General features: G+C 53.1%; 391 protein-coding genes, 7 tRNA genes, 1 other RNA gene and 7 pseudogenes (2 of these 406 running past the window's edge). 237 read left to right on the top strand and 169 right to left on the bottom strand.

Annotated features, from left to right (window positions below):
• The 3 genes from proC to AC0VXT_RS16635 form a co-directional block, all read right to left on the bottom strand.
• Positions 1-712, bottom strand: partial view of a pyrroline-5-carboxylate reductase gene (proC, locus tag AC0VXT_RS16645; protein ID WP_475546313.1) — the 5' portion only. The gene continues 104 nt to the left of window position 1, outside the view; the window shows 712 of its 816 coding nt (coding positions 1-712); it begins with the start codon at positions 710-712; its stop codon lies beyond the left edge, outside the window.
• A 360-nt stretch (positions 713-1,072) separates the two neighbouring features.
• Entirely contained in the window at positions 1,073-1,579 is a 507-nt protein-coding gene (locus AC0VXT_RS16640; RefSeq protein WP_101299427.1) for a type III secretion system chaperone family protein, read from the bottom strand.
• Positions 1,580-1,780: 201 nt separating this feature from the next.
• Entirely contained in the window at positions 1,781-2,095 is a 315-nt protein-coding gene (locus AC0VXT_RS16635; protein ID WP_475546312.1) for an accessory factor UbiK family protein, read from the bottom strand.
• Between the two features lie 202 nt (positions 2,096-2,297).
• Between AC0VXT_RS16635 and rfaD the strand changes: the two genes are divergently transcribed.
• The 10 genes from rfaD (at position 2,298) to AC0VXT_RS16585 (ending at position 12,176) form a co-directional block, all read left to right on the top strand.
• A complete protein-coding gene (gene rfaD, locus AC0VXT_RS16630) occupies positions 2,298-3,284 on the top strand; it encodes an ADP-glyceromanno-heptose 6-epimerase (protein ID WP_475546311.1) in 987 nt (328 codons plus the stop codon).
• 106 nt (positions 3,285-3,390) lie between these two features.
• The gene (gene lgt / locus AC0VXT_RS16625) at positions 3,391-4,245 is read left to right on the top strand and encodes a prolipoprotein diacylglyceryl transferase (protein WP_475546310.1); all 855 of its coding nucleotides are present in this window, start codon (positions 3,391-3,393) and stop codon (positions 4,243-4,245) included.
• Positions 4,242-5,369, top strand: a complete 1,128-nt coding sequence (locus tag AC0VXT_RS16620; protein WP_475546309.1) for a class I SAM-dependent methyltransferase — start codon at positions 4,242-4,244, stop codon at positions 5,367-5,369. Before lgt ends, AC0VXT_RS16620 begins: the two co-directional genes overlap by 4 nt.
• Positions 5,370-5,425: 56 nt before the next feature.
• Positions 5,426-6,247, top strand: a complete 822-nt coding sequence (gene pgeF, locus AC0VXT_RS16615) for a peptidoglycan editing factor PgeF (protein WP_475546308.1) — start codon at positions 5,426-5,428, stop codon at positions 6,245-6,247.
• Between the two features lie 98 nt (positions 6,248-6,345).
• Entirely contained in the window at positions 6,346-7,362 is a 1,017-nt protein-coding gene (locus AC0VXT_RS16610) for a hypothetical protein (RefSeq protein ID WP_475546307.1), read from the top strand.
• Positions 7,363-7,652: 290 nt separating this feature from the next.
• The gene (locus AC0VXT_RS16605; protein ID WP_022731249.1) at positions 7,653-8,585 is read left to right on the top strand and encodes a ribose-phosphate pyrophosphokinase; all 933 of its coding nucleotides are present in this window, start codon (positions 7,653-7,655) and stop codon (positions 8,583-8,585) included.
• Between the two features lie 121 nt (positions 8,586-8,706).
• A complete protein-coding gene (locus tag AC0VXT_RS16600) occupies positions 8,707-9,342 on the top strand; it encodes a 50S ribosomal protein L25/general stress protein Ctc (RefSeq protein WP_022731250.1) in 636 nt (211 codons plus the stop codon).
• Positions 9,343-9,357: 15 nt separating this feature from the next.
• Positions 9,358-10,131, top strand: a complete 774-nt coding sequence (pth, locus tag AC0VXT_RS16595; RefSeq protein WP_430469423.1) for an aminoacyl-tRNA hydrolase — start codon at positions 9,358-9,360, stop codon at positions 10,129-10,131.
• 66 nt (positions 10,132-10,197) lie between these two features.
• The gene (gene ychF / locus AC0VXT_RS16590) at positions 10,198-11,301 is read left to right on the top strand and encodes a redox-regulated ATPase YchF (RefSeq protein ID WP_475546306.1); all 1,104 of its coding nucleotides are present in this window, start codon (positions 10,198-10,200) and stop codon (positions 11,299-11,301) included.
• Positions 11,302-11,444: 143 nt separating this feature from the next.
• Positions 11,445-12,176, top strand: coding sequence for a glutamine amidotransferase-related protein (locus AC0VXT_RS16585; RefSeq protein ID WP_475546305.1), 732 nt, complete (start codon positions 11,445-11,447; stop codon positions 12,174-12,176).
• A gap of 30 nt (positions 12,177-12,206) precedes the next feature.
• On the opposite strand, the gene AC0VXT_RS16580 is transcribed toward AC0VXT_RS16585, so the two are convergent.
• The 11 genes from AC0VXT_RS16580 to AC0VXT_RS16530 form a co-directional block, all read right to left on the bottom strand.
• Entirely contained in the window at positions 12,207-13,214 is a 1,008-nt protein-coding gene (locus AC0VXT_RS16580; RefSeq protein WP_475546304.1) for a Vgb family protein, read from the bottom strand.
• 91 nt (positions 13,215-13,305) lie between these two features.
• Complete coding sequence (locus AC0VXT_RS16575; protein ID WP_475546303.1) at positions 13,306-13,839, bottom strand: DUF2478 domain-containing protein; 534 nt, start codon at positions 13,837-13,839, stop codon at positions 13,306-13,308.
• A 21-nt stretch (positions 13,840-13,860) separates the two neighbouring features.
• On the bottom strand, positions 13,861-14,451 hold the full coding sequence (locus AC0VXT_RS16570; protein ID WP_022731256.1) for a cytochrome c3 family protein: 591 nt from the start codon (positions 14,449-14,451) through the stop codon (positions 13,861-13,863).
• A gap of 11 nt (positions 14,452-14,462) precedes the next feature.
• A complete protein-coding gene (locus AC0VXT_RS16565) occupies positions 14,463-14,927 on the bottom strand; it encodes a nitrate reductase cytochrome c-type subunit (RefSeq protein ID WP_475546302.1) in 465 nt (154 codons plus the stop codon).
• Between the two features lie 11 nt (positions 14,928-14,938).
• Positions 14,939-17,443 (bottom strand): nitrate reductase catalytic subunit NapA, encoded by a 2,505-nt coding sequence (gene napA / locus AC0VXT_RS16560; protein WP_475546301.1) that lies wholly within the window; start codon positions 17,441-17,443, stop codon positions 14,939-14,941.
• Between the two features lie 62 nt (positions 17,444-17,505).
• Entirely contained in the window at positions 17,506-17,757 is a 252-nt protein-coding gene (locus tag AC0VXT_RS16555) for a chaperone NapD (protein ID WP_022731259.1), read from the bottom strand.
• On the bottom strand, positions 17,750-18,274 hold the full coding sequence (gene napF / locus AC0VXT_RS16550) for a ferredoxin-type protein NapF (RefSeq protein WP_475546300.1): 525 nt from the start codon (positions 18,272-18,274) through the stop codon (positions 17,750-17,752). The genes AC0VXT_RS16555 and napF overlap by 8 nt, the downstream gene beginning before the upstream one ends.
• Before the next feature lie 16 nt (positions 18,275-18,290).
• A complete protein-coding gene (gene napE / locus AC0VXT_RS16545; protein ID WP_102783960.1) occupies positions 18,291-18,464 on the bottom strand; it encodes a periplasmic nitrate reductase, NapE protein in 174 nt (57 codons plus the stop codon).
• Between the two features lie 241 nt (positions 18,465-18,705).
• A complete protein-coding gene (locus AC0VXT_RS16540; RefSeq protein WP_475546299.1) occupies positions 18,706-19,746 on the bottom strand; it encodes a zinc-dependent alcohol dehydrogenase family protein in 1,041 nt (346 codons plus the stop codon).
• Between the two features lie 38 nt (positions 19,747-19,784).
• The gene (locus AC0VXT_RS16535) at positions 19,785-20,780 is read right to left on the bottom strand and encodes a rhomboid family intramembrane serine protease (RefSeq protein ID WP_475546298.1); all 996 of its coding nucleotides are present in this window, start codon (positions 20,778-20,780) and stop codon (positions 19,785-19,787) included.
• An 80-nt stretch (positions 20,781-20,860) separates the two neighbouring features.
• A complete protein-coding gene (locus AC0VXT_RS16530; protein WP_412778236.1) occupies positions 20,861-21,784 on the bottom strand; it encodes a LysR substrate-binding domain-containing protein in 924 nt (307 codons plus the stop codon).
• 163 nt (positions 21,785-21,947) lie between these two features.
• Between AC0VXT_RS16530 and AC0VXT_RS16525 the strand changes: the two genes are divergently transcribed.
• Positions 21,948-22,475 (top strand): peroxiredoxin, encoded by a 528-nt coding sequence (locus tag AC0VXT_RS16525; RefSeq protein WP_475546297.1) that lies wholly within the window; start codon positions 21,948-21,950, stop codon positions 22,473-22,475.
• A 165-nt stretch (positions 22,476-22,640) separates the two neighbouring features.
• Entirely contained in the window at positions 22,641-23,177 is a 537-nt protein-coding gene (gene ahpD / locus AC0VXT_RS16520; protein WP_475546296.1) for an alkylhydroperoxidase, AhpD family, read from the top strand.
• Between the two features lie 117 nt (positions 23,178-23,294).
• Here ahpD and AC0VXT_RS16515 read toward each other — a convergent pair whose 3' ends face one another.
• Positions 23,295-24,029 carry an SDR family oxidoreductase gene (locus AC0VXT_RS16515; RefSeq protein ID WP_475546295.1) on the bottom strand — a complete coding sequence of 245 codons (735 nt, stop codon included), beginning with the start codon at positions 24,027-24,029 and terminating at the stop codon, positions 23,295-23,297.
• An 88-nt stretch (positions 24,030-24,117) separates the two neighbouring features.
• On the opposite strand from AC0VXT_RS16515, the gene AC0VXT_RS16510 reads away from it, so the two are divergent.
• The gene (locus tag AC0VXT_RS16510) at positions 24,118-25,014 is read left to right on the top strand and encodes an AraC family transcriptional regulator (RefSeq protein ID WP_475546294.1); all 897 of its coding nucleotides are present in this window, start codon (positions 24,118-24,120) and stop codon (positions 25,012-25,014) included.
• 78 nt (positions 25,015-25,092) lie between these two features.
• Here AC0VXT_RS16510 and AC0VXT_RS16505 read toward each other — a convergent pair whose 3' ends face one another.
• Both AC0VXT_RS16505 and AC0VXT_RS16500 read right to left on the bottom strand, forming a co-directional pair.
• Complete coding sequence (locus AC0VXT_RS16505; protein WP_475546293.1) at positions 25,093-25,902, bottom strand: alpha/beta fold hydrolase; 810 nt, start codon at positions 25,900-25,902, stop codon at positions 25,093-25,095.
• A 128-nt stretch (positions 25,903-26,030) separates the two neighbouring features.
• A complete protein-coding gene (locus AC0VXT_RS16500) occupies positions 26,031-27,233 on the bottom strand; it encodes an aspartate transaminase (protein ID WP_276651962.1) in 1,203 nt (400 codons plus the stop codon).
• A 318-nt stretch (positions 27,234-27,551) separates the two neighbouring features.
• Here AC0VXT_RS16500 and uvrB point away from each other — a divergent pair, with 318 nt between their 5' ends.
• From uvrB to AC0VXT_RS16485, 3 genes are all read left to right on the top strand, one after another.
• Complete coding sequence (uvrB, locus tag AC0VXT_RS16495; RefSeq protein ID WP_475546292.1) at positions 27,552-29,687, top strand: excinuclease ABC subunit UvrB; 2,136 nt, start codon at positions 27,552-27,554, stop codon at positions 29,685-29,687.
• 180 nt (positions 29,688-29,867) lie between these two features.
• Positions 29,868-31,226 (top strand): Nramp family divalent metal transporter, encoded by a 1,359-nt coding sequence (locus AC0VXT_RS16490; RefSeq protein ID WP_475546291.1) that lies wholly within the window; start codon positions 29,868-29,870, stop codon positions 31,224-31,226.
• A gap of 22 nt (positions 31,227-31,248) precedes the next feature.
• Positions 31,249-31,980: a class I SAM-dependent methyltransferase gene (locus AC0VXT_RS16485; protein ID WP_475546290.1), complete on the top strand. Its 732-nt coding sequence runs from the start codon at positions 31,249-31,251 to the stop codon at positions 31,978-31,980.
• 53 nt (positions 31,981-32,033) lie between these two features.
• Here the strand turns inward: AC0VXT_RS16485 and msrP are convergent, their stop codons facing one another.
• Positions 32,034-33,002 (bottom strand): protein-methionine-sulfoxide reductase catalytic subunit MsrP, encoded by a 969-nt coding sequence (msrP, locus tag AC0VXT_RS16480; RefSeq protein ID WP_475546289.1) that lies wholly within the window; start codon positions 33,000-33,002, stop codon positions 32,034-32,036.
• A 224-nt stretch (positions 33,003-33,226) separates the two neighbouring features.
• On the opposite strand from msrP, the gene AC0VXT_RS16475 reads away from it, so the two are divergent.
• The 7 genes from AC0VXT_RS16475 (at position 33,227) to AC0VXT_RS16445 (ending at position 40,152) form a co-directional block, all read left to right on the top strand.
• On the top strand, positions 33,227-34,120 hold the full coding sequence (locus AC0VXT_RS16475; protein ID WP_475546288.1) for a LysR family transcriptional regulator: 894 nt from the start codon (positions 33,227-33,229) through the stop codon (positions 34,118-34,120).
• An 88-nt stretch (positions 34,121-34,208) separates the two neighbouring features.
• Positions 34,209-35,072 (top strand): putative hydro-lyase, encoded by an 864-nt coding sequence (locus AC0VXT_RS16470; RefSeq protein ID WP_475546287.1) that lies wholly within the window; start codon positions 34,209-34,211, stop codon positions 35,070-35,072.
• Positions 35,073-35,097: 25 nt separating this feature from the next.
• Positions 35,098-36,150, top strand: a complete 1,053-nt coding sequence (locus tag AC0VXT_RS16465) for a TRAP transporter substrate-binding protein (RefSeq protein ID WP_475546286.1) — start codon at positions 35,098-35,100, stop codon at positions 36,148-36,150.
• A gap of 30 nt (positions 36,151-36,180) precedes the next feature.
• Entirely contained in the window at positions 36,181-36,729 is a 549-nt protein-coding gene (locus tag AC0VXT_RS16460; RefSeq protein WP_475546285.1) for a TRAP transporter small permease subunit, read from the top strand.
• Positions 36,726-38,006, top strand: a complete 1,281-nt coding sequence (locus tag AC0VXT_RS16455; protein WP_475546284.1) for a TRAP transporter large permease — start codon at positions 36,726-36,728, stop codon at positions 38,004-38,006. Before AC0VXT_RS16460 ends, AC0VXT_RS16455 begins: the two co-directional genes overlap by 4 nt.
• A gap of 126 nt (positions 38,007-38,132) precedes the next feature.
• Positions 38,133-38,816: a DUF2848 domain-containing protein gene (locus AC0VXT_RS16450; RefSeq protein WP_475546283.1), complete on the top strand. Its 684-nt coding sequence runs from the start codon at positions 38,133-38,135 to the stop codon at positions 38,814-38,816.
• Between the two features lie 61 nt (positions 38,817-38,877).
• On the top strand, positions 38,878-40,152 hold the full coding sequence (locus tag AC0VXT_RS16445; RefSeq protein WP_475546282.1) for an amidase: 1,275 nt from the start codon (positions 38,878-38,880) through the stop codon (positions 40,150-40,152).
• Between the two features lie 83 nt (positions 40,153-40,235).
• Here AC0VXT_RS16445 and AC0VXT_RS16440 read toward each other — a convergent pair whose 3' ends face one another.
• Together AC0VXT_RS16440 and AC0VXT_RS16435 are read right to left on the bottom strand one after the other, a co-directional pair.
• Positions 40,236-40,706, bottom strand: a complete 471-nt coding sequence (locus AC0VXT_RS16440; RefSeq protein WP_475546281.1) for a Dps family protein — start codon at positions 40,704-40,706, stop codon at positions 40,236-40,238.
• A gap of 861 nt (positions 40,707-41,567) precedes the next feature.
• On the bottom strand, positions 41,568-42,902 hold the full coding sequence (locus tag AC0VXT_RS16435) for an adenylate/guanylate cyclase domain-containing protein (RefSeq protein ID WP_475546280.1): 1,335 nt from the start codon (positions 42,900-42,902) through the stop codon (positions 41,568-41,570).
• Positions 42,903-43,536: 634 nt separating this feature from the next.
• On the opposite strand from AC0VXT_RS16435, the gene AC0VXT_RS16430 reads away from it, so the two are divergent.
• Positions 43,537-43,719, top strand: a complete 183-nt coding sequence (locus AC0VXT_RS16430; RefSeq protein WP_147250352.1) for a hypothetical protein — start codon at positions 43,537-43,539, stop codon at positions 43,717-43,719.
• A 382-nt stretch (positions 43,720-44,101) separates the two neighbouring features.
• Here the strand turns inward: AC0VXT_RS16430 and AC0VXT_RS16425 are convergent.
• The 3 genes and pseudogenes from AC0VXT_RS16425 to trxB all read right to left on the bottom strand — a co-directional run bounded on the left by AC0VXT_RS16425 (position 44,102) and on the right by trxB (position 47,191).
• A pseudogene (locus AC0VXT_RS16425) lies at positions 44,102-44,873 on the bottom strand (IS5 family transposase).
• A 75-nt stretch (positions 44,874-44,948) separates the two neighbouring features.
• A complete protein-coding gene (locus AC0VXT_RS16420) occupies positions 44,949-45,887 on the bottom strand; it encodes a LysR family transcriptional regulator (protein ID WP_022731293.1) in 939 nt (312 codons plus the stop codon).
• Between the two features lie 353 nt (positions 45,888-46,240).
• Positions 46,241-47,191, bottom strand: a complete 951-nt coding sequence (trxB, locus tag AC0VXT_RS16415; RefSeq protein ID WP_475546279.1) for a thioredoxin-disulfide reductase — start codon at positions 47,189-47,191, stop codon at positions 46,241-46,243.
• A gap of 334 nt (positions 47,192-47,525) precedes the next feature.
• On the opposite strand from trxB, the gene AC0VXT_RS16410 reads away from it, so the two are divergent.
• The 3 genes from AC0VXT_RS16410 to AC0VXT_RS16400 all read left to right on the top strand — a co-directional run bounded on the left by AC0VXT_RS16410 (position 47,526) and on the right by AC0VXT_RS16400 (position 50,333).
• Complete coding sequence (locus AC0VXT_RS16410; RefSeq protein WP_022731296.1) at positions 47,526-48,011, top strand: Lrp/AsnC family transcriptional regulator; 486 nt, start codon at positions 47,526-47,528, stop codon at positions 48,009-48,011.
• Positions 48,012-48,473: 462 nt separating this feature from the next.
• Complete coding sequence (locus AC0VXT_RS16405; RefSeq protein ID WP_475546278.1) at positions 48,474-48,851, top strand: hypothetical protein; 378 nt, start codon at positions 48,474-48,476, stop codon at positions 48,849-48,851.
• An 18-nt stretch (positions 48,852-48,869) separates the two neighbouring features.
• Positions 48,870-50,333, top strand: a complete 1,464-nt coding sequence (locus AC0VXT_RS16400) for a methyl-accepting chemotaxis protein (protein WP_475546277.1) — start codon at positions 48,870-48,872, stop codon at positions 50,331-50,333.
• An 88-nt stretch (positions 50,334-50,421) separates the two neighbouring features.
• Here the strand turns inward: AC0VXT_RS16400 and AC0VXT_RS16395 are convergent, their stop codons facing one another.
• From AC0VXT_RS16395 to carA, 4 genes and pseudogenes are all read right to left on the bottom strand, one after another.
• Complete coding sequence (locus tag AC0VXT_RS16395) at positions 50,422-50,898, bottom strand: N-acetyltransferase family protein (protein WP_475546276.1); 477 nt, start codon at positions 50,896-50,898, stop codon at positions 50,422-50,424.
• A 97-nt stretch (positions 50,899-50,995) separates the two neighbouring features.
• A pseudogene (gene greA / locus AC0VXT_RS16390) lies at positions 50,996-51,470 on the bottom strand (transcription elongation factor GreA).
• A gap of 104 nt (positions 51,471-51,574) precedes the next feature.
• Positions 51,575-54,817: a carbamoyl-phosphate synthase large subunit gene (gene carB, locus AC0VXT_RS16385; RefSeq protein WP_475546275.1), complete on the bottom strand. Its 3,243-nt coding sequence runs from the start codon at positions 54,815-54,817 to the stop codon at positions 51,575-51,577.
• Positions 54,818-54,904: 87 nt separating this feature from the next.
• Positions 54,905-56,074: a glutamine-hydrolyzing carbamoyl-phosphate synthase small subunit gene (gene carA / locus AC0VXT_RS16380; protein ID WP_475546274.1), complete on the bottom strand. Its 1,170-nt coding sequence runs from the start codon at positions 56,072-56,074 to the stop codon at positions 54,905-54,907.
• 368 nt (positions 56,075-56,442) lie between these two features.
• Between carA and AC0VXT_RS16375 the strand changes: the two genes are divergently transcribed.
• From AC0VXT_RS16375 to AC0VXT_RS16340, 8 genes are all read left to right on the top strand, one after another.
• On the top strand, positions 56,443-56,898 hold the full coding sequence (locus AC0VXT_RS16375; protein ID WP_022731302.1) for a GatB/YqeY domain-containing protein: 456 nt from the start codon (positions 56,443-56,445) through the stop codon (positions 56,896-56,898).
• Between the two features lie 157 nt (positions 56,899-57,055).
• Positions 57,056-58,969: a DNA primase gene (gene dnaG, locus AC0VXT_RS16370; RefSeq protein WP_475546273.1), complete on the top strand. Its 1,914-nt coding sequence runs from the start codon at positions 57,056-57,058 to the stop codon at positions 58,967-58,969.
• Between the two features lie 117 nt (positions 58,970-59,086).
• Positions 59,087-61,180: an RNA polymerase sigma factor RpoD gene (rpoD, locus tag AC0VXT_RS16365; RefSeq protein WP_022731304.1), complete on the top strand. Its 2,094-nt coding sequence runs from the start codon at positions 59,087-59,089 to the stop codon at positions 61,178-61,180.
• A gap of 106 nt (positions 61,181-61,286) precedes the next feature.
• A tRNA-Ile gene (locus AC0VXT_RS16360) sits at positions 61,287-61,363 on the top strand.
• Between the two features lie 1,001 nt (positions 61,364-62,364).
• Positions 62,365-62,868, top strand: coding sequence for a TnsA endonuclease N-terminal domain-containing protein (locus tag AC0VXT_RS16355; RefSeq protein ID WP_475546272.1), 504 nt, complete (start codon positions 62,365-62,367; stop codon positions 62,866-62,868).
• A complete protein-coding gene (locus tag AC0VXT_RS16350; protein ID WP_475546271.1) occupies positions 62,865-64,649 on the top strand; it encodes a Mu transposase C-terminal domain-containing protein in 1,785 nt (594 codons plus the stop codon). Before AC0VXT_RS16355 ends, AC0VXT_RS16350 begins: the two co-directional genes overlap by 4 nt.
• A 257-nt stretch (positions 64,650-64,906) precedes the next feature.
• On the top strand, positions 64,907-65,869 hold the full coding sequence (locus tag AC0VXT_RS16345) for a TniB family NTP-binding protein (RefSeq protein ID WP_475546270.1): 963 nt from the start codon (positions 64,907-64,909) through the stop codon (positions 65,867-65,869).
• Positions 65,853-66,842 (top strand): TniQ family protein, encoded by a 990-nt coding sequence (locus tag AC0VXT_RS16340; RefSeq protein ID WP_475546269.1) that lies wholly within the window; start codon positions 65,853-65,855, stop codon positions 66,840-66,842. Before AC0VXT_RS16345 ends, AC0VXT_RS16340 begins: the two co-directional genes overlap by 17 nt.
• Here AC0VXT_RS16340 and AC0VXT_RS16335 read toward each other — a convergent pair.
• Positions 66,834-67,594 (bottom strand): IS5 family transposase gene (locus AC0VXT_RS16335; protein ID WP_475548551.1). Its coding sequence is split into 2 segments (ribosomal slippage): positions 66,834-67,285 and positions 67,285-67,594, totalling 762 coding nucleotides; the frame shifts between segments, so codons are not numbered across the junction. The genes AC0VXT_RS16340 and AC0VXT_RS16335 overlap by 9 nt on opposite strands.
• Positions 67,595-67,665: 71 nt before the next feature.
• On the opposite strand from AC0VXT_RS16335, the gene AC0VXT_RS16330 reads away from it, so the two are divergent.
• The 4 genes and pseudogenes from AC0VXT_RS16330 to AC0VXT_RS16315 all read left to right on the top strand — a co-directional run bounded on the left by AC0VXT_RS16330 (position 67,666) and on the right by AC0VXT_RS16315 (position 71,079).
• Positions 67,666-68,298 carry a hypothetical protein gene (locus tag AC0VXT_RS16330; RefSeq protein WP_475546268.1) on the top strand — a complete coding sequence of 211 codons (633 nt, stop codon included), beginning with the start codon at positions 67,666-67,668 and terminating at the stop codon, positions 68,296-68,298.
• Position 68,299: 1 nt separating this feature from the next.
• Positions 68,300-69,247, top strand: a complete 948-nt coding sequence (locus AC0VXT_RS16325) for a hypothetical protein (RefSeq protein ID WP_475546267.1) — start codon at positions 68,300-68,302, stop codon at positions 69,245-69,247.
• Between the two features lie 220 nt (positions 69,248-69,467).
• Positions 69,468-70,240, top strand: a pseudogene (locus AC0VXT_RS16320) (IS5 family transposase).
• An 81-nt stretch (positions 70,241-70,321) separates the two neighbouring features.
• Positions 70,322-71,079 (top strand): IS5 family transposase gene (locus tag AC0VXT_RS16315; protein WP_475546266.1). Its coding sequence is split into 2 segments (ribosomal slippage): positions 70,322-70,654 and positions 70,657-71,079, totalling 756 coding nucleotides; the frame shifts between segments, so codons are not numbered across the junction.
• Between the two features lie 608 nt (positions 71,080-71,687).
• Here the strand turns inward: AC0VXT_RS16315 and AC0VXT_RS16310 are convergent.
• From AC0VXT_RS16310 to AC0VXT_RS16285, 6 genes are all read right to left on the bottom strand, one after another.
• Positions 71,688-72,161 carry a carboxymuconolactone decarboxylase family protein gene (locus AC0VXT_RS16310; RefSeq protein WP_475546265.1) on the bottom strand — a complete coding sequence of 158 codons (474 nt, stop codon included), beginning with the start codon at positions 72,159-72,161 and terminating at the stop codon, positions 71,688-71,690.
• A gap of 55 nt (positions 72,162-72,216) precedes the next feature.
• Positions 72,217-72,675, bottom strand: coding sequence for a hypothetical protein (locus AC0VXT_RS16305; RefSeq protein WP_475546264.1), 459 nt, complete (start codon positions 72,673-72,675; stop codon positions 72,217-72,219).
• A 41-nt stretch (positions 72,676-72,716) separates the two neighbouring features.
• Complete coding sequence (locus tag AC0VXT_RS16300) at positions 72,717-73,499, bottom strand: 3-hydroxybutyrate dehydrogenase (RefSeq protein ID WP_475546263.1); 783 nt, start codon at positions 73,497-73,499, stop codon at positions 72,717-72,719.
• A gap of 33 nt (positions 73,500-73,532) precedes the next feature.
• Positions 73,533-74,717 carry a DUF3734 domain-containing protein gene (locus AC0VXT_RS16295; protein ID WP_475546262.1) on the bottom strand — a complete coding sequence of 395 codons (1,185 nt, stop codon included), beginning with the start codon at positions 74,715-74,717 and terminating at the stop codon, positions 73,533-73,535.
• 37 nt (positions 74,718-74,754) lie between these two features.
• Positions 74,755-75,492, bottom strand: a complete 738-nt coding sequence (locus AC0VXT_RS16290) for an acetoacetate decarboxylase (protein ID WP_475546261.1) — start codon at positions 75,490-75,492, stop codon at positions 74,755-74,757.
• A 112-nt stretch (positions 75,493-75,604) separates the two neighbouring features.
• Positions 75,605-76,381 (bottom strand): SDR family oxidoreductase, encoded by a 777-nt coding sequence (locus tag AC0VXT_RS16285; protein ID WP_475546260.1) that lies wholly within the window; start codon positions 76,379-76,381, stop codon positions 75,605-75,607.
• Between the two features lie 484 nt (positions 76,382-76,865).
• Here AC0VXT_RS16285 and AC0VXT_RS16280 point away from each other — a divergent pair, with 484 nt between their 5' ends.
• The 5 genes from AC0VXT_RS16280 (at position 76,866) to AC0VXT_RS16260 (ending at position 83,010) form a co-directional block, all read left to right on the top strand.
• Positions 76,866-79,766, top strand: a complete 2,901-nt coding sequence (locus AC0VXT_RS16280) for a PAS domain-containing protein (protein ID WP_475546259.1) — start codon at positions 76,866-76,868, stop codon at positions 79,764-79,766.
• The gene (locus AC0VXT_RS16275) at positions 79,763-80,404 is read left to right on the top strand and encodes a response regulator transcription factor (protein WP_475546258.1); all 642 of its coding nucleotides are present in this window, start codon (positions 79,763-79,765) and stop codon (positions 80,402-80,404) included. The genes AC0VXT_RS16280 and AC0VXT_RS16275 overlap by 4 nt, the downstream gene beginning before the upstream one ends.
• A 1-nt stretch (position 80,405) precedes the next feature.
• Entirely contained in the window at positions 80,406-80,798 is a 393-nt protein-coding gene (locus AC0VXT_RS16270) for a response regulator (protein ID WP_475546257.1), read from the top strand.
• Positions 80,752-81,489 (top strand): response regulator transcription factor, encoded by a 738-nt coding sequence (locus tag AC0VXT_RS16265; RefSeq protein WP_475546256.1) that lies wholly within the window; start codon positions 80,752-80,754, stop codon positions 81,487-81,489. The genes AC0VXT_RS16270 and AC0VXT_RS16265 overlap by 47 nt, the downstream gene beginning before the upstream one ends.
• 309 nt (positions 81,490-81,798) lie before the next feature.
• Positions 81,799-83,010: an NAD(P)/FAD-dependent oxidoreductase gene (locus AC0VXT_RS16260; RefSeq protein ID WP_475546255.1), complete on the top strand. Its 1,212-nt coding sequence runs from the start codon at positions 81,799-81,801 to the stop codon at positions 83,008-83,010.
• A 263-nt stretch (positions 83,011-83,273) separates the two neighbouring features.
• Here AC0VXT_RS16260 and AC0VXT_RS16255 read toward each other — a convergent pair.
• Positions 83,274-84,034, bottom strand: a protein-coding gene (locus AC0VXT_RS16255; protein WP_475548551.1) for an IS5 family transposase whose coding sequence is annotated in 2 segments (ribosomal slippage) — positions 83,274-83,725 and positions 83,725-84,034 — 762 coding nt in all. Because the reading frame shifts where the segments join, the coding sequence is not laid out codon by codon here.
• A 342-nt stretch (positions 84,035-84,376) separates the two neighbouring features.
• Here AC0VXT_RS16255 and AC0VXT_RS16250 point away from each other — a divergent pair.
• From AC0VXT_RS16250 to AC0VXT_RS16210, 9 genes are all read left to right on the top strand, one after another.
• Positions 84,377-84,739 (top strand): hypothetical protein, encoded by a 363-nt coding sequence (locus AC0VXT_RS16250; protein ID WP_475546254.1) that lies wholly within the window; start codon positions 84,377-84,379, stop codon positions 84,737-84,739.
• Between the two features lie 279 nt (positions 84,740-85,018).
• Positions 85,019-85,531 (top strand): hypothetical protein, encoded by a 513-nt coding sequence (locus AC0VXT_RS16245; RefSeq protein ID WP_475546253.1) that lies wholly within the window; start codon positions 85,019-85,021, stop codon positions 85,529-85,531.
• Positions 85,532-85,657: 126 nt separating this feature from the next.
• A tRNA-Ile gene (locus AC0VXT_RS16240) sits at positions 85,658-85,735 on the top strand.
• A gap of 903 nt (positions 85,736-86,638) precedes the next feature.
• Entirely contained in the window at positions 86,639-86,788 is a 150-nt protein-coding gene (locus AC0VXT_RS16235; protein ID WP_475546252.1) for a hypothetical protein, read from the top strand.
• A gap of 1,176 nt (positions 86,789-87,964) precedes the next feature.
• Entirely contained in the window at positions 87,965-88,477 is a 513-nt protein-coding gene (locus AC0VXT_RS16230; RefSeq protein ID WP_475546251.1) for a TnsA endonuclease N-terminal domain-containing protein, read from the top strand.
• On the top strand, positions 88,474-90,243 hold the full coding sequence (locus AC0VXT_RS16225) for a transposase family protein (protein ID WP_475546250.1): 1,770 nt from the start codon (positions 88,474-88,476) through the stop codon (positions 90,241-90,243). Before AC0VXT_RS16230 ends, AC0VXT_RS16225 begins: the two co-directional genes overlap by 4 nt.
• Entirely contained in the window at positions 90,218-90,565 is a 348-nt protein-coding gene (locus AC0VXT_RS16220) for a hypothetical protein (protein ID WP_475546249.1), read from the top strand. The genes AC0VXT_RS16225 and AC0VXT_RS16220 overlap by 26 nt, the downstream gene beginning before the upstream one ends.
• Positions 90,558-91,508, top strand: a complete 951-nt coding sequence (locus AC0VXT_RS16215) for a TniB family NTP-binding protein (RefSeq protein ID WP_475546248.1) — start codon at positions 90,558-90,560, stop codon at positions 91,506-91,508. The genes AC0VXT_RS16220 and AC0VXT_RS16215 overlap by 8 nt, the downstream gene beginning before the upstream one ends.
• A complete protein-coding gene (locus tag AC0VXT_RS16210) occupies positions 91,474-93,048 on the top strand; it encodes a TniQ family protein (protein ID WP_475546247.1) in 1,575 nt (524 codons plus the stop codon). The genes AC0VXT_RS16215 and AC0VXT_RS16210 overlap by 35 nt, the downstream gene beginning before the upstream one ends.
• Positions 93,049-93,096: 48 nt before the next feature.
• Here the strand turns inward: AC0VXT_RS16210 and AC0VXT_RS16205 are convergent, their stop codons facing one another.
• Both AC0VXT_RS16205 and AC0VXT_RS16200 read right to left on the bottom strand, forming a co-directional pair.
• Complete coding sequence (locus tag AC0VXT_RS16205) at positions 93,097-93,507, bottom strand: IS5 family transposase (RefSeq protein WP_475548592.1); 411 nt, start codon at positions 93,505-93,507, stop codon at positions 93,097-93,099.
• Complete coding sequence (locus AC0VXT_RS16200) at positions 93,459-93,845, bottom strand: IS5 family transposase (RefSeq protein WP_475546246.1); 387 nt, start codon at positions 93,843-93,845, stop codon at positions 93,459-93,461. The genes AC0VXT_RS16205 and AC0VXT_RS16200 overlap by 49 nt, the downstream gene beginning before the upstream one ends.
• 221 nt (positions 93,846-94,066) lie before the next feature.
• On the opposite strand from AC0VXT_RS16200, the gene AC0VXT_RS16195 reads away from it, so the two are divergent.
• Positions 94,067-95,545 (top strand): Fic family protein, encoded by a 1,479-nt coding sequence (locus AC0VXT_RS16195; RefSeq protein WP_475546245.1) that lies wholly within the window; start codon positions 94,067-94,069, stop codon positions 95,543-95,545.
• Between the two features lie 654 nt (positions 95,546-96,199).
• The gene (locus AC0VXT_RS16190; protein ID WP_475546244.1) at positions 96,200-96,571 is read left to right on the top strand and encodes a hypothetical protein; all 372 of its coding nucleotides are present in this window, start codon (positions 96,200-96,202) and stop codon (positions 96,569-96,571) included.
• 458 nt (positions 96,572-97,029) lie between these two features.
• Here AC0VXT_RS16190 and AC0VXT_RS16185 read toward each other — a convergent pair whose 3' ends face one another.
• A complete protein-coding gene (locus AC0VXT_RS16185) occupies positions 97,030-97,290 on the bottom strand; it encodes a type II toxin-antitoxin system prevent-host-death family antitoxin (RefSeq protein ID WP_475546243.1) in 261 nt (86 codons plus the stop codon).
• Between the two features lie 473 nt (positions 97,291-97,763).
• Here AC0VXT_RS16185 and AC0VXT_RS16180 point away from each other — a divergent pair, with 473 nt between their 5' ends.
• The 3 genes from AC0VXT_RS16180 (at position 97,764) to AC0VXT_RS16170 (ending at position 109,185) form a co-directional block, all read left to right on the top strand.
• Positions 97,764-105,344: a cadherin-like domain-containing protein gene (locus AC0VXT_RS16180; protein WP_475546242.1), complete on the top strand. Its 7,581-nt coding sequence runs from the start codon at positions 97,764-97,766 to the stop codon at positions 105,342-105,344.
• Positions 105,345-105,575: 231 nt separating this feature from the next.
• Positions 105,576-107,753 carry a type I secretion system permease/ATPase gene (locus AC0VXT_RS16175; protein ID WP_475546241.1) on the top strand — a complete coding sequence of 726 codons (2,178 nt, stop codon included), beginning with the start codon at positions 105,576-105,578 and terminating at the stop codon, positions 107,751-107,753.
• Positions 107,737-109,185 (top strand): HlyD family type I secretion periplasmic adaptor subunit, encoded by a 1,449-nt coding sequence (locus AC0VXT_RS16170; protein ID WP_475546240.1) that lies wholly within the window; start codon positions 107,737-107,739, stop codon positions 109,183-109,185. The genes AC0VXT_RS16175 and AC0VXT_RS16170 overlap by 17 nt, the downstream gene beginning before the upstream one ends.
• Positions 109,186-109,487: 302 nt before the next feature.
• On the opposite strand, the pseudogene AC0VXT_RS16165 reads toward AC0VXT_RS16170, so the two are convergent.
• Positions 109,488-110,457: pseudogene (locus tag AC0VXT_RS16165) on the bottom strand (IS481 family transposase).
• A gap of 167 nt (positions 110,458-110,624) precedes the next feature.
• Between AC0VXT_RS16165 and AC0VXT_RS16160 the strand changes: the two are divergent.
• The 3 genes from AC0VXT_RS16160 (at position 110,625) to AC0VXT_RS16150 (ending at position 112,379) form a co-directional block, all read left to right on the top strand.
• A complete protein-coding gene (locus AC0VXT_RS16160) occupies positions 110,625-110,927 on the top strand; it encodes an ArsR/SmtB family transcription factor (protein WP_475546239.1) in 303 nt (100 codons plus the stop codon).
• Positions 110,928-110,989: 62 nt separating this feature from the next.
• Complete coding sequence (locus AC0VXT_RS16155; protein WP_475546238.1) at positions 110,990-111,994, top strand: zinc-dependent alcohol dehydrogenase family protein; 1,005 nt, start codon at positions 110,990-110,992, stop codon at positions 111,992-111,994.
• Between the two features lie 28 nt (positions 111,995-112,022).
• The gene (locus AC0VXT_RS16150) at positions 112,023-112,379 is read left to right on the top strand and encodes an antibiotic biosynthesis monooxygenase family protein (RefSeq protein WP_475546237.1); all 357 of its coding nucleotides are present in this window, start codon (positions 112,023-112,025) and stop codon (positions 112,377-112,379) included.
• A 66-nt stretch (positions 112,380-112,445) separates the two neighbouring features.
• Here AC0VXT_RS16150 and AC0VXT_RS16145 read toward each other — a convergent pair whose 3' ends face one another.
• From AC0VXT_RS16145 to AC0VXT_RS16135, 3 genes are all read right to left on the bottom strand, one after another.
• Positions 112,446-113,429, bottom strand: coding sequence for an alpha/beta fold hydrolase (locus tag AC0VXT_RS16145; protein ID WP_475546236.1), 984 nt, complete (start codon positions 113,427-113,429; stop codon positions 112,446-112,448).
• 441 nt (positions 113,430-113,870) lie between these two features.
• Positions 113,871-115,493 carry a GMC family oxidoreductase gene (locus AC0VXT_RS16140; protein ID WP_475546235.1) on the bottom strand — a complete coding sequence of 541 codons (1,623 nt, stop codon included), beginning with the start codon at positions 115,491-115,493 and terminating at the stop codon, positions 113,871-113,873.
• Between the two features lie 317 nt (positions 115,494-115,810).
• The gene (locus AC0VXT_RS16135) at positions 115,811-116,719 is read right to left on the bottom strand and encodes a LysR family transcriptional regulator (RefSeq protein ID WP_475546234.1); all 909 of its coding nucleotides are present in this window, start codon (positions 116,717-116,719) and stop codon (positions 115,811-115,813) included.
• Positions 116,720-116,893: 174 nt separating this feature from the next.
• On the opposite strand from AC0VXT_RS16135, the gene AC0VXT_RS16130 reads away from it, so the two are divergent.
• A complete protein-coding gene (locus tag AC0VXT_RS16130; protein ID WP_475546233.1) occupies positions 116,894-117,208 on the top strand; it encodes a hypothetical protein in 315 nt (104 codons plus the stop codon).
• Between the two features lie 14 nt (positions 117,209-117,222).
• Positions 117,223-118,734: an aldehyde dehydrogenase family protein gene (locus AC0VXT_RS16125; protein WP_475546232.1), complete on the top strand. Its 1,512-nt coding sequence runs from the start codon at positions 117,223-117,225 to the stop codon at positions 118,732-118,734.
• A 222-nt stretch (positions 118,735-118,956) separates the two neighbouring features.
• Here AC0VXT_RS16125 and AC0VXT_RS16120 read toward each other — a convergent pair whose 3' ends face one another.
• From AC0VXT_RS16120 to AC0VXT_RS16085, 8 genes are all read right to left on the bottom strand, one after another.
• On the bottom strand, positions 118,957-119,733 hold the full coding sequence (locus AC0VXT_RS16120) for a substrate-binding periplasmic protein (RefSeq protein ID WP_475546231.1): 777 nt from the start codon (positions 119,731-119,733) through the stop codon (positions 118,957-118,959).
• An 85-nt stretch (positions 119,734-119,818) separates the two neighbouring features.
• Positions 119,819-121,408, bottom strand: a complete 1,590-nt coding sequence (locus AC0VXT_RS16115; RefSeq protein ID WP_475546230.1) for an MFS transporter — start codon at positions 121,406-121,408, stop codon at positions 119,819-119,821.
• Positions 121,409-121,469: 61 nt separating this feature from the next.
• Positions 121,470-121,883, bottom strand: a complete 414-nt coding sequence (locus AC0VXT_RS16110; protein WP_475546229.1) for a DoxX family protein — start codon at positions 121,881-121,883, stop codon at positions 121,470-121,472.
• Positions 121,884-121,988: 105 nt separating this feature from the next.
• On the bottom strand, positions 121,989-122,267 hold the full coding sequence (locus AC0VXT_RS16105; RefSeq protein WP_475546228.1) for a DUF1427 family protein: 279 nt from the start codon (positions 122,265-122,267) through the stop codon (positions 121,989-121,991).
• A 14-nt stretch (positions 122,268-122,281) separates the two neighbouring features.
• Positions 122,282-124,228, bottom strand: a complete 1,947-nt coding sequence (locus tag AC0VXT_RS16100) for an amidohydrolase (protein ID WP_475546227.1) — start codon at positions 124,226-124,228, stop codon at positions 122,282-122,284.
• Positions 124,229-124,369: 141 nt separating this feature from the next.
• The gene (locus tag AC0VXT_RS16095) at positions 124,370-125,047 is read right to left on the bottom strand and encodes a hydrolase (RefSeq protein WP_475546226.1); all 678 of its coding nucleotides are present in this window, start codon (positions 125,045-125,047) and stop codon (positions 124,370-124,372) included.
• 67 nt (positions 125,048-125,114) lie between these two features.
• Entirely contained in the window at positions 125,115-125,750 is a 636-nt protein-coding gene (locus AC0VXT_RS16090) for a LysE family translocator (RefSeq protein WP_475546225.1), read from the bottom strand.
• A 177-nt stretch (positions 125,751-125,927) separates the two neighbouring features.
• Positions 125,928-126,572 carry a hydrolase gene (locus AC0VXT_RS16085; protein ID WP_475546224.1) on the bottom strand — a complete coding sequence of 215 codons (645 nt, stop codon included), beginning with the start codon at positions 126,570-126,572 and terminating at the stop codon, positions 125,928-125,930.
• Between the two features lie 113 nt (positions 126,573-126,685).
• Between AC0VXT_RS16085 and AC0VXT_RS16080 the strand changes: the two genes are divergently transcribed.
• The 4 genes and pseudogenes from AC0VXT_RS16080 to AC0VXT_RS16065 all read left to right on the top strand — a co-directional run bounded on the left by AC0VXT_RS16080 (position 126,686) and on the right by AC0VXT_RS16065 (position 130,982).
• Positions 126,686-127,609 (top strand): LysR family transcriptional regulator, encoded by a 924-nt coding sequence (locus AC0VXT_RS16080; RefSeq protein ID WP_475546223.1) that lies wholly within the window; start codon positions 126,686-126,688, stop codon positions 127,607-127,609.
• Between the two features lie 197 nt (positions 127,610-127,806).
• Positions 127,807-128,742, top strand: coding sequence for a pirin family protein (locus AC0VXT_RS16075; RefSeq protein ID WP_475546222.1), 936 nt, complete (start codon positions 127,807-127,809; stop codon positions 128,740-128,742).
• A gap of 114 nt (positions 128,743-128,856) precedes the next feature.
• Positions 128,857-129,849 (top strand): LysR family transcriptional regulator, encoded by a 993-nt coding sequence (locus AC0VXT_RS16070; protein WP_475546221.1) that lies wholly within the window; start codon positions 128,857-128,859, stop codon positions 129,847-129,849.
• Positions 129,850-130,233: 384 nt separating this feature from the next.
• A pseudogene (locus tag AC0VXT_RS16065) lies at positions 130,234-130,982 on the top strand (IS5 family transposase).
• A 242-nt stretch (positions 130,983-131,224) separates the two neighbouring features.
• Here the strand turns inward: AC0VXT_RS16065 and AC0VXT_RS16060 are convergent.
• The 4 genes from AC0VXT_RS16060 to AC0VXT_RS16045 all read right to left on the bottom strand — a co-directional run bounded on the left by AC0VXT_RS16060 (position 131,225) and on the right by AC0VXT_RS16045 (position 146,558).
• A complete protein-coding gene (locus AC0VXT_RS16060) occupies positions 131,225-131,557 on the bottom strand; it encodes an Hpt domain-containing protein (RefSeq protein ID WP_475546220.1) in 333 nt (110 codons plus the stop codon).
• Positions 131,554-132,549 (bottom strand): response regulator, encoded by a 996-nt coding sequence (locus tag AC0VXT_RS16055; RefSeq protein ID WP_475546219.1) that lies wholly within the window; start codon positions 132,547-132,549, stop codon positions 131,554-131,556. Before AC0VXT_RS16055 ends, AC0VXT_RS16060 begins: the two co-directional genes overlap by 4 nt.
• Before the next feature lie 109 nt (positions 132,550-132,658).
• On the bottom strand, positions 132,659-141,052 hold the full coding sequence (locus tag AC0VXT_RS16050) for a beta strand repeat-containing protein (protein ID WP_475546218.1): 8,394 nt from the start codon (positions 141,050-141,052) through the stop codon (positions 132,659-132,661).
• Positions 140,985-146,558: a beta strand repeat-containing protein gene (locus AC0VXT_RS16045; protein WP_475546217.1), complete on the bottom strand. Its 5,574-nt coding sequence runs from the start codon at positions 146,556-146,558 to the stop codon at positions 140,985-140,987. Before AC0VXT_RS16045 ends, AC0VXT_RS16050 begins: the two co-directional genes overlap by 68 nt.
• Positions 146,559-146,715: 157 nt before the next feature.
• Here AC0VXT_RS16045 and AC0VXT_RS16040 point away from each other — a divergent pair, with 157 nt between their 5' ends.
• The 8 genes and pseudogenes from AC0VXT_RS16040 to AC0VXT_RS16005 all read left to right on the top strand — a co-directional run bounded on the left by AC0VXT_RS16040 (position 146,716) and on the right by AC0VXT_RS16005 (position 157,284).
• A complete protein-coding gene (locus AC0VXT_RS16040; protein ID WP_475546216.1) occupies positions 146,716-147,477 on the top strand; it encodes a response regulator in 762 nt (253 codons plus the stop codon).
• Positions 147,478-147,624: 147 nt separating this feature from the next.
• Positions 147,625-148,851: an ABC transporter transmembrane domain-containing protein gene (locus tag AC0VXT_RS16035; RefSeq protein WP_475546215.1), complete on the top strand. Its 1,227-nt coding sequence runs from the start codon at positions 147,625-147,627 to the stop codon at positions 148,849-148,851.
• 73 nt (positions 148,852-148,924) lie between these two features.
• Complete coding sequence (locus AC0VXT_RS16030; RefSeq protein ID WP_475546214.1) at positions 148,925-149,320, top strand: hypothetical protein; 396 nt, start codon at positions 148,925-148,927, stop codon at positions 149,318-149,320.
• Between the two features lie 71 nt (positions 149,321-149,391).
• Positions 149,392-151,455, top strand: coding sequence for an ATP-binding cassette domain-containing protein (locus tag AC0VXT_RS16025; protein ID WP_475548591.1), 2,064 nt, complete (start codon positions 149,392-149,394; stop codon positions 151,453-151,455).
• Positions 151,452-152,801, top strand: a complete 1,350-nt coding sequence (locus tag AC0VXT_RS16020; RefSeq protein ID WP_475546213.1) for an HlyD family type I secretion periplasmic adaptor subunit — start codon at positions 151,452-151,454, stop codon at positions 152,799-152,801. Before AC0VXT_RS16025 ends, AC0VXT_RS16020 begins: the two co-directional genes overlap by 4 nt.
• A gap of 277 nt (positions 152,802-153,078) precedes the next feature.
• On the top strand, positions 153,079-155,514 hold the full coding sequence (locus AC0VXT_RS16015; protein WP_475546212.1) for an ATP-binding protein: 2,436 nt from the start codon (positions 153,079-153,081) through the stop codon (positions 155,512-155,514).
• The gene (locus AC0VXT_RS16010; RefSeq protein ID WP_475546211.1) at positions 155,501-155,890 is read left to right on the top strand and encodes a response regulator; all 390 of its coding nucleotides are present in this window, start codon (positions 155,501-155,503) and stop codon (positions 155,888-155,890) included. The genes AC0VXT_RS16015 and AC0VXT_RS16010 overlap by 14 nt, the downstream gene beginning before the upstream one ends.
• A gap of 444 nt (positions 155,891-156,334) precedes the next feature.
• Positions 156,335-157,284 (top strand): annotated as a pseudogene (locus AC0VXT_RS16005) (IS630 family transposase).
• A 513-nt stretch (positions 157,285-157,797) separates the two neighbouring features.
• On the opposite strand, the gene AC0VXT_RS16000 reads toward AC0VXT_RS16005, so the two are convergent.
• From AC0VXT_RS16000 to AC0VXT_RS15975, 6 genes are all read right to left on the bottom strand, one after another.
• The gene (locus AC0VXT_RS16000) at positions 157,798-158,127 is read right to left on the bottom strand and encodes an NIPSNAP family protein (protein WP_475546210.1); all 330 of its coding nucleotides are present in this window, start codon (positions 158,125-158,127) and stop codon (positions 157,798-157,800) included.
• Positions 158,128-158,154: 27 nt separating this feature from the next.
• The gene (locus AC0VXT_RS15995; protein WP_475546209.1) at positions 158,155-158,658 is read right to left on the bottom strand and encodes a TRAP transporter small permease; all 504 of its coding nucleotides are present in this window, start codon (positions 158,656-158,658) and stop codon (positions 158,155-158,157) included.
• Positions 158,655-158,849 (bottom strand): TRAP transporter large permease subunit, encoded by a 195-nt coding sequence (locus tag AC0VXT_RS15990; RefSeq protein WP_475546208.1) that lies wholly within the window; start codon positions 158,847-158,849, stop codon positions 158,655-158,657. Before AC0VXT_RS15990 ends, AC0VXT_RS15995 begins: the two co-directional genes overlap by 4 nt.
• Positions 158,761-159,948, bottom strand: a complete 1,188-nt coding sequence (locus AC0VXT_RS15985) for a TRAP transporter large permease (protein WP_475546207.1) — start codon at positions 159,946-159,948, stop codon at positions 158,761-158,763. Before AC0VXT_RS15985 ends, AC0VXT_RS15990 begins: the two co-directional genes overlap by 89 nt.
• A 98-nt stretch (positions 159,949-160,046) precedes the next feature.
• Complete coding sequence (locus tag AC0VXT_RS15980) at positions 160,047-161,039, bottom strand: TRAP transporter substrate-binding protein (RefSeq protein WP_475546206.1); 993 nt, start codon at positions 161,037-161,039, stop codon at positions 160,047-160,049.
• A gap of 86 nt (positions 161,040-161,125) precedes the next feature.
• Positions 161,126-162,037 (bottom strand): NAD(P)-dependent oxidoreductase, encoded by a 912-nt coding sequence (locus AC0VXT_RS15975; protein ID WP_475546205.1) that lies wholly within the window; start codon positions 162,035-162,037, stop codon positions 161,126-161,128.
• 233 nt (positions 162,038-162,270) lie between these two features.
• Here AC0VXT_RS15975 and AC0VXT_RS15970 point away from each other — a divergent pair, with 233 nt between their 5' ends.
• The 3 genes from AC0VXT_RS15970 to AC0VXT_RS15960 all read left to right on the top strand — a co-directional run bounded on the left by AC0VXT_RS15970 (position 162,271) and on the right by AC0VXT_RS15960 (position 166,281).
• Positions 162,271-162,969 carry a FadR/GntR family transcriptional regulator gene (locus AC0VXT_RS15970; RefSeq protein ID WP_475546204.1) on the top strand — a complete coding sequence of 233 codons (699 nt, stop codon included), beginning with the start codon at positions 162,271-162,273 and terminating at the stop codon, positions 162,967-162,969.
• Between the two features lie 63 nt (positions 162,970-163,032).
• Positions 163,033-164,697, top strand: a complete 1,665-nt coding sequence (locus AC0VXT_RS15965) for a thiamine pyrophosphate-binding protein (RefSeq protein WP_475546203.1) — start codon at positions 163,033-163,035, stop codon at positions 164,695-164,697.
• Positions 164,698-164,766: 69 nt separating this feature from the next.
• Positions 164,767-166,281: an aldehyde dehydrogenase (NADP(+)) gene (locus AC0VXT_RS15960; RefSeq protein ID WP_475546202.1), complete on the top strand. Its 1,515-nt coding sequence runs from the start codon at positions 164,767-164,769 to the stop codon at positions 166,279-166,281.
• A gap of 155 nt (positions 166,282-166,436) precedes the next feature.
• On the opposite strand, the gene AC0VXT_RS15955 is transcribed toward AC0VXT_RS15960, so the two are convergent.
• The gene (locus AC0VXT_RS15955) at positions 166,437-167,192 is read right to left on the bottom strand and encodes a FadR/GntR family transcriptional regulator (protein WP_475546201.1); all 756 of its coding nucleotides are present in this window, start codon (positions 167,190-167,192) and stop codon (positions 166,437-166,439) included.
• A 243-nt stretch (positions 167,193-167,435) separates the two neighbouring features.
• Here AC0VXT_RS15955 and AC0VXT_RS15950 point away from each other — a divergent pair, with 243 nt between their 5' ends.
• From AC0VXT_RS15950 to AC0VXT_RS15915, 8 genes are all read left to right on the top strand, one after another.
• Positions 167,436-168,515, top strand: a complete 1,080-nt coding sequence (locus tag AC0VXT_RS15950) for a TRAP transporter substrate-binding protein (RefSeq protein ID WP_475546200.1) — start codon at positions 167,436-167,438, stop codon at positions 168,513-168,515.
• Positions 168,516-168,596: 81 nt separating this feature from the next.
• Positions 168,597-169,124, top strand: coding sequence for a TRAP transporter small permease (locus AC0VXT_RS15945; RefSeq protein ID WP_475546199.1), 528 nt, complete (start codon positions 168,597-168,599; stop codon positions 169,122-169,124).
• Between the two features lies 1 nt (position 169,125).
• On the top strand, positions 169,126-170,406 hold the full coding sequence (locus AC0VXT_RS15940) for a TRAP transporter large permease (protein ID WP_475546198.1): 1,281 nt from the start codon (positions 169,126-169,128) through the stop codon (positions 170,404-170,406).
• Between the two features lie 83 nt (positions 170,407-170,489).
• Complete coding sequence (locus AC0VXT_RS15935; RefSeq protein WP_475546197.1) at positions 170,490-171,200, top strand: ribonuclease activity regulator RraA; 711 nt, start codon at positions 170,490-170,492, stop codon at positions 171,198-171,200.
• A gap of 44 nt (positions 171,201-171,244) precedes the next feature.
• Complete coding sequence (locus tag AC0VXT_RS15930) at positions 171,245-172,006, top strand: SDR family NAD(P)-dependent oxidoreductase (protein ID WP_475546196.1); 762 nt, start codon at positions 171,245-171,247, stop codon at positions 172,004-172,006.
• Between the two features lie 141 nt (positions 172,007-172,147).
• Positions 172,148-172,471, top strand: coding sequence for a PfkB family carbohydrate kinase (locus AC0VXT_RS15925; protein WP_475546195.1), 324 nt, complete (start codon positions 172,148-172,150; stop codon positions 172,469-172,471).
• Positions 172,452-173,012 (top strand): PfkB family carbohydrate kinase, encoded by a 561-nt coding sequence (locus AC0VXT_RS15920; RefSeq protein WP_475546194.1) that lies wholly within the window; start codon positions 172,452-172,454, stop codon positions 173,010-173,012. Before AC0VXT_RS15925 ends, AC0VXT_RS15920 begins: the two co-directional genes overlap by 20 nt.
• A 175-nt stretch (positions 173,013-173,187) precedes the next feature.
• Positions 173,188-173,550 carry a cupin domain-containing protein gene (locus AC0VXT_RS15915; protein ID WP_475546193.1) on the top strand — a complete coding sequence of 121 codons (363 nt, stop codon included), beginning with the start codon at positions 173,188-173,190 and terminating at the stop codon, positions 173,548-173,550.
• 52 nt (positions 173,551-173,602) lie between these two features.
• On the opposite strand, the gene AC0VXT_RS15910 is transcribed toward AC0VXT_RS15915, so the two are convergent.
• Positions 173,603-174,337 carry a FadR/GntR family transcriptional regulator gene (locus AC0VXT_RS15910; RefSeq protein ID WP_475546192.1) on the bottom strand — a complete coding sequence of 245 codons (735 nt, stop codon included), beginning with the start codon at positions 174,335-174,337 and terminating at the stop codon, positions 173,603-173,605.
• 436 nt (positions 174,338-174,773) lie between these two features.
• Positions 174,774-175,901, bottom strand: a complete 1,128-nt coding sequence (locus tag AC0VXT_RS15905) for a Gfo/Idh/MocA family protein (RefSeq protein WP_475546191.1) — start codon at positions 175,899-175,901, stop codon at positions 174,774-174,776.
• Between the two features lie 107 nt (positions 175,902-176,008).
• On the opposite strand from AC0VXT_RS15905, the gene AC0VXT_RS15900 reads away from it, so the two are divergent.
• Both AC0VXT_RS15900 and iolG read left to right on the top strand, forming a co-directional pair.
• Positions 176,009-176,839 (top strand): MurR/RpiR family transcriptional regulator, encoded by an 831-nt coding sequence (locus AC0VXT_RS15900; protein WP_475546190.1) that lies wholly within the window; start codon positions 176,009-176,011, stop codon positions 176,837-176,839.
• Between the two features lie 132 nt (positions 176,840-176,971).
• Positions 176,972-177,976: an inositol 2-dehydrogenase gene (iolG, locus tag AC0VXT_RS15895; RefSeq protein ID WP_475546189.1), complete on the top strand. Its 1,005-nt coding sequence runs from the start codon at positions 176,972-176,974 to the stop codon at positions 177,974-177,976.
• Positions 177,977-178,277: 301 nt separating this feature from the next.
• On the opposite strand, the gene AC0VXT_RS15890 is transcribed toward iolG, so the two are convergent.
• Positions 178,278-178,403, bottom strand: coding sequence for a hypothetical protein (locus AC0VXT_RS15890; RefSeq protein WP_475546188.1), 126 nt, complete (start codon positions 178,401-178,403; stop codon positions 178,278-178,280).
• On the opposite strand from AC0VXT_RS15890, the gene AC0VXT_RS15885 reads away from it, so the two are divergent.
• The 11 genes from AC0VXT_RS15885 (at position 178,402) to AC0VXT_RS15835 (ending at position 192,916) form a co-directional block, all read left to right on the top strand.
• Positions 178,402-179,343, top strand: coding sequence for a sugar ABC transporter substrate-binding protein (locus AC0VXT_RS15885; protein WP_101299498.1), 942 nt, complete (start codon positions 178,402-178,404; stop codon positions 179,341-179,343). The genes AC0VXT_RS15890 and AC0VXT_RS15885 overlap by 2 nt on opposite strands.
• A 74-nt stretch (positions 179,344-179,417) precedes the next feature.
• Entirely contained in the window at positions 179,418-180,515 is a 1,098-nt protein-coding gene (locus AC0VXT_RS15880) for an ABC transporter permease (RefSeq protein WP_475546187.1), read from the top strand.
• Positions 180,515-181,294 (top strand): ATP-binding cassette domain-containing protein, encoded by a 780-nt coding sequence (locus AC0VXT_RS15875; protein ID WP_475546186.1) that lies wholly within the window; start codon positions 180,515-180,517, stop codon positions 181,292-181,294. Before AC0VXT_RS15880 ends, AC0VXT_RS15875 begins: the two co-directional genes overlap by 1 nt.
• Entirely contained in the window at positions 181,294-183,207 is a 1,914-nt protein-coding gene (locus AC0VXT_RS15870) for a bifunctional 5-dehydro-2-deoxygluconokinase/5-dehydro-2-deoxyphosphogluconate aldolase (RefSeq protein WP_475546185.1), read from the top strand. Before AC0VXT_RS15875 ends, AC0VXT_RS15870 begins: the two co-directional genes overlap by 1 nt.
• Positions 183,204-185,033 (top strand): 3D-(3,5/4)-trihydroxycyclohexane-1,2-dione acylhydrolase (decyclizing), encoded by a 1,830-nt coding sequence (iolD, locus tag AC0VXT_RS15865; RefSeq protein WP_475546184.1) that lies wholly within the window; start codon positions 183,204-183,206, stop codon positions 185,031-185,033. Before AC0VXT_RS15870 ends, iolD begins: the two co-directional genes overlap by 4 nt.
• Positions 185,034-185,037: 4 nt before the next feature.
• Positions 185,038-185,955 (top strand): myo-inosose-2 dehydratase, encoded by a 918-nt coding sequence (iolE, locus tag AC0VXT_RS15860; protein ID WP_475546183.1) that lies wholly within the window; start codon positions 185,038-185,040, stop codon positions 185,953-185,955.
• Positions 185,955-186,758 (top strand): 5-deoxy-glucuronate isomerase, encoded by an 804-nt coding sequence (gene iolB, locus AC0VXT_RS15855; protein WP_475546182.1) that lies wholly within the window; start codon positions 185,955-185,957, stop codon positions 186,756-186,758. The genes iolE and iolB overlap by 1 nt, the downstream gene beginning before the upstream one ends.
• 384 nt (positions 186,759-187,142) lie before the next feature.
• The gene (locus AC0VXT_RS15850; protein ID WP_475546181.1) at positions 187,143-187,922 is read left to right on the top strand and encodes an ImuA family protein; all 780 of its coding nucleotides are present in this window, start codon (positions 187,143-187,145) and stop codon (positions 187,920-187,922) included.
• Positions 187,909-189,435 carry a Y-family DNA polymerase gene (locus AC0VXT_RS15845; RefSeq protein ID WP_475546180.1) on the top strand — a complete coding sequence of 509 codons (1,527 nt, stop codon included), beginning with the start codon at positions 187,909-187,911 and terminating at the stop codon, positions 189,433-189,435. Before AC0VXT_RS15850 ends, AC0VXT_RS15845 begins: the two co-directional genes overlap by 14 nt.
• Positions 189,436-189,438: 3 nt before the next feature.
• Entirely contained in the window at positions 189,439-192,747 is a 3,309-nt protein-coding gene (locus AC0VXT_RS15840; RefSeq protein ID WP_475546179.1) for an error-prone DNA polymerase, read from the top strand.
• The gene (locus AC0VXT_RS15835; protein WP_475546178.1) at positions 192,734-192,916 is read left to right on the top strand and encodes a hypothetical protein; all 183 of its coding nucleotides are present in this window, start codon (positions 192,734-192,736) and stop codon (positions 192,914-192,916) included. The genes AC0VXT_RS15840 and AC0VXT_RS15835 overlap by 14 nt, the downstream gene beginning before the upstream one ends.
• A gap of 153 nt (positions 192,917-193,069) precedes the next feature.
• On the opposite strand, the gene AC0VXT_RS15830 is transcribed toward AC0VXT_RS15835, so the two are convergent.
• Complete coding sequence (locus tag AC0VXT_RS15830; RefSeq protein WP_475546177.1) at positions 193,070-193,900, bottom strand: amidohydrolase family protein; 831 nt, start codon at positions 193,898-193,900, stop codon at positions 193,070-193,072.
• A gap of 237 nt (positions 193,901-194,137) precedes the next feature.
• On the opposite strand from AC0VXT_RS15830, the gene AC0VXT_RS15825 reads away from it, so the two are divergent.
• The 12 genes from AC0VXT_RS15825 (at position 194,138) to AC0VXT_RS15770 (ending at position 204,494) form a co-directional block, all read left to right on the top strand.
• A complete protein-coding gene (locus tag AC0VXT_RS15825) occupies positions 194,138-195,466 on the top strand; it encodes an ABC transporter substrate-binding protein (RefSeq protein WP_475546176.1) in 1,329 nt (442 codons plus the stop codon).
• A 102-nt stretch (positions 195,467-195,568) separates the two neighbouring features.
• Positions 195,569-196,465, top strand: a complete 897-nt coding sequence (locus tag AC0VXT_RS15820) for a carbohydrate ABC transporter permease (protein ID WP_022734284.1) — start codon at positions 195,569-195,571, stop codon at positions 196,463-196,465.
• 3 nt (positions 196,466-196,468) lie between these two features.
• Entirely contained in the window at positions 196,469-197,335 is an 867-nt protein-coding gene (locus AC0VXT_RS15815; protein ID WP_022734285.1) for a carbohydrate ABC transporter permease, read from the top strand.
• A 4-nt stretch (positions 197,336-197,339) separates the two neighbouring features.
• Positions 197,340-198,425 carry an ABC transporter ATP-binding protein gene (locus AC0VXT_RS15810; RefSeq protein WP_475546175.1) on the top strand — a complete coding sequence of 362 codons (1,086 nt, stop codon included), beginning with the start codon at positions 197,340-197,342 and terminating at the stop codon, positions 198,423-198,425.
• A gap of 9 nt (positions 198,426-198,434) precedes the next feature.
• Positions 198,435-199,553 (top strand): mandelate racemase/muconate lactonizing enzyme family protein, encoded by a 1,119-nt coding sequence (locus tag AC0VXT_RS15805; protein WP_412775493.1) that lies wholly within the window; start codon positions 198,435-198,437, stop codon positions 199,551-199,553.
• Complete coding sequence (locus tag AC0VXT_RS15800; RefSeq protein ID WP_101299519.1) at positions 199,550-199,879, top strand: L-rhamnose mutarotase; 330 nt, start codon at positions 199,550-199,552, stop codon at positions 199,877-199,879. The genes AC0VXT_RS15805 and AC0VXT_RS15800 overlap by 4 nt, the downstream gene beginning before the upstream one ends.
• A complete protein-coding gene (locus AC0VXT_RS15795; protein WP_475546174.1) occupies positions 199,872-200,927 on the top strand; it encodes a Gfo/Idh/MocA family protein in 1,056 nt (351 codons plus the stop codon). The genes AC0VXT_RS15800 and AC0VXT_RS15795 overlap by 8 nt, the downstream gene beginning before the upstream one ends.
• Complete coding sequence (locus tag AC0VXT_RS15790) at positions 200,920-201,366, top strand: MaoC family dehydratase (protein WP_277276267.1); 447 nt, start codon at positions 200,920-200,922, stop codon at positions 201,364-201,366. The genes AC0VXT_RS15795 and AC0VXT_RS15790 overlap by 8 nt, the downstream gene beginning before the upstream one ends.
• A complete protein-coding gene (locus AC0VXT_RS15785; protein ID WP_475546173.1) occupies positions 201,363-201,677 on the top strand; it encodes a UxaA family hydrolase in 315 nt (104 codons plus the stop codon). Before AC0VXT_RS15790 ends, AC0VXT_RS15785 begins: the two co-directional genes overlap by 4 nt.
• A complete protein-coding gene (locus AC0VXT_RS15780) occupies positions 201,674-202,876 on the top strand; it encodes a UxaA family hydrolase (RefSeq protein ID WP_475546172.1) in 1,203 nt (400 codons plus the stop codon). The genes AC0VXT_RS15785 and AC0VXT_RS15780 overlap by 4 nt, the downstream gene beginning before the upstream one ends.
• 9 nt (positions 202,877-202,885) lie before the next feature.
• Complete coding sequence (locus tag AC0VXT_RS15775; RefSeq protein WP_475546171.1) at positions 202,886-203,623, top strand: SDR family oxidoreductase; 738 nt, start codon at positions 202,886-202,888, stop codon at positions 203,621-203,623.
• Between the two features lie 31 nt (positions 203,624-203,654).
• On the top strand, positions 203,655-204,494 hold the full coding sequence (locus AC0VXT_RS15770) for a fumarylacetoacetate hydrolase family protein (protein ID WP_412775498.1): 840 nt from the start codon (positions 203,655-203,657) through the stop codon (positions 204,492-204,494).
• An 82-nt stretch (positions 204,495-204,576) separates the two neighbouring features.
• Here AC0VXT_RS15770 and AC0VXT_RS15765 read toward each other — a convergent pair whose 3' ends face one another.
• Both AC0VXT_RS15765 and AC0VXT_RS15760 read right to left on the bottom strand, forming a co-directional pair.
• On the bottom strand, positions 204,577-205,710 hold the full coding sequence (locus AC0VXT_RS15765) for a CaiB/BaiF CoA transferase family protein (protein WP_475546170.1): 1,134 nt from the start codon (positions 205,708-205,710) through the stop codon (positions 204,577-204,579).
• Complete coding sequence (locus AC0VXT_RS15760) at positions 205,707-206,846, bottom strand: extracellular solute-binding protein (protein WP_475546169.1); 1,140 nt, start codon at positions 206,844-206,846, stop codon at positions 205,707-205,709. Before AC0VXT_RS15760 ends, AC0VXT_RS15765 begins: the two co-directional genes overlap by 4 nt.
• Before the next feature lie 169 nt (positions 206,847-207,015).
• Between AC0VXT_RS15760 and AC0VXT_RS15755 the strand changes: the two genes are divergently transcribed.
• The 7 genes from AC0VXT_RS15755 to AC0VXT_RS15725 all read left to right on the top strand — a co-directional run bounded on the left by AC0VXT_RS15755 (position 207,016) and on the right by AC0VXT_RS15725 (position 215,689).
• Positions 207,016-207,810: an IclR family transcriptional regulator gene (locus AC0VXT_RS15755; protein WP_276650877.1), complete on the top strand. Its 795-nt coding sequence runs from the start codon at positions 207,016-207,018 to the stop codon at positions 207,808-207,810.
• Positions 207,811-208,107: 297 nt separating this feature from the next.
• Positions 208,108-208,620: an RNA polymerase sigma factor gene (locus AC0VXT_RS15750; RefSeq protein ID WP_276650878.1), complete on the top strand. Its 513-nt coding sequence runs from the start codon at positions 208,108-208,110 to the stop codon at positions 208,618-208,620.
• Between the two features lie 130 nt (positions 208,621-208,750).
• The gene (locus tag AC0VXT_RS15745; RefSeq protein WP_475546168.1) at positions 208,751-209,710 is read left to right on the top strand and encodes a FecR family protein; all 960 of its coding nucleotides are present in this window, start codon (positions 208,751-208,753) and stop codon (positions 209,708-209,710) included.
• Between the two features lie 119 nt (positions 209,711-209,829).
• Positions 209,830-212,265: a TonB-dependent siderophore receptor gene (locus AC0VXT_RS15740; protein ID WP_475546167.1), complete on the top strand. Its 2,436-nt coding sequence runs from the start codon at positions 209,830-209,832 to the stop codon at positions 212,263-212,265.
• A gap of 1 nt (position 212,266) precedes the next feature.
• Entirely contained in the window at positions 212,267-213,493 is a 1,227-nt protein-coding gene (locus tag AC0VXT_RS15735) for an MFS transporter (protein WP_475546166.1), read from the top strand.
• A gap of 8 nt (positions 213,494-213,501) precedes the next feature.
• Entirely contained in the window at positions 213,502-214,635 is a 1,134-nt protein-coding gene (locus AC0VXT_RS15730; protein WP_475546165.1) for an ABC transporter substrate-binding protein, read from the top strand.
• A 115-nt stretch (positions 214,636-214,750) separates the two neighbouring features.
• Entirely contained in the window at positions 214,751-215,689 is a 939-nt protein-coding gene (locus AC0VXT_RS15725) for a 2-hydroxyacid dehydrogenase (RefSeq protein ID WP_475546164.1), read from the top strand.
• A gap of 19 nt (positions 215,690-215,708) precedes the next feature.
• Here AC0VXT_RS15725 and modC read toward each other — a convergent pair whose 3' ends face one another.
• From modC to AC0VXT_RS15685, 8 genes are all read right to left on the bottom strand, one after another.
• Positions 215,709-216,839: a molybdenum ABC transporter ATP-binding protein gene (gene modC, locus AC0VXT_RS15720; RefSeq protein ID WP_475546163.1), complete on the bottom strand. Its 1,131-nt coding sequence runs from the start codon at positions 216,837-216,839 to the stop codon at positions 215,709-215,711.
• Complete coding sequence (gene modB, locus AC0VXT_RS15715) at positions 216,836-217,528, bottom strand: molybdate ABC transporter permease subunit (protein ID WP_022734300.1); 693 nt, start codon at positions 217,526-217,528, stop codon at positions 216,836-216,838. Before modB ends, modC begins: the two co-directional genes overlap by 4 nt.
• Positions 217,525-218,346, bottom strand: a complete 822-nt coding sequence (gene modA, locus AC0VXT_RS15710; protein ID WP_475546162.1) for a molybdate ABC transporter substrate-binding protein — start codon at positions 218,344-218,346, stop codon at positions 217,525-217,527. Before modA ends, modB begins: the two co-directional genes overlap by 4 nt.
• A gap of 48 nt (positions 218,347-218,394) precedes the next feature.
• A complete protein-coding gene (locus AC0VXT_RS15705) occupies positions 218,395-218,913 on the bottom strand; it encodes a hypothetical protein (RefSeq protein ID WP_101299542.1) in 519 nt (172 codons plus the stop codon).
• A 62-nt stretch (positions 218,914-218,975) separates the two neighbouring features.
• Positions 218,976-219,665, bottom strand: coding sequence for an exonuclease domain-containing protein (locus AC0VXT_RS15700; RefSeq protein WP_475546161.1), 690 nt, complete (start codon positions 219,663-219,665; stop codon positions 218,976-218,978).
• 5 nt (positions 219,666-219,670) lie between these two features.
• On the bottom strand, positions 219,671-221,539 hold the full coding sequence (locus AC0VXT_RS15695) for a DUF294 nucleotidyltransferase-like domain-containing protein (RefSeq protein ID WP_475546160.1): 1,869 nt from the start codon (positions 221,537-221,539) through the stop codon (positions 219,671-219,673).
• Positions 221,540-221,680: 141 nt separating this feature from the next.
• Positions 221,681-223,447, bottom strand: a complete 1,767-nt coding sequence (locus AC0VXT_RS15690; RefSeq protein WP_022734305.1) for a sodium:solute symporter family protein — start codon at positions 223,445-223,447, stop codon at positions 221,681-221,683.
• 25 nt (positions 223,448-223,472) lie between these two features.
• Positions 223,473-223,733, bottom strand: coding sequence for a DUF4212 domain-containing protein (locus AC0VXT_RS15685; RefSeq protein WP_102783876.1), 261 nt, complete (start codon positions 223,731-223,733; stop codon positions 223,473-223,475).
• A gap of 612 nt (positions 223,734-224,345) precedes the next feature.
• Between AC0VXT_RS15685 and ettA the strand changes: the two genes are divergently transcribed.
• Positions 224,346-226,025 (top strand): energy-dependent translational throttle protein EttA, encoded by a 1,680-nt coding sequence (gene ettA / locus AC0VXT_RS15680; protein WP_101299551.1) that lies wholly within the window; start codon positions 224,346-224,348, stop codon positions 226,023-226,025.
• A gap of 181 nt (positions 226,026-226,206) precedes the next feature.
• Here the strand turns inward: ettA and AC0VXT_RS15675 are convergent, their stop codons facing one another.
• Positions 226,207-226,857 carry an MlaC/ttg2D family ABC transporter substrate-binding protein gene (locus tag AC0VXT_RS15675; protein WP_475546159.1) on the bottom strand — a complete coding sequence of 217 codons (651 nt, stop codon included), beginning with the start codon at positions 226,855-226,857 and terminating at the stop codon, positions 226,207-226,209.
• Positions 226,858-227,556 (bottom strand): MlaA family lipoprotein, encoded by a 699-nt coding sequence (locus AC0VXT_RS15670; protein ID WP_475546158.1) that lies wholly within the window; start codon positions 227,554-227,556, stop codon positions 226,858-226,860. It lies immediately after the preceding gene.
• Positions 227,557-227,951: 395 nt separating this feature from the next.
• Between AC0VXT_RS15670 and AC0VXT_RS15665 the strand changes: the two genes are divergently transcribed.
• The 4 genes from AC0VXT_RS15665 (at position 227,952) to metH (ending at position 233,688) form a co-directional block, all read left to right on the top strand.
• The gene (locus AC0VXT_RS15665) at positions 227,952-228,917 is read left to right on the top strand and encodes an ArsR/SmtB family transcription factor (protein WP_475546157.1); all 966 of its coding nucleotides are present in this window, start codon (positions 227,952-227,954) and stop codon (positions 228,915-228,917) included.
• An 83-nt stretch (positions 228,918-229,000) separates the two neighbouring features.
• Positions 229,001-229,891, top strand: coding sequence for a methylenetetrahydrofolate reductase (gene metF, locus AC0VXT_RS15660; RefSeq protein WP_028791863.1), 891 nt, complete (start codon positions 229,001-229,003; stop codon positions 229,889-229,891).
• Between the two features lie 46 nt (positions 229,892-229,937).
• Complete coding sequence (locus AC0VXT_RS15655) at positions 229,938-231,005, top strand: homocysteine S-methyltransferase family protein (RefSeq protein WP_475546156.1); 1,068 nt, start codon at positions 229,938-229,940, stop codon at positions 231,003-231,005.
• A 37-nt stretch (positions 231,006-231,042) separates the two neighbouring features.
• On the top strand, positions 231,043-233,688 hold the full coding sequence (gene metH, locus AC0VXT_RS15650) for a methionine synthase (protein ID WP_475546155.1): 2,646 nt from the start codon (positions 231,043-231,045) through the stop codon (positions 233,686-233,688).
• Positions 233,689-233,773: 85 nt separating this feature from the next.
• On the opposite strand, the gene AC0VXT_RS15645 is transcribed toward metH, so the two are convergent.
• Positions 233,774-235,018 (bottom strand): multidrug effflux MFS transporter, encoded by a 1,245-nt coding sequence (locus AC0VXT_RS15645; protein WP_475546154.1) that lies wholly within the window; start codon positions 235,016-235,018, stop codon positions 233,774-233,776.
• Positions 235,019-235,310: 292 nt separating this feature from the next.
• Here AC0VXT_RS15645 and AC0VXT_RS15640 point away from each other — a divergent pair, with 292 nt between their 5' ends.
• The 4 genes from AC0VXT_RS15640 (at position 235,311) to AC0VXT_RS15625 (ending at position 241,731) form a co-directional block, all read left to right on the top strand.
• On the top strand, positions 235,311-237,104 hold the full coding sequence (locus tag AC0VXT_RS15640; RefSeq protein ID WP_475546153.1) for a chloride channel protein: 1,794 nt from the start codon (positions 235,311-235,313) through the stop codon (positions 237,102-237,104).
• Positions 237,082-238,257 (top strand): non-hydrolyzing UDP-N-acetylglucosamine 2-epimerase, encoded by a 1,176-nt coding sequence (gene wecB / locus AC0VXT_RS15635; RefSeq protein WP_475546152.1) that lies wholly within the window; start codon positions 237,082-237,084, stop codon positions 238,255-238,257. The genes AC0VXT_RS15640 and wecB overlap by 23 nt, the downstream gene beginning before the upstream one ends.
• 166 nt (positions 238,258-238,423) lie before the next feature.
• Entirely contained in the window at positions 238,424-240,775 is a 2,352-nt protein-coding gene (locus tag AC0VXT_RS15630; protein ID WP_475548590.1) for an ATP-dependent helicase, read from the top strand.
• Positions 240,776-240,849: 74 nt separating this feature from the next.
• On the top strand, positions 240,850-241,731 hold the full coding sequence (locus AC0VXT_RS15625; protein ID WP_475546151.1) for a 50S ribosomal protein L11 methyltransferase: 882 nt from the start codon (positions 240,850-240,852) through the stop codon (positions 241,729-241,731).
• An 86-nt stretch (positions 241,732-241,817) separates the two neighbouring features.
• Here AC0VXT_RS15625 and AC0VXT_RS15620 read toward each other — a convergent pair whose 3' ends face one another.
• Positions 241,818-242,555, bottom strand: coding sequence for an SDR family oxidoreductase (locus AC0VXT_RS15620; protein ID WP_430469476.1), 738 nt, complete (start codon positions 242,553-242,555; stop codon positions 241,818-241,820).
• A 627-nt stretch (positions 242,556-243,182) separates the two neighbouring features.
• On the opposite strand from AC0VXT_RS15620, the gene AC0VXT_RS15615 reads away from it, so the two are divergent.
• Positions 243,183-245,207, top strand: a complete 2,025-nt coding sequence (locus AC0VXT_RS15615) for an aminopeptidase P family protein (RefSeq protein WP_475546150.1) — start codon at positions 243,183-243,185, stop codon at positions 245,205-245,207.
• A 167-nt stretch (positions 245,208-245,374) separates the two neighbouring features.
• Positions 245,375-246,430, top strand: a complete 1,056-nt coding sequence (gene mgrA, locus AC0VXT_RS15610; RefSeq protein WP_412775517.1) for an L-glyceraldehyde 3-phosphate reductase — start codon at positions 245,375-245,377, stop codon at positions 246,428-246,430.
• A 74-nt stretch (positions 246,431-246,504) separates the two neighbouring features.
• Here the strand turns inward: mgrA and AC0VXT_RS15605 are convergent, their stop codons facing one another.
• Positions 246,505-247,413 carry a LysR family transcriptional regulator gene (locus AC0VXT_RS15605; RefSeq protein ID WP_475546149.1) on the bottom strand — a complete coding sequence of 303 codons (909 nt, stop codon included), beginning with the start codon at positions 247,411-247,413 and terminating at the stop codon, positions 246,505-246,507.
• A 143-nt stretch (positions 247,414-247,556) separates the two neighbouring features.
• On the opposite strand from AC0VXT_RS15605, the gene AC0VXT_RS15600 reads away from it, so the two are divergent.
• Positions 247,557-248,522 (top strand): DMT family transporter, encoded by a 966-nt coding sequence (locus AC0VXT_RS15600; RefSeq protein WP_475546148.1) that lies wholly within the window; start codon positions 247,557-247,559, stop codon positions 248,520-248,522.
• Between the two features lie 88 nt (positions 248,523-248,610).
• Here AC0VXT_RS15600 and AC0VXT_RS15595 read toward each other — a convergent pair whose 3' ends face one another.
• On the bottom strand, positions 248,611-249,195 hold the full coding sequence (locus AC0VXT_RS15595) for a thermonuclease family protein (RefSeq protein WP_475546147.1): 585 nt from the start codon (positions 249,193-249,195) through the stop codon (positions 248,611-248,613).
• Positions 249,196-249,620: 425 nt separating this feature from the next.
• On the opposite strand from AC0VXT_RS15595, the gene AC0VXT_RS15590 reads away from it, so the two are divergent.
• Positions 249,621-250,853, top strand: a complete 1,233-nt coding sequence (locus AC0VXT_RS15590; RefSeq protein ID WP_475546146.1) for an EAL domain-containing protein — start codon at positions 249,621-249,623, stop codon at positions 250,851-250,853.
• A 57-nt stretch (positions 250,854-250,910) separates the two neighbouring features.
• Here AC0VXT_RS15590 and AC0VXT_RS15585 read toward each other — a convergent pair whose 3' ends face one another.
• From AC0VXT_RS15585 to ftsA, 8 genes are all read right to left on the bottom strand, one after another.
• Complete coding sequence (locus AC0VXT_RS15585) at positions 250,911-251,303, bottom strand: hypothetical protein (protein ID WP_475546145.1); 393 nt, start codon at positions 251,301-251,303, stop codon at positions 250,911-250,913.
• 32 nt (positions 251,304-251,335) lie between these two features.
• Positions 251,336-253,444, bottom strand: a complete 2,109-nt coding sequence (gene ligA, locus AC0VXT_RS15580; protein ID WP_475546144.1) for an NAD-dependent DNA ligase LigA — start codon at positions 253,442-253,444, stop codon at positions 251,336-251,338.
• A 61-nt stretch (positions 253,445-253,505) separates the two neighbouring features.
• Complete coding sequence (gene recN / locus AC0VXT_RS15575) at positions 253,506-255,176, bottom strand: DNA repair protein RecN (protein WP_475546143.1); 1,671 nt, start codon at positions 255,174-255,176, stop codon at positions 253,506-253,508.
• A 283-nt stretch (positions 255,177-255,459) separates the two neighbouring features.
• Positions 255,460-256,245, bottom strand: coding sequence for an outer membrane protein assembly factor BamD (locus AC0VXT_RS15570; RefSeq protein WP_475548589.1), 786 nt, complete (start codon positions 256,243-256,245; stop codon positions 255,460-255,462).
• Between the two features lie 234 nt (positions 256,246-256,479).
• Positions 256,480-257,708, bottom strand: a protein-coding gene (locus AC0VXT_RS15565) for an IS3 family transposase (protein ID WP_475546142.1) whose coding sequence is annotated in 2 segments (ribosomal slippage) — positions 256,480-257,360 and positions 257,360-257,708 — 1,230 coding nt in all. Because the reading frame shifts where the segments join, the coding sequence is not laid out codon by codon here.
• Between the two features lie 111 nt (positions 257,709-257,819).
• Positions 257,820-258,791 (bottom strand): UDP-3-O-acyl-N-acetylglucosamine deacetylase, encoded by a 972-nt coding sequence (gene lpxC / locus AC0VXT_RS15560; RefSeq protein ID WP_475546141.1) that lies wholly within the window; start codon positions 258,789-258,791, stop codon positions 257,820-257,822.
• A gap of 346 nt (positions 258,792-259,137) precedes the next feature.
• Complete coding sequence (gene ftsZ, locus AC0VXT_RS15555; protein ID WP_475546140.1) at positions 259,138-260,802, bottom strand: cell division protein FtsZ; 1,665 nt, start codon at positions 260,800-260,802, stop codon at positions 259,138-259,140.
• Between the two features lie 231 nt (positions 260,803-261,033).
• Positions 261,034-262,284, bottom strand: coding sequence for a cell division protein FtsA (ftsA, locus tag AC0VXT_RS15550; protein ID WP_022732895.1), 1,251 nt, complete (start codon positions 262,282-262,284; stop codon positions 261,034-261,036).
• 296 nt (positions 262,285-262,580) lie between these two features.
• On the opposite strand from ftsA, the gene AC0VXT_RS15545 reads away from it, so the two are divergent.
• The 5 genes from AC0VXT_RS15545 (at position 262,581) to AC0VXT_RS15525 (ending at position 267,925) form a co-directional block, all read left to right on the top strand.
• Positions 262,581-263,840, top strand: coding sequence for an ABC transporter substrate-binding protein (locus AC0VXT_RS15545; protein WP_475546139.1), 1,260 nt, complete (start codon positions 262,581-262,583; stop codon positions 263,838-263,840).
• Positions 263,841-263,905: 65 nt separating this feature from the next.
• On the top strand, positions 263,906-264,799 hold the full coding sequence (locus tag AC0VXT_RS15540) for a carbohydrate ABC transporter permease (protein ID WP_101299588.1): 894 nt from the start codon (positions 263,906-263,908) through the stop codon (positions 264,797-264,799).
• On the top strand, positions 264,799-265,677 hold the full coding sequence (locus AC0VXT_RS15535) for a carbohydrate ABC transporter permease (RefSeq protein ID WP_022732898.1): 879 nt from the start codon (positions 264,799-264,801) through the stop codon (positions 265,675-265,677). Before AC0VXT_RS15540 ends, AC0VXT_RS15535 begins: the two co-directional genes overlap by 1 nt.
• A gap of 54 nt (positions 265,678-265,731) precedes the next feature.
• Positions 265,732-266,838, top strand: a complete 1,107-nt coding sequence (locus AC0VXT_RS15530) for an ABC transporter ATP-binding protein (protein ID WP_475546138.1) — start codon at positions 265,732-265,734, stop codon at positions 266,836-266,838.
• Positions 266,839-266,905: 67 nt separating this feature from the next.
• Positions 266,906-267,925 (top strand): LacI family transcriptional regulator, encoded by a 1,020-nt coding sequence (locus tag AC0VXT_RS15525; protein ID WP_475546137.1) that lies wholly within the window; start codon positions 266,906-266,908, stop codon positions 267,923-267,925.
• Between the two features lie 536 nt (positions 267,926-268,461).
• On the opposite strand, the gene AC0VXT_RS15520 is transcribed toward AC0VXT_RS15525, so the two are convergent.
• From AC0VXT_RS15520 to AC0VXT_RS15450, 15 genes are all read right to left on the bottom strand, one after another.
• A complete protein-coding gene (locus tag AC0VXT_RS15520) occupies positions 268,462-269,343 on the bottom strand; it encodes a cell division protein FtsQ/DivIB (protein ID WP_475546136.1) in 882 nt (293 codons plus the stop codon).
• Positions 269,331-270,245, bottom strand: a complete 915-nt coding sequence (locus tag AC0VXT_RS15515) for a D-alanine--D-alanine ligase (RefSeq protein ID WP_475546135.1) — start codon at positions 270,243-270,245, stop codon at positions 269,331-269,333. The genes AC0VXT_RS15520 and AC0VXT_RS15515 overlap by 13 nt, the downstream gene beginning before the upstream one ends.
• Positions 270,242-271,186, bottom strand: a complete 945-nt coding sequence (murB, locus tag AC0VXT_RS15510; RefSeq protein ID WP_475546134.1) for a UDP-N-acetylmuramate dehydrogenase — start codon at positions 271,184-271,186, stop codon at positions 270,242-270,244. The genes AC0VXT_RS15515 and murB overlap by 4 nt, the downstream gene beginning before the upstream one ends.
• 7 nt (positions 271,187-271,193) lie before the next feature.
• Positions 271,194-272,603 carry a UDP-N-acetylmuramate--L-alanine ligase gene (murC, locus tag AC0VXT_RS15505; RefSeq protein WP_276650666.1) on the bottom strand — a complete coding sequence of 470 codons (1,410 nt, stop codon included), beginning with the start codon at positions 272,601-272,603 and terminating at the stop codon, positions 271,194-271,196.
• A complete protein-coding gene (gene murG, locus AC0VXT_RS15500) occupies positions 272,600-273,709 on the bottom strand; it encodes an undecaprenyldiphospho-muramoylpentapeptide beta-N-acetylglucosaminyltransferase (RefSeq protein WP_475548588.1) in 1,110 nt (369 codons plus the stop codon). Before murG ends, murC begins: the two co-directional genes overlap by 4 nt.
• A gap of 181 nt (positions 273,710-273,890) precedes the next feature.
• Entirely contained in the window at positions 273,891-274,952 is a 1,062-nt protein-coding gene (locus AC0VXT_RS15495; protein WP_475546133.1) for a DDE-type integrase/transposase/recombinase, read from the bottom strand.
• Positions 274,953-275,119: 167 nt separating this feature from the next.
• Positions 275,120-276,259 (bottom strand): putative lipid II flippase FtsW, encoded by a 1,140-nt coding sequence (gene ftsW / locus AC0VXT_RS15490; protein ID WP_475546132.1) that lies wholly within the window; start codon positions 276,257-276,259, stop codon positions 275,120-275,122.
• On the bottom strand, positions 276,256-277,650 hold the full coding sequence (gene murD / locus AC0VXT_RS15485; RefSeq protein WP_475546131.1) for a UDP-N-acetylmuramoyl-L-alanine--D-glutamate ligase: 1,395 nt from the start codon (positions 277,648-277,650) through the stop codon (positions 276,256-276,258). The genes ftsW and murD overlap by 4 nt, the downstream gene beginning before the upstream one ends.
• A gap of 11 nt (positions 277,651-277,661) precedes the next feature.
• On the bottom strand, positions 277,662-278,750 hold the full coding sequence (gene mraY / locus AC0VXT_RS15480; RefSeq protein ID WP_022732911.1) for a phospho-N-acetylmuramoyl-pentapeptide-transferase: 1,089 nt from the start codon (positions 278,748-278,750) through the stop codon (positions 277,662-277,664).
• A gap of 30 nt (positions 278,751-278,780) precedes the next feature.
• Complete coding sequence (locus tag AC0VXT_RS15475; protein ID WP_475546130.1) at positions 278,781-280,205, bottom strand: UDP-N-acetylmuramoyl-tripeptide--D-alanyl-D-alanine ligase; 1,425 nt, start codon at positions 280,203-280,205, stop codon at positions 278,781-278,783.
• A 60-nt stretch (positions 280,206-280,265) separates the two neighbouring features.
• Complete coding sequence (locus AC0VXT_RS15470; RefSeq protein WP_475546129.1) at positions 280,266-281,726, bottom strand: UDP-N-acetylmuramoyl-L-alanyl-D-glutamate--2,6-diaminopimelate ligase; 1,461 nt, start codon at positions 281,724-281,726, stop codon at positions 280,266-280,268.
• Positions 281,713-283,431, bottom strand: a complete 1,719-nt coding sequence (locus AC0VXT_RS15465) for a peptidoglycan D,D-transpeptidase FtsI family protein (protein ID WP_475546128.1) — start codon at positions 283,429-283,431, stop codon at positions 281,713-281,715. Before AC0VXT_RS15465 ends, AC0VXT_RS15470 begins: the two co-directional genes overlap by 14 nt.
• A complete protein-coding gene (gene ftsL / locus AC0VXT_RS15460) occupies positions 283,428-283,859 on the bottom strand; it encodes a cell division protein FtsL (protein ID WP_022732915.1) in 432 nt (143 codons plus the stop codon). The genes AC0VXT_RS15465 and ftsL overlap by 4 nt, the downstream gene beginning before the upstream one ends.
• The gene (rsmH, locus tag AC0VXT_RS15455; RefSeq protein WP_475546127.1) at positions 283,856-284,845 is read right to left on the bottom strand and encodes a 16S rRNA (cytosine(1402)-N(4))-methyltransferase RsmH; all 990 of its coding nucleotides are present in this window, start codon (positions 284,843-284,845) and stop codon (positions 283,856-283,858) included. Before rsmH ends, ftsL begins: the two co-directional genes overlap by 4 nt.
• Entirely contained in the window at positions 284,842-285,345 is a 504-nt protein-coding gene (locus AC0VXT_RS15450; RefSeq protein WP_412775539.1) for a division/cell wall cluster transcriptional repressor MraZ, read from the bottom strand. Before AC0VXT_RS15450 ends, rsmH begins: the two co-directional genes overlap by 4 nt.
• A 582-nt stretch (positions 285,346-285,927) precedes the next feature.
• Between AC0VXT_RS15450 and AC0VXT_RS15445 the strand changes: the two genes are divergently transcribed.
• From AC0VXT_RS15445 to AC0VXT_RS15430, 4 genes are all read left to right on the top strand, one after another.
• Positions 285,928-286,668, top strand: coding sequence for an EF-hand domain-containing protein (locus AC0VXT_RS15445; protein WP_475546126.1), 741 nt, complete (start codon positions 285,928-285,930; stop codon positions 286,666-286,668).
• A gap of 165 nt (positions 286,669-286,833) precedes the next feature.
• Positions 286,834-287,937, top strand: coding sequence for a magnesium/cobalt transporter CorA (corA, locus tag AC0VXT_RS15440; protein ID WP_475546125.1), 1,104 nt, complete (start codon positions 286,834-286,836; stop codon positions 287,935-287,937).
• Between the two features lie 98 nt (positions 287,938-288,035).
• On the top strand, positions 288,036-288,584 hold the full coding sequence (locus AC0VXT_RS15435; protein WP_475546124.1) for a cysteine hydrolase family protein: 549 nt from the start codon (positions 288,036-288,038) through the stop codon (positions 288,582-288,584).
• 65 nt (positions 288,585-288,649) lie between these two features.
• Complete coding sequence (locus tag AC0VXT_RS15430; protein ID WP_475546123.1) at positions 288,650-289,270, top strand: pyridoxamine 5'-phosphate oxidase family protein; 621 nt, start codon at positions 288,650-288,652, stop codon at positions 289,268-289,270.
• A gap of 87 nt (positions 289,271-289,357) precedes the next feature.
• On the opposite strand, the gene rnpB is transcribed toward AC0VXT_RS15430, so the two are convergent.
• Positions 289,358-289,753: RNase P RNA component class A (gene rnpB / locus AC0VXT_RS15425), an RNA gene on the bottom strand.
• A gap of 196 nt (positions 289,754-289,949) precedes the next feature.
• Here rnpB and AC0VXT_RS15420 point away from each other — a divergent pair.
• Entirely contained in the window at positions 289,950-290,759 is an 810-nt protein-coding gene (locus tag AC0VXT_RS15420) for a substrate-binding periplasmic protein (RefSeq protein WP_475546122.1), read from the top strand.
• 49 nt (positions 290,760-290,808) lie between these two features.
• On the opposite strand, the gene AC0VXT_RS15415 is transcribed toward AC0VXT_RS15420, so the two are convergent.
• The 5 genes from AC0VXT_RS15415 to AC0VXT_RS15395 all read right to left on the bottom strand — a co-directional run bounded on the left by AC0VXT_RS15415 (position 290,809) and on the right by AC0VXT_RS15395 (position 295,430).
• Positions 290,809-291,519 (bottom strand): N-acetylmuramoyl-L-alanine amidase, encoded by a 711-nt coding sequence (locus AC0VXT_RS15415; RefSeq protein WP_475546121.1) that lies wholly within the window; start codon positions 291,517-291,519, stop codon positions 290,809-290,811.
• Between the two features lie 21 nt (positions 291,520-291,540).
• Positions 291,541-292,431, bottom strand: coding sequence for a DMT family transporter (locus AC0VXT_RS15410; protein ID WP_277278032.1), 891 nt, complete (start codon positions 292,429-292,431; stop codon positions 291,541-291,543).
• Positions 292,432-292,637: 206 nt separating this feature from the next.
• Positions 292,638-294,464 carry an ATP-binding cassette domain-containing protein gene (locus tag AC0VXT_RS15405; protein ID WP_276652507.1) on the bottom strand — a complete coding sequence of 609 codons (1,827 nt, stop codon included), beginning with the start codon at positions 294,462-294,464 and terminating at the stop codon, positions 292,638-292,640.
• 116 nt (positions 294,465-294,580) lie between these two features.
• Complete coding sequence (locus tag AC0VXT_RS15400) at positions 294,581-295,291, bottom strand: TerB family tellurite resistance protein (protein ID WP_475546120.1); 711 nt, start codon at positions 295,289-295,291, stop codon at positions 294,581-294,583.
• The gene (locus AC0VXT_RS15395) at positions 295,254-295,430 is read right to left on the bottom strand and encodes a hypothetical protein (protein ID WP_475546119.1); all 177 of its coding nucleotides are present in this window, start codon (positions 295,428-295,430) and stop codon (positions 295,254-295,256) included. The genes AC0VXT_RS15400 and AC0VXT_RS15395 overlap by 38 nt, the downstream gene beginning before the upstream one ends.
• A gap of 462 nt (positions 295,431-295,892) precedes the next feature.
• Between AC0VXT_RS15395 and AC0VXT_RS15390 the strand changes: the two genes are divergently transcribed.
• Both AC0VXT_RS15390 and AC0VXT_RS15385 read left to right on the top strand, forming a co-directional pair.
• Entirely contained in the window at positions 295,893-297,887 is a 1,995-nt protein-coding gene (locus AC0VXT_RS15390) for a methyl-accepting chemotaxis protein (protein WP_475546118.1), read from the top strand.
• Positions 297,888-298,263: 376 nt separating this feature from the next.
• A complete protein-coding gene (locus AC0VXT_RS15385) occupies positions 298,264-298,773 on the top strand; it encodes a winged helix DNA-binding protein (RefSeq protein ID WP_101299631.1) in 510 nt (169 codons plus the stop codon).
• Between the two features lie 73 nt (positions 298,774-298,846).
• Here AC0VXT_RS15385 and AC0VXT_RS15380 read toward each other — a convergent pair whose 3' ends face one another.
• Complete coding sequence (locus AC0VXT_RS15380) at positions 298,847-299,596, bottom strand: SDR family oxidoreductase (RefSeq protein ID WP_475546117.1); 750 nt, start codon at positions 299,594-299,596, stop codon at positions 298,847-298,849.
• Positions 299,597-299,851: 255 nt separating this feature from the next.
• On the opposite strand from AC0VXT_RS15380, the gene AC0VXT_RS15375 reads away from it, so the two are divergent.
• From AC0VXT_RS15375 to AC0VXT_RS15340, 8 genes are all read left to right on the top strand, one after another.
• Entirely contained in the window at positions 299,852-300,826 is a 975-nt protein-coding gene (locus AC0VXT_RS15375; protein ID WP_022732932.1) for a TRAP transporter substrate-binding protein, read from the top strand.
• Positions 300,827-301,491: 665 nt separating this feature from the next.
• Positions 301,492-302,004, top strand: a complete 513-nt coding sequence (locus AC0VXT_RS15370; protein ID WP_475546116.1) for a TRAP transporter small permease — start codon at positions 301,492-301,494, stop codon at positions 302,002-302,004.
• Positions 302,005-302,013: 9 nt separating this feature from the next.
• Complete coding sequence (locus AC0VXT_RS15365; protein WP_475546115.1) at positions 302,014-303,315, top strand: TRAP transporter large permease; 1,302 nt, start codon at positions 302,014-302,016, stop codon at positions 303,313-303,315.
• A 65-nt stretch (positions 303,316-303,380) separates the two neighbouring features.
• On the top strand, positions 303,381-307,025 hold the full coding sequence (locus tag AC0VXT_RS15360; RefSeq protein WP_475546114.1) for a hydantoinase B/oxoprolinase family protein: 3,645 nt from the start codon (positions 303,381-303,383) through the stop codon (positions 307,023-307,025).
• A gap of 181 nt (positions 307,026-307,206) precedes the next feature.
• Positions 307,207-307,473 carry a toxin-antitoxin system TumE family protein gene (locus AC0VXT_RS15355; protein ID WP_475546113.1) on the top strand — a complete coding sequence of 89 codons (267 nt, stop codon included), beginning with the start codon at positions 307,207-307,209 and terminating at the stop codon, positions 307,471-307,473.
• On the top strand, positions 307,470-307,832 hold the full coding sequence (locus tag AC0VXT_RS15350) for an HVO_A0114 family putative DNA-binding protein (RefSeq protein WP_022732938.1): 363 nt from the start codon (positions 307,470-307,472) through the stop codon (positions 307,830-307,832). Before AC0VXT_RS15355 ends, AC0VXT_RS15350 begins: the two co-directional genes overlap by 4 nt.
• A gap of 71 nt (positions 307,833-307,903) precedes the next feature.
• Positions 307,904-309,580, top strand: a complete 1,677-nt coding sequence (locus AC0VXT_RS15345) for an FMN-binding glutamate synthase family protein (protein WP_475546112.1) — start codon at positions 307,904-307,906, stop codon at positions 309,578-309,580.
• Between the two features lie 12 nt (positions 309,581-309,592).
• A complete protein-coding gene (locus AC0VXT_RS15340; RefSeq protein ID WP_475546111.1) occupies positions 309,593-309,955 on the top strand; it encodes a VOC family protein in 363 nt (120 codons plus the stop codon).
• On the opposite strand, the gene AC0VXT_RS15335 is transcribed toward AC0VXT_RS15340, so the two are convergent.
• From AC0VXT_RS15335 to AC0VXT_RS15325, 3 genes are all read right to left on the bottom strand, one after another.
• Entirely contained in the window at positions 309,940-310,677 is a 738-nt protein-coding gene (locus AC0VXT_RS15335) for a hypothetical protein (RefSeq protein WP_475546110.1), read from the bottom strand. The genes AC0VXT_RS15340 and AC0VXT_RS15335 overlap by 16 nt on opposite strands.
• Positions 310,678-310,870: 193 nt before the next feature.
• Entirely contained in the window at positions 310,871-311,347 is a 477-nt protein-coding gene (locus AC0VXT_RS15330) for an N-acetyltransferase family protein (protein WP_475546109.1), read from the bottom strand.
• Positions 311,348-311,562: 215 nt separating this feature from the next.
• Positions 311,563-312,564, bottom strand: a complete 1,002-nt coding sequence (locus AC0VXT_RS15325; RefSeq protein WP_475546108.1) for a sensor domain-containing diguanylate cyclase — start codon at positions 312,562-312,564, stop codon at positions 311,563-311,565.
• Positions 312,565-312,865: 301 nt separating this feature from the next.
• Here AC0VXT_RS15325 and AC0VXT_RS15320 point away from each other — a divergent pair, with 301 nt between their 5' ends.
• Both AC0VXT_RS15320 and AC0VXT_RS15315 read left to right on the top strand, forming a co-directional pair.
• The gene (locus tag AC0VXT_RS15320) at positions 312,866-313,573 is read left to right on the top strand and encodes a TIGR00266 family protein (RefSeq protein WP_475546107.1); all 708 of its coding nucleotides are present in this window, start codon (positions 312,866-312,868) and stop codon (positions 313,571-313,573) included.
• Between the two features lie 245 nt (positions 313,574-313,818).
• On the top strand, positions 313,819-315,222 hold the full coding sequence (locus AC0VXT_RS15315; protein WP_475546106.1) for an FAD-linked oxidase C-terminal domain-containing protein: 1,404 nt from the start codon (positions 313,819-313,821) through the stop codon (positions 315,220-315,222).
• A gap of 24 nt (positions 315,223-315,246) precedes the next feature.
• On the opposite strand, the gene AC0VXT_RS15310 is transcribed toward AC0VXT_RS15315, so the two are convergent.
• Positions 315,247-316,368: a lipid A deacylase LpxR family protein gene (locus tag AC0VXT_RS15310; protein ID WP_475546105.1), complete on the bottom strand. Its 1,122-nt coding sequence runs from the start codon at positions 316,366-316,368 to the stop codon at positions 315,247-315,249.
• A 329-nt stretch (positions 316,369-316,697) separates the two neighbouring features.
• Positions 316,698-317,534, bottom strand: coding sequence for a DUF2189 domain-containing protein (locus AC0VXT_RS15305; protein ID WP_475546104.1), 837 nt, complete (start codon positions 317,532-317,534; stop codon positions 316,698-316,700).
• 516 nt (positions 317,535-318,050) lie between these two features.
• Here AC0VXT_RS15305 and AC0VXT_RS15300 point away from each other — a divergent pair.
• The 10 genes from AC0VXT_RS15300 (at position 318,051) to queG (ending at position 332,695) form a co-directional block, all read left to right on the top strand.
• Entirely contained in the window at positions 318,051-321,620 is a 3,570-nt protein-coding gene (locus tag AC0VXT_RS15300) for an AsmA family protein (RefSeq protein WP_475546103.1), read from the top strand.
• 171 nt (positions 321,621-321,791) lie between these two features.
• Positions 321,792-323,321, top strand: a complete 1,530-nt coding sequence (locus AC0VXT_RS15295) for an inorganic phosphate transporter (RefSeq protein ID WP_475546102.1) — start codon at positions 321,792-321,794, stop codon at positions 323,319-323,321.
• 233 nt (positions 323,322-323,554) lie between these two features.
• Positions 323,555-324,109 carry a VUT family protein gene (locus tag AC0VXT_RS15290; protein ID WP_475546101.1) on the top strand — a complete coding sequence of 185 codons (555 nt, stop codon included), beginning with the start codon at positions 323,555-323,557 and terminating at the stop codon, positions 324,107-324,109.
• A gap of 93 nt (positions 324,110-324,202) precedes the next feature.
• Positions 324,203-325,255: a tRNA preQ1(34) S-adenosylmethionine ribosyltransferase-isomerase QueA gene (queA, locus tag AC0VXT_RS15285; RefSeq protein ID WP_475546100.1), complete on the top strand. Its 1,053-nt coding sequence runs from the start codon at positions 324,203-324,205 to the stop codon at positions 325,253-325,255.
• A gap of 6 nt (positions 325,256-325,261) precedes the next feature.
• Positions 325,262-326,404 (top strand): tRNA guanosine(34) transglycosylase Tgt, encoded by a 1,143-nt coding sequence (gene tgt, locus AC0VXT_RS15280; RefSeq protein WP_475546099.1) that lies wholly within the window; start codon positions 325,262-325,264, stop codon positions 326,402-326,404.
• 11 nt (positions 326,405-326,415) lie between these two features.
• Complete coding sequence (gene queF, locus AC0VXT_RS15275) at positions 326,416-326,883, top strand: preQ(1) synthase (RefSeq protein ID WP_475546098.1); 468 nt, start codon at positions 326,416-326,418, stop codon at positions 326,881-326,883.
• 194 nt (positions 326,884-327,077) lie between these two features.
• Positions 327,078-327,602, top strand: coding sequence for an RNA polymerase sigma factor (locus AC0VXT_RS15270; protein WP_475546097.1), 525 nt, complete (start codon positions 327,078-327,080; stop codon positions 327,600-327,602).
• Between the two features lie 97 nt (positions 327,603-327,699).
• Entirely contained in the window at positions 327,700-328,749 is a 1,050-nt protein-coding gene (locus AC0VXT_RS15265; RefSeq protein ID WP_475546096.1) for a FecR family protein, read from the top strand.
• 148 nt (positions 328,750-328,897) lie between these two features.
• Positions 328,898-331,420 (top strand): TonB-dependent siderophore receptor, encoded by a 2,523-nt coding sequence (locus AC0VXT_RS15260; RefSeq protein WP_475546095.1) that lies wholly within the window; start codon positions 328,898-328,900, stop codon positions 331,418-331,420.
• Positions 331,421-331,534: 114 nt separating this feature from the next.
• Positions 331,535-332,695 carry a tRNA epoxyqueuosine(34) reductase QueG gene (gene queG / locus AC0VXT_RS15255; RefSeq protein ID WP_475546094.1) on the top strand — a complete coding sequence of 387 codons (1,161 nt, stop codon included), beginning with the start codon at positions 331,535-331,537 and terminating at the stop codon, positions 332,693-332,695.
• Between the two features lie 6 nt (positions 332,696-332,701).
• Here the strand turns inward: queG and AC0VXT_RS15250 are convergent, their stop codons facing one another.
• On the bottom strand, positions 332,702-333,481 hold the full coding sequence (locus tag AC0VXT_RS15250; protein WP_475546093.1) for a phosphodiesterase: 780 nt from the start codon (positions 333,479-333,481) through the stop codon (positions 332,702-332,704).
• Positions 333,482-333,816: 335 nt separating this feature from the next.
• Here AC0VXT_RS15250 and AC0VXT_RS15245 point away from each other — a divergent pair, with 335 nt between their 5' ends.
• Together AC0VXT_RS15245 and asnB (AC0VXT_RS15240) are read left to right on the top strand one after the other, a co-directional pair.
• The gene (locus AC0VXT_RS15245) at positions 333,817-334,083 is read left to right on the top strand and encodes a ribbon-helix-helix domain-containing protein (protein ID WP_475546092.1); all 267 of its coding nucleotides are present in this window, start codon (positions 333,817-333,819) and stop codon (positions 334,081-334,083) included.
• A gap of 30 nt (positions 334,084-334,113) precedes the next feature.
• Positions 334,114-336,048 carry an asparagine synthase (glutamine-hydrolyzing) gene (asnB, locus tag AC0VXT_RS15240; RefSeq protein WP_475546091.1) on the top strand — a complete coding sequence of 645 codons (1,935 nt, stop codon included), beginning with the start codon at positions 334,114-334,116 and terminating at the stop codon, positions 336,046-336,048.
• Here the strand turns inward: asnB (AC0VXT_RS15240) and AC0VXT_RS15235 are convergent.
• The gene (locus AC0VXT_RS15235; protein WP_475546090.1) at positions 336,016-337,110 is read right to left on the bottom strand and encodes a response regulator; all 1,095 of its coding nucleotides are present in this window, start codon (positions 337,108-337,110) and stop codon (positions 336,016-336,018) included. The two genes, asnB (AC0VXT_RS15240) and AC0VXT_RS15235, sit on opposite strands and share 33 nt — an antisense overlap.
• A gap of 275 nt (positions 337,111-337,385) precedes the next feature.
• Between AC0VXT_RS15235 and AC0VXT_RS15230 the strand changes: the two genes are divergently transcribed.
• The 9 genes from AC0VXT_RS15230 (at position 337,386) to AC0VXT_RS15190 (ending at position 347,547) form a co-directional block, all read left to right on the top strand.
• On the top strand, positions 337,386-338,282 hold the full coding sequence (locus AC0VXT_RS15230; RefSeq protein WP_475546089.1) for a MurR/RpiR family transcriptional regulator: 897 nt from the start codon (positions 337,386-337,388) through the stop codon (positions 338,280-338,282).
• A gap of 2 nt (positions 338,283-338,284) precedes the next feature.
• Entirely contained in the window at positions 338,285-339,661 is a 1,377-nt protein-coding gene (locus tag AC0VXT_RS15225) for an aspartate aminotransferase family protein (RefSeq protein ID WP_475546088.1), read from the top strand.
• Positions 339,661-340,491, top strand: coding sequence for a beta-keto acid cleavage family enzyme (locus AC0VXT_RS15220; protein WP_475546087.1), 831 nt, complete (start codon positions 339,661-339,663; stop codon positions 340,489-340,491). Before AC0VXT_RS15225 ends, AC0VXT_RS15220 begins: the two co-directional genes overlap by 1 nt.
• 205 nt (positions 340,492-340,696) lie before the next feature.
• The gene (locus AC0VXT_RS15215; RefSeq protein WP_475546086.1) at positions 340,697-341,674 is read left to right on the top strand and encodes a TAXI family TRAP transporter solute-binding subunit; all 978 of its coding nucleotides are present in this window, start codon (positions 340,697-340,699) and stop codon (positions 341,672-341,674) included.
• Between the two features lie 192 nt (positions 341,675-341,866).
• Positions 341,867-344,470 (top strand): TRAP transporter permease, encoded by a 2,604-nt coding sequence (locus tag AC0VXT_RS15210; protein ID WP_475546085.1) that lies wholly within the window; start codon positions 341,867-341,869, stop codon positions 344,468-344,470.
• A 14-nt stretch (positions 344,471-344,484) separates the two neighbouring features.
• Positions 344,485-344,913 (top strand): universal stress protein, encoded by a 429-nt coding sequence (locus AC0VXT_RS15205; protein WP_022732967.1) that lies wholly within the window; start codon positions 344,485-344,487, stop codon positions 344,911-344,913.
• Positions 344,914-344,956: 43 nt separating this feature from the next.
• Positions 344,957-345,451 carry a hypothetical protein gene (locus tag AC0VXT_RS15200; protein ID WP_475546084.1) on the top strand — a complete coding sequence of 165 codons (495 nt, stop codon included), beginning with the start codon at positions 344,957-344,959 and terminating at the stop codon, positions 345,449-345,451.
• 226 nt (positions 345,452-345,677) lie between these two features.
• A complete protein-coding gene (locus AC0VXT_RS15195; RefSeq protein WP_475546083.1) occupies positions 345,678-346,550 on the top strand; it encodes a formylglycine-generating enzyme family protein in 873 nt (290 codons plus the stop codon).
• Positions 346,551-346,806: 256 nt separating this feature from the next.
• The gene (locus AC0VXT_RS15190) at positions 346,807-347,547 is read left to right on the top strand and encodes a DUF6969 family protein (RefSeq protein ID WP_475546082.1); all 741 of its coding nucleotides are present in this window, start codon (positions 346,807-346,809) and stop codon (positions 347,545-347,547) included.
• 90 nt (positions 347,548-347,637) lie between these two features.
• On the opposite strand, the gene AC0VXT_RS15185 is transcribed toward AC0VXT_RS15190, so the two are convergent.
• Positions 347,638-348,036, bottom strand: coding sequence for a c-type cytochrome (locus tag AC0VXT_RS15185; RefSeq protein ID WP_475546081.1), 399 nt, complete (start codon positions 348,034-348,036; stop codon positions 347,638-347,640).
• Between the two features lie 462 nt (positions 348,037-348,498).
• On the opposite strand from AC0VXT_RS15185, the gene spbR reads away from it, so the two are divergent.
• Positions 348,499-349,635 carry a SpbR family protein gene (gene spbR / locus AC0VXT_RS15180; RefSeq protein WP_475546080.1) on the top strand — a complete coding sequence of 379 codons (1,137 nt, stop codon included), beginning with the start codon at positions 348,499-348,501 and terminating at the stop codon, positions 349,633-349,635.
• 193 nt (positions 349,636-349,828) lie between these two features.
• Here the strand turns inward: spbR and AC0VXT_RS15175 are convergent, their stop codons facing one another.
• From AC0VXT_RS15175 to AC0VXT_RS15160, 4 genes are all read right to left on the bottom strand, one after another.
• A complete protein-coding gene (locus AC0VXT_RS15175) occupies positions 349,829-351,220 on the bottom strand; it encodes a TRAP transporter large permease (protein ID WP_022732974.1) in 1,392 nt (463 codons plus the stop codon).
• Positions 351,221-351,240: 20 nt separating this feature from the next.
• Entirely contained in the window at positions 351,241-351,825 is a 585-nt protein-coding gene (locus AC0VXT_RS15170) for a TRAP transporter small permease subunit (protein ID WP_475546079.1), read from the bottom strand.
• Between the two features lie 109 nt (positions 351,826-351,934).
• Complete coding sequence (locus AC0VXT_RS15165) at positions 351,935-352,996, bottom strand: TRAP transporter substrate-binding protein (RefSeq protein WP_475546078.1); 1,062 nt, start codon at positions 352,994-352,996, stop codon at positions 351,935-351,937.
• A gap of 554 nt (positions 352,997-353,550) precedes the next feature.
• Positions 353,551-353,627 (bottom strand) — tRNA-Pro (locus AC0VXT_RS15160).
• A gap of 476 nt (positions 353,628-354,103) precedes the next feature.
• Between AC0VXT_RS15160 and AC0VXT_RS15155 the strand changes: the two genes are divergently transcribed.
• Together AC0VXT_RS15155 and AC0VXT_RS15150 are read left to right on the top strand one after the other, a co-directional pair.
• Complete coding sequence (locus AC0VXT_RS15155) at positions 354,104-355,384, top strand: diguanylate cyclase (protein ID WP_475546077.1); 1,281 nt, start codon at positions 354,104-354,106, stop codon at positions 355,382-355,384.
• A 5-nt stretch (positions 355,385-355,389) separates the two neighbouring features.
• On the top strand, positions 355,390-356,187 hold the full coding sequence (locus AC0VXT_RS15150) for a substrate-binding periplasmic protein (protein WP_475546076.1): 798 nt from the start codon (positions 355,390-355,392) through the stop codon (positions 356,185-356,187).
• Between the two features lie 143 nt (positions 356,188-356,330).
• Here the strand turns inward: AC0VXT_RS15150 and AC0VXT_RS15145 are convergent.
• Both AC0VXT_RS15145 and AC0VXT_RS15140 read right to left on the bottom strand, forming a co-directional pair.
• A tRNA-Pro gene (locus AC0VXT_RS15145) sits at positions 356,331-356,407 on the bottom strand.
• A gap of 111 nt (positions 356,408-356,518) precedes the next feature.
• The gene (locus tag AC0VXT_RS15140) at positions 356,519-357,529 is read right to left on the bottom strand and encodes a polyprenyl synthetase family protein (RefSeq protein ID WP_475546075.1); all 1,011 of its coding nucleotides are present in this window, start codon (positions 357,527-357,529) and stop codon (positions 356,519-356,521) included.
• 282 nt (positions 357,530-357,811) lie between these two features.
• Here AC0VXT_RS15140 and AC0VXT_RS15135 point away from each other — a divergent pair, with 282 nt between their 5' ends.
• The 6 genes from AC0VXT_RS15135 (at position 357,812) to ppdK (ending at position 365,270) form a co-directional block, all read left to right on the top strand.
• Positions 357,812-358,069 (top strand): putative signal transducing protein, encoded by a 258-nt coding sequence (locus tag AC0VXT_RS15135; protein ID WP_475546074.1) that lies wholly within the window; start codon positions 357,812-357,814, stop codon positions 358,067-358,069.
• A 110-nt stretch (positions 358,070-358,179) separates the two neighbouring features.
• The gene (locus AC0VXT_RS15130; RefSeq protein WP_475546073.1) at positions 358,180-358,965 is read left to right on the top strand and encodes a tRNA1(Val) (adenine(37)-N6)-methyltransferase; all 786 of its coding nucleotides are present in this window, start codon (positions 358,180-358,182) and stop codon (positions 358,963-358,965) included.
• A gap of 73 nt (positions 358,966-359,038) precedes the next feature.
• A complete protein-coding gene (locus AC0VXT_RS15125) occupies positions 359,039-359,257 on the top strand; it encodes a hypothetical protein (RefSeq protein WP_475546072.1) in 219 nt (72 codons plus the stop codon).
• Between the two features lie 305 nt (positions 359,258-359,562).
• Positions 359,563-360,453 (top strand): glycine--tRNA ligase subunit alpha, encoded by an 891-nt coding sequence (locus AC0VXT_RS15120; protein WP_475546071.1) that lies wholly within the window; start codon positions 359,563-359,565, stop codon positions 360,451-360,453.
• A 3-nt stretch (positions 360,454-360,456) separates the two neighbouring features.
• Entirely contained in the window at positions 360,457-362,520 is a 2,064-nt protein-coding gene (glyS, locus tag AC0VXT_RS15115; protein ID WP_475546070.1) for a glycine--tRNA ligase subunit beta, read from the top strand.
• A 77-nt stretch (positions 362,521-362,597) separates the two neighbouring features.
• Complete coding sequence (gene ppdK / locus AC0VXT_RS15110) at positions 362,598-365,270, top strand: pyruvate, phosphate dikinase (protein ID WP_475546069.1); 2,673 nt, start codon at positions 362,598-362,600, stop codon at positions 365,268-365,270.
• Positions 365,271-365,344: 74 nt separating this feature from the next.
• Here the strand turns inward: ppdK and ygfZ are convergent, their stop codons facing one another.
• Positions 365,345-366,259 (bottom strand): CAF17-like 4Fe-4S cluster assembly/insertion protein YgfZ, encoded by a 915-nt coding sequence (gene ygfZ, locus AC0VXT_RS15105; RefSeq protein WP_475546068.1) that lies wholly within the window; start codon positions 366,257-366,259, stop codon positions 365,345-365,347.
• A 159-nt stretch (positions 366,260-366,418) separates the two neighbouring features.
• Here ygfZ and AC0VXT_RS15100 point away from each other — a divergent pair, with 159 nt between their 5' ends.
• From AC0VXT_RS15100 to AC0VXT_RS15060, 9 genes are all read left to right on the top strand, one after another.
• A complete protein-coding gene (locus AC0VXT_RS15100; RefSeq protein WP_475546067.1) occupies positions 366,419-367,447 on the top strand; it encodes a glycosyltransferase in 1,029 nt (342 codons plus the stop codon).
• A 3-nt stretch (positions 367,448-367,450) separates the two neighbouring features.
• Complete coding sequence (locus AC0VXT_RS15095) at positions 367,451-368,413, top strand: glycosyltransferase family 9 protein (RefSeq protein ID WP_475546066.1); 963 nt, start codon at positions 367,451-367,453, stop codon at positions 368,411-368,413.
• Positions 368,410-369,174: a glycosyltransferase family 2 protein gene (locus AC0VXT_RS15090; protein ID WP_475546065.1), complete on the top strand. Its 765-nt coding sequence runs from the start codon at positions 368,410-368,412 to the stop codon at positions 369,172-369,174. Before AC0VXT_RS15095 ends, AC0VXT_RS15090 begins: the two co-directional genes overlap by 4 nt.
• 4 nt (positions 369,175-369,178) lie before the next feature.
• Positions 369,179-370,213 (top strand): glycosyltransferase family 4 protein, encoded by a 1,035-nt coding sequence (locus tag AC0VXT_RS15085; protein WP_475546064.1) that lies wholly within the window; start codon positions 369,179-369,181, stop codon positions 370,211-370,213.
• Entirely contained in the window at positions 370,210-371,235 is a 1,026-nt protein-coding gene (locus AC0VXT_RS15080; protein ID WP_475546063.1) for a glycosyltransferase, read from the top strand. The genes AC0VXT_RS15085 and AC0VXT_RS15080 overlap by 4 nt, the downstream gene beginning before the upstream one ends.
• Complete coding sequence (gene asnB / locus AC0VXT_RS15075) at positions 371,235-372,995, top strand: asparagine synthase (glutamine-hydrolyzing) (RefSeq protein WP_475546062.1); 1,761 nt, start codon at positions 371,235-371,237, stop codon at positions 372,993-372,995. Before AC0VXT_RS15080 ends, asnB (AC0VXT_RS15075) begins: the two co-directional genes overlap by 1 nt.
• 161 nt (positions 372,996-373,156) lie before the next feature.
• A complete protein-coding gene (locus AC0VXT_RS15070; protein ID WP_475546061.1) occupies positions 373,157-373,537 on the top strand; it encodes a YkvA family protein in 381 nt (126 codons plus the stop codon).
• Between the two features lie 95 nt (positions 373,538-373,632).
• Positions 373,633-374,631: an acrylyl-CoA reductase (NADPH) gene (gene acuI / locus AC0VXT_RS15065; protein ID WP_475546060.1), complete on the top strand. Its 999-nt coding sequence runs from the start codon at positions 373,633-373,635 to the stop codon at positions 374,629-374,631.
• 84 nt (positions 374,632-374,715) lie between these two features.
• A complete protein-coding gene (locus AC0VXT_RS15060) occupies positions 374,716-376,680 on the top strand; it encodes a hybrid sensor histidine kinase/response regulator (protein WP_475546059.1) in 1,965 nt (654 codons plus the stop codon).
• A 103-nt stretch (positions 376,681-376,783) separates the two neighbouring features.
• On the opposite strand, the gene AC0VXT_RS15055 is transcribed toward AC0VXT_RS15060, so the two are convergent.
• Together AC0VXT_RS15055 and AC0VXT_RS15050 are read right to left on the bottom strand one after the other, a co-directional pair.
• Entirely contained in the window at positions 376,784-377,437 is a 654-nt protein-coding gene (locus AC0VXT_RS15055) for a response regulator (protein WP_101299739.1), read from the bottom strand.
• A gap of 287 nt (positions 377,438-377,724) precedes the next feature.
• Positions 377,725-378,468, bottom strand: a complete 744-nt coding sequence (locus AC0VXT_RS15050; protein ID WP_475546058.1) for a putative metalloprotease CJM1_0395 family protein — start codon at positions 378,466-378,468, stop codon at positions 377,725-377,727.
• Positions 378,469-378,679: 211 nt separating this feature from the next.
• On the opposite strand from AC0VXT_RS15050, the gene AC0VXT_RS15045 reads away from it, so the two are divergent.
• Together AC0VXT_RS15045 and AC0VXT_RS15040 are read left to right on the top strand one after the other, a co-directional pair.
• Positions 378,680-379,711, top strand: coding sequence for an NAD-dependent epimerase (locus tag AC0VXT_RS15045; RefSeq protein WP_475546057.1), 1,032 nt, complete (start codon positions 378,680-378,682; stop codon positions 379,709-379,711).
• Between the two features lie 6 nt (positions 379,712-379,717).
• Positions 379,718-380,998: an oligosaccharide flippase family protein gene (locus AC0VXT_RS15040; protein WP_475546056.1), complete on the top strand. Its 1,281-nt coding sequence runs from the start codon at positions 379,718-379,720 to the stop codon at positions 380,996-380,998.
• Positions 380,999-381,118: 120 nt separating this feature from the next.
• On the opposite strand, the gene AC0VXT_RS15035 is transcribed toward AC0VXT_RS15040, so the two are convergent.
• The 3 genes from AC0VXT_RS15035 to AC0VXT_RS15025 all read right to left on the bottom strand — a co-directional run bounded on the left by AC0VXT_RS15035 (position 381,119) and on the right by AC0VXT_RS15025 (position 382,322).
• Positions 381,119-381,928, bottom strand: a complete 810-nt coding sequence (locus AC0VXT_RS15035; RefSeq protein ID WP_475546055.1) for a hypothetical protein — start codon at positions 381,926-381,928, stop codon at positions 381,119-381,121.
• Positions 381,929-382,147: 219 nt separating this feature from the next.
• A tRNA-Thr gene (locus AC0VXT_RS15030) sits at positions 382,148-382,222 on the bottom strand.
• A gap of 25 nt (positions 382,223-382,247) precedes the next feature.
• Positions 382,248-382,322 (bottom strand) — tRNA-Thr (locus AC0VXT_RS15025).
• Between the two features lie 200 nt (positions 382,323-382,522).
• Here AC0VXT_RS15025 and AC0VXT_RS15020 point away from each other — a divergent pair.
• The 7 genes and pseudogenes from AC0VXT_RS15020 to AC0VXT_RS14990 all read left to right on the top strand — a co-directional run bounded on the left by AC0VXT_RS15020 (position 382,523) and on the right by AC0VXT_RS14990 (position 387,728).
• Entirely contained in the window at positions 382,523-382,696 is a 174-nt protein-coding gene (locus AC0VXT_RS15020) for a hypothetical protein (protein ID WP_165792265.1), read from the top strand.
• Between the two features lie 114 nt (positions 382,697-382,810).
• A pseudogene (gene dcd, locus AC0VXT_RS15015) lies at positions 382,811-383,366 on the top strand (dCTP deaminase).
• Between the two features lie 82 nt (positions 383,367-383,448).
• Positions 383,449-384,741: a UDP-N-acetylglucosamine 1-carboxyvinyltransferase gene (gene murA, locus AC0VXT_RS15010; protein ID WP_417823097.1), complete on the top strand. Its 1,293-nt coding sequence runs from the start codon at positions 383,449-383,451 to the stop codon at positions 384,739-384,741.
• A gap of 59 nt (positions 384,742-384,800) precedes the next feature.
• Positions 384,801-385,460, top strand: coding sequence for an ATP phosphoribosyltransferase (hisG, locus tag AC0VXT_RS15005; RefSeq protein ID WP_022733003.1), 660 nt, complete (start codon positions 384,801-384,803; stop codon positions 385,458-385,460).
• Entirely contained in the window at positions 385,450-386,745 is a 1,296-nt protein-coding gene (gene hisD, locus AC0VXT_RS15000) for a histidinol dehydrogenase (RefSeq protein ID WP_475546054.1), read from the top strand. Before hisG ends, hisD begins: the two co-directional genes overlap by 11 nt.
• 53 nt (positions 386,746-386,798) lie before the next feature.
• Positions 386,799-387,275 carry a UPF0262 family protein gene (locus AC0VXT_RS14995; protein WP_022733005.1) on the top strand — a complete coding sequence of 159 codons (477 nt, stop codon included), beginning with the start codon at positions 386,799-386,801 and terminating at the stop codon, positions 387,273-387,275.
• A 6-nt stretch (positions 387,276-387,281) separates the two neighbouring features.
• Complete coding sequence (locus AC0VXT_RS14990; protein ID WP_101299756.1) at positions 387,282-387,728, top strand: arsenate reductase ArsC; 447 nt, start codon at positions 387,282-387,284, stop codon at positions 387,726-387,728.
• Here AC0VXT_RS14990 and AC0VXT_RS14985 read toward each other — a convergent pair whose 3' ends face one another.
• On the bottom strand, positions 387,729-388,235 hold the full coding sequence (locus tag AC0VXT_RS14985; RefSeq protein ID WP_475546053.1) for an N-acetyltransferase family protein: 507 nt from the start codon (positions 388,233-388,235) through the stop codon (positions 387,729-387,731).
• A gap of 267 nt (positions 388,236-388,502) precedes the next feature.
• Here AC0VXT_RS14985 and infA point away from each other — a divergent pair, with 267 nt between their 5' ends.
• From infA to AC0VXT_RS14960, 5 genes are all read left to right on the top strand, one after another.
• On the top strand, positions 388,503-388,721 hold the full coding sequence (gene infA / locus AC0VXT_RS14980; RefSeq protein WP_007092059.1) for a translation initiation factor IF-1: 219 nt from the start codon (positions 388,503-388,505) through the stop codon (positions 388,719-388,721).
• Positions 388,722-388,867: 146 nt separating this feature from the next.
• Positions 388,868-389,449: a Maf family protein gene (locus AC0VXT_RS14975; protein WP_475546052.1), complete on the top strand. Its 582-nt coding sequence runs from the start codon at positions 388,868-388,870 to the stop codon at positions 389,447-389,449.
• Positions 389,450-389,451: 2 nt separating this feature from the next.
• Positions 389,452-390,867, top strand: coding sequence for a ribonuclease E/G (locus tag AC0VXT_RS14970; protein WP_475546051.1), 1,416 nt, complete (start codon positions 389,452-389,454; stop codon positions 390,865-390,867).
• Positions 390,864-391,064: a DNA gyrase inhibitor YacG gene (locus tag AC0VXT_RS14965; RefSeq protein WP_475546050.1), complete on the top strand. Its 201-nt coding sequence runs from the start codon at positions 390,864-390,866 to the stop codon at positions 391,062-391,064. Before AC0VXT_RS14970 ends, AC0VXT_RS14965 begins: the two co-directional genes overlap by 4 nt.
• Positions 391,065-391,169: 105 nt before the next feature.
• Positions 391,170-391,245, top strand: a tRNA-Phe gene (locus AC0VXT_RS14960).
• Positions 391,246-391,307: 62 nt separating this feature from the next.
• On the opposite strand, the gene AC0VXT_RS14955 is transcribed toward AC0VXT_RS14960, so the two are convergent.
• Positions 391,308-392,315 (bottom strand): hypothetical protein, encoded by a 1,008-nt coding sequence (locus tag AC0VXT_RS14955; RefSeq protein ID WP_475546049.1) that lies wholly within the window; start codon positions 392,313-392,315, stop codon positions 391,308-391,310.
• 454 nt (positions 392,316-392,769) lie between these two features.
• On the opposite strand from AC0VXT_RS14955, the gene AC0VXT_RS14950 reads away from it, so the two are divergent.
• Positions 392,770-394,317, top strand: a complete 1,548-nt coding sequence (locus AC0VXT_RS14950; protein WP_475546048.1) for a CYTH and CHAD domain-containing protein — start codon at positions 392,770-392,772, stop codon at positions 394,315-394,317.
• 34 nt (positions 394,318-394,351) lie between these two features.
• Here AC0VXT_RS14950 and AC0VXT_RS14945 read toward each other — a convergent pair whose 3' ends face one another.
• Together AC0VXT_RS14945 and pdxR are read right to left on the bottom strand one after the other, a co-directional pair.
• The gene (locus tag AC0VXT_RS14945; protein ID WP_475546047.1) at positions 394,352-395,851 is read right to left on the bottom strand and encodes a cryptochrome/photolyase family protein; all 1,500 of its coding nucleotides are present in this window, start codon (positions 395,849-395,851) and stop codon (positions 394,352-394,354) included.
• Between the two features lie 109 nt (positions 395,852-395,960).
• The gene (gene pdxR / locus AC0VXT_RS14940) at positions 395,961-397,481 is read right to left on the bottom strand and encodes a MocR-like pyridoxine biosynthesis transcription factor PdxR (protein WP_475546046.1); all 1,521 of its coding nucleotides are present in this window, start codon (positions 397,479-397,481) and stop codon (positions 395,961-395,963) included.
• A 131-nt stretch (positions 397,482-397,612) separates the two neighbouring features.
• Here pdxR and AC0VXT_RS14935 point away from each other — a divergent pair, with 131 nt between their 5' ends.
• The gene (locus tag AC0VXT_RS14935) at positions 397,613-398,275 is read left to right on the top strand and encodes a pyridoxamine 5'-phosphate oxidase family protein (RefSeq protein ID WP_475546045.1); all 663 of its coding nucleotides are present in this window, start codon (positions 397,613-397,615) and stop codon (positions 398,273-398,275) included.
• 86 nt (positions 398,276-398,361) lie between these two features.
• On the opposite strand, the gene AC0VXT_RS14930 is transcribed toward AC0VXT_RS14935, so the two are convergent.
• Positions 398,362-399,270 carry a pseudouridine-5'-phosphate glycosidase gene (locus AC0VXT_RS14930; protein ID WP_417824511.1) on the bottom strand — a complete coding sequence of 303 codons (909 nt, stop codon included), beginning with the start codon at positions 399,268-399,270 and terminating at the stop codon, positions 398,362-398,364.
• Between the two features lie 206 nt (positions 399,271-399,476).
• On the opposite strand from AC0VXT_RS14930, the gene AC0VXT_RS14925 reads away from it, so the two are divergent.
• Positions 399,477-400,664, top strand: coding sequence for an MFS transporter (locus tag AC0VXT_RS14925; protein ID WP_475546044.1), 1,188 nt, complete (start codon positions 399,477-399,479; stop codon positions 400,662-400,664).
• An 86-nt stretch (positions 400,665-400,750) separates the two neighbouring features.
• Here AC0VXT_RS14925 and ilvC read toward each other — a convergent pair whose 3' ends face one another.
• The 6 genes from ilvC to AC0VXT_RS14895 all read right to left on the bottom strand — a co-directional run bounded on the left by ilvC (position 400,751) and on the right by AC0VXT_RS14895 (position 406,088).
• A complete protein-coding gene (ilvC, locus tag AC0VXT_RS14920; protein WP_475546043.1) occupies positions 400,751-401,770 on the bottom strand; it encodes a ketol-acid reductoisomerase in 1,020 nt (339 codons plus the stop codon).
• Between the two features lie 122 nt (positions 401,771-401,892).
• Positions 401,893-402,402: an acetolactate synthase small subunit gene (ilvN, locus tag AC0VXT_RS14915; RefSeq protein WP_022733020.1), complete on the bottom strand. Its 510-nt coding sequence runs from the start codon at positions 402,400-402,402 to the stop codon at positions 401,893-401,895.
• Positions 402,403-402,507: 105 nt separating this feature from the next.
• Positions 402,508-404,271, bottom strand: a complete 1,764-nt coding sequence (locus AC0VXT_RS14910) for an acetolactate synthase 3 large subunit (protein ID WP_101299782.1) — start codon at positions 404,269-404,271, stop codon at positions 402,508-402,510.
• A 152-nt stretch (positions 404,272-404,423) separates the two neighbouring features.
• The gene (miaA, locus tag AC0VXT_RS14905) at positions 404,424-405,389 is read right to left on the bottom strand and encodes a tRNA (adenosine(37)-N6)-dimethylallyltransferase MiaA (protein ID WP_475546042.1); all 966 of its coding nucleotides are present in this window, start codon (positions 405,387-405,389) and stop codon (positions 404,424-404,426) included.
• A 19-nt stretch (positions 405,390-405,408) separates the two neighbouring features.
• Positions 405,409-405,831 carry a type II toxin-antitoxin system VapC family toxin gene (locus tag AC0VXT_RS14900; RefSeq protein WP_022733023.1) on the bottom strand — a complete coding sequence of 141 codons (423 nt, stop codon included), beginning with the start codon at positions 405,829-405,831 and terminating at the stop codon, positions 405,409-405,411.
• A complete protein-coding gene (locus AC0VXT_RS14895) occupies positions 405,831-406,088 on the bottom strand; it encodes a type II toxin-antitoxin system Phd/YefM family antitoxin (protein WP_102784719.1) in 258 nt (85 codons plus the stop codon). Before AC0VXT_RS14895 ends, AC0VXT_RS14900 begins: the two co-directional genes overlap by 1 nt.
• A gap of 159 nt (positions 406,089-406,247) precedes the next feature.
• Here AC0VXT_RS14895 and serB point away from each other — a divergent pair, with 159 nt between their 5' ends.
• Positions 406,248-407,138: a phosphoserine phosphatase SerB gene (gene serB / locus AC0VXT_RS14890; protein WP_475546041.1), complete on the top strand. Its 891-nt coding sequence runs from the start codon at positions 406,248-406,250 to the stop codon at positions 407,136-407,138.
• Between the two features lie 84 nt (positions 407,139-407,222).
• On the opposite strand, the gene AC0VXT_RS14885 is transcribed toward serB, so the two are convergent.
• The 4 genes from AC0VXT_RS14885 to hflK all read right to left on the bottom strand — a co-directional run bounded on the left by AC0VXT_RS14885 (position 407,223) and on the right by hflK (position 411,239).
• On the bottom strand, positions 407,223-408,719 hold the full coding sequence (locus AC0VXT_RS14885; RefSeq protein ID WP_475546040.1) for a DegQ family serine endoprotease: 1,497 nt from the start codon (positions 408,717-408,719) through the stop codon (positions 407,223-407,225).
• Positions 408,720-408,926: 207 nt separating this feature from the next.
• Complete coding sequence (locus AC0VXT_RS14880; RefSeq protein ID WP_022733027.1) at positions 408,927-409,118, bottom strand: DUF2065 family protein; 192 nt, start codon at positions 409,116-409,118, stop codon at positions 408,927-408,929.
• A 115-nt stretch (positions 409,119-409,233) separates the two neighbouring features.
• The gene (gene hflC / locus AC0VXT_RS14875) at positions 409,234-410,106 is read right to left on the bottom strand and encodes a protease modulator HflC (protein WP_430469565.1); all 873 of its coding nucleotides are present in this window, start codon (positions 410,104-410,106) and stop codon (positions 409,234-409,236) included.
• Complete coding sequence (gene hflK / locus AC0VXT_RS14870; protein WP_102784723.1) at positions 410,106-411,239, bottom strand: FtsH protease activity modulator HflK; 1,134 nt, start codon at positions 411,237-411,239, stop codon at positions 410,106-410,108. The genes hflC and hflK overlap by 1 nt, the downstream gene beginning before the upstream one ends.
• Before the next feature lie 415 nt (positions 411,240-411,654).
• On the opposite strand from hflK, the gene AC0VXT_RS14865 reads away from it, so the two are divergent.
• Positions 411,655-412,854, top strand: coding sequence for an Mrp/NBP35 family ATP-binding protein (locus tag AC0VXT_RS14865; protein WP_475546039.1), 1,200 nt, complete (start codon positions 411,655-411,657; stop codon positions 412,852-412,854).
• Between the two features lie 124 nt (positions 412,855-412,978).
• On the opposite strand, the gene AC0VXT_RS14860 is transcribed toward AC0VXT_RS14865, so the two are convergent.
• The gene (locus AC0VXT_RS14860; RefSeq protein WP_475546038.1) at positions 412,979-413,383 is read right to left on the bottom strand and encodes a hypothetical protein; all 405 of its coding nucleotides are present in this window, start codon (positions 413,381-413,383) and stop codon (positions 412,979-412,981) included.
• Between the two features lie 132 nt (positions 413,384-413,515).
• Here AC0VXT_RS14860 and AC0VXT_RS14855 point away from each other — a divergent pair, with 132 nt between their 5' ends.
• Positions 413,516-414,334, top strand: coding sequence for a helix-turn-helix domain-containing protein (locus AC0VXT_RS14855; protein ID WP_475546037.1), 819 nt, complete (start codon positions 413,516-413,518; stop codon positions 414,332-414,334).
• 59 nt (positions 414,335-414,393) lie between these two features.
• Here AC0VXT_RS14855 and purL read toward each other — a convergent pair whose 3' ends face one another.
• The 5 genes from purL to AC0VXT_RS14830 form a co-directional block, all read right to left on the bottom strand.
• Entirely contained in the window at positions 414,394-416,604 is a 2,211-nt protein-coding gene (purL, locus tag AC0VXT_RS14850) for a phosphoribosylformylglycinamidine synthase subunit PurL (protein WP_475546036.1), read from the bottom strand.
• On the bottom strand, positions 416,601-417,290 hold the full coding sequence (gene purQ, locus AC0VXT_RS14845) for a phosphoribosylformylglycinamidine synthase subunit PurQ (RefSeq protein WP_475546035.1): 690 nt from the start codon (positions 417,288-417,290) through the stop codon (positions 416,601-416,603). Before purQ ends, purL begins: the two co-directional genes overlap by 4 nt.
• 80 nt (positions 417,291-417,370) lie before the next feature.
• Positions 417,371-417,610 (bottom strand): phosphoribosylformylglycinamidine synthase subunit PurS, encoded by a 240-nt coding sequence (purS, locus tag AC0VXT_RS14840; RefSeq protein WP_101300054.1) that lies wholly within the window; start codon positions 417,608-417,610, stop codon positions 417,371-417,373.
• Between the two features lie 126 nt (positions 417,611-417,736).
• The gene (purC, locus tag AC0VXT_RS14835) at positions 417,737-418,495 is read right to left on the bottom strand and encodes a phosphoribosylaminoimidazolesuccinocarboxamide synthase (RefSeq protein ID WP_022733036.1); all 759 of its coding nucleotides are present in this window, start codon (positions 418,493-418,495) and stop codon (positions 417,737-417,739) included.
• Positions 418,496-418,708: 213 nt separating this feature from the next.
• The gene (locus tag AC0VXT_RS14830) at positions 418,709-419,488 is read right to left on the bottom strand and encodes an NRDE family protein (protein ID WP_417824499.1); all 780 of its coding nucleotides are present in this window, start codon (positions 419,486-419,488) and stop codon (positions 418,709-418,711) included.
• Between the two features lie 160 nt (positions 419,489-419,648).
• Between AC0VXT_RS14830 and AC0VXT_RS14825 the strand changes: the two genes are divergently transcribed.
• From AC0VXT_RS14825 to AC0VXT_RS14815, 3 genes are all read left to right on the top strand, one after another.
• Positions 419,649-419,969 (top strand): DUF1476 domain-containing protein, encoded by a 321-nt coding sequence (locus tag AC0VXT_RS14825; RefSeq protein ID WP_022733038.1) that lies wholly within the window; start codon positions 419,649-419,651, stop codon positions 419,967-419,969.
• Between the two features lie 159 nt (positions 419,970-420,128).
• Entirely contained in the window at positions 420,129-420,806 is a 678-nt protein-coding gene (locus AC0VXT_RS14820; protein ID WP_475546034.1) for a response regulator, read from the top strand.
• 119 nt (positions 420,807-420,925) lie between these two features.
• Complete coding sequence (locus AC0VXT_RS14815) at positions 420,926-421,630, top strand: CTP synthase C-terminal region-related (seleno)protein (RefSeq protein WP_475546033.1); 705 nt, start codon at positions 420,926-420,928, stop codon at positions 421,628-421,630.
• Between the two features lie 65 nt (positions 421,631-421,695).
• Here AC0VXT_RS14815 and AC0VXT_RS14810 read toward each other — a convergent pair whose 3' ends face one another.
• Positions 421,696-422,658: a DMT family transporter gene (locus AC0VXT_RS14810; RefSeq protein WP_475546032.1), complete on the bottom strand. Its 963-nt coding sequence runs from the start codon at positions 422,656-422,658 to the stop codon at positions 421,696-421,698.
• A gap of 97 nt (positions 422,659-422,755) precedes the next feature.
• On the opposite strand from AC0VXT_RS14810, the gene AC0VXT_RS14805 reads away from it, so the two are divergent.
• The 7 genes from AC0VXT_RS14805 (at position 422,756) to AC0VXT_RS14775 (ending at position 430,762) form a co-directional block, all read left to right on the top strand.
• Positions 422,756-423,655 carry a LysR substrate-binding domain-containing protein gene (locus AC0VXT_RS14805; RefSeq protein ID WP_475546031.1) on the top strand — a complete coding sequence of 300 codons (900 nt, stop codon included), beginning with the start codon at positions 422,756-422,758 and terminating at the stop codon, positions 423,653-423,655.
• A 366-nt stretch (positions 423,656-424,021) separates the two neighbouring features.
• Positions 424,022-424,807: a DeoR/GlpR family DNA-binding transcription regulator gene (locus tag AC0VXT_RS14800; RefSeq protein ID WP_101299816.1), complete on the top strand. Its 786-nt coding sequence runs from the start codon at positions 424,022-424,024 to the stop codon at positions 424,805-424,807.
• Complete coding sequence (locus AC0VXT_RS14795; RefSeq protein WP_475546030.1) at positions 424,804-426,366, top strand: sugar ABC transporter ATP-binding protein; 1,563 nt, start codon at positions 424,804-424,806, stop codon at positions 426,364-426,366. The genes AC0VXT_RS14800 and AC0VXT_RS14795 overlap by 4 nt, the downstream gene beginning before the upstream one ends.
• Before the next feature lie 40 nt (positions 426,367-426,406).
• The gene (locus AC0VXT_RS14790; RefSeq protein WP_240626295.1) at positions 426,407-427,390 is read left to right on the top strand and encodes an ABC transporter permease subunit; all 984 of its coding nucleotides are present in this window, start codon (positions 426,407-426,409) and stop codon (positions 427,388-427,390) included.
• A 42-nt stretch (positions 427,391-427,432) separates the two neighbouring features.
• Positions 427,433-428,413: an ABC transporter substrate-binding protein gene (locus AC0VXT_RS14785; protein WP_475546029.1), complete on the top strand. Its 981-nt coding sequence runs from the start codon at positions 427,433-427,435 to the stop codon at positions 428,411-428,413.
• Between the two features lie 74 nt (positions 428,414-428,487).
• Positions 428,488-429,180 carry an L-ribulose-5-phosphate 4-epimerase AraD gene (gene araD, locus AC0VXT_RS14780; protein WP_101300060.1) on the top strand — a complete coding sequence of 231 codons (693 nt, stop codon included), beginning with the start codon at positions 428,488-428,490 and terminating at the stop codon, positions 429,178-429,180.
• A gap of 10 nt (positions 429,181-429,190) precedes the next feature.
• Positions 429,191-430,762 (top strand): ribulokinase, encoded by a 1,572-nt coding sequence (locus AC0VXT_RS14775; RefSeq protein ID WP_475546028.1) that lies wholly within the window; start codon positions 429,191-429,193, stop codon positions 430,760-430,762.
• Positions 430,763-430,872: 110 nt separating this feature from the next.
• Here AC0VXT_RS14775 and purB read toward each other — a convergent pair whose 3' ends face one another.
• Complete coding sequence (purB, locus tag AC0VXT_RS14770) at positions 430,873-432,183, bottom strand: adenylosuccinate lyase (RefSeq protein WP_475546027.1); 1,311 nt, start codon at positions 432,181-432,183, stop codon at positions 430,873-430,875.
• A 290-nt stretch (positions 432,184-432,473) separates the two neighbouring features.
• Between purB and AC0VXT_RS14765 the strand changes: the two genes are divergently transcribed.
• The 3 genes from AC0VXT_RS14765 to AC0VXT_RS14755 all read left to right on the top strand — a co-directional run bounded on the left by AC0VXT_RS14765 (position 432,474) and on the right by AC0VXT_RS14755 (position 436,600).
• Entirely contained in the window at positions 432,474-434,225 is a 1,752-nt protein-coding gene (locus tag AC0VXT_RS14765) for a GAF and HD-GYP domain-containing protein (RefSeq protein WP_475546026.1), read from the top strand.
• A gap of 179 nt (positions 434,226-434,404) precedes the next feature.
• Positions 434,405-435,622 (top strand): AraC family transcriptional regulator, encoded by a 1,218-nt coding sequence (locus tag AC0VXT_RS14760; protein WP_475546025.1) that lies wholly within the window; start codon positions 434,405-434,407, stop codon positions 435,620-435,622.
• Between the two features lie 126 nt (positions 435,623-435,748).
• The gene (locus AC0VXT_RS14755) at positions 435,749-436,600 is read left to right on the top strand and encodes a MipA/OmpV family protein (protein ID WP_430469580.1); all 852 of its coding nucleotides are present in this window, start codon (positions 435,749-435,751) and stop codon (positions 436,598-436,600) included.
• A 124-nt stretch (positions 436,601-436,724) separates the two neighbouring features.
• Here the strand turns inward: AC0VXT_RS14755 and AC0VXT_RS14750 are convergent, their stop codons facing one another.
• From AC0VXT_RS14750 to sfsA, 4 genes are all read right to left on the bottom strand, one after another.
• Positions 436,725-437,114 (bottom strand): VOC family protein, encoded by a 390-nt coding sequence (locus AC0VXT_RS14750; protein ID WP_475546024.1) that lies wholly within the window; start codon positions 437,112-437,114, stop codon positions 436,725-436,727.
• A gap of 46 nt (positions 437,115-437,160) precedes the next feature.
• A complete protein-coding gene (radC, locus tag AC0VXT_RS14745; protein WP_475546023.1) occupies positions 437,161-438,021 on the bottom strand; it encodes a RadC family protein in 861 nt (286 codons plus the stop codon).
• A 22-nt stretch (positions 438,022-438,043) separates the two neighbouring features.
• Positions 438,044-438,850 (bottom strand): type I methionyl aminopeptidase, encoded by an 807-nt coding sequence (map, locus tag AC0VXT_RS14740; protein WP_475546022.1) that lies wholly within the window; start codon positions 438,848-438,850, stop codon positions 438,044-438,046.
• A 110-nt stretch (positions 438,851-438,960) separates the two neighbouring features.
• On the bottom strand, positions 438,961-439,674 hold the full coding sequence (sfsA, locus tag AC0VXT_RS14735; protein WP_475546021.1) for a DNA/RNA nuclease SfsA: 714 nt from the start codon (positions 439,672-439,674) through the stop codon (positions 438,961-438,963).
• Positions 439,675-440,029: 355 nt separating this feature from the next.
• On the opposite strand from sfsA, the gene AC0VXT_RS14730 reads away from it, so the two are divergent.
• Complete coding sequence (locus tag AC0VXT_RS14730; protein ID WP_475546020.1) at positions 440,030-440,677, top strand: hypothetical protein; 648 nt, start codon at positions 440,030-440,032, stop codon at positions 440,675-440,677.
• A gap of 28 nt (positions 440,678-440,705) precedes the next feature.
• Positions 440,706-440,924, top strand: a complete 219-nt coding sequence (locus AC0VXT_RS14725) for a DUF6500 family protein (protein WP_475546019.1) — start codon at positions 440,706-440,708, stop codon at positions 440,922-440,924.
• A 3-nt stretch (positions 440,925-440,927) separates the two neighbouring features.
• On the opposite strand, the gene AC0VXT_RS14720 is transcribed toward AC0VXT_RS14725, so the two are convergent.
• From AC0VXT_RS14720 to AC0VXT_RS14710, 3 genes are all read right to left on the bottom strand, one after another.
• A complete protein-coding gene (locus AC0VXT_RS14720; RefSeq protein ID WP_475546018.1) occupies positions 440,928-441,839 on the bottom strand; it encodes a methyltransferase domain-containing protein in 912 nt (303 codons plus the stop codon).
• A gap of 84 nt (positions 441,840-441,923) precedes the next feature.
• Entirely contained in the window at positions 441,924-444,056 is a 2,133-nt protein-coding gene (locus AC0VXT_RS14715) for a 2Fe-2S iron-sulfur cluster-binding protein (protein ID WP_475546017.1), read from the bottom strand.
• Positions 444,057-444,154: 98 nt separating this feature from the next.
• Positions 444,155-444,772, bottom strand: coding sequence for a glutathione S-transferase family protein (locus AC0VXT_RS14710; protein ID WP_475546016.1), 618 nt, complete (start codon positions 444,770-444,772; stop codon positions 444,155-444,157).
• Between the two features lie 136 nt (positions 444,773-444,908).
• Between AC0VXT_RS14710 and AC0VXT_RS14705 the strand changes: the two genes are divergently transcribed.
• The 3 genes from AC0VXT_RS14705 (at position 444,909) to grxC (ending at position 447,058) form a co-directional block, all read left to right on the top strand.
• Positions 444,909-445,805 carry a LysR family transcriptional regulator gene (locus tag AC0VXT_RS14705; RefSeq protein ID WP_475546015.1) on the top strand — a complete coding sequence of 299 codons (897 nt, stop codon included), beginning with the start codon at positions 444,909-444,911 and terminating at the stop codon, positions 445,803-445,805.
• 78 nt (positions 445,806-445,883) lie between these two features.
• Positions 445,884-446,675: a double zinc ribbon domain-containing protein gene (locus tag AC0VXT_RS14700; RefSeq protein ID WP_475546014.1), complete on the top strand. Its 792-nt coding sequence runs from the start codon at positions 445,884-445,886 to the stop codon at positions 446,673-446,675.
• A 125-nt stretch (positions 446,676-446,800) separates the two neighbouring features.
• Positions 446,801-447,058: a glutaredoxin 3 gene (gene grxC, locus AC0VXT_RS14695; protein WP_022733069.1), complete on the top strand. Its 258-nt coding sequence runs from the start codon at positions 446,801-446,803 to the stop codon at positions 447,056-447,058.
• Positions 447,059-447,109: 51 nt separating this feature from the next.
• Here the strand turns inward: grxC and AC0VXT_RS14690 are convergent, their stop codons facing one another.
• On the bottom strand, positions 447,110-447,991 hold the full coding sequence (locus AC0VXT_RS14690) for a LysR family transcriptional regulator (protein WP_475546013.1): 882 nt from the start codon (positions 447,989-447,991) through the stop codon (positions 447,110-447,112).
• A 127-nt stretch (positions 447,992-448,118) separates the two neighbouring features.
• Here AC0VXT_RS14690 and AC0VXT_RS14685 point away from each other — a divergent pair, with 127 nt between their 5' ends.
• Positions 448,119-449,171: an NAD(P)H-dependent flavin oxidoreductase gene (locus AC0VXT_RS14685; protein ID WP_475546012.1), complete on the top strand. Its 1,053-nt coding sequence runs from the start codon at positions 448,119-448,121 to the stop codon at positions 449,169-449,171.
• Between the two features lie 73 nt (positions 449,172-449,244).
• On the opposite strand, the gene AC0VXT_RS14680 is transcribed toward AC0VXT_RS14685, so the two are convergent.
• From AC0VXT_RS14680 to AC0VXT_RS14670, 3 genes are all read right to left on the bottom strand, one after another.
• Positions 449,245-450,585: an NAD(P)H-dependent oxidoreductase gene (locus tag AC0VXT_RS14680; RefSeq protein ID WP_475546011.1), complete on the bottom strand. Its 1,341-nt coding sequence runs from the start codon at positions 450,583-450,585 to the stop codon at positions 449,245-449,247.
• Positions 450,586-450,609: 24 nt separating this feature from the next.
• Positions 450,610-451,404 carry a phytanoyl-CoA dioxygenase family protein gene (locus tag AC0VXT_RS14675; protein ID WP_022733073.1) on the bottom strand — a complete coding sequence of 265 codons (795 nt, stop codon included), beginning with the start codon at positions 451,402-451,404 and terminating at the stop codon, positions 450,610-450,612.
• Between the two features lie 79 nt (positions 451,405-451,483).
• Positions 451,484-452,155 carry a GntR family transcriptional regulator gene (locus tag AC0VXT_RS14670; protein WP_475546010.1) on the bottom strand — a complete coding sequence of 224 codons (672 nt, stop codon included), beginning with the start codon at positions 452,153-452,155 and terminating at the stop codon, positions 451,484-451,486.
• Positions 452,156-452,425: 270 nt separating this feature from the next.
• Between AC0VXT_RS14670 and AC0VXT_RS14665 the strand changes: the two genes are divergently transcribed.
• Complete coding sequence (locus tag AC0VXT_RS14665) at positions 452,426-453,250, top strand: carbon-nitrogen hydrolase family protein (protein WP_475546009.1); 825 nt, start codon at positions 452,426-452,428, stop codon at positions 453,248-453,250.
• Between the two features lie 30 nt (positions 453,251-453,280).
• Here AC0VXT_RS14665 and AC0VXT_RS14660 read toward each other — a convergent pair whose 3' ends face one another.
• On the bottom strand, positions 453,281-453,664 hold the full coding sequence (locus AC0VXT_RS14660; protein ID WP_475546008.1) for a VOC family protein: 384 nt from the start codon (positions 453,662-453,664) through the stop codon (positions 453,281-453,283).
• A gap of 238 nt (positions 453,665-453,902) precedes the next feature.
• On the opposite strand from AC0VXT_RS14660, the gene AC0VXT_RS14655 reads away from it, so the two are divergent.
• Positions 453,903-454,424, top strand: coding sequence for a YHS domain-containing (seleno)protein (locus tag AC0VXT_RS14655; protein ID WP_475546007.1), 522 nt, complete (start codon positions 453,903-453,905; stop codon positions 454,422-454,424).
• Between the two features lie 98 nt (positions 454,425-454,522).
• Here AC0VXT_RS14655 and AC0VXT_RS14650 read toward each other — a convergent pair whose 3' ends face one another.
• Both AC0VXT_RS14650 and AC0VXT_RS14645 read right to left on the bottom strand, forming a co-directional pair.
• Positions 454,523-456,436 carry a PhoX family protein gene (locus AC0VXT_RS14650; RefSeq protein WP_475546006.1) on the bottom strand — a complete coding sequence of 638 codons (1,914 nt, stop codon included), beginning with the start codon at positions 456,434-456,436 and terminating at the stop codon, positions 454,523-454,525.
• 144 nt (positions 456,437-456,580) lie between these two features.
• On the bottom strand, positions 456,581-457,102 hold the full coding sequence (locus AC0VXT_RS14645) for a class I SAM-dependent methyltransferase (protein WP_475546005.1): 522 nt from the start codon (positions 457,100-457,102) through the stop codon (positions 456,581-456,583).
• A 115-nt stretch (positions 457,103-457,217) separates the two neighbouring features.
• On the opposite strand from AC0VXT_RS14645, the gene AC0VXT_RS14640 reads away from it, so the two are divergent.
• The gene (locus AC0VXT_RS14640) at positions 457,218-457,652 is read left to right on the top strand and encodes a DUF1178 family protein (protein ID WP_022733080.1); all 435 of its coding nucleotides are present in this window, start codon (positions 457,218-457,220) and stop codon (positions 457,650-457,652) included.
• Positions 457,653-457,714: 62 nt separating this feature from the next.
• Here AC0VXT_RS14640 and ubiG read toward each other — a convergent pair whose 3' ends face one another.
• Complete coding sequence (ubiG, locus tag AC0VXT_RS14635; protein ID WP_475546004.1) at positions 457,715-458,476, bottom strand: bifunctional 2-polyprenyl-6-hydroxyphenol methylase/3-demethylubiquinol 3-O-methyltransferase UbiG; 762 nt, start codon at positions 458,474-458,476, stop codon at positions 457,715-457,717.
• Between the two features lie 463 nt (positions 458,477-458,939).
• Here ubiG and AC0VXT_RS14630 point away from each other — a divergent pair, with 463 nt between their 5' ends.
• From AC0VXT_RS14630 to ptsP, 3 genes are all read left to right on the top strand, one after another.
• Positions 458,940-460,160, top strand: a complete 1,221-nt coding sequence (locus AC0VXT_RS14630; RefSeq protein ID WP_475546003.1) for an aspartate kinase — start codon at positions 458,940-458,942, stop codon at positions 460,158-460,160.
• A 152-nt stretch (positions 460,161-460,312) separates the two neighbouring features.
• Positions 460,313-461,341 (top strand): NAD(P)H-dependent flavin oxidoreductase, encoded by a 1,029-nt coding sequence (locus tag AC0VXT_RS14625; protein ID WP_475546002.1) that lies wholly within the window; start codon positions 460,313-460,315, stop codon positions 461,339-461,341.
• A 5-nt stretch (positions 461,342-461,346) separates the two neighbouring features.
• Positions 461,347-461,373 carry the start of a phosphoenolpyruvate--protein phosphotransferase gene (gene ptsP / locus AC0VXT_RS14620; protein WP_101299878.1) on the top strand. It continues 2,256 nt past the right edge of the window, so only the first 27 of its 2,283 coding nucleotides appear in the window; its start codon is at positions 461,347-461,349; its stop codon lies off the right edge, out of view.

Genomic DNA, 461,373 nt, shown 5'->3' with positions numbered 1-461,373 from the left:
CCGTAGTGCCGCCGGGGCTTGTGACATTTGCGCGCAAGGTTTCGGCGGTTTCTTCGCTGCTATCAAGCAGGAAGCCCGCACCAACCACGGTCTGACGGGCAAGCAGCATTGCCTGTTCTGCGGGAAGGCCCGCGGTTTCACCCGCCTGTGCCATGGCTTCGACCAGATGGAAGATATAGGCCGGGCCGCTTCCTGAAAGGGCCGTGACCGCGTCCATCAGGCTTTCATCTTCGACCCAGGACACAAGGCCGACGGTTTTAAGCAGGGTTTCGCACATGTTGCACTGGGCGATGCTGACATTTTCAGTCGGGCACATCACGGTCATACCGCGCGAGACCGCAGCTGGTGTGTTGGGCATGGCGCGCACAATGCGGGCGTTTTCGCCAAGATGGCTGGCAAAGAATTCAATGGTTTTGCCCGCTGCGACCGACAGAAACACGGTTTCGGCGCGTGCAAGCGGTTTATAGGCATCAATCACATCGGGCAGGACCTGTGGCTTGACGGCGAACAGCACGACTTGCGGGCTAAAGTCCTTTGGCACGTCTTTGACATCGGTGATGCCATTGATGCCGTAGCTGGTTTGGAGTTTCTCGGCCGCTTCGGCCTGCTCAACAATATAGACATTGCTGGCAACAAGCCCTTGGGCAAGCCAGCCTTCGAGCATGGCACTGCCCATCTTTCCGCAACCGACCAGCAAAAGACGCGTATTCATAAAATTGCTCCGCTTTATCCATCCGATACTGTTGTGCGGGGTGCACTCAACAGTCGTGATCCAATGCCGTAGCGATCTTCTCAAGGTGGGTCAAGTCAGGCCATAGGGCAAGAGGTGGCAAAGCTGAGGGCACCAAAAATAGTTATGCACATCACAGCGGGGTGTTTGGCTGTGGTTGGTGGGTTTTGCCGGATTTTATTTTGTTCGGTGTTTGGCTTTGAGCGCGAAGGTGATGTTTGTTTTGTTTCACTGACCATATGGTGAAACCGAAAAAAAAGCGGTGCAATAGGCCGTTATATGCAAAAGGACGGCACTGTTGCCGTCCTGATAGCGTGATCGGTGGGGGATGGGTTTGGGTGGTTACGCCTGTCCGAGCGGTTCGAGCATGGAATGCATCAAAGCTTCGTCGGGTGATTTTCCCTGACCCAGTACGAAATTAAACGCCGGGAAAAACCGTTCACATTCCGACACCGCAATGTCGATCATTTCTTCGAACTGTTCGACCATTGGGGGCACGTCGCCGCCAAACAACAGTGTGTGACGAAACAGCGGCATGTTTTCTTCGAGCCACAGACCGAAATGCCCGATCCAGAGTTGCTCGTTACATTTGGTCACCAGTTCATACATGCGTGGGCGCAAGGGTTCGGGCACGAACAGGTCAAAGCAACATGCGATGTGTAATGCTTCTGCATCGTCACGCCAGGTGAAATAGACCAGATACGTGCACCAATGGCCCGGAATCTCGACCACCACTTCATCGGTGCTGCGTCGTTCCAGGTGCCATTGGTTGGTGCGGGCGATATCTTCGACAAGGAGCAACGGATTTTCGTCGTCCATATCGCCAATATCGTCGGGTTGGTCGTTCATATAAACCCAGCCTGTTTAAGCATATGCGAAAGGGCGCGCACTATATGCCGCGGCGTGCCGTGTTTCAACCGCCCTTAATCGCAGGACTGCAATGAGTTTCATGTCATTGTCGTCCTGCGTTCGTAATTGGTCGGGTAAGACGGGGCTTATCCGATCAAAGAACGACGGTTATCTGACCTTAATGTGGGGAGTGCAGCCCGGTTATACGTCTTTTTTCGCAGTTGTTTTTGCGCTGGTGCGTTTTGCTGCCGGTTTTTTGGGCGCATCGGCAACGGCAAGACGTTTTTCAAGATCGGTAATTTTGGCTTCGAGCGCGTCAATGCGTTCGGCTGCGCGAATGGCAACATCATGCACGACGTCGAATTCTTCGCGGGTGACCAGATCCATGTTCACCAGGATTTTCTCAAACTGCTGACGGATCATTGCGTTGACTTCGCCTTTGACGCCGGTCATGGTGCCCAGTGCAGAATTGGTGACACGGGTCAGGTCATCGAGAATGCGGTTATTGATTTGCATGTTCGTCTCCGGCTTTGCGATCAAATTGTTGATCGTAATATGGTTGGTTATGCGATGCGGGGCAAGTTGATCGTCCTTTCGGCGTGACAATATCCTCGTTTTCGATGGCTTTTCTTGCTCCAGATCAGGGGCGGTCCTATAAAGTGGTCAGATTAGAATTCATGGGACGGGCGCACGCCCCGATACCCGTCAGGAGAACGTCATGCTTATCGTTACCGGTGGTGCCGGATTTATCGGTTCCAATATTGTTGCCGCCCTTGAAGACCGCGGCGAAACCGACATTGTTGTCGTGGATCGTCTGCGCGATGGCATCAAATGGAAAAACATCGCCAAGCGTAATTTGCGTGACATCATTCATCCCGATGAACTGCCAGCATTTCTTGAACAGCATTCGGGCGATGTCGATGCGATTTTCCACATGGGCGCGATTTCCGCGACAACCGAAACCGACGCGGACAAGATCGTTGCCAACAACCTGAAACTGACCACATGGCTTTGGGAATGGTGTTCGCGCCATTCCGCGCGCCTGATCTATGCATCATCGGCGGCAACATATGGCGATGGCAAGCAGGGCTTTGACGACAGCTTTAACGAAGGCGACATGGCGAAACTGGCGCCACTTAATGCCTATGGCTGGTCGAAACACGCGACCGATCGCCGGTTCCGTCGCATTCTGGATCAGAACGGCTTCCGCCCCAAACAGTGGGCCGGGCTGAAGTTTTTCAACGTCTATGGCCCCAATGAATATCATAAGGGCGGGATGCGTTCGGTGGTTTCGCAGATGTTTGACAAACTGTCAGCCGGGGAAACCGCGACCCTGTTTAAATCGCACCATCCCGATTATGAAGATGGCGGGCAGTTGCGTGATTTTGTCTGGGTCGGTGATGTGGTCAATATCATCATGTGGCTTTATGACCACCCCGATGTCAGCGACTTGTTTAACGTTGGAACCGGCAAGGCACGCAGTTTCAAGGACCTGGCACTTTCGGTGTTTGATGCGATGGGCAAGGCGCCCGACATTAAATATGTGCCAACACCAGAATCGATCCGCGACAAGTACCAGTATTTCACCGAGGCCAACATGGCCAAGCTGCGTCAAGCAGGCTATGACGCGGAGATGACGTCGCTTGAAGAAGGTGTGCAGTGCTATGTGCAGGATTATCTGGCAACAGACGATCCTTTCCGCTGATCAAATGGGGGGGCGCCCGAAAGGTGACTGCCATGATGCTGCCCATATCCTTTGTGACATCCTGATACGCCATTTTGTTTAATCCCCGTTTCGGACCGGAGTTTTTTTGATGCTCAGCCTTGCCTTTCCGGCAATAGACCCGATTGCTATTTCCATCGGCCCGATTGCCATTCGCTGGTATGCGCTGGCCTATATCGCAGGCCTTCTGATCGGGTGGCAATACGTAGTGTATTACTGCACCAAAACCCCAAAGATCATGAGCAAAAACGATGTTGATGATTTGCTGTTTTGGGCCACGCTTGGGGTGATCCTTGGTGGGCGGATTGGTTATGTGCTGTTTTACAATTTCGATTACTACATCGATAACCCGGCCAATATCCTGAAGGTCTGGCAAGGCGGCATGGCGTTCCATGGCGGGTTCATGGGCGTGATTGTTGCGATCATTCTGTTTGCGCGCAAACGCGGAATTTCGATCCTTGCGGTTCTGGATGCTGCGGCGGTGGCGACACCGATTGGTTTGTTTTTTGGCCGGATTGCCAATTTCATCAATGGCGAGCTGTTTGGCCGTGCGACCGATGCGCCGTGGGGCATGGTGTTTCCCAATGGCGGACCAATGCCGCGCCATCCAAGCCAGCTGTATGAAGCAGCCCTTGAAGGGCTGATCCTGTTTATCGTTCTGTTTGTGTTGTCACGTAGTGCGTTCGTGCGCCACCGTCCGGGGATTCTCGGCGGGACGTTCGTTGCCGGGTATGGCATTTCGCGGATCATTATCGAGTTTTTCCGTCAGCCCGATGCGCAGCTTGGCTATCTGATGGGTGGGACGACGATGGGGCAGTTGCTGTCGATTCCGATGGTTCTGGCCGGGGCGGCTGTCATTGCATATGCCTTGAAGCGTGAGCCGATTGAAACCCGTGTCCATCCCAAGGATGACCCCAAAAGCAAAGATGGAAAGACCGCGTGACCGAACTGTCTGCGAACCCGCTACTTGAACATATCAAACGCCGGATTTCGTTGTCCGGGCCGATCACGATTGCCGATTTTATGAATGAGGCCCTCGCCCATCCTGAATTTGGCTATTACCGCAAACAGGACCCGTTTGGCCGGGCGGGGGATTTTATTACCGCGCCTGAAATCAGCCAGATGTTTGGCGAGTTGATTGGTCTTTGGGCGGCGGTGAGCTGGCAACAGATGGGTGGGCCATCGAAAATCGATCTGGTCGAACTGGGGCCGGGGCGCGGAACCTTGATGTCCGATGCCCTGCGCGCTGTTCGCAATGTACCGGGCTTTAGTGATGCGATCACGGTGCGGTTTGTTGAAACCAGCCCGGTTTTGCGCACCCATCAGCAAACATCAATCATGCCATATGGCATTCCCGCAACATGGCACGAAGCGTTTGACGATATCCCCGGTCGGGCCGGTGTGCCGACGATTGTGATCGGTAATGAGTTCTTTGACGCGCTGCCGATCCGTCAGTTTGAGCGTGGGGAAACCGGATGGGCCGAGCGGCTTGTCGGGGTTGATGCAGCGGGTGGTGAACTTGGGTTTGTGCGCGGGCGCGAAACGCCGGTGGCCGATGCGCTGGTGCCTGCGACCTTGCGCGGGACGGCGAAAAAGGGTGACATTTTTGAGTCCTGCGGCCCGGCGATTGCCATTGCCGATCAGATTGCACGCCGTTTAAATGACAACGGCGGGGCGGCATTGTTTATCGATTACGGCCATCCCCATAGTGCGTTTGGCGATACACTGCAGGCGGTAAAGGCCCATGAATATCATCCGGTTTTGAACCAGCCGGGCGATGTTGATTTGACAGCCCATGTTGATTTCGCCGCCATTTCGCGCGCGATGATTGAGGCGGGCGCGCGGACCGGGGCGGTATTAACCCAGGGGACGTTTTTGGCGATGTTGGGCATTGAACAGCGTGCCGAACTTTTAAAAACCGATGCCAGCGAAGAACAGGCAAAGGCGATTGATCAGGCACTTGCGCGGTTGATTGCGCCCGATCAGATGGGAACGCTTTTTAAAGTACTGATCGGCTATGGTGCGACGACGACACCGCCACCCTGTATCAGCGGGGCAGAAGGGTAAACCCGATAAACCCGTAAACGCCGACTGATGACGTAAGCACGGAGCACACCACACCAATGACCCATCCGATAACGCATGGTATCGCCCGCGCTGCAAACGGGCTTGAGTGGTTTGAGGCCGAAAACCTTGGCACCCCATCATCGCTGCGGCACGGATTTTTCAGTCGCAAGGGCGGGGTTAGCGACGGCATTCACGGTGGGCTTAATGTCGGGTTTGGCTCCGATGACGATAAGGACCGGGTCGCCGAAAACCGCGCACGTGCCGCCAAGTCATTTGCGGTGGCGCCCGATGACCTGACAACGGTGTATCAGGTGCATGGTACGGATGTTGCCGTGCTGGATCGGGCGCTGTCACGCGATGAGGCGCCGAAGGCCGATGCGATGGTGACAGACCGGCCGGGTATAATGCTGGGCATTCTGACCGCGGATTGCACGCCGGTTTTGTTTCACGATCCCAAGGCCGGTGTAATTGGCGCGTGCCATTCGGGATGGCGCGGGTCTTATGGCGGGGTTTCCGAAGCAACAGTGATGGCGATGGAAAAGCTGGGTGCGAGCCGCGAAAACATTATTGCCGCTGTTGGCCCGTGTATCGCGCGCGCATCTTATGAGGTGGACGCCGCATTCCGCGATACGATCCTTACTGGCCCCGAGGGCAACGAAGACCTTTTTGATGCGTCGTCGCGTGTCGGACACTATATGTTTGATTTGCCGGAATATGTGCATCGCCGCACGATTGCGACTGGCATTGCCAAGGTCGAACTTGTGGCGCGCGACACGTTGGCGCAAGAAGACCTGTTTTACAGTTACCGCCGGACGACGCTTCGCAAGGAGCCCGATTATGGCCGGCAGCTTTCCGCGATCATGTTGTCAGAAGCGTAAGGGGGATACGCCATGCCACATTTGATTATGCTGTTTTTCTTTATGATCATCGTATCCATGGTTGGGTGCGTTTTGATGTGATTTTCAAAGTGGCTTTGATGAAATCGTTCCTCCGTACTTTCCTTCTTTTTGTTGTCACGATCATCCCGCTTGGTGCCTGCGGTGATTTGCCGCGCCCGTTTCAGGGCGCGGGGCGTGAAGGTGATCCGTCGCTTCTGGAATTGCGTGATACCGACACCGTGCGGGTCGAAGGCGGCGAAGATTTGCCGGAAGGCGCATCGCAGCATTTGGCACGGGCGATGGCGCGCGCATTGCGATCACGTGATATCCCGGCCTATAGCGACAGTGACAAGGGCGGCGATTACATTCTGCGCCCCAATGTTCAGGCCAATCTGATTGATGCCGGTGCATCAGTTGATATTACGTGGGTTCTGATGCGCCCGGATGGTCTGGCGATTGATACGACATCGGCCAAGGGGCAACTGAGCCCGGATCAATGGTTTGCAGATGTTCCGACCGAGCCCGAGGAAAGTGATCTTGCTGTGCCGCAGGAACTGGTGGACAAGGTGCGCGATCTCGGCGGGATTACGCAGGACCCGCAAGCGGAAACCTATGATGCGCTGGTGACCCAATCGGCCGACAAGATTGCCTTTATGATCACCGGGGACCGGACCGCATTGCGCGCAGCCCCGGTCATGAAAGTCGCCCTGATTGATTTCGCAGGCGCACCGGGGGATGGCAATACCGCCTTGGCAAGGTCGGCCGGAGCCCTTTTGCAATCCAAAGGGATCGAGATCGATAATACCGACATTGGGGATCATAGCGTAATTCTGTCGGCGACCACCCAAGTCACCCCGATTGATAAAAGCAAATCGCGCACACCAGTGGACCGGGTGTTGATCGAATGGGTGATCATGGATGTCGATGGCACGGAACTGGGCCAGATGAAGCAAAACAATGTGGTTCCGCACGGTAGCCTTGATGAGCGTTGGGGCACAATCGCATCGATTGCGGCACAGGCGGCGGTTGAATCCCTTGAAGGTGTTTTGGGCCAGATCGCCAGCCGTAAGCAATGGCAGTTGCGTGCGCCTAAAAAGACTGCATCGGCGCGTTAGGGGGTGGTGTGGCGGGGGGATGCATGACTGCCTTGTCGTTATTCGCCATTGGGCCCATTTACAGACTGTTAACGGATGGGTATAAAGCCGCCGCGATCTGCCAAGATGCGGAGTAGCCAAACAGTGGTCTTTGAGTGTTGTGAATGTGTCGTTGTGCCGGATGGGGAAACCTTGAAAACCGGGGCTTTGAGCGGCAAGGGCATGCAGGGAACCATCCCGGCACTTCGTGCAGGGCGGAGTTGCAAATTCGTTTTTTCGCTTTCCCGGCACCCATTATCCGAGGCCCCGCTATGAAGATCCTCGCTGGTAACAGTAACCATCCCTTGGCTGAGGCAATTGCTGACCATCTGAACCTGCCGCTTACCCGCGCAGATGTTAAGCGATTTTCCGACGAAGAAATCTGGTGTGAAATTCAGGAAAACGTCCGCGGTGAGGACGTTTTTGTCATTCAGAGCACCTCTTATCCCGCAAACGACAATCTGATGGAACTTCTGGTGGTGATCGACGCACTGCGTCGTGGGTCTGCACGTCGCATCACGGCCGTCATGCCGTATTTCGGCTATGCCAGGCAAGATCGTAAATCGGGTCCCCGCACCCCGATTTCGGCCAAACTGGTTGCCAACCTGATTACGGTTGCCGGTGCAGACCGCGTTCTGACCATGGACCTTCATGCCGGTCAGATTCAGGGCTTCTTTGATATCCCGCTTGACAACCTGTTTGCGTCTCCGGTTCTGACCAGCGACATCCGCAACAAGTTCGAAGGCCAGAAACTGGTCATCGTTAGCCCGGATGTTGGCGGTGTTGCCCGTGCACGTTCGGTGGCAAAGCGTCTTGATGCCGAACTGGCGATCATTGATAAACGCCGCCCGCAGGCCGGTGTGTCGGAAGTCATGCATGTGATCGGTGATGTTAAGGATGCAGCCTGCATTCTGGTTGACGATATCGTGGACAGTGCCGGTACACTTTGCAATGCGGCAGGTGCATTGAAAGAACGCGGTGCGGCATCGGTTGCGGCCTATGTTTCGCATGGTGTTTTGTCGGGCCCGGCGGTTGAGCGTATTGCCAATTCGCCGATGTCTGAAGTGGTTACCACCGATTCGATCAAGGCATCGGATGCGGTGCGGACTTGCGCAAAAATCAGACAGCTTCCGATTGCGCCGCTGATGGCCGAGGCCATTCGTCGCATCTCGGAAGAAAAATCTGTTTCCGTTCTTTTCGATTGAGGGTATAAGGCCCTCGTCGCGCTGGCACCCCTGGAGGCCAGCGCGCTTGTTTTCGTGGGCTTTCAGCGGTGATTTACACCAACCTGCGTAAACAAATTTTATAGTTCAAGGAGATTTTCTGATGGCAAACTCTGTTATCACTGCGGAAATCCGTGAACGGGCCGGAAAGGGGGCCGCCCGTGCCGTGCGTCGTGCCGGTATGGTCCCTGGTGTTATTTATGGTGCAAAACAAGAACCTGTTATGTTCCAGATTGACCCGCGTCCGCTCGTTAAACTTCTGCATCAGCCTGGCTTCTTTTCTCACATTCTGACGGTTAACGTCGGCAAAGAGAAATACGAAGTCCTGCCACGCGACGTTCAGTTCGACAAAGTGACTGACGCACCGATCCATGTTGACTTCCTGCGCTTTGCAAAAGGCCAGACCATGAACGTGGAAGTTCCGGTTCGCTTCATCAACGAAGAGAAATCACCGGGTCTGAAACGCGGTGGCGTTCTCAATATCGTTCGTCACGACGTCGAAGTTAGCTGTGCGCCTGCTGCTATCCCGGAAGAACTGGTCTTCGACCTTACGGGTGTTGAAGTTGGTGACTCGATACACATCTCGGCAATCAAATTGCCAAAAGGTGTTGAGCTTACGATTACCGACCGTGACTTTACCGTTGCAACCGTTGCTGCTCCGTCCGCTCTGAAATCGGAAGATAATGCCGATGACGCAGAAGATGGCGAAGAAGACGCAGCGGAATCGACCGAAGAATAAGATTGAGGTCTTAAGATGTTTTTGGTGGTTGGATTGGGAAACCCGGGATCGGGATATGCCGCCAATCGCCACAATATCGGCTTCATGGCGGCGGACGAACTCGTCCGCCGCCATTCTTTTGGTCCCTGGCGCAAAAAGTTTCAGGGGCAATTGTCCGAAGGTGAATTGAACGGGCAGAAAGTTCTGGTTCTGAAACCGGAAACCTTCATGAACCTTTCGGGGCAAAGCGTTGGCGAAGTGCTGCGCTTTTACAAGATTCCGGTCGAAGACGTTATTGTCCTGCATGATGAGCTGGACCTGCCGCCGGGCAAGCTGCGTGTGAAACGCGGCGGGGGCCACGGCGGACATAACGGATTGCGATCCATCGACGCCCATTGTGGCAAAGAATACCGTCGTGTGCGGTTGGGCATTGGACATCCCGGTGAAAAGTCACGTGTCCATGGCCATGTTCTGGGGGATTTTTCCAAATCCGAACAGGATGGCTGGCTGATGACGTTGCTTGACGCGGTGGCAGCCGAGTTTGCCCGACTGACCAAGGGCGATGACGGCGGCTTTATGAGCAAGGTGTCAAACATTGTGTCACCGCCAAAGCCAAAGGCGCCGAAGAAAGACAAACCAGCGGCCAGCAAAGCCAAAGGTGAGGCCAGCGACCAAGAACCGGCTGGCGAAGATATGAACAATTTGTCGGGTGCAGCGCAGGTGCGCATTGAAAAGGCCGATACCCCGGTCAGCAATGCCGCAAATGCGATGGCGCAAGCCCTTGCCAAGGCGTTTGGCAAAAAGAAATAGTCTTTCGGCTTGATCATATTCGAGCCGATCCTGATAGAAACAAATCAAGTTACGGAGCCCGGAAAGATGGGATTCAAATGCGGTATCGTCGGTATGCCAAATGTTGGTAAATCGACCCTTTTTAACGCCCTGACCCAGACGGCTGCGGCCGAGGCGGCGAACTTCCCGTTCTGTACGATTGAGCCCAATACCGGGCGTGTCAGCGTCCCGGATGATCGTCTTGATAAAATTGCGGAGATTGGTAAATCGGCCACCATCATTCCGACCCAGCTTGAATTTGTCGATATTGCCGGTTTGGTGCGCGGTGCGTCCAAGGGCGAGGGGCTGGGCAACCAGTTTCTGGCCAACATTCGCGAAACCGATGCGATTGTCCATGTGCTGCGCTGTTTCGAAGATGGCGACATTACCCATGTTGACGGGTCGGTTGACCCGGTGCGCGATGCGGAAACTATCGAAACCGAATTGATGCTGGCCGATATGGAAAGCCTGGAAAAACGTATTCCGGGTCTGCAGAAAAAAGCCCGTCAGAACGAAAAAGAAGCCGTTCTGACGATGGAGTTGATTGAGCGTTCTTTGGTCGCGTTGCGCGAAGGCCAACCAGCCCGCACCGTCAAAATTGATGGTGAGGACGAAGAAAAAGCGTTCCGTATGCTGCAGCTTCTGACCAGCAAGCCGATCCTTTATGCGTGCAATGTTGACGAAGACAGTGCGGCCGAGGGCAACGCGCTTTCGGCCAAGGTTGCCGAAATGGCCGCCGCACAGGGGGCACGTTCGGTGGTGATTTCAGCGGCAATCGAGTCTGAGGTAGCGTTGCTTGACAGTGCCGAAGACAAAAAGGAATTCCTTGAAGGTCTTGGCCTTTCGGAAACCGGTCTGACGCGGTGTATCCGCGAAGGGTACAAGCTGCTTGATCTTTTGACCTTCTTTACCGTCGGCCCGAAAGAAGCACGTGCCTGGACGGTCTATAAAGGGGCGACTGCGCCGAATGCGGCGGGCGTCATTCATACCGATTTTGAACGCGGCTTCATCAAGGCTGAAACGATTGCCTATGACGATTTTATCGCATTCAACGGTGAGACCGGCGCGCGTGATAACGGTAAGCTGCGTCAGGAAGGCAAGACCTACATCGTTAAGGACGGCGATATCTTCCATTTCAAATTCAACGTTTAAGACGCATATTAAACGTAACGAATTCAAAGCCGTCGCAGATTTGCGGCGGCTTTTTCGTATCTGGCAGGGCTGGTTCGGGTGCGAAGGGGTTGTCAAAATGGCCGGAAAAGGTCACCCTTCGCGAACGCAGTAATGAGGTCACGATGAACGAACTAAGCCCGGCAAAACGCATTCTTCTGGTTTTCAACTCCGCCACCGGTCAACCGGGCCGGGTTGGGGATGTCATGCGTCGCTATGGCTATACGTTCGATATTCGTCGTCCGGGCGAAGGCGATGTCTTGCCCCATGATCTTGACGGCTACCACCTGGTTGTTGTTTTTGGTGGCCCGATGAGTGCCAACGAGGATGATCTGGGCAATGTCAGTGCGATCATGGACTGGTTGCCCAAGGTGGTTGCCAGTGATGTAATGTATCTTGGCATTTGTCTTGGCGCACAGATGATGGCGCGTCATCTTGGCGCATCGGTTGCCCCCCATCCCGACGGCCTGACGGAAATCGGCTATTACCCGGTTCAGGCGACAGAGGCCGGGCGCGATTTATTTCCCGATAATATGATGGTCTATCACTGGCACAGTGAAGGCTTCGGCTTGCCCGAGGGGGCGGAGCTGATGGCAACCGGGCCAACATTCCCCCATCAGGCCTATCACATTGATGGGCGCATCTGGGGCATTCAGTTCCACCCGGAAGTCGATGATGAAAGTCATGAGCGTTGGCTGTCACATGGTGCGGACAAGACAAACCGTCCCAACGGGCAAGGTCCCGATGAACAGCGTGCAGGCCGGGCCAAATATGACGCAGATTTTGGCGCATGGTTCGAACGGTTTGCTGCCAAGGTGCTGGTCGGGGGGCGTGTCTGCTCGGATATCGGTCGTTAATTTAGGTCCAGACCCTCGGCGACTGGTCCCTTAATTTCCGACCATCGCCTGACCAATGGTTCCCGCATCACTGCCAAACCAGACCGACTGCGTTTCGCGGTTGTAATCCATATGGCGAATGGTGATGCCGCCCGACGGGACTGGTGTGTTTGAAATGAATTTTTCTGCCGCCGGGTCAAAGCCGACAAACATCGCAGGTCTGCCACCTTCGACCGCCCAGACATGATTGGACGCATCAATTGCCATGCCATAGGGGCGGGAATTTTCGCCGCCGGGCATTGGCCATTCATCAATCATGCCCGATGCGGGATCAAGTCGGCCCAGAACACCGCGCGCATAACCCGTGTAAAAAACATGTCCCTGATCGCTTATGGCAATCCGGCGTGGGCGCGCACCATCGGGCAGGGCATGTTCACGCAGTTCAAGAGTTTGCGGATTAACCGAGGCCAGCTTGTTGGTGCCAAGAAGGGCAATCCACAAGGTGCCATCGGGAGCCTGTTTGATGCCATAGGGACGGGCACGCGGTGTCGGAACTTTGACCAAATCGACATCGTGGCTTTGCGGGTCAAGTCGGCCGATGAAATTACCATTTTGAACCGTGAACCAGATGAAACGGTTATCGGCATCGAACATCAGGGTATGAGGATCGCGCGCGGCATCGTTGGGCATGGCAATTTTGTTGACCTGATCGGTTTGCGGATCATAGCGCCCGATGTATCCCAACAGGTTTCCCGCGTACCAGACAATGCCGTCAGGCCCGACAATCAGGTTATGGGGGCCGGGTTCATCCTCAAGATCGCGTTTGAAAAATGCCCCGGTTTTGGGGTTAAGACGTCCGATGTAGTCGCCTACCTGCCCGACAAACCAGACTTCATCGTCCGATACCGCATCCGGGTCACGCGGCAATCCACCATATTCGACATTCCATTCGCGAATTTCGATTTCGCCAAAGGGATCGGCAGCATGGGCGGTGAACGGGACCATAGACGCCAGAATGGAAAAGGTTACGAGAAAGCCAAAAGGCATTTGCACACGCATGATGATATTCCTGCACCCGGAAGTTTCAGATATCGACGCGGTGCAATTATGCCCAATATTTGGCAAACCCCCAAAGGTCAGACGATCACAATCACGTGCTTGCCAAGGTGCGGGCGTTCATGTGCAGCCAGGCTTCGATTTTTGGGGCATCAAGGGGCAATGTATCGGCAATGCCACCGTGGAATTCGGCCCACGCATCGGCATATTCATCCCGCACTCCGACCAGTACAGGAATTTCAAGTTCCATCGCGCGTGAGATGACATCGCGCAACCCCCGTCCTTCGGCCTCGCTTCGACCAAAGCGTGCAACGATCAAAAGATCACTTCCGGCTTCGATATCTTGTGCGAGTTGTTCCGACAAGCTCGATAGCGCATCGCCGTCGAGCTTGCAGCCCTTTGCCATCGCACCCCGGTTTTTCGTGATCGACATTTCCGCGCCAGACCGCAGGTTGCGGACATAGACCAAGGTGCCGCAATCGCGGTCTTTATGGCGTTTTTGGACATAGCCAGAAATACGGTCGCACCGATAATGGGTCGTTATCTGGGTCAGTATGGCGTCAATTGGTTCCCTTGGCTGGAAACGTATTCCAGCCAGAAGGGGGTTAGATTGGGTGTCTTGTGTCACGCTGTCATATCCATCATCAGATTACTGCCATTCGGGAACACCCGACATGTCAGGTAGATGATGCGCGATCCCCTTGTGACAGTCGATACATGTCTTTTCACCGGTGAATAAAAATTTCTGATGGGCTTCGACGGCACGGGGGCTTTGACGGGTGATGTCCATTGATTCATCTGAATGGCAATTGCGGCATTCGAGCGAGTTATTTGCTTTAAGCCGCGCCCATTCATGCTGGGCCAGCTCAAGACGTTTATCGAGGAATTTATCGCGCGTGCTGATGGTGCCGAAAATCTTGCCCCAGACTTCTTTGGAAGCCTGCATTTTACGGGCGATCTTGTCTGTCCATTCATGGGGGACATGGCAGTCAGGGCAGGTGGCGCGCACACCTGACCGGTTTGAGTAGTGAATGGTTGATTTCAGTTCGGCATAGACGTTGTTTTCCATTTCATGGCATGAAATGCAGAATTGTTCGGTGTTGGTGGCTTCCAGTGCGGTATTGAAACCACCCCAGAAAATGACGCCGGCGATAAAGCCGCCCACGGTCAGGAATGCCAGACTGTAATGGACACTGGGTGTCGTCAGAACTTTCCAGTACCGTTTCAGAAGATTAATCATCGCCAATCCCCCTATTCCGCAATCCGTGTGCCGTTGTCAGGCAGAAGTTGATCAATATCGACAAAGTCATTGTCGACCAGAGGTTTGACTTCTTTCTGCGGGACGTGGCATTGGGTGCAGAAATAACGACGTGGACTGACGGCGGCCAAGAACTGGTTGTTGCGGTCCATGAAATGCGTGATCGAAACCATGGGTGCCCCGCTTTCGCCGGTGCGTGAACGAGCATGACACGACAGGCATTTATTGGCATTGCGGTCGATTTGATATCCTTCGATATCATGCGGAATGGTTGGCGGTTGCTCCGGATAGTTGCGCGGGCGTTTGACGCTGTTATCTTCGAAATTGGTAATGCGTGGTGCTGCGGATTCCTGATCCGGGGCGGTGCTGCGCAATGTTGTTATCGGTTCTGCGGCATATGCCATGCCAGCAATGCCGATGATGGCAAGCGACAGCAACCATTTTGGACTTATTTTCATGGCTTCCTCCCTCAGACTTTTTCAATGCGAATGGCGCATTTTTTGTAATCAGTCTGTTTTGACATTGGATCGGTAGCATCAAGTGTGACCTTGTTGATCAACTCGCTGGCATCGAACCAAGGAATGAAAACAAGTCCGCGAGGCGGCTTGTTACGACCGCGTGTTTCAACCCGTGTGCGCATGTCGCCACGACGTGAAATCACCCGGATTTCATCCCCCCGCCTAAGCCCCTGTTCAGCAGCATCATCGGGATGAAGGAAGCACAAGGCATCTGGAAATGACCGGTAAAGTTCCGGCACGCGCTGGGTCATGGATCCGGAATGCCAGTGTTCCAGTACACGTCCTGTGCAAAGCCAGAACGGATATTCTTCATCAGGGGTTTCAGGTGCTGGTTCATAGGGAAGGGCAAAAATACGTGCCTTGCCATCCTTATGACCATAAAACTCGACCCCGGCGCCGGGCGTGACATAGGGGTCATATCCTTCGCGGTACCGCCAAAGGGTTTCCTTGCCGTCAACCACCGGCCAGCGCAGGCCACGTTCCTTGTGATAGCGGTCGAACGGTGCCAGATCATGGCCATGACCGCGTCCGAAGGCCGCGTATTCTTCAAACAGGCCCTTTTGGACATAGAAGCCGTATTCTTCAGACTCGTTATTGTCGTAATCAGGGGCCGTTTCCTCAAGCGGGAACTTGTTGACGTTGCCGTTGCGATACAGAACGTCAAACATGGTTTTGCTGCGTAGTTCCGGTGCCTTGGCCAGAAGCTCTTCCGGCCAGACGTCCTCGATGGCAAAGCGTTTGGAAAATTCCATCAATTGCCAAAGGTCGGACTTGGCGTTCCCCGGAGCCTGAACAAGTTGATGCCACATATGCGTGCGGCGTTCGGCATTGCCATAGCAGCCTTCTTTTTCCACCCACATTGCGGTGGGCAAGACAAGATCGGCAGCCTCGCAGGTTACGGTTGGGTATGCATCAGAAACGGCAATGAAGTTTTCCGGATTGCGATACCCCGGCCACGCTTCCTCGTTGATGTTGGCAGCAGCCTGCATATTGTTATTACATTGCACCCAATAGGCATTGAGTTTGCCGTCCTTGAGCATGCGGTTTTGTTCTACTGCGTGATAGCCAACCTTGTCGGGAATGGTGCCTTCGGGCAGTTTCCAGATTTCTTCGGCATGCTTACGGTGTTCGGGATTGGTGACGACCATATCGGCAGGCAATCGATGGGAAAATGTACCAACTTCGCGCGCGGTGCCACAGGCGGACGGTTGCCCGGTGAGCGAAAACGGCGAATTGCCCGGCTCGGCAATCTTACCGGTCAGAAGATGGATATTGTAACACAGATTGTTGGCCCAGACACCGCGTGTATGCTGGTTGAAGCCCATGGTCCAGAACGATGTGACCTTGATTTTTGGATCGGCATAAAGTTCAGCCAGTGCTTCCAGACGTTCCTTGGGTACACCAGTCATTTCATGGGTTTTATCAAGCGTATATTCCGACACAAATTCGGCGTACTCGTCGAATGTCATATCGGTTGAACCACCGGCATCGGATGCGTGTTCAGCTGATTGTTGGCGCGGGTCTTCTGGGCGCAGGCCATAGCCGATATCGGTATTGCCCCGACGGAAAATGGTGTGTTTGTTGACAAAGTCAGTATTGACCCGGTCGGTCGATATGATGTGGTTGGCGATGTAATTGAGGATCACCAGATCGGTCTGGGGTTTGAACACCATCGGGATGTCGGCCAGATCAAAGCAGCGATGTTCATAGGTTGACAGCACAGCGACTTTGACATGCGGGGCCGACAAACGACGGTCCGTGACACGGGTCCATAGGATCGGGTGCATTTCAGCCATGTTCGACCCCCACAGAACAAAGGCGTCTGCGGCTTCCATATCGTCATAGCAGCCCATCGGTTCGTCCATGCCAAAGGTCCGCATGAAGCCGACAACAGCGGATGCCATGCAATGGCGGGCATTGGGATCAAGGTTGTTGGACCGGAAACCGGCTTTCATCAGTTTGGAGGCCGCGTACCCTTCAAAAACGGTCCATTGGCCTGAGCCGAACATGCCGACAGATGTCGGGCCTTTGGCCTTGAGGGCTGCTTTCCATTTCTCGGCCATGATATCGAATGCTTCGTCCCAGGACACCGGTTCGAAATTGCCATTCTTGTCATAGACGCCATTCTTTTTGCGCAGGAGCGGTTCGGTCAGGCGATCCTTGCCATACATGATTTTGGACAGGAAGTAGCCTTTGACGCAGTTAAGCCCCCGGTTCACCGGAGACAGAACATCGCCATGGGTTGCAACAACATGATTGTCCTTGGTTGCGACCATGACCGAACACCCGGTGCCGCAGAACCGGCAGGGGGCCTTGGACCATTTGAGTTTGGTGTGCTCTGTCTCTGTCACCAGATTTTGTGCAGATGCCGGAAGACTGATGCCAGCGGCTGCAGCGGCAATTGCTGCTGCTTTTGCCTTAAGGGCATCGCGGCGGGATATCTTTGTCTTGAACATCGTTTGTTTCCTTGGGCCAGATGTCAAATTCTTGATCGTTGGCTAGTACGCGGTGGCACTAGTTAATTGGCATTTTCGTTGTGGTGATAGACCAGGTTGACGCCAAGAACGCCTGAGAGGTCACCGATCTCTTTCATGGTGTCGGCCAGTTGCCGGTCATTCTTGGCTTCAAGTACGACAATGATTTTTCCCGAGACGTCACGTGCGGTGATTTCGATGCCGGGAAAGGCTTCAAGCTGTGTCGCGATCACGTCCAGATGTTCGGGACGGGCCTGAACAATCATGCTGGAGATCACCCCGATATTTTCATCCATGGGCGTTCTCCTTTTGGGGGGTAATGGATATGGCGTCGGCCGGGCAGGCCGAGAGACATGCGCCGCAACCGGTACATGCGTCTTCATTAACGATGACACGAGCCCGACCTCCCAGCTGTGGGGCGATACGGATGGCAGATTCCGGGCAGACATCCCCACAAGACCGACAGTAAATCCCGTTTTCCGCAAAACAGGTTTTGGCAACCGTAATGTCGAGGTTCCAAGGGGTGTCGGCTGTCGTGTCAAAAACATCTTCTGCACAGGCATCTGAACAGGCCCCGCAAAAGGTGCATTCACCTTTGGTGAAATCAATGACCGGATGGTTTCGGCCGTCAAATGCGATGATGCCTTCCGGGCAGGCGGGCGCACAATCGCCACATCCCGTGCAGCGGGCATCAAGATGCCGTGCCCATGGTGGCTGGATAACATCACCGGTCTGATCAGAATGCGTCGTCGATACAGCCCTGAAACGGGCAAGGAAGTCACGACGGCTTGTCTGTTTTGCGTTTGCAGGCATATCAGCCTCCTACCGCCTACATCGGAGGTCCGGGCGGTCCGGCAAACATCTGATAAATCCAGATTGAAAAGCCCAATCCACCAACGATTGCAACCGAAAGGGCGGGGGCCAGGAACACGGCCAAAAACAGAAAGCATCGCAATTCTGTTTTACGGCGGGGTGGGCCATCTAGGGTTTGGCTATCGCTCATGGTTTCGTTTCTCTCACTTCGAAGGAAGGAAACCGTTCCTTTCGCCACTATGTCCCAAGCGAAAGCCGGTGTTCTCTTTTTGGGGTTATCGGGCGGGGCCGATGAATACCCACTTCGAAGTTAAGGTCATTCCCGTGAGGATTTCAATCTTAAATATAATTAGTTACATAACTTTAAAATTATAAGTATTCTAAACAATGGCTGTCTGATAGAGAAACAGCGTCATTCTGATTTTTGCGGCCTAAAAACGATCAATCACGGTGACGCCGGTTCCGACGAAATTGTCCATATTCATAAGGGCAGTTGCGCCTTCGGCCAGTGTGACTCGGTCGCTGATGAGTTTTTGCGGGGTGAGTTTGCCGATCATGATCATGTCGAGCATGGCGTCATAGCGAAATGCCTGCATGCCGTGACTGCCGAGAATTTCCAGCTCATGAGCGACAACCCGGTCCATCGGGACTTTGGCGTGGGCGTGATCGCCGGTCATAAGGCCGATCTGAATGTGTTTGCCGCGTTTGCGTAAACTGGCGACCGAGTTAAAGCAGGTCTGTTCACTGCCAAGGGCATCAACCGACACATGCACACCGCCACGTGTGATGTCCTTAATCGCGGTTGGGATGTCGTCAATGGTGCGGGCGTTGAGTGTGGTGTTCGCGCCAAGTTCCTTGGCAAATTCAAGTTTGCTGTCATCAATATCAACTGCAATGACATAGGCACCGGCGGCAGCCGCAATCATGATCGCCGATAAGCCGACCCCGCCCGCACCATGCACGGCAACCATTTGTCCAGCGGATACTTTGCCCTGATCAATTACACCGCGGAAACTGGTGGCAAAGCGGCAGCCGAGGCTCGCGGCGGTGGCGAATTCCATATCGTCTGGAAGTGCAATAAGGTTGGTGTCGGCATAGTCGATGGCAACATATTGCGCAAAGCTGCCCCAATGGGTAAAGCCCGGCTGGAATTGGTTGTCGCAGACCTGATGGTTGCCACTGTGGCATTCCGGGCAATGCCCGCATCCCGATACGAACGGGACAGTGACCCGGTCGCCTTCCTTCCAGCGTTTGATGTCCTTGCCAACCCCGACAATGGTACCGGCAAATTCATGGCCCGGTACATGGGGCAACTGTACATCGGAATCATGGCCCATCCAGCCGTGCCAGTCACTGCGGCATAATCCGGTCGCGCCGACCTTGATCACAACGCCATCATTGGACGGGGTGGGATCATCAACGGTTTGAATATTGATCGGGCCTTGGTACTCGGTGAAATAGGCTGCGCGCATTTTGGGGCTCCCGGCGTGAACGAGCGGAACGTTATCTTCTAAGTATCGTCCTTGTCGCGGTCGGAATGCAACCGGACAACTTTGGGCACACCAATGCCCGGCTTGGGGGCCGGTTTTGGTTTTGGTGCGGTTGGTTGATAGCGGCCCCATGGGGATGTGTCGCGGTCTTCGCCGGTCGGGGTTTCCTTGCCCCATGGGCCGCGCCGGTCGCGCTTCATCGCAGCACGTTTGGCAGCACGTTCGGCCTCATAGGCCGCAGCCCATGGCGGGACGCCAGACCCGGAGGTACTTGCGCCGCGTGCCTTGCGCCCCGGTCGGCCCGGGCGATAAACGCCAAATGCCGGTGCGTGGGACCCATCATGCCACAGTGGTACGTTGCGGTGCTTGAACAGAGGGATCAGGACAAGCCCGGCAATGAAGCCCGCGATATGGGCGACCCACGCAATCCCGCCCCCGGCACCGCTTCCGAAATTAAAGACCTGTGTCACGAACCAGAAACCCAGAACAAAGACGGCCGGGACGTAGAAAATGAAGACCCAGAAGAACCAGACCAGAATGCGGGCCTTGGGATAGAGCAGGAAATACGCCCCCAAGACACCGGCCAGCGCCCCCGACGCACCAATCATCGGAATTTGCGACTGGGTGTCGAGCAACCCGTGCCCAAGGGCCGCGGCAACCCCGCATAGCAGATAGAAAATCAGAAAGCGGAAATGCCCCATGGCATCTTCGACGTTGTTCCCAAACACCCAGAGATACAGCATGTTGCCCGCGATATGCATCCATCCGCCATGCATGAACATGGAAGTGAAAATCGACAGGAATTCATATCCGGGCGGGAAAGCGGCAAGTTGCGGGGGCAGATCGGCATGGCCAAACAGGACAGCGGGAATGGCCCCGTATTGCAAGGTGGCCAGCGTGGCGCCCTTTGGACTAAGTGATATGGTCACAAGGAAGACAGCCACATTAAGCGCAATGATGGCATAGGTGACCCAAGGCGTTATCGTGGTCGGGTTGTCGTCCTTGATCGGGAGCATCGGCTCGGTACTAATCCTGTGGCACGTTTATGTAAGGTTGCGTTTTAGGCCCGAACCGTTTTGGCGTATGGACCAATAGATCAGGCGACATTCGTCTGTTTTTGTGCGGTCAGGCTATCACGAAGGTGGGCAGCCAACTGACGATATTCACGCTTTCGGGCTGAACTGCGGCGCCAGACCATGCCGATGCGCCGAATGGGGACCGGGTTTTCAAATGGAATGATCTTTAGCGAATCCGGGCGGCGGGCTTCGACTTCCAGCGACATTTCAGGCAAAAGCGTCGATCCGACACCGGCTGCAACCATTTGCACCAGTGTTGACAGGCTATTGGCCTGAAAATCGGCGGACTTGCTCCATCCGGCTTTCTGACAGACCTCAAGCGCCTGATCGCGCAGGCAATGGCCGTCTTCGAGCAGCAGCAGCTTTTCGTCCTTGATGTCGGCGATCTCGATATGGCGTTTTTTGGTCAGCGGGTTATCCGGGCTGCACGCAAAGACAAACCGGTCTTCAAACAGATCAAATTCTTCCAGCCAGTTTTCTTCGATCGGAAGCGCGATCAGAGCCAGATCAAGTTTGCCCGCCGCCAGAAGTGATACCAGCTTGGATGTCTGGTCTTCGCGCAGGAAGGGCTGCAGTTTGGGGAAGCCTGATTTTAACTGTGACATCACATCAGGCAGAAGATACGGACCAATTGTCGGGATCACCCCGATATGGATCGGACCTGAAAGCGGTTCGGTCGCGGCCTGTGCCATGGTGGTCAGTTCATCGACTTCATGGAGGATACTTCGCGCCCGCGAAACGACATCTTCGCCCAGCGGCGTGATGAGGACCTGGCGCTTGTTGCGTTCAACCAGCTGCGCCCCGAGCAGGTTTTCAAGCTCGTTAATGGCGGCCGAAAGGCTTGGCTGGGTGATGAAGCAGGCCTCGGCAGCGCGGCCAAAATGGCCACATTCGGCTAAAGCGACAAGATATTTGAGCTGCTTGATGCTGGGTTGGGCAGCCATTAATTTTTCCTATCAACAAGCGAAGTTTTATCTATTTGTCTTAGTTAGTGCATTTCACTACAAATCGCCAGCAGTGAGTGTTCATTTTGCACTTGCTCACAAGAATTGGCGGCCTGTCGGGGGCCGCAATTGGATTTTTTAACTAGGGTTAGGAGTAACCATAATGCTTACCGTTGGTGATACGCTTCCTGAATTTAATCTGACTGGTGTTTCGGGAAAATCCCCGGATAGCTTCGCACCGGTTACCGATAAGTCCTATGACGGCAAATGGAAGATTTTGTTCTTCTGGCCGAAAGATTTCACTTTTGTTTGCCCGACCGAAATTGTTGGTTACGGCGAACTGAACGGTGATTTCGAAGACCGTGATGCGGTTCTTCTGGGCTGCTCGACCGATACCGATTTCGTCCATGCTGCATGGCGCACCCACCACGAAGATCTGGGCGATAGCCCGTTCGTATGGCTGGCTGACGAGAAAAAAGAACTCTCGACCGCCCTTGGTGTTCTGGCCAAAGACGCTGGTGTTGCGCTGCGTGCGACCTTCATCGTTGATCCGGACAACATCATCCGTCACGTGCAGGTAAACGATCTTAACGTTGGTCGTAACCCGCATGAAGCACTTCGTATTCTTGATGCGCTTCAGACAGACGAGTTGTGCCCGTGCAACTGGAACCAGGGTGACGAAACCCTTTAAGTCTGGTTCAGACGATTTTGGGGCCGGGCAGATACCCGGTCCCGCTTTCAGCCCATCGGATATTTACTAATCCGCAAACCCGCCTGTGTCTCTGGCGGGGTGGTTTGGCTGATTTTGTTTAATGATTTTTGCTTTTAAGCATCACGGAATTCAGGGGATAAACCAATGACGTCGATCACCGAAATCAAAGACGCAATGCCAGCCTATGCCAAGGACCTGAAACTGAACCTGTCGAGCATGGCGAACAATCCGGGCATGACCGATCAACAGGTTTACGGCACCGCGCTGGCCTGTGCTTTCGCATCGCGCAACGCCAAATTGATCAAGGCAGTTGCCGCAGAAGCCAAAGCCAAGCTTTCAGAAGAAGCCCTTGAAGCCGCCAAGGGTGCGGCCGCAATCATGGGCATGAACAATATCTATTACCGGTTTGTGCATCTGGTTTCAGATGATGAATATGGTTCGATGCCTGCGCGCCTTCGGATGAACATCATCGGCAAGCCGGGCATTGATAAAGCCGATTTTGAGCTGTTTTCAATTGCGGTTTCGGCGATCAATGGTTGTGGCATGTGCATCGATAGCCATGACAAGGTGCTTAAAGGTGCTGGTATCAAAAAAGAAACCATCCAGAACGCGATCCGTATTGCGTCTGTGATCCATGCGGTCGCGGTTGTCATTGACGCCGAAGACGGATTGGCCGACTAAGCCAGCAGAATTTCCGGGTTAGGGCCCAAACGAAAAAGCCCCGGTTGTGTGATGCAGCCGGGGCTTTTGTTTGGGTTGCCGACAGGTGGCTATTTGCGGATCGACCGTTCGGAAATATCAGCCCTGTGCGGTTGGCCGGATGACGACGCTGCCAATCTCGACGTCGGCGGGTTGATCAATCGCATAAAGGATGCCGCGTGCGACCGCGTCGGGCGGTATCGCAATTGCGTCGAGGCGGTCTGCAATCATTTTTTTTGTAGGTTGATCCGTGATCTTGTCTGCGAAGCCCGTGGCTGTCATTCCCGGTGAAATTTCGGTTACACGAAGGTTTGGTCCGGCTTCCTGACGCAATACTTCAGTCACTGTGCGAACGGCATTCTTAGTCGCGGCATAAACACCCATGGTCGGTGCCATTTTCAAGCCCGCCGTTGAAATGACATTGATCACATGGCCGCTGTTCTGGCGTGTAAACACAGGAAGGGCGGCAGCGATCCCATAAAGCGTGCCGCGGAAATTTACGTCAATCATCGCATCCCAATCATCGACGCATAGCGCGTCAAAGCGGGAAATTGGCCCAACCCCTGCGTTGTTAATGATGACGTCAAATCGGCCGCTTTGTTCGATTGCAAAGGTGACAAGGTCTTTAAGGTCGCCCCGGTGTCGGACGTCTGTGCGTTTGAAAGCGGCAGTGCCGCCAGCCTTGATGATGCTGTTGGTGACTTCTTTTAGCGCATCTTCATTGCGCGCACCCAACACGACAAACGCGCCATGTTTTGCAAGTAATCTGGCGGTTGCACGACCGATGCCGCTGCTTGCGCCGGTGATTGCGATGGTTTTGCCTTCGATGTTCATTTCCAGTCTCCTTTGCAAAGAAGGTAGGCGAAGGCGGCAAGATTATCTATGCTGTGAAGTCGATAAAAATATCGAGATCGTCTAATTCATGGTTGATCCACTTTCAGATGTTCTGAATGTTATTGGTGCGAAGGTCTCCAGACGCACCCGCATGGAAGCGGCCGGGCAATGGGCCTTGGCATTTCCTGCCATCGGCAGGCTTAAATTCGTCGCCCTGCTGCGTGGGCGCCAGTGGATGCTGCTTCCGGACTGTGCGCCCCGATTGATGCAGGAAGGGGATGTTTGCCTGATCGGGCGCACGTCATATGTGGTGGCCAGTGATCCTGATATCACACCGGTTGATGGGGCAGCCTTTTTCGGTGACCCGGGCGGCGACGTCGTGCGGATTGGCGGCGATGACACCACCGGGATCGGCGGTACGGTCACTGTTGATGCCGGGAATGGGGATTTCCTACTTGAGATACTGCCCGATTTCATGATCATTCCTGGGGCTTCACCGGGTTCAGAGGCAATCGCCACAGTCTTGTCTCTTATGAATGACGAGGTTGGGCGCGATATGATCGGAAGCGAAATCGTCAGTGCGCGGCTTGCGGATGTGCTGTTGGTTGAGGCTATTCGGGCGTATGGGGCGCAGATTGAACCGTCGGCTATGGGGTGGCTTGGCGCGCTTGCGGATGTTCGGCTTGGCCGGGCACTTCGGGCGATGCATGAAGATATTGCGCAACAATGGACGGTGGCGCGGCTTGCCAGCATGGCCGGAATGTCACGGGCTGCATTTTCTGCTGCGTTCGCACGCAATGTTGGAAAACCGCCGCTTGCGTATTTGCGGATGTGGCGCCTTACGGTTGCCCGTGTGGCACTTATGCGCGGCGATGCAACTGTTGCCAGCGTTGCGCATGAGGTTGGCTATACATCGCAAAGCGCGTTCGGTCATGCTTTCCGGCGCGCCTTTGGGCATCCTCCGAAGGCCTTCGTGCGATCATAATGCGCCACGCTTTTGGCATAGGCGAACTTATTGGGCGTGACCTTAGGGTGGCCGTTCCGTCAATGCTGCCCGAGGCAGTCACGCAGTCATAACGGGTGTTGCAATGTCAAGATGCTTGAGCGTGCTGGCGATCACCTGATCGGGTTGATCAAAATGCGGGATGTGGCCGCATTCCTTGATCAGCATTTTGGTCACCGGGCCGCTGACATGTTTGCAGATGGTGTTGACCTGATCATCACTGCCAAACTGGTCATCATCTCCCTGTATCACCAAAAGTGGGCAGCTGATGGAGGGCAGTTCGTCAACCATGTTCCAGTCGCGAAATTCCGGCTGGCGCCATGTATCGACCCATGATTTGAACACTATGTCGGTCTGGAAAAAATGATGGCGTTCGAGTTTGGCTTTCCAGTCGGTCGTGGCATAGATCGCGGCCGCATCGTTGATCCCGGCAATGGTGACGTCTTCAACGAACACATGGGCGGCTTCGGATATGACAGCGCTAACATTGTCGGGAAAGCGGGCGGCATATTTAAGGGCAATGGTGGCCCCGTCGCTGTGCCCAAACAGGATCGGGCGGGTGAGACCAAGTTCGCTGATCAATCGATGCAGATAGACATCACTTTCGACATTGTGAAAATCAATCGGGCGCGGGACATCGCCGTCCCCATGTGGATCAGACCGTCCATGGCCGCGCCGTTCATAAATGATCACCGGATGTTTGGTGGCGGTGGCAAGCTTTGCCGGGAAATCGCGCCACATGCGAATGGTGCCCAGAGCCTCGTGCAGGAAAATGATGGTGGGGGCATCTTCCATCACATCCATAGGAATGATCCGTTGGCAGGACAGGCTGACCCCGTCGACGGTGACATAGAAATTCTCGTTTAACATGGTGTGTCCGATTTATCGGTAATTTGGTGCGCAATTGTTGAATTGGATAATGGACAAAAAAACAGGGCCCGGCAAGTGCCGGACCCTGTGAAATGTTTTTCAGCCCAAAACTGGCCGATGGATAACCCTTATTTCAGGGCAGCGCAGGCGCGTTTGATACGCGCACAGGCTTCGGTCAATGCGGCATCCGAGGTCGCATAGGAAATGCGAAAATACGGGGCCAGACCAAATGCCGAACCCGGAACCGCGGCAACACCTTCGGCCTCAAGCAGGTAGGTGATGAAATCGGTGTCGGTTTCGATCTTGGTGCCGTCCGGGGTGGTTTTTCCGATTACGCCCGCACAGGACGGATAAACGTAAAACGCACCTTCGGGTTTTTTGCACGACAGGCCTTCGCATTCGTTCAGGGCTGCGACAACCAGATCACGACGGCCTTTGAAAACTTCTGCGCGTTCGGCAAGGAAATCCTGCGGACCGTTCAGGGCCTCGACCGAAGCAGCCTGACTGATCGACGATGTATGCGTGCTGCTTTGGGACTGAACCTTGTTGATCGCCTTGATCAGCTCAACCGGACCTGCCGCATAGCCAAGACGCCAACCGGTCATGGCATAGGATTTCGACACACCGTTACAGGTCAACGTGCGGGCTTTGAGCTTTGGCTCAACCTGCGCGATGGTGGTGAATTCGAACCCGTCATAGACGAGGTGCTCATACATGTCGTCAGACATGATGTAGACGTTTTCGTGTTTGAGCAAAACGTCCGCAATCGCGCGCAACTCATCGCGCGAATAGGCCGCACCGGTCGGGTTGGACGGGGAGTTCAGAACCACCCATTTGGTTTTTGGCGTGATGGCGGCTTCAAGTTCGGCGGCGGTGATTTTAAAATCGTTTTCTTCCTGACATTCAACAATGACAGGGGTGCCTTCGGCCATCAGCGCCATATCCGGGTAGGAAACCCAATATGGTGCCGGGATGACAACTTCGTCGCCAGCGTTCAGCGTTGCAAAGAACGCATTGAACAGGGTTTGCTTGCCACCACAACCGACGGTGATTTCGTCGATGGTGTATTCCAGATCGTTTTCACGTTTGAACTTTTCGACAATTGCCTTGCGCAGCTCGGGTGTGCCGGCGACCGGAGTGTATTTGGTCTTGCCTGCATCGATGGCGGCTTTGGCAGCGGCTTTGATGTTGTCGGGGGTATCGAAATCCGGCTCACCTGCGCCAAGACCGATCACATCAACGCCAGCGGCTTTGAGCTCGGCGGCTTTGGTGGTGACGGCAATGGTGGGAGAAGGTTTGATACGGCTCAAACGGTCGGCAATAAACGCCATTGGTCTGTTTCCCTGGAATGAAAAAGAAGTGAAAAGAATCGCGTTCTTTCGGATCGGACCCTACGCCTGCCTTAATTTCAATTCAAGGCTCATTCGGCGCTTCTGCGGGTTCTTTGGGATGATTTGATCGTATTTTCGACCCTTGATCTGTCTGATCGGAAAGAACTTAACCCTTAACGCCATGAATTGGGCATTGTTCCCATTGAGTGGCGTCCTGACATCTGCTGACATTTCCTGACAGGATGTGTCAGGGCTGGGGCTTGCGGTTGGGCATATCTGTCTTATAACTACACATAGGATAAAACAGGGGCCTGCCCGATGAATGCGCTACCGGAATTTTTGACCAAACGCCGCCCGCCGGTTGACGGATCGCGGGAATTCAAGCTGGTGACCGAATATCAGCCAGCAGGCGATCAGCCCGCCGCGATTGCCGAGCTTATGGACGGCATCAATGATGATGAGCGTGATCAGGTTCTGCTGGGTGTGACCGGGTCGGGCAAGACTTTTACCATGGCCAACATCATTGCCCAGACTCAGCGCCCGGCATTGGTTCTAGCGCCCAATAAGACATTGGCAGCCCAGCTTTATGCCGAAATGAAGCATTTCTTCCCGGAGAATGCGGTCGAGTATTTCGTGTCGTACTACGACTATTATCAGCCGGAAGCCTATTTGCCGCGCTCTGATACCTATATCGAAAAAGATTCATCGATTAACGAACAGATCGACCGGATGCGCCACGCGGCAACCCGTGCGATTTTAGAGCGCAACGATTGTATCATCGTTGCATCGGTATCGTGCATTTACGGTATCGGGGCGGTGGAAACCTATCTTGAAATGACGCAGCGCATTTCGGTGGGTGATGAAATTGACCGTAACGACATCATGAAACGTCTGGTCGAATTGCAATATACCCGCAATGACGCGGCCTTTTCACGCGGGACATTCCGGGTGCGCGGCGATGTTTTGGAAATTTTCCCGGCCCACTCGGAAGACCGTGCATGGCGGGTGTCGATGTTTGGGGACGAGATCGAGGAACTGGCCGAGTTTGATCCGCTGACCGGGCATAAATTTGCCAGCATGGATTCGGTCACGGTCTATGCCAATTCGCACCACGTCACCCCGCGCCCGACCTTGGTGCAGGCCATGACGGGTATCAAGCAGGAGCTGAAAGACCGCCTTGCCCAGTTCCAGAACGAGGGAAAGCTTCTGGCAGCTGAGCGGATTGAGCAACGCACGACGTTTGATCTTGAGATGATGGAAACGGTTGGCCATTGCAAAGGGATCGAGAACTATTCGCGCTGGTTATCGGGGCGTAATCCCGGTGATCCGCCGCCGACCCTGTTTGAGTATTTGCCCGAAAACGCGTTGCTGTTTGTCGATGAAAGCCACGTTGCCGTGCCCCAAATCGGCGGCATGTTCAAGGGTGACTTTAACCGCAAATTCACGCTGGCCGAACATGGGTTCCGTCTGCCAAGCTGTGTTGATAACCGGCCGCTAAAATTCGAAGAATGGGAAGCGATGCGCCCGCAAAGCGTGTTTGTTTCGGCAACACCGGGCAAATGGGAAATGGAACGTACGGGCGGCGTGTTTACCGAACAGGTGATCCGACCAACCGGGTTGATTGATCCGGTGTGTATTATCCGTCCGGTCGAAACGCAGGTTGATGACCTGCTGGGGGAGGCCAAGGAATGTGCCGCCAAAGGCCAGCGCGTTCTGGTCACGACCCTGACCAAACGCATGGCCGAGGATTTGACCGAATATCTGCACGAACATGGCATCAGGGTGCGGTATCTGCATTCCGATATTGATACGCTGGAGCGGATCGAGATCATCCGCGATTTGCGTCTTGGCGTGTTTGATGTGCTGGTCGGGATTAACTTGCTGCGGGAAGGCTTGGACATTCCCGAATGTGCGCTGGTGGCGATTCTGGATGCGGACAAGGAAGGATTCCTGCGGTCGAAAACATCACTGGTGCAGACGATTGGCCGTGCGGCACGTAACGTTGATGGGCGTGTGTTGCTTTATGCTGATAAGATGACCGACAGCCTTGAATACGCGATTGATGAAACCAACCGTCGGCGCGAAAAGCAGGTTGCCTATAACGAGGCACATGGCATTACGCCCGAAAGTGTGCGATCGCGGATCAATGACGTCATCGAAAGTGTCGCCGAACAGGATTACGTCACGGTTGATACCGGTGTGTCGGGCGATACGCTGATTGGTCATAACCTGCGTGCCCATATCGAGGATCTTGAAAAACGGATGCGTGATGCCGCCGGGAACCTTGAGTTTGAGGAAGCCGCCCGTCTGCGTGACGAGATCAAGCGACTTGAAGATCAGGAACTTGGTCTGGCCGAAGCAGGGCCAATGGCGCGCACCATTGGTACTATCGGACCCGGTTCGAAATCAGCCAATAAATCAAAATACAAGGGGCGCCGCCGCAAGGGGCCTTAAGACATGAATTGATCTTGTGGTCTTTGGTTGCCAAGGTTCGGGGCGGGGTTCGGGGCGGAATTCCGACCTCTAGAATGTGTCGAATTTGCCATAAAGTTAGGTTTGACTAACTTTGGAAGCCGCGTCATAAATAGTGACCTTACAGACCGTAAGGGTATTTCACAGTCAGGCCGTTTTCAGATGTCCGAAGCCAAACAAGCCCCCGCACGTGATGCGGGATGGCGCAGTGATGCATCCGATCCATCCTTGGTCGAGGTGTTCCGATCCATTGCGGTATCCAACCAGTCGGGAAAATTCCGTAAGTTTCTGGCCTTTGCCGGACCGGGGTATCTGGTTGCGGTTGGTTATATGGATCCGGGCAACTGGGCGACATCACTGGCCGGTGGGTCGCAGTTTGGCTATGCGTTGCTGTTTGTCGCCTTGTTATCCAACGTCATGGCGATTGTTTTGCAATCACTGTGTGCGCGGTTGGCCATTGGATCGGGGCGCGATCTTGCGCAGGCGTGCCGGGATGCGTTTCCGAACTGGGTGTCATGGCCGCTTTGGGTTTTGGCGGAGCTGGCCATCTGTGCGACCGATCTGGCCGAAGTCATCGGGACGGCGATTGCGCTTAATCTGTTGTTTTCGATCCCGCTTGAATTGGGGGTTCTGATCACAGCAGCCGATGTTCTTTTGATCTTGTGGTTACAGGGGCGCGGGTTTCGCTGGGTCGAAGGATTCATCATCTCATTACTGGCGGTGATATCGGTCTGTTTTGGTGTGCAGATTGCCATGGCCAACCCCGATTGGCATGGCGTAATTATTGGTTTTGCCCCGACGGTCGATCTGATTGGCAATCAGAATATGCTGTATCTGGCACTTGGCATTATTGGTGCGACGGTGATGCCCCATAACCTGTATCTGCATTCGGGCATTGTGCAGACACGCGCTTATGAGTATACCCCCGAAGGCAAGCGCGAGGCGCTTAAATATGCCACGCTTGATTCCACCATTGCCCTGTCATTTGCACTTCTGATCAATGCATCGATCCTGATATTGGCGGCCGCCACGTTCCATGTCGCGGGACGCATGAATGTTGATGACATCGGGATTGCCCATGAGTTGCTGGCACCACTTTTGGGGGCATCGGTTGCCCCGGCATTGTTTGCCATTGCACTTTTATGTTGCGGGCTAAGTTCGACGGTGACCGCGACCATGGCCGGTCAGATCGTGATGGAAGGGTTTATCAACATTCGCCTGCCCAACTGGATGCGGCGTTTGGTGACACGCCTGATTGCGATTGTGCCGGCGATTGCCGTGACGGTGATTTATGGCGAAGGGCAAACCGCAAAGCTTTTGATCCTGTCGCAGGTGGTTTTGAGTTTCCAACTGCCGTTTGCTGTCGTGCCACTTGTGATGTTTACCGCGTCGCGTGAAAAGATGGGCGATTTGCGGGCCCCGATGTGGCTGACGATTGCCGCATCGCTGATTGCTGCGATCATCATCGCACTGAATATAAAGTTGCTTTATGATATGGCCTTTAACGGTGTGATGATCTAACTCTGTGAATAGCAAGGCAAGCATGGCCCAGAATATTTACGATAATCCCGACTTCTTTGAGGGATATAGCCAACTACCTCGGCAGGTGCATGGGCTGGACGGTGCACCGGAATGGCCGATGATCCGTTCGATGTTGCCCGCATTGACGGGTAAGCGCGTGGCCGATCTGGGATGCGGGTTTGGCTGGGTATCGCGCTGGATGCGTGAACAGGGGGCGGCCAGCGTTCTGGGTGTTGATCTGTCGGAAAATATGATTGTGCGAGCAAAGACAGATACGTCAGATCGCGCAATTACTTATCGCATTGCCGATATCGAAACGCTAGATTTGCCAGCGTCTTCATTCGATTTGGTCTATAGCGCGTTGACATTCCATTATGTCAAAGATTTTTGCCGTCTTGTGCGCTCCATCCATGATGCGCTCATATCTGGTGGTGATCTGGTGTTTACCATTGAACACCCCGTATTTATGGCAGCGCGACATCCGCATTGGATCGAAGATGAAGATGGACGTAAAACCTGGCCGGTGAATGGATATTCAGTTGAAGGAACACGTCGTACGGACTGGTTTGCCAAGGGGGTCGTAAAACAACACCGGACGATTGCCACAACGCTCAATTCCCTGATTGATGCTGGGTTCGAGCTGGTGCAGATTAACGAATTTGCACCAACTGCGGAGCAAATTCGGGACATACCCGAACTGGCCGAAGAAATGGAGCGCCCTATGATGCTGTTGGTTTCGGTACGCAAGAAATAAGGGCTGCGGTGTGGCAGCCCTTCTTCGTTGGGATGTCGTGGGTCGGGGTTGGACTACATAAACAGTTTTTCGTCTTCCATGCCCTTGTACATATCAGCCACATAATCGCCGTAGCCGTTGTAAATCTGGGTCGGGACGGTTTCGCCGTTATTGAGCAGGCGTTCATGTGCCTGACTCCAGCGTGGATGGGGGACTTTGGGGTTCACATTGGCCCAGAAGCCGTATTCATCCTTGTTGAGTTCTTCCCAGAAGCTGACCGGGCGTTTGTCGGTAAAGGTGATGCGGACAATCGACTTGATGTTTTTGAACCCGTATTTCCACGGGGTGACCAAACGCAGCGGTGCGCCGTTTTGCTTGGGCATTTCTTCGCCGTAGATGCCTGTGGCAATCATGGTCAGCTCGTTGGTGGCCTCGGCCATCGACAGGCCTTCGACGTAAGGCCACGGATACCAGAACTGGCGCAAGCCCGGCATGGTTTCCTTCTGACTGGCGGTTTCCATTTCGACATATTTTGCGCCCGATAGCGGCTTGGCAAAATCAACCAGTGCCTTCATCGGGAAGCCTGACCACGGGACGGTCATGGCCCATGCTTCGACACAGCGGAAACGATAGACCCGTTCTTCAAGCGGCATTTTGCGCACCAGGTCTTCGAAATCGATTTCAATCGGCTTTTCGACCATCCCGTCGATCTTGACCGTCCATGGACGCAGTTTAAGCGCCTGTGCGGCTGATGAGATGGATTTGTGCGATCCGAATTCATAGAAATTGTTATAGGTCAGCGCCTTGGCCTTTTCGGTCATTTCGCGATCAACGGTATAGGCCGGATTGCGGGTCACCGGATAAAGGTCGGCGGTGGGGCTTGTCCCTTGGGCTAGCGCACTGCCAAGTGGCATGGCTGCGGCGGAAGCACCGATTGAACCAGCAGCAATCCCTTTTAGAAACTGCCGGCGGTTTTTATAAACCGCTTCGGGGGTGGCTTCACGTTCCGGGATTTCCCAGCCTTTTTTGCGGCGTATCAGCATTGCTTCCTCCAAAATCGCACTGAACATAATGTCCGCGCAAAATGACATTCGGGCAAGTCACGCCTCGGTGAACAGCCAGTGAGACGTGTTTGATTTCAGTTTGTTGGTCCTTGTTGGTACGGCGACAAACCGCGAATTGATCAATTTTTCCATCAAATGATCGTGCGAAGTGATCGACGGATAGGTATTGTGATCGAAATCAGATCAAATCAGGGTGGCGATACGTGTTTGAGTTTAAAGATATCGAAATATTGCAAGATATCGTCAAGGCAGGAGGGTTTCGCGCAGCAGCGCAGAAATACAACCTGTCGCAATCAGCGATTTCAGCCCGCGTTTCCGCATTGGAAAAGAAGCTGGGCATGATGCTGTTTGACCGCAGCAACCGGCAGGTGCGCCTGACTGCAGCAGGGTTACGGTTTATCGAGGAAGCGCAGCGTTTATCGCGGGCACGGGATCGCATCTGGCAGGAGCTGACCCATCCCGGCGAGCTTAACGGGACGGTCAGGATCGGGGTGGCGGAAACCATCGTGCATACGTTGCTGACCGATATGCTTAACACGTTAAAAGATGATTTTCCCAAGGTCCGGTTTGAATTATCGGTTGATACATCTGGGCAGCTTAGCAAGGCGTTGAGTGACGATGACATGGATGTCGCGATCATGTTGCGCGAATCCGTGCCGCAAGGGGCCGTTGCCGCGCCGCTTAAGCCAGTTGAGCTTGGCTGGTACTGTGCCGAAGATCTGGAATTGGGCGACGCACCCTTGACGTTACGCGATCTGGCCGAGCACGCTATCGTGACTTTTCCCAAAGGAACGCCGCCGTTTCGCGAAGTCGAAAGTATCTTTGCCGCCCCCGATATTTCGCAACCGGCCCTGCATGGTTCGGCATCGCTTTCGACGGTTAAACATTTGGTGGCGGGGGGCTTTGGAATTGGGGTTTTACCAACACTTATGGTCAAGAATTCCGAGTGGGCCGACCATATCAAACCGATCCCTGTTTTGCCTGAAGCATCGCTGACAGCATTGCATTTTGTCATCACTTATTACGCCGAACGGAACGGTGAAATTGGCGCGGCTATTCAGGAGGCAGCGCGACTGTCAGATCAAATTGATCGTTGAAAACGATCATAAACCATTTAAAATGATTACTTGACAAGATCGGTTCCATTTCTCAATCTTTCGTCAGAGGCAGAGAATGGGACTGAAAATGACCGCATCAAAAAGCGCCACCCGTTCCGTTGACACCAATTCGGATGATATTTCGCGGATCACGCCATTGGCGTTGCGCACATCAATCCGACGTGGCGAGTACACAGGAACGACGACCGGTTTCTCATCAGGGTACCTTCAGGGGAACCTTGCGATTTTACCGGCGGACTATGCCGACGAGTTTTTGCAGTTCTGTTCAAAGAACCCCAAATCATGCCCACTGATCGGCATGTCCGAACCGGGATCGCCCCACATCCCGGAACTGGGCATTGATCTTGATATCCGAACCGATCTTGCGGGTTATCGCGTTTTCCGTGGTAGTGCCGAATACACCAGCGTCACGGACGTCTCCGATGTCTGGCGTGATGATCTGGTGACATTCGTTCTGGGATGTTCATTTTCATTCGAAGCGGCCATTACGCGCGGCGGTGTGCGGTTACGCCACATGGATGCGAACCGTAATGTGCCGATGTATGTGACAAATATCGCAACCACCCCGGCCGGGCGTTTTCACGGTCCCTTGGTGGTTTCGATGCGATCTTTTGCGCCCGGTGATGCGATCCGGGCGATCCTGTATTCCGACAGATATCGTCTGGCCCACGGCGCACCGGTTCATATCGGTGATCCATCGCAGATCGGTATTGCGGATATTATGAAACCGGATTTTGGCGATGAACCCGTCATCAACGAGGGGGACATCCCGGTTTTCTGGGCGTGCGGAGTCACGCCACAAATGGCAATTCGCAACGTGTTGCCGGATTTTGCCATCACGCACGAACCGGGCTTGATGCTTGTAACCGACGTTCTTGCAGAAGCCGCGGAATTTTCCCTTCAGACGAAGCCTGAAGTATATCAATCATAAACGACTTATCAGAGAGGACATTCTTATGAAAAAGATGGTTTCTTCGCTTTTGGCGGTATCCGCACTTGGTGCAGGTTTTGTTGCCACACCTGCAGTTGCCGAAGAACTTTCGGTTGTCGGCAGTTGGAGCAGCCTGCCGCTTTATAAACAGTATGAAAACACCTTCTGGACCGAAACGCTTCCGGCAGATTCAAACGGTGACATCACCGTTCAGATGACCACCCATGATCAGATGGGCATTGGCGGTGGTGACGTGTTTCGTTTGCTGAGCGACGGTGTTTTTGACGTTGCCATGACGGTTGGTGATTACGCGGTCGGTGATGCGCCAGAACTTGAAGGCCTTGATGTGCCGCTGGTGGCAAATACCGCCGCCGAGGCAAAGGCCATGGTCGAAGCCGCCCGCCCAATGGTTGATGACATCTTTGAAACCCGTTTCAATTCCAAGGTTCTTGCCATTGCACCTTATCCGCCGCAGGTGGTTTTCTGTGCGGGTGAAGTGACTTCAATCACCGATCTTAAAGACAAAAAAGTCCGTGGTTCGGGCCGTATGACCACCAAGTTCCTTGAAGCACTGGGTGCGAACGGTGTGAATGTGGCGTTTTCGGAAGTTCCGGGTGCGCTTGAACGTGGTGTGATCGATTGTGCCGTCACCGGTGCTGGTTCCGGGTACAGTGCAGGTTGGTGGGAAGTATCCGACCATCTGATGACCATTCCGCTGGGCGGATGGGATCCGGTTGTTACCGCGATGAACCTTGATAAGTGGAATTCATTGTCGGCGGAAACCCAGAAATTCATCACCGATGAAATCACGACCAAATTCGAAGCCCCGGCTTGGGCATCGGCGGCTGATGCGTTGAAAAACGATGTAGCGTGTCTGACCGGTAATGGTACCTGCCCGGCGGGTGATCCGGCGAATATGACGCTGGTTGATGTATCTGATGCCGATGTTGCACAGGCAAAATCCATCCTGACCGAGACGGTCCTGCCGGAATGGGCAGAACGTGCAGGTGATGACTGGGTTGCGCGCTGGAACGATAGCGTTGGCAAAACGGTCGGTGTTACCGTACCGCTGAACTAAATTTCAGCAATAGGCGGAGAGGCCGGAACAGTGACCAATACATTGATTGCGGCCATCCGCCGCACAAACCGCATTATCGCGTTGCTCGTCGGACTCGTTCTGGCGGGCACCGTGATCCTGATTATTGCAGAAATTGTGCTGCGCGAAGTCGGCATATCGCTTGGCGGTGCCGAAGAAATATCAGGATATGTTATGGCAGGCGTTGCCAGTTGGGGGATGTCATATGCTCTGACCGAGCTTGCCCATGTCCGCATTGATTTGATCCGGTTGCGTTTGCAGACACGCGGTCGGGCGTTGCTTGACCTGATTGCGATTGTGGCTTTGGCCGGGGTGGCATCACTTGTTGCGTTTCAATGCTGGCCGGTGCTTGAAAAAACCATCGAACGCGGATCGCGGGCCAATACTACGCTTGAAACGCCCCTTTGGATTCCACAGACGATCTGGCTTTCGGGCTGGATCTGGTTTGCGGTGTCGGCCTGCGTTCTTGTCATCCTGTCATTGGTATTGATGATGCGTCGCGATTTTGATCAGGCCGATGCGCTTGTCGGTGCGCGCTCCGAAGTGGAGCTTGAGACATGATTTTTGCTGTAACCGCATCCCTTTTGGGCTTTTTGGCCTTATCCATCCCGGTCGGGATTGTTCTGTTTCTGCTGGGCATTGGTGTTGACCAGTTCTTTACCCCGTTCCCGCTTTTGCGCGGGCTGGGTCAGGTTGTCTGGTCATCGTCAAACTCATCAACCCTGATCGCCATTCCATTCTTTGTTCTGTTGGGCGAAATTCTGGTGCGTGGCGGGATTGCCGAGAAAACCTATGAGGCGCTGGATAAATGGTTTTCCTGGCTTCCGGGTGGGTTGATCCACGCCAATATCGGCACGGCGACAATGTTTTCGGCAACGTCAGGATCATCGGTGGCCACGGCGGCCACGGTTGCAACGGTGGCGATGCCGCAGGCCGAAAAGCTTGGCTATGATCCAAAACTGTTTTCCGGGGCGATTGCGGCGGGCGGTACACTTGGCATCATGATCCCGCCGTCGATCAATCTGATCGTTTACGGGTTCCTGACCGAAACATCCATTCCACGCCTGTTTTTGGCGGGTTTGGTGCCGGGGCTTGTGATGGCGGTTGCTTTCATGCTGGTCACGGTTGTTCTGTGCAAGATCAAGCCGTCGCTTGGCGGGCAAAGCCGGTCATTTACATGGGCGGAACGTGTCGGAAGCCTGCGACATCTGATCCCGATCCTGATCCTGTTTATCGCGGTGATCGGATCAATCTATGCCGGGTGGGCGACACCGACCGAGTTTGCGGCCATCGGGGTTGTGATTGCCATGTTGATCGCCGCCTTTAACCGGGGTGTTTCCAATGACATGATCAAATTGTGTCTGGTCGGAACCGTTCGGATTACCGCCATGATCATGCTTGTGATCATCGGGGCGTATTTCCTGAACTTTACCCTAACGGCAGCGGGCATGGGACGTGAACTTAAAGACCTTTTGACCGGTCTTAACTTTAGCCCGATGGGCACCCTTATGGTCGTGGTTGCTCTTTATATCGTGCTGGGTTTCTTTATCGAAACCCTGTCACTGATGGTGGCGACCATTCCGATCATTGTGCCGATCATGACCGGCATGGGGTTCGATAAGGTCTGGTTTGGCATTCTTTTGATCGTTCTGATCGAGATGGCGTTGATCACCCCGCCGGTTGGCTTGAACCTTTACGTTGTACAGGGGGCGCGAAAATCCGGACGTCTTTCCGAGGTCATGCTGGGCACGATCCCGTTTGTTTTGGTGATGATGGCGATGATTGTCGGCCTAATCTTCCTGCCGCAACTGGCTTTGTTCCTGCCTGATTACCTTTAGAGGCCGGGCAGGTTCCTTCATCACACTATTTGGCTGACGGGCCGGGAATATCCCGGTCCGGGCCCCTTCATTGTGCCGGCGACCGAAACCGGCACCCCAAAAATTTAAGAATACTGGGACATCAACATGCAGATGACATTCACTCTTGCGGGCACAGAAATCAGTTTTGATATTGCCCATTGCACGGTTGCCGGTTGGACCGGGCGCGATGCGGCGGCCATTCAGCATCACATTGATGAACTGGCCGAAATTGGGGTGAAGCCGCCATCAAGTGTGCCGCTTTATTACCGCACGGCATCGGGCATGGTCACCCAACAGCCAAGCATTGAAGTGGTCGGCAAAGGCACATCGGGCGAGATCGAGCCGTTCCTGATTGCGAACGACGGTGTGCTTTATCTTGGTTTGGCGTCGGATCATACCGACCGTGAACTTGAAGCCCATTCTGTCGCGCTTTCCAAACAGATTTGTGAAAAGCCGGTGGCATCGGAAATCTGGCGGTTTGATGAGGTCAAAGACCATATCGAACAGATTGAAATGCGGTCTTGGGTACAGGAAAAAGATGGCGATGACTGGGTGCTATATCAGGAAGGTACGATTGCCTCGATCCGGCCTTTGACCGACCTTATCGATGGTTCCGGGCTGATGACCACATCAGGTACAGGCAAGGCATCGGTGATGCTGTGTGGCACTCTTGGTGCAAAGGGCGGGGTGCGTCCGGCCCGTCGTTTTAAAATGGCATTGTATGACCCGGTACTTGATCGCACCATCGAGCACGCCTATGACATTAAGGAACTGCCCGAAATCGCCTAAGTCCTTAACTTGGGGCAATTTGGTGAGCAGAGAAAAAACATAACAGGACGGAGGCTGCCTGATGGGGGCGATTATCGACAAGGTCACGGCTGCGCTTGACGTGGTTGATCAGTTGGGCGATCTGGCCGGTAAAATCTTTACCGAGTTTGATCGCGACCGGATTTTACGTGATGCCGAGCTTTGTGAAAAACAGATTTCTGATAATCCCAATTTGCCGCTTGCCGGTAAACTGGTGTCGATCAAGGATCTGTATGACGAAGCTGGTATTGCTACCACGGCGGCATCCGAACTGTTAAAAGGCCGCACCCCGGCAACGCAAGATTGCGATGTTGTCCGGCGGGTGAAGGAAGCCGGGGCGATACCATTTGGGCGCACCACATTAAGCGAATTTGCCTATTCCGGCGTCGGGTTGAACCCGCACTACGGAACACCGGGTAATGTGTTTGACGCCGATGGCATTCCCGGTGGGTCGACGTCGGGCGGTGGTTTGACCGTGGCCCATGGGATAGTTGATTTTGCATTGGGCACCGATACCGGCGGATCAATTCGCATTCCATCGGCAATAAATGGGCTTTACGGGTTTAAACCATCGCGCCTGTCGGTGTCGGGTGACGGCATCCATCCATTGGCAAAAAGCTTTGATACGCCGGGGCCGCTGGCATCGGACCTTGATACTGTGATCACGGTGTTTGAAGTGATGTCGGGTCAGACGGTGATTGATGCGCCGGCAAGTGCCGCAACGTTGCGCATCGGTGTACCGAGCAGTGGCTTTGTCGATGGTCTTGACGGGCGGGTGAAGGCTGATTTCGAGATGGTCTGTGCAAAGTTGCGCGCTGCCGGGCATGAGCTTGTGACACTTGATCTTGGCTTTATCGCCGAAAATGCGATCCTCAACAAAATGCTGGTTTCGGCCGAAGCACATGCCATTTATGGCAAGGACATCGACAAGCTCGAAACATGTGGTGATCCGCGCGTTTTAACACGGATTAAGTTTGCCGAGACGCTGTCAAAAGATGACCTGATTGCTGCCTATGCCAAGCGCACGGATGTAATCGCGCAGTTCGGATCGGCGATGGCAGAGGTCGATGTCATGATCGCCCCGACCTTGCCGATGATGGCACCCAAGATTGCCGAGGCCGAAGCCGACTTTGACAATCTGAATGCGATGATGTTGCGCAATACCGGGTATTTGAACCTTGTTGATGCCTGTGCGATTTCAATTCCGGTCAATGTTGTCGGGCAAACAGTTCCGGCGTCCTTAATGATCGGTGCGCCGCATGGTCATGATAAGGCAGTGTTGAGCGCCGCGCGCCAGATCGATCCGCTTTTTGGCTGATGGGTGCGGTTCTGTGAAACGCACAAAGGCCCGGAATTTCCCGGGCCTTTGTTGTTGGTATTCGTTGTTTGGAAGGCGTTCATTCAGCCTTCGAGCAGGGAGCGCAACATCCAGGCGGTTTTTTCGTGCACTTGAATGCGGGCGGTCAGAAGGTCGGCGGTTGCGTCATCATCCGCGCTGTCGCAAATCGGATAGAGCGAACGCGCAGTTTTGATCAGGGTTTCGTGCCCTGTGATCAGCTGTGCGATCATATCCTTGGCAGCAGGGACGCCTTTTTCTTCCTTGATCGAGGAGAGTTCGGCAAAGGCCGAGAAGCTGGCGGGTGCGAAAGCCCCAAGCGACCGGATACGTTCGGCAACTTCGTCAATTGCGGTTGCCAGTTCGGTGTATTGTCCTTCGAACATGGTGTGCAGGGTCTGGAACATCGGACCCGTTACATTCCAGTGGAAGTTATGGGTTTTCAGATACAGCCCATAGGAATCTGCCAGAACGCGGCCAAGGCCATCGGCGATTTCCGTGCGGTTCGTTTCATTAATACCGATATCAATCTGCATTTGTTATCTCCTTTTATTCGGGGTAGGGGCCCCAAAAAGGGTGGCGACCCGATTTCGTTAGACACAGTATCTGCCTAGTTAAAACTTTATGCCAATCAATCCTGTGATCATTTGTAATAGATCAATTCTATTACAGTATGTGGGGTTATTTGGGGCGGGGTTCGGTTATGTGCGATTGATGGGGTACAGAAATTTTGTATTGATATTTCCGTGCCAACCGTGCAGATGGCTTTTAGGGTTTGTAATGATATCAATAATTTAGTTGTTGGTTGCCCCGATTTGACCATAATTCGCCCCGAAATGGCCTAATGCGACCTATTTTCCCGCCTTGTTTATCGGCCAAATTCATAACTGTCAGCCGAGGACGCGGTCAGCAAAATCTGTCCCCCCTCATAATGCTGGATCGCTTATTTTTCAGGCTTTTCCCCCGTCTGAAAATTCCGCGGCTGATCGGTCTCCCCAAGACCATGATGACCCCGAATAAGTTGGGGCGGGTTTATCCCGCCCCCTTTTTTTGTGTTGGTCGCAAATTTGGCACTGGCAATGCCGTGCCGTAATTCGCCGTAATTCGCCCGAAAATGGTCACGGATGGCCGATTTTTGAGCCGCATTTCGCGGGCATATTCACAATTGTCAGATGCGTAAACATCGATGCGGTGCCCTCCCTCACTAGCATCGGACCCGTAAAAAGCTGTCCCCACAGCGATTGCACCCCACGGGTAAGGCAGCGCATCTGATCGGTCTCCCCAAGACCATCTGTCCCCAAGTCCGGGCGAGCTTAGGCTCCCCGGACTTTTATTTTGTCCGGGGCATGGTATTGCGGTTGCGGTAATGAGGTCTCAAGGGGGTGCAGGTTTTGGGGCTATGACGGGCTGGCGATGCTAAGCACAGGCGTTGGGGCTGCGCGGCCACGCACGATCACGTCGCCACAGGGCGTCCAGTCGGATCCTTCGCACAGATCACCACAGGCACGATGGGTTTCCCTGGTCGCAAGGACGTAGCTGCCATATTGCTTGTTGAGCTGTTCAAGGCGGGCGGCAATATTGACGTTGTCGCCATGCACGGTAAATGTCAGGTGGTTTTCGGCACCGATTGCCCCAACGATGATCTCGCCCGTGTTAATCCCGCATCTGGTTTTGATTTTTGCGCCGTGGCAGAAGGTATGTGATTGCGCAATTTCCTGAATGGCCAGAGCGGTGCGGACTGCGTTGGCGGCATGATCGGGATCGGATGTGATCGCGTTGAAGGTGATCAACATTGCATCGCCTTCAAACTGGGTAATGATCCCGCCGAACCTGTCGATGACCGCACTGGTCTGTGTGAAATACTCATTTAACAGTCTGGCGAGCTCCTTTGGGCTCAGTTGTTCTGATATGGTTGAAAAGCCTTCGATGTCGGTAAACATCACCGTTGCTGTGACAGCATCGCCTTCGCCGGGTTTGATTTGATGTTCCGCACGGGTGATGCGGTCGGCAATTTCAGGTGACACAAACCGTGAAAGATCCTTGGCGGCAATTTCATCGGTAATGGCCCGGATAAAAGACCGTTGGGCGCGCAGTACCGCAATGGCCAGCACCCCCGATACCAGAACAATGGCGATGATTTTATCGACCTCTGCCCCGATGAGAATCGAGTTTGATGTCAGGTAGGTCACATAATCGCGCGTGATCATGCTTTTTCCGCCCTCGCTCCAGATCACATAAAGGGCCAGGGTCAACCAGCCAAAGGCGGCCGCCCCACCGGCAATCAGGATGTAGCGTGGATCGAAACGCAGGCTGCGCAGGGTAATAAAGATGAAGACGTAAATCATTGTCGGCGCTTTGAGGTAAAAGCTGGCAGGTTGCATGTACTGGATATGGAAGCTCCAGATCAGGACCATCAAAAGCCCGATGTCGGCAATGACCGATACCGTCAAGAACCAGTGTGGCAGTGCGATGCGATATGACAGGATCAGGCGGGCAAAGGTAAACAGGAAATACAGCGACAAGGCCCATGGCACGGGATGAAAGCCCTTGTTCATGGCGCTGGTCGGGGCAAAGGCATAGAGGCTGGCGAATATCGTCACCAATAAAAGCTGTACCCAGCCGATCAGCTTTTCGCTGTCACGCTGCTGGTGTTCGATGGCGATCAGGACGCGTTCGGGCAGGTGCGCATTTACCGGTTTGCCAAACAGAAACGCCCAAAGTGTGCTTTTCATAACCAACTGTTTCCTGACACGCAGACGTCACTGTCAAACCGATTGCATATGCACGATAGCCGCCATGGACGGTCCGTTGTGATCATAGTGCGAGGTTGCGATGATTTTGCCAAGTCATCGGGTGATGACATCGGATCACGCTTGCGTGGCAGATGCGAGAGTATTTGGGAAAAAGACAAAAAAAAGCCGGGCATATTAAATGCCCGGCAAGTTTATCAGGGAGGCTTCACGTCTGGGAGACGTAGGACCCCTCTCGGGGCCCTGGGTATGCCGGGCAGGGCGCCCGGCAAAGACCGAAATTCGGTCAGGGAGAAAACTCTGTACCACGCTGCGGTGTGTACCGCTGTGGTTCGAGGAGCAAGATAGCGTTTTTGACGGGAATGACCACTGACAAATTGCTTTTCCAGCCATGCAAAATCTGCATAAATAGAAAATTGCTCGGTATTTCAGTGTAAGTTATTGTAAATATTGTAATATTAGGTGGATTTGAACTTCACGAGTTGTTTGTTTGCATAAACAGGCTGCAGATTTATTGTGCAGGAGCAAAAAAAATGCCGGTAGCAGGGGGGGCTACCGGCAAGATCAACAGGGAGGCTTGTGTCTGGGAGACACAAGGAATCTGGGGGAGATTCCTATGCCAGATATCGTTCTGGCAGACGGATCATCAAATGATCAGGATAAGGTCGGAGCAATTTCGCTTTTGCGTATGCTCACAACCTATGATGCAAATATAAGAATGCTTACCTGTGATTTAAAGTCTAATAATGTCAAACCAACCATGCGTCTAATGCATGGCGAAGAAACGTCAATAATTTGAAGGAATTATGACAAGTTAGAGGCGGTGAAGATTGTTAAAGGCCGCCTTGATTCCGGTTTAAATCGCCGCAATGGATGGATGAAGGGGAATGATATCTATGGTTGGGTGCTGATTGTCGCAGATCAATTGAACTATGCGGAAATGTGTGCTCGTGAACCGGTTTTTTTGACCGGAAAAATGGATCTATCGGGTGGCGAAAGATCAAGAAAATACGCCATTTCAATTAGATACGCTGGGGATAATCTAAGCTTATCGTACAGATGTGCTTTTAGGTGTGCCATGTTGATAGCGCATGGACAAACGGCCCGGCAAAGGTCGGGCCGTGACGATTGTACTGCGTTCAGTGAAGCTTACGGCAATATGCGCTAGGCGGTGTTTACATTCATTGACAACATTTGAGCGCGGCGACGAGGTTCAGGAAGCCCAGATAGTTTCTGGCGAGTTTGTCGTAGCGGGTTGCAATACGCCTGAAGTTTTTGATTTTGCTGAAGAAACGTTCAATCATGTTGCGCTCTTTGTAGAGTTCTCGGTCGAAAGGCCTCCATTGTGCTGTTGTGGTTCGACGGGGTACGACAGGTTTTGCTCCGGTCGTGGCGATAGCGTTCATGGCGCGTTGACCGTCATAACCTTTGTCCGCTAGCACATAATTTGCCTTGAAACCCTCAAGAAGACCTTCGGTCTGGGTGATGTCGTTACGCTCTCCTCCCGTCAGGATGAAGCGTACTGGATTGCCCAAGGCATCGGTGGCGGCATGGACTTTGGTACTCAGTCCGCCTTTGGACCGTCCCAGAGCGTGAGCTTCAAACCGACCTTCGGATTGATCGCTTTTTTTGGGGCACCTGCGCTGTGCTGGTGGGCGCGCACGATGGTGCTGTCGATGAGGATATACTCAAAGTCGGCGTCATCGCTCAACGCTTTGAAAAGGTTCTCCCAAACCCCTTTGCGACACCAGCGATTGAAACGCTGGTAGACCGTGTGCCAGCGGCCAAACTCCTTGGGCAGAACACGCCAATGGGCACCAGAGCGCGCCAGCCACAGGACCGCCTCCACGAACAGGCGATTATCCTGCCCCGTACGTCCGGGTCTGTTGCTTTGCCCGGTAACAGTGGAGCCATCCGATCCCAAAGCGCATCACTTAGTTCCTGTCGATCCATTCATGCTGACCTCCATACAGCCAGAATCTTGAATCATATTCTCGGCTAAATGGGAATCCTGAATGTAAACACCGCCTAGTCAGAAGATGCTTTGTTGGCCGCTGCCGCAGCAGCTGCCGCGGCCTTGACCTTGCCTTTGTTGATTTCTTCAATCAGGAAGTCACGGAACACCGCGATACGTTTGGAATGACGCAGTTCTTCGGGATAGACGAAGTAGGCGTCAAAACTTGGCCCTTCGAGTTCGGGCAAGATGCGCACCAGATTGCTGGTTGCGGGCAGCAGGTAGTCGGGCAGGGCCGAAATGCCAAGGCCAGACTCGGTCGCGCGGAAAATGCCGTAGATGTTGTTCAGCTTGAGTATAGGCCGCATGTCAGGCTTGAACTGTTGGGCGGTTGCCATCATCCAGTTCACATTTGACACCGGCGGGCGGGCGTCCGCACCATAAATGATCAGGCGGTGATCTTTAAGATCTTCGGGTGTTTTGGGGATGCCGTATTGTTTGATGTATTCGGGCGATGCAAACACATGGTAGCGCAACGTCATCAACTGGCGCTGTACAAGGTCGGCTTGCCGGGGCGGCTGCATGCGGATCGCGACGTCAGCTTCGCGCATGGCAAGGTCGAGTTCCTCGTCATTGAGCACAAGCGACAGTTCAATTTCTGGATAGCGTTCAAGAAATTCGTTAATGCGCGGTGTCAGCCAGGTCGAGCCAAAGGCAACCGTGGTGGTTACTTTCAGCGGGCCGCTTGGCCGTTCCTTGGATTCACGGATGCGGGCTTCTGCCATCGAAAGTTTGGCAAACACATCATGTGCCGTGCGATACAGAAGTTCACCCTGTTCCGTCAGGATAAGGCCACGTGCATGGCGATGGAACAATGGAACCTTTACGCTTTCTTCAAGCGCACTGATCTGTCGGCTGACAGCCGATTGGCTCAGATTAAGATTTTCCCCCGCATGGGTGAAGCTTCCAGCTTCCGCAACAGCGTGAAATACACGCAGCTTGTCCCAGTCCATAGACCTGCTCCTAGATGTCACTGCCGCACGGTCGCTGCGCCAGTCCCCTGATAATAGTTCTCTTCTTTTATGGGCAATTTGGTTTCAACACTGTTAAGTGCCTCACACAAACCGCCCAAGCACATGATTATTAATTCAATATGAGGCCTGTGACGTTTTCTGCAAGCAGGCATTTTCCAATACCGCTATTTTCAAACGGCGCGATTCTTGTGAAAAGTCAGGTAATTGGCGGGATCGGACCCGAAACAGGCACATGAAAAAGGGGATGCAAAAATGCATCCCCTTTGGTGTTTTCTGGATCATTTTGTTTATGACGGTGGCACAGGATGCCCATCACGCCAAAACCGAAAAGATCAGCTTTCTTGTTCAGCAATGAACTTTTCAGCTTCAAGGGCAGCCATGCAGCCCATGCCCGCAGCCGTCACGGCCTGACGGTAAACCTTGTCGGTGACGTCGCCTGCGGCAAAAACACCGGCAAGGTTGGTTGCCGTGCTGCCCGGATTGACGAGGATATAGTTTTCGTGATCCATGGTGACCTGCCCCTTAAAGACCGCCGTTGCCGGATCGTGACCGATGGCAACAAAGAAGCCGTCGGCCGGGATGTCGGTGGTTTCGTTGGTTTTGATGTTGCGGACACGCACCCCTTCAACACCATCCATCGGGCCATCGCCACCCAGAATGTCATCAACAACACTGTCCCAGACCACATCGATCTTTTCGTGTTTAAGCAAACGGTCCTGCAGCATTTTTTCTGCACGCAGTTCATCACGGCGGTGGATCAGGGTAACCTTCGAGCAGATGCCAGCAAGATACAGGGCTTCTTCGACCGCGGTGTTGCCCCCCCCGACAACCGTGACCGGCTTATTGCGATAGAAGAACCCATCACAGGTCGCACAGGCAGAAACGCCGCGCCCATTGAATTTTTCTTCGCCCGGCAGGCCCAGCCAGCGGGCCTGAGCCCCGGTTGAGATAATGATGGTTTCGGCAATGTAAACATCGCCAGAATCACCTTTGCAGACGAACGGGCGTTTGGAAAAATCGACTTCGGTGATCAGGTCGTGCGCCATTTTGGTGCCGACATGTTCAGCCTGTGCCTTCATCTGATCCATCAGCCACGGACCTTGAATAACATCGGCAAAGCCCGGATAGTTTTCAACGTCGGTTGTGATCGTCAACTGTCCACCGGGTTGCAGGCCCATCACCATCATGGGTTCAAGGTTGGCACGTGCAGCATAGATCGCCGCAGTGTATCCGGCAGGGCCGGAGCCAATGATAAGGACTTTGGTCTGATGTTCTTGGGCCATGTTCTTTGTATTCGTCCGAGCTGAATGAAAACTGGCCTCGAACATATTGACTGACCGCGCAAGACGCAACAGCTTCGCACAAAGTTTGCATGCTGTTGTCGCAGATTTTTAGGGCGTGAAATTTTACGTTTTTGACGGGGCGTTTGCCAAGCATGGCCAAGACCCTGAGACCTTAGGGCAAAAAGACAATAAAAATCGGAATCTACGGCATTTTCAGTTACGGCATCCAAGCACAAGATTGCATTCTTGATCGGAATATATTATTGCCAGCATCGGGCCTCGCTGTAATATTGTTTCGTACGAGGTCAGTTTAGCGCACAGAATCGAGGAATAAATGCAACGGGTCAAACTCGACAAGATCGACCGCAGAATTCTGCGCGATCTACAGGAAGATGGCCGCATGACCAATGTGGAACTTGCACGTCGCGCAGGTATCTCGGCCCCGCCCTGTTTACGTCGTGTACGTGCGCTGGAAGAAACTGGTTTCATTCAGGGCTATCACGCCGATGTTGATGCCCAGGCACTTGGCTATAATGTCACGGTGTTTGCGATGGTTGGTTTGGCAAGTCAGGCTGAACATGACTTGCGTGCGTTCGAAGCCCGTGCGGCTGCGTGGCCAGAAGTGCGTGAATGTCACATGGTTGCCGGTGAAATGGATTTCCTTCTTAAGATCGTTTCACACAGCTGGGACGAATATCAGAAATTCCTGACGACGCAGCTGACCGTTGCTGAGAACGTCAATCATGTCAAATCGGCTCTGTCGATTCGAACGGCCAAAAATATGCCCGGCGTGCCGATCGATATTGAAGCTGAAGACTGACACCTTTTCCAGCGTAAAGCCGACATTTGATCAAACCCTATGTGCCATGTGGCAGGTCGGGTTTTTCGCATGGTGTGTTGCGATCCGTCCTATCCGAGCGGTGAATTATCTACGCGGCCTGTCGATTTTCTTATCGCGTGTTATTTCAGTCGGAATTTTCATTGTCTCTTGCTGTCATCCTTTGGTCTCCTAGACGATTGAGCTATCCTTTAGAATGATATGCCTCAAAGTATCTGACCGCCATCCCATATAAAATTTGCGATGCATCGCGATCTCATGGTGCTCCAAACCGGATATCTCATCGTAAGGCTTATACCAATGGTGAGATGGCAATCCTATTTACGTGCATAAGCTTTAAAATATTAAACGCAGGGATGAATTATTACTTGTGTTGGCGCTTGTAGACGATTACATAAAACGTAACTATACAAAGGTGGTTATATTTATATTTAAGGATAGTAATTGAGCGCGTTCAAAGCCCATCAATATAAAGAAATCGCGCAAACGGCTGATGAAGATGGTTGGCAGGGATTTTGGCCGACCATGCTGTTTGCTCTTATGGGGGTGATTGCGCTGGTTGTTTTATCTTATCGACCGCCAACCAACGGCGAGGGGGTTGGAATGGTTTTTCCGCTTTCAATGTCTGAAGACGAAATCCTGGCGCAAGTCGGTGCCGCAGGTGGCCGGGTTGTGCGTTTTGGCGGGTTTGGCCATATGGCCGTTGTCTTTCGGGATGATGGCAAAACTGCCGAGGCCGATCAGTTCGGCGCGCTTTTTACACTTTCACCGCTGGTTCTATCTGCTTGTTTTGAAACAGACGACACCCCTGAACAATTCTGATTGGTGGATACCGAGAACATGGAAAAACTCCTCGAAATTCGTTCCCGTGCGCTTAAGGCCCTGTTTGTCATCCTTGTGATCCATATTCCGCTGAGTGGTGTCGCCGGATATTTTGCCAGTAATGATGCGATTTCGCCGCTGATCGCCAGTGCGGTATTTGCGATTGTAGCATATGGCGTTTATCGCTTTGCCGGGGCGCAGGCCCAGATTTCGCGCTTTATTGTGTCGTCTGCGATGATCTTGCAGGTTGGTGTGCTTGTATATGCGTTCCGCGGCCATTACTGGCAGATCGATGTTCACATGTATTTCTTTGCCGCTCTTGCCGTGCTTGGTGCGCTGGTGTGCTGGCGAACGATTGTGGTTGTGGCTGGCGTTATCGCGCTGCATCACCTGATCTTGAACTTCGCGGTTCCCTATTGGGTGTTCCCGGAAGGTGGGCAATTCTTACGTGTCATCTTGCATGCCGTGGTTGTGATTGTCGAAGCCGGGGTTCTGATTTGGTCCTGCCGTAGCCTGTATACGACACTGTCGCACGCCGAAACGGCGCGTCGCGAGGCGGTCGAGGCTGCTAATGCGGCTGAGGAACTCCTCAAACAGAATGAACAGTTGCGTCAGCAACGTGCTGTGGAGCGTGAACGGTTCACAAACGAACTTGCCGAGCAGATCCGTACCATGATTGGCAAATCAGCGTCGTCGGTTGATAACGAGTCTGTTCAACTACAAAAGCGTGCCCAGTATGTGAGTGACCGGGCAAACGTCGGGCGTGAGGCCTCAAAAGGGGCGGTTCACGCATCCGAGGAAACATCCCAAAATGTTCAGTCTGCAGCGTCTGCTGTTGAAGAAATCAACACATCCGCAGATGAGATTTCGCGTCAGATTGACCGTGCACGTGACATTACAACCAACGCGGTTGCCCGTTCGTTGACGGCAAGTGAACGGATCGAATGGCTGTCAAAAGCCGCCGAGAAAATTGGCGAAGTGGTCAGCCTGATTACCGATATCGCATCCCAGACCAACCTTCTGGCCCTGAATGCTACGATTGAGGCGGCCCGTGCGGGGGATGCCGGTAAAGGCTTTGCCGTTGTCGCCAATGAGGTCAAGAATCTTGCCAATCAAACGGCACGTGCAACCGATGAAATCGCGCAGCAGATTTCTGAAATTCAGGCCGCAACCGGTGATTCTGTTTCTGCAGTTCAGGGTGTTTCGGAATCCATTGGTGACATGGTTGAGGTGACGACAACCATTTCATCAACAATGGAACAACAACAAGCGGCAACGCTTGAGATTGCGCAAAGCCTTAATGTGACGGTTGATGCCACCCGTGATCTGGCCAATTTGATCCAGCAGCTTTCAGCGGTGTCTGAGGAAACCGGTGAAACAGCGACGGAACTTCTTGGCAGTGCCGATCATCTGGGCACGGAAGCCACCGAGCTTAATCGTAACCTCGAAACCCTGCTGGAACGTTTGGCCCGCAGCCAGTAAATCGACCGATATTTGGTATCTTCAAGTGACAAAAGCCGGGAAGTTTCCCGGCTTTTTTGAAGATATCAGAGCAAAACATCAAACAATACTAGCCCGCAAGACGAGTTAAGGCATCACCATCAATCTCATACTGCAATGCGCCGGAGTTACGTGCGCCCAGTCGTTCATAGAAACGAAGCGCCCCGTCATTGCGTTGAAGCACAGACCACCACATTGAAACATAGCCATGCTTGGTTGCGTGATTGCTCATGGTGGTCATGAGCTTATGCCCGACTTTTTCCGAGCGCATGTTCGGCGTGACATAAAGTTCGGTCATCCATAGGCCCAGTTTCGAGATGTCCGGGTTGTAGAAAGGTTGAAACACCGCCTGTCCGACCGGGGTTTGGCCGTGCCATGCGATCAGGCTTTTGATCAGCGCATGTTCACCAAACATCATGTCATGGATGCTGTCCGTGCTGTGGGGCGGATTGTCGTAATCCATTTCAACATGCAGGGCATTGGACATATCTGCGACATGGGCGCAATCGTCAGGGATTGCTAAGCGGATGGTGATCTGGGCTGTCATGGCATTCATCCGGAATTTCTGTGTTTGATGAAATGAAGGCATAAAAAAAACGGCCCGCTTTGATGACGGGCCGTTTTCGCATTGAAAGTTTTTTCAATCAGGCGAAGTTGACCTTCAAAATTTCATAGCTCTTGGTGCCGCCGGGAACGATCACCTCGACAGAATCACCAACCGACTTGCCAATCAGCGAACGCCCAATCGGGGACGTTGTTGAAATACGACCGGCATTGATGTCAGCCTCAATCGGGCCAACAATCTGATAGGTGGTTTCTTCGTCGGTGTTCTCGTTCAACAAGTTCAACCGTTGCCCCGAATTTAACGACGGAACCGGCAAGTGACGGTACATCGATAACTTCGGACCGGCTCAGGACATCTTCCAGCTCGGCAATACGACCTTCGCAGAAACTTTGGCGTTCGCGGGCAGCGTGATATTCGGCATTTTCCGAAAGATCACCATGCTCGCGCGCTTCCGCGATTGCCTTGATGATTTCAAGACGTTCAACGGATTTGCGGTGCTTCAGTTCTTCTTCGAGGCGCTGATGCCCTTGCGGGGTCATTGGTACTTTTTCCATCGCGCTCACAGCCTATTCTTAATTGCGGTCGATACTACAAAATCAACCGCCCGGCATTTACCGCCGGGCGGTCTAAACTCTTTGGTCGGATTCGGTTAAGAACCTCAGTATTTGTCCCCAAGATATTCCTGAAGCGCGCGAACATCAAGTGCTCCGCGTTTCAGGTTGTCGATGGCACGCAAAGTGGCGCGTGCACCGGCGACTGTGGTGTAGTACGGAATATCGTCAGTAAGAGCTGTGCGGCGGATCGAGAAACTGTTGACCACGGCCTGTTTACTCTCTGTGGTGTTGAATACCAAGTTGATATCACCGTTCTTCATCATGTCGACAACATGAGGACGTCCTTCCTGTACCTTATTGACCGGGGTGACGTCCAGCCCTTCTTTTTCAAGAGCTTCTGCTGTGCCATGGGTGGCAACCACACCAAAGCCAAGCGCAATCGCATCGCGTGCGAGTTGAACTGCGGCCGGTTTGTCATGGTTTTTGACCGAGATGAAAACGTTGCCTTTAAGCGGCAAGGTATGGCCCGCCGCCATTTGTGCCTTGGCAAAGGCGCGGCCAAAATCGGTATCAAGGCCCATGACCTCGCCGGTCGAACGCATTTCCGGGCCAAGCAAGGTATCAACGCCGGGGAAGCGGTTGAACGGAAGGACCGCTTCCTTGACCGCGATGTGTTTGAACGGACCCGGATCGATGTCAAAGTCGCCGAGTTTTTCACCGGCCATGATCCGTGCGCCGATTTTGGCAATCGGGTTGCCGGTGGCCTTGGCAACGAACGGAACCGTACGCGATGCACGCGGATTGACTTCGATCAGATAGATCTCGTCATCCTTGATCGCGAACTGAACATTCATCAGACCGACAACATCAAGCGCCTTGGCCAGTTGAACAGTCTGTGCTTTCAGGCGGTCGATCATGGCCTCATCAAGCGAATAGGGCGGCAGGGAACAGGCCGAGTCACCGGAATGAATACCGGCTTCTTCGATGTGTTGCATGATCCCGGCAACAAAGACGTTTTCGCCGTCCGATACCGCGTCGGCATCAATTTCAATCGCGTCTTGCAAGAAGCTATCGATCAAAACCGGGCTTTTGCCCGATACCTGAACCGCTTCGTGCATATAGCGCAGAAGGTCTTCGGTGGTATGAACGATTTCCATCGCACGACCGCCCAGCACATAAGACGGGCGGATCACAATCGGATAACCGATGCTTTCGGCAATTTTGACGGCTTCATCAACCGAACGGGCAATGCCGTTGGCCGGCTGTTTCAGGCCAAGTTTGTTGATCAGTTCCTGGAACCGGTCACGGTCTTCGGCAAGGTCGATGCTGTCCGGGCTGGTGCCAAGGATCGGAATGCCAGCCTTTTCAAGAGCAGCAGACAGTTTAAGCGGGGTCTGTCCGCCATACTGAACAATCACGCCAAGCAATTCGCCGTTGGTCTGTTCAAGCTGGCACAGCTCAATCACGTCTTCGGCGGTCAGTGGTTCGAAATACAGACGATCTGATGTGTCATAGTCGGTTGAAACCGTTTCCGGGTTGCAGTTGACCATGATCGCTTCGATCCCGGTTTCGCGCAGCGCATAGGCCGCATGAACACAGCAGTAATCAAACTCGATGCCCTGACCGATACGGTTCGGGCCACCACCAAGAATGATGACTTTCTTACGATCAGTGATTTCGGCTTCGTTTTCAGGTTCAAAGAACCCGTCACCTTCGTACATTGAGTACATGTAGGACGTGCGCGACGGGAATTCTGCCGCGCAGGTATCAATGCGTTTATACACCGGGCGCAGGCCAAGGGCCTGACGATCTGCGCGCACATCGTCTTCTTCGCGGCCGACCAGTTCGGCCAGACGCGCGTCCGAGAAACCAAGCTTTTTAAGACGCAGCAGGTTCTGTTTGTCTTTCGGGATGCCGTTGGCGCGAACGTTTTCTTCTTCGGTGACCAGCATTTCGATCTGACGCAGGTACCAAGGGTCAAACTTGGTCGCCGACTGAATTTCAGCCAAGGTCATGCCGTGACGGAACGCTTGTGCTGCGTAAAGGATACGGAACGGGATTGGCTGGGTCAGTTTGGCGCGGATCGCGGCTTTGTCCGGTGCATCTTCGATTTTGACTTCGTTCAGGCCGGTCAAGCCGGTTTCCATCGAACGAAGACCTTTCTGAAGGCTTTCGGCAAAGCTGCCACCGATTGACATGGCTTCGCCAACTGATTTCATCGCGGTCCCCAAAAGCGCCTGTGCGCCCGGGAATTTTTCAAACGTGAAGCGCGGGATTTTGGTGACGACATAATCGATGGTCGGCTCGAAGGATGCCGGGGTGACACCGGTAATATCGTTATCAAGCTCATCAAGGGTGTAGCCAACGGCAAGCTTGGCAGCAATTTTGGCAATCGGGAAACCAGTTGCCTTGGACGCCAATGCCGATGAACGCGACACACGCGGGTTCATTTCAATGACGATCAGACGGCCATCATCAGGATTAACCGCGAACTGAACGTTCGAGCCGCCGGTATCAACACCGATTTCACGCAGTACCGCCAAGGAGGCATCACGCATGATCTGGTATTCTTTGTCGGTCAGGGTCAATGCCGGGGCGACAGTGATCGAGTCTCCGGTGTGAATGCCCATCGGATCGACGTTTTCAATCGAACAGATGATGATGCAGTTATCCGCGTGGTCGCGCACAACTTCCATCTCATATTCTTTCCAGCCCAGAATGGACTCTTCGATCAGGACCGTATGGGTCGGCGAAATCGCCAGGCCGTTGCGCACGATCTGTTCGAACTCTTCGCGGTTATAGGCAATGCCGCCACCTTCACCGCCAAGGGTAAAGCTTGGACGAATGATCGCCGGAAGACCGGTGGTTTCAAGGGCTATGACCGCTTCTTCAAACGTACGAACCATGGCCGAACGCGCACTTTCAAGGCCGATCTTGTCCATGGCTTCGCGGAACAGCTGACGGTCTTCGGCCTTTTCAATGACGTGCTTTTTCGCACCGATCATTTCAACGCCGTATTTTTCAAGCGTGCCATCATCATGCAGGGCAAGTGCGGTGTTCAGGGCCGTCTGGCCACCCATGGTCGGCAAAAGAACGTCAGGGCGTTCTTTTGCAATGATCTTGGCGACCATGGCCGGGGTGATTGGCTCGATATATGTCGCATCGGCAAGGTTCGGGTCGGTCATGATGGTCGCAGGGTTCGAGTTGACCAGAATGACGCGATACCCTTCTTCCTTCAGCGCCTTACAGGCCTGAGCACCGGAATAGTCGAACTCGCAAGCCTGACCGATAACAATCGGGCCAGCACCGATGATGAGAATGGATTTAATGTCTGTACGTTTCGGCATGTCTTTTTCCGCTTTTCGCAGGGCGGGGCGCGTCTGCTGCACCGCCTCGTTTAAGTCCGTTAATCGGTTATCTTGGGGCGTATCCCGTCATCGGGATTTCGCGTCCTCGATCAGACCAACGAAACGTTTGAACAGGTAGTGGCTATCATGCGGTCCCGGGGATGCTTCGGGGTGGTACTGAACCGCAAAGATCGGTTTGTCTTTAACGCGCAAGCCCGCAAGCGATCCGTCAAACAGCGAGAAGTGCGTTGCTTCGACGTGGTCAGGCAGGCTGTCTTTATCAACAACAAAGCCGTGGTTCTGGGATGTGATTTCGACAACACCGGTGGTGGTGTCCTTGACCGGGTGGTTCGCACCACGATGGCCAACATCCATTTTTTGCGTCTTGGCGCCAAGGGCCAGCGCCATCATCTGATGACCAAGGCAGATGCCAAAGACCGGCTTGCCGCTGTCCATCAATTTTTGAATCGTCGGAACGGCATATGTACCGGTTGCGGCCGGATCACCCGGACCGTTTGACAGGAACACCCCATCGGGGTTCATTGCCAGAATGTCCTCGGCCGAGGTGTCTGCCGGAACGACCGATACCTTACAGTCAAGGGCGGCGAGGTTGCGCAGAATGTTACGCTTTACACCGTAATCAACGGCAACCACATGGTGCTTGGCATTGCCAAGTGCGCCGTAGCCGCCTTCGCGGGTCCAAAGGGTTTCATCCCATTCGTACCCAGCGTCACAGCTGTTGTCCTTGGCAAGGTCCATCCCCTCAAGGCCCGGCCACTCGTTGGCCATGGCGATCAGGGCCGGGATATCAAACGTGCCTTCGGGGTTGTGGCAAATCACCCCGTTGGGGGCACCTTCATTTCGGATGCGCTTGGTTAGGCGGCGCGTATCAACGCCAGCAATCCCGATCCGACCATGTTCGGTCAGCCAGTCGTTGAAATGTTTCTGTGCGCGATAGTTTGACGGTTCGGTGATGTCCTGGCGCAGGATGCAGCCAAGGGCAACCGGTGTGGCCTTTTCGATGTCTTCATCGTTGGTGCCGACATTACCGATGTGGGGGAAAGTAAAGGTGATCATCTGACCGGCATAAGACGGGTCGGTCATGATTTCCTGATAGCCCGTGATCGAGGTGTTGAAGCAGACTTCACCGACGACCTCTCCTCGGGCACCGACGCCGCGTCCCCAAAATACTGAACCATCTGCAAGAACCAGAACGGCGGAAGCACCAGGAGGCGGGGTGTGCGTGGGGGATGACATTGGCAAATGTCCTTTCGATCTTTCCACGGTGAGACACGGAGTCTTTATATATATAATAATTTCACGCAAGCCGACTCAAACGGCTGCTTTTAACCCGCATACCGGACATGCAGACGTGCCAAGTGTTTTCCAGCATGGATGACTACGCGTTTTGGTTGCGCCAGTCGGGTGTGCTGAAAGCGGGGCGAAGCTTAATCCCGGTAGGCAAATTGGCGGATGTCTACGGGAACGAGGCGGGCCTGTCAAGGACGCATCTAAACTTTTATTTCTCTAGGAAAATCAACGGTTTGAGGTGCGCGGTTTTCTTTGCCTCGGATGGTGTTTTGCGCTATGTTCGCTCCTTTGTTCCACAGAATCAGAGATGAGCCATGCTGCGATCGCAGCTTACTGACGCTTTGAAAAAGGCCGTCCTTGCGAAGGATGCCTGCTCCGTAACCACCGTGCGCCTTATTCTGGCAGCACTTAAGGAACGCGATATCGCAGCACGGGGCGAGGGGAATACCGATGGTATTTCCGACGATGATATCGTCATTCTGCTTCAGGCGATGGTAAAACAGCGCCGCGAAAGCATCGAAATGTACACCAAGGGCAATCGCCCGGAATTGGCAGAACAGGAAGCGTCCGAAATCGCAGTGATTGAAACGTTCCTGCCCAAACAGCTTTCCGATGAAGAAATCGAAGACGCTGTGCGCGGTGCCGTTTCCGATCTTGGCGCGACCTGCCTTAAGGACATGGGCCGGACCATGGCTGTTCTGCGTGAACAGTACAGCGGCACCATGGATTTCGGCAAAGCTGGTGGCGTTGCTAAAAAACTTCTGGGTTAACGCCAAGAAGCCTATTTAAATGGAAGCCGGGCGTGTAAAATCGTCCGGCTTTCGTCGTCTCAGGCCTGTCATTGGTACAACAATAAAAAGCAGTCTGGGCCAGGATTATCACCATTGGTGCGTATGATCGCACCAGCATCACGGGATCGGGACAATCATGAGCTTTCCCCAGTCGTTTCTGGACGACCTGCGGGCACGGGTCGATTTGGCGGATGTCGTCGGATCGTCTGTGAAGCTGATCAAGCGTGGCCGGGAATATTCCGGGCTATGTCCGTTCCATTCTGAAAAATCTCCCTCCTTTACGGTCAACGACCAAAAAGGTTTCTATCACTGCTTTGGCTGTGGCGCGCATGGCGATGTCATCAGCTTTGTGATGAATACCCGTGGTTTGACCTTTGTCGAGGCGGTCGAGGTGCTGGCCAATCAGGTTGGCATGGATGTGCCAAAACCATCACGCGAAGCCCAGGAACGCGAACAAAAAGCCAAAACCCTGTATGAGGTGATGGAAGTCGCCTGTGTGTTCTTTGAACGCATGTTGCGCATGCCCGAAGGCAAAGAAGGGCTGGAATATTTCCGCCGACGCGGTCTGGATGACAAAACCATTGCCGATTTCCGTCTGGGGTTTGCGCCCGATAATCGTGGGGCGCTGAAGGCAGCACTCAAGCGCGAAGAGATCGACGAAAAGCTGATGATCGAAGCTGGCCTTCTGATCGAACCCGAAGATAGCGGGCGACAAAGCTATGACCGGTTCCGTGGCCGGGTGATGTTTCCCATCCTGGATCGCCGGGGCCGTGTTGTGGCGTTTGGCGGACGGGTGATGGGGGATGGCAAGCCAAAATACCTTAACAGTCCGGATACGCCGCTGTTTCATAAGGGGCGGTTGTTGTATGGCCTGCCGCAGGCGCGCGAAGCATCGCAGAACGATGCACCCATTATCGTGACCGAAGGTTACATGGATGTCATTGCCCTGCACCGGGCGGGATATCGCGGGGCCGTCGCCCCACTCGGCACAGCGGTCACCGAAGAACAAATCGGCGAACTTTGGAAAATGACCAACGAGCCGGTGATGTGTCTTGACGGTGATGCGGCGGGCAAACGGGCGGCTGTGCGTGCCGCAGAACGCGCACTGCCGATCCTGCGCCCCGGTAAGTCACTGGTGTTTTCCATCCTGCCCGAAGGCGAAGATCCTGATACCATGATGGCAGCCCCCGACGGGTTTGCGACGTTCCAGAAAATTATTGATGCGGCAGTTCCCTTGGCCGAGTTGATCTGGCGCATGGAGTTGTCGGGCCGCAAGATTGATACCCCCGAACGGCGTGCCGCCCTTGAGGCCGACCTTCATCAGCGTATTTCCGTAATTGCCGATGACGCGGTTAAATCGCAGTACCGATCCATGTTTAATGATCGCACATGGAAATTGTTTAAGGGCGAGAAGCCCGGAAAACCCGCCGGTCGTGGTGGTTATGGCGGCGGATTTTCGGGCGGCTCGGCAGGCGGTTATCAAAATAAAAAACCGGGCCGGGCTGGCAAACGCGGGAAAAATGACCATTTCTGGGGTCCGGCCGGTAAAGCGGTGCCGGGGATGTCGCGTCCACCCATGCAAAAGAAGCGTGACCTGCAAGACTCGATCCTGCTGGTGACGCTGATCAACCATCCTCATCTGCATGATGAGGTCGGTGAACAGCTCGGAATCTATAGTTGTGCAAACTCCGAGCTTGACAATCTTCGTCGGGCCGTCTTAAAGCTGCTTGATGATGATCCTGGACTTGATTCTGATACGATCAAGGCCCAATTGAAGCGCGACGGGCTGTCAGAGACAGTTTTGCGGGTGGTTAGTGCGGATATTATAGCGCACGCTGCTTTCGCCAAGTCCGAAACGCCGCTTGAACGGGCCCGAACGGGTTGGAAACAGGTTTTTTCCATGGCTGTAAGCTCCCTGGAGGACGAAGAGGCAAAATACGCCGTCCGACAGTTGGCAGCAGATACCAGCGAGGAAGAATGGGAGAGGTTTTCTCACAGACGTGAGGATCTCGCTCGTCGCCGGGAGAAAGTGTTTAAGCTCGACGACTGATCTTTGGGTGCGGTGCACGCCGGATCAGCGATCGGGCTATTTGTGATTTGCGCTGAGAATACAGTGCTTGGGACAACAACGGTACAGAACATGTACCCAGCGGGAAACGGGGAATAGATGTCGTCTAAGACTTCGAACGCTGAAGAGAAAAAGAACTCTTCTGAAAACGCAGACGGACCTCTTCTCGATACATATAAGTCGGCCATCAAAAAGCTCATTGCCAAGGGCAAAGAGAAAGGCCACATCTCGGTCGATGAACTGAATGCGGCTTTGCCGTCAGAGCATTTCTCGTCGGAACAGATCGAAGACGTGATGAGCAATCTCAATGAGATGGGCATCAATGTCATCGATGGTGACGATTCAGATGATAACGACAGCGAGGAAGCAGAAGCTGATCCGCGTGGTAATATCTCTGAAGACGATGTGGGCCGTACCGATGATCCGGTGCGTATGTATCTGCGCGAGATGGGTAGTGTCGAATTGCTCTCGCGCGAAGGCGAAATCGCCATTGCCAAACGTATCGAGGCCGGTCGTGACATGATGATTGGCGGGATTTGCGAATCCCCGCTGACCATTCGTGCGATTGTCAATTGGCATGACCAGCTCCAGGCTGGTGAACTTTTGCTGCGTGACGTCATTGACCTTGAGACCACCTATGGCGGTGGCCCGGATGCGGAAATTGCCGCACAGGAAAGTGACGGCGAAGAAGCCGATGCCGAGGAAGTCGATCCGGAAGCAGATGTCGAAAGTTTCGACAGTGCCAATGACGACGACGATGATGAGGCCGAAACCGAAACCCCGCACACCATTGGTGAAGAGGAAGAGGAGGACGACGAAGACGAGTCCGAGACTTCTGAGAAATCCGATGATGATGACGAGGAAGAAGAACAGGCTCAGGGCCCGCGCGACAGCGATGAAGACGATGACGAGAACGAGCAGGTCAATGTCTCTCTTTCCAAAATGGAAGAAGAACTGACCGAGCAGGTTCTTGAGAAGTTTGAGCTGATTGCGAAGACCTACGAGAAACTCCATAAAGCCCAGGAACAGCGTCTTGTCGCGCACAATAAGGGCGAGGCCGTGCCGGCCGCGACCGAAAAGCGTTACAACAAGCTTAAGAACGAGATGGTCGATCTGATGGAAGATGTTCATCTGAACAACTTCCGGATTGAAGAGCTTCTTGATCACCTGACCGGATTGAATAACCGTTTGCTCGGCCTTGAAGGTAAGCTTCTGCGCTTTGCCGACCGCTGCAAAATCAAGCGTCCTGATTTCGTTAAACAGTATCAGGGCAACGAGCTTGACCCGAACTGGATGGAACGTGTTTCGGGCCTGCCGGGCAAGGGCTGGAAAGCTTTTATCGAACGCTATCCTGATGAAATTGCCAACCTGCGCGAAGGCATCGGTGGTGTTTCCGCCGAAGTTGGTTTGCCGATTGGTGAATTCCGCCGCGTTTATGGCGTGGTTAACAAGGGTGAACGCGAAGCAGGCCGTGCAAAGAAAGAGATGATCGAGGCCAACCTGCGTCTTGTGATCTCGATTGCCAAAAAATACACCAACCGTGGCCTTCAGTTCCTCGACCTTATTCAGGAAGGCAATATCGGCCTGATGAAGGCGGTCGATAAGTTTGAATACCGCCGTGGGTATAAATTCTCGACCTATGCGACCTGGTGGATCCGTCAGGCGATCACGCGCTCTATTGCTGATCAGGCCCGAACCATCCGTATTCCGGTACACATGATAGAGACCATCAACAAACTGGTTCGGACCTCGCGCCAGATGTTGCATGAAATCGGCCGTGAACCGACCCCCGAAGAGCTGGCTGAAAAACTTCAGATGCCGCTTGAAAAGGTTCGCAAGGTTCTGAAAATTGCCAAAGAACCGATCTCGCTCGAAACCCCGATCGGGGACGAGGAAGACAGCCACCTTGGCGATTTCATCGAGGACAAAAACGCTGTTCAACCGCTTGATGCGGCGATCCAGGCCAACCTGCGTGAAACCACCACGCGGGTTCTGGCGTCCCTCACCCCGCGTGAAGAACGTGTTCTGAGGATGCGTTTCGGGATTGGTATGAACACCGACCATACACTTGAAGAGGTTGGTCAGCAGTTCTCTGTGACCCGCGAACGTATTCGTCAGATCGAAGCAAAAGCGCTGCGGAAGCTCAAACATCCGTCACGCTCACGCAAATTGCGTTCGTTCCTCGATTATTAAGAAATAACACGACGTTCGGGCTTGACCTTGGCCCGAAAATCGCTAGTTTTCGGGACCGCACCAGTGATCTGGTGCGGTCTTTTCTATATCCCATCTTGTTTCTTGGGGGCCCGTAGCTCAATTGGTTAGAGCCGACCGCTCATAACGGTCTGGTTGGGGGTTCAAGTCCCTCCGGGCCTACCAGGGATAAATAATCATTGTCACGTGCCACATAAGTTGTCATTTGTGCCACAAAAGATGACATTCGTGCCAAGAAGTTGACAACGACTTCGCTGTGCGACAGCCCCGAAGCATTCTTAATGCTATCCTCCCGCCTTAGCGATACCGTTTCTTGAGATAGTGTTTGATGCGCTTCAAACCAGCTCGCACCTGCATGGAGTAATTCGATTTCATGCTCGCCTGAGCGTGAAATGCTGAACTTCTTCAGTTGCTTTCGCCCCTCTCCCGTCGAGTCCTTCTGTCTGCAAACCGGAATCGGTGGGTTCACGGTCTGCCTATCACACAAATTTCCAGTAGACGGAAAGGTATGGTTAGGTCGAGTAAAGCTCTAGGTTGAGCTGTAATTCAAAAAGAGTGCGATCCACAAAGTGGTCTTCTTTGAAAAGTAGATGCGCCCAAAGTCGGTATTTGAGTTTGTGAAGTGACACAGCATTAGAATTGTTCAGTAGAAATCCGCATGTTCCACAACTTTGTATTGAATTTGTATTTTGTATTTTTTTGTATAAGTGTGGTTATTTTTTTGTAATCGATTAATCAAAAACACATTTTTTGGATTTCTCTAAATTTTCAGTAAAAACCTATGGTTGAGTTTCGTGCCTTGGGTGTCGTTGACAAATTCTCGAATAAGGAGATTATAGACGCCGCAATAATTCAGTAACGGAGTTCCCAAAACGCAAAAAACCGATCCAGAGAACTGAACCGGCCAATTACGTCGCTAATGCGAGATGTCTTACAACTCCTCCTTTAGCACGTTGCCCAATTGAAGGCAAGCACTGCGTGTCAGCACGCCACGGGTGAGCTTTGCCTAATTCATGCGAAGGAGAGGATCATGATGAATCCCGTCCGCAAAGTCGTGTCTCGGAGTAAGGGACGCGTAAACGGTTATTACTACAGTCGCAAAGTGCGGCGTCTCTTGCCGTGGGAGTTCTCAACTTGAGCGAGACGCTCTCATTGTTGTTGATCTCATGCCGGAAGTTGACCAGGTCGCTGTTCAGCCCTTCAAGCTCGTTTATCAATGCGACGGTCGAGACCGGATCTATTTTCCGGACATTTTGATTCAGGGGAGTTTTGGCGAGACGGTCATTGAGGTTAAGGCCTCTGGCGAGCTACGGAAACCAGATAACCAAAAGCGGTTCCCATTGATCGAAGCTGCATTGGCTGAAAATGGCTATCGTTTCGAAATATGGACAGAACAAGACATTCGACGAGAGCCAAGACGGAAGAACTTGGGGCTTCTGAGTGCTTATCGTCTATGCGAGCCACCCGCTGTAGACAAGAAGCAACTGCAATCACTGTTCCTAGGATGTCCCCAGGTATCGATACAGGAGGTTGCTGACCTCATTGGCGGAGATGCTGATCTAGGCGATGTACTGCTGCTTGTTGCCAGTGGACAGCTGAAAATTGATCTAGATGCGCGAATTGGACTGAGCACTCCTGTTGAATTAGTTCGAGGAGGACTTGGCCAATGACCAGATTTCAACTTCCGGAAGGATCGCGTATCGCTCTCGATGGAGCGCAATACAAGGTCGTGGCGCGAACAGCTGGGGGCGAAATACACCTCAGCCATCTTGAGACAGGTGAGCCAATGATGGTTCCCACTCAGGACATTGTAAGAGCAATTTATGACGGTGAAGCAGAAATTATCAGAGCTTCAAGTGATGACGTCCGCCATAAGCTCGTCTCTTTCGATGCATTCAGTATACGAGATCGTGATGAAGCCAGAAGGAAACTCAGTTTTGTTCAAAAAGTCGATGGTGTTGCAAAGGTCGCTAACCTCAACCAGGCAGTAAATGACGTAATCAAGAGTTGCCATAGAGCTAAATTATCCGCGATCCCTTCGAAGAGAACGTTGGTTCGTTGGTATGATGCTTGGCAATCCAGTGGTCGTGATATTCGTTCTTTATTGCCCAGACATTGTCTTAAGGGACCTCAAGATGGTCGCGCTGATAGTCGCCTTAAAGCAATTATGTGGGAAACCACGCAAGAGGACTACCTCAAGCCTGCGAACGCAAGTGGTACTGATGTTTACAATAGCGTGCTGCGCCAGGTTGATAAGGAAAACCGTAGCCTCCCCGTTGGCATGAAGCTAAAGGCTCCCAGTCGAAGGACAATTTATCGTTGGCTTGGCAAATTAGATCCCTATGAGGTTCTAGCAGCTCAAAAAGGGACAAATATTGCCGATCAAACGTTTAGACCGGTTGGGTCTGGCATTCTAGCATCTCGTCCATTGGAGCGTGTAGAGATAGATCATCATCTGATTGATTTGCTCGTTGTCTATCCAAATGGGGATGTGCTGGGCCGTCTTTGGGTGACCTTAGCTTTGGATGTGTACAGCCGCATGGTGGTTGGTTTCGATATCAGCCCGGAGGCACCGTCTTATCGTTCGATTATGCGATGTCTCAGAAATGCAATAACACCTAAGGACGCTTTCCTTAAGCGTGTCGTTGAAGAATTCAACGCTCAAGTACTTCGGGACTTGCGTGTTGAGTTTGAGAACGAATGGGTTTGCTTTGGTTTGATTGATGTCTTGGTCGTTGACAACGGACTAGAGTTTCATTCTCAAAACCTACTTGATGCTGCGGGGCAGCTAGGAATTTCGGTTGAGTACAATCCAAAGAGGGCTCCACGCTATAAAGGGAAAGTTGAGCGGTTCTTTGAAACACTAAACTTGAAACTCATCCATAAGCTGGACGGCACTACGTTTTCAAACCCTCTGGAGCGTGGTGAATATCCAGCAGAGAAGAATGCAAAATTAACCATTCAGGATCTGATGCTCTTGATCACTAAGTTCGTGGTCGATGAGTATCATCATTCATATCACGAAGGTATTCGTGATTGCCCGATCCTAAAGTGGGAAAAGGGGACGAATGCTTATCCTGTACGTCTTCTGAGTAACCCTAAAGACCTCGAGGTTCTCACATCCTGCGTTGAGACATGTACATTGTCTCGCACTGGTGTGACGTTGCTAAATCTGCAATTTCAATCTGATGCTATTCAGATGCTGTATCGGCGACTGATGAGCGGAAGTATACGGTTGCCCAAGAACCCCAAAGTTAAAGTTAAGTTTGATCCAGAAAATCTTCTGACCGTGTATGTTGAGGACCCGGATAACCGAGTTTTCCTGCCGGCTAAATGTAGGTTTGAGACCTATGCAGATGGCCTATCTGTGTGGCGCCATAAAATGATCCGCAGTGTTGTTTCCAAGGAAACAAATGGCGCGCGAAAGCACTCGGAAGAGACTTCTCCTTAGCGCTCGCGTCACGACCTTCGAGCTTGCTCGGCAACTTAAGTCGAGTAAGCAGAAGGCTACACGCAAAAGAGCACATCGGTTCGCGAATGAGGAAGTCACTGCTGATGTTGTGACCAACTTGGAAGGCGTCTCAGGTGCCAAAGAGCTCAATGACACGCCTTTGGAGGGTTTTGACTTCTCAACTGACGAGATCGTAGCGGAGATCGAGCGCGCACAATGGAAGTCAACGTCTCCGTCCCGCGGAACGGGAGGCGACAATGCATGAAGTAGGTTTCCTTAATGACGAGCAAGCCAATGGATTGGCTACTTTTCAAAACCAGAGAATTCATCACAGTCAGTTCCAGCATGCAATCGCTCGGATAACCAACTTTCACAGGTCTGGTACACGTGCATATGCTCCGGGCATTATGACATTTGTTGGTGAAACAGGTGCGGGAAAATCCTCTATCATCGAGAGTTTTTGCACTACAGCCAACCGTGGAGAAGATACCAACCGAGTTCTGTCAATTATCATACCGCAAAGCTGTACAATCAAAAATCTGGCGTCCCGTATTCTGCACGCGTTAGGAGATCCTTGCGCGAGTATGGGGACACGAGAGTTGATGGAGCGACGGATCGCGCGGTTTGCGGACCATGCCAGTGTTAGCATGCTCATTTTCGACGAGTTCCAGCACCTGACTAATAAAGGCAGTCAAGCCCGTCGCTACGATGCGGCAGATTGGTTGAAAACTCAGCTTGAGATCTTGCGTAGGCCAGTGCTGTTCGTAGGACTTCCGGAAGTCAACGATATCTTTATGGTGAATTCTCAGCTTGAAACACGGAGGCGTGGGAGGGTTGAGCTGCGCCCGTTTGACCCCTCAACGAAGGGTGGTGCAAAAGAACTCTTGATGTTGTTCCATTTTTTGAACCAAGAGCTGCCCTTACCCGATCCGTCAACCTCAGTGCTCAAAAATACCGATGTTATGTTGAGGTTGGCCCGATCTTGCAAAGGGTTAATTGGCTACATCACAAAGGTCATCTATCGATCCGTTGAAATTGCACTGTTGAGCGGTAGTCGGACGCTTACTAAGCAGCATCTTGCGGCGGCTCTTTCTGAGTTAATGGAGGCTGCTGATGGGCTAGACACTAGGGCGGCGCGACCGCTGTTGCCGGAAGACAAAAAAGCAACTGGAAGAATTGTCCGTCGTCAACAGAAAGGACTTTATGATGGTCCGTTCTAAAGCAGTCCCCATTATTTCAGCGCCCCTTAAAGACGAGAGCTTAATCGGTTACCTAATCCGAATTGCAGGCATCAATGCATATGCGAGTTCGGCATGGACGTTAAAGCATGCAGGACTTAGCTATGCGAAAACAAAAGCTTCGACATGGAAAAGCGGGCTGCCAGAGCTGGCTTCGATCCTTGGGCAATCTGTCGAGGCAATTAGTACACTAGCGCCTTTGATTACGTTTGAAGGTAATCATTCGAAGGTGGAGTTGCCCAATGGAGAGGTGGTATCTCGATACTTTCTTAAATGGCCAACCAAAGCTATCTGTTCTCAATGTGCTCGGGAAAATGGCTATCTCTCAAGTCTTTGGGACCTGCGGTTAGTCACTCATTGCCCGAGACACGGCTACAAACTACGTGATGCATGCCCAGTATGTGGAAAGGTTGTAAGGTTTTACCGAACAAGCATCGATTTTTGTGAGTGTTCGAGTGTCAAAGCTGATGCTGATCAGTCAATATCCGAGCCTCACATCGGTTTGCTTCGATTGATTTCAAACAAGTACTCAGCAACGAATTTTGATCTTTCACAGTACGGGTTTCCGGAAAGTATACAGCGGGCATCGTGCCGTGAGGTTTTAGAGACGATTGAGTTGCTTAGGGCGTCTCTCCAGCATCGTGTAGATGCTAATGGTCGTGGGTATCATCGCGTGAATGAAGAAAACACAGTTCTTCATGTTTCTTCTGTTGCGGGAGCCCTTACAAACTGGCCCGATGGGTTCATTGGCTATATCGGGAAAATGATAGCTCCGCCGGATTGGTACTCTAAGAGCAATTTTTTCGCCTACGGTCTTGATATGCTGTACCGTACCTGCACAGCACGAAAAGATAGCTTTCCAACCATTTATGAGGGTTTCGAAGCCTATCTGAGTTCTGTAGCAAAGGGGTGTGCTTCATACGTCCAGAATGCTGTGGTTCCTAGGTCATGTTGACAAACTTCTGAGCCACAAGCGAACCGAACTTATGTGAATGAAGCCGAGATAGCTTTCTGCGGTTTTATCGTACCGGGTTGCCAAGCGTCGTGAGCATTTGAGCTTATTGAAGCAACGCTCAACGCGATTTCGCAAAGCATAGGTTATAGCATCGACCTCGATTGGCACTTTTCGATTGGTTTTACCTGGAATAACAGGGATGCCGCCCCGCAGATCGATCACGTTACGAATATGGTCGCTGTCATAGCCTCTATCAGCCAGAAAAACCTTGGCTTTCGGCAGGTCAGTATCCACTAGAATATCGAAGCCCTTGAAATCAGAAACTTCTCCGCCGGTTATTTCCGCCCTGACAGGCAGTCCGTGAGCGTTGGCAATGAGGTGGATCTTGGTCGTAAAGCCACCTTTTGAGCGGCCAAAACCTTCTTTTTGAGTCCCCCTTTTGCGCCTGCGGCCAAGTGATGAGCCCGGATCACAGTGCTATCGATCATTTGAACCTGATCTGGCATGGAGCCACTTTCATTAAGCGCTTCAAGCATCAACTCCCAAAGTCCCGCCAACGTCCACCTTCTGAATTGACGATAGACACTGGACCATTTGCCGAATTCTTCGGGCAGATCCCGCCACGGCGAACCAGTTCGCGCAATCCAGAAGATGGCGTCCAGAACGCGGCGATGATCTAAAGCTCGACGGCCACCACGCCCACGTATCGCCAAGAGAAAAGGCTCAAAAAACGCCCATTCCGCTTCTTCCATCAACAATCGCGCCAAGGAAACCTCCGTAAAAGTTACCTTGAATCACATTACAGATCTTTAGGGAATCCAGTTTGTCAACATTACCTAGTCCTGGGCGTCACAAGTGGCTTGTTAGTTCTTCCGATGCACGTGACGTGTTAAAGGCAAGCCGCGCAGGAATAGATAGGCTGATCGGAAAAGGCCTCCTCCATACAATAACGATACGAAGAGGTCGTCGTGTTGATCGCTTGGTTACTATCGAGAGTCTTGAAGCGTATAAAGACTTGAGAAAAAGGCTCATTAGCATCGGTGCTGCAGCTTATATGCTCTCAATATCTCTTTATACTTTGAAAGGACTCGTCAAAGCAGGCTTTGTAACACCGTTTCATTCACCAGACTTGGATGGGAGCCATTGTTGGCGATTTGACCAAGAAGTGCTTGCGGGGTTTCTTTATGAGTTGGAGAGGAACGCCGGTCTCGCAGAAGTTATGTCTGTGCAGTTAATTGCTGCGGTGCGGAAGTACAATAGGCAAGGACTCTCATACATAAAGCTTCTGGAAATGATCAGGGATGGTGAGGTTGAGTTGTTGATGTACTCCCAAACTGAGCGGGGATTTTTGAAGTTTGGAGTGGATCCCGAGACACTCAGAAAGCTTTTCAGTGACGAAGATCCACTGGCACAGGCTAAATCCGGTGCCGTTGCGTCATGTTTGAGAGGCGGGTGAAATGATTGAAAATCAGACGTATCCCTTTTTGCGTTCTCTTCTTTGGCAAGGTGACAGAGAACGGCATCTGAGCGATCAAGATATGCTCAGCGTATACGAGAGAGGTTGGCGCTTTCGTGATGTTCTATCTCTCTTAGGGTTTGACGAAATTGCGCATGTGAAGCAATTGGCATCGACCTATGGATCTTGGCTCGAACTTGAATGTGAAAGGCTTCTAGTTACGGCCACTAGAATGGGCGTCAACCAACATATTGGGATTGGCCATGCTGCCTCCGACGTAGTCTTCTTGATAGAGGCGCTCCGTGGAGAGTTCATGCTTGATCTGGGCTTGGGATTGTCAGGTCATGCAGCTCTGTTCTCCTCAATCACAGACATCGATGTTCCAGATGAAGTGTCGCTGACCTTAGTTAACTCCCATCAGAACCTGTGGGAGTTTCGAAGAATAGTTAGTGCAGATGGCCCTCAGGCTCTTTTTGATGAAGCGTTGAGTAAGTCATTTGTATTTGGGCAGTGTTGCTTTGATCAAGTTGGTATGTGGGTGAGCATACGTCCCAAGGCTCACGTACCTGCAATCAAGTTCGCTGTGTCTTACGATCCGAGGGACAAAACGCTTCGCGTCGCAGCTTCAAATGAAGGTCAGTCCAAAGGTTTGCCAATTGTTGCGCCGGAAGATGAATTATTATTCGCGGTAATTGATGCTGCAGAATACGGGGCCTCCTTTGAGACAAGTGATATCGATCTTGAGTTGCTTGTTTTGCTTTCGGGATATGTGGAGCAAATCGAGCCTGTTGCGGAAAAAGTTCTAAGTTCCGGGATCAGTCAAATAGAGCTGCAAAACACTCTGGCTCAGTTGTTGAGCATCTCACAGTCATCTCGAACTTCAGAGAAGCTATTTGCAAAAGGGGGAGACCGTTTGAGGGTATTGCTCGACCAAATATCGCTTAGCTGATTTCTAGTGTTGAATGAGCCATGAATTTGGCGCGCAAATATAGCTAAGATGTTGAGTTTGATTGGTTTTCCACTCTTGCGCCCTAAAACAGGTGCGTGAGTGGAAAAGAGCGTTATTTCAAGTGCTTAGTTGTTTTTCTCCCTAGGCGGTGTTTACATTCAGGATTCCCATTTAGCCGAGAATATGATTCAAGACTTTGGCTATATGGAGGTCAGCATGAATGGATCGACAGGAACTAAGTGATGCGCTTTGGGATCGGATGGCTCCACTGTTACCGGGCAAAGCAACAGACCCCGGACGCACGGGGCAGGATAACCGCCTGTTCGTGGAGGCGGTCCTGTGGCTAGCGCGCTCAGGAGCACATTGGCGTGTTCTACCCAAGGAGTTTGGCCGCTGGCACACGGTCTACCAGCGTTTCAATCGCTGGTGTCGCAAAGGGGTTTGGGAGAACCTTTTCAAAGCGTTGAGCGATGACGCCGACTTTGAGTATATCCTCATCGACAGCACCATCGTGCGCGCCCACCAGCACAGCGCAGGTGCCCCAAAAAAAGCGATCAATCCGAAGGTCGGTTTGAAGCTCACGCTCTGGGACGGTCCAAAGGAGGACTGAGTACCAAGGACCATGCCGCTACCGATGCCTTGGGCAATCCAGTACGCTTCATCCTGACGGGAGGCGAGCGTAACGACATCACCCAGACCGAAGGTCTTCTTGAGGGTTTTAAGGCAAATTATGTGCTGGCGGACAAAGGTTATGACGGTCAACGCGCTATGAACGCTATCTCCACGACCGGAGCAAAACCTGTCGTACCCCGTCGAACCACAACAGCACAATGGAGGCCTTTCGACCGAGAACTCTACAAAGAGCGCAACATGATTGAACGTTTCTTCAGCAAAATCAAAAACTTCAGGCGTATTGCAACCCGCTACGACAAACTCGCCAGAAACTATCTGGGCTTCCTGAACCTCGTCGCCGCGCTCAAATGTTGTCAATGAATGTAAACACCGCCTAGGGTCAGCACTCATTAACATTTAACTGATTCAATACCTTAAATATCCATTTGGGAGGTTTAAGATATGAAGCGTGGATTTTGGTTGTCGGATGAACAGTGGGGATTGATCGAACCACACCTTCCGTATCGTGCCGCCGGACGGCGGCGGGTTGATGATCGGCGGATCATATCAGCGATTATTCATGTTCTTCAATCGGGTTGCCGGTGGCAGGATTGCCCCGCCGAATACGGCCTGCATACGACGGTTTACAATCGCTATGATCGCTGGTCTCAAAAAGGCATCTGGCAGTACATGTTTGCGGAGCTGACGTCGGCGTTGGCCTGGGTCCCGGAAGAGATTTCCATCGACAGTACACATGTCAAGGCACACCGTTCTGCGGCAGGCGGGAAAGGGGGGCTTCTGTTCAGGCCATCGGGCATACAAAGGGCGGGCGCAACACCAAGGTTCACGCCATAAGCGACAGCCTCTGCCGACCGCTTGCCTTCTGCCTGACGCCCGGCCAGGTCGCTGATATCTCCGGCCCGGTGATGCTTGCGGGGCATTTGCCCAACGCCCGTTATCTGCTCGCCGACAAGGGGTACGATGCGGACCATTGGCGTGACTGGTTGGTGGGATTAAACATTCAGCCGGTGATCCCGAACCGTTCAAACCGCAAAGCACCACATGCCTTTGACGCAAAGTGTTACAAGAATTGCAATGTCATCGAGCGCATGTTCGGTCGCCTCAAGGACTTTCGCCGTATCGCCACCCGCTACGACAAAAAGACCGAAAACTTCCTGGCCGCCTTATGTCTCGCCGCAATCGCCTGCTTCTGGATTTGAATGAGTTTGGAGTTTAAGTCGCTAATTGGTCTCAAATGGGATGGTTGTGAACAGGAACTTCGCTATGTCTTCTATGATTATCAGCAAGATTGTGAAGTGCAGGTTCATGTGTCCAATTCAATATCTCAAATAATTTGTCATAGTTCGGGGGTATTGCTTTGTTCTTATGCATCGGACGAGCCGAATCACAATTAACGTGTGTTAAGCTGATATCTTCGAGAAAATGGCGCCAGCGACTTTGAGATGCTTCAAGGGCACAACGTCCAAACGAAGAGCTTGGTATTGTTACAATGCTTATGGAAAAAACTGTCCGGAGGCCAAGGCTGGGGGAAGCTGAACCTCCGGACAGTATGCCTTTGACGAAGTGGAAAACGGCTTTGGAGAATGACCAATCCAAGGTTCGTTTTCCAGTTTTGGCCATGACGATGTCGGAAGCAACCAGATCGGCGGAAACGATACTGGTCTAATCGGCATCGGGTGGGGGGATTGTTCTGATGAACAATGGCCACTTCGACGACAGGCATTCGAGAAATCAACGCAATTTTCTTTTTGGAAAGCTGTGCTGAGCAGTTTTCCTGTTGGACGGCATAGCTTCTGCTCAGGCGCTTTTAATTATACGGCTTGGAAAGCGCAGTTTGTTTGTAGGGTACAGGATGCTCGTTCTGAAAACCGATGGCCAACCGGTTCCAAACATTGATCATGCCGATGGCAATGGAGAGCGCAATAAGCTCATCATCGGAGAATTCACGGCGTACCTCTTCGTAGACATCGTCCGGCGCTTCATTGCCTGTAACCAGGGTTAATACTTCGGTCCAGGCTAGGGCAGCACGTTCTCGAGGGCTAAAGAAGTCAAATTTTTGCCAAGCGCCTAATAGAAGTAATCGATTATCACTTTCTCTCAGTTTGAGGATGTCTTCGCCTTGTATGTGCTGGCAAAAAGCACAGCCGTTAATCTGTGAAGCTCGTCTTCGAACAAGCTCGAGAAGAGTGCCGTCGAGGTTATTGGCAAGCCAGATCTCAAGGTTGGCCAAAGCTTTCATGCCGTCATTCTTGCAATCTCGGATATTCAATCGCTTTGTCATGGCTGTCTCTTGGAGTTTGCGGGAGCCGTCATAAGTTCCGCTGTCATTTATGGGATCAGGCGAAAACAGTTCTCCGGAAGCGAGAACAACGCACAGCCCAGAGCGTAAGTACAATGCCAATGAGAGCGGGGAGCGTGACTGCTGGGAAGTCACGAGGAATAACCGAGGGTGAGCAGATGCCAACGGCTACTTCCCATAAATGGAACATAGCGTGGGCGGACAGCCACAGTGTTGCAACTGCCCACATCCCGATGCGACGTTCCGGTTTAATCATGCCGACGGCAAAAGCCACCCCCAGAAATACCTGAATCATACCGATGTCACGGATGAAGTGCTGATTGAAGAAGCCGGTGTCGGTTACGCCAGGAACCAGTTCGTACCATGTCCGTGGTGCCGTAAGCATGAAGATACCATTGGCCGATAGAAATACGCTGTTGAATGCAGCCATGATCAGAATGACAGCCAGCACGGCATAACAATCTTCGTTAATTCGGTTGATTTTTCGATCTTTCATCTTCGTTTCCTTCCACTTATCTGCTGAGCATCCCGATACATTTATTGCGCGGTCCAACCGCCATCGATCGCAAGGGTCGCGCCGGTAATTTGGTCACCAGCAGATGAACAGAGAAATGCAACGGTCTCGCCAAGTTGTTCAGGTGTCACAAAGGTTTGTGAAGGCTGCTTTTCTCCCAATAACTCCGCAGCAGCATCCTGCTGACTGATCTGTTTGCGTGCTGCGATATCGGAAATTTGCTTTTCGACCAAAGGAGTTCGGACCCAGCCTGGGCAAATGGCATTTACCGTCACACCACTACCGGCAGTTTCGAGACCTACAACCTTGGTTAAGCCGACTACGCCATGCTTGGCCGCGACATAGGCAGCTTTGTGAGTTGACCCGACCAGGCCATGAGCCGACGCAATGTTGATGATTTGTCCCCAGCCCTGCTCTTTCATAGGAGGTACTGCGGCGGCAATACCATGAAAGGCGGCTGATAGGTTGAGGGCAAGGATGGCATCCCACTTTTCGACAGGAAAGGTCTCGACCGGTGATGTGAACTGGATGCCAGCGTTATTCACCAGAATGTCTACACGGCCCAGTTTTTCGACAGTTGCTGCAATCAGGCGACGTACCGCAGCAGGTTTTGATATGTCTGCTCCGTCATGTATTACCCGAACAGAGTGATGTCGCTCAATACTGGCCCGAATTTCCTTGATTTCACTGCAGTCACCAAAGCCATTGAGCACGATATCTGCACCCTTGCTGGCCAGCATCCTCGCGATACCAAGCCCGATACCGCTTGTGGATCCTGTAATGATTGCGATTTTGTCCTTCAACATCTTGTGAGTCCTTTTGTTCGATTGTGACGGAGGTTAAGAATGCTTCTCGCGGTGAATGTCGTGGGTGACGGTGCCCTGATCGGGTTCGGGACGCTTCAGGCTGCGAGGGTCTTCCAAAGTGCGGCGAATATCTTCCAAACCGCTCAGCCAATGTTCACGCATTGCCTCGGGGCCAAACTCATAATCCTTTGAGTGACCTTCGAAGGCTTTTGATTGATAAATCAGGTGGACGATGTTGCAGGCCCGTTCCCAAGTAAGGTCGGCAATCGTTTTAATTTCGGGATGGTTTCGTGCTTCTTCCGGAACCTCGGCCATCAGGCGTTGAAGCGCTTTGCGCATTTTTTGCATCTGCAGGGCATGGTTTGTGATTGCGCGCGTCCGACTGGAGTATTGAATATCTTTTTGCCGACTGGCGACATCCATCAGATCGTATGGCAATCGCCCCTTGGCCGACCAAAGATCGACCTGGAATGTCAGGGTGTCACGTCGGGGTTCGCTGTTTAGGACCCGGGAGAGCGGAGTGTTCGAGACCATTCCGCCATCCCAGTAATATTCTCCGTCAATCTCCACTGCGGGAAAGCCGGGTGGTAAAGCGCCTGATGCCATAAAGTGTTCGGGTCTTAATTGGCGCTCTGCGGTATCGAAATAGACAAGGTTGCCGCTCCGGACGTTTACGGCGGCGACGCTAACCCGGGTTTCGCCCGAGTTCAGTCGGTCGAAATCGACCAACCGCTCCAGTGTTTCGCGCAGTGGTGAGGTGTCATAGAAGCTTGTTGCTGTATCACCCGAAAATACCGAAAGGAAAGGAGGAGGGAAACGTGGTTTGAAGAAGCCGTTTTGCCCGACAAGTAGCGCGCGCATGGCGGCAGCATTATTCAAGGCAGGACGCATGTCGAAAGCGAAAGGCATATTACCTGCAAGAGCTTCGGTTGCCGACCAGTTGACAGGTAGCGAACAAATTGTTTCCCAGAATTCACGCAAACGCTCGACGCGATTGGATTCCGACGATCCGGCAATTATTGCGGCATTAAGAGCGCCTATGGAAATACCGGCTAGCCATGTCGGACGAATTCCAGCTTCGTGCAGACCTTCGTAAACACCTGCCTGATAAGCGCCAAGTGCACCTCCGCCCTGCAGCACAAGGGCAACTTCATCATAATGCGATATTTCAACCGGTTCAGAGTGAGGACGGGTTTGTTTCTGCTTTAGTCCGATCATTGAGGTTTTCCTTCATCTCGTGTGATTGGCTGTTGCTTCAGACTAGGTAATCGTGAACGACGGTCCCCAGACCAAGCGTCAGGTCGGCAAGCAGGTGTTTGGCGGACAGCACTTCAAGAACAGGGAGATCCGCGACGGGAGCCAATGCGTGAGGACATAGATTCAAGCTCGCGGGACCTGTCCAAGCACCCTTTACTGTCACGTCTTCGAGGTAGTACTCCACCAGTTCACAGATGCGTGGGTTGCCATCGACATGGGGGATGACCTTAAGCAGGTAATTCGGTGCACTTAGTCCAGTGGCCTCGGTAGCAGGATTAAGTGGACGGTGTTTATAACCCATCGTTCCAGTGGCAATACGGACTGAGCCGTAGTCCAGGGTGCCGACCAGTGTATCGGTTTCGACTGCCAATGAAGGTTGCGCCAGTTTCTTCGGGAAACCCCATATTTCACGACCTCCGGCAATCGGCGGATGATCATTCAGGAACATCTGATGGGTATAGCTGCCAGCTTTGCCGTTGTAGCGTACCGGGATAACCTGTCCGCTTTCGGTATAGTTCCCGAAGCCCGTCGAGTCCGGCATGCGAATGAACTCGTAGTTCACGATTGGTTCGATAATTTCCAATGGTTCCGGAACGATACAGCGCAGCACTGTGGGGTCGGTCCTGTAGCGAATGATTAAGTATTCGCGATTTACGAAGCGATAGGGCCCGGGTGGATAAGCTGGACTGACTGCGGGCATAGAAAAGGCGCTCTGTCGTATGGTTGCGTCATCCATTATTTTGTCCTCTTGTGATGCTGTCTTGACTGTGTTGAGGCCGAGGTTTCGCTGGATCTGCAAAGTTGCCAGTACCTGTATCTGGCTATCTTTCCCGTCAAAACGCTGACGTTTAGTGCAGTGCTTCACTCTTTGTTTTCGATGAAACAGCGCGGTTGAGCCAATCTGCAAAACGGATTGATCCCAAATGAGGGAGTTTGGACGGTGTGAGAGTCCGGTAGTTCAGTGCTGCGCCGAAGTAGCGGGCGTAAATGTCAGCAATCACCTGGTGTTTGCGGCCTTCTGCGTTCAGGAACGTGCGAATAAAATTGTCAAGTTGATAAACCTCGGGACCAGCTATCTCGACAGTCGTATTCTGCGGTGGGGCAATGGCCAGTTTGGCCAGCGTTGCGATGACCTCTTCCGAAGCGACGGGCTGAATAAGAGCTGGTGAGAGGCGGATCACGTCTTCGCCAGGAATCGATTTGACAATGCTGCTGGCGAACTCGAAAAACTGAGTCGAACGTAAGATAGTGTAAGGAATTCTCGACGCTTTGATCAGATCCTCCTGAGCCTTCTTTGCGCGGAAATACCCGCTTTCAAGAAGACGTTCGGTGCCGACGACGGACAAAGCGATATGATGTTGGACACCGGCGATGGCCTCTGCGGTCAGAAGGTTGCTACAAGAAGTTTTGAAGAACTTCATAGCTGCGCGGTTTTCAAAAGACGGTGCGTTTGAGACATCGACAACTACTTGCGCATTTGACAGCGCTTCGGTCAGACCTTCGCCGGTGATGGTGTTGACGCCTTTGCTCGGTGAGGCTGCTATGACGTTGTATCCGTCGTGCTGTAAACTAGAAACGAGGCCTGATCCGATTAGACCACTACCTCCTATAACAACGATTTTCATGGGCTCCCTCCATTCCTTGAGCATCGAAACAATTGAGGTGCCCAGAATGCATCGGGGAGTGGCCGCTAGATATTGTTCGCGGATACAGTTCGCCATAGCGAATAGTTAGGTGCACCTAGTAGTTGGCGTAATCATTCCCACCTAGGAAGTAGAGGTGTGTTTATGGAAATAGACACACCCGCAATTTAGATTAAGGCCTGTCGCGGGGGTGTTACTCGATGCGACCCATGTCGATGTGATCTTCTATGTAACGTTTGTTTCTAACGACATAACGCGTGCCTGATTTCTCTGGGCAGGTACCTCAAAGATGACTGTTAGACTGGGAAGATCGGAAATTTTTCATACGCTTTCCTAACCGATACATGGATTTCCATGATGTGCAATCGAAGGGCATAGAGATTAGTATGAGTTATTGGGTGCTTTAACTCATACTTGATCTATCCGTTGTTTCTGCAAAGTAGGAATCTGGCGAGAGGAGCCGTTCATGATTGTAGTGCCTCTCCATCAGCGCTTGGCTCTGGTGATACTTGCATCCGTTGTCGGATTTGCGGTGTGCTGGTTTGCGGCGACACCGTTTGGGTTGACCGCTCCCGTTGCTGGTTTGTTTCTTTTTACCCAGAGACGGGCAGCCTTGATGCTCTATACAGTGCTGGGGATTGCTTTCGCTGGTTCTGTGTTGGTCACGTGTTTTTCCATTGGGGGCATGCGGGGCGTCTCACTGGAATGGGCGGCATTCTATGCTACGGTGATTTGCGTCGGAGGAATTGTTGTTGCTGCGATGCGGGCAACTCGAAATGAAGATGCCTTGCGCGCAGCGCAGACCATTGAGAGTGTCGTTGGGAATGCATGGGCGACGGATGCTGCTGGCAGGTTCACCTATGTTACCCCGGCAGCATTGACTTTTCTCGGTATACGTTTGGATGAATTGAATGCGACCTCTGATTACGGTGACCTAGGTTGGAAACCTGTGATTTATCCCGAAGACTATGAAACCGCGGCGGCGGTATGGCGTCGCTGTCTAAAAACGGGTGAGCACTATAATATTGAACACCGTATGCTTAGAGCCAACGGCGTTTACAGTTGGGGGAGGAGTTCGGGGCAGCCTGTGCGTGATAGCCGAGGGCGTATTACTGGATGGTATGGCACTGTCATTGATAGTGATATCTCCGAATGCAGTGGCGTAGAGGCCGGTAGTTCGAAACTCTCCGATATGAAAGACGGTACATTATCCGAGAGTTTCCCGCCGTTGAATGAAATACACCCTCATGACCGGCCTGCGGCGACACAGGCAAGCGCATATGCCTTTTGGACGGGTGTGCCGCAAGTCATGAGCTTTCGGGCTCGGCAGGCTGACGGTAGCTACCGTTTTACCGAGTATCGTGTGGATCCGGGATATGGTGTAAGCGTAGATGTGGCTCCGATGGCATCAAGGCTGGATGAACGTTGGACAATCTCTGATTCAATTGGTGAAACAGCTGAAGCAGTGAGAGCAGCAAAGATAATTGAAGCCCTGTATGGAAAAGCATGGGCATTCGATGCCGCCGGGCAATTTACCTATGTTACTCCGACAGCACAGATTGCAATCGACATGACGCTGGACGACCTTAATGCGCCAGTAAGAGGGGGAGCATTTATCGATGGAGGCGACACCGGCTGGAGCAGGGGCGTTCACCCTGAAGACTATGATCATGCCGCTGCTGGTTTACGCCGTAGCCTGAAAACAGGTGATCCCTGGAACGTTGAATACCGGATGTTGCGCAAAAATGGGGAGTATGTGTGGCATCGGATTGCAGCCCGACCGACACACGATAGCCAAGGACGTATTACCGGATGGTATGGCACGTCGATCGATATCGACGTTTATAAGAAGACGGAGGCTGCTCTTATTGAGAGCAAGCGAAAGCTTCAGCAATTGATCGATTCAGTGCCTGCTTTGATTTGGGGGCTGACGCCTGACGGAACGCCGAGCTACGTCAATAAGCGTTTCGTAGAAGTAACCGGGATGTCGTTGGAAGATATTACTGATTTGGATAATGCGCCGACTGTCCGCGTTCTTCTCCATCCAGACGACGCAGACTTAGCATTAAAAGCCATTGGCAAGTCTATCGCGACAGGCCAACCCTACGTGCAGCGGTACCGACAACGACGTGCTGACGGTAGTTATCACTGGACCGAAACACGTGCCGAACCGTTATATGACGAAGATGGCAATATCTTGCAGTGGTATGGTGTCAGTGTTGACATCCATAACTTGGTGTTGGCTCAGGACGCATTGCGCGAAAGCGAACGTATGTATCGGCAACTTGTGGAAACATTACCGGCAATGGTTGACTGTGCAGGTCCGGATGGAGAGCCGATGTATCGCAGTCGACAGCTCAGTAAATATCTTGGTTACGATCTGGAAAAATTGAGTGGGAAGCCGTTATTGGCAAGTACTCTTAACCAGAGTGTTCATCCCGACGATCTGGCTGATGTCAAAGAACATTATACTCATTGTTTGTCAGCTGGTGAACCATATGCACGAAAACACCGCTTGCGTCGATTTGACGGCGAATATCGCTGGATGGAAACGCGTGCTGCAGCCATGCGGAACGCCGAAGGCGAGATCGTACAGTGGAATGTTATTTGTCTGGATATTGATGGCGAGGTTCGGGCGCAGGAAAAGTTGCGTTTGGCACAGGAAAGTTTGGCCCGTGCAAGTCAGGCGGCAAGTCTTGCTGAACTATCAGCTTCTATAGCGCACGAAGTGAACCAACCACTGGCCGCAATTGTTGCCAATTCTTTTGCATGCCACCGTTGGTTAACAGCTTCACCCCCTAATCTCGAGCGCGCAAAAAATACGTCGGAAAGGATTATCCGGGATGCCAACTCGGCGGCAGATGTCGTCAATCGAATCCGCTCTTTGTTTAAGCAATCTGTCGAGAGCAGAAATGTCGTGGCGCTTGGCAGTGTCATCACTGAGGCGTGCGATGTCATCGCCGAAGAGGCATTGCGGCGTCGCATCCGCATGGATATTGAACTTAATGGGGACCTTCCACCTGTTCTGCTTGATCGCGTTCAGATACAGCAGGTTCTAGTTAATCTTATCCGTAACGGCATGGATGCGATGAACTCTGTGACAGGCGAAAGAATTCTTGGTGTGCGTGTGGGGTCAACCGAAGAAGTGGTACAGCTTGAAATCAGTGACGTTGGCGCTGGTGTTGAGTTTTTTGACAAAATATTCCAACCGTTTTTCACGACCAAAGAGCGCGGTATGGGCATGGGGCTCGCGATCTGTCGGTCGATTGTCGAGTCACATGGTGGAAAGTTATGGGTGGAGAATAACCAACCCTGCGGATCGCGTTTTATCTTTACATTGCCTGTTGAAGTGAAGCTAACGCCATGATGATAGCTGACCACATCGTTTTCATCGTCGACGATGATGAAAGTGTTCGGGAAGCATTGAGTGATCTCTTGGCTTCTCACGGTATGCGTGCCGAGGCTTTCGGATCGGCGGGAGACTATATCGTTGCCAATAAGCCAGACTATCCCGCTTGTCTTATCCTTGATGTAGAACTGCCTGACATCAATGGTCTTGATCTGCAGGGGCAGATTTTACAGAGCGAACATCCACCGATCGTCTTCATAACAGGGCACGGTGACATTCCTTCTTCAGTAAGAGCGATCAAGCACGGTGCCGTAGATTTTCTGACCAAGCCTTTCAGCGATGTAGACCTTATGGCAGCAATTCAGGCGGCCATCGAACAAGATCGCGCAAAACGTACGAAGCGTGCTGAGCTTGGTGTTTTGACGCAACGCTATCTTGAACTTACACCGCGTGAACGGGACGTTTTACCGCTCGTTATCAGTGGTCTTATGAACAAACAAGCTGCAGCTGAACTCGGAATCAGTGAGGTCACGTTGGAAATTCATAGAAGGAATGTAATGAAGAAGATGGGGGCAAATTCTTTTGCTGATCTGGTACGTATTGCGGAGCGATTAAAAATTCCAATAACCCATTCACGTCGCACAGGGAGGAATTGAGATGAGCACCGGAATACCTGTTGTCGCAGTCGTTGATGATGATTCAAGACTGCTTGAATTATTGGGAGACCTTTTAGAATCCGCAGGCTATGCCGTTCGCAGTTTTTCTTCTGCTGGAGCACTGCTTATGACTGGGTTGTCGGGGGTCAACGTGCTTATCACTGATATAGGCCTGCCCGACATAGACGGTTTCGAGCTTCGTGATCGGGTGAAAATGCAGCAACCGGAATTGCCGGTGTTCCTGATTACAGGCCGTCACGAAATAGCTGACCAGGAACGAGCCAAAGGTATTGGTGGGTTGTTTCGCAAACCTTTCGACGGGAGAGCTCTACTCGCGGCTATAGGAGATGTTATTCGCAGCCGTCAAACGAAGGAGGATGAAGATGAGAGTTGACCAATCGCTTTCGCGGAGATCACCATTATTGTCATCACAACCAAGTAGTGAAGAAGTGCAACCATTTGTCATTATTGTTGATGACGACCTATCTCTTCGCGAGGCGCTTTACGAATTGGTTCTGTCAGCGGGGTTTCGCCCGATTTGTTTTGGGTCAACTCATGAATTGCTTGAGGCGGATGTGCTGGACGGTCCGGGCTGTCTGATTCTGGATGTACGCATGCCGGGCGCAAGCGGCCTTGATTTGCAGCATTACCTAGCTCAAAGCGGAAACCCGAAGCCGATCATATTCCTGACTGGACATGGCGACATTCCGATGACAGTTCAGGCAATGAAGGCGGGTGCCGTTGACTTCCTTACAAAGCCGGTTCGGGATCAAACCCTGCTTGATGCAGTTATTGCGGGTATCGCGATGGATGTTACTCTCAGACAGGAGCGACTGGTGGCCAAGCGCAACCTCGAACGATTTGAGAGCCTGACACCACGCGAACGGGAAGTTCTGTGCGAAGTGGCGGTTGGTCGGGTTAACAAACAGATTGCATTCGATTTTGGTATCAGTGTTGTAACGGTCAAGCTGCACCGCAGCAACATCATGCGCAAGATGGAGGTTACCTCGATCGGCGAACTAATTCGGGCATGGGAAACACTGCCCCCTCCTGTTCGAAAAGCTGGAACGCATCCTGAACTTTAATGAAAGAAATCAATATTTAACCGGGTTTCTGGCTTTTGGGTTTTGTTTATTCCTTATCGTGGCAGGATATGTTGTGGGCGACGAAGGAATACAATTTGGGGACCATTAAAAGTTCTAAACCATCCTGTGACCTATGCCTTCCTAGCGTTTGGCGAAGTCAAACTATTCCTCAGCACAGTATCGTTGTCATGACGAGACAAGCCATCATTCTCTCTGTTCAATACAGGTCGATATACGATTTGTTCACGCCGATGCCCTCCGTTGATTAGGGCTAAGGCATTCCCGAGAGCAGGCATCGGAGTCTTAACCATGCAACAGAAACTTGTCATTATCGGTGCTGGCTTTGCCGGCATGTATTCCGCACTTTCGGCAGCGCGTCTGCGTGATGCCCGTGGTATTTCGTCGCAAGCGCTAGAAATCATTCTTGTCGCCCCGGAACCGACACTGGTAATTCGTCCGCGTCTTTATGAGCCACTTCCTGAAACGTTAACCGCACCTCTTGACGAAGTCTTAAACGCTATCGACGTCGTTTATATGCAAGGTAAGGTCGATACGATTGACACGAGTGGCCGCATGATCGATGTCGTTGGAGCAGATGGTGATCACTATTCTCTGGCCTATGACCGTGTGGTGGTGGCAACAGGTAGTCATCTGTTTCGTCCCCCTATTCCCGGTCTTGCAGAATATGGCTTTAGTGTTGACCAACTCGACGACGCGGTCACTCTTGATCGCCATTTGCACGAACTGGCTGACCGGCCTATTTCAAAAGCCCGGGGAACTGTTGTTGTCGTAGGAGGTGGTTTCACCGGTATTGAGGCTGCAACAGAAATGCCAGCACGATTGCGAGCCATTCTCGGAGACGGAGCCAAGATCCGGGTCGTGATCGTGGAGCGAAACGATGCAATCGCCCCTGACATGGGACCGGGTGCCCGCCCGGCTATTGAGGACGCGCTGCGTGAGATCGCGGTGGAAACCAGATTGGGGGTGGGTGTCACGTCGTTGGACGAGAATGGTGTTACGCTCAGCGATGGCGAGCGTATTGAGAGCGCAACTGTGATCTGGGCGGCAGGTATTCGTGCTGCACCTTTGACACAACAAATCCCTGGAGAACGTGATAATTTCGGACGTCTTCTGGTTGATCGCGAACTGCGTGTTCCTGATGTTCCGGGAGTCTTTGCTACCGGTGACGCGGCCAAAGCTGCGAGCGATGATCTTGGAAACTTTTCTCTGATGTCTTGCCAGCACGCCACTCGGCTTGGTGCCTTCGCAGGTAATAACGCTGCAGCCGACCTGCTCGGTGTGCCGATGATGAGCTATCATCAGAAAGCATATGTGACGTGCCTTGATTTGGGCAGCGCAGGTGCAGTCTTTACACGTGGCTGGGATCGCAAGGTCGAATTGATGGGCGAGAAGGCCAAGAAGGTAAAGCGGGAGATCAATACGATCTGGATTTACCCGCCGAAGGCTGACCGGGCCATAGCGTTGGCGTCTGCAGACCCGGAGCGAGTGACTGATCTCTAGCATATTCTTCGGTAGTATACGGAGAATTGAATCTGATGGTCCTAGAAGGATTCACAAGACTTCAGGGGACTGAAATTGAAGCTGTGATTTGCATACTTTGTCGATCACGGCTTCTCTGATTTAGCAGTAGCACAGTTGCGTACGGTGCTTTGGGTGTCGAGCAAGGATGCTGTGGCATCATAATAATATATGAAAACCGCTCCATCACGGGTCAAAATAAGAAGGAGGCTCATAATCAGTAAATGTAGATTCGGACGACTAGGTCATGTTGACAAACTTCTGAGCCACAAGCGAACCGAACTTATGTGAATGAAGCCGAGATAGCTTTCTGCGGTTTTATCGTACCGGGTTGCCAAGCGTCGTGAGCATTTGAGCTTATTGAAGCAACGCTCAACGCGATTTCGCAAAGCATAGGTTATAGCATCGACCTCGATTGGCACTTTTCGATTGGTTTTACCTGGAATAACAGGGATGCCGCCCCGCAGATCGATCACGTTACGAATATGGTCGCTGTCATAGCCTCTATCAGCCAGAAAAACCTTGGCTTTCGGCAGGTCAGTATCCACTAGAATATCGAAGCCCTTGAAATCAGAAACTTCTCCGCCGGTTATTTCCGCCCTGACAGGCAGTCCGTGAGCGTTGGCAATGAGGTGGATCTTGGTCGTAAAGCCACCTTTTGAGCGGCCAAAACCTTCTTTTTGAGTCCCCCTTTTGCGCCTGCGGCCAAGTGATGAGCCCGGATCACAGTGCTATCGATCATTTGAACCTGATCTGGCATGGAGCCACTTTCATTAAGCGCTTCAAGCATCAACTCCCAAAGTCCCGCCAACGTCCACCTTCTGAATTGACGATAGACACTGGACCATTTGCCGAATTCTTCGGGCAGATCCCGCCACGGCGAACCAGTTCGCGCAATCCAGAAGATGGCGTCCAGAACGCGGCGATGATCTAAAGCTCGACGGCCACCACGCCCACGTATCGCCAAGAGAAAAGGCTCAAAAAACGCCCATTCCGCTTCTTCCATCAACAATCGCGCCAAGGAAACCTCCGTAAAAGTTACCTTGAATCACATTACAGATCTTTAGGGAATCCAGTTTGTCAACATTACCTAGGCAAAATTTTCCCAATCCCAGAAAATAAAGGCTTCAGGGCCGTTTGCAGAGATACCCCAAGCTTCTGACTTATCGCAGAATGGAGAATAAAGGCAGAGGATTGTGGTCACATGCATTTAAATCGTCTGCCAATTCAGAACAGTAAGCCGATATTTTCGGGGCTAAAGTCTACCCTCAGAGTCATGCTTGTCGAGTTTAGGTTGGCGCATATATTGCATGCATCTTTTTCGGGAAAAACTTCTAGGAACAATCTTATGACAAGCATTAACCCATCCCAGTTCAATGTTGCATCATTTCAAAGATTGGGGATCAGTGTTGCAAATAAACAGATCCCTCAAAAAACGATCGACTTCATGCTTGAAGGTCAGGAGGGCGATGTTGACCTTGGCAAAGCAGCACTACTAACGAATGCTTCTCCTGTTGATCCGCTTGCCATCAATGCTGGTGCTCAATCACGAACAGAGGCACAGTTGATTGGTCAGCAAGATAAGGCATCCGATTCAGTTCTGCCCACCTCTGCAGAGGACCTTCTGACGCCGAACGAGGAAGACGAAACTATTGAAAAAGAGAAGCAGGAGAAACTTGATCAATTGAACAAGCAGATATTGCAGGGCTAAGGTGTGTTGCTCACGCCATGTTAAGACAAACCCCAGCATCTCAATTATTGGTGGGGTAAGTTAGCGCTCTAAAGCGCTCGTTTAACGGGCGCTTTTTTATCTGGTGGCGGAACAAACCGTCAATCGGTCGATGATTTCACAATGGATTGAATCCGGGTTGTCCACTTGCCCGTGCAGTTCATTGACGATGCCGTGCAATAATGACTTTGGAACGCATAGGAAGAAAACTGAAGTTTCAACCAATCTTTCTCCCTCCTGTCGGTTTTAAGATTTTCGCGAATGTTGGGTTTTGGTTCGATCAGTATGTTGGCCCGAAAATTGATGGGGTGTCTACAATTCCAGGGGCTATTCAAAATTCAGCATAAGTTTGGAAATATGGCCAAGGCGCACGAGGAGGCAGTGGAGCTTGAGGGCGAAATCCAAAAACTTGAACAAGTTCTATTGAACCGCGAAGTTTCAATTCAAGCCCTTTCAGGAGCTCTTTTGCAAATTTGTAAACAAGGTATATCAACGGTTCATAATGAATTAGCTGCTTGTCCTGACGGCCGTCTTATAGGTTCCTCGCCGGTAAAAGAGGTGATTTGGCAAGGAAGAAACCAATCGCTTCACTTCGAAGAGGGGAATTTCCGACCGCACGTGGTCGAACTCTTTCGACACCTTGAGCAAGACTTTGGTAATCAGTTTTCTCTGGCAAGATTCCCTGGGAAGAATATGGCGGCCAATGTCATGGAGGTTTTGGGTTGGCGAGACTATGAGAACTTCGAAGCTGACATGAGATCGATGGAGCTCTAGTGATCATTGCCAAGCCAGAAAAATGCATCGGTATTCAGTAACCAAATAGGCTTGACGCCTATGAGAAAACCTCTAGGTTGTCGAACCGCATCGAATGTTTGGACATATTGCTCCAGAGTTCATGCTGGGCCTGTAGCTCAATTTGGTTAGAGCCGACCGCTCATAACGGTCTGGTTGCGAGTTCAAGTCTCGCCGGGCCCACCAACATCTCTTCTAGGCGAGAGCTGATCACCGTAATACAATGTTGCTGATTCCGGGCTAAGTTTCTACTGTTAGCCTGTGATCGCTTTAGTGTTCCAATCAGTCTTGGATTCGGTTGAAGCAATCCAGGTCGTTAAGTCGCTGCCTACTTCTGCTTTGAAACCAATGGAGAGCAAAAACTCCTTAAACATTTCAAGGGTTAGGTAAGCGGCGCAAGTCCCTGAGTACGCGTTCTTGAGGCCGTCCCAATTCAGAAGGAGCTGATCTTGGAGATGCTGCTCATGTCCTGATGGCAGGGTCTTCACGCATATTACGCAATCTGACGGTACGATAGGCTGCTCAAAGTAACCGAAGCACACTTTATCTTTGGTTGGTCGCGCTACCCTTGGGAGCATAACTACTGGGCCTGAGACTAGCCTATTCTGTTTTGATGCACTAAGTTTACCTCTTGATATCTTCCCGTCACAAAGATTGGTTGTGTGTATTAGGCTAGGACGTTCAGTGCATTCTGAGGACTCAGAAACAGGGTGCGTTCCTCTCATTATGATCACATTATAGTCTCTGGTTGCGGCTACTAGCTTTCCAATGGGGTGGGTTTCAGCCATTGTGCAGCTATGTTGACGTTTTGAGATTCTCACCATGTGGATTGTGACCGATGCTTCTCTAAAACCGGGCTGCGCATAAGGGCCAAAGTCTTCCATTATATGGTGTCGAGTGAGCGCATCGCGAGCTTTACTGTCCTTGGAGCTGAGCAGGCAAGAGCGTGGTACGATAGCTAAAATTTCCCCTAAATGACTAAGGTATTTGCAGCTTGCCAGGAGGAATGCCATAGCTTTGCTGCATCTCAGATTCTCATCTTCAAAGGCTGTAGCTACAAACTCTGAACTTTTGCAAGAGAATGGGGGGTTGAGTAATAGGCCGATTGTCGGACCTGCCGGTAACTTCCAGACGTTGCCGGATGCGGCAAAATGGGTGCTTGATGTTGCAATGATCCTTGGACGTCTGGAGTTTCAGACCTTGCTGGTGTTCCTGTTGCCGAGTTTCTGGCGGGATTAAGTTAAGAGCGGGTAATTGCAATAGTTTAGACGCGGTTTGTTGCGCATTGATAACATCAAATCTACGAGCACTGCGACCAGTGCTGGGATATGTCACCTTTTCTGTCAATTGTGCAGTTTTTTGTCAGCTTATGTGTCAATCCGTGTCAACTTATCTGGCATTCTGTAATGCTAAGCCTTTGATTTCGCAGGATGCCGAATGTCATCTTATGTGGCACGTGACAAATGTCGAGTGCCACAAAAGATGACATTTTCGCCAGAGAAGATGACATTTTCGCCAGAAAAGTTGGCACTGGCACTCGACACTTGCCCTCCCCCAGGCCATCGATTTCAGCGGTTGGCGATGTATCCGTTGCGGGTACTTTTCTTTGATGCCAAGAGGATCTATGCGTTTCTCTACGGTCAATGAGCTAAAATTTTTCCACTTGATTTTTCCATTTTGGGCCTACTTCGACTCGTCCATTAGTTTATCAGGTGTGTGTTTTTCCCAACTGAGATAATTTGGACGAATTTCCCCTCGAATTTTCGCCGCACGAATACACGCAATACGTGTAGTTATGAATATTAAAAATGTGCTTGAAATTAAAATGGTGATTGGGAGGGCATTTCAATCTTTGGTTGCTGTTTGCAACCTCCAATACTGTCAATTGGATCACACTGAACGATTACCTGAAATCATTGCTGATCAAGACATAAGCTATACAGATCAGAGACAGATCAGAGACAGATTGGAAACAGATGACATGCATATGCGAGACATGTCCAACACAGTCTCAAAGCTGTGTAGCACTAGATTCTCGCAATGATTGAAATTGCTTTTAATGGTGTTGACCAATGGGCATGACAGAAGAATGATCGTGCTGTCTGAAACAACTCATGAGGCCAAAACGCAAAAACCGCCCCAGAATGTCTGAGACGGTTGGTTACGTCGCTAAATGCGATAAGGTGTAGTTACCTTCTCATTTAGCACGTTCCCTCCTCTCAGGCAAGCACTGCGTGTCAAGCACGCCACAGGATCACTTTGCCTAATTTCAACTTGAGGAGCAGAACATGTATGAATCAGCAAGGCGGGTCGTGACCCGCAGCAAAGGCCGAGTTGTTGGTCGATTTTTCAGTGGTAAGAACAAGCGCCACGTCCCCTGGGAGTTCTCAACTTGAGCGGGATTGCTTGCGGCTTTTGGATGTATTGCCAGAAGTGGTGACTTACTGGTCGCAACCTTTTGGTCTTATGTACGAATTTTGCGGAAAGGAGCGAATTTACTACCCTGATATTGAGGTTAGAACCAAGACGGGGCGTAAGATTATCGAGGTCAAGCCAAATAACAAACTTATCAAGGATGGCATCTTTGATCGGTTTGAGGTGATACGAGGCCTACTTCAGGATAAAGGATACTCATTTGAGGTCTCGACAGAGGATCAAATTCGTCCTGAGCCGCTATTTTCGAATGTAAACCTCTTGCAGCCCTATCGCCTACTGGGTGGAACAATATATTCCATCATTTCGATCGAGCGTGCTTTCGGTGGGAGACGGCGGGTATCAGTTAAAGAACTTGCCCGTAAAATCAGCGCTGATGATGCTCTGGAAGCGGTGTTGCCTTACATTGCAGAGGGTAAGCTTTGCGTCGATCTTCATGAACCTATTACAGAGAACAGTCTGGTCTGGTTGTTTGAGGGGGATACAAAGCTATGACAATGATTCATATCTCGATCAATACTCGAATTCGGCTGGATGAGGCAGTTTATAAAGTTACATGCCACACCGAAACCGGTGAACTGAACCTCACATGTTGTCAAACAGGTAAGCCTCGTTTGATTTCCACGCGCGAACTGGTGAAAAAAATCATCGACGGTGAAGCGTCAATAGATCAGCAAGTCCCTGAAGCCTTGATCAATTCAAAAGATCAAACTGAAAAGCGGTTTGATGCATTTAATGAGAGGGACAAGGCTGTTGCGCGAGAACGGCTAAGTTATGTTGAAAAAGTTGATGAGCATCTTGCAGAAGGCAGCTTAACAACAGCTATAAATGACGTGATTCAGGGCGTACAGCGCGGCGGCATCCCTTTGCCCCCAAGTTTTAGAGCAATATGGAGGTGGTATGATGCCTGGATCAAAGGCGGACGAAACATTACGGCTCTCCTTCCTCGGCATCATGTGAAGGGGCGACGACCGACATGTTTGTGCAACCGGTCTTTTGAAATACTGCAGGAAGTTATCGAGGACCAGTACCTCATCCGAACACCGAAGACAAAACTCAGCGTCTTCAAGGAGTTTAAAGGCCGGTTGGTACAAGAGAACAAGCTTCATCCAGAAGCTGGACGTATGCACATACCGTCTTCGCGAAGCATCTACCGTTTTCTTGCCGGGCTTAATCCCTATGAAGTGATGACAGCCCAAAAAGGGCGAAAAGAAGCTGACAAGGTTTTTGCTTCTGTCGGAGCTGGTGTTGTTGCGAGATTTCCTTTGCACATTGTGCAAGTGGATCATCACTTGATGGACATCATCTTAAGGCTTCAGTCAGGTGAGCTGCTGGGACGACCTTGGTTGACCGTGGCTCTGGACCTCTACAGTCGAATGCCCGTCGGCTTCTACATTAGCTTTGACGCGCCGAGCTATGTTTCCGTCATGCATTGCTTGAAACATGCAATCCTTCCCAAAGAGCATTATCTCGAACAAGTATTGTCGCAAGTCAAAGCCCAAGCGGGGACCATGATGGACGCCAAATTCTCGTCGGACTGGTCGTGTTTTGGTTTGATGGATACTTTGGTGCTCGACAATGGGCTGGAATTTCATTCGCAAGATTTGCAGGACAGTTGCAGTCAGCTAGGTGTTTCGCTGGAATATAACCCGGCTCGGACACCTCATTATAAGGGGGCTGTGGAGCGTTTCTTCGGAACGTTAAATACCAAGCTGATCCATACCTTGCCCGGCACAACATTCTCCAATCCTCGACAGAGAGGAGACTATCAGTCTGAGAAGGCCGCTTGTCTAACAATTGAGGATTTGGAGTTCCTGCTGACGAAATTCATCGTCGATGATTATGCGGTTACAGTTCATTCGACGCTGGATCAGTTTCCGCTGGAGAAATGGCAGGACGGCGTGCAGAAGCATCCGGTTCGTTTCATTTCCGATCAGCAAGACCTGTCTGTATTGCTGTTCAAGGTGAAGCTAAAAAAGCTGACTCGAGCCGGTATCAAGATCATGGGGTTGAGCTATCAGTCGGATGCCGTGCAGTTGCTTCGGCAGCGTCTGATGAAAAACGGGTCGGGGAAGCACACTAACCCGGACGTTCGCGTCAAATTCGATCCCGAGGACTTGTTCAACGATCTTCGTCGAGGACGCTCATGCGAAGATTTTCCTTCCAGTCACATGTATTTACGAGACATATGCGTCAAAATTATCGATTTGGCGTCATCGCATTATCCGCAAAGCGATGCTCAAGCAAAAGCTGGACCTTAGAAAATCCTCGGAAGATGAATTTCTCGAAGTGCGGCAGTCATTGTTCGAAGTGGCTGAAGATCTCATTAAAAGTCACCAAAAAAGGAAACGCAAGGCGGCCAACCGTGTCAGCAGCGAGGAAAGGAAAGCTGGCAACGATAATGGTCGGCTACCTGCTTCGGACGGGTCTCCTGACGATGATAATGACGATGTCATTCCAGATGCCGAATTTACATCACCATTTCAGTCGCCTGAAGAACTTGAGGAGGAATTGAAACGACGGGGATGGAGATCTTCTCGTGCGGGAAGGCAAAACCGTGATGGGAGTGAGGCGGATGCATGAGTTTGAGAGACGTCTCACCGAAGAACAGGCTGTTAAACTTGCAGCATTTCGGGATCGTAGGATTGCACATGATGCCTTTCAGGATGCGCTGACCAAGATTGCGAACTTCCATCAAACAGGCCGTCATGCTGCCCGGCCGGGCATTCTGACGATGGTCGGTGAAACAGGCGCAGGAAAAACATCCATCATTGAGGATTACTGCAACCTTCACAACGAGAGTGGACAATTCAAGAAGGTACTGTTTGTCATCGTACCTGAGAGTTGTACGGTTAAGAACCTAGCCGCAAGCATCTTGATGGCGTTGGGAGATCTGTCGAGTGTGAAAGGCACTCGGCAGGACATGGAACTAAGGATCAAAGATTATGTTGATCGCACGGGTGTCGAGATGTTGATCTTTGATGAGTTTCAGCATCTGACCAACCGCGGGAGTGCGAAACGACAGTATGATGCGGCAGACTGGTTGAAAACTCAGGTGGAGATTTTGCGCAAACCAATCGTATTTGCCGGGCTACCTGAAGTGCATAACATTTTCGCACTGAACCCTCAGCTCGAGACGAGGCGAAACGGCAAGATCGGCATCATGCCCTTTGATCTTGATACGGATGAAAATCGCAAATCTGTATTCCTCTTCTTTCATATGCTGAACAAGCACTTGCCGCTACCAAGGCCTGAACTTTCAGCCCTTAATGACCCGAACGCTATCAAATATGTCGTTGACGAGAATAAAGGGCTTCTTGGTTACATGATGAAAGTTGTCCATCATGCGACCGAGAAAGCATTGATTGAGGAGGATGAAACGCTCCGGTTTCAGCATCTTCACGATGCTGTGCAGGAATTGGGGGGTGTGACCTTCGAGGTTGGGCAAGCAACGATCCGTCCCGGGAAAAAGAAGAAACCTAGGGGCAAAGATGAAGGCAAGGGAGGTCTCTATGGCATCCTCTAGATCCCTCCTTTTTAAATCTCCCCCGATCCAACACGAGAGCCTTGTTGGTTATCTGATTCGAATCGCGGAATTGAACCGGTATCCACGCATGTCCTGGATAGGAAACTTGGCTGGGGTTAATCTCACGGAAGAAACCTTGTCCAAGATGAACACCCGTCTCGGGCGCTTAGCCAAAGTTGTTGGCGCTTCAGATGACGAGATGAAGTCCCTCTGCCATTACGTGAGTGCAAAGGGAAACAATCTACACGTTATCTTGTCGATGGGAGAGATTATCCCCAAACAATACCTTTACTGGCCAAGTCAACGTGTCTGTTTTTCATGTTTGCGTGAAAAAGGCTTCGTTTCGGGTTTGTGGGATCTGAAAGCCGTTACGCATTGTCCGGAACATGGCGAGTTGTTGCGCGACGCCTGTCCGGCTTGCAAGGAACCCGTAACATTCAACAGGGGGCGTCTAGCCCCCTGTCTACCCGGGTGCCAGTATAGAGGTCGTGGAAGTGAGTGCTTAGATTCAGTCAGAGCACTCATGCAACTCATATCCAACAAGTTCCTTGGTACCGAATTCGATTTGACCGAGTTTGGTTTTTCGAAACAGATTGTGGATGGCGATCTTTATATGCTCCTGCAGACGATATCCTTCTTGGCGATGCGCTCCTGGCGTGGAGAAGGTGATATCGACCATGGATGGTTGGAAGCAAGACCAGAAACCATGATTGAGAAGATGACCCATGCTTCCGGAGCATTGGTTCACTGGCCTTCCGGGTATTTCAAATTCCTTGATGATATCTGTGCAGGTAAAGATGCACCCGATGGCGCAATTGTGATGCACTGGATGTTCGGTGGTTTTTACAAGAGCCTGGTTTCACGGCAAAAGCAGTTAGGGTTCCTGTTTGACGGGCTTCAGGATTACATGAATTATCGGCTTAATGATCGCTTTTTGACAGGCAGAGGATGTCCTTCTGTGCTGAAGAAGCGTGATCGACGGATTTATGTGCCGAGCTTTATCGCTCGAAAGCAATTGGGTGTTGGTCGCCAGGAATTCAAACGTCTTGTCGACCGGCATTACCTTCAGAGCAAACCCTTCGACACCAGCTATGGAAAGATGATCTGCGTCCATCGCGGCAGTGTGCGTGAGTATGCTGAAACCAGATCACGTTTTGTCGGAAGAAAGGAGCTTTCAGAAGAACTCGGTCTGTCCCTTCACTCGCTCTACAGTCTGAGTACCGCGAGCATTCTTAATCCATTTCACTCGCCCGAAAAGGACGGGTGGCCAAAGTGGTGGTATGACAGGCACGTAGTCGATGACTGGCTGGGCAGTTTGCGAGAAACCGCCAAACGACCAGCTACAGGAAAAAGAACGATTCAGTTGTCTAAAGCTGTTGCCAAATACAATCATATGGGCCTGACATATAGTAAATTGTTCAATGCTATAAACCATGGGGCTCTGAGATTATATCGTCGGCGACTGGATACTGAAAATCTGCTGGAGTATTTTTCCTTGGACGAGGCTCAACTGAATAAGTGGTATCTCGCTCGCGGCTAGATATGTGACATCGATTTTCACATAGCCAACATTCGCTAGGGTCTGGACTTAATTGACCCAACATCTGATTGCAAAAATCCGGACCATATTAAGGAAGTTTTCTGCGGACTTTTCGTATCGGATGGTCAGCCGCCTCATATCCTTCATACGGCAGAAGAAACGCTCAACAAGATTGCGTTTGGCGTAAAGACCCGCGTCATGAGGGATAGGCTTTCTGGCATTTGCCTTGGCGGGGATCACCGGCAAGGCACCTTCATCCTCTATCTCCCGACGGATACGTGCACTGCCATAGGCCTTGTCGGCGACAATGGCCAATGGTGGTTTTGACCAATTCAGGAAGCAGTCGATCATCTTACTGTCATGGAGTTGTCCGCCACTGATCGCAAGACGCAACGGGCGACCGAGTGCATCTACAGCGGCGTGAACTTTACTTGTCCTGCCGCCGCGTGAGCGTCCAATACCCTCTGCCAGTTCCCATTTTTTGACCCAGCCGCTGCGCGGTGAGCCTTCACAATCGAACTGTCGATAAAGACAAGGGCATCTTCATATTCTGATGCCAGTGCCTCGAATATCTCGCGCCATATACCGCGTTCTCCCCAACGGACATAACGATTATAGACTGTTGTAGGCGGGCCATATCTTCCCGGAAGATCCCGCCAGGGTGCACCGGTTCGAAGAGTGTAGAAAATGCCATTGAGAACGGACCTGTCGTCGCGACGCTTCGGTCCCCGACCGTCAACCGGAAGAAGAGGAGCAATGATTGCCCATTCTTTATCGCTCAAATCAAATCGTGCCATGTGATAACTCCCTTTCCCAAAGGGTGAATCACATTTCGACTATAAATTTCAAGCGTTCCAATTGGGTTCAGACCCTAGTTGGAAATATCTGAGCTTTGAATGGCTTCATTGAGGATGCTGAGATGTCTTATCCATCTGTTTGTTGATAAATTCCTATCTTACTATCGAGTTTGTCGACAAAATGCTTGGATTGTTCGATCTTGTTGGCGGAACTGTTGCACATGCAGTCGTTGAAGAAACTGCCTGAAATTTTCACGACGTCACCATCGTCGCGGCAAATGATTTCCAATGCACTGAAGACCAACAGAGTGAGACGGCTGGCGCGTGGGCTCTACACGAAGGATCTAGATACTCCACTCGAAGACTATGTGCGCCGTCATCTTTGGGAAATCGTCACAAAGCTTTACTCAGAACCTGTGCTTGACGGGCGCACAGCCCTTCAGAATGGGCCAGACAATGATGGGTGCATCTTTCTCGTCACCTCAACTGCTCGGGATACTGTTCTGTCTGGTTTGACCATTTATGCCCGCCGGGGACATCAGCCGCTTTCAGACGACACCAGAACCAAAAACGGCATATATATTCCGAGCCCGGCACGTGCCCTGATCGAAAATATGGTTCCGTCCCGTGCCTCGTCGCGGCGTATTGCTCGAACATATAGCCGGGATGAACTCAAGGCGTATCTAGAAGCCTATTTGGAGCGGTATGGAGAAGACGGCCTAAGCCGGTTGCGCGATCAGGTGCCTACGGTCGGACAGCAGCTGGCAATGACAAAGGAAGCTGAAAAGCTTGATCAGATCATTGGTGCCCTGCTCGGTGCAAATAATGTTCTCCTAGAAGCAGGCGGACGCACAGACAGGGGCGAATCCCGGATTGATGCTGATCGTGTGGTTCTGTTTGAAAAACTTTTTACGGCACTGCACGAGTTCATCCCCATAGATCGCCCAGTCTCTGCCATGAACCCAGCCAACAATGAACTGAGTGCTTTCTATGAGGCTTACTTTTCCAATTTCATTGAGGGGATCAAATTCGATGTAGAGGAAGCGCGAGACATCATCTTTGCAAACAAGATTCCCGAGGGACGCTTAGAGGATTCTCAGGACCTTTTCGGGACGTGGCAGGTGGTTTCCGGTGCAGCACACATGTCTTCGCCCCCAACGAGTTTTGACGCCTTTATTCGCCAATTAAGAACAGATCATGTTAGCGTCATGCAGGGGCATTTGGGCAAGAACCCTGGTGTGTTCAAGGCCAAAGACAACATGGCAGGAGGCTATGTATTTGTGTCTCCTGAAAAGGTGGCGGGCACCCTGGAAGAGGGATTTGCCATGCTTGATCAGCTTAAAGGCGGGTTCCGGCGTGGTGTGTTTGCAATGTTTCTGATCAGTGAGGTGCATCCCTTCGATGATGGCAATGGACGGATGGCACGCATTGCCATGAACAGAGAAATGTCGGCTGACAATCAGTCGAGAGCTATAATCCCCCCAGTATTTCGAGATACATATTTTGTTGGTTTGAGAAGTATGTCCCGATTGGGAAATACAACGGCCCTGATCCGTATGCTTGATTTTGCTCAGCTTTGGACATCTGAGGTGGTGTGGCAGGATTGGGCTGAAACGCGCAGCATTCTTGAGGCATGTAATGCGTTTCTGGAGCCGGAAGAGGCGAATGAGCACTATCTGCGCCTTGAACGTCCGCGATAGGTTCGTCGCGTGCCACAGGCCGGACGCGGGCTCAATTCAAACTAGCGAGTGCAGTAAAGTCAGGTTCGGTTGACTAGATGATTTCTCGTCCGGCCCTGCGAGACGCTTCTAGCCATTCACTGTGTGTTTGCTTGTGCAAGTGCTTCTGGGTTTGTGGCGGCCAGAAGATCGTCCAGCGAGTAACAAGGTGTGTTTCCCTGACGAAGTAGGAGTGCGCCATCCTGCACTGATGCAAAAAGGGTCTGCCCCTCTTTAAGGCTCAGCCTGGAAACCAGATCATCTGGCAATGTCAGGGAGAATTCACCATCGCGCTTTGAAATTTTACAGGGATACATTTGGGGGCTCACTGTTCAAACGTTCACGCCAGAGCGGGTCAGATAGTCGGAGATGCTTTTGGGTTTTAAGCGTTCGGTCAATAAAACCTCGTTGGCTGCAGGCTTCATTGGTTTACCTAAAATTCAAGCTGGGTAAGAATGGCTGAAGCTCAAGCTTGTGAAGTGATTGTAGCATTTCCATGACTTGAAGACCATTTTTCATGCGGAAAGAGATAGGAGCTTCGTGCGGCACGCAAGCAGGGTTTTGTGGTAAAGTGGAGCCTGTCAGGAAAGTTTGCTGTTCCAAATTGAAGCATGGTCAGCGACGGAGAGTATGAGGATGATGTCAACTTCTTCGGATAAGACGAAACTGCGCGATGCTATTGATGCAGCGAGAGAGCGGGGACGAAAACTGTCCGCCGAGATCCTTGCTGGTGAGGAAATGAAAACCTCTGAGGAGTTTGCTGCGCTGCTAGGAGTTTCTGCTGCAGCTGTGAACAGTAAGCGACGTCGCGGGGCGCTACTGGGGCTCAATGGCGCAGTGAAAGGATATCGTTTTCCTATCTGGCAGCTTAACAAAGACGGAAAACCATACGCGACACTTGCCGAGCTACATGAGCGTTTGGGCGGTTCTTGGGCGGTCTATCGGTTGTTGCGATGGTTTGACCGGGCTGGAGGCGTTGGAGGAAGGTCAGGAAACTCAGGTTCTTGATCTGGCCGAGACGGTTGGTCGGGATTTTAGCTAAGGCGGAACTGAGCTATTTAGTCGAAGGTTAGGAAGCTTCGTAGCTCAGTTCTAGCAAGCATGAGATGCGTGCTATATCTTCGGATTTATTTATAGTGACCTCGAGGTCACCGGTCCCAAAGTGACCGATTTGACGGACATCTCGCATAATCTTCTCATCGATTTCGACGGCGTCTGGATCAAGGTTCAAGTAAACCTTGATAACCTTTCTCTGATTGTAAATTTGAACGGATGCGAAGTTCCTGTTGCGCCGAAAGGCCATGTGTTGTTCACGCATAATCTTCCTTCTTTCGAGATATCGGGCTCATTACCCAGCACAGAAAAACATGGGCATGGGGGAAGGTGCTGTGATCTGCGTCGTCAAGGTTGATTTACAATCGATAATTCTGCCTCAAAAAAAATGATCTCTTCTGGCCAACCTGTTTTCATTCAAACGGGGCAGACCGGAATTTGATCTCAAGTCTCTCAGGGTAGAATGAAACATCGGCTGCCTCAGGACTGTAAAAAAGGGTCGCCAGACTGGGCTCAGGCGTGTTCGTAACAAGCCGATCATAGTCTGCATATGTCAGCAGGACATGAGAGGGATGGCCGTTGGTTGTGATCATAACCGGGCCTTTTTCTGCCGCCTGTCTGGCCATGGCAAAATTTCGAGCCACTTCTTGACTTGTAAGTGTGGTTTTCGTCATACCCTGCCTCCTTGCTATTGTCTTGGAGTCTTTGGGGGTGGTCATTCAAGAGGCTGATTGACCGCGGAACACATTTTGTTCGCGAAGCTGTATGTCTGTCGGGGGAGATCGTGACGACCAAACGTTACCAACAGCACGGACTATTAATATCTGCCTTGTTCCAGATACTGTCAAACGACATTCTCTCTTGCCAGTAACATGGCAAAGTGCACCACGTTTGAAAATCGATAGTCATGATTTTCATTGATCCAATGTCTGTTTTTTATCATGCGTAGTTTGTCATAATTCGGAGTTATTGAATTGATTTTAATGCAAAGCTACTAATGTGCGATTTTTAATGTAGCAACTAAACTATTGCTTGTGCGTTCTGTGGAGCCTCAATATTCTCTTCATAAGGGTGTTAATTCCACATTGCACGTATAGATTAAGGATTAAATGTTCTTATTTGTGCCGTGCTGAAATCAGGGGCTCAAATGCAAGACGATCATGTCGAAACCATAGCAAACCACACCGCCGTGATTCTGGCTTCGGAACTTTTATCCAACGATGGTGGTCCGGTAACTATCAGCTCGGTTCAGAATGCGGAGCACGGGACGGTATCGCTTGATGTTGATGGCAATGTGGTGTTCACGCCGGATGCGGATTACTACGGCCCGGCAGTGTTCAGCTATACGATAGATGACGGTACGGGTGAGACAAGCACATCGACGGTGACGATTGACGTCAAAGCAACGCTTGATGACAGTCATCTGATCAGCGGTGCTGGTGGAACACTCGCAGATCCGGACAGATGGGATGCAGCGCAGTTACATAACGGCGGTCATGTGACGGTCTGGAACGAGGGCGCTTACACTTATCTGACGCTTACGAAGGCGGACGGGACGACGCAGCGGAATCGTTATGTGATGCCGAACTCTGCGGGTCATGTAACGGAGGTGAAGGTTGAGGGGCTTGCCGGTGGTGGCTTTGTGGTCTTTGAGAGCTCATCGGCTTATTCGCCGCAGAGGACTGGTTTTGTTGTTTACAACGCGTCTGGCAATGCCATTGGGCAACGCCAACTGGTGACAACTGAGAGTCGCCAACAAGGGGCGCCCGAGATTATCGCACTTCAGGATGGCGGTTTTGTCCTGCTGTTTAAGTACCAGATGTCAGGGGGGTCTTCTGATGACACCTTTGGCCAGCGCTATGACGCATCGGGTGATGTGATTGGCGAGCGTTTTGAGATCAGTGGTGCGGTGTCTGGCACCGATACGATGGCCAATGGTGTCGAGCTCACCGATGGTCGTCTTGTTATCTTCTCGGTTAACCATAGTGGTCTACCAGAGACAACAACGCTTCAGGTCTTTAGTTCACATGGGGTGAAGCTTGGTGACAGCGTTGTCGCCATGCAGGGGCCTGGTAATGAAGCGAACTTCGAGCCGACCTCGATGCTTCTGGCCGATGGGCGGGTTGCGGTCACGATCGGGACGACGCTTCAGGTTTACAGCATTGATACGAATAATGTTGTGACGCTTGATGCGACAGTTGACATTGATGCGGCGAACACGACGGCCGGGGATGTGACGTTCTCTGATGTTGTTGCGCTTGCGGATGGGGGAACGTTTGTTGCCTTTACGCGGCGTGTGCCGGGTGGCTTTGCGAAGATTTACGGTCAACGGTATGACGCAGCGGGTAACCCTGTGAATGGCGAGGTTGACTTTGAAGGTCTTGCCTATGGTGCGGAGCTGAATGTGCGTCTTGAGCCATCTTCTGATGGCGGTGTGTATCTGTATTACAGCAATGAGAATGCGTCTGGGACAAACGATCTTTACCGGATCCATGTTGATGGCGGTGTTACGGGTCAGACGATTGCCGATGCGCAGTATCAGGATGTTGCGGCGGCTTATGCGGATGCGGTGTCGATTGTCGCGAACCGTTCGACGGTCATTCTGGCCTCAGAGCTTCTGGCCAATGATGAAGATCCGGATGGAGATGTTGTCAACATCAGCTCGGTTCAGAATGCCGAGCACGGGACGGTATCGCTTGATGTTGATGGCAATGTGGTGTTCACGCCGGATGCGGATTACTACGGCCCGGCAGTGTTCAGCTATACGATAGATGACGGTACGGGTGAGACAAGCACATCGACGGTGACGATTGACGTCAAAGCAACGCTTGATGACAGTCATCTGATCAGCGGTGCTGGTGGAACACTCGCAGATCCGGACAGATGGGATGCAGCGCAGTTACATAACGGCGGTCATGTGACGGTCTGGAACGAGGGCGCTTACACTTATCTGACGCTTACGAAGGCGGACGGGACGACGCAGCGGAATCGTTATGTGATGCCGAACTCTGCGGGTCATGTAACGGAGGTGAAGGTTGAGGGGCTTGCCGGTGGTGGCTTTGTGGTCTTTGAGAGCTCATCGGCTTATTCGCCGCAGAGGACTGGTTTTGTTGTTTACAACGCGTCTGGCAATGCCATTGGGCAACGCCAACTGGTGACAACTGAGAGTCGCCAACAAGGGGCGCCCGAGATTATCGCACTTCAGGATGGCGGTTTTGTCCTGCTGTTTAAGTACCAGATGTCAGGGGGGTCTTCTGATGACACCTTTGGCCAGCGCTATGACGCATCGGGTGATGTGATTGGCGAGCGTTTTGAGATCAGTGGTGCGGTGTCTGGCACCGATACGATGGCCAATGGTGTCGAGCTCACCGATGGTCGTCTTGTTATCTTCTCGGTTAACCATAGTGGTCTACCAGAGACAACAACGCTTCAGGTCTTTAGTTCACATGGGGTGAAGCTTGGTGACAGCGTTGTCGCCATGCAGGGGCCTGGTAATGAAGCGAACTTCGAGCCGACCTCGATGCTTCTGGCCGATGGGCGGGTTGCGGTCACGATCGGGACGACGCTTCAGGTTTACAGCATTGATACGAATAATGTTGTGACGCTTGATGCGACAGTTGACATTGATGCGGCGAACACGACGGCCGGGGATGTGACGTTCTCTGATGTTGTTGCGCTTGCGGATGGGGGAACGTTTGTTGCCTTTACGCGGCGTGTGCCGGGTGGCTTTGCGAAGATTTACGGTCAACGGTATGACGCAGCGGGTAACCCTGTGAATGGCGAGGTCGACTTTGAAGGTCTTGCCTATGGTGCGGAGCTGAATGTGCGTCTTGAGCCATCTTCTGATGGCGGTGTGTATCTGTATTACAGCAATGAGAATGCGTCTGGGACAAACGATCTTTACCGGATCCATGTTGATGGCGGTGTTACGGGTCAGACGATTGCCGATGCGCAGTATCAGGATGTTGCGGCGGCTTATGCGGATGCGGTGTCGATTGTCGCGAACCGTTCGACGGTCATTCTGGCCTCAGAGCTTCTGGCCAATGATGAAGATCCGGATGGAGATGTTGTCAACATCAGCTCGGTTCAGAATGCCGAGCACGGGACGGTATCGCTTGATGTTGATGGCAATGTGGTGTTCACGCCGGATGCGGATTACTACGGCCCGGCAGTGTTCAGCTATACGATAGATGACGGTACGGGTGAGACAAGCACATCGACGGTGACGATTGACGTCAAAGCAACGCTTGATGACAGTCATCTGATCAGCGGTGCTGGTGGAACACTCGCAGATCCGGACAGATGGGATGCAGCGCAGTTACATAACGGCGGTCATGTGACGGTCTGGAACGAGGGCGCTTACACTTATCTGACGCTTACGAAGGCGGACGGGACGACGCAGCGGAATCGTTATGTGATGCCGAACTCTGCGGGTCATGTAACGGAGGTGAAGGTTGAGGGGCTTGCCGGTGGTGGCTTTGTGGTCTTTGAGAGCTCATCGGCTTATTCACCGCAGAGGACGGGGTTTGTTGTTTATAACGCGTCTGGCAATGCCATTGGGCAACGCCAACTGGTGACAACTGAGAGTCGCCAACAAGGGGCGCCCGAGATTATCGCACTTCAGGATGGCGGTTTTGTCCTGCTGTTTAAGTACCAGATGTCAGGGGGGTCTTCTGATGACACCTTTGGCCAGCGCTATGACGCATCGGGTGATGTGATTGGCGAGCGTTTTGAGATCAGTGGTGCGGTGTCTGGCACCGATACGATGGCCAATGGTGTCGAGCTCACCGATGGTCGTCTTGTTATCTTCTCGGTTAACCATAGTGGTCTACCAGAGACAACAACGCTTCAGGTCTTTAGTTCACATGGGGTGAAGCTTGGTGACAGCGTTGTCGCCATGCAGGGGCCTGGTAATGAAGCGAACTTCGAGCCGACCTCGATGCTTCTGGCCGATGGGCGGGTTGCGGTCACGATCGGGACGACGCTTCAGGTTTACAGCATTGATACGAATAATGTTGTGACGCTTGATGCGACAGTTGACATTGATGCGGCGAACACGACGGCCGGGGATGTGACATTCTCTGATGTTGTTGCGCTTGCGGATGGGGGAACGTTTGTTGCCTTTACGCGGCGTGTGCCGGGTGGCTTTGCGAAGATTTACGGTCAACGGTATGACGCAGCGGGTAACCCTGTGAATGGCGAGGTCGACTTTGAAGGTCTTGCCTATGGTGCGGAGCTGAATGTGCGTCTTGAGCCATCTTCTGATGGCGGTGTGTATCTGTATTACAGCAATGAGAATGCGTCTGGGACAAACGATCTTTACCGGATCCATGTTGATGGCGGTGTTACGGGTCAGACGATTGCCGATGCGCAGTATCAGGATGTTGCGGCGGCTTATGCGGATGCGGTGTCGATTGTCGCGAACCGTTCGACGGTCATTCTGGCCTCAGAGCTTCTGGCCAATGATGAAGATCCGGATGGAGATGTTGTCAACATCAGCTCGGTTCAGAATGCCGAGCACGGGACGGTATCGCTTGATGTTGATGGCAATGTGGTGTTCACGCCGGATGCGGATTACTACGGCCCGGCAGTGTTCAGCTATACGATAGATGACGGTACGGGTGAGACAAGCACATCGACGGTGACGATTGACGTCAAAGCAACGCTTGATGACAGTCATCTGATCAGCGGTGCTGGTGGAACACTCGCAGATCCGGACAGATGGGATGCAGCGCAGTTACATAACGGCGGTCATGTGACGGTCTGGAACGAGGGCGCTTACACTTATCTGACGCTTACGAAGGCGGACGGGACGACGCAGCGGAATCGTTATGTGATGCCGAACTCTGCGGGTCATGTAACGGAGGTGAAGGTTGAGGGGCTTGCCGGTGGTGGCTTTGTGGTCTTTGAGAGCTCATCGGCTTATTCACCGCAGAGGACGGGGTTTGTTGTTTATAACGCGTCTGGCAATGCCATTGGGCAACGCCAACTGGTGACAACTGAGAGTCGCCAACAAGGGGCGCCCGAGATTATCGCACTTCAGGATGGCGGTTTTGTCCTGCTGTTTAAGTACCAGATGTCAGGGGGGTCTTCTGATGACACCTTTGGCCAGCGCTATGACGCATCGGGTGATGTGATTGGCGAGCGTTTTGAGATCAGTGGTGCGGTGTCTGGCACCGATACGATGGCCAATGGTGTCGAGCTCACCGATGGTCGTCTTGTTATCTTCTCGGTTAACCATAGTGGTCTACCAGAGACAACAACGCTTCAGGTCTTTAGTTCACATGGGGTGAAGCTTGGTGACAGCGTTGTCGCCATGCAGGGGCCTGGTAATGAAGCGAACTTCGAGCCGACCTCGATGCTTCTGGCCGATGGGCGGGTTGCGGTCACGATCGGGACGACGCTTCAGGTTTACAGCATTGATACGAATAATGTTGTGACGCTTGATGCGACAGTTGACATTGATGCGGCGAACACGACGGCCGGGGATGTGACATTCTCTGATGTTGTTGCGCTTGCGGATGGGGGAACGTTTGTTGCCTTTACGCGGCGTGTGCCGGGTGGCTTTGCGAAGATTTACGGTCAACGGTATGACGCAGCGGGTAACCCTGTGAATGGCGAGGTCGACTTTGAAGGTCTTGCCTATGGTGCGGAGCTGAATGTGCGTCTTGAGCCATCTTCTGATGGCGGTGTGTATCTGTATTACAGCAATGAGAATGCGTCTGGGACAAACGATCTTTACCGGATCCATGTTGATGGCGGTGTTACGGGTCAGACGATTGCCGATGCGCAGTATCAGGATGTTGCGGCGGCTTATGCGGATGCGGTGTCGATTGTCGCGAACCGTTCGACGGTCATTCTGGCCTCAGAGCTTCTGGCCAATGATGAAGATCCGGATGGAGATGTTGTCAACATCAGCTCGGTTCAGAATGCCGAGCACGGGACGGTATCGCTTGATGTTGATGGCAATGTGGTGTTCACGCCGGATGCGGATTACTACGGCCCGGCAGTGTTCAGCTATACGATAGATGACGGTACGGGTGAGACAAGCACATCGACGGTGACGATTGACGTCAAAGCAACGCTTGATGACAGTCATCTGATCAGCGGTGCTGGTGGAACACTCGCAGATCCGGACAGATGGGATGCAGCGCAGTTACATAACGGCGGTCATGTGACGGTCTGGAACGAGGGCGCTTACACTTATCTGACGCTTACGAAGGCGGACGGGACGACGCAGCGGAATCGTTATGTGATGCCGAACTCTGCGGGTCATGTAACGGAGGTGAAGGTTGAGGGGCTTGCCGGTGGTGGCTTTGTGGTCTTTGAGAGCTCATCGGCTTATTCACCGCAGAGGACGGGGTTTGTTGTTTATAACGCGTCTGGCAATGCCATTGGGCAACGCCAACTGGTGACAACTGAGAGTCGCCAACAAGGGGCGCCCGAGATTATCGCACTTCAGGATGGCGGATTTGTGCTGCTGTTTAAATATCAGATGCCATTCGGTTCTTCTGATGACACCTTTGGTCAGCGCTATGACGCATCTGGCGATGCCATTGGAGAGCGTTTCGAGATCAGTGGTGCGGCGTCTGGTGCAGATATGATGCCCGATGGTGTTGAGCTTTCTGATGGTCGTTTAGTTATTTTCTCGGTCAACCAGAATGTGCAGCCGTATACGACCAGCCTTCAGGTGTTTAGTTCGCACGGTGTCAAGCTTGGTGACAGTGTTGTCGCCATGGAGGACGCTGGGGTTGCAAAGCTTGAGCCGACCTCGATGTTGCTTGCCGATGGACGTGTTGCAGTAACCATCGGGACGACACTTCAGGTTTATAGCATTGATGTTGACAATGTTGTGACGCTTGATACGACGGTTGATATCGATGCGGCAAACACGACGGCCGGGGATGTGACATTCTCTGATGTTGTTGCGCTTGCGGATGGCGGCACGTTTGTTGCCTTTACACGGCTTGCGCCGGGTGGCTTTGCGAAGATTTACGGTCAACGCTATGACGCAGCGGGTAATCCTGTGAATGGTGAGGTTGACTTTGAAGGCCTTGCCTATGGTGCGGAGCTGAATGTGCGTCTTGAACCATCTTCTGATGGCGGTGTGTATCTGTATTACAGCAACAAGAATGCCGCGGGGACGAACGATCTTTATCGGATCCATGTTGATGGCGGTGTCACCGGGCAGACGATTGCCGATGCCCAGTATCAGGATTTCACGCCTGAGTTTGGCGGTATCGGTAACGATGTGATTGTTGGTAGTGCCTTGGCTGATGTTCTTGCAGGTAATGCAGGTGATGATGTGCTGAGTGGTGGCTCTGGCGATGACGTAATTTCGGGTGGAAGCGGAGCGGATACGTTTGTGTTCGGTCGTGGCGCTGACAACGACATAATCTCTGACGCGGAATCAAGTGACCAAGTTTCACTTCAATCAGGCATAGAGACTGAGGATGTCTGGTTGTTCCAAGATGGAGACGATCTGGTGATCCAGTTACTAGGGTCGGAAGATAGTTTGACGGTTGCAGACTGGTATGGCTCAAGCCCACACCAAGTTAGCGAAATTGATGTTGCCGGTAGCACTCTATCTGCCAGCAATGTTCAGTCACTTGTCGATGCGATGTCTGTGTTCGGGATTGGTGATGTTAGCGCCGATACAATCGACCACAACAGCACCGATTTCCAAAACGTGCAGACAGTAATTGCCGCGAATTGGCAAAGTAGTTAGGCCGATTTCCTGGAGCAGAACGTCGTAATGCGTTCTGCTCCAGATAGACCTTGATACCTATTTTGAAGCTTTTGAGGATTTTCTGGGCCAGATAGTCAAAACCTTGTGCCCGGTTAAATGTTCGGATGTTCTAATTTGATCAATCTCTAATTGCAGTTTTAAACTGGACGATTATTAATACCCTTTCGTGCGCAGATGCAGGGGCTTCTGCGCCAAAGGTGGGGAAGTCTTTTGCAAGACGAAAACGGGGACAGCAGACCAGAGGATGATGGACCCAAGGATAGCGGTCTGTTGGCACTGGTCACGATTTTAAGATTCTTTAATCTGCCTGCGGATGCAGAGCAGATCCGCCATCAGTTTGGCAAGCCCGGCGCGGTTTTTGTACTGGATGACCTGCAACTGGCAGCAAAGAGGCTTAAACTAAAATCCCGGATTGTACAATCGGGCTGGGACAGGCTTGCTAAAACCAACCTCCCTGCCATTGCCGAGATTAAAAATGGGACCTTCGTCATTGTTGCCAAGTTCGATGCCGAACAAGGTAAAGTCCTTGTGCAGGACCCTATTGCAGGCCGTGCTGTGGCAGTTGACAAAGCTTCCTTTGAAGAAAAATGGACGGGACGTTTGTTACTGGCCACCCGCCGGGCGGCCATTCTGGGGCAGGGTGGCAAGTTTGACATTTCCTGGTTTGTCGCCGCCCTGTCCAAATACCGCCGCATCTTTATCGAAGTCCTGATTGCGTCGTTTTTCCTGCAGCTTTTTGCGCTGATTTCCCCGCTGTTTTTCCAGGTCGTGATTGATAAGGTTCTGGTCCATCGCGGGCTGACGACACTTGACGTTCTTGTGTTCGGCTTGCTTGTGGTGTCGGTGTTTGAAGTCCTGTTGGGAACCCTTCGAACATATATCTTTTCGCACACTACCAACCGGGTCGATGTCGAGCTTGGTGCACGCCTGTTTCGCCATCTGATGTCGCTGCCGATGGGATATTTTCAGGCGCGTCAGGTCGGGCAAAGTGTAGCACGCGTGCGTGAGCTTGAAAGTATCCGAAATTTCATCACCGGATCGGCACTGACCCTTGTGATTGATCTGTTCTTTACGGTCGTTTTCTTTGCGGTGATGTGGCACTTCAGCCCGCTTTTAACCATGATCGTTCTCGGCTCCATCCCGTTCTTCGTCATTCTGGCCTTTGTGGTCACCCCGATCCTGCGCAAGCGTCTGGATGAGAAGTTTCAGCGTGGGGCCGAAAATCAGGCCTTTCTCGTCGAGAGTGTCACAGGGGTCGAGACGCTTAAGGCGCTCGCGGTCGAGCCGCAAATGCAACGTCGCTGGGAAGAACAACTGGCGGGCTATGTCCATTCAAGCTTCAAAACCGCTAACCTTGGCAATGTGGCCGGGCAACTGACCCAACTGATTTCAAAAATCACCACGGTGCTGACATTGTATTTTGGTGCGACGGCGGTTGTTGGCGGCGATATGACGGTCGGCCAGCTTGTGGCGTTTAATATGCTGGCAGGCCGCGTGACCGGACCAATCCTGAGACTGGCGCAGCTTTGGAATGATTTCCAGCAAGCCCGCATTTCAATTGATCGCCTTGGCGATATCCTTAATTCCCCGACCGAGCCAACCTATAACCCGAACCGATCAACCCTTGATAACATCAAGGGTGATATCAGGTTTGATTTGGTGACGTTCCGCTATCGCCCCGATGGACCAGAAATCCTGCGTCGGGTGGATTTATCCATCAAGGCAGGCGAGGTTGTCGGTATTGTCGGGCCAAGTGGTTCGGGCAAGAGTACCCTGACCAAGCTTGTCCAGCGTATGTATGTGCCCGAAAGCGGCCGTGTACTGATTGACGGGATTGATCTTTCGATGGTCGATACCGCGTGGCTACGCCGTCAGGTCGGCGTGGTTCTGCAGGAAAACATCCTGTTTAACCGATCACTTCGTGAAAACATCGCACTTGCCGATCCTGGGATGCCGATGGAACGGGTGATCGAGGCCGCAAAACTCGCCGGTGCGCATGAATTCATCCTGTCACTGTCTGATGGCTATGACACCAAAATTGGTGAACGCGGTTCGAACCTTTCGGGTGGGCAACGTCAACGCATCGCGATTGCCAGGGCACTTGTGAACAACCCGCGCATCCTGATCTTTGACGAGGCCACCAGTGCGTTGGATTACGAATCTGAAAAGATTATTCAGGAAAACATGCGCCGGATTTGCAAGGGCCGCACGGTTCTGATCATCGCCCACCGACTGGCGGCTGTGCGTGATGCGGACCGCATCATCACGGTTGAAGCAGGTCAGGTCATCGAAGACGGCACGCATGATGAACTCCTTCGTCAGGGTGGCCGATACGCCATGCTTTATCAATTACAGGCAGGGACGGTAAACGATGTCGCTGCGCAGTAAGTTTGATCAGGTCTACACCGGCGTTCGGGAAGGTGTCGGTGCGTTAAAAGCCAGATTGTTGGAACGCTTTCCGGGGCTGAATTCAAATTCAGAACAGGCAAAGTCAAAACGATCTGCAGAAGAACGTGCGTTTCTTCCTGCCGCAATCGAAATTATGGAAACCCCGGCCAATCCCATCGGTCGGATGATCGCATTGTCGCTTGCAGGGTTCTTTACCATCGCGCTTGGCTGGGCTGTTATTGGCGAAGTTGATGTCATGGCGGTTGCCCAAGGCCGTCTTGTGCCAAATGGAGGGGTGAAACAGATCCAGCCACTTGAAATCGGCATCGTGCGTGCGATCCATGTCCGCGATGGTCAGCATGTCACGGCAGGTGATTTGCTTATCGAGCTTGATCCGACAGAAAGCGAAGCGGATAAAGGCCAACTTTTACATGAACGCGATGCATCTGCCCTTGATATCGCCCGTCTTCGGGCCTTCCTTGATGGAATGGATAAAAGCGACGTGCCCGCCCTTGTCGGGCACGCGGCACTGAATAACGAAATTCTTGCGACAGCAGAGCAAAAACTGCGCAGTGATTTGACGGCCTTCTTTGCCAAATTGGCGACCAAGGATGCAGAGGCAGCAAAGCTTCGGGCAGAGCGTGCCTCAATCAATGCCGAAATCGCCAAAAGCCGGGAATTGCTCCCGCTTCTGGTGGAGCGCGAAGGATCGCTATCCAGCCTCGTTTCGGACGGGATTAGCACCAAGCCGGTTTGGCTTGAAGTCAAGCAGCAGCTTATCGAAACCACAAGCAATCTTGAGATTTACCGCAATCGGATTGAAGAAGCGGATGCCTCGATCACGGCAGCCGAAAAAGACCGCGAAAACCTGATTGCACAAACCAAACAGCAAACCCTCGAAGAACTTCTGGATGCCCGTAATAAGTTCGAAACCGCGGTGATTACCCTGCGCAAAGCAGAAAGCCGCGAAGACCGCCATCAATTGCGTGCCCCCGTCAGCGGCACGATCCAGCAGCTTACCGTCCATACCGTACGCGGTGTTGTGTCACCTGCCGAGATCCTGATGGTGGTTGTGCCTGATGATGTTGAACTTGAGGTTGTTGCCAAGGTGCAAAACAAGGATGCGGGATTTGTCAGTGCTGGGCAAGATGCGGTAATCAAGATCGATAGCTTTCCCTTTACCCGCTACGGCAAGATCGACGGCAAGATCAAAAGCATTTCCCGTGATGCGATTCAGGATGAGGACCTTGGTCTTGTCTATGAGGTTCGTGCAACTTTGTCATCATCTGAAATATTTGCGGATGGCCGTATGGTCAAGCTGACACCGGGCATGACCGCGTCAGTGGAAGTAAAGACCGGGAAGAGGCGGATTGTCGAATTTCTCTTGTCGCCTGTAATGAAATACGGGGATGAGGCGCTTAGAGAACGATAATACTGTTCTTGTGAGGTCGCTTGGAACCAAGAGAATCCTCGAATTCGGAAAATGTCATCATTTCTGTCAATTCTGCAGATTTTTGTCACTTTATGTGTCAATCCGTGCCAACTTTTCTGGCAGTCGGAAATGCTAAGTGATTGATTTCGATGAATGTCGGATGTCACTTTTTGTGGCACGTGACAACAAATAATCATATTATATGATTATTTGTCCCTGGAGACCATTCCCCGCCGATCAAACGACCTGTTTGTCATAATTCGGGGGCATGTCGCGATGTTTCCGCTTTGCTGGCGCACTCATTAGATGTGGACCCTCAATAGGTTGTCCCGGTTTATTCCGAGGCGACTGATAGGTGTCAGGTCTTTTATCCCACCGTGAGGTCTGTGCCAATTATAGAGATGAACCCAAAGATGAAGGTCTTTTGCGCGTTGATCCGATGACTGGTAGGGCCGGGCATAGGCCCATTCACGCAAAGCCGTCTGAATGAAGCGTTCAGCCTTTCCGTTTGTTTGAGGGGTATAGGGTTTTGTCCGCAGGTGTTTGATCCCGAGCTGTTTGCAGGCTTTTGCGAAGGCCATTGATGTATAACAGGGTCCGTTATCGGTCATGATCCCTGTCACCCTGACACCGAGGCTTTGATAATAGGCGACGGCGGCCTTGAGATGAGCGATGGCACTATCGGCCTTTTCATCGGGATGGATCTGGCAAAACGACAGGCGTGAATGATCGTCGATGGCGACATGGACATATTCCCAGCCATAGCCACCCTGCTTGCGTGAGCGTGGGTTCGACTGACCGGTGCGCTCCCCCGTAACGCGGTGACCGGGCTGCTCGAAGCGCCCGAGTTTCTTGATGTCGAGATGGATGATTTCGCCGGGGCTTTCGCGTTCGTAACGATGTATCGGCTCGGCAGGGGCAAGGTCTTTGAGGCGGGATAGTCCTGCGCGTTTCAGGACACGGCTCACGGTTGCTGGTGAGACATTGGTTTCCCGGGCGATATGCTTACCAGTCCAGCGACGTCGGCGCAGGGCGATGATACGGTCGATGGTCTCAGGTACTGTCGGGTTGTGCAGTTTCCTGGGGCGTGAGGAGCGGTCCTGTAACCCTGCCAGGCCTTCAAGCTGGATAGCGCGTCCGCCACTTGCGCGCGGTGCGCGGGCACACCCCTGCGAGTGCTACCGCACTCTCCGGGCTGTGCCCGCCCTTCATCAGACGGACCAAACGTTCTCGACCTATCGGTGTTAAACGGGCATTCTTGTGCATGTTCATTCGGGCTGGCCTCCAAGGATGGTTGAAGCTTGGTAACTCCAGTCTCCTCGGTCTGGCCCGAATGGACAACCTGTTGAAAGTTCACAATTAGAGGCCTGCATCAACGCATATCTGCTTTGCTCACATTTTGCATTGACATATCGGTAAATTTCGATATATTCGGGGGTATGGAAACGCTCGAAATATTCAAAGCCCTTTCAAACCGTACGCGCCTTGAAATCTTAAAAGGTTTGAAGGACCCTGCGAACAGCTTCCCTCCGCAGGACGAAGGCGACGTGCATACGGTGGGCGTCTGCGTCAGCAGCATCCAGGAAGGTGTTGGACTGTCGCAGTCAACCGTGTCTGATTATCTTGCAACCCTGCAACGCGTGGGATTGGTCGAAGTCAGACGCATCGGGCAATGGACTTACTACAAACGGAATGAAGCAGCCATCAGCGCACTTGCTGATATTATCAGGAAAGAACTGTAGTTTTTTCCCACATTATATCGAAAAATCTCGATATCTCTTTTTATCGAAACGAGGAACCAAAAATGAAAGCCCAAACAATGAAAGCCCAGATCCTGAAATCATTCGGCGGCTCGGAATCGTTCGAACTTTCCGACGTTGCCAAGCCAGTTCCCCACGCAGGACAAGTTCTGGTTCGCGTCCATGCAACCTCCATCAATCCGCTGGATTATCAGGTCCGGCGCGGCGACTATCCCGATTATGTGCCCTTGCCCGCCATTACCGGGCATGATGTTTCCGGCGTTGTCGAAGAAGTCGGCCCCGGCGTGACGGCCTTCGCACCAGGAGACGAGGTTTGGTACACCCCGCAAATATTTGACGGGGACGGAAGCTATGCCGAATACCACGTCGCATCCGAAAACATCATCGGCAGGAAACCTGCGTCGCTAACCCATCTTGAGGCCGCAACCCTGACACTCGTGGGCGGTACTGCATGGGAAGCCCTGATCGGACGTGTCGCCTTAAGAGTGGGCGAAAGCGTCCTGATCCATGGTGGTGCTGGCGGCGTCGGTCATGTGGCGATCCAAATCGCCAAAGCCATCGGTGCCAAGGTCTTCACAACCGCGCGCGAAGAACAGTTTGAGTTTGTACGAAACATTGGTGCGGACGTAGTCATCGACTACGAAAAAGAGGATTATGTTGACGTCATCATGCGCGAAACCGGCGGACATGGCGTGGATGTTATCTTCGACACCATTGGCGGCGACACATTGTCGCGCAGCCCCGATGCCCTCGCCCAGCTTGGCCGCGTTGTCTCGATTGTCAACATTGCAAAGCCACAGAACCTCATTGAGGCTTGGGGAAAGAACGCAAGTTTCCACTTCGTTTTCACACGCCAGAATCGCGGAAAACTTGATGAACTGAGCACATTGATCGAACGCGGTCAGCTGCGCCCGCATGTTGGCGCTGTCTATTCGCTGGCCGAAATCCCTCTCGCCCATGCACGGCTGGAATCCCGCAACAACGGTCTCCTTGGCAAAATCGCGATTGCAGTTGACCCGTCAGCTCATCCGGACAGTGTCGATTCTTAACCGTTGAACTTACTTTAAAGGTGCAACCATGATTTATGAGATCGCTCAGCTGCCCGTTGACAAGCAGCATACTGAAACGTTCCGACAAGCATTCGACGAAGTCGTTCCGTTGCTTCGTCGCGCAGAGGGTTACCAAGGTCACCTTCTGGCGCAAGGGATCGAAACACCCGACCTGTTCCATCTGATCGTGCGATGGCGCTCACTCGAGGATCACACACCTGGCTTTGAGGCGAGTGAAGACCATCAGACGTTCATGACGGGTCTGGAGCAATACTTCTCGGAAGAACCGCAAGTCTATCATATTGAAGGCGAAGCACTTGCCGCTAGCGACCATGGTGACTTGAGCAATAATGCTGCCGGAATCTCAAAGGGTTTGTGGCCATAAAAAATCGGGTGGCTGTTGGATTTTCTGACAGCCACCCGTTTTCTGAACGTAAATTCCATTGTCACATCAGTTGGCAACGAACTTCAAAAGGTCGGCGTTAAGTACATCCGCATTGACGGTCAACATTCCATGTGAAAACCTAGGATAAGTTTTCAAGGAACCGTTCGGGAGCAGTTTAACGGCTTTCAAGGCTGAGGCCGCGATCGGAACAATCTGATCGTCCTCACCATGCAGCACCAAAGTTGGTACGTTAATGGCTTTGAGGTCGTCGGTCAGGTCTGTTTCCGAAAACGCCTTGATACCATCATAATGTGCTTTGGCACTGCCCATCATGCCTTGACGCCACCAGTTTTGGATCACGCCTTCGCTCGCAACCGTACCTTCGCGATTGAATCCAAAGAACGGACCGGATGGAATATCACGGAAGAACTGAGCACGGTTGCTCGCCAGGGCTGCCCGGAATCCATCGAAAACTTCCATTGGCGTGCCTTCGGGATTGTCCGCAGTCTTCAACATCAGCGGCGTGATGGCAGCAACAAGAACAGCTTTGGCAACCCGACCTGCCGGTTCTCCATGTCGTGCTACATAGCGGGCAACTTCGCCCCCACCTGTGGAGTGGCCGATATGAACCGCGTTTCGCAAATCAAGTGCTTTGACGACAGCGAATGCATCTGCTGCGTAATGGTCAATATCGTGGCTTTCGGAAACCTGTTCGGATCGGCCGTGTCCACGGCGGTCATGTGCCACGACGCGATATCCCTTCGACAGGAAGAAGATCATCTGGGCATCCCAGTCATCCGCACTGAGTGGCCAACCATGGTGAAATACGATGGGCTGGGCGTCTTTTGGGCCCCAGTCCTTGTAGAAAATCTGTACGCCATCCTCAGTCGTGATGTAGCCCATGGTGTCTTCTCCTGTTGGAAGATGTTGAACGGTGGGGGGCGCAGCATGCGAAGTGCCCAACGGAATGGCTAAACTTGCGGCGAAAGCTGTTGCAGAAATAAGTGCATCTCGTCGATTTAACGTGAGCTTGGGGGCGTGAGTTGGCATGAAGTAACTCCCGGAGTAATTCAAAAGCTGAAAAGCAGACGGCTAGGGGGCTTGGCTTTTGTAAGCTGGTATAAGTATACCTGACCGTCTAATAGCCGTTTGTGATGACTGCTTCAGAGATCCAGAACGCGAACCACAATGGCTCAAAATCAAGTTTCGTTTCACGTGCGAAAAGCAGGCGCGTGATCATGCGTTATTTTCCGGAAGCTCTATAAAACATTGATATCACTTGACCCTAAGGGGCGGTAGTCGGGCTTGATGGAAAGCTGTGTCGCAGAAAACGCAACAGCATGTCTCGCAACTTAACCGGTGTGAACAGGTTCAATTGTCAGGAACGAGAAGCCCGAGCCGGGGCTCGGGCTTCGCATCCGAGGCAATCGCGAGCGACGTTTGTTAATTAAGATGGCCTATTGGCGAAACCGCAGGGGTGGCTGCATCATTTTACGCGCGCATCCAGGCACTGATGCGTTCTGCCAGCATGATAACGGTCGGATTGGTGGCAACCGAAGGTACATCGGGGAAGCTGGATGCATCCGCAACCCTCAGATTTCCAACACCGTTCACGCGTCCTTGATAGTCTGTCACCGCATGTGGGGAGTTGTGTCCCCCCATAGGGGCGGTTGAGGTTGGATGGTGATAGATATCAAGTGCCTTTGGCAATACGGCCATAAGATCGGCGGAGCTGGTGAGGGATACCCCTGGAACGAGTTCCTGAACAATAATATCGGAAAGCGGCCCCTGACGTGCGATCCGACGGATCATCTCGATACCTTCAACCATTTTCTGCCGATCCTCGACTTCACCGAGAATATTGAGCGCGATACGAGGTGATGTCGTCGCCTTGCGATCTCGCAAGGTCAGAGTACCGGTGGATTTCGGTCGGGTTAACGCCAATGCAAGCATAAAAATGGCACCGCTTGGCGAAGCGGCCGGGTCACCATAATGCACAGCACTTACATGGAAATCACCTTCTCCGGGGGCTGCCTTTGAAGACTGTGCCCAAAGAATGGCACCAACAGGCGGAACCGGAAGCCCAATACGTTCCGGTTTCGCCGCCCAGGTTGTGTAGAAGAACGGATGCTCCTGCAACCGTTGCCCTACCGGCAGATCGGCCACAACAGGAATATCCATTCCACGCAGGTTGTCAGCAGGGCCAACGCCTGATCGCAGCAGAATGGCCGGTGTTCCATAGGCACCTGCCGAAAGGACAATTTCACCACCGGCAAGGCGTTCTCCATTTTCGAGAATGATGGCTTCGGCGCGCCCTTTGATAATATCTACCCGGTCGACAAGCGCTTCGCTTCTGATGGTCAAATTCCTGCGCGCCCGAACAGCTTTGGACAAATACGTCATGCCGGTGTTAAGCCGCTGTCCCATACGATTGTTCATAGGATAGGGCCCGACACCTAAAGGCTGATCCCCGTTAAAATCATCGACTTTGGGGAAGCCCGCCATCTGGGCGGATTTTATAAAAGCACGCTGCATATCTGAAATTTCATCATCCTGCAGCTGATGGATTGGCCACGGACCAGAGCGACCGTGAAATTCATCGGCACCATTTACCGTGCGTTCACTCTTTTTATAAAATGGCAGGACGTCAGCAGCCGACCAATTGGGAAGCCCGGCTTTTGTCCAGCGGTCAAAGTCGGAGGCAGTTGCGCGCATTGCGACACCGGCATTCACCGCGGATGATCCGCCCAGAACCTTTCCACGGGGCACAGGGAAAGATACATCCCCCCATCCCGGTTCAGAGGTGAAACCCCAATCATGCTCGGGATCGCCACCAATGATGCTTTGCAGACGAACGGCGTCCGGATAACTTTCCGGCGCATACGACTTGCCAGCTTCGAGAAGCAGTACACGTCTGGACGCATCTTCGCTCAAACGGCTGGCCAAAACGGCTCCGGCCGATCCGCCTCCGACGATGATGACATCAAAAAATGATGACCCATCATTCGTTTTCGCAAAAGCACCGCTATAGGCAACAGCGGTCAGACCGGCACCGGATGTCCCGATGATGAAATCCCGCCGATTAATACCTGTTTTGTTTTGTGTATCACTCATGATATTGACCCTCGCCTCTCTTGATGTGGAAGCCGTGGGACATCGCAAAAGGCATGTCCCTATCGAATGACGGTTCTTATAGATTTCCGACATCGCAAAAATATTGTAAGTGGCGCTGGTATTGTAGAAGGCTGTCTGTCGCTTCATTCCAGACAATATGTCTTGAATTACTGCGTTCCTCTCTTAGGACAACAATTCGTCACGGGGGTCATGGTGCGGTCACCACGGCATTGACCGACCATTGTTGACTATGCGTACCCTAATCGGGATAGCGAATAGTCAACGAAATGCAGACACGGTAAGGCCTGACAAATGATCTAAATCTTGTCTGCCAAACATTGAGAGATGAAATTAACGAAAGCGCGTACACGCGCCACCTTAGTTCGCGATGACGGCCACACAACAGAAACAGTGCCTCGGTCGTCAGTAAATGCGTCGAGTATGGATATCAAGCGCCCGGCCTTGATATCCTCGGCAACGAGGTAACGCGGTGCCTGTACAATTCCAAGCCCGGCCAGCGCGGCTGAGGCGAGGGCGCCTCCATCATTGAGCACAATCCCTGGCTTGACGATCATCCTGCGATATTCGCCTTTAAATGCCCATTTCTCAGGGAGACCCGTTGTCGGGAAGCGATATAAAACACAGCAATGACGATCAAGGTCTGCGGGCGTCTGCGGCGTGCCATGTTTCGCAAAATAGCTGGGTGAAGCGCAGGTCGTGAAGGCGTGCGGCCCGATCCGACGGGCATGAAGATTGGAATCTTCAAGCTCTCCCAGACGAACCACCAGATCATATCCGCCTTCAATCAGGTCAACTTTCAGATCATCAAGGCTGATTTCCAGCGTCACATCCGGATAGTCGGCTGAGAATGTGCCAAGAGCGGGCAAAACAATGCTTCGCCCCATGACAGTTGGTACGCTGATCTTAAGCCGCCCCTGTGGCGTATTTTGTGCGCTGGATAACTCCAGTTCCGCTTCCTGCAGATCGCTGAGAATACGGGAAGCATATCGGTAAAGGATTTCCCCTTCGCCCGTGAGGGTGAGCGAACGTGTCGTTCGCGTTAGCAATTTGACGCCAAGCCGCTGCTCGAGCCGGTCAACCGCTTTACCAACCGCAGATGCGGATAGACCAAGCTTGCGCCCTGCCGCCGCAAAGCTTCCCAGCTCCAGCGTGACGGAAAAGGCCACAAGGCCGCTCAAAGATTCCAAAGAGGTTATTGCTGACATATTGTCCGCAATGATGAGACACGGAGCCCTCTTCCGTCAAGGTGGTTCTTCTTAGATAGTCGATGACGCACGATCTATGCCGCCAAGGAGGAAAATGATGAGAACCTCATTAGCTGCCCCCTCCGGTCTCAATAGATTTGCACCATCACAGGCATCCGTATTGGAGTTTCTTCAATGTATAGACAGCTTAACCATTCCCTTATGGTGCGGTTGAAAAAGACCACGCGGATCTGGCTCGCCGTCTATCCAACAGTGCTTGTTTTCTTAACGATATTTGGTGATGCGCTTAAAGAATTTCCGTTTCCTCTGGGAGTTCTCGTCTCGACACTTGTCGTCGTCATCATCGTATCGAATGTCACTGACCCCCTTGTCGGAAAGGTCTTTTGCCATTTGGGGCGCATGTTTCACAAACCCGGCCTTCAATCCAAAGCCGTCCCTATGATCAACAACACCGCGCCAGTTGAACGTTCTGTTCCATCAGACAATTGAAAGGGATAACTACAATGACGAACAACGATAACAAGGTCGCCATCAATGCCCCAGGCAAGTCTGGAATAGCTGTTCAGGCAACAGCATTCAACTGGATCAACGGTGTCCAGACAAATGACGGGGAATTGAAACCGTCCATTGATCCGGCCACTTACGATATCATCGGATACTACCCTGAAAACGGTATAGAAGCCGCGAAAGCCGGAGTTGCGGCTGCCTCGAAAGCTTTTAAACAAACAACCTGGGCGTATGATCACGAATTGCGGGCACATGTTCTAAATCAGCTTGCTGCGGCATTCGAGTGCAACCGTGATCGCCTTATAGAAATCCTGTCGCTTGAAAACGGCAAGGTGAAAGGTGAAGCGGCCTTCGAAGTCGATATGATCCCCAGCAAATTGCGTTATTCGGCGGCAACAGCGCTGATGGAAAGTGGCCGGGCGGTCACGCCGAAACCAGGAAGCCTGTCTGTGATTCTAAAACAGCCGATGGGTGTCGCTGGCATCATAGCACCCTGGAACTCTCCTGCGGTTCTGACCATTCGCTCTCTGGCGCCAGCACTCGCAGCCGGATGCACCGCAGTGATCAAACTTCCAGCACAAATCGCGCAGACGGCAAGTGTTATGGCAGAAATCATGGCCGAGGCCGAGGACCTCCCCAATGGTGTAATCAACCTCTTCTTTGAAAACGGTCCGGAAGGATCTGCGTATTTGGTTGAAAGCCCGGATGTTCCCGCGATTAGCTTTACAGGCAGCACCGGTACAGGCCGGGCCATCGGCGCAGTCGGTGCCAAACAGATGAAGCGTTTCGGTATGGAGCTTGGCGGTAAGACGCCGATGATTCTGTTCGACGATGCCGATATCGACTCCGCTTTGCCCGTGATTGAAAAGGCACTGACCGTCTTTTCCGGCCAGTTCTGCATGACCGGGTCACGTCTGCTTGTTCAGGATGGCATCTTTGAACGGGTCCGCGACACTCTTGCCCGGCAACTGGACGATGTGAAAGTAGGCCCGGCAAGTGACCCTTCAAGCGACATGGGGCCGCTGATTGATCGAGAAAATGTTCTGCGGGTAGATCAGGTGGTCAAAAATGCGATTGCTGAAGGTGCGCATGTTGTTGTGCGGGGCAGTCCTGTTTCCGTCGGGCCGCTTTCGAAAGGCGCGTTTTTCCGACCGGCTTTGCTGGAGATCACCGATAACAGCCTGTCGATCCTTCAGGAGGAGACATTTGGTCCTGTATTGACAATACAGCGATTTCGCGACGAGGCAGAGGCGATACAGCTCGCCAATGACAGCGAATTTGGTCTTGCCGCAAGCATCTGGACGCGTGACGTAGACCGATCCTTGAAGTTGGCCCAGGCACTTGAGGTGGGGACCGTATGGGTCAATGACTGGGCCAAAGTCTATGACAATACCGAGGAAGGCGGCTTCAAACAGTCTGGTCTCGGACGGCTCAACGGCCTCGCCGCCCTCGAAGACTTTATCGAATACAAGCATATCGCCTTGAAACACGGGCTTTATACGGGCTGATTACCTCTCAGTTCGGATAATGATATGACCAAAATCCTTGTTCTCTATGATTCAAGTTATGGCCATATCGAGACTATGGTGGCGGCCACCAACGGCGCATCGCTCTTCTGGTAATTGGCGAAATACATCTGAGTCGGCGTCAGGTCACCGCAGGCAGAGCGTCATGTATGATATGGGGGCATGCCCCCCATATCATCGCCATAAACATCAGAATTTTTAGTTTTATTCCTGCAAAGCAGCAGAAGCATCCAGTCTCATCCGGTACTTCGCCAAAATGCGGTCATACAGCCCACTTTGGCGAATCGTTTTCAGGCCTGTATTCAATTGTTCGAGAAGGATATCCGGCTTCTCCATTTTGCGCGAAATGCAGGAATAATAGGGATTTCTATCGATCACTTTGGTCTTGATCTTATTGGCATCGGGGACCCCGTCCTCATCACCATTGAGCAGGTAATAATCCATTGGGACACTGAAGGATAAGGCCGCATCAATGCGGTTTGATATCAAAAGATTGACCAGCATCTTTTCACTATTGGCGATCACAACGTCAAATTTATCATTCCGTGCAAATGCTTCCAGACTATACCCATTCACAACACCGATGGTCATTTTGGATGCATCTTCTTTGTCGATCAGGTCGAAAACGTGTTCACGTGTGCTGTAAAAGGCGATCTGGACATTTCCAAGTACATCAGAAAACAGGAAATCTGTGTCGCGTTCTTGCAGGTAGCTGCAAGAACATAGGCCATCAACATGCCCCGCACGGGCAAGAAAATAGGCCCGTTTCCAAGGATAGAACGGCGTTAGAAGTGTGATGTTGCGTGTGGCAAATGCGGCCCGCAAGATTTCAACGTCAAATCCGGGCATGATGTTGTTGTCAGCAATCATCGCGGCCGGGAATGGATTGCAGGCAAGGGTCACCGTTTGATGTTCATCGGCCGGTAAGTCCAATGAATTTTCGGCCATTGCCGCACCGATGAATGTGTTTATAAACGTCATCAATAATGCGGAAAAGATTGCTGTACTTTTTCCTGTCCAACTCGGACAGAAATGATCTTTTTTCTTTTGAAAAAATGGAATCATATCAATTAACGGCAATTAAATGATCGACCTTTGGCTTTGTGTCGCCTGAATGCAGGCGGTTGACCTTTTCCTGAATCTCGCGATCTGCGCCAGATACCCGTTTGTGATGACGCAAATGTTCGATCCATGAGCCTTCCGACCATGTTTCGACAAACAGGTCGTGATCAATGCTGTCGTGATGAAGCCCCCAGTGGTAGGCACCATGGCGCTGACGGGCCTTGCGCATTTCAGTCATGAGGCTCCGGAAACTCTCGAGATTTTCCGGAATGATCCGATAGGAAATTCTGATCATGACTGGACCGCGATCCTGTTCAATACTTTCAGACAGGATCGGTTCGGGCCAGTGCATTGAGGGGCTGAGATCAAGATCAGCCCCCTGGTTAAGGCGGATGCGCATGGTGAGCATCATCAGAATGATTGCACCTGCCCCGGCGGCCAGCAATGTTGTTTCGATCGAGAACGTCTCGGCAAGCCAGCCCCAAAACACACTGCCAACTGACATCGATCCGAAGAACAGCGTTAGAAAGACAGACAAACCCCGTGCCCGAACCCAATCAGGCAGGGCTGTTTGGACGGACACATTCAATGAAGATAAAACCGCAATCCATGACGTCCCCGCGATAAAGGAGGCGACGACCGCCACGATCGGGTTCTGCACCAAAGCGAAGCTTACCATCACAAGGGCGGTTCCAATCGTGCCAGCCATAACCGTTTTGTCTGCACCAAGTCGTGCCTTGATTCGTGGTAGAACAAATGCACCGGCAACAGCCCCGCTCCCGACACTGGCCAGCAGAATGCCATAAAGCTGCGCCCCGCCGTCAAGCACAGTACGTGCAACCAAAGGCAGCATTGCCCAATAGGCACTGGCAAACAAAAAGAATGCAACCGCGCGGATCAGGGTGGCAATCACCGGCGGGCTGTTAAAGACATAGCGCAAACCGGCACGCATGGCGCCGAGCATGCGCTCCCGCGGCATGATCTGTCGCGTCTCGGCGGGTTTCCAGCAGACAAGAACGACAAGAATACCAAGGAAACTCAGGGTATTGAGCGCAAAGGGAGAAACCAGACCAACACTGACAATCAAAAAACCGGCCAATGCCGGGCCAATTGCACGGCTGACATTAATGCCCATGGAATTCAGTGCAATCGCAGCTCCAAGACGGGGTTTATCAACCAGTCCTGGAACAATCGCCTGCCATGCAGGTGCCATCAACGCGGCACAGCTTCCCATCAAAAATGTAAACAGGATCAGGATAGTAGGCGTAACCAATTGCAGATAAACCATCGCCGATAGTCCTGCTGCCAACCCGGCCATGACAAGATTGACGGAAATCAGCAATTTTCTGCGATCCATCAAATCCGCGAGCGCACCGGCAAAGATTGCAAACAGGAATACAGGTAATGTGGTCGCAGCCTGAACCAGCGAGACAACCAGCGGAGAGGGAGACAGCTCTGTCATTAGCCAGCCTGCGCCGACATCGTGCATCCAGGTGCCGACATTTGATATGACGGTTGCCACCCACAAAAAAGCAAATGCCCGATGCCGGAACGGTGCCCATGGACCTGTGTCAACTGGTTTGGTCTCGTTCATTTTCGTGTTTCCTGATCTGAAGGTGGCACCGCGCTGTCGGCAACCAAGGCCGCAAAACGCTTTAAACGCGTGGGTGTGTTTTTTCGGACAGAATGGCGACAAGTGCGAGCCCGGCAATGATCGCAACATGCTCAAAGAATATGTTGCTTTGTGCAGCGCGTTCGGCCTCCGGGAATGTCCAGTATGCATGTGCCATAAGGGTCGCAACAGCGGTAAATAGTCCCAATGCGCCAGCCGCCAGCCACACCTGACGCCCTAGAATGATTGCAATAGAACCGCTCAGTTGCAGAAGAATAACGCCTGCTGCCAGTGGTGCCGCGGGCGAAAGTCCAAAATGGTTCATCTCACCTATCGCCGCCGACCAGTTGAACAGTTTTGTCAAACCAGACAGCCAGAACGGACAGGTCAGAGCGATCCGGACAATAAGTTCCAGTGCAAAGCTGCTTAACAATTTCGAAATGGGGGCTGGCGTCATAACTTTATACTCATGATAAAGGAAACGGAATTTGGCAGTTGCTTAGTAATAAAGCGGGTTCGGTGCGCCGGTTTCCAATTGGAATTGACCGGCGCACCAGGGGGATTATGATTTTTTCTCAGTCGATGCTGAGTCACACTCGGCTTGAGCGCCATTATCACCACTTGCCATGTGAAACGATTTGCCATGCAGGCAATGGGCTGTCGCTTCCTCAAGCGACATTCTGTCTTTGACCCACGTAACTGCAGTTTCACCGGCGAGCATGCCGAGCAGTCCCAGCAGGGCAATCACAGGAGGGGCAGGTGATCGGGTTCCCAGCAAGGCATAGACAACGCCAACGCCAATTCCGATGCCAACAGAAACGATGTAAGGGGACACGGTCATTCTCTCCTCCCGAGTTAGACAGCAAAACAAGAGCAGCCAAGCGCGCCCCAGAACGATTTCGCATCGGCGATCGGCACAGGGTTATTCCAAGCGATCCCGTGATCATGTCCGTGGACACCACAACCATGATTGCAAGCGTCATGGCATGAGCGCTCCGCATGGCGTACGTTGGGTTCGGGGCGCTGACCCGGGCTTTTCTGGTGCAAAACCGGGCTCCAGGAAGGAGATGCAGGCGGTATTTCCGGAGACAGAGATTGATAGCCGTCTTCGCCGTAGACCACTTTGCCACCAACCATGGTCAGAACCGAATTGATCCGACGAATTTCTTCGGGCCGGACGTTCAGATAGTCAGCAGAAAGGATTGCCAGGTCGGCATATTGTCCGGGTGCAAGCGTCCCTTTGACATCCGCTTCACCCGAGAACCATGCAGAACCCTTGGTCCAGAGCATAAGGGCGGTTTCGCGATCAAGGACATTGTCATTGTCGTAAAGCGACATGCCGCCAACTGTCTTACCAGTGGTTAACCAGTAAAGACCGACCCAAGGATCATAGGATGCAACGCGAGTCGCGTCCGTTCCTGCACCAACCGGAAGCCCATATTCCAGCATTTTGCTAATCGGCGGGGTTGCCATGGCGGCATCCTTGCCATAACGGTTAACGAAATATTCACCCTGAAATGCCATGCGGTGCTGGATAGCAATACCACCACCCAGTGCCTTGATCCGTTCGATATTGCGTTCGGAAACGGTTTCGGCGTGATCAATGATGAACCGTGTCTTGAATGGCTGTTTACCATTCACCCGTTCGAATACACCAAGGAAACGATCGATGGTTTCATCATAGGTCGCGTGAATACGGAACGGCCATTCCCGTTCGGCCAGCAATTCGACGATGGGCTCCAGTTCGCTTTCCATTACCGGTGCCGGATCGGGGCGCGGTTCAAGGAAGTTCTCAAAATCCGCGGCCGACCAGGCAAGGTTTTCACCCGCACCATTCATCCGCAGCATGTTGTCGCCAGCACCCGGTTCGGTCATCCCGACCCAGCGTTCATAATCGCTAAGCTCGTTCCCGGCATTTTGCGCAAACAGGTTGTAGGCAATGCGCACAGTCATTTTCCCATCATCATGCAGACGCTGAATGACATCATAATCTTCGGGATAATTTTGGCCGCCACCACCAGCATCAATCACGCTGGTGATGCCAAGACGGTTCATTTCACGCATGTAATGACGGGTGGAATTGATCTGATCCTCAATCGGAAGTTTCGGCCCCTTGGCCAGCGTCGAGTAGAGGATCAAAGCAGATGGCTTTGCTAGCAAAAGACCAGTGGGGTTGCCCTTGGCGTCTTTTTCAACGACACCGCCGGGTGGGTTTGGGGTGCTTTTATCAAAGCCAAGAACCTTGATTGCGGCCCGGTTCAAAAGGGCACGCCCGTAAAGGTGCAAAATGAAAACCGGTGTGTCGGGTGCGGCGGCATTGATTTCGTCGAGTGTCGGCATCCGGCGTTCGGCAAACTGGAATTCTGACCAGCCACCAACAACACGCACCCACTGCGGGGCCGGTGTAACGGCAGCTTGCGCTTTAAGCATGCGCAGGGCATCGGCAACCGATGGTACATTTTCCCAGCGCAATTCCATGTTGAAGTTAAGACCGCCACGAATAAGATGGGTGTGACTGTCATTAAGCCCCGGGATAATTCGACGACCTGCACCGTTGATCATGCGGGTTTTGCGGTCTGCCAGTTTGCGTATCTCGGCCTCGTCCCCGACCGCAAGAACCGTGCCATCGGAAATCGCAATGGCTTCGGCTTCGGGGGTTTTAGGATCGAGGGTTGTGATTTTCGCATTATAGATAATGGTTTGTGCCGTCTGGCTCATTTCGTTGCTCCTTGCCAGTTTGAACGGAATTGCACCAAGTGTGGTGCTGGCTGCGAGACCCTGAACAAATGTGCGCCGTTTCATTTTTAATCACCTTCGAACTGAAGCTTTTCACCGGCATCAAACCAACAGCGTCTTATCTGCAATGGGTTGGAATGAGTACACTGCAGTCGGTATCAAAGAAGAAAAGCACGACAGAGTTCGGTCTCTGTCGTGCTTTTGGTTTTAGGAGGCTGCCTTCGGGGCGATACGCGGACCATGTTCGACACGTTCCGGTGCCTTGTGAACCATGGTATAGGCGTAATCGACACCCATGCCGTAGGCACCGGAATGTTCTTTTACCAGTTCCATGACATCGTTGTAGGTTTCGCGATGTGCCCAGTCGCGCTGCCACTCAAGAAGAACCTGCTGCCAGGTTACCGGCACGACACCGGCCTGAACCATGCGGTCCATCGCATAATTATGCGCATTAACCGATGTGCCACCCGAAGCATCAGCGACCATGTAGATTTCATAGCCGCCTTCAAGCATTGCACAGAACGCAAAGGAGTTGTTGCAGACTTCGGTCCACAAGCCGGAAACGATCACTTTCTTGCGGCCATTTGCGGCAAGTGCATCACGCACTTTCTGATCATCCCAGGAATTCATAGAGGTACGTTCAAGCAGCGGGTTTTCCGGGAATACTGCCAGAAGTTCCGGGTAGGTATGACCTGAAAAGCTTTCGGTTTCGACGGTTGTGATCGTGGTCGGGATGTTGAAAATCTTGGCAGCCTTTGCAAGGCCAACGGTGTTATTTTTCAGAACCTGACGGTCAATTGACTGAACGCCGAACGCCATCTGCGGCTGGTGATCAATGAAGATGATCTGCGAGTTTTTCGGGGTAAGAAGTTCAAGCTTTTCCATTTTTAGGTCTCCTGTTTGATAAAACGCCATTGCCTGAATGCAATAAGCGCCGGGGAAGGGCATGGGCCTAGGAAGTCGGGATCGCAGACACGATCATCAGCACACCAAAAACGACAAAGATGATACCGGTCAACGCACGCCCACGCTTTGCATGTTCTGGTTTTTGAAACATCTTTACGACGCGCCGCGCGCCGATCGCGTACCCTCCCAGAACAACAAGCTTTGCGACGACAAACGTTAAAACCAGAAGTGCCAGAACAGGTGGGCCGCTCTCTGCGGGAATGAACTGCGGGAACAGTGCCGCAAAAAACAGAACGGCCTTTGGGTTGCTGATCCCGACGCCGAATGAGTAAAACCAGAGGGACAATCCGTCGCGTCCACGTGCTATCTCAGCAGTTCCCTTGGCCTCTTGCGGTTGGTCGATGGGTCTGAGGTAGGTCCATCCCAGCCACAGAACATAGAACGCACCAAGCAAGCGCAGGCTGAGAAAAATCAGTGGATACGCTTCGAGCAAAGCCCCCAAGCCCACCACCGAGAGTGTCGCCAGCAGTGCAATTGCGACAAGATCACCACTTAGCGCACCCAATGCGCGACGCCATCCAAAGGCAAGAGCATTGTTGACGAGAAACAATGTCGACGGACCGGGCGTCGCGCTTTGAGCTGCGCTGATCAAGATAAAAGCAAGATATGATGATAATTCCATTGCACACCCAAGACAATAATTTGTTCAACGAAACAGAAAAGGTTAAAGTAACCCAATAGTTTTCCTGTCTTTTTACAAAGCAGATCGCCGTTTCTAGTCTGACTCTCAAGAAGTGATGAAGAGTCGTGACAAATCCTCAGGCGTTCATCTGGAATCTGATCAGTCCATTATTTATCCCTAGCCAGGGACCGGTGTGTTAAGCAGTTGCTGTTCCCATTGGAATGCGACACCACTCGCCCCGGCATGTTGCTTAAGTATCTCGGCAAGCTCGGGAATATGTTCTTCGCGCGCCCAGTCGCGTTGCCATTCGGAAGCCAGAGCCAGCCATGTCATCATATTCGCGCCAGCTGCGATCATCCGCTGGATAGCGACTTCATGTGCCTCAACTGAAACTCCACCGGATGCATCGGTTATGACCGTGACATCCCACCCTTCGCCAAGGGCCTGAATCGTTGGCATAGCGACACAGACTTCGGTCCACAGACCCGCTATGACAAGTTGCTTGCGACCCGTTTCCTTGACGACATCTACCACTTTGGGGTCTTGCCAAGTGTTGATCAAAGTACGGTCAATAATTTCCTGTCTCGGGAAGACATCGGCAATCTGGGGAAAAATATTGCCGCCCTGACGTGCAATTACAGTTGTTAAGATGGTAGGCACGCCAAACGCCTTGGCAGCTTTTGCCAGTCCCACCGTATTGTTCACCACCATATGAGGGTCGTGGCTGTTGAGGTTTGCAAGTTGGTAGGGTTGATGGTCGATCAGCACAAGTACTGAGTCTTCGGGGCGAAGAAGTGAATCGAGGCCATTACGAATATTCATAGACTGTCCCTTCTGTTTTTTAATCAGGGCTCGTTTGCTCAGGTTGATTTTTAGGGGCCCTATGAACTGACAGTCTCAGGTCTCTGGATAAGACACTAGTACCCGTATATGATATGCTGTGTCGCAACACGGGGAACACGACATTGGACATAGATGAATTAGAAACATTTGTAGAAGTTGCTGATTCTGGGGGGATTTCCCCTGCTGCACGTCAACTGGGTCTATCCAAGTCAATCGTCAGTCAACGGCTTTTGCGTCTGGAATCAGCGCTTGGTGTCCAGCTTCTGGCGCGAACGACCCGCGGTGCCGCCCTGACCGAGGCGGGAGTTACATTTCGCGAACATGCTGCGCGGATTCGGGATGAGTTAGAGTTGGCAAAGGACACACTGCTGCCAACAGGTGAACTTTGTGGCCGAATTCGTATCGCCATGCCGCTTTCGTTTGGTCCGACGCACTTTGCCCCCGTGCTTGCAAAAATGGCGCAACGCTATCCCCAGCTTCAGATCAATGCCTGCTATAGTGATCGCTTTGTCAACCTTATTGCCGAGGGATTTGATTGTGCGATCCGGGTGGGCCTTCTTCCCGATTCCAACCTGCTTGCAAAGCATGTTGGGCCGATCCATGGCAAGCTCGTTGCAAGCCCCTCTTACATCGAGACGCATGGCGCGCCTGAAACGCCCGAAGACATTGTGTTCCATCAAGCCGTCTTACAGGGTACCGAGTCATGGTATCTGATGGACGGTGACAAAACCGTTACGGTGCAGCCGCAAGGGCGTTTCAAGTCCGACAATGGCATTGCCCTGACTGCTGCTGCCGCAGCGGGTCTTGGTATTGGATGTCTTCCCAATTGCCTTACCCATGAATATCTGGTCTCCGGTGCCCTCGTTCCGGTGATGCCGCAATATCCACCCAAATCCGGGGCTGCCTATGTGGTCCGTCCACCCGGAAGTTACCCGGACCGGAAAGTGCGCATACTGACCGAAATGCTGATTGAGCATGTCCAATCCAATCCCCATCTCTGGGAACAAGACCCCTGAATATGCGGGCAAGCGCCAACCCAGAGATCCCGAACAAGCCTGTTCCCGGCAGACATTCCACTTCGCGCGACACAGTTAAGCGCATAGCGTGACTAGCGGAGCGAAAAAACATACGCCACTCTGAGGTGTTCGTCGGCCTGGTAGAGCATCTTGCCTGTCAGATCAGAACGACAAAATGATCAGAGAGGAAGATGCGTATGAGTTGGAATCCAGCATTACAACCGGGCTGTCCCGATGATGTAGATACGGACGCGATTGAGACACTTATTGTCCCGCGCGCAAGAGACCTTGGCGATTTCGAAGTTCGTCGCGCCCTGCCGGCACCAAAGCGGCAGATGGTGGGCCCTTTCATCTTCTTTGATCAAGCAGGACCAGCCGAGTTCCTGACCGGCCAAGGTGTCGATGTAAGACCACACCCGCATATTGGCCTTGGCACAGTCACGTATCTTTTCCGCGGCGATTTCCATCATCGCGACAGTACCGGTGCAGACCAGATCATCCGTCCTGGCGAGTTAAACTGGATGGTTGCCGGGCGCGGTGTTTCCCACTCAGAGCGGACTTCAGCGCAAGCCCGGTCTGGGCCCAACAGTTTGTTCGGGATACAGACTTGGCTCGCACTACCCGATCAGTACGAAGACATGGCACCGACATTCGAACACCATAATAAGGAAACGCTGCCAACAATCGAGGATTCCGGCGTCAAGCTTCGACTTATTCTCGGCAACGCCTATGGCAAATCTGCCCCCGCGACAATGCTCTCAGAAACCTTTTACGCCGATGTGGTGCTCGAAGCAGGAGTTCGATTGCCATTGCCCGATGATCATGAGGACAGAGGCATCTACATCGTTGAAGGGACGATATCGATCGCTGGACAAGAATATGAGGCATCTCAAATGATGGTCTTCCGTCCAGGCGACAAAATCACAGTTGCGGCTGGTGATAGAGGCGCACGGCTTATGATCCTTGGCGGCGCCACCCTTGAAGGACCACGTTACATCTGGTGGAACTTCGTTGCCTCATCACAAGAGCGTATCGAAGAAGCCAAAGCCGAATGGCGTGCCGCAAACTGGGGTAGGGGGCGTTTCGATCTTCCCATCAGTGACCGTGATGAGCACATCCCACTACCGGATTGAACCGCTGCGACGGAACATGTCCTCGACAGCCAAGTCAGTCTGGCGATGCTTTCGCGTTCATTTCAAAACGTCTTTTCCTGAGATCACAGCCATCACCCGCGCTACATCCATGAGATGGACACGTGCAGTTCTGCACGCGGCAAACCAACACCTCTTGGCGTGCTGCTGTGTTGTGAAATTGAGAACGCCAAATTGAATATAGAAGACTTAGAAACATTCGTTGGGGTTGCTGATTCCGGGGGGATTTCCCCTGCTGCGCGCCGACTGGGTCTATCCAAATCAATCGTCAGTCGACGGCTTTTGCGTCTGGAATCAGCGCTTGGTGTTCAGCTTCTTGCGCGAACAACGCGCGGCGCTGCCCTTACTGAAGCTGGCGTTACATTTCGAGAATACGCCATAAGGGTCACTGCCGAAATCGAACAGGCAAGGGAAACGATTATGCCAACGGGTGATCTTCGCGGTCGCCTTCGAATTGCCATGCCGCTCTCCTTGGGGCCAACACACTTTGCCCCCGTGCTTACAAACATGGCACTGCGCTATCCTCGGCTTCAGCTTCATGCTTCCTATAGCGACCGCTTTGTTGATCTTATTAGCGAGGGTTTTGATTGCGCGATCCGTGTGGGGTACCTTCAAAACTCCAATTTGCTCGCTAAACGCATCGGCACCGTCTATTTGCAACTTGTCGCTAGTCCGTCTTACATCAAGGTACATGGCGCTCCGGAAACGCCCCTGGAACTCATAGAGCATCAGGCCCTTATGCAGGGAACAGAGTCCTGGAGATTTATGGATTGCGACAAGGTCGTCACGGTCCAGCCACAGGGACGCTTCAAATCTGACAACGGTATCGCACTTACCGCTGCGGCAACGTCGGGGCTGGGCCTTGCATACCTTCCCGACAGCTTGATCTGTGAATATTTAAGATCCGGCGCACTCATTCCGGTTATGACAAGCTATCCCCCACCGCCTGCGGCTGCATATGTTGTCAGACCACCTGGCCAGCATCCGGTGCGAAAAGTTCAACTACTTACCGAAATGCTGATTGAGTATTTCGAACAAAATCGATGTCTTGGGGGGAGAGCTGGAGGCTTATTGCAAAACTCTGGTTAACTCGCACAGGCCAATCTCAGAAGTAACGAGAATATATCTATTCAGGATTGAGCCTATTTGGGAAAGCGAGTTGCCCATTCTAAATGCCGTGCGCCATGATCGCAGCTTTGTCTTTTTTCATCCAAAAAGACGATAAAAAGAGAATTGTCATCTTTTCTGTCAATTCCGCAGATTTTTGTCAGCTTATGTGTCAATCGGTGTCAACTTATCTGGCAAACGGATAAATCAAGTTATTGATTCTGCTGCATATCGGATGTCACCTTTTGTGGCACCTGACAGTTACATTGAATGTGTCCCACGGTCAGACTAGGGTCTGAACCCAATTGGAACGCTTGAAATTTATAGTCGAAATGTGATTCACCCTTTGGGAAAGGGAGTTATCACATGGCACGATTTGATTTGAGCGATAAAGAATGGGCAATCATTGCTCCTCTTCTTCCGGTTGACGGTCGGGGACCGAAGCGTCGCGACGACAGGACCGTTCTCAATGACATTTTCTACATTCTTCGAACCGATGCACCCTGGCGGGATCTTCCGGGAAGATATGGCCCGCCTACAACAGTCTATAATCGTTATGTCCGTTGGGGAGAACGCGGTATATGGCGCGAGATATTCGAGGCACTGGCATCAGAATATGAAGATGCCCTTGTCTTTATCGACAGTTCGATTGTGAAGGCTCACCGCGCAGCGGCTGGGTCAAAAAAGGGGAACTGGCAGAGGGTATTGGACGCTCACGCGGCGGCAGGATAAGTAAAGTTCACGCCGCTGTAGATGCACTCGGTCGCCCGTTGCGTCTTGCGATCAGTGGCGGACAACTCCATGACAGTAAGATGATCGACTGCTTCCTGAATTGGTCAAAACCACCATTGGCCATTGTCGCCGACAAGGCTTATGGCAGTGCACGTATCCGTCGGGAGATAGAGGATGAAGGTGCCTTGCCGGTGATCCCCGCCAAGGCAAATGCCAGAAAGCCTATCCCTCATGACGCGGGTCTTTACGCCAAACGCAATCTTGTTGAGCGTTTCTTCTGCCGTATGAAGGATATGAGGCGGCTGACCATCCGATACGAAAAGTCCGCAGAAAACTTCCTTAATATGGTCCGGATTTTTGCAATCAGATGTTGGGCCAATTGAGTCCAGACCCTAACTGCTGAAAAATGTCACCTTTTCTGGCAATCAAGCATGCTAAGTAGTTGGTTTCACAGCATGTCGAATGTCACCTTTGTGGCACCTGACAACCTCCTCCCAAAATCCGCCAAACGTTTAAGTACCAGTGTGCCTTTAATCTGGCAGATGCCGATTTGTCATAATTCGGGGTTATGACGTCGTTAATGCCTTGCATGGTCTGGGAGTTTTCTTTGTGAACACCTCAGCGTTCATCGATATTTGACCAACTTTTCGATTGCTTGTGATGAAGCTGAAATCTCTCGGTCTGATGGTGTTTGTTCATGCAAAGCAATTAGTTCATCTTCAGCGTTGCTAGCTAAAGTACCGATTTCCGCAAAGCCATATGTTTTGGCTGTTCCGGCAAGTTTGTGTGTGCAATTTATCAGGTGATGAATTGATGCATCATCCTGCCGGTTTACATATTGTTCCCAGCTCGTCGATATCTCAGTCAATTTTTCCGGAATGCTTTTGGCATAGTCGTCCTGAAGCTTTTTCAGTTTGGATTTGAGATCTGCTTTTTGGGCATCGTTCAATAGAGTCATAGCGTCCTCATTAACGCGCCAATTGTTCCAGCAGGGCACTCGATGCTGTGGGAAAATTTATGAGAAATATGGGCAACTGCTTGTGCTTGAGGACACGTTGCGGGAGTTTCAACGATTACTGCGTTATTTTGAGACGTGTTCAAGATATTCGAGCACGTCTCAACCGAGGCACCCGATAATACAATCGTAAGAGGACGCGCGCCGATTGCGACAAGTGTTTGATGCAGCCATGACAATTGAAGATCAGGACTTCTGACACCTTTCGAAATACAAAATGAAAAGGTGCCTTCCTCAAGGCTTTCCAGAGCAAGTCCTGCAGATGCGAAAGCACAGTAAATATGCCCATTTTCAAGTTTCTGGCCATCTTGGGCAATCATTACAGGAATAGATGTTCTTTTACGAAGATAACGGATGAACCCATCCAGACAGGACTGCGGAACATTCGGCTGGATAATAATTGGAGGGCAGTGGTTGCCAAGTTTCCCGAACAAAGCCGTGACGCTGTCCTGACTTCCTGCACCCATACTGATCAGGAGAAAATTGTGGGAGGAGTCGCTGCTGTCGATCCGGCTCTGAAGTGCTTTCAACTCGTCTTCGGAAGGTTTCGACCAGATATCATTGTCGTCTGTCGCAGGAGCATGATGCCGTCCCCAAAAGAGAATTTTTTCAAGGATTGTGTTGGCAATGCCGTCTATATCGATGTCCATCAGCGAAGCTGATTTCCAGATGACATCAACTGCACCAACTTCCATGAGGCGCTCTGCAAGAGCACTTCGGCGTTCTGTCAGAGAACTCAGGATAATGATTGGCACGTCATGTGTCTGAGCAATTTCAGTTGTGGCCGCAACACCATCAAGTCCTGGCATTGAAATATCCATGGTCACGATGTCAGGGGACAGTTCTTTGACCGCACGGATTGCGTCTTCGCCATCTTCTGCTTCGCCGATGATTTCGATATCAGGATGTGCATCGCACACGGTTCTGATCGCCATGCGCATGAACACCGAATCATCACAGATCAAAAGTCGTATGGGTCGGGAAGGTGTCATATCCTCGCTGCCTGTTGTTCGTGCCACAGTACTCTTTCTCCTGCCGGGCTGATTAGATCAATGGATCTATCGGGTTGGATACAACATCAATGTCAATCGTGGCGGATGCTTCTGCATTTGTTGCCGTGGAACTGTCGTTCACGGATGCCGTTACCGTAAGATGAAGATCATCCGCGGTTTCAGGTGTAATCGTCAAGCCGACAAGGTCGGCAAGCTCAAGACTGTAGCTGCCATCTGGGTTTAATGTCCCTGAGTTCAATGTGGCACCGTTATCGACGCCGTCAATGGTGACCGAAAGCTCTTCTGTCAAAGCCAGATCGCCGACAGTGATTGTCAGGGGAGTAGGGCTGTCTTCGAGTGCAATGGACGGAATCTCAATATCAATGGTCGGGGCATCTGCAACATTAAGGACCTCAAGGTTAATCTCGGCAAGGCTGCTGTTGCTTGTCCCGGTGATCGGGTCACTTACGGTGGCTGTGACTTGCAGCGTGCTGCTTCCCGGCTCCAGTGCTGTGATGGTGAGCCCGGCAAGATCATCCCCGGTCAGGCTCCATGAGCCATCAGGGTTGAGTTCTCCCGCACTGAGGGACTGATCTGAAGTCAGACCTTCTACCGTTACTTCAAGCAACTCGCCGGGCGCCAACACACCAACATCAATGGTGAGCGGTGATGCACTGTCCTCAACCACAAGGCCCGGAAGACCAAGGTTCAGGAGTGGCGCATCTGCAACATTGAGAACCTCAAGATTGATCTCGGCAAGGCTGCTGTTGCTTGTGCCGGTGATTGGGTCATTGACCGTGGCAGTGACCTGTAAGACACCACTTCCCGGTTCCAGGGCCGTAATGGTTAGCCCGGCAAGTTCATCCCCGGTCAGGGTCCATGAGCCATCCGGGTTAAGAACCCCGGCACTCAGCGTCTGATCCGAAGTCAGACCTTCGATTGTGACTTCAAGCACTTCACCGGGTGCCAGCACACCAACATCAATGGTCAACGGGGTGGCATTGTTTTCCAGAACAATGCCCGGCAGGGCAAGGTTCAAGGTTGGCGCATCCGCAACATTAAGGACTTCAAGATTGATCTCGGCAAGGCTGCTGTTGCTTGTGCCGGTGATTGGGTCATTGACCGTGGCAGTGACCTGTAAGACACCACTTCCCGGTTCCAGTGCCGTAATGGTTAGCCCGGCAAGTTCATCCCCGGTCAGGGTCCATGAGCCATCCGGATTGAGAACTCCGGCACTCAGCGTCTGATCCGAAGTCAGACCTTCGATGGTTACTTCAAGCAACTGATCAGGTGCCAAGACGCCAACATCAATGGTTAGCGGGGTTGCTGCATCCTCCAAAACTATTCCCGGAAGTCCGACATTCAGGCTTGGCGCAGGTACTGGCAATGCATCAATTGCGACAATCTCACCATCAAGATAAATTTCAACAGTTTCGATATCGTCGATCGTCAGGCGCAACGCATCAAGCGTAATGCTTTCAGACGAACCAGAATCAACATGACTTTGCAGGGCCTGAAGGGCATCACGAACGCCATCGCTGTTGAGCTGGTCGGATGTCAGATGCAGTTTGAGAACATCATAATGCCACCCGCCATCAACCACACCGACCCCGTCGGAGGTCAGATCAACAGTATAGTTAAGTTCGTCATTTTCACTTTCGCCGTAAAGGCGGTCTGCGCCGGTTCCGGTTAGGCTGTCATTCCAACTGCCGCCTGCAAGGATATCGGTGCCGTCACCGCCATCAAGTGTGTCCGCACCAGACCCACCAATCAGGGTGTCATCACCAGACTGTCCTTCGATGACATCGTGGCCGCTATCACCGTAAATCGTATCGTCGCCGCCGCCAGCCAAAACCGTATCATCTCCGCTATAGGCGTAAATTAGATCACCACCGTCACCCATCTCGATACGATCAGACCACCAAGTGCCATACACGATATAGCCCGGGGTGTTGACGATATCGACATTCAAAGTGCCGGTTACCGACGTCGTGTCACTACCATCTGTAGCGGTTGCGGTTATGGTTAATTGGCAACTATCGACATTACAGTTGTCTGGTGGCGTAATCGTCAGGCCATCAAGTTGGTCAGCAGTAAGGGTTACGGTACCATCGGCATTGACTGTGCCATTGTTGAATGTTGCCCCATCAGGGATGTTGCTGATCGTAACAGAAAGAATTTCACTGCTGTCGCTCAACCCGGCATCGATATCGAGCCTGATCGGGTCGTAACCATTGGCACTGATATCGGTCAAGTTCAGGATTGGCGTGTCGGCAACACCAGCAACATTGATGTTGAGTGTTTCAAACACAGAGGCCGTATCGCTGCCATCGGTCGAGGTTGCCGAGATATCAAGATTAAACGAACCGCTATAGTCGGCTGGTGGTGTAATCGTAAGACCATTAAGCTCGTCGGCGGTTAGGGTGACGGTGCCGTCCGGATTAACCGTACCCGCCGAAAGGGTAGCTCCTTCGGGGATGTTGGAAACAGTGATTGACAGAACTTCACTTGCATCGCTCAGGGCGGCATTGATGTCGAGGGCAATGGCTGTGTCTTCTGCACCGGTTGGTGCTGCAACTTCAAGAGTTGGCGCATCGGCCTGATCTTCAACGGTGATGCTTTGCGTTGTGGATACAGATTGGGTGTCTGTTCCATCCGTTGCGGTGGCGGTAACAGTAAGGTCAATACTGCCCCGGAAATCAGATGGTGTGGTCAGGGTCAAGCCGTCCAGTTCGGCTGGCTCAAGCGTCCAGCTGCTATCTGGGTTTAGGGTGCCCGCCGACAAGGTCGCATTTTCAGGCAATCCGGTGACATTGATGCTGAGAGTTTCAGAACCATCGGCATCCGTAAGTGCTGCATCGATAGTAACCGGATAAGCTATGCCACCGGTTTCCGAAGACTGCACCAAATCAGCATTCCCAACGACAACGCCATCACCAAACGAAATTGCTTCGATTTGGTTTACAGTCAACATTTGTCCGGTATCAAGATCAATGATCTGGGTATTGATGACGCCTTGGTTGGCCGTGAAATTCTGCAATGAATAGGATGTGGATGGCTTTCCTAGATATAGAATATCGTCACCAGAACCACCATCAAGTGCGGAAGACTGACCGATGTCACCGTTGATCGTCAGGCTGTCATTGCCATCGCCCAAGCGGATGTTATTGCCCTGGTTGGTGTCTCCATTCAGGACAACGTCATCATCCCCGCCACGCAGATCAAAGTTTTCATTCATGTTCAGGTCACGGTCGATGACATAGGTCTCGTTTCCATCCGTACCTTGATGGTTAAAACCACCATCATCGACAAAATCATTTTGACCAGTGCTACTGTCTGTCCCTGTTGCGGTGCCTTCTCCAATCGAAACGCTCAAGGTCGGAGCGTCTGCAATTGGATTGACCTGAAGCGAAACGGTATCGCTGACCGCAGATGTGTCTGCGCCATCGGTGGAGGTTGCAGTGACGCCAAGATCAAACGACCCACTGAAGTCAGTCGGTGGTGTGATGGTCAGACCATCGAGCTCATCAGCAGTCAGGGTGACAGTGCCATCCGGATTGATGGTACCTGCCGAGAGGGTTGCACCCTCGGGAATATTGCTGATGGTGACGGAAAGCACTTCACCGGTATCGGTGAGGCCTGCATCGATGTCGAGTGCAATGGCGCCATCTTCGGTGCCAGTAGCGTCCGCCACATTGAGGGTTGGTGCGTCAGCTTCGCCTTCAACGGAGACCGAGATGGTGTCAGAGACCGAAGCTGTATCGGTGCCATCGGTTGATGTTGCGGTGACACCGAGGTCAAACGATCCGCTGTAATCGGCTGGTGGCTTGATGGTCAGACCATCAAGCTCGTCGGCGGTTAGAGTGACAGTGCCGTCTGGATTGATGGTACCTGCCGAGAGGGTTGCGCCGTCTGGAATGTTCGAAACAGTCACCGACAGGACTTCGACTGCATCGGTGAGGCCTGCATCGATGTCGAGAGCAATCGCACCATCTTCGGTGCCGGTAGCGTCCGCCACATTGAGGGTCGGGGCGTCAGCTTCGCCTTCAACTGAGACCGAGATCGTGTCGGAAACTGACGCAGAGGTTTCGCCATCGGTTGAAGTTGCCGTTATGCCAAGATCGAATGACCCGCTGTAATCCGCTGGCGGGGTGATGGTCAGACCGTCGAGCTCGTCAGCGGTGAGGGTGACGGTGCCATCCGGATTGACGGTACCTGCCGAAAGGGTTGCGCCGTCTGGAATGTTCGAAACAGTCACAGACAGAACTTCACCGCTGTCGGTGAGACCTGCATCGATGTCGAGAGCAATCGCACCATCTTCGGTGCCAGTAGCGTCCGCCACATTGAGGGTTGGTGCATCGGCTTCGCCTTCGACAGACACATTGAGCGTATCGCTGGTGGTGGCGGTATCGATCCCATCGGTCGAGGTTGCGGTGACACCGAGGTCAAACGATCCGCTATAGTCAGCCGGAGGTGTGATGGTCAGGCCATCAAGCTCGTCAGCGGTGAGAGTTACAGTGCCATCCGGATTGACGGTACCTGCCGAGAGGGTTGCGCCGTCTGGAATGTTCGAAACAGTCACAGACAGGACCTCGCCGCTATCGGTGAGGCCTGCATCGATGTCGAGTGCAATGGCGCCATCTTCGGTGCCGAATGCATCGGCGACATCAAGGGTTGGTGCATCGGCTTCGCCTTCAACGGAGACCGAGATGGTGTCAGAGACCGAAGCTGTATCGGTGCCATCGGTTGATGTTGCGGTGACACCGAGGTCAAACGATCCGCTGTAATCGGCTGGTGGCTTGATGGTCAGACCATCAAGCTCGTCGGCGGTTAGAGTGACAGTGCCGTCTGGATTGATGGTACCTGCCGAGAGGGTTGCACCCTCGGGAATATTGCTGATGGTGACGGAAAGCACTTCACCGGTATCGGTGAGGCCTGCATCGATGTCGAGTGCAATGGCGCCATCTTCGGTGCCGAATGCATCGGCGACATCAAGGGTTGGTGCATCGGCTTCGCCTTCAACGGAGACCGAGATGGTGTCAGAGACCGAAGCTGTATCGGTGCCATCGGTTGATGTTGCGGTGACACCGAGGTCAAACGATCCGCTGTAATCGGCTGGTGGCTTGATGGTCAGACCATCAAGCTCGTCGGCGGTTAGAGTGACAGTGCCGTCTGGATTGATGGTACCTGCCGAGAGGGTTGCACCCTCGGGAATATTGCTGATGGTGACGGAAAGCACTTCACCGGTATCGGTGAGGCCTGCATCGATGTCGAGTGCAATGGCGCCATCTTCGGTGCCGAATGCATCGGCGACATCAAGGGTTGGAGCATCTGCTACTGCTGCAACATCAACAGTAAGTTCTTCCATCACGACGGCAGTATCATTCCCGTCAACTGACGAGACCAGAACGGTCAAACCAATTTCACCGCTGAAATTAGTTGGCGGCGTAATGGTCAGTCCTTCGAGTTGATCAGGTGTTAGAGACCATGTTCCGTCACCATTGTCAGTGCCGATCGACAATATTGCCCCATCAGGTACGCCGGTTATGGTGATTTGGAGGCTTTCACTGTCATCAAGCAGGGCTGTATCGATATCAAGTGCGATAGCACTGTCTTCCAAACCGCTGGCATCAGACACATTAAGAATTGCACCGTCGGAAACACCGGTAACATCCACAGTCAGGGTATCAGACACAGAATCAGTGTTGACTCCATCAGTGGAGGTTGCCGTAACGCCAAGATCGAATGATCCGCTGAAGTCAGCTGGCGGTGTGATGGTCAGGCCATCAAGCTCGTCAGCGGTGAGAGTGACAGTGCCGTCTGGATTGATGGTACCTGCCGAGAGGGTTGCACCCTCGGGAATATTGCTGATGGTGACGGAAAGCACTTCACCGGTATCGGTGAGGCCTGCATCGATGTCGAGAGCAATCGCACCATCTTCGGTGCCGGTAGCGTCCGCCACATTGAGGGTTGGTGCATCGGCTTCGCCTTCAACGGAGACCGAGATGGTGTCAGAGACCGAAGCTGTATCGGTGCCATCGGTTGATGTTGCGGTGACACCGAGGTCAAACGATCCGCTGTAATCGGCTGGTGGCTTGATGGTCAGACCATCAAGCTCGTCGGCGGTTAGAGTGACAGTGCCGTCTGGATTGATGGTACCTGCCGAGAGGGTTGCACCCTCGGGAATATTGCTGATGGTGACGGAAAGCACTTCACCGGTATCGGTGAGGCCTGCATCGATGTCGAGAGCAATCGCACCATCTTCGGTGCCGGTAGCGTCCGCCACATTGAGGGTTGGTGCATCGGCTTCGCCTTCAACGGAGACCGAGATGGTGTCAGAGACCGAAGCTGTATCGGTGCCATCGGTTGATGTTGCGGTGACACCGAGGTCAAACGATCCGCTGTAATCGGCTGGTGGCTTGATGGTCAGACCATCAAGCTCGTCGGCGGTTAGAGTGACAGTGCCGTCTGGATTGATGGTACCTGCCGAGAGGGTTGCACCCTCGGGAATATTGCTGATGGTGACGGAAAGCACTTCACCGGTATCGGTGAGGCCTGCATCGATGTCGAGTGCAATGGCGCCATCTTCGGTGCCAGTAGCGTCCGCCACATTGAGGGTTGGTGCGTCAGCTTCGCCTTCAACGGAGACCGAGATGGTGTCAGAGACCGAAGCTGTATCGGTGCCATCGGTTGATGTTGCGGTGACACCGAGGTCAAACGATCCGCTGTAATCGGCTGGTGGCTTGATGGTCAGACCATCAAGCTCGTCGGCGGTTAGAGTGACAGTGCCGTCTGGATTGATGGTACCTGCCGAGAGGGTTGCGCCGTCTGGAATGTTCGAAACAGTCACCGACAGGACTTCGACTGCATCGGTGAGGCCTGCATCGATGTCGAGAGCAATCGCACCATCTTCGGTGCCGGTAGCGTCCGCCACATTGAGGGTCGGGGCGTCAGCTTCGCCTTCAACTGAGACCGAGATCGTGTCGGAAACTGACGCAGAGGTTTCGCCATCGGTTGAAGTTGCCGTTATGCCAAGATCGAATGACCCGCTGTAATCCGCTGGCGGGGTGATGGTCAGACCGTCGAGCTCGTCAGCGGTGAGGGTGACGGTGCCATCCGGATTGACGGTACCTGCCGAAAGGGTTGCGCCGTCTGGAATGTTCGAAACAGTCACAGACAGAACTTCACCGCTGTCGGTGAGACCTGCATCGATGTCGAGAGCAATCGCACCATCTTCGGTGCCGGTAGCGTCCGCCACATTGAGGGTTGGTGCATCGGCTTCGCCTTCGACAGACACATTGAGCGTATCGCTGGTGGTGGCGGTATCGATCCCATCGGTCGAGGTTGCGGTGACACCGAGGTCAAACGATCCGCTATAGTCAGCCGGAGGTGTGATGGTCAGGCCATCAAGCTCGTCAGCGGTGAGAGTTACAGTGCCATCCGGATTGACGGTACCTGCCGAGAGGGTTGCGCCGTCTGGAATGTTCGAAACAGTCACAGACAGGACCTCGCCGCTATCGGTGAGGCCTGCATCGATGTCGAGTGCAATGGCGCCATCTTCGGTGCCGAATGCATCGGCTACATCAAGGGTTGGTGCATCTGCTACTGCTGCAACATCAACAGTAAGTTCTTCCATCACGACGGCAGTATCATTCCCGTCAACTGACGAGACCAGAACGGTCAAACCAATTTCACCGCTGAAATTAGTTGGCGGCGTAATGGTCAGTCCTTCGAGTTGATCAGGTGTTAGAGACCATGTTCCGTCACCATTGTCAGTGCCGATCGACAATATTGCCCCATCAGGTACGCCGGTTATGGTGATTTGGAGGCTTTCACTGTCATCAAGCAGGGCTGTATCGATATCAAGTGCGATAGCACTGTCTTCCAAACCGCTGGCATCAGACACATTAAGAATTGCACCGTCGGAAACACCGGTAACATCCACAGTCAGGGTATCAGACACAGAATCAGTGTCAACTCCATCAGTGGAGGTTGCCGTAACGCCAAGATCGAATGATCCGCTGAAGTCAGCTGGCGGTGTGATGGTCAGGCCATCAAGCTCGTCAGCGGTGAGAGTGACAGTGCCGTCTGGATTGATGGTACCTGCCGAGAGGGTTGCACCCTCGGGAATATTGCTGATGGTGACGGAAAGCACTTCACCGGTATCGGTGAGGCCTGCATCGATGTCGAGTGCAATGGCGCCATCTTCGGTGCCAGTAGCGTCCGCCACATTGAGGGTTGGTGCGTCAGCTTCGCCTTCAACGGAGACCGAGATGGTGTCAGAGACCGAAGCTGTATCGGTGCCATCGGTTGATGTTGCGGTGACACCGAGGTCAAACGATCCGCTGTAATCGGCTGGTGGCTTGATGGTCAGACCATCAAGCTCGTCGGCGGTTAGAGTGACAGTGCCGTCTGGATTGATGGTACCTGCCGAAGAGGGTTGCACCCTCGGGAATATTGCTGATGGTGACGGAAAGCACTTCACCGGTATCGGTGAGGCCTGCATCGATGTCGAGTGCAATGGCGCCATCTTCGGTGCCAGTAGCGTCCGCCACATTGAGGGTTGGTGCGTCAGCTTCGCCTTCAACGGAGACCGAGATGGTGTCAGAGACCGAAGCTGTATCGGTGCCATCGGTTGATGTTGCGGTGACACCGAGGTCAAACGATCCGCTGTAATCGGCTGGTGGCTTGATGGTCAGACCATCAAGCTCGTCGGCGGTTAGAGTGACAGTGCCGTCTGGATTGATGGTACCTGCCGAGAGGGTTGCACCCTCGGGAATATTGCTGATGGTGACGGAAAGCACTTCACCGGTATCGGTGAGGCCTGCATCGATGTCGAGTGCAATGGCGCCATCTTCGGTGCCAGTAGCGTCCGCCACATTGAGGGTTGGTGCGTCAGCTTCGCCTTCAACGGAGACCGAGATGGTGTCAGAGACCGAAGCTGTATCGGTGCCATCGGTTGATGTTGCGGTGACACCGAGGTCAAACGATCCGCTGTAATCGGCTGGTGGCTTGATGGTCAGACCATCAAGCTCGTCGGCGGTTAGAGTGACAGTGCCGTCTGGATTGATGGTACCTGCCGAGAGGGTTGCGCCGTCTGGAATGTTCGAAACAGTCACCGACAGGACTTCGACTGCATCGGTGAGGCCTGCATCGATGTCGAGAGCAATCGCACCATCTTCGGTGCCGGTAGCGTCCGCCACATTGAGGGTCGGGGCGTCAGCTTCGCCTTCAACTGAGACCGAGATCGTGTCGGAAACTGACGCAGAGGTTTCGCCATCGGTTGAAGTTGCCGTTATGCCAAGATCGAATGACCCGCTGTAATCCGCTGGCGGGGTGATGGTCAGACCGTCGAGCTCGTCAGCGGTGAGGGTGACGGTGCCATCCGGATTGACGGTACCTGCCGAAAGGGTTGCGCCGTCTGGAATGTTCGAAACAGTCACAGACAGAACTTCACCGCTGTCGGTGAGACCTGCATCGATGTCGAGAGCAATCGCACCATCTTCGGTGCCGGTAGCGTCCGCCACATTGAGGGTTGGTGCATCGGCTTCGCCTTCGACAGACACATTGAGCGTATCGCTGGTGGTGGCGGTATCGATCCCATCGGTCGAGGTTGCGGTGACACCGAGGTCAAACGATCCGCTATAGTCAGCCGGAGGTGTGATGGTCAGGCCATCAAGCTCGTCAGCGGTGAGAGTTACAGTGCCATCCGGATTGACGGTACCTGCCGAGAGGGTTGCGCCGTCTGGAATGTTCGAAACAGTCACAGACAGGACCTCGCCGCTATCGGTGAGGCCTGCATCGATGTCGAGTGCAATGGCGCCATCTTCGGTGCCGAATGCATCGGCTACATCAAGGGTTGGTGCATCTGCTACTGCTGCAACATCAACAGTAAGTTCTTCCATCACGACGGCAGTATCATTCCCGTCAACTGACGAGACCAGAACGGTCAAACCAATTTCACCGCTGAAATTAGTTGGCGGCGTAATGGTCAGTCCTTCGAGTTGATCAGGTGTTAGAGACCATGTTCCGTCACCATTGTCAGTGCCGATCGACAATATTGCCCCATCAGGTACGCCGGTTATGGTGATTTGGAGGCTTTCACTGTCATCAAGCAGGGCTGTATCGATATCAAGTGCGATAGCACTGTCTTCCAAACCGCTGGCATCAGACACATTAAGAATTGCACCGTCGGAAACACCGGTAACATCCACAGTCAGGGTATCAGACACAGAATCAGTGTCGACTCCATCAGTGGAGGTTGCCGTAACGCCAAGATCGAATGATCCGCTGAAGTCAGCTGGCGGTGTGATGGTCAGGCCATCAAGCTCGTCAGCGGTGAGAGTGACAGTGCCGTCTGGATTGATGGTACCTGCCGAGAGGGTTGCACCCTCGGGAATATTGCTGATGGTGACGGAAAGCACTTCACCGGTATCGGTGAGGCCTGCATCGATGTCGAGTGCAATGGCGCCATCTTCGGTGCCAGTAGCGTCCGCCACATTGAGGGTTGGTGCGTCAGCTTCGCCTTCAACGGAGACCGAGATGGTGTCAGAGACCGAAGCTGTATCGGTGCCATCGGTTGATGTTGCGGTGACACCGAGGTCAAACGATCCGCTGTAATCGGCTGGTGGCTTGATGGTCAGACCATCAAGCTCGTCGGCGGTTAGAGTGACAGTGCCGTCTGGATTGATGGTACCTGCCGAGAGGGTTGCGCCGTCTGGAATGTTCGAAACAGTCACCGACAGGACTTCGACTGCATCGGTGAGGCCTGCATCGATGTCGAGAGCAATCGCACCATCTTCGGTGCCGGTAGCGTCCGCCACATTGAGGGTCGGGGCGTCAGCTTCGCCTTCAACTGAGACCGAGATCGTGTCGGAAACTGACGCAGAGGTTTCGCCATCGGTTGAAGTTGCCGTTATGCCAAGATCGAATGACCCGCTGTAATCCGCTGGCGGGGTGATGGTCAGACCGTCGAGCTCGTCAGCGGTGAGGGTGACGGTGCCATCCGGATTGACGGTACCTGCCGAAAGGGTTGCGCCGTCTGGAATGTTCGAAACAGTCACAGACAGAACTTCACCGCTGTCGGTGAGACCTGCATCGATGTCGAGAGCAATGGCGCCATCTTCGGTGCCAGTAGCGTCCGCCACATTGAGGGTTGGTGCGTCAGCTTCGCCTTCGACGGAGACCGAGATGGTGTCAGAGACCGAAGCTGTATCGGTGCCATCGGTTGATGTTGCGGTGACACCAAGATCAAATGACCCGCTGTAATCTGCTGGCGGTGTGATGGTCAGACCGTCAAGTTCGTCAGCGGTGAGGGTGACGGTGCCATCCGGATTGACGGTACCTGCCGAGAGGGTTGCGCCGTCTGGAATGTTCGAAACAGTCACCGACAGGACTTCGACTGCATCGGTGAGGCCTGCATCGATGTCGAGAGCAATCGCACCATCTTCGGTGCCGGTAGCGTCCGCCACATTGAGGGTTGGTGCATCGGCTTCGCCTTCAACGGAGACCGAGATGGTGTCAGAGACCGAAGCTGTATCGGTGCCATCGGTTGATGTTGCGGTGACACCAAGGTCAAACGATCCGCTGTAATCGGCTGGTGGCTTGATGGTCAGACCATCAAGCTCGTCGGCGGTTAGAGTGACAGTGCCGTCTGGATTGATGGTACCTGCCAAGAGGGTTGCACCCTCGGGAATATTGCTGATGGTGACGGAAAGCACTTCACCGGTATCGGTGAGGCCTGCATCGATGTCGAGTGCAATGGCGCCATCTTCGGTGCCAGTAGCGTCCGCCACATTGAGGGTTGGTGCGTCAGCTTCGCCTTCAACGGAGACCGAGATGGTGTCAGAGACCGAAGCTGTATCGGTGCCATCGGTTGATGTTGCGGTGACACCGAGGTCAAACGATCCGCTGTAATCGGCTGGTGGCTTGATGGTCAGACCATCAAGCTCGTCGGCGGTTAGAGTGACAGTGCCGTCTGGATTGATGGTACCTGCCGAGAGGGTTGCACCCTCGGGAATATTGCTGATGGTGACGGAAAGCACTTCACCGGTATCGGTGAGGCCTGCATCGATGTCGAGTGCAATGGCGCCATCTTCGGTGCCGAATGCATCGGCGACATCAAGGGTTGGTGCATCGGCTTCGCCTTCAACGGAGACCGAGATGGTGTCAGAGACCGAAGCTGTATCGGTGCCATCGGTTGATGTTGCGGTGACACCGAGGTCAAACGATCCGCTGTAATCGGCTGGTGGCTTGATGGTCAGACCATCAAGCTCGTCGGCGGTTAGAGTGACAGTGCCGTCTGGATTGATGGTACCTGCCGAGAGGGTTGCACCCTCGGGAATATTGCTGATGGTGACGGAAAGCACTTCACCGGTATCGGTGAGGCCTGCATCGATGTCGAGTGCAATGGCGCCGTCTTCGGTGCCAGTTGCGTCGGCCACAGCGATGGTTGGGGCGTCAGCTTCGCCTTCAACAGACACATTGAGCGTATCGCTGGTGGTGGCGGTATCGGTGCCATCGGTGGAGGTTGCGGTGACACCGAGATCAAACGATCCACTGTAATCCGCTGGCGGGGTAATGGTCAGTCCTTCGAGTTGATCAGGTGTCACAGACCATGTTCCGTCACCATTGTCAGTACCGGTCGATAATATTGCCCCATCAGGTATGCCGGTTATGGTGATTTGGAGGCTTTCACTGTCATCAAGCAGGGCAGTGTCGATATCAAGTGCGATAGCACTGTCTTCCAAACCGCTGGCATCAGACACATTAAGAATTGCACCGTCGGAAACTCCGGTGACATCAACGGTCAGGGTGTCAGAGACAAATTCTGAGTCGGTACCATCGGTAGAGGTTGCGGTGACACCGAGGTCGAACGATCCGCTGAAGTCAGCTGGCGGTGTGATGGTCAGGCCATCAAGTTCGTCAGCAGTCAGGGTGACGGTGCCGTCCGGGTTAACCGTTCCCGCCGAGAGGGTTGCTCCCTCTGGGATATTGCTGATGGTGACGGAAAGCACTTCACCGGCATCGGTGAGGCCTGCGTCAATATCAAGCGCAATTGCGCCGTCTTCGGTGCCGGATGTATCGGCGACATTGAGAGTTGGTGCGTCTGCTTCGCCTTCAACTGAGACCGAGATCGTGTCGGAAACTGACGCAGAGGTTTCGCCATCGGTTGAAGTTGCCGTTATGCCAAGATCGAACGATCCACTGTAATTTTCTGGTGGCGTGATGGTCAGGCCGTCAAGTTCGTCAGCGGTGAGGGTGACGGTGCCGTCCGGGTTAACCGTTCCCGCCAAGAGGGTTGCGCCTTTAGGAATATTGGAAATGGTCACAGACAGCACTTCCCCAGCATCAGTGAGGTCTGCATCGATATCAATCGCAATGGCGCTGTCTTCGGTGCCGGATGTAGATGCTGATACTGACAGGGTAGGAGTATCGGCTTGGGTTTCTGAAATAGATGAGGTTGAAGAACCTTCGGCACTGCTTGATGCACTGCCACCGCCGCCGCCAATTGAGCGGTTGGGGGCGGAAGAGCCAGCAGGATTGAAGTTGTTGTTTCCGGTCGCAGATGGGGACTCAGGAGCAAAAAACTGTTCTGCGCTTGGAGCACCTTCATTCACGGGCTGACCTGCTGCTTCAGAAGTCGTAGATCCATTGCTGCCCGGATTAGCCAAAAATGAGATGGAATCGGTGTCGCCTTCATATGAACCAAGAAAGTTGTTTCCTGATCCAAGCTGGTTCTGAAAATCGTTCGAGGTCAGCTCGATATCAGAAAAGGGCTGGTTCGAGCCGGATTGATCAATGTTTGGGCTAAATGGATCATAGGGATCACGATCGCCGGTATGGACGCTGGCCAAGGCAGATTGCTGTCGCATCAGCGCAAGGGAAAAAGGACTATTTCCAGTTGAAAGTTTGGGAACCAGAAACTGTACTTGTTCGGGGGTATAGGCCATAGCGACGCGTCCCTGTCCTGATCAAAAAAATTATATCCTGCTCCTGAATATAGGAAGCACAATGATCATTACGTAGTAAGAAAATAAAACATATGCTGCTATGGTTGTGAAATGTTATCGTTTTGTTGGCTGAGCGGTTATCCTGTCGGAGGCATTTTTGCAGCAAGCGCGCCGTATCCTGATTGTTGATGATGATCCAGATATCACCAAACTCTTGGAAGTGTACCTGCTTGATGAGGGGTACGACGTTGAAGTCGCATTTACAGAACAAGAAATGTGGGCCTGCTTATCGGGTAAAAATTTTGATCTGATATTGCTTGATATCTTGCTTCCCGATGGAGATGGATTTGACATTACGCGCCGACTTCGCGAAGTATCAGATACCGCGATTATCCTGATTTCCCGAAAAAATACAGATATAGACCAGATTGTCGGGTTGGAACTTGGCGCAGATGATTATGTGCCCAAGCCATTGGAACCACGTGCACTTTTGGCGCGTATTAAGAGCGTTTTACGGCGTTACAAAAAGGTAACGGTAGAAGTTCCCCATGAGCCAACAGAAACAGACACATCAACGTTAAAAATTGATGGGTGGCAACTCGATACGACGACATATCGGCTTACTCATCATAACGGGACGCAGCGCGTACTGTCGGCCAATGAAGCAAATCTTCTTGCTCATCTTGTGCGGAATGAAGGACGTGTTTTGACGCGAAATGATCTTATGGTCGCAATTTCAGGTCGTGAATGGGAGTATATGGACCGGAGTATCGACATCATGATTGTCAAGTTGCGGAAAAACATTGAAACGGATCCCGGAAATCCAAGTCTGATTCAGACTGTAAGAGGTGCGGGGTATATTTTTAAGGCATCGCAGAAAGATAATAATAGTGTCTTGGGTGCGGTAACGGATGACTGATTAAGGGCAAGTGGCATGAGCCCAACAAAGAGACAACAATATTCTAACACCATATAGGCTGTATGGATTAGCTCTTTGATGCACTATTCAGATTAATCATAAAGTTGCTTGTGCTGACGACGCCTGCACATCAAACGGGAGCTTAGAATGGCCAACTATTCGTCCGACGTTGCCCCGATACCAGTTCGTGCACATCGGATTGATGCGCCAAAAATAAAAGTACGGTTTGCTGAGGCCGGTGCAATTATCACCTCATCTGTGATGATTAACCTTCTGGCGCTTGCTCTGCCTCTTGGTATTTTGATGATCTATGATCGGATTATTCCAAATAAATCATTTCCCACACTTGCTGTATTGATCTTTGGAATCTCGGTGATTGTGGGCATCGATCTTGTGCTTCGTCTTGTGCGTTTGTCACTTGAATCGCGTGTGACGGCCAGGCTGGATCATGTTGCGCGAACAAGATATATCGAAGCACTTTTGTCTCAACGTCATCCGACACGCACCAACATGTCGCTGAATGATTTGTTGGGAAAACTTGCGCAAAGTTTGCCTGGGCGCGAACGAAAACTTTTGATGATTAAGAGTGTTGCAGACATCCCGTTTGCATTCGCTTTCTTGTGTGTGATTGGCTTGATCACCGGGGAGTTGGTTCTGCTGCCGATTGGTATTTGTCTAATTTTCGGGTTTTGGTCTTATCTTCTTGCTGTACGGCATCGTCGGGCGTCAGAGGGGTTGCGGTCTGGAAATACCGACAAGCAGGATTTCGTGGACCGGACCTTTGATAGTTTGGCTCAGATAAAAACATTGGCAGTAGAGATCCCAATTCTGCATCGCCTTTCCCGACTATATGAAAGACAGGCGTTTCGTTTCCGTAAACAAAAACAGTACTCGATGACGATTGGGAATGTTTACAGCCTTTTTTCCCAATTGATGATTGGTAGTGTGGTCGTCGCAGGGAGTTTCGCCGTTCTCGAAGGCAACCTGTCTCATGGGGGACTTGCCGCCTTTACCCTTTTGGCCGGGCGAGCATTGGAACCCATGCGCAGCGTTTATGAAATTATTGTGGGCGGCAGTAGCGCTGGTGACAGGGCAAAAAGAAAGGCGCTCTTAAACGCGGCGAACAATCAATTTGATGTGCTGACAGGGGCGGGGGAAAAACGTTTGTTCAAGAAACCGCCCGCCATTGCGGCCTCATGTACGGTTCAAAGCGAAGAAACCGGTGTGGTTCTTGCCGTCAATTTGTCCGTAGCATCAGGAGAAACTGTCGCAATCAGAAGCAATACAAGCAGCGGGAAGTCTGTTCTAGCTTACAGTTTGCTTGGTCTTGTTCCGTATAAAGGGACAGTAAAATTCGATCAGAACTCTTCTTGATGCCAGCAATGCAGAAGCAATCCGTAACGAGATTACACTTCTGGGACGTTTGCCGCAGTTGCCTCGTGGACAGATGATGAATGTTTTGAGTTGTGGGCAGGAAGATCGGTATGCGGATGTTCGGTACCTATGTCATTTGATCGGTCTTGATGTGCCGGTCAAACGGTTGCCTGATGGGTACAGCACGGTGCTTGGCGACGATCCTACCAAGCTGCCGAATGGGCTATTGCAGCAAATTGCAATTGTCCGGGGGCTGGCTGCGAATAACAAAGTCATCATTGTTGATGATGCGACGTTGTCGCTTGATGCCAGCAGTGAATTGCGGTTCGCCAAAGTTCTCAAAATGCTGCGTAAAACAGCGACAATTATTATCCTGACGGACCGTCCATCCCTGACGTCAATCTGCGACCGTCAACTGGTTCTCGAAGATAAACAGCTTATCGATGCACAACCGGCAAAGGAGGCCTGATATGGCAGCTCAGATGATGCCCCCGGGCCTTACGCCAGAGTATCGATAGCTTGGGGAACTTGTTGAACAATGTGCGTTATGACGGGGTTCGCAAGCTGTTTTATCTTGCCGGGGCAAGCATTACACCAATTGACATGGCAAGCCTGCGGGAGATGGATGGTGATTTCAGGTTCGATGAAATTGCGGAAATCGCCCTGACCTTGTCAATTTCGCCTAAAATTCAGCGGCATCGACTTGAAGACTTGCTGTTGAATGAAAACCTGTTTGCTTTTGAAACGTCAGATGGCGAATTGTATATCTTTATACCTGGCGTGCACGGAGAGATTCAATGTCTTTCTCCGGAGACCGGCCTCGAACATGCGATGCCCGATTTGGGTGCGCGGGGGCGTGCAGTTATCCTGCAGGAAAGTAATGATCCGGGGCGCGCGGATAAGGAGGCTAACCAGACCAAGTTCAATTGGTTGAAAACAGCATTGTCGGGTTCAAAAAATTCCGTTTTTCAGCTTGCGATGATTACATTTGTTGCCAGCTTGCTTGCACTTGCCATGCCCATGTTTACGCTGGCGGTGTATTCTCAGGTTCTGCCAACGCAAAGCGTTGACGCATTGCTGTATCTGACTGTCGGGCTTGTGATCGCAACTTTGGCCGAGTTCTGCTTACGCATGTTGCGTAGCCGTATTCTTGCTAACGCCGCGGCACTTCTTGATCTGAAAGTCAGTGTGGCAAGAAATTCCAGATTGATGCGGATGTCAGTTGCCTTGGCACGACGGTTTAACAGTCGGGATGCGTCGGCAATTATCAAGGATCACGAACGGCTTAGTAATATTGTTACAGGCCCGATCGGGACGGCTATTCTTGAGCTTCCGATCTTTGTCGCGTATTTGGCCGTACTCGGTCTTCTGGGGGGATGGCTTGCGCTTATTCCTGTTGTGCTGCTGGGGGTTGGCAGCATTTTCATCCTGCGTCTTCTGTCATATGCAAATGAACGGACCAAATCGGCCCTGAGAAGGGCTGAGGAGTACGGGGTGATCTGTGATGAATTATCACGCCGGTTATTTGCAATGAAAAGAGAAGGTAGTGGTGCACGTTGGCATCACCGGTTTACCAATGCTTCTGCACGTCTTGCCGAAGCGGAAATGCAACGGCAAAAAACCTTCTCCTATGCCAGGATTGCGACAAGCACGCTGACATCGTTAATTGTTGCAATCTCGCTGGCATTTGGCGCGGTTATGGCGATGAACGAAATCATCGGACCGGGCGAACTTATCGCGGTTGTTGCCGTGGTATGGCGGATGATGTCTCCTGTCCCATCGATTCTTGAGGCTGTGCTGCGTCGCGAAGAAATTACCAATCTGATTGAAAATGCTACCTATCGGGCAGACGATAGCCCTGAGTCAGTGCGCAGTCATGCATTGGGTGGACAGGGTGCAGGGATTGATGGCCGAGTAAGCTTCTCATCCGTGCTGTTTAACTATCAAAGCGGGCAGGCTCCTGCCTTGCGCAACCTGAATTTTGAAATCCAGTCGCGCGAAATGGTCGTTATTACCGGGGCAAATGGCTCTGGAAAGTCGACTGTCCTTGATCTAATTGCCGGATTGAACTCGCCTCAGCTTGGTACTGTAACCATTGATGGAGTCTTTCCGGCACAGGTTCCTCAGTCTGTCTTGCTTCAGTCTGTTGGATATCTATCGCGTGACACCAATATGTTACCAGTGAGCATTCGTGAATTCTTAGCAATGGGGCGTGAACAGTTTTCTGATGCGGAAATTGTTGAGGGCTGCGAACAACATGCTATCCACAACGATATTTGCCGATTGCCAGCAGGTTATGAAACTCGGATTTGTGATATGGCACAGGATAGTTCTTTGCTGCGCCGTATCGGCCTTGCTCGGGTCTTGATGACGCGATCCCGACTGATCCTTATCGATGAGCCGGACGCATCATCGCTTGAGGCCAGAACAGCGTTTTTGTCGGCTACTCGGCAGATACGGGATGATACAACCATCGTTATTGTTACCCATGAACCGGACTATATTTCGGTTGCGGATCGAATTTTGGTGATGAATCAGGGAACGATTGTGCGCGACTGCGCGCCAAAAGATATTGTTCGTCAGAAAGAGGTTACTCCGTCATGACTGACCAAACTTATAACAAAGCCGTGACTGCGCAGAACAAAGGTTCCTGGAGTAATAATGCGATTACGGCCAGCCAATTGTTTGATCGTAAAACGTCCAGTAAGCTATCTTTGCTGACGACGTTTTCGCTTTTTGCCGTTATGTCGGGTGTGATTATCTGGTCGGCTTTTATGCCGATCACGGAAATTTCAGCAAGCTCTGGCGAAGTTGTTCCATCCGGCTCCTTGCAAAATGTTCAGCATCTTGAAGGGGGTATTGTTTCGGCAATTGATGTTCGTGAAGGGCAATATGTGGAACAGGGCGACATTCTCGTCGAGCTTTCTCCGCATATTGCGCAATCGGAACTTGATCAGTTGCAGACACGTTTGGTGGGGTTGCAGTTTCGTATCCGGTTTTTAACCGCAGCACGCGGGGATAATATCCCCGACATTAATGACTTTGACCAAGAATATTCCGATATTGCACGAGCCGCCCAGTATGAACTCTCAACCAAACGCGAAACAATTTCTTCGCAGATCGAGGTTCTCAGGCAGCAGGAAAAAGAACGTGAGGCTGAACGTGCGACGCTGAAAAGTCAGGCGGCAGGCGTTGCCGAGCAGATACGTTTGAAGAATGAGCAGGTAAAAGGTCGCCGGATTTTGGCCGAAAAAGGTTTGTTTCCTCGCATGGATTTGATTGAGGACGAACGGGAACTGGCTGGCCTTGTCGATAACCGTTCAGCGCTTGTGCTTGAAGCATCACGTGTTGGCGAGCGTATTGGCGAAGTCCGCCAAAGAATTATCGAAACACGTGCCCGCTATCAGTCAGAAATCGCAACAGAATTAAGCCAGTTGGCATCCGAAGCGGCAGAGACCAGGGTGGCAATTGTTCGCGCACAGGACCGGGTCGATCGCTTGCTGGTGCGTGCGCCGGTTTCAGGTCGTGTTAAAGGGTTGGAAATCAAGACAATTGGTGGTGTGGTAGATCCAGGAGCAACCATGATGGAAATCGTTCCGGATGATACCCAGCTTAAGGTCGAAGCACGTATTTCGACTCAGGATATCGGACATGTTCATGTTGGGCAGGAAGCAAACATCAAGGTGCTAACCTACGACTATTCTCGTTTTGGCACCATTCCGGGGGAAATCTCCCAAATTTCTCCAACGACGTTCATTGATGAAGAAGGGGTTCCCTTCTACAAAGCCGATATTCTACTTGAAAGTTCCCATGTCGGTGAGAATGCAGACCTTACCATTGCGCCGGGAATGACGGTTATTGCCGACATTCTGACCGGTGAGAAAATGCTTCTTGAGGCTATCATGTCGCCGGTAATCAAAAGTTTTGATAGCGCCTTTAGAGAAAGGTGATCGCTCAGTGGACGAAGAAATACCCGCTCGATCAATAAGGTTGGGATGAACCGATATTGTATTTCTTGATGTGGCTGCTACTTAAAGCATATGCCAAGAATGGTGGTTATTTTCTAAATAGACCGATTTACATGTCGGTTTGAGTGGTCAAACCAATGCTTGCTGGTTGTTCTTGACGGGGTAAATGCAATGAGCATCAGGTGGCTTCATGTGACGCTTTCTAGAAAAGGCTTGATTGTGTCCAATTACCCATAAGCCATTTTGTAGGGGATGGAAGTTGTTCCAGAAATATTGGTCAAATCTTGCTTTGTCGCGAAAATTCGCACTGGGCAGTGTCGTGATGATGACGTGCCTTACGGTCATTGCTGGTGTAAGTGTAACGTTATTTGTTCACAACCAGATTTTGCGGGAAGTAGAGCAAGAGTTAGATCGAGAAGCTCATGCGGGCGCCCGTCGCATGGCTTTGTATCTGGAGACGGTTCACTACAACCTAAAAAACCTTGCAACGTCCAGTCTGGTTCTTAATGGGATTGTGAACCCTTATGAAAAGAGCAAGCATCTGGTTCCCTTTTTGCAAGGGTTTCGGGCTTCGGATAGCCTGTATACAGATGTTGGTCTTTTTGATTTGAATGGTCATGTTCTTGCGCAATCCAATATTGACCCACAATCGAGCATCTCTGGCGAACCAGGTTTTGCAGATGCAATTGCCGGTGACGTTCGTGCTGTCTATGATGAAGCTGCGGATAATTGGAAATCGTACATAGCGATAAGCTATCCGGTGTTTGATGATAGAACCCAAAGCATCGAAGGTGTTTTGCGGGGACGTATCCATCTTGGCAATTTATCAGATGTTTTGGCGCCAAACGAGGAAACGCCATTCTTTTTCAAATTGTCTAATGCAACAGGAAAAACAATTGGTGAGTGGTCGTGGCCGACGGATATGGGGCTCCTGACCCGAAGTTCCATTGTTGAATTAAAATCGCCATTAAACCAACTCGTGTTGACGTTCGATGTTGGACGTGTCGAGACAGAGGCTCTTGCTCCGGTTCAAAGACTGGTTGCAAATATTGTGGGGTTTGCGGTTACTTTCATTTTGATTACCGCATTGTTGGCTGTTTTTGTCGGACGAAAACTCAGTAGTCCTTTGCGGATGCTTGAAAGAACCGCGTCGCGGATTGCTACCGAAGGATATTTCGATGTTGAGTTGCCCGATTTGGGTAATGATGAAGTAGGACGCCTTTCAAGTAGTTTTCGTGAAATGCTGGGACATATTAATGTTTCCTATAGCGTGCTTGAAGCCCGTGTAACGTCGCGAACAAGAGAACTTGAAGAAGCCCGTTTGCGTTTGCGAGATAGTGCGAACCAGCTTCAGTCCATTCTTGATAATGTGGTTGATACGATTATCACTGTGGATGTCTACGGCAGAATACAATCCTGCAATAATGCTGGTCGGGAATTGTTTAAGTGCCCCGTGGCACGGCTGGTTGGCAAGAACATTGTCGACTTTATCGATATTCGTGACCTTGAAGTATTTCTAATTCCGACATCGGATCGTTTCAATCATGATCAGCAGCAAATCATGAAAGAAGCCGTTCTTTATCCTGTCTATGGTGCGGATGTACCGATTGAGTACGCCATCGGCGAGTATATGGAAATTGAAGATAAACGGCTTATGACTTTGCTGATCAGAAACATCACGAAACGCAAAGAGGTGGAAAAGCTCAAAGAAGAGTTTATTTCTTCGGTTAGCCATGAATTGAGAACACCTTTGACCTCAATCACGGGGGCTTTATCCCTTGCGAAGCGCGATGCCGTTGTGCCTCAGTCGGATCGGCTTCAAAAACTTCTTGATGTGGCTTTGGATAACTCCAAAAGGCTCGGAGATTTGGTGAATGATATTCTCGATCTTGAGAAACTTGAGAATGGAAAAATCAGCTTCACTCTTGAAGACCTTGATCTTGGAGAACTTGTCCAAAGATCAATCGATGCATTTACTCCTTATGTGCGAAAGCATGGCAAGAAAGTTAGGATTATTCCGTCAACGCAGTTCTTTGAGGTTCTTGGAGATGAGGGACGCTTAATGCAGGTGATGAATAACCTGTTGTCTAATGCTGCGAAATATAGCGGTGACAATACGACAATCGATGTCATCGTTGCAGCAGTCGGAAGCGACGTCAGGGTGTCTGTGATTGATCAGGGGCCGGGAATTCCACCGTCTTTACGTGCACACATGTTTAGCCGGTTTTGGCAGGCAGATGGTTCAAATACAAAGAAAGCAAACGGGACAGGTTTGGGGCTGGCGATCACCAAATCTTTGATGGAAGGCAACGGAGGGCGGATTGGTTACCGTTCTCGTGCAGGTGTCGGATCAGTTTTTTATATTGATTTGCCACTTAAGAAAACGGCTGTTCTCAAGAAGGAAGCTGAAAAAGGAGTGGTTGCTGTTGGTCCGAGTAATAACGGAATGATACAGCCCATACTAAAAGGCAAATCAGCAAACTTTGAGCACATCGAACTTATCGAAATATCTCGCCGGGCACAGGCCGTACTTTATCTTGAAAGCGGTGCCTTTGTCAGAAAGGTTCAAACTGTTCCCGCTGAGGAAGATCAGGAAAGTTTGGCTACTCGGGTGGAAGAGATATTGATAAATATAAGTAATGGGTCGTTGAAATACGACCTTCACTGGTTGAGTACGAGCAATGAACGAAAATAAGGAATTAAACAAAATTTTTGTCGTTGAAGATGATGTAGATATACAGTTCATCATTGAAATGGCTTTGGTAGAGTTTGGCGGGTTCGAGGTTGTTATTTGCCCGGATGGCAAAGCCCTGTTCAATGAATTGGAAAACAGCCAGCCTGATCTGATTCTTCTAGATGTGATGCTTCCCGATGATGATGGGCCTACAATTATTACAAAATTAAAGGCGGATCGGGCCTACGTAGATATACCGGTTATTTTTGCAACTGCCAGAGTTCGTGGCAAAGATGTGCAGTCTTACATGGATTTGGGGGCGATTGGCGTATTATCAAAACCATATGAAATCGAAGAATTATGCGACCAAATACGGGATATGTTCTATCGGTCGTGAACGATGGCTGCGTGATATTGAAATTTATTGTCGGCAGATGAGAAGGCTATTCCTTATCGTTTCAGTCCAGTAGTTGGCGGACGAGAAATTCGAGCATTTCCTTTGAGGCCGATCACATAGAGCCATTTTGCTATTGAATCCTTGCCGAGAAGATTTTCTGCCAGTTCCGGTCAAGGGAAGAGATGAAAATGCGGACTTTAGCGGACAGGTTATGGCGCTTCCGATAAGCCTTACAAATATCTGCATCCATATGGGTGTATTGAGGGAGAATAAGTCGAAGCCGATCTTTTTTAAGATGTCGGGCAATATGCTATTCCGAACGCATCATGATGCCATGACCGTTTAGAACCTAGAGCGTTTCACCACTTATCAGAATCGATAGGGGATTCCCAAAGTAGCTGAGTTGTGATTCAAGATGGATGCTGGGTGAGGAGGCCAGCATCCATGACCCGACCTTATTCGAATGATCTTCGTGACCGTGTTGTCGCGGCAGTTCAGGCAGGAGAGAGCTGCCGGGTGGTCGCCGCTCGTTTTGAAGTCGCAGTTTCATCTGTGGTGAAATGGCATCAACGTTATCGCTCTACAGGGAGTGTTGCGCCGGGAAAAATGGGAGGTCATCGCAAACGTGTGCTGGTTGAACATCGAGATTTCATCCATGAGCAGATCAAGCAAACACCTCATCTGACACTCCATGGTATGAAGGATCTTCTTGCGGACCGGGGCGTGATTGTCTCACATCAGGCGGTGTGGCGCTTTCTCAGGGATGAGGGGTTACGCTTCAAAAAAAAACTCTGTTCGCTCTTGAGCAGGCTCGGGCGGGCGTTGCCCGCCAGCGCCGACGCTGGAAATCCTGGCAAGGCAGGATTGATCCCGAGCGACTGGTGTTCATTGATGAAACCTGGATCAAAACCAATATGGCTCCGATCCGGGGCTGGGGCATGAAAGGGTAGCGACTTGTTGGCTATGCACCACATGGGCATTGGCGCACGATGACCTTCATTGCCGCCTTGCGCCATGACCAGCTGACAGCCCCATGCGTCTTTGACGGTCCGATCAATGGGACCAGCTTCCTTGCTTACGTAAAACAGCAACTGGTTCGGGTTCTGCGTTCCGGTGATATCGTTATCATGGACAATCTCGGTAGCCACAAATCCCGAGCCGTGCGTGACGCCATCAAGTCAGTCAACGCCCGTGCGTGGTTCCTCCCGCCCTATAGTCCAGACCTTAACCCGATTGAACAGGCGTTCTCAAAGGTCAAGCACTGGATGCGAACCGCTCAAAAACGAAACCTTGAAGAAACATGGCGTCACGTTGGCCATATTGCAGGTACATTCTCGCCGGACGAATGCGCACGTTATTTCACAAATGCCGGATATCGTTCCGTTAAAACGTGAAGGAGTCTAGGGCAATGCGTCAGTATTTGAACTCACATTAATGGTTTTGTTTGACATGGGAATGCGAAAGAATAAAGAGGTAATCTTTTCTGGAAATTCCGCAGTTTTTTGTCAGCTTAAGTGTCAATTCGTGTCAATTTATCTGGCAACGGGAAAGGCTAGGTCTCTGATTTCTTTGCATGTCAAATGTCAGCTTTTGTGGAACATCACAAATGGGATTTGCGCGTGAAAGGGCAAACTCTGATTTGGCACGGTTGTCATAATTCGGGGTTGTGGCGCAGCTGATTGTTTGGAAGGTTAGCGCTCAAGCATAAAGACTGCGTTAGTAGTGTTCTTGAGTGCGGCAATTGAAGGTGTCGTGTGAGTCAGGATCGTTAAAAAATAGAATCCAGACTTCTGGCGGTGCCCCATATTTGGAACAGTAATAAAGCAGAAGAAAACTGAGCATTGGAAACGCGAAAGCCCCCTGCCTTAAGAAACAGGGGGCTTATCAATGTTTTTGAGATGGCTAGGTTAGTCTTTTTTCAAGGCTGAGAAGAACGGAGTTGGCGTCAGGATCTTATTGACCTGGCTGACCAGATAGCCGGCTTCTGCCGATTTCTTGAGGTATTCCTGCCAGGCTGGATCATTTTTCAGATTAGCGCGTTTTGCTGCGCGATCTGCGGCACTTTCGTATTGCCAGATATGAACGTAAGAATTGACATCACCGGTTTCGGTTGCTCCATAAACGGCTGGATCGCCGAGATGTTTCTTTTGAATCTGCCAACCTTCTGCTTCGTAAAGCTTGAGATGTTTGCCAATCGTGCCCGGGCGGCAGGTATAGGTACGGTGGTCATAAATCATGACGGAATTCCTTGTTTTTCGTGGAGATCAGATGTCGTCAATAACGTCAACCTCGGCAGCATGCCGGGGTGAATGTCTGAAAAGATCGGAGATGGCGTAGATCAGCATGATCGCCGCGCTGATCGGAATGGAGACGTAGAGAATGGCAACCGGCATGCCAATGATGGGCGTGAGTGCCGAGCTTTTCTGCGTGAGGGTGATGCCTTCAACCAGCAAAAAACCAAGAAAGAAAATGTCAATCAACGAGATGAGGATCGTGTGCAAGCGGCGCTTGGCCCATGGCAAGGTGTAATACAGCCAGTCGATCCGGAAATGCTGGTTTTCACGCCACAATTCGGCAGCTCCAAAGAAAACCATCCAGGCAAAACACAGCTCGATGATTTCATCGTACCAGCCCAGTGAAAACCAGCCGGTGACGCGCGAAACCACATTGCCACCCAGAATGAACATGAGAACAACCAGGCATGCGATTGCTATGGTGCGTAAGATCACGCCAATTGTCAGATCAATACGGGAGAGCGTTTTGATCATCTGGATCCTCCCATCACCAATTCAGGCAACCAGGTCGAAATCTGCGGGATGAAGATAACCAACAGGAGAACGGCAATGATGCCCAGAAGGTAAGGCCAAAGTTCACGTACAAGCGGTGCGACGGGCACTTTGGTAACGCTTGAAATGGCAAACAGAACCATGCCAACCGGAGGGGTTAGCAATCCAATCATCGAGCACATGATCATGATTACCCCGAACTGCACAGGGTTGAACGCCGAGTGTGGACATGATCGGCATAAATATTGGAACCGTAATGACAATGACGGCAATCCCTTCAAGGAACATACCAAGCACCAGCAAAATGGTCACAATCAGTGACATGATGATGATCGGGTTTTCCGAAATCGAAAGAAGTGCGTTAATGACGCTGTTTGGGACACGCTGGTGAATCAGAAGCCAGCCAAAGAAGCCCGCCGCGGCAATAACAAACAAAACACGAATGGTGTGAAGCAGTGTGTCCCACAGAATTGCGGGCAATGCTTTCAGGTCGATTTCGCGATAGACAACCAATCCAAGAAAAGCTGCATAGAAACTGGCGGTAACGCCCGCTTCTGTCGGGGTGAAAACGCCACTGAGAATTCCGGCAATAATGATAAATGGTGTTCCAAGAGGCAGAAGTGCCCCTTTGAAGGAATCCCAAACTTCGCGATAACTTGCGCGCATTTCACGTGGGAATTTGCGAATGACCGCAACGACATAAACCGCGACCATAAGGGCGGCAGCCATCAAAAGCCCGGGAACAACCCCGGCAAGAAACAGTTTAACAACCGATACGCCGGTCAGGCTGGCAAAGATAACAAATGGAATACTAGGTGGGAAAACAGGTCCGATGGTCGAGGATGCTGCGGTAATGGCAGCAGCAAACCGTTCGTCATACCCACGATCTTTCATGGCCTTGAATTCGACTTGGCCAAGGCCGGCAGCATCTGCAACAGCCGCACCGGACATGCCCGAGAAAATCAAGCTGGCCAGAACGTTTACCTGCCCCAGTCCACCCCGAATATGTCCGACAAGTGCCGCAGCAAACCGGAAAATACGTTCGGTAACACCACCGGTATTCATCAGATTTCCAGCCAAGATGAAGAACGGTATGGCAAGAAGGGTAAAGGATGTGGTTGCCGAATACATGCGTTGCGGCAACATGGTCAGAATTGCGGGTTCACCCAGCGCAAGATAGGTGCCGACTGCAGTAACACCCAGTGCGATGGCAATCGGCACACCAAGTATAATCAGCCCCACGAGTGCAAGTAGCACAATGAGTGCAAGCATGGTCTCAGACTTTCAGAAAATTCGGCGATGATGGGGAGGATGCAAAGCATCCTCCCTGACAATGTTCTGTCCGTACCTGATGGGATCAGGACGACCAGTTATTTCCCAATAAAGCCGAGAAATGTTTTCATGTTTTCTTCGCCGGAATATTCGCTGACGCGATCATATGCTGGACCCATTTTTTCTTTGAACTTTTCAAGGTCAGGCTCGGTGATCTGAACGCCGCTTTCCTTGATTTTTGCAAGTTCTTCGGCTTCTTGTTTTTGAACAAGCTCACGCATCAAGTTACCCGCAGATACACTTTCTTCCCGGATAATGGCTTGCTCATCAGCAGAAAAAGAGTCCCACTTCGCCTTGTTGATCACGTGAACCATCGAATTATAAACGTGACGTGTCAGGGCGAGGTTTTTCTGCAATTCGTACATTTTATAATGATAGATAACACCGATCGGATTTTCCTGACCGTCAACAACACCGGCAGTCAGCGCACCTGGGAGTTCTGGGAAGGCAATCTGGGTTGTCTGGGCACCAGCAGCTTCAAGAGCAGCCACGATTTGCAATTCTGGTGGCGTACGCAATTTCAAGCCTGCCAGATCTTCCGGCGTGTTGATCGGGCGTACCGAGTTGGTCACGTTCCGGAAGCCATATTCCCAGTTTGACAGCATGACCAAGCCTTTTTCTTCAAGCTTGGGGGCAGCCCATTCCATGAAGGGGCCGTCAAGGACTTCATGGGCGTGGTCGTAGCTGCGGAACGCGAACGGTGTCATTACCGTACCGAAGGCTTTTTCGTATTTGTCCAGACCGCCTTGGGTCGGCAGGTTCATATCAATGATCCCAAGAACAGTTTGTTCAAGCTGCTCAGGCGGTGCACCCAATTCGTTCGCTGGATAAAGTTCAACGATGATTTCACCGTTGCTGCGTGTTTCAACATTCTCCTTGAATTGCTTTGCAGCAATATGACCAGGATGTGTTTCAGCGGCGAAATGGGATAAACGTAATACGGTTTCTGCCTGTGCAGACGACATGGCAGAGACAGAAAGAAGCGTTGCGGCAACCGACAAGGCGGCTGTTTTGAGTTTCAAGTTTTTCAAGATGTTTCCTCCGTTGGGATATGAATGCGCTTTCTGCGCTTTTTGCTTTTGGGGGGAATGGTTAGCCCCCATGAGAAACCGTTGCGTCATTTCTCTTTCGGGAAAGAAGCCTCTACCCCTGAAAGTTGTTCATAGGCCTTAATGACTGCGGTGCAGCCTTCCTGACCAAAGCCCATAATTGATGCGAGTGAATAGGTTTGATGAACCGATGAGGCGAGGAAGCCGGGAAGGCCCGCTTTTTCAAGCCAGCGAACGTAATAACCGACATCCTTTTCAGCCCACTCAAGTGCCATATGCGGGGTAAAGTCACGTTCGAGCGTTTTGCGACCATAAAGGTCCATCATGCCGCTTTTGCCGCCTGCCGCCGAGATGATGTCGATGACTTTGGTCATGTCCAGACCTTCTTTGGCGGCCAGAGCAAACCCCTCGCAGAAGGTGGCGACATTGGCGAAGGCAATGAAGTTATGGATGAGTTTCAAGCGGATTGCATGACCGCTTGGCCCGACATGGAAAATGTTCTCTGCATAGGTATCAAATAACGGACGCAAGTCTTCGAGAAGAACGGTGTCCCCCCCATACAGCACATTTACACAGCCCTGTTCAGCATGGATGGGGGTGCGTGTCATCGGGGCTTCGCAATAGCGGATACCGGCCTTTTCAGAGGCTTTGCTCATCAGGTCGACGTGATCAGGACTGGTTGTGGTGTGATCAAGCAGAATCTGACCGGGTTTCATGTCTTGCAGACAACCGGTTTCACTGTCGATTGTCAGTTTCTGAACATCCTCGGCCCTGCCAATGCAGAACGCCAGAACATCACAGTTGCGCGCCATGTCACGTACCGATGAGGCGACAGTAGCCCCACGGCTTTTGGCAAGCTTTACCTTTTCAGGGTCGAGATCAAGCACATGTACCGAGATCCCTTTTTGCAGCATGTTTTTGACAAGCCCGCTACCCATTCCACCAAGTCCGACAAAGCCGACTACTTTTTCAAACGCCACGTTTTCCTCCATTTTGCGATCTGCACCGCGATACGGCAGTGCCTAGATAGCTTTCATTAAAAATCCACATAGCATGTCTTCTTGTTGTCTGACAACCTGTTTTTATGTTGACAAAATAATCATTGCCCATGCATAAGGCTCACATATAAGGATCAGAACATGCTGATTGATACTTCACGGATAAAGGGCATTTTTAGGTGGACTCTTTCACGCGACTAAGCCGACGTCCCAGTTTGACTGATGATGTCTCGCAGAAACTTTCCCGCATGATTTTGGACGGGCAACTTGCCGCGGGCGAGCAGCTTCCGACAGAACAAAGTCTGGCTGAAAGTTTTGGTGTGGCGCGTACAGTTGTTAGAGAGGCCGTTTCTCGCCTGAAGCATGACGGTTTGGTTGATTCCCGTCAGGGGGTTGGTGCCTTTGTTGCCGAGGCAAGTGCTCGAAGTGCGTTTCGGATCAGTCCGGCTTGTTTTGAAAAGCGCCAAAAACTGTTGGAAATCCTGCAGTTGCGGACCGGTATATCGTCCGAAGCAGCTGGCTTGGCAGCCAATCATCGCACTGACATGGATCTGGAATTCATGGATGGCGCATATCGTGAGATGGAAAGCTCTTTGTTCGTGGCCGATGAAGGTGCTGAAACACATGTTCTTGCAGAACGCAGCTTTTATCAGCGCATCGCGGAAGCATCCGGCAATCAGTATATCTCAGAGTTTCTTTCGATGCTTGATACACGCATTGATATGGAATTGCGTTCAGTTGCGGTCAAAAATGCCCGTGTAACGGAATGGAGCGCGGAAGTTCTGGCCGAGCATAAAGCGGTTCTTGATGCCATTCGTGCACAGGATGAAAATGCTGCGTCACAGGCCGTGCGATATCATTATTCGCTTGCGGCTAAACGGTTGGCGGACCGTGCGGACTTGGCCGATACATAGGGTGTAAGGAGCTTTTTGCTCCTGCGCAAAATTTCAAATCATAAAAACTATTTGGAGGCACCGATGCATCGCACGGGCGGTCAACTGATCACTGATGTCTTGGTTCAGCAAGGTGTAGATAGAATTTTCGGCGTGCCAGGAGAAAGCTTTCTGGCTGTTCTTGATGCGCTAGTCGATACCGCGCAGATTGAATTCATTGCGACCAAACATGAAGGTGCTGCATCATTCATGGCGGATGCCGACGGTAAACTGACCGGACGCCCCGGCATTGTTTTGGTTACGCGTGGTCCGGGGGCGTCGAATGCCTATGCTGGTGTGCATGTTGCCTATCAGGATTCGACACCGCTGATTATGATGGTTGGTTTGATCGGGCGTGCAGACGAAGAACGCGAAGCCTTTCAGGAATTTGATCTTAAGGCAATTTTTGGCACACAAACCAAATGGACGGCCGTGATCAATGATGCTGCCCGTATTCCAGAACTTTTGACCCGCGCGTTTCAGGTGGCTGTCTCCGGACGACCGGGGCCAGTCGTAATCGGGTTGCCAGAAGATATGCTGCGTGACGTGGTCGAAGCAAAAAAACTGCCGGCGCGTATTTGCCCGGTTCAGGGATCTCCTGCTGCGGAACAAGTTTCACAAATCGCAACTGTCCTGTCGAATGCCAAAACGCCATTGGTGATTGTCGGTGGGGAAACATGGGATGAGCAATCCTGTGATGATATGGCCAAGTTTGCGTCTTCGTGGAATCTTCCTGTTGCGTGTAGTTTCCGTAGTCAGGACCGGCTTTCTGCCTTACATGCATCCTATGTTGGCGATGCGGGGCTTGGGATAAATCCGGCCTTGGCAAAACGCATCCGTGACGCCGATGTTTTGTTGGTTCTGGGTGCGCGGTTGGGGGATTGCATGACATCTGGCTATACATTGCTTGATGTGCCGGTTGCGCAACAAAAAGTGCTGCATGTTCACCCTGATGCCAATGAAATCGGTCGCGTCTATGCGCCGGAACTTGGGGTTTGTAGTGGTATGAAGCAGGCCCTAAAGGCCTTGGTAGAGCTTGATTCTCCCCAAGGGACAAAAATTTGGACTGAGTGGTCGCAAGCTGCACGTGATGATTACCTGAAATGGTCAACGCCTAATCAGACGTCACATGGGCCGGTTAATCTGGCTGCGGTGATGGAGTACCTGAATGAAAATCTGCCAGAGGACGCTATTCTGACAAACGGTGCGGGGAACTATACCGTTTGGGTGCACCGTTTTTATAAACACCGTCGTTATAGAACACAGGTTGCACCGACCTCAGGTACGATGGGATATGGGTTGCCTGCTGCGATTGCCGCAAGCCTGCGTCATCCTGATCGCTTAAGTATATGTTTTGCGGGCGACGGTTGTTTCCAAATGACGTTGCAGGAACTTGCAACGGCACAGCAGTTTGGTGCGCGGGTTATTGTGATCCTAGTGAATAACGGAATGTATGGCACGATCCGTATGCATCAGGAAAAAACCTATCCGGGGCGTGTCAGTGGAACGGATATCGTTAACCCTGATTTCGGAAAGCTGGCCGAGGCTTACGGGATTTTCACATTAAAAGTGGAAAAAACCGATCAGTTCTCAGCAGCGTTTGACGCGGTTGTGGCATCTGGTAAATCAGGTATCATCGAAGTGATTACGGACCCTGAAGACTTAACTCCGCGCTTCTCCTTGTCCGAGCTTCGTGCAAGTGCGAAATAATAGGATATTTTCGCCTGCTCGCTACAGAGTGAAATTTATCTGACCGTTTTATACAAACAGGGAAACTTCATGTCCTATACACTAACCGGCAAACATCTGATCGCGGGCAACTGGGTCGCAGGCGATGCGACGTTCCAGTCCGAACCGGCCCATGGTCCGGCCAATACATTCCCGGTTGGCACCCCGGCATTGGTCGATCAGGCCGCCAAGGCCGCCGAAGACGCATTTTGGTCCTTTGCTTATTCCACCCGCGAAGACCGCGCAGCATTGCTGAATAAGATTGCTGATGAGATCGCCGCACGCGGTGATGAAATTACCGAAATTGGCACGCAGGAGTCCGGGCTACCCGAAGCCCGCCTGAACGGCGAACGGGGCCGCACGGTTGGGCAGCTTCGTCTGTTTGCGAGCCATATTCTTGATGGTGCGTATCTTGATCGTCGCCATGACGAAGCATTGCCGGATCGCGCGCCCTTGCCGCGCCCGGACCTGCGTTTGATGCAGCGTCCGATCGGTCCGGTGGCTGTGTTTGGTGCATCGAACTTCCCGCTGGCATTCTCTGTTGCTGGTGGCGATACGGCGTCGGCCCTGGCAGCGGGCTGTCCGGTCGTGGTCAAGGGGCATTCGGCCCATCCAGGCACGGGTGAAATTGTCGCTCAGGCGATTGATGCCGCGATCAAGGCATGTGGCGTCCATCCCGGTGTGTTCAGCCTTATTCAAGGTGGTAAACGCGATGTCGGGCAAAGTCTGGTGCAGCATCCGCTGATCAAGGCGGTTGGCTTTACCGGATCGCTTGGCGGCGGCCGTGCGTTGTTTGATCTGTGTGCAAGTCGCCCAGAACCAATCCCGTTCTTTGGTGAGCTTGGATCGGTCAATCCGATGTTTATGATGCCGGTCGCCATGAAAGAACGCGGCGAGGCGCTTGGCAAAGGCTGGGCTGGATCATTGACCATGGGGGCCGGGCAGTTCTGTACCAATCCGGGGATCGCAGTTGTGATTGACGGGCCGGATGCCTATTCTTTTGTGAATGCGGCCAAGGCTGGTCTTGCCGAGGTTTCGGCTCAGACCATGCTGACCGATGGCATGGCAGATGCCTATCGTGCTGGCGCAAAACGGATTGCTTCGACCAGTGGTGTCAAAGACGTTTTGACCACGTCGTGTGATCTGCGCAATGCAACGCCGTATCTGTTTGAAACCACCGGTGAAAACTGGCTTTCAAATCGTGAATTGGGCGAAGAAGTCTTTGGCCCGCTTGGTCTTGTCGTCCGGGTTAAGAACATGGAAGAAATGCTTACCATTGCCAAGGCGCTTGAGGGACAGTTGACTTGCACGCTGCATCTTGATGGCGGTGATGCAGGGGATGCCCGGTCGTTGATGCCGATTTTGGAACGTAAAGCTGGTCGTGTTCTGGCCAACGGGTTCCCGACCGGTGTGGAAGTTTCCGACACCATGGTGCACGGCGGGCCGTATCCGGCATCGACCAACTTTGGTGCGACGTCGGTTGGTACCATGGCCATTCGTCGGTTCCTGCGTCCGGTTTGCTATCAGAACATCCCGGCGGATGTTTTGCCTGCTGATCTTGTCTGAAGTTTTCTCGATACGAAACGGCGGCGATAAAAGTAATGTCGCGGTTTGCTCCTAAATCGGGAGTCTCGAAATGGGTTGCCTCAAATTTGAGGCAACCCATTTCGTTGATTTCATGGGATTCCGTGCGATGGGAATTTCGGGTTTTATTAGTGGTTTTAGAGATTTGATGGCGAATCGCGGTGGTAAGATAACTTCCGAAAGCGTGTTGCGCTTTTTTCCAGATGTTCGAGCATTCCACGACGAGCGCGTTCAGCATCCCGTTCTGAGATGGCATCGACAATTTCCCGATGTTCACTGAGCAGGATGTCGATTTGATCCAGTCGTCGCGCTTCGTTGGCGCCGTATCCAATCTCAAATGCCTGCTTTAAAGCGGCATCAATTATGTAATCGAGAAAATCAACATAGATCGGGTTGTTGGTGGCCTCGGCCACTGCGTGATGGAATGCGTGATCTGGTTGGGCTGAATCAAGTTCTTCTGTCTCTAAAGCCGATTTTAAACGTTCATAGCATTCCTGAATATTTGCTTCCTGTGCGGGTGAGCGACGCTGTGCTGCGAGTGCTGCGGCCTCAGCTTCGACGCCGATGCGCAATTCCAGAACGTTCAGTACAGCTGAAACATTCTTGAGATTACCCAAGTCGAAGCCTGAATGGTCATTCATTGGCCTTCTAGAGGGATCGGCAACGAAAAAGCCAACGCCGTGTTTCGCAATTACCAATCCGTCCGCCTTAAGTGTTGCAAGTGCTTCTCGGATTACCGTGCGGCTGACGTCATGTTGGATGCACAAATCTTTTTCTTTTGGGAGTGGGGAGCCGGGGGAGAGGTTCATATCCCTGATTTGGGTTCTCAATCGTTCTGTTACCGTTTCGGTCAGGGATGTTTTTTTGCGTTTGTGGATCTGCGGGTTGGTCATTTTCGACTCTTGAGATTAAGGGGGCATAAGATCTTGGTGAGGGAATCTTTGCTCGTGCGACCGAGAGATATTATCTCATTGCGGATGAGTATGTAAACAAAATTTGACTAATTTTCCGGATTAATACGAAAGTTCTATGTGTTCAGTAATCTAATAATTATCTTATGAATCAATTTACTAGAATGTTTTTGTCTGGGCGACAGTCTCTAATGTTGTAAATTTTTGTAAATTACAAGTTGCGGCATGCTGATGGTTGAGATAATACCTATGGCGTTGCCGGAGCAGGCAATGAAAAAAAAATCAGGGAGAAACATAATTATGTCTTTACGGAAAAAGTGGTCTTTGAAAGTCCAGGCGTCTTTGATGGCGTTGTTGGTTGCACCGGCATTGATCGCAAGCGCATCAGCCGACGCAAAAGATTGGAGCGGCTGGAACATCCACGTTGTGGATTATCCTGTTTCGCACGGTATGGAAGCGTTTGCAGCCGAAGTGAGTGAAAAGACGGATGGCCGTCTGAGCAGTAAAGTTTTCCATGGCGGTGTTCTGGGATCGCAGCCTGATGCGATCGAGCAAACCCGTCTTGGTATCATCAATTTTGGGGTCTTTAGCCTCGGCCCGATGGGGCAGGCTGTTCCTGAAGCAAACGTTGTTTCCTTGCCGTTCATTTTCAAAGGCGTCGATCAGATGCATCGTTTGATGGATGGTCAAGCAGGTGCTGCCATTGGTAAAGGACTTGAAGCAAAGGGCATCGTCGCGCTTGGCTACTATGATGCTGGTGCGCGCTCTTTCTACAATTCCAAAAAGCCGATCAACTCACCTGATGATGTTGCGGGTCTTAAAGTTCGCGTCATGAACAATGATCTCTTCGTTGGCATGGTTGACTCAATGGGTGGCAACGCAACGCCAATGGCATTTGGTGAAGTTTACACCGCTTTGCAGACTGGCATTGTTGATGGTGCGGAAAACAACCCGCCATCCTATGAATCGACCAACCACTTCGAGGTTGCTGGTTTCTATTCGATGTCCGAGCATCTGATTATCCCGGAATGCCTGTGCATGAGCAAGAAAACCTGGGACAGCCTTTCGGCTGAAGATCAGGCGATTGTTCAGGAAGCTGCAACCAATAGCGTGACCCTTCAGCGCAAGCTGTGGGCGGAACGTGAAGAGGCCAGCATGGCTAAGCTTCGCGATGCAGGTGTCACGATCAACACAATTGATGACAAGTCAAAGTTTCAGGCAGCAATGGAGCCGGTATATGCCCAGTTCCTTGAAGCAAACCCTGAACTGTCCGACCTCGTTCAGTTGATGCGTAACTCCGACTAAGCTTGTCGCGTAATCTTCGTAGAAACGGTTCGCGCAAAACAAACGGCGCGAACCGTTTCCTACATGCCGGAGTAAACAATCTTGCGTTTCCTGGAAAAAGTTCTGACCTGGGTTCAGGTGCTGTTTGACTGGATTAACCGGATCAATCTGTTCCTTTGTTGCAGTGCGCTTGTGGTTCTGATCCTGACCTTTGGTTGGCTTGTGATAGGTCGATATATACTGAATGCGACCCCAACCTGGGTTGAGCAACTTGCGTTGCTTTTAGTGGTCTATATTACCTTTCTGGCGACAGCATCTGGCGTATATGAGGATCGACATCTTGGTATGGCGTTTCTTAGGGATGCGACGCCTTCGATCATTCGCAGGCCGCTTGTGTTTGTGACACATGTCGCGATCGCGACGTTCGGTTTCATAATGATGACGAACAGTGTCGAATTGTTTCAATTCGGTTGGTCAACCAAGCTTCCAATGCTGAACATTCCGGAAAGCTTTCGTACGCTGCCGGTCATTATTTGTGGAGGCATGATGTTCATGTTTGCCAGCGCACAGGCGTTTTGTGAATTGGTGAACGCGCCTCTCAAACTCATAAGAAAAAAGACGGGAGAATAAAATGGGGCTGGCTATTCTTCTGGGAGTTTTCGGGGTTAGTATTGTTATCGGGGTTCCTGTTGCATTTGCAATGGGCCTGGCAGCCGCGGCGACTTTTGCATTTGAAGGTTTCCCGGCACTTCTGACATTCCAGCGTATTGTCTCAGGTGTCTCTGTCTTTTCGTTGCTGGCTATTCCGTTCTTTATCTTTGCGGGCGAGTTGATGCTGCATGGCGGTTTGGCTCTTAGGCTGGTGCGTTTTGCCTCGGCACTTGTCGGGCGAGTGCGCGGCGGACTAGCGACGGTCAACATTTTCTCAAGCATGCTGTTTGGGGGGATTTCAGGATCGGCCGTTGCTGATATTTCAGCTCTCGGCTCGCTGATTATTCCGGCAATGAAAGAAAAAGGTTACAAGGGTGACTATGCAGTAAACGTCACCGTGACATCGTCAATCGCGGGCGTGGTTATTCCACCAAGTCACAACATGATCATTTTTGCTGTCGCTGCGGGCGGCGGGATTTCGATCTCCAAGCTATTTCTTGCTGGGGTCATTCCAGGCATCCTGATGTGTGTGTTCCTTGCAATCGCTGCATATATCCTGGCAGTGAAGGCAAATTACCCTGCTGAACCGTTTCCGGGACTTGCTGTTGTTCTGACCGCTGCTGCGTCAGCATTGCCGGGGTTGTTCACAGCCGTTATCATTGTTGGCGGGGTTCTGTCGGGCGTCTTTACCGTCACAGAATCCGGTGCTTTTGGCGCGATTTATGCCTTTGTCCTGACCGCGCTTGTTTACAGGTCGCTCAGTTGGGAAGCGTTTGTTGAATGTTTGGTTAGTGCTGTTCGTACGACATCTGTCGTTATGATCCTGATCGGTTGTGCCAGTGCATTTGCCTATCTTCTGGCGTTTTATCAGGTGCCGGAACTCCTGACGAATACGCTGCTGGATATCTCTGAAAATCCGATTGTCATCCTGCTTATGCTCAATGTCATTTTGTTGGCACTTGGCATGATCATGGATATGGCTGCGTTAATTCTGATCTGTACGCCGATCTTCCTGCCGATTGCGACATCGATTGGCATGGACCCGATCCAGTTCGGGATCATGATGCTGGTCAATCTCGGTTTGGGGCTTTGCACCCCGCCAGTGGGGACATGTTTGTTTGTTGGCTGTGCTGTCGGGAAAGTTCCGATTGAACAAGCGCTCCGGACCATCTGGCCGTTTTATTTGGCGATGCTTGTCGCACTTCTGCTTGTGACATTCGTGCCCGCAGTCTCGCTATTCCTACCGTCGTTATTGGGATAGCTACCCGATTTGCGAGTGTGCTTGAACGTTGTGCGGTTCGCAGTTGCCGACGCTATGTAATCTGACCATCAGGAGGGTTCCCAATGGAAACCAAAATTCTCAGTGAAGACATTCTGAATGCCTTCCGTACAGCTTCAACTGCAAGTCTGTGTACGCAGCTCTACAAGCGCGGCATTCGCAATAATTTTGTTCAAGGGGTCGCTCCGCTTGGAAAAGGTCATGAACGTATGGTCGGACAGGCCTTTACGTTGCGATACATTCCGGCGCGCGAAGACCTTAACCCGCTTGAAGTGTTCAAGGACCCAAAACACCCGCAACGTCATGCGGTTGAAACCGTCCCAAGTGGGCAGGTTCTTGTGATGGATTGCCGCCGGGATGCCAATGCGGCATCTGCCGGCAGTATTCTGGCAAAGCGCCTTGAAGTTCGTGGGTGTGCCGGGATTGTCACGGATGGCGGTTTGCGGGATGCGGAGAATATCGCGTCGCTTGAAATGCCGGCCTTTTGTGCAAAACCATCAGCTCCCACCAACCTTACTCTTCATCAGGCCATTGATATCAATGTTCCGATCGGTTGCGGCGGGGCTCCTGTGTTCCCGGGTGATCTGGTGGTCGGGGACGGTGATGGTGTGGTCATCGTGCCGCTTGATCTGGTCGGGGAACTTGCCGCTGAGCTGCCGAAGATGGAGGCATTCGAGGCCTATGTCTATGAGCGTGTCAGCAAGGGCGAGAGCATTATCGGCCTGTATCCGCCAAACGAAGAAACTTTGAAAAAGTATCAAGAATCAGTGGGCTGATCGAAGCCTGTACTTACTGGAACCAAAAGACCAAGGACAAGACAATGACGATACGTTTTGACGACAAAGTAGTTCTCGTAACAGGTGCAAGCACAGGTATTGGTGCCGCCGTTGCCAAGGGGTTTGCCAAAAACGGTGCAAAAGTTGCGATTAACTACGGGGCGAGCCATACCGAAGCAAAAGAAGTTCTGGCAGAAATCGTTGGCCAATCCGGCGAAGCAGCACTGTTCCCAGCCGATCTGCGCGACACTGCTGCTGTAAAGAAAATGGTCGAGGATGTGATCGCCAAATTTGGCAGGATTGATGTTTTGGTCTGCAATGCAGGTGGCCTTGTTGACCGTGTCGGATTGGAAGTCATGTCTGACGAGTTCTATGACAGCGTGATGGATCTCAATGTCCGCTCTGTCGTTTCCACCTGCTCGGCAGCAATTCCGCATCTTTCCAAATCCAAAGGCAATGTGATCATCACTGGTTCTATTGCAACAAAAGTTGGTGGTGGTGCCGGTGCAAGTCTTTATGCCGCATCCAAGGCCGCCGCTCAGAACCTGATCAAGACTTATGGCAAAGAATATGCTGGGGAGGGCATTCGCTTCAATTCTGTTTCTCCGGGCACGATTTACACCCTGTTCCATGAAAAACATACCAGCCCGGAAGTGCTCAAAAACATCGCTGCCAGCATTCCGATGAAACGTTTGGGAACACCGGAAGACTGCGTGGGAGCTTATCTGTTCCTCGCATCTGACGAGCTCTCCGGATATATCACGGGTCAGGCTATCGAGGTCAATGGCGGTCAGTTGATGCCTTAACAAGACCCTGACCTTGTAACTTTTGCTGACCGGGAATTGGGGTGCCCGATATCCGGTCAGCGACATGTTTTGACGTGAAAGATATATCAGGAACTGTGCGTGGCTTTGATTGACAAATCAATTCTTCTGATAGGGGAATGCATGATTGAATTGTCGCCGTTACAAGGTGGCGAATTCAAGTCAGGCTTCGCCGGGGATACATTCAATACGGCATGGTATCTTCGCCGTCAGATATCCGATGTGTGGAATATTGGTTATTTCACCGCAGTTGGCGATGATCACTGGTCTGACGAAATGCTGCGCTTCATGGCAGGGGCAGGGGTTGATACCCATCAGGTCGTTACCATTCCGGGGAAATCGCCCGGTCTTTATATTGTACGGTTGGAAAACGGGGAGCGCAGTTTCTCCTATTGGCGCAGTAACTCGGCAGCGCGTGCGATGATGGATGACAAGGGGGGGGCTTGAAAATTCTCTAAAAGGCAAAGGCGTAATTTTCTTTTCGGGCATCACACTTGCGATCCTTGGCGCAGAACAGCGGAATGATTTCATTTCTGCCATTGCTCAATCACGCCGTAAGGGCAGTTTGATCGCATTTGATCCGAATATACGGCCCCATCTTTGGGAGAATGTTGATGTGATGCGCTCCATGATCAGCCAAGCTGGCGAAGTTGCCGATATTGTTCTGCCGTCTTTCGAAGATGAGCATACCCATTTTGGGGATGGATCGCCGGAAGAAACCATCCAGAGATATGCGACAGTCCCGGGAAAAGTGATTGTTGTGAAGAATGGCGGTCATGAAATCATGACGCAAAGTGGCCAGGGAGATGTGTCTTTCTGGACGCCAGCCAAGATGGATAACCCGATTGATACAACCGCGGCCGGTGATGCTTTTAACGCAGGTTTCCTCGCGTCCTATCTTGAAAATGAAGATATTCCGAAAGCCGTTGCGTGTGGTGGTGCGCTTGCGGAAAAAGTCATATCCAGACTGGGGGCGCTGGTTAACTGATTCTATGACTGGTTTGCTCGTCGCAAACCTTGCCAATTTGCAGACCCCACCTGGTGGTCGGCAAATGGGTCTCCCGAGACCCTAACTGGCCCGGCGGGTTCGTCGGGCCATTTTTTTGAGCTGGTGCAAACGTTTGCGTCTGCTCTTGTTTTCAGAATGAGCCAAGAGAGTAGGTATGATTGTTAACTCAGATAGTCCCTCAGAATGGATGACTTCCGGCCCTGGTGCACAGCGCCGCATTCTTTGTGAAAATGAAGAGCTGATGATGGTTGAATTCCGGTTTGAAAAAGACGGGGAAGGTCTTTGGCATAATCATCCTCATACCCAAACAACCTATGTGTCTTCAGGTTCTTTTCAGTTTACTGTCGGCGATGACACAAAAGTATTGAACCCAGGCGATGCCATGTTGATACCGCCACATGCGTTCCACAAATGCATTTGTTTGGAGGCAGGAACATTGCTGGATGCCTTCACACCAAGGCGTGAAGATTTTATGGATGCGCATGGCTGGAACAAGAAGGCCAAAGACACGGAGTAATACCGCAGGCGCGAGCATCTTTCGCGAAGCGGGACTGGGAAGGATGGCGGCCTTAGCTGAGAAGGTCGTCGCTTTTTCGTTCGCTTTCAAAAACGCGAATACGGGCTTTTTCCAGATGTGTTCGCATGGCAATCCGCGCACCTTCCTTGTCGCGTTGTTTTAGAGCATCCACAATCGCGTAATGCTCTGCTTGTACGGTTTCAAGGCGGGCTTTGGGTTTGGTCAGTGAAAGGCTACGGGTCAAATTCATCCCGGTAAGTATGTTGGTCTTGATAGAGGATCGGGCCTTGACGAAATAGGTGTTGCCAGATGCAAGGCAAATGGCCTCGTGAAGCTCTTCGTCAAGATCAGTCCCCAATTCACCATTTTGGGCGCAAATGTCGAGTGCCTTGATCAGTGAGGTGATATGTTGAATGTCGCGTTCGTTTCTGCGTTCAGCAGCAAGAAAGGCTGCTTCGCTTTCAATAGCGGCACGGAACTCAAATGATTTCTGGATATCTGCGAGTGAACCGGCTGGGGCAAAATCCATGGCGGCACTTTCGGGCTTGCGCGTGACGTAAGATCCAGAACCGCGTCGTGAAACGATAACGCCATCTTCGCGCAATTGCTTAAGAGCTTGTCGCAGAACTGGGCGTGATACTTCCATTCTTTCACTCAAAACATGTTCGGTGGGTAGTTTTGAGCCGACCAACAGTTCTTTGTTGATGATCATCGTCAGGATGCGTTCATAAACAATGTTTGAAAGGGTACCGGTTTGAACATGTTGATCGGATTGAAACGGTTTCACGGGGCAACGGTCCTAACGGGTAGTGATTTAAGATGTGTATTGATTTTCGTGACGTACAAAGTCTCAGCGGATAGATTTTTATCTCGGAAGTGGATTAAAGAGAGTTGTCAATTATAGCAGATACTTAATGCTATCTAATAGTATTTCTCTTTTTAAGGTAGACTTTGCCAAAGAATGCAAATGCGAGATTCGTAGCCAGATGGTATTTACTCAGGATAGCCCCGATTAAAGTGCGCTCCGGAGTGTCGCAGTCAATTTGTATGGCGGATTCCGTCAGCCGCAAATTTGATGGACTTGATAGTGAAAACGTGTGCCAGAACACAAATGTCACCTTTTGTGGCATGTAACAATTTCTCTAAAAATAATATGATATGATGAATGGGATTTGCGCATGAAAGGACAAGCTCTGTTTTGGCGTGTTTGTTATAATTCGGGCTTATAAATCCGAGAGTGATACGCGCATACTATCTCGGGCGGATTGGGCGATGGCGTGGATTGTTTTTTCGAATTCATAGGCGTGGTCGAAATCCGGGTAGGCCGCATGCTTGTCTCGGATGGCGCGGAGCAGGGCAGTGGCTTCGATGACTTTAAGGTCATTAAAGCCAAGCTGATGTCCTGGCGCCGGACAGAACTGGCCATAGGGCGGGTGTTCCGGGCCGGTCAGGATGGTTGTGAAGCCCTGCTGTGATGTGTCGCCTGTGTTGCGGTAAATCTGAAGTTCGTTCATGCGTTCCTGATCAAAGCAGATCATGCCCTTGGTACCGTGGACTTCCCATGCAAGACGGTTCTTACGTCCCCAGGCAGAACGGGATGTCGAAAGGTTGCCCTGAACCCCATTGGCAAAGCGTACCAGTGCAGAGGCGGTGTCTTCGTTTTCGACATTGGCACGTCCGGTGCCATCGGCCAGCGGGCGGGTTGCATGGACGGTTTGCATGTCGGCAATCAGGCTTTCAATCGGGCCAACAAGGCCATAGGCCATCGAGACAAGATGACAGCCCAAATCACCAAGTGCCCCCAACCCGGCATCCGATAGTTTTGCACGCCATGTCCAGGGCAGGGACGGGTCTGCTTGGTAATCCTCATCCACCCAGCCACGAAAATGAACGATGTTGCCGATTTCACCACTTTGCACCAACCGGCAGGCGTGGGTGAAGGCGGGGTTTTTGATGTAGTTATAGCCAACCATGGTTTTAACCCCGGCCGCACGGGCGGTGTCCCGCATTTCGCGGGCTTGATCAAGGGTGAGTGCGAGTGGTTTTTCACAATAGACGTGCTTGCCCGCCTTGATCGCGGCAATTGCCATGTCGAAATGCAGGGTGTTGGGGGTGGTGATCGAAACAATATCGACATCCGGATTGGCAACCAGAGATTTCCAGTCATCCGTTGCGTGAGCAAAACCGAACTGGTCGGCCATTTGTGCAGCCTTGTCAGCCGGGGTGTCACACAAAACAGCCAGATGAGAATCGGGTACATCCCCCATAACGGCCTTTGCCGCGCCAAAGGCCAAAGCGTGGGCCTTGCCCATGAAACCGGTGCCAATCAATCCAATGCCAAGCGATTTCATTTGTTGGAACTCCTCATCTAGCCAAAATAGAATTTTTGTTCTATTTAATGGATGATCATGGAACGCAACGTGCGTCAAGCAGAATCAAAACAGGAAAACAAAACGCCATGAGTGATCAGACCGCACCCGTTTCGCTTGAGGAATTCAATCACCGGCTGGCTGAAATATCGGAAACCATGCCCAAAAGGTTGCGTCAATGTGCCGAATTCGTTGCGCAAAATACCGACCGGATTGCGGTGTTGACCGTTGCGGAACTTTCGATAGGGGCCGGGGTGCAGCCATCGGCTTTCATGCGGTTTTGCCAACTGATGGGGTTTTCCGGCTTTTCTGAAATGCAGAAAATGTTTCGCGAAACCTATGCGCAGAAATGGCCTGATTATGCCACCCGGCTTGAGAACCTGCGCGCGACCGGCGATGACAGCCCCAGTGCCTTGCTGGCCGAGTTTGTTGAGGCAGGGCGTCTGTCGCTTGAGAATCTTGCTTCAACGGTTGATCTGAAAACCCTTGAAAAGGCGGTTGATGTGCTGGCGGCGGCCCCGATGATCCACGTGGTCGGATTTCGTCGTGCCTTTCCCGTGGCGAGCTATCTGTCCTATGCGTTTGAAAAAATGGATATCGCTGCGGTGCTGCATGATGGTGTGGGGAACCTCAACCCCCGGCATGCGATCCGCACAGGCGATGTTGTGATTGCGATTACCTTTGCACCCTATTCACAGGAAACGATTGATCTGGCGGCTTATGCCCATGACATCGGAAGTCAGGTGGTGGCAATCAGCGACGCGTTAAGCGGACCAATGCGTAAAACCGATGCACTGATGTTGTCGGTTTCCGAGGTTGATGTGGGCGCCTTTAGGGCGCTGTCGGCAACGATTTCATTGGCAATCGCGCTGGCGGTTTCGGTTGGGGCAAAACGCGACAAACTGGCTTATGGAAAATAATTATTGAAAACTTGATAAAACAGAATAAATATTCCATTTATGATATATATTGATGGAATACATGTCATCAAAAACGGATGCAAAAGACATCCGCAAGACCATGGCGACACCGCCGAAGGGAAGGAAAACGGAATGCTTAAAATAGGTTTGCTGGGCGCAGGGCGTATTGGTCAGGTCCATGCGGTTAATATTGTCGCCCATCCGCAAAGTGAACTGGTTGCCGTGTCTGACAAATTTGATGACGCCGCACAGAACCTTGCACGTGCCCATGGTGCGGTGGTGCGCACCAGCGAAGAAATTATTGCTGATCCCGCGATTGATGCGGTTTTGATCGCAACATCGACCGATACCCATGCCGATCTGATGGAGGCGGCAACCGCAGCAGGAAAGGCAGTCCTGTGCGAAAAGCCGGTTGATCTTGACCTTAAGCGTGCGGTTGATTGCCTTGCGCGCTGCAAGCCGCATGGAAAGCCTGTGATGGTCGGTTTTAACCGGCGTTTTGACCCCAATTTCAACAGCCTGAAATCAGCGTTCGACAAGGGTGAAATCGGCAAGGGTGAGTTACTGTCGATCACATCGTTCGATCCCGCCCCGCCGCCGGTCAGCTATGTAAAGGTTTCGGGCGGCATCTTTCGCGATATGGCGATCCATGACTTTGACATGGCCTGCTGGATTTATGGCGAGTTGCCGGAAAAAGTTACGGCAATCGGTTCAAGCATCGTTGATCCGGAAATCGGTAAGGCTGGTGATTTTGATACGGCAATTACCACACTTGAGTTTTCCGGCGGGCGCATGGCGGTGATTAAAAACAGCCGTCGCGCTGCATACGGCTATGACCAGCGCATAGAATTTCTGGGATCAGACGGCTTGCTGGCGGCGCACAATGTTCTGGAAAACACGGTCGAGATCATCACCCGTGCCGGTGCGACCAAAGCCAAGCCCGAGCATTTCTTCCTTGAGCGCTATGCCAAAGCCTATCAAATCGAATGGAACAACTTTATCGAAGGTGTTGAGGGTGCCAGCGAGCTCGCGGTGACCTTGCAGGATGGCATCAATGCGCTGATCGTTGCCGAGGCCGCCGCCTTGTCCGCACGCGAAGGGCGGACTGTGGATGTGGCAAAGGAAATCCCGGCCTGATTTTAAAACATCTTGAGGGATCCGATTTTTCACCGGCGCAGCGATCAGGTTGCGCCGGTTTTGTTTTGGCGTAGCTTTCCCCCGTGTTCGATTCGTTCAGAAGGCGCGTCAATTCGTGAGTTTGTAGCGTTTTCGGCCTTCTCTACAGAGGGTGCCGTCGCAGAATTTTGCAGGGTATTTAAGTGGCGGTTATCGGAGATTTAGAGCCGTGCGTTGCGTTCGAAATATCGAGATTCCGCAGTGCAATGGAAAAAAAATGTTGATTTTACATAAAAATAGAACAAAAATTCTATTAACGGTTTCAAGGATCGGGTTCGACCCACACCGTCATGGGCAAGAAGGACGCATCAAGACGACCGATTGCCGGGAAATCATATAAATCCAATGGGACAACCCCAACGTTATCAGCCACTAGGGAGGCACTCATGAAAAAGGCGCTTACTGCCGTTGCGGCAGCAGCATTTGCATTTGCCGGTTTGACCGGGACTGCATCCGCAGAAAATGAAAAATTTGTTCTGATCAGCCACGCACCGGATTCAGATAGCTGGTGGAACGTGATCAAGAATGCCATTCAGGTCGCCGGTGACCAGATGGATGTCGAAGTTGAATATCGCAATCCACCGACCGGTGATCTGGCCGACATGGCACGTATTGTCGAACAGGCCAGTGCAACCAATCCGGATGGCATCATTGTGACCATCGCAGACTTTAACGTCCTTCAGGGGCCGGTCAAAGATGCTGTTGATAAGGGCATTCCGGTTATCACGATTAACTCTGGTACTCAGGAACAGTCCGAAAAACTCGGCGCACTGATGCATGTCGGTCAGCCAGAATATGATGCCGGTTTTGGCGCGGGCAAGCGCGCAGCCGCAGCCGGTGCGAAAAGCTTTGTCTGTGTGAACCATTACATCACCAACCCGGCATCGGTCGAACGTTGCCGTGGCTTTGCCGACGCCCTTGGTGTTGAGCTTGGCAGCCAGATGATCGATAGCGGACAAGATCCGTCGGAAGTCAAAAACAAGGTCAGCGCATATTTGAACTCCCATCAGGATGTTGATGCGGTTCTGACCCTTGGTCCGAATTCCGCCCATCCGACCTTGGCAGCCCTTCGTGATAGCGGTCTGGCTGGCGAAATCATGTTTGGCACATTCGATCTTTCATCCGAGATTGCCGATGCGATCAAAGCGGGCGAAATCGATTTTGCCATTGATCAGCAGCCGTATCTGCAAGGGTATCTGCCGGTCGTCATTCTGACCAACTATGCCCGTTACGGCGTTCTGCCGTCCGGTCATATCAACTCGGGTCCGGGTTTCATCACCAAGGACAATATTGCGCAGGTCGAAAAATACGCCGGCGAGTATCGTTAAACCTCCCTCCCGTCAGGGGCGCGCCAGTTTGGCCGCCCCTGGCCACCCCTTCTATCAGTTAAAAGAGTAATGCCATGTCGGACGAGCGGATCAAGCAAGTCTCAGCCATTCGCCGTGCCATGATCAGGCCCGAACTCGGAGCGATCTGCGGTACGATTCTGGTCTTTGTTTTCTTCTTTATGATTGCCGGTGATAGCGGCATGTTTTCCGCCGAAGGTGTTCAGAACTGGGGCGTTGTTTCCGCGCAGTTCGCGATCATTGCGGTCGGTGCCTGCCTGTTGATGATTGCCGGCGAATTTGATCTTTCCGTCGGTTCCATGATCGGCTTTGCCGGTGTGGTCATTGCCATTCTGTCGGTGCAATGGGGCTTGCCGGTCTGGTTGTCGATCATTGCGGCCTTTGTGGTTTGTATGACAATTGGGGCGCTGAACGGGTTCCTTGTGATCAAGACCGGTCTGCCCAGTTTCATCGTAACACTGGCGTTTTTGTATATTCTGCGCGGACTGACCATCTGGCTTTCCATTTTGACGACCCGCCAAACCATTATCGGTGGCGTGAAAGAAGCAGCCGAAGGCGACCCGCTGGCATGGTTGTTTGGCGGTGTGATCTTCAAGGGGTTCTTCCAGTGGCTGGGCGATATTGGTGTGATCGAGACCTTTACCCGTGGATCGCGTATGGGCCAGCCGGTGGTTGATGGTATTCCGATGCTGATTGTCTGGGCGCTTGGGCTTGTCATTTTTGGTCACTGGCTTTTGACCAAAACACGTTTCGGGAACTGGATTTTTGCATCGGGTGGTGATGCGCAGGCGGCACGTTATGTCGGTGTTCCGGTGAACCGGGTTAAAATCCTGATGTTCATGTTTACGGCTTTCTGCGCGACTGTGTTTGCCACCTGTCAGGTGATGGAATTCGGCTCAGCCGCAGCAGACCGTGGATTGCTCAAGGAATTTGAAGCCATCATTTGCGTGGTCATTGGCGGTGCGCTTTTGACTGGTGGATATGGCTCTGTGATCGGGGCGGCACTAGGCGCGCTGATCTTTGGTGTGGTTCAGCAGGGCCTGTTCTTTGCCGGTGCTGAAAGCTCGCTTTTCCGCGTATTCCTTGGGGGTATCCTGATCTTTGCTGTCATCATGAATACTTATATCCGCCGCATGATTACGGGAGAACGGTGATGAGCACGCCTTTGATTGAAATGGACAATATCGAAAAACATTTTGGTCCTGTCATCGCACTTGGAGGTGTTTCCTTCAATGTCATGGAAGGGGAGTGTCATTGTCTTCTGGGCGACAATGGTGCCGGGAAGTTGACCTTTATCAAAACCATGTCGGGGGTTCACAAACCGACCAAGGGTGTGATGCGGGTTAGCGGTCAGGATGTCGCATTTTCCAGCCCGCGGGATGCGATGGAAGCCGGGATTGCCACGGTCTATCAGGATTTGGCAATGATCCCGCTTATGTCGGTGACACGCAATTTCTGGATGGGACGTGAGCCACGTAAAAGTTTCGGCCCGTTCAAATGGATCGATTTCAAACACGCCAACAAGGTGACCATGGATGAAATGTCATCCATGGGAATTAACCTGCGTGAACCAGAACAAGCAGTTGGGACCCTTTCGGGCGGCGAGCGCCAGACGGTTGCAATTGCGCGTGCGGTTCATTTCGGGGCCAAGGTCCTGATCCTTGATGAACCGACATCCGCCCTTGGTGTGCGTCAGACATCGAATGTTCTGGCGACCATTGATCGGGTGCGGAAGTCCGGGATTGGGGTAATTTTCATTACCCATAACGTGCGTCATGCAATGGCCGTCGGTGACAGATTTACCGTGTTGAACCGTGGCCAGACCCATGGCACGGCAAAGCGCGGCGAAATAAAGCCAGAAGAACTGCAGGATATGATGGCTGGCGGACAGGAGCTTGCCCAGCTCGAAGGGTCGCTCGGAGGGACAGTTTGATGAAGCGGCTTGATGTCATCACGATTGGACGGTCGTCGGTTGACCTTTATGGGGCCCAGATTGGCGGGCGCCTAGAGGACATGGCGTCGTTCAACAAATATATCGGCGGGTCCCCGACCAATATGGCATGCGGTACGGCGCGCTTGGGACTTAAATCCGCGCTGATCACCCGTGTTGGGGATGAGCATATGGGCCGGTTTATCCGCGAGAAGCTTGTCGCTGAAGGCGTTGATGTCCGTGGTGTGGTCACCGACCCGGAACGTCTGAGTGCACTAGTGTTGCTTGGGGTGCGCGATCAGGAACAGTTTCCGTTGATTTTCTATCGCGAAAACTGTGCGGACATGGCGCTCTGCGAAGATGATATCGATCCTGATTTCATTTCGGATGCACGCTGTGTCACGGTTACGGGAACGCATCTATCGCATCCCAAAACCCGTGCTGCGGTCTTAAAAGCGGTACGTCTGGCGCGGGATGCCGGGGCGAAAACCGCCCTTGATATTGATTACCGGCCCAACCTTTGGGGGCTGTCGGGGCATGGGGATGGTGAAAATCGTTTCATTGCGTCGGACACGGTGACCAAGGAATTGCAGGCAACCCTGCATTTGTTTGATCTGATCGTGGGGACCGAGGAAGAATTCCATATTGCCGGGGGGACGACAAACACCCTAAAGGCGCTGGAAAATGTTCGGGGTATCTCGAAGGCGACCCTTGTGTGTAAGCGCGGTCCGATGGGGGCGGTGGCCTTTACCGACAAAATCGGTACGAACCTTGATGATGGGATTTCCGGGCCGGGGTTTGCGGTTGATGTCTTTAACGTCCTTGGCGCGGGTGACGGCTTTATGTCGGGTCTGCTCAAAGGCTGGATAACCGATCAGGATTGGCAAACGTCACTTAAATACGCCAATGCGTGTGGGGCGTTTGCGGTGTCGCGCCATGGCTGTACGCCGGCCTATCCGAGTTGGGAAGAACTTCAATTCTTCTTTGATCGCGGAATGAAAACCCCGGAACTGCGCAATGACGCAGAGCTTGAACAAATCCACTGGTCAACCAACCGAACCGGCAAATGGCCGGAAATGCGGGTCTTTGCCTTTGACCATCGCATGCAGCTTGAAGATTTGGCGGATGAGCTAAAAGTTTCCCGTGACCGCATTGGACCGTTCAAGGAACTTTGCCTTCGTGCGGCGCGAACGGTGTCTGGCGATAAGGCTGGATACGGTATTCTGTGTGATCGTCGATTGGGTCGTGATGCGCTTTATGCGGCCGCGGGAACCGGGCTTTGGATTGGGCGTCCGGTCGAAGTGCCGGGATCACGTCCCTTGCAGCTTGAAATTGGACCGGATCTTGGCAGCAAGCTTGCAGAATGGCCGGTCGAGCATGTGGTCAAGGTACTGTGTTTTTATCATCCCGATGACGACGCACAGACCAAGACCGATCAGGAAGAAACCATTGTCCGCCTTGCCGATGCAGCACGGGCCAACGGGTTGGAGTTTTTGCTGGAAGTCATTCCGTCGAAAGTACGCGACTGCGATGATGAAACCACGGCCAAAGTGATTGAACGTTTCTACGATATCGGGGTTTATCCCGACTGGTGGAAGCTTGAACCGATGAAATCGGATGGGGCATGGCGCAATGCCTGTGATGCCATTGCCAAAAGTGATCCTTATTGTCGGGGCATTGTGGTTCTGGGCCTTGAAGCACCAGAGGCAGAGCTTGTCGAAAGCTTCGAAGTTGCGGCGCGGTATGACATGGTCAAGGGCTTTGCCGTTGGGCGGACCATCTTTGCGGGTGTTGCACGCGAATGGTTAAGCGGTACGATCACGGACGAAGATGCCGTTGCCTCAATGGCAAATAAATATCGCGCCCTGTGTGATACCTGGGACGCAGCGCGCAAAAAATCGGGAGGAGCGGCATGAAAACCGTTCGATTAACCGCCGCCCAAGCAATGGTGCGGTACCTTAGTTGTCAGATGAACTGTGATGGCGATCCCTTCTTTGGCGGGTGCTGGGCCATTTTCGGGCATGGCAATGTCGCGGGGCTTGGCGAGGCTTTGCACGGTATTGGCGATGAGTTTCCGACATGGCGCGGTCATAACGAGCAGGGCATGACACATGCCGCCATTGCCTATGCCAAGGCATCCAATCGCAAACGTACGATGACGGTGACGACCTCTATCGGGCCGGGGGCGACCAATATGGTGACCGCTGCTGCACTGGCGCATGTGAACCGTTTGCCGGTTCTTCTTGTGCCCGGTGATGTGTTTGCCAATCGCGCACCTGACCCGGTTTTGCAGCAGATAGAAGATTTTGGCGATGGTACGATTTCGGCCAATGACTGCTTTAAACCAGTAAGTCGCTATTTTGACCGGATCACCCGCCCTGAACAGCTTTTGACCGCCTTGCCGCGTGCGATGGCTGTACTGACTGATCCGGTGGAGTGTGGTCCGGTCACATTGGCGTTCTGTCAGGATGTTCAGGCAGAAGCCTATGATTGGCCGGAAAGCTTCTTTGTGCAAAAAACATGGAAACAGGTGCGCCCGCGTGCAGACCTTGACCAGATTGACGCCGCGATTGCGGCGATCAAGGCGGCAAAAAAGCCACTGATCATTGCCGGTGGTGGCGTGCATTATGCCGATGCATGTGATGATCTGCGCGACTTTGCCCATCGTCATAATATCCCCGTGGCCGAAACCCAGGCGGGGAAATCCGCGTTGGCGTGGGATGACGCACTTAACCTTGGGTCCATCGGTGTCACCGGGGCAAGCAGTGCCAATGCCGTTGCCGAAGAGGCTGATCTGATCATTGCGTTGGGCACGCGCCTTCAGGATTTTACGACGGGAAGCTGGGCGCTGTTCAAAGGCCCGAACCATCGCATTCTATCGATCAATGTTGCGGCCTATGACGCCCGAAAACATGATGCAATTTCGGTTGTTGGCGATGCCAAGGTAACGCTGGCGGAGCTCAGCAACGCGCTGGGCGAGCATCAAGCACGTAGCGTCGATCCTGCGCTTAAGAAAAGCTGGATTGAGGCGGTTGATGGTGTCACGGCCCTGCCAACCGGCAATGCCTTGCCGACCGATGCGCAGGTGATCGGTGCGGTTCAGCGCAGTACCGATGATGATGCCATTGTGGTCTGTGCTGCCGGCGGGCTTCCCGGCGAGTTGCACAAGCTTTGGAAAGCGGCCAAGCCGAATGGATATCACGTTGAATATGGCTTTTCCTGCATGGGGTACGAGATTGCCGGTGGCCTTGGCGTGAAGATGGCGTGCCCGGATCGTGAAGTTGTCGTCATGGTGGGGGATGGGTCTTACATGATGATGAATTCCGAACTGGCGACCAGTGTGATGCTGGGCCACAAGATCATTACGGTAATCCTTGATAACCGCGGTTTTGGTTGTATCAACCGGTTGCAAATGGCGACCGGCGGGGAAAGTTTTAATAACCTTCTTGATACCGCGCGCCATGTTGAACCATCTGCCATCGACTTTGCCGCCCATGCCAGTGCGATGGGGGCTATTTCTGAAAAAGTTTCATCGATTACCGACCTTGAAGGCGCCATGGAGCGGGCACGCAAGGCAGATCGATCCTACGTCATTGTGATCGATACCGATCCGCTGCCCAGTACTGAGGCCGGTGGTCATTGGTGGGATGTTGCCGTGCCAGAAGTTTCGGTGCGCCCGACGGTGAACGAAGCCCGCAAAAATTACGAAGCTGCGCTGAAAAACCAGCGCCCCGGAGACTAGAATTATGATCCTTTATGGTACCAATCCGATTGCCTGGTCCAATGATGATGACCAGACCCTTGGCGCAGAAATCAGCCTTGAGACCTGTTTGTCCGAAGCTGGAAAAATCGGCTTTGATGGCATTGAAAAAGGCCACAAAATGCCGACAGAACCGTCTGCCTTAAAAGCAGCGCTTGATCCCCATGGTCTTCAATTCGTATCAGGCTGGCATTCGCTGAACCTTTTGACCCATTCGGTCGAGGATGAGAAAAAAGCCATTCAGCCACATCTTGATTTGCTCAAAGCCATGGGCTGCAAGGTTTGCATCGTATGCGAAACCTCAAACGCCATTCATGGCAATGATGATGCCGCCCTTAATGACAGTCCGGTTCTGGCGGGGGATCAATGGGCAAAGTTTGGCGCGGATGTTGAACTGATTGCGGCCTATTGTGCCGATCAGGGGATTGATCTGGTCTATCACCATCACATGGGCACGATTGTTGAAGCTGCCGATGAAATTCATGCCTTTATGGCCAACACCGGCCCGAAAACCAAGTTGTTGCTAGATACAGGACACGCATGGTTTGGCGGTGCCGATCCCGAAGAATTGGCGACCCGTTACATGGACCGTGTTGGCCATATCCATTGTAAAAACGTGCGCCCGGCAATCAGCAAGCAGGTCCGTGAAGAGGACTTGAGCTTCCTTGAAGGCGTGCGTCGTGGTGTCTTTACCGTCCCAGGGGACGCCGAAGGCGGCGTTGCGTTTGAGCCGGTCCTGAAAATAGCGGGTGAACACGGCTATTCCGGCTGGCTGGTGATTGAGGCCGAACAGGACCCCAATGTGCGCAACCCGTTTGAATACCAGTCACTGGGATTGAAATCGCTCCGCGATATGGCCGAGAAAACCGGACTGGATACCAGACTGGATAAAGGAGACATCTGATGGCAGACCTGCTTAGAAAACCAAGTGGAAAACACGGCAAGGTGCATGACATTACCGCCAAAGATGCCAATTGGGGATATGTCGGGTTTGGTCTGTATCACCTGAAAGCTGGCGAAAGTGCTGCCGAGGCAACAGGGGATCGTGAAGTCATTCTGGTTCTGGTCGAAGGCAAGGCAAGCATTTCTGTCGATAATCAGGATTTCGGTGAACTTGGCAAACGCATGAGCGTTTTTGAGCGGATCCCGCCAGCTTGCGTCTATGCACCCAATGAGGCGAACTGGAAAGCGATGGCCACGACGGATTGTACGCTTGCGGTTTGTACCGCACCGGGCAAGGGAAATTACCCGGCACGGGTGATCAGTGACATTGAACTGGTTGAGCGTGGCAAAGGGGCCAATACCCGCTATATTCATCCGATTGCGATGGAAGATAAAGACATTGCCGATAGCCTGCTGGTGACCGAGGTGTTTACTCCGCAAGGCAACTGGTCAAGTTATCCGCCCCATCGTCATGATGAGGATAACTATCCTGACATGACCTATCTTGAAGAGACCTATTATCATCGCCTTAACCCTGCTCAGGGGTTTGGGTTCCAGCGGGTCTTTACCGAGGATGGCGAGTTGGATGAAACCATGGCGGTTTCAGATGGCGATGTTGTTCTGGTGCCCAAGGGCCATCATCCGTGCGGCAGTCCATATGGCTATGAGATGTATTATCTTAACGTCATGGCGGGGCCGATGCGCAAATGGCGTTTCCAAAACCATCCAGATCATAACTGGATATTCCAGCGCGATAGCAAGTGATTGCAGACTGATCGAGAGTTTTCCGCGAATACGGCTGAGCCATTTGGAGGCTTTTCTCGTTGGTGTGCATGCAAGTAGATGTCGTCTTTTCTGGTACTAAGTAAATACTCATATCAAATGAGTATTTACTTAAATCTCCCAACGAAATGCCACACGCTTCCCGCCGGTCATAATTTGGAATTATGACCGGGGAACAGATACTTGTTTGTTCTGATTGATATTCTTCTGAGCCTTGTTGTCATGTGGTTCTGATAGAAGAAGATAAATCGATAGAATCCGGTAGGCTGCAATAGCTTGGAAGGAAGGATACTCAGGAGTTTCAATTTGACTCTGGAGTATGTTAGCGCCTAGAAAAGAACAAATAGTGAACATATGTTGTGTGTGATGTTAACTGAACGGCTTGATGAGGCGCGTGCGGCCTTGGCACAGCTCGACAAACAGTGGAAGGGGCGGGTTGCTTGTCCGGACGGTGAGACGGGTGATGTGATTTCGCATGCCTTTGGGAATGTGTCGCTATCCCGGCATATTGGTCCTGTCGGTATTCGATCTGTTGGCTTGCATGAAGTGGTTTGCAGTCATGACGATGGGGCCGCATCGGTTCTGGCGTGGCATCTTGCGCAGATTGGCGAAAGTAAATGTGAAACAGGACCGTGTGGCAAATCTGTCTTTTGGATCAGGCAGCGGCGGGCCATTGATCAGGGTCGGTTTTATCATTTGTCCTTGCCTTATCTGGCATCGGGTCCGCCGCCCTTGATGATGACGACCGGGCAGCAGGTTACGGCTCTTTGGGCATGTGAAGAAGTTGCCAAATCCGGGCAGGTCGCATCGGTTATTCTGGAAACGACTGACTATGGCTTGACGGCGGCCAGACGTCTGCAACTGGCGTGTGAGAAGGCTGGGACCCGTTTGATCGTGCTGAGAAGGGCGCAACAGACCAAACGTCTTGCACCATCCAGTGCGCTAACGCGCTGGAAAATCGAACCTTCCGATGACCGGAAGACAAACAGTACAGGAAATATTCATCATCTCAGCCTGATCGGGGGACGTGGGGTTCGACCGGGCGGCTGGAGAGTTGAGATCAATGCAGCAACGTTTTCTATATCTGTGGTTGACGCAATGGAAGATCGACTGCCATCGGATCGCGTCGCCTGTGTGCGGAAATGAAACACGGCAAATCCCCAAGGCCGATGTGCCACTGATCATCACGCGTGTTGATCCCAAAGGCGTTCTGGTGTGCGGATTGAATGGTGCTGCGTATCAGGCGGGGCTGCATGGTGCCATGCGCCTGTCCGATGCGCGCAGCATCCTGCCTGATCTGACGAATATTTCCGAAGAACCCGACCGTTATCAATCGGAACTAACCCGTCTGATCCAGTTTATGGATCGCTACAGCCCATGGATCGCACCAGACCGTATGCTGCATACCCAAAGCTTGCAGGGGGACGCGGGCTTATGGCTCGACATTACGGGCGGGAGCCATTTATTTGGCGGCGAAGCTGCAATGCTGGGGCAGGTTTTGCGTGATGTGCAGGCACGTGGCATGCATGCGCGTGCTGCGATTGCCGATACCGCCGGGGCGGCTTGGGCAGCGGCACGCTGTCATCCTGATGCGCCCGATCAGCGCATCCTGCATCTGCCGCGCGATCATACGGTTGCTGCACGATTTCCTGTGTCCTGTCTCAGGCTAGCGGATGATATTTTGACCTTGCTTTCCCGACTTGGGCTCAAACGTCTTGGCGATATTACGCCATTACCGCGCGCGAACATCACTACCCGGCTGGGGCCGAATGTTTTGCAACGTCTTGATCAGTTTTATGGCCGCCTGCCAGAACATCTGAGTTTTGAATTGCCCAAACATCGCTGGCTGATCGGACGCAGTTTTGGCGAACCATTGGGCGATGCCGTCACCCTTTCGCAGGCGGTTGAAGCCATGATGGGGGAGTTGTGCGAAAGACTTCGGGGCGAAAACCTGGGTCTGCGCCGTGTCGTTTTGCGCTGTATACAGGTCGATGGGCATACCCATACGATTGCTGTGACAACCGGCAGTCCGTGCCAGATCGAGCTTCATATCCTGCGGCTTCTTGCGGAAAAAATGCCCGGTGTGGATGCCGGATTTGGCATTGAACAGGTCGTCCTTTATGCGCCTTGGGTTGAACATGTCACCTTTCGTCAGGTCCGGCTGGATCAAAAGCAGGATGACAGTGGCGGAACCATCGCTCTTGCGCAATTGGTTGACCGGATCACGCATCATCTGGGGGCGGACGATAGCCTGTTTTATCCGGGCCATCATGCCAGCCACCTGCCTGAACGGGCCGCCGTCCGTCAGGCCGTTACGGGACGGGTCAAGCCGGTACTGCTTGATAACGTTAGCCTGCCCCGTCGGCCGGTGCGCCTGATTGATCCGCCCGAGCCTGTCGATATTCTTGCGCGCAGTGATACGGGGACCCCGATCAGACTGCGCTGGCGCAAGATGGTTGTTGAAATTCTGTGTGCCGAGGGACCCGAACGCATTTGCCCGGAATGGTGGGAGCATCTGGACCGGCATGACTTTGCCCTAAGCCAGCAGACCCGCGATTATTTCCGGGTGTGTGATCAGAAAGGCCGGATGCTGTGGCTGTTTCGAAGTGGCTCGTTCGGGCAGGATATCTGGTCCGTTCATGGCCTGTTTGGGGGATAGACCATGACGCAAGACATCCCCCCAACGATCCCGGATGAAACCGGCTATGCCGAGCTTCAGGTCAGCAGCAATTTTTCCTTTCTGCGTGGGGCCTCACATGCCGAAGAGTTGGTTTTGAGTGCCGCAACCAAGGGGCTGCATGCGATTGCGATTACTGATCGCAATAGTTTGGCCGGTGTTGTGCGCGGCCAGAGTGCCCATGCGCATTATAAGGACCGGCTGAACTATGTGGTTGGCTGCCGGATTGATCCTGTCGATGCGCCCTCCTTGCTGTGTTATCCGACGGATCGGGCCGCCTATGCCCGATTGTGCCGGTTGCTGACCGTTGGCAAGCGCCGTGCCCCCAAGGGATCGTGCGAAATTTATCTTTCTGACATTCTCGACCATGCCGAAGGTCAGCTGTTTATTGTCGTGCCGCCACAGGTGCCTGATGACACCTTTCGTCTTGAGTTGGTGCGACTTCAAGGCCATTTCGCCGGGAAGATCTGGCTGGCGGTTGGACGTTTCATGGATGGATTTGATAGTGAAAGGCTGGCCTTTACCGAGGCCGTTGAGACCGATCTTGGTATTCCTGCCGTGGTCACCAATGATGTGCACATGCATCTGCGATCGCGTAAGCCATTGCAGGATGTCCTGACCTGTATTCGTCATCATTGTACAATTGAGGATGCCGGATATCGCCTGTTCCCCAATGGTGAGCGCCACATCAAATCGCCCGACGAAATGGTGCGTCTGTTTCCCGATCATCCCCACTGGTTGGCCCAGACGGTCGAAATTGCCGATCAATGTCGTTTTAGCCTTACAGAGCTGACATATGAATATCCCGATGAAAATGATGGATCAGGCGAAGGCACCCAAGAGCGCCTTGTTCGCCTGACTTGGGAAGGGGCGCAGAAACGTTATCCTGATGGCATTCCCGGCAAGGTGCGCGTTTTGATCGAAACCGAGCTGAAACTGATCGATGAGCTTGGCTTTTCGCCCTATTTTCTGACCGTGCATGACATTGTCGCTTTTGCCCGGTCGCGAAATATTCTTTGTCAGGGCCGTGGATCGGCGGCCAATTCATCGGTTTGTTTTTGCCTGCATGTCACATCGGTTGATCCGGCCAAGGTTGAATTGCTGTTTTCACGCTTTATCAGTAATGCGCGCAATGAACCGCCTGATATCGACGTTGATTTTGAACATGAGCGCCGCGAAGAAGTCATTCAGCATATCTATGAACGTTATGGTCGGGAACGTGCCGGTTTGACGGCAACCGTAATTTCATATCGGTCGCGCAGTGCCATTCGTGATGTCGGCAAGGTGTTTGGCCTGTCGGAAGACACGATTGTCAAACTGACCAAAACCATCTGGGGATCGGGCAGTAAGGGGGCACATGATGACATGATGCGCCAGTCAGGCATTCATCCCGATGAACCCCGGTTGAAAGCCGTGTTGTGTCTGGCTGACGAGTTGACCGGCTTTCCCCGCCATCTCTCGCAACATGTAGGCGGGTTTGTGATTACGCGTGGACCGCTTTGTGAGTTGTCCCCGATTGCCAATGCCGCAATGGCGGATCGCACCACCATTGAATGGGATAAGGATGACATTGATGCGTTGGGGATTCTTAAGGTCGATGTGCTTGCCCTTGGCATGTTGACCTGCATACGCAAGGCGTTTGATGCGTTGCGCGACCATAAGAATATCGATTACACGCTTGCCACCCTGCCCAAGGAAGACGGCAAAGTGTATGACATGCTGGCCAAGGCCGACAGCATCGGGACGTTTCAGGTGGAATCGCGTGCGCAAATGAGCATGTTGCCGCGTCTGAGACCGCGCAGTCTGTATGACCTTACGATCCAGGTCGCCATTGTTCGGCCCGGCCCGATTCAGGGCGGAATGGTGCATCCGTTTTTGCAACGGCGGATGAAACGCGAAAAGGTTGATTACCCGTCAAGGGAGCTTGAAGCCGTTCTCAAACGCACTTGTGGCGTGCCGCTATTTCAGGAACAGGCGATGCAGATCGCAATTGTCGCGGCGGGGTATTCCGGGGGGGAGGCCGACAATCTCAGACGGGCAATGGCAACCTTTAAACGCACTGGTACGATTGGCGAACATCGCGACAAATTTATCAATGGCATGCTCAGGAATGGCTATCACCAAGAGTTTGCCGAGCGTTGCTTTAAACAAATCGAAGGTTTTGCCGATTACGGGTTTCCCGAAAGCCATGCGGCGAGTTTTGCCATTCTGGCATATGCGTCATCCTGGCTGAAATGCCACCACCCGGATGTCTTCCTCTGCGCGCTTCTCAATGCTCAGCCGATGGGGTTTTATGCCCCGGCACAGCTTGTGGCGGATGCCAAAAGTCACGGTGTGCGAGTGTTGGAGATCGATATCAATCACAGTTTCTGGGATAATCGGCTGGAACGGGAATTGGGGCGTCATGGCGGCTATCATTCTGTGCGATTGGGATTTCGCCAAATCCGGGGATTTGGTGCGCTTGACGCCTTGGCCGTGATGGATAACCGACCATTGAGCGGTTATCAGGATCTGTATCTGATGGCCCGTCAAACGGGGCTTTCGCCCGCAGCACTTGAAAAGTTGGCCGAGGCGGATGCGTTCGGGTCGCTTGGCCTGTCCCGGCGTGAGGCCCTTTGGGCGGTGCGGCGTTTTGGCAAGGGACGCAAGGCGCCGCCAGTCTTGCCCCTGTTTGAAGCAGCCCAGAACTTCAATCACAATATGGGTGTTTCGGCCGAGTTCGGGGCCGAAGCGGCGGTCGATTTGCCTGTCATGGGACCAGGCGAAGAGATTGTTGAGGATTACGCCAGCCTGCGCCTGTCGTTGAAGGGGCACCCGATGACCATGCTGCGTGATGCTTTGGCCGCGGCGGGCATATGCAAGGCATCCGACCTGCCCAATTTGAAAGACGGGGATCGTGTGACCCATGCCGGTCTTGCCATTGTACGCCAACGCCCGGGGACTGCATCCGGGGTAGTTTTTATCACGCTGGAGGATGAGGCGGGCATTGTCAATCTGGTGGTCTGGAGCAAGGTCATGGAAAAGTTCCGGCGCGAGATCATGACCGCCACCGTCCTTGGCGTGACCGGCAAGCTCCAGCGTGAAGATGGGGTTACCCATATCATTGCGGATAAATTGGTCGATCTGACCGGCATGCTGCAAAATATGAATGAAAACACAAAAATTGCGCGCAGCAACAACACACATCCACGCAATCTGAGGTGGGCGACAGGATTGGACAATTTAGGCTCGTCAGGCGTATCCAAACCCCAAAAAACGCCAAGCTTGAAAGTCGACAGTCATGATTTCCACTGATGGTGGAGGCTTGACCTCGGTCAGGTTGAAGCTTCTTGAGACGTTCACCATTCCCTTCCTTCAAGTACCACATGCGGTATCGGGTACGTTGCTGTCAGGGTTGGGTAATCCAAGTGTGATTGTCGGTGTTATTCTTTTGATCCTGTTCTTGCCATGCCTAGCGTTCTAGATGCTTATGGCATGAAACAGACTTGGCATTCGTTTGGCCCGGCAGATTCCGTCTCAATTGACAATATGTGCAGGGCCGGGGCGCGAGACATAATTTCAGGCAGTGATCTGTGCAGGGCTTAAGTCTTGAGTATTGGCGCAGTTTATTTCCAGACTAAATATTCCAGATCCGCTTGGCATTGCCGCTGGCAAACGCGGCGCGTTCGGTTTCTGATGCCCCTGCAATCAGGGCCTGCGTTGCGGCCATCCATTGGTCCAGCGACGAATTCAGCGTGCAAACCGGGCTGTCTGATCCCCAGACCACACGATCCCAGCCAAAGCTTTCAATAATATGTTCGACATAGGGGCGTAGCGTCTCACGCGTCCAGTCGGGGGCGGCATAGGCCGAAATGCCCGAAATCTTTGCATTTACATGCGGGCGTTCAGCAAGGCGTGTGATTGATTTTTCCCAATCTTTGTACCCATCCCCGGCAATGTCAGGGACACCGCAATGGTCAAGCACAAAGATCGTATTGGGGCAGGCGTCGGCAAGATCAATGGCCAGGCCGAGCTGTCGCTGGCTGACACAGATGTCAAAGGGCAGGCCCTTTTTGCCGATCAGTCCAACGTTCGCGCGAAAACCGGTGTCTTGTGAAAGTTCATCGGGAACGACGTGTAATACGCGGCGGATGCCTTTGACCACTTTCGGATTGAGGCGGTCGAGGAAGCTGGTAAAATCTTCTGCCTCTGGCCGGGCCGATGAAATGGCCCCGCGCATCAAACTCCCCGGTCGCGTCATCAGGTCGGCGACAAAGGCGTTTTCTGTTTCGATAAATTCCGGCGCGCAATCAACTTCCATGTGCAAGACACCTGAAATGCCAATGCGTTTGGCCGTGCTTTCATACTCATCATAGGTCCAGTCACGGTTGAGCGCGGGGACATCCGTCAACCAAGGGTATGTAATGAGTTGACGGGAAACCAGATGAAGATGGGTGTCGATAAACATGAAGGTTCCTCTTTGTCCTGATCTTTTTTGCGTGGCCTTGTTGGGGATTTTACGTGGGATATGCAGGATATCCTGTGTTTTTTCACGGGCTAAGCGATTTCTTTGGTGAGTTCAACTTGACTCACTATCGAAGTCAAGTTTAAATATAAAAGATGCTTCCGAATATGAAATTAACAAAATAACGGCAGCGGAAGCCAAAGCCAGTTGGAGAAGACCGTTCCATTTAGGGAGGAAATAGTGAGAACGTTTTTAAAGGGCGCGTCGAGCGCCATACTTGCCACAGCGGCAGCGGTAACCGCAGTTGTCAGCGTCAGTAGCATCAGTCAGGCGGCTGAATTTGATGGGGTGACCATCGAAGCCAAACTGATCGGTGGACAGCAATATGAAGCACTTTATGCCCGCATTCCTGAATGGGAAGCCGCGACCGGCGCAAAAGTGAACATCATATCCAAGAAGAACCACTTCGAACTGGATAAGGAATTTAAGTCCGACATCGCAGCAGGCACGACCGACTGGTGTGTTGGATCGAACCACTCATCCTTTGCGTCCCAGTATTCGGCACTTTATACCGACCTGAGCGACTTGGTGAGCAAGGATACGGTTGCCGAGTTTGTACAGGCCAACATCAAAGCCGCCACTTTTGACGGCAAGCTGGTCATGCTGCCGCGTGCGCAGTTTGATGTTTCGGCACTTTACTATCAAAAAGACCTTTATGAAGATGCCGAGAAGGCCGCGGCATTCGAAGACAAGTACGGCTATCCGCTTGCTGTGCCCGAAACCTGGGCGCAGGTAAAAGATCAGGCGATCTTCTTTGCGGATCCGCCCAACTTCTATGGCACTCAGTATGCAGGTAAAGACGAAGCCATCGTTGGCCGTTATTACGAAATGGTCGTTGCCGAAGGCGGCAAGCTGTTTAACGAGGACTTCTCGCCGGCTTTCAATTCCGAAGAAGGCAAACGCGCCTTGCAGTGGTTCGTTGATCTGTATGACGCTGGCGCGGTTCCTGCTGGTACGACCAACTATCTTTGGGATGACCTTGGAAACGGGTTCGCATCCGGGACAATCGGATTAAACCTTGATTGGCCGGGCTGGGCCGGGTTCTTTAACGATCCGTCAGCATCGAAAGTTGCCGGTAATGTTGGTGTTGCCCCGGCACCCAAGGGTTCGGCTGGTGTGCGCACCGGTTGGTCCGGGTTCCATGGTTTCTCTGTGACCGAAGATTGCGAAAACAAGGAAGCTGCGGCGTCACTTGTTGAGTTTTTGACCAACGAAGACAGTCAGAAACTTGAAAGTGCAGCTGGTCCATTGCCGTCACGAACAGCCGTTTGGGACTACGTTTCCGAACAGGCAAAAGGCGATCCGTATCGCAGCGAAGTTCTGGCGGCGTTCAAGGAAACGGCTGCAACCGCATTTGCGGTGCCGCCAACCCCGCTTTGGATTGAAACCACCAACATCATCTATCCTGAACTTCAGGCCGCCATTCTTGGTGACAAAACCGTTGATGAGGCGCTTGCCGATGCGCAAGAGTTCGTTGACGAGTTGATGCAGGAAGAAGGCGTCTACTAAGCCAGAAATACCGGACGGCATGGTTTTGTCTGTGTCGTCCGGTCCAATCTTCCATCCGCCTGAAATGCACGGGCCATCCGTGCCGCTCTACGGGACATCCTCATGAAGCGCTTGAAGCTCCCTCCGTGGTTGGTTCTTTTATTACCAGCCATCATCATTCTATCGGCCGTCGTGCTGATCCCGCTCGTTTTCTCGCTCTATTCGAGTTTCACGTCCTATCGGCTGACCCGGCCAGACAGTATTTTCAACTGGGTCGGATTGTTTAACTACGAAAAAGCCGTGACCGATGTGAAGTTCTGGGCAGCCTTTGGGCGAACCGTTCTGTTGCTGGCCGTGGCCCTTAATCTTGAGATGCTGCTGGGCCTTGGTCTTGCGCTGATGGTGTCGAAAGTCACCAGCGGCCAACGCCTTTTGCGCACGATGATGATGTTCCCGATGATGTTCTCGCCGATCTTGGTCGGTTTCCAGTTCAAGTTCATCTTTAACGACAATGTCGGTCTTGTAAACAATGCACTTCAGTCGCTGGGCATTACCGATCAGGCCATCCCATGGTTGGTCGATGGCAACCTTGCGATGTTTTCGATCATCTTTGCGGAAGTCTGGACGGCAACATCGGTGTTTGGGATTCTCATTCTTGCCGGGCTTTATGCTATTCCACGTGATCCGCTCGAAGCTGCCAAGGTTGACGGCTGTACGTCCTTGCAATCGTTTCGCTATGTGACGTTGCCGTTTTTGATGCCGTTCATATACATCGCGATGGCGATCCGGTCACTTGATGTGGCGCGCGCCTATGACATCGTTCAGATCATGACAAATGGGGGGCCTGCGCGCCGGACAGAGCTGTTGTGGACCTTGATTGGCCGGACGGGCTACGTCGATGCGCGCATGGGGTATGCCAATGCGATGGGCTATATCTCGATCTTTCTCGCGATCTTCTTCACCGTGTATTTCTTTAAGAAACTGACACAGTCCCGGCGTGAACTTGGGATGGGGGCGTAAGAAATGGCGACCAATATGAACCACCGCATCCGCCGTCATTCCCTGAAGGGATTGCATTTCTTTGGTTTGTTTTCCGCGATGATGGTCCTGTGTGTGCCGGGGCTGTGGATCGTGTTGAATTCTTTCCGTCCAACGGTCGAGATCATGGCAAAGCCGCCTGTCTGGATCCCCAACGAGCTGAACCTTGACCATTACCGCGCAATGTTTGGCGGGATTGGCGAGGGGGGCGTACCTGTCCTGACCTATTTTACCAACTCGCTGATCATTTCGGTGACCTCCACCGTGATCGCGATCTTGATCGGGATGGCGGGGGGCTATGCCTTTGCCCGGTATAAATTCAAGTTCAAGGGCGGCGTGTTTGTCGCCCTGATGGTGACGCGTGCAGTGCCCGGTGTGGCGCTATCCTTGCCGCTGTTCATCATCTTTGCGCGGGTTGGCATCATCGATACACATCTGGGTATGGTGATGGCCTATGTCGCGCTGAATGTGCCCTTTACGATCTGGCTTATTGACGGCTTTTTCAGGCAGGTTCCCCCGGAGCTGGCCGAAGCCGCCGAGATCGATGGCTGTACCCGGTGGCAAGCCTTCTGGCGGGTTGAATTTCCCGTCGCGCGCTCTGGCATTGCTTCTGCTGGTATCTTCGCCTTTTTGACGTCATGGAACGAATATGCGCTGGCGTCCCAGCTAACGCGTTCGACCACGTCAAAGACGATGCCGGTTGGACTTTTAGATTTCACTTCGGAATTTACCCTTAACTGGGGGGGGATGTGTGCGCTTGCGGTTTTGATGATTATCCCCGCGCTGATCCTTACTTTCCTCGTGCAGAAACACCTCATAGCCGGCCTGACCTTTGGCGGCGTGAAAGGATAAGAAAATGGCGAATGTCACCCTTCGCAATGTGGTGAAGAAATACGGCGTTCTTGAAGTCGTTCATTCCATCAACCTTGAAATCGCCGACAGCGAATTTGTCGTTCTGGTGGGCCCGTCGGGCTGTGGAAAGTTGACAACACTGCGTATGGTCGCTGGACTTGAAGCGATTTCTGGCGGCGAGGTGCAGATTGGCGGACGGGTTGTTAACGACCTTCCGCCGCGCGAACGCAACATCTCGATGGTGTTTCAGAACTACGCGCTCTATCCGCATATGACGGTGCGTGAAAACCTTGGCTTTTCGCTTAAGGTTGCCAAACAGGCGCAGCCGGTAATCGACCATGCGGTTGACAAGGCGGCAGAAATCCTGTCGCTGACACCGCTTTTGGATCGAAAGCCCGGTGCACTTTCTGGCGGGCAACGTCAACGTGTGGCGATGGGGCGAGCCATTGTCCGCCACCCGGAAGTCTTCCTGTTTGACGAACCGCTTTCGAACCTGGATGCAAAATTGCGCACCCAGATGCGGGTCGAGATCAAAAAACTGCATCAGAAATTAAAATCAACCATCATTTACGTCACCCATGATCAGGTCGAGGCGATGACGCTTGCCGACCGTATTGTCATCATGCGCGACGGCCATATTGAGCAAGTCGGAACACCGCTTGAGGTGTTTGAAAATCCGTTAAATACCTTTGTTGCAACATTCATCGGTTCGCCGCCGATGAACCTTTTGGATGCGGTTGTCAAAGACGGGAAACTCGGGTTTCCCGATGGTACCCTTATTGCCATTCCGCCGGGCTATTCACTGGCCGAAGGACAGGCTGTTACCTTTGGTGTGCGGGCCGATAACATCATGCCGGTGGGTCACGCGCTTCCGCACGGTGAACATATGGCGGAGGTTGAGATGGAAGTTAACCTCACCGAGCCACTGGGCACGGAAACACTTCTTTTCTCGGTGCTTGCGGGCAAAGAAGTACAGGCCAAAATGTTCAACCCGCGTCCGGTCCAAACTGGAGAGCGTATGACGTTCCAGATCATGCTCGACAAATGTCACCTGTTTGACGCCGAAACCGGCGCGGCACTGAAACGCTGAGGTCATCTCATGGCACGAATTACACGCGCAAACGCATTTTTGGTCGATCTTGAACCAAAGGTCGTGCGCACCGATGCTATTCAGTCGTTCAAGTCACAAGAAACGATCTTTGTCGTGCTCCATGACGCGGACGGCGCACAGGGCATGGGATACAGCTACACCATCGGGGATGGCGGACCATCGGTTCTGGCTTTGTTGCAAAAAACATTGCTGCCCCGTCTGATGGGACAGGATGCAGACCACATCGAAGCCGTCTGGCGCGATCTTTTGTTCTGTTCACATGCGACGGCGGTTGGGCCTATCATGTCGCTTGCGCTTGCGGCGATTGATACAGCCCTTTGGGACATGCGCGGTCACAAAACTGGTCTTCCGCTTCATGTTCTGGCGGGTGGGGCCAAAAGTACGGTGCCGATGTATACGACCGAAGGCGGTTGGCTTCACCTGCCACCCAAGGCACTGGTCGAAGATGCCAAGGCCGCAAAGGCAGACGGCTTTCGCGGATCAAAGGTCAAAATTGGAACGCCAACTGTTTCCGGTGATGCCGCCCGGCTCGAAGCGGTGCGCAGTGCGCTTGGCGATGAGTACGAGATCATGACCGATGCCAATCAGTCGATGACCGCGGCCGAGGCAAAACGTCGTGTGCCGATGCTTGAGCAGCTTAACATCGCATGGTTCGAAGAACCGTTGCCGTCTGATGATATTGCCGGGCATGCCCGTTTACAGGCGCAATCGCGTGTGCCGATTGCGGTGGGCGAAAGCCTGTATAGTTTGGGGCAGTTTGCCGACTATATCAGTGCCAATGCGTGCGAGATCGTACAGGTCGATGTTGCCCGTGTGGGTGGTATTACGCCATGGCTTAAGGTCGCGCACATGGCCGAGGCGCATAACATGTCGGTCTGTCCGCACTTTTTGATGGAACTGCATGTCAGTCTTGTCTGTGCCGTGCCCAATGCACCGTGGCTTGAATACATTCCACAGCTTGAAGACATCGCCGCCCCGATGGCGCGTAAAGGTGGGATGGCACTTGCCCCTGACGCTCCGGGGCTTGGCATCGACTGGGATCACGACAAACTTGCTGCCCTAACTCTTGCGGGCAGCGCATTCGAAATAAAGGAGGGGCAGCAATGACCCGCCACGGACAACTGATTGGCATTGGTGAGGATGCCATCGCGGAATACAAGCGGCTCCATGCCGATGCATGGCCCGGCGTGCTAGCCAAGATTTCCGCATGCAATATCCGCAACTATTCAATTTTCCTGAAAGAACCGGAAAACCTGCTGTTTGCCTATTTCGAATATGTCGGCACGGATTTCGATGCCGACATGGCAAAAATGGCGGCCGATCCCGAAACGCAGCGTTGGTGGTCTTTCTGTGAACCGCTACAGCGCCCCCTTGAAAGCCGCAATGAAGGCGAATGGTGGGCCGAGATGGAGGAGGTCTTTCATCATGACTGATTTACGCCAGACAATTGAAATGCCCAAAGCACCGATGCCCGTCGTGATTTTTGGTGCGGGTTCCATCGTGACCGATGCGCATCTTCCGGCTTATCGTGAATTGGGTATCCCGGTTGCCGGGATATTTGATCCTGATACCGCCAAGGCGCAAAAAGTCGCATCTGGTGCCGACACTCAGGCGTTTAATACGGTCAAAGAGGCCGCAGGACAAACCGGGGTTGTCTTTGATCTTGCCGTGCCGCCCGCGGCAATTGTCGGTGTGCTTGAAGCATTGCCGGATGGCGCCATTGCCCTGATCCAAAAACCGCTTGGATCGGACTTGGCCGAAGCCGACCGGATTATCTCTGTTTTACGGCGCAAGAAAATCAAGGCAGCGGTTAATTTCCAGCTGCGCTTTGCGCCCAACTCACTGGCGCTTAAGGATGCGGTCGCACAAGGGTTGCTTGGCGATATCGTTGATTTTGATGCCTGGCTTGCGCTTGATACGCCCTGGCATTTGTGGGAATTTCTTGCCAATCTGCCGCGCGTCGAAATTCTTTTGCACTCGATCCATTACCTTGATTTTGTCCGCGACCTTTTGGGCAACCCCAAAGGCATTCATGCGCGTACACTTGGTCATCCGTCATCAAGTATGTCGAACACGCGCAGTGCCATGATGCTTGATTACAGTGATCAGATCCGCTGCAATCTTTCGATCAATCACAACCATGCTTTTGGCCGGAAATTTCAGGCCTGCGAGTTTCGAATTTGCGGTACCAAAGGGGCTGCTTATATGAAGCTCGGGGTCAATCTGGACTATCCCAAGGGCGAGCCGGACGAACTTTGGCTCAATACGGACGGCGAATGGCGGCAGGTCGAACTGGTCGGTGACTGGTTCATCGCCGCATTCAAGGGCCGTTTCGCACAGCTTCAGCGGTTTGCATGTGGACTTGACGCGGACCTTGAAGGTTCGGCTGAGGACGCATGGCATACGATGGCCTTGGTCGAAGCTGCCTATGAAAGCTCCGCCCAGCCGATGCATCCGATCAAGGAGGCCCCAAATGCTTGAGCAGGTTACATATTTTGAGGACTATGCAATCGGGGACGGCCGCGACACCACGGGGCGTACTATCACGGAAACCGATTTTGTGGTTCATGCCGGGCACTCAGGTGATTTCTTTCCCCATCACCTTGATGCCGAGTTTTGCAAGACGTTGCCGTTTGGTCAGCGGATTGCCCATGGCACCATGGTGTTCACCATCGGGGTTGGATTGACCGCAACAGTTATCAATCCGGTCGCATTTTCATACGGCTATGACCGTCTGCGGTTTGTCAAACCGGTGTTTATTGGCGACACGATCAAGTCGCGGGTTGAAATCACGGATAAAGAAGTCATGGAAAAGCGGCCCGGTTACGGCCGGGTGACCGAACGCCTGACGGTGACAAACCAAAAGAACGAAACCGCCCTTGTTGCTGATCATATCTATATGGTGGAGATGCGACCGTGACAGGACCTTTCATTCTTTTACATCCGAACGACAATGTGCTTGTCGCCCGAAAACTGGCACCAGGAGGGACCAACGTGGAACTTGCCAGCGGCGCGATCACGCTGACACAGGCGATCCCGCTGGCCCACAAGATTGCCTGTCGTGACATTGCCGAGGGCGAACGTATCTTGAAATACGGCATGCCCATCGGCATTGCGACACACGCCATCGCGGCGGGGACACATGTCCATGTTCACAACATTCGTTCGGCCTATACACCAACCTATGCATTGCAGGATGCAAACGGGCAAAGCGCAGAGGTGTCATCATGAAACAACAATTCCAGGGCTATCTTCGTGCCGATGGGCGCAAAGGCATCCGAAACACGATTGTCGTGGGTTACCTTGTTGAATGTGCCCATTTCGTTGCATCTAAAATTGTTGCTGGTTTTGATGACAATGACGTGCAGCTGATCGGATTTCCCGGCTGTTTCCCGAATGAATATGCCGCGCGCATGATGGAACGTCTGTGTACCCATCCCAATGTCGGCGGGGTGCTTTTCGTGTCGCTTGGCTGTGAAAGTTTCGACAAAGTTCGCGCATCCAAGGCCGTATCTGAGTCCAACCGTCCGGTCGAAACATTGGTGATCCAGCGATCCGGCGGCACCGCAAAAACGGTAGCGACCGGCAAAGAATGGGTGCGTTCGGCTTTGACCAAGGTGGCACAGGTTGAACGTGCTCCGATGGGTGTTGATGAGCTGATTATCGGAACGATTTGCGGTGGATCGGACGGAACGTCTGGCATTTCGGGAAATCCGGCGGCGGGCAAGGCTTTTGATCTTTTGATCGGCGAAGGGGCGGCCTGCATCTTTGAAGAAACCGGCGAGTTGATCAGTTGCGAAGACATCATGGTCGAACGCGCGGCAACGCCCGAGTTGGGCAAAGAGCTGCGGGCAGCCGTCGAAAAGGCTGAACGGTATTACGCAACTCTTGGATATGGATCGTTTGCAGCAGGCAATGCCGCAGGCGGGCTTTCAACGATCGAGGAAAAAAGCCTCGGCGCCTATGTCAAATCCGGTGACAGCCAGATCATGGGGCTGATCAAGCCCGGTGATGTACCGCCCAAGGGGGGCTTGTACCTGATGGATGTAGTGCCCGATGGTGAAGTGCGGTTTGGCTTCCCGAATATTTCCGATAATGCTGAAATCGTCGAGATGATCGCAAGTGGTGCGCATATGACGCTTTTCGTCACGGGGCGCGGGTCGGTTGTCGGTTCGGCCATTTCACCTGTGATCAAAATTTGCGCCAATCCTGATACTTACCGTGCGCTTGAAGACGACATGGATGTGAACGCAGGTGCAATCATCGAAGGCCTGCGCTCGATCGAGGAAGTCGGACAGGAAATCCACGATCTGGTGATTTCGGTCGCAAAAGGCGCCCAAACCAAATCCGAGATCCTCGGCCATCGCGAATTCATTCTGACATACAAAACGTTTGAACCAATCGGGCCTTCGTGCCTGCCGACCGTTTGAGGAGGAAACATGAAAAGAATTGAAGGAAAACTGTGTCTGGTGACCGCCGCCGGGCAGGGGATCGGTCGTGCATCGGCAGAACGTCTGGCCGCCGAAGGCGGACGTGTGATCGCGACTGACATCAACGACAAAGCCTTTGCTGAACTGGCCACAATTGATGGGATTGAGGCCAGAAAGCTGGATGTCACCGATAAGGGGGCAATCACGTCATTGGTGGACGAAATTGGCACCGTTGATGTTCTGTTTAACTGTGCGGGCATTGTCCATAACGGTACGATCCTTGAGGCGACCGAAGAAGAATGGGACTTTGCTTTCGACTTGAATGTGAAGTCACAGTTCCGCATGATCCGTGCCGTGCTGCCCGGAATGATTGAAAAAGGTCACGGGTCGATCATTAATATGTCCTCGGTCGCGGGGCCGGTGACTGGGCCTGTAAACCGGTTGGTCTATTCTGCGTCCAAGGCGGCAGTTGCGGGCATGACACGGGCGATTGCCAACGATTATGTCAAACAGGGTATTCGGTGTAACGCCATAGCACCCGGAACGGTTGACAGCCCAAGCTTGCATGAACGGTTGCGTGCGACCGGGGATTACGACGGGGCGCTTAAGGCCTTTATCGGGCGTCAGCCGATGGGCCGAATTGGCAAGCCCGAAGAAATAGCAGCACTGGTAACCTATCTGGCCTCTGAAGAGAGCGGATTTACCACCGGTGTCGTTCACGTTGTCGATGGCGGCTGGACTGCCTAAGCGAAAATTGAAAAGAAGGAAGTGAAGTAAGATGAAATTCGCACGTTATGGAGAACGCGGGGCAGAGAAGCCGGCACTTGTGGATGCAAACGGCAATCTGCGCGATCTTTCTGCGCATGTTGGCGACATCGCCGGTGACGTTCTTACCCGTCTCGATACGCTTAAATCAATTGATCCAGAATCGCTGCCGCTGGTTGATGGCGCGCAACGTCTGGGTGCCTGCGTCGGACAGACCGGAAAGTTCATTTGTATTGGTCTGAACTATGCCGATCACGCTGCTGAGTCTGGCATGGAAGTGCCGCCTGAGCCGGTTATCTTTGCCAAATATACCTCGGCGATTTGCGGCCCGAATGATCCGATCATCATTCCGCGTGGCTCGGAAAAAACCGACTGGGAAGTTGAACTGGGCTTTGTCATTGGCAAAACCGCAAAATACGTCTCCGAAGAAAATGCACTGGATCACGTTGCCGGTTTTTGCCTGATCAATGATGTGTCCGAACGCGCCTATCAGATCGAACGTGCCGGCCAGTGGTCCAAAGGTAAATCGTCGGACAACTTTGGTCCGACCGGTCCGTGGCTCGTGACGCCGGACGAAGTTGGCGATTTTGACAAGCTTGGCATGTGGCTCGATGTGAACGGTGAACGCGTTCAGGACGGATCGACCGCGACCATGGTCTATCGCGTGCCGCATCTGATCGCATATTTGTCGCAGTTCTTTACCCTGCATCCGGGCGATATCATTTCGACCGGCACCCCTCCCGGTGTGGGGCTTGGCTTTAAACCGCCGCGCTATCTTAAAGAGGGCGATGTGGTAGAGCTCGGCATAGACAAGCTGGGCACACAGCGTCAGGTTTGCGTCAAGGACGACTAAGCGTCTTTAAGCGAAGACAAAAGTAAAGCGCGGTTCCCAACGGAGCCGCGCTTTATGAGTTTAGGGAGTAATCTTTCGCCTCTTACCAACCGCTTTCAAGCAGGTCATTTGCTTCGCCAAGTTCGGGGGCAGCCTTTGAGGATGCCGGGCGGCTGCCATCAATTCGCAAGGGTAGTTTTGTCGTTTTCATTTCAACATCCCCCCGTCGGATGTCCTGAACCATATCAAGGTTCTGCAAGATACCGCTTTCAACCACACCGTCCCAATCCATGACCGGGGCGGCCCAGATATCATTGGCGACGAATTTCTCCATCCAGTCGGCACTGCTTGATGTCTTAAGGCGCGCAGCCAAGCTGGCCTTTATTTCATCGCGTTGCTTGAAGGCATCCATCGTGGTGACATCGGTGCCAATGCCGGTGATTTGCGCAACTATTTCAAGTTTCCCCATGGCAATGGCGATATAGCCATCGGCGGTTTCATAAACGCCGTATGGTGCGGCCAGATAAGCATGGGCCGGATTGTTTTTGGAGCGTTTCGGGGTTCGCTTGCCATCGTTGAACCATGTCGTCAGAAGTTCAAACTGCAAATCGGCAAGAACCTCGATCAAGGACGTTTCGACATACCCACCGATCCCCTTGGTCGCCCGGCGATACAGCAGGGCCAAAACACCATGTGCCAGTGCGGAACCAGCAAGCACATCTGCCACCGGCAGTCCCATTGCCACCGGGCCGTCATCCTGCCCACCCGAAAGCCACATAACGCCAGATCGGGCTTGGGCCAAAAGATCCTGTCCGGGCAGGTTCACCCATGGGCCGTCGGATCCATAGCCAGTAACCGTGCCGTAAACGACGGTGGGATTGATTTTTTTGACGTCTTCGTAGCCAAACCCAAGCCGCTCCATCACACTCGGGCGGAAGTTCTGCAAAATCACATCGGCGTCGGCAACAAGCTTTCGAAGCCGGGCTTTATCTTCGTCTGATTTAAGGTCAACCGCAACCGACCGCTTGTTACGGTTGATCGCGTGAAAAATCGTGCTTTCGCCGCCGATCTTGGTGTCTGTCAGATACAGATACCGCGACAGGTCACCAAGCCCGGTGCGTTCGACCTTAACCACATCCGCGCCAAGATCAGCCAGTTTTAAGGCGCAATAGGGCCCGGCCAGGAATTGCGAGAAATCGAGGACCTTAAGGCCATCAAGGGGCAAGAGTTCAGTCATGCGCAGAAGCTTTCGTCAAATCGGTTCTGAAGGGCGGGAAGAGCAGCATTCGGGGTGGTTTTTTCGCGAAGAAGGTCCAGCAGGATCTCGGATGCGTCTTCCTGAAAAGCCATATATCCGGCGTGGCGCGGACGCAGCCATGCCGCCTCGTGGGTCATACGGGTATTGTTATAAAGTCCGCCAACCGGGGCATTCACCGACGGATCGCCCCAGGCAACTGCATTGCCCGGTTGACCATTGTTCTGGGAATACAGTCCGCGCTGGATGTCAGACGATGCCACCCAAAGTGCGAAGTCGGTGCAAATTTCGGGGTGTCTCGTACCAGATGAAACCGCAATGCCCGTTCCCCCAAGGGCCGATCCAAGCGGGCCAGACGCGCCAAGTGACGGCATGTCGTGGAAGGCAATACGATGAGGCCGATAACCCGCCCGGCCATAAGGGGCGTACAGGTAAACATACGGGCACAGGGCAAATTGATCACCGTCTGCAAGCGTATCAAGTGCGGCAATCGGATCCATGTCAAAACAGGCCGGATCGACAAGATTGGCCAATGCCTGCATGGCGGCAATGACGTCGCGTGCGGCGGTGCTGTCAATCTGTGTGTGGCGCGTGACCGGGAAAGGTGCGCCATGGTTTGCCAGTAACGTGAAAAACGACATCAGCACGTGGGGCGCGCGTAACGGCCAGACCACACGACCCTTTTTTGCCTCGGCAAGGACATCGTCAAACCGGGGGGCAGGGGCAGTTAAAAGGTCCGGGCGCAATGCCTGTACCTGACAGGCGGCATCAACGGGTAAGGCCCATTGATGGTCTTTGTAAAAATAGCTTTGGAAACTTTTGCCGACTGTCTCGGCGAACAGCTGCGCCAGCTTGTCTTGGTCGCCAAAGCGATCGATTGGAAGAAGGCAGTTTTTTTCAACCACGGCACCGACATGGGGATGATCAATGATGATGAGGTCATAGGCGCTTGCCAGTTCCTCAACCGGGGTACTTTCAAACTCCTGAAGAGATCGCTTGTCCCAAACGATCTCGACATTGGGATGGCGTTCACGAAACGCAGAACTCGTGGCAACCAATGGATCGTAGCCACGTGGATCAGACCACGTCATTCCCCTGAGGCGTATTGTGTCGGGCATAGAAATATTTCCTCCTGCCGTCACTTTAAGGGTGATGATTTATAAATGAAAGAGTATTTTATATTTGATATTGTGTTTATGCTAACGCAGGTTCGGTTGCCAGAAAGCAACCCGCGCGCATATACTCCGCCTAATGTAAAAAGCGGTTCGCAAACCCCTGAGAGGACCTATGAACGGCAAAGCCGAAGTACCAACGGAAGAAGAGAAATACCGCGCCCCGGCATTGTCAAAAGGGCTTGATATTCTTGAGCTTCTTGCCTCTGAGGCGGATGGGTTGTCGCAAATCGCCATTGCCAAGGAACTGGGGCGCAATACCTCGGAAATTTTCCGTATGCTCATGGTGTTGTGCCAGCGCGGATATGTCGAACAGCGCGAAGATGATGACCGGTATCTGCTGACGACCAAGATGTTCGAAGTCGCACACCGTCATCCGCCAATCCGTCGCCTTACTTCCATCGCGGGGGAGGCGATGCAACGCCTTGCCAATGATGTGAACCAGTCAATGCATCTGGCGATCATTCATTCGGGCAAAGTCCTTGTCATCGCGCAAGTTGACTGCCCGGATAATAACATTACCGCCGTACGACTTGGCGCGCAGATCAACATATATGACACGGCATCAGGCCGGGTTCTGGCGGCATGGATGGCACCAGATGCGCGTGACATGTTGCTTCAGGAAGCCGGGGGAGAAGGCAAAGAGGAACACCAAGCCTTCCTTGCCGATTTGCGTGACGTGCGAGAAGCCGGATATTGTGAATCCCAATCTTTGACCATCGGGGGCGTTTTGAACCTGTCCGCCCCGATTTTTGATTTTTCGGGCAAGGTTGTCGCCGCCCTGACAATCCCCTTCATCCATCGCCTGTCGGGAACCTCTATCGTTACCGTCGATGAATGTCGGGAACGTCTGGTCGCACTGTGCGCGGATATCTCGCGCCGTCTGGGGGCCGGGGCCGGGGGGCAGTAAGGCGAACCTTATCCGCCAGCGAACTTTCAGCGCATAGGTCTCTTCATTCTGTGTGTCTCAATCTAATGGTTCAGGGACGCTCAGTTTTGCGCGTCCCTGACCTTAATGGGGCTGCCCGCTGTTTCGGATCTGAAAACCCCTCAGAGCGCTTTGCGCCGAATATTACTTTTCACAATTGAAAATGATTATCATTGTTGATAGCTTGCTGCGCGACACTGGCTTGTAATGCAGGTGCCTGTGTGTTGGTTCCATCTTGGGTGGGGCAAAGCGGTTAACAGATAGCGGTTTAAACTGAATATGAAGTTCTGGCGGCAAACACTGGCCAAGCTGTTTGAAGATCATCGGCGGCAATTGCTGTTGATGGTGATACGTCGCGTGCGTGATCGCGAAATTGCCGCAGAACTTGTCCAAGACGTTTACACCAGATTGATGCAGGCGGGTGACAGTGGGGTGGGTGACGCCAATACCAAGGTGCTTTATGCCTCCGTGCGTAATGCGGTGATCGATCATCATCGTAGCAATGCGGGGCGCAGCCGGGTGATGAATGGTATTTTGCCCGAACAGCTCTGGCTATGTGAAACGACTTCCCCACAGGATCATGCCGAGGCGCGCCAGACATTGTCTGCACTGGATCGCGCGCTGCTTGAACTCACGCCAAAGGCCCGTGAAATGTTCATCCTCCATCGTGTAGAAGGCATTTCGAATGCCAAACTTGCGAAAAAGTACGGCATCTCTGTAAGTGCGGTAGAAAAGCAACTTGCGCGCACTATGCGCCATTGTCAGGAACGTCTTGCTGCCTATCGCGATTAGAAACGATTAAATTCCATCCAATTGCTGAGGATGTTTGCGCATCATCCGTTATTGTTTATAGAAAGGAATTGGGCGGGCAGCATAGACTGTTGTCATCGGCGTCATATCTTAGCAGGCCAATCAAAAATCGATGCAAGACCATCACGAACCAACCGAACAGCAAAAAGACCAAGCCGCACTTTGGCACGCAAAACGTGCAGGTGGATCACTGTCGGCTGCTGACGAAGTTGTGTTTAATACGTGGCTGAATTCTGATCGTGGCAACCGGTTGGCATTTGACCAGATGCGTGTGCTTTGGGCGCAGGTCGAAGAACCCACCCGGCGTGTTTCAAACGTGCGACCAAAAATTGGCATATTGGGTGTTTTGTCATCCATTCGGCCAATACGGGCTTTGGGTGGGCTGGTTGGCGCGGCGGCGATTGTTTGGGGTATCTTTTTGTTCAACCCCGATATCGCAACCAACATGTACGCCGATATTGTGACCGACAGGGCCATCGTCACGGATATCGATTTGCCTGATGGTTCGGTCGTGCGCCTTGCAGCAAACAGTGCGCTTGCAACCGACTTTTCGTCCGGTCACCGTGAGGTCGAACTTCTAAGGGGACAGGCCTTTTTTGACGTTGTTCATCGTAATGGGGACCCATTCCGGGTTCATGCCGGTGATGCCAGTGTACGCGTCGTCGGCACCCGCTTTAATGTCGACTATCTGTCCGGCAATACTGTTGTCGCTGTGCAAGAAGGCGCTGTTCGTGTCTCAAATCAAGCCGATATCAATGGGGTTCTTCTTGGTCCGGGGCAACAGGTCGCGGTGGCCCACCGCAACCTGATTACGACGGATGTCAGTGACCTTGAGCCGATATTAAGCTGGATGCAGGGGCGGTTGAGTGTGCGTAACGTTCGTGTCGATGATCTTGTGACCCGGCTCGATAATTTAGCGGATGGTCGGGTCGTGGTTTTTGGAAGTATAGCCACCAGGACAATTTCGGGCAGTTTCCCGACCACCGACATTGCCGGTTCGGTTGAAACGATTGCTGCGGCTGTTGGGGGAACAGTTGTTCGAATGTCACCTTGGTTGACTGTTGTTTATTAAGATTGAGAAAAATTCGCAAAAACTGTCCTCGTCATGTGAGGATTTTTAATTCCCGTACGTTTGTCATTCTAGAAGCAGGGGGACCTGTCTGAAAGATAAGGCGCATATGGAGCGGGAAGTTGAAATCCAAACAGGCAAAACCGAAAAAACATTCACTTATTTCTGCATTGCTGGTGTCGACCACGATGATTGTACCGGCGGTATCTGGGGCAAAGACCGCCGTAGCGCAAACCGAAGTTGCGCAGTCGACTTATTCATTCGATATTTCTGTAAATTCAATTGCTGACGGTGTTGCCCAAATCGGAGCGGTGTCGGGATGGCGGATTGCCTATTCAGTTGATCTGCCCGAGATTGAAGGGGCACGCATTATCAATGGCAATATGTCGGTTCCGGTCGCCATTGACATTTTGCTGCGCGGGACGGGATTGGAATACCGCGAAACAGGCGAAAATTCGCTGATACTGACCGACCCTGCAGCGCAAGGCAGCCAAAGTGACAACGCGGTTACCGATCCTGTGTTGATTGAAACGGCTGACGCGCAAACAGATCTTCCGCCGGCCTATGCAGGCGGTCAGGTGGCAACGGGTGGTCGCCTTGGCATGCTGGGCAATACCGACATCATGGATGCGCCGGTCAGCATCACGAGTTACACCAGCGAGAAGATCGCCGACCAGCAGGCCGAAACCATCGCGGATGTCTTGCAAAACGATCCTTCTGTAAGGGCACCGAATGCCGAAACAGCCAATCTTGATACCTATCAGATCCGTGGATTTGGGGTGAATTTGTTCAATACCGGCGAAGTGTCGTTTAATGGCGCATACGGTGTTGCGCCGACATACCGTGTTCAGTCTGGCATGGCTGAGCGGATCGAAGTCGTTAAAGGTCCGAATGCTTTGTTGAACGGTATGTCGCCAACCGGTGCTGTCGGGGGTGCCATCAATATTGTACCCAAACGTGCCGGTGCCAAAGATCTTAATCGGGTGAGTGCAGATTATGGCCGCGGGGCGCAAGCCGGCGGTGACCTTGATGTCAGCCGTCGTTTTGGTGCTAACGACGAATTTGGCGTGCGTTTCAACGGCGGATATAGCAATGGTGATACCTATCTGAATCGTCAGACCAAGGAAACATCGCTCGGTGCGCTCGCCCTTGATTATGAGGGGGATCGTTTCAGAGCATCGGTCGATCTGATCGATCAGCGTGAAAACCTTAATGCGCCAGCCCGCGAATTTCGGATCAATTCCGGTGTGACGATGCCCGATGCACCCGATGGTTCAACAAATGCAATTCAGTCATGGGAATGGTCCGATGCGGTTGATCGGTCCGGCTTGGTTCAGGCGGAATATGATGCACTTGATAACATAACCGTCTTTGGCAGCTTTGGCGGTGGCCGCACCGAACTTGATCGTTTGTTTGGAACACCAACCATCACGAATGCCGAAGGCGACTACAATGATGCCGGGTTGTCATATCGCCGCTTCCAAACGGACCGCTGGTCGGTCAGCGGTGGGGTTCGTGGGGAATTCCAAACTGCTGAAATCACCCATAAAACCAGCTTCGAAGCGACACGCTACGAAGATGTTCTGCGACAGGGGATATCAAATGCGGGTGTCACGCCATCGGCCAATATCTATACGACGGCAAATGTCGCACCGGTTGCTGTCAATGCACCCTCTGTAAAACCAAAAACCTCGGAATCAGAACTGACTGGCTTTGCACTTGCCGACACCATGGGATTTTGGGATGAACAGGTTCTGGTGACACTGGGGGCACGTCATCAATCAATCGCTGTAAACAGCTATAGCAACGGCGCGATCAGCAGCAGTTATGACGACAGTGTTGTAACACCGATGGCGGGTGTGGTGGTCAAGCCGACTGAAAATGTATCCGTTTATGCCAATTATATCGAAGGCCTTAGCCAAGGCGATCTTGCCCCGGCCTCGGCGGCAAATGCCGGGCAGGCAATGTCCCCATATGTTGCAAAGCAATTTGAAACCGGTGTTAAACTGGACTTTGGAACCATTGGTGGCTCGATTGCGGCTTTCCAGATCACCCAGCAAGATGGGGATACAGATCCTGACACAAACGTCTTTAGTGCGGATAATGAACAGCGCAACCGTGGCATTGAAGTCAACGTGTTTGGCGAAGTGACACCAAATGTCCGTCTTCTTGGCGGGGTAATGTTCTTGAATTCCGAAATCTCCAAGGCGGCTGATCCGGATGATAAGGGAAAACGTCCGGTCGGGACACCTGATATGCAGATCAATCTGACCGGAGAATGGGACACACCTTTTGCCAAGGGACTGACTCTAAGCGGTACGGTGACGCAAACCTCAGAACAGTTTGTCGATACTGCCAATACGCAGGATATCCCCGACTGGACGACACTTGATCTGGGTTTGCGTTATAAAACCAGCATCGACAACACGCCAATCACTATGCGCGCTACAATTCAGAACGTCACTGACGAAAAATACTGGTCTGGTGTGAACCAGTGGCGGTTTATTTCACTTGGGGCACCGCGCACGGCATTGCTGTCTATAACTGCGGACTTCTGATGTGATCAGTCCGCGCAGGCAGATCAACCTTCTGTTTGCCCTCCAGCTCATTTCGATGGGGGCGATGGAAATGAGCGGGCCGTTCTGGCCCGTTCATTTGCGCCCGTTAACGCCGTCTGACGATCTTTTTACCTTTGCCACTATCGCGGTTTATGTCGGGCCGATGTTCGGAATCATGCTGACCAGTAGTTTTTGGGGGCGCATGGGGGATCGGTTCGGACATCGGGCGATGATGATGCGTGCCCTATTTGGGCTTGCGATCACGCAATTTGCCTTGGCATTTACCGGGGATGTCTGGTTGATCTTGATATTGCGGTTCTTGCAGGGCGCCTGTGCGGGATATATCGCTCCGGCACAGGCATATGGGGTCCGTATCGAAAACCCTGCCAGACGTGCCAAGCTGTTTGCATTCCTACAGGTTTCGACAAACCTTGGGTCGTTGGCAGGAGCACTTGTCGGCGGGGTGATCCTGGATCACGCGACATTCTTTTGGATCAATTTTTCGGCGGCCATCCTTTGCTGTATCTGTCTTGCGTCGGTTTGGGCTTTCTTGCCGGTGATCGAACCCTATCCGCATCGTGATCTCAGAGCAAAGGGGCCTCGCACGTCAACATCAAATAGCATCAATCTTCTGCGATCCCCTCAGGTGGTTCTGATCCTGAGCATTCTGGGAATGCTGTTGCTGGGGCGGATGGTCACACAGGCTCCGTTTTCGATGTATGTGCTTAGCACCTTTAACGTTGGGAACTGGTTTGTGGGTCTATGTTACGGGTTGCTTGCGCTTGGTTTTGTCGCATCGGCATCATTATGGGCGCGTTACTTCGAAGGCCGGTCCACGCGGGAAGTCTTGCGCGGCATGTCGTTGGTGATTGCAGGCTGCATCATTGTCGTGCTGTTGGCCGGTGTTACCCGATCCATCCTTGTTTTTACCGCGATCTATTTTGTCTGGGGGGCTCTGTTGGGGGCAACAACTCCGGTGCTGACATCTTTGGTCTCGCGCAGTGTCAGTGATCATCAACAGGGACATGTGCTGGGGCTGACGCAAAGTACAGCACAGTTTTCGGCAATTTCGGGCATCGCATTGGGTGGCTGCTTCAGTCAGCTTGCCGGACTTTCAAATGTCTATTTCCTTGTTGGTTTTGTCTATGCCGTAGCCCTGATTCTGGCCGTTGTTGTGCGTGGTCATCTCGGGCGTGCAAAGCAACCATCTCATATACCGGGAGGATGAAAATGATCATGAACACGACAATCAGGCTGATTTCTGGACTTGCTGCGGGCTTAATGTCGATCGGTTTTGCGCACGCTGAGATGATGCTGCTGACAGATATTGCCGGTCGTAGTGTCAACGTGAATGTACCGATCCAGCGGGCAGTTCTGGGGGAAGGTCGTCAACTCTATATCATTGCCGCATTGGACCGGGAAAACCCGACCAAACGTATTGTCGGCTGGCGGAAGGATTTGAAGGAGGCCGATCCGGCAACCTACAAGGCCTATCTTGCAAAATTCCCGGAATTTGCCGATGTCCCGACCTTCGACGGACTTGAACAAAGTTTGATTGATATTGAAACAACCATTGCGCAAAAACCTGATGCAGTGTTTTTGAATATCGGGATCAAAAAGGCTGTTGAGGAAGCCAACTATGTCGAAAAGTTGGGGGCACTTGATATTCCGGTGATCTACGTCGATTTCCGCAATGACCCTGAGCGCAATACGGAACCCTCCATTAGATTGTTTGGAAAGCTGTTTGATCAGGAAGCGCGTGCAGAGGCATTCATTGATTTCCGTGCCGAGAAAATTGCGCGGGTTACCGATAAACTACTCCTGACTGATGTAAACCGTCCAAAGGTATTCATTGATCGCGCCGCAGGGTTTTACGAGGATTGCTGTCATTCTTTTGGGGCGGGAAATTTCGGTGCCATGGTTGAAATGGCCGGCGGCGATAACATTGCCAAAGACTTGATTCCGGGCACATTTGGTCAAATCAATGCCGAGCAGGTCATTGTTTCAAACCCGGATCATATTATCGTCACCAGCGCGCAATGGGATGCCTATGTTCCGGGGGGACGATGGGTGCCTGTTGGTCCCGGTGCGGATGCTAATCTTGTGAAATCGAAACTGGCATACTATCCAACACGTCCGGCATATCTGGGCATTGCCGCACAAAAGACCCATGCCTTTCATGCTGTGTGGCACCAGTTTTACAACAGCCCGTATCAGTTTGTCGCAATCCAGAAAATGGCAAAATGGTTCCATCCAGACTTGTTTGCCGATCTTGACCCCGACGATACATTCCGGGAACTGCATGACCGCTTCCTGCCGATTGACTATCAGCCTGGATACTTTGGCAGTTTGCAGGAAAAGGACGAGTGATCCTATTGTCTGCAAAAGGGACCTTTTCAGGCATTATGTAATTAATTTTCACAACTTGTTTTACAAGTTGGCGTTGGTTACTCTGTGGGTCCTTGCCCCATCGGAGTAGCCCCTCATGTCTCAATCCGTTCTTGCCCTTTTGGATGTCCGTCCGGCCTATACGGAAATGCTTACCCAAAAATATGATCTGCATCGCTGGGACCAGCTTGATGACAAGCAAGCGTTTCTAAACCAGACCGGCAAAGACATCACTGCCCTTGTGACTTCGGCTGGCTTTGGTTTGCCCGATGGGTTGATTGACGATTTGCCGAACCTTGAGGTGATTACAAGTTTTGGTGTCGGGTATGACTCGATTGATGTCGAAGCCTGCCGCGCACGGGGTATCCGTGTGTCAAACACACCTGATGTTTTGACCGATGATGTTGCCGATACCGGCATCATGCTAATGCATGCCACCTTGCGCCGTATCGTGGTTGGGGATCATTGGGCACGAAGCGGTCAATGGGCACAAAAAGGTGCAATGGCGCTTACGCGGTCCGTGCGGGGTAAAAAGCTTGGCATTGTCGGGCTTGGCCGGATCGGACAGGGGATTGCATCACGCGCCGAACCAAGTGGGGTTGAAATCGGCTATTTCGGGCGCAGCCCCAAACAGGTCGATTATCGGTACTTCGATGATCTGGTTACCCTGGCGCAATGGGCGGATATTCTGATGGTGGCCTGTCCCGGCGGGGACGCGACCAAGGGGATTGTCAATGCACCGGTCTTATCGGCACTGGGGGCAAATGGCTATGTGGTCAACATTGCCCGTGGGTCGGTGATCGATGAACCGGCTCTGATCGATGCCCTTCGCAACGGCGTGATTGCGGGTGCCGGGTTGGATGTGTTTCACAATGAACCCAATATGGACCGTGCGTTTGCCGATTTCGACAATGTGGTTCTGTATCCCCATAGTGCCAGCGGCACCATTGAAACCCGCGATGCCATGGCGCAGTTAGTTGTTGATAATCTTGATGCGTGGGACCAACGTGGCGAACTTGTAACGCCTGTCGTCTAATGGCGGATCGCGCTGCGGTCTATTGTTCGCGAAGATGGCCATTGACCGTGACCGATTTGATCACGGCAAAGACCTTTTGATGCAATCCAAGGTTCAACCGGTTTGCCGACCAACTGGTAATCCGGGCATGGACGCTTGGCCGGTCTGATGCCGGGCCGGTATGAATGGCGTCCAAGTCATGGCCAAAGGCCAGACTGATATCAAGGGTGTCGTTGTTGCTTCCGGCCATTCTGGTAATGGTGACGGGGATAACATTGTTGGCACTGATCTCGGCTGGTGGGGTGCGGGCAATCATCACGTCACGCGCGCGTATGTGCAGACGCACCGGTGTATTTATCGCATGACCAAGGTATGGCACGACGATGCGTTGCCCGGCACAATCGAGAAAACTGACCTGTGCCTTGGGGTCGCGGCTGGCGACCCGTGCCGGAAGAACCGTACCGGTATCAAACTGCCCGGCAAGCGGGGCAAGGTCGGTTCGGCCCAGCATGTCAAATACCGATCCGTTTGCCAGCGTTTTACCGTTATCAATCACCACCATCTGATCGGCCAAACGCGCGACTTCATCAATCGCGTGGCTGACATACAGGATCGGCAGTTTGCGTTGATCACGCAGGCTTTCAAAATACGGCAGGATTTCTTCCTTACGCGCCTGATCAAGGGCCGATAACGGCTCATCAAGCAACAAGACATCCGGATTGGCCAAAAGCGCACGGCCAAGTGCAACACGTTGCTTTTCACCGCCAGACAAATTGTTCGGCTGACGATGGAGCAACTTTCCGATACCCAGCATCTCGATGATGTCTTGCTGATCCGATGCGGGTAGTTTCAACCGGTTGCGTTTGGCACCATAATAAAGGTTGTCGTGTACGGACATATGAGGAAACAGGCGGGCATCCTGAAACACATATCCAACACGGCGTTTGCGAATGGCAAGGTTGATGCTGCGCGCGTGATCAAACAAAACCCGATCACCAATCTGCACGTGTCCGCGCCGTGGCCGGGTTAGTCCGGCAATGATGTTAATGATCGTAGTCTTGCCACTGCCCGACGCGCCAAACAGGGCGGTGATCCCGGGTTCTTCGATGCTGAAATCAGCTTCGAGTGCGAATTTCCCGATTTGATGCGAGATGCTGACAGAAATGCTCATGATGCGTTCCTTTTGCGGATACGCCGCATGGCAAGTTCGGACAGGAGTAGCCCGGTAAAGGCCAGTCCGATGGACAGTGCGGCCAATCGGGCCGCAGCCAACTCACCGCCGGGTGTTTGAATGGCGGTATAGATCGCCAGCGGCAGGGTGCGCGTTTCGCCCGGAATGTTCGAGACAAAGGTAATAATCGCGCCAAATTCGCCAAGGCTTGCGGCAAAGGCGGTTATCGCACCGGCAATAATACCCGGCCATGCCAGCGGTAAGGTCAGCGAAAAGAACCGGTCGATTGGCCCGGCGCCAAGGCTTTCAGCCGCCTGATACAGCCCGTGATTGACGTTTTCCAAACTCAGTCGGATGGCGCGCACTTGAAACGGAAAACTGACAATTGCTGATGCCAGTGCCGCCCCGGTCCAGCTAAAGACAAACCGGATATCAAACGTTTCATAGAGCCACGCGCCAAGCGGGGCGCGTGTACCAAATCCGATCAACAGCAAATAGCCCATCACCACCGGCGGCAGGATCAGCGGCAGGTGAACACAGGCATCAAGAATAAAACGCCCGGGAAACCGTCCAAGGGCCAAGGCCGTCGCGGTTAAGACCGCAAGCGGAAGCGCACAGGCAACCGCAACACCCGAGATGCGCAGGCTGAGCAACAATGCGTCGATTTCGGCAGGTGTCAAAGTGATCATTGGGCCGCTGTATCCGGGGTAATGGTTACGCTGGTTGTGATGGCGTCAAATCCATAGTCGGCAAAAATCGTCGCCGCGTCATCCCCCAAAAGCCAAACGAGGAATTTTAAGGCTGCGTCGCCGTCTTGCGGATCAATAAGTGCAATCGGGTAGGTGATTGGCGGATGACTGTCTGCGGGGAAGGTGCCAATAATTTTAATCCCATCGGAAATCATCGCATCCGTGCGGTAAACAATACCAAGTGGCGCCTCGCCGCGCTCAACAAGTGCAAGTGCAGAACGGACGTTATCTGTACGCGCCAGCCGGGGGACGACCGCATCCCACTGACCAAGTGTTGTCAGAGCCTGTTTGGCGTAAATACCTGCGGGGACATGATCGGGATCACCAACGGCGATGCGTTCGTCATGATCAATCAGGTCGGTGATTTTAGTGTTCTTGGTGATATCGGTCGGCGGCGTTGTACTGTTGGCAGGTGCAATCAGAACAAGGCTATTGGCCAAAATATCCTGGCGGCTGTTGGTCTGGATGACGGCCTGATCATTGAGCCAGTCCATCCATTTCTCATTGGCCGAGATGTATATGTCTGCTGGTGCGCCTGCGGCAATTTGGCGTGCGAGTGTCAACGAACTGGCAAGCGAAAGCCGAACATGGATGCCGGTTTTGTCCTCATATTGCTGTGCGGCGGTCTCGATTGCATTGGTCAGGCTGGCCGCGGCAAAGACGGTGATGTCCTCTGACCACGCAGGTGCTGCAATGCTTCCCAGACCAAGCAACAGCAACGACAAGGGCACTACCAGTAACCGACGCAGGTGAGGCATTCTGAACTCTTTTACATGACAAAACAAAAGACAACTGTTGGTAGGTGATCAACCACAAACGGCTGCGCGCAATGGATCGTCGGGTTTAAGGTCAAACCATTCATCAATGGCGGTTGGAAAGCCACTTTGATCAAGACTGGTCTGATCGGTGATGTAGCCACGTTTGCCGGTAGTGCAATTGACCAGATGGGTCAGAGCCAATGTGGTGCTGCCTTTTTTAAGCAACAAGGTCGTGACGCGCTTTTCATCCGGGGCTTGCGGGTTGATGACAACTTTTTCCCGGTCAACAGCGGTAAAGCGATTGATTGGAGCCGTGATCAAAGTCCAGGGCGCAAAGACGTTTTCATCGGCAAATGTCTGGGTGATGATCACGGTATCTGGCAGGCGGGACGCATATCTATCAAACCAGCTATATTCATCCCATATCATATAGCAGAACATCGCGATTGCTGCGGTGAAGGGAATGACATACTTCGGCACCTTCCGGCCCAAAAGACGAAACAGCAGCATGATGACACCTGCTGCGGCAAAGCCGATAACAACTGTCGTAAAAATAAAGACATACATCCGACCGTGCCTCCCTAAATTCTATTTTGGTTTAAAGACACTTGGTATGTCCTGTGATCGAGTTATCGCAGGACACGGCGAAGCTCAAGTACGCCTTTGGGATCACGTTTTGATACCTGTGCAAGGAAAAGCCCCGATGCTGCAATCGCGTCCGAAACGGCATTGTGCGCGCGAAAGGGCGGCAGGTTGTGTGACCGTCGCAGATTATCAAGCTTCAGGGCCCCTGACTTAAACGGCTGTCCTTGACGGTGAAGGTCCCGCAACCCCAGTACAAGAGTATCAACGGTGGGGATTTGCAGCGGCGCACCAAAGCTTCGTTTACAGGCATGGCCCAGAAAACCAAGCTCAATCGGGGCGTGATGGGAAATCAAAACACGTCCGGCCATCTGCGGTAAAAGCAGTTCGAGGGCTGCTTTGATGTTCGGGGCATTTGCGACGTCACTGTCAAAAATCCGGTGCACCACCACCGAACTTTCCGTGAGTTCCTTGGTCGGGCGCACCAGAATATGTTCGCAACTGGAAAAATCCACGCCAAGCTGCCGAATGATCACCCAGCCCAGACTGACGATTTCGTCGCGTTTGGGATCAAGACCGGTGGTCTCAAGATCAAGGGCGATAAACTCCGTATCCATGATCGGTCGCGTTGGATCCGCCGCCGGAACGTCATAATACGTGCGCAGTGCCCCGGTGGCACGACGTTGAACCAAGTCGCGGTAGAACTGGCTGTCGGTAATTTTTTGGCGCAGGCCCATAATGATCAGGTCCCGCTTTTGCCAAAGGCGGTTTCAAGCGCACTTTGAAGGTTTTTGATGACGGAAAATGCATCCTTGAGGTGGGTGCGTTCAAACGCCGACAGGCTTTCGGGGTGTAAAAAGTTATCTGGCGTATGGCCCTGACGAATTTGGCGGACCTGATGTTTAAGGCGGGTGATGCTGATGAATTCAAATGCATCCAAAAGGTCAGACGCCCCTTGCGTGCTGATGGATGGGAATGCCTTCACCGCACGCAGGCGATCAAACGTATTGACCTCGTCGACGCCGTTGGCCAAGGCGTGAATACGGGCCAGATCGACAATCGGCACCACACCGTTATGTTTCAGATCAAGCGTGCTGTCATGTTCGCCGCCCCGGATCATGACAAAGTTTTTGAAAAAGCCGAGTGGCACGTGATGGGTCATCGCATTGCCCACCAGATAGGCCTGGAAAATACGGTTGTCCTTGGCTCTGGAAACGATGATGCGATGCAGGTCATCAAACAGGGATTTGGTCCCGTGAATGGGCCGCAAATCAAACCAGACAGAACACAGCATCAAGGCCTTGGGTTCGGGCTGTTCGATCCATTTGTTGAAATAGTTCTGCCAGACTTTTGCCGGTTGTCGCCATTCGGCGGTTTTGGCCATCATGTCACCGGGACAGAACACATACCCGACGTCGTTTAAGCCATCGCAGACGAATTCAGCGAGTGCCTTGAAGTATGCCCCGTGTGTTGCATCAACGTAGGCATCATCAAGGATCAGGCAGTTGTCCTGATCTGAAATGGCGGTTTGTTCCTGACGGCCCTGTGATCCACCAGCCATCCAGACATAGGGCACGGGCGGTGGACCAAGCTTTTCCTCGGCCAGCTGAAGAAGCCGCACGGTTGCCGCATCCGACAGAGTTGTGACGATATGTCCCGCATTCTGTGACGTTGCACCAGCTTCGATCAAATGACTGAGCAGTTCAGGCACCTGTGCTATGACCTTTGCCATATCGGCCGGGACGTTAAGCTTGCTGATTTTCCCGGCCATATAGACCGCCGAAAGCGATTGGCGCGCGAGCAGGTTGTTGGTCGTGATCATACCGACCGCCTTGCCGTCCTTAAGGACGGGCAGGTGGCGGATGTTGTTGCGCGTCATGGTCAAAAGCGCATCGAAGGCATAATCGTCGGGATGGATTGAAATCGGCTTGTCGGTCATGATCGCCGTAACTGGCTCGTCAAAGCTGCGTGCTTGCGCGATGACGCGATTACGCAAATCGCGGTCGGTTATGATACCGGCAATTTCATCACCGTTTTGCGTGATCAGCAGGCACGATACCCGTTCATCGCACATTAGTTTGCCAGCATCGAGAATGGTTGCACTGCGATCAATGCTGACCAGATCGCGTGCGATCAAGTCGGCGACCTTGACGCTCATGAGTTTGAGTTGGTCATCATCGCGGCTTTCGATCATCTGCATGCCGCGGCGTAGGCGATCCCCGCCCATCTGGGCGAAAAAGTAGTTAAACTGCGGATATTTTCCCGCCAGATCGTGGAAGTCTTTTTCCGGTAGCAAATAACACAGGCTGTCTTCAAGCGTGGTGATGTTGTTCGCCGCCCGTCCTTTGCGAAACATCGCGCGGACGCCAAAGCATTCGCCCTCAGACAGACGCGCAAGCAATTGACCGTTCGGGTCGCGGGTTTCGGTGCCGCCGGTGCGAATAATATAAAGGTGCAAGCATTGCTGTTCTGGCGACAGAACCTTGGTTCCGGCCCGGAAGTAGCGTGCGGTCAGACGCTTGGGCAGGCTTTCAATCACGTCATCAGGCAACAGATCAAACGGATGATGCTGTTTGAGGAATTCTGCGATTTCTTCAAGTTCGATGCTCATGGTCGACCGGTCCCCTGTCGCGCAAGAAGTGCTCGGATTTATTGTTGCCTGACAAAGCGGTAAAAGAAAAGCCCCCGGACCGATCAGAACGGTGATCCGGGGGCCTGCAACAGATTTTAATTTAGCAAACCTGCCGACCGATTAATGGTCAACGGCACCGCTGGCCCCTTTGGGGACACGGATATCTTCGATCATGTGCTGGATATGCTCTGGCGGTTCTGCGGTAACTTTCGATACCCCAAACGCCACCGCAAAGTTCAGCAACATGCCAACCACACCAATGCCTTCCGGCGAAATACCGAACAGCCAGTTGGCCTCAACGTTTTCGATCATGACCGGGATAAAGATCCCTTTATAGGCCATGATATAGCCCATGGTGAAGATCAGGCCAACCAGCATCCCGGCAATGGCACCTTCGCGGTTCACCTTCTTGGAGAAAATCCCCATGATGATAACCGGGAAAAGCGATGCCGCCGCAAGACCAAAGGCAAATGCCACAACCTGTGCCACAAAGCCCGGCGGGTTGTAGCCAAGATACCCCGCGATCACGATGGCCGCGGCCGCCGCAATACGCCCGGCCATAAGCTCTTGGCCTTCCGTCATGTCAGGCGTGAATGTCCCCTTAAGAAGGTCATGGGACACACCAGACGAAATCACCAGCAACAGACCCGCAGCCGTCGACAGTGCAGCTGCAATGCCGCCGGCGGCAACCAGTGCAATCACCCAGTTTGGCAACTGTGCGATTTCCGGGTTGGCCAGAACCATGATGTCACGGTCAACGGTCAACTCGTTCCCGGCCCAGCCATATTCGGCTGCTTTGGTTGCGAAGTCTGCGTTGGCATCATTGTAGTACTGGATACGGCCATCACCGTTTTTGTCTTCAAACGATAGAAGACCGGTGGTTTCCCAGCGTTTCATCCAGTCCGGGCGTTCTTCGTAGGACAGATTGCCGTCTTCTGCACCAACTTCGCCAGGTTGGATGGTTTCGGTCAGGTTCAGACGTGCCATTGCACCAACTGCCGGTGCAGTGGTGTAAAGCAGTGCGATGAAAACCAAGGCCCAACCTGCCGACGAACGTGCATCACGTACTTTTGGGACAGTGAAGAAACGCACGATAACGTGTGGCAAACCGGCCGTGCCGACCATCAATGCAAGTGTGATGGCAAAGATGTCGATCGTCGATTTGTTGGTTGTTGTGTATTCAAGGAAGCCAAGTTCGGTCACGACGCTGTTGAGGCGTTCAAGCATGAATTCGCCCGTGCCATTGATCGTGGAGCCGAATGCCAGTTGGGGCAACGGGTTGCCGGTCAACTGGAATGCGATAAAGATTGCCGGTATGGTATAGGCAACAATCAGGACGCAATACTGAGCAACCTGAGTATAGGTAATGCCCTTCATGCCGCCAAGAACGGCATAGATGAAGACGATACCCATACCGACAACCAGACCGGTAATAAGTTCGACTTCAAGGAAGCGCGAAAATACGATCCCAACGCCACGCATCTGGCCTGCCACATAGGTAAACGAAATAAAGATCAGGCAGATCACCGCAACAATACGGGCTGTTTTCGAATAGTAACGGTCACCGATGAATTCCGGCACGGTAAACTTGCCATATTTGCGCAAGTACGGCGCCAGCAGCATCGCCAGCAGGCAGTAGCCACCGGTCCAGCCCATCAGATAGACCGAGCCGCCATAGCCAAGAAAGGCAATCAGGCCGGCCATTGAGATGAAGGAAGCAGCAGACATCCAGTCTGCTGCGGTCGCCATGCCATTGACGACCGGGTTAACGCCCTTGCCAGCGACATAAAATTCGCCGGTGGTGCTTGCCTTGGCCCAGATCGCGATGCCGATATACAGCGCGAAACTCAGACCAACGGCGATGTAGGTAAGGGTGGTAAGATCCATCTTGTCTGTCTCCCCAGATCAAGCGTCAATCGTCGTCTTCATGAACGCCGAATTCACGGTCCAGTTTGTTCATCTTGGCCACATAGACGAAAATCAATGCGACAAAGACATAGATGGACCCCTGTTGGGCAAACCAGAAACCAAGCTGGAAGCCCGCTATTTCGATCGTATTAAGGGCGTCAACAAACAAAATGCCGAAACCGTAGGAAACGATGAACCAGATCGCCAACAAGGTTGCGACCAGTTTCACGTTTCTCTTCCAGTAGGCTGCGCTTTGGTCATTCATCGCGCGTCTCCTTCCTAGAAATGACAACTTCCTCTGCCGACGTCTTGGTTATGTTGTTTTCGGTCGGCGGCCTGTAATCGGTGCCGTCATGGCGCAATCATCCATTTAGGGCACCAAAATCCGATACCAGTTTTCGATAACGGCCATAAGCTAATCATTAGTCGTATGAGAAAGGGGGAAATCGGACTGCAAGATGCTGAGAAGAATGAAAAACATGAACAAAATCACAGCGCTCTGCCATTTACATTGCAGTGCATCATGACGTGCATTTTTCTGGTCTAATAAACGCATAAAGTTTGTTTTGCGAGGTGTAAGTGCACGATTTCATCACCAAAGTTGATGCCGTGCGACGTTAAAAGACATCGAATGCCCTCGCGTCGTAGGACGTTTTTGCTGATCTGGCGTGCGTTTGTAGGCGGGATTGGGGGACGTGTTTTATCCCTTCTGGCATGGCCACTGCTGTTTGCTTTGTATCTTGCGCGGTTTGAAGTTGTTTGTAGAAGGCCGGTCGGTTACAAACGGGCAAAGTATTTCAGGTGCGCGCAGATTGCGTACCGTAGTTTTCCGATCCGGTGTGGTCGGACCCAACGACATTTTTGGATGGGGAATTTAATGGCATCCTACCAGTATATCTACGTCATGAAGGACCTGACCAAGATCCTTCCGGGCGGTCGCGAACTTTTCAAGGGCATTACACTGTCCTTCCTGCCCGGCGTAAAAATCGGTGTTCTCGGGAACAACGGTGCGGGTAAATCGACCCTGCTTAAAATCATGGCGGGCATCGAAAAGGATTACGGCGGCGAAGCATGGCCAGCCGAAGGTGTTCGTGTTGGTTATCTTGAACAGGAACCGCACCTTAATCCTGAGAAGGATGTGCTCGGCAACGTGATGGAAGGCTGTGGTCAGATTGTTGATGATCTGGCACGCTTTAACGAAATCAGCATGTCGTTCGGCGAGCCGATGACCGACGACGAGATGACGAACCTTCTTACAGAGCAGGGCGAACTTCAGGAACGCATCGATGCCGCCAATGGCTGGGATCTCGAGCGGACGCTTGATATCGCCATGGACGCATTGCGCTGCCCACCGAAAGATGCAGATGTTAACAAGCTTTCGGGTGGTGAACGCCGCCGTGTTGCGCTTTGCCGTCTTCTGTTGGACAAGCCGGACATTCTGCTGCTTGACGAACCGACCAACCACTTGGATGCGGAATCGGTTGCGTGGCTTGAACGTCATCTGGAAGATTATCAGGGCACCGTCGTTCTGGTGACCCACGATCGTTACTTCCTCGATAACGTTACCGGCTGGATCCTTGAACTCGACCGTGGTCAGGGCATCCCGTACGAAGGTAACTATTCGTCCTGGCTGGAACAGAAACAGAAACGTCTTGCCCAGGAAGCCCGTCAGGAAGGCAGTCGCCAGAAACAGCTTGCGACCGAACTTGACTGGATACGTCAGAACCCGAAAGGCCGTCAGGCGAAATCCAAGGCCCGTGTGCGTGCTTATGACGATCTCGTCGCCGAAGCCGCCAAGGCGGTGCCGGATTCAACCAAGATCGTTATTCCGATTGCCGAACGTCTTGGTACCGAAGTTATCACTGCCGAGGGCCTGACCAAGGCATTTGGCGACAAACTTCTGTTTGATGATTTGCACTTCCGTCTGCCGCCGGGCGGCATTGTTGGTGTGATCGGCCCGAACGGTGCGGGTAAAACCACTCTGTTCCAGATGCTGACCGGCAATGATACCCCGGATTCCGGGACGTTGAAGATCGGTGAAACGGTTAAGATGGGCTATGTCGATCAGTCGCGTGACTCGCTTGATCCGAACAAAACCGTCTGGCAGGAAGTTTCAGATGGCCTTGACGAGATTCTTCTGGCGAAACGCCCGATGAGCTCGCGTGCCTATGTGTCGCAGTTTGCGTTCAAAGGCAGCGACCAGCAGAAAAAAGTCGGTCAGCTTTCCGGTGGTGAACGTAACCGTGTTCACCTTGCCAAGATGCTGAAGTCTGGCTCGAACGTACTGCTGCTCGATGAGCCGACCAACGATCTTGATGTTGATACGCTCCGTGCGCTTGAAGAAGGTTTGCTGGAATTTGCCGGTTGTGCCGTGGTTATCTCGCACGATCGTTTCTTCCTTGACCGTATCGCAACCCACATTCTGGCTTACGAAGGCAATTCGCATGTCGAATGGTTCGAAGGCAACTATCAGGAATATGAAGCGGATTACAAACGCCGCTATGGTGATCAGGCAGACCGCCCGCACCGCATCAAATACAAACCGTTGACCCGCTAATTCGCGCGCAACGGGTTTGAATGACAAAAGGCCACCTTCGGGTGGTCTTTTTGCTTTGTGGTGGGAGGCTACGAGCAGAAGCACATGAGATTGGCACTGTGTGCGATTTGAACATAGAAAAAGCCACCAACCCGAAGGTGGTGGCTTTGCCTGTACATCTGGTTCAGAAAGAGAATGTCGATTAGAGGCCGGTTTTTGCCTTAAGCGCCTTGGTCAGTGCGCTGACATCATCGCCATTCTGTTGAATGACAGATGTAAACTCGTCGCGCTGGGTAATCCCCATGCTTAAGCCTTCAATCGACACATCAATGATTTTGAATTCATTGTCAAATTCGCGCATGCGCCAAACGATGCTCACCGGAGGACCATCAGGGCGGACAAACTGCGAGTTAACGAACGTGTCTTTGTTGTTTTGAGTCTCGTTGCCGACGACAAACTGCTCACCATTAAGTTCTTTGAACTGGTTGGCATAGTTCAAGGCCAGATAGTTTTGCAGCAGGGTGGCAAACTCGCTGATTTCTTCTTGGGAAATTGACCGCCAATAGCGGCCAAGAACAAAGCGCGACACCACATCCATTTCAAAGTAACGATCCATAAGAGCAACAAATTTCTTACGGCGTACGTCATCAGAAAGGGTCTGATCGGTCAGGTCGGCAAGTGCCTGATCGGCAAGTGCTTGAATAACTTCAGATGCACTTTGTTCTGCCGCGATCTCGACAACCTCGACTGAGGTGTTATTTGCAGCATTCACTGTCAAAGGCCACGCCGCCGCCAAAGCAAAAACTGCTGTGGCGGCGGGAATGGCGAATTTGTTTTTCAGCTTGGCTATCATTTATTCGCTGGCTGCTTCTACCGCTTCATCGAAATCAAAAGATGCACTTTCATCTTCGACTTCCGAGATCGGCGATGGTGTGCCGTTGCGGATGGCCGTGTTTCGCTGCTGACGATACAGGCTGCGCAATGCTGCATAATAGTCAATTGACGATTTCTGCAGTTCGTTCAGCTGATTGATCGTGCTGTAGCGTGCATGCAACGCGGTCGCGCCCAACCCACCCCAGTAAAGGGCATTGACTGTGTCGCTGTTTTTAGCGCCCCACGTCAACGGATTGGCGACGTAGTCAACCGCAATGCCGGTGGTATCACGCAGGTTGGATGGGCCAAGCAGCGGCAACACAATGTAAGGGCCGCCACCAATGCCATAATGGGCAAGGGTCTGGCCGAAATCTTCGCGGCGATATTCAATGCCGAAATCTGCAGCAACGTCATTGAAGCCCAACAAACCAAGTGTGGAGTTCATGATGAAACGCTGCAGAGAAGCTGCACCCTGATCCGGATCACCTTGCAAAAATGCGTTCAAGGAGTTCAACGGTTCATTCAGGTTGCGGACGAAACTTCCGACGGCTGTTTTAACGGGTTGTGGTGCAATGTCGCGGTACCACATTGCAGCAGGATACAGAACCATGAAGTCAACTGCACCGTTCACGCCATGAACAACACGGTTTACTGGTTCGATCGGATCGTAATCACTCATGTCCTGTGCTGGTTGTGTTGAGGCACAAGCCGCCAAAAACGACAGAGACCCGACAGCACAAAGTGAAAGAAGATTTCGAAACTTCATTATTTTTAGCCAACCGATGTTCGATACTTACACTGTCCCCATATTCGCCGACGCTTTTGTGTCAGAAACACAAAAAACGCAACCCGACCTACTTCCTGCTCAAGAAGGGCGTCGTGTCGTGCCTTCGCCTCGAATATCCATGTGGGTAGCATAGGGTGAATTTAAACGCTAGCGAACAAAAAATTGAAAAGGATCAACGTCTTTTTTTGTGTGGCTTTTTTGCCATACCCCTTTTGGACAGGAAAATAGGGCTTGAGCATATATAAATATATCTTTATATCTGTCTTTAGTGAACGGGAGGCGTTGCTATGGAACAGGTTCTGGCAAGATTGCGCGCGGCGGCCGAAGCAACAAGGCTTCGCCTGTTAGCGATTTGTGCCGAGTGCGAACTGACCGTGAGCGAAATCACTCAGATCATCGGTCAAAGCCAGCCACGCGTGTCCCGGCATCTAAAATTGCTATGCGAAGCTGGACTGCTTGTCCGATTCCGTGAAGGGACCTGGGTCTTTTATCGTACCCCGCATAATAGTGCCGGGGCGGACCTTGTACGGCCGATACTTGATCTTCTTCCCTTAGATGATGAAACACTGTCACTTGATCGGGCCCGCCTGGATCAGGTTAAGGTCCAGCGCGAACAGATCGCGACCGAGTATTTTCGGGCCAATGCGAAAGACTGGGATCGTATCCGGTCGCTCCACGTTGACGAGGCTGTGGTCGAAAAGGCATTGCTTGATGCCGTCGGTGATCTTGCTGGTGGACGGGTTCTTGATGTCGGTACGGGCACCGGTCGTATTCTTGAGCTGCTGGGGCGCACTGCCGAAGAAGGCGTTGGCGTTGACATGTCGCGTGAGATGTTGGCGGTTGCGCGTGCGCGTTTGCAACGTGCTGACCTTTCAAATTGTCTGGTCCGTCAGGCCGACATGTATCAATTGCCCTATCCCGGCGGCATGTTTGACATCGTGATCTTGCATCAGGTCCTGCATTTTGCAGAAAAACCCGAAGCCGCAATTGACGAAGCATCACGTGTTCTGGCCCCCGGCGGGCGTCTGGTTGTGGTCGATTTCGCATCCCACGACCGCGAAGAACTGCGCGAAGAACACGCGCACCGCCGTTTGGGGTTTGACGATACTGCAATCAGTACGTGGTTTCGCGCATGTGAACTTGCCCCTGACGATGTCATAAGCCTGCCGGGCAAGCCGCTAACCGTGCGGATCTGGTCTGCCAGGGCAGATATGGAAACAGCAAAACAAAAAACACACAAGGCGGCGGAATGATCCGCAGCCTGCCCCGAAATAGTAAAGGCCCAGTCCTATAATAAAAGACCTGGCCAAGGGAACGTGAAGACAGGATTGATATGATGACGGCACAAAACAATACGGCAGCAAAAAATGACCTGCGGGTTTCGTTCGAATTCTTCCCCCCGAAGACGGAGAAGATGGAAGAAACCATGTGGCGGTCCATCCATCGGCTTGCGCCATTAAGCCCGTCATTCGTGTCCGTGACCTATGGGGCAGGTGGAACCACCCGTGACCGCACACACAGCAGCGTGACGCGCATTCAGGGCGAAACCGGTATTCCGGCCGCCGCCCACCTGACCTGTGTGGGACACACCAAACAGGAAATCGAACAGATTGCGCGCAAATACTGGGACGAAGGCATTCGATCCATCGTGGCCCTTCGTGGGGATTTGCCCGATGCCGGTGATACATATGTACCGACACCGGGGGGGTATGACTATGCGGCCGATCTGGTTGCCGGGTTAAAGGAAATTGCGGATTTCGATATTTCGGTTTCGGCTTATCCTGAAATGCATCCCGATGCGCCCAGTGCGGATTTTGAAATTGACTATCTGAAGCGCAAACTCGATGCCGGGGCCAACCGGGCGATTACACAGTTTTTCTTTGATAACGAAACGTATCTTCGATTCCGTGATAAATGTCAGGCAGCGGGGATTACCGCGCCGATCGTTCCGGGTATTTTGCCGGTGACCAATTTCGGGTCGCTTTTGAGATTTGCCAAGATGTGCGGTGCGGATGTACCAAAACGCTTCCATTGGCGGTTTGATGGACTTGATGATGATCCCGACACGCGCCGTATGGTTGCATTCCACGAAGCCATTTCACAGGTTGAAGGGTTGATGAAAGAAGGCGTGACCGATTTCCATTTCTATACCCTGAACCGAGCCGAGTTGACCTATGCCATCTGTCATGCGCTGGGCATTCGCGGAACAGAACAGGCTGTTGCCTGAACTCTGCACGCCAATTGCAACGCATGATAAAAATGACTGGATAAAGATGATGAATGATCGCAAGGAACGCATTGCCCTGCTGCGCAAACGGGCTGAGAACAAGATTTTGATCCTTGATGGCGCCATGGGCACCATGATCCAGAAGCACACCCTGACCGAGGATGATTATCGCGGTGAACGGTTTGCTGATTGGAAACAGGACGTCAAAGGCAATAACGATCTGCTGTCACTGACCCAGCCTGACATCATCAAGGATATCCATCTGCAATATATCGCGGCCGGTGCCGACCTGAACGGGACCAACACATTCAGTGCGACGACGATTGCCCAGGCAGATTACGCCATGGAAGATCTCGCCTACGAGATCAATTTCGAAAGTGCCAAGATTGCGCGTGCGGCCTGCGATGAGTGGGAAGCCGCCCATCCCGGTGATGTGCGGTTTGTAAATGGTGCGATTGGCCCGACCAACCGGACTGCATCCATGTCGCCAGATGTCAATAATCCGGGGTTCCGCGCCATCAGTTTTGATCAGTTGCGCACAGCCTATAAAGAAGCGGTAAACGGTCTTTTGGACGGCGGGGCAGATACGCTTTTGGTGGAAACCATTTTCGATACGCTGAACGCCAAGGCGGCCCTGTTTGCGATTGACGAAGTTCTGGAAGAACGTGGTGAAGACGTTCCGATCATGATTTCGGGAACGATTACCGATGCATCGGGCCGTACCCTGTCAGGGCAGACGACAGAGGCATTCTATAACTCTGTTCGTCATGCCAAGCCGTTCTCGATTGGTCTGAACTGCGCACTGGGTGCCGCACAGTTGCGCCCCTACGTTCAGGAACTATCGCGCATTGCTGAATGCCGCGTTTCGGTTTATCCCAATGCAGGGCTTCCCAACGAGTTTGGTGAATATGACCAGACCGATTCGGAAATGGCCGAACTGGTCAAAGAATGGGCCGATAGTGGCATGATCAATCTGCTGGGCGGTTGCTGTGGCACGACCCCGCCGCATATCAAGGCGATTGCCGATGCGGTTGGTCAGTCCAAACCGCGTCCGTTGCCAAAGATTGAGCCGAAAATGCGCTTGTCCGGCCTTGAGCCGTTCGACGCTGCATAAACCTGATATTGAGTGCGAAAAGAGATCGAACAGACCCATGAGTGACATTTCAAGATTCATCAATATCGGCGAACGTACCAACGTTGCGGGCTCGATTAAGTTCAAGAAGCTAATTGTCGACGAAGACTATGATGCAGCCCTTGAAGTCGCCCGTCAGCAGGTCGAAAACGGTGCACAGATCATCGATATCAACATGGATGATGCCATGCTTGATGCTGAAACGGCGATGGTCAAATTCATCAATTTGATCGCTGCCGAGCCAGACATCTCGCGTGTGCCGATCATGGTCAACAGTTCGAAATGGAATGTCATTGAGGCCGGGCTTAAATGCCTTCAGGGCAAGGGGATCGTTAACTCGATCAGCCTGAAAGAAGGCGATGAACCCTTTATCGCACAGGCAAAAATGTTGCGCCGTTATGGTGCGGCTGTGGTTGTCATGGCGTTTGATGAAAAAGGTCAGGCCGACACGGTTGATCGCAAGATCGAGATTTGCGAACGCAGTTACCGGGTGCTGGTCGATCAGGTCGGTTTCCCGCCAGAAGATATCATTTTCGATCCCAACATCTTTGCGGTCGCAACCGGCATCGAAGAACACGACAACTATGCCGTTGATTTCATCGAAGCCTGTAAGCTGATCAAGGCGCGCTTGCCTTATGCCAAGATTTCTGGCGGTGTGTCGAACGTATCGTTCTCCTTCCGCGGCAATAACCCGGTCCGCGAAGCCATGCATTCGGTGTTTCTGTATTATGCCACTCAGGCGGGCATGGATATGGGCATTGTTAATGCCGGTCAGCTTGTGGTCTATGAACAAATCCCCGAAGAACTACGCGAACGGGTCGAAGACGTCATCCTCAACCGTCGTTCGGATGCGACCGACCGTTTGCTGGAAGTCGCGGACAAATACAAAGGTACGGGCGGGCCCGAGAAAAAGGCCGATCTTGAATGGCGCAAAAAACCGGTCAATGAGCGGTTGGCCCATGCCTTGATCAACGGCATTGCCGAGTTCGCCGAAGAAGATGCCGAAGAAGCCCGCCAGCAGGCCGAGCGCCCCCTTCATGTCATCGAAGGTCCCTTGATGGATGGCATGAACATCGTTGGTGACCTGTTTGGTGCGGGTAAGATGTTCCTGCCGCAGGTCGTGAAATCGGCCCGTGTGATGAAAAAGGCGGTGGCCTATCTGATCCCGTTCATCGAAGAAGAAAAAGACGGGGTGCGCGAAACCAACGGTAAAATCCTGCTCGCCACAGTAAAGGGCGATGTCCATGACATCGGCAAAAACATCGTTGGTGTGGTCCTGCAATGTAACAACTTCGAGGTTCTTGACCTTGGTGTGATGGTCCCAACCCAGAAAATCATCGAAACGGCTAAGGCCGAAAAGGTTGATATGATCGGGTTGTCGGGTCTGATCACACCGTCACTCGAAGAAATGACCTATGTCGCAGCCGAGATGGAGCGCGAAGGTCTTGATATCCCGCTTTTGATTGGTGGGGCGACAACGTCCAAGGTTCACACCGCGGTTAAGATCGCACCGAACTATAACAAATCGGTGGTTTACGTCATCGATGCTTCGCGCGCGGTCGGTGTTGCCAGCAAGCTGGTGTCCGAAACGCACCGTGAAAAGTTCACGTCCGAAATCCATGCTGAATATGTCGCGATGGCGGAAAAGCACGCGGCCCAACAGTTGCAGAAAAAGCGTTTTGCGATTGACCGTGCACGTGCGAACAAGGTGCAACTTGATTGGGACGCCTATGACGTTCCTGCTCCGGCAAAACCCGGCATTACCGTGTTTGAAGATTTCGATCTGGCCGAACTGGTGTCGCGCTTTGACTGGAAGCCGTTCTTTGAAACCTGGGAATTGCATGGTCGGTTCCCTGATATTCTCAAGGACGAGAAAGTCGGTGAAACCGCGCGCAGTCTTTATGAAGACGCGCAGGCGATGCTCAAACGCATTGTTGATGAAAAATGGTTCAAGCCGCGCGCCGTTGTGGGCATCTGGCCGGCCAATTCGGTCGATGACGATATCGAGGTAACCCCGGCACCCGATCATAATGAACCGGTGATGCTGCGCACCTTGCGTCAACAGATGTTCCGCGAGAACAACAAACGTCCGAACCGCGCACTTGCCGATTACATCGCACCAAAAGACAGCGGTAAAACCGACTATATCGGTGGTTTTGTGGTCACCGCCGGTCCGCAGGTTGAAGAAATCGCTTCCAAGCTTGAAGCCGAGCATGACGATTACAATGCGATCTTGGTTAAGGCATTGGGGGACCGTTTCGCCGAAGCCTTTGCCGAATGCATGCACGAACATGTGCGTAAGGAACTTTGGGGCTATGCATCAGATGAAACGCTGGCCAATGATGATCTGATTTCGGAAAAATATCGCGGTATCCGTCCGGCGCCGGGCTATCCGGCCTGCCCGGAACATACCGAGAAACGCACATTGTGGCAGCTGCTTGATGCCAATAAAAATGTCGGTGTTGAATTGACCGAAAGCTGTGCGATGACCCCGGCATCGTCGGTAAGCGGTTTCTATTTCGCCCACCCCGAAGCCAAATATTTTGGCCTTGGCAAGATCGAACGCGATCAGGTTGAAAGTTATGCCGAACGTAAAGGCATGACCATGACCGAGGCCGAACGTTGGTTGGCCTCGAACCTTAATTACGATCCGCGTCGGGTGTAAAGCCCAACCGGTCGCAATGAAAAACCCCGCAGACTGCACTCTGCGGGGTTTTTTCATCTATATGTCAAGTTAAGGTATGCCGTGGTTAGTGGGTCGGTTCAAGAAACCGACCACGCTCGGTAATGCCAACAATCAAAATGCCGATCAAAGCAAGTGCCAGATACCCGGCAAGAAGCGGGATGACGGTTCCGTCGAACAACTGGCCGATAACACCACCGGCAACCACCCCGATCAATGTGCTGTAAACACCGATCATTGAGGATGCCGTCCCGGCAATCGCCCCCAACGGGTCCATCGCCAGTGAATTGAAGTTTGGCATGGTCAGCGAGAAACAAAACAGGGTCACGGTCAATCCGATGCCAAACACCGGCAGGGGCGGCTTGCCATCGAAAGCCAACGCAATCAACACATTGATCAGGCTGCTGATTGCCATGACAAACAAGGACGCATGAGAAATTTTACGCATGCCGAGCTTACGAACCAGACGGGCATTGATGAAGGATGAAAAACTCATGCAGGCAGCAATCATGCCAAACGCCAACGGGAACCATACGCCAAGCCCGTAAACCTCGGTTTCAAAGACTTGCTGTGCCGAACCGATATAGGCCATCAGGCAACCAAACATCACGCCCATCGCCGTTGAATAGCCAAGTGTCTGGCGATTGGTAACGGTGGTTTTGATGTCGCGTCCAATCCGGCGGATCGACAGTTTATGCCGGTATTCGGGGTGCAGGGTTTCTGGCATGCGCAACATGTACCAACAGGCAATGGCAATCGCCAAAATCAACGTGCTGACGAAAATCATGTGCCAATTGGCAAGCGCAAGAATCAGGCTGCCCGAGGCGGGGGCAAATACTGGAAGAATAATAAACACCATCATGACATACGACATGACTCGGGCCATTTCGCGGCCTTCGAAACAGTCACGCGTAATCGCCAAGGTCAGCACACGTGGGGCAGCCGCACCAAGGCCCTGAACAAAACGGGCAACCAGCAAATGTTCATAACTGTCGGCAAAGATCGCCATGATCGTGCCAATGGCATAAATGCCAAGCCCAGCAATCAGGGTCGGCCGACGGCCAAAGCTGTCAGCAAGGGGACCGTAAACGATCTGCATCAAGCCAAAGGCAATCATGAAGACATAAATCAGCAACTGCATACGGTTGCCGTCTTCAATGCCAAAATCGTCGGCGATCGGGCCAAAGGCAGGCAAAAGGTTATCAATTGAAAGGGCGACAAGCCCGATGGTGATCGCCATCAGGCAGACAAATTCAGCAAATCCGGGCAGCGGACGCGCCGCAGGGGCACCCGTTGGTTGAGGTTCATTCATAATTCGAAATTCCGTAGAAACGGTTTGGGGTGGCGCAGTTATATCTGCGTTTGCAGGCCACAGCATGGCGTATTTCACTTATAGATGGCAATGATCGTTTTTTGAAACACGCGATGCGACCATGCGTGTTTTCCTGCCAAATAGGGGAAGCCAGAAAACGCACAATATGCGCTGCTGGTGATGCCATAACGCTAAATTAGCCATGGTGTTTACGGTCTTTACCCTTTATTCGCAGCAATCACCGATCCTATGATCCTTGTTCTTTCAATATTTGCTCGCCGGTGTTGCGGAAATGGCTGAAAAACTTATCAAATCAAATATCTTGCTCAGCCGCATGCGCCGTTTGGCTAAAAGCGAGCAATTGGTTTTGTCGATACTGGCCTTGGCGGTTGGTGCCTTGGCTGGCGGCGGGACAATCCTGTTTCGCGACGGGATTTTACTTGTGCAGTCATTTGTCTATGGCTGGGGGGAAGAATCCCTTCATGAGCATATGAAGGGACTGAGTAACTGGCATCTGATCCTTGGCCCGACGGCAGGTGGGCTTCTGGTCGGTATTTTCATTTACAAGTTTCTACCCGAACGGCGGGCGCATGGTGTGGCCGATGTGATTGATGCGGCGTCCTTTCACGATGCGCGCATGTCAACGCGCTGCGGGATCAAAAGTGCGCTTGCCAGTGCTGTGTCACTGGGCAGCGGGGCGTCGCTTGGCCGTGAAGGACCGGTTGTCCATATGGGCGCATCCTTTGGCGCATGGCTTGCGCGTATCCTGCATCTACGCCGCAGTGCGGCGCGAACTCTTTTGGGATGTGGTGTGGCATCGGCGGTGGCGGCCTCTTTTAATGCGCCATTGGCCGGGGTGTTCTTTGCCCATGAAGTCGCCCTTGGTCACTATGCCCGGACCTCATTTGCACCGATTGTCATGTCATCGGTGATGGGAACTGTGATTACGCGTCTTTATTATGGTTCCGACGTTGCCTTTTTAATTCCGTCCCATGAAATCCAGTCATTCTGGGAATTCCCGGCCTTTGCCCTGTTGGGTCTTTTGGCCGGGGTCGCGGCAATGCTGACTGTGCGTGCTATCGCCGTTGTGCAGAAAGTTGCTGATCGGGGGCGCGCACCGCTTTGGCTGCGTCCGGCAATTGCCGGCTTGATTGTTGGCGTTGTTGGCCTTGGCTTCCCACAAGTCTTTGGGGTCGGCTATGGTGCGATGAATGATGCGCTGTATGAAGCCTATAGCTTGGCTTTCCTGATCGGTTTGTTGTTTGCCAAGGCTTTTGTCGTTGCGATCTGTATGGGGCTTGGTTTTGCCGGCGGCATGTTTAGTCCGTCCTTGTTCCTTGGGGCGATGTTGGGCGGCGCGTTTGGTATTTTTGCGACCCATGTGTTTCCTGATCTGTCGTCCGGGCATGGGGCCTATACCCTTGTCGGGATGGGGGCGGTGGCGGCCGCCGTTCTGGGCGCACCGATTTCGACAACCCTGATCATCTTTGAACTGACCGGCGATTATGAATTAACGGTCGCGGTGATGTTGGCGTCCGTTCTGGCATCGGTGATCATGGATCAGTTCAATGGCGGTTCGTTCTTTCAGTGGCAGCTTAAATGTCGTGGTCATTCAACTCTTTGGGGGCGGGAGGTCAACTTACTTCGTATGATGAAGGTCGCTGACATCATGAAACGCGAATACGAAACAGTTCCCCTGACGGACGGCCTGCCAGCCGTGCGCGAAAAGCTGATTAATGCGCCTTATTCCGAACTGTTTGTTGTTGATGAAAATGGAAAGCTGCATGGCACGATCACACTGACCGATTTGCGCCATGCGGCGTTTGATCTCAATCTGGGCGATGAAGTGACGGCGGGCCAAGTTGCACGTTCCAAGCCACCAGTGCTTTATCGCACCGACAGCATCGAAAAAGCCGTTCGTTTGATGGAAGAAACCGGCGAAGAACATTTGCCGGTTCTTGATAATGATCAAGAACGTCAAATGATCGGTTTCGTCCACGAAAAGGACGCGATGATGGCCTACAACAACGCGCTTTTGGAATTGCAAAGCGAAGAACGCGGGGATGCCCCGCCAAAACTGTTTTGATCTGGGTGCGTTCATGGGGACGGTTCATAGACCCGCAAAGCTTCATCTGATTGCCGGTGCACGCCCGAACTTCATGAAAATTGCCCCACTTTGGCATGCGCTAAAAGATACGTCAGATATTACGCCGGTCTTTGTTCATACGGGCCAGCACACAAATTCTGTCATGTCGTCCGAGGTCTGGCGTGACCTTGGCCTGCCCGCGCCGGACCATCATCTGATGCCCTTGGACGCAGGCCAGACCACCGAACGTCCATCTTTCCCAAACGATGCAATGAGCGCAGCCTATACGGCGCTGTGCCAAACGGATCTGCCCGATGCGGTGCTCGTTGTCGGGGATGTAAATTCGGCTCTTACATGCGCGAAAGTTGCACATGAACTGAAAATTCCCCTGATCCATCTCGAAGCAGGCTTGCGCAGTTTTGATGCGCGCATGATCGAAGAAACCAACCGCATTGAAATAGACCATTTGGCGGACCTGTTGCTGACACCATCCCCGGATGCGGATCAAAACCTGATCCGCGAAGGGATTGCGACGGACCGCATCGTGCGTGTCGGCAACATCATGATGGACAGTCTGGAACGCCAACGCCCGGCCATCGAAGCCGCCCGGACGTGTCACGCATTGGGTTTGGAGCATGGGGGCTACGGGCTGGTGACATTGCATCGCCCGGAAAACGTCGATGATCCCAAACGCCTGATTGCGATCATGGCTGAACTTGAAAAACTGGCTGAAACACAACCTCTCTGTTTTCCGGTTCATCCGCGCACGCAAAACCTGTTGGACCAGATCGGCTGGTGCCCCTCTGAACCCCGGACGGCTTTGCAATTGCTGGGGCCGCTGCCTTACATAAATTTCCTGAGCCTGCTTTTGACAGCAAAATTCGTGGTGACCGATTCCGGCGGGCTACAGGAAGAAACCAGTTATCTCGGTGTTGATTGTTTTACGCTGCGCGATACGACGGAACGTCCGGTGACTGTCACCCATGGGACGAATAAACTGGTGACGCTGAATAATATGATTTCCACCATTCAACAGCGTGACCCATATGACTTAAGGCGAGGTGCTTCCCCGATTGACCTATGGGATGGCAAAGCGGCAACTCGGGTTGTTGTGGCTCTCCGTGATTTTATTGCGGGTATGCCTCGTTCCTGAGTGGGGTGTCACAGGGGACAAGACAAAAACGGGCGCAAAAAATGTCATTGGGCCGGGAAAGAGTTGGCCGATGTTCCTGATTTGTTGCAATATGTAAAAAATTCAGTCGCCCGGTCGGGATGCAAGACTGGCCCTCTGACCACAGCGTGATATATATGCCGTCATGATGGATGATCCCTTCGAAATTGATGAATTCGCCGCCAGCCCGGAAATGCGCTTATCAGACGCCCCGGCCCCGGCATATCTTGACAACCTGAATGCCGAGCAGCGCGACGCTGTCGAAACGCTGGATGGGCCGTTGCTGGTTCTGGCTGGTGCGGGCACAGGGAAAACCCGTGTTTTGACAACCCGGCTTGCGCATTTGCTCGAAACCAAGGCGCAAAGCGAACGCCTGCATCCCCATCAAATCCTTGCGGTGACTTTTACCAACCGTGCGGCAAAGGAAATGCAGGAACGTGTTGCACAGGCCCTTGGCCGTCCGGTTGAAGGATGGTGGCTGGGAACGTTCCACTCGCTTTCGGCCCGTTTGTTGCGCCGTCATGCCGATTTGATCGGGCTGCAATCAAATTTCACCATTCTTGATAGCGACGATCAGGTCCGTCTGCTCAAGCAGATCATGGACGCCGAACAGATCGACCCGAAAAAATGGCCGGCCAAGCAGCTGATGGGTATCATTCAGCGCTGGAAGGACAAGGGCCTGACACCTGAGCGCGTCAATGAAAGTGTCGAGTTCGCCAATGGCGGGGCCAAGCACCTGTATCAGATTTATCAAGATCGCCTTAAGGTTTTGAATGCCTGCGATTTTGGTGACCTCTTGCTGCATTGCCTGACCCTGTTTCAAAAGCACCCCGACGTGCTCAAGCAGTATCAAAACACCTTCCGCTATATCCTTGTTGATGAGTACCAAGATACCAACGTCGCGCAGTATCTGTGGCTGCGCGCCATGGCGATGGTTCATCGCAATATTTGCTGTGTCGGGGATGATGATCAGGCGATCTATAGCTGGCGCGGGGCCAAGGTTGGCAACATCCTGCGGTTTGAGTCTGATTTCCCCGGGGCCAAGGTCGTCAAGCTTGAGCAAAATTATCGCTCCACGCCGCATATTCTGGCCGCCGCATCCAAACTGATTACATTCAACGATGGCCGTCTGGGTAAACAGCTTTGGACTGAACTGGATACCGGCGAAAAGGTCTTTGTCAAAGGTGTCTGGGACGGGGAGGCGGAAGCCCGTCTGGTAGGGGAAGACATCGAAGCGCTTCAGCGCAAGGGCATTGGGGCCGCACAGATGGCGATCCTTGTGCGTGCCGGTTTCCAAACCCGTGAGTTTGAAGAACGGCTGATTACCCTTGGCATTCCGTACCGGGTTGTTGGCGGACCGCGTTTCTACGAACGACAAGAAATCCGCGATGCGCTGGCCTATATCCGCATGGTCGCACAGCCCAATGACAGTCTGGCGTTTGAACGCATCGTCAATGTGCCCAAGCGCGGTGTGGGTAAGGCCACACTTCAGACCCTGCATCAATATTCCCGTGATCAGGCGATTCCGCTGCCCGCTGCCGCCCGCGATTTGATCGATACCGAAGAACTCAAACCCAAGATGCGTCAAAGCATCGGCGGGTTGCTTGGCGATTTTAAACGCTGGGGCGAGATGCTGGCTGATAAGTCGCATGTTGAGGTGGTTCAGGCCGTGCTGGATGAAAGCGGCTATACCGATATGTGGCGCACTTCCAAGGAAATTGACGCTCCCGGTCGGTTGGAAAACCTAAGTGCGCTTGTCTCCGCCATTGGGGAGTTTGAAAACCTGACCAGCTTCCTTGAGCACGTCTCGTTGGTCATGGAAAACGTCCAAAACGATGCGGACGAAAAAGTCACCATCATGACCCTGCATGCCGCCAAGGGCCTTGAATTTGACTATGTTTTCCTGCCCGGCTGGGAAGAAGGCGTCTTCCCCCATCAACGTGCGATGGATGAAAGTGGGGTCAAGGGCCTGGAGGAAGAACGTCGTCTGGCCTATGTCGGGATCACCCGTGCGCGCAAACGTGCCACGGTCCTTTATGCCGCCAACCGTCGGATTTATAACCAGTGGCAATCGGCCTTGCCGTCGCGCTTTGTCGATGAACTGCCCGATGAACATATTGACCGGATCAGTGATACCGGCCTTGGCGGGCATGGGGGCAATCATTCGCCCGGTGCCTGGGGGTCGGATGACTGGATGAAGATGCCAAGCTGGGCCGATGAAAGTTCAAACCGCAATCAGGTTCTGGGTGGGGGGGGACGTAAATTTGCCTCAAGCGGCTGGCAGGACCGGATGCGCAAAAACGTCATTGACGTTAAGCCCGACGGCGACGTCAGCTTTAGCAGAAATTCGAAATCGTCGAAGTACAAGGTTGGGGACGCGGTGCGCCACCGTAAATTCGGACCGGGCACAGTAAGCGCAGTTGAAGGCAACAAGCTTGAAATCCATTTCGAAGGTGTCGGGACAAAGAAAGTGGTCGACAGCTTTATCCTGCCGGGGTAAGCCCCGGATCAAATTTCAGGAAGACTGATTAACCGGGCGGCGATTGCGCGCAGCCCTGACAAGCGAGAAGCAATATGACCGAACCCGTCCTAAGCTATAACTTCCAGTTCGAAGTTAATGGCGCCTATGCCGCGGCCTTTGCCGATGCGCTGTTTGAATATTGTGATGCGCTGTCACACTTTGAACGCGACGGTGATCCAGACGGCCCTTGGCGCATCGAAGGTTTCGCAGGTCAACCGTTTGATAAGGGCGAAGTCGAAACCGCGGTATCGATCATGGCATCCGCCATGGGGATTGATACGCCTGCGGTAAGCTTTGGAACCTATGAGCCCAAAGACTGGGTCAGTGAGAACCTGCGCAGCTTCAAGCCGATTTCGGTTGGACGTTTTTATGTCCATGGATCGCATTGGGGCGAAGGCGTTCCGGTGGCCAAAACCGGGTTGCAGGTCGATGCCGGACTGGCATTTGGATCGGGCGAGCACCAGACCACCAAGGGATGTCTGGCCGCGATTGACTGGATGGCCAAAAAAGGTCCGCGTCTGAACGCACTTGATATGGGCTGTGGGTCGGGCATTCTGGGCATGGCTTGTGCCAAAACATGGCGTTGCCCGGTTGTGATGGCCGATATTGATCCGGCGTCTGTGCGTGTGGCGCGTGAAAATGCCAAAATCAACAAGATTGCCGATCTGGTCACTGCCATTCACTCCAACGGTTTTCAGGATACCCGCATTCGGGGGGCTGGGCATTACGACATTGTCTGTGCCAACATTCTTGCCCGGCCGTTGCGGGCCATGGCACGTGATTTGACCAGCACCCTGTCTGACGACGGTGTTGTGATCCTGTCGGGCCTGCTATCGCATCAGGAACAGTTTGTCCTGTCGGCCTATCGCGAAGTTGGCCTGTCGCTGATTAAGCGGTTCAAGGTCGAAAACTGGACGACACTTCTGGTCGGCTAAGCCGGACAGATATCGGAATTCAAAAGGTCACGCGTTGCGTGGCCTTTTTGCATTTTGACGCAAAAGAAAAGTCGGGGAGGCGGTCTTTACCGCCCACCTGATACATCAAGAATACTGCCTGTGACATAAGACGCATCGTCTGAGATCAGCCAGTAAATACTTTGGGCAACTTCATCCGCTGCACCCGCCCGACCAAGCGCGCAGGCCGGCCCCAGTTCTTTGACGCGTTCAGGGCGGCCAACACTGGCATGAATTTCGGTATCAATGATGCCGGGGCGCACGGCATTCACCCGAATGCCCTTGGGCCCAAGTTCTTTGGCCAAGCCGATGGTCAGGGTATCAACAGCCCCCTTTGACCCAGCATAATCAACATATTCATCCGGGGAGCCAAGTTTTGCCGCAACCGAGGATACATTCACAAGTGCCCCGCCCGATGACAACATGCGCGCAGCTTCGCGCGCCACCAGATAAGCCCCAAGAACATTGGTGTCAAAAACCGCCTTCATGCGGTCTATGTCCATATCGGCAAGCGAGCTTTTTGGCGCAACAATCCCGGCATTGTTGACCACCCCGTCAAGCGGGCCAAACCGTTCGTGGGCAGCGGCGAAAAAATCGGCAACGCTATTTTCGTCGCGCACATCACATTTGCGCGCAAAGGCATTGCCGGTAAACCCGGCCCGTTCACACATCGCACAGGTTTGATCCGCACTTTCCTGATTGCCGACAAAACTGATGGCGACGTTCCATCCCTTGCGGGCAAAAAGAACGGCCGTTGCGCGACCGATGCCGCGTGATCCGCCGGTGATAAGGATTGTCTTGGTCATAGCCACCCCAAAAATGGTCTTTGTTTTGTGCACTATGGCGCGGCGGAGCGCGCTTGGTCAAAAAGAAACGGCCCTGCTGTGGAGAAGCAGGGCCGTTTCAGAGGGAAGAGACAAAAATTACCGCTAGGACCATGAACCTTGATCCTGCGTTGCGTCTTTTGGCATCCGACCAGTCCGGGCGGGATTGATCCGGTTAATCCTTGTCCTGTGTGTCGATTTTACCGATTGGCGACCGGTAGTTTTCGTCGTCTGCCAGATGGGCAGGGCCAGTATCAAGGCCGAGCGCTGTTTTTTGACCGAGGGCCAGGCGCTCAAGACCGTCATAGGCCGTCTGTCAACGACGAGATTGTACGATACTCAGGGCAGTAATAGGAAAACGGATCACCGTTCTTGGTCTCCTGCAAATTGACGTCCCGACAGGGCATCTTTTTGTCACCGACATGTAATAAGTTAATCTTTAGCTAATTTGTATTGCGAAGCTTGCAGGGCATTCATACCCCTGACGCATGTGAGGGTATAGGTCGTGGGTAAATCATATAAAATATGCGCAAAATCTTTGATGCTTGCGCGGGGTCGGTAACAACCCTTACATAGGGTGTCTGCCCCACGTACCGAAAGAGGATGTTCATGACGATTTCCGGCGATGCCCAACTTGCAACCCTGCTTGAACGCGACAAGGTCCGTAAGGATGTTAGCGCTATCATTGACCTGATTGATGGTGTGCTTGCCGCAGCCGATGGTGATACGCGTACCGACTGGATTGACCTGATTGCGTCCTCGCCAAGTAATGAACTTACCTCGGCGTTGCTGGCCATGCGTGATGAACGCAAAGGGCTGTTTAAGGAAGCAAAGGACGGCTTTGATGCAGCAGAACGCCTTGCAGCCTTGCGTACCTATTTGGCCGCCAAGGGTGTTGACGGTTTTATTGTGCCGCGCGCGGATGAACATCAAGGCGAAAATGTCCCGGCACGCGCCGAACGTCTGGCGTGGTTGACCGGCTTTACCGGCTCGGCCGGGGCGGCGGTGGTGCTTGGGGATAAGGCTGCGGTGTTTATCGATGGTCGCTATACCATTCAGGTGCGTCAACAGGTTAACCGTGATCTATTTGAATACCGCCATCTGGTCGATGAACCGGTTGTTGGCTGGCTGCATGACAATCTGAAAACCGGCCAGAAAATGGCCTATGACCCGTGGCTGCATACGGTCCAGCAGGCGGCACATTTACGCTCTGCCTGTGAGGGTGTCGGTGCGGAATTGGTGGCAATTGATACCAACCCGATTGATGCACTTTGGCACGCGCAACCGGCCATGCCGCTTGGCCCGGTGCGCCCGCATCCGATTGAATATGCCGGAAAGTCCGCAGCCGATAAACGTGTTCAAATTGCCGACGCACTTTCGCGTATTTCCTGTGACAGTGCCATTTTGTCGGCACCAGACAGCATTGCATGGCTTTTGAATATTCGTGGTGCCGATGTGCCGCAAACACCACTGGCACTTGGCTATGCCATCATCAACGGTGATGCCTCGGTGGAACTGTTCATCGATGACCGCAAAGTCGCACCTGAAACGGTTAAATGGCTGTCGGGCGAAGCAACCTTGCGTGCGCCGGGTGAATTGTCCGCCGCATTGAAGGCTATGGGCAATCAGTCCGTGCGTCTGGATGAGGCAACCGCATCAGATTGGTTGCGCATGCAACTAAGTGCGGCGGGATCAACCGTGCGGGTTGGTCGTGATCCGATTGCCCTTCCCAAGGCGTGCAAGAACGATGTCGAACTTGAAGGTTCGCGCAAAGCCCATAAACGGGACGGCGAAAAAATTATCCGCTACTTCAAGTGGCTTGACGAAGCTGCTGCCGACGGCAGCATTGATGAACGCGTTGCCGGCGACAAACTTTTGTCGCTGCGTGCCGAGGACCCGCTGTTTCGTGATTCCAGTTTTGAAACCATCCCGGGCAGTGGCCCAAATGGTGCATTGTGCCATTACCGCAATACGCCCGAAAGTAATCGCAACCTGACACCGGGGGAAATTTTCCTGATTGATTCCGGCGGTCAGTATGTCGATGGCACCACCGACATTACCCGGACCACGGTGATTGGTGACCCGAGCCAGGAACACCGTGATCGCTTTACCCGGGTTCTCAAAGGCCACATCGCACTGGCCCGCGCGATCTTCCCGGTTGGTACCACCGGTCAGCAGCTTGATACACTGGCGCGCATGCCGTTATGGGAAGTCGGTCTTGATTTTGATCATGGCACCGGGCACGGCGTTGGCAGTTACCTTGGCGTGCACGAAGGCCCGCAACGTATTTCCAAGGCGGCCAACAAGATTGCCCTGAAACCGGGGATGATCCTGTCGAACGAGCCGGGTTTCTATAAAGAAGGCGAATACGGTATTCGCATCGAAAACCTGATTGCGGTCACCGAAATCAATGGACCGGTTGGCGCAGACCGTAAGATGCTTGGCTTTGAAACGCTGACCTTCTCACCGATTGAGCGAAAATTGATCGATCCGGAATTGATGAACGCTGATGAACTGCAGTGGCTTAATGACTACCACGCGCAGGTCTATGCCCTTTATGCCGATGATCTTGACGAAGATCATCTTGAATGGCTGCAAAAGGCAACTGCGCCGATCAAGAAAAAACGGGCATGATTGCGCAACGTTTTACCGCGATGTGAAAAACAGAAGCCGCTCCGATCTTTGGGGCGGCTTTTTCGTCTGCAGGGAACTGACAATCACGTCCTGATCGTGTTAACAATGGTCCATTGGATCGATTCAAATAAAGGCGGTTAACCGCTTATTGATAACTGGAGGAAGACATGGCTGAAGTCGAAGAACAGTGGCTGGCAAACCCCAACCGCTATGACGATGAAACCTATAAGCGTTGCGGCAAAAGTGGTTTGATCTTGCCGAAAATCACCCTTGGCCTTTGGCAGAATTTTGGCGGCGTCGATGTCTATGAAACCCAGCGCGCCATGATGCGCCGCGCCTTTGATCGTGGGGTGTTTCATTTTGATCTGGCCAACAACTATGGTCCGCCCCCGGGATCGGCCGAAGAAAACTTCGGCAAAGCACTTTCGCAGGATTTGAAAAAACACCGCGACGAGTTGGTGATTTCAACCAAGGCGGGCTATCGCATGTGGCCGGGGCCGTTTGGCGAATGGGGTTCGCGCAAATACCTGATTTCCAGCCTTGATCAAAGCCTGAAACGCATGGGCCTTGAGTATGTGGATATCTTCTATTCCCACCGTGTCGACCCCGATACCCCGTTGGCCGAAACCATGGGCGCACTTGATCAGATCGTGCGGTCGGGCAAGGCACTTTATGTCGGGATTTCGTCATACTCACCGCAGATGACGCGCGAGGCACATGCTATCCTTAAGGATCTTGGCACGCCTTGCGTCATTCATCAGCCATCCTATTCGATGCTGAACCGCTGGGTCGAAGAAGACGGTCTACTTGATACGCTGTCTGATCTTGGAATGGGCTGTATTGCCTTTTCGCCGTTAGCACAGGGGCTTTTGACCAACAAGTACCTCAATGGTGTGCCCGAAGATTCCCGTGCCGCCCTTGGAGGATCGTTCCAGACCGGAATGCTGACGGAAGAAAACCTCAACCGCGTACGTGCGCTGAACGAGATTGCCAAACGTCGTGGTCAGACGTTGGCTCAGATGGCGATTGCATGGGTGTTGCGTCGCCCTGAAATCACATCCGCCCTGATTGGTGCACGTCATGTGCAGCAGCTTGATAACAGCCTTGATGCACTTGATAATCTTGAATTCAGTGCAGAAGAACTGATCGAGATCGACAAATACGCAACCGACGGCGGGTTGAACCTGTGGCAGAAATCATCTGCCTCCGAGGCACCTGTCTGATCGAACGTTCAATCTTTTGGGCGCCCCATCGAAAACCCCGGCAGGAACACCTGCCGGGGTTTTATATTTGCTGCTTAAAGTTCGGCGGCCATTGGCATGGTCCCGGCAAGTTCGCGCAGGGTATCGATAACGGCCTTACCACCTGTGCTAAGCGGCCGGTCATGCAGCCATGACAACATCACCTTGCGCGACAGTTCCGGGCTGACAATGCGCCGTGCCCGCAGGCGTCCGGTCGAAAGTTCCATCACAAGCGAACTTCTCGGCAAAACGGTATGGCCAAGATCGCGATGCACCAGATCGACCAGCACGCGCAGGGCGTCTGCCTCGACCACCGGGGTTAAGGGCCGACCGGCACGAAAGGCGGCTTCCTGCATCTTGGCCCGCAGGCCATGCTTATTGGTCGGCATGATGAGCGGTAAGGATAAAACATCCTCAAACGCGATGTCGGTTTCCTGTTCGCCGACCTGTGATGGATGGGAAATCAGATACAGGTCTTCGCGCCACAATGGTTCCGCATGCAGGCTGCGTGATATCATGCCGTCATGCAGAATGCCGATATCAAGACGCCCCGACAGCAAACCTTCCTGAACATCCCCGGTCAGGTCTTCGGCAATTGAAATGTTCAGATCGGGAAACCGATCACGCAATACTTCGACCAGCGCACCGGTAATCACAATGCCCGCACTGGGCGGCACACCAACATGAACATGCCCGGTGACCTGACTTCGTCGGGCTGAAAGATCGGCTTCAAGCCGTGCGAGATCACCCAGAATGACGCGGGCGCGTTCCGCCAGCATCTGCCCTGCTTCGGTCAATTTGACCCCGCGCCCCGTGCGTTCAAGAAGCTTCGTATCAAGTGCCTCTTCAAGCAGGTTAAGCTGACGGCTTAAGGCAGGCTGCGACAGATTAAGCCGTTCTGCCGCACGCGAAAGACTGCCCAACTCGGCAATATGAACAAAACTTCGAAGCTGTTTGATATCCATCGGTGACAGTCCTGATCGCAGTGTTTTGGTCGAGGCATCTTTAACAGATATACCCAAAGCTGATATCAGATAGCAATTAATTCGAATTGAATAATGACCAAATGCCAAGGATAGTGACGCTTGAGAGAGAACCGGAGACCACAATGACCTCAACACCCCAATCACAACCCGTTGTAAAACCAGTCGGTTCGGCCTTAACGCTTGTGCTGCTGTCCACGGCCGCCTTTGCCATGAAGGGCCTTCTGGCAAAATTTGTTTATGCGACGGGGATGACGGTCGATGGGCTGTTGTTGTTACGGTTCATGATCGCGATGCCGTTCTTTTGGGTCGGGGTGTATTTCTTTGGCAAGAACCGCCCGGGCGAACGGCTAATGAAACCGGTCGATCTGGCGTGGGGGGCATTATATGGCGGCTTGTTCTTTGCCGCCGCGTTGTTTGATTTTACCGCTGTCTCACTCATTGAAGTGACCGTATCGCGGATTGTTCTGTTTACCTTCCCGGCAATTGTCCTGATTCTTGAATGTCTGCACAAATGGCGGTTGCCGCCGTTGCGCCAGATATTCTGCTTTGCTGTGACCTATCTTGGCCTAGTGCTGGTTTTGGCCCCGGATGGTTTCGGGGCGGTGTCGGGTACATTGTGGGTTGGCGCGTTTTGGGCGTTTGCCTCGGCATTGACCTATGCGGGCTATCTTTATTTTGGGCAACGCATGATTCAGGTGATCGGCTCAATGCATTTTGCCGCACTGGTCAATACCATGGCCGGTCTATCGATGATTTTTTATGAACTGATCGTGCAAAACCCGCTGAACCTGAACGTTGATGGTGTCTTATGGACGGCGGCGATATCGATCTTTTGCACGGTGATCCCGTTCTTCCTGCTCTATGAAGGCATTCGTCGCATTGGGGCGACACAGGCAGCCTTGATTTCGCTGTCGGGACCCGCGATGACATTCTTTGCCGCGTGGCTGCTGTTGGGGGAAGTTTTGACTTTGCCGCAAATTGCCGGCTTTGCCATCGTCATCATCGGTGTTGCATCAATTAAGAATGGTGTGACGCTGGCAGGTGTTGGACGACTGTTGGCCCGGCCGTTCTTTTCAGCAAGCAAATAGTCAGCCGGTCAAAACTCTGGTCCAGACTTGGACACTGCATTTGTGGTGCAGGCGCTACAGATCCTTGTTCGTCACAATGAGGATATGATCACTCGTCGCGTTGCCAGCGACGGATTTCGATTTCATGTTCAGGAAGCCGTTCTCCGCGGCGCCATTGCAGTGGATCAATGAATTCACCCGCCCATGCGCCGCTGCGTGATTGCTTGGCACTGTCTTCTGTCGCGCCATATTCGGGCATTTCATCCCGACGGGCGACGGCCATGCCCCGCGCAATCAGGCTTTGCCCGATATCGACACCATTGGCATTGCGACAAACTGCCATGTTGCGGTGATAGCGGTTTTTACCGCGCACCTCACAGGTGATCGGGGTTGCGACCAAAAGGTTGGTTGTAACTTGCCATGCTTCGGCGCCGCAGGCCGTACTTTGCCCGTTCACCAAACATTTCTGAAACCGTTCAAGCGCGTCAGCCCCCCACAAATCAATGCGGCGAAAGCCAAACTCCAACGTGTCGGGATCAACCGCACGGGCGGTTCCCGAAAGGGTGTCGAAATCCGGGTCCGCTGATACCTGAGGACCAACCATCAAAATAGGCAGGGACATCAAAGCTGCTGCCATCACATGATAACGGATCAGTGCAGATCGATTTTGAATTTTGCCGATATGCTTTGTCATTTGGCCTCTCTGATCGTGTCGGCAGACATAAAATTCCAGATGACCCAATATTAAGTAATCTTTGCCGATCCGGATGAAAGCAAGACAGTCATTTTATTGTAAGTGCAAAACGAACAACGGCAAAGCGCAGCATGTTTTAAACATCAACAATATAAATCAATCCCTTGGAAAACATTGAAAGTGTCAAAAATTATATTCTTCGCATATTGAAGGTCAAGGGTCTGCTAAACGTGTTTGGATGGATATTCCGGGTCAATAAAGTGCTTTAATGCTGCCTATCCAGCTAAATTTAAAGAAGCTTTTCGTCTGTTGGTATATATTAAAAATGATGTGCGGTATTGGTAACGTTCCCTTTCTTTGTGTAGGTTAGTGCTGAGGGGTATTAACAATCTCCTTTGTCGCAAGACGAACCGGTGAGGTTATATATGGACGACAAAATTCCAAAAGTGTTGTTGGACGGGATTGTTAAAGCTGATTTACATAAACCTGACCATGCGTCACTTGTTTTGGATTTTTCGGGTATCCCGGCCACAGACAGCAGAACCGTATTTTGTGCGTTTGTTCGGTATATAGAAGATAGTGATGTCAACGGTCTGACGGTTAAATTTCTGTCAAGTAATGCCGTCTCTCTGATGTTCCCTGTCGCGGGACGTCGTGCGATGCAAGAGTTTATCACGCAGCTTAATGAACTTCTGCTGGCGCGCCGGTATGGCAAAATTGACATCCGTTATTTCAACCTTGATGGCAGTGCCAATGAATTTGCACAGTGCTGTGCCCAGTACCTTCTACGTGGAAGTTCGGCAAGTGCAGAGGCGTTTCGAGAGTTTCATCAACAGCCGCCAAAAAGTATCGGGCAATTGGCCGAGTTGGTCGATGTCGAACGGATTGTTGGACAAGCCGATATGTCGATGCACCTGCGTCGGCAGCTTATCTGGGGACTTTCCAAAGGCAGACGACCGGCTGTCTTGGGTGAAGAAATCTGGGTATCAATTGCTGCGATGGAGGAAATCACAGGCAAGGATATCATTCAGGATGCGTGGATGTTTTCACGTTTTACAGAATTACTTGATAGTCGTGTCCTTTCCCACCTCTCAGTGGATCAGACACTTTGGGAGAAACGTCTTTTTGTTAATTTAAACCCGGTTGCCATTGTAAGTGGAAACTTCCGAAAGGTGATGAAGTCACTTCCATATCAAAGACTTGAGCAGCTCACAGTCGAAATGAGCTTGCTGGCCTGGCAGCAAAATAGGGTAACAAACAGTCGGATTCTTGACGTTTTACGGGACGAGGGCATTGGTTTGGCCCTTGATGGCATTTCAGTATCGCAGTTACCCGTTTTGCCAGAAGCCGACATTGCCGTATGCCAATTTTTGAAGGTGCATGTTTCTCCCCTTGAAGGAGCCGATCTGCATGATGTTTTGTCAAAGTGTTCAGCCGAAGTGATTGAAAAAGTCATTTGTTCGCGATGCGAAACCATCGAGCAGCTTGAAATTGCGATCAATGCAGGCGTGAAACATTTTCAGGGATATGGCTTGCCTGATTTCGTGAAGGATGAAGCGATTGTTGAACGTATCCTCGGTCCATTTGAAAAACCAACTGAGTCAGCAGAACCATTAGAAACAGCTGAAAAGACTCCTGATAATGACCAGCAAGAGTAATCCGCTACTTTCCACTGCGTTCAGAAAGTAAGGAAATCCCAAGGTTTCTAAGGATAATCAATAAAGATCGCTGTAGCGAATTTCGTCAAGCTGGGCGAAAACGATCTGCCATTTTTCTTCCTGCTTAAGCAGCGCAAAGGCGTAATCGCAATCAAAGATCAGGTTGTTTTCTGAATTGCCAAAGCGGAAAGAGACAATCGCACGGGCCCCGCCGGGAAGGGCTGAGTGCTGCTCGACCAAAATCGATTTTGCCTTGGCCAGATCGGCGGTTTTCAATTCTTCAAAGAAAGACTGATGATAGGTGTGCAGGTCCTCAACCGATGAAATCGCATGCACCCCGGAAAGATCATTGATCAGGCTGGGGTAATGATAAAATTCATCAAGTGCGGTTTGTTCAAGCTTCAGATGCGCGTTGACATAACGGCGAAAAAAACTTCCCAAGTCTTCCATCGGCTATCTACCCTTTCCGCTATGGCACGGTTTTATGTGTTGGCAATCAGATCAAGCCAGCCCTGTTCATCAAGAACTGTAACACCTAATTCTTCTGCTTTCTTTAATTTGGAGCCCGCACCCGGTCCTGCAACCAGATAATCGGTTTTTGCTGAAACCGATCCGGCGACTTTTGCGCCAAGGCTCTCGGCTTTGACCTTGGCCTCATTGCGCGAAAACAGTTCCAGCTTGCCGGTAAAGACAACCGTTTTGCCATTGACCGGGCTGTCGGAAACCTGCGGGGCCTCGACGTCTTGAATGCTCAGAACGCTTTCAAGGTCATCAAGCACATCCTTGTTGTGACTTTCTGCCATGAACTCAATCAGGTCCTTGGCAACCCCCGGACCAATCTGATCAATATTGATCAGTTCGCGGAGTGCATCGCTGTCGGCCTGATTGGCATCGACAATTGCCGCACGCCATTGGCTGACCGATGTGTAATGCCGTGCCAGAAGCTTTGCGGTGGCCTGACCAATCTGTCGGATGCCAAGCGCATAGATGAACCGGTCAAGGCCGATGGTGCGCCGTTCGTTGATCCCGTCAAACAGCTTGGTCGCGGATTTTTCACCCCAACCTTCCAGTTTTCGAATTTCGTCAGCGTGGTTGTCTTCGAGGCGGAAAATATCGGCGGGTGATTGGACCCAGCCCTTGCCAAAGAACGCCTCGATATTCTTCGCCCCCATACCGTCGATATCAAACGCATTGCGTGACACGAAATGCTTAAGGCGCTCAACCGCCTGTGCCGGGCAAATCAGCCCGCCGGTGCAGCGCGTCACCGCTTCGCCTTCTTCGCGCATGGCGTGGCTGTCACATTTCGGGCAATGATCGGGGAATTGATATTCCGCCGTGTTATCGGGGCGTTCATCAAGGATGACCTCAACCACCTGCGGGATCACATCCCCGGCGCGCTGAATGACCACCATATCGCCAACCCGAACGCCAAGCCGTTCAATCTCATCACGGTTGTGCAAGGTGGCGTTTGACACCACAACACCGCCCACGGTCACCGGTTCAAGACGGGCAACCGGGGTTAGTGCGCCGGTGCGCCCGACCTGTACTTCGATGGCATTGATGCGGGTCCGGGCCTGTTCGGCCGGGAATTTATGGGCAATCGCCCAGCGCGGTGACCGGCTGACAAAGCCAAGGCGCAGCTGAAGTTCAAAGTCATTGACCTTATAGACAATGCCATCAATGTCGTAATCAAGATCGGGCCGCTGTTTGCCCAGATCCTCGTAAAACGCCATGATCTCATCGGCATCGTTCAAAAGACGCGTTAGCGGATTGGTGACAAATCCCCATCCTTCGATCTTGTGCAGGAAATTCCACTGGGTCTGCGCCAGACTTTCCGACAGCTCGCCAAAGCTATAGGCAAAAAACCGAAGCGGGCGTTTGGCACTGATGGTCGGGTCAAGCTGGCGGAGCGATCCGGCTGCTGCATTGCGCGGATTAGCAAATGTCTTGGCGTTGGCCGCGGCCTGCACCTCATTCAGCTTCTGAAAGGCCGAGCGCGCCATATAAACTTCGCCGCGAATTTCAACCACATCGGGCGCATCATCGGGCAGTGTTTGGGGAATGTCGCCGATATGGGCCACATTGGCGGTGACGTCTTCGCCCTCCGAACCATCACCACGGGTGGCTGCTGTCACCAGTTGGCGGTTTTCGTAGCGCAGGGATAAGGACAGGCCATCGATCTTGGGTTCGCCAACCACTTCAACCGGGCTGTGGGCGGTCAGGCTGAGGAACCGGCGAATACGGGCCAGAAAATCAACAATGTCGTCGCGCGAAAACGCATTGCCCAGCGACAGCATCGGGCGGGAATGTTTGACCTTGGCAAAACCATCGGCCGGGGCCGCCCCGACTTCCTGTGTCGGGCTGTTTTTCTTCAATGTCGGGTAATGGGTTTCAAGTTCGATCAGACGGTTAAACAGCGCGTCATATTCTGCATCGGGAACCAGCGGTTCATCATTGATGTAATAGGCTTCGTTGAAACTGCGAATGCGGTCGGAAATTTCCGCATGCTGTTTGCGTGCCTCGGTACTGGTTTCGGGCAATGCAGGGAGGTCGGGCAGATTAGGCGTGTCTGACGCGTGTTCGGCGTTCATATTCTTTTTGTTCCGTATGCAGTGTTCGCCAGTCGCCCCCTTGTGTGTTTGGGCTACGGGCTTAACGAGGTTGTTCTAACAAGCTGTCGGCAGCAGCACGGGCTTCTGCGGTGACGGAATGACCGGCCAGCATGCGGGCAATTTCTTCGCGACGGGCACCATCGACCAAGGCATCCACACGGGTGACCATGGTGCCCTCAGTTTCGCGCTTGGCAATATAAAAATGCGTGCGGCCACGTGCGGCAACCTGTGGGCTGTGGGTGATGACAAGGATCTGTCGTTCCTTGGCCAGCAAATGCAACCGTTCACCAATGGCGGCCGCCGTGGCCCCGCCCACACCACTGTTGACTTCGTCAAAGACAAGGCTGGGCACAGCCGACACACGGGCCAGAACGACTTTTAACGCCAGCAGGAACCGCGAAAGCTCCCCGCCCGATGCGATTTTATTGAGTGCGCCGGGTGGGCTGCCGGGGTTGGTGGCAACGGTAAACTGGATACGGTCAATGCCCTCGCTGCCCCATTCGTTTTCGTCGGTTTTAGCAATGTCGGTGACAAAGCTTGCCTTTTCCATACGCAGCGGCGGCAGTTCGGCGTTGATTGCCGTATCAAGCTTGGCCGCGGCCTCTTTACGCGCAGCATGTAGTTTTTCGGCGGCCTCAACGAACGCGGAGCGGTATTGAGCAACGGCAGCGGTTAAGCGCGACAGTTCCTTTTCGCCAAATTCAAGCTGATCAATCTGGGATCGGAAATCTTTCATCAACGCGTTTAAGCCATCGACCGGCACATTGTATTTGCGCGCAGCCGCACGCAGCGCAAACAACCGTTCTTCGACATTTTCCTGATGTCCGGTATCGACATTGAGATCGGCAAGGGTTGCTGAAATCGACCGGTTGGCTTCTTCAAGCTCAATCGCGGCACGATCAAGGGCTTCGATAATCGGTTCAAACCGGCCATCGGCCTTTTCAAGTTCACGTTCAAGGCACCTTTGCGCACTGCGAAGCGCGCTTTCCGCCCCCTTGCCACGTGAAAGCTCCCCGCTGGCGTCATTTAACGCCGCGACAAGCTTTTCGCCGTGCATCAAAAACTGGCGTTCTTCGGCAAGGCGTTCTTCTTCGCCTTCTTCGGGGCCAAGCTTTTCAAGTTCATCGACCGCATGACGCAGCCATTCTTCTTCTTCGCGCGCCTTATCAATGCGGGCACGTGCGGTGTTGAGTTCTTTTTGCGTTTCGCGCCAGGCCCGCCAATGATCGCGCACGGCAAGGGCCATGGTGCCAAGATTGCCATGGGCATCAAGGGTGGATCGGTGCGTGGTCGGGTCGAGCAACCCGTGCTGATCAAACTGGCCCTGAATTTCAACACAGTAATCGCCAACATCACGCAGAAGGCCAACCGAAACCGCCTGATCGTTGACATAGGCGCGCGATCGCCCGTCGGCTGTGACAACCCGCCGAACAACCAGTTCCTCGCCCTCAAGATCAATGTCCTGCCCAGACAGCAGACCATAAACCGGATGACCTTGCGGCAGGACAAAGGTCGCGGAAACACTGCATTTATCACAGCCATGGCGGACAAGCCCGCTGTCGGCACGCGCGCCAAGGGCCAGACCCAATGAGTCAAGCAGGATCGATTTACCCGCACCTGTTTCCCCGGTCAGGACGCTAAGCCCATCGTGAAAATCAAGATCCAGTTTGTCGATAAGGACTACGTTCCGAATGCTGAGGCGTCGAAGCATCGCTGGGTACTGATGTTGTTAACGGGGCAGCAGACAGGTCTGGCACGGATGATCGGGCAAAACGTCGCTGTAACTTGCACAGTGCCCAATACTGAAGACGCTTGCAAGTCTTGCGCATGCCGGTATTCGGGCAAAAACACCCAATCCGCAGTCTTCTGCGAAAAATGTTTTAAAACAGCATGCAAGAACAGTTTGTTCTTGTTGTGTTCTGGTGTAATTTCATCTGTGATATCACACCATTAACGCCGGAGTCTTAAAGGGCGTTTAGGCCGGTTGTGGATAATCAGAACAGGTCACTAACCGACTGGGTTGCGGAATCCCACCAGCTTTTATCATCCTGTGCGGCCTTGATCGTATCGTCATCGACCAGAAGCGCATAAGAATCGCTGTAATATTCACTGCCCGGGAAGTTATGGCCAAGAACCGATGCGGTGCGTTTTGCCTCGCCCTCAAGCCCAAGGGCGAGATAGCATTCTGTCAGGCGCGCCAGTGCTTCGGGAACGTGCGTGGTGGTCTGGTATTTATCAAGAACCGATTTAAACCGGTTGATCGCCGCCAGAAATTCCTGACGATCCTGATAATACCGGCCGACACTCATTTCCTTGCCCGCAAGGTGGTCAACCGTCAGGTCTTTTTTCAGTTTGGCATCGCGGGCATATTTGCTGTCGGGGAAACGGCGGATGATGTCATCAAGTGCCTGCATCGCGTCCTGTGTCATTTGCTGATCACGGCCGACGTCGGAAATCTGTTCGTAGTAGGAAAGTGCCTTGAGGTAATATGCATACGGCACATCCGGGTTGGCCGGATGGAGCGAAATAAAGCGGTCAATCGCGCTGATCGCATCATCGTATTTGTTGTCCTGATAATAGGCATATGCCGACATCAGGGTCGCCTTGGTCGCCCAGACCGAATAGGGGTGCTGGCGTTCGACTTCATCAAACGCCTCGGCCGCCTTTTGGTATTCCTTGGCATCAAGCAGGTCTTGCGCGCTGTTATAAAGTTCGGAAACAGGACGTTCGATATATTCTGGTGCCTCATTGCTTGAGCAGGCAGCAAGCAGAATGGCCATGCCACAAATTGCAATGATGTTTTTGGCGCGAACGGTACTCAGCACTGTGACCTATCCTTGAACTTCGTGAGGCACATTTTAAAAAATCCGCCGGACTATATCATGGGGAGGGCGGGATTGGGCAAGTAGTTGTATGCCCATTTGGCACTTTTATCGGCCATCAGGTTTTATCGGGCAAGAAGACATTGCAAAATTCACCGTTCAGTGTGCCGTCCTAAAATACGTTGACGGTTTTCAAGGAGCCAGCGGATATCGTCCGCTGGCTTTTTGATGCACTTGTTCTGGTGTTTGCATCGCCAGTGCGAGGTGCGGTCGCATGGTATTGTATGTCTGTATGGCCTCCTTGACCAGTTGCCTGAGATCTTCGAATGTCTTGCAGCGGTGAAACAGGAATTCCTGTTTGAGAATGCCGTTGATGCGTTCGGCCAGCGCGTTCTGATAGCAATCATATCCATCTGTCATCGACGGAGTGATCCTGTGTTTGCGCAAGACAGATTGATAGCAGCCAGAGCAGTACTGTAATCCCCGGTCAGAATGATGGATCAGGGGATGTGTCGTCAGTCGATTGCGCACGGCCTGTTTCAGGGCGCCAACCACATCCGATGCTTTCATTTCGCGGCTGAGAACATGTCCCATGATTTTACGTGAGAAGGCATCCGTTACCAGAGACAGATAATGGATGCCCTGGTCACTCTCGACATAGGTGATGTCGCTGACAAAAATCTCCTCGGGGCGAACCACCTTGCGTTCGATCAACAGGTTTGGGTGTTTGCGCATCCAGTGGTGACTGTTGGTTGTTTTGGTGAAGTTCTTACGCGGCCTGACCAGAAGGCGTTGTTCACGCAACCAGTCAAACAAACCGTCTCGCCCCAGCTTGATGCCAAGTCGGCGCAGATCCCCGGTAAGCAGGTGATAGAGTTTGCGTGTGCCGAGACGGGGCATGTGCTGACGCAAGCGCATCACACATGCATGCAACGGTTCAAGCTGCACCTGTCGCTGTCGACGACGGTGCAGTAATTGGTAAACCGATTGCCGCGACAAACCAAAACAACGGCAGCTTCTGCTCAGACTGACTTTGCCTTGCGCCTGTAATGTTCTTGCAGTTCGGATGAATACTTTTTTCGCAAGCCCGCTCCATATTCCTGATCCAGAATGGTCATCATGCCATCAAGGACCATGACGCGGATCCGCTCATCCTCAAGCTCCCTTTCAAGACGCTTGATCTTTTGTTCCGGGGTTTCTTCCAATTTGGACATGGCTGTGTGCCTCGCTGTGGACCAGTCGAGATTACCATGTTTGCGCAACCAGTTCAGGACTGTACTTCGTCCCTGAATGCCATAGCGGTCCTGCGCTTGCTTATAGGTCAGTTCACCTTTTTCAACCTGATCAACAACAGCCAGTTTAAAGCCCATGTTGTAATCTCGTTGTGTGCGCTTACGACGCACTTTGCCTGAAGTAGACATTGTCATCTCCTGTAGGTGACAACGTATTTCAGGACGTGACACAGAGACGAAAAAAGGCGACCACGACGGTCGCCTTAATCACATGATCGCAACACTTAACCAACCGGCGGCTTAGGCCGTCGCCAGAACCGGCGCGTCGTTAACAGCATAAAGGGCTGATTTGCGCATCGGCACAACCTGATAGGCGCTTTCATCAGAAAGCAGCGCTTTGAGCAGCAGGTTGTTAACATGATGACCTGATTTATAGGCGGTCACTTTGCCCTGAAGCTGCATCCCGGCGGTATAAAGATCACCCAGCGCATCAAGGATTTTGTGGCGCACGAATTCGTCTTCGTAGCGCAGGCCTTCTTCGTTCATCACTTCGTCGCCCGACAGGACAACCGCGTTGTCAAGCGACCCACCGCGCGCCAGACCGGCGGAGCGCATGGCTTCAACTTCGTGAAGGAAGCCAAAAGTACGGGCGCGTGAAATGTTGGCAACGAAAACGCCGTCGTCAAATTTGACGGACATACGCTGATTGGCAATCGCCTTGCTGGCGAAATCAATTTCGAAATCAACTTCAAAACCGTTGCCCGGCTCAATGCGGGCCGTGCAGCCGTTGTAATCGACTTCGACGGATTTCAAGACCTCGATCACCTGACGCGGTGCGTCCTGTTCCTGCAGGCCGACACAGTCAATCAGGAAGTTAAACGGGGCTGAGCTGCCGTCCATGACCGGCACTTCGTCGGCATCAATGTCAATCAGGACATTATCGATGCGCGCCCCGGCAAGGGCGGCCATCAAATGTTCAATAGTGCCAATTTTGATGCCCTTTGAGGCATCGCCAAGACAGGTGCAAAGACGGGTATCAATCACACCATCATAGCGTGCCGGATACAGTGGCTGGTCCGCCAGATCCGTGCGGCGGAAGACGATGCCGTGATCAATTTCTGCCGGATGGAGGGTGATGCGGATTTTCTGACCAGAATGCAGCCCGACACCGGCACAGCCGATGGACGCTTTGAGCGTGCGCTGACAAACGATATCGTCATCCGATACGCCTGTTTGCGCGAATGCGGCGCTTAGGTCAGTAATCTTGTTCAAGGTAGCCCCCAAATCAGGTCCGTCAGTTTCGAGCAAAAATTGTATGAAGCGTTATGAATGGTCGTAACCGTTGCTTCGTTAGCTTCAGACATTACCGATGGAATGACAATCAAACAAATCACTCTTTGTTACGCTTTGTAACCGATTTAAGTATCTGAAAATAAATGTATTTGCATCGATATGATGGACTGGAATCTATGTGTTTTCGCAAATGCAGGGCATCCACTGCGCGGCTTTTTCGTCACAAGTTCGTCACAGGGTGTTTCGGTCTGCGTCATGCCGTGAAGGTCACTCATAAAAAAAGGGAAGGCGTTTTGCCTTCCCTTTTTCGCGCGGAGAAACGTCGTTAGTTGGCCTGACGACGCAGGAAGGCCGGGATCTCAAGAAGGTCATCAGACGCACCAGGCGCCTTGCCCCGGGAAGAGGGCTCCTTGTTCATGACCTGCGATCCATCATCGTGCAGGGGCATTTCGGTCTGACGCGGCGCAGGTGCCTGCGGTTGCGCGACCTTTGGGGCAGCATGCTGTTGCGGCTGTCCCTGCTGATCCCTGGCGGTTTTGTTTTTACCAAACAGGCTGCTTAGGACCGAACGCGGCGATGTTGCGTTCTGGGCATCTGCGGCCTCAAAGACGTCCGGGCTGTGTTTGCTGACCGGTGCCGCTTCGCTTGGTGAAACAGCGCGCGGCGGAATGAATGCCATGTCGCCGTTGCTGTTTGGTTTTTCGGTTGCACGCAGGACCGGTTTCGGTTTCAGGACCGTCTGGCCCATTTCAATCGAACCGGTTTGCTGTGCTTCGGCCTGATGGTTCAGTTCTGGCTGATGCGCGCTGCCGGTGGCAGCAAAGCGATCTGCTGGAATCTGATCAATCGAAGCACCGCCTGCATAGTCATCCTGTGCCATGCCGGCTGCCGGTGCGCTGGCGGCGGCATTGCCGGCACCATGCTGACCAAATGACGGTGCGGCTGCAACTTTTTCTGCCGGTTCAGCCGCCTTGGGCTGTGCGACGGAAACAGTGGTTGGCTGCGGACGACGGACGTCTTCGGCATCAATACCGGTTGCGACCACAGAAACACGCAATGCGCCTTCGATGGTCGGATCAAAGGTCGACCCAAAGATGATGTTGGCTTCGGAGGCGACTTCTTCGCGAATACGGTTCGCGGCTTCGTCGACTTCGTAAAGCGCCATGTCCATGCCGCCGGTGATGTTGATCAGGACAGCACGTGCGCCCTTCATCGATGCATCTTCCAGAAGCGGATTTGCGATGGCAGCTTCGGCGGCCTCAAGGGCACGTTTTTCGCCAGATGCTTCGCCGGTTCCCATCATGGCTTTGCCCATCTCGCTCATCACAGTGCGGATATCGGCAAAGTCAAGGTTCACAAGGCCCGGAACCATCATAAGGTCGGTAATCGAACGCACGCCATTGCGCAGAACATCATCTGCCATCTGGAAGGCATCTGCGAACGTGGTTTTTTCATTCGCAACCCGGAACAGGTTCTGGTTCGGAATGATAATCAGGGTATCAACATACTGCTGAAGCTGTTCGATCCCCTGTTCGGCAGTGCGCATACGGCGCGTGCCTTCAAAATGGAATGGCTTGGTCACAACGCCGACGGTCAGAATGCCTGCCTCTTTGGCAGCACGTGCGATGACCGGCGCTGCACCGGTACCCGTACCACCGCCCATACCGGCGGTGATGAATACCATGTGGCAGCCTTCAAGCTGTGCCTGAATTTCTTCAATGGATTCTTCTGCGGCCGCACCCCCGGCATCGGGACGTGCACCTGCACCCAGGCCTTGGGTGATTTTGCGGCCAAGCTGCATTTTGCGCGTGGCTTTGCTTTGGCTCAGGGCCTGAGAATCGGTATTGGCAACAACAAAGTCACACCCTTCAAGTTCGGATGTGATCATGTTGTTCACGGCGTTTCCGCCAGCACCGCCGACACCGATAACGGTGATCTTCGGTTTTAGGTTTTCTTCCGTTTCAGGTACGGAAAAACTGATTGTACTCATTGTTTGCTCTTCCTCTCCGCGCTTTAGAGCTTAAAGATCTTACGCGACCTTCCCTTTGCCACGCATGTCAGAACACGTCCTGACACAAAGACCTCCAAGATGGTTTTAGCTGGCAAAGAGTTATTGGCGTGTTAATGCGCGCAAAAGTTTTCGAAAAAATGCAAAAAAAATCTGCATTTATTCCGATTTGCTCAGCAAACCTGCGGATTGCTTGGTTTTGATGTTGGGAAACTAGAAATTTTCTTTAAACCACGCACCAAGACGGCCCCAGCGACCGCCCGATTGGCGGATATTGGCCATGGCTTCGCTTAATGGGTCGTTTTGTTGTTCGACGGCGCGCAGCAACAATCCAGCACAGGCCGAAAACGCCGGACCTGCGGTTGCTTCGGCAAGGCCGGTGACGCCATGGGGATGTGCAATGCTTGCCGGACGTTCAAACATCTGGTTGGCCAGATCGGAAATGGCATTGAGCTGACTGGCCCCACCCGTCAAAACAATGCTGCGTCCACCGATCTGTGACAGACCGTGTTCTTCAAGCTGATCACGGATCAGTTCAAACGTTTCTTCAAGGCGCGGTTTAATGATGTTGATCAACATCGACCGCGGCACATGATTGAAATTGTTTTCGTCTTCATCGCCAATCACCGGAACCGCAAGGATTTCCTGATCATCTGACGGGGATGTCAATGCACTGCCATGCAGGGTTTTCATGCGTTCCGCATGGTTAAGCGACGTGTTCAGTCCATAGGCGATGTCGCGCGTCACATGCGCCCCACCGACGGGAACCGAGGCGGTATAAATCACCTGTCCGCCATGGAAAACCGCAACACTGGTTGTTCCGGCCCCCATATCAATCACAGTGGCACCAAGGTCACGCTGATCGGGTGTTAAGGCCGAAAGACCCGATGCCAACGGGGTGACAACGGTTTCCCGGATCGCCAGATGGCAGCGGCGCAAAAGCGTATCAAGATTGCGAAGCGGGGCTGTCTGGGTGCGCACAAAATGAAGATCAAGACCAAGGGTCGATCCATACATCCCGCGCGGATCATTCATGCTGTTGGTGCCATCGACCCGGAAGCCAAGCGGAACCGCGTGGATCAGTTCGTCACCGGCCTGACGCAACAGGGCTTCTTTCTGATCATTGAGTTTTCTGATCTCAAGATTGCCAATTGGCCGGGACCCAAGGGGGAGTTCAACCGTATGTGTTTCCGATTCGGGTTGTCCCCCCGACAGGTTTACAATCACGGATTCAATCGTGTGCCCCGCCATTTTTTCGGCGGCGTTGACCGCCGCCAGGACAACTTCCTGTGCGGCATCAAGATTGGAAATTGCGCCGCTTTGCAGCCCCTTGGACATGTTGTGACCAATGCCGATGATTTTCGGCGGCAGGTCTTTTTCACGTCGGGCAATAAAACAGCAGACCTTGGACGTTCCAATGTCCAAAGCCGCAATCAATCCTGATTTGGTTTTGCTGCGTGCCAATTGAGTGCTCGAAATTTTCTAAGGTTAATGGCTCGGCGTTTACGTGCCGTACCTTATGCCCGTTTTCCACCAGAAGCAGTTGCAAATTGGTTAAGGCTGACCGGAGTCTTTTGCAATACGTCAATCTGATCACGGGAATTGGCATTTTGCGGTGCGAAATGACAGGGATGATCAACCGCGGGTTTTCTCTGGTTATGGCTTTGTTGTACTGCAACGTTACAGGCCCAGCTTGACAGTCAACTGTAACGTTGCAGTAATTAACCGCCAAATCATAAAACCAACAGGGAGGAAACAGCATGTTTCTTGGCAAAATGACACGTGCCGGGATCGGAATGATCGCGGCACTCGGACTTTCGACCAGCATCGCATCGGCACAGGAAAGTGTGGAAGTCCTGCACTGGTGGACAGCAGGTGGTGAAGCCAAGGCGCTTCAGGTTCTGAAAAAGGATCTCGAAGATCAGGGCGTTTCATGGAACGACATGCCGGTCGCGGGTGGCGGCGGTGAACAGGCGATGACCGTTCTGCGCGCACGCGTGACATCGGGCAACGCCCCAACCGCTGTTCAGATGCTGGGCTTTGATATCAAGGACTGGGCGGGCGAGGATGTTTTGGCCAACCTTGATGCGTTGGCGGAAAAGGAAGGCTGGGACGCGGTTGTTCCCGATGCTCTGAAAGACTTTTCAAAGCATGACGGTCACTGGATTGCCGCCCCGGTCAATGTCCATTCCACCAACTGGGTCTGGGCCAACAAGGCAATTTTTGAAGAACTTGATCTGAAGCAACCGACCAACTGGGATGAACTGATTGCCGCCCTTGATAAGATCAAGGACGCTGGCTACACCGCCGTCGCCCATGGCGGGCAGGCGTGGCAGGATGCCACCATCTTTGATGCGGTTGTGATGGCAACCGGTGGTCCTGAATTCTATCAGGCATCGATGATCGATACCGATCCGGATGCATTGGGATCAGATACGATGAAAACCGTGTTTGATCGCATGGCGAAATTGCGCACCTATGTTGATGACAACTTCTCGGGTCGCGACTGGAACTTGGCAACCGCGATGGTGATCAACAAGGAAGCCGGTGTGCAGTTCATGGGTGACTGGGCCAAGGGTGAATTCCTCAATGCGGGTAAAGTCCCTGATACCGATTTTATGTGCTTCCGGTTCCCCGGAACGCAGGATGCGGTAACGTTCAACTCTGACCAGTTTGTCATGTTCAAGGTTGGTGAGGACCGTCAGGACGCACAGATGAAGCTTGCATCTGCGGTCATGTCGCCAAGCTTCCAGTCGGCCTTTAACGTGGTCAAGGGATCGGTCCCGGCGCGTACGGATGTTTCAAACGACGCCTTTGATGCGTGCGGTAAAAAAGGCATGGCCGAACTGGCTGCGGCCAATAAAAAAGGCACGCTGTTTGGCTCCATGGCGCATGGTCACTCGGTTCCGGCCGGGGTCAAAAATGCCATGTATGACGTGATCACCGCCCATTTCAATGGCGAGTACGGCAGCGCGACGGCTGCTGAAGAACTCGTCAATGCGGTGGCATCCGCCCAATAAACCAAAACGATAAACCGACGGCCGGTGCGAACATCGGCCGTCGGATAACGTGCGGAGCATGACCCATGCAACCATCCTTGCCTGGCAAGGCACAGGCAACCCTGCGGGAAGTTCTGCCCCGTCTGGTGCTGAGCCCAAGCCTGTTTCTGATCCTTTTATTCGTTTACGGATTTATCATTTACACCGGTTATCTGTCGCTGACCGACAGCCGGATGCTGCCATCCTATGATCTCGAAGGGTTTGGCAACTATGCCAACCTGTGGGGGCAACGAAACTGGCTGATTGCCCTTCAGAACCTTGCGATTTTTGGCATTCTTTACATTGCCATTTGTTCGGTGCTTGGCTTGGTGCTGGCGATTTTGCTTGATCAAAAAATACGCGGCGAAGGCATCCTGCGCCCGATCTATCTTTATCCGATGGCGCTGTCGTTCATCGTCACCGGGACGGCGTGGAAATGGTTTCTTGATCCGGGGCTTGGTCTTGAAAACACCATGCATCTGTGGGGCTGGGAAAGTTTCACCTTTAACTGGATCAAGGATCGCGACATGGCGATCTATACCGTGGTGATTGCCGCTGTCTGGCAATCATCGGGGTTTGTCATGGCAATGTTTCTGGCCGGGCTGCGTGGTATCGATAGCGAAATCATGAAAGCCGCGCAGATGGACGGGGCCAGCCGCTGGAGCCTCTATACCCGGATCGTGATTCCGCAATTGCGCCCGGTATTTCTGTCGGCCTTTGTGGTTTTGGCCCATCTGGCGATCAAGGCCTATGACCTTGTCATTGCCTTGACCAATGGGGGACCGGGACGCGCGACCGAACTTCCGGCGACCTTCATGTATTCCTATACCTTTACCCGCAATCAGATGGGGGTTGGGGCATCATCGGCGGTGATCATGCTGGCGATGATTGCATCAATCATTGTGCCTTACCTTTATTCCGAACTCAGGGAGCGTCGCTAATGGCCCGTTCAACGCAACCTTCGTTTGGCACCGGCAAGCTTATGCGTGCTGCCCTGTATGCGGTTTTGATCCTGTTTGCGGTTTACTATCTGCTGCCGCTGTTTGTCATGCTGGTCAATTCGGTCAAGACACTCGATGAAATCCGTGGTGGCAACATGATGTCACTGCCCGAGGTCTTTACGATTGAACCATGGCTGAACGCGTGGTCCAGGGCCCAGATCGGGGTCGAACCCACCGGGCTTAGCCCCTATTTCATCAACAGCATCATGATGGTCGTGCCTGCCGTTGCGATCTCGACCGCCCTTGGGGCGATGAATGGGTATGTCCTGACCAAATGGCGGTTTCCCGGCGATAAGATCATTTTTGGTTTGATGCTGTTTGCATGCTTCATCCCGTTTCAGATTGTCCTGATCCCGATGGCCCGTGTTTTGGGCATGATCGGTATTGCGGGCACGACAAGCGGTCTGGTGCTGGTGCATGTGGTCTATGGGCTTGGCTTTACCACCTTGTTTTTCCGCAACTATTATGCGGCATTTCCTGATGAGTTGATCAAGGCGGCCAAGATGGACGGGGCCGGGTTCTGGCGAACCTTTACCCGTATTTTGCTGCCCAGTTCCGGGCCGATCATTGTGGTGACCGTGATCTGGCAGTTCACCAATATCTGGAATGATTTCCTGTTTGGCGCGTCCTTTGCCGATTTTGATTCGATGCCAATGACCGTGGCACTCAACAACCTCGTTTCATCCTCGACCGGGGTTAAGGAATACAATGTGCATTTTGCCGGTGCGGTACTTGCGGCCCTTCCGACACTGATCGTTTACGTCGTTTCCGGGCGCTATTTCGTGCGTGGATTGATGGCCGGTGCGGTCAAGGGCTAAGCCAAGCAAAGCGAAGCCAAAAGTACCCATAAAAAGAATTACAGGGAAGTTATCATGTCCTTTCTACAAATCGACAAGGTTTGCAAAAGTTTCGGTCCAATCAACGTGTTGCGCGATATCTCGCTTGATGTTGAGGAAGGCGGGTTTCTTGTGCTGGTCGGCCCGTCGGGCTGTGGCAAATCAACACTTTTGAACACGATTGCCGGGCTTGAGAAGCTGACAACCGGTGAAATCCGTATTGATGGCAATGTGATTGATGATTTGCCGCCTGCCGAACGCAACATCGCGATGGTGTTTCAAAGCTACGCGCTTTATCCCAACATGAATGTCGGGCAAAACATCGCCTTTGGCCTTGAAATGCGCGGTATGCCAAAGGCCGAACGCGACGCCAAGGTGGCCGAGGCGGCCAAAACGCTTCAGATCGAACATCTGCTGGATCGTAAACCCGGTCAGCTTTCCGGTGGGCAACGCCAACGTGTGGCGATGGGGCGTGCGCTGGTGCGCAATCCGCAATTGTTCCTGTTTGATGAACCGCTTTCGAACCTTGATGCCAAGTTACGCGTGGATATGCGTACTGAAATCAAACGCATGCATCAGACATTCGGCACCACGATTGTCTATGTCACCCATGACCAGATCGAAGCCATGACACTGGGCACACGCATTGCGGTTCTTAAAGACGGGGTCGTGCAGCAATACGGCACGCCGGCCGAAATTTATAACGATCCGACCAACCTGTTTGTCGCTGATTTCATGGGATCGCCTGCAATGAACCTGATCCCGGCGACGGTGCGTGGCAACGGGGTTGAAATGGCGCGCGCGGGCGAAGACCCGCTGGTTCTGGGGTTCGATCAATTGCCCGGCGATGTGGCCGCGTATGAGGGGCAGGAAGTCATTGTCGGCATCCGGCCCGAAGCCATCACCGATGCCGACAGCCGGGCGGTGATGCGGGCCGGGCAACAGATCACCGCATCGTGCAAGATTGATGTGGTTGAACCGGCGGGGGCGGACATCTATGCCATTACTGCGCTGGGCGGTAAGGAGGTCGTGACGCGCTTGCATCAGGACTGGTTCGGGCAGGCCAACCAGCATACAGAATTGGTCTTCAACCTTGAAAAAGTTGTGTTTTTTGATCCCCAAAGCGGCGTAAGACTGCGCTAGAAAATGCACATCGGAATGCCTTGCACGGAGGGACAGCACGCTGTCTGAACATGATCCTGTTGGCAATTTGGGCCCGTCACGTGCCCAAAGCCGACCGACGCTTAAAACCATTGCGGAAATGACCGGCCTTGGGGTGACCACGGTGTCGCGTGCGCTTAAGGACGCGCATGACATCAGTGCCAAAACCAAACTGCGGGTGCGCAAGGTGGCCGATGCCATTGGCTATCACCCTGATCGCGCCGGAGTGCGGTTGCGCACGGGCAAAACCAATGTCATCAGTCTGGTGCTGGATCAAACCGACAAGGTGCCGGAATTTGCCCGGCGCCTGATTGTCGGCATTTCCGATGTCATGCGCGGCACGCCGTACCATCTTGTTGTGACACCACAATCGCGCACCGATGATCCGATGGACCCGGTGCGCTATATCCTCAATACACGGGCAGCCGACGGGGTGATCATTACCCATGTGCGCCCCGATGATGAACGCATTGAGGTGCTGCGCCAAAGCGGATTGCCCTTTGTCGCGCATGGGCGCAGCCTTACCGGGGCAGAGCACGCCTATCACGATTTTGACAACCGGGCCTTTTGCGAAATGGCGGCAAACCGCCTGATTTCGCGCGGGCGCAAACGGTTGGCACTGTTATCGCCACCATCGGAATTTTCATATTATCAGGAAACGCTGGCCGGGCTGGCGGCAACGGCCAAGGCCGCCGGGGTGCCGTTCCAAGTCCTTGGTGGCATTGACCTTGATAGCAGCAGCGAAGTCCTGCGTCAGGCCGGTATGGCCTTGCGCCATCAGGATTATGTGCCTGACGGCATCATTTGCGGCAGCGAACTTTGCGCCATGGCGCTGATTGACGGCATGATCCAGTCTGGCCTGAATGTCGGGCAAGACATTGATGTGATTGCCAAGGAAACATCGGATTTACTGAACTTTACCCGCCCACGGATCGACAGCCTGCGTGAAGACCTGATTGTCGCCGGACAGCAATTGGCTACCCACCTTTTGGATGTGATTGAAGGGCGCGATACCACCAGTCTGCAATCGCTTAGTCAGCCGGTCCCGGTGTGGCGAATTGAGGGGTAAGGTGATCGCGTTTAAGGGGGCCTAAATCCCACCCACACGCGTCGCATCAGACATGTTTCTATTATTCATAAAAAATGAAGAGTTATTGCGATTGATCATTTTCAGTGAATAACGCGAAGTTTGTTCGCAGCAGGGTGCATAATCATCGAGAACACCAATAAGTAATATTGTATGAGGAATTAATGTTGTGGTTTTGACGACGGAGCAGGAGGCCAGAGCGGGGTCGGCCGCGCCCTCTTTTTTTCCAGGTTGTGATGTCACGCTGCATCGCTTTTTTTTGATGGGCTGCTGCGTTATGTCGAGGCGTCTTTTTGAGTGGGTTGTGGCGTCACGCTGCGCCCCTTTTTTGGGCGGGTTGCGGTGTCAGGCGGCGACATCTTCTTGGGTAGGGTGTGGCGTTATGTCGCATCACCTTTGTTAGGGTGTTACGGCGTCGCGCTAGATTATCTTTTGGGGTGAGTTGCAGCGTCATGCAGCATCACTCTTCTTAATGGGCGACCGCGATCCTCTGGGGCACCTTGTGTATGAATGCGGCGTTATGCCGCGTCACCTTTTTTTGGCGGGTTGCGGCGTAGTTCGGCGGCACCGGGGGTGAGGCGGACGAAGGTGCGGTCGGGCAGGCGCAGATCGACGATCAGGACATCGCGTTCAAGCAGGTCATGTTCGGAATCAAGTACCGCAAGGCGTTGCCATGCCTTGTCCATGTCCTTTTCGGGCAGGCGGACATACATGCCGTTGGCAAGTTGAATGTTCCAGCGGCGATGGCCGATGCGCTGCGCGCCGGTGACCTGATCATAGAGATGGGGAACCGATTTGATGATGCTGAGCATCTCGGCGGCATGTTCGGGGGCGTCATCACCGACCAGAACCGGCAGGTCAAGATAGTCGCCCAGTTCATAGTTCTGAAGCTGCGCGCCATCGCCATCAATCAGCACATGGTTGCCTTGATCTGTCTGCCAAAGGGCAAGTGGGCGGCGTTCAACGATGGAGACAATCAGGGTGTCGGGCAATTGGCGTTCAACAGCAGCCGTGCGCACCCATGAAAGCTGTTCGATCCGTTCGCGCGCACTGTTGACGTCAAAGGTAATGATCGGGGTGCCGGGCTTTTTGCCGATGGCTGCCAACAATGCGTTGGGATCGGTTTTTTCGCGGCCCGATACTTCGATGTTTCTGACCGTCATGCCAAAATCGGCAGACAGGCGAATGGCTTCGTTCTGGGCGATGGTTAACCACGCATCCGCACGCCCGGTTTGCCACAGCGCAATCGGGCCAAGGGTAAAAACACCAATAAAGCCGGTCCACCAGACAACATGCGCGATCCGTTTGACGTTCGAGGCAACGCTATGTTGTTTATCAAGCTTTTCACGGCGTTCGCGCGCCTGTTCTTCGAGCGTGCTTGATGTTCCTAACGCTCGCATGAGGCGTCCTCCACCATCCATGCGACGATGTCGGCAAAGCTAAAGCCGTCATGGCGGGCGGCATCGGGGACAAGTGATGTTGGAGTCATGCCGGGCTGGGTGTTGATTTCAAGAATGGCCAGACGGTCGTGTTTGGGGTCATAGCGGAAATCCGCCCGTGCAATGCCCCGGCATCCCAGCGCGCGATAGGCGGCTTCGGCGTTTTGGCGCAGTTTGGTGCGCAAATCATCGGAGATATCGGCGGGCACGACATGTTCAGAGCCGCCCTGGGCGTATTTCGATTCAAAATCGTAAAAGGCATGGTTGCCGGTCAGGATTTCAATGACCTCCATGGCGACACCATCCTTGACCGCGACGGTCATTTCACGGCCCGGCACGAATTCTTCCTGCATGACGCCCGCCCCATGCACCCAGTCACGCGCCAGCATGTTTTGTTCTTCCTCCGCCGTCAGGATGATTTCAACCCCGACAGACGACCCTTCGTTATTGGGTTTGAGAACATAGGGCGGGGGCAGGGCCGCACCCTTGGCAATTTCATCGCGCGTCACCCAGACATGGCGCGCACAGGGAATGTCATATTCCATGAACATCGCCTTGGCCGACATTTTATCCATGGCAATGGCGGACGCGCGCACACCCGAATGGGTATAGGGAATATCCATGATTTCAAGCAGACCCTGAACCGCGCCGTCTTCGCCCCAGCGCCCGTGCAGGGCATTGAAAATCACATCGGGTTTGGGATCAATGGCGGTAAGCTGTGCGGCGAGATCGCGGGTCGCGTCAATTTCAGTAACCTGATAGCCCTTTTCACGCAGCGCCTTGATGCATTCGCCCCCCGAGGACAGGGATACTTCGCGTTCGGCCGACCAACCGCCATAAATGACTGCGACATGTTTGCTCATGCGTCTTTTCCTATGATTGAGTGGCCAAGGCGTTCGCCAATGCGCCGGATTTCCCAGCGCAAATCAACGCCACTGTGGTGTTTGACCCGTTTTTTGACTTCATCGCCCAACTGTTCAAGATCAAAGGCGGTGGCAGTGCCGAGATTGATCATGAAGTTGCAATGGTGCGGGGACATCTGCGCACCGCCAATGGTTAAGCCACGGCACCCGGCGGCATCAATGAGTTCCCATGCACGGTCCGGTGTCGGATTGGCAAAGGTTGATCCGCCGGTACGCGATTTGATCGGTTGTGATCCGGCGCGGGCATCCTGAATTTCGGCCATGCGGTTGGCAATTTCATCCCTGTCGCCCGGTTCCCCACGCAGGACGGCGGATGTGAAAATCCAGTCATCGGGCACGCCGCAATGACGATAGGATAACTCCATGTCGTCGGGGGTGACGGTGTGAAGGTCGCCCTTGCCATCAATGGCGGTGGCGGAGACCAGCACATCCTTGATTTCGGTGCCATAGGCCCCGGCATTCATCCGCAGTGCCCCGCCAATGGTGCCCGGAATGCCCGACAGGAATTCCAATCCGGCAATACCCGATTGCTGGGCGGTTTGCGCGACATTAAGGTCGAGCGCACCGGCCCCGACATGAATGTCGCCGTCCTTGATCACGGCATCGGTAAACGGACGCCCCAGACGGATGACCACACCGCGAATGCCGCCATCACGGACCAGAAGGTTTGATCCCACCCCGATGACCGTCACGGGCATATCGGCGGGCTTGTTTTTCAGAAAACCGGCAAGATCGGCCTCGTCGGAGGGGCGGAACAACACATCAGCCGGGCCGCCGACCTGAAACCAAGTGACCTTTGACAATTGTGCGCCTTCGCGCAGCTTGCCACGGACCTTGGGCAGGCGATCAATCAGAGGTGTGTGGTGTCCCGGCGTGCTCATGACAATCTCAGTTTTTCAGGGCTTCGAGTTGGGCGGGCAGGGCGTTGGCCCATGCGCTGATGGAGCCGGCACCAAGGCAGACAACCAGATCGCCCGGTTTGGCCGCAGCGGCGATGACTTCGGCCAGTTTTTCCGGTCCTTCAAGCGCGCTGACATGGCGGTGACCCCGGTTGCGCAATCCTTCGACCAGTGCATCGCGCGATGCGCCTTCGATCGGGGTTTCACCGGCTTCATAGACATCGGCGACAATGACGTTGTCGGCATCGTTAAAGCAGGTGCAGAAATCTTCGAACAGGTCATGCAGGCGTGAATAGCGGTGCGGCTGCACCACGGCGATGACATTGTTCTGGGTGGCCTGACGGGCGGCTTTGAGCACCGCCTTGATTTCGACCGGGTGGTGACCGTAATCGTCAATGATGGTGACACCATCAACTTCGCCGGTTTTGGTAAAGCGGCGTTTGACCCCGGTAAATCCGTCAAAGGCGGAGACGATTTTCTCATCCGGGATGCCAAGTTCAAGGGCGACCGTGATCGCGGCCAGCGAATTGGACACGTTATGGTCGCCAACCATCGGCAGGCGGACATCCTTGATGATGCGTTCTGCGCTGTCGACCCGTTCGCGGATCACGACGTCAAAGACGCTGTCGGAGATGTTGGTGCGCACATTGGTTGCGCGGACATCGGCCTGTGGCGAGAAGCCGAATGTGAAAATACGGCGGTCGGTGACCCGGCCAATCAGGGCCTGCACTTCGGGATGGTCGATGCACAGAACGGCAAAGCCGTAAAACGGGATGTTTTGAACAAAGTTTTTAAAGGCTTCGCGCAGTTGGTCGAAGTCCTTCCAGTGATCAAGATGTTCCGGGTCGATGTTGGTGACAACCGAAATGGTCGAGGGGACCTTCACAAAGGTGCCATCCGACTCATCGGCCTCAACCACCATCCAGTCGCCATCGCCAAGGCGCGCATTGGTGCCATATGAATTGATGATGCCGCCATTGATCACGGTCGGATCAAGGCCCGCCGCATCCAGCATGGTGGCAACAAGTGATGTGGTGGTGGTTTTGCCATGCGTGCCACCGACGGCAATCGCGGCCTTAAGGCGCATCAGTTCAGCCAGCATTTCAGAACGGCGGACAACCGGGATCATATCAGCACGTGCGGCGACAACTTCGGGGTTGTCAGATTTAACCGCGGTTGAAATCACAACCACGTTGGCATCGGTGATGTTGCCAGCTTCGTGGCCGACAAAGACCGTGATGCCAAGACCGCGCAGGCGCTGAACATTGGCATTGTCAGAGATGTCAGACCCTTGCACCGAATAGCCAAGGTTATGGAGAATTTCGGCAATACCGGACATACCGATGCCGCCAATACCGACAAAATGGATGGTGCCGATGTTGAGCGGCAGGGTGTTCATTGCGTGTCTCCTTGGTCTTTTTTACTTATGTTTTCTGCATCTGGTGTGCCTGCCGGGTTGAGACCCAGCATATCAAGCACCATATCGGCCAGCCGTTCGGCAGCATTGGCGCGTCCGGCGGTTTTGGCGGCCTTTGCCGCACGGGTCAAGGCCGCAGGGTTGCGTAACAGCTTTGCCAGCCGGTCGGTGACGGTTTCACTGGAAAAACGGTCTTGTGGCATGAGCCACGCGCCCCCGGCGTCTTCGACCTGCTGGGCATTAAAACGTTGATGATCATCGATGGCATGGGGCAGTGGCACCAGCAAACCGGGACGCCCGGCAGCGGTCAATTCGGCCACGGTGGATGCGCCGGAACGGGCAATCACCAGATGGCAATCGCGCAGGCGTTCGGGGATGTCATCGATAAAAGATGCCAGTGTGACATCAATGCCCGACCCGTCATAGGTCTTGCGCACCGCATTGATGTCTTCGTCGCGGGCCTGCTGGGTGACGACAAGGCGGGTGCGAATGCCTTCGGGCAGGTTGACCAGTGCGGTCGGCAGGATTTCGGAAAGAACGCGTGCGCCCTGTGACCCGCCGGTGATCAGAAGTTTGATCGGGCCATCTTCGGTCGGCACGTCATAGGTGCTGTTGGCAAGGGCGGCGACTTCGGCGCGCACCGGGTTGCCGGTCCAGATGACTTTGTTCTGATCATCCGGGTCAATCAGGGTGACGGTGGGAAATGACGTGGCAATGCGTTTGGCCGCCCCTGCGACCAACCGGTTGGCACGGCCCAAGACCGCGTTTTGTTCATGAATGGCAAACGGAATGCCCAGCCACTTGGCCGACATGGTGGCCGGGATGGAGGCATATCCGCCAAAGCCGATGACGACAGCCGGTTTGGCCTTTTTAATCATCGATCGGGCTTTGAGCGTGCCAAGGCCAAGGCGGGCAGCACCCATCAGGCGGCCTTTAATCCCCTTACCGGCAATCCCGCCCGCGGGCAGGATGATGGTTTGCACCCCATCGACCCCTTCGGTATAGCGCGCAGCCCGTGCATCGGTGAAAAACAGCACCTTTGCGCCGCGCCGGACCAGCGCCTTTGACAGGGCAACGGCGGGGAACATGTGACCACCCGTCCCGCCGGATGTCACGGCGATGACCTGCCCGGCAAGCGGGGTGTCATTGGCGGTGGAAATATCAGGTTGTGTGAGTTTCGTCATCTCGTCCACATGTTAAACGACGGCACGCGCCAAGGTTCCCCCATCAAAACCCGATAAAGGTTAATATCCCTTCAAGCGGGGGCGTTTATAGGGCGGGAATTTGTCGTTTTTTTGGGACGGGGTGTGTCGTTGGGGTGTTTGAGGGCGGGGGAGGTGGTGACGTGCTGTTTAGGGCTGCGTTCGTGGTGGGATGGACTCCCGCCTTCGTGTTGTGTCCCGTGAGATTAAGAAGTGCTTCCAAAGGAGCCTTGTAACCGAGGGATCTCAATCGTGTTCTGTTATAGTTGTCGATGAAGGTTCTTATGAAATCGTTTCGTTCGGCGTGAGTTGAGAATCGATTGCGCCCGGCATTTTTCCCGTTTGCGGGGGCGTTTGCGAGGGCTTCGCCGAGGCGACGGTTGAAACGCTCGACCTTGCCATTGGTCTGTGGTCGATAGGGACGGGTCAGCTTGTGCTTGATCCCGTGTGCGGCGCAGACTTTGTCAAAAGCGTGCTTTCCGGTTCCTTTGTTGCGCGTTGTCCAATAAGCGCCGCCAAACCGGTCGGTGAATTCCGAACCGTTATCCGTCAGAACGGTGTGAACAGGATAGCCAAAGGCATCAAGGAAGCGCCCAAGGCAGGCCGCAATGGTTTCTGCACTTCGGTCCTGGACGATCTCGACATGAGCGAAGCTTGTCACGCGTTCGATGGCAACAAAGACGTAGGCCGGTCGCCCGCCGATCCGGGTCAGATGTTTGAGATCGGCATGGACATAGCCAAACGCCACCGGCTCGAAAGTCTGCGACACCTGTTTAGGGGCTGCAGGCCTGCCAGAGACGCCATGGCGTTTGAGGCAGCGATGTAAAGACGAGCGCGAGATGTCGGCCCGCACACAGCGGTGCATGACTTCCAGAATATCGTCAATGGACAAGCCAAGCCGCGAGCGTAGTTCAACGGCGATTTCTTCCTCGCAAGCGTCAAAGCGCGTCTGGATCCGTTTTGGGCGATGCGAGTGATCTTCAACATCGGCCCGGCCTTTCCATCGTCGGATGGTGGTCGCGCTTACGCCGAGTTCCACGGCCAGTTCGGCAACGGAAGCACTGCTTGCTTGAATGTAGGCGCGCGTGCGTGGCGTTGTGGTGGCATTGGCATGCAGCTTCAGATCCATGATACAGCCCTCTTCTTGAGATAAGCCATGCCTCTTTCTACACTATCACTATACAACCAATCATCCGAAATAAAACACCTTCGCGGGAGTGACGGTGTTGGGCTGTTGTTTTGATGAGGTGTCATTCCCGAGAAGGCGGGAATCCATTACGCACCGTTCGTGGGCAGTTATTCGCCCGGACGTTTGCGGGTGAGCGCCAGCACAAAGCCCATGCCAATCGCAATGCCTATGGTGGCCGAGCCGCCGTAGGAAACAAACGGCAGGGTCATGCCCTTTGGCGGGACCAGTTGCAGGGTGGAGGCCATGTTGATCACGGCCTGCAAGCCGAACTGGACGAGAATGCCGGTTACCGCCAGCACGACGAACAGGTTGCGTTCGCCCATGAGGCGCGACAGGCCGCGCATGATGATGAAGGCAAAGACGCCGACGACCAGCACACAGAACAGCAAGCCGAATTCTTCGCCCGCCACGGCAAAGATAAAGTCGGAATGGGCATCGGGGATCGAGTTTTTGACCCAGCCTTCGCCCGGTCCACGGCCCATGATGCCGCCGTTCATGAAGGCTTCCATCGAGCGTTCGATTTGATAGTTGTCGCCCGATGCCGGATCAAGGAAGCGGTCCACACGTGATTGCACGTGCGGCAGGATCAAATAGGCACTGACCGCAAGGCCAACCGCGCCAAGGCCCAGACAAAACACCAGAATGATCGGAAGGCCAGCGAGGAAGATTTGCACCGACCAGATGGAGGTCACAACCACCGTTTGGCCAAAGTCCGGCTGGATCATCAGAAGGAAGATGCACAGGGCGAGCATCAGGCTGCTGACGATGTAGCCGGGGAAATTGGGGTTCAGGCGGCCTTCGGCGAACATCCACGCCACGACAACCGCAAAGGCCGGTTTTAAAAACTCGGACGGCTGAATTGTGATGCCCGCAAGGTGGATCCAGCGCACAGCCCCCTTGATCTCGGACCCGATGAACGGGGTGATGATCAAAAGGAAAATGACGCCAAGGAACATGATCGAGGCCAGCCTTCTGACCCATTTCACCGGCAGCAGTGAGATCGAGAACATGCAAGCGGCAGCAAGCCCCAAAAAGACGAACTGGCGGGTGACGAAGTGGAAGCTATCGACATTGATGCGATCGGCTACCGGCGGGCTTGCCGACATGACCAGAAGTGCGCCAATGCCCATCAGCAAAATGATGGCGGCAAGAAACCAGCGATCGACCGTCCACCACCAGATGCCCAGAACGGAGGTGTCCGCGCGGGAAAAGGCAATATTGGTATTATGACCAAACAGCGATTTCATGAGCGTTCCTGCGCGTTGGTGGCGAGATGGGCATAAATGTCGCGGAAGGCATCGCCGCGGGCTTCGAAACTTTTGAATTGATCAAACGACGCGCAGGCCGGGGTCAGCATGACCACCGGGGCGTCATCGCCATGTTGGCGGGCATCTTTAAACGCCGCCTTGGTGGCGACATCAAGGGTTTGGCATTTTTCCCATGGCAGATCGGTGCCAAGGGCGTTGGCAAATTCGTTGGTCGCCGCCCCGATCAGATAGGCCTTTTTGATGTTGGGGTAAAATACCTCAAGCCCGGCGATGCCGCCTTCTTTTGGTTTGCCACCGACAATCCAGTAGATGTTCTGATAGGCCGATAATGCCTTGGCCGATGCTTCGGCATTGGTGGCCTTGCTGTCATTGACAAAGACAACGCCGTCAATGGTGCCCAAGCGTTCCTGACGATGGGCGAGGCCCGGAAATGACAGGATGCCATCAATGATCCGGGTGGCATCGACACCGCGTGCACGACACAGCGCATAGGCAAAGGCAATGTTTTGCCAGTTATGTTTGCCGGGCATCCGGGTGACGGTGGTGAGATCGAGAATGCGGGTTTTGGCCCCGGAAATATCATCAATCAACCAGCCATCGGAAACATAAATGCCGTGATCAACCGGTTGGTTGACCGAAATTTCGATAATGTGGCGGCCGCCTTCGCGGGCCAGTTCGACCGACATTTTGGCACAAGGTTCATCATCAATTGAAATGATCGCCCATTTCGGGCCCTTGTTGCGCGCAAAGATTTGATGTTTGGCCCCGATATAGCCATCCATCCCGCCGTGACGATCCAGATGATCCGGCGTGATGTTTAAAAGTGCGCAGGCATCAAAGGCGGCCTCGGTCAGAAGGTCAAGCTGATAGGACGAGAGTTCAAGCACCAGACAATCATCAGGACCAGATGGTTCAAGACCAAGGGCGGCATTGCCAAGATTGCCCCCGGCCTGCGTTTTGATCCCGGCACCGGCCAGAATATGGGCGGTGAGGGCGGTGGTGGTGGATTTTCCGTTGGTGCCGGTGATCGCCAGGGTCGGCACATCGGATTGGGCGGTGCAGAGCAATTCAACGTCGCAAATGATCGGCACACCGGCCCGGCGTGCCTTTTCAGCTGCCGGATGCGGGGTCGGGAAGGTGGACGGGATGCCGGGGCTTATGACCAGCATGTCGGGTTCGGTCCAGTCACATTCAACCAGATTGATCGGGGCAAGGCCCAATGGCTCGATCAGATCGCGGCCCGACGCATTATCATCCCACGCCCAGACAATCGCCCCGGCATTGATCAATGCCTTCACACTGGCAAGACCCGATTTGCCAAGCCCCAGAACCGCGATGGTTTTGCCGCGCAAGTGTGAAAGATCAATCAAGGGTGTGTTCCTTAGCGAAGTTTAAGGGTGGCAAGCCCGACAAGGGCAAGGATCACGGCAATGATCCAGAAACGAATGACGATGGTTGCTTCCTGCCAGCCCTTTTTTTCAAAATGGTGATGCAGCGGCGCCATACGAAACACGCGTTTTCCGGTCAGTTTGAACGAGCCGACCTGAATGATCACCGACAGCGTTTCAAGCACAAACAGACCACCAATGATGGCCAGCACCAGTTCGTGTTTGGTGACAACCGAAACCGCCCCAAGTGCGCCGCCCAAGGCAAGCGACCCGGTATCGCCCATAAACACCATGGCAGGCGGGGCGTTGTACCACAGGAACCCAAGGCCAGCACCGACCAGCGCGCCAAGGAAAATGGTGAGTTCCCCTGATCCGGCGACGTAATGGACCTGAAGATATTCGGCAAACTGGATGTTCCCGATCAGATAGGTGATCAGCGCAAAACTGGCCGCGGCAATCATGACCGGCACGATGGCAAGCCCGTCGAGCCCATCGGTCAGGTTGACCGAATTTGACGCCCCGACCATGACGAACATGGCAAACGGGATAAAGAACCAGCCGAGATCAAGCAGGTAGTTCTTGAAAAACGGGAAAGCCAGTGCGGTCGAAAGCGGATCGGCGGTGTTGTAGGAAATCCAGAAGGCGGCAAGGGCGGCAATGGAAAACTGACCGAGCAGCTTTATCTTGCCGGGTAATCCCTTGGTGTTTTTCTTTGACACTTTTAGGAAGTCATCAAGGAAGCCTAGGAAACCATAGCCGATGGTGACGAGCAAAACCGCCCAGACATAGGCATTGGTCAGATCGGCCCACAAAAGGGTGGCGATGGATGTTGAAATCAACAGCAAAAGACCGCCCATGGTGGGCGTGCCTTTTTTGGTCAGAAGGTGACCTTCCGGGCCGTCTTCGCGGATCGGCTGACCTTCGCTTTGTTTGGACCGCAACCAGCGGATCAGGGACGGACCCAGAACAAAAGCAAGGATAAGCGATGTTATGATCGCGCCGCCTGTGCGGAACGTGATGTACCGAAATAGGTTGAAAACCGGCATCTGATCGGCCAGCGGATAAAGCAGATTATAGAGCATTGCTCTTGTCGTTCCTTCTGCGACGAATTTCTATTGGGGTGCGGGTTTGTTGACCACGCCGCCCGATTTTAATGCCGATACAATTTTCGAAACGTAAATGCCAAGCGATCCTTTGATCAAAACCACGTCGCCGGGCTTAAGATCGGCCTTAATTGGCGCAATTGCGGCGTCCGCAGTTTCAAAATGTCCGGCATTTATGGCGTCTGGCAGGGTTTTATCAAGCTCAGCCATCAAGGGACCGACGCAATAGACCCGGTTAATTTCCATCGCGGTCAGGGGATGATGAAGGTCAGCATGCATTTTAACCGCATCATCGCCCAGTTCGCGCATGTCGCCCAGAACCGCGATCTTGCGGCCACCATCAGTCGGTTTGGTTTGGGCAAGAACCTTGATCCCGGCCATCATCGAGGTCGGATTGGCGTTATAGGCATCATCAATCAGGGTAAAGGTGCCGTTACCCGAAGGCAGTTTGACCGTGGATGTTTCGCCCCGGCCTGCGGGCGGGGTGACATCGGCCAGATCGCGCGCAGCGCGTTCGACGTCCGCACCAATGGCGGCGACACAGCCCAGAACGGCGAGGGAGTTCAACACCCAGTGTTCGCCGGGGCAGCCAATGAAATATTCAAGTTCATGGCCATCAATACGCGCGCGCACCGCGCTGCCGTCGTTGACGATGTTGGCTTCAAACAGGCGGTAATTGGCAACCGCATCGGTGCCAAATGATTTGATGTCGGTGAGGCCCAGTTCCTTGGCCCGGCGTGCCAGTGCGAAATAATGCAGATTGTCACGGTTGAGGATCACCGCACCATCTTTGTCCAGACCGTCAAAAATCTCGGCCTTGGCCATGGCGATTTCGGCTTCGTCCTTGAAATATTCGGTATGTGCGCCGACGACAGTTGTGATCATGGCAACCGATGGTTTGACCATCTTGACCAGCGGGCTGATTTCGCCGGGATGGTTCATGCCGATTTCAAGCACGCCATATTGCGCATCGACCGGAAGGGTCGCCAGACTGATCGGCACACCCCAATGGTTGTTAAAGCTGGCGGGGCTGGCGTGGGTTTTGCCCTGCTGGCTCAGCACATATTTTAGGGCTTCCTTGGTGCCGGTTTTACCGACACTGCCGGTGATGGCGACGATTTTAGCGTTGCTTCGTGCACGCCCGGCGTCGCCCAGACGGTTCAGGGCGGCCATGGTGTCATCGACCAGAAGGATTTTATCGGGATCGGTAATGCCGGTGGCATCATCGACCATGACGGCACTCGCACCAGCATCAAGGGCGGCCTGTGCAAATGTGTGGCCATCAAAATTCGGGCCCTTAAGGGCGATGAACAGATCGCCCCTGGTGACCTTGCGGCTGTCGATTGAGATGCCCGATACCGTCCAGTCGCCGGATGTTGTGCCACCGGTTGCGGTTTGGGCATCTTGTGCCGTCCATAAAACAGCCTTGGTCATAGGGTTACTTTCTTTCTCATCAGGCCGTTACGACCAGGGTGCCGTAACGGGAATTTATGGTCAGTTGCCACCGGCAAGGATGCTGCGCGCGACAGATGCATCATCAAACGGCATCACCTGATCGCCGATGATCTGGCCGCGTTCGTGACCCTTGCCCGCGATGATCAGAACATCATTGCGTTGCAGGATGCCAATGCCGCGTTTGATCGCATCTGCGCGGTCGCCAATTTCAATGCCGCCGTCACATGCCTTTTTGATGGCAGCGCGGATGGTGGCGGGATTTTCGCTGCGCGGGTTGTCATCGGTGATGATGGCAATATCGGCGAAATCCTGTGCGACCTTGCCCATCAAGGGGCGTTTGCCGGTATCACGATCCCCACCCGCGCCAAAGACACAGACAATGCGTCCTTTGCAATGCGGACGGACAGCCTTGATCACGGTTTCAAGTGCATCGGGGGTATGGGCGTAATCAACAAACACCGGTGCGCCAAAGCTGGTTTTGCCAACCAGTTCCATGCGACCCCGCACACCTTCGAGCTTTTCAAGGGCGAGAACCGCCGGGTCGATATCGGCACCCGATGCGATGACAATCGCAAGGGCGGCCAGCGCGTTCATCACCTGAAAACTGCCCATCAGCGGCAGGTGAATTTTGTATTCACCCTTGTTGGCCAGAAGGGTCAGTTTGGTGCCGGTGCTATCAGGAATAGCCGAAACCAGTTTGATGTCATCGGCATTTTCGCCGTAGGACATTACGGTTAAGCCGCGCTTTTCGCACATGGCTTTCAGGGTCGCGAACTGTTCGACATCGGCGTTCAGAACCGCAGTGCCATCGGCGACCAGAAGGTCGGAGAACAGGCGGGCCTTGGCGGCGAAGTATTTATCAAAGCTGCCGTGGTAATCAAGATGATCGCGCGACAGATTGGTAAAGGCAGCAACGGTGACCTTGACCCCGTCAAGGCGATGCTGGTCAAGCCCGTGCGAGCTTGCCTCCATCGCGACGTGGGTCACACCGATTTCAGACATTTCATTTAAGGATTGATGCAGGGCAACCGGATCCGGCGTGGTCAGCGAGCCTGGGATTTTTGCGCCCGCAGCACGAATGCCAAGGGTGCCGATCGAGCCCGACATATTGCCCATGATCGTCCAGAGTTGTTCGGTAAAGATCGCGGTGGATGTTTTACCGTTCGTCCCGGTGATTGCCGCGATGTTGGCGGGTTGCTGCCCATAAAAGCGCGCAGCAAGCTGTGCGTAACGCTTTCGCGGGTTTTCAACCGGGATCAGGGGAACCGTCGGGGCACTTGGACGGGGCGTTCCGTCCTTGGCCAAAATGGCGGCGGCGCCGAGCTTGATCGCATCGGCGATATATTTCGAACCGTCGTCTTTGGCACCGGACAGGGCGGCAAAGATATAGCCATCCTTTACGGTGCGTGAGTTTGCTGTCAGGCCCGTAATGTTCGGGTCCTGTCCTTGGGCATGTTTAAGTGCCGCTTGATCACCTGCCATGAGTTCAGAAAGACGCAAGTTTGCGTTCCCCTTTGCGAAGTTCAATCTGCAACGCTTGCTCAATCTCCGGCGCCTTCGCATTCGCCGGTTCAATGCCCAAAAGGGGAGCAATACGTGTCACAACCTTGCCAACCGCAGGGGCGGACACCCATCCTGCTGTGGCAAATCCATAGGTTTTTTTTGTGCCTTTGGGCTCGTCTAGCGTCACCAGAACCACATATTTCGGGTCCTGCATCGGGAAGGCGGCGACAAAGGTTAACATGCGGGCGTTCTTTACGTAGCGCCCGTTCACGAGTTTTTCCGAGGTGCCGGTCTTCCCGCCAAGGAAGTAGCCCGCCACTTCGGCGTTTTTGCCCGATCCTTCGGTCACAACCAGACGCATCAAGCGACGCATCAGGTCAGACGTTTCTCGGGAAAAGACACGTTCGCCTGCCGGGGCACCGTCCTGTCTGAGGACGGTGGACGGGCGGCGAATACCACCGTTTGCAATGGTGGAAATACCGTTGACGACCTGAAGCGGGGTGACGGCAATGCCGTGACCAAAGGCAATAGTCATGGTGTTGATTTCACGCCACGGATTGGGCACAAGCGGCCCGCCGACTTCAGGAAGTTCGATTTCTGGCTTGTCGAGCATGCCAAGCTTTTTGAGGTATTTTTGCTGGGTCGCGCCGCCAAAGGCCATCGCCATGCGGGCCGAGCCGATGTTTGAGCTGTGGACCAGAATTTCCGGCACGGTCAGCCAGCGGTTCTCGGCGTGGTAATCACGGATCGAGAAACGTGCGACCCGCAGTGGTTCGGTGGCATCAAAAACCGAGTTCAGGTTTGCCGAGCCGGTTTCAAGCGCAATCGCGGTGTTAAACAGTTTGAACACCGAACCCATTTCATAAACGCCCAGCGTGCTGCGGTTGAACCGCGCATCCGCAGGCGCCTGACCGGGGCGGTGCGGATCAAAATTGGGAAGGGACGTCATGGCGATGACTTCGCCGGTGTAGACATCCATCACAAGCCCGGCAGCCCCGACTGCACTATAGGTTTCCATCGCACTTTCGACTTCTTCCTCAAGCGCGTATTGCACTCGGGTATCGACCGACAATTGCAACGGGCCGTTGTTGATGCGCAGTTCGTTATCGAATTCGCGTTCGGCACCGGCAATGCCGTTATTATCGATGTCGGTAAAGCCGAGCACGTGCGAGAACAGGCGGCCATGCGGATAAACGCGGCGCTCTTCACGTTGGAAATTCAGACCGGGAACGCCCAGCGAGTTGACTTCATATTGCTGTTCGGGGGTCAGGTTGCGGCGAATCCAGACGAAAGCCTTGCGCGAGCTTAAATGCCGGATCAGCGTATCGCGGTCCAGATCGGGCAGGGCCGTTAGCAGCATGTCGGCGGACTCAACCGGGTCCTTCACGACACGGGCATCGGCATAAAGCGAATTGGTCGGAAGATCGGTCGCAAGCAAAATGCCGTTGCGATCCACAATGTCAGCGCGTTCGGTTTTCAGTTCGCGCGCATCGGTTCCCGAGGCCACAGCAGGTTCGTTGCCCTGACGCAGAACAGAGGCATCAACCAGACCGTAGGTGATCCAGGTAAAGCCAACGATGAACATCGCGCCGGTGATGAAAATGCGATTACGTGCAGTTTCAATCGCCAGACGTTCACGTTGATCGGGTCCGAGTTCCGGACGATCCCCGCGCAGCCAGTATGAGAAACGCATGAAGCTCATCGCGTGCCTCCTGCAGTGGCGGCGACCGAGGGGGCGTCAATGATCATGGCGTCAGCAGCCTCGTCAGACATCAGATCGCCCGGACGGGCACGCGGCAGGGGCAGGAAGGCAACCGCCTCGCCAAATTTGTCCAGACGATAAAGATGCTGATCGGCATTTTCGGGCAAATCGTCGATGCTGGCCATCTGCAGAATATCGATCTGCGCCAGGCTGAGATATTGCTGGGATAACCGTTCGATCCGTTCAGGATTGTTCAGGTAGCTCCATTCGGCCTGAAGCACATGAATGGTTTCCTGTTCGGCCAGAATGTCGGACTGAATATCAGCGTAGCGTTTTTCAAGGCGTTCGACTTCGTGACTGACCCAATAGGTGCCAGTCCCAATCAGGATGGTCAGAAGCAAGCCGATAATTGTCACTGCGCGGGTCATTCTTTACCCCCTTGCGCAGTCGTCGCGGGCTGATCGTTTCGGGCAACCGCACGCAGTTTGGCCGAACGCGCACGCGGGTTGGCGCGAATTTCGTCCTTCTGGCCGGTGACGGCCTTGCGGGTGATGGTCGTGAAGGTCGGCGTTGCGACTTCGGGTTCGCCCGGAAGACGGCGCGACATTTTGTTCGGATCGCCCGAACGTTCCTTCATAAATGTTTTGACCTGACGGTCTTCGAGCGAATGGAAGGTCACAACCACCAGACGACCACCGGGTTTCAGCAGGGTTTCGGCCGCACCCATCGCGCGTTCAAGTTCGCCAAGTTCGTCATTTACAAAAATGCGCAGCGCCTGAAACGTGCGGGTGGCCGGATCAATGCCGTCCTTGGATTTGCGCACGACCGAGCGCACCGCACGGGCAAGTTGGGAGGTCGTGGTAAAGGGTTCTTCGGCGCGCATTTCCATGATTTTACGCGCGACCTTGCGCGAGGCGCGTTCTTCGCCGTAGCGATAAATCACGTTGGCGATGTCTTCTTCTTCGGCGGTGTTGATGAAATCAGCCGCCGTCGGACCCGACATCGACATGCGCATATCAAGCGGGCCATCGGTGCGGAACGAAAAGCCCCGATCCGCCTGATCGATCTGCATCGATGAAACGCCGATATCAAGAACGATGCCGTCAACTTGTGGTGCGCCAGCAGCGGGGATCAGTTTGCCGATCTCGCCAAAGCAGCCTTCGACCATGTGGAAGCGACCGTTGTAGTCGGCTTCCATTTTCTGGCCGTTGGCAACCGCCGTCGGGTCGCGATCAATGCCAAACAGCTCACACTGGGCGGAATCAAGAATGGCGCGGGAGTAACCGCCTGCGCCAAACGTACCATCCACCATGATTTCGCCGTCACCGGGTGCAAGAGCGTCGAGCACCTCGCGGAGCAAAACCGGTTTGTGCGGGCGATCTTCTGTCGCAAAGCTGATGTCTTTGTCGCTCATGATGCATCCTCCTCGGTCGGGGCACGCGGGCGTGTGCCGTTCGAGGGGTCAGTCATCGGTTTGAGTTTGAGTGTCGCGCCACGGTTCAACGTCCGGGTCCGGCTGGCATCTTGCAGGGGTGTAAAGATGTCAGGGTTCCACAGACGGAAGGTGCGGCCACGGCCAACAAAGGCGACCTGATCTTCGATGCGGGCATATTCGATGAGTTCGGCGGGCAGAATGATGCGGCCTTCGCCGTCATAGGGCAGCATGTGCGAGGAGCCAAGGATGGTATCGGCCAGATCGTCGGCCTCGTCCGAAAACATGTCGAGTTCATCAAGCGATGCTGCGATGCGCTCCATGTGGCTTTCGCTACAGCCTTCAAGGGCGCTTTCCTTGTGGGATTGATACAGGTAGATGCCAGCGAATTCTTCACGTTCAAGGGCCGCACGGAACCGCTTGGGGACGGATACGCGTCCCTTCCGGTCCAGCTTGTGAATGTGCGTCCCTGTGAACAGCACTTCGCCATTCCCCTGATCAAAAAAACCAATTCAAGAACAGCTTCCCAAATGGGAGGTCAGATGACCGCTTGCTGTTTGAAATGGATATGCCCCGCATGGCACAGAAATTATGCCTACTTATGGGGTACCATGGGAAATGATGGGGGTCAATGGGATTTGATGGGTTCAGATGTGACGTTTTAGGGGATTCCCAGTGCTTCCGGTGTATATGCAAAAAGCCTGATTTCCGCCAAAAACGCTTTGAATCACGGTGTTATCCATCTCCTGCCCATGAAATCCCAAAGGTGGTCCATGGGAACCCATGGGGGCGCTAAAAAAACGGGTGTATGGGTTCTTATGGACGCGGCGTGTTTGATGTAGCTTGCGGGCATGACATACGAAGACAATTTGCGATTTACGTCCCAATCGGGTTTGATGCGCGGATAAACTCCTGCAAGATGTCAGGATCAGGACGTGTCCTGCGGGGCATGCAGGACGGGATTTAAAGACAGCAACAGATACTGGCGCGGGGCAGCGTCAGTGAGATGAAGGACGCGATTGTTGCGGATAAAAGCTGCCATTTTCTTAATGGGTTGTGCGTTTTTGGCGATATCGATCACGCCAAGCGGCGTGGTTCCCTATGTGCAGGGTGTTCATGCACAAGGTTTGACGCTCGATCAGGCCGGGGGTGGGTCAACCTCGCCCGAGGTGACATCGCCGCAAATGCGTGAGCTTCTGCCGTTGATTATGAAGCAACTGCAAAATAACCCTGAACTGATGTCGCGATTTGGCATGGGGAGACTAGGCGGGTTGTCCGGTCTGTCGGGTCTTGATGGTGCGGGCGCGGGTGATGGTGCAGGAATGACCGGCATTCCGGGCACCGGGGCCAATGTTCCCGGCCTGAATGAGGCGATTGCCAAGGCACTGGCCGAAAAAAATGGCGGGACCGGCGTGGTGGCGCAAGGAATCCCAGAACAGGTCAAGCTGTACCGCGAACAATTCCACCCGGTTGATATTGATCAGGATGGTCGCATTGGCGCGGAAGAAGCCGCATCCTATGCCAGCTGGATGTTTCGGCGGCGCGATATCAACGGTGATAGTGTGCTGGTGGTGCGGGAATTTTCCGCCGTGGAACAACTGCCCGGATCGTCCGAGGCCAACCGGCAGCGGCTTCGGACAGAAAGCCGTCGTCTGGAATTATTGTTCGCGCAATATGATACCGATAAGGACAGTATGATCAGCAAGGATGAGTTCCTTGCCCAAGCCAAAAGTGCGTTTGATGACAAACGCGGAACCGAACCCGATGTTGATCCGTTTACATTCCAGACGGTGTTGCCGTTCTAGATCGATATTATCGGGCGGAGTCACGGAAGTTTCACGCCCCAACAGGTTGTTTCCCGGTTTTGATGGCCGGGTGTATATCAGATGCCGATACCAAAAAACTGACCAGAATTAGCCCGATAATCTGGCCCTGATCAAACGACAGGCCAGTGCTGACGGAGAGAGGCCATGGACAGCAACGAATTTTTCGCCCCCGCACGTACGACACCCGATGAGGGCGGCGGTAGCGAAAATGCGACCGTTACAGAAACGCATGGTGGCTCATCTGACGATGCTGCGACAGAAGCGGGTGTTGCGAAGGTACCCGGTGCTTTGAGTGTTTCAGGCGATGACGCAACGACGACACCATCGAGCAAACCACCGCAGTCAAAGGCACCACGGACGCCCGTCTGGGTGGACCTTCTGTCGCCGACCAACGAAGAAATTCAGGATATTGAAAAACGGTTTGGCATCGAAGTGCCGACCCGCGAAGAAATGCAGGAAATTGAGCTGTCATCGCGGCTGTACGACGAAGAGGGCGCGTTGTTCATGACGGTATCGGTGTTGAACCGGGCGGCATCGGACGCACCGCAAACAGCGGTTGTGACGTTCATTCTGGTCAAGAAAACCCTGATCACCCTGCGCTATGCCGACCCGGTGCCGTTCAAAACCTTTATCCGGCGGGTCAACCGCAGCCCTTCGCTTGCCAGTAGTGCGGATGCGGTTCTTTTCGGGTTGCTTGAACAGATTGTGGATCGATTGGCCGATGTTATGGAACAGACAGCAACCGATCTTGAGGGGCTGTCCAATCAGGTTTTTGCCAGTCCTGAAGACCGGAAATCAGATCAGGGACATCAGGACACCCTGCGTCAGATCGGGCGGGCAGGCAACCTGTCGGGTAAGGCCAAAGACAGTTTGTTGAACCTGCATCGACTTGGCTTGTTCCTGTCAACACAGGCGCGGCTTAAAAAGGATGCCAAGGCGCGGCTTAAGATCATTTCGCGCGATATCGTGTCGATTACCGAGCACGCCAATTTCATCGCCAACAAGGTGACCTTCCTGCTGGATGCGACGCTGGGCATGATCAGTCTTGAGCAAAACAACATCATCAAGATTTTCTCGGTCGCAGCGGCGGCCTTTTTGCCGCCGACCCTGATTGCGAGCATCTACGGCATGAATTTCGAGGTCATGCCCGAACTTGACTGGCAATTTGGCTATCCGGTGGCGATTGGTTTGATGGTTCTGTCGGCGGTACTGCCGCTTTGGTATTTCAAGCGGAAGGGCTGGCTCTGATCAATTTTGGCAAGAAAGGTGGGGTGATTGTCCTTTGCGCCAGATGATTTGTTGCTAGATTGCGCGACCTTGTCACCTGATATCGCGGAGCTATGGATATGTCGAAGATCGCCCTGATTATGATTGATTGGCAACAGGGGTTTGATGACCTTGCCTATTGGGGAAACCGCAATAACCCGGATGCGGAAACCAATGGGGCAAAGCTTCTGAGCCATTGGCGCAACGCCGGATTGCCGGTTATTCATGTCAAACATGACTCGACCGTGCCGCAATCGCGCCTGCATCCATCCCATGCGGGCAATGCGATCAAGGGTATTGTCGCCCCGATTGCGGGCGAGCCGGTCTATGGCAAGAATGTCAATTCGGCCTTTATCGGGACAGCGCTTGAGGCGGATTTGCGTGCAGAGGGCATTTCAAAACTGGTTCTGTGCGGCATTACGACAGACCATTGTGTGAATACGACAACCCGCATGGCGGGCAATCTTGGCTTTGACGCAACGATTGCCGCAGATGCCTGTGCGACCTTTGACCGCCAATTGCCAGATGGGCGTGTGTTTGGCGCAGATGTGGTGCATGACGTGGCGCTGGCCAGCCTTAATGGTGAATTTGCCGCGGTCAAAACAGTCGCACAGATCATTGCCAGGTGATCGGCAATTGACTTGCGTTTGCAGCTGACGCAATTTGCCCCCTGATTTCCGCAAAAGGTGCCCCCATGACCAAAATTGATACCCAAGAAAAGCTGCGTGCCATCTATGGCGCCCCCCTTGAAGTTGCCGTTTCAAAATGCCTTTCCGCACTTGATCCACACTGCAAGCATTTCATCGATCTGGCACCTTTTGCCGTGATTTCATCGGCAGATTCGAACGGGGATGCGGATGTCAGCCCGCGCGGTGATGGTCCGGGCTTTATCAAGGTTCTTGATGACAATACCATCCTGATGCCCGACCGTCCGGGCAATAACCGGGTTGATACGCTGGCCAATATTGTCGAAAACCCGAAGGTCGGGATGCTGTTTTTTGTGCCGGGCATCAATGAGACATTGCGGGTAAATGGCGTTGCTGAAATCCGTACCGATCCGGAATTGCTCGCACTGTTTGCCGATACGCCAAAGCCGCCGGTCACGGTGATCAAGGTGACGGTCGAGGAAGCGTTCCTGCATTGTGCGAAATCGCTGATGCGGTCCAAATTGTGGGATGCCAATGCCCAGATCGACCGCAAGACGTTGCCGACCCTTGGCAAAATGATCAAGGATCAGACCGCGGCGAATTTCGAGGTCGGGACACAGGAAGAAGCCGATAAGTATTTCGCCGCATCGATTGCCGAGCGCGGATAAGCTGAGCGGTTTGGCGTTACTTATGAATTTTAGTGCAAGGCGATGACGGGATGTCATCGCCTTTGTTGTATTGGTGGATAAAAAAATAAGACCAGATGGCCTGTAAGCCGGGTTCTGTCCATGCGGCAAGCCGCACTGTATGGCCATTCATCTGGGACGTCCGTCGCCGAACGCCTCCTGCAACCAACCCGAATGGTGGTGCGAAAACCCACCTGCCGACAATGCCGAAGCATCCGGCCGACCATTCCTATTAGGTTTTGCTCCCGGTGGGGTTTACCATGCGTCCCGCATTGCTGAAGGACCGGTGCGCTCTTACCGCACCCTTTCACCCTTGCCGAATGGCTTGCGCGATTCGGTGGTTTCCTTTCTGTGGCACTTTCCCTAGGGTCGCCCCCGCCAGACGTTATCTGGCACCGTGTTTCCGTGGAGCCCGGACTTTCCTCCCCCGCTGCGAACAGCAAGGGCGGCCATCCAGCCATCTGGTTGCGGTGATGTAGGTTAGATGGGGTCGTTCGTCAAGAAAAAGCAGTGATCTCAATCGACTGTCTGTCGGGCGCAAAAATGCGGGCAAAAAAGCATTGGAGCCATGCAAAGACAGATTTGCGTTGCTATCCTAAAGAGTGTAAAAGCCGTCTTCAAATTCATCCACTCGTATAGTTATAGGCTGGCACATTCACCCATGCATCGGGCACTCTGGTTCATAGGCGCGGTCGCGCTGTTGTTTACGTCTGTCTGCGCACAGGCAAAGGAAATCCGCATTTGTTACGACAAATGGGTTCCCTATGCCTATGAGGGGCGCGGTGGTGCCGAGGGCCTGTCGGTTGATATTGTGCGCACGTTCATGGAGCGGGCCGGGCATGAGGTGACATTTGTGTCGATGCCGACAGCACGGTGCCAGTTTTCCCAGCGGTACGGGGCGGTTGATGGCATTTTGCTTGATGATGTTGCGCACGCCAAAAGTGCCAACTTGAAGATATCATCAGACTCGCTGGCCAGCCGGGTAACGGTTGCGGTTGTGCGATCAAGTTTTCTTGCGAGCGAATATCGCGGGCCGGAAAGTTTTGACGGTGCAAGCTGGCTTAAGGTCATTGGGGACCAGTATCCCAAGGCCATCGCAGACAACCCGGATATGCATGCGGTGGAAGTTGGTGAAAATGCCAAAGGGTATGAGATGCTGCGCCGCCATCACGTCGATGTTGTCTTCGCCGACCTGGCGTCGATGCGCTATGACATTGGTGCCCAGCGCGACGCCATGCAGTTCAAGGTTTTGCACCCGGCTCTTGAGATTGCCGAATTTTATCTGAGCCTTGGCGCAGAGACAGCCGACATCCTTGGCGACTTTAACCTTGCGATGGCGCATGGTGTTGAAAGCGGCGAGCTGGATAATATTTACTACCGCTACCTTGGTTTTAGCCGGAATGGCTATGCGCGCTATATCGAGCATTCTGACGGGGTGGGCGCGGCAGAAAACAACAGCATTGAACAATAGTGTTTTTGGATGCTGGGTCGTCGATAGGTACTCGGTTTGAGGTCGGCCCTTATATCGACGCGGCTTTGACCAGTGCCTTGGCGATGGCGACACATTCGTCATCAACATTCCCGGAAATATCAGATGGACGCCAGTGGCGCTGAAAGGCGATGCGGCGTTTTTGCCCGTCACCATCGCCATAGCCGATCTGATCGAGCAGGAGGTCAAGGCTGTCGGGGGATGTGATGGCCTTGGGCGACATTGTAGCCGACATTTGGGGCCATAATCCGATGCCGTGTTCGGCCAGTTTGTCCCATGGGAACAGCTCGCCGGGGTCTTCTTTGCGGTCCGGGGCCATGTCGGAATGGGCGATGATGCGGCTGGCCGGGATGGTGTGGCGGCCCAGAATATCGCGACACAGCGCAATCACCGATGCGATTTGACGGTCGGGAAAGGCGCGATAGCCAAATTCATGGCCGGGATTGACGATTTCAATGCCGATGGAACGCGAATTTACATCCACGCATTTTTGCCATTCACCGCGCCCGGCATGCCATGCGCGTTTGTCTTCATCAACGAGGCGAAAAATCCGCCCGTCTTCTTCGATCAGATAATGACATGACACCGATGACGCCGGATCGCACAGGCGATCAAGGGCGATTTGACCAGATTGCATGCCGGTGTAATGCAGGACCAGAATGTCAATCTGGCTGTCGTCCGGACGGTCGCCAAAGTTGGGCGATGGATGGTCGATGATGTGTGTCATTGCGTTGCCTGCCATCGTCGGATCACCCGTTTCTGATCAATCCATGCCCTGGGTTTTGCGCTGTACCGGTTTGCGCAGCATGATAACGCCCACCCCGCACAGCACAACCGCCCCGCCAATGATTTTCAGCACGGAAAAAGCTTCGCCAAAGACGATGAACGATCCAAAAACACTGATCACCGGGGCCAGAAGCGACCATGGCACGACAACATTGACGTCCTGAGTTTTTAACAAGTGATACCAGAAGCCATAGGCAACGATGGAGGACATCACCACGGTAAAGCTGAGGTTGGCCCATGCGACCCAGCTTGCGTTCATGACCGCCTGAAACGCGTGCGGTTCAAAAATCAGGGACAGGAAGAACAATTGCGGCGCGGCCATGAGTGCCATCCAGCCATTAAGCTGAAAGGTATCAATATCGCCCAGTTTTTTGATCATGACATTGGCAACCGCCCACATGAAGGCGGCAAACACCACCAGCAATAATGGCAGTTGCAGATCGGTCATGGTCGGGTCCCAGAACATGATAATGACCCCGACAAAGGCCAGTGCCATGCCCGAAAGCCGTTTCCAGCCCAGCCGGTCATTAAAGAAATAGGTCGCCAGCATCGATGAAAACGGCACGCCCAAAAGAACGATAATCGCCACCGGTCCGGCATCGATCATCGACAGGGCATAAAACAAAACCCCGAAATGGAAGGTGCCAAAAACCGCCGAAATGATCGCCAGTTTCCCCATGCGGCCACGCGGCATGCGCGCAAACGGGATCAACAGGGCCGCAACAGCGCCAAAGCGAATGGCGGTCAGCATGAAAGGCGGGATTTCACCGACCGCACCCTTGACGGTCAGCATGTTGACGCCCCAGATGATGGCGACGGACAAGGCCATGAGGGTGGCTTTTAACGGCATGACGCGGGCTTTCAACAAGGGTTGGCCCGATCCTTGTTCGGGTGCCGACCGGGTGACACGTGACCGCCGCCAAAGTTGGCGGCGGGATTTATCCCTTGATCCACTGTTTTGCATCACAGGACAAATGAGTTGTTTTCAACTGCAGGCTCAAGTGTGGCGTATGTGTCGTTGCGGGTAAAGTCCGCAACGTTTCGCCCACGCCAAAAGATCAATAGGGTAAGGACCTAGCCGAGTTCTTCACGCATCATTTCAAGTTCCAGCCAGCGGCCTTCGCACTCTTCGAGTTCGGCGCGCGCGGCATCAAGGCGATCGGCCTTCTTCTGGAAGGCTTCGGGGTCCTTGGTGAACAGGCTGCCATCTGACAGGGCGGCTTCAATCTCGGCCATCTCGGCCTCAATCTTTGCCATCTTGTCGGGCAGGTTGTCATATTCGCGCTGATCTTTATAGCTCAGCTTGGCCGCAGCTTTGGGCTTTGCCGGGGCAGTCGCCGATGTGAAGGCCTTCTTGCCGGTTTTTGCCGCAGGGCGGTCTTCGGTGGGGGCTTGTCCGGCATTTGAAAGTTTGCGCTGGTTGATGTAATCGGAATAGCCGCCAGCATATTCAACCGCCAGACCATCGCCTTCCATGACGATGGAGGATGTCACGACGCGATCAAGGAAGTCACGGTCGTGGCTGACCAGCAGAAGCGTGCCTTCGTAGTCATCAAGCATTTCCTGCAGAAGATCGAGCGTATCCATATCAAGATCGTTGGTCGGCTCATCCATGATCAGAAGGTTGGTCGGTTTGGCCAGTTGCTTGGCCAGAAGCAAACGGTTGCGTTCGCCACCCGAAAGGGCGCCGACCGGGCTTCGGGCCTGCTTTTCATCAAACAGGAAATCGCGCAGGTAGCTGACGACATGGCGGGGATTGCCGCGCACCATGACCTGATCACCGCCGACATCGCAGAGCGTATCCCAAAGGGTCATGCTGTCATCAAGGGCGACGCGTTTTTGATCAAAATAGGATGCATTAAGATTGGTGCCGATCTTGATCGTGCCGCTGTCGGGTTCAAGCTGCCCGGTCAGCATTTTAAGCAAGGTGGTTTTACCCGCCCCATTCGGGCCAATGATCCCGACCTTGTCGCCGCGCAGAATGCGGGTGGAGAAACCGGTCAGAATTTCGCGGTCGCCAAATGACTTGGCGATATCAGTGGCCTCGATCACGACCTTGCCCGATGTGCCACCGGTGTCAGCGGCAAGCGACACATTGCCGATGCGATCAACCTGTGCGGAGCGCTGTTCGCGCATATCATACAGACGGCGCAGACGGCCCTGATTGCGTTTGCGCCGCGCCGAGATGCCCTGCACCGACCAGACGGTTTCCTTGGCGATCAGCTTATCAAGCTTGGCGCGTTCCTCGGATTCCTTGCGATAGATTTCCTCGGACCATTCTTCGAACTTGGCAAAGTTAAGCTTGCCCTGATGCATCACACCGCGATCAAGCCACAACACCCCGTTTGACACCGCATTGAGGAAGGCGCGGTCATGCGAAATCACCACAACCGCACCACGGAAGTTTTTAATCTCGCCTTCGAGCCATTCAATCGTTGGCAGATCAAGGTGGTTGGTCGGCTCATCAAGCAGCAAGACTTGTGGGTCGGCAATCAGTGCGCGCGCAATTGCCGCCCGGCGGCCTTCGCCGCCGGAAAGCTGCTTGGGATCGGCCATCGGATCGATGCTGACAGATGCGAGGAGCATGTCGGAGCGATAGGAATATTCTTCTTCATGGGCATCAAGGGCGGACAGAACAAATTCTTCGACCGTGTCATAGCCGTCAAATTTCGGTTCCTGATTAAGGTAGGCCACCTTGCAGCCCGGCTGGACAAAGCGTTCGCCGCCGTCAGCTTCGATTTCACCGGCGATGATTTTAAGCAGGGTGGATTTGCCCCCGCCATTTCGCCCGACAAGGCACAGCCGATCCCGTTCGCCAATGGCAAATGAAACATCGGAAAACAGATCATTCCCGCCAAAGGTCAGGTGAATGTCATTAATATTAATCAGCGGTGGCGCCATGGGAAAACCGATAAGCTTGGGGTCAAAAATAAGTCCATTGGCCCCCTGCAAACAGCATATAGGGTGCCGTTGCAAGGGAAATCATGCGGGATGGGCGATAGAGGGTGCTTTTATGATCAGCGAATGCCGCGTTCTTTGCGAATTTGATCCCAGGCGGCATTGATCCGGGCCATTTTTTCATTGGCCTGTTCGATGAACTCAGGCGGCATGCCCTTGGCCATCAGGGTGTCGGGATGATTTTCACGCGACAGTTTGCGATGGGCTGATTTCAGCTCATCGTCACTGGCGTCGCGGCCCAAGCCCAACTGTTGATACGGATCGGGTCCGTTCGAGGATGTATGGGCCTGATGTACGCGGTCAAAATCGATATCGGCAAAGCCGAAGATGTGGGCGACCTTTTTAAGGTAGGCCTGCTCGGCGGGGTGCAATTGCCCATCGGCCATGGCGATCTGATAGAGGGCTTCGAGGATGCCTTCAAGCAGGGCACGTTCGCCGCGGAACATGGTGGCGATTTGCTGCGCATAGGGTTCAAACCCATCCGGCGAGGCCTTTGCCATGTCAAAGATACGCCCGACATTTTTGGCCTCGCCCGGCGGGATGCTGAACACGCGTTTAAAGGCATCGATTTCATCGCGGCTGACATGGCCGTCAACCTTGGCCATTTTGGCAGCAAGGATAATGACACCCGTGGCAAAGGCGATCTGGCGCGGATCCTGCCCGCCCGGAATGCTTTGATAGCCACCGTAATGGGGGCCTGATCCACCAAGTCTTGGGTCGGACGCGCTGTTTTTAATCTTGTTCGACAACATGTCCTGCGGTTGCGCCAAGGATCGCGCCAAGCGGTCCGCCCAAGGCAAAACCAGCAGTTCCGCCAATAATTTTTCCCCAGATGCTCATGGGTGATTTCTGTCCTGTTGTTTGCGATGCCTGATGTGAAAGGCGGGTCAGGACAGCAGGCGTTGCCATCCGAATGCGTTCCCCCAACATAGTTTGGAGCGGGCAGAAAGAAATGGTCAAATCGCATTTTCTAATGCGTTCAGCTCAAAAGTATCTGATACGCTATACTTTGGTAGTAATTGATCTACCGTCAGTAGAGTGTTTCTAATAGGTTCTAATAACAAAATTGTAATAAGTAACTAGGGTCAGGACCTATTAATTTGATTGGAATGGCAGTCGTTATATTTGTCAAACCCAAGGAAAATCCCGCAGAACGGGTCGGCATTCCGAACAAGGGGTTTGACGCAGGAGTTGACAAATATAACGACTGTCCTTCGGATCAATCGGACTTGCACGGACTACTTTGTCGCAAAAACTTGAAAGATATATATCTTCCTGCACTTTTGCTTCGCGTATTCGCACAAATCTGATTGACCATTTCAACCAAATTAATAGGTCCTGACCCTAGAACACAGAAAGTCGGGGTGGGAAATGTCTTTATTGTCACGCATGAAGCTGGTGTATCAGATCTCGCTTCTGAGCATCGTCGCGTTGGTCATCTTTGCGATTGTAGGTCTTACGCAATTCATCGCCGATCAGCAGCGCCAGTCCGCACAGCTTATCGCCAAGGCGGCGACAGCCGATCTGTCGATTGTCGATAACACCTCGCGTGCATTTCTGAATGCCCGGCGCCACGAAAAGGACTTTGTCCTGCGCCGCGACGAGCAATATATCACCGCACATGAGCAGTCATCGGGGAATGTGCGCGCCGGGCTTGAAACACTGGCCGCGCGCGAAGAACTTGACGAGCTTCTGGGCGAGGTGGACCAAGCCCGGGCAGCTTTTGAGCAATATGTCGCAGAATTTGCCAATGTTGTCGCCCTGCAGCGTCAGATCGGTCTGGACGGCAGTAGCGGCTTGCTGGGCGAAATGCGCAGTGCCGCATCCGAGGTTGAAGGTGCCTTGGCCGATGTTGCAAAGTTTGAAGCGATGCTGGGCTTAAGCGACAGTAAGGATTTGTCGATTGAGCTGTTGCAAATGCGCGGCAACGAAAAAGACTTTCTGGCAAATATGGACCCTGTACATATCGAGAATGTCGAGGGCCTCGAAAAGAAATTTGACGCATCCCTTAAAAAGGCCGGCAGCATTCAGGACGATAAGAAAGCCCAGCTTGCAAAGCTGATGGCGTCTTATGTTTCCAATTTCAAAACCCTTGCCGATGCGACGCTGGCGCGTGAGGAATTGCTTGGTCGGCTCAGCACCTATTACGCGGCTGTCGAACCCATTCTTGCAACGCTCAGTACGGAAATCGGATCGGTCGCAGCAGACATGCAGGCGCGTTCCGAAAACATCGCGCGAACCGGCGTGATGGTGACCTTTGGCATCTTTATCGCCGGGACGGTGGTGTTGATTGTCATGTCGTTCATCTTGGCGCGCGCGATTGTCAGTGCGATTGCCGGACTGACATCAAAAATGACCCGTTTGGCCAACAGCGATTTCGACCTGCAACTCGGCGAAGCCGACCGTAAGGATGAAATCGGCGAGATGGGCCGTGCGGTTGTTGTGTTTCGTGAGAACGGGCTGGAGCGGCAAAAACTTGAAGCCCGGCAAAAGGAAATTGACGAGCAGCAACGCCAGCGCATTGCAACGCAGGAACAGCATATTCGCGAGTTTGACAATGATGTGGTCGCGATGATGAGTGAAGTGGGCACAGCGGTCGAGCAGCTTCATTCCGTGTCAGAAGTCCTGCGGCGCAGTGCGACAACGGCGGATGAGCAATCGACAACCGTGTCGGCAGGGACGGAAGAAGCATCGTCAAATGTGCAACTTGTCGCAACGGCGGCAACTGAACTTTCCGCATCCATTCATGAAATTGCCGGACAGGTCAGTGACACGTCGCAAATGGCCATTTCGGCCAGCGAGCGGGCGCAAACCACCAATGAAGATATTCAGGGGTTGAATACGGCGGCCGTGCGCATTGGCGAAGTCATTGGAATGATCAATGACATTGCCGGGCAAACGAACCTGCTTGCGCTTAATGCCACCATCGAAGCGGCGCGCGCAGGCGAGGCAGGCAAGGGGTTTGCTGTCGTCGCAAGTGAAGTCAAGAACCTTGCCAATCAGACCGCAAAGGCGACCGAGGATATCACCGCGCAAATCGGCGATATTCAGCGGGCAACCGGGTCAGCAGTTGAGGCGATTGATGAAATTGTTCGTATGATTTCCGATATCAGCGAACGTGCATCGTCTGTCGCAGCCGCGGTCGAGCAACAAACCGTCGCCACCAGCGAGATATCGCAAAATGTCGAACAGGCGGCATCGGCAACGCGCGAGATTTCATCGGCCATGCAGGGCGTATCGTCCGCCGTTGCGGATACCACAGAGGCGGCACAGGATGTGCGCGGGTCTGCTGATAATCTTGGCAAGCAAAGCGATGGCTTGAGTGCGCGTATTGATCAGTTCCTTGAACGGATGCGTGCAGGTTAGGCCATGATGCTCGGTCCTGACGCCAAACATTAAATGGCAGGGAATGCTGTTGGAAAAAGAAGTCCGATTTGATGTCGGGCTTCTTTTTTTGAATGCAGGTCGCAAAGACGTTTTCTCGGTCGCAGAACCGAATGTTGCGGCGAACGACGTGCATGGATCGGCGACCAATCTGGGCACTTAAAGCGAGAGCCTGCCGGGGGGCAGATTGACGGGTTCCTGGAACGTATGCGATCACTTTAACGATGAATTGTCGGTAATAGATGGCGGCTGGGCTTTACCTTGCCGCCATTTTCACGATAAAATCACGACAATATCACGAGATATAAGTGTCAAATCACCCGCGAAACACCTGCGCGTGAGAAAAGGGGAACGTCGTATGACTGATAAACCACGCATTGTTTCATCATCGCATCTGGTGTCAGAGCGTGCTGCTGAACTTTCCGAACTTGAGTTTGCCCTGATCCTGTCGGGCAATGCGTTTGATCGCTGGATGGTGCGCTGCATGCGTGCGGCTGGCATGCCTGATCTGTCGGTTCTTGATATTCTGGTTCTGCATAATGTCAATTCACGCGAACGCGAAAAAAGCCTGTCGGAGGTTTGCTTTGTGCTCAATGTCGAAGACAGCCATCTGGTGAATTACGCCTTGAAGAAATTGCGCAAGCTTGGCCTTGTTGAAGGTAACAAGCGTGGCAAGGAAGTGCATTACGGCACGACACCCGATGGCCGTGCGATGTGCGAGAAATACCGTGAAGTGCGCGAAGCCTGCCTTGTCGAAACGTTCCAGCGTCTTGGCGTAAACAGTCAGGAAGTGGGCGATGTTGCCAAGACGCTGCGCGCGATTTCCGGTGTTTATGATCAGGCATCGCGCGCGGCAAGTGCGATGTAAATCAGGCCTGTGTGATTTGGCCCGTATGATTTAGGGGCAGGAGCCATTGAAGCCAAATTAATGGGTCCTGAGCCTAGGGCTGAGGCAACAGCGTTCGATTGTAGGTTGGTGACATCACGATCTCGTTAAAGCAGACCCGCATGGGAGCTGCGACGACGTAGGATACCATTTCGGCCAGATCGTCGGGTTTTAACATGAGAGAGAGTTCTTCATCTGTGACGGGCACCGGCCGTTGTTTCAGGATCGGTGTGGCAACTTCCCCCGGACTGATGCAGCAGCAGCGGATGTTATTGTGCATTTCTTCCTGATTTATGCTGTGGGAAAGGTCGATTACGCCACGTTTGGACGCGATATAGGCCGGGCCGGCGGCAGGGAATTCGTGCCGCGCCGACCAGGAAGAAATATTGATGATCAGTCCATCTTTTTGTGCGCGCATGACGGGCAAAGTTGCGCAAACCGTGTTCGCCACGCCATTGAGATTGACGGCCACGATACGGTGCCAGTCGCCAATATCGAGGTCGCGCCAGTGTCGTTTGGGACTGTTCATCCCGGCACAATTGATCAGGACATTGATTTTGCCCATGGACGCCTGAATGTTGTGCGCAGCATCCGCGACCTGATCGCTGTTGCTGATATCAAGCGGGTGGATTTCGGCCTTTCCGCCATCTGACTTGATCGCGGTTGCGACCTTGAGAAGTGCTTCTTCGTGCCGTGCAGACAGGGCGACCTGCGCGCCCGCCGTGGCAAGCGACTTTGCGATTGCTTCGCCGATACCGCTGCCAGCACCTGTAATCCAGACAGATTTCCCTGAAAGATTCTGCATCCGATTTTTCCTTTTTGGTGATTGGTCTGGATTTTACCATATGGCAATAAATCCAGAAATATCAGATTGATGGAAGATTTAAGCAGAATGACGCGGGCAAAATGTCCTGCGCAGTTTCCCGGTTTGTGCATGGCTGTTATGAATTGACATTGACAATTTGTCAGTAAAATGTGATTAATGTGTCGGGAGGATGCTTCGGAGTCTCGATACGCGCGATTTTGTATCGACTCCCAGTCACACAGGGAGACTTGAACAATGCTTAAAAAGGCACTTTCGACTGTCGCAATCGCGGCAATGACACTGTCCGCCGGTATGGCGGCGGCTGCTGAAAAATGGGATATGGCAACGCCGTATCCGGATGCGACTTTCCACACCCAGAACATTATTGAATTTGCCAAAGACGTGAATGACGCGTCCGGTGGTGAACTGACCATTACCGTTCATTCGGGCGGTTCGCTGTTTAAACATGCCGATATTAAACGGTCGGTTCAGCGCGGTCTGATCCCGATTGGTGAGACGCTGATTTCGCTTCTGGCCAATGAAAACCCGATCTATACCGTTGATGCGATCCCGTTCCTGGCGACGTCTTATGACGATGCCAAGAAACTTTGGGAAGTATCGCGTTCGGGCATTGAAGCCGCCCTTGAAAAAGACGGCCTGAAAGTGCTGTATGCTGTTCCGTGGCCAGCACAGGGTCTTTATACCGCGAACCCGGTTGCCAAGGTCGAAGACCTCGAAGGTGTTAAATTCCGCGCTTATAACTCCACCACGTCCCAGCTTGCTGATCTGACCGGTATGGTTGCAACGCAGGTTGAAGTGCCGGAAATCCCGACCGCCTTTGCCACCGGCATTGTCGAGGCAATGATCACATCGCCATCAACCGGTGCCAATTCCAAGGCATGGGATTTTGTGTCGAACTTCTATGACGTTCAGGCATGGCTTCCGAAAAACATGGTTGTTGTGAATGCCAAGTCGTTTGACGCCCTGCCGGAAGCCGCACAGAAAGCGGTTATGGATGCGGCAGCCAAAGCCGAAACCCGCGGCTGGGAAATGAGCATGGCCGAAGCAGATGCCAAGAAGAAAATCCTGGCAGAAAACGGCATGAACGTTGCAGCACCGAGCGACGAGCTTAAAGCTGGCCTGTCCAAAGCAGGCGAAACCATGGTTGCAGATTGGCTCGAAGAAACCGGTGATGACGGCAAAGCCATCATCGACGCGTTCAAGAACTAAGGTTCTTGTTATTTTACGGGATCGGGCAGGCATAGCGTTCTGTCCGGTCCCGACACGCCCCACATTTCAGGGGCAGGACCCTTTAATATGATTGTCATGGCAACCTCAATATTTGCGAAATACAAGGAAAAGCTCGCAGAGCGTGTTGGCATCCCGGCCAAGAGGTTTGACGCGGGAGTTCGCAAATATTGAAGTTGTCCTTCGGATTGATCGGATTTGCACGGGCTACTTTGTCGCAAGGCATTGAAAGATAAATATCTTCCTGCTGCCTTGCTCCGCGTATCCGCACAAATCTGATCAACCATTGCAAACATATTAAAGGGTCCTGACCCTCATGTTACTGTCCGTGTAGAGAGCAAACCACCATCGCGATAACCCGCGGGCGGAAAGGGGACTGCTGTGCGTAGATTATCAGAGCCTGACACATTTTATCTGCCCCATTTTGCCGGAGAGATTCCTCTGTCCGGCAAGGAAAGGGCCGCAGAGCGATGCGGCGCTACGGTCAAGGTGCTTGACGCGGCGGGGCAGAGGGATCTCTCGGTCCGAAGGGTTTGCTTTTGGCGGCGTTTAGCTTCGCTACACCGTTTGACCGATGCGCCGCATCGCTCTGCACGCTGTGCCTTGCCAAGCGGCACGCCAAAAACAAACAAAATGGAGCAGATAAAATGAGACAGGCTCTAAATTATTTATTCAAATTCAGTGCCGGGCTGGCAGCCTTTTTCCTGATTGCCATCGCACTTTTGATTTTGGCCCAGTCGATTGGCCGTGTGCTTGGCATTGCGGTGCATGATGCCAATGAAATGGCCGGTTTTGCGCTTGCGGCGGGGACGTTTTTGGCCCTTGGCCCGGCATTCCGGGCCGGGACACATATCCGGGTTCAAATCGTGCTGTCGCATCTGACCGGTGGGGTTCGCCGCGTGATGGAAACCATCACGCTGTGCGCGGCGTCCTTCCTTGGCGGATATTTCGCATGGTGGGTGAGCGTTTTGGCCGAGGAAAGCTACTCATACGGCGATACCTCGCCAGGGGTGCTGGCGTTCCCGTTGTGGATACCGCAGGCCGCCATGGCCTTTGGGTTGATTGTTTTCACCATCGCAATGATCGAAGCACTGGTTGATACCGTGTGTGGTCGCGCGCCGGCCTTCGCCCGTGGCGAAGCCGTTGAGCTGAACGAATAGGGTACGGTCATGGATGTACTTCAAATTGGCCTGATCCTGATGGGGCTGTTGTTCCTGTTTCTGGGGGCCGGGCTTTGGGTGGCGTTGTCGCTGTTTGCGATTGGTGTGTTTGCGCTGGACTTCTTTACCAGTGCGCAAACCGGCCCGATCATCGCGACAACCGCGTGGTCCAGTCTTGCGACTTGGTCGCTGGCTCCATTGCCACTGTTTATCTGGATGGGTGAAATCCTGTTTCGGTCGCGCTTGTCCGAGGACATGTTTACCGGCCTTGCCCCGTGGCTCAATAAACTGCCCGGTCGTTTGTTGCATGTGAATGTGCTGGGCTGTGGCATCTTTGCCGCTGTATCGGGTTCATCGGCGGCGACGGCGGCGACCATTGGCCGCATGTCGATCCCGGAATTGCGCAAACAGGGGTATCCCGACAAACTGATCCTTGGCACGCTTGCCGGGTCGGGGACGCTGGGGCTTTTGATCCCGCCATCGATCATTCTGATTGTCTATGGCGTGTCGGCGGAACTGTCGATTGCGCGTCTGTTCATTGCCGGTGTTTTGCCCGGTGCGATGCTGATCATCTTGTTTATGAGCTTTGTCGGCATTTGGGCGACAGTCAATAAGGACAAGATGCCGCCTGCGGCACCGGCCATGCCGTTTGCCGATAAAATCCGCGCGTCGGGTCGGTTGATCCCGGTGATTACGCTGATTGCGGCGGTGATTGGCTCGATCTACGGGGGGATTGCGACCCCGACCGAGGCGGCGGCATTTGGTGTTGTCGGGGCCTTGATCCTTTCGGGGATCAGCGGATCCTTGACCCGCGAAAGCCTGATGGACGGGATTATGGGGGCCACGCGCACATCGTGCATGATCTGCTTTATCCTTGCCGGGGCGGCGGTTTTGACCGTGGCGATGGGCTTTACCGGTATTCCGCGTGAGCTTGCGGCATGGATCGCGCAGATGGATCTGTCGCCTTATGCGTTGCTGGCCGCACTGACCGTGTTCTTTATCGTGCTGGGGTGCTTCCTTGACGGGATTTCGGTGGTGGTTTTGACCACGTCGGTGATCCTGCCGATGGTGCAGGCCGCAGGGATCGATCTTTTGTGGTTTGGCATCTATGTGGTGCTGGTGGTTGAAATGTCGCAGATCACCCCGCCGGTTGGTTTCAACCTTTTTGTTTTGCAGGGGCTGACAGGCAAGAACCTGTTTGCCATTGCGCTGGCTGCTTTGCCGTTTTTCTTCCTGCTGTTGTTTGCCGTGGTGCTGATTACCGTTTTCCCGGAAATCGCCACCTGGTTGCCACAGCAAATGAACGGCTGACCGGTTTGAATATCTGATCTTTCGTATCGAATTTTTTGACTACAGATGCCCAAGGAGACAGCATCATGGCTTCTCACGCCCAAAACGCCCCCGCTTCGCAGACCACCGGACAGCCAAAATGGCAGTTCTGGATTGATCGCGGCGGTACCTTTACCGATATCGTTGCCCGCAAACCGGACGGGTCGCTTGTTACGCACAAACTGCTGTCGGAAAACCCGGAACGCTATGCCGATGCCGCCATTCAGGGCATTCGTGAATTGCTTGATGTTCCGGCCGGTGAAAAAATCCCGGGCGAGAAAATCGAAGCGGTTAAAATGGGCACCACTGTTGCCACCAATGCGCTTCTGGAACGCAAAGGGGATCGCACCGCGCTTGTGACGACCAAGGGGTTCCGCGATTTATTGCGTCTGGCCTATCAGAACCGCCCGCGTTTGTTTGATCGCAACATTAAACTGCCGGAAATGCTCTATGAAAGCGTGATTGAGGCCGATGGCCGCTTTGACGCGCAGGGCGAAGAACTTACCGCACTTGATCGTGACGCCCTGCGTACCGAGTTGCAGGCTGTTTACGATGATGGCATTCGCGCCTGTGCCATCGTGTTCATGCATGGGTACCGTTATACTGCGCATGAAAATGCGGCGGCCGAGATTGCGCGCGATATCGGATTTACCCAGGTATCGGTCAGCCATCAGGTCAGCCCGTTGATGAAACTGGTGTCACGCGGCGATACCACGGTTGTTGATGCGTATCTGTCGCCGATCCTGCGCCGCTATGTTGATCAGGTCGCCAGCGAGCTTGGCGGTGTGAAACTGATGTTCATGCAGTCGAATGGCGGGCTGACGGATGCCGCGAAGTTTCAGGGCAAGGACGCCATTTTGTCCGGCCCAGCGGGCGGTGTTGTCGGCATGGTCCGCACGGCCGAAATGGATGGTTTCAAGCAGGTCATCGGGTTTGACATGGGCGGCACGTCCACCGATGTTTCGCACTATGACGGCGAATATGAACGTGATTTCGAAACGCAGGTTGCCGGTGTGCGCATGCGCGCGCCGATGATGAAAATCCATACGGTTGCCGCCGGTGGCGGGTCGATCCTGCATTTTGATGGCGCGCGTTTCCGCGTGGGTCCCGACAGTGCCGGGGCAAACCCCGGTCCGGCGGCCTATCGCCGGGGTGGGCCACTTGCGGTGACCGACATCAATGTCATGCTGGGCAAGGTTCAGCCGGAATTCTTCCCCAATGTGTTTGGCCCCGAGGGCAATGAGCCGCTTGACGCTGATGCCGTGCGCGCCGGGTTTGAGGCCATGGCCGCCAAGATCAAGGACAGCACCGGACAGGTTCGCACCCCTGAAGACGTCGCCGAGGGTTTCTTGCGCATTGCGGTGGAAAACATGGCCAATGCGATCAAGCAAATTTCGGTGCAGCGCGGCTATGACGTAACGGATTACATCCTGCAGTGCTTTGGCGGGGCCGGTGGGCAGCATGCCTGTCAGGTGGCTGATACACTGGGCATGACCAAGGTGTTTGTCCATCCGTTTGCCGGTGTTTTGTCAGCCTATGGCATGGGGCTTGCCGATATTCGGGCGATGCGCGAACAGGCGGTTGAGGCCAAGCTTGAAAGTGGCGCACTGGCCGGTCTTGATCAGCAGCTTGATGTGTTGGCCGCCGACGCACGCGGTGAATTGCACGAACAGGGCATTACGGATGCCAAGATCAAGATGCTCAAACGGTTGCATCTGCGTTATGACGGCACGGATACGCCGCTTATCGTTGATTTTGGCGATGTTGATGCGATCAAGGGCCAGTTCGAAGAACAGCACAAACAGCGTTACGGCTTTGTCATGAGTGAAAAGCCGCTGGTGGTTGAGGCGGTTGCGGTTGAGGCAGTTGGCGAAACCCAGAGCCTTCCAGACGCCGAAGCCAAATCCGATACCACCGATGGAGTTGCCCCCGATGCGTTGGCGACCCGTGCGGTGGTGTTTGATGGCACATCGGAAGACACGCCGTTCTATAAACGCGAAGACATGAAACCGGGGGCGACCGTGCGTGGCCCCGCCGTGATTGTCGAGCCGGTTGGCACCACCGTGATTGATCCGGGCTGGGAAGCCAAGGTCAATGCGCGCGATCATCTGGTTTTGACCCGTGTTGTGGCGATGAAACGATCCGAGGCGATTGGCACACAGGCCGATCCGGTGATGCTGGAAGTCTTCAACAATCTGTTTATGAACATTGCCGAGCAGATGGGCGTGACCCTTGCCAACACGTCCTACTCGGTCAACATCAAGGAACGTCTTGATTTCTCCTGTGCGCTGTTTGATCAGGAAGGCCTTTTGATTGCCAATGCGCCGCATATGCCGGTCCATCTGGGATCGATGGGGGAATCTGTTCAGGCGGTCATGCGCAACAATGTCGGCAGCATGAAAGCTGGCGATGTTTATATGCTCAATGATCCGTATAACGGCGGCACGCATTTGCCCGACATTACCCTGATCACCCCGGTGTTTGGCGATGATGGCAAGGATATCCTGTTCTATGTCGCGTCACGTGGGCACCATGCCGATGTTGGCGGGATCACGCCGGGCTCGATGGCGCCAAATTCGCGCATTCTTGAAGAAGAAGGTGTCTTGATTGACAACTTCAAACTGGTTGATCAGGGCAAGTTTGATGAACCGGGTCTGACGGGCTTGCTTGAGGGTGCGAAATACCCGGCACGTAACCCCTATCAAAACATTGCCGATTTGCGCGCACAGATTGCGGCCAATGAAAAGGGCGTGCAGGAACTGCGCAAGATGGTTGATCACTTTGGCCTTGAAGTTGTGCATGCCTATATGGGCCATGTGCAGGACAACGCCGAAGAAAGCGTACGGCGCGTGATTGATCACCTTCAGGGCGGTGAATTTTCCTATGAAATGGATAATGGCGCGGTCGTAAAGGCCAAGGTCACCATCCATAAGGAAACCCGATCCGCCACGGTTGATTTCACCGGCACATCCGATCAGCTTGATAACAACTTCAATGCACCGTCGGCGGTGACCCGGGCAGCGGTCCTTTATGTCTTCCGGACATTGGTTGATGATGACATTCCGCTTAATGCCGGGTGTCTGAAACCGGTCGATCTGATCGTGCCCGAAGGATCGATGCTGAACCCGGTTTATCCGGCTGCGGTGGTTGCCGGGAACGTGGAAACGTCCCAGCATGTGACTGATACGCTCTATGCCGCCCTTGGCGTGATGTCGGGTGCGCAAGGGACCATGAACAACTTCACCTGGGGCAATGATACCCATCAGTATTATGAAACCATCTGTGGTGGTTCGGGTGCTGGTCCCGGTTTTGATGGCACCAGTGGGGTTCACACCCACATGACCAACTCGCGCCTGACAGATCCAGAAGTACTTGAATGGCGTTTCCCGGTGATGCTGGAAAGCTTTGAAATCCGGCAAAATTCCGGTGGGAATGGTGAGTTCAAGGGCGGCAACGGCACGACGCGCCGCGTGCGGTTCCTTGAAGACATGACCGCATCGATCCTGTCAAACCACCGTCGCGTCCCCAATCAGGCGGTCGCAGGCGGCGAGCCCGGCAAACTGGGGCGCAACGCGATTGAACGTGTTGATGGCACGGTTGAGGAGCTTAAAGGCACCGACGGGGCGCAAATGCATCCCGGTGATGTCTTTATCATCGAAACGCCCGGCGGTGGTGGATACGGCAAGGCTTGATCGTAGCACCCGTCACTTAAGATCAGTTGGGAATAGAGCCCACCAAAACATGGGTCGCCGGGAAACCGGCGGCCTTTTTTTGTGTCTGATGTCATGGATGTCATGGCAGTGTCATTGTTGGTGAAATTGACAACACTTCGTTTGTGTTGGTATAAATACCAACATGAAAGCAAATTTGCTTATGCGTGAGCGACATCAGCTTGCGCCAGATGCTTTTGTTGAAATGCGCATTTGGCGGGTGCCGCAATCGGTGCGTGGTTCTGCGCATATGTTCAAATATGCGCTGGCTTATGTCGTCGCCGGGGAATGTGTCCTTCGCTATGACAACGAAGCTGGCAAGGGTGACCACAGGCATATTGGCGATGTTGAAATATCCTATGACTTTTCGACACCGGCGCAATTGCTGCGTGATTTCTGGGCCGATGTCGATGGATGGAGGCGGATATGACCACCGATAACACTTCCAATACGGTAACTCTTTCGGTTGCGTCGCGCGATGATGTGACCAAGCGTGCGCTTGCTGCGTTTGACGGCACGGCGCAGGGGGCGCATATCTCGTTCGCATCGGTTGAGTTGCTGTGGCAAACCATGACGCCCAAACGATGGGACTTGCTCAAAGTCATGACCGGACAGGGGGCGATGAGCATGCGTGAAGCTGCCAGGCGGGTTGGTCGGGATGTCAAAACGGTTCATGGGGATGTTCATGCCTTGCTGAACGCTGGCGTTCTTGACCGGGAGGAAAATGGCCAGATAACGTTTCCTTTTGATGCCGTGCATGTCGATTTTACGCTGACGACGGCAGCGTAAATCTGAAAATCTGGAAATCGGGCCCGCTGCGATCACGCCATATCGCACCAATTTGACAGGATGAGAGCACCGTGAAATTTTTCATATTGAACCAGCGCTATTTCGTGATCGCCAGTGTTGCGCTTTTGACAGCCGTCTTTGTGATCTGTGCTGGCGTGGTCAACAGTTGGTTCTGGGTGCCTGCCGTTATCTTTGGCGCCCTGTTGCTGGTCGGGTTTCATGACTTGCGCCAGAACAAGCATTCTATCCTGCGCAACTATCCCATAAGCGCGCATATCCGCTTTATCCTTGAAAGTTTCCGCCCGGAAATTCGCCAGTACCTGCTTGAAAGCGATCAGGATCAAATCCCGTTCAGCCGTCAGTCGCGCGGGCTTGTTTATCAGCGTGCCAAGGGGGCCGAGGATAAACGCCCGTTTGGCACCATCGAGGATGTTTATAAATCGGGCTATGCCTGGCTGACCCATTCGGTTGCCCCGGCCACCATTCCCGACAGCGATTTTCGCGTCCGCATCGGCGGGCCCAATTGCAAGCAACCCTATCAGGCCAGTATTTATAACATCTCGGCGATGAGTTTCGGCTCCCTGTCAGGCAATGCGATTTTGGCACTGAACAAGGGTGCCAAGAAGGGCGGCTTTGCGCATGATACCGGGGAAGGCAGCGTTTCACGCTATCACCGCGAAGGCGGTGGTGATCTGATCTATCAGGTGGCATCGGGGTATTTCGGATGCCGTAATGATGATGGCAGTTTTTCCGAGGAAAAATTTGCCGAAACGGCGGCTGACCCACAGGTCAAAATGATCGAGGTGAAACTCAGCCAAGGGGCGAAGCCCGGGCACGGGGGCATGTTGCCAGCGGCCAAGATTACCAAGGAAATTTCCGACGCGCGCGGCATTCCCATGGGGATTGATTGCATTTCACCCGCCGCGCACAGCACATTTTCGACCCCTATTGGCCTGATGGAATTCATCGGCCGGTTGCGCGACCTTTCGGGTGGCAAGCCGGTCGGGTTCAAGCTGTGTATCGGGCATCGTCGTGAGTTCATGAGCATCTTAAAGGCGATGTTGGAAACCGGCATCGTGCCTGATTTCATCGTGGTTGATGGCAAGGAAGGCGGCACCGGCGCGGCCCCGGTCGAGTTTGTCAATCACGTCGGCATGCCGATGCATGAGGGGCTTACCTTTGTGCATAATGCGCTGCGCGGGGCGGGGCTTCGTGAACAGGTGAAAGTGGGGGCGGCGGGCAAGATCGTGTCGGCCTTTGACATTGCGCGTACCCTTGCCCTTGGGGCGGACTGGTGTAATGCGGCGCGCGGTTTCATGTTTGCGCTGGGCTGTATTCAGGCCCAGTCATGTCATACCAACTGCTGCCCGGTGGGGATTGCAACGCAGGATAAAATCCGCCAGCGTGCGCTTGATCCGGGCGATAAAAGCGAACGTGTGGCGCGGTTCCATAAAAACACCATGCATGCCTTGGCCGAAATTACCGGGGCGGCGGGGCTTCATGATCCGCGCAACTTCATGCCCTATCACTTCATGGTCCGGCAAAAGGACAATGAGTTTGTTGATGGCAATGAAGCCTATCCGTATCTGCCCGAAGGGTTCCTTGTTGCCGATACGGAAATCGAGGAACTCCATGACTGGCATTCGCGCTGGGACCGGGCATCGGCAGAAACCTTTGCGCCCAAGGAAATCCCGTTTGGGCCCTATAAAAGGGCCAAGGCAATCGCCGGTGAAAAAGCGGCTCAATAAGGAGGACGCCTAATGGCTGTAAAACGCATTGTGTCAAACTTCGCGGTGACGGATATCGCCAAGGCCAAGGCATTTTACGAGGACATCCTTGGTCTTGCGACCGTGATGGATCACGGCTGGATCAGGACGTTTGCCGCGGCGGGCGAAACCATGACCACACAGGTCAATTTCGCCACCGAAGGCGGGTCGGGCACAGCGGTGCCCGATATGTCGATTGAGGTCGATGACCTTAAAGAAACACTGGATCGGATGACGGCTGCCGGTATCGAAATCGAATATGGCCCGACCGATGAGCCGTGGGGTGTCCGGCGGTTTTATGTCCGCGACCCGTTTGGCAAGCTGGTTAATGTTTTGGCGCATCAGGTGCCAGCTTGAAAGCTTTCCTTTAGTTTGATTGATGGGAAATCGACGATATTAAGAGACGAGTTCACATGTTTTCCAAATGTGCTGCATAGTTCCATTGCTTTTTCACTATCCTCTCTAGCATTTGAGATGATGTTTCTTACAAGAGTGTCCATAGCAATCATCAGAGGTGTCAACTGGCGGACTTGTTCTTGACTAAGAGCCGATATCATAAAGCTCCCATCAAACCCGTTGACCGAAACTCTTTTGGAAAACTCTTCTCTCATATCGCAATACTTCTGGAAAGATTGGTCTAGCGCGATGTATCGATGAGAAATCTCCCATAGTTCATTCGAGAAATCTGCGTTGCTGTCTTCAATGAAAATTGATAACTCGGCAGGTTCGAATATTAGGTCTTCTTCGATAAACCCTGTTAATGGTGTAATATAGAGCCATAGCGAGACATGTTCAGTGCCGGGTGGTACTATATCCATGCAGGTATCTAAATGTTTTTTAAGTGATGCTAAGCCATTTGTGATTGAAAAAAGGCGCATCATTGCGCCGAATGCGACAGATTTTTTATGTTCGAGACGAGCTTCAGCATCTCTCTTCAATGTTTCTTTTGATGCCATTCTAGAAAGAAAATAAGCTGGAACTGCTGCGCATGCAGCGCCTAGTATTGCACCGATTGCTGACGGCACTAAATCCCACCATATGGGAGCATTATTAGTATGAAAGATAAGGTCTTCTGTCATTCTGATGATACTCCAATTTACATACATACTCTTGTAGTTGCTAATTTCATTGAATGCCATGCATGCCGAGTAAACAAGAGCTAACTAATGAATGATTGGCTCTTGTGATTCGCGTAGAGATATTGCCGCTTAGATTGTTTTAAGGTGTTTACTGGGGATGGGGTACGGAGCGCAGCGCAGCGAAGTGAATGACTTATGCCGCGCGCTGCATTTCCACGGTTGGAATGTCGCGGTCGGGGACCGGGCCGGTCACGAGGAAGCCGAACTTGCGATAGAACGCCTTGGCGCGTTCGTTATGCGCGACCACGGTCAGGCGCACATTGCTGCGCGCGCCTTGTTCGGCCAGCGCATCAAGGGCGGCGATCATCAATGCCTTGCCCGCGCCGCTGCCGTGGGACGCCGGATCAACCATGATCCAGTCGATTTCCGGGGTTTCGTGAATGGCGATCACGTAGCCAAGCAGATGCTCGTCCGCGGTGGCGACATAGACAGAGTGGTTTTCGCTGCCAAGCGCGTATTGGAAAACATCGGTCGATTTGGCGACATAGGCGGCAACCGTTTTGGCCGCAGCATCCCCCATGCCTTCGATGAAATAGGTTGAATCTGTTGCGCGCTTTGTCAGGTCGCGGATGAGAGAAAGATCGTCGGCAGTGCCTTTGCGGATCTGCATTTTTTATAAAAGCTCGTGCTCGTTATTTTGGTTGGGGCGAGGGTCAGAATACATTGAATTTGTATGTCCTGACCTTAATGACCCGGCGTTCAGTATGGACTGAATTTCATACCATGTGGTTAATGTCCAGACTTCTGAACATCAGATTTTTGCGTTGTTTGGGGACTGCGGCCTGTCGGGACTGTGATCTGTTTTTGAGGCCGATGGGGTGATGGCTATTTGCGACGGCGTTTTTTATCGCGGTACATTTCAAGATCGGTGACCGCAATCATGTCCTCAAGACTTTGATTGACCGGATCAAAAAACACCGATGCACCCGAACTGATTTCCGGGGTTTCGCGGATCGGTGTTTTTGCCTTGGGGACCGATAGTTTGGCATTGGCAAGCGCATTGCGCACGCGGGCGATGATCGTTGTCAAATCACCGCGATTGCGCACATAGCCCAGAACGGCAAACTCATCGCCGCCCATGCGGCCACAAATATCGACTTCGCGGATGCTTTCGGTGATGGCCTTGCCAACCGCACGCAGGGCTGCATCGCCGGCGGCATGGCCGTAATCATCGTTCCAGTGTTTCATGTCATCAAGATCAATGAAAATGATTCCGATGTTATGGTGATAGCGTTTGGCGATGCGGATTTTCTGATGGGCCAGCATTTCGAACCCGGCGCGGTTGTTCAGGCCGGTTAGCGGGTCTGACATCGAAATATTGCGCATGATCTGATATTGCTCATACAGGCGCAAATCGGCCTCGATCAGGTCGCGGAAACATTCAAGAAGTTCAAGCTGGCGTTTGTCATATCCGGTGGGTTTGGTGTCAAATACGCACAAGGTGCCAAACACCACGCCATTGGGCCAAAACAGCGGCACCCCGTAATAGGATACATACCCATCTTCGGTCAGTTCGGGGTTGTCAGCCCACTCGGGCTTGCCTGTGGCATCGGGTTCATAAAACGATGCCTTGGTTTGTGCGACGCGGCGGCAGTAAATGTTGCTGCTGGCGGGTTCGCACTTGCCCGATAGTTTGCGGTTGGGATTTGCGTCATTCTGGCTGGTCAAGGCGGCGCGAAAGCCAAGTTTGTCATTGTATTCGACAACATAGCCCGCCGTGGCCCCCAAAAGCCCCGTCATCAGGTCAATAGCACGTTGCCATTTGTCCATTGAAGACAGCATGGCTTCATCATTTGCCAGCCAGTCCTGTGTTTTCAGGGTCACCATCGAGACTGCTTTCACTTCTTGGCGTGATCATGGAGCATCAATGGCCTTAACTGACATGTGGTGCCCCCGCTATCTTCATATTTGTCTGATGAAGGTTAAGAACAAGCTTTCTTTTCCATGATTTAGGGGCTGTGGGATGTGTTTTTTGTCGTCGTGGGCGGTTCAATAATCTGTATTTTCGGTTTGTCGGTCAGATTGTTGCCCCTTTTACTTGCGATTGCAGGAGACAGGTTTCAAACTTGATCGGACTTTCCAATTGGCCGAACCAAGATCGATTAAAGATAAAACAGGAGACGCCCCGATGGCAGACGTGATCGATTACACGATCCATGGTGAAGAAATGCAGTTGGTCGAGATCGAACTTGATCCGGGCGAGGGGGTTCGGGCCGAAGCCGGGGCGATGATGTATATGTCTGATGGCATTGCCATGCAGACCGGCACGGGCGGCGGCATCTTTTCCGGCTTTAAGCGCATGCTGACCGGTGAGGGGTTCTTTATCACCAGTTTTGTGCATGAAGGTCAGAACAAGGGGCATGTTGCCTTTGCCGCACCCTATCCGGGCAAGGTGGTGCCGCTTGACCTTATGGCCTATGGCGGGGAAATCATTTGTCAGAAAGACGCGTTTCTCTGTGCGGCGGCGGGGATTGATATTGATATCGCCTTTTCCAAGAAAATCGGGGCCGGGTTGTTTGGCGGCGAAGGATTTATCCTGCAACGGCTGACCGGCGATGGGTTGGCGTTTGTGCATGCCGGGGGCACGATCATTAAAAAGGAACTGCAACCGGGACAGACGTTGCGCGTTGATACCGGCGCGCTGGTGGCACTGACCCCGTCGGTAGATTATTCGATCAAGTTTATTGGCGGCTTTACCAATGCGCTGTTTGGCGGCGAGGGGCTTTTTGTCACGACCCTTGAAGGGCCGGGGACGGTCTGGTTGCAAAGCTTGCCATTTGCGCGGCTGGCGGACCGGATTGCCGCAGCCTTGCCCCAAGATCGCAATAAGGGGTAATTCCCGCGTGCTGAGATGGACAATGGATCAGGCTGCTCACCATGTGGTGGGCGGCTTTTTTGCATTTTCCGGGTAAAAGGTAATACCAATTTCGACCATCTCGGCGTAGGGTGGGCGAAATCATTTAAGGTCGCCCGAGCAGATCGATGGTCCATCCCCACATTCAAATGGGCCATTGTGCGTTCAGGTAAACCTGATTGCCACCCGGACCAAGGGGGCAAAGCCCCGAAAATACGAGGAACGTCATGTCGGATCGTCAATATGAACGCATTGAAACCCCGGAAAGCCTGATCAGCACCTTGCGCGAGATGCTTGGAGATCGGCTTTCGACAGCGGCGGCTGTGCTTGAGCAGCATGGCAAGGATGAAAGCTGGCACGCGGCATCGCCACCCGATGCAGTGGTTTTTGCCACCACGACCGAGGAAGTTGCCGAGGTGGTCAAGCTTTGTGCCGCGCATGAGGTTCCGATTGTGCCGTTTGGCGTTGGATCGTCGCTTGAAGGCCATGTTGCCGCCCTTCGCGGTGGGATTTGTATTGATCTGTCGCGGATGGATGCGATTTTGGAGGTCAATAACGAGGACCTTGATTGCCGGGTTCAGGCGGGTGTTACCCGTGAGCAGCTTAATGAGCATTTGCGCGATACCGGGTTGTTCTTTCCGATTGATCCGGGGGCGAATGCATCGATTGGCGGCATGACGGCGACCCGTGCATCGGGTACGAATGCGGTGCGCTATGGCACCATGCGCGAGAATGTGTTGAACCTGACGGTGGTGACACCGGATGGGAAAATCATCAAGACCGCCAATCGGGCGCGTAAATCATCGGCGGGGTATGACCTGACGCGGTTGTTTGTCGGGTCCGAAGGAACGCTTGGCGTGATTACGGAAATCGCCTTGAAGCTGTATGGCATCCCCGAGGCGATGTCGGCGGCGGTGTGTGTCTTTCCGTCGGTTGCGGCCGCGGTTGATACCACGATCCTGACCATTCAGGCCGGTATTCCGGTGGCACGCATTGAGTTTCTTGATGAAATGCAAATCCGGGCGATCAACAAATATTCCAAAACCGATCATAAAGAAGCGCCCACCTTGTTCTTTGAATTCCATGGCACGGATGCCGGGGTGAAGGAACAGGCGGAGTTTGTGCAATCGGTTGCCGAAGAATTCGGGGCCGAGGAATTCCAGTGGGCGACCCGTCAGGAAGACCGCAATAAACTGTGGGCGGCACGCCACAAGGCTTATTACGCGTCGCTTCAGCTTGAGCCGGGCAAGGCCGGCATGCCGACCGATGTTTGTGTGCCGATTTCAAAACTGGCCGAAGCGATTTCCGAAACCCGTGCCGATTGTGATGCCAGCCCGTTGACCTGCACGATTGTTGGTCATGTCGGGGACGGTAATTTCCATACCCTGATCCTGCTTGATCCCAATGATCCTGAGCAGATGGCCGAGGCAAAGCGCCTTCATGACCGGATGGTTGAACGTGCGCTTAAACTGGGCGGGACCTGTACCGGGGAACATGGCATTGGCTATGGCAAGCTTGATTTCATGGAAGCCGAGCACGGGGCGGATACGATTGCGCTGATGCGTGCGCTTAAAAACGCGATTGATCCCAAAGGTCTGATGAACCCCGGCAAGCTTATTCCGAGTCTTTGATATCATCAGACGATTGGTGAAAGTTCATAAAAACGGAGCCTTCGTGCTCCGTTTTTTCTTTAGAACCGGAAAGACAGGGAAAGTGATCCGAACTGATCGGCACCGTCTTGGGCGGTATATTCGGCGGTGCGATACACATGGGTATAGGTCAGACGCGCCTGACCCATGATCACGGCAAAGCCGATTTGCAAATCGCCGACCAGCGGTTCCTTGTTCGACAGAATTACTGTCCTGGAACGTATTGCCATCAAGCGTGATATCGCGTGCGACATAGCGCCCGGCGACCCCGGCAAACAGATAGCCACTTAGTGGGAAGCCCTCGGTATCGGGGACGAAGAAATCCGATCCGGGCAGGCTGGGGCGAATGCGCGGCGGACCATAATCGGCAGGCAGGTCAAACCCCATGCGAAACATCGTGCCGACCTCGGCATTGGTAAAGGCATTGCCAAGCGACAAAGCCCCGTGCGGGGTGGCGTCAAACTCGATCCCGGCAACGTCTGCTTCAAACCAGCTGCGGTATTTGCGTTCATAGGTCAGGTTCAGCAGCGGTTCGTTTTCGATCTGATTGTCCCAGCCTTCGGGTGCGGGGCTGTTGATGTTTTTGTGAACGATTTTCTGTGTTTTGTCGGCAAGCGATGCTGGCCCGACCACGCCCAGTGTCAGTTCAAGCGTATCAATCCGCGAATAATTACCGTCACCGTCATTTTGCAATCCGGTGTCGGACAACAGCCCGACCGTACCGGCCAGAATACCGGCCCATGGACGATCATCGGGCTGGTTTTCGGCAATGGTGATGTCGTCGGGTGTATACATGGTCTGGCCGAAGGAATAGCTGGTTCTTATGCGGCCGTTCGAGGCAAAGAACGGAACCTTCCTGGCGACATTGAGGAAGGCGGCCGGTGCGGAATCCTCGGGCGAGATAAAGGCAAGACGCACACCATTGGTGTAATGCTGATCACTGTTGGTTGGTGTGAATAGGTCATTTTCCACCGAGAGCGACACCCCCCATTTTTCATCCGGGGTTCGGGTCGATTGCGGTCCGCTGGCTGTGTTTTCCTGCGCACTGGCATGCTGCGTTGCAGCGATCAGGCTGAGCAATGAAACCGATAGGGCCGCAGGATATTTGATGGCTCTGGACAATGGCATGGTGGGTTCTACTCGCTCAATCGGCTTTGTTGTTGGGATTTCAAACCAAATTCAATTCTGATTTTGCCCAATTTATGGCGCAGTGTCGCATCATTAACGCACCTGTCCACAGTTAACATAAACTCGCCCGACGCGCGATTGTTCCCATCGGGGCGAAATCGGGCGGGAACGCTCATCGGGTGTTTGCTGTCGTGCAGTAAAAAAGCCGGAAAATCGTTGGCAAAAAATGCCGAGGTGAGGGGCGTAACGTCAGGCGCCCGCCCGTTTGATCGATCATGTGATCACAGGGCAGGCGCCTTTGTTCGCAATGGGGGATGTCTTCGGGCCGTTTAGGCCGTTTTGCGGCGCAGACGCGCGACATCTGTTTGGCTGGTATCAATTATTCCGCGATAGGCATGCCAGCTTGAGAAGCCGAGAAGCGGCATGATGACAGCCATGCCAAACAAAAACACAACCATGCCACATGCTGACAGGATGGCAATCACTGCTGCCCAGCCGGTCAGGACTTTCCAGTTTTTGCGAAATGCCGCGACACTGATGATAACAGCCGTGATGACATCAACATCACGATCAACCAGCAAAGGTATCGACACGACCGAAACGGCAAAAACCATGATCGCCAATACACCGCCAAGGATGCTTCCGGTGATCAGGAAGGTCATGGCGTCACGCGAAAAGAAGGTTTCCCACACCAGCACATCAAGCGATGGCACCGTGCCACTATAAAACAAAGCAAACAGCAACATCGCAATACGTGTCCATGCGAGGAAGAACAGCATCAACATAATACCGATGGCACCAATTTGGCCCGGATTGCGGCGAAACCCGTTCAGGCTGTGCCACAGGGTGACGTTTTCGCCCATTTCAAGGCGGCGACTGGTTTCATAAAGTCCGACAGCCAGAAGCGGGGCGAGGAGCATAAAACCGGCGGCCAAGGGCAAGGTCAGATGAAGCTGCCCAGTTTGAAAGATGCTCAGAACCACAAGATAGCCTGCAAGAACGCAGAATGCGCCATAGGCCAACCCGATGGCAGGGGCACGTTTGAAATCACGCCAGCCTGCTTCAAGCCACGTACCGGACTGATCTGTGGTGATTTCACGAATGCCGATGCCGCTTATTGTGGGTTCGACCGTATTATTTGTCTGTACGATTGTTGTTTCGGTCATGGGTGTCCTCCCTGTCGCTTCTGGCCTGTTTGTTTTGGCCCGTTGCATTTGGCGTGTCGCTTTTCGCAAAACGATCTTTTGATCTGCCTGAAAGTCAGGATTGAATTTAGCGGTGTGTAAAATGTATCATTTTAAGGGCGGATTTCCAGCATCCAGTTGATTTTAAAGCATGTATAAAGAATGCGTAATGTGCCATTCTGGTGAAATTGGGTTATGTTCCCGTATGCTGCGAAGTTGTTTGGATTGGTTAAAAAATCAGATTTTAATCAGTCTGGATTCCTGATCGCGGCGTATGACCCATTCAGATGACATCTGATGTGGACAATTGAGGCGATAAGACCCATCTGAACATCGGAAAACCAATCGGGCGGTCTGTGAACAATCTCTCGCCATTTTCTATTGCGAGACGTAATTCGAGCCCTATGCTTTTGGGGCCTGACCCTAAACTTGAAATCGAACCTTAAAAGGTCGCTGCCCACCGGCAGAACGATCTTGCGAGCAAGCGGAGCCTGACTTTTGAAAAAAATCCTTGCCGTTATCGGCGCTGTGTTGGTCGTTTTGATTGCAGCGTTGCTGATCATTCCATCCCTGATCGACTGGAATGGCTATAAGGCCCAGGTCAGTCAGGCTGTCCGTGATGCGACAGGACGCGAACTTGTGATCAATGGCGATTTGTCGATGTCGTTGATCCCGTCGCCTGCCTTGTCGGCAGAACAGGTTGCCCTTGGCAATGCGCCCGGTGCGACGGACGCCAACATGGTGACGATTTCAGAAGTGCGGGTTTCCGTTGCGATGATGCCGCTTTTGACCGGCAATGTTCAGGTCACCGAAATCAGCCTGATTGATCCGGTGATTGCCATCGAAACGTTTGAAGATGGCAGCAATAACCTTGTGTTTGATCCGGCACAGGCAAAGCGTTCTGGCCCGGATGCGGGGACGATCACCACGCCCGAGCCTGCAACGCCATCGACGGAAAACACCCCGGCCGCACCGACATCCGCTGATGATGGTGCAAGCAGCGATTTCTCCAGCGCCATTCAGGTTGACCGGCTTGAGGTCGAAAATGCCACGATTATTTACCGCACACCGGGCAGTGAGGAACGTATCGAAGGGCTGACCATTGGTGTTTCGGCCGACAGCCTGAATGGTCCGATGGACGGCGAAGGATATGTGTTTTATCGCGGCATTCCGCTGACGTTTGAATTTAACGTCGGACAGATCAGCCAAACCGGTCCTTTCCCGGTCAGCCTGAAGGTCGGTATCGACAAGGTCGATGGGGGCATTTCGCTGGGCGGTAAGGTTGACCTGTCATCGGACAACCCCGGATTTGACGGCCAGATTGAAGGCAAGTTTGATGATCTGCGCGCAGCAGCATTGCGCATTGCCGGTGAGGGTGCGGACATCCCAGATGTTGCGGCCAAGCCGTTTGACCTTGGCGGGCACATCACGGCCGATGCCAAATCGGTGACGTTAAATGATTTGTCGATCCGTTTTGGGGAAACCCGTGGATCGGGGGCGATTGCGATTGATCAGGAACCGCGTATGCGGGCTGATGTTGCGTTGCGCTTTAACCAGCTTGATCTGGATTCAATTCTGGTACTGGCCGACGTTGGTGACGGCGTAAAGGCACCAGAAGCGAACAGCGCATCGGGTTCATCATCGACCGATGCCGGAAAAGCATCCGATGAGGCGCAGTCCATTCCATCGCAAAGTTCGGTAAAATCCGGTTCAGCAAACGGGCCGATTATTCCGGCCGATCTGACAGCATCCATCGATTTTGAAGTCGAGACCCTGATTTATAATCAGACGCCCATTCACAATGCCCGCATCAACGCGGCGATTGCCAACAGCAAAGTCACCTTGAACGAGGTATCTGCCGGATTGCCCGGTGGAACGGACTTGGCCGTGTTTGGCAGCATTTCGGGTGAAAAATCGACACCATCTGCGGCACTTAGCTATGAAATCGCATCGGAAAACATCCGTGCGGTGATCCGTTGGCTTGGTGTTGATGTTGATGGTGTGCGCGCTGATCGGTTGCGTCGTTTCTCGCTGACTGGCGGGATTAAAGGCACGCCTGAGCAGCTCAACATTTCCGATCTGGACATGCGCATTGATGACACCGCCATTCGCGGTGCTGTGGTTGCCAACATCAGTGGTCCGGGACTGCCGTCCCTTGGTATTGGGCTTAAGCTTGATCGCATCAATCTTGATCAATACCTTCCGAGCAGCCCAAGTGCGGCGGGCAGCGATCAAGGTTCTGGTGCGTCATCAGGGACGACTTCCGGTTCGGGGGCTGCATCATCTGATGGGGCTTCTGGTCAAGGGACTGCGGGTGGCACAGATGCCGATATGGTCAAACTGATCAAGGATGCCCTGGCACCACTTGACGGGATGGCAGCCAATTATCGGTTGTCGGCCGATGAGATCATTTCATCGGGTGTGTCGGTGCGCGGGATCGTTATTGATGGCAACATCAATGGGCGCAAGATCGCATTGAACAATTTTGCCATTGCCGATGCGGCTGGTCTTGCGGCCAGTGCCAAGGGGACATTTAATGGTGCTGCGGACATTCCGGCATTTGAAGGTTTGGCCGTGCGCGTTACGGCCAAAACGCTTGAGCCGCTGGCGAAACTGACGGGGATTACCCTGCCGGCACCTGCCAGCAGCTATAAAAGCATTCAGGCCAATCTTGGTTTGAACGGGCCTGTGAGCGGACCAACACTTGATCTTGATGTGTCCAATCCGCTGGCACAGGTGAGCCTTAAGGGTGTGTTGGCCAATATCTTTGGCGCCAATCCCGGTCTTGATGGCAAACTTGGTGTTCAGGCATCAAGTCTGAACCGGGCACTTGATCTTGTGGCACCGACCTATACCCCATCGGGGAACCTTGGGCGTCTGGCACTTTCCAGTACGGTTAAGGGAACGGCACAGAACATCAATCTGGGCGACCTGAAACTGGTCGTCGGAGCATTTGAAACGGCGGGGAACGTCAAGTTTGACGCGACGCAGGCCCAGCCAAAAGTCACCGTCAGCCTTTCTGGAGGCAAGCTTGCGGTTGATCCGTTCCTGCCAGCCGAGAAACGCGCTGGTTTGATGCCCGGTCTAGTACCAGGTGCGGGAAGTGGGATGCGCAAGGCAGCATTTAACCTGCCGCAGACGGCAAGTGTCACCCGTGTGGATGCCCGTGATGGCACGCCGTGGGATGATACGGTGATTGATGTTTCGGCCTTGCGGTCGATTGATGCCGACATCGCCATTGCCCTTGATCAGCTTGATTTTGATACCTACAGCCTGATGAAGCCGGACTTGAAGGCGGATCTTGTTGCCGGGTTGTTGACGATTTCCAAGCTGACCGGTGTGCTGGGCGATGGTGATCTGGCGATTGATGGTAATTTCGATGCGCGCAGCACCGACATTCCCAAACTTGCCCTCAAAGGTTCGCTCGATGGTGCGCGGGTGGAAAAACTTGCCCCAATTCAGGTTGCCAGTGACCTTATCAATGGCGGTATTCAAACCAGGTTTGATGTTTCCGCATCGGGCAATACATCGCGTCGTCTGGTGTCAGCCCTTGGCGGGACAGCCAATTTTGTCCTGAATAATGTGCGGTTTAGCGATGCCGATAAACGGTCTGCTGATCCGAAACTGAACTTGCAGGCTTTGCTTCGTCAGGGGCCGCAGGCCATGGTGGTTGAGGGTATTGGCAACAACGACATTCTTGAAACGCTTGAGGCCGATATCACCATTACCAACGGTGTGGCCAAAACCACACGGGTTGAGGCAACCTCACGCGTGGGGACGGCGGATGCGGATGCGACCCTTGATTTGCCCAAATGGGTGATGGACACGCAGGCGGATTTTGATTTCTCGGAAAAAATCGAAGAACTGCCGCCTTTCAGTGTGTATGCCAAAGGCAAAATTGACGATCCGGTGATTACGGGACGGATGGACAAGGTTGCGGTGAAGGTTCTTGATAACCTTTTGGACAAGGCGCTTGGCGGGGATGGTTCGTCGGGTTCAAGTGGTGATTCGGGTAAGGATGCGGCCAAAGGATTGCTAAAAGGTCTTTTGAATCAATTCGGTCGCTAATCCCGGTCCTTGAGATTTTATCTTTGAAACGGCCCTGCAGTGCGGGGCCGTTTTATTTTTGGGACATTGCCATAGTAGTTGATTGTCACATAACGGCAAAAAAAACTTAACAAAGTGCCCCGGCTTCTACATGATCCGCGCGTCGATTCCCTTTGATGGTAACGGTTGATTATGTCGGTAAAGAAAACGGCTCTGGATAAGGACCTCAAGTGGCAGCGCCGCATGGATGCGGGGATGGGTGAAACCGCCTCGATCAGTGCGAAACTTGGTCTGGCACTTGTGTTCCTGCTGGCGTGTAGCGCGTTTGTCGCCTTTCAAATGGGCGGGGTACCGCAAAGTGGTTTCCTGATTGCAGCAGCCGTCATTGGCGGTTACATGGCGCTCAACATCGGGGCCAATGACGTTGCCAACAATGTTGGTCCGGCGGTGGGGTCCAAGGCGCTGACCATGGTTGGCGCGCTTTTGATTGCCGCGGTTTTTGAAGCGGCTGGTGCGATCATTGCCGGGGGCGATGTTGTCAGCACGATCAAGAACGGCATTATTGATCCTGCCCGGATGCCTGATCCTCAGACCTTTGTCTGGGCAATGATGGCAGCTCTTCTTGCTGCTGCCTTGTGGCTTAATCTTGCGACGTGGATTGGTGCGCCGGTTTCGACCACGCATTCCATCGTTGGTGGTGTGATGGGCGCTGGTATGGCCGCCGTTGGCATTGACGCGGTGAATTGGCCGACCATGGGCACGATTGCTGCAAGCTGGGTGATTTCGCCGGTTCTTGGGGGATTGATCGCGGCCGGGTTCCTGGCCTTTATCAAGTTCCGCATCCTTTATACAGACGACCGGGTTGCCGCGGCGCGCAAATGGGTGCCCATCCTTGTTGGTGTGATGGTTTCGGCCTTCACCATGTATCTGATGATGAAGGGCATTAAGAAAATCTGGAAAGTGGAAACGCCGGTTGTGATTGCAATTGGTATTGCTGCCTTCATCATTACGGTTCTGCCGGTCCGTAAGGCCGTTTTCCGGGCTTCTGCCAATATGACGGGGCGCCGCAAGGAGATTGCATCCTTGTTCCGGCTTCCGCTGGTTGCGTCGGCCGCCCTTCTGTCATTTGCCCATGGGTCTAACGATGTTGCCAACGCGATTGGTCCGTTGGCGGCCATTGTTTCGGGTATCAACAGCGGTGAGATCGTGACATCTGCGCCGATCCCGATCTGGGTGATGGTCATTGGCGCGATTGGTATTGCCGCCGGACTTATCCTGTTTGGTCCGAAACTGATCAAGACGGTGGGATCGAAAATCACCAAGCTTGATCCGATCCGTGCCTATACCGTGGCGCTGTCGGCAGCTTTGACCGTGATTGTCGCATCGGCCCTTGGTTTGCCGGTCAGCTCGACCCACATTGCGGTCGGTGCGGTGTTCGGGGTTGGTTTCCTGCGTGAAAGCCTTAATCATCGTCGTCGTCAGGTTGTGAACCCGCCGATGCTGGTGGATGGATCGGACAACGCGGAGGTTGATGCGCATATCGAAGCCCTGCGTCAGATTGACCCGAATGAAGCCGAAAAGGCCGAGAAGAAATTGCGCAAGCGTCTTCTGGTGCGCCGGAACTATGCATTTACCATCGCAACTGCGTGGGTGGTGACGGTTCCAGCTGGCGCGTTCCTTGGGGCGCTGCTGTTCTTCACCATTCGTGGCATCATGTTGTAATATCAAAAAGAATAGAGTTTCGCGGCACAATGCCCCATTTCCCCGGGGTGTGTGCAGCGATCTGCAGCGGCGGTCAGGGGTTCCCTGATCGCCGTTTTTCCTTGACCGCTCCGTGCCGCGGGCGTAAATACCCGGCCAACAACGTCGAACAGCACCCGGTCTTGATCGTCGCCCAATAAAGTGGGCCGCGAGATTTGTTATGCGTGGGGTTGACTTTATTGAAGGACAGATAGATGAAAGCCATCATTTTCGGCATTCTGGCCATGGCCGCGACGGTTGTCGCATCAAATATTCTGGTCGAATATCCGCTGCCTGGCGTCCTGGCCGATTGGCTGACCTATGGCGCGTTTACCTATCCGGTCGCATTTCTGGTGACGGATCTGACCAACCGCGCACGCGGGGCCAAGGCGGCCCGTGTTGTCGTGCTGACGGGGTTTGCGTTGGCGGTTGTGTTGTCGCTGATCTTTGCAGACACACGCATCGCCATTGCATCGGGGTCGGCTTTCCTGATTGCGCAGATGCTTGATGTCACCATCTTTGACAAGCTGCGTCAGGCAACATGGTGGAAAGCGCCGCTTGTCTCAAGCGGGATTGGGTCGGCTGTTGATACCGCGCTGTTCTTTTCCATTGCGTTCGTGGGCACCGGTTTGCCGTGGCATACTTGGGCCATGGGCGATTTCACCGCCAAGGTGATCATGGCGCTGACCTGTCTTGCACCGTTCCGTTTGTTGATGGCGGTGGTGACACCGCGCCTGAATGTGGGTTCAGCGCAGCCAACACAGGGCTGATATACACACGCCAGTGGCTTGTGATTTTTGGCGAAGGGGCGCATAAAACGCCCCTTCATTTGTTTGTTCATTGTTCTGGAATAGCCCTTATCCATGAAAGTCGATCTGTTCGATTTCGAATTGCCGCGTGAACGCATTGCCGAACATCCCGCATCGCCGCGTGATGCTGCGCGTATGCTTGACCTGTCGGCGGCGGATATCCAAGACCGTATCGTGCGCGAACTGCCTGATATCCTGCGTCCCGGTGATTTGCTGATTTCAAACGACACCCGGGTTATTCCGGCCCGCCTGTTTGGCAAGCGGGGCGAGGCAAAGGTTGAAGTCACCCTGCATAAGCAGGAAGGCCTTGGCACATGGGTTGCCTTTGCCAAGCCGGCCAAGAAGCTGCGCATTGGTGAAATATTCTGGGTGAATGATGAATTTGAGGCCGAAGTCCTCGATAAAAAGGACGGCGGCGAAGTGGTGTTGCGGTTCAATAAGTCCGGTGCTGATTTGATTGCCGCCCTTGAGAAATACGGTGTGATGCCGTTACCACCCTATATCCGGCGTGAAACCGGTGGTGATGATCAGGATAAATCCGATTATCAGACGATTTTCGCGCAAAAAGATGGTGCGGTTGCCGCCCCGACGGCGGGATTGCACTTTACCCCGGACTTGCTGGCGAACCTTGATGCGCGCGGGATCAAGCGCCGCACGATTACGCTGCATGTCGGGGCGGGAACGTTCCTGCCGGTGAAGGTCGATGATACCGAGAACCACAAAATGCATGCGGAATGGGGATCAATTTCCCCTGAAATTGCCAATCTGATCAATGAAACGCGGGCCAATGGCGGGCGGGTTGTTGCAGTTGGGACGACGTCGTTGCGATTGCTTGAAAGTGCGGCACGCGAAGACGGGGTGGTTGAACCGTTCGAGGCCGAAACCGACATCTTTATCACGCCGGGGTATAAGTTCCGCGCGGTGGATATGTTGTTGACCAACTTCCATTTGCCACGGTCGACCTTGTTCATGCTGGTGTCGGCCTTTGCCGGGTTTGACCGGATGAAGGCAGCCTATGCGCATGCGATCGAAAACGAATATCGTTTCTATTCCTATGGCGATTGCAGCTTGCTTGAATGCGCCAGTAAAATTGATGCACGGACATAAATCGAGATGACCGAATTTCGCTATGAACTGCTTGCGACCGATGGCAAGGCCCGTCTGGGGCGTATTCACACCGCACATGGCGTGATTGATACGCCGACCTTTATGCCAGTGGGGACTGCCGCCACGGTTAAGGCGATGTTGCCGGAAAATGTTGCGGATACCGGTGCGCAGATTTTGCTGGGCAATACGTACCATTTGATGTTGCGGCCGGGGGCGGAGCGCATTGCGCGCCTTGGTGGCCTGCATAAATTCATGAATTGGGACAAGCCGATCCTGACCGATAGCGGTGGGTATCAGGTGATGTCGCTTGCGAAATTGCGCAAGATCACTGAAGACGGTGTGACGTTCAAAAGCCATATCGACGGGCGCAAGTTTAACCTGACGCCGGAACGGTCGATGGAAATTCAGCATTTGCTGGGATCGACCATCACCATGGCGTTTGATGAATGCACGCCGTTCCCCGCGACCGAGCAACAGGCACGCGAAAGCATGCAGATGTCGATGCGCTGGGCCAAACGGTCCAGAGATGCGTTTGTCAATCGCGAAGGCTATGCGCTTTATGGCATTCAGCAGGGCAGCGTGTTTGAAGCCTTGCGCCGGGAAAGTTCGGAAAAACTGGCTGAGCTTGATTTGCCGGGGCATTCGGTTGGCGGACTTGCGGTGGGTGAAGGCCAGCAGATCATGTTTGATACGCTTGATTTTTGTGTTGACATGTTGCCCACCAACAAACCACGTTACCTGATGGGGGTTGGTAAGCCGTCTGATCTTGTGGGTGCTGTGATGCGCGGGATTGATCAGTTTGACTGCGTTTTGCCGACCCGTTCGGGGCGCAATGCACAGGCCTTTACCCATCGGGGGACGCTGAACCTTAAGAACGGGCGTCATCGCGATGATGACCGTCCGCTTGATGATCAGTGTGCGTGCCCGGCCTGCACGAAATATTCGCGCGCCTATTTGCATCATTTGATCAAGGCGGGCGAGATGCTGGGTTCCGTGCTGCTGACGTGGCATAACCTTGCCTATTATCAGGATTTGATGCGCGATATGCGGAGTGCGATTTCCGAGGGCCGCATGGATGCGTTTGCACGCGATTTCCATGCTGCACAGGAAGGCGGGGATATTGATCCCGTGCCGATTATCGAGGATTAAGGAGAACCGTCATGGCCGATCAGACGATCTATGACAATCTGACCATGCTGGGCAGTGATACAGCACAGCCCGCATCGCCGGATGAAGCCGTTTTGGAACGTGTGGCCAACCCGCAGGCCGGAACCGATTACTGTGTGCGGTTTGTTGCACCGGAATTTACCTCCCTGTGCCCGATGACCGGTCAGCCCGACTTTGCCCATCTGGTGATTGATTACATTCCCGGTGACTGGCTGGTGGAAAGTAAATCGCTGAAACTTTTTCTGACCTCGTTCCGTAATCACGGGTCGTTCCACGAAGATTGCACCATCAAGGTTGCCAAGCGCATTGTCGAAACCCTTGATCCGAAATGGCTGCGCATTGGCGGGTACTGGTATCCGCGTGGCGGTATTCCGATTGATGTGTTTTATCAGACGGATGCGGCACCAGAAGGTGTCTGGATCCCCGATCAGGGGGTTGCGCCGTATCGCGGGCGTGGCTGATACGGGTATTGGAAGAAACAGAATTAAAGGCTGCTTTGGCAACAAGGCAGCCTTTTTTAGTTTCGGAAAGCTGTTTGTATCTTCAATGGTATAATTTGCGAATTATTCTCATTGTCATTATTTATGGTTCCTGCTAATGGAAGGGGCGGCAGGGATGACCTGCGACGTTTGGTATCTGTTGGTTGGGAATGATGATGGCGCGTCACAGCGCATCGGTCTTGATGGCAAGTTTTCAGGAAAACTATGAACAGCTTCTGCGGTTTTTGACCCGGAAGCTGAATGGTGATTCCCAATGTGCGGCCGATGTGGTGCAGGATACCTATGTGCGGCTTGCCAAAACATCTGATGCCACCGAACAGATAGATAATCCGCGCGCCTATATTTATCGGGTGGCGGGGAACCTTGCGATTGATCGTATTCGCCATGATCGGCGGATGTCGGCGCGGTTTGACAATGATGATGCCAGTCTGAATGTCCATGATCCAAAGCCGGGGCCCGAGGCGATTTTTTTATCGCGTGAGCAGATCATGTTGCTGGATCAGGCACTGGAAAAACTGCCGGAAAACGCACGTGCCGCACTTTTGATGTTTCGGGTCGAAGGGTTGTCGCACAATGAGATCGCCGAACGTCTGGGGGTGTCCAACAGCATGGTGGCCAAATATATTGGCCGGGCGCTCAAGCATTGCCGCGATGCGCTTTTGACCGGGGCCGAAAAATAATGTCAAAAAGTTTTGTCGATGATGGCATGCTCGTTCGTCTTATCAAGGGAGACCGGATTTTAGAAACGGTCGCAAAACAGGTTTGGAGATACGGGTTGTGACGTCGGATGGCTCCGCGCACCAGAAAGCAATGCTAGATGCCTATGACGATGACATGATCGCGCTGAGCGATCAGGCCATTGAGTGGCTTGTGCGTTTGCGGTCGGGACATGCGACAGCGGCAGAATATGCTGCTTTTGACGCATGGCGCGGGCAAAGTGATGACCATCGACGCGCCGCTCTTGATGCCGAAAATCTGCTGGGTGCTGTTGATCACACCAGTGCAGCGCAAAACTGGACAGGGTCAGAACCCGCGTCGCCCAACCGTCTTGCGGTGCCTTCGCGCAGGCGCCGACCATTACCTTCTGGATCACGGGGTGGCTTTGCCGCACGTCGTGCCGCCATCGCAATGGCATCGCTGTGTGCGGTGCTTGTCCTGACGATTGTCGGGGGTATGCATGAAACGGGGATTTTGGCCCGCTGGAATGCCGATTACAGTACCGGGATCGGACAGTTTGAGGTGGTGACACTGCCCGATGGCACGGTTGCACATATGAATACTGCCTCGGCATTTTCGGTTGATTATTCCGATGATGTGCGGCGCATTGATCTTGCGGCGGGTGAGGTGATCTTTGAGGTTGCCAAGGACGCAGCCCATCCGTTTATCGTCTCGGCGATTGGCGGTGAAGCCATGGCGGTTGGCACGGTGTATGGGGTGCGGATTGACGATGATCAAGCCAGGGTCACTGTTAAGGAAGGCATTGTCGAAGTCAGCAACGGCACGGGCAAGGCGGTGCGTCTTGTGGCCGGGAACCGGGCAATGTATCAGGTTGGAACGCCGCCGGTACTTCGCGATGACATCAATCTTGCCACCTATGGCAGTTGGCAACGCGGTAAACTGATTTTCAACAGCCGGTCGCTTGGCGATGTGATTAATGAAGTTCAGCGTTACCAGACTGGCCGGATCATCATTGCGCGGGATCGCCTGCGCGATTTGAAGGTCACGGGTGTTTTTGACATCGCCGAACTTAATGATCTGTTGGCGTCGCTGACGCAAACAACGGGCGCAAGCGTCCTGACATTGCCGCTTGTGACAGTGATCTATTAAGCCCCCAAAAAACGGGGGCATCGAAATATTTTCAAAAAAGTTGAAAAATCGGGTGCAAGTCTCGTTGTCCGAAATCGTCATAAGGTCAAAAGCGAATGATTGTAGTTATTAACATCATTCGCAATGGGGAAGTTAACCAGAAGGCCTTATGATGAATTCAGGTAATGCGATGAAGCTGACAACGGTTGATCGGGCGTCAGTTCACCACGCAGGGGATATGCGCAATCAGTGGGTGCGCCGTCTTGTGGCGACCACCCTTATTTCCGGGGTTGTCGCAACCAGCCCATGGCAGGCAATGGCGGCTGCGCTGGACACGGATGTCCAGAGTATTGAGATTGCCCAGAGTGTTGAAATTGCACAGTCAACGCTGGTGACGCTTGATATTCCGGCACAGGATCTTGACCGTGCGCTGACCAGCTTTGCCGATCAGGCCGATGTGAAACTGTTCTTTCCGTCCGAAGGACTGGATGGGCTTGAAGCACAGGCCCTTCAGGGGGAAATGTCGGTTGATGCGGCCCTTGGCGCGCTTTTGAGCGGCACCGGTTTTACATGGCGCTATACCGATGGTGGCACGATCACGATTGAAAAGGTTGCAGCCAGCGGTGAGAACGTGCTTGATCCGGTGCGTGTTGATGCAAATGCCATCGATGAGCAGGCCGATGGTCCTGTTGTGGGATACCTCGCGACACAGTCCCAGGCCGGGACCAAAACCGCAACGCCAATCCTTGAAACACCACAGTCCATTTCAACTGTAACCAGCGACCAGATTACGGATCAGGGGTCCCAGAGTGTTATGGATGCGGTGCGCTATACGCCGGGTGTCTTTGCCGAACAGTTCGGTGCCACGAGCCGGTATGATTATGTTGTCATGCGCGGCATGACCGAAAACAGCGTCGATAATGTCTATCTCGATGGCATGCAGATGATGGGCGATAATTCGACCTATAGCTCGATGCAGGTCGATCCGTATTTCATTGATCGTGCCGATGTTGTGAAAGGACCGGCATCGGTTCTGTATGGCCGCAGTTCACCGGGGGGATTGGTTTCCCTTTCAAGTAAAACGCCGGAGTTCGAACAAAAGGGCGAGGTCGAGGTGTCTTATGGTAACCGGAACCAGCGTGCTGTGGCGTTTGATGTGACAGGGCCACTGACCGAAGGTGACAGGCTGGCCTACCGGGTTGTTGGCAAGGCGGATGCGCAAGATACACAATTCGATTATGTCGAAGAGGAACGCTACGTTCTTGCACCGTCCTTAACCGCGAATTTTACCGATGATACCCGCTTGACCGTGCAGGCATATTTACAGCGTGACCCGGAAGGGGGATGGCATAACGGCGTACCGGCAGAGGGAACGCTTTATCCACGCAATGGTCAGTATATTTCGCGAAGTTTCTTTGACGGCGATCCTGATCTGGAAAAGTTTGACCGTGTTCAGAACATGGTCGGTTACGAGTTTGAGCATGATTTTGACCGGGACTGGACGTTGCGCCACAAGCTCAGATATCTCGATTCCAGTGTTGATATTGATCAGGTGTACCAGACAGGGTGGTCTGGGACGTCAAATGAACTCACTCGTACTTACTATGGTGGCGACGAAACCTTGCGCGCTTTGAGCAGTGACAACCAGATTGAGGGCAATTTTTCCACAGGTCAGATAGATCACACAGTACTGGCAGGTCTTGATTATCAGCATCGCCGGGCGCGGACCAATTACTGGTACGAAACGGCATCCAATATTAATGCGTTTAATCCGGTTTATAGTGGTTCAAACGTGACATTTGGAACGCCTTACAAGCTAAACACCAAGGAGCTGGAGCAGACGGGGGTCTATCTTCAGGATCAATTCGCCTATGAAAACTGGCGGTTCTCGCTTGGACTGCGTCATGATTGGCTGGAAACATCAAATCTGAGCAGGCTTGACGATACGCGAACAGGTCAGGACCGTGAAAAACTGACGAAAAATGCCGGTTTGTTATATTTGTTTGATAACGGTATTGCGCCCTATGTCAGCTATTCCGAATCTTTTGATCCGAGCCTGCTTTCTGATTCAAATGGGGATCCAATTGAACCCACCGAAGGCACGCAATACGAAGCCGGTATCAAGTACCAGCCGGAAGGGGACGATATCTTATTGAGTGCTGCTGTCTTTGATATTCGGCAGGACAATGTTGCATTGTATAATTCAACCACTACGGCGTATGACCCGGCAGGGTCGCTTGAAAGCCGTGGACTTGAACTTGAAGCGCGTGGTCGGATCAATGACAACATTGATCTTATTGCAAGCTATACCTACACCGATACGCAATATGATGCGCCCGGTGATAGCAAGGATGGCAAGCAATCCATGCAGGTGCCTGAACATATGGCATCCCTTTGGGGACACTATCAGTTCTTGTCAGGTCCGCTGAACGGGCTTGGTCTGGGCGGTGGTGTTCGGTATGTCGGTGAAACTTGGGCAAATGTGACCAATACGCAGAAGGTCCCGGATTATGCCGTTCTGGATTTTGCACTGAACTATGATCTTGCTTATGTCGGGTTGGATGATCTCGACTTCAGGCTCAATGTGAATAATCTGCTGGATGAGGAATACATCGCATCCTGTTATACGCTTGCGAACTGTTATTTTGGGGATGCGCGTTCCATCGTTGGAACCTTGCGGTACAAGTTCTAGGCATCCCGGACTGTTTTCAAAGGCCGCAGCTTTTTGCTGCGGCCTTTTGCGTTTTGGTTAGATGACGATATAAGGCTGAGAAGAGAGAGAACAGAGTGAACCCGAAATTCCGCCATGACAGTTACTACTGCCATCACGCTTGAAATGCTTCAGGCCAAAGCCCGTGAAATCGGCTTTGACGTCTGTGGTGTGGCGCGTCCGAGCATTGATGCGCGCAATCAGAAGCGGCTCGATGAGTTTGTTGCGGGTGGGGAATACGGATCGATGGACTGGATGAATGATCCCGAACGGTTGCCGCGCCGCCGTGATCCGGTGGCGTTGTGGCCGGATGTGAAATCCGTGATTGTGCTGGGCAGTAATTATGGCCCGGCGGAAAATCCGATGGCGTTGCTCGACCATCCCGACAGGGCGATGATTTCAGTCTATGCCAAGAACAAGGATTACCACGACCTGATCAAAAAGCGCCTGAAACAACTGGCACGCTGGTTGATGGAACAGGCGCAAAAATCAGGGGCAGGTGGTGAACAGGTCAAGGTGTTTGTCGATACCGCGCCGGTTCTTGAAAAGCCGTTGGGTCAATCGGCCGGGATTGGCTGGCAGGGTAAACACACCAATCTGGTGTCCCGCGAATTTGGCAGTTGGCTGTTTCTGGGCGAGGTGTTCACAACCCTTGAGTTTGAGGAGGCCACGCCGGAAATTGATCATTGCGGATCCTGTTCAAAATGCGTTGCGGCCTGTCCGACCGATGCGTTTCCAGCCCCGTATAAGCTTGATGCGCGCAAATGTATTTCATACCTGACCATCGAGCATGATGACGTAATCCCGCACCAGTTTCGCCGTGCGATGGGCAACCGGATTTATGGCTGTGACGATTGTCTGGCGGCCTGCCCGTGGAATAAGTTCGCTTCGCGGACCGAAGAACTGGCCTTTATCCCGCGCGCAGAGCTGACAGCCCCCCGGTTGGCCGATTTCCTTGAGCTTGATGACGCGGAATTTCGGGCGTTCTTTACCGGATCACCGATCAAGCGGATTGGCCGGGCCAAGTTCCTGCGCAATGTTTTGATTGCGGTGGGCAATAGCGGGTCCGAAAGCCTGATCCCGCGTGTGGAAAATCTGTTGGCCGATGAAAGCAGCCTGATCCGGGCCAGTGCGGTTTGGGCTTTAACGCAACTGATGTCGCCCGATGCGTTTGCCACGCTTAAATCAGATCATTACACGGGGGAAGAAAACCCGGTTGTACGTGATGAATGGGATCAGGCAACCCAAGCCGCCTGATCGCATTTACAGATCAAATTTGATGAAGTCGAAATGGTAGCGAAGCCCGCCGGTACTGTCGGCAAAGGCAATGCCATACCCCGGATTAAGCCGATTGCGGTCTTCGAGGTCTTCTTCTTTCTCATGACGGAAATCAAGCGGTTCGCCGCATTGCGTACTGGCAGCCAGAAGGAAGGGCACACCTTGCCATGTTCCGGTTGCCGGGCGGTGCAAATGGCCAAAGAACAGATGTTTGATCTGTGGGTTGGCGGTAACGATTTCGGCCAGTTCCTGATCAGCGTCGAGACGGATGGTGTCCATAAACGGCAGGCCCATTTCAAACGGGGGATGATGCATAAACAGGAAGGTTGGGGTGTCACGGTGGACATTTAGCTCATTGCGCAGCCAGTCCAGACGATGCTGGCATAAAGTGCCGTGATGGGCGCCGGGAACGATGCTGTCCATCATCACAAACCTTACCCCACCAAATGTGTGTCCGTGATTGATAAAGCCGTTTTCATCCACCGGGGTGTCGGGAAAGGCCTGTTTGAACGCCGCCCGTTCGTCATGGTTTCCGGGGATCAGGATATAGGGAATGGCAAGATCGCCCAGAATGGCAATTGCCTGTTCATACTGTTCTGGATGGCCGTGATGGGTGATGTCGCCGGTGACGACGCAAATCGCGGCATCGCGGTGGTATTTGTTAATCTCGCCAATGATTTTGCCGAGCGTGGCTGCGGCATCGGGATGGCGCGAATAATCATCACGTGCGAGAATATGCGTATCGGAAAGATGTATAAATTTCATGGCGATGCCCTATCATGATCCTAGAGCCTATTCCATTTAGATTGCACCGTTTTGCCGGAGATCACCTTCTGTGCTGCAAGGAAAGGTTCGCCGAGCGTAGCGGTGCTACGGTCAAGACCTTTGACGCTGCGGGGCAGAAGGTGATCCAGGCCCGAAGGGTTTGTGTTTGGCGACGTTTGGCAGCGTTATGCCGTTTGAACGATGCGCCGCATCGCCCTGCACGCCGTGCCTTGCCAAACAATTCGCCAAACGCAAACAAAACGATGCAATCTAAATGGAATAGGCTCTACTGAAACCATGTCCGTTTTCGAAGTACGTGCAAAGTTATAAATGTCATGGATGATACCGTTCGTAAAAGATCAGTGACAATTGCCGGGCATCGCACCAGCTTTTCACTTGAAGACGCCTTCTGGCAGGAACTGGTGGGGCTTGCGGAACGGCGGGCGGTGACCTTGGCGGAACTGGTGGTCGAAATTGACAGTACGCGCGATGGCAACCTGTCGAGTGCCTTGCGGCTTTATATCCTGCGTGATCTTCAGGCGCGGTTGGCAGAGGCATCTGATCGCGGTTCTGATCCTGCGTTGGACGGGGACGTCGAATAAACGCGGGTGCCATAGATCGGGAACAGGGCAATGTGCGGTATTGCGGGGGCGACGGCAAAAAACGACCAGGCTTTTTTATCCGATGCCTTGAACCATCTTTCCCATCGTGGTCCTGACGGTCAGGACATTTGGTGTGATCCCGATCATCGGTGTGCAATCGGATGTGCGCGCCTTGCAACGACGGATGTTTCCCCTGACGGCGCGCAACCCGTCACCTCGGCCGATGGGCGGTTTGTGCTGGTCTTTAATGGCTATATCGCGGGGCATCGCCGTGCACTTGCCGCGTTAAAGAAAACCGGCGTTTCGGTGCGAAGTCACAGTGATGCGGAACTTGTTTTACATCTTTTGATCCGTGCGATTACGGTTGATGGCGATGATATTGCGGGGGCATTGGCGCAGCTTTCCGGGCAGTATGCGCTGGCCTTATGGGACCGGGATCAGGCGGTTTTGTATCTGGCGCGCGATCCGCTTGGCATCAAGCCGTTTTATGTGATGAACCGCCCCGGTGGGCATCTTGCTTTTGCGTCTGAACCATCAGTACTTTCTGCCTTTGAGCCATTGCACCGCGATGAGACGGTGCGCGCGCACTATTTTGCACATTTGTTTGTACCATCACCTGAAACCGGGACTGTTGATGTGCGTTTGGTGCCGCCCGGGCAGGTTTTGCGGTGGCAGAATGGGCAGATTAAAAACGATGAAATTTCCCATCCGGTAAAGCGGACAACATCGACGCATAATCTCCCACGTACGCAAACCGATCTGACCGCAAAGCTGCATGGTGCCGTGTGGCAATCGGTGGCAGATGCGATGGATGCGGATTGTCCGGTCGCAACGTTGATATCTGGCGGGCTTGATAGTGCTGGTATTGCCGCGATGGCCTGTTCGATTGCGCGCGAACGCGGACAGGTGCCACCGACGGGGTTCGTGATGGGGTTTAACGACCCGGCGATGGATGAAACGCGCGCAGCACAAAGGCTTGCGCGTCATCTGGGGCAAGAGATTCATGTCGTGTCCGCGCCGGAAAAACCGCATGAGATTTTTGATGAATTGCAAAAGGCCCTGCACAGTGTTGGCGAGCCGTTTGCCAATCCATCCGTGGTTTTGATGCGCAGCCTGTCACGTGTGGTTGGAGGCCATGCAAAAGTCTGTTTGTCGGGCGATGGCGGGGATGAGCTGTTTGGCGGCTACCCACGGTATCAGGGCGCACGGTTGTTTGATCAATATTGGCGTTTTGTGCCGGTGTCGGTTCGTCGGATGATTGCCCAGATCGCCGGGGGCAACAGGTCGGGCAATATGGTGCGGTTCCTTGAGGGCGGGCAAGGCGATGCCAGTCGTGCGTTTGAAGTGTGGAACAACAGATGTGCGGTGCCGGAACTTAAGACCGGGTTGGTCAAATATATACAGGATGTTGATGGTGCTGATGCTGATGGGTTGGCGGCTCTGATGATGGCGTTTGATCGCGATGTGACGCTTCCGGGTAATCAATTGATGATGTCGGACCGGATGGGCATGGCGTTTGGCGTTGAGTACCGGTTGCCGTTGCTTGGGCATGATGTGGTGCGTGCGGCGGCGGGGATTGACGCCAAACAGCACATGCATCGCGGGGGTAAGGATATCTGGCGCGCGGTTGTCGCCCCCTATTTACCCAAGGAGCATATCAATCGCCCAAAGATCGGCTTTAACCCGCCAACAGCGGACTGGCTGGCAAAGGTCTGTCGTCATGTCTGGGGTGATACCGAGGCCACTTGGGCGGCCCTTTTTGATGGGTTTGATGTGCCCAAGGATGCACGCGCTGTTTATTGGCAACGGGCCATATCAGGGCGCGCGCCTGATGTTGCCCTGACCCTGTGGGCGTTGATGGTCTGGCAGATGTGGTTAAACGATGGGTCGGTTAAGCGCCAGCCGGTATTGGCACAGCAATCATTCCCGCCATTAAGCGCGGGCGTCATCGCCCCAGCTTCGTGACCGGCGATAGAGGTTCAAGGCCGTCAGTGCCGTCGGGGCAAGTTGAACCACCTGACGTGACAGGGCAGTGACGTGCCCTTCATCAATCTCGTCTTCGTCGAAAATCGTTTGGGTGGTTGCGCAGAGTTCGGACAATTGGCGCAGGCCAAAGGTGCCGGATGTGCTTTTGAGGACGTGAACTTCGCTGCGCACCGTCGATAAATCGTCTTCTGACAGGGCCTTGTCGATTTTGACCAGACGGGATTCGGTTTCATTGATGAAAATATCAATCCCGCAGCGCGCCCCTTCGTCCCCGGCATCGTTGTAAAGCTGTTCAAGGACGCGGATATCAAGGACGGGGCTTGTTGGTGATTCTGGACGCATCCGTTTGCCCAGCCGCGCACTTTTGCTGCGTAGGACCGGCGGCGGCGATGGCAGGTTGTTTTGTTTGAGCTTGTTAACGGGGGCCCGCGTAATCAGGTCGCGAATGGTTTCAAGAAGCGGGCCACGCTGGATCGGTTTGTTGATAAATTCATCCACACCCGATTGGCGGGCAATGACATTCCAGTCCCGCGATTGATGCGCCGACAGGGCGATGATCGGTGTGTGGGAAACGGGGCCCTGCATATGGCGAATACGCCGTGTGGTGTGCAGCCCGTCCATGTCGGGCATTTCAACATCCATCAGGATTAAGTCCGCCGCCACGCCACGGCGCAGCATATTGAGCACAGTTTGCCCGTTGCTGGCCTCGACAATGGTGTATCCCTCGGATTGTAAAATGCGCCGTGCGACCATGCGGTTGCTTTCGCTGTCATCGGCAATGATGACGGTACCGATGTTGCTGTCGTTGGCGGAAGCGTTCAGGCGCATCGACGGGGGCGGGGCGGCCTGTGGTTTAACGAAACAGACCGAAATCATCCCGCCTTCAGGCAGTTCGGTTTCGTTAAACAGAAGGTCTTCTTCGGCAACGCCGGTAATGAGCTGTTCCCAAGCAGGATTGGCATACACAATACGTTCGTCGGCATCGAACAATGCGATGCCGGCTTGTGTTTGTGCCAGTGCTTCGATGATCTGGTTATTCATTGGCCACCTTGTCGATTCGGTGCCCAGTCCCTTACCAAAAGGTAAATAGTGTTGTTGTCTGAAACGCATAGGTTTCATTTTTGATTTCGGACATTGTTACATTTTTTTCTAATAAGTCCATATTTTTTAACAGATGTAGCGGCGAAGCCGCCCGCCGCCACGAAACAGAATGGCAAAACAACTGTTTCAAAAAATGTGTTAAATGAAACAATTGTTGAGGTCGGGCATGGCTTGTGGCGTAATTGCCCGGTCATGTGAACAAAGGTGTCTGACCGATGGGGCTTCATGCGGATTTGCGCGAAAAACTGATATCTGATTATGGGAAGTTAAGTCCGCAGATGCAGAAGGCGGCGCGCTATATTCTTGATCATCCCAATGATGTTGCCCTGCGCTCAATGCGGGCCCTTGCGCGGGCCGCCGATGTTCCGCCCAGCACGGTCACGCGCCTGATGACGGCCATTGGTGTCGATACCTGGCAACAGTTTCGCGATCATTATCAGAACCGTTTGCTTGATCTTCCGGCAAGTTATGCCAACCGGGCGCGTGAAACCCAGAATGTCTCGCAGGATGTGGATCGCGATCAGCATTTGCTCGAAAGCATCGCACGCACCGAAATTGAGAATATCGACAAGGCGTTTGGGGCGGAATTGCGGGGGCGTACCATCGACGCCTGTGCCGCGATTGAAAATGCGCGACAGGTTTTTGTCGTCGGGCGCGGGGCGGCCTATCCGGCGGCCTATCAGTTTGCCTATGCCTATCGGTTGTTTCGCGACAATGTGGTTCTGGTCGATGGCCGGTCGGGTGCCTTTGGCGATCAGTTGCGCGGGATCAACCGCCGCGATGTGATGATTGCCATCGGTGCACGTCCGTATATTCGCGATACGGTGCGCGCGGTTGACTATGCGCGCAGCCAGCATTGCCCGGTGATTGCCATTTGTGATTCCGACGTCGCGCCGATCGCATTTGATGCGATGATCAAACTGATCGTTTCAGATACATCCCAGTCCTTTTTCCAAAGCTTTACCGCGGCGGTGTCGCTTGTGCAGGCGATTGTTGCCCTGCTTGTGGCGCGCGGTGGGCAAAAGGCCCTGGAGCGGATTGCCACAGCAGAAGAACAACTTGCAGCCTTTGACACCTATGTCGAAGATCCCAGCCCCAAACGGAATTCCTGATCATGACGCATGCATCAAACATCCCATCTGCCCCCAATGCCAAAACCCGTGTGCTTCATCGCAGCAGTGTCGCGACCCCGCCGCGTGCGGTCCGGGGCGAGGGGATTTATATCTTTGACGAGAATGGCAAAAGTTATCTGGATGCCTGCGGTGGGGCGGCGGTGTCGTGCCTTGGACATTCCGATGTCGATGTGCGGGCGGCCATGCATGCCCAGATTGATCAGATTGCCTATGCCCATTCCGGGTTCTTTTCATCCGATGCGATGGAAGAACTGGCCGATGACCTGATTGCCCATGCACCCGATGGGATGGATAAGGTTTATTTCGTGTCGGGCGGGTCGGAGGCAACCGAGGCCGCACTTAAATTGGCGCGGCAATATTATCTTGAAATCGGGCAGCCGGACCGGAAATACGTTATTGCGCGCAGGCAGTCCTATCATGGCAATACGCTGGGGGCGTTGTCGGTCGGCGGCAATATGTGGCGCCGCCAACAGTTTGAACCGCTTTTGATCACAGCAACCCATATCGCGCCAGTGTACCAATATCGTGATCAGCGCGACGGCGAAACCGATGCCGAATACGGTCTTCGCGTTGCCAATGAATTGGAAACCGCAATCCTTGAACTGGGCGCACAAAACGTTGCCGCCTTTGTTGCCGAGCCGGTTGTCGGCGCGACATCGGGTGCGGTGGCGCCAGTGTCGGGGTATTTCAAGCGCGTGCGCGAGATTTGTGATCAGTATGGTGTGTTGCTGATCCTTGATGAAGTCATGTGTGGCATGGGCCGAACCGGCACGCTGCACGCGATTGAGCAGGAAGGCATTTCAGGCGATATACAAACCATCGCCAAGGGGTTAGGGGCGGGGTATCAGCCAATTGGTGCGGTTCTGGTTTCAAAGAAAATCAATGATGCCATCGCCAACGGTTCCGGGTTTTTCCAGCATGGGCATACCTATCAGGGGCATGCGACGGCCTGTGCGGCGGCCCTGGCAACCCAGCGCGCCATTCGGGAGCGTGATCTTTTGAGTAATGTTGTCAAACAGGGCGAAAATCTTGCCGATGGCCTTCGGGCCAAACTGGGGCAGCATCCGTTTGTTGGGGACATTCGCGGACGGGGCCTGTTTCGCGGGGTGGAACTGGTGGCCAACCGCGAAACCAAAGACCCGTTTGACCCCAATATAAAAATCAATGCCAAGATTAAGAAGGCGGCCTTTGCGCGTGGGCTGATGGCCTATCCAATGGGTGGGACAATTGACGGGGTGCGCGGCGATCATGTGTTGTTTGCCCCGGCGTTTATTGTGACTGAGGGTGATGTTGCCAAGATTGTTGATCTTTTTGCCGCCGCCCTTGATGACGTCTTTGCCGCAGAAGGACTGGCATAATGGCATATGGCCAGACACCGTTTGTGATTGCCGCAGCCCCGAATGGCGCGCGAAAAACCAAGGCCGATGTGCCCAACATCCCGATTACACCGGCCGAAGTTGCCCAAACGGCCCTTGCGTGCAAGCAGGCCGGTGCGGCGATGATGCATTTGCATGTCCGTGATGAGGATCAGAAACATAGCCTTGATGTTGGGCGGTATCGCGAAATGCTGACCGAAGTTCGTGCATCGGTTGGTGATGATATGGTTTTGCAGGTCACTACCGAGGCGGTCGGCATGTATGGTGCCGATGATCAGATGGCGATGGTCCGGGGGCTTGTGCCCGAAGCGGTGTCGATTGCCATTCGTGAAATCGCACCGGATGGTTTTGACGTGAATGTGCTAAAATCATTCTTTGCCTTCATGCGCGAAGCCAAAATTTCCCCGCAGTTCATTCTTTATGCCTCTGATGACGTCAGGCGGTTTAACCAACTGGTGGAAACCGGAGTTTTGCCGGGGGAAAAGTTTCCGGTTTTGTTTGTATTGGGCCGGTATACACAGGATCAGGTATCTGATCCTGCTGATTTATTGCCATTCATCGGAACGAGTTCTTATATCTCTACGTGGATGGTGTGTGCGTTTGGGGCGTTTGAGAATGCCTGTATCCTGACTGGCGCCGGATTGGGCGGGCATGCGCGCATTGGATTTGAAAATAATCATCTTTTGGTTGACGGATCGCCTGCGGGCCATAATGCTGCGTTAATTGCTCAGGCGCGCGAGGGTGCCCGCCTTATGGCGCGAAAAATCGCGACGGGCGAAGAGGCCAAGCAGATCATGCACCCCGTATGGTAGCTGTGGCCAGTCTTGGCGGCACAAGTGCAGAAAATTTAAATTCTATCAGGAGGTTTCGGGCTTTATAGGCTTTTAATTCGGTGTTCCGATACCTATAATCCCGCCGTCGAAACATCTGATTTATCTGATGTTTCTATGTGATTCTTCGGTTCCACGCGGAGCGGTTGAATTCGTAATAATAGGGTGTACAAGGGAGCTATTCCTAATGAAAAAACTTATTGCTGTAGCGGGTGCAGTTGCTGCGATTGCAGGTGCCTCGCTCTTCGCCGGTCAGGCGTCGGCACAGGAAAACCGTTTCATCACCATCGGTACCGGTGGCGTAACGGGCGTTTACTATCCGACCGGTGGTGCGATCTGCCGTCTGGTGAACAAAGACCGTAAAGAGCACGGCATTCGTTGCTCGGTCGAGTCCACGGGTGGTTCGGTTTACAACATCAACACCATCCGTTCTGGCGAACTTGACATGGGTGTTGCCCAGTCCGACTGGCAGTTCCATGCGTATAACGGCACTTCGAAATTCGAAGATCTTGGTCCGTTCGAAGACCTTCGTGCAGTGTTCTCGGTTCATCCGGAGCCGTTCACGGTTGTTGCGCGTGCAGATTCCGGCATCAAAACCTTTGACGATCTCAAGGGCAAACGCGTGAACATCGGTAACCCGGGTTCAGGCCAGCGCGGCACTATGGACGTTGTTCTTGAAGCCAAAGGCTGGTCTCTTGATGACTTTGCACTGGCGTCCGAACTGAAGCCTGCTGAACAGTCCCAGGCTCTGTGTGACAACAAGATCGATGCCATGATCTACACCGTTGGTCATCCGTCCGGGTCGATCCAGGAAGCAACGACTGCCTGTGATTCGGTTCTGGTAGAAGTTGCAGGTCCGGCCATCGACAAATTGGTTGCGGATAACCCGTATTACCGTGTTGCGACCATTCCGGGTGGCATGTATCGCGGCAATCCTGATGATGTTCAGACCTTTGGTGTTGGCGCAACCTTTGTGTCCTCGACCAAAACCGATGCTGACGTTGTTTATCATGTTGTCAAAGCAGTCTTTGAAAACTTCGATGATTTCAAAAAGCTGCACCCGGCATTCTCCGTCCTGAAAAAAGAAGAAATGATCAAGGACGGCCTGTCGGCTCCGCTGCATGACGGTGCTGCGAAGTACTACAAAGAAGCAGGCTTGATGTAATCTCGCTGCGAACGGAGGGCAAACTTGCCCTCCGTTTTCTTCTTGCGCCTATCGGGGACTAAAAATTGAATAATGATTACACCGTAACTTTGGTGTTTGAGTACTCCGTGGGCGACCGGGTGTGTGTCGACGGAGGCTTTTTGTTTCTGGGCTACCAGTGCAGATTGCTTTCGTAATGACCGGGAGTTTGTGATGACCGAAAACAAAAATGGGGACAATGTATCCGTTGATCAGGGGTTGCAGGACCTGATTGCAGAAAGCGATACAGGTGCCCGCCAGCCAAGTGGTTTGACCGCACAGATTTTGCTGTGGCTTGCCGTTGCATGGTCCTTGTTCCAGCTGTGGTATGCTTCGCCGCTGCCATTCATGTTCAATTTTGGTGTGCTGAATTCGACCGAAGCACGGTCGATCCATTTGGCGTTTGCCATTTTCCTCGCATTTATGGCCTATCCGGCGTTTAAGAATTCACCGCGCAGCTATATCCCCATTTTTGACTGGGTTCTGGCATCTGTCGGTGCTTTATGTGCTGCGTACATTTATATCTTCTATCGGGATTTGTCCGACCGCCCGGGCCTGCCGATTAAGCAGGACCTTGTGGTGGCAGGGGTCGGTTTGGTTCTGTTGCTTGAAGCCACTCGCCGCGCACTTGGCCCACCTTTGATGTGTGTGGCAATGCTGTTCCTTGCTTATGTGTTCTTTGGGAATGCTGTTTGGGTGCCCGATGTCCTGCAATGGGCGGGGGCGAGTTTCTCCAAGGCGATGTCGCACCAGTGGATCACCACCGAAGGCGTGTTCGGGATTGCACTTGGCGTTTCAACCAGCTTTGTGTTCCTGTTTGTGCTGTTTGGCTCGTTGCTTGATAAAGCCGGGGCAGGCAACTATTTCATCAAGGTCGCGTTTGCCGCCCTTGGTCATATGCGCGGTGGTCCGGCGAAAGCAGCCGTTCTGTCATCGGCCATGACCGGTTTGATTTCAGGGTCCTCGATTGCCAACGTGGTCACCACCGGGACCTTTACCATCCCGCTGATGAAGCGTGTTGGTTTCTCGGGCGAGAAGGCCGGTGCGGTTGAAGTGGCATCCTCGGTGAACGGGCAGATCATGCCGCCGGTCATGGGGGCTGCGGCCTTCCTGATGGTGGAATATGTCGGCATTTCGTATCCGGAAGTCATCAAACACGCCTTCCTGCCGGCAACGATTTCCTATATCGCGCTGATTTACATCGTCCATCTTGAGGCGCTCAAGGCCAATATGAAAGGCCTGCCAAAGCTTCATACCTCGACACTTGGTCAGACGATGATGCGCTCGTTGCTGTTTATCTTGTCGCTGGTTGTTCTGTCCGGGGTGATTTATTACGCCATCACGTTACAGAAACAGGTGTTTGGTGACGGGGTTGGCTGGATTGTCGCTATCGAATGTGCCGTGGTGTATTTTGCAGGCCTGTATTATGCAGCGAAATACCCTGATCTTGAGCTTGATGATCCCAATCAGCCGGTGGTCAAGCTGCCGGAACTAGGCGAAACGGCGAAGGCTGGTTTGCATTACCTGTTGCCGGTTGTGGTTTTGGTCTGGTTCCTGATGATTGAGTTGAAATCACCGGGGCTGTCGGCGTTTTGGGCGACGGTTCTGATGATCTTCATCATGATGACCCAGCGTCCGGTAAAGGCGTTCTTCCGTAAGCAACCTGATTATATGAACGAGCTGCGTGCTGGTTTGATTGACGTTGTAGATGGTTTGGCGACCGGTGCGCGCAACATGATCGGCATTGGTGTTGCAACCGCAGCGGCCGGTATTATTGTCGGCACCGTGTCGCTGACCGGGATCGGTCAGGTGATGGTTGAGTTCGTCGAACTGATTTCGGGCGGCAACTTGATGCTGATCCTGATCTTTACCGCCGTGATCAGTCTGATCCTTGGTATGGGGTTGCCGACCACGGCGAACTATATCGTGGTGTCGAGCCTGATGGCGCCGGTGATTGTCGAACTTGGGGCGGCAAACGGATTGATCGTGCCGCTGATTGCGGTCCATCTGTTCGTGTTCTATTTCGGGATCATGGCCGATGTTACTCCGCCGGTGGGGCTGGCGTCCTTTGCCGCGGCCGCGATATCAGGTGCCGATCCGATGAAGACCGGTTTTGTCGCATTTTTCTATTCGATGCGCACAGCCGTTTTGCCGTTCTTGTTCCTGTTCAATACGCAGCTTTTGATGATTGGTCTGGATCACCCGATCGATGTGGTGGTGGTGATTATCATATCAACGATTGCCATGTTGATCTTTGCCGCCGCGACGCAAGGGTATTTCTTTGCCCGATCGAAACTGTGGGAAAGTGCAGCACTTCTGCTGATTGCGTTCAGTTTGTTCCGTCCGGGGTTCTGGCTTGATATGATCGAGCCGCCTTATGAAAACCTTCCCGCGACAGAAATTGTGCAAAAAGCGGCGGAAATGCCGGCCAATACCAGCATCCTTCTGGATGTTGAGGGCATCAGTCTGGAAGGTGACGACGTCGCCAAATCTGTGATGTTGCCTTTGGGGCCGGAAGCATCGGGTGAAGATCGTCTGTATAACGCAGGTCTTTCGGTCCGTGACGAAGACGGGAAGATCTTTATCGATGATCTGGTGTTTGGTGGCCCGGCCAAGAAAGCGGGGCTTGATTTCGATTTTGAAATCACCGCGATCAAGGTGGAAGCCAGCCGTATGCCCAAAGAGGTGTTCTATATCCCGGCGTTCTTGTTGCTGGGTGGGATCATCGTTCTGCAACGCCGTCGTCGTCGCGCCGAATTGGCGCTTGAAGCGGCTTAAGGAGGGCCAGGTTCATGTATAAGGATATTCTGGTTACAGTGGATCTTGATCATGACTCGTCGTGGAAAAAGGCGGTTCCGGTTGCGATCAAGCAGGCGCAAAGTTTTGGCGCACGTCTTCACGTTCTGACCGTGGTGCCCACGGTGGGTATGTCGATGGTCGGGCAGTTCTTTCCGAAGGGCTACGAGACCAAGGTTCTTGATGCCTATAATGAGCGTCTGCATGAGTTCGTATCAGAGCATATTCCGAACGATATCAAGGTGCAGCACATCATCGGGCAGGGAACGGTTTACGAAGTGATCCTGAAAATGGCGAAAAAAACCAAATGCGATCTGATCGTGATTGGGGCACATCGTCCGGAACTCAAGGATTACCTTCTGGGGCCGAATGCTGCGCGTGTTGTTCGTCATGCAGACTGTTCTGTGATGGTTGTGCGCGAATAGCTGCATCCTGAACAAGGCGTAAAAACGATATAGGAAAGGGGCGATGCAAATGCATCGCCCCTTTTTGTCATCAGGAAAATATTTGGGTGTGCGTGATTATTTCGCAGCACATGGGTTAGCGGCGCACGGATTTGCCGCACATGGGTTCGCGGCCGCACAGGGGTTGGCTGCGCATGGGCTGCACGGGCTGCAGGGATTAACGACCTTTTTCGCCGCACACGGATTGGCGGCACACGGGTTTGCCGTGCATGGGTTCGCAGCACATGGGTTGGCTGCACAGGGATTTGCCGTGCAGGTTGCGACTTCTGCGGTCGGGGTGGGCAGCGGTGCGGCCATCGCCATCGGGGCGGCCATTGCGAGGCTGGCGCCAACGGCAAGTGCCGGGATAAGGGCGGTTTGGGCGAAACGGTTTGTTTTCTTGGTCATTATTGCCTCTCTGAAGATGCTGTCATTAAATGTCGGAAGGAGCGTGATTGAGCTAACGTCCTCAAGCCACGCCGACTATGGCGCAAATCATCTGGGAGGCGGCGTCACATAGTTTCACTGTTCTGTGACAGCCCCGTGTGGGGCGGGGGTTCGGTGTTTATATGCCAATCCCCGTATCTTGGGTAAAGTCGAAGGCCAGACGGGGAATAAACGGGCCAAACTTATTGAAAAGCCGGTCAAATTTCATCATGTTGATGATAACGGGCTAAGTTGGGTTCTGCTGCTTGGCGGGTTGAATAATCCGTGAGAATGGGATCCGGGCAAAACGGGAATTACCGATGAAAAACAGTGTTAAAGCTGCAATTGTTCAAAAGTTTTTCGTAGCGGTATGCCTTTTGGCGTTTTCAGGTGGTGCTTTTGCGCAATCGGGTTCTGTCACGGAACCATCCATGGTCGAAATCCCGGCGGGTTGGTTTTGGCAGGGGTCTGATGGGATCGAACGCTCATATGCCTATGATATTGACGAGCAGGTCTATGGCCACGACATTAGCCGCCGCAATAGATGGTATGATATCGAAGCCGACAAATGGCGCGTTCATCTTCTGCCCTACCATATTTCCAAGACCCCGGTGACCAACGATGATTACGCCGCGTTTATCAAGGCAACAGGTCATGCTGCCCCTGACATCAGCAAGGATGAATGGGACAGACAGGGGCTGATTTACAATTACGATACGATCGCGCCTTTCCTGTGGAAAAAGGGGCGCCCCCCCAAAGGACGCGGCAATCATCCTGTGGTGCTGGTGTCCTGGCAGGATGCACAGGCCTATGTGGAATGGCTAAGTGAAAAAACCGGGAAAAACTGGTCATTGCCCAGTGAACTTTACTGGGAAAAGGCTGTTCGCGGGGAAGAGGGAACCTTCTATCCGTGGGGTAATATCTATGACCCGACCCTTTTAAACAGTGGTGATCGTGGCCCCTTTGATACAACGCCTGTCGGGCAATATGATGCCGGGCCGTTTGGTCTTTTGGATGGTGTTGGACAGGTGTTCGAATGGACATCAACGTCCGGACAGGCGGGGTATCGCTTTGTCAAAGGCGGGTCGTGGGATGACCGTGGTTGTGGTGTCTGCCGCCCGGCCGCCCGTCATGCGCGGCCTGAACATCTCAGACATATTCTGATCGGCTTTCGCGTGATGTATCTCGACTGATTTTAGCCATTGAATTGCCTTCAGCCCCTAAATCCCGCGCCAAAAACACGGCCACATAATATGGACTACAGGGTTCATGTGCGTATTTTATAATGGAATAATCAGTATAAAACTGAAATCCATTGCTTGATCCTTGTTGCAAAGCACGTTGAAATCACTAACTCTTGATCGAGATTAATTGGTCGGAATGACCAGAGTGCGGATATTTCTGCCTTTGCGGATATAGAAAGCGGATCGCAAAGACACTGGTGCTGATATGAGTGAAATAGCAATCGACTGGACATCCATTCCAACGGGCCGACTGGAAAAAATGTTGGCTGCGGGGCGTGATGTCATGGAATGTCATCGGGTTTTGACCGCCACCAGCGATAACATCGTCGGTGAGCTGATCAAGACGGGCGGGACATTTTATGAATGGACGCATTACCCCGAAGGGGATGTTTATGATCGTCAATCACATGCGCAGTTTTATTATCACGCCCACCCAAAGGAAGAACGGCGTGAATGGGATGAACATGGTCATTTCCATAGTTTCATGCGCCCGCGCGGCATGCCCGATAGCTGCAAACCAAAACAGATAGACGGGTTTGAGTATCCCGAAGGGCCAAACGATGCGCTTTCGCATCTGGTGGCATTTTCCATGGATGAGTTTGGCTTTTGCCAGCGACTGTTTACCACCAATCGCTGGGTCACCGGCGAGGTCTGGTATGACGGCACCGACGTGACGTCGATGCTTGATAATTTCATCATCGACCACGCACAGCCATCCTGGCCGGTTAATCGCTGGATTTCTGGGATGATGGTTCTGTATCGTCCTCAAATCGAAGATTTAATCCGCCAGCGCGACGCCAGGATCACATCCTGGCAGGAAGAATACCCGGACCGGGATGTCTATGAGGATCGTGATCTTGAAGTAACCTCGACAGAAGATATCGCCGTTGCCGAACAGATGCGCGCAATTGGTGCTGAACTGGGTCAACGCCGTGAGGCCGCCTGACAAGACCGGAAACGATTGAGTGTCGTGACATGACAAAAGGCCGATGCGCAGATGCATCGGCCTTTTGTTTTTGGGGATATGGGTGTTGAATTATTTCGTTTTAAGAAACTCAATCATGTCCGCAACGTCTTCATCCTTCTTAAGTTTGAAGGCCATTTTCGAACGTTGTTTGGACCCGGCAATTTCACTGAGTTTTGCGGACGGGTCTTTGAGGTAATCGGCCAGGAAGGCTTCGTCGGTGACAAAACCTTTTTCACACGCAGCTTGGTATCCCTTGCCGTATTTGTATCCATCGACGGTACCGCAGTCGCGACCGACAGCGCCAGCCAGGCTTGGGCCAACCTTGTTCACGTCAGCATCGACACTGTGGCAGGCAGCGCAGCGTTTAAAAAGTTTCTCGCCATTTTCGGCGTCACCGGCAACGGCCGGGACAGCGGCAAGGATGACAAGGGACGCGGCGGCGAATGCAATTTTGCGGGAAAGTGACATTATCGGGCCTCTCTTTGTTCATTCCCGTTGACCGGGATTACGTATCGATAGACTAAGGTCAGGACCTAGCACCCGTTTGGGTAACCAGAAGGTCAACAGCGCGGCTCATTGTGCTTAAAAAATAAGGCCGTGCTGTTGAGATTCTAGAAATCATAACGACATCTAGCATATCTAAACCGTACAGGATTTGAGTTTAGTCAATTTTCGACAGTTAATACGTAGGGATGCTGATGATGGATTGCGCGTTGGTCCATGGCCTGAAATGATCTGTCACATGTGCGGTTAATGGTCCCGATATAAGGCCATTTTGACTGTGAGGATGACATGATCAAAGAGCTAGGGTATTGAATATCGGGTATTTGTGCTGAATTTTGGGAAATTATGTTTGTCGAAACTCTGCCACAAGTATAGTGTAAAAAGGTTAGTTGGCAGCCATCCGGTAAGCGTGCCAGGAGATATCTATTGCCGCGTATCACCAAAGAAGATCTGAGTAAGCTGGTTCAAGACCCGTCTGGGTCAAACCGTGCGGATACTGCTGATAAGATCAGTCGTGAGTTTTCAACAGAAGCTCTGTCTGACAGCGAACGCATTTTAGCCGAAGATATCTTTCGTTTGATGATCCGCGATGCGGAAGTCCGTGTTCGCAAAGCTTTGGCCAAAAATCTTCAGCAAACGCCGCTTGTGCCCCATGATGTTGTGGCAACACTGGCGCGCGACGTTGATGAAGTTGCTCTGCCGATCCTGAAGTTTTCCGAAGTTCTCAATGATGAAGACCTTGTCGATATCATTGGCGATAATACCGACAGCGTGGAAAAGCAGCGCGCCATTGCGTCGCGCGCCCATGTGTCGGAAATCGTTTCAGCAACCCTTGTTGATATTGGCCATGAAGATGTGATGGTTGATCTGGTTTCGAACGCCGGTGCCGAGATCAGTGAAATATCGTTGCAGAAAGTGGTCGAAGAGTTCGGTGAAAACGAACGCATCCAAAAACCAATGATTGAACGCAATCATTTGCCAATCACGATTGCCGAACGTTTGGTGACGCTGGTGTCTGATCGGATGCGCGCAGAACTTATTTCGCGCGGTCACATCCCCGAGGGCATCGTCAACGCGGTGATGACCCAGTCGCAGGAAAGTGCCACCATTGGCCTTCTGGGCGAGGGGGCGGAAGACCGCGATGTCGAACTTCTGGTCGAACATCTTTATGCCAACAACCGTTTGACAAGCGGCTTGATCCTGCGTGCGCTTTGCATGGGCGATGTATCGTTCTTTGAAGCGGCCCTTGCACGGCGTGCCGGTGTATCGTTGATCAATACCCGCATTCTGATCCATGACAGCGGGCCTTTCGGGCTTGAGGCGATCTACAATAAGGCCGACCTGCCAGAACATTTCTTTCCCGGTGTCCGTGCCGCGATGGAAGTTGCCCGCGAAACCACCTTTGATGGTGGGGAGCAGGATAAAGAACGTTATTCACGGCGCATGATCGAACGGGTTTTGACCCAATACGGTGATCTGGGTGTCGAATTTGATTCCGATGACGTCGATTACCTGATGGGTAGGATGCTGCAATTACCCAGTGAACGGGCGATGCATCAGTAACAACCGCGCAACCGGTCACCGTTGCCATCAATCACATGACCGTCACAGGAAACCGCTAGGTTAAGCAACATGCTTTCGGGCGGTTTTTTTGTGACTGGAGTTTAAGTCGTCAATTGACGGGGGCGTTGGCAAAATGAAAAAGGCGCCGTTTAAAAACAGCGCCTTTTGGGAAAGTCAGTGGTTGTGCCGATGCCTACTCAAGCAGGGTATTTGGCATCCACAAGGCAATTTCCGGGAACGCCATCACCAGGATCAAGCCGATAACCTGCAACAGAACAAAGGGAATGATGCCTTTGTATATCTGTTGAATGGAGATCGATTTTGGTGCCACACCCTTAAGATAAAACAGGGCGAACCCGAACGGCGGGGTTAAGAAGCTTGTTTGCAAGTTTACCGCCACAAGGACCGCAAACCAGGTCAGAACCTGCGTCTCGGTTGCGCCAAGTCCACCAACATCAAGATGATGACCGAAATCAAGCTGTGCGATCACAGGTGCAAAGATCGGCAGAACAATCAGCGTAATCTCAACCCAGTCAAAGAAGAAGCCAAGGATAAACACGATCAGCATCAGCAACAGCAAGATGCCCCATGATCCCAGTCCTGCCTGTTCAACCAGATCAATGACAAGATCATCGCCACCAAGCGAACGGAACACGTATGAGAATACGGTCGCACCAGCAAACAGGAAGAACAGCATTGCCCCGGTCAGAGCCGAACGTTCGCAGACATCCTTAAGGACCGGCCATTTGAGCCGTCCTTTAACCAATGCAAGGAAGGTCGCGCCAACCGCACCAACGCCAGCGGCCTCGGTCGGGGTGGCGAAGCCTGCAAAGATTGACCCAAGGACCAGAACAATCAGGAAGACCGGCGGAAGGAAGCTTCGCAGCATCATCATCACAAGGTCTTTGCCGTGGACGGCTTCGCCTTCTGGAAGTGGCGGGGCCAGTGACGGGTTTATCTGACAGCGGATAAAGATATAAACCGTGTACAAACTTGCCAGAAGCAGGCCGGGAATGATCGATGCCAGAAACAGATTGCCGACCGAAATCGACAGAAGGTCTGACATCAGAACCAGCATAATTGACGGCGGGATCAGGATGCCAAGGGTACCAGATGCGGCAATTGTCCCGGTCGCAAGCGACGGGTCGTAATTGCGGCGTAACATGACCGGCAATGCCAGAAGCGTCATCATCACCACAGATGCGCCGATAATGCCTGTGGTCGCGGCCATGATGGTGCCCATCAGAGTAACCGAAAGTGCCAAGCCACCCGGAACCTTGCGCAGCAGCATGTTCAGGCATTCAAGCAGATCTTCGGCGACGCCACTTTTTTCAAGCATCGTCCCCATGAAAATGAACATGGGGACCGCAACCATCACCATATTTTCGGCGATGCCACCCCAGATGCGTGAAACGATGTTGAAAAATTCAATAAAGGAGAAAACGTCATAGGCCATACCAAGGAAGCCAAAGGCAATCCCGATGCCTGAAATGACGAATGCAACCGGAAGACCCGTGAACACAAAGATGCCGATACAGGCAAACATGAACAGCGGAAACCAGTCTTCGATATAAAAGTTATCCATTTGGGTTATCCCTGTCCGGCTTAGTCTTTGAGCTTGGCGACGTCGCCAAGGTCTGCGTGGTGGGTCCCGACATAATAGCCCGCACGTTTATGCAGGTTGGTCGGTCCAAAGACAAAGACGAAGCATTTCATAAATATCGAAAGCCCCGCCATCGCGAGAAGCCCAAAGCCGATGGGGATTGTCGATTTGATGATCCAGCGATGTGTCAAGCCGGTTGTCGACGCCGACACCTCGTGGTTTTCAAAGGAGCGGGCGACAAAATCAAAACCGAAATAAAGCACCAAGGCACAGAACGGCAGGACACAGATAAGGCCGCCGATCATTTCAACAATGGCGCGGGTGCGCGGACGCAAGTTGTCACGGATCAGTTCGATACGGACATGAGAGTCGCGAATATAACCAAAACCAAAACACAGCATGAACAGAGCAGTGTGCAGGTGCCATTCGAGTTCTTGCAACTTGATCGATCCCTGACCGCCAAATTTACGCTGGATCACATCATAAATGATCGTCAGCATCAGCGGGATCGCCAGCAAGGATGCCCACTTCCCGATACGGGAAACGACGGCGTCAATGCAGTCACTAATTTTTAGTAGCGCTTCCATAGGAGACTCCCGGGTCTTCTCTTTCGCGGTCAAGGCCGGGGCACGCGGACCCGGCCTTGCCGTGACTTGTTTTTATAGACTGCGTAAGCAGCCTTTCAGACCGTTTGGATTAATCGAGATACCCGATGTCTTTCCAGATTTTGTAATCTGCACGGAAGGACTGCAGGCTTTCGTATGCATCCTTGAAGGCTGCATCTTCACTCGAAAGTTCGCCTGCCACTTCTTCCCATGCACCACGCATCGCATCTAGCATTTCCGGCGACCATTTTTTGATGTTCACGCCTTTTTCCTGAAGTTCTTTCAGGGCTGCGAACTGGATCGCTTCGCCTTCTGCGAAACCATAAGCAAGGTTGTCGTTACAGACCGTTTCGATCTGTGCCTGTTGGGTGTCGGAAAGTGCATCCCATTTTTCTTTGTTCATCATCAGATCAAAGAAGGTCAACTGCTGATGCCAGCCCGGGAAGTAGTAGTATTTGGCAACCTGATGGAAGCCAAGTTTCAGATCGATCGCCGGCATGGAGAATTCGGTCGCATCAATCGTACCCAGCTCAAGTGCCGGATAGATGTCGCCAGCCGAAAGAAGCTGGGTCGATACACCGAGTTTTTCCATGACTTTTGCGCCAAGGCCAAAGAAGCGCATCTTCAGACCCTTAAGGTCATCAGGCGAGTTGATTTCCTTGGAGAACCAGCCAGAAGCTTCCGGAGCGATCAGGCCGCAGAACAGCGACTTGATGCCATGTTCGGCATACAGCTTGTCAAAGATTTCCTGACCGCCGCCAAACTTAACCCATGCCAGATATTCACCTGCCTGCGGGCCGAACGGAACAGCACCGAACAGCTGAAGGGCAGGGACTTTACCAGCCCAATATCCCGGGGTTGAGAAAGCAGCATCAATTGAACCGGTTGAAACAGCATCAAAAACTTCGAGTGCAGGTACAAGTGCGCCCGGCTCATAGAATTTAATGTTGATGTTGCCACCGGAAACGGCATCGATTTTTTCATCGACGCGCTTGCCCAGCGTCCCGAGCTGGGTCAGGCTGCCGGGATAGGTTGACCCCATTTTCCAGCGAACGCGTTCCTGAGCATTTGCATCAGATGGGGCAGCAGAAAATGCTGCCGTTGCGAGAACTGCGACACAAGTTGCCGACTTAAGCAGTTTAGAAAAGCTCATCCGTCTTCCTCCCTAAGAAGTCCGAAATTGGTAATACCACGTGAGGCGGACAACCGCGTTTTGCTATTATTATTGCTGCGGGTTTCCGCCGATTTTTATGTTGCGAGGCCGAGCATAAGCGTAATTCGCAAGTATGGGCAAGTTTGTTTCGCTCTTTGCGCAAGAAAATATCTTCGCGGATGCGTGAAAAATAACTTGCATCCAGCTTCAAAAGTAGGATTTGCGCACGGGAATGCGTATTTTTACAGACGTTTAGGCTTTGGTGCGGCCCTATCCTTAAAAGACACGTTATATTCGTCGCTTAGCAAAATTGCTCTGCGACGATTCGCCTTTTGTATGGGGTTGAGTGCTGAATGTATGGTGCGGGGTGTTTTGATTTATCGTGTGATGACGATTTTCAGGGGCTGTGCGCGGGCATCTGGTTTTGCAGCTGCAGTATCATTTGGGCCGCGGGGGAGAATGATTTTGAAATCAGGGCAACGTGACGTTGCCCGGGCGTCAAAGGCCTGAAATGAAAACGGGCGGTCCTTTAAAAAAAAAGACCGCCCGACTGATGGTCGGAGCGAGAGGATTCGAACCTCCGACCCCTGCCTCCCGAAGACAGTGCTCTACCAGGCTGAGCTACGCTCCGTCAGTGGCGGGAGGTTTAGCTCTTCTTTCGGTGCGGATCAAGCATAATCGGGCTGTTTTCAGGGAAATATTTGCGTGATTGGAGGCGTTCAGCAGCGAGTTGCCCAAGGTTGATCTTAAATCACCTGCAGGCTTAGGTTTGCCGATAGTGTTGGCGCAAAAGGCCCTGAGTTCGGTGTCTGTTTCGTGGCCTCAGACAACGAGGGTATCTGAGATGCCTATGGTTTTGGTTGTAGTGAAACACACTGCAACGGGCTGTCTTGAACCAACCTCATTGTTCCTTAAATAAAAACAATGGATCAAAAAAGACATTTAGAGAACGACGACTGGCGTATCGGCAACAAGCCGCTTAACATCAAACATATATAATATGGAGCCTCAATTGTCCGGAACGATCCCAACATATCAGCGGTCAAAATGTTCTGACGATGGTTAAATAAGCTCTGAATTGAAGTTTATCGGGAAGTGTTGGTTTGAATGTTCATCGAATATCTTCGTCCTAAAAACCTGTCCCAAAAAGTGATGCGGGTTACTTTTTCGATCTATTTGGGCGTAACCTTTCTGGTCACAAGTGTTCAGTTCCTGACTGAATATATTAAGACGCAGGATTCAATTTTAAGTGAATTAGAACAGCTCGAGCAGACTGTCCGGAACCCAATCGCGACGAGTATGTGGCAGTACAATCAAAAACAGATGGATGCCCTCGTCGAGGGGTTGCTTAAAATGCCAATAATCGTGGGTGTCGATATTTTCGACAAACACGAAGAAAAGATCATTTCAAAAAGGTCCTACACGGAAGGGGCAGCCCCATTATCAGTCTTTGATAAAAAGTCAGACTTAGCCTGGGAGCTGAACGACAAAAAAATAACGTTAGGGGCGCTGACACTTTATTCATCTTCAGAAGTCGTTTTGAACCGCGTTTTGTTTGGCTTTGCCTTGATTGCGATTACCGCAATCATAAAGCTGTCTGTTTTATTTTGGCTGTTTGTCTGGGCTTTCGATCGTTTTCTAGCCCGTCCGTTAAAAGAGCTCATGTCGCAAGTCGATGAGGTTCAACTGAGCCAAGACTTCAGCAAACGGATCAATCTTTCCATCACTGAAAACAACGAGATCAGTAAGCTTCAGGATCATATGAATAATATGCTCTCTGCCATGGAGAAGGGGCGCGCGCAATTATTGGAAGACGAGCAAGCCAAGCGTAACTGGCTTGAGGATGCTGTTGCAAAGCGCACAGAAGAGCTCCAGATCCTGAATGAAAAGCTCAAAGATCTGGCGGCGAATGATTCTTTAACGGGCGCGTTAAACCGTGGAAATTTCTTTGAGACGGCACGGCATTTGTTCACGTTATCGCAGCGCCAAAAGTCGCCTGCATCCTTTATCCTGATGGATCTGGATCACTTTAAGATGGTCAACGATACCTATGGCCATTTTATCGGGGACAAGGTTCTTATTCATTTTGCGCATACCATTCAGGATTTCCTCGGAAAGTCGGACCTTTTTGGGCGACTGGGCGGAGAAGAGTTTGCAATATTTCTCCCGGACATGGGGATAGATCACGCCAGCCGTCTTGCAGATAAGCTGCGAAAGGCCATTGGTTCGGCCACTTTGGAGGTGGACGGTAAAACAATCACCTACACTGTAAGTTTTGGCGTTACCTCGTCCGAGGCAAAAGACAACTCTATTGACGAACTGTTCAAGCGCGCCGATCTGAAGCTTTATGGGGCCAAAGAGAAAGGTCGCGATCGCGTCGAAAGGTAAAGAAAATGCACCGTCTATTCGTCTTTATGCTTCTTTTGACGGCAACCACGGTGGCCAACATCAGTCAGGCGGCGACTTTGAAGGTTTGCTATGATCAATGGGCGCCGATGACGATCTTTCCCTCGGAAGATGCTCCTGAGCGCGGCGTTATCATTGATATGCTCGATCACATATACACCTCTCATGGCTACACACTGGAATATTACGAAGTCCCTCTCGCACGGGGGCTTAGCATGGTCGAAGATGGTCTTTGTGACATGCTGCCCGAATACGTGTTTTCAGGGCCCAAGGATACCGGGTTCGTGTATGCCGAGGAAAAGACGTTTGCCTATATAACCGCCTTTGTTGTCAGGCAAGATGATCCGTGGCGCTATAACGGCATCCAGTCGATGAACGGCAGGCGCATTGCAACGGGGCCGGGCTGGGATTACAGCTCGGCAAGCCTCGAGTATCAAAAATATATTGATGATCCAAGAAATGCGGATTTCATCGAAGTGATCTCTGGCTACGATGATGTGGTGGACCGGATTTTCACCATGATTAAAGAAAACCGGGTCGATCTTTATGCCGATAACGAACTGGTTCTTCAGTATGTCTTAAATCGGCTGGACATGAATGATGATCTGAAGATTGTACGCCCGGGCTTGGAAAGGAAACTGGTTGAAAGAGCGATCTTCTCAAAGAAAATTCCACCGGAAAAAAGACAGCAACTTATAAGAATCTGGAATGAGGGACGCTTGTCGATGAAGGGCGAGAAAGAGAACGTCTTGCTTGAAAAATATGGTGTGAGATTTGAAGAGTAACGCCTAGACTGAGGAACCAACGGGTTATGGCCATGGCTCGTAATCATTTTCTTGGTGTTTTCAGGGGGCTAGTTTCTGCGTGTCAACGAAAAACGCCCCAGCATTTCTGCTAGGGCGTAATATCTTGATATTTCTATCAATAATGGTCGGAGCGAGAGGATTCGAACCTCCGACCCCTGCCTCCCGAAGACAGTGCTCTACCAGGCTGAGCTACGCTCCGTCATTCTGCGAAGCCGGGTGATAATGGTTTCTGGCAGGTGACGCAAGATATTTTTGTGACATCGTTGCCCAACATCGCCAAGCAATATGGGGTGTTTGTCGATAGGTGGTATCAGTAGGGGCGGGAAATACAGAACTCGACCGCTTCGATCATCGAATCCTTGATCGGACCATCGTCAAAGCGCGTCAGCGTATCAATTGCCATCTGACCATAGTCGCGGGCCCGATCCATTGATGCCGTAAGTGCGTCATGTTTGCGGATCAGCGTTTGTGCGCGATCAAGATCGCCGTCTTCAAAATTCTGATCTTCCATGCAGCGACGCCAGAATGCTTTTTCATCTTCGTCGCCCTTGGCAAAGGAAATGATCACCGGAAGTGTGACCTTACCGTCACGGAAATCATCGCCGACGGTTTTGCCAAGCGTGGCCTGATGGGCAGAATAATCGAGAACATCGTCAATCAACTGGAATGCAGTGCCCAGATAGATGCCATAAAGTCGCAGGGCTTCTTCATCCTCGGTCGACCGTTTGGCAATGACCGCACCGATTTGCGATGCTGCGCCAAACAAGGCGGCGGTTTTGGCCGTGATGACTTCAAGATAGGCCTCTTCGCTCGTCCCCATGTCATTGGCGGTCGCCAGCTGTAAGACTTCGCCTTCGGCAATGACGGCCGATGCCTGTGCCAGAATATCAAGAACACGCAGCGATCCGGTTTTGACCATCACGACAAAGGCGCGCGCAAACAGGAAATCACCAACCAGAACGCTTGCTTCGTTACCAAAAAGGGCATTGGCTGACGCTTGTCCACGGCGTAGCTGACTTTCGTCAACCACATCATCATGCAGAAGGGTTGCAGTGTGGATGAACTCGACACAGGCGGCAAGGTCAACCGCATCGGGACCATCGCCGTAACCGCAAAGCCGGGCCGATGCCAGTGTCAGCATCGGACGCATGCGTTTGCCACCGGCCGCAACCAGATGTGATGCCAGTTGCGGGATCAGGGCGACTTCGCTGTGCATATTGTCGATGATGACCTGATTGACGCGCTTCATGTCGGCGTCAACAAGGTTAACCAGTGAATCAAGGCTCGGCTGAGGCTTTGTCTGCGGTGCGGTATTGGTCACGCTGTATTCCGACTTTCCAATGGCATCTTCGCAGCCTGCATTTAGCGAAGATTGCAAATAACATCAGGCGGCCTCAACATAGATAGCCAAGGGCATACCGGTCAAGGGGACAAATGCTGTGGTGCACAGTGTCCAATCCTAGATAAATTGCGGGATTAAGGGCATTTTCTGAAAACGGCTGCACAGGCTCCCCACATTAATGTACGTATAATTTCAACACTGGATCTGAAACGATCCGGTCAAGGTAACACACCGAGCAAACGATTTAAGGGGAACCGCCATATGATCGAACTGTTTCGCAGCAACGATCCGATTGAGCTGAGCTGGGCGCAATCGGTGTTGGCGGATGAAGGAATTTCAAGCCACATCTTTGACTATCACGCCAGCATCATCGAAGGATCCATCGGGGCGCTGCAACGGCGCTTGATGGTTGACGGCGAACAGGAAAGTCGCGCGAAATACATTCTTGATATTGCCAGACGCGAGCTTGATGCGCATAACGCAGCACAGGATAAAAAGGACGAACTGACGTCCAAGTGATGCAGGCAAGTAATGCTGGCAAGTGATGCTGGGTCTCGGGACTTCACCAAAACCCATATTGCTGGGCAGGATGAGGTGCGTGACACTGGTGGCGCAAATAAAGGCGATTGATGACAAACGCAGGTGCGACATGTGATGTGCCCGACTTTCCCGAAGACCGGATCAGTCATGATTTTCTTCTGGGTGGGTCGGTAACGCTTAAACAACCGGTAGACGGCTATCGGGTGGCGGTCGATGCGGTGTTTCTGGCGGCTGCGGTCGCGATTAATTCCAGACGCGATCAAAAAATTCTTGATGTCGGGGCGGCAGTTGGCTCGGCCGGGTTGTGTGTCGCACATCGACTTGAAGATGCGGTTGTGACCGGTATTGAAGTGCAGGATGACCTCTATGCGCTTTATTGTCGCAACGTGGTTGAAAATGATCTGGTTGGGCGCGTGACCCCGGTTCATGGCGATATCAATGATCCAAAGTTGCCTTTACAGGCACATGGTTTTGATCAGGTGATTTCAAATCCGCCCTACTATCCCGGTGGCACGCGCTCGCCCAATGACAGCCGGGCAACTGCCCATCAGGAAGGCCAAACCAGTCTCAAAGACTGGATCGGGTTCTGTTTGAAAATGCTGCGTCCCAAAGGGCGGATTACGTTGGTGCACCGCGCAGATCATTTGGATCGCATCATTGGTTTGTTGCATGGCAAAGCCGGGGATGTGACGGTGTATCCGATCTGGAGCAAAGATAATTCCGAGGCACCACTGCGCGTGATTGTTTCAGCCCGCAAAGGGGTGGCATCGCCGCTTACGCTGCGTCGTGGGCTTGTTTTGCATGACGCCGCAGGGGCCTTTTTACCGCACGCAGAACAAATTTTGCGCAATCCAGTGGCATTGCCCGGTTTCTAAATCGATGAGAGTTTAATATAAGAATCGCTTGGTTGCGCTGTGGCGCAGGAATAAATGCGCTTTGGGAACGGATATGCTCAGCTTTTCGAAAATCATTTTTACCGCTCTGGTCATTGTCGTCGTATGGCAGGGCTTTAAGCTGTTTAACCGTTTCAAGCAGGTTTCAGAAAACGAACAGCCAAAGCAGACCCGCCATAAGAAGAAAAGCCAGCCAAAGACAGTGGCGCAGGAAATGGAAAAATGCCCCGCGTGCGGTGTTTACCACGCCGAAGGCAATGCCCATCGCTGCTAGGGCTAAGCTGAACATTATTCTTGGCCAAGGTTTCGCGCCCGGTTTGGGGCGGAAAGATATGCCAATGCAAGCGACAGAAACCCAACGGCCTGTCTTCGACTTTGTGTCAACACGGGCAGATTTCATTTGAAAACCGGCACCAGATCGCTGATCTATGATGTTGCGGTGCAGTATTTTGTGACGAGCAGTGATGCAAGGGTTGCAAATTCGGTGCATCTCAGGGCTTTTGCCTTCTTGACCCCGGCGGGGCAGGGCGGTAGCTTGCCGCTCTAATTTATAGGCAACAGTAATAGTGAGTTTGCGCAATGGCGCTCGACGGGTCGCAACGTCCCCCTTCATTTCAGGAAATCATTCTCCGACTGCAAAGCTATTGGGCTGATCAGGGATGTGTCATCCTTCAGCCTTATGACTTGGAAGTCGGTGCCGGTACCTTCCACACCGCGACAACCTTGCGCGCGCTTGGACCGGAAAGCTGGAATGCGGCCTATGTGCAGCCATCGCGTCGTCCAACCGATGGTCGGTATGGGGAAAACCCGAACCGCTTGCAGCACTATTACCAGTTTCAGGTGATCATGAAGCCGTCGCCGGGCAATTCGCAGGAATTGTATCTTGGCTCGCTCAAGCATCTGGGCATTGACCCGATGGCCCATGACATCCGCTTTGTCGAGGATGACTGGGAAAGCCCGACCCTTGGTGCATGGGGTCTTGGCTGGGAAGTCTGGCTTGATGGCATGGAAGTCACCCAGTTCACCTATTTCCAACAGGTCGGTGGGTTTGAATGCAACCCGGTCCCGGTCGAGCTGACTTATGGGCTGGAACGTCTGGCGATGTATATTCAGGGTGTCGAGAACGTCTATGACCTTGATTACAATGGTCAGGGCGTCAGCTATGGCGACGTGTTCCTGCAAAATGAAATCGAACAATCGACCTATAACTTTGAAGTCGCGAACACCGATATGTTGTTCCAGCACTTCAAGGACGCACAGGCCGAGTGTAGCGTTAATATCGAACGCGGTCTGGCATTGCCGGCCTATGAGCAGGCAATGAAAGCCAGCCATATCTTTAACCTTCTTGATGCGCGCGGCGTGATTTCCGTGACCGAACGTGCGGCCTATATCGGCCGTGTTCGCGACATGTCGAAATCCTGCTGTGAGGCGTGGCTGCGATCACGCGGCCATCTGAAAGAGGAGGCATAAGTTATGGCCGAATTGCTGCTTGAACTGTTTTCCGAAGAAATTCCGGCCCGTATGCAGGCCCGTGCGTCGGACGATCTTGCCAAACTGATCACCGATGGCCTTAAGGCCGCCGATCTTGCGTTTGAGACTGTCGAAACGCTGGTCACCCCGCGCCGCTTGACCCTGATCATTGATGGTTTGCCCGAAAAACAGCCGGACTTGCGCGAAGAACGCCGTGGTCCGCGCGCCGATGCACCTGAAAAGGCGATCAATGGTTTCCTTACGGGCAATGGTGTGACCCTTGAACAGTGTGAAAAGCGCGAAATGCCCAAGGGCACTTTCCTGTTTGCGATTGTCGAACAGAAAGGCCGTGCGAGTGCTGAGGTCATCAAGGACATCGTCGAAGATGCCATGGCCAAATTGCCGTGGCCAAAATCGATGCGCTGGGCCGATCAGAAAGTCCGCTGGGTGCGTCAGCTCGACAGCATTCTGTGCCTGTTTGATGGCAAGGTGATCCCGGCGTCGTACGGTCCCGTCACCGCCGGTGATACCACCCGCGGCCATCGGTTCCTTGCCCCGGCAACCTTTAGCGTTGCCAATGCCACCGAATACAAAGAAAAACTGCGCTTTGCCATGGTCGTGCTTGACCGCGAAGAGCGCAAGCAGGGCATCCTTGACGGTGCCAAAAAGCTGGCCGCATCCGAGGGCTTTGACCTTTTGGAAGATAACGGTCTTCTCGAAGAAGTCTGTGGCCTGGTTGAATGGCCGGTTCCGGTGATGGGCAAGGTCGATGACCTGTTTATGGATATCCCGCGTGAGGTTCTTGAAACCTCGATGCGTGAACACCAGAAATATTTTGTTGTCGAAGATAAAAACGGCAAACTTGCCGCACGCTTTATCACCATTTCCAACATGGTGACGGCGGACAACAATGCCAAAATCATCGCCGGTAACGAACGCGTTTTGCGCGCACGCCTGCATGATGCCAAATTCTTCTGGGATCAGGATCGGAAAGTGACGCTGCAATCGCGTCTGCCGAAACTCGACAGCATCGTCTTCCACGCCAAGCTGGGGTCGCTTTCCGAGCGTGTCTTGCGCCTGCGTGGGCTGGCACGTGAGCTGTCGGCCGATATCCCGGGCTGTGATGTCAAACTGGCCGACCGTGCCGCTGAAATCGGCAAGGCCGATCTGGTGTCGCAGATGGTGTTTGAATTCACCGAACTTCAGGGACTGATGGGGAAATATTACGCCGAAAATGACGGCGAAGCCCCGGAAGTCGCCAATGCCATTGCCGAGCATTATGCCCCGGCGGGGCCATCGGATATGTGTCCGACAGCACCGGTTTCGGTTGCTTTTGCCTTGGCAGAGAAGCTTGATACCCTTGCCGGGTTCTTCACGGTTGATGAAAAGCCGACCGGGTCAAAAGATCCGTTCGCCCTGCGTCGTGCGGCATTGGGTGTCATTCGTCTGGTTCTGGAAAACGGTTTGCGTTTGCCGCTACGTCGCGTCTTCGCCTTTGCTGTTTCTCAGTACCCGTCGGCCATTCGTCGTGATGCGGCGGTGGATGATCTTTTGGCATTCTTTGCCGACCGTTTGAAAGTCCATCTGCGTGAACAGGGTGTGCGCCATGATTTGGTGTCTGCCGTGTTTGCACTTGATGGCGAGGACGATCTTGTCCGCCTGCTGGCCCGTGTTGAGGCGCTTTCCGATTTTGTATCGGGCGAAAGCGGCGTTAACCTTATGGCTGGCTACAAGCGTGCGTCCAACATCCTGCGCATCGAAGAGAAAAAGGACGATACGTCCTATGACGCGGATGTTTCCGCGGATCTTCTGAGCGTGGATGAAGAACGCAAGCTGTATCAGGCGCTCATCGATGTCCGGCATACTGCCTTGCCGCTTTTGCGTAACGAGGATTATGCCGCGGCAATGACCGAATTTGCGCGGTTGCGTGAACCGGTCGATGCATTCTTTGAACAGGTCACGGTAAACAGTGACAAGGCGGACGAACGTGCCAACCGGCTTAAGCTGCTGGCGCAAATTCGGACGGCCTTGCATGACATTGCAGACTTCTCAAAGATCGAAACATAAATAGGTCGGGGTTACGGGGCTTTCCCCATCCTGGGGAGGCCCGCCAAAGGGCCTTGACCAGATGAGGAAAAGGCAAGATGACCAAATGGGTCTACGGTTTCGGTGGCGGTAACGCCGAAGGCCGATCGGATATGCGTGAACTTCTGGGTGGCAAGGGCGCAAACCTTGCCGAGATGAGTAATCTTGGGCTTCCGGTCCCGCCTGGCTTTACCATTACAACCGAAGTCTGCACGGCGTTTTATGACAATGACCGTACTTACCCGGATGGTCTGAATGCCGAAGTCGAAACGGCGCTGGCGGCAGTTGAAAAACTGGTCGGACGCAAGTTTGGCGATGCAAGCGATCCCCTTTTGGTATCTGTTCGTTCCGGTGCGCGGGCATCCATGCCCGGCATGATGGATACGGTTTTGAACCTTGGCCTCAATGATCAAACGGTTGAAGCCTTGGCATCAGTGTCAGGTGATCGTCGTTTTGCCTATGACAGTTACCGCCGCTTTATTCAGATGTATGGCGATGTGGTGCTCGGTGTTGAGCATTACCATTTCGAAGAAATCCTTGAGATCCATAAGGAAGACAAGGGTTATTCCCTTGATACCGAAATGAGTGCCGATGATTGGGCCGAGGTCGTTCGCGATTTCAAGAAAAAGGTCGATAGCGAGCTTGGTCAGCCTTTCCCGCAAGACCCGCGTGAACAGCTTTGGGGCGCGATTGGTGCGGTGTTTGGCAGTTGGATGAATGCACGGGCCAATACATACCGTCGTTTGCACAGTATCCCGGCAAGCTGGGGCACGGCAGTTAACGTGCAGGCCATGGTGTTTGGCAACATGGGCGATGATTGTGCGACAGGTGTGTGTTTCTCGCGCAATCCATCGACCGGCGAAGATCGTTTCTACGGCGAGTATCTGATCAACGCGCAAGGCGAAGACGTGGTTGCGGGCATTCGGACACCGGCACCGCTGACCAAAATCGAACGCGAAGAATCCGGATCGGATTTGACTTCGATGGAAGAAGCGCTTCCGAAGGTCTTTGCCGAGCTTTGCGATATCCGCGACAAGCTGGAATCCCATTACCGCGATATGCAGGACATGGAATTTACCGTTGAGACGGGCAAGCTTTACATGCTGCAAACCCGTGCCGGTAAACGGACGGCCAAGGCGGCCCTGCGCATCGCCGTTGAAATGTGCAGTGATGGCGTGATCAGTAAGGAAGACGCGCTGCGCCGTGTTGATCCCGCCCAGCTTGATCAACTTTTGCATCCGACCCTTGATCCCGAAGCAACACGTAAAGTGATTGGCATGGGCCTTCCGGCGTCCCCGGGGGCGGCATCCGGACAGATTGTCTTTTCCTCTGAAATTGCCGAGGATTGGGCGCATAACAAGGGCCAGAAAGTTATTCTGGTGCGGATCGAAACCAGTCCGGAAGACATTGCGGGCATGCATGCCGCCGAAGGTATCCTGACGTCCCGTGGCGGGATGACAAGCCATGCCGCCGTGGTGGCACGTGGCATGGGTACGCCCTGTGTCTGTGGTGCGGGTCAGATCAAGATCGATTATGCCAACAAAACCATGATTGCGGGTGGTGTGAACCTTAAGGAAGGGGATGTTATTACCCTTGACGGGGCAACCGGCGAAATCATGCTGGGCGAGGTCGCAACGCTCAAGCCCGATCTTTCGGGTGATTTTTCCAAATTGATGGAATGGGCTGATGGGGTGCGCCGGCTTAAGGTCCGCACCAATGCCGAAACCCCTGATGACGCGCAAACCGCGCGTGGTTTTGGCGCCGAGGGTATTGGTCTTTGCCGGACGGAACATATGTTCTTTGACCCGGCACGGATCATTTCCATGCGCGAAATGATCTTGGCTGAAACCGAACAGGGGCGCCGCACCGCCCTTGATAAGCTTCTGCCTTATCAGCGGCAGGACTTTATTGACCTGTTCCGCATCATGAAGGGGCTTCCGGTCACCATCCGGTTGCTTGATCCGCCTTTGCATGAATTCCTGCCACATGGTGATGGGGAAATCGCCAAGGTTGCCAATGCCGCAGGCGTGTCCGAGGCGATTGTGCGCCGTCGTTTGCTTGACCTGACGGAAGCCAACCCGATGCTGGGCCATCGTGGTTGCCGACTTGGCATTAGCTATCCTGAAATCTATGAAATGCAAGTGCGTGCGATCTTTGAAGCCGCGATTGAGGTTTCCAAGGATGGTGGTAGTCCGGTGATCCCGGAAATCATGATCCCGCTGATCGTTGGCAAAAAGGAACTCGAAATCCTGAAAGCTGCGATCATCAAGGTTGCAGCCGAGGTCGAGGCCGAAAAATCGGCCAAGCTGACTTTCCTTGTCGGCACGATGATCGAATTGCCGCGTGCGGCCCTCAAAGCCGGAGAAATTGCCGAAGAAGCCGAGTTTTTCAGCTTTGGCACCAACGATTTGACCCAGACCACCTTTGGTCTGTCGCGCGATGACGCGTCGCGTTTCCTAGATACCTATATTTCCAAGGAAATCTTTGCCGGTGATCCGTTTGTGTCACTGGATCAGGAAGGGGTTGGGGAGTTGGTCAGCATTGCGGCCGACCGCGGGCGTGCGACGCGCCCCGACATCAAGCTTGGCATTTGTGGCGAACATGGTGGGGATCCGTCCTCCATCGCGTTCTGCGAAGCACAGGGACTAGATTACGTATCCTGTTCGCCCTATCGTGTGCCGATTGCGCGTTTGGCCGCCGCACAGGCAGCCCTTGATCGCAAGTCGTCCTAAATAACAACACCGGCGGCAAGATGACCTTGCCGCCGGTGTTTTTGTCTTTGTTTGATCTGGCGTTTAAAGCCGGGTTACGCCGCACTTTCTGGTAGCGACACCCAATCGGGGATATTGACGGTAATTTTTGCGCCGTCGGCCAGAAGTTCATCCCCCTTAGAAACACGTTCCAGACGGATCAGGGCAAGCCCGCCATCGCCATGGACGGAGCGGATGATGCCTGCTTCCTTGTCGCCATTCATGATGGCGGTTCCTGCGGCCGGGGCAGTGCCGGTGATTGTGATGGGCAGCAAACGTTTGCGCACCAGACCGCGGTATTTGGTCCGTGCGGTCAATTCCTGACCCATAAAGCAGCCCTTTTTGAAATCGACGCCATTTAGCTCTTCAAAGCCGTTTTCAAGCAGAATGGCTTTGTCGATTTCAAGTTCTTCGCTGCCATTGGGCAGACCAAGTGACACGCGCAATTGGTGGTAAGTTTCCACATCGCTTTCGGTGGCGCCGATGGCCGCCATTTCAGCCAAGCCATTTTTCGGCAGCAACACACGTGCGCCCATTGCGGTCAAACGCGGATCAACCGCCTTCATCCCGTTGGCAAAGCCTGCGGTGCTGCCCGGCGTGTCGGGCAATGAAAGCGACGAAAGCGCATTCTTGCCAAACACCGCAACCACGTCATAGCTGTCGGTGACATCGGTCAGTTCGACCTTGGCACGGAGTTTATACATGCGCAGTTTTTTGAAAAGATCTGCGGCCCGCGCGCCGTCTTCACCGCGTTCGCATTCGATCAAAAGGCTGTCTTCGTCCTGTTGATAGACAAAGAAATCAAACAGGAATTTCCCCTGCGGGGACAGCAGGGCACCATAGCCGGATTTCTCGGCACTGATGGTTTCGATATTGTTTGATACCAGCCCTTGCAGAAAACTGACGCGGTCAGGACCGCTGACCCGGATCACGGCCCGATCCGGCAGAAGGGCGTAAAAAGTCTCGGTCATATGTATGGGCTCCGGTTTGTCGGAATGGTTTGGCCGAAATGTGGGGTAATTGCACATAATTCGCAAGCCCTGTCTCGTGAACGAAAGCCAGAGTGTGATGTAAGAAAACCCTTCATAAAACGCTGCCGAGCAGATAGAACCAAAGTTATGAAAATCTTGATGCTTGATCATTCCATCGGCTTTGATCCCAAAGATCGTGAAGCCCGCCCGCTAGGGACCACGCAGCGCGCCTTTATTGCGCTCGCCGAGGCCCTTGTCGCCCGTGGCCATAAGGTCGAAGCGCGCCGAAATGGTGGCATCGACAAGGATATGCACGGTGTTGCATGGCGACAACTTGATGCCGAATTGCCGCCCTTTGGCGGCGATGCGGTTGACACGGTAATTGCCTGGCGCGATCCGGCCTTGTTAAGCCACGCTTCGATTCCGGCGGATGCAAAAACAATCCTTTGGTTTGATGGTGATCCGACGAAATTGAACGCCGATGATCTGCGTCTGGTTCTGCATGACAAGGAAGTGCAGATCGTCCTTACCGATGACGCGCAGAAAAAAGGCTTTGAAACCGATCTGGTGAAAAAGCCGATTGTGGTCAAGCCGGGGGCGGTCACGGCCTTTACCATGGCCTCAAACATGCATTGGGCGTTTGAATCGCGTGAAGAAGTGGCGGTTACGGTTGCCAATACCACCACCGGCATCGCCCAGATTGTCCGCATTTGGGAAGCCTATGTGGCGCCCAAGGCGCCCAAGGCGATTTTGGAAATCTATGCCTATGATCTTTTCATGGCGATGGCCGGTGAAAACGATCAGGTCTCTGACGACATCGTTGATCTGGTGCGTTCGGCGATTGACAAGGGTGTTCGGGTGTTACATCCAAAACCCGAAGGCGATATGGCCGAAACGGTGGCCAATGCGCGGGCGTTTTTGCATCACGGAAAATATGGCACAGACTATGCTGGTCAGTGGATTGTCAACGCGCTTGGTGCGGCAACGCCGGTTGTGTCTTATGGCGGGATTGCCAAAACCCGCGTTGAAGATGGCAAAACCGGGTATATCGTTCCCGATGAGGCGGCCTATGGTAATATCACTTGGCAGCTTCTGACCGACCGGTCGTTCTTTTCCACTCAGTCTGAAGCCGCACGCAATGACCGCCGCGAGTGGATCCATGTCGCCGGTGAGCTGGAGAAAATTTAAGCTGTGCGCCTGCTGTTTATTACGTCAAACCGTCTGGGCGATGCTGTCCTTTCGACATCGGTCTTACGCCATTATGTCGAAACCTATCCGGGCATAAAGGTTACAGTTGCCTGTGGTCCGGTGGCAGCCCCGATTTTCCAGACCGTCCCCAATCTTGAGCGCATTATCGAGATGCCCAAGCAAAAACGCGGCGGGCACTGGTGGAAGCTTTGGAAGTCGGTTGCGTTGACCTGGTGGGACGTGATCGTTGATTTACGCGGCAGTGCGACGGCGTATGTTTTGCCGGGGTGGAAGCGTGTTGTGCTGTCTGGGAATGACGATCGCGTTCACCGTGTTGAACAAATGGCCCGTATGATTGGCCTTGAAAAAGGTCTTTATCCCAAAGTCTGGGTCAATCAAAATCATAGGAACCGCGCTTTAGAACTACTGCCTGATGTCGCGCGCAAGGTTCTTGCAATTGGCCCATCGGCTAACTGGGGTGGGAAAACATGGGCCGCGGATCGCTTTGTTGAATTGATCGCTCGACTTCGGGCCGATGACGGGCTTTTGCCGGGCGCGCATGTGCTGTTGGTGGGGGCTCCCAGCGAGCGTGAAGCCGCAAAACCAGTCATTGATGCGGTTCCTGTGGAAGATCGAACCGTGATTTTTGGCGACGAAAACTTGTTGACCGTGCAGGCGTGTCTCGAACGCAGCGATCTCTATATCGGCAATGATAGTGGCTTGATGCATATGGCTGCTGCCACAGGTATCCCAACGCTGGGCTTGTTTGGTCCGACACGTGAACAAAACTATGGTCCTTGCGGTCCAGTTGTTGCTGATGTGCGCACTGATATGTCCTGCGATGATATTTGGGCTTCTGGGGCGACATGGCGATCACACGACACTCTGATGGACAGTCTTTCTGTCGATAAGGTGATTGATGCGGCTGGTGCGCTTCTGGCCAGCGGGGATGGAAACAGATCATGACGAATGCATTGCCAAAATTGACCGTTGTGATCACTGCTCATAACGAGGAAGACCGGCTTCCTAAATGTCTTGCACATGTTGCCTTTGCCGATGAAATCATTGTTCTTTGCGACAAATGCACCGACAAGACCGAAGAAATCGCCAAGGCGTCCGGGGCCAAAACCCTTGTTGGAAGCTGGATGATGGAGGGCGAACGCCGTAACCATGCATTGGCACAGGTATCAGGCGACTGGGTGCTTGAAGTCGATGCGGACGAACATGTGTCTGAACAGCTAGCACGTGAAATTCGTGATGTGATTGTGACCAGTGATTTCGGGTTTCACAATTTGCCGGTTGATAACTATGTCGGGGAGCGTCTTGTGCGGTATGGATGGGGATCATCTTTTGGCAAGTCAGCCTATGGTGGGTTGTTCCGGGCCGGTGGTAAGCACTGGGGGCCGCAAAGTGTGCATCCAGCTGTGACGTTTCAAGGCAAAAAAGGCCCGAGCCTGAACCATCCCGTGCGTCATTATGTTGACCGGAATATTTCGGACATGATCAAGCGTTTGGATAGTTATTCGACAGCACGCGCCGCCGACCTTCGAGACAGTGGCAATATCGGCACATTTGCCAATAACATCCGACGTCTGTTTTCGCGCTTTATCCGGTGTTATGTAGGGCGTAAGGGATATAAGGAAGGTGGGATTGGCTTCCTGACTGCGCTGTTTGCCGGATTGTTCCCGGTCATTTCCTACATCAAGGCCAAATACGAGGATAACTAACCCGATGGCAACAATCGTACTGGCCGATGACGGCATTAAGTTTGACGGGTTTACGTTGTCGCAACGTCCACTGGGCGGGGCGGAAACCGCGTTTATTTCCTTGGCCGAAGGGCTGGCTGCGCGCGGTCATGATGTAACGATCCTTAATCAATGTGACAAAGTTCATGAAAATCACGGTGTGAAATGGCGTCCGTTGGCAGATGGTTTTCCGAAAACGGCTGATCTTTACATCGCCAATCGGGGGCATAAGCTTTTGGGCAAAATGCCAAGTGCCAAACGCACGATTTTCTGGATCCATAATCCGGCGGGATATCTACTGAAATGGCGTTATTTGTCGCGCCTGTGGAAGATTAAACCTGCAATCGTCTTTTCCGGTGGACATCATTTGGCGACCTATCCCAAGTGGGCACCGTGCGGTGAACGGGTTGTGATCCCGTATGGTATTGAAAACCGGTTCATGACAGCAGAGGTTGGACATGACGTGCGTCAGAAACGTGCGATTTTTACCTCCAATCCGTTGCGGTCGCTTGACTGGCTTGTCGATCTTTGGGCCGAGAAAATCCATCCGCTTTCACCTGATGCCGAGTTGCATGTTTTTGCTGGCCCGCAGACTTATGGGGCGGCTGGCGATGAAAAAGCTCAGCGCATGAAGGCCATCCTCGATCATGCCGAAACGCTGCGTGACAAAGGTGTCGTTCTTCGCGGCCCAGTGCCCAAAACCCAGCTTCTTGACGAGATGAGCGAAGCGCGCGTTATGCCTTATCGTGGGGACGTCGGGGAAACCTTCTGTCTTGCATTGGGCGAAGCACAGGCAATGGGCGTTCCATGTGTGGTGCAGGAAGTCGGCTGTGTTGCCGAACGTATTGTTGATGGCCACACCGGTTTTGTTGCCAACCAAGACGACATCTTTGCCAAGCGCACGGCTGAAATTCTCAATGATGACGGTCTCTGGCTAAAACAGCATCAGGCATCGCTTGAGAAACAGCGTGGCTGGGGCTGGGGACAGGCCGCCGAGGCGTTCGAAAGGCTCATCCCGTGACCACGTTACTGCAAACCATGGCTGGAAGTCCGTTTGGCGGGGCAGAGGAATTCTTTGTGCGTCTGGCTTGTGGGTTTGAACGTGTCGGGATTGAGCAGCATTGTGTCGTGCGTCCGAACGAAGGTCGCAACGCGGTGCTTGCTGCCAGTGGCGTGTCGTTTGACGAATTGCCCTTTGGCGGGCGGTTGGATGTACGAACGCCATGGAATTTGCATAAACAGCTCAAACGTCACAAGCCGCGCATTGTCCTGAGCTGGATGAACCGTGCCAGCCGCATGACGCCATCAGGTGACTTTGTGAAAGTTGCGCGGCTTGGCGGATATTATAAACTCAAAAATTTCCGAGATTGTGATCACCTGATCGGCAATACGCGCAATATCTGCGATTATCTTATTGGCGAAGGATGGCCCGTTGATCGCACTCATTATCTGCCGAATTTTGTTGATGCAAAACCCGGTACAGCAATTAGTCGGGCCGAATTTAATACCCCCGATGATGCGCCGCTAATCCTTGGTCTGGGGCGGCTGCATGACAACAAGGGGTTTGATACCCTGATCCGTGCGATGGCTGAAGTACCCGGTACTTATCTTTGGATTGCAGGGGCGGGCGATTTAAAAGATGATCTTCTGAAACTTGCCGGTGAATGCGGTGTTGCAGATCGCGTGCGACTGCTTGGCTGGCGGCGCGATGTTGCCAATCTTTTTGCGACCTGCGACGTGTTTTGCGCATCATCACGGCATGAACCGCTGGGCAACATGGTGATTGAGGCTTGGGCACATGGCAAACCGGTTGTCGCACAGGCAAGCCAGGGGCCGGTTCAATTGATCACGCCGGGTGAAAGTGGTTTGCTGTCGAAACTCGAAGATGTATCTGCCTTGGTGGCAGATTTGCGCGCGGTTCTTGACGACAGAGTGCTTTCAGACACATTGTCACGCAACGGTCGTGCTGCCTTTGAGGCGGACTTCACCGAAGACGTTGTCGTCGCAAAATACAAAGCTTTCTTTGACGAGGTTGCGCTTTAATGTGCGGAATTGCCGGATTTATTGCCAAAGATAAGCAAACCATTGATCCCGAGATTCTGGATCGCCTGCGCAATGCGTTGGGGCATCGTGGTCCGGATGGCGATGGTCGATATGTAAAAGGTCCGGTTGGCTTTATCCAGACCCGGCTGGCGATCATTGATCTTGATACTGGCGATCAACCGCTTTTTCATGAGAATGGCAGCGCACTTATCGCCAATGGCGAGATTTATAATTATGTCGAGCTGCGCCAGAACCTGTGCGAAGCAGGCTTTAAGACCCGTTCAGACAGTGAAACCGCCCTTCGCCTCTATGCTCGTGATGGTATAGATGGTTTCGATCAACTGCGCGGCATGTATGCCTTTGCCCTTCATGATGTGGTAGAAAATCAGGTTGTGCTGTGTCGCGACCCGTTTGGCATCAAGCAGCTTTATTATGTCGAAACGCCAGAGTTCTTTGCTTTTGCGTCCGAGGCACAGGCGCTTGTCGCGGCCGGACTTATTGGCCGGACTGTGCGCGAAGATGCCCGTTCGGAGTTGCTTCAGGTTCAATTCACGACCGGCAGTGACATGATCCTTGATGGTATCAAGCGCCTGTTGCCAGGCGAGACGCTTGTTCTGAAAAACGGGCGTGTGGTTGAACGTCGCCGCCGCCAGGTTCTGGGGGACAAGGGTGTTGTTGGGGCGCGTCTTGATGGTGCCTTGACCCAATGGGACCGCGTGTTTGAAGAGTCTGTGCGACTTCATCAACGTTCTGACGTTGATTATGCGATGTTCCTGTCGGGCGGGGTGGATAGTGCATCGCTTCTGGGCATGATGCATCGCTTGAACGAACGTCCGGTGACGGCCTATACCGCCGCATTTGAGGCATCGAGCGTACATGATGAACGTGAATTGGCCCGCGAAGTTGCCAAGGCCTGCAATGCCAATCATGTCGAGGTTATGTTTTCCGAACGCGATTTCTGGACGCTTTTGCCCGAGGTTGCTGCCAAGATGGACGATCCGGTGGCTGACTATGCTATTCTGCCGACCTACAAGCTTGCAGCCGAGGCCGCACGGGATTTCAAGGTCGTTCTATCCGGCGAAGGCGGCGATGAGCTGTTTGGCGGGTATGGCCGATATCGTTCGGTTATGCGGCCTTTAATCCTGGGCGGGCGGGTCATGCGATCCAAGGGCACCTTTGATAAGATCGATGTTCTGCGCCCCAAAGTTCTTGAAGGCTGGCGCGATGGCATAGCGGCATCCGAAAGCCGTGAAAACCGGGGGAAACGTTCGCGTCTTGCGGTGGCACAGGCGGTTGACTGTTCGGACTGGTTGCCAAATGATTTGTTGATCAAGCTTGATCGCATGCTGATGGCGCATGGACTTGAAGGTCGGACACCGTTCCTTGATCCAATGGTGGCGGACTTTGCATATCATCTGCCAGACCGGCTTAAGGTGCGTAAAGGTGTGGGTAAATTCCTGTTGCGCAGCTGGCTGGAGCGGTGTTTGCCAATGGCGCAACCCTTTGCCAAAAAACGCGGATTTACCGTGCCGGTTGGGGAATGGATTGCCGGGCAGGGTAAGCGCCTTGGCCCGCTGGTTGCCCATCAGGCCGGTGTTCTTGAAATTGCCGATCCTGTTCGGGTGGAAAAGCTGTTCACCACGCCCGGCAAGAAAGAAAGTGCAGCATGCTGGCATCTGTTGTTTTACGCCTTGTGGCATCAGACCAATATTCTTGGCCAGGCGCCGGCAGATGATGTTTTTGATACACTCGCTTCGTAGCCAGTTTGATATCTTGTGAATTTCGAATGCAAATATCGGTGATGCTGGTCAAATTTGATGGCCGATGTATGGCCCGCCGTAAACAAGTGACACGTGATCAAGGGCATGACGCGATCATGCGCGTGGAGCTGAGATTGATCGATTAGGATAGAAGGCTTTTCATGGCGAAAACATCAGCCTGGATGATCGTTCCCAATCTGCTGCGGACATTGATGCGTGGCGATGTGCCCCTGAAATCCAAACTTATTTTGCTGGCAGGACTTGTCTATTTGATCAGTCCGGTTGATCTGTTGCCCGATGTTATTGTTGGCTTTGGGTGGCTTGATGATCTTGTGATTGTGCCGCTTTTGGGATGGCTTTCCTATCGCAGCTTACCGGCACCGGTCCAGCATGATGTCGTGCCTGAAGCTGATGCCGGTGAAAACACATCACGTCGAACCGTTTTATATATGGTTGTTCTTTTGGTGGCCGTCGTGCTTGTGATTTTGCTGGGCAGCGGAGAGGGGGATCTTGCGCCTGTTTCTCCGGTTCTGTCGCAATGACGAAGTGTTTACTGATCCGACCAAGGGCGCATTTGACAGCTGGCTTTGCGCACGAATACTCTTGATCCAAACACATCATGATCGGGAGACGTTCCATGGGCGATGCATTCCGCGCACTTGTTTTGGATCAGAACGACAAGAAAGTCACAGCCGAATTCCGTAATTTGACAACTGATGACCTGCCGGATGGTGATGTCTTGGTTCGGGTCAAATGGTCGACCTTAAATTACAAGGATGGCATGATTTTAAATGGCCTTGGCCGATTGGTGCGCACCTATCCGCATGTGCCGGGGGTCGATTTTTCCGGTGAAGTCGTCTCGTCAAGTGATGCACGGTACAGGCCCGGTGATCAGGTTGTCCTGACCGGTTGGCGCGTTGGTGAAGCCCATTGGGGCGGATATGGTCAAATGGCGCGGGTAAAGGCCGAGTGGCTTGTGCCGTTGCCAGAAGGACTAGACGCGGCACAGGCAATGTCCATCGGGACGGCCGGGTTTACGTCAATGCTTGCGGTTATGGCACTGGAAGAACAGGGCATCAGCCCAAAACAGGATGGCGAAGTTCTTGTAACAGGTGCTGCTGGCGGGGTTGGCTCGGTTGCAGTATCGATTTTGTCGGCCTTGGGCTATCGGGTCGCGGCCTCAACCGGGCGCGCAGAAACCCACGCCTATCTCCGTGAATTGGGGGCGACGACAATTATTGATCGCAATGAGTTGACCGATACCAGCAAACCACTTTTGGCCGAACGCTGGATTGGGGCGATTGATAGTGTTGGCAACACAACCCTTGCGCATGCTCTTTCAGAAATGAAGTATCACGGTGTTGTTGCAGCCTGTGGTCTCGCCGGAGGAGCCGACTTACCGGGGACTGTGATTCCGTTCCTGTTGCGCGGGGTGCGGTTGATCGGAATTGATTCGGTAATGTGTCCCTATGTAACCCGAATTCGGGCGTGGGAACGGCTTGCGAAAGAGCTTCCTATCGGTCAGTTAAATGCCGCAACGACGAAGGTTGCGCTTCGTGATGTTGTGCCATGGGGTGAGAAAATTTTGAAAGGTCAGATCAAAGGTCGTTTGCTGATTGACGTGCAGGATTGCTAGAAGCCTTGGAACCATGCAAAATCAGATACTTTCCGATGTTCAGGCTTTGACGGAAAAATGATTTTAAACGTGGAAATTGCTGCGATGGCTGATCAACGGTTTCGAATTCTTTTGGTCGAAGATAACCCGGGGGATGCGTTCCTTGTCAGAACGCTGCTGGATGAAACTGGCGATCCGTTTGATATTGAACATTGCAGTGACCTTACCTCGGCCCTGACTATTTTAAATGGCGACGGGCCGGGCGCACGGTTCGATGTTGTGTTGCTTGACCTGACCTTACCAAACTCATCGGGTGTCGAGACAATTCGTCGCGTGCGCAGCTGTGCCAATAGCGCCCCGGTGGTTGTTTTAACCGGTCACAAGGACGAAGAACTTGCGTTTGAGGCCCTGCAACATGGTGCGGAAGACTATCTGACCAAGGAATTTCCAGACGGTCGGACAATTCGACGTTCCATCCGGTATGCCATTGAACGTTCGCGGGCCGAACGGGCACTCAAGGAAAGTGAAGAACGCTATCGCAAGCTGGTCGAACTTGCCCCTGAGCTCATTTCAATCCTGAGCGGTGAGGAGATTACTTATATCAATCAGCAGGGGCTCACGATCCTGGGTGCTGAGGATACGACAGAACTTGTTGGTCGCAGCTTTATGGAGATGGTTAATCCATCCAGCCGTGAAATCCTGTCAGAATATATAGAACGCTATCGCAACGGTTACAGCGGTCGGGCAGATTTTGTCATCATGTGCAACCGCCCGGATGGTGAGACAGTTGAACTGGAAGTGTCGGCAATCGCCTTTACCCACGAAGGCGCACCGGCAATGTTGATGCTGGCCGAAGATGTGACGGAAAAACGCAAAGTCGAACGCCAGTTGGTCCAGACATCCAAACTTGCGACACTGGGTGAAATGGCGGCATCAGTGGCCCATGAAATGAACCAGCCGTTGAATGTTATTCGCATGACGGCCGATACCTGTGCGCTTCAATATGATCTTGAGGCTGTAAAACCCGCCTTTCAACGAGAACGCCTGTCTTTGATCAGCGGTCAAACTGAACGCATGTCTGAAATCATCAAGCATCTGCAAATATATAGCCGACCTGATGATGATGACTTTGCCCCGTTTGATCCCATGAAGGCCGTGGGGCGTGCTGTGGACATGATTGAGCATGATTGCCGACTGTCGGGCATCATGATTGATGTGGTGCCACCTGCCCAGATGTGTCGGGTTAATGGCCGTCAGGTGCAACTCGAACAGGTTTTGGTCAATATGCTGACCAATGCGCGTGATGCAATCAATGAGAATGGCGATGATGCCAACAGCATTGGCGGGTTAATCCGTGTCAGTGCGATGATTGATCAAGACGAAAAGTTCCTGAAACTCGCGGTGAATGACAATGGTGGTGGTGTCCCAGAGGCGGCCATTGATCTGCTGTTCCATCCATTTTTCACCACCAAAGACGTTGGTAAGGGAACAGGGCTTGGGTTGTCGGTCAGCTATGGCATCGTCGAGGCGATGGGCGGCAAGATTGATGTGCGTAACGAAGGGGATGGGGCCTGTTTTGAGGTAACTCTACCGGTCGCCCAAATTGGTAAGGAACTCGAAGCGGACAGTGACGAACCGGTGGCAAAAAGTGCGCGAATACATGGTGACTGCGTTGATCGTGCCGGGCGTCAAGCCGTCCGGGTGCTGGTCGTTGATGACGAAATTGATGCGATGGAAATCATTGCTGCTTATCTGGAAGCACAAGGATATTCGGTTTCAGCGGCAACGAACGGTGAGGACGCATTGGCGATCGCCGGGGTTATGCCGCCGACCATTCTGATCACCGATATTCGCATGCCACATATGGATGGCAACAGCCTGGTCAAAGCGCTGCGTGCCCGAAACCCCGCCATGCCAGTTATTGTTATGACCGGGCACCCCGGGGATGCTGAGCGACCAGTTGATGATGATGATGGTGCGGATGCACCTGTCATGGTGATGCCAAAACCCCTTGATCTTCAAGAGCTTCTTGGCATTCTTGATGAGCTTGCTGAAGTTTACGGTGAATAGAAAACCGTTGGGGCGTAAATAAGATGGCGAACTATAATAATAACAAAGCCCGGCAATTTTGCCGGGCTTTGTTGTGAGTGTCGTCGTTTGCGTTGCGCTCAGGTCAGGCTTCCCAACCGAGCTGCATGGCAATTTTAACAGCCTGTGTACGGTTGGCGGCACCAAGCTTTTTGAAAATACCCGTCAGGTGAACTTTGACGGTGATTTCACGCACAGTAAGCTGCTTGGCTATTTCCTTATTCGATAAGCCTTTGGTCAGCAGAGCAAGAACTTCGCGTTCGCGATTGGTCAACTGGCGTAAAGGGTTGTCAGGTGACAGGCCATCCAGATCAATCTCGCCAGGACGCATTTTCGTGCCGTCATCTTCAAGCAAAGCTGATGGAATATATTTTTCACCTGACATGATCAAACGCAATGCATTGATCAGTGATTTTCCCGACAAGGTTTTTGGCAAATAGCCAGAGGCACCATGTTCGAGCGCATTTAAAACGTCACTGCGCTTAACTGATCCAGACAGAATGACAACCGGAATTTCCGGGTGCTTTTGACGCATGACGGTCAAGCCTGAAAGGCCGTTCATCCCCGGCATGTTCAAATCAAGAATGGTCAGCTCGACTTGCGTTTCCCCGTCAACAACTGAAAGTGCCTCGGCAAAATCTTTTGCTTGTGAGACCTCAACTTCCGGCGCCGCCGTTTTAAGGAAGGAAGTGATCCCGTCTCTGACGAGGTCGTGGTCGTCTGCTAGCAGGATGTTCATTTTTGTGCCGTACCCGTTTTTGTCCGAGCTTAGGACATGTGTCCGTCCGCGTCAGAAACGCGACCGCACCCAAGATACGGAATCGCGTAAATCTATAATGTTTAGTTCAAGCGTCCCCCCCGGACGCGCGCGCAGCATTCAACAAAATGGGGGGCCTGTCAAACGGCAGGATAGTTTCTGGTTTTCTGAACTATCCCATTGAATAGGGTATTATGTTCAAGGGTAGATGTTCTGTCGCGCTTTGCATAGTATATGGGGAGCGGAAGCAGACTTCGCGAGGTCCAAAATCAAATAGAAATCGAGATGCCCTGTCTCGCGTCGTTCCCGTTTTCGTTGTTAGACGCAATGGATTCTATCGGTTTAGGCAATTCGTCGCTGGCTTGCGCTGTCGCACGTTGTAAGCTTGCCTGACGGAAGGCCGCCATATCGGCACCGGACGGTGCATTAGGGGCAAGTGCTGCGTTCTGCAAGGTTGCCAGTGCGCGATCACGATCCGCCGCAGATCCAGTCATTGACACACTAACATCAACGTGCCCGCCGATTGCATATGCTTTGCCATCTGGCCCAATCTGATATTCATACTGTGGCGCAGACCCATAAGGACCCGCTGCGGCGGCATGGGCTTTTTCTTCTTGCTTGACTGCAGAATCACGCGATTGCAACTGTGCAACAATGGCCTTTTCCGCCGGATCAAGGTCTGTATTACCAGAAATGCTGCTGTTCGTATTTTGACCGGCTTGTTCTTCACTGGTTTCACGCGCCTGACGATACTCCGCACGGCTAACACCGCCCGCAACGGCTTGTGCTTCCGTCAGGGTACGGGGATCAACGATGCGTGTCCTTGCCGCGTCACTGTCTTGGCCTGCAATTGCATAGGGCGATGAACGCTTCGTACTCGACGATGTAACTTCGACAGCGTCGTACTCGGCCAAAACGCGCCCGTCAGCGGTTCGTGCGATCTCCTGAACATTCAGGATTACGCCCATTCCGCCGACATTCGGGTTGGCAATGGTTTGACCGGTTGCAATCATATGAAACTGTAAACTCTAAGCTTAACGATGTACTGCATACCCCAAAAGAATAGCAGATAATGATCTTTCTGTCTTGTGCATGATTTACGGGCCAGATTGAGGGGTTCTCGTGTCTTGCGAAAAGGGGGCCTTGCTGCTATCAGAATGACCGAATTTAAAGTGCCATGACAGTTATCGTTCATAAACACATCAGACAGGAATTCCGAGGAACATGCTCGACTTTGCCATTCCCGCCCATGAAAAGGTGCTGGTTACCGGTGCTGCCGGTTTTATTGGATCGCACCTTTGTCTGAAGCTGCTTGAGCAAGGGACGACTGTTGTTGGCCTTGATAATGTCAATGACTATTATGACGTGAACCTCAAGAAAGCCCGTCTAGCGCGGATTGAAGGCAAGCCGGGTTTCAAGTTTGTCCGCATGGACCTTGAAGACCGCGGCGGTATTGCCGACCTGTTTGCAACGGAAAAGCCGACCTATGTTGTTAATCTGGCTGCTCAGGCTGGTGTGCGGTATTCAATTGAAAACCCGCATGCTTATATTGATGCCAACCTTGTCGGGTTTACCAACATCCTCGAAGGATGCCGCCATAACGGTGTGAAGCATCTTGTATATGCCTCAAGCAGTTCGGTTTATGGCATGAACACTGAGATGCCGTTCTCGGTCCATCACAATGTCGATCACCCGATCAGCCTGTATGCGGCGTCGAAAAAGGCAAATGAACTGATGGCCCATACCTATAGCCATCTCTATAGCTTGCCAACGACCGGACTGCGGTTCTTTACTGTCTATGGTCCGTGGGGGCGTCCGGATATGGCGCTTTTCTTGTTCACCAAGGCCATTCTCGAAGGCAAACCGATCAACGTGTTCAACCAGGGTAAAATGCGCCGCGACTTCACCTATGTCGATGACATTGTCGAAGGTGTCTATCGTTGCATCTCGACCGTGGCGGAACCAAATGCGAACTGGAATCCGCGCAATCCGGACCCGGCGACCAGCTCGGCTCCTTACCGCGTGTTTAACATCGGCAACAATAGCCCGGTCGAGCTGATGCATATGATCGAAACACTTGAGAAAGCGCTGGGCAAAACGGCAGACAAAAATATGCTGCCGATGCAGGATGGCGATGTTCCGGCCACCTACGCCGATGTGGATGCCCTGACTGATGCCGTTGGTTTTAAACCGGAAACCTCAATCGAGACCGGGATTGGCAATTTTGTTGCGTGGTACCGGTCCTTTTACGGATAAACGAAATTGAAATTTGCCGCCATTTTTGTACTGTTCGCCAATGCGTTCTCGGCGGGCATGATGTTTCTGGCCAGCGTGTTTATTTCACGCTATGGCGGCAAAGACCTTTTTGGCTTCTTCAGTGTCGTACTTGGGTTGATTATCTCGGCTGCTCCTGTCGCGACGTTTGGCATGGATACCGCGATTGTAAGGTTTTTACCGAAATACCGCGCTGACGGTCAGGGCCAGTTGGTTAGCGGTATGCAGCGGTTCGTTTTGCTGTTCGCAACCGTATTGTCGACACTGGGCGGAATTATCCTTGCAATCATCCTCATTAAGTTCCGGAACTACGATTTAAATATCGGAGTAGCGGCGGGCGCATGTTTGCCCCTATCTGTGATCATGGTTGTTCTGCAAGGAACCATTCGGGCAGACGCCAACGTGTCGCGTGCGGTGGTCAGCGAAGCCGTCATTCGACCGCTGGTGTTCGGGCTGTGCCTGCTGCTGATGTATTTCTGGGTTTTGAACGAACTTTCGCTTTTGACCATTGTGATGTCTTATGCGGTGGCTCTTGGGGCTGGTGTTCTCGGCTCGCTGTTTCTGGTGGTGCAAGGCGGCCACATAAAATGGAAAGACCGCTTCCATCCGGCAATGGTGGATGTTCGGCTGTGGTTGCAGTTGGGGCTGAATGTTCTGTTTTCAAAACTTGGCGTTGCCTTGCTCAATCAGGCTCCGGTTATTATTGCCGGTGTGACACTCTCTGCCTTTGATGCAGGTGAAATTGGGGCTGTTATTCGTTTGTCGATGTTGGTGGCTTTTGCGCTGACGGCTGTAAATTCAGTTGTTTCACCGTTTCTTGCGCGCGCCATGGCCAAGGATGACAAATGGGAACTACAGTCGCTTGTCGCGCGTGCAACCGCATTTTCAATGCTTGTCGCCATGCCTGTCTGTTTGGGGTTCTTTGTCTTTGCCCCTTGGTTGCTGTCATTGTTTGGCGATGATTATAGCCGCGCCGTACCATACCTACGCATGATGCTGATTGCCTATGGCATTCAGGCGGCCTGTGGGCCGAGCGTGGCATTACTGAACATGACCGGCATTCACCGCGCCATGACCAAGATTGTGAGTATCTGGGCCGCGATTACGATGGTCGGTTTGTTCGTTGCGATGAACCAGGCGGCTTTGTATGGAGGTGTGATTGTCGCGGCCATATCTGTTGCCGGGTACCCGGTTTTGCTGGCTATCTTGTGTAATAAAACGCTTGGTGTTGATCCCTCTATATTGTCGTTGCGGTTTCTCGCTCGTTAATGCATGTGATCCTTCAACGTTGACCTGCTGAGGCCCAAGTTCTAGGTGCAATTGTTCAATTGGGTTCATATCCTAAACACAATGCACATCCCCATGATGCAGGTTTTCATCTCATATCTGTTACGCCTGTTCCATCAGGCCAAGCAGGAAGTCATGCATTTCTCGAATGTTGTTTTGTTGCCTGTGATAGAGTTCTTCTTGTCTGGCAAGGTTTGAACGTGCCTGTTCCAGCCTGAGCTGATATGCTTCCTCGACGTTATGGTCAGGATACCAGCGTTCTGAAAACTCCCGTCGTGTCGGCGCATTTTGGTGATTGTAGCGGTGAACATCGACATTGGGATAATGGCGCGATACGGCATCTGTAATATAGTCCACGCGCGCTTGCCCACTCAGGCCTAGCAAGTCTGCCTGATCATTGAATTTCCGCATATAGCTTCCGGCATCATGCGTTACCAAGCCTCCATTTTTGTAAACGTACCCCAGAATCTGATCGCCGTTGGAAAACACTGTCCTAACGTCTGACTGCGTATCGGGATGGTTTGCTTTTGTGTTTTCAACACTTCTTTGTGCATGCTCCAGCGCGGTCTCAACAGACTCGCGCAGTCGCGGGATAATGGTCTGCTGACCTTCAAGCCACTTTTCAAAGGTGGGGATCGCTGCTTCATACTGATCGGCGGAAACTTCGGTGGCAATACTGCCGTCTTCATTTTGGATCGTGCGTGGGGTGTATCCGTCCTCACGCATTGCTGCGATACGTTCGCGCATCGGTGCATAGGACTTTTCGTAGTATTGCTTGAGATACGGACGCATTTCCGGGTCGGAATACATTTCCTCGCTGAACGATGTATGTGTCGCGTTTGAGGAAGGTGACGTTGCCGTATAGTGCGATACTGCAGAGCCAGCGTTATAGGCATTTGTTTGGATGGTCATAGTGCGCTCCTCTATCATGTAGAGTAAGAAGGTGGAGCAATTTCTATGCCATTTTTGCATGTAAAAGTTGTCGAAAGTATCGGGAAAATTAGTGTAAAACTATACCAAGGGGACGCAAGCCTATCAAAAGAATAGGCAGAAATTGCAGGTTGAACGCCCAAAAGGTTTGAGCAGCCAATAACGCATGGGACTTGAATCAAAAGATTACATTTGGGGAAATGGTGCTGCCGGAGAGATTTGAACTCTCGACCTCTCCCTTACCAAGGGAGTGCTCTACCCCTGAGCTACGGCAGCTTATGCGGGTCGCTTAACGGGCAAATGGTGCTGCTGGGGAGATTTGAACTCCCGGCCTCTCCCTTACCAAGGGAGTGCTCTACCCCTGAGCTACAGCAGCATTAAGCCCTTTGCGGTGCGGGCGGGTTATAGGCCACGTATCCGTATTTGGTCAAGCCCGAAATAGGCGAAGTTTTTCGAATGTTCAAACATCGCAGCTTTTTGCCCTGCTTTCGTCAAGATCGGCTGTAATTTTTCGCCTGCTGTTTTATAACGTCCCGACATCTTCCCGATCATATCAACCGGAAACCGGATCACATTATGACTGCAAAGAAATCCGACATCCGCCCGGCGGTGAATGAGGAACGCCAAAAGCGCGAAGCCGAAGCCCTGCGCGCCAATCTGGCCAAGCGTAAACAGCAGAAGCGCTCACGACAGGATGCCGGGGAGGCGACAGAAAAAGACCGTCCCCAATCGGATGATGAGAAGAATTAGGCATCCGTCACAGGCATCGTTTGGTTGATCTTCATGCTGTGTGGCGGGTAAAACGAATATCGCAGTATGGCGCAGTGTCGCGCAGGGACCTTCACAGTAAACAAGGGTGGTAAAATGTCGGTAAGACCTGATCACTGGATACGCCAAATGGCGCAGGAAAAAGGCATGATTGAACCGTTTGTTGACGGTTTTAAACGCGATGGTGTGATTTCCTATGGGGTTAGTTCCTATGGCTATGACGCGCGGGTTGCCGACGAGTTCAAAATTTTTACCAATGTCTGACTCGGCGATTGTCGATCCCAAGGATTTTTCCGATGACGGGTTTGTTAACCGCAAGACCGATTGTTGTGTGATCCCGCCCAACAGTTTTGCCTTGGCGCGTACGGTGGAATATTTTCGCATTCCACGCGATACGCTGGTGATCTGCCTTGGCAAGTTGACCTATGCGCGGTGTGGGATCATCGTCAATGTCACCCCGCTTGAGCCGGAATGGGAAGGGCATGTGACATTGGAGTTTTCAAATACTACACCGCTTCCGGCCCGCATTTATGCCAACGAAGGAGCGTGCCAGTTCATTTTCCTGAAAGCCGAAAGCGAATGCGATACCTCCTATGCGGATCGCGCAGGAAAATATATGGGCCAAAAAGGTGTCACGCTGCCGCGCCTGTGATAAAGGCATGGCAACATATTCGGCAGTGATACGCCAAGACACGGTTTTGCTGCGCGCAAAGACGCAGCACAATGAGGATTGAATGGATAAGATCAAGATTTCCGGTGGTCGCCGGCTGCAGGGTAAAATCGCTATTGGCGGTGCCAAAAATGCGGCCCTGCCGTTGATGGCAGCAGCCCTTTTGACAGATGAGACGCTGACACTCTCAAACCTGCCGCATCTGGCTGACATCACGTCGATGGCCAATTTGCTGGCCCAGCATGGTGTCGCGCTGCATCTCAATGGTCATGCACCCAATGGCGGGCATACGGGCCGCGTTCTGGAAATGACCGCCAAGGAAATCATCTCTACGACCGCGCCTTATGATCTTGTACGCAAGATGCGCGCATCTGTTCTGGTTCTGGGGCCAATTGTTGCACGTTGTGGTGTCGCCCGTGTTTCGCTTCCCGGTGGTTGTGCGATTGGCAACCGTCCGGTTGACCTGCACCTTAAGGCACTTGAAGCTATGGGGGCTGAAATCCACCTGACCGAGGGCTATATCGAAGCCCGCGCACCAGAAGGCCTTAAGGGCGGGCATGTTCTGTTCCCGCAGGTGTCTGTTGGTGCGACGGAAAATGCCCTGATGGCGGCATCCCTTGCCGATGGTGTTGTCACCATTGCCAATGCGGCCCGCGAACCCGAAGTTTCCGATCTGGCCCATTGCCTGGTTGCGATGGGGGCCGAGATCGAAGGCATCGGCACCGATACGCTTAAAGTCACCGGTAAGCCGCGCCTGCATGGGGCGGAATACTCGGTGGTACCTGATCGGATCGAAACCGGCACCTACGCGATTGCCGCGGCAATTACCGGGGGCGATATTGAACTGACCGGTACGCGGCTTGAGCTGATCGACAGTCTGGTCGATGCCATGCGCAAGGCCGGGGTTGAGATCGAAGAAACCGACGATGGCATGAAGGTGCGCGGCAACCGCGCAACCCTTCGCGGCGTTGATGTCATGACTGAACCTTATCCCGGTTTCCCGACTGATATGCAGGCGCAGTTCATGGCGCTGATGTCGGTGGCCAATGGCGCATCCATGATCACAGAGACGATTTTTGAAAACCGTTTCATGCATGTGCCGGAACTCAGCCGCATGGGTGCGGACGTCAACGTCCATGGTCGTTCGGCCATTGTGCGCGGCAGTGCGAAACTGTCGGGGGCCGAAGTGATGGCAACCGATCTGCGTGCATCGGTGTCGATGGTGCTTGCGGGCTTGGCAGCCGAGGGGGAGACGGTTATTAACCGTGTCTACCATCTTGATCGCGGCTATGAGCGACTGGAAGAAAAACTGAGTTCCTGCGGGGCGCAGATCGAACGTGTCCGGGTGCCGGTCTAAAGACGGTTCGTGATTGGATTGCGATCCGGACAGTACATAACGCGTAAGGCGACTGATTGATGAGTGACGAAAAGCTGGTGCTGGCCCTGCCAAAGGGGCGCATTCTTGACGAGGTAATGCCGCTGGTGCGATCCGCCGGGATCGAACCGGAAGCCGCATTTGATGATCCCAAATCCCGTGCACTTCGGTTTGCCACCAATCATCCGCATATCGATATCATTCGCGTGCGCAGCTTTGATGTTGCAACTTTTGTTGCCTTTGGTGCCGCCCATATCGGGGTGTGCGGCAATGATGTTCTGATGGAATTTGACTATCCCGATATCTATGCGCCGCTTGATCTTAATATCGGGCATTGCCGTCTGGCTGTGGCCGAGCCCGAAGAAATGATCGACGGTGATGATCCATCGCGCTGGTCGCATGTGCGTGTTGCAACCAAATATCCCAATGTGACGCGCAATCATTTTTCCAAACGCGGTGTTCAGGCCGAATGCATTAAACTGAACGGCGCGATGGAACTGGCACCGACCCTTGGTCTGTGCCGTCGCATTGTCGATCTGGTATCGACGGGCAATACGCTTAAGGCCAATGGCCTGCGCGAGATTGAACATATTGCCGATGTGACGTCACGCCTGATCGTCAACCGGGCCGCGCTTAAAACCCGTCCGACCGATGTTCAGCCATGGATTGACCGTTTCTCCGAGGTGCTCAATGCCGCTTAAGCTTTCCATTACCGATGCCGGGTTTGAGGAAGATTTCGTCAAGCTTCTGGGCATGAAGCGCGAATCTGATGCCGATGTGGATGCGGCTGTTGCCAACATCATTGCCGATGTGCGCGCACGTGGTGACGAAGCGGTATGTGAATATACCAACCGCTTTGACCGTCTCAATATTGATGCCAGCGGCATGGCAGTGACGCCGGCCGAGGTTGATGCTGCGTTACACGAAGTTGATGCCGATTTGCTCAAATCGCTGGAACTTGCTGCAACCCGCATTCGCTCCTATCACGAAAAGCAGATGCCAGCCGATGAACGCTACACCGATGAAACAGGTGTTGAGCTTGGTTGGCGGTGGCGGGCTGTTTCGGCGGCCGGTCTTTATGTGCCCGGCGGTCTGGCATCTTATCCGTCATCGGTTCTGATGAATGCCATCCCGGCCAAGGTTGCCGGGGTTGAGCGTCTTGTCATGGTGGTACCAACCCCGGACAATAAAATGAACCCGCTGGTGCTGGCTGCGGCCCGCATCGCCGGTGTGGACGAGATTTACCGCATCGGTGGTGCGCAGGCGGTTGCGGCCCTTGCCTATGGTACGCAAACCATTAAGCCGGTTGATAAGATTGTTGGCCCGGGCAATGCCTTTGTCGCGGCGGCAAAACGCCGCGTATTCGGGCAGGTCGGCATTGATATGATTGCCGGTCCATCGGAAATCCTTGTGGTCGCCGATGGCAGTAATGACCCGAGTTGGGTGGCTGCAGACCTTTTGTCGCAGGCTGAACATGACCCGGTTGCGCAATCGATCCTGATCACCGATGACGCCGGTTTTGCCGACCGTGTGCAATTTGCGATTGACGCACATCTTGAAAAATTGCCGCGTGCGGAAATCGCAGGGGCAAGCTGGCGCGACTTTGGTGCAATTGTCTTGGTGGAAAATCTGTCGCAGGCTCCGGCCCTTGTGGATCGGATCGCCCCGGAACATCTGGAATTGGCGGTGGATGACCCGGACGCACTGGCAGAAGACATTCATCATGCCGGTGCGATTTTCCTGGGCCGTTACACGCCAGAAGCCATTGGTGACTATGTTGCCGGGCCAAACCACGTGCTGCCAACCGCCCGTTCGGCACGGTTTTCTTCCGGTCTTGGTGTGCTTGATTTTGTTAAGCGGTCATCGCTGATCAAATGTACCCCGGAAAGCCTGGCCAAGATCGGACCAGCGGCAATTGCGCTTGCGGAAAGTGAAGGTTTGCAGGCACACGGACTTTCAGTGGCGATCCGGTCAAACCAGATGTAAGCTGTGTTATGCTGTTGCAGTGCAGCGTGTAAGGGGACCGCAGGGAGAGAGCCATGGCAAAGAACCAATGTATCGCTGGTATCTATCTTGACGAAAAGTACAAGGTGCGTCGCCGTCCCGAGGTCGAACACGAACAGGCTGTGGCGATTTATGACCTGCTCGAAGACAACCATTTCGAGCCTGCTGGCGGGTTCGAAGGGCCGTATTCGGTACATATGCGCATCGAAGAAAACCGCATCTATATGGATGTGCGCGGCGATGATGACAGTGAAAACCTGACCACCATTCCCGTGCCATTATCGCCGTTTCGCCGCATCGTCAAAGATTACTTCATGATCTGCGAAAGCTATTATGACGCGATCAAAAAAGCCAGTGCATCACAGATCGAAACCATTGATATGGCGCGCCGCGGATTGCACAACGAAGGGTCAGAGCAATTGCGCGAGCTTCTGGCCGAGAAGGTGACAGTGGATGAAAATACTGCACGTCGCCTGTTTACCCTGATTTGCGTCCTTCACATCCGGGGTTAAGGCACAGTGGCAGAAGAGCTTCCCGGATCGGTTCTTTTTGCCTGTAGTTTCAATGCCGTTCGTTCGGTGATGGCGGCAGCCATCATGCGCCATTATCACGGGACACGCATTTATGTTGAAAGCTGCGGTCTGCGTGCTGGTGAGGTGGATGGTTTTGCCATTGCCGTGATGGATGAAATCGGTCTGGACATTTCCTCATACAAATCCAAAACGTTTGATCAGCTTGAAGACGGGTTCTTTGACCTCATCATAACCATGTCACCAGAAGCCCAGCACCGTGCGGTCGAAATGACCCGTACCATGGCCTGTGATGTGGAATTCTGGAATACCTTTGATGCCACCATTGTCGAAGGATCGCGTGAAACGCGGCTTGAAGCCTACCGTCAGGTGCGCGATCAGATCAAAAAGCGCATCCTTGATCGTTTCCCGGTCGGACCTTCGCCAAAAGTCTGATTATTTGTTTTGGGCAAGATCGGTGAACGCGTCACCATCAAGAACAAATATCGTTTCATCATCGGCAGGACGCATGCCGAGTTTTTCATAGAACAGCTGACCGATGACGTTTTGGGCATCAACTGACAGCCTGATATAGGTTTTGCCTTGCGCATGCGCCTGTTTGGCAACAGCTTGAACCAGATTGCGCGCAAGACTGCCCCAAGGCTGTGCCCCGCGATGAGGCGGGGCGACATACAGGTCCTGAATATAAAGCCCGGCCTGTCCACGGAACGTTGAATAGCTTGGGAAATACAGACAAAGCGCAACCGGAGTGCTGTTTTCGGTCGCGATCATGGCCTCAAAGGCGGGGTCATTTCCAAACCCGTCCCGGACAAGATCGTCTGGACTGCTTTTAAATTTGTCCTCGCATCCGGTCGCAGCAGCAATCTGAAACAGCATTGCATGAAGGGCCGGGGCATCATCCTTTTGTGCCAGACGGATTTCAGGCTGGTTCGGTGTTGACATGGCGGTTGGTTCCAAAAGGGGCAAGAATGCGAAAGACTCCAGACAATAGAACCGATTAGACACCCCAGCAAAGAGCCAAAACCATAGGCAACCATCATAAGCCGTCGCAACACGGGCCTATAAACGCGTAAACTACCGTTGCCATGCCATGTATGCAGTGCTGGAACGCCGAGGGGGTGGTGTGAAAGGACTTGACCTTTTGCCCGGTTCAGAGCAGTTTGCGCCCCACCGGTATTTTGATATTGCAATACGAAAGCTAGGAGTCACATGGCTAAAGAAGACGTTATCGAGTTTCAGGGCACTGTCGTTGAACTTCTGCCCAACGCGATGTTCCGCGTGAAGCTGGACAATGACCACGAAATCCTTGCTCATACCTCGGGCAAAATGCGTAAGAACCGTATTCGTGTTCTCGCAGGGGACCGTGTCAGCGTCGAAATGACCCCTTATGACCTGACCAAGGGTCGTATCACCTTCCGTTTCAAGTAATCTGAAACCTGTTTACAGCGTAAATTGACCTTGTCTGGCGTGCGGTTTACCTTTGCGCCCAAGGGCAATTGTTCTGTGTATGGAACGCGTGTGACAAGGTCACATCGCGAACCAAGGGTAAAGATCCGACATCCGGGAGCCGCGTCTTGTCGAAACTGATACTGGCCTCTGCATCGCCGCGCCGTCTTGAGCTGCTTGCGCAGATCGGAATTGTGCCAGATCAGGTTGCCCCGGCGGATATCGACGAAACGCCAGCGGCCGACGAAAGTCCGCGCCGACTTGCCTTGCGCCTTGCCGAAGAAAAAGCCCGTGCCGTTGCCAAAAGCAATGGCGGGGCTTTTGTCCTTGCTGCCGATACTGTTGTTGCTTGTGGAACCCGCGCGCTGGGCAAGGCATCCGATGAACGCGAAGCGCGCAAATTCCTGACCCTTCTTTCCGGGCGCCGCCATCGTGTTTTCGGCGGTGTCTGCCTGATCGCGCCGGATGGCACTGAGCGGTCCCGCGTGATCGAAACACAGGTTAAATTCCGGACCCTCGGTACCGAAGACCTTAACCGTTATCTTTCGCATGACGAATGGAAAGGCAAGGCAGGTGCCTATGCCATTCAGGGCCATGCGGCGACCTTTATCAAGGCGATTTCCGGCTCCTATTCCAATGTCGTCGGGCTGTCGCTCTGTGAGGTGGACGGCCTCCTGCGTGGTCTTGGCTACCCCGTCAAAGAGGCCTGATCATGACAGCTGGCGTACCCCCAAAAGGCCGCCTGCTGATTGACGCTGTTGCGCTTGAACGGCGCATTGCCTTTATTGAACAGGGGCGCCTTTCGCGTCTTTGGATTGATCGTGGTGGGCCCGCACGGTTTGACCTTCATCTTGGCCGGGTGTCAAAGGTTCTGCCGGAAATGGCGGCGGCGATGGTCGCCCTTAAGGGGCTTGATGACGGTCTGTTGCCGTTTGATCGCTATACCGGGCCACTTCATGAAGGCCAATGGGTGCTGGTGCAGATTTCCCGGCTTGGCTTTGAAGACAAGGGTGTGAAGCTCACCGGGCGGATTGCCATCGAAGGGCTGGGCATGATCCTGCGCCCGCACGGCAAACAGATCGAACTCCCCCGCAAACTCAAGGACGAAGGCCGTCGCGCCGATTTGGTGCGTCACCTCAAATCGCTTCAGGCCGAAGATGATGGCATCATGCTGCGCAGTCATGCCCTTGAGTGGGACGGGGCAGCACTGTCGGGTGAATATCAACTGTTGCGCCGCCAATGGCAGGCCGCGACCGCAGCGCTGGCTGATCCCAAAAAAACACAACGGATATCGCCTGCCCAGTCTGAGGTCGATCAGATGATCGAACGCCACCTGATGGCAGGTGGCGAATGCACTGTCGATGGAACGAATGAATTTGTGCGCCTGCGCGGCATTTTAAAGGCCCGTGGTGTGCTAGACGACAGTCTTGCCCGTCACACTGGGACACAACTTTTGTTTGGCGCCAGTGATCTTGAAATCGATCTTGAAGACGAGATGAACATTGCGTTGTCGTCACGGGTGGAACTTCCGGGTGGGGGCTGGATCGCGATTGACCCGGCAACCGCCCTTTGTGCGATTGATGTGAACGCGGGTGGGGCCGATGCAGGCCGCGATAGTGAAGCCCGCGCGATTGAGCTCAATGCTCGTGCGGCCACAGAAATCGTTCATCAAATCCGTTTGCGCAATATTGGCGGATTGATTGTGATTGACCCGTTGCGGGTGAAATCGCGTGCCGGACGTGACAGGTTTGAAGCCGTTCTGCGCGAAACTTTCGGGGCCGAGCTTGATGGTTCGGTTCAAATTGGCGGGTTTACGCGACTTGGTCTTTTTGAGTTTAGCCGCCAGCGGTCGGGCGAATCGCTTGGCGAGCGGATGCAGGTAAAGTCAGATCCACGCAGACTTTCAAACCAAACGGCGCTTAATGCGGTTATTCGTCATGTGATTGGTGACTGTCGCAACGGTCTCGTCGGGGCGGTTAAGCTTTATGTGGCCCCGGTGATTGCCGAACGACTTGCGTTGAATGAAAATGGTGCAGATATCTTGCGAAATGAATTGGGGGTTAACCCTGAAATCATCGCAGACCCGATGCTAAGTGAAGATGCCTACCGGTTGGAGAAAAAGACATGACAGAAAAAAACACAGCAAAAACAGCAGGGTCTGGCTGCCCTGTTTGTGACAAGCCGGTTGAGGAACAATACAAGCCGTTCTGCTCGAAACGCTGTGCCGATCTTGACCTTGGGAAATGGTTGAATGAAAGCTACGCAATTCCCGCAGCCGATCCGCCCGAGTATCTCGAAGACCTTGAAGATGAAGAAGAATTTTAACGGGAAAAAAAATGCGATTTGAGTTTGGACAAGCCCCAAAGGAGTTTGTATAACCCGGCTCGTTCCGCAGGGGACACTCTGGAAACAGAGATGAAAGATTAAGATGCCCAGATAGCTCAGTTGGTAGAGCAGTGGACTGAAAATCCGCGTGTCGGTGGTTCGAACCCGCCTCTGGGCACCATCTTTCATAAAACAAAAAAGACCCGGCTTTCATAGCCGGGTCTTTTTGATTCCGGGTCTATGTCAGGCTTTGCTGCCTGGAATCCAAAGTGTGAATTCAACACCCTCATCGTCCTGATCAGTTCCTTCGCCAATCAGGTTGCGGTTGTCATCAAGGGTGAATGTACCAGACGCAAATGCCCCTTTGGTACAATTGGCAAACCATGTGCCTTCTGTGGGGGCGTCGTTTTTGGTTACGCTCAGTTGTGCTTTGCATTGCGAACTGTTTGGGCCGACAAACTCAAGTGTCCCGCCATAATCTTTGAGCGACACCTTGGTATCGAGATACCCATCGCTGAGCTTGCTTCCCCAAGTCATTGCGATGGTGCGATCATAGGTGCCCATTCTGGCGCTGGACCAGTTACCGCCTTGTGCACCCGACGTCTTGGTTCTCGTCATCGCGCATGCTGGAGTAGGTAGCGCCATTACCCGTGCTGCATAGGCGTCACGATCATCGACCAGACTGATGTTATGGGTCAATTTTGCGATGTCAAAATCAGCGTCCCCGCAGTAGACAACAGTGACGACTGAATTGATGCCGCCGCGATCGTTATCGTAAATTTTGCGGCCATTTGTCGCACGGAAGCCGAATTTGGCGACTTTACATTGCGAGTGTTCGCCAATTTTGGCGTCAGCATAATAGCCCACTGCCTTTCCATTCACGTTTGACGTGATCGGATAGGTTTTCAAGACTGTCACATTTGACGTTTCGAATGTGTCACGGAATTGCGCTTCGTCTGCAAGTTCCTGTTCGCTTTGTGGGGTGAACCAGACATCAAATGTATATGCATTTGTGATCAGACCCTGCCCGCAGGCCAGTTCCCATCTTTCGTTCTGAACCTGACCATTGTTACGATCACTCTGTTCGAGCTTAGTCACCGGAATGTTCGAGGCGGTCGGCACGTTAAACCGTGACTTGCCAATCGGTACTTCTTTCCATTCGGAAAATGCATAATCTCTGGTGGTTTGGCACCCGGCCAGCAACAGTGTTGTCCCCAAAACGGCGAACCCGATAAGCTTCTTGGTGTTCATTGTTACCCTCTAGATTGTATGTCCCAATATTATAGTACCCTGAATTGGAACGCATAAAACCTGTTCGAAGGTGGTGAGAATGCAGTTTTCAGTCACGCTTTCAGCTGATTCCAAACAGCAGAAGGGATGATAGAATTGATATCAAGATCTCTTCTGCCCAACGATCCGACAGTCGCGGACTTTTGAAGAACCGCGAATTCGGCGCGTATCATGATCAAATGAACAGAATTGTTCGACCTTGGTTTCAAATGAAAGGTGCAGTTTGTGTAAGCTGTGAGATATGCGTTTAGCGCTTGATTTGATGGGGGTTTAGGGCTTTTGTTGCGGAAATTTGACAATCCGCTACCATCATTCCGGCATGTGATTTCAAACCTTTGAAACATAAAAACGTTTATGACGTTAGGATTGGTGAAATCCGCTGTGCTGCAAGAATAATACGCCTAGGGGACCCAAAATGGCCGAGAAGCAGATCGAAATCGAACTGAAACTTCGGATCGATCCAAAGCACGTTTCGCGTTTGCGTCAGGCACCCGTCTTGCGCGAGGTCAAAGAAGGCCGTCGCATCCAGACGACCCATCTGGTTTCCATCTATTATGATACGCCCAAGCTGTCGCTGGCGCGCAAGGGGCTTGCCATTCGGGTGCGCAAGATCGGAACCCAAGGGTGGGAGCAAACTGTTAAGGCCACCAATGGCCTGCGCGAAGCCTTGCCCGCACGTCATGAATGGACAGTGCCGCTTGAAGACGGCGCACTTGATCTTGAGAAATTTACCGACAAGGACGTCAAAAAGCTTCTGAGCAAGTTTGCCAAGAAGAAAACCATCGACCGGATTTTTGAAAGCGACCTTAAACGCAGTGCCGTTGATCTGACTTACCGTGATGCGGTGATGGAAATGGCCATAGATCAGGGTGTTGTGCGCGCCGGTGAGGCCGAAGTGCCACTTTCCGAAGTCGAGTTTGAATTAAAAGATGGCCATCCCGCCGCTTTGTTTGACTTGGCACTAGAGCTGCAACGCACTGTTCCCTTGCTGTTGAGCATGCGGTCCAAAGCATCGCGTGGTCGGGATTTGTACCTTGGCACGGAGACACGCTTTTATAAGCCAGACGCGGTTGCCCTGACGGCTGATATGTCGGCCGAAACGGCCTTTCGAGCCGTCCTTGCGCAGGGGCTTCGGATGATCCTTGGCAATGAGATTTGTGTGCGTCAGGACCTTCATTGCGAAGGCTGCCATCAGATGCGGGTCGGCATGCGCAGGCTGCGGGTGGCGTTTAATCTGTTTAAAAAGAACCTGCCACATGGCGAGGCGGTTTTGCTGAGGCGGTTGTTAAAGGCGTGTAGCAAGGGACTTGATGCCTTGCGCGATTGGGATGTGTTTCTTGGCGAAACCTTGCCCCTGATCGAAGAACGGTTTTCGCAAAATGCAGGCGTTGCCGAGTTACGTAAAACCGCCGAAATTGAACGTCAAAAGGCGTTGGTCGCAGCACATGACATGCTCGATAGCCCGGAATATGGGCAGCTTCTTTTGATCCTTGGCGCATGGGCCAGCTATTCGCGCTGGGCATCCGGGGCCAGTGCGTCACAGATGAAAGCCATGGCTGCCCCGATTGGCAAGATGGCCGAGCCATTGCTGGAACGGGTTTATAAACGTGTTACCCGTCGCGGCGACAACATCACGGTGTTGACCACGCCACAGCTTCATGCGTTGCGTCTTGATGTTAAACAGATGCGCTATGGCACCGATTTCTTTGGCGGTGTCTATGGCAGCAAGAAGGTCAAAAAGTTCCGCAACGGCCTTGTCGCCATGCAGGATATTCTTGGTGAGTTGCAGGATGCAGCCGTGGCTGAAAAACGGCTGATGTCACTGGCGCCAAAACTGTCAAAAGAAGGACTGGTGGCCATCGGGCTGGTATCTGGCTGGTATGCCGCACGTGTTGACCATGAACTGGACGGTCTTGGCATGGCCTGGAAAGAGTTCGCAGAACGCAAACTGTTCTGGAGTTGACGGTGACCATATTGCGGGATGAAGGCTGCGGGGATTACGCCGCAGCCTTTTTCATGTCCTGATAGGCCGCTAAAGCCCGCTCACGGCCTTCTTTCAAGCCGATCAATGGTTCGGGGTAGGACTTGCCCAGCGTGACGTCAGCAGCCTTGAGGATCAAGGGCGATGCTTCCCACGGTTTGTGGATGAACTGTTCGGGCATGTCGCGCAGTTCCGGCACCCATTGGCGGACATATTCGCCTTTGGGGTCAAATTTTTCACCCTGAAGTACCGGGTTGAAAATGCGGAAATAGGGGGCGGCATCCGCCCCGCATCCGCCGATCCATTGCCATGAAAATGCATTGTTGGCCGGGCAGGCATCGACAAGTGTATCGTCAAACCATGCCAGCCCGTCGCGCCAATGGATCAACAGATGTTTGACCAGAATGGACCCGACAATCATCCGCACCCGGTTGTGCATGTATCCAGTATGCCAAAGTTCACGCATGCCGGCATCGACGATGGGAAAGCCAGTTTGACCGCGCTGCCAGGCTGCCAGATCGTCGGGGGCATCTGACCATGCAAAGCTGCTGAACTTGTCTTGCAACGGCTGGGTTCGAAGGTCTTTGGCGTGAAACAGGATATGATGGGCAAATTCCCGCCATCCGAGTTCGGATATAAACTTCGATGCGGTTTTGCCTTTGCCGGGATTGGCTTCGGCAAAATGGTTTGCAGTATGCCAGACCTGAAACGGGCTGATTTCGCCAAAGCGTAAGTGGGGGGAGAGCTCCGACGTCACCCGGTGATCCGGGCGGTCGCGCAGATCGGCGTAGTCTTGTAAACGGTCATCAATGAAATCAAACAGTTGATCCATCGCGCCCTTCTCGCCGGGGGTAAAGCGTTCAGATAATCCCGCGGCCCAATCAAACGGCTTGGGTGACAGATCCAGTGTTCGAAGGTCAACCTGACCTTTGATGTCTTTATCGCAAAGCGTGATGGTTTCAGGTGCCTTGAAAGGTGCACGTGGCGGCGGGGCTTTCTGACAGGCGCGCCAGAACGGGCTAAAGACCTTGAAATCAGTACCGCCACCGGTTTTGACTTCCCACGGTTCAAACAGAAGTTGCGCCTTGAAACTTTCGCACGTAAGGCCGCGGTCCATCATGGCGGCCTTGATTTCGGTGTCGCGCGTGATCGATGGCTTGTCATAAAGCCGGTTCCAGAACAATGCCCCGACCGGCTGGCTTTCAATGATGGTATCAAGGATATCAGAAGACTTGCCGACGAATAGCCGCAAGGCAGTATTTTCAGGCATGTTAGCGCTAACATCCGCCATGTCGGCCATATCCGCAATGGCGCGGTCCAGTACCAATAGGCTTTTTTCAAGCCACCATCGCGTAGCCCCGCCAAGCTGATCTGAAATCACCGGATCAAGAATAAACACCGGTAAAACAACCCCTTCATTTTCGCGCGCCCACTGGGTTGCTGCGCGTAAGGCCGGATTGTCGGCCAAACGCAAATCATTGCGAAACCACATGATGGCGATTGGACGGTCGGTCATTGGTGTCCTTAAAGATCGTCTTGGAATTTCGACAGAAAGGTGAGAGAGCGTCTCGACTGTGACAGCGTATAGAGGGGGTGCCGAGCCGCTCTCTCTGGCTTGGGGTACATCAAGAGGTACGTTCCATGATTGTGATCAGTTCACCAAAACTTTGCGTCAGGGCATTTTTGTTCCATCCGGCAAATCCCAGCACCAGCCCCTGCGGCAGATTAGGGCGGTTTTGGGCCGATTTATCGTGGAAATAAGACGACAACGCGCGGCAATCAAGCCCGGCCTTGACCATCTTTTCCTGCAAAATCATGTCATCATGCCCGGCGATAAGTTTTGTGCAGAAATGCAGTCCACCGTCTGAGGGCATGATAGAAAGTGTCCCCGTCGCACGATCCGCAATCAGGTTTTGCAGATGTGTGCGCCGTTCACCGTACCGCAGGCGCATCTTGCGCACGTGACTGCCAAAATGGCCGTCGGCGAAAAACGCGGCAAGGGCGGCCTGTGCGGTTGGGGCAGGCACACCGTCAGCAAAGCCGCGCATCCCGCGAAAGGCCGGTATCAAGGTGCGCGGCAAAACTAGATAGCCAAGCCGGATACCGGGAAACATGACCCGTGAAAACGTGCCGACATAAATCACCCGGTTTTGGGTATCAAGTCCCTGAAGAGATGACAGCGGTGGCCCGTCATAGCGGTATTCGCTGTCGTAATCGTCTTCGACAATCCAGGCATCATTGGCATCCGCCCATTGCAACATCGCCAGACGCCGCGCAAGCGAAAGGGTCGTTCCCAATGGGTAATTGCGCGATGGGGTTGTGACCACGATCCGTGCCGGGGATGATGTGTTTGAAAGCAGATCAACGCACAGCCCTTCGTGATCGACCGGAATCGCCTGAACATCGGCACCACTGGCGGCAAGAACACCGCGTATGCCTTCGTAGCCGGGATCTTCGGTGGCGATGACATCACCGGGATCGACGAGTGCACGGGCAATCAGATCAAGCGCCTGCTGCGCGCCAGATACAATCATCACCTGATCGGCATCGCAATTGACCCCGCGCGACTGGCGCAACCATTTTGCGATTTCATGGCGCAATTGCGAAAGGCCAAGCGGATCATCGGGGATCGTCAGATCAATATCGGGCGACCGCCATGCACGGCGTAATAGCCGCGCCCAAAGGTCAAAGGGAAAGCCATCCAGATCAGGGGTGGCCGGGTTAAACGGGCGGGCGACCCGAAACCTTGGGAAGCGTCGCTGATATTCGAGCATGCGCGCGACACTTTGGCTGAGCCGCAAGGGGCGTTCATTGGTCTTGGATGCATTTCCTTGATCGCTGGTTTGATGCATTGCCGCCATATCGCGGTCGGGCAGGGTGCTGGCAACAAAGCTTCCGGCTCCGACACGGGTTTCGAGGTAGCCTTCGGACGTCAGCAGGTCAAAACTGGTGACCACGGTATTGCGCGATATGCCAAGTGTTCTGGCCAGATCGCGGCTGGCCGGAAGCCGTTCGCCCGGATGTAACCGCCCATCGAGAATGGCGGCCCGTATGCCGTGATAGAGGCGGCGATAGGCGATGGGTTCAGCCCGGTCGCCGGTTTGGTCGGTGTGGCTGGGATATATCCAGCTGTAATCGCTGCGCATGCGGATCGGCCTGATGGTTTAAATTGGTTCTATGTATTTTATTATAATGGACCTTTTGAAAAGTCCAATAATCGCGATGATCAGGCGAAACACCCCGCGTGCCATCACCGACGAACAAAAGAGAACCTGCCATGTCTGACGTACTTGATTTGCCTGACCAATATGATGTTCACCCTGTAACCAAAGTTGTGCGTGGTCCCAAGCGCGCATCCTATGACCGTAAGCTTGTTCACGGGATCATTGATGACGCCTTGATTTGCCATGTCGGAACGGTGGTCAATGGTCGCCCCACCATGATCCCGACCGCCCATTGGCGGGTGGGCGAACGGATTTATATTCATGGGGCGTCGAAAAACCGCATTCTGGGCGCGATTGCCGAGGGGGCGGAGGCCTGCCTGTGCATCACCCATCTTGATGGGCTGGTGATGGCGCGTTCGGCATTCCATCATTCAGCCAATTATCGTTCGGTCGTGATTTACGGCAAGGGTGAGGTTGTATCTGATGACGAAGGCAAGATGGAACATTCCCGCCTGTTTATGGAAAAGCTTGAACCGGGGCGGTGGGACACCATCCGTGAACCGAACAAGCAGGAGCTTAAAGCCACCATGTTCCTTGGCTTTGACCTTAACGAAGTTTCCGCCAAAGTCCGGGCCGGTGATCCGGTCGATGATGACGAAGATTATAGCTTGCCGGTGTGGGCCGGGGTTCTGCCGTGTCAGAACGTCTGGGGCACGCCGATTGACGATGCCAAGGTTGATCCCGGCTTTGTCGGCAAAGGCAAAAAACCGGAATAGGATTTCTCGCTGAAACGAAAACCGGCTGGCAGAGGGAACTCTGTCAGCCGGTTTTTCTGTATCGTGATGCTTGATCGTTAGACGGATTAATCGACCATCGCCGCCGCAATTTTTGCGCCAAGGCGGGCATTGTTACGCACAAGGGCGATGTTGGCTTCAAGGCTTTTGCCATCGGTCAGTTCGGTCACGCGTTTAAGCAGGAACGGGGTAACATCGCGCCCCTGAATGCCTTTTTCGGTGGCCTCGACCAGTGCACTTTCAATCGCACCTTCGATGGCTTCGCGGGCGAGTGCTTTGTCGGCCTCGGGCGGGTTGCCGATCACAGCCCCGCCTTCAAGACCAAATTCCCATTTCGATGTCAGGAAGGCCGCCAGTTCTTCGGGGGTATCAAGACGAAGCGGCGCTTTTTGACCGCTTTCCACCGAATAGAATGCCGGGAATTCATCGGTGCCATAGGCAATCACCGGCACGCCCAGCGTTTCAAGATGTTCAAGCGTTTTGGGAATATCAAGGATCGCCTTGGCCCCGGCACAGACAACCGCAACACTGGTTTTGCCAAGCTCGGTCAAATCAGCCGATACATCGTAATTCCCGGCAAGATCACGGTGAACACCACCAATGCCACCCGTGGCAAACACCCGAATACCGGCCTTTTCGGCCAAAATCATGGTGGCAGAAACCGTGGTCGCCCCGTCAAGTTTCTTGGCAAGGCAATAGGGAATGTCGCGGCGTGACAGTTTCAGGATGTCCGTGCCCTTGGCGAAATATTCCAGCTCATCGGCGGTAAGACCGATTTTGCAGCGCCCGCCAATCACGGCGATGGTGGCGGGAACCGCACCATTATCACGCACATCCTGTTCAACAGCGCGCGCCGTTTCAAGGTTCTGCGGATAGGGCATGCCATGGGAAATAATGGTTGATTCAAGGGCGACAACCGGCTTGCCAGCGGCAAATGCTTCGGCGACTTCGGGGGCGATATCGATATAATTCAACATAAAGTGGCTCATGTTTGAGTTAAAGTTTTAAAGGTCAGAATTAAACAGATCATCCTCCGAAATCCAGCCCAAAGCATTGCATGTCTGCAATGTTTTACTCTGACTCATGCCATATCTGAAACGCACTTGTGCCAGTCAACGGATTGTAACGGGTATGGCAGGCGCGTATCTTGTTGAAACCACCAACCTTTTCGGGACCATCCTTTATGCATTCCAAACCAGTTCTGACCCGTGGGCTTCTCGCCTTTATGGCGGTCGGAAGCGGCCTCTCGGTTGCCAGCCTTTATTATGTGCAGCCCTTGCTGGAACTGCTTGCACGTGAATATGGCCTAAGCGACACCAAGGCCGGGCTTTTGGTTACAGTCGCGCAGTTGGGTTATCTCGCCGGGTTGATTGTGGTGGTGCCGTTGGGCGATCATCATGAACGGCGCAAGTTATTGACCATCACCTCGTCCTTAACGGCCTTGGGTTTGTTGGCGATGGGGTTGTCGCATTCGTTTTTGATGCTGGTCGCATTTAGCATCATGGTTGGCATAAGCTGTGTCACCGCCCAAATCCTTGTCCCGTTGGCGGCCCATCTTGCCAGTGATGATAAGCGCGGATCGGCGGTGGGAACTGTCATGAGTGGCTTGTTGCTGGGTATTCTTTTGGCGCGTACCTTTTCGGGGGTGATGGCCGAACTTGCCGGATGGCGATCTGTTTTTATCGTCGCGGCGGTCCTGATGGCGGGCTATTCGGTGGCCTGTTACAAAATCTTGCCCCATCTGGTCCCAACCTCAAACACCAGTTACCGGACACTTTACGCCTCCATCCTGCATCTGTTTCGTGATGAGCCGGTGTTGCGCCGTCGCAGCCTGATTGGTGGGCTGCAATACGCGGTGTTTGGCATTTTCTGGACGGCGATGGCCTTTATGCTTGCCCGTCAATATGACATGTCCGAAGCCATGATCGGGATGTTTGGCCTGATCGGGGCCATTGGTATTTTGGCGGCCCGCATTGCCGGCAGGCTGGCGGACCGTGGCTGGGCACGGCTGAGCACCGGTGGGTTTTTAATGGTGACGGTGTCAAGCTGGGGGTTGCTGTATTGGGGGCAATGGTCGCTGGTTGCCTTTGGCGTCGGTGTCGTGTTGCTCGACCTTGGTATTCAAGGTGCGCATATCTCCAACCAAAGCGAGATTTACCGCCTTAACCCCGAAGCCAGAAGCCGCCTGACAACGGGCTATATGGCCAGTTACTTCCTCGGTGGTGCATGTGGTTCGGCCAGTGCAGCCGTTTCGTACGGGATGGGCGGGTGGCCCGCTATCGTGGCGCTTGGATCAAGTGTGTCGATCCTTTGTGTCGTGATCTGGGCTATCACGGAATTGCGCTTCCCGGTGAAGCACATGCGTCAGTAGTTCTGGGTTATTTCGGGCATAGCCCTCAAAGTAAAACGGCCGCCCCATCGGGACGGCCGTTTGCATCAGAAAGCCTAAGCTGTTGCTTAGTTCTTTTCTTTGTTGACCAGCTGGTTAGCAGCAATCCACGGCATCATAGCGCGCAGTTTGGTGCCAACTTCTTCGATCGGATGTTCTGCATTCAGGCGGCGTGTTGCTTTGAACATCGGTTCACCGCAATGCATTTCCTGAACAAAGTCACGTACGAATTTACCTTCCTGAATGTCAGCAAGGACTTCTTTCATACGGTCTTTGACCGATGCGTCGATCACGCGCGGGCCGGTGACATAGTCGCCGTATTCTGCGGTGTTCGAGATTGAGTAACGCATGTTGGCCATACCGCCTTCATACATCAGGTCAACAATCAGTTTCACTTCGTGCAGGCACTCAAAGTATGCCATTTCCGGTGCGTAACCAGCTTCGGTCAGGGTTTCAAAACCGTATTTGATCAGCTGGGTCAGGCCGCCACACAGAACAGCCTGTTCGCCGAACAGATCGGTTTCGCACTCTTCACGGAAGGTGGTTTCGATCACGCCCGAACGGCCGCCACCGATTGCTGATGCATAAGACAGTGCAACTTCAAGCGCATTGCCCGATGCGTTCTGTTCAACAGCAACAAGGCAAGGAACCCCGCCGCCACGTGCATATTCAGAACGAACCGTGTGGCCCGGGCCTTTTGGTGCGATCATCATAACGTCAAGATCAGCGCGCGGCTCGATCAGGCCGAAATGCACGTTCAGACCGTGTGCGAACAGAAGGGCGGCACCCTGTTTGAGATTGTCGCGCAGTTCATTGGCATAGATCGCTGCCTGATGCTCATCAGGGGTCAGCATCATGACAACATCTGCCCAAGCAGCTGCTTCGGCCGGGGTCATGGTTTTCAGACCTGCTTTTTCAGCCTTTTTGCGCGAAGAAGAACCTTCACGCAGGCCAACGGCCACTTCTGCAACACCGGAATCATGAAGGTTCAGCGCATGGGCGTGACCCTGCGAACCGTAACCGATGATGGCAACTTTTTTGGTTTTGATCAGATTAACATCTGCATCGCGGTCGTAATAAACACGCATCTTTCGATACCTCTGGACGTTGGACCACGCTTATTTTTATCTGCGTGGTGGGATGGATCAAATTTGTTTAGGGGCAAAACCCCCAATGCCCTGCCCGATGCGGATCACCGGGCAGGGCAAACTCACATCGTCAGTGTGCCGCGCGAAATTGCTGCGACACCCGTACGCGAAATTTCCGAAAGCCCCAGCGGTTCCATCAATTTGATGAAAGCGTCAATCTTTTCGGGGCTGCCGATGATTTCATAAACGAAGGAACTGTTGGTCGCATCGACTGCGCGTGCCTTGAAGATATCGGCAATACGCAGGGATTCGACGCGTTTCTCACCCGTTGCAATCACCTTGATCAGGGCCAATTCACGTTCAACACTTGGTCCCGACAAGGTCAGATCATTGACCTTGTGAACCGGGACAAGACGCGAAAGCTGTGCCTTGATCTGTTCGATGACCATCGGGGTGCCCGATGTGACAACGGTGATGCGCGATTCATGGGTATGCGCATCGACCTCGGCCACTGTCAGGCTTTCGATGTTATAGCCACGGCCCGAAAACAGCCCGATGACACGGGCCAGGACGCCTGCTTCGTTATCCACCAGAACAGAAATGGTGTGCTTCGAAATTTCGGTTTCTTTCACGGTTTCGCTCCGCTAGGGCGCGGTGGGGGGCAATATGTTGCCGCCCACACCGGCTTTTTCATTATGGTTTTGATGATGTCGTCTCACGCTTTTATTGGGTGCGGATCAGACCAGAACCATTCCTTCGTCGGAATCAATGGCTTCGTTGCCGTTGGTTTCCTGCCCAAGCAGCATTTCATTGTGCGGCTTGCCCGACGGGATCATCGGATAGCAGTTTTCCTTATCATCGACAGCAACATCCAGAATAACCGGACCATCAATTTCGAGCATCTTGGCAATGGCATCATCAAGATCAGCCGGATTTTCGCACTTCATGCCGGTAAAGCCGAAGGCCTCAGACAATTTGACGAAGTCGGGCAGGGTTTCGCTATAACTTTCGGAATAGCGCGACCCGTGCAGAAGCTGCTGCCACTGGCGGACCATACCCATGTACCGGTTATTCAGGATCACGGTTTTGATCGGCAGACGATACTGCGTCATCGTCGCGCATTCCTGAATGTTCATCATGATCGACGCATCACCGGTAAAGCAGACGACCGTTGCATCCGGGTGGGCAACCTGAACGCCAAGGGCGGCGGGCATGCCGTATCCCATGGTGCCAAGACCACCGGATGTCATCCATTCATACGGGTGTTCAAACCCGAAATGCTGGGCGGCCCACATCTGGTGCTGACCAACGTCGGTGGTGATGTAGGTTTTGCGATCGCGGGTCAGCGCATGCACACGGCGAATAACGTGCTGCGGCTTGATCACGTCTTTGGGCTGCTTGTAGGACAGGCAGTGTTTTTCACGCCAGCCTTCAATCTCTTTCCACCAGCCATCAAGCGCCTGTGCGTCGAGCTTGTATTGCTTGGCTTTCCAGATCTTGATCATGTCTTCAAGAACGTGACCGATGTCGCCAACAATGCCGATATCGACCGGAACGTTTTTGTTGATCGAGCTTGGATCAATGTCGATCTGGACTTTCTGTGATCCCGGCGCAAAGAAATCAAGGTTGCCGGTTACACGGTCATCAAAACGTGCACCAACGGCAAACATGACATCGCAATCATGCATCGCCATGTTGGCTTCATAGGTGCCGTGCATGCCCAGCATGCCAAGGTGCTGCTTGTCCGATGCCGGATAGGCACCAAGCCCCATCAGGGTCAGCGTGATCGGAATGCCCGTGGTGCGGGTGAATTCCGCCAGAAGCTTACAGGCCTGTTCGCCGGAATTGATCACACCGCCGCCGCAATACAGGATCGGTTTTTTGGCCGATGCCAGCATTTCAAGGGCTTGTTCGATCTGACCACGGTCGCCTTTGACCACCGGGTTATAGGTCCGGTGCTGAACCTGTGACGGTTCAAGGTACGGCGCCTTGCCAACCAGAATATCCTTGGGAAGGTCAATCACAACCGGTCCCGGACGCCCGGAAGAGGCAACGTGGAAAGCTTCATGCATGGTGCGCGCAAGACGTTCTGGATCTTTCACCAGATAGTTATGCTTGGTGCACGGGCGGGTAATGCCGGTGGTGTCGGCTTCCTGAAACGCATCATTGCCGATCAAATGGGTCGGCACCTGACCGGTCAGGCAGACAACTGGAATCGAGTCCATCAACGCATCGGTAAGGCCCGTTACGGCATTGGTCGCACCCGGTCCGCTGGTTACAAGCACAACGCCGACCTTACCGGTCGAGCGGGCGTAACCTTCAGCAGCGTGGACAGCAGCCTGTTCATGGCGCACGAGAACGTGACGAATTCGGTTCTGTTTAAATATCTCGTCATATAGCGGTAGGACAGCGCCGCCGGGATAGCCGAACACGACTTCCACACCTTGATCTGCAAGGGCCTGCAACACTACTTCCGAACCGTTCAAAATACGTTCTGCCATGATTTTCGAGCCTCTTTACTTAGCGACAACAACGTGTCGCGTGATAACCGCGTGGTTGAAACATGATCCAATTATCCTCGAATTGGAGTTGAAAAATCCGCCGAAACGGCGGTTTTCCGCCATTCCGGCGGTGGAAGCGCCAACCTATCGCCTCACTTTGGCGTGGTCAACAGAAATTGGTTAATATCATGACGCAATTTGTCCGCCAAACTTTCCGAATATTGCGTGTCGATGATTTCCTTGTCGGTCATCTGATGGCGAAACCAGGTTAATTGCCGCTTGGCATAGCGTCTGGTTTCGCGTTGCGACAGGTCGCGCGCGGCCTCAAGATCAGTGGTGCCCGATAAGTATGAGGAAAGCTCTCTGACGCCGACAGCCTTCATTACAGGCGCTGTTGGCGGCAAATTCAAGGCAATCAGATCACGAACTTCGTCAAGTGCGCCTTGCGCGATCATCAGATCAAAACGCCGGTTGCAGCGGTCATATAAAATGTCGCGCGGCGGCATGTAACAAAGCTTCTTGAAAAACATGTTTTCGGGCGGCGTCATTACGGGGTCGTTGTGCCAACTGGCCAATCCACGTCCGGTATGGGCAAAAACTTCGGCGGCGCGAATCATCCTTTGAGTGTTGTTGCCATCAAGCTTGGCGGCGGTTTCCGGGTCATCGCGTTTGAGTTTGTCAAAGAACGCGACGTGGCCCATTTCAGCCAGTTCGGCGGTAACGGTCTCGCGAATCCGCATCGGAACATCCGGGATCGGCGCAATCCCGGCGGTCAGGGCATTCAAATACATGCCAGTACCCCCGGTAATGATCGGAAGCTTGCCTTGGGCGTGACACTCAGCAATTTCGGTCATCGCCATTTCGCGCCACTTTCCGGCTGAGCAGGCCTCCGCCCCGGAAAGAACCCCATACAAACGATGCGGCGCACGGGCAAGTTCGCCATCGTCGGGCCGCGCACTGAGCACACGCAATTCTTTATAGACCTGCATGCTGTCGGCATTGATCACCACACCGTCAAAGGTATTTGCCATATCAAGGGCAAGTGCAGACTTGCCGCTGGCGGTGGGGCCGGCAACGATCAGGACGGGCTGGAAGTCGGGTTTACTCGGTGTGGGCATTTTACAAATTCGTCTCTGATCAATTCGGGTGCCATGGATCAAACAGACGTGCGCCTGTTTGATCAAAGTCTTTTACATTGCGCGTCACAATTGTCATGCCATGAACCAGTGCGGTTGCGGCAATCAGGGCATCACGTTCTGATTTGGGGTCGGGAACATGCAAACTTGCACATTTACGCGCAATAATGTGGTCAATCGGCAAGATGCGTTCGTGAAACGCTGCCAAAACCTGTTCTTCAAACCAGTCACGCAGCAGTTGTGCCTGTTGGGCATCTTTGCGTGCGATTTTCAAAATGCCGGTTTCAATTTCCAGCACACTGATCGCGGACATATACAAGCTAACTGTCGATACCGAGCGTGCCCACGCAACAACGTTTTCATCCGCACGACCCGATGCCGCCTTGCGCAGTTCGGATATGACATTGGTATCAAGGATAAACATCAGGACAGGTCAGCCGACTTTATGCCGATATGGGCCGGTTGCGGGTCGAAAGCGAAGTCGCCCGTGTCAGCAGGCATTGCAAGCAACTCAACAATAGATGGCAGGTTGCCGGTCAGCTTCTGATACTCTTCAATCGATAACAAAACATGCGATGGCTTGCCCCGGTCGGTGATCACAACCGGACCGCTGTTGGATGCTTTCTTTGCGCTGCTTGTATCCTGATTGAATTCACGGCTTGATATTGTCGTAATTCCCATATCGCACCTCCTTAAAATGTAGAAACAATACTACAATTAAAAGGGGTTCAGATCAAGATAATCGACAAAATCAACAAACGCTCTTGTCATGGTTCGATGCAATCCGGATAAAGGCGATATATCGGTTTAATCTCTTTTCCGCTAAGGAGCCTCCATACCATGAAATTGGTACTGACCCTGATCGCTGCCCCGAACTCGAACGCATTGACAGATGCCATCATTGATCGTGCGGCGATTGCGCTGACCGGGGCGGGGGCACTTGTTGGCGGTGTAAGCTGGCTTGCCGGTGGGGAGGCCTGTGACCTTGAGTTCGACGGGATCACCCTTGATGTTGCTGACACCACGCTGGCCGAGGCCGAACTTGAGGTGGACGCCGTCACCCAAAAGATTCTCACCCGGCGCAAGAAGCTTCTGATTGCCGATATGGACAGCACCATGGTCACGGGTGAAACGTTGGATGAACTGGCTGAGTTTGCCGGGGTCAAGGACCGGGTTGCGGCGATTACAGCACGTGCGATGAATGGTGAACTTGATTTTGAAGCCGCCCTTGATGAACGGGTGGGGCTTTTGGATGGCATGTTGACCGATATGTTGGCCGAAGCATGGAAAACGGTTGAATATACCGGTGGGGCCAAGACGCTGGTCGCAACGATGAAGGCCAATGGCGCGTTTGCCGCCCTTGTATCGGGCGGCTTTGACTTCTTTACCGCTGCTGTGCGCAAGGAGCTTGGCTTTGACTTTGATCAGGCGAATGTTTTGATGACCAAAGACGGTAAATTGACCGGCAAGGTGCAAAAGCCGGTTTTAGACCGTCAGGCCAAGGTTGATGCGCTTGAAAACCTGACCGAAGAACACGGCATGACGGTGGATGATGCCATGGCGGTTGGCGATGGGGCCAATGACCTTCAGATGATTTCGCTCGCCGGAACCGGTGTGGCCTTCCACGCCAAGCCATCGGTGCGCGAACAGGCGCGTATCTGCATCAATCATGGTGATCTGACCGCACTTTTGTACCTGCAAGGGTATCGGAAATCTGAATTCGTTGTTTGATCGACGAAACCCAAGTTAACAAAAAAGGGCGACCTGCATATGACAGGCCGCCCTTTTTTCATGTTTGATAATAATCGCTGTGGATTATTGTTCTGTGTTCAGTGTCAGGCCAAAGTAACGCGCACCTGCCGATGTTTCGATCAACATCAGGATGGTGCGTTTTTCATCGTCAACGGCGGATTTAACCGCATCCATGACGTCTTCGACGTTTGAAACTGAGCTATGCGACGCTTCAATGATGATGTCGCCCGGACGGACACCCTTTTCCGCAGCAAAGCTGTCGCTGCTGACGTCGGTGACGATGACACCCTCGGTACCTTCTGCAAGGTTATAGCGGGTGCGCAGTTCGTCATTGACGTTGGCAATCTTGATGCCAAGGGCGTCAACCGATGCTTCGGCAATTGCCGGGGCTTCGGTTTGGTCGTTGGCCGGTGCATTCGCGGCGACGACGTCTTCTTCAAGTTCGCCAAGCTCGACCTGTACGGTCTGCTTTTTGCCGTCACGCCAGATTACCACATCGACGTCTTTGCCGATTTCGGTTTCTGCAACGATGCGCGGCAGGTTGCGCATGCTTTCGACTTTCTTGCCATCAAAGGTCAGAATGACGTCACCCTGTTTGATGCCAGCTTCTTTGGCCGGACCTTCGTCCGAGACACCTGCAACCATCGCACCAGCACTTTCATCAAGGCCGACCGAGTCTGCGATGTCTTCGGTAACGGTCTGGATGTGAACACCAAGCCACCCGCGACGGGTACGGCCGTATTCTTTAAGCTGGTCGACAACGCTTTGGGCAATGGCGGAGGGAATGGCAAAGCCGATACCGACAGAACCACCTGACGGGGAATAGATCGCACTGTTAATGCCGATCACGTCGCCATCAAGGTTAAACAGCGGACCGCCAGAGTTGCCACGGTTGATTGAGGCATCGGTCTGGATGAAGTCATCATAGGGACCCTGATTGATGTTACGGTTACGGGCTGAAACGATCCCGGCCGTCACAGTGCCACCAAGACCAAACGGGTTGCCGATCGCCATGGCCCAATCGCCAATGCGCGCATCATCGGAACTGCCCCATTTAACAAATGGCAGGTCTTCTTTTGGCTCGACCTTAAGCAAGGCAACGTCGGTTTTGGGGTCGCGGCCAATCAGTTTGGCATCAAGCGTATCGCCATCATGAAGGCGAACGCTGATTTCATCGGCACCATCAATGACGTGATTGTTGGTTACGATATAGCCATCGGCTGAGATGATGAAGCCCGAACCAAGGGCTGTGGCACGGCGTTTCTGTGGGCTTGGGCCACCCTGTTCGCCGCCCTGACCGTTGCGATCCATGAAATCGCGGAAAAGGTCTTCAAAAGGTGAGCCGGGAGGAAACTGGAAGTCTGGTCCCTGACGATCAGCAACCATTTGGCTGGTCGCGATGTTCACAACACTGGGCAGAAGGCGTTCAGCCAGATCTGCGAAGCTGTCAGGAGCGGGGCGGGCATTCGCGATTTGCGAAACACTGGTCACGCCAAGAAGAACAATCACCAGTGCCGCGCTTACTTTGCTCCGCACCGGGTTGTAGAATGCCTGTAGCATGTTTTTGATCCTGTTCGTTGCCGCGTTCACGGTATTTGTATGTTGCAGCGCGCGATGGAGCCTCGTAATTCACCCATCGCTTAACTATCCAACTTAAACCCGACTTTGGCAGAATTTGGGCAAGCCTGAGGAAAAAGAAGGAAATATCATCACTTTATTGTGGCGATAGCTCCGCACTGCTGCTGTTTTCCCGCCAAAAACCCAGTCTTACAGCCAGGTTCGCACGGCCCAAATTGCCCCAATTGCTGCTATGGCTGCAATCAGTCCGCCTGCACGAAGTTGTGATTCCGGGATTTCCTGAACCATTTCCATCACCCGTTTCATGCCGCCCGGAAACAGCGAATAAAACATGCCTTCTAGCGCAATCGCCAGAAGTATGGCTGTGGCAAGTTCCTTCATGGGTGCGGACGTTCCGGCGGTTTTTTATGCCCGTCAGCTATGGATGCTAACAGATCAAAATTATGAAAACAAAAAGGGCGACCTGACTAATATGCAGGTCGCCCTTATGTTTTGTCTAGCGGCTTGTGTCTGGCGCCGACTTATTAAAGTATTGGAAAAACTCGCTATCTGGTGAAAGCACCATGGTCGAGCCGTTCGAAAGCGCGGTTTTGTAGGATTCCAGCGTGCGGTAGAATTCAAAGAAGTCCGCATCTGCGCCGTAGGCCTTACCCAGCACGACGTTACGCTCTGCATCGCCTTCACCGCTCAGGACTTCGGCCTGACGGTTTGCCTCGGCAAGGATACCGACGCGTTCGCGGTCAGCTTCGGCCTGAATTTTCGCCTTGAGCTCCTCACCTTCTGCGCGAAGCTGTGCGGCTTCGGCAATACGGGAAGAACGCATACGGTTATACACCGCCTGCGATGTTTCCTGTGGCAGATCGGTACGACCAATACGCACGTCAATCAGCTCAACACCAAATTCCTTGGCCGGTTCGCTTAGGGTCGCCTGGATCTTTTGCATGATCTGCGCACGATTATCCGACAGCAAGGCAATAAGCGGGGCCTGAGCCAGTTCACCACGGATCACCGAATTCAGACGCTGACCAAACAACTGAACAAAGTTCGTCGAGTTGGTCGCACGCTGACGGAAGATCAGCGGATCGATGATTTTCCAGCGGGCAAAGCTGTCAACATTGACACGCTTCTGATCCGACAGAAGAACCTGCTGAACCGGCGGGTCAAGCTCCAGAATACGGCGCTCATAATATTCCACGTTCTGGATCGGCAGTTTGAAATGCAGACCCGGTTCGGAAACAGCATGGACCGGATTACCGAACTGAAGAACAAGCGCCTGCTGGTCCTGACGTACGGTAAATACACACATGGAGCCAACCACGGCAGCGATAACGACAACGACGCCTGCGGCAATAAGTTTAGGACTTGCCATTAGTTGTTGCCTCCTGCATTCGCACGTTTCTGGACTTCCGGCAGCGGAAGATACGGCACAACACCATTGCCCTGAGCATTCTGATCAATAATGACTTTGTCAGATTTGCTCAGAATTTCCTGCATGGTTTCAAGATACAGGCGGCGCGTGGTGACATCTTGCGCAGTCAGATAGGAATTATAGATCGAGGTAAAGCGTTCTGCCTCACCCTGTGCTTCCTTGGTCACACGGTCCTTATATGCGCGGGCCTGCAGAATGGTTCGTTCTGCTTCACCTTTTGCACGCGGGATGATGTCGTTGCGATAGGCCAGTGCCTCGTTCTGGGAACGATCACGGTCCTGACGCGCACGCTGCACATCGTTAAACGCATCGATAACTTCGGCTGGCGGGTCCACTTTTTGCATTTTCACTTCGGCGATGAAAATGCCGGACTCATATCCGTTCATGATTTCCTGCAGCAATGTGCGGGTCTGTTCCTCGACCCGGACACGGCCAACGGTCAGTGCTTCTTCGAGGCTGGTTTTACCGATGACCTCACGGATGGCACTTTCCGACGCCAGTTTGATGGTGTTTTCCGGGTCACGGACGTTGAACAGATAAGAGCCAGCGTCGCTGATGCGCCACTGAACAACATAATCAATGTCGATGATATTCTGATCGCCGGACAGCATCAGGCTTTCTTCAGGCACATCGCGCGAATTGTTGCCGCTGCCGACATTGCCAGCGCCGCGGAACCCGACCTCGATCTGGTTGGTCCGTTCGACGTTCGGTTTAATAACCTCGCCAATCGGGGCCGGAAGGAAATAGTTCAAACCCGGACCAGTGGTACCAACCCATTTGCCAAACAGAAGTGTGACACCCTGTTCGCCCGGTTGGACACGGTAAAAGCCGGTCAAAAGCCAAATCCCGATGATCGCGATACCAATCAGCACGAAGCCCTTGTATCCGCCACCACCGGGGAACAGCCGTTTCAGGCGTTCCTGGCCTTTGCGAATCATTTCATCAAAATCGGGGGGCGTATTTCCACCGCCGCCGCCGCCACCCGAAGGACGCTGTCCCCACGGGTTTTGACCGCCGCCATTATTTCCGCCGCTGCCCCAGGGGCCACCGCCCCCTTGTGAATTCCATGGCATCGAGTGTTTTCCTCTTCTTGCCGTTCGGTGTTTATTTTGGTTACCGAGCGCACGCTCCGTCCAACAAACTCCATTGTGCCAAGCCAGCCTTTTGTCCTGCAAGGATAAACCGGCAGGGCGTAGCTCACTACGCGTAAACGGGCTTGGCGCTGCGGGCAACAGACAATCTCAAGATGATCTGGCCCGACGGTCTTGTTTTAACGCTATTTGACTTTACAGCATCGGGTCGGCGATGGTGCCCATCGATTTTCCCGCTCGTATTAAGTCAAACAGTACGCCAAAAACAAACACACTGAAACTTGTTGGACGGCGCATGCTCTTTCGCCTTATATGACAGCTTGCCTTGCAAAACAACGATACGCGCTTGCAAGTTCTATATGATCCCGGACTTAAGGCACAAATTGGAGACCGCAATATGACCTCGCCCAACCGTGAACAGATTATCGCCGCCCTTAACAGCGTGATCGACCCGGTAGACGGCCAATCAATCGTTGCCAAGGATATGGTGCAAGGTATTGATATAAATGACCAAACAGTCAATATCATGATTGCTGTTGATCCGCAACGCGGACCGTCCCTCGAAGATTTGCGCCAGACTGCTGAAAAGGCGGTGGCTGCTGTGAACGGGGTCACAACGGCCCGTGTGGCCCTGACCGCCGAGCGCGCCAAGGGTGCAGCCGATAGCGCGCCAAAGGCACCGGGCGGCCCGTCACGCCCTGCTGGTGCGGCTTCCGGGCAAGCAGGTCAGGTGGGGCAACGTCCGCAGGGTGGCGGTCAAAAGCCGCTTGAACTGCCTGACGTGCGCAGCATCATTACGGTGGCGTCGGGTAAGGGCGGGGTTGGTAAATCGACCACCTCGGTCAATCTGGCGCTGTCGCTCGCGGCCAAGGGGCTTAAGGTCGGTTTGCTGGATGCCGATATCTATGGCCCGAGTTTGCCGCGGATGCTGGGGCTTCGCGATGCCAAACCGAAACCATCTGATATTGATGGCAAAATGACCCCGCCATCGGCCTTTGGCATTCGGATCATGTCGATTGGCTTTATGATCGACGAAGAACAACCGGTGATCTGGCGCGGCCCGATGGCGATGGGCGCGCTTGAACAGCTTCTGCGCGATACCGATTGGGGCGTTCTCGACGTGATGGTTGTCGATATGCCACCGGGAACGGGCGATATTCAACTTTCCATGGCGCAGCGTGTGCCTGTTACCGGGGCGGTGATTGTTTCCACCCCACAGGATATCGCCCTTTTGGATGCCCGCAAGGGGCTTAACATGTTCCGCAAGGTCAATGTGCCGGTCTTCGGCCTGATCGAAAACATGTCCTATTACAAATGCCCGGAATGCGGCCATATCGATCATGTGTTTGATCACGGTGGCGCGCATAAGGCGGCGGATGAGCTGAATGTGCCATTTCTTGGCGAAATCCCGCTTGATCTGAAAATCCGTCTGGGGGCGGATGAAGGCAAACCGATTGTCCATTCAGACCCGGACGGCGAACACACCAAGGCCTATGGCGCGATTGCCGACAAGATTGCAGCGGCAATTGAGGAACAGGTTGGTCCGGTGTCCGAGCCCAAGAAAAAAAGCTTGTTCCCGAAAATCAGCTTTAAGTAACGACGGTTCTGCCAAGGTCTTTTGGCAAATCTGAAAACGATCAAACCCCGCCAATATGCTGGCGGGGTTTTGCTTTTGCGGTTTGGGACTGGGACTTGGGGCTTGGGGCTTGGGGCAGGAGGATTCAAGCCGTTGCAAGCTTGCCGGTGCTCGTAAGCATCCGGTATTCCAGCCCAGCCAACAGACAAACCGCTAATGCCTGCACGATGACAAATCCAAAGCCGAGTAACGAGGGCGAGATGGCGGGCAGCAGCAGGACGGCAATGCTTGCGATGACCCATCCGACATTGCCGATGATGATCAGCCAAACCAGTGCGGGGCTTGGTGTTTCCTGATGTCCGGTGACATACATCAGGACGGCACAGGGAAACAAAATCACACCAGCAATCAGCAGTAAGTCGTTCGGCAGGCCAAACCATTCACCCAGAAGGTCTGCGCCAAGGGTTAACAGGACGCCAAAGGCAAGGCAGGTTGCGGCGTCGAGCACCAATACGGTTTTTAGCAATTTTGCAGAAGAAGCTACAGACATCGTTCTAACCTTTCGGGTTGGTTGTGATGGCTGCAGCATATCGGCGACAGGTAATGGCCGCGATTACCTCGGAGGTAATGTCACGTCGAATTGTTTGATGATAGTCTGTGTCAAATTCATGCAGGGCAAACAATGAACCAGATAAATCGCGACACATTTTCAGGTGTTTTGAAAGCATGGCGCAAACAGCGCCGGTTAAGTCAGCTTGACCTTGCGGGTATGGCGCAGATTTCAACGCGTCATCTCAGTTTCCTTGAAACCGGTCGATCAAAGCCCAGCCGGGACATGGTTCTGCATCTTGCCGATTGTCTTGAAATTCCGCTGCGTGAACGCAACAGTTTGCTGGTTGCGGGCGGTTTTGCGCCGATCTACGCCGAACATGATTTTGCTGATGATCAGTCAATGGCGATACGCGCAGCTGTTGATCAAATTCTGTCGGCGCATGAGCCCTATCCGGCACTTGCCATGGACCGGCACTGGAACATGGTGGCTGCCAACAAGATTGTGCCTTTGATGCTTGACGGTGTTGATGCTGAATTACTGCGTCCGCCGGTAAACCTGTTGCGGCTGAGCCTGCATCCCGATGGTCTGGCATCGCGTGTGGTCAATTATATCCAATGGAAGGATCATTTGCTTGATCGTCTGCGCCGCCAGATCGAGGTGACTGCAGATCCCAGGCTGCGTGGTCTGCATGACGAAGCCTGCCATTATCGTATGCCACCGACAGTAACGGGTGCGGAACACACGCCACCGACAGATGCTGGGACCTTATCCGGGCTTGTGGTGCCATTGGTGCTGCAAACAGAGATTGGCACATTACGGTTTGTCAGCACGACGACCGTGTTTGGGACGCCGGTCGAAGTCACATTGTCAGAATTGGCAATTGAAACGTTGTTGCCTGCGGACGCGGCGACGGGACATGCTTTGCGCCAATTGGCATCCGGTCTTTAAAACAAAACCCCGCCAGAATGTTCTGGCGGGGTTTTGTGTTTGCAGAAAATGATTGCTGATTAGGTGGCGTCTGCCATAAAGGACGGCATCCAGCCTTCGTTCAGATCGCGCAGATCGGAAACGCTGACTTTGGCGTCGCCTTCGATGCTGATGGCATCGCCACCGATCTGACCAACGATGACGGCGGCAACATTGGCACTGGCCGCAGCATTTAGAACCTTGTCCGGATCGCTGGTAGCGATCACGTAGCGGCCCTGATCTTCGCCAAACAGCCATGCGGCTTCGCTGCCCTGTTCTGGCAGGCTGACATCCGCACCGATATTGCCCGCCATGCACATTTCGGCAACGGTAACCAAAAGGCCACCATCGGCGATATCGTGGCAGGTTTTAACAACACCAAGTTCGATCAATTCGCGCACCAGCGTACCGGCACGTTTTTCCGCACCCAGATCGACCGGCGGCGGCGCACCTTCTTCGCGACCTTCGATGGTCTTAAGATACAGCGACTGGCCCAATTCACCCGTGGCCGCACCGATCATGATAAGCGTACCTTCACCGGCTTTAAGGCCAATGGTTGCATGATGACCAAGATCGGAAATCACGCCAACGCCGCCAATGGCCGGGGTCGGCATGATGCCTTCGCCGTTGGTTTCGTTATACAGCGACACGTTGCCCGACACGACCGGGAAGTCCAGCGTGATGCAGGCTTCTGCAATGCCCTGACAGGCACCGACAAACTGACCCATGATGCGCGGACGTTCCGGGTTGCCAAAGTTCATATTGTCCGTGATCGCCAGCGGCTTGGCGCCCGTTGCGATCAGGTTACGATATGCTTCGGCAACGGCCTGTTTGCCGCCTTCGACCGGATCGGCCATAACATAACGCGGGGTGCAGTCAGCGGTCGCTGCAATGCCCTTGTTCGTGCCAGAAACACGCACAACGCCGGCATCACCACCCGGGCGGACAATCGTGTTGCCCATGACCAGATGGTCATACTGTTCCCAGATCCAGCGACGTGAAGCCAAATCAGGCGACGCAATCAGGGTTTTCAGTGCATCGATATGATCGACCTTGCCCGAAAGGCTTGCCGGATCAACGCGGTCCTGTTTTGGCGTCTCTTCCCATGGGCGGTCATATTCCGGCGATGCTTCGGCCAGCGGATCAATCGGAAGATCACCGGCAAGTTCACCGTGCCATTTCAGAACCATGCGTTTGGTATCAGTCAGCGTGCCGATCACCGCAAAGTCGAGTTCCCATTTGTCAAAGATCGCCTTGGCGGCCTCTTCGCAACCGGGTTTAAGTACCATCAACATGCGTTCTTGTGATTCTGACAGCATCAGCTCATAGGGCGTCATGCCTTCTTCGCGCATTGGTACTTTATCAAGCCACAGCTCAACACCAACGCCGCCTTTGGACGCCATCTCGAATGAGGATGACGTCAAACCAGCCGCCCCCATGTCCTGAATGGCAACGATCATGTCGGTCGCCATCAGTTCAAGGCAGGCTTCAAGCAGCAGTTTCTCGGTGAACGGATCACCAACCTGAACCGTTGGGCGCTTTTCATCGCTGTCGTCATCAAACTCGGCCGATGCCATGGTCGCACCATGGATACCGTCACGACCGGTTTTCGACCCGACATAAACAACCGGGTTACCAATACCAGCCGCCGCCGAATAGAAAATATTGTCCGTATCGGCCAGGCCCACGGTCATCGCATTGACCAGGATATTGCCGTTATAGGACGCATGGAAGTTGGTTTCGCCACCAATGGTCGGAACCCCCATGCAGTTGCCATAGCCGCCGATCCCTTCGACAACGCCGCTAAGCAAGTGGCGTGTTTTCGGATGCTCTGGCGCGCCAAAGCGCAGCGCATTGAGGTTGGCAATCGGACGTGCGCCCATGGTGAAGACATCACGCATGATGCCGCCAACACCGGTTGCCGCCCCCTGATAGGGTTCGATGAACGACGGGTGGTTGTGGCTTTCCATTTTGAAAATGGCGGCCTGACCATCGCCGATGTCAATCACACCGGCGTTTTCACCCGGACCCTGAATAACCCAATCAGCCTTGGTCGGCAGCGTTTTCAGCCATTTTTTCGATGATTTGTAGGAGCAATGCTCAGACCACATAACCGAAAAAATACCAAGTTCGTTGATGTTGGGTTCACGGCCCATAATCTCGAGGACGAGTTTGTACTCTTCCTCATTCAGTCCGTGTTCCTTGACCAGTTCCGGCGTGATCGGTGTGCTGTTGAATTGGTTGGTGCTCACGATACTGCCTCCACCATGCTTTTGAACAGACCGCGACCATCAATCCCGCCATGCAGCGGATCAATGGCATTTTCCGGATGGGGCATCATGCCAAGAACATTGCCCGCCTCGTTGATGATGCCTGCGATGTTGCGCTGCGACCCATTAAGGTTGGTTTCTGTGTCAACGGCACCGTTGGCATCGCAGTACCGCAGCACAACGCGGCCTTCACCTTCAAGACGGTTGAGCGTGTCTTCATCGGCAAAATAGTTGCCATCATGATGGGCCACCGGATAATCGACCACATCGCCTTTGCCATATTGGTTGGTAAAGCGGGTTGTGGTGTTTTCGATTTTCAGATGCGTGTTTTTGCAGATGAATTTCAGGCTGGCGTTACGCATCAGCGCACCGGGCAGAAGACCTGCTTCTGTCAAAATCTGGAAACCGTTACACACGCCCAGAATGGTCACACCCTGACTTGCGCGCTCAGCAACGGCGCGCATGATCGGCGATTTGGCAGCCATCGCCCCGCAGCGCAGATAGTCACCATAAGAAAAGCCGCCGGGAACCATGATGATGTCAACGTTGGGAAGCTCGGTTTCGCCATGCCAAACCAGGGTCGGCTGGGTGCCGGTCGCCTGTTTTAAGGCTGCGATGGCGTCATTTTCCCGGTTGATGCCGGGAAACAGGATGACAGCGGATTTCATGAAATACCGTCTCTCGATTAGGGTCCGTTACGTAATCTCGAACCGCAAAAGTCTGCTTAAGCAAAACCTTGGCGGGGCGGTTAAGCCAGCTCGATGGTGTAGTCTTCGATCACGGTATTGGCGAGAAGCTTCTCGCACATTTCGGTGACCTCGGCTTTGGCCTTGGCTGTATCCGTACCGTCGATTTCCAGTTCAATGAACTTGCCCTGACGGACGTCATTGACGCCATCAAAACCAAGCCCCTGAAGGGCGTGGTGAACGGCTTTGCCTTGCGGATCAAGAACACCGTTCTTCAGGGTGACATGAACACGTGCTTTCACGGGAAGCTCCTTTAACGTTCGCATGCGAAGGCGCATGCGCGATATTGCTTGCAAACAAAACGCTGTCCGATGACATCGATCACCGATCAGCCATAAGAAAAAGGCCGCGCGAACGCGGCCTTGGGATTATTTGTCTTTATTGAGCATTTCTATTTCGGCGGATTCAGGCAGCACACCAAGACGGCGGGCAACTTCCTGATAGGCCTCTTCCACGCCACCCATGTCGCGGCGGAATCGGTCCTTATCCATCTTTTCGTTGGTTTCTGCATCCCAAAGACGGCAGTTGTCAGGGCTAAACTCATCGGCCAGAACCAGATGCGCAAAATCGCCTTCCCAAACACGGCCAAATTCAAGTTTGAAATCAACCAGTTTGATGCCGATACCGCGCATCAGACCACACAGGTAGTCATTGACACGCAGCGTCATGCCGACAATTTCCTCAAGCTCTTCGGCACTTGCCCAGCCCAGAGCGAGGATATGTTCATCCGATACCAGCGGATCGCCAAGATCGTCGTCTTTATAATAAAATTCGACAATCGGACGCGGCAGGCGTTCGCCTTCTTCAAGGCCAAGACGCTTTGCCATCGACCCGGCCACGATGTTGCGCACGACAACTTCGATCGGAACGATTTCACATTTGCGGCACAGCTGTTCGCGCATGTTCAGGCGGCGAATGAAGTGGGTCGGGATGCCGATTTCCGCCAGACGGGTCATGACGAATTCGGTAATCATGTTGTTGAGCACACCCTTGCCTGCAATCGTGCCGCGCTTCTGCGCGTTAAAGGCGGTGGCATCATCCTTGAAATACTGAATGATCGTACCGGGTTCGGTACCTTCGTAAAGAACCTTGGCTTTGCCCTCATAGATGGGCGTCTTTCTGGACATTGGCGGGATCTTTCACATCTTGGCTTGCGGGGAGTGTCCCCGAGCACCCTGAAAATCGCGCCCCCCATATAGCAGTGCTGGGCGAGAAACTCAATTGTCGCGTAAGGTCTATTTATGCAGACTTGATAATCGTATTTTGCAACCGTCACGTCGAACGGTGCCGCAATGCAATATTTCCATTGTATTACGCCGTTTTTACAAACAGTTGCCGGTTTATAGTGCCACTGGATGAAACGGGGTCTCATCGGGTTGCCCGTTGGCAAATAACCAGACAGGACGACGGGGAAGTTCGTTTTTGTCAGTGGGAATCGCCGGCAGACCGATCACGGATGAACACAGGGTTTCAAATCCGATATTGCTTCGGACCAGCATCGCATCGGCGCGAATATCGTGATGGTCGGGGTCGGCTGGCAGGGTTCCGGTATCCGCCAGAAGCGCCTGCCAGGCAAACCAGTCATCGGCTTCGGGATTGGGGGCCGGGGCGCTGATGAAGCGTGGCAGGTTGCGTTTTGTCCGGGCACTATTTTCCGTGTCGTTCAGATCGTGGGCGGTGACAATCGACAGACCTTCGGGGATATCGGTGATTTCAATCTTGCCTTCGCCGTGATTGGCAAGCCAGTATGCATCACGGTTATCGGCAATCACCATGTTAAACGGGCGATAGGCGGTGCCATCAAGTTCGGCCAATGCCTGTGCGGCGTCAATCGCATCTGCATGATCAAGTGCTTCAAGCGGCAATTCACCGCGCGATCGTTTGCCATCGGATGGGCCAAGGGTGCCAAACCGGTTCAGCACGGCGGCAACCACACCGTCTTCGTTGATGCCAAGCCATGTGCCCCCGGCTGTTTCGTCCAGTCCGGCAATCACATGGGGGCGGTCTTCCCAGTGGCGGGCCGGGGGCTGCCACGGGCGGTTGTTCATTTCGTCGCGATTGGCGCCAATGATGACAGGCCATTCGTGGTCGGGGCGGCGTAAAATAATGACAGTACACATGAGCCAGATCAAAGCGTCATGGGGGCATATTTGTCAAATTCAAAAGTGACCGATGAAGGGATGAAATTGCCTCTGTCCGGTCACACCTATCAATCTGGCCTATCAATCTAACCGTAATCTATTTGAACAATCGGACGCCAAACAGGCAGGAGGGAACATCATGAACAATTTTAATGATCGAGAACGGGGTTTTGAGGCCAAATACAGCTTTGATCTGGAACAGGATTTTCGCATCGAGGCCCATCTTTACAAGATGCTGGCGGTATGGGCTGGCGAACAGATGGGCATGGCCCCGGCCGACTGTGATGCCTATGCCAAGAAAGTCATTGGCGAAGTGATCGCAAACCCCAAAGAAAACAGCATTGTTACTTTTTTGCTGGCGGATTTCGGTCGCAACAACATTGATGTAACCGTCAGCACGCTGCAGGCGAAACTCGAACAATTGCGCCCGATTGCACGTGCGGAAATGCTTGCGGGTTAAACGCAGTCAAAACCCTTGCAAAAATCTTCGTGTTTGCAAACGCCTAAGGGCTCCCGTATTCTCCAAACGGAAACAATAAAAACAACGGGTGCAACTTCTTAGTGTGGTACTCATGGCATCTGGGTGGAGATGTCTACTTGGAAAAAAAGGGCAAGGGTTTTGCGTATCCTATTGGCAGACGATCACGACCTGGTTCGTGAAGCATTATCGTTGCTGTTTCAGCAATATTTCGAAGATTGCGAAGTCGTCGAAGCCGGGGCATTGGATCCGGCGCTTGACCATATTGTGGCAACCAATGATTTCGACCTTGTTCTGCTCGATCTGCGGATGCCGGGCATGAATGGGCTCGAGGGGCTTAAGCGGACGCTTGAAAGGGCTGCTAAAACCACGGCGGTTGTTTTGCTCTCCGGGGCCTATCGCAGCGAGGATGTTCGCCACGCCATTGAGGCAGGCGCACAGGGGTTTATTCCCAAAACGCTGCGCGGTCAGGCCTTGGCAAATGCCATTCAGCTTGTCCTTGCGGGTGAAAAATACCTGCCGTCTTCCATTCTCAATGATATGACCGACGGTATTGTCGGTGGTCCTGATCGTGAAAAACGCATGGCGGGCGGTTTCGGGGTCGAGGGGGATTTTGCCCGCCTGACCCCGCGTGAACGTGAAGTTCTGGCCTTGCTGTCAGAAGGGCGTCCGAACAAGGATATCGCGCGCCATCTTGATCTGCGGGAAATCACGGTGAAATATCACCTGAAAAACATCTATCGCAAACTCAATGTTTCGAACCGCGCCCAAGCGGTAAAAACCGCGCTGGAAGATATGGCGCGCTCGGGAACTTTGTAATATACTCGTCAAAGGCAGCTTTGTTTGAGGTTGCGATCCGGCCCGTGTTTTTCACGGGCCGTTTTCGTTGGTAACACTGTTTGTCCTCCTCGTCATGTCACCTGAAACGAGGATTTCTTATGACCATCCGTATTGCACTTGTTGGCGATTTCAAACAGGCCGTTACCGCCCATCAAGCCATCCCCAAAGCCCTGCAGATTGCTGCTGATCATCTCGGGGCAGTCATCAAATATGACTGGATCGCAACAGAGCGTCTTGACGCCAATGGGCCGCATATTCTTGAGGGATATGACGGTATCTGGTGTGTGCCTGCCAGCCCGTATAATAGTTTCGACGGGGCGCTAAATGCGATCCGCTATGCCCGTGAACGCGATGTTGCGTTTCTGGGAACCTGTGGCGGGTATCAGCATGCGGTTCTGGAATATGCCCGCAATGTTCTGGGGCTTGTTGATGCGGCCAACGCCGAAATTGACCCGGATGCAAAATTGCCGCTGATTGCACCGCTTGTCTGTGCGCTGATTGATCAGGACGGCGCGATCAAGCTTGCCAAAGACAGTCTCATCCGAACCCATTACAGCAGTGCTGAAATCAACGAGACCTATCGATGCAGCTATGGCCTTAATCCAGATTATGCCGGTTTGCTGGACGGGCAGGGCCTTGTGATCAGTGCGTGGGATGAGGACGGTGATCCCCGTGCAGTCGAATTGCGGAGCGCACGTTTTTTCATCGGAACGGCGTTTCAGCCCGAAAGATCGGCCTTGCGCGGGGAAAGTCATCCGCTGATCACGGCATTCGTCCGGGCCGCATCCCAATCACGCATTTAACGGTTCATCACATAGAAAAACACCCCCGTGCAGTGCGCGGGGGTGAGGATCACGTATAGAATTCCTTAGGTCTGGTCGCACTGTTTGGCTGCGGCAATGCTGCAATCTGATGTCGTTTTGAGCGACTGGGTCGCTGCGGCGGGGGTGCGGGATGATTGCATCACCAAGGTTCCCGACAGGATGGCGGCGGTGGCGATAATGTCTGTCATTGAAATGGTTTCACCAAGGATCAAGACGCCGGTCAAAAGGCCGATCACCGGCGGGATATAGGTGACACTGGATGTCTTGATCGCACCAAGCTGCTCAACCAGATAATAGTAGCACATAAATGCCATGCCGGTACCCAGAAGACCCAGCCCAATAAACAGCGACCCTGCGGCTTTCCAGTCGGTAAAGATGATCTCAAGTCCATCAAAATCGCCAATCGCCATGGTGGTCAGTGACGACAGGCCCAACTGATACGTGCACAGCGCAATCGGCGAAATGCCAAGCGGGCTCAGGAACTTTCGGGCATAGACAAACGACAGTCCAACACACGCTGATCCAAATGCGATGTAAAGAACACCGGTCAAGTCATTGCGGGCAATATTGGCGTCCCACGGTCGTGCAATCACAATAACCCCGCCAAACCCGATCAAAAGACCAGTGATGGACCGCGCGTTAATCGGTTCGCTGCGCAGGAAAATGGCAGCTGCGACAAAGGAAAAAAGCGGGATTGCACCGCTGAGCATGCCCGCGGTGCTTGACGGCAAAAGTGAAATGCCCTTGGCAAAGGCAAAGTAGTAAACGGTCGCCGCCATCAGCGACATCCCCACAAAATGGTGGATGTAGCGGACATGCTCCCAGCGCAGAACTTTGCGCGAAAGGGCAAAAGCCAGCACGGGCAAAAACCCCATCACCACACGCACCATAACGATCTGCATCGGAGACACCACACCGCCTGCGATCTTGTTGAACAAAAACGTCATGCCCCAAAGAAGGGCCAGAAAACCAAAAACAAGATACGGGGTGGGGATGCTGCGTTTCATGGCGGTACTTTCGGTGGCGGTGATTGCCAGATTGTAGGCAGCACGCAGATCGGCTACAAATCATGTTATCTGTTTAATGAAATAGAAAAACTATATCATGGCTGCATATCCACCTCTAAATTCATTGCGTGCGTTCGAGGCATCTATTCGACTAAATAGTTTTTCTCTTGCCGCCGAGGAACTGAACGTCACACCGGGGGCTGTTGGTCAGCAGATCAAAAAGCTTGAAGACTGGCTGGGGATGGAGCTGTTTACCCGTTCGGTTCGGCAGGTCCGCCCAACTGCGGATGGATTGGATTATGCCGCGCGCATTGGGCCTGCCTTGCGCCAGATCGTCGATGCCAGCCAACAGGTGCGTGGGCGTTCTGATCGCTCGGTACGGGTTGTGATGCCGCCAAGTTTTGCCGCAAAATGGTTTTCACGGCGGATGGCCCGCTTTTTGATCGACTATCCGACAACGTCGCTTCATGTCGGATCACAAAGCCAAATGATCGATTTTAACCGGGACCCGGTCGATATCGCTGTGCGCTATTTTGATGGATGCGATGACAGCCTTGAGACAGTTCTGCTGTATCGTGGGCGGGCTGCGGCCTATTGCGCGCCGTCTTACCGTGATCACATGGGGTTGGCAAAACCATCCGATCTGGTTCGGGCAACCTTGCTCAATGATATTTTGCATGCGTGGTGGCCGGAATGGCTGGGGGCTTATGCCGGTTTGAGTGCGGCGAATGTCAGCACGATCACGCAGATTGAAATCGATCAGACCTCAATGGCCATCGAAGCTGCCATTCACGGGCAAGGCGTGGTTTTGGCCAATCCGCTACTGACCGAAGAAGACATTGCCGAGGGCAAGCTGGTCCACCTCTTCCCCGAAAACGTCCTCACCGTTCCGTTCGGCTATTACCTCGTTCACCCCAAAAATCGCGCCCCTCGAGGTCAGGTAAAGCTGTTTCGCGATTGGCTGCTGGCCGAGGCGCATGAGCTTGACGTTGGCTGACGTGATTTCGTCATAAGGCGTGACACGTTTTGTTGAAGACTCGGCTTGGCCGGGTTTGGTCTCGGCAGAGCAAAGCTTAGCTGAGGTCTTGCTGTTTTCCTCCTCTGCAGACCAGCGACTCCCTAGGCGGTCTTCGGCGACTCTGGCGCCTGATATACGCACAACTCAGCCGGGAATTTTCTTTGAAACACTCTTTTTAACGGCAATACACATGCTGTGTGTTTGTGTTTTTTGCTCATGTGTGGTGCGATAATGATCATTTTGTTTCATTATATGACTAAAATATTGCAAAAAAGATAAAGATCGTTCATCGTCAAGGGTAATGATCGGTGGAAATAAAACCGACACTCTAGGGATGGACGTCGAATGAGTGATCTACCAAGACACCAGGCAATCGTTGAATTGCTGGAAGAAAAGACCTTTGTTTCGGTCAATGAGCTTGCATCTGTCATGGGTGTCTCGTCTGCTACGGCGCGACGCGATATCGAAAAGCTTTCGGATGCGGGATTGGGCCAGAAAGTTCACGGTGGAATCGCGGCAAACGCGGTGCCCATGCAGCGTCGTGCGGTCAATCTGCCCTTCATTGAAAACCGTGACATTGCGGTCGAGAATAAGCGCGCAATTGCCCAGGCCGCCGCGAGCCTTGTGCGCGATGGTTCATCAATCATCATTCATGCGGGTTCGACCTGTTTTCACTTCGGTACCCAGATTGCGTCGCGCAATATTCGCGTCTTTACCAATTCAACGCCGCTTGCGGGCTATCTCTCGGAAAATGGCACGTGCCAGCTGACGGTAGGTGGCGGTGATGTGCACCGTGAACCGGGGATTCTCTATGATCCTGCGGGCAAGGGCTATGACTTCTTTGCGGATCAGTTCTTTGTGGGCGCTCTTGGGATCAGCTCACAAGGGCTGCTCGAAAGTCATCCGTTGCTGGTGCGGTTGTGTGATGACATGTCACGACAGGCAAATGAAACGATCGTACTCGTTGACAGTCGCAAGTTCGCCGAGCGCCCACCGACGGTCGCGCTGCCGCTCACGCGTGTTCACCGGCTCATCACGGATGACGGCTTAACCGATGCCGATGCCAAGGTTTTAGAAGATCACGGTGTTGATTACGTGGTTGTGGAAGCAAGGGAGAGCAAAGGAAAATGACCCCACAAGAACACCCTTTGCTTGAGATGCGCGACATTTCCAAGACCTTTGGGTCAGTTGTTGCGCTGTCAGGCGTATCGCTCACGGCGTATGGCGGCGAGGTTCACGCCCTAATGGGGGAAAACGGTGCTGGAAAATCAACACTGATGAAGATCCTGTCGGGGGCCTATACCCCCGATGCTGGCGGTGATATCCGCATCAATGGGGCGGCCATTCAGACCGGAAGTCCCAAAATTTCCCAAGCCAACGGGATTGCCGTGATCTATCAGGAATTGACGTTGGCCCCCAATCTGACGGTTGCAGAGAATGTCTTCCTTGGCAATGAGCGCACACGCCGTGGCATCGTTAACCGGGCCGCGATGCGCGAAGAAACAACCCCGATCCTCGAACGTCTTGGCGTCAAATTCAGTGCGTCAACGCAGGTGGCATCCTTGTCGCTTGGCGAACGCCAACTGGTCGAAATTGCGCGCGGCATGTCACGCGGGGCACGGATCATCGTGATGGATGAACCGACGACGTCCTTATCAAGCAGCGAAACCGAAAAGTTGTTTGACGTGATCGCCGGACTGAAGGCCGAAGGCATTGCGATTATTTATATTTCGCATCGCATGGAAGAAATATATCGCCTGTCTGACCGTTGCTCGGTTCTGCGTGATGGCCACTATGTCGGCACACTCGAACATGACGATTTAAATGCCGAGCGCCTGGTGTCGATGATGGTCGGGCGCGATATGTTGACATTCTACACCAAGGAACACAAGCCCCACACCGGCGACCGTGACATCGTTTTGTCAGTGAAAGGCATGACCGATTCTCGTCTGGTGAAAGACTGTTCGTTTGATGTTCATCAGGGCGAAGTTCTGGGCATTGCCGGGCTTGTCGGTTCTGGTCGGACAGAACTTGCGCGTTTGATTTATGGCGCTGACCCTGCCGTATCGGGCAAGGTGTTTTTGAACGGTAAGGACGTGACACCGACATCACCGCGTGATGCCCTGGCCGAAGGGATCGCCTACCTGACCGAGGATCGTAAGGAACTTGGTCTGTTTCTTGATATGTCGATCTCCGACAATATCAATATATCGGTGATGGAAAACGATTCCGGTCTTGGTGGGACACGCCGCTTTGGCAAAGAAGAAGCGCGCGCACGTCAGTCGTTTGAGAACCTCGAAATCAAATCACCGTCCTCCAAAATCACGGTCGGCTCGCTGTCTGGTGGCAATCAACAGAAGGTTCTGCTTGCCCGCCTGCTTGAAGCCAAGCCCAAGGTGATCATCCTCGATGAACCGACGCGGGGTGTGGATGTTGGTGCGAAATCGGAAATCTACCGCCTGATCGACGGTCTTGCTCAGCAGGGCATTGCGATCATGATGATTTCCAGCGAATTGCCCGAGATCATTGGCGTGTCTGATCGTGTGTTGGTCATGCGAGAGGGTGTCATCGCCGGCGAGATATCTCCGGAAGACGGCAAGGCCATTGAGCAAGAAGATATCATGCGGCTTTCAACGGGCCCCTCGGCCAGCCCTTCTGGCGATCATCGTCGTCAAACAGTAACCGCATAAGCTGCCTTATCCTGACTCCCAAAAAGATGGAGACCGAGACGTGACCAACATCGCTGATGCCCAAAACAAGAACAACAGCTTAAAAATACAAGGCGTGATCAGGGCGCTGGGTATGCTGCCGGTTCTGATTCTGCTGGCCATTGGGTTCCAGCTTCTGACGGGCAAGTTTCTTTCAGTGAACAACCTGTCCATCGTGATGCAACAGGCATCGATTAACATTGTCCTGGCAGCGGGGATGACTTTTGTGATCCTGACCGGCGGGATCGACCTGTCTGTCGGCTCGGTCCTTGCTGCATCGGCGATGGGGGCTCTGATTGTGTCTCTTGTGCCGGGCATCGGGTGGATGGCTATTCCTGCTGGACTGGCTTTGGGGCTGATGTTTGGTCTCGTCAACGGCGCTTTGATCGCGTTATTGGCGTTGCCACCGTTTATTATCACCCTGGGTTCATTAACCGCCGTTCGCGGTGTTGCCCGACTGATGGGCGAAGACACCACGGTCTTTAACGGACAGCTTCCCTTCGCCGTCATCGGGAATGGTTCCTTTCTGGGGATTCCCATTCTGGCGCTGATTGCATTGACCGTCATCGTGGCGTGTTGGTTCATCTTGCGGCGTACGGTTCTGGGGACTTGGATTTATGCCATCGGTGGCAATCACGAAGCTGCCCGTCTGACCGGGATTAAGGTTTCATTTGTTCTGTTGTTCGTTTATGGCGCGTCCGGTTTTCTGGCCGGGGTTGGCGGTATCATGTCTGCCGCACGACTTTATGCCGCCAACGGCCTGCAACTTGGTCAGGCCTACGAACTCGACGCTATTGCGGCCGTGATCCTTGGTGGGACCAGCTTCGTCGGTGGCGTCGGTTCAATCTGGGGCACACTTGTTGGCGCGCTGATCATTGCTGTGCTGACCAATGGTCTGATCCTGACTGGTGTTTCCGATATTTGGCAATTCATCATTAAGGGGCTCGTCATTATCGCTGCCGTTTCCCTTGATCGCTACCGCCTCAAAAGCGGTAACCGCACCTAAGTCTCTCAATGACAAAAATGCATATCAATCTAGGAGGAAAAAATGCAAATTACCAAGAACCTCATGCCGGTACTCAAGAAAATGATGCTGGGCACGGCTCTTGCTGCCTCATTGGCTGGCGGTTTGATGCCGTCGGCGGCACAGGCCGACGATAAGAAACTCGAAAGCATCGGCATCTCTGTTGGTCTGCTGGGCAACCCGTTCTTTGTTGCCACCATTAAAGGCATCGAAGACCACGCCCGCGCAATCAATCCTGATGTCAACATCACCTCGGTATCTGCTGACTACGATCTCAATAAGCAAGTCAGCCAGATCGACAGCTTCATTGCCAAGGGCGTTGACATCATCATGCTCAATGCCGTTGACGAAGAGGCAATTGCCCCTGCCGTCATGCGTGCAAAGAATGCTGGTATTGTCATTTCCGCCTTTGACGTTTCCGCACCGGGTGCCGATGTCACGGTCATGACCGACAATATCGCAGCAGGCCGCAAGGCATGTGAGTACATCGTCGAGCAACTTGACGGTAAGGGCAATGTTGCCATCATCAAAGGCCCGTCTTCGTCCTCGCTGAACGACCGCTTCAAAGGCTGCTCAGATGTCTTTGCTTCGGCAGACGGCATCACGGTTCTTTCCGATGATCAGAACGGCCAAGGTTCGCGTGATGGCGGCCTGCAGGCTATGCAGGGGCTTCTGACCCGTTTTGATGATCTTGATGCAGTGTTCGGTGCGAATGATCCGATGGCGCTTGGTGCGCAACTCGCAGCAAAGCAGTTGGGCCGGACCAATTTGATCATCACCGGTGTTGACGGTGCACCAGACACCGAAGCCAGCCTTGCTGAGGCAGACTCTTTGCTTAAAGCTTCTGCATCGCAGGATCCCTACACGATGGCCGGTCGTGCGCTCGACATGGGCTACGCATTCTTCCAGGGCGAACGTCCAGAACAGCCGACCGTCCTGATCGAGCCGATGCTGATTACGGCTGACAACCTTGATGAATACAAAGGTTGGACCGCCAAGCGTTAAGCTTCGTTTACATGGTGCGCCGGTTGCCGGCGCACCATTCTTTTGACTTTCTCTGATACCGGATGATGACCATCATGAACCTTGATACGCTGAAAGCGAATGTGCTTAACGCGAACCTTGCAACCGTTCGTCACGGACTGGTCAAGGCAACCTTCGGCAACGCCAGCGGCATTGATCGCGAAAGTGGTCTTATCGCCATCAAGCCAAGCGGCGTACCCTACGAAGACATGACGGCCGATCATATGGTGGTCTGTGATCTTGACGGCCGCAGTCAAACCAACCTGTATCGTCCATCATCTGACCTTGAAACACATCTTGCACTTTATCGTGCGTTCGATGGTGTTGGTGCGATTATTCACACCCATTCCACCTTCGCGACGATCATGGCCCAGGCGCGCCATCCAATCATTTCGCTGGGGACCACGCATGCCGATTATTTCCATGGCACGATCCCGGTCACCCGCAATTTGACGCCAGAAGAAATCAAGTCACGCTACGTCGCCGCAACGGGTGACGTCATTGTCGAAGCATTCGAAGGACGTGATCCGCTTGAGGTCCCCGCCGCATTGGTCGCGGGCCATGGCCCTTTTGTCTGGGGCGATACGCTTGAAAGTGCGGTTTTGAATGCGATGATCCTTGAAGAAGTCGCAAAAATGGCATGGCATACCTTGACCATTTCACCTTCCGCATCGCCGATTTCACAGGACCTTCAGGATCGCCATTACCTGCGAAAGCATGGTGAAAATGCGACCTATGGACAGAACTGAGAGATAACACATGACCTATGTTGTCGGTGCCGATTTCGGCACACTTAGCGTCCGCGTTACGTTGATGGACTGCGACAGCGGTGCGACAGTTGCATCTGTCTCGGAAGGCTATCCGTTGCATCGAAACCCTGCCGATCCGCTGATGGCGCGTCAAGCCCATGCCGATCACATGGCATCCCTTGTCCGTGCGACCCGTGGTGCGATCAAGGCGGCCGGTATTGATGGCCATGACATCGCGGCTTTTGCGGCTGATACCACCGGATCAAGTGTGGTGGTGGTCGATAAAAACTTACAGCCACTGGCTGATTATTATCTTTGGGCCGATCATTCCGCCCATGCCGAGGCCGAAGAAATCACCGCATTGGCGCGGCGCGAAGGACTGGAAGCACTCGACTGGTGCGGTGGCACATATTCCCACGAATGGGGCTACGCCAAACTGCTGCATTTCTTGCGCAACAATCCGGACAAACGCGATCAGGTTGCGACCGCCCTTGAACATTGCGACATGGTGGCCGCGACCCTGTCGGGCGTTAAGGATGTTTCTGACATTCCCCGGTCCATTTGTGCAATGGGGCATAAATGGATGTGGAACCCAAAATGGGGCGGGTATCCATCGCAGGACTTCCTGTCGCGCGTTGATCCGTTGCTTGACGGGATTAACGCCAAGCTTGAAGGCCGCTTTGGCATGGCGCCAGAAGTGGCCGGGTATTTGTCTGAAGAATGGGCTGAAAAACTGGGCCTGAAAGCCGGCATCCCGATCCCGTTTGGCGCGTTTGATGCCCATTGGGATGCGCTGGGCAGCGGCGGCACGCAGGGTGATGTGGTCAATGTGGTTGGCACGTCCACCTGCTTTATCGCAATTGCCCCCGATGATGTTGTCCCGGTTCCGGGTATTTGCGGTGTTGTGCCGGGCAGTGTCACGCCCGAAACAACTGGTATCGAAGCTGGCCAGTCGGCAACGGGGGACGTTTTCGAAGCCATCGCCAGACGGTCGGGTCGCGATTTGCCGACCTTGATGCAAGGATTGGATGCCTATCGCCCCGGTCAAACCGGACTTTTGCGCCTGCCGTGGGATAATGGTGATCGCACCGTTCTGGTGCGTCCTGATTTGGGCGGCATTACGCTGGGCTGGGATTTGGGGCACGAGGCCGAAGACGAACTTCACGCCGCCATCGAAGGCATGGCAATGCACACCCGCATCATCCATGACCGGATGGAGCAATGCGGCATGAAAATTCGTCATGTTGTGAATGGCGGCGGCATTCCCCAAAAGAACGACGTTTTAAATCAGGTCTATGCCGATGTGTTAAATCGTCCGGTGCATGTGCCTGAAAGCTCCCCAACCGGGGTGGGGTCCTGCATCATGGCGTCCGTTGCCTGTGGTGCGATCGCTGACATCGCAACCGCACAGCAACGTCTTGCGCCCAAGCCGCGCATTATCAATCCGCGTCCTGATGCGGTTGCAACCTATAACGAATTGTTTGAAATCTTCCGCGCGATTTATATGGGCTTTGGACAAGGAGACCCGCTCGATCTTGGAAGTATCTTGCCGCGTCTTCGCGCCTTTCGTATTGGCGGGTAACGGCCCCAAAGGTCGTCGTAACAACGTGGTTTGAGTGTTCAAAAATCAAAACAAAAAGCCCCGGCCGTTTAAAACGTGCCGGGGCTTTGTTTTGTCTACAGTGGTCTGCCTTAGTCGGCAAAGACGCGGGCAAAGATCGTGTCAACATGCTTGGTGTGATAGCCAAGGTCAAACAGCGCTTCGAGCTTATCGCTCGGGATTTTCGCAGTAACGTCTTCGTCGGTTTTCAGAAGCGACAGAAGATCGCCTTCGCGGTTCCAGACTTTCATCGCGTTACGCTGAACGATGCGATATGAATCTTCGCGCGATACGCCATATTGGGTCAGGGTCAGCAACACGCGCTGCGAGAACACCAATCCACCCATCTGATTAAGAATCTCGTCCATCCGTTCGGGATAGATCACAAGGTTCTCAACCACATTGGCCAAACGCATCAAAGCAAAATCAAGCGTTACGGTCGCATCCGGACCGATATTGCGTTCGACCGAGCTATGCGAAATGTCACGTTCATGCCAAAGGGCCACGTTTTCCATCGCCGGAATTGCCATCGAACGCACCAGACGGGCAAGGCCGGTCAGGTTTTCGGTCAGAACCGGGTTGCGTTTATGTGGCATCGCCGAGGAGCCTTTCTGCCCCTTGGAGAAAAACTCCTCAACTTCGCGAACTTCGGTGCGCTGCAGATGACGAATTTCGGTTGCCAGATGTTCGATCGATGATGCAATCACACCAAGGGTCGCAAAATAGGCCGCATGACGGTCGCGCGGGATGACTTGGGTTGAAACCGGTTCAGGTTTCAGACCAAGTTTCGCAGCAACATGTTCTTCAACGCTCGGATCGATGTTGGCGAATGTGCCAACCGCACCGGAAATCGCACAGGTGGCGATTTCTTCGCGGGCGGCAACCAGACGATCACGGTTGCGTTTGAATTCGGCATAGAAGGTGGCAAGTTTCAGACCAAAGGTCACCGGTTCTGCGTGAATGCCGTGCGAACGGCCCATGCAGGGGACGTCTTTGGTTTCATAGGCGCGCTTTTTAAGCGCAGCCAGAAGCTTGTCCATATCTTCAAGCAGGATGTCGGTTGCTTGGGTCAACTGAACGTTAAAGCAGGTATCAAGAACGTCCGAGCTGGTCATGCCCTGATGAACAAAGCGGGCTTCTTCGCCGACCTGTTCAGACAGTTCGGTCAGAAACGCAATGACGTCATGTTTGACTTCGGCCTCAACCGTGTCGATGCGATCAATGCGGTCCTGAGTATAAGGTTTGTCACCTTTTTCCCAAACCAGCTTGGCAGATTGGGTCGGGATAACACCGAGTTCAGCCAGTTTGTCAGCAGCGTGTGCTTCGATTTCAAACCAGATACGGAATTTGTTCGCCGGTTCCCAGATGGCAGTCATCTGTGGACGGGAATAACGGGGGATCATGCGGTCGCCTCCGGGCAAGATGGTTGGGTGCCGGGGTATGATCTGAATGATCGGATTGCGTGATCACTTACACGATCATCAGGCCAGCACGCTTTCACCGCGTCGGATAGTCCATTCCGGCCCGATTGGCAAGCCTGCAGACATGTATGGCTGGGATGTGATTGTATTTTTACGGGTTAAAACTTGTGTTCTGTTAGAATTATAGCAACTTAGATAGAATACATATGCAAACGGACATTACGTATATGATGGCATTCTGGTCATCCGGTTGTTGAGTGGACAGGAAATTAATGACGCGCGAAGGCGACGGGGCGAAGGATCTTCCAAAAGAAGGGGCTGAGAACCGCGAAACAGACGCCAACTATCTTGCGCAGCTTGTGGATTTGGGTATTGCGCTTTCTGCCGAGCAGGGACGCGAGGAGCTTAACCAGAAGATCCTGATGGCGGCGCGTAAATTCACCAACGCGGATGGTGGGTCGCTTTATCTCGTCAATAAAGACGAAAGCGAGCTGCATTTTCGTATCCTGATGAATGATACGCTCAACACCTTCTTTGTTTCCGGCCGCGAAAATGAAAAACCGTTTCCACCCTTGCCGCTGTATGATGTCGAAGGGCGGCCCAATTATCGCAACATCGCGACATATGTCGCGCTGACTGGCAAGCCGATCAATATCGAAGATGCCTATTGTGCCGACGGGTTTGATTTTTCCGGCACGCGCGCCTTTGATGCCAAAACGGGGTATCGGTCGAAATCATTTTTGACCGTACCGCTAAAAAGTACCCGTGGTGCGATGATGGGTGTGTTGCAGCTGATCAATGCCCGCGATGAAGCCGGGCAGGTGATTGCCTTTGATAAATCAATTGAACCAATCATCGCCGCATTGGCCAGTCAGGCCGCAGTTGCGATTGAAAACAGCCGTCTTTTGCTGGCGCAGCGCGATTTGATGGAAAGTTTCGTGCGCGTATTGGGCCATGCGATTGACGCCAAGTCGCCGCACACGGCCGATCATTGTTCGCGCGTTCCGGTGATTGCGCGCATGTTGGCGCAGGCCGCAGTTGACGACAAACTTGGACCATTTTCCAATTTCTACCTGACCGATATGGAATGGTACGAACTTGATCTGGCCGCCTGGCTTCATGATTGCGGCAAAATCGTCACCCCCGACCATGTGATGGAAAAGGCGACCAAGCTTGAAACCATCCATAACCGTATTCACGAAATTCGCACCCGGTTTGAAGTCCTGCGCCGGGATGCCGAAATCGATATGCTTAAACGCAAACTGGCGGGCGAAGACGCCGATGCCTGCGATGCCGATTTCAAGCAAAAGGTTGCCGATCTGGAAAATCAGTTCGCCATGGTGGCCGATGCCAATATTGGCGATACGGAACTTGATACCGACACCATCTATGCCCTGCACGATATTGCCGAGCTGACATGGGTGCGCCATTTTGATCGAACGGTCGGGCTGTCGTGGTCGGAAAATCAACGGCTGACCGATGCGGATCTGGTAAGCCTACGCGAAGCGGGCACAGAAACCTTGCTGATGGACCGCGAAGATCAAGTGTATCTCGGCTTTAACCGTGGGGAGCTTTATAATCTGTCGATCCCGCACGGCACCCTGACATCCGAAGAACGACAGGTGATCAATGATCACGTTGTCGTGACGCAGGATATGCTTGCCCAATTGCCCTATCCGCGCGAACTGCAACGTATTCCTGCCATTGCGGGCAATCACCATGAAAAAATGGATGGATCAGGGTATCCGCACGGCATCACCAGCGATGACATGGGTATCCTTGAAAAGGTCATGGTCATCGCCGATATTTTCGAGGCCCTGACCGCGGTTGACCGACCCTATAAACGGCCCAAACTTTTGTCTGAATGCATATCGATTTTGGGTGACATGCGCGACAAGGGGCAGATCGACAATGATCTGTTCGAACTGTTTCTGGTCAGCGGAACATACCTTGAGTACGGCAAGAAGTTTCTGAAACCCGGTCAATGCGACGAAGTCGATGTCAGTCAGTTTCTGTCATCGTAACGGGACTGTTTCGGGATGTGACAGCGGCAGGTGTCTTGCAAATGTTTGTTGTAGCACGGCGTACACTGACGTATTCCTGACTGGTGCGTTCGTTTCAGGGGCCAGCGTTCTGCTTGGTCCGACGCATATTCAATTGAGTCCTGATCCTAGAATACCGAACCGCCATGACGGACGTAAGGATGTTTGAAACACTCGATATTCTTTTTCTGATCGTTTCGGTGCTTGGAGCCGCTCAGGCGATTTTCCTGATTATCCTGCTGATGGATGAAGGAAAACGGGCGTTTAAGGCCAATCGCTGGCTGATGATGTTTGGGTTTTCGGTCGGTATGAGTTTTGTCGATGATACGTTAGATCCGATCATCAGTCCGCTTGTTAACCTGTATCTTGTGCCGGTTTTTGCGCCGTTCTTTTTTGCCTTCATTCCGTCGATCTATCTGTATTTCCGCGAAATTTCGGGCGACCCGGCATCACGGCCATACCGGCATTTTCTTGTCCTGGTGCCCGTAGCTGCAGCAATCGGGCTTATGGTCTATTTCAAGCGTTCGCGCATGATCGCCGATGAGGGACATGTGCGTGATGTCGGCTTGCAGATTACGTTCTCGTCGAGTGGTTTGGCAGATATGGTGCTGCTTGCGATCGTCATCCTGTTTTGCACGCTGTTTGCGGTTTACATGACCGGTATCTGGCGACGGGCCCGGCGTTACCTGCAACAGGCGGACTGGCAGCTTCAGGTTGACAGCGAACGGTTGCGTCGCTGGGTGATAGAACTTCTTGTCGGTATGACGATACTGTTTACCGTTTTTACCGTGACCCAGTTGTTTGATCTTTTTGTTTCGCAGGCCGAGTGGCTGTCGCTTGGCGTAAAGGCGGCGTTCGTTCTTGTGTTTTTCCGCATGTGTCAGGTGATTGCGCAGAACCCTGCGCTGTTTGTCCAACCGGAAACCAGTGCGGAAGGTGTGCCCGGTGATGCCGCGACACTGCCAGATACGGGCCGGGATGATGGCGGTGAACAGGCACGGATGCTGCGCATGATTGTCGATGAGGACAATGTCATGCGCATTCGAACCCGGCTTGAGAAAATCGTTGCAAGCCGCAATGTGATGTTCGACCCGCTTCTGACCATGCCGAAACTGGCTGCGGCGGTGGGGGTAACTCCCAATCAACTTTCTTTCGTGCTGAATAAGCATCTGGACAAAAATTTCTTCGATTTCGTCAATGAAGTTCGGATTAATGAGGCAGAGCGCCTTCTGGTTAGCGAATCGGAACGTACTGTCCTCGATATTGCGACCAGTGTTGGCTTCAATTCGAAATCGACTTTCAACCTTGCATTCAAGACGATCACGGGATTGACGCCAAGTAAGTATCGTCATGAAAACGTTGATAAACCAAACGACTAAGGCGTACGAATGCGCATTCGTACCATCCGGGGGCGCCTGATGCGTACGACCATATAACAACGGACGCCAGGTTCAGGGCTTCGGGGCAGTGTCGGCGCATCAACCAATTTCAGGGTGTTCCGATACATGTCTTTCAATCACGTTTTACGCCGCTCCGGTGATATCATGCTTCTTACCGGTCTGGGGCTTTGTACGATGGCGATCATTTTGATGATTGCCGCTCCGGTTCATGCCCAACAAGGCAGAAGAGAAATTCTGCGTGAACAGGTTAACCCAAATGCCGACAGCGAGGACCCGTGGCTTGGCGGCGACTGGCAATTTGGTGCATTTGGACAAATAGAAAGCAATCCTTATCGCGGGGCGGACAGTACCGATTTAGGCGGGCTTCCACTTCTTGCATATGATGCGGAGCGTATGCATATCGGGATTGACGGGATCGACATCAAAGCCTGGCAAAATGATTTTGCCAGTCTGTCCGTGATCGGTGGCTTCCGTGATGGACCATTTGAGTCAGGTGATAGCAACTACCTGAGAGGAATGAAGGATACCGACATGGGATATGATGTTGGTATTGGCTTTAGCACGCGGTTATGGCGCGGCGAACTGATTGGAAGCTATCTGACCGATGTTGCCGATACCCATAACGGTCATGAAGTTGATGTATCCTATTTCGTGCCGCTGCAATTAGGGGATGTCAACTTTGAATGGGGTGCCGGTGTTACGTGGCAAAGCGAGAACCTGGTTGATTATGGAACGGGTGTTTCGCGCGCTGAAGTCCGAAGCGACCGGGCATACTATGCCCCGGATGCGACCTTCCTGCCGCATCTTGATGTGACCGTCGCCTATCCGTTGACCGAAAGCCTCAATATCATTGGCACCGGCGGGTTCATCTATCTGTCAGATGAATATACCGACAGCCCGATCATTGACGATGATTACGTTCTCAGTGCCGGTCTTGGGCTTGTTTATACCTTTTAGGATCAAGGCCCGTTCATTGAATGGACCTTGATCCGGTATCTGGGCATAACTTCCTTTGTCCAAGTCTATTCTGGCGGATCGGCACCACAACGCCCGATCCGCCATTTTTATCGATCTTCTGGGATCAGGCTTTCAGTTCCAGCAAATCCCACTTATTGCCATACAGGTCTTCAAATACGGCGACGGTGCCATAGGGTTCATGGCGTGGCTGTTCGAGAAATGGCACGCCGGCTTGGCGCATGCGGTCATAATCGCGGGCAAAATCATCGGTATTGAGGAAAAATCCAACCCGGCCACCCGTTTGATCGCCGATGATGCATGTTTGGCGCTCGCCGCTTGCACGGGCCAGCAGAATGCGGGTTTCCTGTGCCCCCTTGGGTCCAACAACCACCCAGCGTTTGCCATCCCCAAGATCGGTATCTTCAAGAAGCTCAAACCCGACCTTATCGGTATAAAACGCAATGGCATCGTCGTAATCGCGTACAACAAGCGTGATCAAACCAATATGGGGCATGGTAATTTTTCCGGTTGGAAATAGGGGGAGCTGTAGGGTGGTGGCCTTAAATCAAACCAAGGGTTTTAAACGAATTATATCCCGCCTGACTGATGATGATGTGGTCATGCACCGCAATCTCCATCGCCTTGGCGGCCTCAACGATCTTGCGCGTCATCTCGATATCACCGCGTGACGGGGTGGCGTCCCCGCTTGGATGATTATGGACCAGTATGATTGCGGAGGCATGCAGCTCAAGCGCGCGTTTGATGACTTCGCGTGGATAAACCGGGGTATGATCGACTGTGCCGCGTTGATGGCATTCATCGGCAATCAGGCGGTTTTTACGATCCAGAAACAGCAAATGCAGTTCTTCATTTTTCAAATGCCCGATCCGCACCCGGCAATAGTCAATCAACTGTTCCCAACTGGCAATCACCGGCAGTTCCATCGCCCGTTCACGCGATAAATGCTGTGCGCTGGCCTCGGCAATCTTGATCGCGGCAATGCCGGCCTCGCCAAGCCCCTTGGCCTTGTGCAAATCTTCGGGGCGGGCGGATAACACATTGGCAAAACTGCCAAACTGCGCAATCAGCGATTTGGCCAGCGGTTTAACGTCGCCACGCGGCATCGCCATGCACAGCATCAATTCGAGTAACTCATAATCGGCCAAGGCGGTCGCACCGCCCTTGATAAAGCGGTCGCGCAACCGTTGGCGGTGGCCGTGATAATGCGGCTTGGCGGATTTCGGTGTTGTGGCGTCTGCCGACGATGCGGGCAGGGGCGTATCGTGCTCGGAAACGGGTCGGGATGCCGGGCTCAGTATCGCAGAAGGGACATCGCGGGCCTGATCAAAAAACACCCGCGTCCCGTCATCGATTTCAGAAGTCGGGGTCAAAGCAGCTTTGCGATTTTTGGTGTCGCTCAAATCTGCTTCCCCCGTTTACCCGTTACTCGGCAGCTTTGCCAAGATCATAGGGTGGTTTGTCCAGACCGGCCGGTGAGCGGGTAAAGATTTCAAACCCGTCGTCGGTCACGCCAAGCGAATGTTCAAACTGTGACGACAGTTTGCGGTCTCGCGTCACCGCTGTCCAGCCATCAGGTAAAATTTTACACGCATAAGTGCCCTGATTGATCATCGGCTCAATCGTAAAGATCATGCCGGGTTCCAGAACAAGCCCTTCGCCCGGCTTGCCGTAGTGCAGGATATTCGGCGCATCATGAAACACCTGACCAAGCCCGTGACCACAGAAATCACGCACGACAGAGAACCGCTCACCTTCGGCATAGGACTGGATCGCATGGCCAATATCGCCAAGCGTTGCGCCCGGTTTCACCGCGTTAATCCCGCGCCAAAGCGCCTCATAGGTCACATCGACAAGACGCTGCGCCATGACTTTGGGTGTTCCGGCAATATACATGCGCGATGTGTCGCCATACCAGCCATCAACAATGACGGTGACATCAATGTTCATGATGTCGCCATTCTGAAGTTTCTTGTCACCCGGGATGCCGTGGCAGACCACATGGTTGATTGATGTGCAGATTGATTTCGGAAAACCGCGATAATTCAGGCAGGCCGAAATCGAATTGTGATCGCGGATATATTCATCACACAGGCGATCAAGTTCACCCGTGGTCACCCCCGGCACAACATGCGGGGTAATCATATCAAGCACTTCCGCTGCCAGCCGTCCGGCGGCGCGCATGCCTTCAAATGCTTCGGGGCCGTGAAGTTTAACTTTTCCGTTCGCCACCCGAAATCTCCTTAAGCTCGGCTACATATCTATCGAATTTGTTGAACAATGACATAAAGCCAGATGCCGGAATTGGCAAGGTTTGGCTGATATGCGCGTGGTTTAGGCCACTACAGCCCGACAATCGGCAATGCGTTGCGCACCGTTACCGTATCGGTATCAATCGCACAATCATAGGCAATCGCCTCAACCCCGTTTTCGCGCGCGGCCTTAAACCGATCGCCATAGTGCGGATCAATATCGGTCGAAAGCGTAAACCGGTCACAATCGGTCCGCTGGATCAGGTAAAACATCACCGCCCGGTTGCCTTCGGCGACCATATCGGTCATTTCATCCAAATGCTTTGCCCCGCGTGCGGTGACTGCATCGGGGAACTCGGCCAACCCCGGCACGTCTTCGTCACGTTTAAGATGGACGTTTTTGACCTCGACATAACAAAGCCCCCGGTCCGGATCAGACAGCAATATATCAATCCGCGAATTCTTGCCGTACTTCACTTCGCGTTTGAGGTTCTGATAGCCCGCAAGCTCTTTGATCTTGCCGGCCAAAATGGCTTCTTCGACAATGGCATTGGGGTGGGATGTATTGATGCCAATCCATGCATCCCCGATCTGGCATAGTTCCCAGCTATATTTCAGTTTGCGTTTGGGGTTGTCTGATTGCGACAGCCAGACATCAATACCGGGTTCCTTAAGCCCGATCATCCCGCCCGGATTGGCACAATGCGCGGTAATAACCTCCCCGCTATCAAGTTCAACATCGGCCAAAAACCGTTTATAGCGTTTGATCAGCTTGCCGTGGATCAATTGTTCAGAAAACCGCATTTGACCCTCCTTCGTTTACTAATTAGTATTTATTTTAACCAGATAAAAATAACAAAAAATTATTATAAAACAATATATTAGTGTTTAATATTTTTGGCCTATAACGGAACTATATCTAGATACTGTTGCTCGAGTGTATTTAAATTTCTGCACGGTTACACCGTTAACTTGTTTTTGTGCAGGAGTGGTTTCCATGGAGTTCCTTACTTCCTTTTTTACTGTCGTTGGCGCTGTCGTTGACGCAAGTCCTCTCGCGATGATCAGTATAATTGCAATCAGTGCGCTTCTCGTAGTTGGCTTCGCTTTGTACGTGGTTTTGTGCGCTTTGAAGAAATAGTTACGCACGGAGTTTTGAATGTCATTTGCGCGTTTGCCAAGTGCGTGGATAAGTCAGCACGATAAGTTACGAGGATTCAGAGCGCCACAAGTTGGTGTCTCGATTGCCGCACTACGTATCCTGATTGTACTCGCTTGCTTCGCCAAAAATGAATCTGAAGATAAGGCCGATAGCGCGACGCAAGGCAGTTGTGAGGTCCGCTACGACAAACTCGAACTATATACGGGAGTTTCGCGCCCTCTGCTGAATCAGGCGATCACTTTGCTGGTGGAACGAGAAATAGTTGTTCGGAGCAGGAGAGGACGTACAAATGTTTATACACTTTGCAATTACACGAACGGTAACGTTTGGTGTAAACTGCCCAAGACACATCTTTACGGAATAGGAGGTCAACGTTTTTCTGGCCTTAAAAGTATGCCTATTCGATCCAGATCATCTTTAGACGCTCTAAAGATATATCTTTTGCTTGCGACGTTTAGGGATAACAACAGTAACGTAGCCAGCTTGAGTTACGACAAAATTGTCGAGTATTCGGGTGTGCTAAGAAAGAACGTTAGTTTGGCTTTAAACGTTTTGCTTGTTGCAGGTTTGATCACCGTACTTAGAGAACGCGACGTGAGCACGGGCAGAAACGAGGCCAATCGTTATAAGATTGTTGGCCTATAGTTAGGATTAGTAGGAAGAGGTCAGCAAAATGCATAAAAGTCTGCGCGATAAAATCATTGCCGTTTGCGACAAAAAGATCGCGCAAAAAGGCCCGAATGTCGGCCTGTCATTCTATGCGTTTTTTGCCAACAGAAACGATGATCCGGATATGCTGATGGAGGCCGCCACATGGTGGATCAAAACCCACCGGCTTGATCATTTCGAAAAGGCCACCAAAATCCGCGAGATGGTTCTTGCGGGCCAATAAGTCTTAGTTTCGCGGTTCCGGCTTGTCTGGAACGTCACCAAGGAAATCCACCAGACTAACCTGACCAGACCCCCGGCGCAGCGGCTTGGGCTGACTGTCATCGGGTGCCCAGCCGGTCAGATAGATCACCTGAAACTTGGCATGCACCCGGCCATCTGGGCGGCCATGGCGTTCGTGATAGATCGCAGCAGCCCGGGCAAGCGTGCTGCGTTTGGTGAATTTCCGGGATCGTTTGGCGACAATGTTGCTTTCGCCCATCCCCGAAAGATCGCGCATCAGTTTAAGCGCATCGGGATAATCAATCGTGATGTCATCGGCGTCCACCACCGGTAGGGCAAAGCCGCTGCGTTGAAGTAATGCACCAGCATCCTTGACATCGACAAACGGGGAAACCCTCGGCGATACGCCGCCTTCTTCTTCGGCCTCAGCCGTCATCAGGGCTTCGCGCAGGTCTTTAAGCGTCTCCCCACCCAGCATAGACGCCAGAAACAACCCATCGGATTTCAGCGCACGGCGCGCCTGAAGCAACATGCCCGGCAGATCATTGACCCAATGCAGGCTCAAGTTCGACAGGATCAGATCAAGCGATCCTTCGGCAAAGGGCAGGAATTCTTCATCCGCCACCATGCTGGACCGGCCATTAAGATCACGCGCGGCCTTGGCATAACGATAGGAGATATCAGCTTGATGCAATGTCTCGACCCGGCTGCTTGCAGAAAGGATCTGTGCCAACTCACCACTATGACAGCCAAGATCAACTGCACGCGGGAAATTGCGCGTGGTGTCTTCAAGCCGGTCGGCCAGTCGGTCGGCGGTTTCGGCAAACAGGAAGTTGAACTCGGACGCGCGTGATGCGGCGCGGTCGCGGCGCAGTTTAAGGATATGACGATCAAAGACCGTGATCGGATCGGCCATGGGGCGGGAAGCTCCGGCAAAGTCGTTTCAAATGTTACGACCTAGATAGAGCGTCCCGCCCCATGGCGCAATCGAAGATCGGCCTTAAAGTTCCAATATGAGCGTCGCATCACCGTCGGTTTCGGATGCGGCGGGCATAGCACAACAGATCAATGCCTCGTCAGGTTTAACCGCCGCACTGGGGTGGGTTTTATAGGTCACGTGTCCTTGTAAAATTTTGGTCCGGCATGTGCCGCAGTTGCCCCCGCGACAGCTGGCTTCCGGGGCAAGTCCGGCATCCTCGGCAAGTTCAAGCAGCGTCTTGTCGGCGTCGGGTTGCCAGATGGCGGCCTGACCGGATTTCGCGAATGCGACCTGTGTTGCTTTGGAACTCGCCGGGGCGAGTTCGGGCAATTGGTCATTGGCATCAAGGCTTCGTTGCAGCGATGCGGGGCCAAAGGCCTCGGCATGGATGCGGTTATTGGTAATGTTTAACCCGCGCAGGCCATCATACATCGCCTGCATGAAGGGCGGCGGCCCACACAGATAAAAATCAAAATCATCAAACGGCAGCAGCGACCGAAGCAAATTCATGTCGATATGACCTGATGCCTCGTAATCCTTGCGCGGTTCGGCTCCATCTGCATCGGCCAGAACCCGGACAAGGCGAATGTTGCCCTGCGCGGCCTTCACAAGTTCAATGATCTCGCTGTCAAAGGCCCGATTAGCGAGATTTCGGGCAGAATAAAACAGCCATGCCGGACGGAAACCGCGCGTGCGCAGTCCTTCATAGACAATATGGCGCAGCATCGAAATCATCGGGGTAATGCCAATGCCGCCCGCCATCAGAACCACCGGCCGCTTTGCGTTGACATCAAGGTGAAACTCCCCGGCTGGTGCCCGCGCCTCGATCATATCGCCAACGCGCAGGGTGTCATGCAAGTGGCTTGAGACAACACCTTCGCGCTTTACGCTGATGCGATAGGTATCATCCGATGGCCCATTTGAAAGCGTATAGGTTCGGATCAACGGCGTGTCCGTGCCGGGTATCTGCACACGGATCGGCAAATGCTGTCCCGCTTTGCTAAGGGCAATGCCGCTTTGGTCCGCCGGTTCAAGGTGAAACGATTTGATCAGGTGGTTTTCCTCGGTAATCCGGGCAATTTTGAACGGACGCCAGCTTTTTGCCGCCTCAATGGCCGCAAGGTTCCGGGCCGCACTTTCCCAATCGCCGGTCAGAAGGCTGTTGGGCGATGCGCCGTCCGCTTGATCGCGCCAGCGTATCGGCAGGGCAGAGTCCCTGAAAACCACCTTGCGCGGGAAAACACGCCAAAGGCGTTCAGCCCCCTGAAAGGCGGCGATTTCCGGCCCTTCGACAATGACGTCGGCATCGCCGGTGATTTGCAAGACATTGCCCGTGTTAAAATCGGTAAAGATCAACCCTGCCTTCGGGTTGGTCAGGATATTGCCCAGCGTGTTGAAAAACAGGTTTCCGGCAAAATCGGGAATGGTCAGGGTGCCGTCGGCGTCTATGTGGACAAACCCGGCTTTGCCGCCGCGATGGGATACATCGACTTCGCGTTTTTTTCCGGCACGATCAACATAGGTTGCGACAAAAAAGGTGTCGGCAGCGGCAATGATCGCCCGTGCCCGTTCATCAAGTTCTGCCGACGTCTCGGCCTGTGGCGCGGCAGGGGCAAGTGGATCACGGATGAATTCAAAATCGCGCAGATGGATATACTGCGGGCAATTGCCATAGCTGTGCCCGACCTCGATGGTAAAGTGATCATCGGAAGAATGCGCAATTGTACCGTTCATACGGTTACGCCGTCTGGTATGCAGTTCAATCCCGATCATGCCGATCGCCGTGCCGTCATGTATGCCGGCATCCGCAGGATCGGTCGCATCGCGCGGGATGCTGACCGAAAGATGATGGGGATCAGGCGAGTTGAGAAAACCGGGGTGGTTGGCGCGAAGGGTTGCCCAGACATCGCCCGCATCATCGACCGTGCCAAATACGGCAAAGGGCAGTTGCGGATAGAACTGACGATGTTGATCAATCAGATGATCACGCAGCACACGTTTGCCCATCTCGGCCATCTTTGTCTCGACACCGACCAACTGCTGCATGTGGATCTCGCCCTCATGCCACGGGCCGGACGTGTCCGCACCTGACGGCGTGAATTGGACGGGGGCGGAAGATGGGATTTTTGAGGGTGATGCACTGCGCGTGTTCATGACAGTTTCCTTTTCGAAGGACGAGGCTCAGGGCCGGTCTTGGGGCAGGGGGGAGTTTGAGCAGGGGCACAAACAAAGTGAAAGACCAACCCCGCCCGTCAGATCGCCTTGCGAAGACCGGCGACTGTTTGCTCAAACGCGACGAAACCGGGCAGGGCTTCAACCCGTTTTAGCCACGCACGCACATTGTCATAGGCGGCAAGGTCAACATTGCCTTCCGGTGCATTGGCGATATAGCTGTAAAGCGCGACATCGGCGATGGTCGGATGATCAAGCGCGATCCAGTCATTACCTGAAAGCTGTTGCTCAATCTGTGCAAGGATGGCATGGGCGCGTGCAATGACTTCCTCGGCATTGAACGGCGCGTTAAACACCGTGATCAGGCGCGCTGCACAAACGCCATAGGCAATCTGCCCGGCCGCAACCGAAAGCCATTTCTGAACTTTGGCGGCACCCTCGGCGTCTTCGGGCAGCCAGTCGGTGGCACCAAGCTTTTTGGCGACATAGGTCATGATGGCAATTGAATCGGCAATCACGACATCGCCATCTTCAAGAACCGGGACCTGCCCAAGCGGGTTCAGTTTAAGGAATTCCGGCGACTTATGTGCGCCGTTGGCCAAATCGACAATGCTTACCTCGTGCTCAACACCCAGAAGGTTTAGAAAAAGATGGGCACGGTGGGCATGACCCGAAAGCGGGAAATGATGCAGTTTCATGATCGCGATCCTTTTCGTGGACAGTGTTTATGGGATGATCTGATCATGATTGTTGCCTCGTGATTGCGGAATATGGTTTTATGGGAATTCATTGTTCCGAAAGGTGGAATAATTAGTCAGCGGCTAGGAAAGCATCATGGATCGATTTCAGGCAATGCGGATTTTTGTCCGCGTCGTCGAAGCCCGAAGCTTCGCCGAAGCCGCGCGACAATTACATTCAAGTCCACCCGCAGTCACACGTGCGGTGGCATATCTTGAACAAATCACCGGTGCGCGGCTTCTGACCCGAACAACAAGATCGGTGACCCTGACCGAACCGGGCGCGCGCTATTATGCCGATTGCAAACGCTTGCTTGCCGCCTTGAACGAGGCCGAAGCCGCCGCAGGGGGCGAGTATGCCAAGCCGAGCGGCACATTGACGATCACCGCCCCGGTTCTGTTCGGGCAGATGTATGTTTTTCCAATTCTGGCCGAATTCCTTGATCTTTATCCCGAGATGCGCGGCCATGCGCTGTTGCTTGACCGGATTGTCAATATTGTCGACGAAGGGATCGATATTGCCATTCGCATCGGTCATATGGCCGACACATCCATGAGCGCGATCAAGGTTGGAACCGTGCGCCATGTCGTTTGCGGTTCACCGGACTACTTTGCACGAAATGGCCGGCCACAGGTGCCCGCAGACCTTGGGACGCATAAGATTATTGCATCGACCGGATCCTCGATACCCCTTGACTGGCAATTTGGCCGGGATCAGAAAATCAACCTTGCCGTCACAGCACGTCTGCAAAGCAATTCGATTGCAGCCGGCCGCCAGGCAGCAATTGACGGCTGGGGCGTGCTGCGCATGCTCTCCTATCAGGCGGCCCCCTATATTCAGGATGGATTGCTTGAAGTGGTTTTAACTGAGTATGAACCCGAACCACTGCCGATCCATATTGTCCATCCCGAAGGCCGCCATGCATCTGCCAAGGTGCGCGCCTTTATTGATCTGGCGGTGGATCGTCTGCGGGCAGACGCGCGCATTAACTAGGGAAGCACATTTTAGGGTCAGGCCCTGGTCCCGGTACGTGCTATATTCCGTTTCCAGTTCAGTGTTTTGGGGCATCTGGTGGGAAACGCATCGTCGCAAATTGGCCGTGTGATCGGCAATATGCTGCAAATCGGGTTGCGAACCGTTTTACCACCGCGTTGCGGCGGATGTGGGGAAATCACTGATACCACCCATGCGGTCTGTGCCGATTGCTGGGCCGGATTGCGGTTTATCACCGCCCCGCAGTGTGCGTGCTGTGGATATCCGTTCGAACTCGATGTTAGCGCTAACATCGAGGCTATTGACCAAGACGCGGATGGTAAAACCCTGTGCGGGAACTGCCATCAAAAGAAACCGGCCTTTGATCAGGCACGTGCGGCCTTGGTCTATGACGATCATAGCCGCGAGTATCTTTTGCGGTTCAAGCATGCGGACCGTACCGATTTAACCCCGCTTCTGGCACGCTGGATGTTTCAGGCCGGACACGATATGTGGGGCGATGCGACGTTGATTTTACCGGTCCCCTTACATCGCCGACGTTTGTTATCGCGGCGCTACAATCAGTCGGGCCTTTTGGCGCAAAGGCTTTCGCGTCACACCGGAATTATTTGGGATGGTTTGGTGTTACGGCGGAACCGCAATACACGAAGCCTTGGCGGATTGGGGCCATCTTCGCGCAAACGCGAGGTTGGCGGGGCGTTTCGCATTGATGAAACCCGTGCGGATCGTCTTGGCCTTGCCGGGGCCAATGTTGTTTTAGTCGATGATGTGCTGACAACCGGGGCAACCGCCAATGCCTGTGCCAGCAGTTTAAAGCAGGCCGGGGCCATGCACGTATCCGTGATCACGGTTGCACGTGTCGTGCGATGACGCGGTGCAGAATTTCTGATATACAGCCCTCATCCAAACTGAATTTCACGCCATATCATGCGTTGGTTTCCCGGATTGCCGGGCGATTAAAGGCGATTGGCGGATAGAATAAGGAAGATAACCACATGGCAAAAGTTGAAGTGTATGCCACCGAATGGTGCCCGTTCTGCAAACGCGCGCGTAAGCTTCTGGAAGAAAAAGGTGCCAAGTACCAGCTGATCGACGTGATGATGGAGCCACGGCGCAAAAAGGAAATGATGGACCGTGCAAACGGAAAACATACCGTGCCGCAAATCTTCATCAATGACGAACATATCGGCGGCTGTGACGAACTGATGGCGCTAAACGCCAAGGGCGATCTGGACACCAAGCTGTCTGCATAAGTTCAAGATTCTAGATGACTAAATCGGGTGGCAATGATCGTTGCCACCCGTTTATTTTTTAATGTCGGATACGGCTTCAAGCGTTTTGCGAAATTCCGAAAATGCCGGGGTTTCAAATCCCGGGCGGCAGGCCAGAACAGTATCAACAGTCATGAGCGGATGTTCCCTGACCGGGCCAATATGGCGCATCAGATCAACGACACTGCGTGGCATGATGCTGATGCATGAACCTGCTGCTGTGCAGGCAAACATCGCGTGATAGGAACCGACTTCCTGAACCGCGAAATGTTCCTTGATTGAGCCAAAACCTGTCAGCCATTCCTCCGCCAGCATGCGATAGGTGCAACCCGGTGCAAAGGCGGCCAATGCTTTTGGTTTGATATCGCTGGCATGGCGGATATCGGGATGTCCGGGCGGCAACAACAGCACCAGCTGTTCGCGAAACAGGGCGTGCGTATCAAGTGTTCCGGGTTCCAGCCACCATTCACCCGAAGGAACTGCAATCAGCGCGCAATCAATACGCCGCCCCAGAAGGGCATCGATAAGCTGGCGGGTGGGGGCGGTTGAAAGTTCGATTGTGACGTCGGGCCATGCCTTGTTATATGCCGCAAGTGGCACGGGAAGACGGCTGGCGACTGTGCTTTCCATTGATCCGACCCGCAAGGTTCCGCACGGAGCCGACGGATTAATAACCTGTCGGGCTTCATCGGCAAGGTTCAGAATGCGATCCGCATACTCCAGAAAAGTTTCACCTTCCTGTGTGAGAAACATGCGTTTTTTTTCGCGTTGAAACAGGGCAACACCGATTTCTGTTTCAAGTTGCTGGATGCGCGTGGTGACGTTTGACGGCACCCGGCCAAGCCGTTCGGCTGCGCGTGTAATTCCCTGTTCTTTTGCGACGGTGCGAAAAATTGCCAGCGATGCAAGATCCATCGTGAATTATCCAGTACAGAATTTTCTTGAATTTATATTCATTATTAAAGAATATATGTCAATATTAATTCTTAATTCATGAAAGATGGTTGTGCCTGATGGTGCGAAAGCCTCCGGGAGGATTGAAATGCTCGATACGCTTGGTGTGACATTGCCGATTGTACAGGCCCCAATGGCCGGGGTTTCTACCCCGGCACTTGCCGCAGCGGTTTCCAATGCAGGGGGCTTGGGATCGATTGGTATCGGCGCGACTGATCCGTCCGGTGCGCGCAAAATGATCGAGGAATTACGTGCTGCGACCGACCGTGCCTTCAACGTCAATGTGTTCGTGCATGAAACACCCCAACCGGACCGGGCGCGCGAAGCGGCGTGGCTCGACGCGTTAAGGCCGTATTTTGACGCGTTCGGTGCAGCGCCGCCGTCAAGTTTGCGCACCATCTATAAAAGCTTTGCCGATGATCCGGAAATGCTCAAACTTTTGATCGATATGAAACCGGCTGTGGTCAGCCTGCATTTCGGATTGCCGTCTGCCGATGCGATTGCGGCTTTAAAACAGGCCGGGATCATGCTGTTTGCGACGGCCACCAGTCTGGACGAGGCACGCAAGATTGAGGCGGCGGGCATTGATGTCATTGTTGCACAGGGGATTGAGGCCGGCGGTCATCGCGGTGTTTTTGACCCGCATGCGCACGATGATGGTTTGGGGACCATCGCATTGACCCGTCTGCTGGTACGCCATTGCTCTTTGCCGGTTGTTGCGGCGGGCGGCATTATGGATGGTGCGGGGATTGCGGCGGTCCGTGATCTTGGCGCCGTTGCCGCCCAACTGGGGACGGCTTTTATCGCATGCCCGGAAACGTCGGCTGATGACGGATATCGCAAAGCGCTTATGGGGGATGGTGCATATCATACCCAACTGACATCGCTGATTTCCGGGCGTCCGGCCCGTGCGATTGCAAACCGCTTTACGGCTTTGGGGGATGCTTTGGAGGTCGCCGTACCATCCTATCCGATTGCTTATGACGCGGGAAAAGTATTGAATGCTGCGGCCAAGGCACAGGGCGAATACGGCTTTGGGGCGCAATGGGCCGGGCAGGGCGCGCCGCTTGCGCGTGTGATGCCCGCAGCCGAGCTTGTCGCGACCCTGATGCGGGAGTTCGACGCGGTGGATCGGAGCTAATACCTTACTGAAAATCAAAACCCCCGATCAAGATGACCGGGGGTTTTGTTGGTGGTGGCACGGGGGATTGGGTTTATTGGGAAAACTGCTGTTCCATTTCCTTGCGAAACGCGATGGCGGGGTCATGAGCATCAAATTCAACGTCATCCCATGTCAGAACCTGATCACAGGCAACCGCACGTTTGACTTTCAAATGATGGGCCAGCCCGATCGGAAGCGCATTACGGGCGCGGGATGTTTTGGCAGGCGTCAGTTTTCCGTAAACGGTATAGCCGCCTTCACCATCAAGCATGTCACCCACCGCAAGATCGCGTTTGGCGGTGGCAACGGCATCACCCGACCAGACACGCGATGATCCGGTGGCTTCATGGCGGAGTGCTGCGGACGCCACCGAAATGCCAAGTTCCAGCCCGATCAGGTGATAGGGCTTATACATTGTCGAATATTGCCCGGTGGGATCGGTGAGTAAGCCATATTCGGAAAAGCAGCGTGCGACATAATCACTCGGCGCTTCAAACGTGACATAAACGCCCCAGCGCAGATCACGAAACACCGGGCGGGTATCGCGTTCAAGGCTCGACACCACTTCGACCGTGCCCTTGCGGTCCAGAATGCCACCACTTTCACGGGGGCATAAAAGACGCGGTAAATCATCCACCCCGCAGGCCGGGAATTGCAGCCCGCAGTCCTGTGGGATGAGATCACAGGCGTTGGATACCGCCGCCATTTCGATGGCCGACTTGGTGCCATCGAGGAAGCTGTTGAAAATTTGCGGGTTCATGCCGCCCGCCTTGGCCTGATCAGGTGTCAGGCCATAATGGGTCCAGACATCATCGGGTGTGACGTGATGATAAATCGGCAGATACTTTGTGCCCTTGCCCGCACAGACAACCGATAGGCCAACCGCACGTGCCCAATCGACCATTTCGGCAATCAGGGCCGGTTGATCGCCATAGGCCATCGAATAAACCAGACCAGCAGCCTCGGCCCGCTTGGCCAAAAGCGGCCCGGCAAGAACATCGGCCTCGACATTGACCATGACGATATGGCGGCCATGCTCAATCGCCTTTAACCCGAACCGGATACCCGCCGCCGGACTGCCGGTGGCATCAATGATGACGTCAAGCCCGTCGGCCTCAATCAGCGCGTCGGCGTCTTCGGTGAGCCATGTGGTGCCGTTTTTAAGGGCCGATGCCGGGTTGGGTGCGCCATATTGCTCCGCCGACCATCCGACCCGTTTCAGCGCGCCTTTGGCGCGGTCAATGCTGAGATCGGCAATGCCCAGCACGTGATAGCCCGGATGATGCCCGGCCTGACTTAAAAACATCGATCCGAATTTACCCGCCCCGATGATACCAACCCGGACCGGATTGCCCTCATCGGCACGCTTGCGCAGTTTTGCGTCGAGATTCATTTTAGTCTCCAGCCCCGGAACTTTTTATGCCGCAGATTGCTTTGAAACCAGCTCGTCAAGGCAGTCATCGGCAAGTGGGGTGATCGGGGTGAAATCGCGGTGTGCAATCCATGGTTTGCGATTGAACGCCCGGATGTGGTTAGACACCGCACAGAGGCTGAGATAGACAATCGTTCGGTCAAACGGGCTGATGTTGGGCGGGCTGGCATGAACCAGATTGCCATGGAACATCACAACCGATCCAGCCGGACCAACCGGGGCTTCGCAGCCGCCATCTTTTGCCAGTTCGGTCACTGTTTCGCGATCAAGTGTCCATAGCGGATAGGACGTGGTTTCAAGGTCATGTCCGGCCTTCAGCACACCGGCCTTGTGGCTTTTGGGGATAAACAAAAGCGGGCCGTTGGCCGGGGTGACGTCTTCGAGGAACAGGGCAATGTTAAAGGCGCGCGGTTCGGGCATTTCGTCATCGCGCTGCCAGGTGCCGTAATCCTGATGCCATTGCCAGACCGCACCATCAAAGGCGGCCTTGGCGTTGATTTTGTATTGATGCATGTAGACCTGTTCGTCGAGAAACTGTTCAACAGGTTCAATCAGGCGGGGATGGGCGCCAAGGCGGCGGTGGGCATCGTTATAGGTGTGCGCGGCAAAGGCCGTTCGGGCAACACCGGATGTCTCGCGCCAGACCTCTTCGCGGTCGGAGGCATAAATCTTTCGGGCTTCGGACAGAAGCAAGGCGGCTTCGTCGCGGGAAAACAGTTCGGGTAGAAAAACAAAGCCCTTTTCGCGAAATTCGGCAAGTGCCGTTTCGTTGAGTTTCATGATGTTTCCTCCGATCCGCACAGTGTTGTTTTTATGGTGCGGCTGATGTGCCCGGTTGCGGGCGGTTAGGGTTCAGACCCTAGTTTGTGTGAGTCTTGGTATCCTTCATTTTCGACGTCAGGCGGTGCTTGGCATTGTTGCTATGGTTAATGGCAAGCTGTTGGGCAAGATCGCCATCGCCGGCACAAATCGCGTCGGCGATGGCTTCATGTTCCGTCCAGATCGGATCTCGGGACGATCCGCTCTGAAGATAGGCATGCATAACACGCCGGATTTGCAGCCAGACGGCTGCAGATGCCTCGGGCAATAAGGGATTACCCGAAAGGCGATAGATCGTTTGATGGAATGCGACATCGGCTGCAACAAGGTCTGCGGTGTCGCCGCTGCCCAGAGCGTGGTGTCCCTGTTGTATGGCAGCCCGCAGAGCCGATTTCCGGTTAACATCCAAGGATTGAGCCGCAAGACGGGCCGCGAGCCCGTCAAAGGCTTCTCGCAGGTCATAAACGTGACGGACCAGATTGGCATCCACTTGGGAAACGCGGTATCCGCGCCGCCCCATTGGTTCAACCAGTCCGTCACGCCGCAGCAACCCCAGAGCTTGCAACACTGGTTGCCGCGAGACATTGAGCTCCTCGGCAATAGCTTCCTGACGCAAAGGCGTTCCGGGAGGGAGAGCACCAGAACACAGCGCATCGACCAAACGGTCGTGCACTTCGTCAGTCAGACTTTTGCGACCGGAAAGAGGTTCCATCTTCAATCCTTCTTAGGTGTACGGAATACTGTATACACTAATTCGACGTCGCGAAAGGTGAAATTTCCCGATGGGGTGATTAGTCATAAATTATGAATAATTGTCCTGATTATGTGTTTTAGGTGAAAAGTCTTTGCGGCGGCTCAGAACCTGGTCATCGACACGGATGATCGCGGGTTTATATTTGTATGACTTATGGCAAATGAGACTTGCCGCCTCGGACTGACATCTCCATCATCATATGGATGATCGTAAAAAGGAGATTGCGTCATGACCCGTTTCATTGCGGCCTGCGTTCAGGTCAATTCCCGTGATGATATGACTGATAATCTTGCGCGTGCGGCGACCTATGCCCGCGATGCGCATGCGGTTGGGGCGCGGTTGATCGCATTTCCTGAAAACGTATCAATGATGTCGTTTGGCGGGGAAAATGTCCGCGCAGCGGCCTTCCTTGAAGACGAACACCCCGGACTGGCGTTTTTTGGTGATCTTGCCAAAGAATTGGAGGCGACCCTGATTGTCGGATCGCTGCATGTCAAAGCGCGCGACGAGGATCGGGTGGCCAATCGCTGCTTTGTCATCGGCCCGGATGGCAATATTATCATATCATATGACAAAATTCATATGTTCGATGTCGATCTGGCAAACGGGGAAAGCTACCGCGAAAGCAAAACATTCCGGCCCGGCGATGCGGCCCGCGTGGCGGAAACAGGCTATGGCAAAATTGGCGTGTCGATTTGCTATGACGTGCGGTTTCCCCATCTGTTTCGTGATTATGCCAAGGCCGGGGCAAAGATACTGAGCATTCCAGCCGCCTTTACCCGCACCACCGGGCAGGCACATTGGCATACGTTGCTTAAGGCACGCGCGATTGAGAACGGCTGTTTTGTCATTGCGGCTGCGCAGTGCGGCGATCATCCGGGCAACCGGCAAACATTTGGTCATTCGCTGATCATTGATCCGTGGGGCAACGTTCTGGCCGATGGCGGGACCGATCCCGGCTTTGTCACCGCCGAGATCGATCTGGATCGGGTGGCGGAAATTCGACGCATGGTGCCGTCGCTGCAGAACGAGCAGAGCTATAAACCGTGCTAGGGCATCGGGCATCGGGTTGGGCTGAAGGCGTCAGGAGTAGCTGACGATTTCAAACTCGATGCCGTCTTCATCATCGAAATAGAACCGGCGACCGGGGTCGTAGTCGGCGTGGTTTTTGGTTTGATAGCCAGATGCCTTGATCCGTTGTTCGGTGGCATCAAGATCATCCACCACAATCGCCACATGGTTCAGACCCCCACGGGTTTCATAGGAACTTTCGGAACCGTCATTTGGTCTGCCCGGCGAATAGAGTGCGACGTAACTGGATGTGTTGCCAACATGATAGGTCGTGCCATCATGGATCGCGGCCCCATGCCAGCGGATATGCCAGCCAAACCAGTCACACAGCCGCTGTGCGGTTTTGGCCGGATCGGAAACGGTGAAATTCACATGTTCGAGAAATGCTTCAGCCATGGCGGTTCTCCTTTTTGAAGGGTTAGCTTATTCCTTTGTCCTAATTCCTCAAGTTAAGTTGAGGTCAAATGTTTTTTGACATTGTTTTTAAGGGGAAGTTTTAGGGGGCATCGTGAAGATCACGCAAGCTCACGAAACAGTGTCGCAACGTCATTTCGATTTTATCGCCCCATCGGTCAATCTTTGGGCATGGCGTAAATTCAACCGGAGAACCTGGGAAATGTTAAAGCGATTTTTGATGAGTTCGGCAGTGCTTGTTGCCATGTCGGGGGCAGCGATTGCCGGTGAGCAATATGTTGATGAAACCGGCTTTGCGATTAGCGGTTATGATGCGGTGGCCTATTTCAATTTGCCACAAAAAGATCCCGGCATGATGCAGCCCCATGCCGTGCCGGGTCGGGCGGATATTACCGCCGACTATAACGGGGCGACTTGGGCGTTCGCGTCGGAAGAAAATCGCGACATGTTTTTGGCCGATCCGGCGAAATATGCCCCGAAATATGATGGTCATTGTGCCTATGGCGTTGCCAAGGGCGGCAAGGTGCCTGCCAATCCCAACCTGTGGCGGATTGTTGATGGGGAACTTTATCTTAACATCACCCCGGCGGTGGTCGGGTTCTGGAATGAGGATATCAATGGCAACATCAGTACCGCCGAAGGCAATTGGTCCGGTCTTGAGGCCAAGGATGCGTCGGAAAAAAGCTGGACTGCAATCAGCGATAATGACGGGACTTATGATGGTCCTGCACCGATAAAATAGGTGTGGAAGCGTTACCGGACCGAATGAGACCCTAAAAAGAAACAAGCCAGCTGCGATATGCAGCTGGCTTGTTCTTATAGGTCATGTGTCTGGTGCGACTAGCTGGCGATTTCGCCGCCATCCTGCTTGGTAATTGCGACAACGGATGGACGCGGAGGCATGCCATCGGCAAAGTCCGGCCAGCGCGTGCTTGGCGCGTCAAATGTCGAGCCATCCGCAGGATGCTGGACCGCGACAAACAAGGTCGTGCCGTCCGGGGTGAATTCCGGACCGCACATTTCAGCACCTTCCGGGCACGCAAAGAAGAATTTGGTCAAGGCCCGGCCCGCACCAGATACGTCGGTTGCATGCATGCCGTCCGGAATATCTGATTTTGGCGCGCCGTCGGTTGAAATCCACAAGCGTCCCTTGTGGTCGACGGCCATGTTGTCGGGGCAGGAAACCCAGCTTTCGGCGCCGGGATGATACGACGATTTGTCGTCTGAATTTGCCGGATTACCACCCAGAAGGAAGATATCCCACGTGAAGGTATCAGCGGTGTGATCGGCGTCCTTGCCCATGCCACCCGGAGGGGTCAGCTCGAGCACGTGACCATGGATGTTTTCAACGCGCGGATTGACGATATTGGCTTCTTTGCGTTTTGAGTTGTTGGTCAGCATGACATAGACCTTGCCATTGACCGGGTTGGGTTCGACATCTTCGGGGCGGTCCATCTGGGTTGCGCCCAGAAGGTCAGCAGCACGGCGCGTTTCGATCAGAACATCGGCCTGACTGTTAAAGTCGTTTTGGGCTGTCAGCGGACCATCACCGTGAACCAGTGGCATCCAGTTTACGCTGCCATCTTCGTTGAATTTGGCAACGTAAAGCGTGCCGTCTTCAAGAATGTCCATATTGGCGGCGCGGTCATTCGGATTAAATTTCTTCGATGCGACAAATTTGTACAAGTAATCGAAACGCTGATCATCTCCGGAATAGGCGACAACCGAGTTGTCTTTGTTGAGAATGACGGTAGCGCCTTCGTGCTTGAAGCGGCCAAGGGCGCTACGTTTTTTGGGCGTTGAGGTCGGATCATACGGATCGATCTCGACCATCCAGCCGAATTTGTTCGGCTCGTTGGGTTCTTTTTCCACATTGAAGCGGTCGAAATATTTGACCCAGCTGTACCAGCTGTCCGTGCTGATGCCCAGGCGCTTGTAATTGCGTTCTTCGTTGGTTTTGCTGATGTCACCACCAAAGTATCCGTTGAAGTTTTCCTCGGCGATCAGGATCGTGCCCCAAGGGGTTTTGCCGCCAGCACAATTGTTAAGTGTGCCGATAACCCGCGTGCCGGTTGGGTCACTGCTGGTTTTCAGGCGGTCATGGCCTGCGACCGCACCCGTAATGACCATTTCTGTATCAAGAGCAGAGATACGGCGTGCATATTTCGATCCGTCGATGACTTGCCACGTGCCGCCGGTTTTTTTGACTTCAACGATGGAATGCCCGTGGGCGGCAATTTCATGAAGTGCCTGTTCCTGAGACACGCCCATCGCATCTTTGAGACCCGGCCACATCAGTTCGGCGTTGGTGTATTCATGATTGACGCATAGCAGGCCGTGATCGGAGGTGTCAGAACCAACCGGCAGCGGCATGAACGCGATGAAATCGTTATTATACCCAAACTGTTTGTTTTGCGAGACGGCATCAACGGCCCCTGGCACGAACGCCGGCGCATCAGCCACAACCTTATCGCCGTAACGAATGAGAATATTGGCATCATAGCCATCGGCAACAGCGTGGGTTTTTGTGATTTTCTGTGGGATCGACTTAAAGGTCAGGGTCGATGCATCCTGTGCGCGGACCACGCCATTGGTTGCCATATAGGCACCCGCAACGGCGGAAGTTGCCATGAGGCCCTTGAAAAATCCACGGCGGGAAAGACGCGCATTGATCAGGTCGGCAACGCGGGGGTTGCTGGTTGGATTAGATGGGATGTCGTCTTGATCTTCGATAATTTCAAATTGTTCGTTCATGGCAAATTCTCTCTCTCTTTTTGGCGGGCGGTGAAACCAATAAAGAGGAAGATGCCAGAAAGATGTGCGCGATGAGTGTGACACTTGTGTTGTTTTTTTGCTTTGCGACTGCGCACGGAAAAAGCAAAATTTTCCCCATGGCTTTTAGTGCTTTCGGACAGCTATGGCCTGTTTGACAGCATGGGGATGTGGGGCGTTTTCGTGGTAAACGTCACCCTGCATCTGGTTGACTATGCGCCAGCCGGAAAACGCGGTCAGAAGTTCGTCTTCTTGTAACAGGAAGTCAGGAGAACGCGGGCGGCCATGTTTTTCATTGCCGGTCATGAATGTTTCATAGATCAGGGTGCCACCAGACCGGACCGCATCGCGCAGATGATCAAAAAGGGGGCGGTGCAGGTAATTGACCACAACAATCAGGTCAAACTGCTGGGTGCCCAACGGCCAGTGGCCGGTTTCAAGGTCGGCTTGCAGCCAGTCAATGCGTGCATCGGCGGCGCAATCGGTTTGGGAAAGATCACGGTCAAGGGCGGTTACCTGCCATCCGTGTTGGGCCAGCCAGAAACTATGCCGTCCTTTGCCACACGCAACATCAAGTGCACGGTTGTGCCCCGGTGCAGGTGAAGGGACATTTTGGGTGATCCAGTGTGACGGCAATTGGGATGACATTTTCATAAATCTTGTTTATTGAGGGTTTTGCCTGTGGCTGGCGATGTTTGCCCGTAGGGCCATATTACAGGTATCATATCGTCATGCGATCAATACGGTTTGCACACATACCATCATGATTCTATTTCAGCTTAAATGCGAACATGATCACGAATTCGAAGGCTGGTTCAAGGACGGCGCGACCTATGACGCGCAGGCCGCCGGGGGTGATTTATCCTGCCCGGTTTGCGGGACGTCCAATGTTGGCAAGGCCTTGATGGCGCCACGTCTTCGCACGACACGCCAAAAAGAAGATGCTGCTGAAAAACAGCGTCAGAAGGCGGTTGCCGAAGCCACCAAGACCGCGATTGCCGAAATCCGCAAACAGGTCGAAACAAATTGCGAGAATGTCGGCACCAAATTTGCCGAAGAAGCCCGCAAAATCCATTATGGCGAAACCGAAAAGCGCGGCATCTACGGCGAAGCGTCGATCAAGGAAACTGCCGAACTGGTCGATGAGGGCATTGATATTCATGCCTTGCCCTGGGACGACAAGACCAAGAAAAACTGATCAAGAGATCAGGTTTCTATCACCTGTCGTCGCGTCAGGTTGAAGCAAGCGTTTGCCCGTCTTTACGCCGCAGGTTTGCGTGCAATCACCATGTAATTGACGTCAAGGTCGCGTGGGGCCGGGGACCATTTGTCATTGATCGGGTTATAGGCGACGCCGGTGATATCAACCATCTCAAGTCCGGAACCACGCAAGTAACCCGACATTTCTGATGGTTTGACGAATTTGCGCCAATCATGGGTTCCGGCGGGCACCCAGCGCAGAATGTATTCCGCACCAATCTTAGCAAGGGCAAGGGATTTCAGTGTGCGGTTCAGGGTGGCGATAAACATCAAGCCGCCCGGTTTAAGCACCGACGCGCAAGCCTGCATGAAAAACTGCGGGTCATCGACATGTTCGATGACTTCCATGTTCAGCACGACGTCAAACTGCTTGCCCTCATCGGCCAGCATTTCGGGCGTGCCGCAGCGATAGTCGATCTCCAGCCCGGATTGTTGGGCGTGGACCTTGGCGACATCGATGTTGTTTTGCGCCGCATCGACGGAGGTCATTTTGGCCCCCATGCGGGCAAGCGGTTCGGACAGAAGGCCCGCACCACAGCCGATATCGATGATTTCGATGTCCTTGAGCGGTTCAATGGTGTTGGGATCGCGACCCACATGGGCGCAAATATTGTCGCGAAGCAACTGTAGGCGCACCGGGTTGAATTTATGCAGCGGCTTCATCACCCCATTTGGGTCCCACCATTCTTCAGCCATGGCGGCAAAACGTGCAATTTCCTCGGCATTGGCAGTGCGGCTGGTTTTGGTGGGGGCTTCCGACATGGCGTGGCTCCGAAGGCGTGATGTCAAATATGCTGTGCTCTGCATTGTTTACGCGGGGACGCCTGGCAAGGCAATACTTCGGTGCAAAGCGGTGGCTGTCATATGTTGGTAGGGATGGACGTGCAAGCGATCTTTCTTAAGGCGTTTAGGGGGGCTGGTGACTTTGGAAAAGGTGCCCTGCGCAAAATGTATGGATGATCAGGGTTATTAGGTAAAATTCGTGGAAAATTTCATTGAATTTGCCCATCACGAACGATTGGGAGCATTTTTGCAGAGAAAAAATGCATCGACGCAATTTATCGGCTTGGTTGATGCTTGTTTCGCAATGCGTATGGCAGTATTGATAACGCCGCCCGGATCAGGAGTAGCGCTGTATATAGAGCATGCACCCTTGGTTCGGCACCGGATCACATGCCGTCATTTTCGGACAGCCGATCGACGGCGAGCATAGCGGGGATACTTCATGGCCCGTATTGTCATGAAATTTGGCGGCACTTCAGTCGCCGATGTCGAAAAAATCAAGAATGTCGCACGCCGGGTTAAAGCCGAGGTCGATGCAGGCAATCAGGTTGCGGTTGTTGTCTCGGCGATGTCGGGCAAGACCAACGAACTGGTTGGCTGGGCACAGGAAGTGTCGCCGATGTATGATGCGCGTGAATATGACGTCATCGTATCGTCGGGCGAACAGGTGACTGTCGGCCTTTTGGCTATGGCCCTGCAAAGCATGGATGTGGCAGCACGGTCGTGGCTGGGATGGCAAATTCCGCTTAAGACCGATGGCGCACATGCCAAGGCACGCATCAAGGAAATCGACACCACCGAACTTGATAAACGCCTGAATGGTGGCGAAGTTGTCTGTGTGGCCGGGTTCCAGGGGATTGCACCCGATAACCGGATTACCACGCTGGGCCGTGGTGGGTCCGATACATCGGCGGTGGCACTGGCGGCGGCATTGAATGCGGACCGTTGCGATATCTACACCGATGTTGAAGGGGTCTATACCACCGACCCGCGGATCGTGCCCAAGGCGCGCAAGATTGATAAGATTACCTACGAAGAAATGCTGGAACTCGCTTCGCTGGGTGCGAAGGTCCTTCAGACCCGATCGGTTGAGATGGCGATGAACCATCGCGTCCGGGTTCAGGTCCGTTCGACCTTTAGCGAAGCAGAAGGAACACTTGTTGTAGACGAGGACGAGATCGTGGAACAGGAAGTCGTAAGCGGGATTGCCTATAGCCGTGACGAAGCCAAGATTACCTTGGTCAAAGTTGCGGACAAGCCGGGCATCGCTGCTTCTATCTTCAGCCCGTTGGCTGATGCGAACATCAATGTCAACATGATCGTGCAGAACGTCTCTGAAGACGGGAAAAGCACGGATATGACCTTTACCGTTCCGCGCGGAGAATTCCAGCGTGCGCTTCAGGTCATTGAAAAGAACAAGGCGCATATCGCCTATCAGGAACTGCTGAGCACATCGGATGTGACCAAAGTGTCGATCATTGGTGTTGGGATGCGGTCCCATGTTGGCGTGGCACGCAAAATGTTTGAGACCCTGGCTGAAAAGGGCATCAACATTCAGGTCATCTCAACCTCGGAAATCAAGGTCAGTGTTCTGATCGCCGAGGAATATACCGAACTTGCGGTTCGTGCCCTGCACACCGCATACGGTCTGGATGCCGATTAAATTTAGCGGGGCATTCGCTTTTTACGCGATTAAGCCACTGTTAAAGTAAGTATAATACTACATACTAGCTGGGGCTTCTTGGTTTCAGCTTTCTTGATGAAATGGCAGGGGACCTCGCGTTCCCTGCATTTCTGCTTTGGGGTACAGACAATATGAGCGATCCGAAATTTGACGCAGCACGCGCGCGCCTTGAAACATTGTGGGCAGCGGGCAAAGACTTTCTGGGAACCGATTACGCCATTATGGCTGGCGCAATGTCGTGGGTGTCAGAACGTCACCTTGTGTCGGCTGTGTCGAATGCGGGTGGTTTCGGGGTGATTGCCTGTGGCTCGATGACGCCGGATTTGCTGTCGGCTGAAATTGCCGCCACCAAGGAAATGACCAAGAAGCCGTTTGGCGTCAATCTGATCACCATGCATCCGATGCTTGATGACCTGATCGAGGTTTGCCGCGAACATAATGTGGGGCATGTGGTTCTTGCGGGTGGGTTGCCGTCATCGGCCTCAATCAAAAAGGCCAAGGAATTTGCCAAGGTTATTTGTTTTGCGCCGGCACTTGTTCTGACCAAAAAGCTGATCCGGTCGGGTGCGGATGCGCTGGTGATCGAGGGCAGTGAAGCCGGGGGGCACGTTGGCCCGGTGTCATTGACGGTTCTCGCACAGGAAATCCTGCCCCATGTTGCCGATGTTCCGGTGTTCTGTGCTGGTGGTATTGGGCGCGGCGAAGCAATCACCGGGTTGCTTGAGCAGGGCGCATCTGGTGTGCAGATCGGAACGCGTCTGGTCTGTGCCGAAGAATGCATTGCCCATCCCGATTTCAAAAAGGCCTTTATCCGTGCCAGCGCACGTGATGCGATTACCACGGTTCAGCTTGATGATCGTTTCCCGGTTATTCCGGTGCGTGCCCTTGCCAACAAGGGGACCGATGAATTCCGCGATAAACAGCGTGCGGTGATTGAAAAGTTCCGCGCAGGTGAGCTAGATCAAGGCGAAGCCCAGCTTGAAATTGAACACTTCTGGGCGGGTGCATTGCGCCGTGCCGTGATTGACGGTGACGTTGAAAGTGGATCGGTTATGGCAGGGCAGTCGGTTGGTATGGTAAAGAAAGAACAATCGGTTACCGAAATTCTTGAAGAGCTGGTCGAACAGGCCGTTCAATCCCTGGTTAAGAGAGACGACTAAGACAGATGAGCATTCCGTCCGCCGCAGTTTCT

This window comes from Thalassospira sp. Z349TD_5, assembly GCF_056173045.1.
The sequence above is the reverse complement of the archived record's forward strand: the minus strand, read 5'-3'. Positions and strand labels throughout refer to the sequence as shown.

What these genes read in the sequence shown, in the direction of transcription:
- AC0VXT_RS16640 (WP_101299427.1), bottom strand. Translation starts at nt 1,579, where the DNA reads ATGAACGACCAACCCGACGATATTGGCGATATGGACGACGAAAATCCG.
- AC0VXT_RS16635 (WP_475546312.1), bottom strand. Translation starts at nt 2,095, where the DNA reads ATGCAAATCAATAACCGCATTCTCGATGACCTGACCCGTGTCACCAAT.
- rfaD (WP_475546311.1), top strand. Translation starts at nt 2,298, where the DNA reads ATGCTTATCGTTACCGGTGGTGCCGGATTTATCGGTTCCAATATTGTT.
- pgeF (WP_475546308.1), top strand. Translation starts at nt 5,426, where the DNA reads ATGACCCATCCGATAACGCATGGTATCGCCCGCGCTGCAAACGGGCTT.
- AC0VXT_RS16610 (WP_475546307.1), top strand. Translation starts at nt 6,346, where the DNA reads ATGAAATCGTTCCTCCGTACTTTCCTTCTTTTTGTTGTCACGATCATC.
- AC0VXT_RS16605 (WP_022731249.1), top strand. Translation starts at nt 7,653, where the DNA reads ATGAAGATCCTCGCTGGTAACAGTAACCATCCCTTGGCTGAGGCAATT.
- AC0VXT_RS16600 (WP_022731250.1), top strand. Translation starts at nt 8,707, where the DNA reads ATGGCAAACTCTGTTATCACTGCGGAAATCCGTGAACGGGCCGGAAAG.
- pth (WP_430469423.1), top strand. Translation starts at nt 9,358, where the DNA reads ATGTTTTTGGTGGTTGGATTGGGAAACCCGGGATCGGGATATGCCGCC.
- ychF (WP_475546306.1), top strand. Translation starts at nt 10,198, where the DNA reads ATGGGATTCAAATGCGGTATCGTCGGTATGCCAAATGTTGGTAAATCG.
- AC0VXT_RS16585 (WP_475546305.1), top strand. Translation starts at nt 11,445, where the DNA reads ATGAACGAACTAAGCCCGGCAAAACGCATTCTTCTGGTTTTCAACTCC.
- AC0VXT_RS16580 (WP_475546304.1), bottom strand. Translation starts at nt 13,214, where the DNA reads ATGCGTGTGCAAATGCCTTTTGGCTTTCTCGTAACCTTTTCCATTCTG.
- AC0VXT_RS16570 (WP_022731256.1), bottom strand. Translation starts at nt 14,451, where the DNA reads ATGATTAATCTTCTGAAACGGTACTGGAAAGTTCTGACGACACCCAGT.
- AC0VXT_RS16565 (WP_475546302.1), bottom strand. Translation starts at nt 14,927, where the DNA reads ATGAAAATAAGTCCAAAATGGTTGCTGTCGCTTGCCATCATCGGCATT.
- napA (WP_475546301.1), bottom strand. Translation starts at nt 17,443, where the DNA reads ATGTTCAAGACAAAGATATCCCGCCGCGATGCCCTTAAGGCAAAAGCA.
- AC0VXT_RS16555 (WP_022731259.1), bottom strand. Translation starts at nt 17,757, where the DNA reads ATGGATGAAAATATCGGGGTGATCTCCAGCATGATTGTTCAGGCCCGT.
- napF (WP_475546300.1), bottom strand. Translation starts at nt 18,274, where the DNA reads ATGCCTGCAAACGCAAAACAGACAAGCCGTCGTGACTTCCTTGCCCGT.
- napE (WP_102783960.1), bottom strand. Translation starts at nt 18,464, where the DNA reads ATGAGCGATAGCCAAACCCTAGATGGCCCACCCCGCCGTAAAACAGAA.
- AC0VXT_RS16540 (WP_475546299.1), bottom strand. Translation starts at nt 19,746, where the DNA reads ATGCGCGCAGCCTATTTCACCGAGTACCAAGGCCCGATCAATATTCAA.
- AC0VXT_RS16535 (WP_475546298.1), bottom strand. Translation starts at nt 20,780, where the DNA reads ATGCTCCCGATCAAGGACGACAACCCGACCACGATAACGCCTTGGGTC.
- AC0VXT_RS16530 (WP_412778236.1), bottom strand. Translation starts at nt 21,784, where the DNA reads ATGGCTGCCCAACCCAGCATCAAGCAGCTCAAATATCTTGTCGCTTTA.
- AC0VXT_RS16525 (WP_475546297.1), top strand. Translation starts at nt 21,948, where the DNA reads ATGCTTACCGTTGGTGATACGCTTCCTGAATTTAATCTGACTGGTGTT.
- ahpD (WP_475546296.1), top strand. Translation starts at nt 22,641, where the DNA reads ATGACGTCGATCACCGAAATCAAAGACGCAATGCCAGCCTATGCCAAG.
- AC0VXT_RS16515 (WP_475546295.1), bottom strand. Translation starts at nt 24,029, where the DNA reads ATGAACATCGAAGGCAAAACCATCGCAATCACCGGCGCAAGCAGCGGC.
- AC0VXT_RS16510 (WP_475546294.1), top strand. Translation starts at nt 24,118, where the DNA reads ATGGTTGATCCACTTTCAGATGTTCTGAATGTTATTGGTGCGAAGGTC.
- AC0VXT_RS16505 (WP_475546293.1), bottom strand. Translation starts at nt 25,902, where the DNA reads ATGTTAAACGAGAATTTCTATGTCACCGTCGACGGGGTCAGCCTGTCC.
- AC0VXT_RS16500 (WP_276651962.1), bottom strand. Translation starts at nt 27,233, where the DNA reads ATGGCGTTTATTGCCGACCGTTTGAGCCGTATCAAACCTTCTCCCACC.
- uvrB (WP_475546292.1), top strand. Translation starts at nt 27,552, where the DNA reads ATGAATGCGCTACCGGAATTTTTGACCAAACGCCGCCCGCCGGTTGAC.
- AC0VXT_RS16490 (WP_475546291.1), top strand. Translation starts at nt 29,868, where the DNA reads ATGTCCGAAGCCAAACAAGCCCCCGCACGTGATGCGGGATGGCGCAGT.
- AC0VXT_RS16485 (WP_475546290.1), top strand. Translation starts at nt 31,249, where the DNA reads ATGGCCCAGAATATTTACGATAATCCCGACTTCTTTGAGGGATATAGC.
- msrP (WP_475546289.1), bottom strand. Translation starts at nt 33,002, where the DNA reads ATGCTGATACGCCGCAAAAAAGGCTGGGAAATCCCGGAACGTGAAGCC.
- AC0VXT_RS16470 (WP_475546287.1), top strand. Translation starts at nt 34,209, where the DNA reads ATGACCGCATCAAAAAGCGCCACCCGTTCCGTTGACACCAATTCGGAT.
- AC0VXT_RS16465 (WP_475546286.1), top strand. Translation starts at nt 35,098, where the DNA reads ATGAAAAAGATGGTTTCTTCGCTTTTGGCGGTATCCGCACTTGGTGCA.
- AC0VXT_RS16455 (WP_475546284.1), top strand. Translation starts at nt 36,726, where the DNA reads ATGATTTTTGCTGTAACCGCATCCCTTTTGGGCTTTTTGGCCTTATCC.
- AC0VXT_RS16450 (WP_475546283.1), top strand. Translation starts at nt 38,133, where the DNA reads ATGCAGATGACATTCACTCTTGCGGGCACAGAAATCAGTTTTGATATT.
- AC0VXT_RS16445 (WP_475546282.1), top strand. Translation starts at nt 38,878, where the DNA reads ATGGGGGCGATTATCGACAAGGTCACGGCTGCGCTTGACGTGGTTGAT.
- AC0VXT_RS16440 (WP_475546281.1), bottom strand. Translation starts at nt 40,706, where the DNA reads ATGCAGATTGATATCGGTATTAATGAAACGAACCGCACGGAAATCGCC.
- AC0VXT_RS16435 (WP_475546280.1), bottom strand. Translation starts at nt 42,902, where the DNA reads ATGAAAAGCACACTTTGGGCGTTTCTGTTTGGCAAACCGGTAAATGCG.
- AC0VXT_RS16430 (WP_147250352.1), top strand. Translation starts at nt 43,537, where the DNA reads ATGCCAGATATCGTTCTGGCAGACGGATCATCAAATGATCAGGATAAG.
- AC0VXT_RS16420 (WP_022731293.1), bottom strand. Translation starts at nt 45,887, where the DNA reads ATGGACTGGGACAAGCTGCGTGTATTTCACGCTGTTGCGGAAGCTGGA.
- trxB (WP_475546279.1), bottom strand. Translation starts at nt 47,191, where the DNA reads ATGGCCCAAGAACATCAGACCAAAGTCCTTATCATTGGCTCCGGCCCT.
- AC0VXT_RS16410 (WP_022731296.1), top strand. Translation starts at nt 47,526, where the DNA reads ATGCAACGGGTCAAACTCGACAAGATCGACCGCAGAATTCTGCGCGAT.
- AC0VXT_RS16400 (WP_475546277.1), top strand. Translation starts at nt 48,870, where the DNA reads ATGGAAAAACTCCTCGAAATTCGTTCCCGTGCGCTTAAGGCCCTGTTT.
- AC0VXT_RS16395 (WP_475546276.1), bottom strand. Translation starts at nt 50,898, where the DNA reads ATGACAGCCCAGATCACCATCCGCTTAGCAATCCCTGACGATTGCGCC.
- carB (WP_475546275.1), bottom strand. Translation starts at nt 54,817, where the DNA reads ATGCCGAAACGTACAGACATTAAATCCATTCTCATCATCGGTGCTGGC.
- carA (WP_475546274.1), bottom strand. Translation starts at nt 56,074, where the DNA reads ATGTCATCCCCCACGCACACCCCGCCTCCTGGTGCTTCCGCCGTTCTG.
- AC0VXT_RS16375 (WP_022731302.1), top strand. Translation starts at nt 56,443, where the DNA reads ATGCTGCGATCGCAGCTTACTGACGCTTTGAAAAAGGCCGTCCTTGCG.
- dnaG (WP_475546273.1), top strand. Translation starts at nt 57,056, where the DNA reads ATGAGCTTTCCCCAGTCGTTTCTGGACGACCTGCGGGCACGGGTCGAT.
- rpoD (WP_022731304.1), top strand. Translation starts at nt 59,087, where the DNA reads ATGTCGTCTAAGACTTCGAACGCTGAAGAGAAAAAGAACTCTTCTGAA.
- AC0VXT_RS16355 (WP_475546272.1), top strand. Translation starts at nt 62,365, where the DNA reads ATGCCGGAAGTTGACCAGGTCGCTGTTCAGCCCTTCAAGCTCGTTTAT.
- AC0VXT_RS16350 (WP_475546271.1), top strand. Translation starts at nt 62,865, where the DNA reads ATGACCAGATTTCAACTTCCGGAAGGATCGCGTATCGCTCTCGATGGA.
- AC0VXT_RS16345 (WP_475546270.1), top strand. Translation starts at nt 64,907, where the DNA reads ATGCATGAAGTAGGTTTCCTTAATGACGAGCAAGCCAATGGATTGGCT.
- AC0VXT_RS16340 (WP_475546269.1), top strand. Translation starts at nt 65,853, where the DNA reads ATGATGGTCCGTTCTAAAGCAGTCCCCATTATTTCAGCGCCCCTTAAA.
- AC0VXT_RS16325 (WP_475546267.1), top strand. Translation starts at nt 68,300, where the DNA reads ATGATTGAAAATCAGACGTATCCCTTTTTGCGTTCTCTTCTTTGGCAA.
- AC0VXT_RS16310 (WP_475546265.1), bottom strand. Translation starts at nt 72,161, where the DNA reads ATGACAAAGCGATTGAATATCCGAGATTGCAAGAATGACGGCATGAAA.
- AC0VXT_RS16305 (WP_475546264.1), bottom strand. Translation starts at nt 72,675, where the DNA reads ATGAAAGATCGAAAAATCAACCGAATTAACGAAGATTGTTATGCCGTG.
- AC0VXT_RS16300 (WP_475546263.1), bottom strand. Translation starts at nt 73,499, where the DNA reads ATGTTGAAGGACAAAATCGCAATCATTACAGGATCCACAAGCGGTATC.
- AC0VXT_RS16295 (WP_475546262.1), bottom strand. Translation starts at nt 74,717, where the DNA reads ATGATCGGACTAAAGCAGAAACAAACCCGTCCTCACTCTGAACCGGTT.
- AC0VXT_RS16290 (WP_475546261.1), bottom strand. Translation starts at nt 75,492, where the DNA reads ATGGATGACGCAACCATACGACAGAGCGCCTTTTCTATGCCCGCAGTC.
- AC0VXT_RS16285 (WP_475546260.1), bottom strand. Translation starts at nt 76,381, where the DNA reads ATGAAAATCGTTGTTATAGGAGGTAGTGGTCTAATCGGATCAGGCCTC.
- AC0VXT_RS16280 (WP_475546259.1), top strand. Translation starts at nt 76,866, where the DNA reads ATGATTGTAGTGCCTCTCCATCAGCGCTTGGCTCTGGTGATACTTGCA.
- AC0VXT_RS16275 (WP_475546258.1), top strand. Translation starts at nt 79,763, where the DNA reads ATGATGATAGCTGACCACATCGTTTTCATCGTCGACGATGATGAAAGT.
- AC0VXT_RS16270 (WP_475546257.1), top strand. Translation starts at nt 80,406, where the DNA reads ATGAGCACCGGAATACCTGTTGTCGCAGTCGTTGATGATGATTCAAGA.
- AC0VXT_RS16265 (WP_475546256.1), top strand. Translation starts at nt 80,752, where the DNA reads ATGTTATTCGCAGCCGTCAAACGAAGGAGGATGAAGATGAGAGTTGAC.
- AC0VXT_RS16260 (WP_475546255.1), top strand. Translation starts at nt 81,799, where the DNA reads ATGCAACAGAAACTTGTCATTATCGGTGCTGGCTTTGCCGGCATGTAT.
- AC0VXT_RS16250 (WP_475546254.1), top strand. Translation starts at nt 84,377, where the DNA reads ATGACAAGCATTAACCCATCCCAGTTCAATGTTGCATCATTTCAAAGA.
- AC0VXT_RS16245 (WP_475546253.1), top strand. Translation starts at nt 85,019, where the DNA reads ATGTTGGGTTTTGGTTCGATCAGTATGTTGGCCCGAAAATTGATGGGG.
- AC0VXT_RS16225 (WP_475546250.1), top strand. Translation starts at nt 88,474, where the DNA reads ATGACAATGATTCATATCTCGATCAATACTCGAATTCGGCTGGATGAG.
- AC0VXT_RS16220 (WP_475546249.1), top strand. Translation starts at nt 90,218, where the DNA reads ATGCTCAAGCAAAAGCTGGACCTTAGAAAATCCTCGGAAGATGAATTT.
- AC0VXT_RS16215 (WP_475546248.1), top strand. Translation starts at nt 90,558, where the DNA reads ATGCATGAGTTTGAGAGACGTCTCACCGAAGAACAGGCTGTTAAACTT.
- AC0VXT_RS16210 (WP_475546247.1), top strand. Translation starts at nt 91,474, where the DNA reads ATGAAGGCAAGGGAGGTCTCTATGGCATCCTCTAGATCCCTCCTTTTT.
- AC0VXT_RS16200 (WP_475546246.1), bottom strand. Translation starts at nt 93,845, where the DNA reads ATGGCACGATTTGATTTGAGCGATAAAGAATGGGCAATCATTGCTCCT.
- AC0VXT_RS16195 (WP_475546245.1), top strand. Translation starts at nt 94,067, where the DNA reads ATGCAGTCGTTGAAGAAACTGCCTGAAATTTTCACGACGTCACCATCG.
- AC0VXT_RS16190 (WP_475546244.1), top strand. Translation starts at nt 96,200, where the DNA reads ATGATGTCAACTTCTTCGGATAAGACGAAACTGCGCGATGCTATTGAT.
- AC0VXT_RS16185 (WP_475546243.1), bottom strand. Translation starts at nt 97,290, where the DNA reads ATGACGAAAACCACACTTACAAGTCAAGAAGTGGCTCGAAATTTTGCC.
- AC0VXT_RS16180 (WP_475546242.1), top strand. Translation starts at nt 97,764, where the DNA reads ATGCAAGACGATCATGTCGAAACCATAGCAAACCACACCGCCGTGATT.
- AC0VXT_RS16170 (WP_475546240.1), top strand. Translation starts at nt 107,737, where the DNA reads ATGTCGCTGCGCAGTAAGTTTGATCAGGTCTACACCGGCGTTCGGGAA.
- AC0VXT_RS16160 (WP_475546239.1), top strand. Translation starts at nt 110,625, where the DNA reads ATGGAAACGCTCGAAATATTCAAAGCCCTTTCAAACCGTACGCGCCTT.
- AC0VXT_RS16155 (WP_475546238.1), top strand. Translation starts at nt 110,990, where the DNA reads ATGAAAGCCCAAACAATGAAAGCCCAGATCCTGAAATCATTCGGCGGC.
- AC0VXT_RS16150 (WP_475546237.1), top strand. Translation starts at nt 112,023, where the DNA reads ATGATTTATGAGATCGCTCAGCTGCCCGTTGACAAGCAGCATACTGAA.
- AC0VXT_RS16145 (WP_475546236.1), bottom strand. Translation starts at nt 113,429, where the DNA reads ATGCCAACTCACGCCCCCAAGCTCACGTTAAATCGACGAGATGCACTT.
- AC0VXT_RS16140 (WP_475546235.1), bottom strand. Translation starts at nt 115,493, where the DNA reads ATGAGTGATACACAAAACAAAACAGGTATTAATCGGCGGGATTTCATC.
- AC0VXT_RS16135 (WP_475546234.1), bottom strand. Translation starts at nt 116,719, where the DNA reads ATGTCAGCAATAACCTCTTTGGAATCTTTGAGCGGCCTTGTGGCCTTT.
- AC0VXT_RS16130 (WP_475546233.1), top strand. Translation starts at nt 116,894, where the DNA reads ATGTATAGACAGCTTAACCATTCCCTTATGGTGCGGTTGAAAAAGACC.
- AC0VXT_RS16125 (WP_475546232.1), top strand. Translation starts at nt 117,223, where the DNA reads ATGACGAACAACGATAACAAGGTCGCCATCAATGCCCCAGGCAAGTCT.
- AC0VXT_RS16120 (WP_475546231.1), bottom strand. Translation starts at nt 119,733, where the DNA reads ATGACGTTTATAAACACATTCATCGGTGCGGCAATGGCCGAAAATTCA.
- AC0VXT_RS16115 (WP_475546230.1), bottom strand. Translation starts at nt 121,408, where the DNA reads ATGAACGAGACCAAACCAGTTGACACAGGTCCATGGGCACCGTTCCGG.
- AC0VXT_RS16110 (WP_475546229.1), bottom strand. Translation starts at nt 121,883, where the DNA reads ATGACGCCAGCCCCCATTTCGAAATTGTTAAGCAGCTTTGCACTGGAA.
- AC0VXT_RS16105 (WP_475546228.1), bottom strand. Translation starts at nt 122,267, where the DNA reads ATGACCGTGTCCCCTTACATCGTTTCTGTTGGCATCGGAATTGGCGTT.
- AC0VXT_RS16100 (WP_475546227.1), bottom strand. Translation starts at nt 124,228, where the DNA reads ATGAAACGGCGCACATTTGTTCAGGGTCTCGCAGCCAGCACCACACTT.
- AC0VXT_RS16095 (WP_475546226.1), bottom strand. Translation starts at nt 125,047, where the DNA reads ATGGAAAAGCTTGAACTTCTTACCCCGAAAAACTCGCAGATCATCTTC.
- AC0VXT_RS16090 (WP_475546225.1), bottom strand. Translation starts at nt 125,750, where the DNA reads ATGGAATTATCATCATATCTTGCTTTTATCTTGATCAGCGCAGCTCAA.
- AC0VXT_RS16085 (WP_475546224.1), bottom strand. Translation starts at nt 126,572, where the DNA reads ATGAATATTCGTAATGGCCTCGATTCACTTCTTCGCCCCGAAGACTCA.
- AC0VXT_RS16080 (WP_475546223.1), top strand. Translation starts at nt 126,686, where the DNA reads ATGCTGTGTCGCAACACGGGGAACACGACATTGGACATAGATGAATTA.
- AC0VXT_RS16075 (WP_475546222.1), top strand. Translation starts at nt 127,807, where the DNA reads ATGAGTTGGAATCCAGCATTACAACCGGGCTGTCCCGATGATGTAGAT.
- AC0VXT_RS16070 (WP_475546221.1), top strand. Translation starts at nt 128,857, where the DNA reads ATGGACACGTGCAGTTCTGCACGCGGCAAACCAACACCTCTTGGCGTG.
- AC0VXT_RS16060 (WP_475546220.1), bottom strand. Translation starts at nt 131,557, where the DNA reads ATGACTCTATTGAACGATGCCCAAAAAGCAGATCTCAAATCCAAACTG.
- AC0VXT_RS16055 (WP_475546219.1), bottom strand. Translation starts at nt 132,549, where the DNA reads ATGGCGATCAGAACCGTGTGCGATGCACATCCTGATATCGAAATCATC.
- AC0VXT_RS16045 (WP_475546217.1), bottom strand. Translation starts at nt 146,558, where the DNA reads ATGGCCTATACCCCCGAACAAGTACAGTTTCTGGTTCCCAAACTTTCA.
- AC0VXT_RS16035 (WP_475546215.1), top strand. Translation starts at nt 147,625, where the DNA reads ATGGCCAACTATTCGTCCGACGTTGCCCCGATACCAGTTCGTGCACAT.
- AC0VXT_RS16030 (WP_475546214.1), top strand. Translation starts at nt 148,925, where the DNA reads ATGATGAATGTTTTGAGTTGTGGGCAGGAAGATCGGTATGCGGATGTT.
- AC0VXT_RS16020 (WP_475546213.1), top strand. Translation starts at nt 151,452, where the DNA reads ATGACTGACCAAACTTATAACAAAGCCGTGACTGCGCAGAACAAAGGT.
- AC0VXT_RS16010 (WP_475546211.1), top strand. Translation starts at nt 155,501, where the DNA reads ATGAACGAAAATAAGGAATTAAACAAAATTTTTGTCGTTGAAGATGAT.
- AC0VXT_RS16000 (WP_475546210.1), bottom strand. Translation starts at nt 158,127, where the DNA reads ATGATTTATGACCACCGTACCTATACCTGCCGCCCGGGCACGATTGGC.
- AC0VXT_RS15995 (WP_475546209.1), bottom strand. Translation starts at nt 158,658, where the DNA reads ATGATCAAAACGCTCTCCCGTATTGATCTGACAATTGGCGTGATCTTA.
- AC0VXT_RS15990 (WP_475546208.1), bottom strand. Translation starts at nt 158,849, where the DNA reads ATGATTGGATTGCTAACCCCTCCGGTTGGCATGGTTCTGTTTGCCATT.
- AC0VXT_RS15985 (WP_475546207.1), bottom strand. Translation starts at nt 159,948, where the DNA reads ATGCTTGCACTCATTGTGCTACTTGCACTCGTGGGGCTGATTATACTT.
- AC0VXT_RS15965 (WP_475546203.1), top strand. Translation starts at nt 163,033, where the DNA reads ATGCATCGCACGGGCGGTCAACTGATCACTGATGTCTTGGTTCAGCAA.
- AC0VXT_RS15960 (WP_475546202.1), top strand. Translation starts at nt 164,767, where the DNA reads ATGTCCTATACACTAACCGGCAAACATCTGATCGCGGGCAACTGGGTC.
- AC0VXT_RS15955 (WP_475546201.1), bottom strand. Translation starts at nt 167,192, where the DNA reads ATGACCAACCCGCAGATCCACAAACGCAAAAAAACATCCCTGACCGAA.
- AC0VXT_RS15950 (WP_475546200.1), top strand. Translation starts at nt 167,436, where the DNA reads ATGCTGATGGTTGAGATAATACCTATGGCGTTGCCGGAGCAGGCAATG.
- AC0VXT_RS15940 (WP_475546198.1), top strand. Translation starts at nt 169,126, where the DNA reads ATGGGGCTGGCTATTCTTCTGGGAGTTTTCGGGGTTAGTATTGTTATC.
- AC0VXT_RS15935 (WP_475546197.1), top strand. Translation starts at nt 170,490, where the DNA reads ATGGAAACCAAAATTCTCAGTGAAGACATTCTGAATGCCTTCCGTACA.
- AC0VXT_RS15930 (WP_475546196.1), top strand. Translation starts at nt 171,245, where the DNA reads ATGACGATACGTTTTGACGACAAAGTAGTTCTCGTAACAGGTGCAAGC.
- AC0VXT_RS15925 (WP_475546195.1), top strand. Translation starts at nt 172,148, where the DNA reads ATGATTGAATTGTCGCCGTTACAAGGTGGCGAATTCAAGTCAGGCTTC.
- AC0VXT_RS15920 (WP_475546194.1), top strand. Translation starts at nt 172,452, where the DNA reads ATGACAAGGGGGGGGCTTGAAAATTCTCTAAAAGGCAAAGGCGTAATT.
- AC0VXT_RS15915 (WP_475546193.1), top strand. Translation starts at nt 173,188, where the DNA reads ATGATTGTTAACTCAGATAGTCCCTCAGAATGGATGACTTCCGGCCCT.
- AC0VXT_RS15905 (WP_475546191.1), bottom strand. Translation starts at nt 175,901, where the DNA reads ATGAAATCGCTTGGCATTGGATTGATTGGCACCGGTTTCATGGGCAAG.
- AC0VXT_RS15900 (WP_475546190.1), top strand. Translation starts at nt 176,009, where the DNA reads ATGAGTGATCAGACCGCACCCGTTTCGCTTGAGGAATTCAATCACCGG.
- iolG (WP_475546189.1), top strand. Translation starts at nt 176,972, where the DNA reads ATGCTTAAAATAGGTTTGCTGGGCGCAGGGCGTATTGGTCAGGTCCAT.
- AC0VXT_RS15885 (WP_101299498.1), top strand. Translation starts at nt 178,402, where the DNA reads ATGAAAAAGGCGCTTACTGCCGTTGCGGCAGCAGCATTTGCATTTGCC.
- AC0VXT_RS15890 (WP_475546188.1), bottom strand. Translation starts at nt 178,403, where the DNA reads ATGAGTGCCTCCCTAGTGGCTGATAACGTTGGGGTTGTCCCATTGGAT.
- AC0VXT_RS15880 (WP_475546187.1), top strand. Translation starts at nt 179,418, where the DNA reads ATGTCGGACGAGCGGATCAAGCAAGTCTCAGCCATTCGCCGTGCCATG.
- AC0VXT_RS15875 (WP_475546186.1), top strand. Translation starts at nt 180,515, where the DNA reads ATGAGCACGCCTTTGATTGAAATGGACAATATCGAAAAACATTTTGGT.
- AC0VXT_RS15870 (WP_475546185.1), top strand. Translation starts at nt 181,294, where the DNA reads ATGAAGCGGCTTGATGTCATCACGATTGGACGGTCGTCGGTTGACCTT.
- iolD (WP_475546184.1), top strand. Translation starts at nt 183,204, where the DNA reads ATGAAAACCGTTCGATTAACCGCCGCCCAAGCAATGGTGCGGTACCTT.
- iolE (WP_475546183.1), top strand. Translation starts at nt 185,038, where the DNA reads ATGATCCTTTATGGTACCAATCCGATTGCCTGGTCCAATGATGATGAC.
- iolB (WP_475546182.1), top strand. Translation starts at nt 185,955, where the DNA reads ATGGCAGACCTGCTTAGAAAACCAAGTGGAAAACACGGCAAGGTGCAT.
- AC0VXT_RS15850 (WP_475546181.1), top strand. Translation starts at nt 187,143, where the DNA reads ATGTTAACTGAACGGCTTGATGAGGCGCGTGCGGCCTTGGCACAGCTC.
- AC0VXT_RS15840 (WP_475546179.1), top strand. Translation starts at nt 189,439, where the DNA reads ATGACGCAAGACATCCCCCCAACGATCCCGGATGAAACCGGCTATGCC.
- AC0VXT_RS15835 (WP_475546178.1), top strand. Translation starts at nt 192,734, where the DNA reads ATGATTTCCACTGATGGTGGAGGCTTGACCTCGGTCAGGTTGAAGCTT.
- AC0VXT_RS15830 (WP_475546177.1), bottom strand. Translation starts at nt 193,900, where the DNA reads ATGTTTATCGACACCCATCTTCATCTGGTTTCCCGTCAACTCATTACA.
- AC0VXT_RS15820 (WP_022734284.1), top strand. Translation starts at nt 195,569, where the DNA reads ATGAAGCGCTTGAAGCTCCCTCCGTGGTTGGTTCTTTTATTACCAGCC.
- AC0VXT_RS15815 (WP_022734285.1), top strand. Translation starts at nt 196,469, where the DNA reads ATGGCGACCAATATGAACCACCGCATCCGCCGTCATTCCCTGAAGGGA.
- AC0VXT_RS15810 (WP_475546175.1), top strand. Translation starts at nt 197,340, where the DNA reads ATGGCGAATGTCACCCTTCGCAATGTGGTGAAGAAATACGGCGTTCTT.
- AC0VXT_RS15805 (WP_412775493.1), top strand. Translation starts at nt 198,435, where the DNA reads ATGGCACGAATTACACGCGCAAACGCATTTTTGGTCGATCTTGAACCA.
- AC0VXT_RS15800 (WP_101299519.1), top strand. Translation starts at nt 199,550, where the DNA reads ATGACCCGCCACGGACAACTGATTGGCATTGGTGAGGATGCCATCGCG.
- AC0VXT_RS15795 (WP_475546174.1), top strand. Translation starts at nt 199,872, where the DNA reads ATGACTGATTTACGCCAGACAATTGAAATGCCCAAAGCACCGATGCCC.
- AC0VXT_RS15790 (WP_277276267.1), top strand. Translation starts at nt 200,920, where the DNA reads ATGCTTGAGCAGGTTACATATTTTGAGGACTATGCAATCGGGGACGGC.
- AC0VXT_RS15780 (WP_475546172.1), top strand. Translation starts at nt 201,674, where the DNA reads ATGAAACAACAATTCCAGGGCTATCTTCGTGCCGATGGGCGCAAAGGC.
- AC0VXT_RS15775 (WP_475546171.1), top strand. Translation starts at nt 202,886, where the DNA reads ATGAAAAGAATTGAAGGAAAACTGTGTCTGGTGACCGCCGCCGGGCAG.
- AC0VXT_RS15770 (WP_412775498.1), top strand. Translation starts at nt 203,655, where the DNA reads ATGAAATTCGCACGTTATGGAGAACGCGGGGCAGAGAAGCCGGCACTT.
- AC0VXT_RS15765 (WP_475546170.1), bottom strand. Translation starts at nt 205,710, where the DNA reads ATGACTGAACTCTTGCCCCTTGATGGCCTTAAGGTCCTCGATTTCTCG.
- AC0VXT_RS15760 (WP_475546169.1), bottom strand. Translation starts at nt 206,846, where the DNA reads ATGCCCGACACAATACGCCTCAGGGGAATGACGTGGTCTGATCCACGT.
- AC0VXT_RS15755 (WP_276650877.1), top strand. Translation starts at nt 207,016, where the DNA reads ATGAACGGCAAAGCCGAAGTACCAACGGAAGAAGAGAAATACCGCGCC.
- AC0VXT_RS15750 (WP_276650878.1), top strand. Translation starts at nt 208,108, where the DNA reads ATGAAGTTCTGGCGGCAAACACTGGCCAAGCTGTTTGAAGATCATCGG.
- AC0VXT_RS15745 (WP_475546168.1), top strand. Translation starts at nt 208,751, where the DNA reads ATGCAAGACCATCACGAACCAACCGAACAGCAAAAAGACCAAGCCGCA.
- AC0VXT_RS15730 (WP_475546165.1), top strand. Translation starts at nt 213,502, where the DNA reads ATGAACACGACAATCAGGCTGATTTCTGGACTTGCTGCGGGCTTAATG.
- AC0VXT_RS15725 (WP_475546164.1), top strand. Translation starts at nt 214,751, where the DNA reads ATGTCTCAATCCGTTCTTGCCCTTTTGGATGTCCGTCCGGCCTATACG.
- modC (WP_475546163.1), bottom strand. Translation starts at nt 216,839, where the DNA reads ATGAGCATTTCTGTCAGCATCTCGCATCAAATCGGGAAATTCGCACTC.
- modB (WP_022734300.1), bottom strand. Translation starts at nt 217,528, where the DNA reads ATGATCACTTTGACACCTGCCGAAATCGACGCATTGTTGCTCAGCCTG.
- modA (WP_475546162.1), bottom strand. Translation starts at nt 218,346, where the DNA reads ATGCCTCACCTGCGTCGGTTACTGGTAGTGCCCTTGTCGTTGCTGTTG.
- AC0VXT_RS15705 (WP_101299542.1), bottom strand. Translation starts at nt 218,913, where the DNA reads ATGTATGTCTTTATTTTTACGACAGTTGTTATCGGCTTTGCCGCAGCA.
- AC0VXT_RS15700 (WP_475546161.1), bottom strand. Translation starts at nt 219,665, where the DNA reads ATGGGCCTGCGCCAAAAAATTACCGACAGCCAGTTCTACCGCGACTTG.
- AC0VXT_RS15695 (WP_475546160.1), bottom strand. Translation starts at nt 221,539, where the DNA reads ATGAGCATCGAACTTGAAGAAATCGCAGAATTCCTCAAACAGCATCAT.
- AC0VXT_RS15690 (WP_022734305.1), bottom strand. Translation starts at nt 223,447, where the DNA reads ATGGATCTTACCACCCTTACCTACATCGCCGTTGGTCTGAGTTTCGCG.
- AC0VXT_RS15685 (WP_102783876.1), bottom strand. Translation starts at nt 223,733, where the DNA reads ATGAATGACCAAAGCGCAGCCTACTGGAAGAGAAACGTGAAACTGGTC.
- ettA (WP_101299551.1), top strand. Translation starts at nt 224,346, where the DNA reads ATGGCATCCTACCAGTATATCTACGTCATGAAGGACCTGACCAAGATC.
- AC0VXT_RS15675 (WP_475546159.1), bottom strand. Translation starts at nt 226,857, where the DNA reads ATGATAGCCAAGCTGAAAAACAAATTCGCCATTCCCGCCGCCACAGCA.
- AC0VXT_RS15670 (WP_475546158.1), bottom strand. Translation starts at nt 227,556, where the DNA reads ATGAGTGATTACGATCCGATCGAACCAGTAAACCGTGTTGTTCATGGC.
- AC0VXT_RS15665 (WP_475546157.1), top strand. Translation starts at nt 227,952, where the DNA reads ATGGAACAGGTTCTGGCAAGATTGCGCGCGGCGGCCGAAGCAACAAGG.
- metF (WP_028791863.1), top strand. Translation starts at nt 229,001, where the DNA reads ATGACGGCACAAAACAATACGGCAGCAAAAAATGACCTGCGGGTTTCG.
- AC0VXT_RS15655 (WP_475546156.1), top strand. Translation starts at nt 229,938, where the DNA reads ATGATGAATGATCGCAAGGAACGCATTGCCCTGCTGCGCAAACGGGCT.
- metH (WP_475546155.1), top strand. Translation starts at nt 231,043, where the DNA reads ATGAGTGACATTTCAAGATTCATCAATATCGGCGAACGTACCAACGTT.
- AC0VXT_RS15645 (WP_475546154.1), bottom strand. Translation starts at nt 235,018, where the DNA reads ATGAATGAACCTCAACCAACGGGTGCCCCTGCGGCGCGTCCGCTGCCC.
- AC0VXT_RS15640 (WP_475546153.1), top strand. Translation starts at nt 235,311, where the DNA reads ATGGCTGAAAAACTTATCAAATCAAATATCTTGCTCAGCCGCATGCGC.
- wecB (WP_475546152.1), top strand. Translation starts at nt 237,082, where the DNA reads ATGCCCCGCCAAAACTGTTTTGATCTGGGTGCGTTCATGGGGACGGTT.
- AC0VXT_RS15630 (WP_475548590.1), top strand. Translation starts at nt 238,424, where the DNA reads ATGGATGATCCCTTCGAAATTGATGAATTCGCCGCCAGCCCGGAAATG.
- AC0VXT_RS15625 (WP_475546151.1), top strand. Translation starts at nt 240,850, where the DNA reads ATGACCGAACCCGTCCTAAGCTATAACTTCCAGTTCGAAGTTAATGGC.
- AC0VXT_RS15620 (WP_430469476.1), bottom strand. Translation starts at nt 242,555, where the DNA reads ATGACCAAGACAATCCTTATCACCGGCGGATCACGCGGCATCGGTCGC.
- AC0VXT_RS15615 (WP_475546150.1), top strand. Translation starts at nt 243,183, where the DNA reads ATGACGATTTCCGGCGATGCCCAACTTGCAACCCTGCTTGAACGCGAC.
- mgrA (WP_412775517.1), top strand. Translation starts at nt 245,375, where the DNA reads ATGGCTGAAGTCGAAGAACAGTGGCTGGCAAACCCCAACCGCTATGAC.
- AC0VXT_RS15605 (WP_475546149.1), bottom strand. Translation starts at nt 247,413, where the DNA reads ATGGATATCAAACAGCTTCGAAGTTTTGTTCATATTGCCGAGTTGGGC.
- AC0VXT_RS15600 (WP_475546148.1), top strand. Translation starts at nt 247,557, where the DNA reads ATGACCTCAACACCCCAATCACAACCCGTTGTAAAACCAGTCGGTTCG.
- AC0VXT_RS15595 (WP_475546147.1), bottom strand. Translation starts at nt 249,195, where the DNA reads ATGACAAAGCATATCGGCAAAATTCAAAATCGATCTGCACTGATCCGT.
- AC0VXT_RS15590 (WP_475546146.1), top strand. Translation starts at nt 249,621, where the DNA reads ATGGACGACAAAATTCCAAAAGTGTTGTTGGACGGGATTGTTAAAGCT.
- AC0VXT_RS15585 (WP_475546145.1), bottom strand. Translation starts at nt 251,303, where the DNA reads ATGGAAGACTTGGGAAGTTTTTTTCGCCGTTATGTCAACGCGCATCTG.
- ligA (WP_475546144.1), bottom strand. Translation starts at nt 253,444, where the DNA reads ATGAACGCCGAACACGCGTCAGACACGCCTAATCTGCCCGACCTCCCT.
- recN (WP_475546143.1), bottom strand. Translation starts at nt 255,176, where the DNA reads ATGCTTCGACGCCTCAGCATTCGGAACGTAGTCCTTATCGACAAACTG.
- AC0VXT_RS15570 (WP_475548589.1), bottom strand. Translation starts at nt 256,245, where the DNA reads ATGGCCATTCTGCTTGCTGCCTGCTCAAGCAATGAGGCACCAGAATAT.
- ftsZ (WP_475546140.1), bottom strand. Translation starts at nt 260,802, where the DNA reads ATGAGTACAATCAGTTTTTCCGTACCTGAAACGGAAGAAAACCTAAAA.
- AC0VXT_RS15545 (WP_475546139.1), top strand. Translation starts at nt 262,581, where the DNA reads ATGTTTCTTGGCAAAATGACACGTGCCGGGATCGGAATGATCGCGGCA.
- AC0VXT_RS15540 (WP_101299588.1), top strand. Translation starts at nt 263,906, where the DNA reads ATGCAACCATCCTTGCCTGGCAAGGCACAGGCAACCCTGCGGGAAGTT.
- AC0VXT_RS15535 (WP_022732898.1), top strand. Translation starts at nt 264,799, where the DNA reads ATGGCCCGTTCAACGCAACCTTCGTTTGGCACCGGCAAGCTTATGCGT.
- AC0VXT_RS15530 (WP_475546138.1), top strand. Translation starts at nt 265,732, where the DNA reads ATGTCCTTTCTACAAATCGACAAGGTTTGCAAAAGTTTCGGTCCAATC.
- AC0VXT_RS15520 (WP_475546136.1), bottom strand. Translation starts at nt 269,343, where the DNA reads ATGCGAGCGTTAGGAACATCAAGCACGCTCGAAGAACAGGCGCGCGAA.
- AC0VXT_RS15515 (WP_475546135.1), bottom strand. Translation starts at nt 270,245, where the DNA reads ATGAGCAAACATGTCGCAGTCATTTATGGCGGTTGGTCGGCCGAACGC.
- murB (WP_475546134.1), bottom strand. Translation starts at nt 271,186, where the DNA reads ATGAGCACGCCGGGACACCACACACCTCTGATTGATCGCCTGCCCAAG.
- murC (WP_276650666.1), bottom strand. Translation starts at nt 272,603, where the DNA reads ATGAACACCCTGCCGCTCAACATCGGCACCATCCATTTTGTCGGTATT.
- murG (WP_475548588.1), bottom strand. Translation starts at nt 273,709, where the DNA reads ATGTTCCCCGCCGTTGCCCTGTCAAAGGCGCTGGTCCGGCGCGGCGCA.
- AC0VXT_RS15495 (WP_475546133.1), bottom strand. Translation starts at nt 274,952, where the DNA reads ATGGATCTGAAGCTGCATGCCAATGCCACCACAACGCCACGCACGCGC.
- ftsW (WP_475546132.1), bottom strand. Translation starts at nt 276,259, where the DNA reads ATGAAATCGCTGTTTGGTCATAATACCAATATTGCCTTTTCCCGCGCG.
- mraY (WP_022732911.1), bottom strand. Translation starts at nt 278,750, where the DNA reads ATGCTCTATAATCTGCTTTATCCGCTGGCCGATCAGATGCCGGTTTTC.
- AC0VXT_RS15475 (WP_475546130.1), bottom strand. Translation starts at nt 280,205, where the DNA reads ATGACCAAGGCTGTTTTATGGACGGCACAAGATGCCCAAACCGCAACC.
- AC0VXT_RS15465 (WP_475546128.1), bottom strand. Translation starts at nt 283,431, where the DNA reads ATGAGCTTCATGCGTTTCTCATACTGGCTGCGCGGGGATCGTCCGGAA.
- ftsL (WP_022732915.1), bottom strand. Translation starts at nt 283,859, where the DNA reads ATGACCCGCGCAGTGACAATTATCGGCTTGCTTCTGACCATCCTGATT.
- rsmH (WP_475546127.1), bottom strand. Translation starts at nt 284,845, where the DNA reads ATGAGCGACAAAGACATCAGCTTTGCGACAGAAGATCGCCCGCACAAA.
- corA (WP_475546125.1), top strand. Translation starts at nt 286,834, where the DNA reads ATGGACAGCAACGAATTTTTCGCCCCCGCACGTACGACACCCGATGAG.
- AC0VXT_RS15435 (WP_475546124.1), top strand. Translation starts at nt 288,036, where the DNA reads ATGTCGAAGATCGCCCTGATTATGATTGATTGGCAACAGGGGTTTGAT.
- AC0VXT_RS15430 (WP_475546123.1), top strand. Translation starts at nt 288,650, where the DNA reads ATGACCAAAATTGATACCCAAGAAAAGCTGCGTGCCATCTATGGCGCC.
- AC0VXT_RS15420 (WP_475546122.1), top strand. Translation starts at nt 289,950, where the DNA reads ATGCATCGGGCACTCTGGTTCATAGGCGCGGTCGCGCTGTTGTTTACG.
- AC0VXT_RS15415 (WP_475546121.1), bottom strand. Translation starts at nt 291,519, where the DNA reads ATGGCAGGCAACGCAATGACACACATCATCGACCATCCATCGCCCAAC.
- AC0VXT_RS15405 (WP_276652507.1), bottom strand. Translation starts at nt 294,464, where the DNA reads ATGGCGCCACCGCTGATTAATATTAATGACATTCACCTGACCTTTGGC.
- AC0VXT_RS15395 (WP_475546119.1), bottom strand. Translation starts at nt 295,430, where the DNA reads ATGGCAACGCCTGCTGTCCTGACCCGCCTTTCACATCAGGCATCGCAA.
- AC0VXT_RS15390 (WP_475546118.1), top strand. Translation starts at nt 295,893, where the DNA reads ATGTCTTTATTGTCACGCATGAAGCTGGTGTATCAGATCTCGCTTCTG.
- AC0VXT_RS15385 (WP_101299631.1), top strand. Translation starts at nt 298,264, where the DNA reads ATGACTGATAAACCACGCATTGTTTCATCATCGCATCTGGTGTCAGAG.
- AC0VXT_RS15380 (WP_475546117.1), bottom strand. Translation starts at nt 299,596, where the DNA reads ATGCAGAATCTTTCAGGGAAATCTGTCTGGATTACAGGTGCTGGCAGC.
- AC0VXT_RS15375 (WP_022732932.1), top strand. Translation starts at nt 299,852, where the DNA reads ATGCTTAAAAAGGCACTTTCGACTGTCGCAATCGCGGCAATGACACTG.
- AC0VXT_RS15370 (WP_475546116.1), top strand. Translation starts at nt 301,492, where the DNA reads ATGAGACAGGCTCTAAATTATTTATTCAAATTCAGTGCCGGGCTGGCA.
- AC0VXT_RS15365 (WP_475546115.1), top strand. Translation starts at nt 302,014, where the DNA reads ATGGATGTACTTCAAATTGGCCTGATCCTGATGGGGCTGTTGTTCCTG.
- AC0VXT_RS15360 (WP_475546114.1), top strand. Translation starts at nt 303,381, where the DNA reads ATGGCTTCTCACGCCCAAAACGCCCCCGCTTCGCAGACCACCGGACAG.
- AC0VXT_RS15355 (WP_475546113.1), top strand. Translation starts at nt 307,207, where the DNA reads ATGCGTGAGCGACATCAGCTTGCGCCAGATGCTTTTGTTGAAATGCGC.
- AC0VXT_RS15350 (WP_022732938.1), top strand. Translation starts at nt 307,470, where the DNA reads ATGACCACCGATAACACTTCCAATACGGTAACTCTTTCGGTTGCGTCG.
- AC0VXT_RS15340 (WP_475546111.1), top strand. Translation starts at nt 309,593, where the DNA reads ATGGCTGTAAAACGCATTGTGTCAAACTTCGCGGTGACGGATATCGCC.
- AC0VXT_RS15335 (WP_475546110.1), bottom strand. Translation starts at nt 310,677, where the DNA reads ATGACAGAAGACCTTATCTTTCATACTAATAATGCTCCCATATGGTGG.
- AC0VXT_RS15330 (WP_475546109.1), bottom strand. Translation starts at nt 311,347, where the DNA reads ATGCAGATCCGCAAAGGCACTGCCGACGATCTTTCTCTCATCCGCGAC.
- AC0VXT_RS15325 (WP_475546108.1), bottom strand. Translation starts at nt 312,564, where the DNA reads ATGGTGACCCTGAAAACACAGGACTGGCTGGCAAATGATGAAGCCATG.
- AC0VXT_RS15320 (WP_475546107.1), top strand. Translation starts at nt 312,866, where the DNA reads ATGGCAGACGTGATCGATTACACGATCCATGGTGAAGAAATGCAGTTG.
- AC0VXT_RS15315 (WP_475546106.1), top strand. Translation starts at nt 313,819, where the DNA reads ATGTCGGATCGTCAATATGAACGCATTGAAACCCCGGAAAGCCTGATC.
- AC0VXT_RS15310 (WP_475546105.1), bottom strand. Translation starts at nt 316,368, where the DNA reads ATGCCATTGTCCAGAGCCATCAAATATCCTGCGGCCCTATCGGTTTCA.
- AC0VXT_RS15305 (WP_475546104.1), bottom strand. Translation starts at nt 317,534, where the DNA reads ATGACCGAAACAACAATCGTACAGACAAATAATACGGTCGAACCCACA.
- AC0VXT_RS15295 (WP_475546102.1), top strand. Translation starts at nt 321,792, where the DNA reads ATGTCGGTAAAGAAAACGGCTCTGGATAAGGACCTCAAGTGGCAGCGC.
- AC0VXT_RS15290 (WP_475546101.1), top strand. Translation starts at nt 323,555, where the DNA reads ATGAAAGCCATCATTTTCGGCATTCTGGCCATGGCCGCGACGGTTGTC.
- queA (WP_475546100.1), top strand. Translation starts at nt 324,203, where the DNA reads ATGAAAGTCGATCTGTTCGATTTCGAATTGCCGCGTGAACGCATTGCC.
- tgt (WP_475546099.1), top strand. Translation starts at nt 325,262, where the DNA reads ATGACCGAATTTCGCTATGAACTGCTTGCGACCGATGGCAAGGCCCGT.
- queF (WP_475546098.1), top strand. Translation starts at nt 326,416, where the DNA reads ATGGCCGATCAGACGATCTATGACAATCTGACCATGCTGGGCAGTGAT.
- AC0VXT_RS15270 (WP_475546097.1), top strand. Translation starts at nt 327,078, where the DNA reads ATGGCGCGTCACAGCGCATCGGTCTTGATGGCAAGTTTTCAGGAAAAC.
- AC0VXT_RS15260 (WP_475546095.1), top strand. Translation starts at nt 328,898, where the DNA reads ATGATGAATTCAGGTAATGCGATGAAGCTGACAACGGTTGATCGGGCG.
- queG (WP_475546094.1), top strand. Translation starts at nt 331,535, where the DNA reads ATGACAGTTACTACTGCCATCACGCTTGAAATGCTTCAGGCCAAAGCC.
- AC0VXT_RS15250 (WP_475546093.1), bottom strand. Translation starts at nt 333,481, where the DNA reads ATGAAATTTATACATCTTTCCGATACGCATATTCTCGCACGTGATGAT.
- AC0VXT_RS15245 (WP_475546092.1), top strand. Translation starts at nt 333,817, where the DNA reads ATGGATGATACCGTTCGTAAAAGATCAGTGACAATTGCCGGGCATCGC.
- asnB (WP_475546091.1), top strand. Translation starts at nt 334,114, where the DNA reads ATGTGCGGTATTGCGGGGGCGACGGCAAAAAACGACCAGGCTTTTTTA.
- AC0VXT_RS15235 (WP_475546090.1), bottom strand. Translation starts at nt 337,110, where the DNA reads ATGAATAACCAGATCATCGAAGCACTGGCACAAACACAAGCCGGCATC.
- AC0VXT_RS15230 (WP_475546089.1), top strand. Translation starts at nt 337,386, where the DNA reads ATGGGGCTTCATGCGGATTTGCGCGAAAAACTGATATCTGATTATGGG.
- AC0VXT_RS15225 (WP_475546088.1), top strand. Translation starts at nt 338,285, where the DNA reads ATGACGCATGCATCAAACATCCCATCTGCCCCCAATGCCAAAACCCGT.
- AC0VXT_RS15220 (WP_475546087.1), top strand. Translation starts at nt 339,661, where the DNA reads ATGGCATATGGCCAGACACCGTTTGTGATTGCCGCAGCCCCGAATGGC.
- AC0VXT_RS15215 (WP_475546086.1), top strand. Translation starts at nt 340,697, where the DNA reads ATGAAAAAACTTATTGCTGTAGCGGGTGCAGTTGCTGCGATTGCAGGT.
- AC0VXT_RS15210 (WP_475546085.1), top strand. Translation starts at nt 341,867, where the DNA reads ATGACCGAAAACAAAAATGGGGACAATGTATCCGTTGATCAGGGGTTG.
- AC0VXT_RS15205 (WP_022732967.1), top strand. Translation starts at nt 344,485, where the DNA reads ATGTATAAGGATATTCTGGTTACAGTGGATCTTGATCATGACTCGTCG.
- AC0VXT_RS15200 (WP_475546084.1), top strand. Translation starts at nt 344,957, where the DNA reads ATGCAAATGCATCGCCCCTTTTTGTCATCAGGAAAATATTTGGGTGTG.
- AC0VXT_RS15195 (WP_475546083.1), top strand. Translation starts at nt 345,678, where the DNA reads ATGAAAAACAGTGTTAAAGCTGCAATTGTTCAAAAGTTTTTCGTAGCG.
- AC0VXT_RS15190 (WP_475546082.1), top strand. Translation starts at nt 346,807, where the DNA reads ATGAGTGAAATAGCAATCGACTGGACATCCATTCCAACGGGCCGACTG.
- AC0VXT_RS15185 (WP_475546081.1), bottom strand. Translation starts at nt 348,036, where the DNA reads ATGTCACTTTCCCGCAAAATTGCATTCGCCGCCGCGTCCCTTGTCATC.
- AC0VXT_RS15175 (WP_022732974.1), bottom strand. Translation starts at nt 351,220, where the DNA reads ATGGATAACTTTTATATCGAAGACTGGTTTCCGCTGTTCATGTTTGCC.
- AC0VXT_RS15170 (WP_475546079.1), bottom strand. Translation starts at nt 351,825, where the DNA reads ATGGAAGCGCTACTAAAAATTAGTGACTGCATTGACGCCGTCGTTTCC.
- AC0VXT_RS15165 (WP_475546078.1), bottom strand. Translation starts at nt 352,996, where the DNA reads ATGAGCTTTTCTAAACTGCTTAAGTCGGCAACTTGTGTCGCAGTTCTC.
- AC0VXT_RS15155 (WP_475546077.1), top strand. Translation starts at nt 354,104, where the DNA reads ATGTTCATCGAATATCTTCGTCCTAAAAACCTGTCCCAAAAAGTGATG.
- AC0VXT_RS15150 (WP_475546076.1), top strand. Translation starts at nt 355,390, where the DNA reads ATGCACCGTCTATTCGTCTTTATGCTTCTTTTGACGGCAACCACGGTG.
- AC0VXT_RS15135 (WP_475546074.1), top strand. Translation starts at nt 357,812, where the DNA reads ATGATCGAACTGTTTCGCAGCAACGATCCGATTGAGCTGAGCTGGGCG.
- AC0VXT_RS15130 (WP_475546073.1), top strand. Translation starts at nt 358,180, where the DNA reads ATGACAAACGCAGGTGCGACATGTGATGTGCCCGACTTTCCCGAAGAC.
- AC0VXT_RS15125 (WP_475546072.1), top strand. Translation starts at nt 359,039, where the DNA reads ATGCTCAGCTTTTCGAAAATCATTTTTACCGCTCTGGTCATTGTCGTC.
- AC0VXT_RS15120 (WP_475546071.1), top strand. Translation starts at nt 359,563, where the DNA reads ATGGCGCTCGACGGGTCGCAACGTCCCCCTTCATTTCAGGAAATCATT.
- glyS (WP_475546070.1), top strand. Translation starts at nt 360,457, where the DNA reads ATGGCCGAATTGCTGCTTGAACTGTTTTCCGAAGAAATTCCGGCCCGT.
- ppdK (WP_475546069.1), top strand. Translation starts at nt 362,598, where the DNA reads ATGACCAAATGGGTCTACGGTTTCGGTGGCGGTAACGCCGAAGGCCGA.
- ygfZ (WP_475546068.1), bottom strand. Translation starts at nt 366,259, where the DNA reads ATGACCGAGACTTTTTACGCCCTTCTGCCGGATCGGGCCGTGATCCGG.
- AC0VXT_RS15100 (WP_475546067.1), top strand. Translation starts at nt 366,419, where the DNA reads ATGCTTGATCATTCCATCGGCTTTGATCCCAAAGATCGTGAAGCCCGC.
- AC0VXT_RS15090 (WP_475546065.1), top strand. Translation starts at nt 368,410, where the DNA reads ATGACGAATGCATTGCCAAAATTGACCGTTGTGATCACTGCTCATAAC.
- AC0VXT_RS15085 (WP_475546064.1), top strand. Translation starts at nt 369,179, where the DNA reads ATGGCAACAATCGTACTGGCCGATGACGGCATTAAGTTTGACGGGTTT.
- asnB (WP_475546062.1), top strand. Translation starts at nt 371,235, where the DNA reads ATGTGCGGAATTGCCGGATTTATTGCCAAAGATAAGCAAACCATTGAT.
- AC0VXT_RS15070 (WP_475546061.1), top strand. Translation starts at nt 373,157, where the DNA reads ATGGCGAAAACATCAGCCTGGATGATCGTTCCCAATCTGCTGCGGACA.
- acuI (WP_475546060.1), top strand. Translation starts at nt 373,633, where the DNA reads ATGGGCGATGCATTCCGCGCACTTGTTTTGGATCAGAACGACAAGAAA.
- AC0VXT_RS15060 (WP_475546059.1), top strand. Translation starts at nt 374,716, where the DNA reads ATGGCTGATCAACGGTTTCGAATTCTTTTGGTCGAAGATAACCCGGGG.
- AC0VXT_RS15055 (WP_101299739.1), bottom strand. Translation starts at nt 377,437, where the DNA reads ATGAACATCCTGCTAGCAGACGACCACGACCTCGTCAGAGACGGGATC.
- AC0VXT_RS15050 (WP_475546058.1), bottom strand. Translation starts at nt 378,468, where the DNA reads ATGATTGCAACCGGTCAAACCATTGCCAACCCGAATGTCGGCGGAATG.
- AC0VXT_RS15045 (WP_475546057.1), top strand. Translation starts at nt 378,680, where the DNA reads ATGCTCGACTTTGCCATTCCCGCCCATGAAAAGGTGCTGGTTACCGGT.
- AC0VXT_RS15035 (WP_475546055.1), bottom strand. Translation starts at nt 381,928, where the DNA reads ATGACCATCCAAACAAATGCCTATAACGCTGGCTCTGCAGTATCGCAC.
- AC0VXT_RS15020 (WP_165792265.1), top strand. Translation starts at nt 382,523, where the DNA reads ATGACTGCAAAGAAATCCGACATCCGCCCGGCGGTGAATGAGGAACGC.
- murA (WP_417823097.1), top strand. Translation starts at nt 383,449, where the DNA reads ATGGATAAGATCAAGATTTCCGGTGGTCGCCGGCTGCAGGGTAAAATC.
- hisG (WP_022733003.1), top strand. Translation starts at nt 384,801, where the DNA reads ATGAGTGACGAAAAGCTGGTGCTGGCCCTGCCAAAGGGGCGCATTCTT.
- hisD (WP_475546054.1), top strand. Translation starts at nt 385,450, where the DNA reads ATGCCGCTTAAGCTTTCCATTACCGATGCCGGGTTTGAGGAAGATTTC.
- AC0VXT_RS14995 (WP_022733005.1), top strand. Translation starts at nt 386,799, where the DNA reads ATGGCAAAGAACCAATGTATCGCTGGTATCTATCTTGACGAAAAGTAC.
- AC0VXT_RS14985 (WP_475546053.1), bottom strand. Translation starts at nt 388,235, where the DNA reads ATGTCAACACCGAACCAGCCTGAAATCCGTCTGGCACAAAAGGATGAT.
- infA (WP_007092059.1), top strand. Translation starts at nt 388,503, where the DNA reads ATGGCTAAAGAAGACGTTATCGAGTTTCAGGGCACTGTCGTTGAACTT.
- AC0VXT_RS14970 (WP_475546051.1), top strand. Translation starts at nt 389,452, where the DNA reads ATGACAGCTGGCGTACCCCCAAAAGGCCGCCTGCTGATTGACGCTGTT.
- AC0VXT_RS14965 (WP_475546050.1), top strand. Translation starts at nt 390,864, where the DNA reads ATGACAGAAAAAAACACAGCAAAAACAGCAGGGTCTGGCTGCCCTGTT.
- AC0VXT_RS14955 (WP_475546049.1), bottom strand. Translation starts at nt 392,315, where the DNA reads ATGAACACCAAGAAGCTTATCGGGTTCGCCGTTTTGGGGACAACACTG.
- AC0VXT_RS14950 (WP_475546048.1), top strand. Translation starts at nt 392,770, where the DNA reads ATGGCCGAGAAGCAGATCGAAATCGAACTGAAACTTCGGATCGATCCA.
- AC0VXT_RS14945 (WP_475546047.1), bottom strand. Translation starts at nt 395,851, where the DNA reads ATGACCGACCGTCCAATCGCCATCATGTGGTTTCGCAATGATTTGCGT.
- pdxR (WP_475546046.1), bottom strand. Translation starts at nt 397,481, where the DNA reads ATGCGCAGCGATTACAGCTGGATATATCCCAGCCACACCGACCAAACC.
- AC0VXT_RS14935 (WP_475546045.1), top strand. Translation starts at nt 397,613, where the DNA reads ATGTCTGACGTACTTGATTTGCCTGACCAATATGATGTTCACCCTGTA.
- AC0VXT_RS14930 (WP_417824511.1), bottom strand. Translation starts at nt 399,270, where the DNA reads ATGTTGAATTATATCGATATCGCCCCCGAAGTCGCCGAAGCATTTGCC.
- AC0VXT_RS14925 (WP_475546044.1), top strand. Translation starts at nt 399,477, where the DNA reads ATGCATTCCAAACCAGTTCTGACCCGTGGGCTTCTCGCCTTTATGGCG.
- ilvC (WP_475546043.1), bottom strand. Translation starts at nt 401,770, where the DNA reads ATGCGTGTTTATTACGACCGCGATGCAGATGTTAATCTGATCAAAACC.
- AC0VXT_RS14910 (WP_101299782.1), bottom strand. Translation starts at nt 404,271, where the DNA reads ATGGCAGAACGTATTTTGAACGGTTCGGAAGTAGTGTTGCAGGCCCTT.
- miaA (WP_475546042.1), bottom strand. Translation starts at nt 405,389, where the DNA reads ATGCCCACACCGAGTAAACCCGACTTCCAGCCCGTCCTGATCGTTGCC.
- AC0VXT_RS14900 (WP_022733023.1), bottom strand. Translation starts at nt 405,831, where the DNA reads ATGTTTATCCTTGATACCAATGTCATATCCGAACTGCGCAAGGCGGCA.
- AC0VXT_RS14895 (WP_102784719.1), bottom strand. Translation starts at nt 406,088, where the DNA reads ATGGGAATTACGACAATATCAAGCCGTGAATTCAATCAGGATACAAGC.
- serB (WP_475546041.1), top strand. Translation starts at nt 406,248, where the DNA reads ATGAAATTGGTACTGACCCTGATCGCTGCCCCGAACTCGAACGCATTG.
- AC0VXT_RS14885 (WP_475546040.1), bottom strand. Translation starts at nt 408,719, where the DNA reads ATGCTACAGGCATTCTACAACCCGGTGCGGAGCAAAGTAAGCGCGGCA.
- AC0VXT_RS14880 (WP_022733027.1), bottom strand. Translation starts at nt 409,118, where the DNA reads ATGAAGGAACTTGCCACAGCCATACTTCTGGCGATTGCGCTAGAAGGC.
- hflC (WP_430469565.1), bottom strand. Translation starts at nt 410,106, where the DNA reads ATGGCAAGTCCTAAACTTATTGCCGCAGGCGTCGTTGTCGTTATCGCT.
- hflK (WP_102784723.1), bottom strand. Translation starts at nt 411,239, where the DNA reads ATGCCATGGAATTCACAAGGGGGCGGTGGCCCCTGGGGCAGCGGCGGA.
- AC0VXT_RS14865 (WP_475546039.1), top strand. Translation starts at nt 411,655, where the DNA reads ATGACCTCGCCCAACCGTGAACAGATTATCGCCGCCCTTAACAGCGTG.
- AC0VXT_RS14860 (WP_475546038.1), bottom strand. Translation starts at nt 413,383, where the DNA reads ATGTCTGTAGCTTCTTCTGCAAAATTGCTAAAAACCGTATTGGTGCTC.
- AC0VXT_RS14855 (WP_475546037.1), top strand. Translation starts at nt 413,516, where the DNA reads ATGAACCAGATAAATCGCGACACATTTTCAGGTGTTTTGAAAGCATGG.
- purQ (WP_475546035.1), bottom strand. Translation starts at nt 417,290, where the DNA reads ATGAAATCCGCTGTCATCCTGTTTCCCGGCATCAACCGGGAAAATGAC.
- purC (WP_022733036.1), bottom strand. Translation starts at nt 418,495, where the DNA reads ATGTCCAGAAAGACGCCCATCTATGAGGGCAAAGCCAAGGTTCTTTAC.
- AC0VXT_RS14830 (WP_417824499.1), bottom strand. Translation starts at nt 419,488, where the DNA reads ATGTGTACTGTCATTATTTTACGCCGCCCCGACCACGAATGGCCTGTC.
- AC0VXT_RS14825 (WP_022733038.1), top strand. Translation starts at nt 419,649, where the DNA reads ATGAACAATTTTAATGATCGAGAACGGGGTTTTGAGGCCAAATACAGC.
- AC0VXT_RS14815 (WP_475546033.1), top strand. Translation starts at nt 420,926, where the DNA reads ATGACCATCCGTATTGCACTTGTTGGCGATTTCAAACAGGCCGTTACC.
- AC0VXT_RS14810 (WP_475546032.1), bottom strand. Translation starts at nt 422,658, where the DNA reads ATGAAACGCAGCATCCCCACCCCGTATCTTGTTTTTGGTTTTCTGGCC.
- AC0VXT_RS14805 (WP_475546031.1), top strand. Translation starts at nt 422,756, where the DNA reads ATGGCTGCATATCCACCTCTAAATTCATTGCGTGCGTTCGAGGCATCT.
- AC0VXT_RS14800 (WP_101299816.1), top strand. Translation starts at nt 424,022, where the DNA reads ATGAGTGATCTACCAAGACACCAGGCAATCGTTGAATTGCTGGAAGAA.
- AC0VXT_RS14795 (WP_475546030.1), top strand. Translation starts at nt 424,804, where the DNA reads ATGACCCCACAAGAACACCCTTTGCTTGAGATGCGCGACATTTCCAAG.
- AC0VXT_RS14785 (WP_475546029.1), top strand. Translation starts at nt 427,433, where the DNA reads ATGCAAATTACCAAGAACCTCATGCCGGTACTCAAGAAAATGATGCTG.
- araD (WP_101300060.1), top strand. Translation starts at nt 428,488, where the DNA reads ATGAACCTTGATACGCTGAAAGCGAATGTGCTTAACGCGAACCTTGCA.
- AC0VXT_RS14775 (WP_475546028.1), top strand. Translation starts at nt 429,191, where the DNA reads ATGACCTATGTTGTCGGTGCCGATTTCGGCACACTTAGCGTCCGCGTT.
- purB (WP_475546027.1), bottom strand. Translation starts at nt 432,183, where the DNA reads ATGATCCCCCGTTATTCCCGTCCACAGATGACTGCCATCTGGGAACCG.
- AC0VXT_RS14765 (WP_475546026.1), top strand. Translation starts at nt 432,474, where the DNA reads ATGACGCGCGAAGGCGACGGGGCGAAGGATCTTCCAAAAGAAGGGGCT.
- AC0VXT_RS14760 (WP_475546025.1), top strand. Translation starts at nt 434,405, where the DNA reads ATGTTTGAAACACTCGATATTCTTTTTCTGATCGTTTCGGTGCTTGGA.
- AC0VXT_RS14755 (WP_430469580.1), top strand. Translation starts at nt 435,749, where the DNA reads ATGTCTTTCAATCACGTTTTACGCCGCTCCGGTGATATCATGCTTCTT.
- AC0VXT_RS14750 (WP_475546024.1), bottom strand. Translation starts at nt 437,114, where the DNA reads ATGCCCCATATTGGTTTGATCACGCTTGTTGTACGCGATTACGACGAT.
- sfsA (WP_475546021.1), bottom strand. Translation starts at nt 439,674, where the DNA reads ATGCGGTTTTCTGAACAATTGATCCACGGCAAGCTGATCAAACGCTAT.
- AC0VXT_RS14730 (WP_475546020.1), top strand. Translation starts at nt 440,030, where the DNA reads ATGTCATTTGCGCGTTTGCCAAGTGCGTGGATAAGTCAGCACGATAAG.
- AC0VXT_RS14725 (WP_475546019.1), top strand. Translation starts at nt 440,706, where the DNA reads ATGCATAAAAGTCTGCGCGATAAAATCATTGCCGTTTGCGACAAAAAG.
- AC0VXT_RS14720 (WP_475546018.1), bottom strand. Translation starts at nt 441,839, where the DNA reads ATGGCCGATCCGATCACGGTCTTTGATCGTCATATCCTTAAACTGCGC.
- AC0VXT_RS14715 (WP_475546017.1), bottom strand. Translation starts at nt 444,056, where the DNA reads ATGAACACGCGCAGTGCATCACCCTCAAAAATCCCATCTTCCGCCCCC.
- AC0VXT_RS14710 (WP_475546016.1), bottom strand. Translation starts at nt 444,772, where the DNA reads ATGAAACTGCATCATTTCCCGCTTTCGGGTCATGCCCACCGTGCCCAT.
- AC0VXT_RS14705 (WP_475546015.1), top strand. Translation starts at nt 444,909, where the DNA reads ATGGATCGATTTCAGGCAATGCGGATTTTTGTCCGCGTCGTCGAAGCC.
- grxC (WP_022733069.1), top strand. Translation starts at nt 446,801, where the DNA reads ATGGCAAAAGTTGAAGTGTATGCCACCGAATGGTGCCCGTTCTGCAAA.
- AC0VXT_RS14690 (WP_475546013.1), bottom strand. Translation starts at nt 447,991, where the DNA reads ATGGATCTTGCATCGCTGGCAATTTTTCGCACCGTCGCAAAAGAACAG.
- AC0VXT_RS14685 (WP_475546012.1), top strand. Translation starts at nt 448,119, where the DNA reads ATGCTCGATACGCTTGGTGTGACATTGCCGATTGTACAGGCCCCAATG.
- AC0VXT_RS14680 (WP_475546011.1), bottom strand. Translation starts at nt 450,585, where the DNA reads ATGAATCTCGACGCAAAACTGCGCAAGCGTGCCGATGAGGGCAATCCG.
- AC0VXT_RS14675 (WP_022733073.1), bottom strand. Translation starts at nt 451,404, where the DNA reads ATGAAACTCAACGAAACGGCACTTGCCGAATTTCGCGAAAAGGGCTTT.
- AC0VXT_RS14670 (WP_475546010.1), bottom strand. Translation starts at nt 452,155, where the DNA reads ATGGAACCTCTTTCCGGTCGCAAAAGTCTGACTGACGAAGTGCACGAC.
- AC0VXT_RS14665 (WP_475546009.1), top strand. Translation starts at nt 452,426, where the DNA reads ATGACCCGTTTCATTGCGGCCTGCGTTCAGGTCAATTCCCGTGATGAT.
- AC0VXT_RS14660 (WP_475546008.1), bottom strand. Translation starts at nt 453,664, where the DNA reads ATGGCTGAAGCATTTCTCGAACATGTGAATTTCACCGTTTCCGATCCG.
- AC0VXT_RS14655 (WP_475546007.1), top strand. Translation starts at nt 453,903, where the DNA reads ATGAGTTCGGCAGTGCTTGTTGCCATGTCGGGGGCAGCGATTGCCGGT.
- AC0VXT_RS14650 (WP_475546006.1), bottom strand. Translation starts at nt 456,436, where the DNA reads ATGAACGAACAATTTGAAATTATCGAAGATCAAGACGACATCCCATCT.
- AC0VXT_RS14645 (WP_475546005.1), bottom strand. Translation starts at nt 457,102, where the DNA reads ATGTCATCCCAATTGCCGTCACACTGGATCACCCAAAATGTCCCTTCA.
- AC0VXT_RS14640 (WP_022733080.1), top strand. Translation starts at nt 457,218, where the DNA reads ATGATTCTATTTCAGCTTAAATGCGAACATGATCACGAATTCGAAGGC.
- ubiG (WP_475546004.1), bottom strand. Translation starts at nt 458,476, where the DNA reads ATGTCGGAAGCCCCCACCAAAACCAGCCGCACTGCCAATGCCGAGGAA.
- AC0VXT_RS14630 (WP_475546003.1), top strand. Translation starts at nt 458,940, where the DNA reads ATGGCCCGTATTGTCATGAAATTTGGCGGCACTTCAGTCGCCGATGTC.
- AC0VXT_RS14625 (WP_475546002.1), top strand. Translation starts at nt 460,313, where the DNA reads ATGAGCGATCCGAAATTTGACGCAGCACGCGCGCGCCTTGAAACATTG.